Annotated in this window: 416 protein-coding genes, 8 tRNA genes, 9 pseudogenes, 1 riboswitch and 1 other annotated feature (2 of these 435 running past the window's edge); of the genes and pseudogenes, 162 read left to right on the plus strand and 271 right to left on the minus strand. The window is 54.9% G+C overall.

From position 1 onward, the window contains the following. The 3 genes from AB2B48_RS07900 to AB2B48_RS07910 form a co-directional block, all read left to right on the plus strand. Window positions 1-20, plus strand: partial view of an MFS transporter gene (locus AB2B48_RS07900; protein ID WP_368301461.1) — the 3' portion only. It extends 1,432 nt beyond the left edge of the window; 20 of the gene's 1,452 nt are visible here — the last part of the coding sequence; the start codon falls outside the window, past its left edge; it ends in the stop codon at window positions 18-20. Between the two features lie 59 nt (window positions 21-79). Continuing rightward, the gene (locus AB2B48_RS07905) at window positions 80-1,582 is read left to right on the plus strand and encodes a GMC oxidoreductase (RefSeq protein WP_368301462.1); all 1,503 of its coding nucleotides are present in this window, start codon (window positions 80-82) and stop codon (window positions 1,580-1,582) included. Between the two features lie 232 nt (window positions 1,583-1,814). Beyond that, window positions 1,815-3,062 (plus strand): MFS transporter, encoded by a 1,248-nt coding sequence (locus tag AB2B48_RS07910; RefSeq protein ID WP_368301463.1) that lies wholly within the window; start codon window positions 1,815-1,817, stop codon window positions 3,060-3,062. A gap of 28 nt (window positions 3,063-3,090) precedes the next feature. Here the strand turns inward: AB2B48_RS07910 and AB2B48_RS07915 are convergent, their stop codons facing one another. Further along, window positions 3,091-3,738, minus strand: coding sequence for a TetR/AcrR family transcriptional regulator (locus tag AB2B48_RS07915; RefSeq protein ID WP_368301464.1), 648 nt, complete (start codon window positions 3,736-3,738; stop codon window positions 3,091-3,093). Between the two features lie 198 nt (window positions 3,739-3,936). Between AB2B48_RS07915 and AB2B48_RS07920 the strand changes: the two genes are divergently transcribed. Genes AB2B48_RS07920 through AB2B48_RS07930 form a run of 3 tightly spaced genes read left to right on the plus strand, consistent with a single transcriptional unit; the run spans window position 3,937 to window position 8,086 of the window. Then, on the plus strand, window positions 3,937-5,031 hold the full coding sequence (locus tag AB2B48_RS07920) for an LLM class flavin-dependent oxidoreductase (RefSeq protein WP_368301465.1): 1,095 nt from the start codon (window positions 3,937-3,939) through the stop codon (window positions 5,029-5,031). Between the two features lie 21 nt (window positions 5,032-5,052). Beyond that, window positions 5,053-5,676 (plus strand): NADPH-dependent FMN reductase, encoded by a 624-nt coding sequence (locus AB2B48_RS07925; RefSeq protein WP_368301466.1) that lies wholly within the window; start codon window positions 5,053-5,055, stop codon window positions 5,674-5,676. 37 nt (window positions 5,677-5,713) lie between these two features. After that, window positions 5,714-8,086 (plus strand): beta-glucosidase, encoded by a 2,373-nt coding sequence (locus AB2B48_RS07930; RefSeq protein ID WP_368301467.1) that lies wholly within the window; start codon window positions 5,714-5,716, stop codon window positions 8,084-8,086. Between the two features lie 97 nt (window positions 8,087-8,183). Here the strand turns inward: AB2B48_RS07930 and AB2B48_RS07935 are convergent, their stop codons facing one another. From AB2B48_RS07935 to AB2B48_RS07985, 11 genes are all read right to left on the minus strand, one after another. Continuing rightward, window positions 8,184-9,383, minus strand: a complete 1,200-nt coding sequence (locus tag AB2B48_RS07935) for a carbohydrate porin (protein WP_368301468.1) — start codon at window positions 9,381-9,383, stop codon at window positions 8,184-8,186. A 321-nt stretch (window positions 9,384-9,704) separates the two neighbouring features. Further along, window positions 9,705-10,907: an MFS transporter gene (locus AB2B48_RS07940; protein WP_368301469.1), complete on the minus strand. Its 1,203-nt coding sequence runs from the start codon at window positions 10,905-10,907 to the stop codon at window positions 9,705-9,707. A 213-nt stretch (window positions 10,908-11,120) separates the two neighbouring features. Beyond that, window positions 11,121-12,317: an acetyl-CoA C-acetyltransferase gene (locus AB2B48_RS07945; RefSeq protein ID WP_368301470.1), complete on the minus strand. Its 1,197-nt coding sequence runs from the start codon at window positions 12,315-12,317 to the stop codon at window positions 11,121-11,123. Between the two features lie 2 nt (window positions 12,318-12,319). Further along, window positions 12,320-12,973, minus strand: coding sequence for a 3-oxoacid CoA-transferase subunit B (locus AB2B48_RS07950; RefSeq protein WP_368301471.1), 654 nt, complete (start codon window positions 12,971-12,973; stop codon window positions 12,320-12,322). Further along, a complete protein-coding gene (locus tag AB2B48_RS07955; protein ID WP_368301472.1) occupies window positions 12,960-13,679 on the minus strand; it encodes a CoA transferase subunit A in 720 nt (239 codons plus the stop codon). Before AB2B48_RS07955 ends, AB2B48_RS07950 begins: the two co-directional genes overlap by 14 nt. A gap of 1 nt (window position 13,680) precedes the next feature. Then, the gene (locus AB2B48_RS07960) at window positions 13,681-14,469 is read right to left on the minus strand and encodes a cyclase family protein (protein WP_368301473.1); all 789 of its coding nucleotides are present in this window, start codon (window positions 14,467-14,469) and stop codon (window positions 13,681-13,683) included. A 14-nt stretch (window positions 14,470-14,483) separates the two neighbouring features. After that, complete coding sequence (locus tag AB2B48_RS07965; protein WP_368301474.1) at window positions 14,484-15,464, minus strand: fumarylacetoacetate hydrolase family protein; 981 nt, start codon at window positions 15,462-15,464, stop codon at window positions 14,484-14,486. Continuing rightward, window positions 15,442-15,807, minus strand: a complete 366-nt coding sequence (locus AB2B48_RS07970; RefSeq protein ID WP_368301475.1) for a Rieske (2Fe-2S) protein — start codon at window positions 15,805-15,807, stop codon at window positions 15,442-15,444. The genes AB2B48_RS07965 and AB2B48_RS07970 overlap by 23 nt, the downstream gene beginning before the upstream one ends. Window positions 15,808-15,809: 2 nt before the next feature. Next, window positions 15,810-16,730 (minus strand): VOC family protein, encoded by a 921-nt coding sequence (locus AB2B48_RS07975; protein WP_368301476.1) that lies wholly within the window; start codon window positions 16,728-16,730, stop codon window positions 15,810-15,812. Next, window positions 16,711-17,913, minus strand: a complete 1,203-nt coding sequence (locus AB2B48_RS07980) for an alpha/beta hydrolase family protein (RefSeq protein WP_368301477.1) — start codon at window positions 17,911-17,913, stop codon at window positions 16,711-16,713. Before AB2B48_RS07980 ends, AB2B48_RS07975 begins: the two co-directional genes overlap by 20 nt. A 122-nt stretch (window positions 17,914-18,035) precedes the next feature. After that, window positions 18,036-18,953 carry a LysR family transcriptional regulator gene (locus tag AB2B48_RS07985; RefSeq protein WP_368301478.1) on the minus strand — a complete coding sequence of 306 codons (918 nt, stop codon included), beginning with the start codon at window positions 18,951-18,953 and terminating at the stop codon, window positions 18,036-18,038. A 186-nt stretch (window positions 18,954-19,139) separates the two neighbouring features. On the opposite strand from AB2B48_RS07985, the gene AB2B48_RS07990 reads away from it, so the two are divergent. After that, complete coding sequence (locus tag AB2B48_RS07990; RefSeq protein ID WP_368301479.1) at window positions 19,140-20,261, plus strand: FAD-dependent oxidoreductase; 1,122 nt, start codon at window positions 19,140-19,142, stop codon at window positions 20,259-20,261. A gap of 11 nt (window positions 20,262-20,272) precedes the next feature. Here the strand turns inward: AB2B48_RS07990 and AB2B48_RS07995 are convergent, their stop codons facing one another. Then, entirely contained in the window at window positions 20,273-21,160 is an 888-nt protein-coding gene (locus AB2B48_RS07995; protein ID WP_368301480.1) for a LysR family transcriptional regulator, read from the minus strand. 110 nt (window positions 21,161-21,270) lie between these two features. On the opposite strand from AB2B48_RS07995, the gene AB2B48_RS08000 reads away from it, so the two are divergent. From AB2B48_RS08000 to AB2B48_RS08010, 3 genes are all read left to right on the plus strand, one after another. Continuing rightward, window positions 21,271-22,122 carry a Vmh family MBL fold metallo-hydrolase gene (locus AB2B48_RS08000; protein ID WP_368301481.1) on the plus strand — a complete coding sequence of 284 codons (852 nt, stop codon included), beginning with the start codon at window positions 21,271-21,273 and terminating at the stop codon, window positions 22,120-22,122. 145 nt (window positions 22,123-22,267) lie between these two features. Next, entirely contained in the window at window positions 22,268-23,167 is a 900-nt protein-coding gene (locus AB2B48_RS08005) for a L,D-transpeptidase family protein (protein WP_368301482.1), read from the plus strand. 134 nt (window positions 23,168-23,301) lie between these two features. Further along, entirely contained in the window at window positions 23,302-24,555 is a 1,254-nt protein-coding gene (locus AB2B48_RS08010; protein WP_368301483.1) for an MFS transporter, read from the plus strand. A gap of 14 nt (window positions 24,556-24,569) precedes the next feature. Here AB2B48_RS08010 and AB2B48_RS08015 read toward each other — a convergent pair whose 3' ends face one another. Further along, complete coding sequence (locus AB2B48_RS08015; RefSeq protein WP_368301484.1) at window positions 24,570-25,361, minus strand: MBL fold metallo-hydrolase; 792 nt, start codon at window positions 25,359-25,361, stop codon at window positions 24,570-24,572. Between the two features lie 250 nt (window positions 25,362-25,611). On the opposite strand from AB2B48_RS08015, the gene AB2B48_RS08020 reads away from it, so the two are divergent. From AB2B48_RS08020 to AB2B48_RS08030, 3 genes are all read left to right on the plus strand, one after another. After that, window positions 25,612-27,024 (plus strand): hypothetical protein, encoded by a 1,413-nt coding sequence (locus tag AB2B48_RS08020; protein ID WP_368301485.1) that lies wholly within the window; start codon window positions 25,612-25,614, stop codon window positions 27,022-27,024. An 81-nt stretch (window positions 27,025-27,105) separates the two neighbouring features. Further along, complete coding sequence (locus AB2B48_RS08025; protein WP_368301486.1) at window positions 27,106-27,600, plus strand: glutathione peroxidase; 495 nt, start codon at window positions 27,106-27,108, stop codon at window positions 27,598-27,600. Window positions 27,601-27,726: 126 nt separating this feature from the next. Beyond that, window positions 27,727-28,554 (plus strand): aminoglycoside phosphotransferase family protein, encoded by an 828-nt coding sequence (locus AB2B48_RS08030; protein WP_368301487.1) that lies wholly within the window; start codon window positions 27,727-27,729, stop codon window positions 28,552-28,554. Between the two features lie 106 nt (window positions 28,555-28,660). Here the strand turns inward: AB2B48_RS08030 and AB2B48_RS08035 are convergent, their stop codons facing one another. Then, window positions 28,661-29,383 carry a type 1 glutamine amidotransferase gene (locus tag AB2B48_RS08035; protein WP_185666349.1) on the minus strand — a complete coding sequence of 241 codons (723 nt, stop codon included), beginning with the start codon at window positions 29,381-29,383 and terminating at the stop codon, window positions 28,661-28,663. Window positions 29,384-29,498: 115 nt separating this feature from the next. Here AB2B48_RS08035 and AB2B48_RS08040 point away from each other — a divergent pair, with 115 nt between their 5' ends. Beyond that, entirely contained in the window at window positions 29,499-30,281 is a 783-nt protein-coding gene (locus AB2B48_RS08040) for an AraC family transcriptional regulator (RefSeq protein ID WP_185666378.1), read from the plus strand. Window positions 30,282-30,291: 10 nt separating this feature from the next. Continuing rightward, a complete protein-coding gene (locus AB2B48_RS08045) occupies window positions 30,292-30,744 on the plus strand; it encodes an NUDIX hydrolase (protein WP_185666348.1) in 453 nt (150 codons plus the stop codon). Between the two features lie 311 nt (window positions 30,745-31,055). On the opposite strand, the gene AB2B48_RS08050 is transcribed toward AB2B48_RS08045, so the two are convergent. Both AB2B48_RS08050 and AB2B48_RS08055 read right to left on the minus strand, forming a co-directional pair. Continuing rightward, window positions 31,056-32,303 (minus strand): MFS transporter, encoded by a 1,248-nt coding sequence (locus tag AB2B48_RS08050; protein ID WP_368301488.1) that lies wholly within the window; start codon window positions 32,301-32,303, stop codon window positions 31,056-31,058. A gap of 290 nt (window positions 32,304-32,593) precedes the next feature. Next, window positions 32,594-32,707 (minus strand): annotated as a pseudogene (locus tag AB2B48_RS08055) (hypothetical protein); the annotation flags it as partial. A gap of 263 nt (window positions 32,708-32,970) precedes the next feature. On the opposite strand from AB2B48_RS08055, the gene AB2B48_RS08060 reads away from it, so the two are divergent. Together AB2B48_RS08060 and AB2B48_RS08065 are read left to right on the plus strand one after the other, a co-directional pair. After that, window positions 32,971-33,465, plus strand: coding sequence for a molybdopterin-dependent oxidoreductase (locus AB2B48_RS08060; protein ID WP_368301489.1), 495 nt, complete (start codon window positions 32,971-32,973; stop codon window positions 33,463-33,465). 17 nt (window positions 33,466-33,482) lie between these two features. Continuing rightward, window positions 33,483-35,411 carry a putative bifunctional diguanylate cyclase/phosphodiesterase gene (locus AB2B48_RS08065; RefSeq protein ID WP_368301490.1) on the plus strand — a complete coding sequence of 643 codons (1,929 nt, stop codon included), beginning with the start codon at window positions 33,483-33,485 and terminating at the stop codon, window positions 35,409-35,411. A gap of 69 nt (window positions 35,412-35,480) precedes the next feature. Here the strand turns inward: AB2B48_RS08065 and AB2B48_RS08070 are convergent, their stop codons facing one another. Further along, on the minus strand, window positions 35,481-36,230 hold the full coding sequence (locus AB2B48_RS08070) for an SDR family NAD(P)-dependent oxidoreductase (protein ID WP_333010495.1): 750 nt from the start codon (window positions 36,228-36,230) through the stop codon (window positions 35,481-35,483). Between the two features lie 172 nt (window positions 36,231-36,402). Between AB2B48_RS08070 and AB2B48_RS08075 the strand changes: the two genes are divergently transcribed. From AB2B48_RS08075 to AB2B48_RS08085, 3 genes are all read left to right on the plus strand, one after another. Next, entirely contained in the window at window positions 36,403-37,308 is a 906-nt protein-coding gene (locus tag AB2B48_RS08075) for a LysR family transcriptional regulator (RefSeq protein ID WP_185667744.1), read from the plus strand. A gap of 424 nt (window positions 37,309-37,732) precedes the next feature. After that, on the plus strand, window positions 37,733-39,211 hold the full coding sequence (locus tag AB2B48_RS08080; protein WP_368301491.1) for a DUF1254 domain-containing protein: 1,479 nt from the start codon (window positions 37,733-37,735) through the stop codon (window positions 39,209-39,211). Window positions 39,212-39,225: 14 nt separating this feature from the next. Further along, complete coding sequence (locus AB2B48_RS08085; RefSeq protein WP_368301492.1) at window positions 39,226-40,689, plus strand: DUF1254 domain-containing protein; 1,464 nt, start codon at window positions 39,226-39,228, stop codon at window positions 40,687-40,689. Between the two features lie 102 nt (window positions 40,690-40,791). On the opposite strand, the gene AB2B48_RS08090 is transcribed toward AB2B48_RS08085, so the two are convergent. The 6 genes from AB2B48_RS08090 to AB2B48_RS08115 all read right to left on the minus strand — a co-directional run bounded on the left by AB2B48_RS08090 (window position 40,792) and on the right by AB2B48_RS08115 (window position 46,983). Beyond that, window positions 40,792-41,163, minus strand: a complete 372-nt coding sequence (locus AB2B48_RS08090; protein WP_255581173.1) for an ArsR/SmtB family transcription factor — start codon at window positions 41,161-41,163, stop codon at window positions 40,792-40,794. Between the two features lie 30 nt (window positions 41,164-41,193). Next, window positions 41,194-42,321 carry an alkene reductase gene (locus AB2B48_RS08095; protein WP_368301493.1) on the minus strand — a complete coding sequence of 376 codons (1,128 nt, stop codon included), beginning with the start codon at window positions 42,319-42,321 and terminating at the stop codon, window positions 41,194-41,196. Window positions 42,322-42,435: 114 nt separating this feature from the next. Beyond that, a complete protein-coding gene (locus AB2B48_RS08100) occupies window positions 42,436-44,271 on the minus strand; it encodes a diol dehydratase reactivase subunit alpha (protein ID WP_368301494.1) in 1,836 nt (611 codons plus the stop codon). A 12-nt stretch (window positions 44,272-44,283) separates the two neighbouring features. Further along, window positions 44,284-44,697: a diol dehydratase small subunit gene (locus AB2B48_RS08105; RefSeq protein WP_263407165.1), complete on the minus strand. Its 414-nt coding sequence runs from the start codon at window positions 44,695-44,697 to the stop codon at window positions 44,284-44,286. Window positions 44,698-44,711: 14 nt separating this feature from the next. After that, on the minus strand, window positions 44,712-45,302 hold the full coding sequence (locus tag AB2B48_RS08110; protein WP_185667739.1) for a propanediol/glycerol family dehydratase medium subunit: 591 nt from the start codon (window positions 45,300-45,302) through the stop codon (window positions 44,712-44,714). 13 nt (window positions 45,303-45,315) lie between these two features. Next, entirely contained in the window at window positions 45,316-46,983 is a 1,668-nt protein-coding gene (locus AB2B48_RS08115) for a propanediol/glycerol family dehydratase large subunit (RefSeq protein ID WP_368301495.1), read from the minus strand. Between the two features lie 392 nt (window positions 46,984-47,375). Between AB2B48_RS08115 and AB2B48_RS08120 the strand changes: the two genes are divergently transcribed. The 4 genes from AB2B48_RS08120 to AB2B48_RS08135 all read left to right on the plus strand — a co-directional run bounded on the left by AB2B48_RS08120 (window position 47,376) and on the right by AB2B48_RS08135 (window position 49,989). Next, window positions 47,376-47,804 (plus strand): GlcG/HbpS family heme-binding protein, encoded by a 429-nt coding sequence (locus tag AB2B48_RS08120; protein WP_368301496.1) that lies wholly within the window; start codon window positions 47,376-47,378, stop codon window positions 47,802-47,804. 37 nt (window positions 47,805-47,841) lie between these two features. Further along, window positions 47,842-49,005: a 1,3-propanediol dehydrogenase gene (gene dhaT / locus AB2B48_RS08125; RefSeq protein WP_368301940.1), complete on the plus strand. Its 1,164-nt coding sequence runs from the start codon at window positions 47,842-47,844 to the stop codon at window positions 49,003-49,005. Window positions 49,006-49,072: 67 nt separating this feature from the next. Then, window positions 49,073-49,438 carry a glycerol dehydratase reactivase beta/small subunit family protein gene (locus AB2B48_RS08130; RefSeq protein WP_185667735.1) on the plus strand — a complete coding sequence of 122 codons (366 nt, stop codon included), beginning with the start codon at window positions 49,073-49,075 and terminating at the stop codon, window positions 49,436-49,438. A gap of 2 nt (window positions 49,439-49,440) precedes the next feature. Continuing rightward, window positions 49,441-49,989, plus strand: coding sequence for a cob(I)yrinic acid a,c-diamide adenosyltransferase (locus AB2B48_RS08135; RefSeq protein WP_333010506.1), 549 nt, complete (start codon window positions 49,441-49,443; stop codon window positions 49,987-49,989). Here the strand turns inward: AB2B48_RS08135 and dhaR are convergent. After that, window positions 49,967-51,892, minus strand: coding sequence for a dihydroxyacetone kinase operon transcriptional regulator DhaR (dhaR, locus tag AB2B48_RS08140; protein WP_368301497.1), 1,926 nt, complete (start codon window positions 51,890-51,892; stop codon window positions 49,967-49,969). The two genes, AB2B48_RS08135 and dhaR, sit on opposite strands and share 23 nt — an antisense overlap. 139 nt (window positions 51,893-52,031) lie before the next feature. Then, window positions 52,032-53,132, minus strand: coding sequence for a glycerol dehydrogenase (locus tag AB2B48_RS08145; RefSeq protein WP_368301498.1), 1,101 nt, complete (start codon window positions 53,130-53,132; stop codon window positions 52,032-52,034). A 598-nt stretch (window positions 53,133-53,730) separates the two neighbouring features. On the opposite strand from AB2B48_RS08145, the gene dhaK reads away from it, so the two are divergent. From dhaK to AB2B48_RS08185, 8 genes are all read left to right on the plus strand, one after another. Next, entirely contained in the window at window positions 53,731-54,801 is a 1,071-nt protein-coding gene (dhaK, locus tag AB2B48_RS08150; RefSeq protein ID WP_333010509.1) for a dihydroxyacetone kinase subunit DhaK, read from the plus strand. Window positions 54,802-54,812: 11 nt separating this feature from the next. Beyond that, window positions 54,813-55,445, plus strand: a complete 633-nt coding sequence (gene dhaL / locus AB2B48_RS08155; protein ID WP_368301499.1) for a dihydroxyacetone kinase subunit DhaL — start codon at window positions 54,813-54,815, stop codon at window positions 55,443-55,445. A 19-nt stretch (window positions 55,446-55,464) separates the two neighbouring features. Continuing rightward, on the plus strand, window positions 55,465-56,874 hold the full coding sequence (gene dhaM / locus AB2B48_RS08160; RefSeq protein ID WP_368301500.1) for a dihydroxyacetone kinase phosphoryl donor subunit DhaM: 1,410 nt from the start codon (window positions 55,465-55,467) through the stop codon (window positions 56,872-56,874). A 79-nt stretch (window positions 56,875-56,953) separates the two neighbouring features. Continuing rightward, a complete protein-coding gene (locus AB2B48_RS08165) occupies window positions 56,954-58,612 on the plus strand; it encodes a dihydroxyacetone kinase subunit DhaK (protein ID WP_368301501.1) in 1,659 nt (552 codons plus the stop codon). A gap of 168 nt (window positions 58,613-58,780) precedes the next feature. Then, the gene (locus AB2B48_RS08170) at window positions 58,781-59,761 is read left to right on the plus strand and encodes a GlxA family transcriptional regulator (RefSeq protein ID WP_368301502.1); all 981 of its coding nucleotides are present in this window, start codon (window positions 58,781-58,783) and stop codon (window positions 59,759-59,761) included. Window positions 59,762-59,839: 78 nt separating this feature from the next. Beyond that, window positions 59,840-60,850 carry a type I glyceraldehyde-3-phosphate dehydrogenase gene (gene gap / locus AB2B48_RS08175; protein WP_185667725.1) on the plus strand — a complete coding sequence of 337 codons (1,011 nt, stop codon included), beginning with the start codon at window positions 59,840-59,842 and terminating at the stop codon, window positions 60,848-60,850. Between the two features lie 171 nt (window positions 60,851-61,021). Then, window positions 61,022-61,774, plus strand: coding sequence for an AzlC family ABC transporter permease (locus AB2B48_RS08180; protein WP_185667724.1), 753 nt, complete (start codon window positions 61,022-61,024; stop codon window positions 61,772-61,774). Continuing rightward, on the plus strand, window positions 61,764-62,084 hold the full coding sequence (locus AB2B48_RS08185) for an AzlD domain-containing protein (RefSeq protein WP_185667723.1): 321 nt from the start codon (window positions 61,764-61,766) through the stop codon (window positions 62,082-62,084). The genes AB2B48_RS08180 and AB2B48_RS08185 overlap by 11 nt, the downstream gene beginning before the upstream one ends. Window positions 62,085-62,617: 533 nt before the next feature. Here AB2B48_RS08185 and AB2B48_RS08190 read toward each other — a convergent pair. After that, window positions 62,618-63,814, minus strand: a complete 1,197-nt coding sequence (locus AB2B48_RS08190) for an MFS transporter (RefSeq protein ID WP_333010519.1) — start codon at window positions 63,812-63,814, stop codon at window positions 62,618-62,620. A gap of 115 nt (window positions 63,815-63,929) precedes the next feature. Here AB2B48_RS08190 and AB2B48_RS08195 point away from each other — a divergent pair, with 115 nt between their 5' ends. Next, window positions 63,930-64,886, plus strand: a complete 957-nt coding sequence (locus tag AB2B48_RS08195; protein WP_368301503.1) for an AraC family transcriptional regulator — start codon at window positions 63,930-63,932, stop codon at window positions 64,884-64,886. A gap of 11 nt (window positions 64,887-64,897) precedes the next feature. On the opposite strand, the gene AB2B48_RS08200 is transcribed toward AB2B48_RS08195, so the two are convergent. The 3 genes from AB2B48_RS08200 to AB2B48_RS08210 form a co-directional block, all read right to left on the minus strand. Beyond that, window positions 64,898-66,055 (minus strand): NADH-dependent flavin oxidoreductase, encoded by a 1,158-nt coding sequence (locus tag AB2B48_RS08200; RefSeq protein ID WP_368301504.1) that lies wholly within the window; start codon window positions 66,053-66,055, stop codon window positions 64,898-64,900. Between the two features lie 116 nt (window positions 66,056-66,171). Next, complete coding sequence (locus AB2B48_RS08205; protein ID WP_368301505.1) at window positions 66,172-67,098, minus strand: LysR family transcriptional regulator; 927 nt, start codon at window positions 67,096-67,098, stop codon at window positions 66,172-66,174. 83 nt (window positions 67,099-67,181) lie between these two features. Next, window positions 67,182-67,781, minus strand: coding sequence for a hypothetical protein (locus AB2B48_RS08210; protein ID WP_333010526.1), 600 nt, complete (start codon window positions 67,779-67,781; stop codon window positions 67,182-67,184). Between the two features lie 242 nt (window positions 67,782-68,023). Here AB2B48_RS08210 and AB2B48_RS08215 point away from each other — a divergent pair, with 242 nt between their 5' ends. Continuing rightward, the gene (locus AB2B48_RS08215; protein ID WP_368301506.1) at window positions 68,024-68,710 is read left to right on the plus strand and encodes a helix-turn-helix domain-containing protein; all 687 of its coding nucleotides are present in this window, start codon (window positions 68,024-68,026) and stop codon (window positions 68,708-68,710) included. 2 nt (window positions 68,711-68,712) lie between these two features. Here AB2B48_RS08215 and AB2B48_RS08220 read toward each other — a convergent pair whose 3' ends face one another. The 10 genes from AB2B48_RS08220 to AB2B48_RS08265 all read right to left on the minus strand — a co-directional run bounded on the left by AB2B48_RS08220 (window position 68,713) and on the right by AB2B48_RS08265 (window position 78,703). Beyond that, complete coding sequence (locus AB2B48_RS08220) at window positions 68,713-70,401, minus strand: PglL family O-oligosaccharyltransferase (protein ID WP_368301507.1); 1,689 nt, start codon at window positions 70,399-70,401, stop codon at window positions 68,713-68,715. A 4-nt stretch (window positions 70,402-70,405) separates the two neighbouring features. Further along, a complete protein-coding gene (locus AB2B48_RS08225) occupies window positions 70,406-71,077 on the minus strand; it encodes a molecular chaperone (RefSeq protein ID WP_368301508.1) in 672 nt (223 codons plus the stop codon). A 14-nt stretch (window positions 71,078-71,091) separates the two neighbouring features. Continuing rightward, the gene (locus AB2B48_RS08230; protein ID WP_368301509.1) at window positions 71,092-71,601 is read right to left on the minus strand and encodes a fimbrial protein; all 510 of its coding nucleotides are present in this window, start codon (window positions 71,599-71,601) and stop codon (window positions 71,092-71,094) included. Then, entirely contained in the window at window positions 71,601-72,143 is a 543-nt protein-coding gene (locus tag AB2B48_RS08235; RefSeq protein ID WP_368301510.1) for a fimbrial protein, read from the minus strand. The genes AB2B48_RS08230 and AB2B48_RS08235 overlap by 1 nt, the downstream gene beginning before the upstream one ends. 9 nt (window positions 72,144-72,152) lie before the next feature. Beyond that, window positions 72,153-73,166: a fimbrial protein gene (locus AB2B48_RS08240; RefSeq protein ID WP_368301511.1), complete on the minus strand. Its 1,014-nt coding sequence runs from the start codon at window positions 73,164-73,166 to the stop codon at window positions 72,153-72,155. 15 nt (window positions 73,167-73,181) lie between these two features. Continuing rightward, window positions 73,182-75,812, minus strand: a complete 2,631-nt coding sequence (locus AB2B48_RS08245) for a fimbrial biogenesis usher protein (RefSeq protein ID WP_368301512.1) — start codon at window positions 75,810-75,812, stop codon at window positions 73,182-73,184. A gap of 24 nt (window positions 75,813-75,836) precedes the next feature. Continuing rightward, window positions 75,837-76,553, minus strand: a complete 717-nt coding sequence (locus tag AB2B48_RS08250) for a fimbria/pilus periplasmic chaperone (RefSeq protein ID WP_368301513.1) — start codon at window positions 76,551-76,553, stop codon at window positions 75,837-75,839. A 41-nt stretch (window positions 76,554-76,594) separates the two neighbouring features. Continuing rightward, window positions 76,595-77,140 carry a fimbrial protein gene (locus tag AB2B48_RS08255; protein ID WP_368301514.1) on the minus strand — a complete coding sequence of 182 codons (546 nt, stop codon included), beginning with the start codon at window positions 77,138-77,140 and terminating at the stop codon, window positions 76,595-76,597. A 53-nt stretch (window positions 77,141-77,193) separates the two neighbouring features. Next, complete coding sequence (locus AB2B48_RS08260) at window positions 77,194-77,772, minus strand: fimbrial protein (RefSeq protein ID WP_368301515.1); 579 nt, start codon at window positions 77,770-77,772, stop codon at window positions 77,194-77,196. Between the two features lie 622 nt (window positions 77,773-78,394). Further along, window positions 78,395-78,703 carry a hypothetical protein gene (locus AB2B48_RS08265; protein ID WP_185667707.1) on the minus strand — a complete coding sequence of 103 codons (309 nt, stop codon included), beginning with the start codon at window positions 78,701-78,703 and terminating at the stop codon, window positions 78,395-78,397. A 410-nt stretch (window positions 78,704-79,113) separates the two neighbouring features. Between AB2B48_RS08265 and proX the strand changes: the two genes are divergently transcribed. Both proX and AB2B48_RS08275 read left to right on the plus strand, forming a co-directional pair. After that, window positions 79,114-80,109: a glycine betaine/L-proline ABC transporter substrate-binding protein ProX gene (proX, locus tag AB2B48_RS08270; RefSeq protein WP_185667706.1), complete on the plus strand. Its 996-nt coding sequence runs from the start codon at window positions 79,114-79,116 to the stop codon at window positions 80,107-80,109. Window positions 80,110-80,341: 232 nt separating this feature from the next. Next, the gene (locus AB2B48_RS08275; RefSeq protein WP_368301891.1) at window positions 80,342-81,322 is read left to right on the plus strand and encodes an IS110 family transposase; all 981 of its coding nucleotides are present in this window, start codon (window positions 80,342-80,344) and stop codon (window positions 81,320-81,322) included. A gap of 160 nt (window positions 81,323-81,482) precedes the next feature. Here the strand turns inward: AB2B48_RS08275 and catA are convergent, their stop codons facing one another. The 14 genes from catA to AB2B48_RS08345 form a co-directional block, all read right to left on the minus strand. Next, a complete protein-coding gene (gene catA, locus AB2B48_RS08280) occupies window positions 81,483-82,409 on the minus strand; it encodes a catechol 1,2-dioxygenase (RefSeq protein WP_368301516.1) in 927 nt (308 codons plus the stop codon). A gap of 35 nt (window positions 82,410-82,444) precedes the next feature. Beyond that, on the minus strand, window positions 82,445-82,723 hold the full coding sequence (catC, locus tag AB2B48_RS08285) for a muconolactone Delta-isomerase (RefSeq protein WP_220438876.1): 279 nt from the start codon (window positions 82,721-82,723) through the stop codon (window positions 82,445-82,447). Window positions 82,724-82,735: 12 nt separating this feature from the next. Continuing rightward, a complete protein-coding gene (locus AB2B48_RS08290) occupies window positions 82,736-83,848 on the minus strand; it encodes a muconate/chloromuconate family cycloisomerase (protein WP_368301517.1) in 1,113 nt (370 codons plus the stop codon). Further along, window positions 83,835-85,178: an MFS transporter gene (locus AB2B48_RS08295; RefSeq protein WP_368301518.1), complete on the minus strand. Its 1,344-nt coding sequence runs from the start codon at window positions 85,176-85,178 to the stop codon at window positions 83,835-83,837. The genes AB2B48_RS08290 and AB2B48_RS08295 overlap by 14 nt, the downstream gene beginning before the upstream one ends. A gap of 20 nt (window positions 85,179-85,198) precedes the next feature. Then, window positions 85,199-85,693: a flavin reductase gene (locus AB2B48_RS08300; protein WP_368301519.1), complete on the minus strand. Its 495-nt coding sequence runs from the start codon at window positions 85,691-85,693 to the stop codon at window positions 85,199-85,201. 11 nt (window positions 85,694-85,704) lie between these two features. After that, window positions 85,705-86,637, minus strand: coding sequence for a PDR/VanB family oxidoreductase (locus AB2B48_RS08305; protein ID WP_368301520.1), 933 nt, complete (start codon window positions 86,635-86,637; stop codon window positions 85,705-85,707). 10 nt (window positions 86,638-86,647) lie between these two features. Beyond that, window positions 86,648-87,388, minus strand: a complete 741-nt coding sequence (locus AB2B48_RS08310; RefSeq protein ID WP_368301521.1) for an SDR family NAD(P)-dependent oxidoreductase — start codon at window positions 87,386-87,388, stop codon at window positions 86,648-86,650. Between the two features lie 10 nt (window positions 87,389-87,398). After that, entirely contained in the window at window positions 87,399-87,881 is a 483-nt protein-coding gene (locus AB2B48_RS08315) for an aromatic-ring-hydroxylating dioxygenase subunit beta (RefSeq protein ID WP_368301522.1), read from the minus strand. Then, window positions 87,882-89,192: an aromatic ring-hydroxylating oxygenase subunit alpha gene (locus AB2B48_RS08320; RefSeq protein ID WP_368301523.1), complete on the minus strand. Its 1,311-nt coding sequence runs from the start codon at window positions 89,190-89,192 to the stop codon at window positions 87,882-87,884. Continuing rightward, window positions 89,182-89,736, minus strand: a complete 555-nt coding sequence (locus tag AB2B48_RS08325) for a nuclear transport factor 2 family protein (protein WP_368301524.1) — start codon at window positions 89,734-89,736, stop codon at window positions 89,182-89,184. The genes AB2B48_RS08320 and AB2B48_RS08325 overlap by 11 nt, the downstream gene beginning before the upstream one ends. Window positions 89,737-89,744: 8 nt before the next feature. Next, window positions 89,745-90,104 (minus strand): IacB protein, encoded by a 360-nt coding sequence (locus tag AB2B48_RS08330; protein WP_220438866.1) that lies wholly within the window; start codon window positions 90,102-90,104, stop codon window positions 89,745-89,747. 22 nt (window positions 90,105-90,126) lie between these two features. After that, a complete protein-coding gene (locus AB2B48_RS08335; protein ID WP_368301525.1) occupies window positions 90,127-91,254 on the minus strand; it encodes an acyl-CoA dehydrogenase family protein in 1,128 nt (375 codons plus the stop codon). A 100-nt stretch (window positions 91,255-91,354) separates the two neighbouring features. Then, the gene (locus AB2B48_RS08340; protein ID WP_368301526.1) at window positions 91,355-92,479 is read right to left on the minus strand and encodes an amidase; all 1,125 of its coding nucleotides are present in this window, start codon (window positions 92,477-92,479) and stop codon (window positions 91,355-91,357) included. Window positions 92,480-92,813: 334 nt separating this feature from the next. Continuing rightward, window positions 92,814-93,275, minus strand: coding sequence for a MarR family winged helix-turn-helix transcriptional regulator (locus AB2B48_RS08345; protein WP_185667695.1), 462 nt, complete (start codon window positions 93,273-93,275; stop codon window positions 92,814-92,816). A gap of 257 nt (window positions 93,276-93,532) precedes the next feature. On the opposite strand from AB2B48_RS08345, the gene hpaX reads away from it, so the two are divergent. After that, entirely contained in the window at window positions 93,533-94,945 is a 1,413-nt protein-coding gene (gene hpaX, locus AB2B48_RS08350) for a 4-hydroxyphenylacetate permease (RefSeq protein WP_333497458.1), read from the plus strand. 75 nt (window positions 94,946-95,020) lie between these two features. On the opposite strand, the gene AB2B48_RS08355 is transcribed toward hpaX, so the two are convergent. Next, entirely contained in the window at window positions 95,021-97,135 is a 2,115-nt protein-coding gene (locus AB2B48_RS08355) for a TonB-dependent siderophore receptor (RefSeq protein WP_368301527.1), read from the minus strand. Window positions 97,136-97,284: 149 nt separating this feature from the next. Next, on the minus strand, window positions 97,285-97,539 hold the full coding sequence (locus AB2B48_RS08360; RefSeq protein WP_185667692.1) for a GlsB/YeaQ/YmgE family stress response membrane protein: 255 nt from the start codon (window positions 97,537-97,539) through the stop codon (window positions 97,285-97,287). Between the two features lie 270 nt (window positions 97,540-97,809). Here AB2B48_RS08360 and AB2B48_RS08365 point away from each other — a divergent pair, with 270 nt between their 5' ends. Continuing rightward, a complete protein-coding gene (locus tag AB2B48_RS08365; RefSeq protein WP_333010558.1) occupies window positions 97,810-98,541 on the plus strand; it encodes a flagellar brake protein YcgR in 732 nt (243 codons plus the stop codon). On the opposite strand, the gene emtA is transcribed toward AB2B48_RS08365, so the two are convergent. Continuing rightward, a complete protein-coding gene (gene emtA, locus AB2B48_RS08370) occupies window positions 98,542-99,153 on the minus strand; it encodes a membrane-bound lytic murein transglycosylase EmtA (protein ID WP_185667690.1) in 612 nt (203 codons plus the stop codon). It lies immediately after the preceding gene. 93 nt (window positions 99,154-99,246) lie between these two features. Between emtA and ldcA the strand changes: the two genes are divergently transcribed. Next, complete coding sequence (ldcA, locus tag AB2B48_RS08375; protein ID WP_185667689.1) at window positions 99,247-100,161, plus strand: muramoyltetrapeptide carboxypeptidase; 915 nt, start codon at window positions 99,247-99,249, stop codon at window positions 100,159-100,161. 95 nt (window positions 100,162-100,256) lie between these two features. After that, entirely contained in the window at window positions 100,257-101,990 is a 1,734-nt protein-coding gene (locus AB2B48_RS08380; RefSeq protein ID WP_220438853.1) for a potassium/proton antiporter, read from the plus strand. An 81-nt stretch (window positions 101,991-102,071) separates the two neighbouring features. Here the strand turns inward: AB2B48_RS08380 and dadX are convergent, their stop codons facing one another. Further along, window positions 102,072-103,142 (minus strand): catabolic alanine racemase DadX, encoded by a 1,071-nt coding sequence (gene dadX / locus AB2B48_RS08385; RefSeq protein ID WP_333010560.1) that lies wholly within the window; start codon window positions 103,140-103,142, stop codon window positions 102,072-102,074. Between the two features lie 9 nt (window positions 103,143-103,151). Beyond that, on the minus strand, window positions 103,152-104,450 hold the full coding sequence (locus tag AB2B48_RS08390) for a D-amino acid dehydrogenase (RefSeq protein ID WP_333497464.1): 1,299 nt from the start codon (window positions 104,448-104,450) through the stop codon (window positions 103,152-103,154). Window positions 104,451-104,770: 320 nt separating this feature from the next. Here AB2B48_RS08390 and AB2B48_RS08395 point away from each other — a divergent pair, with 320 nt between their 5' ends. After that, window positions 104,771-106,303, plus strand: coding sequence for a SpoVR family protein (locus tag AB2B48_RS08395; protein ID WP_185667685.1), 1,533 nt, complete (start codon window positions 104,771-104,773; stop codon window positions 106,301-106,303). A gap of 120 nt (window positions 106,304-106,423) precedes the next feature. On the opposite strand, the gene fadR is transcribed toward AB2B48_RS08395, so the two are convergent. Continuing rightward, window positions 106,424-107,143 carry a fatty acid metabolism transcriptional regulator FadR gene (gene fadR / locus AB2B48_RS08400; RefSeq protein WP_368301528.1) on the minus strand — a complete coding sequence of 240 codons (720 nt, stop codon included), beginning with the start codon at window positions 107,141-107,143 and terminating at the stop codon, window positions 106,424-106,426. Between the two features lie 211 nt (window positions 107,144-107,354). On the opposite strand from fadR, the gene nhaB reads away from it, so the two are divergent. Then, complete coding sequence (gene nhaB / locus AB2B48_RS08405) at window positions 107,355-108,899, plus strand: Na(+)/H(+) antiporter NhaB (protein WP_185667683.1); 1,545 nt, start codon at window positions 107,355-107,357, stop codon at window positions 108,897-108,899. Between the two features lie 146 nt (window positions 108,900-109,045). Further along, window positions 109,046-109,576, plus strand: coding sequence for a disulfide bond formation protein DsbB (gene dsbB / locus AB2B48_RS08410; protein WP_185667682.1), 531 nt, complete (start codon window positions 109,046-109,048; stop codon window positions 109,574-109,576). Between the two features lie 255 nt (window positions 109,577-109,831). On the opposite strand, the gene AB2B48_RS08415 is transcribed toward dsbB, so the two are convergent. The 3 genes from AB2B48_RS08415 to AB2B48_RS08425 form a co-directional block, all read right to left on the minus strand. Then, window positions 109,832-110,278: a YcgN family cysteine cluster protein gene (locus tag AB2B48_RS08415; protein ID WP_185667681.1), complete on the minus strand. Its 447-nt coding sequence runs from the start codon at window positions 110,276-110,278 to the stop codon at window positions 109,832-109,834. Window positions 110,279-110,371: 93 nt separating this feature from the next. After that, window positions 110,372-111,031, minus strand: coding sequence for a fumarylacetoacetate hydrolase family protein (locus AB2B48_RS08420; protein WP_368301529.1), 660 nt, complete (start codon window positions 111,029-111,031; stop codon window positions 110,372-110,374). A 56-nt stretch (window positions 111,032-111,087) separates the two neighbouring features. Further along, a complete protein-coding gene (locus AB2B48_RS08425; protein WP_185667679.1) occupies window positions 111,088-111,369 on the minus strand; it encodes a YcgL domain-containing protein in 282 nt (93 codons plus the stop codon). A gap of 127 nt (window positions 111,370-111,496) precedes the next feature. On the opposite strand from AB2B48_RS08425, the gene minC reads away from it, so the two are divergent. The 3 genes from minC to minE are packed head-to-tail and all read left to right on the plus strand — an operon-like array spanning window position 111,497 to window position 113,313. Beyond that, window positions 111,497-112,204, plus strand: a complete 708-nt coding sequence (minC, locus tag AB2B48_RS08430; protein ID WP_185667678.1) for a septum site-determining protein MinC — start codon at window positions 111,497-111,499, stop codon at window positions 112,202-112,204. 23 nt (window positions 112,205-112,227) lie between these two features. Further along, entirely contained in the window at window positions 112,228-113,040 is an 813-nt protein-coding gene (gene minD / locus AB2B48_RS08435) for a septum site-determining protein MinD (RefSeq protein ID WP_185667677.1), read from the plus strand. A 3-nt stretch (window positions 113,041-113,043) separates the two neighbouring features. Next, window positions 113,044-113,313, plus strand: a complete 270-nt coding sequence (gene minE, locus AB2B48_RS08440; RefSeq protein ID WP_035894584.1) for a cell division topological specificity factor MinE — start codon at window positions 113,044-113,046, stop codon at window positions 113,311-113,313. Between the two features lie 129 nt (window positions 113,314-113,442). Here minE and rnd read toward each other — a convergent pair whose 3' ends face one another. The 5 genes from rnd to AB2B48_RS08465 form a co-directional block, all read right to left on the minus strand. Beyond that, complete coding sequence (gene rnd / locus AB2B48_RS08445) at window positions 113,443-114,558, minus strand: ribonuclease D (protein WP_368301941.1); 1,116 nt, start codon at window positions 114,556-114,558, stop codon at window positions 113,443-113,445. A gap of 81 nt (window positions 114,559-114,639) precedes the next feature. Next, the gene (gene fadD, locus AB2B48_RS08450) at window positions 114,640-116,325 is read right to left on the minus strand and encodes a long-chain-fatty-acid--CoA ligase FadD (protein ID WP_185667676.1); all 1,686 of its coding nucleotides are present in this window, start codon (window positions 116,323-116,325) and stop codon (window positions 114,640-114,642) included. Between the two features lie 207 nt (window positions 116,326-116,532). Further along, a complete protein-coding gene (locus AB2B48_RS08455; protein ID WP_185667675.1) occupies window positions 116,533-117,114 on the minus strand; it encodes a Slp family lipoprotein in 582 nt (193 codons plus the stop codon). A 40-nt stretch (window positions 117,115-117,154) separates the two neighbouring features. Then, window positions 117,155-117,850 carry a tRNA (adenosine(37)-N6)-threonylcarbamoyltransferase complex dimerization subunit type 1 TsaB gene (tsaB, locus tag AB2B48_RS08460; protein WP_368301530.1) on the minus strand — a complete coding sequence of 232 codons (696 nt, stop codon included), beginning with the start codon at window positions 117,848-117,850 and terminating at the stop codon, window positions 117,155-117,157. A 58-nt stretch (window positions 117,851-117,908) separates the two neighbouring features. After that, entirely contained in the window at window positions 117,909-119,819 is a 1,911-nt protein-coding gene (locus AB2B48_RS08465) for an ATP-dependent DNA helicase (protein WP_185667673.1), read from the minus strand. Window positions 119,820-120,071: 252 nt separating this feature from the next. Between AB2B48_RS08465 and AB2B48_RS08470 the strand changes: the two genes are divergently transcribed. Next, window positions 120,072-120,416, plus strand: coding sequence for a RidA family protein (locus tag AB2B48_RS08470; protein WP_185667672.1), 345 nt, complete (start codon window positions 120,072-120,074; stop codon window positions 120,414-120,416). 98 nt (window positions 120,417-120,514) lie between these two features. Here the strand turns inward: AB2B48_RS08470 and AB2B48_RS08475 are convergent, their stop codons facing one another. Genes AB2B48_RS08475 through AB2B48_RS08495 form a run of 5 tightly spaced genes read right to left on the minus strand, consistent with a single transcriptional unit; the run spans window position 120,515 to window position 125,863 of the window. After that, the gene (locus AB2B48_RS08475; RefSeq protein ID WP_368301531.1) at window positions 120,515-121,657 is read right to left on the minus strand and encodes an alginate lyase family protein; all 1,143 of its coding nucleotides are present in this window, start codon (window positions 121,655-121,657) and stop codon (window positions 120,515-120,517) included. Window positions 121,658-121,664: 7 nt separating this feature from the next. Next, on the minus strand, window positions 121,665-122,759 hold the full coding sequence (locus AB2B48_RS08480; protein ID WP_220438837.1) for an ABC transporter ATP-binding protein: 1,095 nt from the start codon (window positions 122,757-122,759) through the stop codon (window positions 121,665-121,667). A gap of 10 nt (window positions 122,760-122,769) precedes the next feature. Continuing rightward, entirely contained in the window at window positions 122,770-123,609 is an 840-nt protein-coding gene (locus tag AB2B48_RS08485) for a carbohydrate ABC transporter permease (protein WP_185667670.1), read from the minus strand. Window positions 123,610-123,618: 9 nt separating this feature from the next. Next, a complete protein-coding gene (locus AB2B48_RS08490; RefSeq protein ID WP_368301532.1) occupies window positions 123,619-124,560 on the minus strand; it encodes a carbohydrate ABC transporter permease in 942 nt (313 codons plus the stop codon). A gap of 13 nt (window positions 124,561-124,573) precedes the next feature. After that, window positions 124,574-125,863, minus strand: a complete 1,290-nt coding sequence (locus AB2B48_RS08495; RefSeq protein ID WP_368301533.1) for an ABC transporter substrate-binding protein — start codon at window positions 125,861-125,863, stop codon at window positions 124,574-124,576. A gap of 528 nt (window positions 125,864-126,391) precedes the next feature. Here AB2B48_RS08495 and AB2B48_RS08500 point away from each other — a divergent pair. Further along, window positions 126,392-127,633: an alginate lyase family protein gene (locus AB2B48_RS08500; RefSeq protein ID WP_333010572.1), complete on the plus strand. Its 1,242-nt coding sequence runs from the start codon at window positions 126,392-126,394 to the stop codon at window positions 127,631-127,633. After that, window positions 127,630-129,633, plus strand: a complete 2,004-nt coding sequence (locus AB2B48_RS08505; RefSeq protein WP_368301534.1) for a heparinase II/III domain-containing protein — start codon at window positions 127,630-127,632, stop codon at window positions 129,631-129,633. Before AB2B48_RS08500 ends, AB2B48_RS08505 begins: the two co-directional genes overlap by 4 nt. 53 nt (window positions 129,634-129,686) lie before the next feature. On the opposite strand, the gene AB2B48_RS08510 is transcribed toward AB2B48_RS08505, so the two are convergent. Together AB2B48_RS08510 and AB2B48_RS08515 are read right to left on the minus strand one after the other, a co-directional pair. Continuing rightward, the gene (locus AB2B48_RS08510) at window positions 129,687-130,415 is read right to left on the minus strand and encodes a phosphodiester glycosidase family protein (protein ID WP_368301535.1); all 729 of its coding nucleotides are present in this window, start codon (window positions 130,413-130,415) and stop codon (window positions 129,687-129,689) included. Window positions 130,416-130,419: 4 nt separating this feature from the next. Then, on the minus strand, window positions 130,420-130,605 hold the full coding sequence (locus tag AB2B48_RS08515) for a YoaH family protein (RefSeq protein ID WP_035891624.1): 186 nt from the start codon (window positions 130,603-130,605) through the stop codon (window positions 130,420-130,422). Window positions 130,606-130,695: 90 nt separating this feature from the next. Here AB2B48_RS08515 and pabB point away from each other — a divergent pair, with 90 nt between their 5' ends. The 4 genes from pabB (at window position 130,696) to AB2B48_RS08535 (ending at window position 135,843) form a co-directional block, all read left to right on the plus strand. Next, a complete protein-coding gene (gene pabB / locus AB2B48_RS08520) occupies window positions 130,696-132,051 on the plus strand; it encodes an aminodeoxychorismate synthase component 1 (RefSeq protein WP_368301536.1) in 1,356 nt (451 codons plus the stop codon). 2 nt (window positions 132,052-132,053) lie between these two features. After that, entirely contained in the window at window positions 132,054-132,632 is a 579-nt protein-coding gene (locus tag AB2B48_RS08525; protein WP_185667664.1) for a CoA pyrophosphatase, read from the plus strand. Window positions 132,633-132,797: 165 nt separating this feature from the next. Beyond that, on the plus strand, window positions 132,798-134,162 hold the full coding sequence (gene sdaA, locus AB2B48_RS08530) for an L-serine ammonia-lyase (protein ID WP_185667663.1): 1,365 nt from the start codon (window positions 132,798-132,800) through the stop codon (window positions 134,160-134,162). A gap of 124 nt (window positions 134,163-134,286) precedes the next feature. Beyond that, complete coding sequence (locus tag AB2B48_RS08535) at window positions 134,287-135,843, plus strand: EAL domain-containing protein (protein ID WP_368301537.1); 1,557 nt, start codon at window positions 134,287-134,289, stop codon at window positions 135,841-135,843. Window positions 135,844-135,933: 90 nt separating this feature from the next. Here the strand turns inward: AB2B48_RS08535 and yoaE are convergent, their stop codons facing one another. Next, window positions 135,934-137,487 carry a CNNM family cation transport protein YoaE gene (gene yoaE, locus AB2B48_RS08540; RefSeq protein WP_368301538.1) on the minus strand — a complete coding sequence of 518 codons (1,554 nt, stop codon included), beginning with the start codon at window positions 137,485-137,487 and terminating at the stop codon, window positions 135,934-135,936. A 459-nt stretch (window positions 137,488-137,946) separates the two neighbouring features. On the opposite strand from yoaE, the gene manX reads away from it, so the two are divergent. The 5 genes from manX to mntP all read left to right on the plus strand — a co-directional run bounded on the left by manX (window position 137,947) and on the right by mntP (window position 142,105). Further along, the gene (gene manX / locus AB2B48_RS08545; RefSeq protein ID WP_185667660.1) at window positions 137,947-138,915 is read left to right on the plus strand and encodes a PTS mannose transporter subunit IIAB; all 969 of its coding nucleotides are present in this window, start codon (window positions 137,947-137,949) and stop codon (window positions 138,913-138,915) included. A gap of 61 nt (window positions 138,916-138,976) precedes the next feature. Continuing rightward, complete coding sequence (manY, locus tag AB2B48_RS08550) at window positions 138,977-139,777, plus strand: PTS mannose transporter subunit IIC (protein ID WP_185667659.1); 801 nt, start codon at window positions 138,977-138,979, stop codon at window positions 139,775-139,777. Between the two features lie 12 nt (window positions 139,778-139,789). After that, window positions 139,790-140,644, plus strand: a complete 855-nt coding sequence (locus tag AB2B48_RS08555) for a PTS mannose transporter subunit IID (protein WP_185667658.1) — start codon at window positions 139,790-139,792, stop codon at window positions 140,642-140,644. Between the two features lie 55 nt (window positions 140,645-140,699). Then, on the plus strand, window positions 140,700-141,158 hold the full coding sequence (locus AB2B48_RS08560; protein ID WP_368301539.1) for a DUF986 family protein: 459 nt from the start codon (window positions 140,700-140,702) through the stop codon (window positions 141,156-141,158). Between the two features lie 377 nt (window positions 141,159-141,535). Further along, on the plus strand, window positions 141,536-142,105 hold the full coding sequence (gene mntP / locus AB2B48_RS08565; protein WP_368301540.1) for a manganese efflux pump MntP: 570 nt from the start codon (window positions 141,536-141,538) through the stop codon (window positions 142,103-142,105). Here mntP and rlmA read toward each other — a convergent pair. From rlmA to mgrB, 5 genes are all read right to left on the minus strand, one after another. Next, window positions 142,102-142,899: a 23S rRNA (guanine(745)-N(1))-methyltransferase gene (gene rlmA, locus AB2B48_RS08570; RefSeq protein ID WP_368301541.1), complete on the minus strand. Its 798-nt coding sequence runs from the start codon at window positions 142,897-142,899 to the stop codon at window positions 142,102-142,104. The genes mntP and rlmA overlap by 4 nt on opposite strands. A 171-nt stretch (window positions 142,900-143,070) precedes the next feature. Beyond that, on the minus strand, window positions 143,071-143,280 hold the full coding sequence (gene cspE, locus AB2B48_RS08575) for a transcription antiterminator/RNA stability regulator CspE (protein ID WP_001062678.1): 210 nt from the start codon (window positions 143,278-143,280) through the stop codon (window positions 143,071-143,073). After that, window positions 143,267-143,437, minus strand: a complete 171-nt coding sequence (locus AB2B48_RS08580; protein WP_074398761.1) for a DUF2627 domain-containing protein — start codon at window positions 143,435-143,437, stop codon at window positions 143,267-143,269. The genes cspE and AB2B48_RS08580 overlap by 14 nt, the downstream gene beginning before the upstream one ends. 763 nt (window positions 143,438-144,200) lie before the next feature. Next, a complete protein-coding gene (locus AB2B48_RS08585; RefSeq protein WP_185667654.1) occupies window positions 144,201-144,500 on the minus strand; it encodes a YebO family protein in 300 nt (99 codons plus the stop codon). Between the two features lie 73 nt (window positions 144,501-144,573). After that, complete coding sequence (mgrB, locus tag AB2B48_RS08590; RefSeq protein WP_185667653.1) at window positions 144,574-144,717, minus strand: PhoP/PhoQ regulator MgrB; 144 nt, start codon at window positions 144,715-144,717, stop codon at window positions 144,574-144,576. 168 nt (window positions 144,718-144,885) lie between these two features. Between mgrB and AB2B48_RS08595 the strand changes: the two genes are divergently transcribed. Beyond that, entirely contained in the window at window positions 144,886-145,125 is a 240-nt protein-coding gene (locus AB2B48_RS08595) for a YobH family protein (RefSeq protein ID WP_185667652.1), read from the plus strand. A 55-nt stretch (window positions 145,126-145,180) separates the two neighbouring features. On the opposite strand, the gene kdgR is transcribed toward AB2B48_RS08595, so the two are convergent. Beyond that, entirely contained in the window at window positions 145,181-145,972 is a 792-nt protein-coding gene (gene kdgR / locus AB2B48_RS08600; RefSeq protein ID WP_185667651.1) for a DNA-binding transcriptional regulator KdgR, read from the minus strand. A 177-nt stretch (window positions 145,973-146,149) separates the two neighbouring features. Between kdgR and AB2B48_RS08605 the strand changes: the two genes are divergently transcribed. Continuing rightward, entirely contained in the window at window positions 146,150-147,523 is a 1,374-nt protein-coding gene (locus AB2B48_RS08605) for an MFS transporter (RefSeq protein ID WP_368301542.1), read from the plus strand. A 94-nt stretch (window positions 147,524-147,617) separates the two neighbouring features. On the opposite strand, the gene AB2B48_RS08610 is transcribed toward AB2B48_RS08605, so the two are convergent. Beyond that, window positions 147,618-149,087, minus strand: coding sequence for a PLP-dependent aminotransferase family protein (locus AB2B48_RS08610; RefSeq protein ID WP_368301543.1), 1,470 nt, complete (start codon window positions 149,085-149,087; stop codon window positions 147,618-147,620). 128 nt (window positions 149,088-149,215) lie between these two features. On the opposite strand from AB2B48_RS08610, the gene AB2B48_RS08615 reads away from it, so the two are divergent. Then, window positions 149,216-149,692, plus strand: a complete 477-nt coding sequence (locus AB2B48_RS08615; protein WP_185667648.1) for a GNAT family N-acetyltransferase — start codon at window positions 149,216-149,218, stop codon at window positions 149,690-149,692. Between the two features lie 99 nt (window positions 149,693-149,791). Here AB2B48_RS08615 and htpX read toward each other — a convergent pair whose 3' ends face one another. From htpX to AB2B48_RS08635, 4 genes are all read right to left on the minus strand, one after another. Further along, complete coding sequence (htpX, locus tag AB2B48_RS08620; RefSeq protein ID WP_035891656.1) at window positions 149,792-150,676, minus strand: protease HtpX; 885 nt, start codon at window positions 150,674-150,676, stop codon at window positions 149,792-149,794. A gap of 195 nt (window positions 150,677-150,871) precedes the next feature. Then, the gene (gene prc / locus AB2B48_RS08625) at window positions 150,872-152,920 is read right to left on the minus strand and encodes a carboxy terminal-processing peptidase (RefSeq protein ID WP_185667647.1); all 2,049 of its coding nucleotides are present in this window, start codon (window positions 152,918-152,920) and stop codon (window positions 150,872-150,874) included. 19 nt (window positions 152,921-152,939) lie between these two features. Then, on the minus strand, window positions 152,940-153,632 hold the full coding sequence (proQ, locus tag AB2B48_RS08630; protein ID WP_185667646.1) for an RNA chaperone ProQ: 693 nt from the start codon (window positions 153,630-153,632) through the stop codon (window positions 152,940-152,942). A 97-nt stretch (window positions 153,633-153,729) separates the two neighbouring features. Next, the gene (locus tag AB2B48_RS08635; protein ID WP_368301544.1) at window positions 153,730-154,227 is read right to left on the minus strand and encodes a GAF domain-containing protein; all 498 of its coding nucleotides are present in this window, start codon (window positions 154,225-154,227) and stop codon (window positions 153,730-153,732) included. Between the two features lie 143 nt (window positions 154,228-154,370). Here AB2B48_RS08635 and yebS point away from each other — a divergent pair, with 143 nt between their 5' ends. The 4 genes from yebS to AB2B48_RS08655 all read left to right on the plus strand — a co-directional run bounded on the left by yebS (window position 154,371) and on the right by AB2B48_RS08655 (window position 160,128). Continuing rightward, window positions 154,371-155,654 (plus strand): membrane integrity lipid transport subunit YebS, encoded by a 1,284-nt coding sequence (gene yebS / locus AB2B48_RS08640; RefSeq protein ID WP_368301545.1) that lies wholly within the window; start codon window positions 154,371-154,373, stop codon window positions 155,652-155,654. After that, window positions 155,623-158,256, plus strand: coding sequence for a PqiB family protein (locus AB2B48_RS08645; RefSeq protein WP_368301546.1), 2,634 nt, complete (start codon window positions 155,623-155,625; stop codon window positions 158,254-158,256). Before yebS ends, AB2B48_RS08645 begins: the two co-directional genes overlap by 32 nt. An 82-nt stretch (window positions 158,257-158,338) precedes the next feature. After that, on the plus strand, window positions 158,339-159,778 hold the full coding sequence (gene rsmF / locus AB2B48_RS08650; protein ID WP_368301547.1) for a 16S rRNA (cytosine(1407)-C(5))-methyltransferase RsmF: 1,440 nt from the start codon (window positions 158,339-158,341) through the stop codon (window positions 159,776-159,778). 110 nt (window positions 159,779-159,888) lie between these two features. Then, complete coding sequence (locus AB2B48_RS08655; protein WP_035891671.1) at window positions 159,889-160,128, plus strand: YebV family protein; 240 nt, start codon at window positions 159,889-159,891, stop codon at window positions 160,126-160,128. A gap of 35 nt (window positions 160,129-160,163) precedes the next feature. On the opposite strand, the gene lpxP is transcribed toward AB2B48_RS08655, so the two are convergent. From lpxP to yobA, 4 genes are all read right to left on the minus strand, one after another. Next, window positions 160,164-161,099: a kdo(2)-lipid IV(A) palmitoleoyltransferase gene (lpxP, locus tag AB2B48_RS08660; protein ID WP_185667771.1), complete on the minus strand. Its 936-nt coding sequence runs from the start codon at window positions 161,097-161,099 to the stop codon at window positions 160,164-160,166. Window positions 161,100-161,841: 742 nt separating this feature from the next. Beyond that, window positions 161,842-162,180: a YebY family protein gene (locus AB2B48_RS08665; RefSeq protein ID WP_185667764.1), complete on the minus strand. Its 339-nt coding sequence runs from the start codon at window positions 162,178-162,180 to the stop codon at window positions 161,842-161,844. 12 nt (window positions 162,181-162,192) lie between these two features. Next, window positions 162,193-163,062: a copper homeostasis membrane protein CopD gene (gene copD, locus AB2B48_RS08670; RefSeq protein ID WP_368301548.1), complete on the minus strand. Its 870-nt coding sequence runs from the start codon at window positions 163,060-163,062 to the stop codon at window positions 162,193-162,195. Between the two features lie 2 nt (window positions 163,063-163,064). After that, window positions 163,065-163,439 (minus strand): CopC domain-containing protein YobA, encoded by a 375-nt coding sequence (yobA, locus tag AB2B48_RS08675; RefSeq protein WP_185667590.1) that lies wholly within the window; start codon window positions 163,437-163,439, stop codon window positions 163,065-163,067. Window positions 163,440-163,576: 137 nt separating this feature from the next. Between yobA and AB2B48_RS08680 the strand changes: the two genes are divergently transcribed. The 3 genes from AB2B48_RS08680 (at window position 163,577) to exoX (ending at window position 165,247) form a co-directional block, all read left to right on the plus strand. Then, window positions 163,577-163,807 carry a DNA polymerase III subunit theta gene (locus AB2B48_RS08680; RefSeq protein ID WP_185667589.1) on the plus strand — a complete coding sequence of 77 codons (231 nt, stop codon included), beginning with the start codon at window positions 163,577-163,579 and terminating at the stop codon, window positions 163,805-163,807. An 89-nt stretch (window positions 163,808-163,896) separates the two neighbouring features. Continuing rightward, complete coding sequence (locus AB2B48_RS08685) at window positions 163,897-164,565, plus strand: carbon-nitrogen hydrolase family protein (RefSeq protein ID WP_185667588.1); 669 nt, start codon at window positions 163,897-163,899, stop codon at window positions 164,563-164,565. Window positions 164,566-164,587: 22 nt separating this feature from the next. Next, window positions 164,588-165,247, plus strand: a complete 660-nt coding sequence (gene exoX / locus AB2B48_RS08690) for an exodeoxyribonuclease X (RefSeq protein WP_185667587.1) — start codon at window positions 164,588-164,590, stop codon at window positions 165,245-165,247. Here the strand turns inward: exoX and ptrB are convergent, their stop codons facing one another. Beyond that, window positions 165,248-167,299, minus strand: coding sequence for an oligopeptidase B (ptrB, locus tag AB2B48_RS08695; RefSeq protein WP_368301549.1), 2,052 nt, complete (start codon window positions 167,297-167,299; stop codon window positions 165,248-165,250). 177 nt (window positions 167,300-167,476) lie between these two features. Between ptrB and purT the strand changes: the two genes are divergently transcribed. After that, window positions 167,477-168,655 carry a formate-dependent phosphoribosylglycinamide formyltransferase gene (purT, locus tag AB2B48_RS08700; RefSeq protein WP_333013030.1) on the plus strand — a complete coding sequence of 393 codons (1,179 nt, stop codon included), beginning with the start codon at window positions 167,477-167,479 and terminating at the stop codon, window positions 168,653-168,655. A 76-nt stretch (window positions 168,656-168,731) separates the two neighbouring features. Here the strand turns inward: purT and AB2B48_RS08705 are convergent, their stop codons facing one another. The 3 genes from AB2B48_RS08705 to zwf form a co-directional block, all read right to left on the minus strand. Further along, the gene (locus AB2B48_RS08705) at window positions 168,732-169,373 is read right to left on the minus strand and encodes a bifunctional 4-hydroxy-2-oxoglutarate aldolase/2-dehydro-3-deoxy-phosphogluconate aldolase (RefSeq protein ID WP_185667584.1); all 642 of its coding nucleotides are present in this window, start codon (window positions 169,371-169,373) and stop codon (window positions 168,732-168,734) included. Window positions 169,374-169,412: 39 nt separating this feature from the next. Further along, window positions 169,413-171,224: a phosphogluconate dehydratase gene (gene edd, locus AB2B48_RS08710; RefSeq protein ID WP_333013031.1), complete on the minus strand. Its 1,812-nt coding sequence runs from the start codon at window positions 171,222-171,224 to the stop codon at window positions 169,413-169,415. A gap of 233 nt (window positions 171,225-171,457) precedes the next feature. Beyond that, on the minus strand, window positions 171,458-172,933 hold the full coding sequence (zwf, locus tag AB2B48_RS08715) for a glucose-6-phosphate dehydrogenase (protein ID WP_185667582.1): 1,476 nt from the start codon (window positions 172,931-172,933) through the stop codon (window positions 171,458-171,460). Window positions 172,934-173,343: 410 nt separating this feature from the next. On the opposite strand from zwf, the gene AB2B48_RS08720 reads away from it, so the two are divergent. Both AB2B48_RS08720 and pyk read left to right on the plus strand, forming a co-directional pair. After that, window positions 173,344-174,213, plus strand: coding sequence for a MurR/RpiR family transcriptional regulator (locus tag AB2B48_RS08720; protein ID WP_220438926.1), 870 nt, complete (start codon window positions 173,344-173,346; stop codon window positions 174,211-174,213). 100 nt (window positions 174,214-174,313) lie between these two features. Continuing rightward, window positions 174,314-175,756 carry a pyruvate kinase gene (pyk, locus tag AB2B48_RS08725; RefSeq protein ID WP_035891694.1) on the plus strand — a complete coding sequence of 481 codons (1,443 nt, stop codon included), beginning with the start codon at window positions 174,314-174,316 and terminating at the stop codon, window positions 175,754-175,756. 66 nt (window positions 175,757-175,822) lie between these two features. Here pyk and AB2B48_RS08730 read toward each other — a convergent pair. The 4 genes from AB2B48_RS08730 to znuA all read right to left on the minus strand — a co-directional run bounded on the left by AB2B48_RS08730 (window position 175,823) and on the right by znuA (window position 180,737). Beyond that, window positions 175,823-177,180 (minus strand): IS3 family transposase gene (locus tag AB2B48_RS08730; protein WP_130070613.1). Its coding sequence is split into 2 segments (ribosomal slippage): window positions 175,823-176,718 and window positions 176,718-177,180, totalling 1,359 coding nucleotides; the frame shifts between segments, so codons are not numbered across the junction. Window positions 177,181-177,333: 153 nt separating this feature from the next. Beyond that, entirely contained in the window at window positions 177,334-178,311 is a 978-nt protein-coding gene (lpxM, locus tag AB2B48_RS08735) for a lauroyl-Kdo(2)-lipid IV(A) myristoyltransferase (RefSeq protein ID WP_333013032.1), read from the minus strand. Between the two features lie 131 nt (window positions 178,312-178,442). After that, window positions 178,443-179,765 carry a murein DD-endopeptidase MepM gene (gene mepM / locus AB2B48_RS08740; RefSeq protein WP_035891697.1) on the minus strand — a complete coding sequence of 441 codons (1,323 nt, stop codon included), beginning with the start codon at window positions 179,763-179,765 and terminating at the stop codon, window positions 178,443-178,445. Between the two features lie 12 nt (window positions 179,766-179,777). Next, window positions 179,778-180,737: a zinc ABC transporter substrate-binding protein ZnuA gene (znuA, locus tag AB2B48_RS08745; protein ID WP_185667580.1), complete on the minus strand. Its 960-nt coding sequence runs from the start codon at window positions 180,735-180,737 to the stop codon at window positions 179,778-179,780. A gap of 77 nt (window positions 180,738-180,814) precedes the next feature. Between znuA and znuC the strand changes: the two genes are divergently transcribed. Together znuC and znuB are read left to right on the plus strand one after the other, a co-directional pair. Then, on the plus strand, window positions 180,815-181,570 hold the full coding sequence (gene znuC / locus AB2B48_RS08750) for a zinc ABC transporter ATP-binding protein ZnuC (protein WP_185667579.1): 756 nt from the start codon (window positions 180,815-180,817) through the stop codon (window positions 181,568-181,570). After that, the gene (znuB, locus tag AB2B48_RS08755) at window positions 181,567-182,352 is read left to right on the plus strand and encodes a zinc ABC transporter permease subunit ZnuB (RefSeq protein WP_185667578.1); all 786 of its coding nucleotides are present in this window, start codon (window positions 181,567-181,569) and stop codon (window positions 182,350-182,352) included. The genes znuC and znuB overlap by 4 nt, the downstream gene beginning before the upstream one ends. An 82-nt stretch (window positions 182,353-182,434) precedes the next feature. Here the strand turns inward: znuB and ruvB are convergent, their stop codons facing one another. Then, entirely contained in the window at window positions 182,435-183,445 is a 1,011-nt protein-coding gene (ruvB, locus tag AB2B48_RS08760) for a Holliday junction branch migration DNA helicase RuvB (RefSeq protein WP_185667577.1), read from the minus strand. 8 nt (window positions 183,446-183,453) lie between these two features. Continuing rightward, entirely contained in the window at window positions 183,454-184,065 is a 612-nt protein-coding gene (gene ruvA, locus AB2B48_RS08765; protein ID WP_035891707.1) for a Holliday junction branch migration protein RuvA, read from the minus strand. Window positions 184,066-184,385: 320 nt separating this feature from the next. Between ruvA and AB2B48_RS08770 the strand changes: the two genes are divergently transcribed. Then, window positions 184,386-184,964, plus strand: coding sequence for a YebB family permuted papain-like enzyme (locus tag AB2B48_RS08770; RefSeq protein ID WP_368301550.1), 579 nt, complete (start codon window positions 184,386-184,388; stop codon window positions 184,962-184,964). 25 nt (window positions 184,965-184,989) lie between these two features. Here AB2B48_RS08770 and ruvC read toward each other — a convergent pair whose 3' ends face one another. Genes ruvC through aspS form a run of 4 tightly spaced genes read right to left on the minus strand, consistent with a single transcriptional unit; the run spans window position 184,990 to window position 188,550 of the window. Continuing rightward, a complete protein-coding gene (ruvC, locus tag AB2B48_RS08775) occupies window positions 184,990-185,511 on the minus strand; it encodes a crossover junction endodeoxyribonuclease RuvC (protein ID WP_185667575.1) in 522 nt (173 codons plus the stop codon). Window positions 185,512-185,545: 34 nt separating this feature from the next. Further along, window positions 185,546-186,289 carry a YebC/PmpR family DNA-binding transcriptional regulator gene (locus AB2B48_RS08780; protein ID WP_185667574.1) on the minus strand — a complete coding sequence of 248 codons (744 nt, stop codon included), beginning with the start codon at window positions 186,287-186,289 and terminating at the stop codon, window positions 185,546-185,548. Window positions 186,290-186,317: 28 nt separating this feature from the next. Then, the gene (gene nudB / locus AB2B48_RS08785; protein WP_185667573.1) at window positions 186,318-186,761 is read right to left on the minus strand and encodes a dihydroneopterin triphosphate diphosphatase; all 444 of its coding nucleotides are present in this window, start codon (window positions 186,759-186,761) and stop codon (window positions 186,318-186,320) included. 1 nt (window position 186,762) lies between these two features. Beyond that, a complete protein-coding gene (aspS, locus tag AB2B48_RS08790; protein ID WP_368301551.1) occupies window positions 186,763-188,550 on the minus strand; it encodes an aspartate--tRNA ligase in 1,788 nt (595 codons plus the stop codon). 392 nt (window positions 188,551-188,942) lie between these two features. On the opposite strand from aspS, the gene AB2B48_RS08795 reads away from it, so the two are divergent. Genes AB2B48_RS08795 through cmoB form a run of 5 tightly spaced genes read left to right on the plus strand, consistent with a single transcriptional unit; the run spans window position 188,943 to window position 192,519 of the window. Further along, complete coding sequence (locus tag AB2B48_RS08795; protein ID WP_220438788.1) at window positions 188,943-189,509, plus strand: hydrolase; 567 nt, start codon at window positions 188,943-188,945, stop codon at window positions 189,507-189,509. After that, on the plus strand, window positions 189,506-190,324 hold the full coding sequence (locus AB2B48_RS08800) for a DUF72 domain-containing protein (RefSeq protein ID WP_368301552.1): 819 nt from the start codon (window positions 189,506-189,508) through the stop codon (window positions 190,322-190,324). Before AB2B48_RS08795 ends, AB2B48_RS08800 begins: the two co-directional genes overlap by 4 nt. Window positions 190,325-190,375: 51 nt before the next feature. Next, a complete protein-coding gene (locus AB2B48_RS08805; protein WP_185667569.1) occupies window positions 190,376-190,771 on the plus strand; it encodes an MAPEG family protein in 396 nt (131 codons plus the stop codon). A gap of 39 nt (window positions 190,772-190,810) precedes the next feature. Next, the gene (cmoA, locus tag AB2B48_RS08810; protein ID WP_185667568.1) at window positions 190,811-191,554 is read left to right on the plus strand and encodes a carboxy-S-adenosyl-L-methionine synthase CmoA; all 744 of its coding nucleotides are present in this window, start codon (window positions 190,811-190,813) and stop codon (window positions 191,552-191,554) included. After that, window positions 191,551-192,519, plus strand: a complete 969-nt coding sequence (gene cmoB / locus AB2B48_RS08815; RefSeq protein ID WP_185667567.1) for a tRNA 5-methoxyuridine(34)/uridine 5-oxyacetic acid(34) synthase CmoB — start codon at window positions 191,551-191,553, stop codon at window positions 192,517-192,519. The genes cmoA and cmoB overlap by 4 nt, the downstream gene beginning before the upstream one ends. 239 nt (window positions 192,520-192,758) lie before the next feature. On the opposite strand, the gene cutC is transcribed toward cmoB, so the two are convergent. Then, on the minus strand, window positions 192,759-193,499 hold the full coding sequence (gene cutC, locus AB2B48_RS08820; RefSeq protein WP_368301553.1) for a copper homeostasis protein CutC: 741 nt from the start codon (window positions 193,497-193,499) through the stop codon (window positions 192,759-192,761). Between the two features lie 86 nt (window positions 193,500-193,585). Further along, window positions 193,586-194,152: a VOC family protein gene (locus AB2B48_RS08825; protein WP_220439261.1), complete on the minus strand. Its 567-nt coding sequence runs from the start codon at window positions 194,150-194,152 to the stop codon at window positions 193,586-193,588. 231 nt (window positions 194,153-194,383) lie between these two features. On the opposite strand from AB2B48_RS08825, the gene argS reads away from it, so the two are divergent. Together argS and mrdA are read left to right on the plus strand one after the other, a co-directional pair. Then, window positions 194,384-196,117 (plus strand): arginine--tRNA ligase, encoded by a 1,734-nt coding sequence (gene argS / locus AB2B48_RS08830; protein ID WP_368301554.1) that lies wholly within the window; start codon window positions 194,384-194,386, stop codon window positions 196,115-196,117. 217 nt (window positions 196,118-196,334) lie between these two features. Then, window positions 196,335-198,206 (plus strand): penicillin-binding protein 2, encoded by a 1,872-nt coding sequence (gene mrdA / locus AB2B48_RS08835; protein ID WP_368301555.1) that lies wholly within the window; start codon window positions 196,335-196,337, stop codon window positions 198,204-198,206. 22 nt (window positions 198,207-198,228) lie between these two features. Here the strand turns inward: mrdA and AB2B48_RS08840 are convergent, their stop codons facing one another. From AB2B48_RS08840 to tar, 15 genes are all read right to left on the minus strand, one after another. Then, window positions 198,229-199,797: an MFS transporter gene (locus tag AB2B48_RS08840; protein WP_368301556.1), complete on the minus strand. Its 1,569-nt coding sequence runs from the start codon at window positions 199,795-199,797 to the stop codon at window positions 198,229-198,231. Window positions 199,798-200,028: 231 nt separating this feature from the next. Then, a complete protein-coding gene (locus AB2B48_RS08845) occupies window positions 200,029-201,168 on the minus strand; it encodes a glycoside hydrolase family 88/105 protein (protein ID WP_368301557.1) in 1,140 nt (379 codons plus the stop codon). Between the two features lie 4 nt (window positions 201,169-201,172). Next, complete coding sequence (locus AB2B48_RS08850; RefSeq protein ID WP_185667560.1) at window positions 201,173-202,759, minus strand: MFS transporter; 1,587 nt, start codon at window positions 202,757-202,759, stop codon at window positions 201,173-201,175. A 270-nt stretch (window positions 202,760-203,029) separates the two neighbouring features. Continuing rightward, on the minus strand, window positions 203,030-203,422 hold the full coding sequence (locus AB2B48_RS08855) for a flagellar protein FlhE (protein WP_368301558.1): 393 nt from the start codon (window positions 203,420-203,422) through the stop codon (window positions 203,030-203,032). After that, window positions 203,422-205,503 carry a flagellar biosynthesis protein FlhA gene (gene flhA / locus AB2B48_RS08860; protein ID WP_368301559.1) on the minus strand — a complete coding sequence of 694 codons (2,082 nt, stop codon included), beginning with the start codon at window positions 205,501-205,503 and terminating at the stop codon, window positions 203,422-203,424. The genes AB2B48_RS08855 and flhA overlap by 1 nt, the downstream gene beginning before the upstream one ends. Continuing rightward, window positions 205,496-206,647 (minus strand): flagellar biosynthesis protein FlhB, encoded by a 1,152-nt coding sequence (gene flhB / locus AB2B48_RS08865; RefSeq protein WP_185667557.1) that lies wholly within the window; start codon window positions 206,645-206,647, stop codon window positions 205,496-205,498. Before flhB ends, flhA begins: the two co-directional genes overlap by 8 nt. 140 nt (window positions 206,648-206,787) lie before the next feature. Continuing rightward, window positions 206,788-209,451, minus strand: coding sequence for a family 78 glycoside hydrolase catalytic domain (locus tag AB2B48_RS08870; protein ID WP_368301560.1), 2,664 nt, complete (start codon window positions 209,449-209,451; stop codon window positions 206,788-206,790). 25 nt (window positions 209,452-209,476) lie between these two features. After that, entirely contained in the window at window positions 209,477-210,727 is a 1,251-nt protein-coding gene (locus AB2B48_RS08875; RefSeq protein ID WP_368301561.1) for an MFS transporter, read from the minus strand. Between the two features lie 157 nt (window positions 210,728-210,884). After that, on the minus strand, window positions 210,885-211,424 hold the full coding sequence (locus AB2B48_RS08880) for a helix-turn-helix domain-containing protein (protein WP_333009893.1): 540 nt from the start codon (window positions 211,422-211,424) through the stop codon (window positions 210,885-210,887). A 589-nt stretch (window positions 211,425-212,013) separates the two neighbouring features. Beyond that, window positions 212,014-212,658, minus strand: a complete 645-nt coding sequence (gene cheZ / locus AB2B48_RS08885; RefSeq protein ID WP_220439271.1) for a protein phosphatase CheZ — start codon at window positions 212,656-212,658, stop codon at window positions 212,014-212,016. 10 nt (window positions 212,659-212,668) lie between these two features. Next, window positions 212,669-213,058, minus strand: a complete 390-nt coding sequence (cheY, locus tag AB2B48_RS08890) for a chemotaxis response regulator CheY (RefSeq protein WP_185667552.1) — start codon at window positions 213,056-213,058, stop codon at window positions 212,669-212,671. 16 nt (window positions 213,059-213,074) lie between these two features. Then, a complete protein-coding gene (locus AB2B48_RS08895) occupies window positions 213,075-214,124 on the minus strand; it encodes a protein-glutamate methylesterase/protein-glutamine glutaminase (RefSeq protein ID WP_185667551.1) in 1,050 nt (349 codons plus the stop codon). After that, on the minus strand, window positions 214,121-214,987 hold the full coding sequence (gene cheR, locus AB2B48_RS08900) for a protein-glutamate O-methyltransferase CheR (protein WP_185667550.1): 867 nt from the start codon (window positions 214,985-214,987) through the stop codon (window positions 214,121-214,123). Before cheR ends, AB2B48_RS08895 begins: the two co-directional genes overlap by 4 nt. 23 nt (window positions 214,988-215,010) lie before the next feature. Next, complete coding sequence (locus AB2B48_RS08905) at window positions 215,011-216,615, minus strand: methyl-accepting chemotaxis protein (protein WP_368301562.1); 1,605 nt, start codon at window positions 216,613-216,615, stop codon at window positions 215,011-215,013. Window positions 216,616-216,653: 38 nt separating this feature from the next. Then, on the minus strand, window positions 216,654-218,309 hold the full coding sequence (gene tar, locus AB2B48_RS08910) for a methyl-accepting chemotaxis protein II (RefSeq protein WP_368301563.1): 1,656 nt from the start codon (window positions 218,307-218,309) through the stop codon (window positions 216,654-216,656). Window positions 218,310-218,570: 261 nt separating this feature from the next. Between tar and AB2B48_RS08915 the strand changes: the two genes are divergently transcribed. Then, window positions 218,571-219,833 (plus strand): dicarboxylate/amino acid:cation symporter, encoded by a 1,263-nt coding sequence (locus AB2B48_RS08915; protein WP_333009885.1) that lies wholly within the window; start codon window positions 218,571-218,573, stop codon window positions 219,831-219,833. 247 nt (window positions 219,834-220,080) lie between these two features. Here the strand turns inward: AB2B48_RS08915 and AB2B48_RS08920 are convergent, their stop codons facing one another. The 7 genes from AB2B48_RS08920 to flhD form a co-directional block, all read right to left on the minus strand. Beyond that, entirely contained in the window at window positions 220,081-221,355 is a 1,275-nt protein-coding gene (locus AB2B48_RS08920) for a porin (RefSeq protein ID WP_368301564.1), read from the minus strand. Between the two features lie 675 nt (window positions 221,356-222,030). Next, window positions 222,031-222,534, minus strand: a complete 504-nt coding sequence (cheW, locus tag AB2B48_RS08925) for a chemotaxis protein CheW (protein ID WP_035895231.1) — start codon at window positions 222,532-222,534, stop codon at window positions 222,031-222,033. 22 nt (window positions 222,535-222,556) lie between these two features. Beyond that, window positions 222,557-224,590 carry a chemotaxis protein CheA gene (gene cheA, locus AB2B48_RS08930; protein WP_368301565.1) on the minus strand — a complete coding sequence of 678 codons (2,034 nt, stop codon included), beginning with the start codon at window positions 224,588-224,590 and terminating at the stop codon, window positions 222,557-222,559. A gap of 4 nt (window positions 224,591-224,594) precedes the next feature. Next, window positions 224,595-225,521: a flagellar motor protein MotB gene (gene motB / locus AB2B48_RS08935; RefSeq protein WP_333497582.1), complete on the minus strand. Its 927-nt coding sequence runs from the start codon at window positions 225,519-225,521 to the stop codon at window positions 224,595-224,597. Next, on the minus strand, window positions 225,518-226,411 hold the full coding sequence (gene motA / locus AB2B48_RS08940; protein ID WP_185667544.1) for a flagellar motor stator protein MotA: 894 nt from the start codon (window positions 226,409-226,411) through the stop codon (window positions 225,518-225,520). The genes motB and motA overlap by 4 nt, the downstream gene beginning before the upstream one ends. Window positions 226,412-226,534: 123 nt before the next feature. Then, entirely contained in the window at window positions 226,535-227,119 is a 585-nt protein-coding gene (flhC, locus tag AB2B48_RS08945) for a flagellar transcriptional regulator FlhC (RefSeq protein WP_181814576.1), read from the minus strand. Continuing rightward, on the minus strand, window positions 227,116-227,466 hold the full coding sequence (gene flhD / locus AB2B48_RS08950; RefSeq protein WP_368301566.1) for a flagellar transcriptional regulator FlhD: 351 nt from the start codon (window positions 227,464-227,466) through the stop codon (window positions 227,116-227,118). Before flhD ends, flhC begins: the two co-directional genes overlap by 4 nt. 794 nt (window positions 227,467-228,260) lie before the next feature. Here flhD and uspC point away from each other — a divergent pair. Further along, window positions 228,261-228,680, plus strand: a complete 420-nt coding sequence (gene uspC / locus AB2B48_RS08955; RefSeq protein WP_220439278.1) for a universal stress protein UspC — start codon at window positions 228,261-228,263, stop codon at window positions 228,678-228,680. A 99-nt stretch (window positions 228,681-228,779) separates the two neighbouring features. Here the strand turns inward: uspC and araH are convergent, their stop codons facing one another. The 4 genes from araH to AB2B48_RS08975 form a co-directional block, all read right to left on the minus strand. Further along, on the minus strand, window positions 228,780-229,760 hold the full coding sequence (araH, locus tag AB2B48_RS08960) for an arabinose ABC transporter permease AraH (RefSeq protein WP_368301567.1): 981 nt from the start codon (window positions 229,758-229,760) through the stop codon (window positions 228,780-228,782). Window positions 229,761-229,774: 14 nt separating this feature from the next. Further along, window positions 229,775-231,289: an L-arabinose ABC transporter ATP-binding protein AraG gene (gene araG / locus AB2B48_RS08965; RefSeq protein WP_368301568.1), complete on the minus strand. Its 1,515-nt coding sequence runs from the start codon at window positions 231,287-231,289 to the stop codon at window positions 229,775-229,777. A gap of 63 nt (window positions 231,290-231,352) precedes the next feature. Next, window positions 231,353-232,333 (minus strand): arabinose ABC transporter substrate-binding protein, encoded by a 981-nt coding sequence (locus tag AB2B48_RS08970; protein WP_185669426.1) that lies wholly within the window; start codon window positions 232,331-232,333, stop codon window positions 231,353-231,355. A 302-nt stretch (window positions 232,334-232,635) separates the two neighbouring features. Beyond that, entirely contained in the window at window positions 232,636-233,193 is a 558-nt protein-coding gene (locus AB2B48_RS08975; protein WP_368301569.1) for a DJ-1/PfpI family protein, read from the minus strand. Between the two features lie 632 nt (window positions 233,194-233,825). Here AB2B48_RS08975 and AB2B48_RS08980 point away from each other — a divergent pair. Next, on the plus strand, window positions 233,826-234,329 hold the full coding sequence (locus AB2B48_RS08980) for a non-heme ferritin-like protein (RefSeq protein WP_185669424.1): 504 nt from the start codon (window positions 233,826-233,828) through the stop codon (window positions 234,327-234,329). 77 nt (window positions 234,330-234,406) lie between these two features. Here the strand turns inward: AB2B48_RS08980 and AB2B48_RS08985 are convergent, their stop codons facing one another. Further along, window positions 234,407-234,658, minus strand: coding sequence for a DUF2766 family protein (locus tag AB2B48_RS08985; RefSeq protein WP_185669423.1), 252 nt, complete (start codon window positions 234,656-234,658; stop codon window positions 234,407-234,409). Between the two features lie 80 nt (window positions 234,659-234,738). Further along, window positions 234,739-234,828 (minus strand): stress response protein AzuC, encoded by a 90-nt coding sequence (gene azuC, locus AB2B48_RS08990; RefSeq protein WP_015963980.1) that lies wholly within the window; start codon window positions 234,826-234,828, stop codon window positions 234,739-234,741. A 208-nt stretch (window positions 234,829-235,036) separates the two neighbouring features. On the opposite strand from azuC, the gene AB2B48_RS08995 reads away from it, so the two are divergent. Next, complete coding sequence (locus AB2B48_RS08995) at window positions 235,037-236,461, plus strand: MFS transporter (protein ID WP_185669422.1); 1,425 nt, start codon at window positions 235,037-235,039, stop codon at window positions 236,459-236,461. Between the two features lie 62 nt (window positions 236,462-236,523). On the opposite strand, the gene AB2B48_RS09000 is transcribed toward AB2B48_RS08995, so the two are convergent. After that, window positions 236,524-237,162: an RpiB/LacA/LacB family sugar-phosphate isomerase gene (locus tag AB2B48_RS09000; protein ID WP_333497587.1), complete on the minus strand. Its 639-nt coding sequence runs from the start codon at window positions 237,160-237,162 to the stop codon at window positions 236,524-236,526. A gap of 284 nt (window positions 237,163-237,446) precedes the next feature. Here AB2B48_RS09000 and AB2B48_RS09005 point away from each other — a divergent pair, with 284 nt between their 5' ends. The 3 genes from AB2B48_RS09005 to ftnA all read left to right on the plus strand — a co-directional run bounded on the left by AB2B48_RS09005 (window position 237,447) and on the right by ftnA (window position 240,737). After that, a complete protein-coding gene (locus tag AB2B48_RS09005) occupies window positions 237,447-239,633 on the plus strand; it encodes an HD domain-containing phosphohydrolase (RefSeq protein ID WP_368301570.1) in 2,187 nt (728 codons plus the stop codon). A gap of 84 nt (window positions 239,634-239,717) precedes the next feature. After that, complete coding sequence (gene yecR / locus AB2B48_RS09010) at window positions 239,718-240,053, plus strand: YecR family lipoprotein (RefSeq protein ID WP_185669419.1); 336 nt, start codon at window positions 239,718-239,720, stop codon at window positions 240,051-240,053. Between the two features lie 186 nt (window positions 240,054-240,239). Then, window positions 240,240-240,737 (plus strand): non-heme ferritin, encoded by a 498-nt coding sequence (ftnA, locus tag AB2B48_RS09015; RefSeq protein ID WP_368301571.1) that lies wholly within the window; start codon window positions 240,240-240,242, stop codon window positions 240,735-240,737. Between the two features lie 35 nt (window positions 240,738-240,772). On the opposite strand, the gene AB2B48_RS09020 is transcribed toward ftnA, so the two are convergent. After that, window positions 240,773-241,012 carry a YecH family metal-binding protein gene (locus AB2B48_RS09020; RefSeq protein ID WP_220439289.1) on the minus strand — a complete coding sequence of 80 codons (240 nt, stop codon included), beginning with the start codon at window positions 241,010-241,012 and terminating at the stop codon, window positions 240,773-240,775. A gap of 195 nt (window positions 241,013-241,207) precedes the next feature. On the opposite strand from AB2B48_RS09020, the gene tyrP reads away from it, so the two are divergent. Beyond that, complete coding sequence (tyrP, locus tag AB2B48_RS09025; RefSeq protein ID WP_368301572.1) at window positions 241,208-242,419, plus strand: tyrosine transporter TyrP; 1,212 nt, start codon at window positions 241,208-241,210, stop codon at window positions 242,417-242,419. A 73-nt stretch (window positions 242,420-242,492) separates the two neighbouring features. On the opposite strand, the gene AB2B48_RS09030 is transcribed toward tyrP, so the two are convergent. The 8 genes and pseudogenes from AB2B48_RS09030 to AB2B48_RS09065 all read right to left on the minus strand — a co-directional run bounded on the left by AB2B48_RS09030 (window position 242,493) and on the right by AB2B48_RS09065 (window position 250,987). Continuing rightward, a complete protein-coding gene (locus AB2B48_RS09030; RefSeq protein ID WP_368301942.1) occupies window positions 242,493-244,622 on the minus strand; it encodes a TonB-dependent receptor in 2,130 nt (709 codons plus the stop codon). Window positions 244,623-244,966: 344 nt separating this feature from the next. After that, window positions 244,967-245,632 carry a YecA family protein gene (locus tag AB2B48_RS09035; protein WP_185669414.1) on the minus strand — a complete coding sequence of 222 codons (666 nt, stop codon included), beginning with the start codon at window positions 245,630-245,632 and terminating at the stop codon, window positions 244,967-244,969. Between the two features lie 80 nt (window positions 245,633-245,712). Next, window positions 245,713-245,817, minus strand: a pseudogene (locus AB2B48_RS09040) (LysE family translocator); the annotation flags it as partial. A 167-nt stretch (window positions 245,818-245,984) separates the two neighbouring features. Next, complete coding sequence (locus AB2B48_RS09045; protein WP_220439294.1) at window positions 245,985-246,701, minus strand: ABC transporter ATP-binding protein; 717 nt, start codon at window positions 246,699-246,701, stop codon at window positions 245,985-245,987. Then, entirely contained in the window at window positions 246,698-247,576 is an 879-nt protein-coding gene (locus AB2B48_RS09050; RefSeq protein WP_368301573.1) for an ABC transporter ATP-binding protein, read from the minus strand. The genes AB2B48_RS09045 and AB2B48_RS09050 overlap by 4 nt, the downstream gene beginning before the upstream one ends. Then, complete coding sequence (livM, locus tag AB2B48_RS09055) at window positions 247,573-248,862, minus strand: high-affinity branched-chain amino acid ABC transporter permease LivM (protein ID WP_368301574.1); 1,290 nt, start codon at window positions 248,860-248,862, stop codon at window positions 247,573-247,575. Before livM ends, AB2B48_RS09050 begins: the two co-directional genes overlap by 4 nt. A 9-nt stretch (window positions 248,863-248,871) precedes the next feature. Continuing rightward, window positions 248,872-249,786 carry an ABC transporter permease subunit gene (locus AB2B48_RS09060; protein ID WP_220439422.1) on the minus strand — a complete coding sequence of 305 codons (915 nt, stop codon included), beginning with the start codon at window positions 249,784-249,786 and terminating at the stop codon, window positions 248,872-248,874. Between the two features lie 79 nt (window positions 249,787-249,865). Continuing rightward, window positions 249,866-250,987 (minus strand): branched-chain amino acid ABC transporter substrate-binding protein, encoded by a 1,122-nt coding sequence (locus tag AB2B48_RS09065; RefSeq protein ID WP_185669409.1) that lies wholly within the window; start codon window positions 250,985-250,987, stop codon window positions 249,866-249,868. 453 nt (window positions 250,988-251,440) lie between these two features. On the opposite strand from AB2B48_RS09065, the gene AB2B48_RS09070 reads away from it, so the two are divergent. After that, window positions 251,441-252,118: an HAD family hydrolase gene (locus tag AB2B48_RS09070; protein WP_185669430.1), complete on the plus strand. Its 678-nt coding sequence runs from the start codon at window positions 251,441-251,443 to the stop codon at window positions 252,116-252,118. 127 nt (window positions 252,119-252,245) lie between these two features. On the opposite strand, the gene AB2B48_RS09075 is transcribed toward AB2B48_RS09070, so the two are convergent. From AB2B48_RS09075 to uvrY, 6 genes are all read right to left on the minus strand, one after another. Continuing rightward, window positions 252,246-252,332: transfer RNA gene (locus AB2B48_RS09075), tRNA-Leu, on the minus strand. An 11-nt stretch (window positions 252,333-252,343) separates the two neighbouring features. Then, window positions 252,344-252,417, minus strand: a tRNA-Cys gene (locus tag AB2B48_RS09080). Between the two features lie 40 nt (window positions 252,418-252,457). Then, window positions 252,458-252,533 (minus strand) — tRNA-Gly (locus AB2B48_RS09085). A 151-nt stretch (window positions 252,534-252,684) separates the two neighbouring features. After that, complete coding sequence (pgsA, locus tag AB2B48_RS09090) at window positions 252,685-253,233, minus strand: CDP-diacylglycerol--glycerol-3-phosphate 3-phosphatidyltransferase (RefSeq protein WP_185669406.1); 549 nt, start codon at window positions 253,231-253,233, stop codon at window positions 252,685-252,687. 55 nt (window positions 253,234-253,288) lie between these two features. Then, complete coding sequence (gene uvrC, locus AB2B48_RS09095) at window positions 253,289-255,121, minus strand: excinuclease ABC subunit UvrC (protein ID WP_368301575.1); 1,833 nt, start codon at window positions 255,119-255,121, stop codon at window positions 253,289-253,291. Then, window positions 255,118-255,774, minus strand: a complete 657-nt coding sequence (gene uvrY, locus AB2B48_RS09100; RefSeq protein WP_064544562.1) for a UvrY/SirA/GacA family response regulator transcription factor — start codon at window positions 255,772-255,774, stop codon at window positions 255,118-255,120. The genes uvrC and uvrY overlap by 4 nt, the downstream gene beginning before the upstream one ends. A gap of 457 nt (window positions 255,775-256,231) precedes the next feature. Between uvrY and AB2B48_RS09105 the strand changes: the two genes are divergently transcribed. Next, window positions 256,232-256,456 carry a DUF2594 family protein gene (locus AB2B48_RS09105; protein WP_035894108.1) on the plus strand — a complete coding sequence of 75 codons (225 nt, stop codon included), beginning with the start codon at window positions 256,232-256,234 and terminating at the stop codon, window positions 256,454-256,456. A 69-nt stretch (window positions 256,457-256,525) separates the two neighbouring features. On the opposite strand, the gene sdiA is transcribed toward AB2B48_RS09105, so the two are convergent. The 8 genes from sdiA to AB2B48_RS09145 all read right to left on the minus strand — a co-directional run bounded on the left by sdiA (window position 256,526) and on the right by AB2B48_RS09145 (window position 264,465). Next, complete coding sequence (gene sdiA, locus AB2B48_RS09110) at window positions 256,526-257,248, minus strand: transcriptional regulator SdiA (protein ID WP_220439298.1); 723 nt, start codon at window positions 257,246-257,248, stop codon at window positions 256,526-256,528. A 319-nt stretch (window positions 257,249-257,567) separates the two neighbouring features. Continuing rightward, complete coding sequence (tcyN, locus tag AB2B48_RS09115) at window positions 257,568-258,320, minus strand: L-cystine ABC transporter ATP-binding protein TcyN (protein ID WP_185669403.1); 753 nt, start codon at window positions 258,318-258,320, stop codon at window positions 257,568-257,570. Further along, window positions 258,317-258,985: a cystine ABC transporter permease gene (gene tcyL, locus AB2B48_RS09120; RefSeq protein WP_185669402.1), complete on the minus strand. Its 669-nt coding sequence runs from the start codon at window positions 258,983-258,985 to the stop codon at window positions 258,317-258,319. The genes tcyN and tcyL overlap by 4 nt, the downstream gene beginning before the upstream one ends. A 13-nt stretch (window positions 258,986-258,998) precedes the next feature. Then, window positions 258,999-259,985 (minus strand): D-cysteine desulfhydrase, encoded by a 987-nt coding sequence (dcyD, locus tag AB2B48_RS09125; RefSeq protein ID WP_185669401.1) that lies wholly within the window; start codon window positions 259,983-259,985, stop codon window positions 258,999-259,001. Between the two features lie 81 nt (window positions 259,986-260,066). After that, window positions 260,067-260,867, minus strand: coding sequence for a cystine ABC transporter substrate-binding protein (gene tcyJ / locus AB2B48_RS09130; protein WP_185669447.1), 801 nt, complete (start codon window positions 260,865-260,867; stop codon window positions 260,067-260,069). 86 nt (window positions 260,868-260,953) lie between these two features. After that, complete coding sequence (gene fliZ, locus AB2B48_RS09135) at window positions 260,954-261,505, minus strand: flagella biosynthesis regulatory protein FliZ (protein ID WP_185669490.1); 552 nt, start codon at window positions 261,503-261,505, stop codon at window positions 260,954-260,956. A gap of 60 nt (window positions 261,506-261,565) precedes the next feature. Next, on the minus strand, window positions 261,566-262,285 hold the full coding sequence (locus tag AB2B48_RS09140) for an RNA polymerase sigma factor FliA (RefSeq protein WP_185669448.1): 720 nt from the start codon (window positions 262,283-262,285) through the stop codon (window positions 261,566-261,568). Window positions 262,286-262,449: 164 nt separating this feature from the next. Beyond that, a complete protein-coding gene (locus AB2B48_RS09145) occupies window positions 262,450-264,465 on the minus strand; it encodes a flagellin (protein ID WP_368301576.1) in 2,016 nt (671 codons plus the stop codon). A gap of 265 nt (window positions 264,466-264,730) precedes the next feature. On the opposite strand from AB2B48_RS09145, the gene fliD reads away from it, so the two are divergent. The 3 genes from fliD to fliT are packed head-to-tail and all read left to right on the plus strand — an operon-like array spanning window position 264,731 to window position 266,949. After that, window positions 264,731-266,140 (plus strand): flagellar filament capping protein FliD, encoded by a 1,410-nt coding sequence (gene fliD, locus AB2B48_RS09150; protein ID WP_368301577.1) that lies wholly within the window; start codon window positions 264,731-264,733, stop codon window positions 266,138-266,140. 24 nt (window positions 266,141-266,164) lie between these two features. Continuing rightward, on the plus strand, window positions 266,165-266,575 hold the full coding sequence (gene fliS / locus AB2B48_RS09155) for a flagellar export chaperone FliS (protein WP_035894125.1): 411 nt from the start codon (window positions 266,165-266,167) through the stop codon (window positions 266,573-266,575). Then, the gene (gene fliT / locus AB2B48_RS09160; protein ID WP_185669452.1) at window positions 266,575-266,949 is read left to right on the plus strand and encodes a flagella biosynthesis regulatory protein FliT; all 375 of its coding nucleotides are present in this window, start codon (window positions 266,575-266,577) and stop codon (window positions 266,947-266,949) included. The genes fliS and fliT overlap by 1 nt, the downstream gene beginning before the upstream one ends. A 43-nt stretch (window positions 266,950-266,992) precedes the next feature. On the opposite strand, the gene yedD is transcribed toward fliT, so the two are convergent. Both yedD and fliE read right to left on the minus strand, forming a co-directional pair. Beyond that, window positions 266,993-267,406 (minus strand): lipoprotein YedD, encoded by a 414-nt coding sequence (gene yedD / locus AB2B48_RS09165; RefSeq protein ID WP_368301578.1) that lies wholly within the window; start codon window positions 267,404-267,406, stop codon window positions 266,993-266,995. 184 nt (window positions 267,407-267,590) lie between these two features. Further along, the gene (fliE, locus tag AB2B48_RS09170; RefSeq protein WP_185669454.1) at window positions 267,591-267,902 is read right to left on the minus strand and encodes a flagellar hook-basal body complex protein FliE; all 312 of its coding nucleotides are present in this window, start codon (window positions 267,900-267,902) and stop codon (window positions 267,591-267,593) included. Between the two features lie 215 nt (window positions 267,903-268,117). Here fliE and fliF point away from each other — a divergent pair, with 215 nt between their 5' ends. The 14 genes from fliF to rcsA all read left to right on the plus strand — a co-directional run bounded on the left by fliF (window position 268,118) and on the right by rcsA (window position 279,658). Beyond that, window positions 268,118-269,788, plus strand: a complete 1,671-nt coding sequence (gene fliF, locus AB2B48_RS09175; protein WP_185669455.1) for a flagellar basal-body MS-ring/collar protein FliF — start codon at window positions 268,118-268,120, stop codon at window positions 269,786-269,788. Continuing rightward, a complete protein-coding gene (fliG, locus tag AB2B48_RS09180; RefSeq protein ID WP_185669456.1) occupies window positions 269,781-270,776 on the plus strand; it encodes a flagellar motor switch protein FliG in 996 nt (331 codons plus the stop codon). Before fliF ends, fliG begins: the two co-directional genes overlap by 8 nt. Then, window positions 270,769-271,467, plus strand: a complete 699-nt coding sequence (fliH, locus tag AB2B48_RS09185) for a flagellar assembly protein FliH (RefSeq protein WP_220439312.1) — start codon at window positions 270,769-270,771, stop codon at window positions 271,465-271,467. The genes fliG and fliH overlap by 8 nt, the downstream gene beginning before the upstream one ends. Continuing rightward, the gene (gene fliI / locus AB2B48_RS09190; RefSeq protein ID WP_185669491.1) at window positions 271,467-272,837 is read left to right on the plus strand and encodes a flagellar protein export ATPase FliI; all 1,371 of its coding nucleotides are present in this window, start codon (window positions 271,467-271,469) and stop codon (window positions 272,835-272,837) included. Before fliH ends, fliI begins: the two co-directional genes overlap by 1 nt. A 21-nt stretch (window positions 272,838-272,858) precedes the next feature. Then, entirely contained in the window at window positions 272,859-273,302 is a 444-nt protein-coding gene (fliJ, locus tag AB2B48_RS09195) for a flagellar export protein FliJ (RefSeq protein WP_106929946.1), read from the plus strand. Then, entirely contained in the window at window positions 273,299-274,492 is a 1,194-nt protein-coding gene (locus AB2B48_RS09200) for a flagellar hook-length control protein FliK (RefSeq protein WP_368301579.1), read from the plus strand. The genes fliJ and AB2B48_RS09200 overlap by 4 nt, the downstream gene beginning before the upstream one ends. 104 nt (window positions 274,493-274,596) lie before the next feature. Then, window positions 274,597-275,064: a flagellar basal body-associated protein FliL gene (fliL, locus tag AB2B48_RS09205; RefSeq protein ID WP_185669459.1), complete on the plus strand. Its 468-nt coding sequence runs from the start codon at window positions 274,597-274,599 to the stop codon at window positions 275,062-275,064. 4 nt (window positions 275,065-275,068) lie between these two features. Continuing rightward, the gene (gene fliM / locus AB2B48_RS09210) at window positions 275,069-276,073 is read left to right on the plus strand and encodes a flagellar motor switch protein FliM (RefSeq protein WP_185669460.1); all 1,005 of its coding nucleotides are present in this window, start codon (window positions 275,069-275,071) and stop codon (window positions 276,071-276,073) included. Continuing rightward, window positions 276,070-276,483, plus strand: a complete 414-nt coding sequence (fliN, locus tag AB2B48_RS09215) for a flagellar motor switch protein FliN (protein WP_368301580.1) — start codon at window positions 276,070-276,072, stop codon at window positions 276,481-276,483. The genes fliM and fliN overlap by 4 nt, the downstream gene beginning before the upstream one ends. A 121-nt stretch (window positions 276,484-276,604) precedes the next feature. Beyond that, complete coding sequence (gene fliO, locus AB2B48_RS09220) at window positions 276,605-276,940, plus strand: flagellar biosynthetic protein FliO (RefSeq protein ID WP_368301943.1); 336 nt, start codon at window positions 276,605-276,607, stop codon at window positions 276,938-276,940. Then, window positions 276,940-277,677, plus strand: coding sequence for a flagellar type III secretion system pore protein FliP (fliP, locus tag AB2B48_RS09225; protein ID WP_185669462.1), 738 nt, complete (start codon window positions 276,940-276,942; stop codon window positions 277,675-277,677). Before fliO ends, fliP begins: the two co-directional genes overlap by 1 nt. A gap of 9 nt (window positions 277,678-277,686) precedes the next feature. Further along, complete coding sequence (gene fliQ, locus AB2B48_RS09230) at window positions 277,687-277,956, plus strand: flagellar biosynthesis protein FliQ (RefSeq protein WP_062778154.1); 270 nt, start codon at window positions 277,687-277,689, stop codon at window positions 277,954-277,956. Window positions 277,957-277,961: 5 nt separating this feature from the next. Further along, complete coding sequence (fliR, locus tag AB2B48_RS09235; protein ID WP_368301581.1) at window positions 277,962-278,756, plus strand: flagellar biosynthetic protein FliR; 795 nt, start codon at window positions 277,962-277,964, stop codon at window positions 278,754-278,756. Window positions 278,757-279,034: 278 nt separating this feature from the next. Continuing rightward, window positions 279,035-279,658: a transcriptional regulator RcsA gene (rcsA, locus tag AB2B48_RS09240; RefSeq protein ID WP_185669464.1), complete on the plus strand. Its 624-nt coding sequence runs from the start codon at window positions 279,035-279,037 to the stop codon at window positions 279,656-279,658. A 50-nt stretch (window positions 279,659-279,708) separates the two neighbouring features. On the opposite strand, the gene dsrB is transcribed toward rcsA, so the two are convergent. Then, window positions 279,709-279,897 (minus strand): protein DsrB, encoded by a 189-nt coding sequence (gene dsrB / locus AB2B48_RS09245; protein ID WP_185669465.1) that lies wholly within the window; start codon window positions 279,895-279,897, stop codon window positions 279,709-279,711. A gap of 173 nt (window positions 279,898-280,070) precedes the next feature. On the opposite strand from dsrB, the gene AB2B48_RS09250 reads away from it, so the two are divergent. Then, window positions 280,071-280,277 (plus strand): YodD family protein, encoded by a 207-nt coding sequence (locus AB2B48_RS09250; protein ID WP_185669466.1) that lies wholly within the window; start codon window positions 280,071-280,073, stop codon window positions 280,275-280,277. A 319-nt stretch (window positions 280,278-280,596) separates the two neighbouring features. On the opposite strand, the gene dgcQ is transcribed toward AB2B48_RS09250, so the two are convergent. From dgcQ to AB2B48_RS09265, 3 genes are all read right to left on the minus strand, one after another. Further along, window positions 280,597-282,294 carry a cellulose biosynthesis regulator diguanylate cyclase DgcQ gene (dgcQ, locus tag AB2B48_RS09255; RefSeq protein WP_368301582.1) on the minus strand — a complete coding sequence of 566 codons (1,698 nt, stop codon included), beginning with the start codon at window positions 282,292-282,294 and terminating at the stop codon, window positions 280,597-280,599. Window positions 282,295-282,463: 169 nt separating this feature from the next. Continuing rightward, entirely contained in the window at window positions 282,464-282,643 is a 180-nt protein-coding gene (locus AB2B48_RS09260) for a YodC family protein (protein WP_185669468.1), read from the minus strand. 77 nt (window positions 282,644-282,720) lie between these two features. After that, entirely contained in the window at window positions 282,721-283,632 is a 912-nt protein-coding gene (locus AB2B48_RS09265) for a DUF808 family protein (protein ID WP_185669469.1), read from the minus strand. Window positions 283,633-283,807: 175 nt separating this feature from the next. On the opposite strand from AB2B48_RS09265, the gene yedA reads away from it, so the two are divergent. Further along, window positions 283,808-284,719, plus strand: a complete 912-nt coding sequence (gene yedA / locus AB2B48_RS09270; RefSeq protein WP_368301583.1) for a drug/metabolite exporter YedA — start codon at window positions 283,808-283,810, stop codon at window positions 284,717-284,719. Here the strand turns inward: yedA and AB2B48_RS09275 are convergent. From AB2B48_RS09275 to drpB, 4 genes are read right to left on the minus strand one after another with little or no spacing between them, the layout of a single operon-like run. Then, on the minus strand, window positions 284,694-285,188 hold the full coding sequence (locus tag AB2B48_RS09275) for a very short patch repair endonuclease (RefSeq protein ID WP_220439424.1): 495 nt from the start codon (window positions 285,186-285,188) through the stop codon (window positions 284,694-284,696). The genes yedA and AB2B48_RS09275 overlap by 26 nt on opposite strands. Then, the gene (locus AB2B48_RS09280) at window positions 285,169-286,590 is read right to left on the minus strand and encodes a DNA cytosine methyltransferase (protein ID WP_368301584.1); all 1,422 of its coding nucleotides are present in this window, start codon (window positions 286,588-286,590) and stop codon (window positions 285,169-285,171) included. Before AB2B48_RS09280 ends, AB2B48_RS09275 begins: the two co-directional genes overlap by 20 nt. A 40-nt stretch (window positions 286,591-286,630) precedes the next feature. Further along, a complete protein-coding gene (locus AB2B48_RS09285) occupies window positions 286,631-287,341 on the minus strand; it encodes a phosphohydrolase (protein ID WP_368301585.1) in 711 nt (236 codons plus the stop codon). 45 nt (window positions 287,342-287,386) lie between these two features. After that, complete coding sequence (gene drpB / locus AB2B48_RS09290; protein WP_333009843.1) at window positions 287,387-287,668, minus strand: cell division protein DrpB; 282 nt, start codon at window positions 287,666-287,668, stop codon at window positions 287,387-287,389. A 707-nt stretch (window positions 287,669-288,375) separates the two neighbouring features. Between drpB and ompC the strand changes: the two genes are divergently transcribed. Beyond that, a complete protein-coding gene (gene ompC, locus AB2B48_RS09295; RefSeq protein WP_368301586.1) occupies window positions 288,376-289,539 on the plus strand; it encodes a porin OmpC in 1,164 nt (387 codons plus the stop codon). Between the two features lie 49 nt (window positions 289,540-289,588). Here ompC and AB2B48_RS09300 read toward each other — a convergent pair whose 3' ends face one another. Beyond that, window positions 289,589-290,485: an N-acetylmuramic acid 6-phosphate etherase gene (locus AB2B48_RS09300; protein ID WP_333009840.1), complete on the minus strand. Its 897-nt coding sequence runs from the start codon at window positions 290,483-290,485 to the stop codon at window positions 289,589-289,591. A 168-nt stretch (window positions 290,486-290,653) separates the two neighbouring features. On the opposite strand from AB2B48_RS09300, the gene AB2B48_RS09305 reads away from it, so the two are divergent. Both AB2B48_RS09305 and dcuR read left to right on the plus strand, forming a co-directional pair. After that, complete coding sequence (locus tag AB2B48_RS09305; RefSeq protein ID WP_185669476.1) at window positions 290,654-292,273, plus strand: sensor histidine kinase; 1,620 nt, start codon at window positions 290,654-290,656, stop codon at window positions 292,271-292,273. Then, window positions 292,270-292,989, plus strand: a complete 720-nt coding sequence (gene dcuR / locus AB2B48_RS09310) for a two-component system response regulator DcuR (protein ID WP_368301587.1) — start codon at window positions 292,270-292,272, stop codon at window positions 292,987-292,989. Before AB2B48_RS09305 ends, dcuR begins: the two co-directional genes overlap by 4 nt. Here the strand turns inward: dcuR and AB2B48_RS09315 are convergent. Next, a complete protein-coding gene (locus AB2B48_RS09315) occupies window positions 292,970-293,935 on the minus strand; it encodes an FAD:protein FMN transferase (protein ID WP_368301588.1) in 966 nt (321 codons plus the stop codon). The genes dcuR and AB2B48_RS09315 overlap by 20 nt on opposite strands. A 76-nt stretch (window positions 293,936-294,011) precedes the next feature. After that, on the minus strand, window positions 294,012-296,816 hold the full coding sequence (locus AB2B48_RS09320; protein WP_368301589.1) for a flavocytochrome c: 2,805 nt from the start codon (window positions 296,814-296,816) through the stop codon (window positions 294,012-294,014). A 631-nt stretch (window positions 296,817-297,447) separates the two neighbouring features. Here AB2B48_RS09320 and AB2B48_RS09325 point away from each other — a divergent pair. From AB2B48_RS09325 to AB2B48_RS09340, 4 genes are all read left to right on the plus strand, one after another. After that, window positions 297,448-298,962: a DASS family sodium-coupled anion symporter gene (locus tag AB2B48_RS09325; RefSeq protein ID WP_191092161.1), complete on the plus strand. Its 1,515-nt coding sequence runs from the start codon at window positions 297,448-297,450 to the stop codon at window positions 298,960-298,962. Window positions 298,963-299,018: 56 nt separating this feature from the next. After that, window positions 299,019-300,668, plus strand: coding sequence for a class I fumarate hydratase FumA (fumA, locus tag AB2B48_RS09330; RefSeq protein ID WP_368301590.1), 1,650 nt, complete (start codon window positions 299,019-299,021; stop codon window positions 300,666-300,668). Between the two features lie 221 nt (window positions 300,669-300,889). Further along, window positions 300,890-301,450, plus strand: coding sequence for an Ail/Lom family outer membrane beta-barrel protein (locus tag AB2B48_RS09335; protein WP_368301591.1), 561 nt, complete (start codon window positions 300,890-300,892; stop codon window positions 301,448-301,450). Between the two features lie 168 nt (window positions 301,451-301,618). After that, complete coding sequence (locus AB2B48_RS09340; RefSeq protein ID WP_368301592.1) at window positions 301,619-302,524, plus strand: ROK family protein; 906 nt, start codon at window positions 301,619-301,621, stop codon at window positions 302,522-302,524. A 148-nt stretch (window positions 302,525-302,672) separates the two neighbouring features. Here AB2B48_RS09340 and AB2B48_RS09345 read toward each other — a convergent pair whose 3' ends face one another. Continuing rightward, a complete protein-coding gene (locus AB2B48_RS09345; RefSeq protein WP_185669484.1) occupies window positions 302,673-304,655 on the minus strand; it encodes an alkyl/aryl-sulfatase in 1,983 nt (660 codons plus the stop codon). A 252-nt stretch (window positions 304,656-304,907) separates the two neighbouring features. Between AB2B48_RS09345 and AB2B48_RS09350 the strand changes: the two genes are divergently transcribed. Then, window positions 304,908-305,291 (plus strand): hypothetical protein, encoded by a 384-nt coding sequence (locus AB2B48_RS09350; protein WP_185669485.1) that lies wholly within the window; start codon window positions 304,908-304,910, stop codon window positions 305,289-305,291. 44 nt (window positions 305,292-305,335) lie between these two features. Here AB2B48_RS09350 and AB2B48_RS09355 read toward each other — a convergent pair whose 3' ends face one another. Beyond that, complete coding sequence (locus AB2B48_RS09355; RefSeq protein ID WP_220439338.1) at window positions 305,336-305,965, minus strand: winged helix-turn-helix transcriptional regulator; 630 nt, start codon at window positions 305,963-305,965, stop codon at window positions 305,336-305,338. A 144-nt stretch (window positions 305,966-306,109) separates the two neighbouring features. Next, window positions 306,110-308,086: an alkyl/aryl-sulfatase gene (locus tag AB2B48_RS09360; protein WP_185669487.1), complete on the minus strand. Its 1,977-nt coding sequence runs from the start codon at window positions 308,084-308,086 to the stop codon at window positions 306,110-306,112. A 513-nt stretch (window positions 308,087-308,599) separates the two neighbouring features. Between AB2B48_RS09360 and AB2B48_RS09365 the strand changes: the two genes are divergently transcribed. Then, window positions 308,600-309,508, plus strand: coding sequence for an extracellular solute-binding protein (locus AB2B48_RS09365; RefSeq protein WP_368301593.1), 909 nt, complete (start codon window positions 308,600-308,602; stop codon window positions 309,506-309,508). A gap of 14 nt (window positions 309,509-309,522) precedes the next feature. Beyond that, the gene (locus AB2B48_RS09370) at window positions 309,523-310,263 is read left to right on the plus strand and encodes a molybdate ABC transporter permease subunit (RefSeq protein ID WP_368301944.1); all 741 of its coding nucleotides are present in this window, start codon (window positions 309,523-309,525) and stop codon (window positions 310,261-310,263) included. An 87-nt stretch (window positions 310,264-310,350) separates the two neighbouring features. On the opposite strand, the gene AB2B48_RS09375 is transcribed toward AB2B48_RS09370, so the two are convergent. The 3 genes from AB2B48_RS09375 to AB2B48_RS09385 all read right to left on the minus strand — a co-directional run bounded on the left by AB2B48_RS09375 (window position 310,351) and on the right by AB2B48_RS09385 (window position 312,615). Beyond that, complete coding sequence (locus AB2B48_RS09375) at window positions 310,351-311,001, minus strand: hypothetical protein (RefSeq protein WP_368301594.1); 651 nt, start codon at window positions 310,999-311,001, stop codon at window positions 310,351-310,353. A 16-nt stretch (window positions 311,002-311,017) separates the two neighbouring features. Then, the gene (locus AB2B48_RS09380; protein ID WP_185670140.1) at window positions 311,018-311,578 is read right to left on the minus strand and encodes a DNA-directed RNA polymerase subunit beta; all 561 of its coding nucleotides are present in this window, start codon (window positions 311,576-311,578) and stop codon (window positions 311,018-311,020) included. Between the two features lie 947 nt (window positions 311,579-312,525). Continuing rightward, window positions 312,526-312,615: transfer RNA gene (locus AB2B48_RS09385), tRNA-Ser, on the minus strand. A 93-nt stretch (window positions 312,616-312,708) separates the two neighbouring features. Between AB2B48_RS09385 and mtfA the strand changes: the two genes are divergently transcribed. The 3 genes from mtfA to AB2B48_RS09400 all read left to right on the plus strand — a co-directional run bounded on the left by mtfA (window position 312,709) and on the right by AB2B48_RS09400 (window position 314,792). Further along, window positions 312,709-313,503, plus strand: coding sequence for a DgsA anti-repressor MtfA (mtfA, locus tag AB2B48_RS09390; RefSeq protein ID WP_368301595.1), 795 nt, complete (start codon window positions 312,709-312,711; stop codon window positions 313,501-313,503). Window positions 313,504-313,603: 100 nt separating this feature from the next. After that, window positions 313,604-313,679, plus strand: a tRNA-Asn gene (locus tag AB2B48_RS09395). Between the two features lie 180 nt (window positions 313,680-313,859). Beyond that, window positions 313,860-314,792: a nucleoside recognition domain-containing protein gene (locus tag AB2B48_RS09400; RefSeq protein ID WP_368301596.1), complete on the plus strand. Its 933-nt coding sequence runs from the start codon at window positions 313,860-313,862 to the stop codon at window positions 314,790-314,792. Window positions 314,793-314,804: 12 nt separating this feature from the next. Here the strand turns inward: AB2B48_RS09400 and AB2B48_RS09405 are convergent. The 3 genes and pseudogenes from AB2B48_RS09405 to nac all read right to left on the minus strand — a co-directional run. Beyond that, window positions 314,805-316,319 (minus strand): annotated as a pseudogene (locus AB2B48_RS09405) (alpha/beta hydrolase); the annotation flags it as partial. Window positions 316,320-316,501: 182 nt separating this feature from the next. Further along, entirely contained in the window at window positions 316,502-317,452 is a 951-nt protein-coding gene (cbl, locus tag AB2B48_RS09410) for an HTH-type transcriptional regulator Cbl (protein WP_185670137.1), read from the minus strand. Window positions 317,453-317,554: 102 nt separating this feature from the next. Beyond that, window positions 317,555-318,472, minus strand: coding sequence for a nitrogen assimilation transcriptional regulator NAC (gene nac, locus AB2B48_RS09415; protein ID WP_185670136.1), 918 nt, complete (start codon window positions 318,470-318,472; stop codon window positions 317,555-317,557). 306 nt (window positions 318,473-318,778) lie between these two features. Between nac and AB2B48_RS09420 the strand changes: the two genes are divergently transcribed. Beyond that, window positions 318,779-318,854: transfer RNA gene (locus AB2B48_RS09420), tRNA-Asn, on the plus strand. Between the two features lie 97 nt (window positions 318,855-318,951). Here the strand turns inward: AB2B48_RS09420 and AB2B48_RS09425 are convergent. Continuing rightward, the gene (locus AB2B48_RS09425) at window positions 318,952-320,286 is read right to left on the minus strand and encodes a PLP-dependent aminotransferase family protein (protein WP_368301597.1); all 1,335 of its coding nucleotides are present in this window, start codon (window positions 320,284-320,286) and stop codon (window positions 318,952-318,954) included. Between the two features lie 87 nt (window positions 320,287-320,373). On the opposite strand from AB2B48_RS09425, the gene AB2B48_RS09430 reads away from it, so the two are divergent. Next, window positions 320,374-321,255, plus strand: coding sequence for a DMT family transporter (locus AB2B48_RS09430; RefSeq protein WP_368301598.1), 882 nt, complete (start codon window positions 320,374-320,376; stop codon window positions 321,253-321,255). Between the two features lie 38 nt (window positions 321,256-321,293). On the opposite strand, the gene AB2B48_RS09435 is transcribed toward AB2B48_RS09430, so the two are convergent. Then, entirely contained in the window at window positions 321,294-322,235 is a 942-nt protein-coding gene (locus AB2B48_RS09435) for a Gfo/Idh/MocA family protein (RefSeq protein ID WP_368301599.1), read from the minus strand. 80 nt (window positions 322,236-322,315) lie between these two features. Continuing rightward, window positions 322,316-323,248, minus strand: coding sequence for a L,D-transpeptidase (gene ldtA / locus AB2B48_RS09440; RefSeq protein WP_368301600.1), 933 nt, complete (start codon window positions 323,246-323,248; stop codon window positions 322,316-322,318). Window positions 323,249-323,435: 187 nt separating this feature from the next. Here ldtA and AB2B48_RS09445 point away from each other — a divergent pair, with 187 nt between their 5' ends. Then, window positions 323,436-324,884 carry an AMP nucleosidase gene (locus AB2B48_RS09445; protein WP_185670130.1) on the plus strand — a complete coding sequence of 483 codons (1,449 nt, stop codon included), beginning with the start codon at window positions 323,436-323,438 and terminating at the stop codon, window positions 324,882-324,884. 92 nt (window positions 324,885-324,976) lie between these two features. On the opposite strand, the gene AB2B48_RS09450 is transcribed toward AB2B48_RS09445, so the two are convergent. From AB2B48_RS09450 to AB2B48_RS09460, 3 genes are all read right to left on the minus strand, one after another. Further along, window positions 324,977-325,052, minus strand: a tRNA-Asn gene (locus AB2B48_RS09450). 141 nt (window positions 325,053-325,193) lie between these two features. Then, on the minus strand, window positions 325,194-326,660 hold the full coding sequence (locus AB2B48_RS09455; protein ID WP_368301601.1) for an EmmdR/YeeO family multidrug/toxin efflux MATE transporter: 1,467 nt from the start codon (window positions 326,658-326,660) through the stop codon (window positions 325,194-325,196). Further along, a complete protein-coding gene (locus AB2B48_RS09460; protein WP_220439348.1) occupies window positions 326,636-326,815 on the minus strand; it encodes a DUF5951 family protein in 180 nt (59 codons plus the stop codon). The genes AB2B48_RS09455 and AB2B48_RS09460 overlap by 25 nt, the downstream gene beginning before the upstream one ends. Window positions 326,816-326,821: 6 nt before the next feature. Between AB2B48_RS09460 and AB2B48_RS09465 the strand changes: the two genes are divergently transcribed. Next, window positions 326,822-326,897, plus strand: a tRNA-Asn gene (locus AB2B48_RS09465). Window positions 326,898-326,935: 38 nt separating this feature from the next. On the opposite strand, the gene AB2B48_RS09470 is transcribed toward AB2B48_RS09465, so the two are convergent. Then, on the minus strand, window positions 326,936-327,454 hold the full coding sequence (locus tag AB2B48_RS09470) for a hypothetical protein (RefSeq protein WP_368301602.1): 519 nt from the start codon (window positions 327,452-327,454) through the stop codon (window positions 326,936-326,938). Window positions 327,455-327,578: 124 nt separating this feature from the next. On the opposite strand from AB2B48_RS09470, the gene AB2B48_RS09475 reads away from it, so the two are divergent. Continuing rightward, window positions 327,579-328,469, plus strand: a complete 891-nt coding sequence (locus tag AB2B48_RS09475; protein WP_368301603.1) for a LysR substrate-binding domain-containing protein — start codon at window positions 327,579-327,581, stop codon at window positions 328,467-328,469. A gap of 3 nt (window positions 328,470-328,472) precedes the next feature. On the opposite strand, the gene cobT is transcribed toward AB2B48_RS09475, so the two are convergent. From cobT to dacD, 6 genes are all read right to left on the minus strand, one after another. Continuing rightward, a complete protein-coding gene (cobT, locus tag AB2B48_RS09480) occupies window positions 328,473-329,528 on the minus strand; it encodes a nicotinate-nucleotide--dimethylbenzimidazole phosphoribosyltransferase (RefSeq protein WP_368301604.1) in 1,056 nt (351 codons plus the stop codon). Between the two features lie 28 nt (window positions 329,529-329,556). Next, entirely contained in the window at window positions 329,557-330,297 is a 741-nt protein-coding gene (gene cobS, locus AB2B48_RS09485) for an adenosylcobinamide-GDP ribazoletransferase (protein WP_368301605.1), read from the minus strand. Next, entirely contained in the window at window positions 330,294-330,839 is a 546-nt protein-coding gene (gene cobU, locus AB2B48_RS09490) for a bifunctional adenosylcobinamide kinase/adenosylcobinamide-phosphate guanylyltransferase (protein WP_185670141.1), read from the minus strand. Before cobU ends, cobS begins: the two co-directional genes overlap by 4 nt. A gap of 209 nt (window positions 330,840-331,048) precedes the next feature. Beyond that, entirely contained in the window at window positions 331,049-331,369 is a 321-nt protein-coding gene (locus AB2B48_RS09495; RefSeq protein WP_035894853.1) for a DUF496 family protein, read from the minus strand. Between the two features lie 201 nt (window positions 331,370-331,570). Continuing rightward, window positions 331,571-332,629, minus strand: a complete 1,059-nt coding sequence (locus tag AB2B48_RS09500) for an FUSC family protein (protein WP_333494622.1) — start codon at window positions 332,627-332,629, stop codon at window positions 331,571-331,573. Window positions 332,630-332,822: 193 nt separating this feature from the next. Beyond that, the gene (gene dacD, locus AB2B48_RS09505; protein WP_185670123.1) at window positions 332,823-333,989 is read right to left on the minus strand and encodes a serine-type D-Ala-D-Ala carboxypeptidase DacD; all 1,167 of its coding nucleotides are present in this window, start codon (window positions 333,987-333,989) and stop codon (window positions 332,823-332,825) included. Between the two features lie 214 nt (window positions 333,990-334,203). Here dacD and sbcB point away from each other — a divergent pair, with 214 nt between their 5' ends. Continuing rightward, window positions 334,204-335,628 carry an exodeoxyribonuclease I gene (sbcB, locus tag AB2B48_RS09510; RefSeq protein ID WP_368301606.1) on the plus strand — a complete coding sequence of 475 codons (1,425 nt, stop codon included), beginning with the start codon at window positions 334,204-334,206 and terminating at the stop codon, window positions 335,626-335,628. Window positions 335,629-335,711: 83 nt separating this feature from the next. Here sbcB and tsuB read toward each other — a convergent pair whose 3' ends face one another. From tsuB to AB2B48_RS09530, 4 genes are all read right to left on the minus strand, one after another. Further along, entirely contained in the window at window positions 335,712-335,936 is a 225-nt protein-coding gene (gene tsuB / locus AB2B48_RS09515; RefSeq protein WP_035894857.1) for a thiosulfate utilization sulfurtransferase TsuB/YeeD, read from the minus strand. Window positions 335,937-335,946: 10 nt separating this feature from the next. After that, window positions 335,947-337,002, minus strand: coding sequence for a thiosulfate utilization transporter TsuA/YeeE (gene tsuA, locus AB2B48_RS09520; protein ID WP_368301607.1), 1,056 nt, complete (start codon window positions 337,000-337,002; stop codon window positions 335,947-335,949). A gap of 171 nt (window positions 337,003-337,173) precedes the next feature. Further along, entirely contained in the window at window positions 337,174-338,532 is a 1,359-nt protein-coding gene (locus tag AB2B48_RS09525) for an APC family permease (RefSeq protein ID WP_035894859.1), read from the minus strand. A gap of 440 nt (window positions 338,533-338,972) precedes the next feature. Beyond that, entirely contained in the window at window positions 338,973-339,794 is an 822-nt protein-coding gene (locus AB2B48_RS09530) for an SDR family oxidoreductase (protein ID WP_368301608.1), read from the minus strand. Window positions 339,795-339,972: 178 nt separating this feature from the next. Between AB2B48_RS09530 and hisL the strand changes: the two genes are divergently transcribed. The 9 genes from hisL to hisIE all read left to right on the plus strand — a co-directional run bounded on the left by hisL (window position 339,973) and on the right by hisIE (window position 347,163). Continuing rightward, the gene (gene hisL / locus AB2B48_RS09535) at window positions 339,973-340,023 is read left to right on the plus strand and encodes a his operon leader peptide (protein WP_071594744.1); all 51 of its coding nucleotides are present in this window, start codon (window positions 339,973-339,975) and stop codon (window positions 340,021-340,023) included. Next, window positions 339,999-340,119: a sequence feature (His leader region), on the plus strand. It overlaps the preceding gene by 25 nt. Window positions 340,120-340,153: 34 nt before the next feature. Beyond that, entirely contained in the window at window positions 340,154-341,053 is a 900-nt protein-coding gene (gene hisG, locus AB2B48_RS09540; RefSeq protein WP_185667014.1) for an ATP phosphoribosyltransferase, read from the plus strand. Window positions 341,054-341,058: 5 nt separating this feature from the next. After that, on the plus strand, window positions 341,059-342,363 hold the full coding sequence (gene hisD, locus AB2B48_RS09545; protein ID WP_368301609.1) for a histidinol dehydrogenase: 1,305 nt from the start codon (window positions 341,059-341,061) through the stop codon (window positions 342,361-342,363). Further along, window positions 342,360-343,421, plus strand: a complete 1,062-nt coding sequence (gene hisC, locus AB2B48_RS09550) for a histidinol-phosphate transaminase (protein WP_368301610.1) — start codon at window positions 342,360-342,362, stop codon at window positions 343,419-343,421. The genes hisD and hisC overlap by 4 nt, the downstream gene beginning before the upstream one ends. Beyond that, a complete protein-coding gene (hisB, locus tag AB2B48_RS09555; protein ID WP_185667011.1) occupies window positions 343,418-344,485 on the plus strand; it encodes a bifunctional histidinol-phosphatase/imidazoleglycerol-phosphate dehydratase HisB in 1,068 nt (355 codons plus the stop codon). The genes hisC and hisB overlap by 4 nt, the downstream gene beginning before the upstream one ends. After that, complete coding sequence (gene hisH, locus AB2B48_RS09560; protein WP_368301611.1) at window positions 344,485-345,075, plus strand: imidazole glycerol phosphate synthase subunit HisH; 591 nt, start codon at window positions 344,485-344,487, stop codon at window positions 345,073-345,075. The genes hisB and hisH overlap by 1 nt, the downstream gene beginning before the upstream one ends. Beyond that, complete coding sequence (gene hisA / locus AB2B48_RS09565; RefSeq protein WP_315406168.1) at window positions 345,075-345,812, plus strand: 1-(5-phosphoribosyl)-5-[(5-phosphoribosylamino)methylideneamino]imidazole-4-carboxamide isomerase; 738 nt, start codon at window positions 345,075-345,077, stop codon at window positions 345,810-345,812. Before hisH ends, hisA begins: the two co-directional genes overlap by 1 nt. Further along, on the plus strand, window positions 345,794-346,570 hold the full coding sequence (hisF, locus tag AB2B48_RS09570; protein ID WP_368301612.1) for an imidazole glycerol phosphate synthase subunit HisF: 777 nt from the start codon (window positions 345,794-345,796) through the stop codon (window positions 346,568-346,570). The genes hisA and hisF overlap by 19 nt, the downstream gene beginning before the upstream one ends. Then, window positions 346,564-347,163 carry a bifunctional phosphoribosyl-AMP cyclohydrolase/phosphoribosyl-ATP diphosphatase HisIE gene (hisIE, locus tag AB2B48_RS09575; RefSeq protein ID WP_123652587.1) on the plus strand — a complete coding sequence of 200 codons (600 nt, stop codon included), beginning with the start codon at window positions 346,564-346,566 and terminating at the stop codon, window positions 347,161-347,163. Before hisF ends, hisIE begins: the two co-directional genes overlap by 7 nt. A gap of 57 nt (window positions 347,164-347,220) precedes the next feature. Here hisIE and wzzB read toward each other — a convergent pair whose 3' ends face one another. Then, window positions 347,221-348,219 carry an LPS O-antigen chain length determinant protein WzzB gene (wzzB, locus tag AB2B48_RS09580; protein WP_368301613.1) on the minus strand — a complete coding sequence of 333 codons (999 nt, stop codon included), beginning with the start codon at window positions 348,217-348,219 and terminating at the stop codon, window positions 347,221-347,223. Window positions 348,220-348,453: 234 nt separating this feature from the next. On the opposite strand from wzzB, the gene AB2B48_RS09585 reads away from it, so the two are divergent. Next, a complete protein-coding gene (locus tag AB2B48_RS09585; RefSeq protein ID WP_368301614.1) occupies window positions 348,454-349,458 on the plus strand; it encodes an NAD-dependent epimerase in 1,005 nt (334 codons plus the stop codon). 77 nt (window positions 349,459-349,535) lie between these two features. On the opposite strand, the pseudogene AB2B48_RS09590 reads toward AB2B48_RS09585, so the two are convergent. The 7 genes and pseudogenes from AB2B48_RS09590 to AB2B48_RS09620 all read right to left on the minus strand — a co-directional run. Continuing rightward, window positions 349,536-349,628, minus strand: a pseudogene (locus tag AB2B48_RS09590) (nucleotide sugar dehydrogenase); the annotation flags it as partial. A 105-nt stretch (window positions 349,629-349,733) separates the two neighbouring features. Further along, window positions 349,734-351,140, minus strand: coding sequence for an NADP-dependent phosphogluconate dehydrogenase (gene gndA, locus AB2B48_RS09595; RefSeq protein ID WP_368301615.1), 1,407 nt, complete (start codon window positions 351,138-351,140; stop codon window positions 349,734-349,736). Between the two features lie 1,313 nt (window positions 351,141-352,453). Beyond that, on the minus strand, window positions 352,454-353,206 hold the full coding sequence (locus AB2B48_RS09600; RefSeq protein ID WP_368301616.1) for an ABC transporter permease: 753 nt from the start codon (window positions 353,204-353,206) through the stop codon (window positions 352,454-352,456). A 9-nt stretch (window positions 353,207-353,215) separates the two neighbouring features. Continuing rightward, window positions 353,216-354,310 carry a class I SAM-dependent methyltransferase gene (locus tag AB2B48_RS09605; RefSeq protein WP_368301617.1) on the minus strand — a complete coding sequence of 365 codons (1,095 nt, stop codon included), beginning with the start codon at window positions 354,308-354,310 and terminating at the stop codon, window positions 353,216-353,218. A 3-nt stretch (window positions 354,311-354,313) separates the two neighbouring features. Next, window positions 354,314-356,443, minus strand: coding sequence for an HAD family hydrolase (locus AB2B48_RS09610; protein WP_368301618.1), 2,130 nt, complete (start codon window positions 356,441-356,443; stop codon window positions 354,314-354,316). Continuing rightward, window positions 356,422-357,609 carry an ABC transporter ATP-binding protein gene (locus AB2B48_RS09615; RefSeq protein ID WP_368301619.1) on the minus strand — a complete coding sequence of 396 codons (1,188 nt, stop codon included), beginning with the start codon at window positions 357,607-357,609 and terminating at the stop codon, window positions 356,422-356,424. Before AB2B48_RS09615 ends, AB2B48_RS09610 begins: the two co-directional genes overlap by 22 nt. 503 nt (window positions 357,610-358,112) lie before the next feature. After that, window positions 358,113-358,856, minus strand: a pseudogene (locus AB2B48_RS09620) (sugar phosphate nucleotidyltransferase); the annotation flags it as partial. A 93-nt stretch (window positions 358,857-358,949) separates the two neighbouring features. Between AB2B48_RS09620 and AB2B48_RS09625 the strand changes: the two are divergent. After that, a protein-coding gene (locus AB2B48_RS09625; protein ID WP_117086587.1) for an IS3 family transposase occupies window positions 358,950-360,157 on the plus strand; the annotation gives its coding sequence in 2 pieces (ribosomal slippage) (window positions 358,950-359,271 and window positions 359,271-360,157; 1,209 coding nt in all). A gap of 26 nt (window positions 360,158-360,183) precedes the next feature. Here AB2B48_RS09625 and AB2B48_RS09630 read toward each other — a convergent pair. Both AB2B48_RS09630 and wcaM (AB2B48_RS09635) read right to left on the minus strand, forming a co-directional pair. Beyond that, window positions 360,184-360,351: pseudogene (locus AB2B48_RS09630) on the minus strand (sugar phosphate nucleotidyltransferase); the annotation flags it as partial. Window positions 360,352-360,504: 153 nt separating this feature from the next. After that, window positions 360,505-361,202, minus strand: a pseudogene (gene wcaM, locus AB2B48_RS09635) (colanic acid biosynthesis protein WcaM); the annotation flags it as partial. Window positions 361,203-361,267: 65 nt separating this feature from the next. Here wcaM (AB2B48_RS09635) and AB2B48_RS09640 point away from each other — a divergent pair. Continuing rightward, window positions 361,268-361,354, plus strand: a pseudogene (locus AB2B48_RS09640) (nucleotide sugar epimerase); the annotation flags it as partial. 81 nt (window positions 361,355-361,435) lie between these two features. On the opposite strand, the gene ugd reads toward AB2B48_RS09640, so the two are convergent. From ugd to AB2B48_RS09795, 31 genes are all read right to left on the minus strand, one after another. Continuing rightward, window positions 361,436-362,602, minus strand: coding sequence for a UDP-glucose 6-dehydrogenase (gene ugd, locus AB2B48_RS09645; protein WP_368301620.1), 1,167 nt, complete (start codon window positions 362,600-362,602; stop codon window positions 361,436-361,438). A 198-nt stretch (window positions 362,603-362,800) separates the two neighbouring features. Beyond that, entirely contained in the window at window positions 362,801-364,207 is a 1,407-nt protein-coding gene (gene gndA / locus AB2B48_RS09650) for an NADP-dependent phosphogluconate dehydrogenase (RefSeq protein WP_035897610.1), read from the minus strand. A 132-nt stretch (window positions 364,208-364,339) separates the two neighbouring features. Next, window positions 364,340-365,170, minus strand: a complete 831-nt coding sequence (locus tag AB2B48_RS09655; protein ID WP_368301621.1) for a glycosyltransferase — start codon at window positions 365,168-365,170, stop codon at window positions 364,340-364,342. 5 nt (window positions 365,171-365,175) lie between these two features. Further along, window positions 365,176-366,297, minus strand: a complete 1,122-nt coding sequence (locus AB2B48_RS09660) for a hypothetical protein (protein ID WP_368301622.1) — start codon at window positions 366,295-366,297, stop codon at window positions 365,176-365,178. Beyond that, the gene (locus AB2B48_RS09665) at window positions 366,294-367,151 is read right to left on the minus strand and encodes a glycosyltransferase family 2 protein (protein ID WP_368301623.1); all 858 of its coding nucleotides are present in this window, start codon (window positions 367,149-367,151) and stop codon (window positions 366,294-366,296) included. The genes AB2B48_RS09660 and AB2B48_RS09665 overlap by 4 nt, the downstream gene beginning before the upstream one ends. Continuing rightward, window positions 367,148-367,828: a glycosyltransferase family 25 protein gene (locus tag AB2B48_RS09670; protein WP_368301624.1), complete on the minus strand. Its 681-nt coding sequence runs from the start codon at window positions 367,826-367,828 to the stop codon at window positions 367,148-367,150. Before AB2B48_RS09670 ends, AB2B48_RS09665 begins: the two co-directional genes overlap by 4 nt. Beyond that, window positions 367,818-368,978: a CDP-glycerol glycerophosphotransferase family protein gene (locus tag AB2B48_RS09675; protein WP_368301625.1), complete on the minus strand. Its 1,161-nt coding sequence runs from the start codon at window positions 368,976-368,978 to the stop codon at window positions 367,818-367,820. The genes AB2B48_RS09670 and AB2B48_RS09675 overlap by 11 nt, the downstream gene beginning before the upstream one ends. After that, entirely contained in the window at window positions 368,975-370,219 is a 1,245-nt protein-coding gene (locus AB2B48_RS09680) for an oligosaccharide flippase family protein (RefSeq protein ID WP_368301626.1), read from the minus strand. The genes AB2B48_RS09675 and AB2B48_RS09680 overlap by 4 nt, the downstream gene beginning before the upstream one ends. 14 nt (window positions 370,220-370,233) lie before the next feature. Beyond that, complete coding sequence (locus tag AB2B48_RS09685) at window positions 370,234-370,839, minus strand: SDR family NAD(P)-dependent oxidoreductase (protein WP_333497673.1); 606 nt, start codon at window positions 370,837-370,839, stop codon at window positions 370,234-370,236. Beyond that, entirely contained in the window at window positions 370,836-371,288 is a 453-nt protein-coding gene (locus tag AB2B48_RS09690; protein WP_368301627.1) for an adenylyltransferase/cytidyltransferase family protein, read from the minus strand. Before AB2B48_RS09690 ends, AB2B48_RS09685 begins: the two co-directional genes overlap by 4 nt. Before the next feature lie 249 nt (window positions 371,289-371,537). Next, window positions 371,538-372,431 carry a UTP--glucose-1-phosphate uridylyltransferase GalF gene (galF, locus tag AB2B48_RS09695; protein ID WP_368301628.1) on the minus strand — a complete coding sequence of 298 codons (894 nt, stop codon included), beginning with the start codon at window positions 372,429-372,431 and terminating at the stop codon, window positions 371,538-371,540. 134 nt (window positions 372,432-372,565) lie between these two features. Continuing rightward, complete coding sequence (wcaM, locus tag AB2B48_RS09700; protein WP_368301629.1) at window positions 372,566-373,960, minus strand: colanic acid biosynthesis protein WcaM; 1,395 nt, start codon at window positions 373,958-373,960, stop codon at window positions 372,566-372,568. A 9-nt stretch (window positions 373,961-373,969) separates the two neighbouring features. Then, entirely contained in the window at window positions 373,970-375,193 is a 1,224-nt protein-coding gene (gene wcaL, locus AB2B48_RS09705; RefSeq protein ID WP_368301630.1) for a colanic acid biosynthesis glycosyltransferase WcaL, read from the minus strand. Beyond that, a complete protein-coding gene (gene wcaK, locus AB2B48_RS09710) occupies window positions 375,190-376,470 on the minus strand; it encodes a colanic acid biosynthesis pyruvyl transferase WcaK (protein WP_368301945.1) in 1,281 nt (426 codons plus the stop codon). The genes wcaL and wcaK overlap by 4 nt, the downstream gene beginning before the upstream one ends. Window positions 376,471-376,590: 120 nt before the next feature. After that, window positions 376,591-378,069 carry an MOP flippase family protein gene (locus AB2B48_RS09715; RefSeq protein ID WP_368301631.1) on the minus strand — a complete coding sequence of 493 codons (1,479 nt, stop codon included), beginning with the start codon at window positions 378,067-378,069 and terminating at the stop codon, window positions 376,591-376,593. Between the two features lie 9 nt (window positions 378,070-378,078). Further along, window positions 378,079-379,473 (minus strand): undecaprenyl-phosphate glucose phosphotransferase, encoded by a 1,395-nt coding sequence (wcaJ, locus tag AB2B48_RS09720; protein ID WP_185666992.1) that lies wholly within the window; start codon window positions 379,471-379,473, stop codon window positions 378,079-378,081. 117 nt (window positions 379,474-379,590) lie between these two features. Then, window positions 379,591-380,961: a colanic acid biosynthesis phosphomannomutase CpsG gene (gene cpsG / locus AB2B48_RS09725; protein WP_368301632.1), complete on the minus strand. Its 1,371-nt coding sequence runs from the start codon at window positions 380,959-380,961 to the stop codon at window positions 379,591-379,593. 106 nt (window positions 380,962-381,067) lie between these two features. Next, window positions 381,068-382,504 (minus strand): mannose-1-phosphate guanyltransferase, encoded by a 1,437-nt coding sequence (gene cpsB, locus AB2B48_RS09730; protein WP_368301633.1) that lies wholly within the window; start codon window positions 382,502-382,504, stop codon window positions 381,068-381,070. 3 nt (window positions 382,505-382,507) lie between these two features. Next, window positions 382,508-383,731 (minus strand): colanic acid biosynthesis fucosyltransferase WcaI, encoded by a 1,224-nt coding sequence (gene wcaI, locus AB2B48_RS09735; protein WP_368301634.1) that lies wholly within the window; start codon window positions 383,729-383,731, stop codon window positions 382,508-382,510. Next, window positions 383,728-384,207 carry a GDP-mannose mannosyl hydrolase gene (locus tag AB2B48_RS09740; protein WP_368301635.1) on the minus strand — a complete coding sequence of 160 codons (480 nt, stop codon included), beginning with the start codon at window positions 384,205-384,207 and terminating at the stop codon, window positions 383,728-383,730. The genes wcaI and AB2B48_RS09740 overlap by 4 nt, the downstream gene beginning before the upstream one ends. A gap of 3 nt (window positions 384,208-384,210) precedes the next feature. After that, a complete protein-coding gene (locus AB2B48_RS09745; protein WP_185666987.1) occupies window positions 384,211-385,176 on the minus strand; it encodes a GDP-L-fucose synthase in 966 nt (321 codons plus the stop codon). A gap of 2 nt (window positions 385,177-385,178) precedes the next feature. After that, window positions 385,179-386,300: a GDP-mannose 4,6-dehydratase gene (gmd, locus tag AB2B48_RS09750; protein ID WP_185666986.1), complete on the minus strand. Its 1,122-nt coding sequence runs from the start codon at window positions 386,298-386,300 to the stop codon at window positions 385,179-385,181. A 144-nt stretch (window positions 386,301-386,444) separates the two neighbouring features. Next, window positions 386,445-386,987, minus strand: coding sequence for a colanic acid biosynthesis acetyltransferase WcaF (gene wcaF, locus AB2B48_RS09755; RefSeq protein WP_368301636.1), 543 nt, complete (start codon window positions 386,985-386,987; stop codon window positions 386,445-386,447). Window positions 386,988-386,996: 9 nt separating this feature from the next. Next, complete coding sequence (gene wcaE / locus AB2B48_RS09760; RefSeq protein ID WP_368301637.1) at window positions 386,997-387,743, minus strand: colanic acid biosynthesis glycosyltransferase WcaE; 747 nt, start codon at window positions 387,741-387,743, stop codon at window positions 386,997-386,999. 8 nt (window positions 387,744-387,751) lie between these two features. Then, window positions 387,752-388,975 (minus strand): colanic acid polymerase WcaD, encoded by a 1,224-nt coding sequence (gene wcaD, locus AB2B48_RS09765; RefSeq protein WP_220439382.1) that lies wholly within the window; start codon window positions 388,973-388,975, stop codon window positions 387,752-387,754. Then, complete coding sequence (gene wcaC, locus AB2B48_RS09770) at window positions 388,950-390,167, minus strand: colanic acid biosynthesis glycosyltransferase WcaC (RefSeq protein ID WP_368301638.1); 1,218 nt, start codon at window positions 390,165-390,167, stop codon at window positions 388,950-388,952. The genes wcaD and wcaC overlap by 26 nt, the downstream gene beginning before the upstream one ends. Then, a complete protein-coding gene (gene wcaB / locus AB2B48_RS09775; protein ID WP_368301946.1) occupies window positions 390,164-390,652 on the minus strand; it encodes a colanic acid biosynthesis acetyltransferase WcaB in 489 nt (162 codons plus the stop codon). Before wcaB ends, wcaC begins: the two co-directional genes overlap by 4 nt. A 2-nt stretch (window positions 390,653-390,654) precedes the next feature. Next, entirely contained in the window at window positions 390,655-391,497 is an 843-nt protein-coding gene (gene wcaA / locus AB2B48_RS09780) for a colanic acid biosynthesis glycosyltransferase WcaA (RefSeq protein WP_368301639.1), read from the minus strand. Window positions 391,498-391,633: 136 nt separating this feature from the next. After that, window positions 391,634-393,796 carry a tyrosine-protein kinase Wzc gene (wzc, locus tag AB2B48_RS09785; protein ID WP_368301640.1) on the minus strand — a complete coding sequence of 721 codons (2,163 nt, stop codon included), beginning with the start codon at window positions 393,794-393,796 and terminating at the stop codon, window positions 391,634-391,636. A gap of 2 nt (window positions 393,797-393,798) precedes the next feature. After that, complete coding sequence (gene wzb, locus AB2B48_RS09790; protein WP_220439386.1) at window positions 393,799-394,242, minus strand: low molecular weight protein-tyrosine-phosphatase Wzb; 444 nt, start codon at window positions 394,240-394,242, stop codon at window positions 393,799-393,801. Between the two features lie 5 nt (window positions 394,243-394,247). Further along, window positions 394,248-395,381 (minus strand): polysaccharide export protein, encoded by a 1,134-nt coding sequence (locus AB2B48_RS09795; RefSeq protein WP_185666978.1) that lies wholly within the window; start codon window positions 395,379-395,381, stop codon window positions 394,248-394,250. Window positions 395,382-396,038: 657 nt separating this feature from the next. Between AB2B48_RS09795 and AB2B48_RS09800 the strand changes: the two genes are divergently transcribed. Next, the gene (locus AB2B48_RS09800) at window positions 396,039-397,622 is read left to right on the plus strand and encodes a TerC family protein (RefSeq protein WP_220439387.1); all 1,584 of its coding nucleotides are present in this window, start codon (window positions 396,039-396,041) and stop codon (window positions 397,620-397,622) included. A 37-nt stretch (window positions 397,623-397,659) separates the two neighbouring features. Here AB2B48_RS09800 and asmA read toward each other — a convergent pair whose 3' ends face one another. The 3 genes from asmA to udk all read right to left on the minus strand — a co-directional run bounded on the left by asmA (window position 397,660) and on the right by udk (window position 400,836). Then, window positions 397,660-399,507, minus strand: coding sequence for an outer membrane assembly protein AsmA (gene asmA, locus AB2B48_RS09805; RefSeq protein ID WP_368301641.1), 1,848 nt, complete (start codon window positions 399,505-399,507; stop codon window positions 397,660-397,662). A 26-nt stretch (window positions 399,508-399,533) separates the two neighbouring features. Then, a complete protein-coding gene (gene dcd / locus AB2B48_RS09810) occupies window positions 399,534-400,115 on the minus strand; it encodes a dCTP deaminase (RefSeq protein ID WP_185666975.1) in 582 nt (193 codons plus the stop codon). 79 nt (window positions 400,116-400,194) lie between these two features. Further along, a complete protein-coding gene (gene udk / locus AB2B48_RS09815; RefSeq protein ID WP_185666974.1) occupies window positions 400,195-400,836 on the minus strand; it encodes a uridine kinase in 642 nt (213 codons plus the stop codon). Window positions 400,837-401,188: 352 nt separating this feature from the next. On the opposite strand from udk, the gene AB2B48_RS09820 reads away from it, so the two are divergent. Next, window positions 401,189-403,459, plus strand: coding sequence for a PAS domain S-box protein (locus AB2B48_RS09820; RefSeq protein ID WP_368301642.1), 2,271 nt, complete (start codon window positions 401,189-401,191; stop codon window positions 403,457-403,459). Here the strand turns inward: AB2B48_RS09820 and alkA are convergent. Next, window positions 403,411-404,253, minus strand: coding sequence for a DNA-3-methyladenine glycosylase 2 (gene alkA / locus AB2B48_RS09825; protein WP_368301643.1), 843 nt, complete (start codon window positions 404,251-404,253; stop codon window positions 403,411-403,413). The genes AB2B48_RS09820 and alkA overlap by 49 nt on opposite strands. 149 nt (window positions 404,254-404,402) lie before the next feature. On the opposite strand from alkA, the gene yegD reads away from it, so the two are divergent. Beyond that, on the plus strand, window positions 404,403-405,755 hold the full coding sequence (yegD, locus tag AB2B48_RS09830; RefSeq protein WP_368301644.1) for a molecular chaperone: 1,353 nt from the start codon (window positions 404,403-404,405) through the stop codon (window positions 405,753-405,755). Here the strand turns inward: yegD and AB2B48_RS09835 are convergent. Beyond that, window positions 405,646-405,897 carry a type I toxin-antitoxin system Ibs family toxin gene (locus AB2B48_RS09835; RefSeq protein ID WP_368301645.1) on the minus strand — a complete coding sequence of 84 codons (252 nt, stop codon included), beginning with the start codon at window positions 405,895-405,897 and terminating at the stop codon, window positions 405,646-405,648. The two genes, yegD and AB2B48_RS09835, sit on opposite strands and share 110 nt — an antisense overlap. A gap of 253 nt (window positions 405,898-406,150) precedes the next feature. On the opposite strand from AB2B48_RS09835, the gene AB2B48_RS09840 reads away from it, so the two are divergent. The 7 genes from AB2B48_RS09840 to yegQ all read left to right on the plus strand — a co-directional run bounded on the left by AB2B48_RS09840 (window position 406,151) and on the right by yegQ (window position 418,731). After that, entirely contained in the window at window positions 406,151-407,413 is a 1,263-nt protein-coding gene (locus AB2B48_RS09840; protein ID WP_333009743.1) for an MdtA/MuxA family multidrug efflux RND transporter periplasmic adaptor subunit, read from the plus strand. After that, window positions 407,413-410,535, plus strand: a complete 3,123-nt coding sequence (locus tag AB2B48_RS09845; RefSeq protein WP_368301646.1) for an MdtB/MuxB family multidrug efflux RND transporter permease subunit — start codon at window positions 407,413-407,415, stop codon at window positions 410,533-410,535. The genes AB2B48_RS09840 and AB2B48_RS09845 overlap by 1 nt, the downstream gene beginning before the upstream one ends. Continuing rightward, complete coding sequence (mdtC, locus tag AB2B48_RS09850) at window positions 410,536-413,613, plus strand: multidrug efflux RND transporter permease subunit MdtC (protein ID WP_185666968.1); 3,078 nt, start codon at window positions 410,536-410,538, stop codon at window positions 413,611-413,613. 2 nt (window positions 413,614-413,615) lie between these two features. Continuing rightward, a complete protein-coding gene (locus tag AB2B48_RS09855; protein ID WP_368301647.1) occupies window positions 413,616-415,028 on the plus strand; it encodes an MFS transporter in 1,413 nt (470 codons plus the stop codon). 3 nt (window positions 415,029-415,031) lie between these two features. Next, on the plus strand, window positions 415,032-416,483 hold the full coding sequence (gene baeS, locus AB2B48_RS09860; protein WP_220439394.1) for a two-component system sensor histidine kinase BaeS: 1,452 nt from the start codon (window positions 415,032-415,034) through the stop codon (window positions 416,481-416,483). Further along, window positions 416,480-417,202, plus strand: coding sequence for a two-component system response regulator BaeR (gene baeR / locus AB2B48_RS09865; RefSeq protein WP_368301648.1), 723 nt, complete (start codon window positions 416,480-416,482; stop codon window positions 417,200-417,202). The genes baeS and baeR overlap by 4 nt, the downstream gene beginning before the upstream one ends. Before the next feature lie 167 nt (window positions 417,203-417,369). After that, window positions 417,370-418,731, plus strand: a complete 1,362-nt coding sequence (gene yegQ, locus AB2B48_RS09870) for a tRNA 5-hydroxyuridine modification protein YegQ (protein ID WP_220439396.1) — start codon at window positions 417,370-417,372, stop codon at window positions 418,729-418,731. A gap of 184 nt (window positions 418,732-418,915) precedes the next feature. On the opposite strand, the gene AB2B48_RS09875 is transcribed toward yegQ, so the two are convergent. Both AB2B48_RS09875 and AB2B48_RS09880 read right to left on the minus strand, forming a co-directional pair. Then, window positions 418,916-419,257, minus strand: coding sequence for a DNA-binding protein (locus tag AB2B48_RS09875; protein WP_185666963.1), 342 nt, complete (start codon window positions 419,255-419,257; stop codon window positions 418,916-418,918). Then, complete coding sequence (locus tag AB2B48_RS09880) at window positions 419,254-419,583, minus strand: type II toxin-antitoxin system RelE/ParE family toxin (RefSeq protein ID WP_368301649.1); 330 nt, start codon at window positions 419,581-419,583, stop codon at window positions 419,254-419,256. The genes AB2B48_RS09875 and AB2B48_RS09880 overlap by 4 nt, the downstream gene beginning before the upstream one ends. 145 nt (window positions 419,584-419,728) lie before the next feature. Between AB2B48_RS09880 and yegS the strand changes: the two genes are divergently transcribed. Beyond that, on the plus strand, window positions 419,729-420,628 hold the full coding sequence (yegS, locus tag AB2B48_RS09885; protein ID WP_368301650.1) for a lipid kinase YegS: 900 nt from the start codon (window positions 419,729-419,731) through the stop codon (window positions 420,626-420,628). Here yegS and AB2B48_RS09890 read toward each other — a convergent pair. The 11 genes from AB2B48_RS09890 to AB2B48_RS09940 form a co-directional block, all read right to left on the minus strand. Then, window positions 420,625-421,914 (minus strand): ABC transporter substrate-binding protein, encoded by a 1,290-nt coding sequence (locus tag AB2B48_RS09890; protein ID WP_368301651.1) that lies wholly within the window; start codon window positions 421,912-421,914, stop codon window positions 420,625-420,627. The genes yegS and AB2B48_RS09890 overlap by 4 nt on opposite strands. A 94-nt stretch (window positions 421,915-422,008) precedes the next feature. Further along, a complete protein-coding gene (locus tag AB2B48_RS09895; RefSeq protein ID WP_333009739.1) occupies window positions 422,009-422,782 on the minus strand; it encodes an ABC transporter ATP-binding protein in 774 nt (257 codons plus the stop codon). Window positions 422,783-422,792: 10 nt separating this feature from the next. Further along, window positions 422,793-423,659, minus strand: coding sequence for an ABC transporter ATP-binding protein (locus AB2B48_RS09900; RefSeq protein ID WP_333009738.1), 867 nt, complete (start codon window positions 423,657-423,659; stop codon window positions 422,793-422,795). Further along, complete coding sequence (locus tag AB2B48_RS09905; protein ID WP_368301652.1) at window positions 423,631-424,536, minus strand: ABC transporter permease; 906 nt, start codon at window positions 424,534-424,536, stop codon at window positions 423,631-423,633. The genes AB2B48_RS09900 and AB2B48_RS09905 overlap by 29 nt, the downstream gene beginning before the upstream one ends. Next, a complete protein-coding gene (locus AB2B48_RS09910) occupies window positions 424,533-425,570 on the minus strand; it encodes an ABC transporter permease (protein WP_368301653.1) in 1,038 nt (345 codons plus the stop codon). Before AB2B48_RS09910 ends, AB2B48_RS09905 begins: the two co-directional genes overlap by 4 nt. Then, complete coding sequence (locus tag AB2B48_RS09915; RefSeq protein WP_333009733.1) at window positions 425,567-427,189, minus strand: ABC transporter substrate-binding protein; 1,623 nt, start codon at window positions 427,187-427,189, stop codon at window positions 425,567-425,569. Before AB2B48_RS09915 ends, AB2B48_RS09910 begins: the two co-directional genes overlap by 4 nt. Window positions 427,190-427,256: 67 nt before the next feature. Continuing rightward, a complete protein-coding gene (locus AB2B48_RS09920; protein ID WP_035894884.1) occupies window positions 427,257-428,411 on the minus strand; it encodes a mandelate racemase family protein in 1,155 nt (384 codons plus the stop codon). 268 nt (window positions 428,412-428,679) lie between these two features. Further along, window positions 428,680-429,732 (minus strand): class I fructose-bisphosphate aldolase, encoded by a 1,053-nt coding sequence (gene fbaB, locus AB2B48_RS09925; protein ID WP_185666957.1) that lies wholly within the window; start codon window positions 429,730-429,732, stop codon window positions 428,680-428,682. A 145-nt stretch (window positions 429,733-429,877) separates the two neighbouring features. Further along, a complete protein-coding gene (gene thiD / locus AB2B48_RS09930; RefSeq protein ID WP_368301654.1) occupies window positions 429,878-430,678 on the minus strand; it encodes a bifunctional hydroxymethylpyrimidine kinase/phosphomethylpyrimidine kinase in 801 nt (266 codons plus the stop codon). Further along, window positions 430,675-431,460, minus strand: coding sequence for a hydroxyethylthiazole kinase (gene thiM, locus AB2B48_RS09935; RefSeq protein ID WP_368301655.1), 786 nt, complete (start codon window positions 431,458-431,460; stop codon window positions 430,675-430,677). Before thiM ends, thiD begins: the two co-directional genes overlap by 4 nt. A gap of 34 nt (window positions 431,461-431,494) precedes the next feature. After that, window positions 431,495-431,591, minus strand: a riboswitch (TPP riboswitch). Window positions 431,592-431,701: 110 nt separating this feature from the next. Then, window positions 431,702-433,054, minus strand: a complete 1,353-nt coding sequence (locus AB2B48_RS09940; protein ID WP_368301656.1) for a bifunctional diguanylate cyclase/phosphodiesterase — start codon at window positions 433,052-433,054, stop codon at window positions 431,702-431,704. Between the two features lie 1,146 nt (window positions 433,055-434,200). On the opposite strand from AB2B48_RS09940, the gene AB2B48_RS09945 reads away from it, so the two are divergent. Continuing rightward, a complete protein-coding gene (locus tag AB2B48_RS09945) occupies window positions 434,201-434,689 on the plus strand; it encodes a hypothetical protein (RefSeq protein ID WP_185667044.1) in 489 nt (162 codons plus the stop codon). A 74-nt stretch (window positions 434,690-434,763) separates the two neighbouring features. Here AB2B48_RS09945 and AB2B48_RS09950 read toward each other — a convergent pair whose 3' ends face one another. Beyond that, window positions 434,764-435,684: a LysR family transcriptional regulator gene (locus AB2B48_RS09950; RefSeq protein ID WP_185666953.1), complete on the minus strand. Its 921-nt coding sequence runs from the start codon at window positions 435,682-435,684 to the stop codon at window positions 434,764-434,766. A 125-nt stretch (window positions 435,685-435,809) separates the two neighbouring features. Between AB2B48_RS09950 and AB2B48_RS09955 the strand changes: the two are divergent. The 3 genes and pseudogenes from AB2B48_RS09955 to speG form a co-directional block, all read left to right on the plus strand. Next, window positions 435,810-437,616 (plus strand): annotated as a pseudogene (locus AB2B48_RS09955) (adenine deaminase); the annotation flags it as partial. 5 nt (window positions 437,617-437,621) lie between these two features. After that, complete coding sequence (locus tag AB2B48_RS09960) at window positions 437,622-438,965, plus strand: NCS2 family permease (protein ID WP_368301657.1); 1,344 nt, start codon at window positions 437,622-437,624, stop codon at window positions 438,963-438,965. 151 nt (window positions 438,966-439,116) lie between these two features. Beyond that, a complete protein-coding gene (speG, locus tag AB2B48_RS09965) occupies window positions 439,117-439,674 on the plus strand; it encodes a spermidine N1-acetyltransferase (protein ID WP_185666950.1) in 558 nt (185 codons plus the stop codon). A 71-nt stretch (window positions 439,675-439,745) separates the two neighbouring features. Here speG and AB2B48_RS09970 read toward each other — a convergent pair whose 3' ends face one another. Then, on the minus strand, window positions 439,746-440,645 hold the full coding sequence (locus AB2B48_RS09970; protein WP_220439409.1) for a LysR family transcriptional regulator: 900 nt from the start codon (window positions 440,643-440,645) through the stop codon (window positions 439,746-439,748). Window positions 440,646-440,800: 155 nt separating this feature from the next. Between AB2B48_RS09970 and AB2B48_RS09975 the strand changes: the two genes are divergently transcribed. Next, on the plus strand, window positions 440,801-441,118 hold the full coding sequence (locus tag AB2B48_RS09975) for an RcnB family protein (RefSeq protein WP_185666948.1): 318 nt from the start codon (window positions 440,801-440,803) through the stop codon (window positions 441,116-441,118). 51 nt (window positions 441,119-441,169) lie between these two features. Here the strand turns inward: AB2B48_RS09975 and apbC are convergent, their stop codons facing one another. Then, window positions 441,170-442,279 (minus strand): iron-sulfur cluster carrier protein ApbC, encoded by a 1,110-nt coding sequence (apbC, locus tag AB2B48_RS09980; protein WP_368301658.1) that lies wholly within the window; start codon window positions 442,277-442,279, stop codon window positions 441,170-441,172. Between the two features lie 139 nt (window positions 442,280-442,418). Here apbC and metG point away from each other — a divergent pair, with 139 nt between their 5' ends. After that, window positions 442,419-444,452, plus strand: a complete 2,034-nt coding sequence (metG, locus tag AB2B48_RS09985) for a methionine--tRNA ligase (protein WP_368301659.1) — start codon at window positions 442,419-442,421, stop codon at window positions 444,450-444,452. Window positions 444,453-444,607: 155 nt separating this feature from the next. Next, the gene (locus tag AB2B48_RS09990) at window positions 444,608-445,705 is read left to right on the plus strand and encodes a Fic family protein (RefSeq protein WP_368301660.1); all 1,098 of its coding nucleotides are present in this window, start codon (window positions 444,608-444,610) and stop codon (window positions 445,703-445,705) included. A gap of 125 nt (window positions 445,706-445,830) precedes the next feature. Here AB2B48_RS09990 and AB2B48_RS09995 read toward each other — a convergent pair whose 3' ends face one another. Genes AB2B48_RS09995 through AB2B48_RS10005 form a run of 3 tightly spaced genes read right to left on the minus strand, consistent with a single transcriptional unit; the run spans window position 445,831 to window position 448,747 of the window. Then, window positions 445,831-446,298, minus strand: coding sequence for a DUF1456 family protein (locus AB2B48_RS09995; RefSeq protein ID WP_185666945.1), 468 nt, complete (start codon window positions 446,296-446,298; stop codon window positions 445,831-445,833). Between the two features lie 47 nt (window positions 446,299-446,345). Continuing rightward, window positions 446,346-447,065 (minus strand): two-component system response regulator BtsR, encoded by a 720-nt coding sequence (btsR, locus tag AB2B48_RS10000; protein ID WP_185666944.1) that lies wholly within the window; start codon window positions 447,063-447,065, stop codon window positions 446,346-446,348. Further along, window positions 447,062-448,747, minus strand: a complete 1,686-nt coding sequence (locus AB2B48_RS10005; protein WP_368301661.1) for a LytS/YhcK type 5TM receptor domain-containing protein — start codon at window positions 448,745-448,747, stop codon at window positions 447,062-447,064. The genes btsR and AB2B48_RS10005 overlap by 4 nt, the downstream gene beginning before the upstream one ends. Before the next feature lie 209 nt (window positions 448,748-448,956). Here AB2B48_RS10005 and AB2B48_RS10010 point away from each other — a divergent pair, with 209 nt between their 5' ends. Beyond that, window positions 448,957-449,676, plus strand: a complete 720-nt coding sequence (locus AB2B48_RS10010) for a MerR family transcriptional regulator (RefSeq protein WP_368301662.1) — start codon at window positions 448,957-448,959, stop codon at window positions 449,674-449,676. Window positions 449,677-449,735: 59 nt separating this feature from the next. Beyond that, window positions 449,736-449,849 (plus strand): protein YohO, encoded by a 114-nt coding sequence (locus AB2B48_RS10015; RefSeq protein WP_185666941.1) that lies wholly within the window; start codon window positions 449,736-449,738, stop codon window positions 449,847-449,849. Here the strand turns inward: AB2B48_RS10015 and AB2B48_RS10020 are convergent. The 8 genes from AB2B48_RS10020 to bglX form a co-directional block, all read right to left on the minus strand. After that, window positions 449,824-450,561: an ABC transporter permease gene (locus AB2B48_RS10020; RefSeq protein ID WP_368301663.1), complete on the minus strand. Its 738-nt coding sequence runs from the start codon at window positions 450,559-450,561 to the stop codon at window positions 449,824-449,826. The genes AB2B48_RS10015 and AB2B48_RS10020 overlap by 26 nt on opposite strands. Beyond that, window positions 450,545-451,492: an ABC transporter ATP-binding protein gene (locus AB2B48_RS10025; protein ID WP_368301664.1), complete on the minus strand. Its 948-nt coding sequence runs from the start codon at window positions 451,490-451,492 to the stop codon at window positions 450,545-450,547. The genes AB2B48_RS10020 and AB2B48_RS10025 overlap by 17 nt, the downstream gene beginning before the upstream one ends. Further along, entirely contained in the window at window positions 451,485-452,639 is a 1,155-nt protein-coding gene (locus tag AB2B48_RS10030) for an ABC transporter permease (RefSeq protein WP_368301665.1), read from the minus strand. Before AB2B48_RS10030 ends, AB2B48_RS10025 begins: the two co-directional genes overlap by 8 nt. Before the next feature lie 12 nt (window positions 452,640-452,651). Next, window positions 452,652-453,569 carry an ABC transporter substrate-binding protein gene (locus AB2B48_RS10035; protein WP_185666938.1) on the minus strand — a complete coding sequence of 306 codons (918 nt, stop codon included), beginning with the start codon at window positions 453,567-453,569 and terminating at the stop codon, window positions 452,652-452,654. A 71-nt stretch (window positions 453,570-453,640) separates the two neighbouring features. Beyond that, on the minus strand, window positions 453,641-454,876 hold the full coding sequence (locus tag AB2B48_RS10040) for an MFS transporter (RefSeq protein ID WP_185666937.1): 1,236 nt from the start codon (window positions 454,874-454,876) through the stop codon (window positions 453,641-453,643). Between the two features lie 71 nt (window positions 454,877-454,947). Continuing rightward, window positions 454,948-456,510, minus strand: coding sequence for an MFS transporter (locus AB2B48_RS10045; protein ID WP_368301666.1), 1,563 nt, complete (start codon window positions 456,508-456,510; stop codon window positions 454,948-454,950). Between the two features lie 62 nt (window positions 456,511-456,572). Continuing rightward, entirely contained in the window at window positions 456,573-457,913 is a 1,341-nt protein-coding gene (locus AB2B48_RS10050; protein ID WP_368301667.1) for a glycoside hydrolase family 28 protein, read from the minus strand. Between the two features lie 374 nt (window positions 457,914-458,287). Continuing rightward, a complete protein-coding gene (gene bglX, locus AB2B48_RS10055; protein ID WP_368301668.1) occupies window positions 458,288-460,585 on the minus strand; it encodes a beta-glucosidase BglX in 2,298 nt (765 codons plus the stop codon). Window positions 460,586-460,783: 198 nt separating this feature from the next. Between bglX and dld the strand changes: the two genes are divergently transcribed. Continuing rightward, window positions 460,784-461,373: the beginning of a D-lactate dehydrogenase gene (gene dld / locus AB2B48_RS10060; RefSeq protein WP_185666933.1), read on the plus strand. Its footprint extends 1,132 nt past the window's final position; 590 of the gene's 1,722 nt are visible here — the first part of the coding sequence; its start codon is at window positions 460,784-460,786; the stop codon falls past the right edge of the window.

Genomic DNA, 461,373 nt, shown 5'->3' on the forward strand with positions numbered 1-461,373 from the left:
TTCACCGCCAGCCGGAGTAACGATTTCACCTTACCCTACAGGGGACTTTCCCCGATAATAAAAGAAGAGAAGGAGACCTATGAGCACTGATATTGATGTTCTGATTATTGGCAGCGGCCCCGCCGGGGCAACGTTCGCCCGTCATCTTGCCGATCGGACGACCGCCCGCATTTTAATGATTGATGCCGGTAGCGCGCTCACCGCCGCCACCGGTACCAATATTCGCAATCTGCCGCCGGATGAGCGGGAACAAGCCTGGAATCAGGCAAAACGGTTCCCGCTGGCCGCTACGCCAGAAGATGCCCCAGCGGATGCGCTCCAGGCGCGTCCCGGCACGCATCTACTCAACGCGCGGGCAACAGCCGTTCCTCTCCATGAGGCAATGCCCGCCGCAGCCATGTCCAGCAATATCGGCGGCATGGGGGTCCACTGGACCTGTGCCTGCCCTCGCCCCGGCGGCACGGAGCAGATTCCGTTTATCGATGCCGCGTCAATGCAGGCCGCCTTTGAGACCGCCGAGCGTTATCTGCAGGTCACCCAGCGTGGCTTTCCTGCTACCGCACTGAGTCAAAACATTATCAACGCGCTCAACCAGACCTTTGCTGAGGGGCGAGACGCCTCAAGGCTGGCGCAGCCGATGCCGTTAGCCTGCACGCCGCAGCCCGACGGGAAGCCCCGCTGGTCCGGAACGGATGCCATACTGGGCGATGTCAGCGCATTTAGCCGCCTGGAGATTCGCCCGGATACCCTCTGCAAGCAGATCCACACCGAGGACGACACCGCCCAGGGCGCAACGCTTTGTCATCTGCCGACCGGGCGCGAGTACACGATCACCGCCCGGGTAATCATCGTCGCCGCCGATGCGCTGCGCACACCGCAGCTCCTGCATGCCTCGGGTATCCGTCCTCATGCGCTGGGTCGCTGGCTCAACGATCAGCCGCAGGTGATTGCGCTCATCAACGTCGACGCGCCAGCGCGCAAAGAGACCGCCGCAACACGCTCATCCGACGGACGTGATAACGTGTCCGGCGTAACCTGGCTTCCCTTTAACGAGCCGGATTTTCCTTTCCACGGCCAGCTCATGCAGATGGATACCTCCCCGATTGCTTTCCATCATGGGGATGGCGAAGCGGGTAAACCCGTGGTGGGATTGGGCCTGTTCCTGGCAAAAGATCTGCGCGAGGAGGACCGCATCATTTTTGAACAGGAGACCGATGCGCTCGGCATGCCGCGTATGCGTTTAGCCTATGACCTGACGGAGCGCGACCGCGCCGGGCTTAGCCAGGCGCTGGCGGCAGTCGAGAAAGTCGGTGCCGCGCTGAACGGCGTCGCCAACGGCGGTGAGGCTATCATTCTCCCTGCAGGCACGTCCTTACACTACCAGGGTACGCACCGGATAGGCCCGGTGGATGACGGTACCTGCGTCACCTCACCGGTCTCACGGGTCTGGGGGTTCGATAACCTGTATCTTGGCGGCAACGGTGCCATCCCTACGGCTACCGCCTGTAATCCAACGCTCACCAGCGTCGCGCTGGCGGTGATGGCAGCTGACGACATCATTCGCCGCTTTTTCCCTGGCTGACAGCGGCCGCCAATAGCCTCATCCCCATGAGGCTATTCCAATAACCCTATCTCAATCATGGTATTTATATTCGCAATGTCTGTTATGCGAATTCACAATTTTTCTGCCACCGAATAAGCCTCCTACTCTTGAGGCCGGAGTCATCCGGCTTCGATCTGTACTCAACCTACACAATAAGAAAATCACGCCGCCACATCGCCCTCTCAAGGCGTGCGTGATAAAGGAGAACGACGTGAGTAAGCATCTGCATGCGCCCGAAAAAGTGCCGCAAGCGGGCATGGCGCAGGGCATCATTATTGCCCTGACCGCGTTTTTGCCCATTCTGGCTATCGTTTCACTGGCCCCAGCGGTCCCTACCTTGATTCAACACTTCGCCCACGTTCGCTACGTCGAAACGCTGGTGCCGTTAATGCTTACCGCTCCAGGGCTGGTCATCGCCGTGACCGCCCCCTGCACCGGCTGGATGGTCGATAAATTTGGCCGCCGTAAACTGCTGCTCGGGGCTACCCTGCTGTACGGGATTTGCGGCACTATGCCGCTTTATCTGGGCTCGTTGCTGCCGATTTTTATCAGTCGGCTGGGGGTCGGCCTGGCGGAAGCCGTGGTGCTCACCATTGCCAATACCATGCTGATTGACTATTTCGATGATAAACAGCGTCGCTTTTGGCTGACGGTGCAAGGGGTCATTGGGCCCGCGCTGGCGGTGGTGGTGCTTGCCAGCTCCGGCTACCTGACGGCTATTCGCTGGAATGGTGCCTTTATTATCTACGGCGTGGCCCTGTTGCTCTTCGTGGCGATGTATTTCTGGATGTTTGAGCCCCAGAAGGCACAGCAGCAGGCCATGCAGTCCGCCGTTGAGGTACAGCGTTTTCCATGGTCACGGGTGCTCGCACTTAGCGCGGTGACGTTTATCACCGCCATCATTTACTACGTCTATACCATCAATGGAGCCAATGCGTTTCACACGCTGGATAAGGCACGTCCGCAGGAAATTGGGCTGATTATGTCGCTGGTGAGCCTTGCCGTCCCCGTCGGTTCGCTACTTTTTGGCTGGCTCGCGCGTCATTGCACGCCCGAGCGGGTGATTGCGATGACCCTCATCTTGATGGGTTGCGGCATGGTCATTATGGGGTTGTCCAGCACGTTACTGCCGATGGGCGCTGGCTCTGTACTGCAGCAGCTCGGTGCCGGTATGGCGATCAGCGCGATGATCTATTGGGTCGGTTCGCTTATCCCACCAGCGTTTAGCGGCCGGGCGATGGGGGCCTGGTCAGGCGCCTTTTTCGCCGGTATGTTCGTCAGCCCGATTATTGTCGGGCTGATGCGAATGCAGGCGGATAACCAGATCCTTCCCGTATTTATCGCGCTCGGAGCCTTGTCTCTGATGCTGGCGCTGGCGCTGTTTTTATATACGTTCTCACGCCATAGTAAGCTGCTGCGTCAAGCCAGGGACGCCAGCGAATGGCAGCTGGCGAAATAATGCTGCGGCTTAGTGACGGCGAAAGCCGTCACTGAGTTTCTATTGCCGGTGAGATTAAGAAACTCAGGCACATCACCCCGAGATCCTGTTTCAGCTGATCCCAATCCCCTTCTCCGGCAGCTTCGCTGGCCGAGCCTAATCCCAGGAATCGCGCCAGGGCGGCGTAGGCAATCGTAAAGCAAAACTTCACTGCCTGTTCAGGCTGAGGATGATGAATATCCGCCGCCGAATCCATCAGCAGCGCAATAAAGATCTGTTCATTTTTCTGATAGGCCGCTTTACCAATCCCGGCAATCCGTTCATCATCCGCGCGCGCCATAAAAGGCCGTAAAATCCCAGCGTGGCGACGCAAATAGTCCGCCTGTAGATCCAGCAGTTCGGGGACGAGTTGACGAAGCGGCAGCTGGCGCGCACGCAGGTTGGTCGTCAATTGCTGCCACTCAGCGTCGAGCCCCTGCATCACTTCCATCATGACCGCGACAAAAAGCTCCTCTTTGCCGCTAAAACGCGCGTAGATTGAGCCCACAGATACCCCGGAACGTTTACTGATTTCAGCTATCGTCAGCAGTTCAAACGTACCTTCGTGCAAAATTTCACGACTAGCGCTCATCAGGCGCTCAAGCGCGATCCGGCTACGGTCCTGTTTCGGCTTGCGCATATCGGGAAGATCGGTCATTCGCGTTTACACCCCTTATCCATAGAAACCCCAGCAGTGTATTGCACTTAGCGGCCCCCCTGCAAATTACCGCCGACGAAATGGGAAGGTAATTGTTATGAAAATGTGAACTCTGTCATTTCAATCACCCACAAAATAATTAGAATACGAATTCTAATTTTAGTTTTACAACACAACCAACATAAGACAGGAGCTGCTATGCGTTTTTCCGTATTCCTCGTAGGTCGTTCAACCGCACCTGAACAAGATAGTTTCGTGATGAGTTCGCTTGCCGATCACGCCCGCCAGGCAGAAGCGTTTGGTTTTGACGCGGTGTTTATGCCTGACCATCACTTCACCGGCTATGCCCCCATGGCAAGCGATCCTTTTATGTTTGCCGCCTGGCTTGCCGGGCAACTCAAGAAGATCCACTTCGGCATGTCGGTCACTACCGTCCCTCTTCACCACCCGGTGCGCTTCGCTGAGCGCGTCAACCTGCTCGATCATTTAACGGAAGGCCGCCTGCTGGTGGGTATCGGAAGCGGAACGACCCCGGAAGAGATGATCGGTTTTGGTGTGAACTACAAAGACGCCTCGAACCTGCTGCAGGAGAATCTCGACCTGGTACAGCGACTGTGGGAGAAAAAAATCGAAGATGAACCGATCATTTTTGAAACCTCGCACTACAAAGGCGCGGTGGTGCAACGCATCGTCCCCACTGCTCTGCAAAAACCGTTTAATCGCATCATGCCCGTCGCCCTGCGCGAAAGCAGCATGCAGCGCGCGGCCGATAACGGCTGGCCGGCCTTTATTCCCGCCTTTACGCCACCGATCCCGGCCAGCGACGATCCGTTCGGTCAGTTAACGCACTACTTCACTCGTTATCGCGACGCGCTGCTCAACGCCGGGCATTCACAGGCCGTTATCGACCACTGCCTCTCCTGGACCACCCACACGTGGCAATGCGTGCACGTCGCCCCAACCGACGAACAGGCTCGGGAAGAAATGATGCAAATCATGGGCTGGTATAAAGACGCTATCGATCGCGAGTATGAGTACAACAAACGGGCGGAAGAGTTCAGCGGCGTTTCCCTGCACCGTCACCCGGACTGCTTCAGCGAAGAGTGGATCAAGACCTGGTGTCTGTACGGGAGCCCGGAAACCGTGGCCCATGAGCTGGAGCGCCATCAACAGTTGGGTATCGGCAATGTGCTGTTAGGCTTCACCAACGGCCCATTAACGCCAGAGCGCCTGCGTCTTAGCCAGCAATCAATCTCATTGTTTGCCGAAAAGATCCTACCCCGCTTTCGCTAACCGATATAAAGAGGAATGTGTATGACGCTTCATCACTCCCATCGCCAACCCTTTATTGTCGGGATTGGCGGCACCACACGCCCCGGCTCAAGCACCGAACGCGCATTAAACCGGGCGCTGGCACATGCCGAGCATCTCGGGGCCAGAACGCAGCTTTTTGGTGGGCAAGAGCTTGCCGCACTGCCTGCGTTTAACCCGGAAATTAAGACCCGCACGCCGCAGGAAATCGCGTTCATCGACGCGGTACGCAATGCCGACGGTATCCTGCTGGCTTCACCGGGCTATCACGGCGGCGTATCGGGGCTGGTCAAAAATGCCATCGACCTGCTGGAAGACTTACGCGCAGACGACCGCGTTTACCTTGATGGCCGCGCGGTTGGCTGTCTGGTGACCGCGGCAGGATGGCAAGGATGCAATACGACGCTGAGTGCGCTGCGCGACATTGTGCACGCGCTGCGCGGCTGGCCGACGCCGCTAGGCGTCACCCTGAATACTGCTGGCGTGTCGTTGTTTGATATTAACGGCAACTGTACTGAACCTGCGGTACAGCAGTCACTGGAGATGCTGGCAGAACAGACGCTGACGTTTGCCCCCCACCCGGCGGTACGGAGAGAGTCCAATGCACTCATTCAGCATCCCGCCTGATCGGGAAGCAAAGCTGCGGCTCACCGCGGGCATGGGAATGTGGTCCACGCCCCCTATTCCCGGCACGCCGCTCGGCGCGGTCACGCTCTCGGATGGGCCCATGGGCATTACCGGTGGACGCGTTGATGAACGAGACGTCGCCTTACTGAGCCCTTGCGGGTTGGCGCTTGGCGCAAGCTGGGATCGCACGCTGGTCCGTCGCGTCGGCGATGTTATTGGTCAGGAAGCGCTACGCACCGGCGTGCAGGCCCTGCTGGCGCCGAATTTGAATCTGATGCGCAGCCCGATGGCCGGGCGCGCTTTTGAACTGTTCGGCGAAGATCCGCGTCATATTGCCAATATGGGCGCGGCCTGGATTGACGGCGTGCAGTCCAGGGGCGTCGGCTGCGTGGTGAAGCACATGGTGTGCAATGACTCAGAAACGGATCGCCGAAGCATGAACGTCGTCGTGGACGAAGCCACCCTGCGCGAAGTCTATTTCTGGCCGTTTGAACAGGCAGCCAGCCGCGGCGTCTGGGGCATGTTAACCGCCTACAATCGGGTCAACGGCGTGCACTGTGCCGAGCAGCATCAGGCCATCAGCCAGTGGCTAAAACATGACCTTGGCTGGGATGGGCTGGTGATGTCCGATTGGTTCGGTACGCAAAATGGTATCGCCAGCTTCCGTGCCGGGCTGGATCTGGAAATGCCCGGCCCCGCTCGACATATGGGAGAACATCTACGTGAGGCACTCAATGAAGAGGATAATCCTCGCCTCAATGATGCCGTGACGCGCCTGACGCGGTTTGCTGAACGCGTCTCGACGCCGTCACCCTACGATGCAAGCCCACGGGCACAACGCTTACGCACCGACGTGCTGGAAGAGGCCGCTGCGGCAGGTTTTGTGATGCTGAAAAACGAAGCCAGTCTGCTCCCTCTGCAACCAGCATCTCGCCTGGCGGTCATTGGCCCGAATGCGCAGACCCCCTGCTTTCAAGGGGGCACCTTTGCACGCGTGGCGCTGATGCCGGGGCTAATCTCACCCCTCGATGCTATCCGCCAGCGCTTCTCGGAGCAGGAGGTGGAGTATGCTCAAGGGGTAGAAAGCGACTATCGCATTCCACCGCTCACGGCACTGGCGTTAACCAGCGATGACAATAGCCCTGGGCTGGAGGTGGTTTATGCCACGCCGAGTCGGGGCGAATGCCATCGCGAGCAGCGCCATGCTTCATCGTTAATCTGGTTTCGCGATATGCCCGGCGTCGGCGATTTGCTGGCGCTGGATGAAGAGGCGACCGTGACCATTCGCACCCGTTTTATCGCCACCCGCTCGGGCATACACCGCTTCTGGCTCGGCGGCACCGGCACGGTAAATCTGGCAATAAACGGCAATCATGTGGCCCGTTTTAGCGGTGAAACGCTAGACGGCGACATTATGGGCAAGCTGATGCAGGCCGACAGCACCACCGTTGAAGTGCCGCTGGTTGAAGGTAACACCGTGAACCTGACGCTGACGATGTCGCTGTCACGCAGTATTGCTCACGGAGTATGGTTTGGCTGCCAGCTACCGCAAACGGTGGATCTGCTTGCCGAAGCCGTCGCCTGCGCGCAGCGTGCCGACCAGGTGGTGCTGGTCATTGGTGAAACCGCCGACGCCGGTCTGGAAAGCATCGACCGACACACCACGGCCCTGCCCGCACATCAGGTGGCGCTCATTGATGCCGTTTGCGCGGTTAATCCGAGGACGGTGGTGGTACTGAACGTCGCCCATCCGGTTGATACCCGCTGCCTTGCCTGCGCCGCGGCGGTGATTGTCGCCTGGTATCCGGGACAGGAGTTTGGCCCAGCGCTGGCGTCCGTTCTGGCTGGCGATCGTGAACCAGGCGGGCGCTTACCGGTCACCTTTGCTCGCCACGAGTCAGACTACCCGGTGGTGAATCTGACCCCTGACCACGAAGGTAATCTCTACTATCACGAGCGCCAGCAAGTGGGCTATCGCTATTTCGCGGCACGGGGATGCGCGCCAGAATGGGCTTTTGGCTTCGGGCTGGGCTACGCCGATATCACCTTTGCGCAGACGTACCTACGTCACGAGGGGGGCCTATCGGTCGCGGTGACGCTGCAAAATGCCTCTGCGCGTGAGGGAAAAGCGGTGGTGCAGGTTTACCTGTTCTCTCCGTCAACCGGTGAAATAGCATCGTCCCTGATGCTGGCCGATTTCGCCGCCGTCACCGTAGCGGCACAGCGTCGTACGACGGTCGAGATCCCACTGACGGCGCGTCTATTCCAGCGCTGGAGCGTCAGCCAGCATCAATGGGTAACGCAAACTGGCGACTGGGAGGTTCGGGTAGGAAGCGCCAGCAACGATATCGCCGCCGTATTCAAGGTATCGGTTGCGAATAACTGCGTCAGGGTTATCGATATGCCATAACGACATCGCGACAGCCGAGGCTGTCGCGATGATTTATGTTCTTCATTTCAACGTTCTGCCCGCCCTCATTCTCTGATGGGCGGGCTTTTTTTGCGGCTTAGAAGTTCCAGTACATTGACGACTGATACAGTATCGCGTCATCACGCTTCGGCACCAGCGTTGGGTTATCCTGCCACGTGATGCCGTTAATCCAGTAAATCCCTTTCACCAATCGGAACGCATGAGAGAGTGAAATCGCGTTAATGGTCTCAGGGGCTTCCAGCCCCGCTGGCTTGAGCGAATCGCGGAATTTATGGCTGATAAACGATCGGGTATAGCCCAGCGACGTCATGTCGTTCTGGCGTCCGGGGAAGAGACCAATATCGAACAGCGTCACCTGGAAATCACTGGCGTAAGCATTGCGATCGTCCGGGGCATAGTTCACTTTCGTATCCAGATACAGCCCTAACGGCAGCCCGTGCTGCGGCTGGGTGAGCTGGACGGTATTGGCCATATAGAAAGCATAGTTATCGCTGCTGTCCCCGGGCTTATCGAAGTACGCGTAGTGTGAGGTATTATAAATACCGCCGGCACGGAACCAGATAGAGCGGCCATTCTCGCTGGCATCCTGCTTGTAGCCGACTTCATTGACCAGGATCGGGTTGGCACCGTCAACGTGCCATTTCAGGCCATACGGGTTCTGCTCCACATCGTCTAAATGCCCTTTTGGCGACATGCTGCGGCTCACCGCAAAGTTGTTGTACCATTTTTTCTCGCTGTCACGCGCAATCATCGTAAAGGTCGGCGTTGGCGCATTCAGGCTGATCCCAACCTGTACCGGAATCACGCTGGTTGGCCCCAGTGCGGCAGAAGAGGAGTTCCCCCCCAGAATCATGCCGTAGAACTGGCGGATTAACGGATAAAAACCATACTGCAGCTCCAGTTGGCCATTTAACAGCGGCTGGTTGATCGCCAGGGTCGCAATATTATGCAAGCGTGGGTAGCCATCCTGGTAATTAGAGGTGGAGAACTGAGGCGAGAGAGTAAACTGCGCATCTTTGGTAAAGCCGATGCGTTCAAGATCGTAAGTCACGTTCAGCGCCATGGTTTGCGCCCAGGTAAAATTCTGCCCGCTGTATTCCTGCGGATCACGCTGCTGATCGCGCAGATCGTATAAAATAGTGGGGTTCCAGCTTAACTGCGCCCCCCAGCCATAATCTGCCAGTGCGCTTCGCCAACCGTTAGGGTCGCCAATTAACGATTCACAAATCGAAGGCGGCGTAACCACCTGCTGCGACCGCGTATTCAGTTTGTCCAACTGTTCGCACGTATATTTATTTTCCTGTGCAAAAAGCGATGGGGAAAATAATGCCAGAGTGAGAAGAGAAAGCGGGAAAACAGTTTTCTTATTTATTTGGGTACAGCACAGACTCATCATAAATCCTCAATTATTATTTTTTGCAGGTAAAGACGTTCTATACCGCTACGCACCATATTTATTATTGGCATCGGCGGCATTCGTTATATATAGGGATTAATTCATCTGAACAGCATTAATGCGAAAGTCATTATTCAGGCATGGCGCTCCCTACCCGCCGTTTTCACGGCAGGGGTTAACAATTTGCATGATGAAATAAAACTAATTGGCGGTTATTTTCCGCGCCGCCGTGCGCGAAGATGATAGTGCAAGGCAGACGGCAATCAGCAGCGTCATCACCGCGAAGATCAGCAGGGTATCCTGCAATTTGCCGGTAACGCTGGTAACAGACGTAACGCCCACGGGGCTAAGAAACATACCGAGGAAGAAAAAGGTATGCCAGATCCCCATTCCCTTAGCGCGATGTTCGGCTGGAAGAACCTTCATGACCCAGCCCAGCATTAACGGAATCAACATGCCATTACCAATCTGAGCAATAAATGCGGCCATGACCGCGCTAATATGATTACTGGCGAGGGAAATAAACAATAATCCTGCGCCGAATATGGCATAAAATTGCATCAACTGTTTATCAATACGCTGTTTCGCCATTCGGCCATATAACCATGCGCCTAGCGGTACGCCAATACCCGCAATCGCCGTGGCGATACCAATCTGGCTGCTGTCACGCATGCCCAGTTGGCTAAAGACCTGGCTGATTTGCAGCGGTTCAATAAAATAAATCACCGCGCTGACTAGCGTAATAAAGCTGATAAGGCACATTTGTCCCCGAGGAAAAGCTTGCGCCGGAGATGATACTGCAGCATTTTCTTCACCGCGCGCCACGGGTTCACGCGTAAAGAGAATAAGGCCGAAAAAGAGAGGAATCGCGATGGCATATAAATAAATCGGCCCCGTCCAGCCAAACGTCCCTAAAAATCCGGAGGCTAAAATAATGAGGGTAGCAACGATCGACCCTACCCCACTCTGTATCGCCAGCCAGCGATTACGCGCCGAACCGCTAAAATAATCACCAATCAGTGCATTCGCCGTGGTCAGAATAAAAGCGTCGGCAATACCCATGATCATCCGCGCCAGCAAAATTAGCGGCAGGCTATCCAGCATCACTGGTAATAGTCCAAACAGCGCGTATCCCCCCGTAGCGGCAATCAGTAGATGACGACGGCTAAAGCGATCGCCAATAACCCCCGCCAACGGGGCAATTAACGCCATGCTAATAGACGGCACGGTAATGATCATTGGCACCAGCAGCTGCACGTGAGGATGAGAGCCAAAATGGTTAAACAGGACAGGCATCACCGGAATCATGGTTAATGTCCCCATCACGGGTAGCACGGCGGCTAACATCAATAACATCGCCTGTACGGCTCCCGCTGGTTTCGGCGTGGCTATCACCCTTTGCATGACCTTTTTCCTCTCGCTCATCTGCTTTGTCATTTAAATAAGAATATGAATTCTAATTCTAGTTAATGCGGTTAAAAAAAGGTGATAACTCACCGGACACCGCTGCGCTGATTACAACCTGCACAGCATAAACCTACCTGAGCAACCGCCTTCAATCTGCGATAAGGCTCACAATTGAAACAACATTCAAACATAATATTAACATTTAAGAGTTTAGGAATTAACATCGCGTGCCACCGCAAGAGCGATCCCCTGACCGCCCCCAACGCACAGCGTAGCCAGACCACGTGCCGCGTTCTGACGCTGCATCTCATGGAGCAACGTCACCAGAATACGGCAGCCAGAGGCACCAATGGCATGGCCTAACGCGATGGCACCACCGTTAACGTTGACTCGCGACGTCGCCCACCCCAGTTCCCGGTTGACGGCAATGCCCTGCGCCGCGAACGCTTCATTCACCTCGATAAGATCAACGGACTCCTGCGGCCACCCCGCCTGCTGTAAACAGCGCCGCGTTGCCAGCACCGGCCCGATGCCCATATAGGCCGGGTCAACCCCCGCCGTCGCGCTAGCGGCAATCGTAGCCATAATCGGTAGACCCAGCTTCTGTGCCCGTTCACGACGCATCACCAATACCGCTGCCGCACCGTCGTTAAGGGTGGAAGCGTTACCCGCGGTCACCGTCCCTGCATCAATGAATGCCGGTCGCAGCGCCGCTAGCGCACTAAGCGTCGCGTCGGGGCGTGGCTGCTCATCGTCGCGAAGACAACGTTCGACGCCCTTTTTGCGCGCTGGCAGCGCGACCGGCACAATCTCAGCGTCAAAGCGACCGCTTTCCTGCGCGGCCAGCGCTTTACGCTGGGACGTCATGGCGAAAAGATCCTGCTCCTCGCGACTGATCGCGTAACGCTGAGCCAAATTTTCGGCGGTGATCCCCATGGCGTAGTTGTTAAAGGCATCCCACAGCCCGTCGTGTACCAGGCTGTCGATCACCTGCCCGTGACCGAAACGCATCCCCTGACGCGCCTCACCGAGCAAAAACGGCGCCTGGCTCATACACTCCTGGCCGCCGGCAATCACCACTTCAGCCGCACCGCTCTGGATGCTCTGTGCCGCAAGCTGCACGGCTTTCAGGCCCGAACCGCAAACCAGATTCACCGTCAGTGCGCTAACGGTAATCGGTAATCCCGCCTTAAGCGCCGTTTGACGTGCCGGGTTCTGCCCGCATCCGGCAGTCAGTACCTGCCCCATAATGATCTCGTCGACGGCATCTGCCGGGATGCCGCTTTGTGCCAGCAGCGCCTCCACCACCTTCGTCCCTAACTGGACGGCGCTCAGCGCCCCCATTTCCCCTTGAAAACGTCCAACGGGCGTGCGCAACGCCGCCACAATTACCGCATCATTGTTCATCGTTACACCTGCATTTCCGGTACGACATCAGGCACTCGCAGCGGCCCTGCCGTTTTGGCGATAATTTCCGCCACGCTGACGCCGGGCGCTCGCTCGCGGAGGATAAATTCGCCATTGGCGACCTCAAGCCATGCGAGGTCGGTCAGCACCCAGCGAATACAGTTCACGCCGGTGAGCGGCAGCGTACAGTGGCGAAGCAGTTTCGATTCCCCGTTTTTTGCCGCGTGAGTCATGGTGACAATAATATGTCGGGCTCCGGCCACCAGATCCATCGCCCCGCCCATCCCCTTCACCATCTTATTCGGCACCATCCACGAGGCGATATTCCCCTGAGCATCGACCTCAAGCGCGCCAAGCACGGTCATATCAACGTGTCCGCCGCGAATCATGGCAAACGAGCTGGCGGAATCAAAAATGGCTGCCCCCGCCCGCGCCGTGACGGTCTGTTTTCCTGCGTTGATCATCTCGGCATCGACCGACGCCTCGCTCGGGAAATCGCCCATTCCCAGCAGCCCGTTTTCCGATTGCAGCATCACATCAATATCAGCAGGCACATAGTTGGCGACCAGCGTAGGGATCCCAATCCCCAGATTTACGTAATCACCATCGCGCAGTTCCTGAGCCACCCGGCGAGCCATCTGTTCACGCGTGAGCATGGCGTCCTCCCGTTTGCAGCGTCCGTTTTTCAATGCGCTTTTCGCAGGCGCATTGGATGAGCCGGTGAACATAGATACCGGGCGTGTGGATCTGCGACGGATCCAGCGTGCCGGGCGGGACAATTTCATCGACTTCCACCACCGTGACCTTCCCCGCCGTTGCCATCAGCGGGTTAAAGTTCTGCGCCGTATGGCGATAAATCACGTTCCCGTACCAGTCCGCTTTCCAGCCTTTGATAATGGCAAAGTCCCCCTGGATGGCGGGTTCAAGAACATAGTGACGATCGCCAAATTGCCGCGTCTCTTTGCCTTCTGCCACCAGCGTGCCGTAACCCGTGGCAGTAAAGAACGCGGGGATCCCGGCGCCGCCTGCGCGGATTTTTTCCGCCAGCGTGCCCTGCGGCGTCAGTTCCACCTCCAGTTCGCCGCTGAGCAACTGCTGCTCAAAGCGGGCGTTTTCCCCCACGTAGGAGGCGATCATCTTGCGGATCTGGCGGTGTTCCAGCAGCACGCCAAGACCAAAATCATCGATGCCGCAATTGTTAGAGACGACAGTGAGGTCGCGTACGCCGCGGCGTTGGATCCCTGCAATCAAATTCTCCGGGATGCCGCATAATCCAAACCCGCCAGCCAGTACGGTCATCCCGTCGCTGAGCCCATCCAGCGCCGCTTCCAGCGTGGCCACGCGTTTATCCAGCCCCTTCATCTCACGCCTCCACAATCGCAACGGCGCGGGTAAACCCCGCCGATGCCCGCTTGATCTTGTAGGGGAAGCAACTGACCCAGAACCCGCTATCCGGCAGCTGATCCAGATTGGTCAATTTCTCCATCTGCCCATAGGCAATATCTCGTCCCGCCTTGTGGCCTTCCCAGATAAGCGAGGCATCGCCGGTTTGCAGAAAACGTTCACGGGTAAAGCCGAACGGTGCATCCCAGCTCCAGGCGTCGGTGCCCACGACCCTGACGCCCTGTTCCAGCAGCCAGAGCGTCGCCTCACGCCCAATACCGCAGCCACGCTGCAGATAATCCTCTTTCCCATAGCACGCGCCAGCGGCGGTATTGATCAGCACAATATCAAGCGGCGCAAGCGTATGTCCGATGCGCTGCAATGCCTGTTGGAGATCCCGAGGCTGCAAAATCGCGCCGTCCGCCGCCTGGCGAAAATCCAGTTTGACGCCGGGGCGCAAACACCACTCCAGCGGCAGCTCATCAATACCAAAAGCCGGTTCCCCACCGTTGGTGGTGGAGCTGTAATGCCACGGCGCATCCATATGCGTACCGTTGTGCGGCGTAACCGTTAACTTCTCGCTCGCCCATGCCTCGTTACCCGGCATTTGGTGTTTTTCCAGCCCCGGAAACATGGCCGCCATTTCCGGCCAGCCTTGCTGATGATCCATATACTCAATTTTCGGCAGCAGCGGCGGCGGATCGGTCCAGGGGTTATTATCAAGCGTAACGGAAAGGTCGATCAGACGTCGGCCTTGTAATAAATTCATGAGTTATTCTCCTGTTATCGCGGCGCAGTCACGCGCTGTTGTATAGCCCCAAAAACAGCCCGGTCATCGCCGGAGCGACTCTCCATAAAAAGGGATTCTCCCGCCTGCAGGTACGGCGTTCGCGGCGCCCCTACGGTGATGGTTTCAAGCGCCCTCACCTCAGCAATGCAGCTGGCGCCTTTCGCACTGTCCCGACCGGAGACCGTACCGGAACCGACCAGCGTCCCGGCTCGCAGACGGCGGGTTAATGCGGCATGCGCAATCAGTTCGCCAAAGTGAAAGTGCATTTCAGCGCCCGACTGCTGGCCAAACGGTTCACCGTTACGTCGGATCGTCAGCGGCAGGTGAATTCGACCGTCTCGCCAACTCTCTCCCAGCTCATCAGGGGTGACGGCGACGGGAGCAAAAGCGCTGGAAGGCTTTGCGTGGATAAAACCGAAGCCTGTTTTCATCTCTCTTGGGGCCAGCGCGCGCAAACTGATGTCGTTAAGCTGAAGCAACAGCCGGACGTGCGATAACGCCGCGATGGGATTGCAGCCCATCGGCACATCATCCACCAACACCGCATACTCACCTTCAAAATCCAGCTCCCAGGCGTCATTTACGCAAACAATATCCTCGCGGGCCCCGAGAAAATCGTCGCCGCAGCCCTGATACATCAGCGGGGTATCCTCCACGCCCTCAATAGGAGGCAGATTAAACGCCTGCTGCATTCGTTCGCCGTGGCTAAGAAAGGCGGAGCCATCCAGCCATTGCCACGCGCGCGGCAGCGGCGCCAGCAATTGCCCGACATCAAAAGGGAGGGCTCGGGTGATTAATCCCGCATTCAGCGCCGCGTAGCGCGCCTGCAGAGCCGGCTGCGTGTGTTGCCAATTTTCGATAGCCTCCTGTAGCGTGGCGGCAATCCCCTCGGCGTCGACCATCCACAGCAGGTCGCGGGAAACCAACATCAATTGTCCATCGCGCTCGCCGTTATTCCGTGTTGCCAGCTTCATTAAAATTCTCCGTGAGTCGTAACCAACCATCGGCCGTAATGTCATACGCCAGCGGGGTTAACGCCTGGCCCAGACAGGCCCCCTGGATGCACCGACCGCTGTCCGGCTCAAATAACGCCCCGTGAGCAAAGCACACCAGTCGGTCGGCTGTGGCATTAAAAAAGGCATGCTGCTGCCAGTTCATCGGTGTCCCCAGATGCGGACAGCGGTTGCGCCAAAGGTAGATTTCTCCGCGATAGCGCACGGCAAATAGCGTGGCTTGACCACTGCGCTTAAGATCGAACCCCAGCGCATCGCCCTCTCCGAGGCACTCTGCCCGGCACAGCGGTTGTGGTAGCACCATGTTTAATGCGCGTTATCCGGGCCCGGCGCCCATTTTTCCCGCCAGCTCAGCAGGAAATACTGCGAGTTATCGGCTCCCGGTAGCGCTTCGCGCGGCTGCCAGCTATCGTCATGGCGATCCATATCCGCGTCATATTCGATATGGCAGCCGAGCGGGCTGTTGAAGTACCAGAACCAGTTAGAGCCCAGCTGATGGCGGCCCGGCCCCCAGAATGACTGGTAACCTTTTTCCACAAAACGACTGCCGGCCATCATCAGTTCCGTTGGCCCGCCCATGTGGAAGGTGAAGTGTTCGATACCGGTCATAAATGGCGGAGCCTGGATTAAAAACAGCGTATGGTGATCCTGGGTACCGCTCGGTCGCAGGAAAGGACCGACGTGGGTAAAGCGATCGGTGCAGACAAACCCCAGACGCTGATAAAACGCTTCCGCCCGTCCGGCATCGGGGACAAAGTAGACCACATGCGACAGCGAACGCGGGGCCGCTGGCATGGTTGCGCTCGCCCCGGTATGGTTAAGCGGCCGGGTCTGATTATCCCCCGGCGCATTCACTTTTTCGGCGGCAAGGGCGACCGGCTGACGCTGAGTCACGCGAAATCCTAGCGCAAAGCCCATATCATCAAGACTGTGCAGCACGCCGTCGCTATCGACATGGACTTCCCGGTCTTTCAGCAACTCTTTGGCAATAGCGTCGAGCGTGGCCGCATCGGCAACGCCATAGACGGTTTCACGCAGTTGGCTGCCGCTGGAAAGCGCCGCTGGCAGAGAAGGATCGTTGCGCTCGCGTAGCAGGACGCCGGTGCCGTCAAGCGCCTGGAAGAAATCCCCCGGCATCTCGCTCAGGCCATAGTCACGCAGAAACTGCCGGCAGCCCGGCAAATCATCAACGCCAAAAACCAGATAGTCAGGCCCCAGAATATTCACGGTTGGTCTCTCCAGATAAAAGTGGTTCAGCCACACGGCCGCCGAGCGTGCGTGCGACCCAGTCGGCAATATAGTGTCCGGCGTTAATTGAGTTATCGAAGCTTGAGTGCTGAACGCCGCCTTCACGTGACGTGAAGATTTTCAGCTCCCGCGAAGGGCTATTGGCCAGTTGCTCATAGGTACGCTGCGCCCACTTGAGGGGGATTTGCGAATCCTGTTCGCCATGGGTGACCAAAAACGGCACCCGAATCCGGTCGAGAATGCCATCAAGATGGACATCTTCCGCGATACGCAGGAAGCTCTCGATATCCTCCCCGCCCCACACCCAACGCACGTGTTCCCAATAGTGCGGCACCGGGAAGCTCCCCTCTTTCTCCCGACGACGACGCTGCACATCGCGCCAGTCGTGGTTAGCCCCCCACACCACGCCACAGGCAAACCGAGGTTCAAAGGCCACCGCGCGCGGGCAGTAATAGCCCCCCAGCGAGACGCCTTCCAGGCCGATGCGGCTGGCATCAACCTCCGGTTGCTGTTCAAGCCAATCAACGATTCGCGATGCCCAGTGTTCACTGTCATAGCGCGCTTTCAGGTTTTTCAGCCGCAGCGCTTCACCCGTGCCCGGCTGATCCACAATCAGCGATGAAACACCACGCTTTGCCAGCCATTGCGGCAGGCCCACGAAGTATTTCAGCTCTTTGGTGGAATCAAGGCCGTTAACCTGAACCAGCAACGGCGCGCGTTCGGCGTTGCCCTCGGCGCGCACATAAAGCGCCGAAAGCGTGGTTCCCTCATAGGGGATCTCAACCCGCTGACAGTTCGCCTGGCTGAACCGACAGCCGCGTTCGAAAACATCCAGAAAACGACGATAGAGCGCCTCGCGCCCTGGTGCGCCATGTGCCTGAAGACGTTCGCAGGTCAGATAGTAGTTGGCGGCGCGCAGATATTTTTCGCCTGCGGAGAACAACTGCCCGCCCTGCTCATCCTCATGAGCCAACGCGCAGAGTTTGTCAGCCATGGCTGACCAGGTTTCACGAAAGGCACGGGTACCTTCTGCATCCGGGCGCTCAGAGGCCGCCAGCAGAGGGGCGCACATCTCTTCTATCTCGCCAATGCGAGCGCCCATTTCGATGGAGAGATCCACCGATAGGTTCCAGACATAATTGTTAGGGAAATAACGAAACATAACGATATCCTTCAACGGTCAAACGCAAGTGGCAGAAATCTGTCACCCGGGCACTGTCACATAAGCGCCCGTTTGCGACTAATCGCGTGTCAGGATGTGAGGTATCAGTTCAGAAGATACCTTCAGGCTGGCGGGAGAGACGGGGAGGTACTGGCGAAAATCTTCGCTTTTAGCCAGTTAAAGATGGGGTCGTTATCAAGGCTACGGTGCCAGCCCATAAACTCGCGCATCACCGGAAGCTCGACGGGCACCGGGTCAATTCGCAGCGGCAGATGGCTGGCGTACTGCGCCGCCAGCCGTCGGTGCATGGTAGCGACGCGCGTGGTTCCGATCAGTAAATGGGGTAACGAGTGATAGCTGTTTGCTACCACTTCAAGGCGGCGATTAAGGCCGAATTCGCTAAATAACGTCTCTTCAAGACCGGGGATCCGTTCACGACCAAACTCCACGGCAATGTGGCCCAACCGCTGCCAATCCTCCAGCGTCAGGGTCGCGCCAACCTCAGCGTTGCCCGCCCAGGTCACACAAACAAACTGCTCTTCAAACAGCAACCCTGACGGCTGATCCGTGGGCATAAACTGCTCGGGAGCGGCCATCATGTCGATTTCCCCTCGATTAATCATGCCGGTCGACTGCGGGTCAGGCGATAAAAACGCAAAGGTGATGCTGGGCGCTTCCTGATGCACCACCTGCAGCACATCTTTGAGCAGGACATTAATCACATAGTCCGAAGCCATAATGCGAAAATGGCGCTTACTGGTTGCCGGTTCATCAATTGGCCGCCGGGCAATGGAGGTTTGAATTTTGAAGAGGATCTCACGAATCGAGGGATGCAGTTCACGCGCTAACGGCGTAGGCATCATTTTCCGCCCTACCTGGGTCAGAAGATCGTCTTCAAAATAGGTACGTAGCCGATTGAGTACGCCGCTGGTTGCCGACTGCGTCATATGCAAACGCCCGGCGGCGCGGGTAATATTTTGCTCATCCAGCAGCACATCCAGTGCCACCAGTAAATTCAGATCAAGATGCTGATAACGCATTATCGTACGCCTGATAGTTATTTTTACCCTATCCTAGATCGTAAAATTAACAATCACGCAACGTTTAATTCACTAAATAGCGAGCAATATTGTTTTTTGCGATAGCGATCATCTTGCTTTGCGATTCGTCAGCGATTTATTTCGTCGGGTACTCTCCGTTCTTCTCCCTACAAAATGGAACGGATAATGACAATAAATACGGTATTGATCGTCGGCGGCGGTATTGGCGGTCTGTGCACGGCTATCGCCATGCGTCAGGCTGGTATTGCCGTCGATCTGGTAGAGATTCAACCCCAATGGCAGATCTATGGCGTTGGTATTATCCAACAAAACAATGTGGTACGTGAGATGCAGCGCCTGGGCGTGCTTGAGCGCTATCTTGAAGCCGCCTGGTCCTTTGATAAAGTCTCCATGCACACACTCGACGGTACCCCGCTTGCTAGCTTCCCCGGGCAACGGCTCGCCGGCGAGCAGTTTCCCGCTAACGTCGGAATTTCCCGACTAGCGCTGCATCAGGTGCTGTGCTCTACCGCCGAAGAACGGGGCGCGGCTATCACAATGGGAAAAACGGTCACCTCGCTTTGCCAGGATGAACACGGCGTTGACGTCATTTTTAATGACCAGACCACTGGCCGATACGATCTGGTGGTGGGCGCTGATGGTATCTACTCCACCCTTCGTCGCCTGCTGTACGGCAACCGCTTTACGCCGCGATTTACCGGACAAGGCGTATGGCGGTATAACTTCCCGCGACCACCGCAGGTCGATCATCTCATGTGTTTCGTCGGTGAAGAGAGTAACTGCGGCCTGGTTCCGCTGGCGGAAAATTTGATGTATCTCTTCGTCACCTCGCATGAACCTGATAATCCCCGCTTCGATAGCCACGAAAAGGTGGCGCAAATGCGCCAACGCCTTGCCGCCTGCCAAGGCCTACCGGGCGAACTGCGCGAGCAGATTACCGATGCTGACCTTATTGTTTATAAGCCGCTGGAAGAACTCTATGTTGATGCTCCCTGGCATCAGCAGCGCGTCGTTCTGATTGGCGATGCCGTACACGCCACCACACCCCATCTTGGTCAGGGCGCAGGAATGGCCATTGAGGATGCGCTGGTGCTCACCGAGACGCTCCAGACACATCATCAGGTCTCGCAGGCGCTGGCCGCCTTCGAAGATCGACGCCGAGCACGCTGCCACCGTATCTGGCAGGATTCGCTGCGCGTGGGCGAAAGCGAAATGGCTCAGGACCGTCAGTTCGATCGCCAATCCGTTATTCGCGAGATGATGGCCTTTACCGCCAGGCCGATCTAAGCCGGCCGCCATCATTCTCTGTCAGCAGCGCATACCTCGCGGATAGCATCAAGAAACAGCCCCAGCGCCGCATGCTGATGCTCCCGGGACTGGTAAAGCCCGTATATCCCGAGCGGCTGCGGCTCCAGCTCTGGCAGCACACGCACTAACCGCCCGCTTTCCAGCCCGGCTCTCGCCTCAATGTCGGGCACCATCGCCAGGCCAACGTCCGCCGTCGCCATCTCGCACAGCAGCGATGATATTCCGGCGCTGAAGTTACCGTTGACCGCCACCGAGACCTCGCCTTTCGCGCCATCGCGGAAGGTCCAGGACTGGCCGGAAAAGCGGCTGTAGTGCAGGCAGTTATGCTGGGCGAGTTCATCAAGGGTGGTCGGCACGCCCGCGCGGGCAAGATAGCCTGGCGACGCGCACAGCACGGAACGACAGGTTCCCAGATGGCGGGCGATCGTGCCGGGTTCCGGAACATTGGTAATGCGAATAGCCAGATCGATACGCTCCCCCACCAGGCTCACCGGATGGTTGTTGATATCAACCTCAATGCGCAGCGCCGGGTAGCGGTTCAGGAATACCGGGATAATCGGGTTCAACAAATGCGTCGCCGTAAAATGGGCGCAGGCGATACGCAGCGTCCCGGATGGCGTAACGCCGGTCGCCTCCCCTTCAATGCCCTGCGATAGCAACGCCAACTGCCGCGTCTTCTCCAGCGTTTTTTCTCCGGCAGGAGTGAGGGTTAACCGCCGGGTGGAACGGTGGATCAGTCGGGAACCGGCCCACTTCTCCATCTCGTCAAGATAGCGGCTGACCATCGGGCGAGAGATGCCCAGCGAGCGGGCCGCGGCGCTCAGGCTACCGAGTTCGCAGATGCGGTTGTAGGTGATGGCCGCCATAATCCGGTCCATTGCGTCTCCATTTGATCGTTTTATGAAACTCAGCATGTATTGTTTCAGGAATTCTAGCAGAAGCAGAAATCCGTAGAATGCGCTTTACACCCTTTACGGAGTTCATCGCCATGAAATTAACATCCCTTACGCTGGTTCTGTCGCTGGCCGCCACCACCGCGTTTGCCGCCCCGCTGCACCTTGAAGTCTACAACCCACAGGAAAAAGGTATTTTTCCGGTCTCTTCCACGCTGGTTTCAGGCCCGAAAGAGGCGGTGCTGTTTGACGCGCAGTTCAGCGTTAAAGATGGCGAAAAGCTGGTGCAGATGATCCGCGACAGCGGCAAAACGCTGAAAACCATCGTCATCACCTCCGGCGACCCGGATTTCTATTTTGGGCTGGAGCCGCTGGTGAAGGCGTTCCCGCAGGTTAAGGTTGTGGCATCACCTTCCGTGGTTGAGCACATCAAGGCCACCAAAGATGCCAAGCTGGCCTTCTGGGGGCCGCAGATGAAAGACGGCGCGCCAACCACAATCATCGTGCCGCAGGCCACCAGCGCGACGCGTTTTACCGTTGACGGCGAACCGCTGGAGCTGAAGCACGCGGGCGATTATGCCGCCTATGTCTGGATCCCGGCGAACAAGGCGATTCTGGGCGGTACCGGTATTGCCTCTGGCATCCACGTCTGGACCGCCGATACACAGACCCCAGCGATTCGTCAGGGCTGGATGAAGGTACTGAGCGAAATGCAGGCGCTGAAACCGCAGCAGGTCATTCCCGGCCACTACCTGGGAGAGCGCCCGGCAAATGATGCGGCCATCGCCTTTACTAACCGCTATCTGCATACCTTTGAGCAGGCGCTCGGTAGCCAGAAGCGCTCAGCAGGCGTGATTAGCGCGATGAAAGCGGCGTACCCAGGCCTTGCCGATGAGAGTTCACTTGAGCTTAGCGCCAAAGTGAACACCGGCGAAATGAAGTGGTAGCCTGACGCCGTAGGATTTTGCAAAAAAGCTCGCCTTTAGAATGAGATCCCGATAGTCCCCCCGCTATCGCGCCAAAAACGATGGAGTTGGCGATAGCGGGTAGGTATAATCAGCGACACATATATTTGTCGTACAATTCAACTCAATGAAACTTAACACGTTACTGGTATCGCTCGCCGTCGTTTTCTCCGTTCACCCCGCCTTTGCGCTGACCTATACCCTACCGAAAGCCGGTGGAAACCTGGTGGGCAGCAACGAATATGAGCAGGTTCCCCAAGGACAAAAAGCGCCGCTGGAAACCTACGCCGCCCGACATCATATCGGCATGAGCAATCTCCTCGACGCCAACCCCGGCGTGGACGTTTATCTCCCGGCGCCCGGTACCGTTCTCACCTTCCCGTCGCAGACCATTTTACCCGCTACGGTGCATCAAGGGATTATCATTAACACGGCGGAAATGCGCCTCTATTACTACCCGGCGGGCAGCAATACCGTCGAAATCTATCCGGTGGGCATTGGTCAGATTGGGCACGATACCCCAGAGCACTGGGTGACCTCCGTGAAACAGAAAAAGGTCGGGCCAACCTGGACGCCAACGCCCAACGAACGCGCCGAATTTGCCGCAGCCGGTGATATTCTTCCCGCCGTCGTTCCCGCGGGCGTAGATAACCCAATGGGGCTGTACGCCATGTACATTGGCAACGAGTTTGCGATTCACGGCACCAACGCCAACTTCGGCATCGGCCTGCGAGTCAGCCACGGCTGCGTGCGTTTACGCGCCGACGATCTTAAAACGCTGTTTAGCGAAGTCCCGGTGGGGACCCGGGTTGAGTTTGTGAATCAGCCGATTAAAGCTGACGTTGAACCGAACGGCGAGCGCTATATCGAAGTGCATAGCCCACTGTCCGAGTCCGGAGCCAGCACGGCTTCGGCGAGTGCGATCCCGGCGGCGCTGAAATCCACTCTGACGGCCGCGGATATTCAGCAGACGGTGTTAAGCCAGGCGCTGGCCCTGCGCTCCGGGATGCCGGTCAGGCTGAATTAACCCTGAATGCTGCGAAATCCACGCCCAGGCGTGGATTTTTTTCTCTACGCGACTTTACCCCTACCAAACCTACCGATACTCTGTTGCGACCTCACGTCTTATCGTCGAACCGCTGACCAGAAATCATTGTCGCAATGAATACGCATAATAAAAAAATTCGTGCTTACCACTTCCCCGTATTTCGCCATCTTTTCACCGCGCGACTGCTGACCGTACTCGGCAACGGTATCGCCCCGATAGCGTTGGCGTTTGCCGTGCTGGACATCGGCGGCACCGTCTCCGATTTAGGCATTGTCGTCGCCTCGCGCTCCATCTTTAACGTGGCGTTTTTACTGCTTGGCGGCGTGTTAGCCGACCGTTACTCCCGCAGCCGGGTGCTGGTCTACTCCTCCGCCGTTGCCGCCCTTTCGCAGGCGATTGTCGCCTGGTCGGTGCTCGACGGTTCGGCCTCGGTGCTCAGCCTGGCCCTGCTCGGCGCGCTGAACGGTGCGGCGGCGGGTATCGCCCTACCGGCGTCCTCCGCACTGGTGCCGCAGACAGTGCCGCCACAAAATCTGCGTGAAGCCAACGCCTTAATCCAGTTGGGCATCTACAGCGGGACGGTAATTGGCGCATCGCTGGGCGGGATCCTCGCCAGCTCGGTCGGGCCGGGTTGGGGGCTGGCGATTGATGCGCTAGGTTTTGCCGCCTCGGCACCGCTATACGCCATGATTCGGGTTACCGCTATCAGCGGCAGCGAATCGCAAAGCAATATCCTGCAGGACTTAAAAGCGGGATGGAAAGAGTTTGCCAGCCGCGCGTGGGTGTGGTCTGTCGTGGTGCAGTTTACGATAGTCAACGCGGCGTTTAGCGGCGTGGTGATGGTGCTCGGCCCGGCGATTGCCGACGCCTCCTTCGGGCGAGCGCACTGGGGAATGATCGTCGCGGCCCAGAGCGTGGGGCTGATTACCGGCACCTTCCTTGCTCTACGCTGGCGTCCGCGCCGGGATCTCTTTATTGGCGTGATGCTGGTTATCTTCTGCGCGGTGCCTATTTTTATGCTGAGCCAGCTCGCCTCAGCGCCATACCTGACCGCCGCCTTTTTTGTTACCGGCGTCGCGTTTGGCCTGTTCGGTGTTTCCTGGGCGCATTCATTACAAACGCATATTCCGCCGGACAAGCTGGCGCGGGTTTACGCCTATGATGCCGTAGGTTCATTCGTGGCGATTCCGTTTGGCGAACTGGTCGCTGGGCCACTGGCAATGCGTTACGGTAGCAGCAACGTGCTGATGGTGTCAGCGGTAGCGGTGGTGATTGCCACGGTCTGCGCCAGCCTGGTGCCCGCCATCCGACGGCTCGATAACAGCGGGCAGGTTAAGCCTCACCAGCACCTCACTGACAACCCATAGTTAAGCCTTTCCCGCTATTTCAGGCAGGAGACATATTTATCCGCCGAGCGGCGCACGATTTCATCGGCATTTTGCGTAATATCTTTCCCAGCAAACGCGCCGTAGAGTTTCTTAAATTTTACCGTCGCCAGACGTTGGGCAATATCGCTGACCGTGGCGGCGGGCAGCGGCAGTAAGTTAGGGTAGCTCCACATAAATGAGACGGCCCGCGCCCCAGCGGTCACCTGAACGATATCGCCGGAAAGCACGATGCCTTCACCCCGCGCCCAATGCAGCACGCAGCCGCCGGCAAAGTGCCCGCCGAGACGGATAACGGTGATGTCCTGAGTCAGTTCCAGCGTTTCGCCTTCCCAGAAATGAATCCAGGGGCTGTCGCGCATCACCCATTGACGATCGTTGGTATGAAGGTATATCGGCGCGTTAAACTCGGCAGCCCAATCCTGCATGGCGGTGTAGTAATGGGGATGTGATATCGCAATAGCCTTAAGCCCGCCGAGCGAGGCAATCAGCGTTTTCGTGGCATCGTCCAGGGTGGCAATACAGTCCCACAGAATATTGCCTTGCGGGGTGCGCAGCAGAAATGCACGCTGATCAATCGCAAAATCAGGAACGGTGCGAATGCTAAAAAGTTCGCTATCGTGCTGTTTCCACGTGGTGGTGTGCGAAGCGCAATGGGTGTCGAAATCAACCCATTGCTGCCCTTCAGCAGGGATATACTGACGTTCATCTTCGCAAATTAAACAGTGCGCAGGATGGGAACCGGCCGTTTTATAGGATGTGCCGCAGGTTTTGCATAATGTGATCATTGAGTTCTCCCCATTTTTGCGTGGCCATTGAGCGCTGCTCTTATGTGATGTCGTGTCAGATAATCAACACTGTCAGCCTGGCATACGGCGAGTCAGGGATGTTCCCGCGAGTGCTTCGGTTAATTTAAATACCGACTCTTACGATTTACCTGATAGCTGTTTTTCTCTAAGGTAACTACCCAATCGAACTCATCATTTTTCCTTTGATGCCGATATCTTTATTTCTTAATTAATATGTGAAGGAACATGTATGTCTCGCGTACGCCCCTTTATTCACCCTCTTGCCTTTCTGGCGCTTACCCCCTTTTCTTACGTTCAGGCCGCTGATAATCCCGCATTGGTCAGCAGCAGCACCAATCCCCTGTCCATCACCAGAATTAACGATCGGGTGAATTTTATGGTGTCGTTAACCTTCGATAATGGCAACACCGCCCAGCAATGGCGCTCCGTTGACTGCAAACAGGGTAAGTCACAGCTTCTTTATAAGGATCTACTGAATAAAGAAGGGTTAACCAAGGCGCGCTTCTACGGCAATAGCTATCTTCATTATGCGCCAGCGCAGGACGACCCACAGATGAAGGCCGAAGATATTCGCACGGTTTGCCAGCTACCGGTAAAAGCAGCGCGGTGGGAAAAATTATCCGCGACGTCAGATAGCGGTATGACTGCACTTGTTGATGTGAATAGCATTAAGCGCACCGACGATATTTTATCGGTAAACATGGGCTATGACTTTGCCGATATTACCTGGGAGCCCCCTTATGATGCGCCGCTGGTATTAAAAGTTGAGCGCTACCTCTATAACTGCGAAACCCATCAGGGCGCTGCTGCTGCGGCCATGAATTTCGACAGCGAAGGTCGCGTCACCGACTCGCTTATTACTGCGGATATCCTTCGCCGTAAAAGCAGCTTCCCTATTGATGCCAAAATGACGCAGCGCTTCGAGCAGCTCTGCCAACTCCCCGCAGGAAAAACCTTCACCGCCGAAGGGCTCTTTGTTCCCGCCGCCAACAAGAAGCCGTCCACATTGATGGGGCCGACCATGCCGGATCTGAGCAATAATAATCCGCAGTGGCTGAACAAATATCCCCTTTCGGCAAATATTGAGCGCCAGGTACAGGCGTTGATTAAGCCCTGGGCGCTGCCGCGCTTTAAACAGATTCGCTATACCCAGAGCAGCGACCTCGGCAAGATTAAGGTCCAGCTGGATGCGCAGCCGGATGGATATCTCCGCAAGCTTGAGGATTATGGCATCTGGACGGTGCAACGCTTAACGCTGGCCAATCAGCTGCAGCTGAAATTTACTATGTCTATCAGCACCGGCGCTTCAGTGCTGAACTCGCTGCAAACGGATCTGCACTTCCCGTTAGCGGCGGGTCAACATTACCAGGCACAATGGGATGATATTGATGCCGATAAGAAAGTCACAGCCTCAACATTGCGCTGTGACGTCACGACGGGGGGAGAGGCGAACAGCATTGCCCCTGAATTTAGCGGTAAATATCTGCTCGTCGCGTGTCATTCCTCCAGAGACAACCAAAAGAGCAGCGCTGAAAAGCTCGCCTGGCTGCAGGACCTCAACCTGTTCGTTCCCTTGACTCAACAAGTAGGCGACCAGCCGGAAAGCCCGGTAAAACTGGAAAATGTCAGCGTGGTACGTTAAATAATCATCAAGGCTCAACGATTGATGCGTTGGGCCTTTGACGACCCGCTCCCCCACTCGCTCAGCGCTAAGGATCCCGTCATGACGTCCTTTTATCAACTCTCCGCCACCAGCCTACAAGGGCAACCTATCACCATGGACGACTATGCAGGCAACGTGGTTGTGGTAGTGAACACTGCCAGCCATTGTGGCTTCACGCCGCAATACGCTGGCCTTGAAGCGCTCTACAAAAAGTACGCCACGCAGGGCCTGGTGATACTGGGCTTCCCCTGCAACCAGTTTGGCAAGCAGGAACCCGGCAGCGCCGACGATATCGCGCAGACCTGCCACATCAACTACGGCGTGAGCTTCCCAATGTTCGAGAAGATCGACGTCAACGGGGGCACGGCACACCCGGTGTTTCGTTATCTGAAAGGCGAGTTACCCGGCATACTGGGTGGACGAATCAAGTGGAACTTTACTAAGTTTCTGATCGGACGCGACGGTAGGCCGCTTAAGCGTTTTGCGCCATTTACAACGCCGGAGAAAATGGAGGTGGCGATTGTTGCAGCGCTGGGGGTTAATGGGGGGACGTGATGGGAGGATGCCCTTGACCAAGCTGACTAGAAAACAGCATGCAGGAAAGCGCATTACCTATGGGTTAAAATGCCCGAATGCATACCGGTTTCCCACGTTGATTATAAGGATGTTAAAGAAAACTTTATGGATATGTTCAAGTTAAAACCCTGGCTACGTCGCTGGAACCTCATTCCTGACGGCACTCCATTTATAACGCATACCTCACAGTTGTATCCGGTCAAAACGGCAGCACATGGCATTAAAGCCATGTTAAAAGTGACGGATGACCCGGATGAACAAGCCGGTAATGCACTAATGGCATGGTGGGAAGGAAATGGTGCGGCACCGGTGATTGCACATGAAAATGAAGCCATTCTTCTCTCAAGAGCCGCAGGTTCCTCGTCTTTATCAGCAATGTCCCGCGAAGGTAAGGATGACGTTGCTTGTCGTATTTTGTGCATGACGGCGAACCAACTTCATTCATTCACAAAAGCACCGTATCCCCAGCTTACGCCTTTACATGAATGGTTTAATCCTCTAAAACCAGCTGCCTTGAAGTATGGCGGCATCCTGGCACGTTGCGCAGAAATTTCAGAAGAATTACTTTCTTCCCCACAAGATATGGTTGCGTTGCATGGTGACTTACATCACGGAAATGTGCTTGATTTTGAAGCGTCTGGCTGGCTTGCCATTGACCCCAAAGGGCTAATAGGTGAACGGGGATTCGACTTTGCCAATATCTTTACTAATCCGGATCTTGGTAACCCAGTACCTCCTGTTGCGACGGTACCGGAGATATTTAAACAGCGTCTTAGTATCGTCACCCGGATGGCAGACCTGGACCGAGAACGCCTGCTCAAATGGATAATTGCATGGTGTGGTCTTTCAACCGCCTGGTCCCTCTCAAGTAACGATGCTGTTTCAACAACCCTAAAAGTTGCCGAGTTGGCGATAGCTGAATTGGAACAGTGAGTGGGATATCGACAATGGGTGTAGTGATTTTCTGTACGTCCGCTTAGTGCCAGAAGCGGACATTGAAACTAATATTCGGTAACAAGTATCGCCGGGCGTTAGTTTTTTATTGAGCTGCTTTGTAACGTGCCTCCAGCTTATCCATGAATCCAAACAAGACCTGATTCATTTCACTGTAATCATGAGCACGAAGTTCAGCAGGGGTGTTAACGAAGCGATATTCTGCGGCGAGGCTCAGGTCTTTTTCTGAATGAGCGATCAGCTGTTCAACAACTTCCAGGGTTAGCTCCATATGACACTGGAAACCAAAGATGCGGTCTGAATAAGAAACGATCTGGCGCGGACAGCCTTCGCTAAAAGCGATAATTTTTGCTTCCGGGGTCAGACCTGGCATGTCGTTATGCCAGTGACCAACTTCAAGCGTTTTAGCAAAGTGAGAGAACATTTCATCCTTGCAGCCGTCTTCAGTTAAAGTGATCGGGAATTTACCAATCTCTTTTTCAGGGCTGTGAGCAAACGGTGCGCCCAGCGCTTCACCGATTAGCTGTGAGCCAAGGCAGATACCAATCACGGCTTTACCCGAGAGAACCGCAGAAGCAATCAACGCCTGTTCACCTTTGGAATCAAAGTGCGGGCATTCTTCCAGAGTAATGGTTGGGTCTTGCGGACCGCCCATAACGATCAGAAAATCGATGCCTTCGGCGTTTGCTGGTAACACTTCACCAGCGTACACACGTGAGTACGTCACATCATGACCCTGATTTCTTGCCCATGTTTCATAAGCCCCTGGGGCTTCGAAACTTTCATGTACGATAAAGTGGACTCGCATTAGGATATGCTCCTGTAATATCGATGATAATTTGAATAATAAATCACTCACCCATTACCGCTGTACAGCGGGTGGTTCCAACTTTGATATCATAATTGCAGGAGCTAAATCTGAAATGCCAGGTAGTATAGATAAGGCGCCAAGACATGATGAAGCAACTGGCTGGTCAGGCACAGCGATAAGCTATCAACGTGGAGAGGAAGATCCTCCACATCATCATGTTGAGGGACAGCTACTGTTTGCCTCCAGGGGGGTGATGCTGGTTGAAACAGAGAGTAACCGCTGGGTAATACCTCCCCAGCGTGCATTATGGTTACCGCCTCTTCAGATCCATAGTTACAACCTGCTTTCACAAACAGACCTACGGGCTATCTATTTCAGCAGCAGCCTCATAGCAGAATGCACGAACTTTACGAAGAGTAGCCAGGTGCATGTGATTACTGCTACGGCACTTGTGAAAGAGTTGATAGCTGGGCTATTCAGTGAGGACTACAACGAACCGAGCCAACGGAAAATGGCTCTGTTGCTTCTGGAAATTCTCAGCGAGGCTCCCCCATTAGCTGCGGAGCTTCCAATGCCACATGACGAGCGATTATTCAATGCAGTCAGAGAGTTGCTGATTAATCAGCGCTGGGATATATCGCTGAGTGAGCTTGCTTTTATTGCAGCCGTGTCTGAACGTACATTTTCGAGATTGTTTGTTAAGGATACTGGATTTAGTTACAGAACCTGGAGGCAGAGAGCCAGAATTTGTGCGTCGTTAGATCTTCTCGCGAATGGCATCCCAATCAAACAGGTTGCTTTTCAGCTAGGTTTCTCATGTCCAGCCGCATTTACTGCTGCTTTTCGCTCCATTTTGGATTCAACGCCACGCGATTTTACTAACCCGTTATCGTAAAGAGGAAACAATGAATACCAATCAAGATATCTGCATTGCCTCAGCCATCATTACTGACGAATCCGGGCGCTGTCTGCTGGTCAGAAAACGTGGCACGACTCACTTTATTCAGCCAGGCGGTAAAATGGAACCAGATGAATCCCCTGTCGCGGCCCTATCGCGAGAACTGCAAGAGGAGCTGAATCTTAACCTGACAGGCCAGGACTTTAGCTACGTTGGGCGATTCACTGATAAAGCGATAAACGAGCCAGGCCGCGTCGTTATTGCTGATATTTATCACTGTGTCCTTACTGCAAGCGATATTCAGCCAGCAGCGGAGATCGAAGAAGTTATCTGGTATTCCACTGACGGTTCGAAATCTCTACTATTGGCCCCACTTACAGAAAATCAACTAATGCCCTTAGTGGAAACGCTGCACCAAAGTTTTTCAGAATCTCTTCTGGAGCGTGGCAGAGGCAACTAATCAACAACGAATGTTAATTCAAACTGAATTTTAATGTCCGCTTTTCGCTCACAGCGGACCTTTGGCTCAGCTATCTTATCCGCTCGCTGAGTGCCAGGAGCAGACCTTTGGTGATAACAAATCTGCCAACCAATGGTCGGCAGACAGGTTTATGATATTAGCTACGCTCCGCAGTATCGGTAGCCGCCCCCCATAGCAACGTTGCCAACCCAGTTACCTAACCTCATAGCTTCTAGGCGTGCGTAATCTGATTTGGCATACCTCATGAATGCTCAGGGAGATAAAAGCTAACCAGGGGAGCAGGCTTTCCTCTACTCTCGAAGGCGTTGGTTCACTTTATTTATTGCTCTCGTTCTGTTCAACCAGAGTAAAACGCCGACAACTCCCAGACTGAACAGCGACATACAATAAAGTGCGTAAAATGCGCCAAAGTATTGCGCCATTGCACTGGTTATACCGGTGAAAACAGTGGCGGTCAGTACCTGCACACGCCATGATATCGCACTGGCTTTTGCCACCTGGGTTTGTGGGAAGTTCCTCAAAAGACCAAACGTACCCAAAGCAAATACAATATTCGATGCCATATGTGCACCGAAGATAAGAACCAGTCCGATGTATCGATACCCGGCAGAGAGTGGTAATAAAAAATAGCTTCCAATAAATAAACTCAGACAGGTCAGTAACAACCTATTATTAGCGGCATACTGCTGCAATTTACTGGCATCAAGCATCAGCGGCCCGCAGAGCTGACCAAGACTTCGTGCAAAAAGTAGCGGCAAGGCCAGCCCGGCAGAATCTTCAGGCCTTATTTCTTGCGCCAGTGCAGGTAAAAGTGCCATTGCGGGTGACCCCACCGCGGCAAGCGCGGGTAACAGCATAATACTTCTTTTTTGCAAGGGTGATATGACGCGCCAGAGGGATTCCCGTCTGACCGGCGTAGCCTCTGTTGGCCGGTGTGCTTCGCCGCAAAAAAAAGCGGCAGATATCATAAGCAGAATCGCAGAAGCCGTAAAACTTAGCGCATCAATGGCAAGCAGATGCAGCGGAGGAATCAGGCCAAAAAGCAAAACACCGAGGCCAGTCCCCAACAACACCTGTGAAGCAAAAATGATGGTTTCCATGGCCGTTGCAGCCGGGAGTTCATCATGGCGCAATCCGCGTTTGAATAGTAACGTCAGCGCCGGGTAGCTTATGCCGCTGAGCAGAGCCTCTATGCACTGCACGACCAGCAGCGCCGGTACATGATGATGCAGCAAGCCATATATGGGAAAAACAAGCGCAAACAGACCCGATATTTCGGTAAAAATCAGGATCCGCAGTGGTGACGTTTTCTTACATAGTATCTCGCCCCAGATGCTGCCAATAAAGCTAGGTAGCATCGACAGCATATACACAATGGTAAGTGTCGCAGGAGAAGCATGCCAGTGTAAAAGCTGACCGAAGATAATGACCTGAGTAAGCCCATTGCCCAACGATGACAGGATATAGGCAAACCCAAGGAAACGAAGCCAGCGGTGGCTACGAAGCGCACCAATAAGCGCAAACAGCAACGTGTTCATAAAGAAAGGTTCTCATCTTAAATAACAGAAGCCCACGCAGCCCACGGCAACGCGGAAAATAAGCACTGTTAAAAGAGAAAACCTTTACATCGGAAACGGTACCCTGCCTGTAATCGATACAATACCTTAACATATAAAGTACCCTTGAAGTTGAATGTCCGCGAATCGCTCACTGCGAACCTTCAACCCAGTTGGTTTGCCCGCTTCATGCTAAAAGCGAATGTTGATAATTTAACGAGTACGAGTGTGATGGCAATTCCGGGTTACCGACTGGTTACCCGGAAAGAGAATTAAAGTGGTGAGAAAGCCTCAACGACATGCTGGAAAACGTAAGGATCAGAAAGGCGTTCATACTCTTCGTCATCCGGGTAGGTGACAGCCACATGATAGTTTTCCTCGGAAAATAAACCTTTCTATTAGTATGTGTTTATTTACCCTGAAGCGTCAGTCGTTCTTTTTTCACCCAACAACAATAAGATTTATCTTGCTTCAAATAGCAGCATCAACTTTTTTCAATCAATTTTAAAAAATAAAAACTCCCCAACGCATTGATTCCAATCACTTAATACATGACTGAAATTATTACTTTAATAATTACGCAACATATATAAATGACAGGATAACTAAATTATACTTCTGCAACATCCGGTAGAGAGGTGAGAGTAAAATGCGGTTAATTGTCATGTTGTTAAGCTTTGTCGTCGCCACGCAGGCCTGGGCGGGTGAACTTGCCAAACCCACCGGCAAGGTGCTTTTAACGATGTCCGGGAATATCGAGAATAAAAATGCAGGCGAGAAAGCCGTTTTTGATCTCGCCAGCCTTGAGAAATTGGGTACCGTCACCTTCCAGACCACCACGCCCTGGTATAATGGCCGCACAACATTTACGGGTATACCGCTGCAAAAGCTGATGGACTACGTCGGAGCAAAAGGGTCTGTAGTAAAAGTCACGGCGCTCAACGACTACACGACCATTATCCCACTCAGTGATTTCAAAAAATACAATGTTATCCTTGCGGTTAAAGTCAACGGAGAATATATGCGTATCCGCGACAAAGGCCCATTATTCATTGTGTATCCTTATGACAGCATCCCTGAACTGAATAACCAGGTCTATTATTCAAGGTCAGCATGGCAGGTCAGCAGAATGAGTATTGAGTAAGGGTTCAGAAAAGCATTATGAACAGAATACTGGCTGGCATTATCTTCACCCTTTTTATCGCTACCGGGTATGTCTCTTACCTGGTGCATGAGAGGCAACAGGAGCTACAGAGTCTGACGCACTACGCCAACTCGTGGTCTGCCGCGCAGGTGGTATCTGAATACTATCGATTTGAGTCATCGGTCGGTCTTTACGCTATCGATGAATCGATGACGCTCGATGAGGTGCGCCTTCGCCTCGATATCATGCTCAGCCAGAGCGACTTACTAAAAGAAGGTGATTTAGCGCATTATATTGAAAGCAATAAAGCGCATAGTGACCTGGCCCTGAAGCTTGAAAACACCCTTAAATATCTGGACGTTCATCTTGAGACTATGAATCGTCCAGAACTTCAGGCTTATCTGAAAACCATGCATACGCTTGATGTACCGCTCAGTCGTTTTTCATCCGGAGCATTAGACAAAGACGTTAACTCGGTGAATATCGCCAACCTCAAAATTCAGACGCTGTACTATGTGTATTCCACGACGTCCGTACTGCTGATAATACTGAGCGCCATCCTCGGCATGCTGAGCTTTGTGCAGAATAGAAATATCCTCAAGGCGCACCGTCAGGTTAAGAGCCTGGCAGAAGAGCTGCAGAAGTCGAAAGAAAAGCTACAAACCCAGAATGCCAAACTAGAGTATGACGTTTACCATGACTCTCTTACCGAGATGAACAACCGTCAGCTATTCTGGTGGAATTTAAATAACACTATCGAGATCGCGGAAAAGTACCATGACTCGGTCACGGTGATGCTGTTTGATTTAGACCGATTTAAAGAGATCAATGACACCTACGGTCATGATGCCGGGGATATGTTATTACGGCAGATTTCCGAAAGGCTGATGTCGTTGAAATTTAGTTCGGATACGCTTTATCGCCTGGGAGGCGATGAATTTGCCTTTCTCGCGCGAGGTCTGACGGAGAGCAGCGCGGTTTCGCGCGCCCAGAAAATATGCGATGTCATTAACCAGACCTACACGATTTATAACGCGATTATTAATATCACCACCTGTGTGGGCATTGTTATCTCAGACACTGAACGCCGCTCCGACTATCTTTACAAGTTCGCCGATCTGGCACTCTATGAAGCGAAAAATGCCGGTACCGGGAAGATAAAAGTCTTCCGCCAACGCATGCTGGACCAGCTGCAGGAAACCAGAACGCTTGAGCACGATATGGCGCTGGCCTTAGCGAATAAAGAATTCGTGGTCTATTACCAACCGATTGTCGACTCGTTCAGCCGGGAAATTTACAGCTATGAAGCCCTTATTCGCTGGATTCATCCGCGTAAAGGCCTTATGTCGCCGGATAGCTTTATTCCGGTTGCTGAAAAAACAGGCATGATTAACGAAATGGGCAAGCTGGTGCTCGAAATGGCCTGTCGGGAAGCGGCCTTCTGGGCGGTTCCGGCTAAAATTTCAGTTAACGTCTCGCCGGTGCAGTTGAGCTGCAAAGGCTTTGTGGGAATCGTACTGTCCATTTTGAAAGAGACCGGGCTTTCGGCCGATCGTCTTGAACTGGAAGTGACCGAATCTGCCCTCTTTACCGAGAGCAGTACGCCGATGAATACCCTTAACAAACTCAGAGCCCTGGGCGTGAAAATCTCCATCGATGATTTTGGCACCGGCTACTCTTCCCTGGCGCGGTTGAGCCGCCTTTCCTTCGATAAAATCAAAATTGACAAGTCCTTTGTCCATTCGATATCGACGCAAGAAGATGCGCTAAATATCATTAAACTCATCACCGGGATGGCGAAATCCCTCAACATGAAGGCGGTGGCGGAAGGCGTTGAAACGCAGGAACAGCTGGAAAACCTTCAGGCTTTGGGATGCGACTTCGCGCAGGGCTATTTGTTTAGCAAGCCTCAACCTTATGTTGATGGCAGAATCCGCTACGGATAGTGCGCGTAACGTAGCCCGGCCGAACAACGCGACGCCGGGGCCCGTTCGGAACCCGGCGCACGCTCCCCATTAAATCTGCGCCAGCCCGCCATCAACATAGATTTCTGCGGCATTAATAAAGCTCGCGTCGTCGGAAGCCAGGAAAGCGACGGTTTTCGCCACCTCTTCCGGTTCCCCCAGACGGCCCAGCGGCACCCCAGCAGCCAGCGCATCAAACAGCCCCTGTCGATGTTCTTCCGCCACCAGTCCGCCGAGACCCGGCGTGCGGACCGGGCCTGGGCTGACCACATTCACCCGAATACCACGCCCCTGCAGGTCAAGCGCCCATGAGCGCGCCAGATTGCGCACCGCGGCCTTGCTGGCGCTGTACACGCTGAAGTTAGCGGTCCCTTTCACCGCGGCGGTTGAACCGGTCAGGATAACCGACGCCCCCTGAGTCAGCAGCGGCAGCGCCTTCTGCACGGTGAACAGCACGCCGCGCACGTTGGTGCCAAAAATACGGTCGAAATGTTCTTCAGTAATCGCCCCCAGCGGCATCATGTCGCCGCCACCGGCGTTGGCGAACAAGATATCCAGTCTGCCCGATTCACTGGCGATGGTAGCAAACACGGTATCAAGGTCGCTCAGGGCGGAAGCGTCAGCGCGAATGCCTTTCGCCGACGGCCCGATTAAGGCCACTGCGGCATCAAGCTCTTCCTGGCGACGACCGGTGATGTACACTTTCGCGCCCTGCGCAGCCAGTTCCTGTGCCGAAGCCAGGCCAATCCCCGTGCTACCGCCGGTAACCAATGCAATTTTCTCCGCTAATTTTTTGCTCATGATGCACATCCTTAAAATAGGTTAATAGAATCATTTACTTGCAGCGATTAACTGACTGCTAAGCTCGGAAATCACTCTAGCGTGCATCACATAGGCAGAAAAATAGGGCAAAATGAAAAACACTATTCACCTGCATGAATAATGGCAACCAATTACCGGGGAAAAACGAATAATGGACCAATTTCTAGCCCTCAAAGTTTTTACTCGCGTGGTCGAGGCCAACAGCTTTACCCGCGCGGCGGACTCGCTGAACATGCCAAATGCCACCCTCAGCAAAACGATTCAACTGCTGGAAGCTCATCTCGGCACTCGCCTGCTGCAGCGCACCACACGGCGGATTACCGTCACGCCGGAAGGGCTGGAATACTATGAAAAGGCGCGTCAGCTTTTAGCGGATCTGGAAGCGATCGATAGCGCGTTTAACACCTCCAGCACCAAGCCCAAAGGCCATCTGCGCATCGCCGTTGGCGGTTCCACCGCGCGGGATGTGCTGATTCCACTGCTGGCCGAGTTTATGGTCAGCTACCCGGATATCCGCATCGACCTGCTGGTCGCCGATAAACCCTCGGATCTGATCGGCGGCAATATCGACTGCGCAATTCGCGGCGGGCCGATGGAAGACTCCACGCTTATCGCCCGAAAACTTGGCGAAGCGGCGCTCATCACCTGCGCCACCCCCGGCTATCTTAAACGCTGTGGTACGCCCGCCTACCCGGACGAACTGAAGAACGGGCATCGGCTGATCAGCTATTTATCGCCTGCCAGCGGGCGAGCGTTCCCGTTCCGCTTTAGGCAGGATGGTCAACCGATTGAGATAAAGGCCGAGCACCACCTCGGCATCAATGAGAGCAACGCCCACATCGCCGCCGCCCAGGCGGGTCTCGGTATTGTGCAGACGTTTTCTTATTCGCTGCGCCAGGCGTTAGCCAGCGGGGAGTTAGTGGAGATTTTAAGCGAGTGGCGTCCGGCCCCCTATCCTTTCCACGTGGTCTACGCGCAGAACCGCTATGTTCCATCGCGACTGCGGGTTTTTACCACCTGGCTGCAGGAGGCCTTCCCGGCGGCGCTCAACGTGTAGCACAGAAGGCGGTTTGTCGTCGGTTAGCGAAATAAGAAGCGAAGTTCTATGAGTGGCATCAAAAGTAAAAAACAACAGGCATGATAATTAAATATAGTGTATTCCTGAGGGGAAATAACTTCATCTGACAAGTCAGTAGAATAATATGATGCATCATATATTAGCGATAAATATTATCTCTACGTAATGCATAGATAGTGACTTCGGAAAAAACGTTCATTCATTGTCATCCTATCGTTATAACTTCATCTAACAACATCATCACCCCTTAAATTTATATATAAACAATTATAATAATTAATTTTTTTGGATGCGAACTATACTTCCAGAAGCTTTCGGTATCGTTAGTACCACAGAGTCGGACACACTGCTAAATACCGGGATGCACTATACCTCGAATTTTATTCCAGCACAGGAATGTATAATGAAACTCCGCGTCGCTACATCCGCTATTCTACTGGCATTGTTCTTCTCTCATACAGCAACCGCTGCTGATGCGCCGCTGTCGCCGTTAATGAAACAACTCAATAATGGTAATTGGCTCCCTCAACAGGAAGCCCAGTCGCTCAGCGACGATCTCTATTACCAGGATGCCATTCAGGCCTATATTCAAACGCTACCGTTGCTGAACACTATTGGATTACGTGACGGTTCCGAAGCTGCCTTCGGTAAAGGCTATAATATTCTACCTATCTGGAAAGAACGCATGGATAGCCGCGCGGTGGTTCCAACGCCTAACGGTGATGTTATCTATTCCATGAGCTATCTGAATTTAAAAGAAACTGGCCCGCTGGTCGTCAAAGCTCCGCCAAACGTTATTGGCATGTTCACCGACTTTTTCCAGAAAACGATTACCGACGTTGGCGCAATTGGCCCAGATCGTGCGCGTGGCGGGCTCTATTTGTTGCTTCCTCCGGATTACGATGGCCCGGTGCCACAGGGTTATTACGCCTTTAAATCATCAACCAATAACGTATTCCTCTTCTTCAGAACCATTATGGGTAAAGGTGACGCGAAACCCGACCCAACACCTGCCGTCGAAAATGCTGAAACAACGCGTATTTATCCGCTGTGGGATGTAGAAAAAGAGGTTAAGCCAATGCAGTTCCCGGACGCTAGCGGTAAGCGTGTGAATATGATGTATCCAACCGACGCCAGCTATTGGCAGAAGCTCAAAGCGTTTGTCGATGATGAACCGTTAACCGCAATACCTGATGCTACCCGCAGCGCATTGCTCAGCATTGGTATCGTAAAAGGTAAACCTTTCAACCCAACGGCAAAGCAGCAAGAAATGCTCACTAAAGCTGTAGAAACGGCGCCTCGGATGATCCTTGCACGTCGCCAGGTGGGACGAGACGATCAGCGCCAGCTTTACTACAAAGACAGACAGTGGGAAAACTCCTGGGCGGGCGCCACTGCCGAATGGATGCAGTACGGAACACTCGATGCTAACCAGCGCGCCGCCTTCTTCCAGATTGCCTACTCCAGCGCTGCGGCAATGGTTATGCATACGACTGGAGCAGGTTCTAAATATCCTTACGCCACTAAAGATAATGCTGGTAAATTCCTGGACGGCAGTAATACCTACAAGCTGCATCTCCCGCCGAACCCACCTGCGGCGCTGTTCTGGGCGGTTACGGCGTACAACATTACCGATGGCACTATGCCGGAAACCGATCAGCTCCTTCCCTCAACTAACGGCTATTACAACATTCCAAAAAACAAAGACGGCTCTATTGATCTCTGGTTTGGCCCCAACAAACCGGACGGCGTCGCGGATAGCGCATTTATTAAAACGGTGCCCGATCGCAATTTCCTCGTGGCCTTACGCCTCTACGGGACCGAAGACGGCTTCTACGATCAGACCTGGGTTCCTGACGACCTCGTTCAGACCAACAAATAAGAGTGAGAAACAGGATGAAAATGAGATACCTGGCACTGTTTACCGCCTTCACGATAAGTGCTAGCGCGGCTGCGCAAACGGCGCCGCTTACCATTCCGCACCCGACTAAATTTGCCCAGCTAACCCAACCATCCGCCGATGTTACGATGCCGGAAGCTTACGTTAAGGCCATCGCGCAGCAGGCCTACCTCTGGGGCTGGCCAATGGTCAATCAGTTCAATCGCCGAGAAACGATCACCAAAGCGCCTTACCCTGCTCTCAACGGCGGGATGGTGCCGGTGGCCCCAATGGATCAGCTGAGCATGCTGACTGACTACATCAAACCTGAGGAAACCTTTGTCACCTGCCCAAACCAGGACGTCGCCTACGGGCTTGGTTTCTTTGAACTGGATAAAGGACCGATCGTTATTCAGGTTCCTGATTTTAAAGATCGTTTCTGGGTTTACGCCATCTATGACGCCCGAACGAACCAGGTGGGTAATATCGGCAAGCCTTATGCCACCAGACCGGGCTTCTATCTGCTGGTCGGCCCAAACTGGAAGGGCGAAATGCCGAAAGGATTTAACGGGGTTATCCGTTCATCAACAGAAATGGCTAACATTATTCCACGCATCCAGATGGACGACACCGTGGAAGACCGAAAGGCCATCCAGGCACCAATCAAAGAAGTGATGACCTACCCGCTAAGCCAGTTTAACGGCAAAATGAAATCCTTCGACTATGCCAATATTCCGGCCATCGGCGATAAACCCGATGCCAGCGCAGGTGAAACTAAATGGGTCGTACCTGAAAAATTCTTCGATCAGCTAGCGAACGTCCTGGATAAAGTGCCACCATTACCCGGCGAAAATGCCATGTACGCCCAGTATCGCCATCTGATTAAAGCGGGGCAGAAAAACCCGGAAGTCCGCAAATGGATGGATGAAGCCGCGGTCGAAACGGATAAAACAGTGATCGCCGAGTTCTTTAAGTGGAAAAATAACGGCGTTCCGGCGGGGAACGGTTGGAACCGCTCGAAGAACAACGCAGAGTTCGGCATCGATTACTACAACCGTACCGGCACTGCTAAATCGAACATGTTCGATAATAAACCGAATGAAACCCAGTATTTCTATACTGACGACGATGGCGCTGGAGCACAATTATCAGGCGACCACAGCTATACGGTGACCTTCCCGAAAGGCGAACTTCCGCCGGTCAAAGGCTTCTGGTCATTAACGCTGTATAACAGTAAACATCTATTCAGCTCCAATGCATTGAACCGCTATTCGCTTGGCACTAAAAACAAGGATCTCAAGTTCAACGAGGACGGCTCGCTGACGCTCTACATCAGCAAAACCCGACCAGCTGAGGAGAAGATCAACAACTGGCTTCCCGCGCCTGATGGAACGTTCTCGCTCTATATTCGCGCCTACTGGGGTGAAAAACCGATTCTGGATGGCAGCTGGCAGCCACCGAAAATTGAGACAGCGAAATAACAAAAGCGATGTGTGCCCTGTCTTTGACAGGGCACACGGTTTGACTACTCGCTGAAAAGCGGATACCAACGATATGACGAAAACGAACGGCGATGTTAGCTGCTACAGCGACTGCTCAAGCTCGCTCAAAAACTGGGCGATAACCTGTTCGTTGCGCTTGAAATAGGTCCAGGTAGCGACTCTTTTGCTGGTCAACAGCCCGGCTTTTTGCAGCTTGCTGAGGTGTGAAGAGATGGTCGGCTGCGACAGCGCCGTTTTTTCCTGGATAAAGCTGGCGCAGACGCCGTCCTGCTGCGGGTCCAGCAGATGCGGATACCCGGCAAAATGCGCAGCGGGGTCACGCAGCCAATGCAGGATCTCCCGGCGGGTCGGGTTGGAAATCGCTTTCAGAATATCGTCAGTATTTAGCGGCATCAGGCTGGCTACGGTAATGGAGTTGGACGGTACATTAGGCAGCGCGCCGTTAAATGTCAATGCGGGCGACGGATGCCGCCCGCAGACCACTTAGCTCGCGCTGTACGTTGGGTAGTCGGTGTAGCCAACAGCACTACCGCCAAACAGCGTGTTACGGTCCGCCGGGTTCAGCGGCCAGCCGTTGGCAAGACGCGCGGGCAGATCCGGGTTGGCGATAAACGTACGGCCAAAACCGAACAAATCCGCCAGCCCGGCTTGCTGCATCCGCGTCGCCTTCTCGGCGGTATATTTCCCGGCATACATCAGCACCCCGTCGAAGGTCTCACGCAGCGCACGGCAGAATTCTGCCGGCAGGTCAGGCGCATTATCCCAGTCCGCTTCGGCGATGGAGAGATAGGCAATCTCCAGTTGGTTGAGCTGTTTTGCTGCTTCGATATAGGTGGTAAACGGGTCCGGCTCCACCAGCCCGAGGTAAACACGGTCTTCCGATGTGCTTTCGAACAGCGGTGCAAAGCGCACCCCAACGCGTTCTTTGCCGACAACCCCAATCACCGCCTGAGTCACTTCGCGCAGAAAACGCAGTCGGTTATCCAGCGAGCCACCGTAGACGTCGTCGCGCTGGTTGGTATGCACCGACATAAACTGGTTAATCAGATAGCCGTTAGCGGCATGCAGCTCAATGCCATCAAAGCCCGCCGCCATCGCATTGCGCGCGGCGGTCGCGTACAGCGCCACCAGCTCACGGACTTCATCGGTGCTCAGCGCACGCGGTGCAGACGGCTCTGCCAGCGCCCCTGTACCCGGCCCGGTTTCAATAAACACTTTCACATTGGTCGCCGGAATCGCCGACGGCGCCACGGGCGCGCCTTCTCCCGGCTGCAGAGAGGTATGAGAAACCCGCCCCACGTGCCAGAGCTGGGCAAAAATCACGCCGCCCTGCTGGTGCACCCGCTCGGTGACTTTTTTCCAACCCGCTATCTGCTCTGGTGTGTAGATACCCGGCGTCCAGGCATAGCCCTGACCACGCGGTTCAATCTGCGTCCCTTCGCTGACCATAAATCCGGCGCTGCTGCGCTGTGCGTAATATTCCGCCATCAGATCGTTGGCAACGTTACCCGGCTGGCTGCTGCGTGAGCGCGTCAGCGGCGGCAGCGCAATGCGATTTTTCAGCGTGAAGGCACCCAGAGTTAACGGGGTAAAAAGTGCAGTATTTTCCATGACATATTCCATCTTGATAGGCGCTCTGGCAGGCAACGCTGCCTGCCGGTGATGGAACAAAGCCTATTCTCAATATAGATACATTGCAATATTTATATATTTCGATATTTGAATTTACTGCAGCGACGCTTCAGGTGCGCAACGGTAAACCAGCCCGGTCGCCACCGCATTACGCGGCCCCTCCGTACCGCGAATATTCCCCTGCCCGGCCACCACGCCGTAGTGCGATAAGGCATCGGTGATAAGCTGCGGCAGCTCAAAATCAAGCGACGACCCACCCACCAGCACGACAAACGCAATCTCACGAATATTGCCGCCGGGGGAGACCAGCCGCAGCGCCCGCAGGCAGTTGGTGACAAACACTTTCTCTTTCGCCTGACGCCGTACCCGGCGAATTTTCTCCAGCGAGGTCTGGCTCTCAATCGGCACCAGCGTGCCCTCTTTGATATACACCACCCTAGCAAATACCGCCGGGCTGAGCGGCTCGCGGAAAAACTCCACGCTGCCGTTCTCATGGCGCAGGCTAAACAGACTTTCTACTTTAGCCAGCGGGTACTTTTTGATCTCCTCCGCCAGGTGCAGGTCGCTGAGCCCAAGCTCGGTTTTGATAAGCAGGCTGACCATATTGCCTGCCCCTGCCAGATGCACGGCGTTGATCTGCCCGGCGGCGTTGATCGTTGCCGCATCCGTGGAGCCTGCCCCGAGGTCGAGGATGGCCAACGGCGTGTCGCTACCGGGCGTGGTTAGCGCACCGGTAATCGCCATATTGGCCTCCACGCCCCCCACCTCTACTTGCGTCGCTAAGCGCTGGCTCAGTTCACGGGCAATCACCTCCATTTGCAGGCGATCGGATTTCACCATCGCGGCAATGCCCACCGCATTCTCCATCGAGAACTCGTCGGCCAGACCACCCTGGACCTTGCAGGGAATAAAGGTGTCCACCGCCAGTAAATCCTGGATAAACACCTCGTCGGCGCCGTGGCCGCTAAGCGATGCCATCACCTGACGCACCCGCTCCAGCATCCCCCCGGCGTGAGTGCCCGGTTCACCGCGAATATCGCGGACCGGCGCGCACCCGGCGACCGCCTGCATAATCGCCTCGGCACCGCTGGCTACATCAGCCTGAACGCTGCGCTTCTCACCGCACACCGTAATATGCCCCGCCGGGATCACCCGCGACTTCACGTCCCCCTGTGGCGTTTTGAGCACTACCGCCGAACGGTTGCCGATAAGCGCTCGGGCCACCGGCACAATCATCCGCGTTTCATCCGGGGTGAGATGAAACCAGGTGGCGATGCCGTAGGGGTTCGACAACAGCGAGATAACCTGCCCGGTGGGCGCTACCTCCACCGCCGCCAGCACCCCTTCCGGCACCTGGTCAATCAGCGTGACTTCATCGACAATCGGCAGGGTTCGCTGCAGACGATTATGGATAAGCACCCCGTCATCCTGCTGGAGGATCACCGCCACCACGTTAATGCCGCGCGCCAGCGCCTCGTTCAACTGCCAGGCCGCGTCCATAAAATCCACCTCGCGGTCCACCAGCGGGATCCAGCCGCTGGCGTACTGGTCAGGCGTCAGCGCATCGAGGTTTGCCAGACGAACCGTGGTGCCAACCCCCAGCCCCTGCCCACCGGGCGTTTGCGGGTTATGACCAATCATCGTTGATTCGGTGATAATGGTTTCGGTAATGGTTTCCATCGCCACATCGCCAATCACCGGCGCGGCCTCGTTAAGGCAGACCCGCGTCACCTCCCGCTGATGCCTGCCCGCCTTCTCCAGCGCCTGCTGAAGTGAGGCCATTACGCCGCTGATGTTATCCCGCGTCCCTTTGGTGCCGGTGGTGGACACAATGCCGCTCGAGAGAAAGCGTTTCCCCTGGTCGGTTAGCTCCGCCAGCGCGACCTCCGTGGTGGCATTGCCAATATCAATGCCCGCAATCAATGCCATCGTCTGCTACCCCTATACGTCCTGTTTGCGCAGCTTATCGCGCTGGCGATAAACCTCGGCTGACTCGCGGATAAACGCGGCGTTGATCGTCGCCTGGTACTGGGTTTCCAGCTCATCGGCAATCGCCAGCAGCTCTTCCACAGTGGAACGATACGGGCGTAGCGCATTATAAATTTCGAGGATCCGGCTATCGGGAATGGCGATAAGCTCTCCCGCCCGGCGTAGGTTGCGGGCGATAGCGTGGCGATGCATCTGCTCGGCAATCTGCGCCTGGTACTCCAGGGTCTCACGCGAAATACGCACATCCTTCGGCCCAATTTTCCCAGCGAGCACGTTTTCCAGCGTAATATCGGTCAGCGGTTTGCCGGTTGGAGTTTGAATACGCTCTGGGCTGCGGGTGGCCAGCGGGTAATCCGCGGCGGTCATCGTGGTATAAGCGGTCATTTTTCCTCCCGGATAATCTCGATATTCAGGGTGACGGGTTTGGCATCCGGCACCACATGTTTGGTCTCTTTGATATGAAACAGCGCCGCCTTGGCCATAAATTTCGGCCTGACCATCTGGTCATTGACCACCGGCACCGGCGATGGCGACTCTTTGCGGGCATAGCGGGCTGCGTTTTTGCCAATCTGGCGGTAGGTCTCGAGGGTCAGCAGCGGTGCCTGGGAGAACAGCTCAAGGTTACTGAGCGGCAGTAAATCGCGCTGATGAATCACCGTCGTCCCTTTGGACTGAATGCCGATACCGATGCCGGAACCACTGAGGTTGGCGGCATCCCAGGACATAAACGAGACATCAGAGGTGCGCAGGATCCGCACCACTCTGGCATGAAGCCCCTCTTCTTCGACCCCGGCCACCAGCTCTTTGATGATCGCCTTGTGCGGCATGTCGATCAGCGTTTTATGCTGAAACTTATCGAACGCTGGCCCCACGCCAATCACCACTTCATCGGCCCGTTCACCGACGCGTGCCGTCCCGCTCTCCACCAGCTTCAGGGTGAATACCGGCGCTTTTTTCTGTGTTGTTTCCATGCTGTTGCCCCGCTTACTCAATGCTGTCCGGCTGGATCACCGTGGCGATGTTCTTAATCTCTTCCCAACGTTCCGGGGAGAGTCGATAGCCCGTGCCTGGGCCCTGGTAATCATTGACGTCGTTCACCGCGCTCACCACTTCAAAGTCGCGGTCAAGAATGGCGGAGGTTTGCAGATAATCCCCGGTAACGCGCTGGCGCAGCATGTTGAGAATATTGTCTGCCACATCATCAAAACCGTTTACGCTCAGCGCCTTGACGATATCCAGCCCGGTAATCTCGCGCTTCATCATCTCTTCCACCGCACTGAGGTCTTCCACCACATTGCGCGGCGGCATGTCTTTACTGCCGTGGGCGTAGGTCGCCGCCGTGACCTCTTCATCGCTGACCGGCGGCAGCCCCAGTTCGCGGAATACCGCTTGCACGGCGCGGGCCGCTTTGTTGCGAATGGCAATGGTCTCTGCTTCCGACACCGGGCGCAGGCCGCCGTCGACCATCAGGTCACGCTGCAAAATGTTGTAATCATCGAAGTCTTCGGCGTCGAAGTTCGACCCGGCAAACATGTTGTCGTAGTTCGGCACCGCGCTATAGCCGGAGAAGATAAAGTCGGTTCCCGGCAGCATCTGCATCAGGGTGCGCGCCGTGCGGCGAATATCGGAATGGGAGAAAGTCTGGTCATTAGCGGAGGCCACCTCCAGATCGAGCATTGAGGCAATCAGGTTTTCGGCCAGCACCGCACGAATGCCCGACGGCACCGCACCGGTCATGCCGATACAGCTCACGGCACCGTTTTGCAGCCCCTGTACGCCCGCGCCTTTGGTGATAAAGATGCAGCGCGACTCCAGATACAGCATGGATTTGCTTTCGGAATAGCCCATCAGCGCCTCGGAACCGGTGCCTGAGGTGTAGCGCATTTTCAGGCCGCGAGAAGCGTAGGCCGAGGCAAGGAAGGCTTTCGACCACGGGGTGTCGTCGCCGTCGGTAAACACCGCTTCGGTGCCGTACACCGACACGGTTTCCGCATAGCTGGTTAAGCCGCGCATCCCCAACTCGAGTTCCGTTGCCTCTTCTACCGAACACTGGGTTAATACCCCCGGGCGGCCGGACTGCGAGCCGACCAGCAGCGCTAGGGCGTTAAACGGCGCGTAGCGGGCAATCCCGACGGTGGTTTCCTGTTCGGAGAAGCCACGGATCCCCGCCTCTGCCGCATCGGCGGCGATTTGTACCGGGTTGTCCTTCAGGTTGGTGACGTGACACTGGTTCGACGGCGTGCGGCGGGCGCGCATTTTTTGCAGCGCCATCATCATCTCCACGACGTTCATATGGGCCATCACTTCGACCGCTTTCGCCGGGGTGATCGCCGTGGTGATTTTCACAATCTCGGCGCGGCTGATGTTGATATCCACCAGCATGCGCGAAATGGTTAAGGCGTCGAGCGCCATCGCGCGTTCCGTTTCCGCCACGTTAATGCCGTAGTCGGCGATAAACCGGTCAATCATGTCAAACTCGGCTCGGGTTTTACCGTCCAACTCCACAATGCGGCCGTTTTCAACCTTTACCGAGGAGGGCGGGTCCCACGGGCTTTCCATCGCTATCAGCCCCTCTTCGGGCCATTCTCCAATCAGGCCATCATGGTTAACCGGCCGCTTTTCGAGGACTTCGAATCGTTTTGATCGTCTCATATTGCTCAGGCTCGTAAGTGTAAAAATGGCACCCGCGCGTTGGCTACGGGTGAGAGTTACCGGCAACTTAAAGGGCTCGCGGTCAGAAAAAAATTAAATAAATAACGTTCCATTCTGAGACGTTATTTATTTAATGCGTTTCAGTGTGAAACCCAATAATGCCGATAAATAAGCAAATGTGATACGCGACCGCACCCAAATCAAAATAGCCATAACAACGCCACAAATATCCATACCTGGTTATTTCTCACCCCATTGACTTAATATTTTTTAAGGCAAAAATAACACCAAAGGATTAACGTCACTTCAGGCTATTAATCCATCATGAATTAAAGTTTTATTAAATTAACACCACATCCATTAACAATCTGCTGATGCGTTCAGGAGTTCTGATGAAAAAGAGTCTGCCCCGTGCCACCGTAAGCCTCGCGATGGCGCAAGCCATGGCGGCAAAGGCCGAGAAGAAAGCGATTGAAATCAATGTCCCGGTCGTTATTTCCGTTGTCGATAGCGGCGCAAACCCGCTGCTGATGCAGCGGATGGATGAGGCTTTTATTACCAGCTGCGAGATCTCACTGAATAAAGCCTGGACTGCATGCTGTTTACAACAGGCCACGCATGAAATTACCGAATGTGTACAACCCGGTCAGTCGCTTTATGGTTTGCAGCTCACCAATCAGCAGCGCATTGTTATTTTTGGCGGCGGCTTCCCGATTATTGAAAACGATAACGTGATCGGCGCTATCGGCGTCAGCGGCGGCACCGTAGAGCAGGACATAGAAATAGCCATGGCGGCATTAACTTATTTCCAACAGCTTTAATTCACACTATTTCGCAACCCTATTTTAAGGATTTATGATGAGCAATCGTATGTATGATTTCCTTGTTCCAAATGTGAACTTTTTTGGCCCCGGCGCCGTCTCCGTTGTCGGTGAGCGCTGCAAATTACTGAACGGCAAAAAAGCCCTGCTGGTGACCGACAAAGGCCTGCGGGCGATTAAAGACGGCGCGGTCGATCAGACGGTCAAACATCTGCGTGAAGCGGGCATTGAGGTGGTCATTTTTGACGGCGTGGAGCCGAATCCGAAAGACACGAACGTGCGCGATGGTCTGGCGGTCTTCCAGAAAGAAGGCTGCGATATGATCATCACCGTCGGCGGCGGTAGCCCGCACGACTGCGGTAAAGGTATCGGGATTGCCGCCACCCACCCAGGCGACCTTTACAGCTATGCAGGTATCGAAACCCTGACCCATGCCCTGCCGCCGATCATTGCGGTCAACACCACCGCCGGTACCGCCAGCGAAGTCACCCGCCACTGCGTGCTGACCAACACCAAAACCAAAGTGAAGTTTGTGATTGTCAGCTGGCGTAACCTGCCGTCGGTGTCGATCAACGACCCGCTGCTGATGGTCGGCAAACCTGCCGGTCTGACCGCCGCTACCGGGATGGATGCCCTGACCCACGCCGTGGAAGCGTATATCTCCAAAGACGCTAACCCGGTCACCGACGCCTCAGCCATTCAGGCCATCAAGCTGATTGCCACCAACCTGCGTCAGGCCGTTGCGCTCGGCACCAACCTGAAAGCCCGTGAAAATATGGCCTGCGCCTCCCTGCTCGCCGGCATGGCGTTTAACAACGCCAACCTCGGCTACGTGCACGCGATGGCCCACCAACTGGGCGGGCTTTACGATATGGCACACGGCGTGGCTAACGCGGTTTTACTGCCGCACGTCTGCCGTTACAACCTGATTGCCAACCCGGAAAAATTCGCCGATATCGCCACCTTTATGGGTGAAAACGTCTCAGGACTCTCCACCATGGACGCTGCCGAGCGGGCAATTCACGCCATCGCGCGCCTGTCCAACGATGTCGGGATTCCTCAGCACCTGCGCGACCTGGGCGTCAAAGAGGCCGACTTCCCGTACATGGCTGAAATGGCGCTGAAAGATGGCAACGCCTTCTCCAACCCACGTAAAGGCAACGAAAAAGAGATCGTTGAGATTTTCCGTCAGGCCTTCTGATTGACCTTATCCCCACCAGCGGGCCTCGTGCCCGCTTTTTTTAGCGTTCATCCGCGTGGAGTTCCCAATGCAAAATCCCGGCGTCCCGGCATCACCCGCAGTGCATCTGTTTTATCACCCCTCGCAGGAACGGAGTGAAGCCCTGCGCCAGATAAGTCTCGGGCTGGAGGAACAGGGCGTACCGTGCCGCCCGCTGCCCTGCGATGAACAGGACGATGCGATGGCGCTGGCACGTAACGCCGCGCAGCACTCAGCGCTGCGTATCGGCATTGGCATGACCGCCAGCGGCGACGTAGCGCTGACCCATGCCCAATATCCGGCGGGCCGTGCGCTGCGCCATCTTCCTGCCGCCAGTACCCAATCACAGTGGCGTAATCTTGGCGCTAACGCGGGCCAACTGGTGAAAACGCTACCGCTAACCGAGGTTGAATAATCATGTACCGCATCTATACCCGTACCGGCGACAAAGGCACCACCGCGCTGTTTGGCGGCAGCCGGATTGATAAAGACGATATTCGCGTAGAAGCCTACGGCAGCGTCGATACGCTGGTTTCACTGTTAGGCGTGTGCTATGCCGCCAGCGACAATCCGGCGCTGCGGCCGGTGCTGCACCGCATTCAGGAGGAGCTGTTCGTGGTGGGGGCTGAACTGGCCTGCGACGCGCGCGGCTTAACCCGGCTCAATCGGCTGATCGAGGACGCGGATATTGCCCGCCTTGAAGGGGAGATTGACCGCCATATGGCGCTCACCGGCCCGCTGAAAGCCTTTGTGATCCCCGGGAAGAATCTGCCGTCTGCGCATTTGCACGTCGCGCGTACCCAAGCCCGGCACATTGAGCGCACGCTGGTCGCCATGGATCGTCAAACGCCGTTACGCCCGGCGTTAAAAAGCTATATCAACCGCCTGTCGGACGCCCTTTTCGCCATGGCGCGAGTCGCCGAAAGCGAGGCCGAAACGGCGGTTAATCCTGAGGCCGATGCTTAAACTGGCTCACGTCGATATCAAACTGCTTGAGCTTGCGCCAGAGCGTGGTGCGGCCAATATTCAGTAGATTGGACATCTCCTGCACTCGCCCGCTGGTCACGCGGGCGGCATGAATAATAGCCTCTTTTTCCATCGCCGACATGCTCATGCTGGCCGGAATTAACGCGCTGTTGCCGCTCACGCCGGGATGCTCGCGGAACAGCCAACCCGGTAGATTGCTCAGGCGGATATGCCCGTGTTCGCTGCTGATGGCGATATTCTCAACGATGCTGTTAAGCTCAAAATCATTGCCCGGCCAGGAGTAGGCCACCAGATGGGCCAGCGCGTCATCATCCACCTTCAGCCGCGATGAAAAGCGGCGTTCCAGCGTGCGCAGGCGGCTGTGCACCAGCGACGGAATGCTGTTGCGGCGCTCGCGCAGCGGAGGAATGCTGATTTCAAACGAGTGCAGCGCATAGTACAGCTGGCGGCTAAAGCGGTTTTGTTCCACCAGATTGCCCAGATCCATCGTGGTGGTGGCGATCACCTTCACATCCACCGGGATCAGCCGACGGGCATCAAGTCGCGTCACCACGCCTTGTTTGATCACCTGTAGCAGAATCGACTGTAGCTCCGGGGCCAGATACTCAATCTTTTCCAGAAACAGCGTCCCGCCAGAGGCCAGCTCCAGACGGCTCATCCGCCCGTTCTCTTCCTCGGTGGCCGTGCTGCCCATAAAATCCAGCCCCAGCGCGTTATCGGCATACAGCTGGCAGTTGACGGCGATAAACGGCCCTGCGGCGCGCTCGCTTTCGTTATGAATCGCCTGGGCGATAAGCTCCTTGCCCACCCCTTCTTCACCGCACATCAGCACCGGGAAGCTGCCGCGCGACGCCTGGCGACCAAAGTGAATCAGGCGGCGGGTCTCTGGGTCATCTGCCGACATCTGGGCAAAGGTGTGGCCCACCTTGCCAAGCTGGCTGGTCATCAATTGACGCATCTGTTCAACGGGATGGAGCAGCAGGATAAAGCTGGTTCCCTGCGCTTCGACGATGGGCTTTAAAGTGATCACCGCATCCACAAACTGGTGCTGACTTTCAAAGGCCACCTCGGCGTGGCTGAGCGGCTTAGCGTGCTTGATGGCGCGGCGCAGCAGCGCGGGGAGAATCACCAGATCGGCAATGTTTTTACCCTGGCAGGCCTGCGCGTCCAGATGCAGGAGCTTCGCCGCCTGAGGGTTAAGAAACTGTAATACTCCCGCTTCATTCCACGCCATCACCCCGTCGTCCATACTTTCGAGCAGGCCGTACATCTGATTGAGGTGGCGATTGGACTCCGCCAGCAGGCTGTCGGTGAGCAGCGAGTTGCCCACTTCGCGGGCCATCGCCAGCGTCAGCGACAGGTCGGCGGCGCTGGTGTGTTCAGCTTTACAGCACAGAGCAATGGAGCCGGAAAGGCGGCCATGATTATCAAAAATTGGCGTTGAGCAGAACGTCCACGGGAAGAGCGCCTGCTTGAAGTGCTGCTCGCCGCTGGTTCTCACCGGCTGCCCCACCATTGAAGCCAGCGACAGCGCACAGGTTCCCATAATGCTTTCCGCGCAGTAGCTCCCGGCAAAGAATCCCAGCGTATCCAGCTGCGCCAGCGTCTCCGGGTGGCCGCAGCGGGTCAGAATACAAGCCGACTCATCAAGGATAAACAGCGCGCACGGGCGACCATCCATATACTCCCACGCATCCTCCAGCGCCGCCTGGCCGATGGTCAGCAGCGCGGTCTTGCGACGGCTGATAGAGGCAAACGTCAGCCCCTGCGCCTGATGCGGTGTGGTCCAGGTCTCGCGCTGCATCATCTTGCCGCAGCGGTGCCAGGACTGGGCGATAAATGAGGTCAGCGCCTGCTCAGGTTGCGCGTTCTGCGTGGACATAGCGGCTATCACTCCCTTAAGTGCGTGCCGTTAGCGGCACATCCATAAAACAACAACCCCCGGTGCCAGAAACTGCCAGCCCGGGGGATAACCACAACGCTTGTGGTGCGCTGACCGGGGGGCCGGTCAGCGATAACGCTTAGTGAGCGGAGCGCCACTGAGCGCCCAAACGATCGGCCGCCAGAATCGCGGCGTAGACGCTCTGCGGGTCAACCGGGAACGGCATATTGTGGATGGTTTCCCCTTCTGCGCAGGTGGCTTTCGCCACGGCGAGAATTTTCTCCTCAATGCCGTCCTTCACGCCCATCTGCGCCAGCGTCACCGGCAGCCCAACCTTGTGGCAGAAACCGAGCACGGTTTCAATTTCATCCATCGGGCTGTTTTGTAAAACCAGCTGCGCCAGCGTACCAAAGGCCACTTTTTCCCCGTGATACAGGTGGTGGCACTCTTCCAGAATGGTGAACCCATTATGGATAGCGTGCGCCGCCGCCAGGCCGCTGCTTTCAAAGCCGATGCCGCTGAGATAGGTATTGGCTTCTACAATGCGTTCCAGCGCCACGGTTGCCACGCCCGCTTCGGCGGACAGACGCGCTTTTTCACCTTCCGCCAGCAGCGTTTCATAGCACAGACGCGCCAGGCTTAACGCCGCCGCCGTGGACTGACCGCCGGCCATGCTGACGGCGTGAGCGTCATAGCAGGCTTTCGCTTCAAACCAGGTCGACAGCGCATCGCCCATCCCGGCGACCAGTAAACGCACCGGCGCTTTGGCAATAATCGCCGTATCCATCACCACCATGTCCGGGTTCTTCGGATAGATCAGATACTCTTCAAACTCGCCGGATTCGGTATAAATCACCGACAGCGCGCTGGTTGGCGCATCGGTAGAGGCGATAGTCGGGATAATCACCACCGGCAGATGCTGGTAATAACCGATGGCTTTCGCCGTATCGAGGGTTTTCCCGCCGCCAATCCCCACCACGCCTTTGCAGCCTTTCTGTTTAGCGATGGCGCCCAGCCGGTTGATCTCCGCGTGGCTGCATTCACCGTTAAAACGCTCTGCATGGCAGCTGATGCCGTTGTCATGCAAACCGTTCAGCACTTTGTCTCCGGCCAGCTTCATGACGAAGTCGTCGGCAATCACAAAAAAACTGTCCGCCAGATTTTTGGCATACTGGCCGAATAACGCTGATGCATCAGGACCCTGAAGATATTTTGCCGGAGACTGAATAACTTGTAGCATTCTCTACACCCTCACATTGAACTCGTTTCCATGATGGCGTCAGGTGTGGCTCGCTCCTGCTGACAACGCAATCCAACGAGAGGTTGAGCACGACCGACGCGGTGACATCACTGTAAAGCGGGTGCCCGGTAAAAGAATGTTGGGTTATTTGGTTTCACTACGAAACGCCTTCTAAAACATTTCGTTCCATAACGAAACGCGACTTCGGCAATGCCGCCCGGATTGCGATCCAGATCCGCGCCGCCTTCACACTATTCACCAGTTCAATATGTCTATTCCACGCCTATTCTGCCCCTGATGAACAAAAAAAAATAGCACCGCCGTTCAGCCCGAGCCAACGCCGGGCCGATGCGGTGGCTAAGAAGCCTGCATCAGCTCTCATTTTTCCCATTCACCGGCAAAATACGTTTCATTATGGAACGTTTCCGACAAATTTCGTTCCGGGATGAAACCAACGGCGACGGGGATTTTCTTTTTTTCCCACCAGGCGAGAATTCACTCATCGGCCACGGTATCGGCATTCACGCTACCGCAGTCGGAACCCTACAGGGGAGTCGCTCAACGAGTGGCCCACAAAATATCCAGCGGAGTACACATAATGAAAAAACTGATTAACCGTGTGGAAGATGTCCTGGCAGAACAGCTGGCGGGATTGGTAAAAGCGCATCCGGAGCTGAAGCTGTATCAGGATCCGGTTTATCTCACCCGTGCTGATGCGCCGGTCGCGGGCAAGGTTGCCCTGCTTTCCGGCGGCGGTAGCGGTCACGAACCTATGCACTGCGGCTTTATCGGCAGCGGGATGCTGAGCGGTGCCTGTCCGGGCGAGATTTTCACCTCACCAACGCCGGATAAAATCTTCGAATGCGCGATGCACGTCGACGGCGGCGAAGGGGTGGTGCTGATTATTAAAAATTACACCGGCGATGTGCTGAACTTTGAAACCGCCACCGAGCTGCTGCACGAAAGCGGCATTAAGGTCACCACCGTGGTGATCGACGACGACGTGGCGGTAAAAGATAGCCTCTACACCGCCGGCCGACGCGGCGTGGCCAATACCGTGCTGATTGAAAAGCTGATGGGTGCGGCCGCCGAACGCGGCGATAGTCTGGAAGACTGCGCCCGTCTGGGTCGTCAGCTCAACAACCAGGGCCACTCCATTGGCATCGCGCTGGGCGCCTGCACCGTTCCAGCCGCGGGCAAACCGTCGTTTGAACTCAACGATAACGAAATGGAATTTGGCGTGGGCATCCACGGGGAACCCGGCATTGACCGCCGCCCGTTCACCTCGCTAGACGACACTGTCGACGCCATGTTCGCTACCCTGCTGGAAAACGGTCAGTACAGCCGAACTCTGCGCCAGTGGGATCCGATCAAAGGCTGCTGGCAGGAAGTGACGCAGTCCAAACGGGCGTTGCAGAAAGGCGACCGCGTGATTGCGCTGGTCAACAACCTCGGCGCGACGCCGCTTTCCGAGCTGTATGGCGTCTATAACCGCCTGGAAACACTGTGCACCGACGCGGGTATTGCCATTGAACGTTCACTGGTTGGTTCCTGGTGTACCTCCCTCGATATGACCGGTTTTTCCATCACCCTGCTCAACGTGGATGCGGATACCCTCGCCCTGTGGGATGCCCCGGTTCACACCCCTGCCCTCAACTGGGGTCACTAAGGAGATCTGCAATGTCACTGAACAGAGATACGATTGTCGACTGGCTGTACCGCTGCGGCGAAACCTTTACCACCCAGTGTGATTTTCTCACCGGGCTCGACCGAGAAATCGGCGACGCCGACCACGGCCTCAATATGCACCGTGGCTTCAGCAAAGTGGTGGAAAAGCTGCCGTCGATTGCCGACAAAGACATTGGCTTTATTTTGAAAAATACCGGCATGGTGCTGCTCTCTAACGTCGGCGGCGCCAGCGGCCCGCTGTTTGGCACCTTCTTTATCCGCGCCGCCCAGGTGACCCAGGCACGCCAGAACCTCTCGCTGGAAGAGCTTTACCTGATGATCCGCGAAGGCACCGACGGCGTCGTCAGCCGCGGCAAGGCCGAACGCGGTGATAAAACCATGTGCGACGTCTGGCTGCCGGTAGCCGACTCCCTGCACCGCTCCTGCGAACAGAATCTGTCAATCACCGCCGCGCTGGACGCCGCCTGCGAGGTCGCTCAGCAGGCGGTCCAGGCGACCATCACCATGCAGGCACGCAAAGGCCGCGCCAGCTATCTCGGTGAACGCAGCATCGGCCATCAGGATCCGGGGGCTACTTCCGCCCTGTTTATGGTGCAAATGCTGGCCGCTGCGGCTAACGCATAAGTAGAGAAAGGATAAGGCGATGGTAAATCTGGTCATTGTGTCTCACAGCGCCCAACTGGGCCAGGGGGTCGGGGAGCTCGCCCGACAGATGTTAAGGGGAGATGGCTGCCAGCTCGCCATCGCCGCCGGTATTGACGACCCCGATAGCCCGATTGGCACCGACCCTATCAAGGTGATGGAGGCCATCATCTCGGTCGCCGACACCGACGATATTCTGGTGCTGATGGATATTGGCAGCGCGCTGCTGAGCGCGGAAACCGCGCTCGACTTGCTGGACCCGGATATTGCCGCGAAGGTGCATTTATGCCCGGCGCCGTTAGTGGAAGGGGCGCTGGCCGCCACGGTGAGCGCCGCCAGCGGTGCTGGCATCGAAAAGGTGATTGCCGACGCCCAGTGCGCCCTGCAGGCCAAACGCGTCCAGCTCGGTTTTCCGGCGCAGGAGGAATATCACGACCCGTCAGCGCTGCAAACCGACGAGTCTGACGACGCGCAGTCGGTGACCGTCGAAATAGCCAATCCTCACGGCCTGCACGTGCGCCCCGCCGCCCGTCTGGTTGAAGGGCTCGCCGGATTTAATGCCGAGTTGCTGCTGGAAAAAGATGGCAAGTGCGTCAAGCCCGATAGCCTCAATCAGATAGCCCTACTGAAGGTGCGCTGTAATGACCGCATCCGCCTGATTGCCAAAGGCCCGGAAGCCGCAGAAGCGCTGGCGGCATTTCAGGCGCTGGCAGACGATCACTTCGGCGAACGTCAGACGGTTGATGCCCCGACGGTGAACGCGCAGCCGCTTCATGGCACCGTCAGCGGCGTGGTGCTGCACTATCAGCCCACCGAGTTTCCGCTCGAACGTGAACCCGCCGAAAGCCCGGATGCCGAGTTTCGGCGTCTGAAAATGGCGGTCAGCCATACGCTGGACGATCTACTGGCGCTCGCCGCGCTGGCAGCCGACAAATACTCGGAGGAGATTGCCGCCATTTTCTTCGGTCAGCATACCCTGCTTGATGACCCGGAACTGCTGAACAGCGTCCATGAAGAACTGCAGCAGCAGAACTGCAGCGCCGAATGGGCCTGGTCGCAGGTGATGAGCGCCCTCAGCCAGCAGTACCAGTCGCTGGACGATGCCTACCTTCAGGCACGCTATATCGATATTGAGGATATTCTGCACCGTACGCTGGGACACCTGGCGGGAGCCGTTGACAGCGCGCCTCAGCTGTCGCAGCGCACGATACTCATCGCCGATAACCTGTATCCGTCGGTCGTTCTGCAGCTGGATGCGTCGAAAACCGCCGCCATTTGCCTGCGCGACGGCAGCCCGCTGGCCCACGGCGCCATCATTGCCCAGGCGGCGGGGATTCCCTGGCGCTGCCAGCTCGGTGATGCCTTTGCCGGGCGGCAAAACGGCGACAAGCTCACGCTAACCCAACCGTAATATCCATTTGTTCACTCCCGGACACGCCCTGCACGGCTCGCCATGCAGGGGTGTCACACCCTAAGCTCAGGAATCTGTTATGTCGCAATTTTTCTACAATCAACGCGAAAACCTCGTGAATGACGCTATTGAAGGGGCGATCATCGCGAGCCCGTGGAACAACCTTGCCCGTCTGGAAACCGATCCGGCGATTCGTATTGTGGTCCGTCGCGATCTGGTTAAATCCCGGGTGGCGGTGATTTCCGGCGGCGGTGCGGGTCACGAACCGGCGCACGCAGGCTTTGTCGGCAAAGGGATGCTCACGGCGGCGGTCTGCGGCGACCTTTTCGCCTCGCCGAGCGTGGAGGCCGTGCTGACCGCCATCCAGGCGGTGACCGGCGACGCGGGCTGCCTGCTGATTGTCAAAAACTACACCGGTGACCGCTTAAACTTCGGCCTTGCGGCGGAAAAAGCTCGTCGTCTGGGCTACAAAGTCGAGATGGTCATCGTCGGCGACGATATCTCCCTGCCGGACAACAAGCACCCACGCGGCATTGCGGGCACGATCCTTGTCCATAAGGTTGCGGGTTACTTCGCGGAAATCGGCAGTAACCTGGATACGGTCACCCGGGAAGCGCGTCTGGCGATGTCCCGCGTGTTCAGCCTCGGCGTCGCGCTGGCAAGCTGTCACCTGCCCGGTGACCCGCAGGACGGCGTTCGCCACTTCCCTGGCAAAGCCGAGCTGGGAATGGGGATCCACGGCGAGCCTGGCGCTAGCGTGGTGGACACACAAAACAGCGCCGAACTCGTGCACCTGATGGTCGAAAAACTCAGCGCGGCATTACCGGCCACCGGTCGCCTGCTGCTGATGCTCAACAACCTCGGCGGCGGCTCGGTGACCGAGATGGCGATCCTCACCCGTGAACTGGCCTCCAGCGAGCTGGCTTCACGCTGCGACTGGCTGATTGGCCCTGCCCCGCTGGTCAGCGCCCTCGATATGAAAGGCTTTTCGATTACTGCGATGGTGATGGAGGAGGGCGTGGAAAAAGCGCTGCTGTCAGAGGTGAGAACCGCAGGCTGGCTGCCGCCGGTGCGCCTGCGCCCGCAGACCACCCTGCCGTGTGATATAAAGAGCGCCCGCGTGGCTTTTACGCCGTCGGAAGATGCCCAGGTGGCGAGCTATATTGAGACGGTCACCGCCACGCTGTCCGACCAGGAAGGCTGCCTGAACGCGCTGGATGCCAAAGTGGGCGATGGTGATACCGGTTCTACCTTCGCCGCTGGGGCGCGTGAAATTGCCCGTCTGCTGCACGACCACCAGTTGCCGCTGGCGCAGCTTGAGACGCTATGTGGGCTGATTGGCGAACGGTTAACCGTGGTGATGGGCGGCTCCAGCGGCGTGCTGATGTCAATCTTCTTCACCGCCGCCGGGCAGGCTATCCACGAAGGCAAGCCGGTGGTTGCCGCGCTACAGGCCGGGCTGGCGCAGATGAAATTTTACGGCGGTGCTGACCTCGGCGACCGCACGCTGATTGATGCCCTGCAACCGGCGCTGGACGCGCTGGCGCAGCAGCCTGGCGACCTCGATGCCGCCTACCGCGCCGCACAGGCGGGAGCCGACGCCACCAGCCATGCCACCAAAGCCAACGCGGGCCGCGCTTCCTACCTCAACAGCGATAGCCTCGCGGGTAATATGGACCCCGGCGCCCATGCCATTGCGATGGTGTTTAAAGCCCTGGCGCAACGCCCACGCGGCTAACCCCGCTGGCGGTTAAACGCTTGACCAGATGCCCGCGATAACTCGCGGGCATTTTTATTCGCTAAGGGTTGCGTAACCCGCCTTTAGCCTCTCGTCGGCGTGACAAGGTTCACTTCGGCAAGCGAACGCCCTGTTGACTTATTCTGTAAAAAGATTACTTTTCAGGACATGAAGAAAATACTGATTATCGTCCCCGACGGCGGCATGCTGTTTGAGTCCGCTGGCATTGCCGACATCCTGATGCAGGCCAATCGCCTGCATCCTGAAGGTGCCGTCTCTCCTTGCTACCAGGTTCAGTTGGCAACCACTCAGCCGCATCAGGTGATCCACGGCCAGTCCGGCCTCAACCTGCTGGCGGACCATCGTCTGCACGAGATAGACCCTCGAGAGCCCCTCGACACCATCATCATCACCGGCAGAGGCCAGAACGCACAGGAAGGCATTGCAGTGGTGGACTGGCTGCGCCTTGCCGCCCCGCACGCCCGCCGTATTGCCTCAATCTGCGGCGGTGCGATGCTGCTGGCGCAAAGCGGGCTGCTCGACGGAAGACGCGCCACCACCCACTGGAAGCTGCTGGAAACGCTTCAGATGGAATACCCGCAGGTGCGCGTCGAAGGCGGGCCGCTCTATATTCAGGACGATCATATCTGGACTTCCGGCGGCGTCAGCTCCGGCTTCGACCTGACGCTGGCCCTGGTGGAAGAGGATTACGGTTTTAGCCTGGCGCGCGACATCGCCCAGGATTTTGTGATGTATCTCCACCGCCCCGGCAGCCAGCTGCAGTTCAGCCGCTACAATCTCCAGCGCACCAGCAGCGTGGGGCCCATCAACGACCTGCTCGCCTGGCTGCTCGACAACCTGACCGCCGACCTCAGCGTCGAAACGCTGGCGGAAAAGGTTGCCATGAGCCCACGTAATTTTACCCGCGTCTTTACCCGCGAGACCGGCGCCTCCCCGGCACGCTACGTCGCTGAAGCGCGTCTGGCCGCCGCCCGACAGCGTCTGGAGCAGACCAACGACACGCTGGAGAGAGTGGCGCAGCTGACCGGCTTTGGCAGCAGCATTAACCTACGCCGTCTGTTTGAAAAACAGCTGCACCTCACGCCCGGCGAGTACCGCCAGCGCTTCCACTGCCGCAAAATGGCGTAAAGTGATCCTTTTTTGTCGTTTACGCCAAATGGCGACCGGCCTACAGTAGCGCCAGAGACAACAGATAAGGAGTGGATCATGGTAAAGGTCGGTATTAACGGTTTTGGCCGTATAGGACGTAACGTTCTGCGCGCGGCGCTGGGCAACCCGGATATCCAGATTGTGGCAATTAACGATCTGACGGACAGCAAAACGCTGGCGCATCTGCTGAAATATGACTCCCTGCTCGGCACCCTTGCCGCCGAGGTCAGTGCCAGCGAAGGTCAGCTGGTGGTGGCAGGTAAACCTATCACCGTCTACAGCGAACGCGACCCGGCGAACATTCCGTGGCGACAGGCTGAAGTCGATATCGTGATTGAAGCCACCGGCTTCTTCACCGAGCGTGACAAAGCGGCGGTGCATATCCACAGCGGTGGCGCAAAACGGGTGATTATCTCCGCGCCCGGTAAGAACGACGATTTAACCATCGTGATGGGGGTGAACGACGGCCTCTACTCCCCGGATAAGCACTACGTGGTCAGCAACGGTAGCTGCACCACCAACGGGCTGGCACCCGCCGCGCAGGTGCTGCATCAGCACTTCGGCATTAAGCATGGTCTGATGAACACCACCCATGCCTACACCAATAGCCAGGCGCTGCACGACCAGCCGGAGAAAGATCTACGCGGGGCCCGCGCCGCCGCGCTGTCGATTGTGCCTTACTCCAGCGGCGCGGCAAAAGCGCTGGGTAAGGTGATCCCCGAACTGGACGGACGCCTGACGGGCTATTCCCTGCGTGTGCCGGTTCCGGTGGTCTCCATCGTCGACCTGACCGTAACGCTTGAACGAGATGTTACCGTCGAAGAGGTGAACAACGCGTTTCGTGAAGCGGCCGCGAGCGGGCCGCTGAAAGGCATTCTGGGCTACAGCGATGAACCGCTGGTGTCGAGTGACTACCAGGGCGACCCGCGCTCCTCGATTATCGACGGTCTCTCCACGCTGGTGATTGGCGGTAACATGGTCAAAATCCTGGCGTGGTACGACAACGAATGGGGCTTCTCTAACCGCCTGGTCGACCTGGCGCTGCTGATGGCCAAACGCGAAGCGTAATCCTCGACGTTCGCTTCCCACTAAAATCCACGCCCGGCGTGGATTTTTTTATCCCCCGCCGTCGAACCTGTAATATGCTGTTCGTTCTGATACAGACCATTTTCTTATACCTATAAAAGATGGCGCTACCGCGCACATCGCAGACCGTAACGCAAACCACAGGACAGATGGATGTTAATTCACACCGCCGCCTCGTCACGCCATGAGGCCAGGGCACAATTTCGCGCGGGGGTCGCCGCCTGCTTCCCCACCATTCCCGGCTACTGGAGCATCGGCTTTGCGGCCGGGGCCATCGGCACGCTCTCCGGCTTTACGACCCTACAAACCGCGCTGCTGGCGAGCCTGCTGTACGCCGGGTCGGCACAGTTTCTTTTCTATTCGCTGTGGGCAGCGGGCGCGGAAGTCGCGTCGGTGGTGTTGAGCGTGCTGCTGGTAAACCTGCGTTATCTGCTGATGAGTTCGGCGATGAGCGTCTATTTCCGTGAGCACACCACGCTGCAAAAAATCGTCAGCGGCCTGCTGCTGACCGATGAAACCTTTGGCGTCGCGGTACAGCGCGGCGGTGCGCAAAACAAGGTGTCGTTTGCCTGGATGTTTGGCCTGAACGTGGCCGCCTGGCTGAACTGGATCCTCGCCTGCATCATTGGCGCGGGGCTGGCCTCCGCCCTGCCGCAGGCGCTGATGGAAGGGCTGAGCTTTAGCCTGGTATCGATGTTTATCGGCCTGGTGCTAATGCTGTGGTTTGCCAGTCGTCGTAAATGGCTGGAGTCGTTCAGCATCGCCGTCGCAGCGGTCATTACCCTTGCGATGTCCGGGCATGCCGATACCAGTATTGTGGTGATTGTCGCCGCCTCCGTCGCCGCCACGCTGGCAACGATTGGCCTGCGTCTGTCTGGCAAGAAGGAGCGTCAGGATGGAGCGTAATATTCTGCTCGCGATTATCGCCTCGGCGCTGGTCACCGCGTTGATGCGCGTGGTGCCGGTGCTGCTGCTATCACGTTTCCGTATGCCGCCTGCGCTGCAACAGTGGCTGAGTTTTATCCCGGCGGCGATTATGTCGGCGATTATTGCCGCGGAGCTGGTGGGTAAACCGGCGTTAACCAGCGGCGGTCTGAGCATTTCGCTGCTGGCCGCCGTTGTGGCAACGTTGGTTGGGGCGCTCAGCCGCAGTCTGTTTGCCACGGTGATTGCGGGGATGGCGGCGTTTATGGGGTTGAGCTATTTGTTGGCTTGATTTCACCCCCTCACCCTAGCCCTCTCCCCATAGGGGCGAGGGAACCGTTTTGAGTCGTTGGTATGTTCAGCTCTTTTCCTTAACCCCGTTGCCGATCGGCCCCAATCTGCTCAGTCTTTTCGCTAACAGCAAAAACCAAAGTCACTGAAACCGATGAGTCCCCGCTGGAAATCGGCGAGCCGGAGAATGGAAGACAAGGTCAGGACGCCATGGATGGCGGACTGAGGCGAACCGAGACAGGACAAAATTGCCGGGAGCAATTTTGAACAACGCTTGCGTTGGCCCCGAAGGGGCGAGGCCCATGAATGGGCCGAGTAATATCGAGTTTCGCCGTGCCGCAGGCTGGAGTTCGTAAGCGAGCGCAGTGCGAAGCACCGATTTCCCTGCGGGGCCGCGGGGATTGTTAAGGGGGATGCGGTTATCCCCCTTAACACGTTCACCGGTACAAAATCCTCATATTCTACCCAACGTAAAGTGAACGGAACCCTTCACCAAACCGACATGTCATTCAGATTAAGGTTACCGCACCGATACTACTCCGTCGTCACCGGCTTAACCCGCACCCCAGCAAACACCATCACCATCGCCGCCACCAGCAGCACACCGCTAACGGTAAACACACCGCTGGCACCATTGAGATCGAACACCAGACCACCGCCCGCCGCACCTGCGCTAATGGCCAACTGGATGGACGCCACCATCAGCCCGCCCGCACTTTCGGCTTCGTCCGGCACGGTCGTGGCAAGCCAGGTCGACCAGCCCACCGGCACCAGCCCAAAGGCAAAGCCCCACAGCGTCACCAGCAAACCGTCAAGCAACGCCAGATGCCCAAAGGCCACCATCAGCAACGCCAGTACGCCCATGCCGAACGGCACCAGCGCCAGCGTCAGGCGCAGGTTGCGTGCCAGCAGATGTCCGGCAATCGACGTGCCGATAAAGTTAGCGAGGCCAAAGCCCAACAGAATCAGCGAGATGGTCTCCACGCTGGCACGGCCTACCGTTTCAAGGAACGGGCGCAGGTAAGTAAAGAAAGCGAAGTGACCGCTAAAGATAAAGATGGTCGCCAACAGCCCGCCAATCATGCCGGGGCGGCGCAGTACGTGCAGCAGCGTGCGCAGGCTACCGCCGTTTTCAGGGCGCATTGACGGTAGCACCCACAGCTGCCAAAGCAGCGCCAGCACGCCCGGCACCACGCAGAGAATAAACACATTACGCCAGCCAATCAGGCTACCCAGATAGCTGCCCAGCGGGGCCGCAACGACGGTGGCAATTGACACCCCGGCAAAGATAATCGACAGCGCTTTTGGCACATCGCTGGCGGGCACGAGCCGCATGGTGGTGGCGGTCGACATGGCCCAGAATCCGCCAATGGCCACGCCGAGCAGCAGGCGCCCCAGCAGCAGCACCTGTAACGACGGCGCAAAGGCCACCAGCAGGCTGGAGACAATCTGCATCAGGGTAAAGAACATCAGCACCCAGCGGCGGTCGAGGCTTTTGGTGGCGGAAGTAATCAGCAGCCCGGTCACCAGCGCGACAAGCGCGGTGGCGGTCACGGTCTGCCCAGCCACGCCTTCGGTCACGCCCAGGCTTGCCGCCATCGGGGTCAGCAGACTGGCGGGCAGAAACTCGGCGGTAATCAACCCAAACACCCCCAGACCTAGCGCCCACACGGCGCGCCAGGCGGGTTTTGCGGGGGCGATGGCCCCGCGCTCTGCGACGGATGCATTCATCGGTGAATCTCCTGTTATAAAAATGTGATGGCTGTCGCAAAGGATAGAAAGTTCCGTCGGGACGATCTATGATGGATAATCTTCATTTATTGATAATTCGTCCGGAGTTGCGAAAATGACCCTGAATGCCCCTGATATGATTAGCGAACTGCTGCGCGGCATGCGTCTCTCCGGCGTGAACTATCGCCGTTTCGAAGCCAGCGCGCCGTTTGGCGTCTCCTTCGGCGATGTGCCCGGCAAGGCGCAGTTCCATTTTGTCAGCCGCGGGCCGGCCCTATTGCGAATGCAAAGCGGCGCGCGCTTTACCCTGAAGAGCGGCGATGCGGTGTTTATCCCTAACGGCGAGGGGCATGCCCTGCTCTCTGATGAGTCGGCCAACGTGACGCCGATTACCGATTTCCCCAGCGAACCTATCTGCAGCCAGGTGCATGACATCCACTGTCCGTCCTGTCCGGACGCCGAAAACGTGGTCATCTTTACCGGGTGTATGAATTTCGAATTGGGCGGCATGCAGCCGCTGGTGAAAGCGATGCCAGAGGTGATGATGGTCAGCAGCCTGATGTCCGATCGTCCGGAAATCCAGGCGCTGCTGGCGGCGATGGAACGTGAATCACTGGGCCGACAGGCTGGCTTTGCCGGTATTCTCGCCCGCCTCGCTGATGTGGTGGCGGCGCTGATCGTGCGCGGCTGGGTGGAGAGCGGCTGTGGTAAAGCCACCGGCTGGATCCAGGTACTGCGCGACCCGCGCCTGAGCCGGGCCATTTACGCGATGCACCAGCAGCCGGGCGTGAACTGGAGCGTGGCGGACCTCGCCAAAGAGGCGGGCACGTCACGCTCGGTGTTTGCCGAACGCTTTCTCTCGGCGACCGGCACGACGCCGGCAAAATACCTCGGCGAGCTGCGGATGCGGCTGGCTATCCAGTATATCGGCCAGGAGCAGCAGGCCATTGAAACCGTCGCCCTGCGTCTGGGCTACGGTTCCGTTGCCGCCTTTAGCCGAGCGTTTAAGCGCGTGGTGGGCCACTCGCCGGGGGCGTTGCGCGATGCCGTGCCCGCCGCCGAAGTGATGTGACCCGCGCAGGTTTACAGGTAGGTCACGTTATCAATCTGACGCTGCGCCTCATCGTTTAGCCCCTGAATATCGAAGCCCGGCATATCGCGAATAAACTCAAGGAACGGCGGTGCGATACCGAGCAGCGCCAGATCGGCGGCATGCAGCTGATAGCGGATCGCCTCTTCATCGCCCGCCTTCACCTTTTCCACCCAATTCGGTTCAATGATCAGCTGATGGCCCAGTGCTACCAGGTCAATGCCGCTTTGCATCACCTCTTCCGCCTGCGCCGGGGTGCGGATATTACCCACAGCAATAATCGGTTTACGCGGGCTGACCGCGTTAAGCTGAGTGATAATCGGCGCGGTATTGTGCTTATCGCGCAGTGAAGGACGCCAGACGGAGCCCATCGAGACGTGGATATAGTCGAGCGCCGTATCCTGTAATTTGCCGACAAAATATTTGGTGTCGTCGAGGGTAATGCCCGGCTCCTCAATCTCTTCCGGCGACAGACGGTAGCCCACGATGAAATCGGCGCTCGCGTGCTGCTGTTTCACCTTCATCACCGCCTCAATCACCGCCAGCGGCAGCGCGAGGCGTTTATCCAGCGTGCCGCCCCATTGGTCGGTACGACGGTTGGAGTGCGGCGAGACAAACTGTTGCAGCAGGTAGGTATTGGCGCCGTGCAGCTCAATGCCGTCAAACCCGGCTTCGATGGCGCGGCGGGTGGCCTCGGCAAAGTCGTTAATCAGGCTCACTACCTCGTCGGCGGTCAGTTCACGTGGGACTTCTGCCCCGGCGCGCGGCGCGGCAACGGCGCTGGCGCTCACCGGTTGGCGTCCACGGGTGATCCACTGGTTGGTCATCCGCCCGGCGCTAAACATTTGCAGAATCGCTTTCGCCCCACGCGCTTTAATCGCCTGCGCCAGTTTTGCCAGCCCGGGGATTTTTCCATCGTCCTCAACGCCTAATTGGCCTTCGAACCCTTTCCCCTCTTTGTTGATATAGGCCACTGGGGTAATAAACAGCCCCACGCCACCGGCACGCTGCTGCATATAGTGAATCTCTTCCGCCGTCACCGAGCCGTCTTCAAAAGACATCTGCTCGGTCATTGGCGGCAGCACCACGCGGTTTTTCAGCACGACGCCATTAGGCAAGGTCAGGGGTGTTAGAAAACGGTAATCCTTCATGTCTGCTCCAGAATGAAAATAACAGGACCGGGATGGTCATCGATGATTCGCATACTAAAACAAACATTGGGGAATGTGCGTCCCATACCAGGGGCGCACCGGGCACAGTCAAAGGGCTACAGGCGGTCAGCGCGCTCCCAGGGTACGCCGAGCGTTTGCCACTCTTCAGCAATCAAATCGACAAAACCACGAATACGCGGCGAGAGGTAGCGTTTGCTGGGATAGATAATCCGCACCGGATCCGGCGGGATCTTAAATTCAGTGAGGATAGCCACCAGCGTTCCTTTGGCGATCGCGTCGGCGGCCAGATAATCCGGCAGTTGGATCACGCCAAAGCCCGAAATCGCCGACGACAGCATCGCCTCCGAACTATCAATATCAATACGCCCCGGCCCTTCATAGACAAATTCGCCCTCCGGGGTGGCGTAGCGCCAGCTCCTACGCCGCTCGGCGCTGCGAAAGAAAATGGTATCGTGCTGGCGCAGCGCCTGCGGCGTCGTCGGCGTGCCGCGCGCGGCCAGGTACGCCGGTGACGCGCAGGTGACCATATGCTGGGTGCCAATGGTGCGGGTCAGAATGCGCGAATCGCCTCGGGGTTCGCCAATGCGAATAGCAATATCAAACCCTTCGTCAATCAGATCGACAAAGCGGTCGGTGAACACCACGTCGGCGCGTAGCGCGGGCGAGGCGCGTAAAAAGCGGTCAATAACCGGCAGAATATGGCGTTGCCCCAGCGAGAGCGGCGCGGTCAAACGCAGGGTGCCGGTCGGTTTTTCCCGGCGCAGCGCCATGGCATCATCCACCGCTTCAAGGTCTTCCAGAATGCGTTTGCAGCGCTCATACATAATGCAGCCTTCTTCGGTCAGGCTGAGCTGGCGCGTAGTGCGGTTCAGCAGGCGCACGCCTAGCTGGGCCTCAAGACGGGTGATACTTTTACCAATCGCCGAGCGCGATAAACCAACGCTTGCCGTTGCACGAGTGTAGCTTCCGGCGTCAACCGCCGCGATAAAGGCAGCAATATCGCCAATGCGATTCAGTTCCACGTTATCCCCCAATACGGGAAAATTATTCCCCAAATGCGCTGAGTATAGCGGGCGGAAAACGGGCTGAATAGCGCTGGAGTACTTCAGGCTTTGGCGGGCGACGATTTGTGCCGGGGAGGTATTGTGCTTTGCCTGACGGGCACAAACAGCGCCCTGATAACATCATAGAAAATAGTACTGTTCTTAATATTTAACTTACTCATCACCTCGCGCTTAATAGCGCTAACGCGTTTTTCCGAGCGCCCGGTGATCTTCGTTAATAATTCTGGCTTCATACCCATACTGAGCGACAGCAAAATAAACAGTTCGTTATCCGACAGCGAAAAGTAGTGCGCCTGTTCAATGTCATCGCGCGACTCATCGCTTTGCGCATCAATCAGTAGCTCACAGTGATTATTTTTAATACTATACGCCACCAGACCGCGGCATTTGCGCAATAAATAACCGACAATCAACGGCGAAATGGACTCGGTGAGTACCATGACGTTTTTTCGTCGAAACCTTGCTGCTTCTGCGCCAAGCGCGTCGATCGTCTGACGAATATCCAGATCGTTAAGGATAATGATGTAGTCGAGAACCGCATTATTTAATTTGTACTGGCGAGGACTCGCCGCGCTGAAGTTCAATATCGACTTCATACCCAAATTAAGAAAAATATTGTCGCTGTAACTGACAACCTCCATTTAGCCGACTCCATGGTAATAGTAACCAGCGTAAAATGCTAATGAGTATAAAATGTTATTGCAACACAGCACGATGTCCATAATTGGACCCGCTCACCTGTCGCCAAGAATACTATTTCGGACAACAGAAAAGGATTAGTCTCATTCGCAAAAATAAATCAAGAACAATCATTAACATCAGCTATATCATCCGATTTCGGCATGCTATACTTCTTTTCATAATATCCATTGAGAAATAAAAGATGTCGCAATCAGACGATTCGTCCCGACCGCTACACGCCTTTGAGTTTAGTCAGCAAACTAAACCGCTGAAGGCAATAACGGATTTACACAACGTGCTGGCCCCTTTTGGCACCGCATTTACGCTAAACGCGTCGACAAAAATGTTACTCAGTAACGATCGTGAATCGGCGTTTATTTTACTGGTGACCACCGGGTGCTTTTCCGTAAGCCATGCCCAGGTCGATCTGCATATGGCTACCGTTTTTGCCCCTACCGTCGTGGGCCTTATTGACGGCTATAGCCTTTATTATGATGTTAAGGCGCGCCCACAGCACTATATTCGCGCAGAGACCGACTGCACCGGTTGGATTGTGCCGCTGGACCTGTTCGTTGAGAAGTGCGATGAGTTTAATTTATGGCACGATATCTCCCGTATTCTGGCCCAGCGCGTCATGGTGATGAGCGCGCGCGACAGCGAACTGGTCGGCAACGATGCCTATAGCAAAATTCGCTCACTGCTGATGGAACTCTGGCTCTACCCGGAAGATATTCGGCTGCAAATTAAAGTTTCCTCTTTTATTCAACGCCGAACCAGAATATCGCGCAGCCGAATCATGGACGTACTTGCAGAATTGAAAAAAGGAAATTATATCGAAATGAAATCCGGTGTGCTAATTGCTATGGATAAATTACCGGTCGCTTTCTGAAATTATTGAAAACGATTATCATCAGTAAATATTCTTTCCGCTTCCGATTTAAATGCTTTGCCGGCAATTGCGTTACCCATAAAAAAATCGACATTGATCACATTATTATACATATCGGCATCAACCCATAAATTAAGCCAGCGGGTTGCCTGTGATATATACATCGATAGCGCCTGTCGATTCCCGGTTTGCTGATATTCCACAATCAGCGCCAGCGCGCGGTCTTTTCTGAAACGTGCCGTCTCCAGCCCGCTTTCACGTAGCGCCAATACCTGGCGATAATATTTTTCGGGCGTCTGCTCAAAATCCGTTAATACCGACTGCTGGCGTAGGGTCGCTAATAGCGTAAATGCGCCAGCACAAACGGCAATCATCACCAGCGCCGAAAAATAGGGCAACCAGCGGCCGCTGAACGCACGTACGAGCGGGCCTTCTCCGGCCGCAAGGCTGAGCAGCATAATAAACGTCAGCCAGTGCGTTGCTGACTGATAAAACGGATACTCCACCTGGGTATGCAGCAGCAGCGGCAGCAGGCAGAACAGCAGCGACAGCGTCTGACGGTTTGCCGTGCGGAAAAAAAGAGTCATGCCGGCCCACGCCAGCAGCATTAGCCCCATCAGCGCCACCAGTCCGCCTTCCACCCACCAGTAGAGCAGTTCATTGTGCGGATGGGGAATAATGCTGCAACCATTGGCAATCGGCGTCGCACGATCGGCTATAAAGTGGCTAAAGTGCCAGACGTAGCTGCCGTAGCCCCAGCCCGCGAACGGGTGCAGCGCAATCATGCGTAGGGTTTCACGTAGAATCATCAGCCGCTGAAGGGTCGAACCGTTGTGCTGCGCCAGCGCCTCGCTAAACGAGAGCGACATCAGGCTCGCGCCAATAGCAACGCCCACCGCCGGAGCACCCAGTAGAAACCCGCGCCGCCAGGTCGGGGAGGTTTGCCAGTGCAGACATACCATCCCAACGTAAACGCAAATCGCGCTTAGCCAGCCGATGCGCGAGGGAATCTCGGTTAACGCCCAGAACAACACCATCACCGCCACGCTGATGGCAGCGATTCGCGCGGCCTCCCTTCGCGGATATCGAGTGCAGAAAATCGGTGAACCGAGACTATACAACCCCACCGCGCCGCCGCAGGCCAGAAACGACCCGGCAACGTTGCGCTGCTGAAACACGCTGATATTTCCCGGCGAGGCGGCAAGCACCTGTTGTTCAAACCCAGGAAGGACGGTAGGCAGATGCAGCCCCAGCAGGCTGTATACCGCCTGAATCAGCCCGGCTATCACCAACAAATACAGCAGCGTTTGCCGCTGGCGTGCGCTGAATCTCACATGCGTCAACAACAGTAGCAGCAGTACGCCCGCCCACAGCCCGGCAAAACGCGGCAGCGCATCAAGACGCCAGCCCGGCTCGGGGCTCCACGCCAGCGGCAAACTCATCAGCAGCGCCCCCACAACAATGCGCCGGGTACCGGGAGCCACGGCGATAGCGGTGCGGACAAAACAGGGCCAGCCCCAGCCCAATAAAAGCAGCATGCAAAACCAGACCCACAGCGAGGTAGGGAGTTCGCTGCCGCTGCCGCCCATATTGGCGATCACCAGATGCATCACCAGCAGATAAATCAGCGCCAGCATGGCGACCAATGGCCAGGCCTTTCGCCTATTCACGTCCCTGTTTTGGACCGCCATTGGCTTACCTTAGCGCTTGCGTCTGTATGGGCATCACGCGCCCGTAGTCATTAATGGTTTGCCATTGCAGCACGCAGCGACCGCTGGTCGGGCAGGCGCTTCTCGACTCGGTAGCAAATGGTGCCACCATGCCAGCGTTTTCCACCGCCTTGCCGTTAACACGCAGGTTAAACAGCGTGACGTAATAAGGCGTTGGGTTGCTGACCTGGGTCTTACTGCCTTGCACTTTCCACACCAGTTGGCGATAGGCCTCTTCTTCGCGCCCCTTCAGGCCCATAGGGCGATAAAACAGTTTCATCCGGCTACGAATCGCTATCTGTAAGGCGTTTGCGGCCGGCTTGCTCTGGGTTTCAGGAATGCTGGCCACGCTCAGCCAGAACAGGCTTTCGCGGTCATCCGGCAGGTCACCGCCCGTACGCATAATGCGTACGATGTTGCTATGCTCCGGCAGCAGCGGAAACAACGGCGGCGTGGTGATAAACGGCACCTGATTGCCGCTCTGCCCCCTGGCATCCAGCACCTTTGACAGCACCAGATAGCGCTGCTGAGCAGTGTTGTTCACCGTGAAGGTGATGCTCGGCTTGTCGGCACTAAAGATAAAACGGGTACCGTCTACGGTAACACCCGCGTGGGCGGAAACGCCGAAGACCAGCAGGGCAAACAGGCCATATTTCATGGTGCACTCCCCCACTATTGCCAGGTCAGCGTAAAGGTCGCGGTGGCGTTTGCCGTGCCGCTGCTCACGCTGCTCGCCGTTGCCATATAGCGGGCGTAGAAGATAAAGACGTTATCGGCACGGGTCGGGTCAATCACGTAGCGAGATGAAGCCTGATTCAGCGGCAGTCGGGCGTGATCGGCGTCTTGCAGTTCAATCGCAACCCCCTGCGCCGCATCGCTACCGCTGTCGAGCGCCAACAGCGTTTTATCCGCCGAGTCAGCCGCCCCGCTAAAGGTGAAATCAACGCCGGTTGCCGCGGCACCGCACTGTTGCAGATCGATAATAAAAGCCACCGGCGACGAGCCACTGCCTTTAGTGGCGAACTGCTTTGCGGCGATGTCGCCCAGCGGCACGGTCTGCGCCTGAGAAGACGGTGACACGATGCAGGTGTTGTCCTGAATGGAGCCGCTGACGTAGACGGTGCCGTCGTGCGCCTGCGCGCTGGCGGCAGCCAGCAGCAGCAGCGTGAAGATTATTTTCATTACTGGTAGCTCAGATCGAAATACATGACCGACGAGGCGTTTCCGGCGGTGACCGGAATTTTCGTCGCCTGATAGCGCAGGAAAAACGTCAGCGCGTTGTTATCCCCTTCCTGCAGTGACTGGCTGTCGCTGGCGGTGTTAATCGCCACCGTTTTCTTATTGGCATCGAGGATCTCCACGCCAACGCCGGAGGCCATATTGCCTTTCCCGGCGGTATCCGAAAGCGCCAGCAGCTTGCCGTTGTCGCCGTCCGGCGTGCCGCTGAACATCACCGTCGCCCCGGAAATACCGCTGCTACAGTTTTTCAGGCGGATAACCAGATCGGCGGTTGACGATACGTCGCCCGCCGTGTGAAAGGTATTGCTGCTGAAATTGCCAATAAAGATGGTCTGCAGGGTATCGGCGGTTTCCACATCGCAGGTGGAGGCCACCACCGTGCCGCTCATGTCGATTTCGACGCCGTTATTCGCCGCCTGAACCGTTGCCGCGCTCAGCGCCCATCCGATGACCACCAGCCAGTATCGCCGTTTGCCGTTATTCATTGCCGCTCCTTAGTTAAAATCGACCACGATATAGGCCTGCGCATGGAACACTCCCTGCTGTGGCTTCTTGCCGGTGGCGCTAATGGGCGAGACGGTAAACGGCACCGTCGCAACGTAGTCCCGCAGCTGGAACGGGATGGTGCCGGTGTTGGGCACGATCACGTTGCCAAGAATATCGGTGAACTGCACCGCAATATCGCTGTTGTCTGTGGCGATCGCCGTCGGCTCATTCACGTCCGTCTGCCCCTGAAATCGGAAGCTCAGGCTCGCCATTTCGCTCACCCCGCCCGAGCACTTCACCGGCACCTGTCGGCTCACCGGGGTGAAGCCCGCAGGCTTTTGTCCTTTGGTTTTGAAGTTCCCCGAGGAGAGCGTGCCGAAGTCGATGGTAATCACCTGGTTGCCGTTCACTTCGCAGCTCTGCGGCACGGTGATCGAGCCGCTAAACGAGATGGTATAAACCGGCGTGCCGAACGACCCGCCGCTGCTGCGGTTGATATAGACGTTGAACAGCCGCGTCTGCGGGATGGTGACGTTACCGACAAAGGGTTTGGCAATTTTTATCTGCAGCGTGATGTTGGAGTCCGACACCGGGAAGTTGCAGCCGTTAGATACACAGCCGTCCGTCCCCATTTTGGCATAGTTGGCCGGCGCGTAAACGTCACCGGCAACCGCATCGGTCACCCGCAGCGCGCCTTCAAGGTAATCGTTGAGCTGAAGGTATTTCCAGCTTCCGGACGTTTCCACTACCGGGTAGTTCGAGACGTAGGAACGATAGGTGTAGTTGTTTCTGTTAGAGACCACCTTCGGGCACTTCGCATTCATATGAATATCGCCAGAGCGCACGACCTGCGTGGTTTTTCCGGCCACGTTGGTATCCGCCGTCAGCGCGGTTGTCACATCAAAGTTTTCGTTCTGCGTCGACCCGGTGGCATTGGAACAGCTGTCCGACGAACCGGCAAACGCCGTGCTGGCCGCGCTCAACAACAGTAAACTAAATAGCATTTTTATTAATATTTTCATGAATTTTCCGCAGCGTTAATGACAGATTTCCGCCACCCGATTAAAGGTGGTCATTTGGTCGGCCGAGAGCTGGTAGGCCACTGAGCAGCGTTTGTCGTCCCCTTCCCCCCACTGCACCACCAGCGTGCCGGACGGCGGCAGGCCGGAGAGATAAACCTGTCCATCATCGCCGACCAGGCTGCTCTGCTGGCTGTCGTTGACCGTCACCGTAGAACCAAACGGCACCGGTTTATTCAGATGGTTGAGGGTCATCAGCACGCGGGCGCCGATATGGGCGTTAAACTCCGCACGCACCATCGCCCCTTGCGTGGGCACCACATTGACCACCGCATCGTCGATATCGACGTTTTGCCCCATTGAGTTGGTGTCCAGCGCCACGCGGTTCTGACGATAGGTGGTGGCATACGGCACTACCGCGTAACCACGCCAGTCGGTTTTAACCCCGGTGGTGTTCTCCAGCGCCACGCCCGCCGCCCCTGGCGCTTTCACCAGAATATTGGTGTCGCCCAGCGGTTGGCTCAGGGTGACGCCGTTGCGGTGGACCACAACGCCGCCGCTCATGCCGTAGTTACGCTGGTGATAGCCGTCGCTGTAGTTGTAACCGGCCTTCAGGTTGCCGTAAGTGCCTTGATAGCTGAGGCTGGCGTTGCCACTGTCGCCGGTGCCATGGTTGCCGTAGCTCTCCTGCACGTTGTAGTTCAGGTTGTTATCTGCCAGCAGCGTGCCGTTGACCCCGGCGGTCTGTGAGGTTTTGCCGTGGCGGTCGGTACTCATGTTGTACGAGGCGTTAAGCGTGTTCGCCGCATGGTAGACGTCGGCGTTACCGCGCCCGGCGAGCCATTCGCCAATCGGCAGCGAGACGTTAAAGGCATAAACCTGGTCAGCCTCGCGCTCTCCCGGCGAGCGGTCGTAGTTCCACGTCAGGCCGAAAGAGATAGTGTTCCAGTTGCCGTTATAGCCAATCTGGATAAGCTTGTCGGTTTCATCGGTATGCCAATAACTCTGCTCGGAGCCGGTGATAAACAGCGAACCGTTGTCGCCCACCGACTGCGAAACGTTGATCTGCACTTTGCCTTTTTTGGTGTAGTAGAGGTTGTAGAAATCGGTCCACTGCGGCTTATCCTGCTTACCGTCGTGGTCATCATCCTGAAAACCGTCTTCACCGGTATAGCCGTCCATATGCTGGTAGGTGGTTTCATCAAGGGTGTAAAAACCCTGCGTCGAATAGCGATAGCCCAGCAGCTGGAAGTTGGTACCGAGCGAGTTCAGCGCTTTAGCATACAGAAAACGCACGGACTGCCCTTCATGCTGGCTACCGTCCACCAGCGTACTGTTAGCCTGGGTAATATCGGTGGATACCGCCCCAAGGTCGCCCATATTGAGCCCAATACCCAGCGCAAACGCCCGATAATCCGCCGATGCCTGACTGCCGCCGTAGGCGGTAAATCCCCTCGGCAACCCCCAGATAAGCGTCCCCTGTGCAAAGTCCACTTCGTCCTGCTGATCGTTGCCGCTGCGGTATTTCCCGGCGGTCAGCGCGTACTTGAGTCGCCCTTCACGCTGGAGCAGCGGCACCGCTGAATAGGGTACCGTGTAGCTATTTTCGCTGCCGTCCGTCTCCTGCACCGTCACCTGCAAATCGCCGCTTGATGAAGTGGGATAGAGATCCTTAATAGCAAACGCCCCCGGCGACACGTAGGTCTGGTAGATGACGTAGCCGTTCTGTTTGATGGTGACTTTGGCGTTGCTGCGGGCAATACCACGCACGGTCGGCGCAAAGCCTTTGAGGCTGTCGGGCAGCATATTGTCATCGGAGGCGATTTGCGCGCCGCGAAAGCCCAGCGAATCAAATACATCCGACGGCGTGTAGCTTTCACCTAACGTTAACTCCGACTTTAACGGGACGATCGTCCGTTCGACGTAGGTGCTGATGTGCTGCCATTCGTTCTGCGTGCTGCCTTCGCCGTGGCTGTAGTTCCAGGTGGAGTAGTCGCGCAGACGCCAGGCCCCGAGGTTCAAACCGCTTTGTAAGTTCAGGTAATAGCTGTCCTGGCTGCGGGTGCCGCCGCTGTTACTGCCGGAAAAGTCATAGTTCAGGGTCATGGCGTTAATCCCCTGATCCCACTGCTCCGGCGGAATATAGCCGCGCGCGCTCTGCTTCATCCCGGCCTGTGGAATGCTGATATCGAGCTTCTGGTGTTCAAAATCAAAACGGGTGCTGCCGTCAGGAATGGCGTCAAACGGGACGCACTGGTCGGCAGGCAGCGCTTTGAGCGCCGGGAAGGCGTTCGGGTTAAGCCCCATTGCTTCAAGACGCGTCAGGGTAAAGCACGGCGACAGTCCGGTATCATCCTGACTTTTCTTATCCGCTTTAAAATCGACATCTTCGCTGGAAATAAACTGTTGGTTGAGATAAATATCAACCCGATATTTCCCCGGAGCCTGTCCATTGCTATTTTCAAAACGCGACAGGTCCGCTACCGCTGAATTATCACCGGCAAGAAATGCGGGGTTAAAATAGTTATCCGCGCAGGCCGTGTAGGGAATAGCGCTCAGCGCCGCCGGCAAAATAACGGTAAAGCCGTACTTTGGGTAACGCAAAGCCCGTGCGATTGCCTGAGCGGCATAGCAGTTACGAAGTGTCATTATTTCGCCGACCTGTCCCGCGGGTTATTCCATAATCGCATGTTGTTTCGGCGTATTCGCGCCGTAATCATTCACCGTCTGGAAAGTGATCTCACCGTGTGCGGTTGACGGCACGGCGAGGCTGTTCTGCCCTAATGGTGGAACCATCGTGGCCGGAAGCGCGGCGGTGCCTTCAGTCAGCTCCACCAGGGTCACGTAGTACGGCGTGGGGTTTTTAATCGTCAACTGCGAGCCTGCCTGATGAAAACGCAGTTGTGCTGGCGCATCGGCGGACGGCATCGTCAGCCCTTTCGGGCGTACAAACAGTTTGATGCGGTTGAGAACGGCAATTTGCAGCGTATTTTTATTTTGTGCCTCTTTACTGGCGGCCGGAATGGCTTTCACGTTCATCCAGTAAAGACTTTCACGGTCTTTTGGCAACGACGCCTCCTGGCCGATATACATCACCCGCAGGGTATTTTCTTTTTTCGGCTTAATCACAAACAGCGGCGGCGTCACCACAAAATCGCTGCTCTTTTTACTGTCGGCGTTTTCCACCCATGACTGAATTAAAAACACCCCCTGGCTATCGGTATTATTAACCGATAACGAAATCTGCTCGCTTCCCTGAGGATAGATAACCCGCGTTGCGCCAAGCGCAATACCGCCATAGTCGGCCGCCTGGGCAAGCGGCGAGAATAACGGCAGGCTGGCTAACGTCAGCGCCGTCGCCCATAGGCCGGTTCGGGAAAAAATAGACATGAGTTACCTTTTAATTAAATACGCCCGCCGCGGCGGAATCGTTACATGTAGGTCAACGTGAACCAGGTTTGTGCATCCGCTTCGCCAGGCGAAACGTTCTCGGCAGTTGCCCGATATTTGGCGACAAAGTTCAGTACATTGGTGTCATCTTTCAGCGTGGTAAAAAGCTGCGGTGCCGTATTGGGGATAATCACATTGCCGCTGCTATCAAAGATGCCGATGCCCACATGGGCCGCACTGCCCGCTCCGCTGGTCACCGCCAGCACCGTAGGATCCTTCGCGTCGGTGACGCCGTTAAACGCCACGCCAACCTGTTGGCTGATGGCGGTGTCACACTCCTTAAGCACGATGGTAAACGGCTGCGGGCTGCCCCAGCTGCCGGTGCCGCCAAACAGGCTGGAGCGTACCTGCCCCATGTCCACCGTCTGCGCATCGCTATTGGTATCCACCGCGCAGGCCGCTTCCACCACTGCGCCGGTGAAGTGCACGTCGCCACCTGGAACGGTGACCACGTGGTGATTGCCGGCCCAGGCCAGCGGCATCAGGCCGTTCAGCAGCAGCGCCAGGCCCGGTTGCGATAGCTTCATCCCGACTCCTCTTCACAAATTTGCCGTCCGTGGCGTTAGCCATCCCTGAAACGTTACTGGTAGGTAACGTTGAAGGTCGCCGTTGCGTCGACGTTACCGGCGGTCAACGTGCTTGCAGTGGTGATGTAGTCTGCAGAGAAGCTCATGACGTTATCGCCGTCGATAAGGGTGGCGGCTTTCGATTCTTTGCCCAGATCCAGCGCGGTGCCGTCGGTGTCATAAATTTGCACGCCAACGCCCTGTGCGCCGCCCGCACCGGCCATGTTGTCCAGGACGCCTGCGTTGTCTTTCGCCGCCGCGCCGTTAAAGGTCACGGTTGCCTCGGTAGACACCTGGGTGTCGCAGTCGGTCAGCGTGATGCTGAACGGGGTTTTCTGGTTTGCCGCCGTGCCGACCGTCGGTTGCTCACCGAAGGCCGCCAGGCGAACCTGCCCCATATCCACGGTTTTGTTGACCGAGTCTTGTGCGACGGCACAGGCCGCGTTCACCACCGAACCGGTAAAATGAACGGAACCACCGGATACGGTATTTGGGCCGGTCGCATCGCTGGAGCCCCCCATTGCCATTGCCGAACCACCCACCATCATTAATGCCAGCGTCAGTCCTTTAACCGTTAAATTTTTCATTTTCATTGCCTTTGGGTTGTCAAAATTAATATTTCCCTGATGTTTAAGACAAAATAGGGGAACGTTCCCATTTAATAAATTAAATAGTCTGCAAAGTTATTATTGAACTGGGCAATTTTTCTCGCAGCAATCGCTATAAATAATATTTTGTCGTCAGATCGTCCGAACCTGATGGCGCAGATTATCCACAATGCCAATATTGTTTTACAACGTCGTTTTTATCCGATAGTGGACAGTTATTTTTCGAAGAATGAGTGCTTCACTTGAAAGCACTGATATAACCGATTGTTTAAAATGGATATTAACACCACTGCACTATGTTAATTTTGTGTATTAATACCACATAGGGAGTATTTCACCAGGAGGGTTAAATAGCATTTCAGCGGTAGATAATATTTATTAATTTATAGCAGAATACACACCAAATCGTGACTAAATAAGCGTAAATAAACATGCACTTTTCATTTATAAAAATGTCAGCAGGTTCTTCATCGCAAAAGATATTTTTACTTGAAGGTGGCTTACTAATTTAGTCAGGTACTATCTCTGATGGACAAAAAGATGACCATCAGAGATGCGTAGCGCGCCTCTGCTTCGGATGGGAGAAAAGGCGATGATGAGATATCACTTAAAAATAGCTAATGGTTACTTCCCGCAGTTCTGGGTGGGCTGATAACGTTCTCTGACTCACCGTGCCATAGGTCTGCATAATCGGTGCATTTCCCGCGGCAGGAAGGGTGATCTGATGGAGCTGGTTTTTTCCATCGCGATAGCAGTTCACCTGCATGATTTGTGCCTGGGGAACCACATTACAGCCGCCTTCAACAATCTTGCCGACAAAGTGAATTTTACCTGAGGAAGTACCCGTTTGCGCCAAAAGCGGGGATGATAAGGTTAAGGCGGCAAGCGCCAGGCAGACTACATGAATGGTTTTCATCTTCAGACCTCACATCCTGTGAGCAACGATCGGTATCGCGAGTGCCTCGCCATACCTCCTTCTACGGCCTGATTCGCCAGCGTACCAGCGGAAAAGGTTAGTCTACTGACTCTAGCGTCAGTGACGTTTTTCAGGCATCCCTCATTCTTCGTATTCACCGCTTATTTCAGCCGAATCCGCGATCGTCATCAGATTATTTTTAAGATTAACCTTAGCCCAAAAAGGCAATAAAACGGCCGTTCTGCGGATATTACGCATTGCCAGCCCGGACCAATATGTTAGGGTAAAGTTATTAATGTTAACTTTATGGAGAATATAACCGTCTCACCTGCCTTTATTTCCACCTTTTATCCAAGCGGGAATAACCTGTCATTTCTGGCTTAACACGCGAAAATAATAAGGTCATGATTATGCAAACCACCACAAAAAGCGTCCTTACGCTGGCAGCACTCTTTACCTCATCTACCCTATTTGCCGCCGACCTGCCCGGTAAGGGCGTGACCGTGCACCCGGTGCAAAGCCCCCTACCGGAAGAGACGTTTCAAACCGAGATAATCAACCGCGCGCTGACGCAGCTCGGCTATACCGTCGCGCCTATCGAAGAGGTGGAGTACAACGTCGCTTACACCTCCATTGCCGCCGGGGATGCCACCTACATGGCGGTGAACTGGATGCCGCTGCAGCAGGATATGTACCACGCCAGCGGCGGTGATAAAAAGTTCTACCGTCAGGGCACCTATATTAGCGGCGCAGCGCAGGGCTATTTGATCGATAAAAAAACCGCCGATAAATACCATATTACCGATATTTCACAGCTGAAAGATCCTAAGCTCGCGCAGCTATTTGATGCCAACGGTGACGGCAAAGCGGATTTAGCGGGCTGTAACCCCGGCTGGGTGTGCGGCTCGGTGATTGATACCCAGATTAAAGCCTACGGCCTTGATAAGACGGTGACGCAAAATCAGGGCAACTATTCGGCGATTATTGCCGACACCCTCTCCCGCTATAAGGCGGGCAAACCGGTGCTCTACTGGACCTGGACGCCTTACTGGGTCAGCGACGAGCTCAAACCCGGCAAAGATGTGGTGTGGCTGACCGTGCCGTTCTCGGCGAATCCGGGCACGCTTAAGGATTTGAATACCGAATTGCCGAACGGCAAGAATTACGGCTTTGCGGTAAACAACGAGTACATCGTCGCCAATAAAGAATGGGCGGCGAAGAACCCGGCGGCGGCGAAGCTGTTTGCGGTGGCGAAACTGCCGCTGGCGGACGTGAACGCCCAGAACCAGCTGATGCATACCGGGAAATCAACGCCGGAGGATATTCAGAGCCACGTCGACGGGTGGATTAAGGCTCACCAGCAGACGTTTGATGGCTGGATAAAAGAGGCGCTGGCGGCGAAGTAAGACGCAGTCCCGGGGTCGTACATTCGCTCGCCCGGGCTTGTATGATTACCTCGTCAGAAAGAACCGGCCAGTTCTCTCTGATGGCGGTCCGGATGCCGTGCCCGGGCTTAGGCTTTCACGCCTGTACCGTAGATATTCTGCACCGGTCCGCCGTTCTTTCTCATGTGACAAACCGGACAGTATCATGGACCGGTTTTTACCGGTAATCCGCATTCGCAAGGTGGGTTTCACTATGGAATATGAACTGTACTTCATCGGCATTGATGTCGCTAAAACTAAACTTGATGTTGATATCCTTCGCCCTGATGGCCGCCATCTCTGTAAAAAGTTTGCCAATACTCCCCCGGGCTATGAGGACCTGGTCCGCTGGCTTCGTAGCCATGAGGTGAGCCATGCTCATGTCTGCATGGAGTCTACCAGCACCTACATGGAAGACGCTGCCGCCCATCTGAGCGATGCCGGGTATACCGTCTCCATCATCAACCCTTCCCTGAGCGCTGCCTTTGCCCGCAGTGAAGGGCTGCGCAACAAAACCGACAAAGTGGACGCTCGTATGCTGGCTCACTTCTGCCGGGAGAAAAAGCCGCCAGCATGGGAAGCGCCGCACCCGACAGAGCGGGCCCTGAAAGCGCTGGTGCTACGACATCAGTCGCTGACAGAGATGCAGACTCAGGAGAAAAACCGCCAGGAAACTGCACCGGAAGTACAGCTGGAGAGCATTGATGTTCTCCTGCAGTGTCTGGGAGCAGAGCTGAGGCGCATTGAAAAACAGATAAAAGACCTGACGGACAACGACCCCGATATGAAACAACGGCGGAAGCTGCTGAGCAGTATCCCGGGGATAGGAGAGAAAACCGCCGCGGTGCTGCTGGCGTACACGGGACTGAAGCTGAGGTTCGCCACTGCGCGGCAGTTCGCAGCGTATGCAGGACTGACGCCGAAGCAGCATGAGTCGGGGAGCAGCGTGATGCGAACAAGCAGGATGAGCAAAGCAGGACCGGTTCATCTGCGCGGAGCATTATATATGCCGGCGATGTCAGCGTTGTATCACACGGCATGGGGAAAAGCGTTCAGGGAAAGGCTGGAAGGTAACGGGAAGCGACCGAAAGTGATAATAGGTGCAATGATGCGTAAGCTGGCGCAGGTGGCCTATGGGGTATTAAAGTCAGGAAAAACGTTCGATGCGTTGCAGCATGGGATGCCTGTAGTATAAAGGCGGACGGGGAAGTGATAACAGCGCCAGAAGGCGCTGTTAAAGTTATGCCTGCAATCCGGGAAGCAACGGTGAAAAGGAGTTGCTGCCGCTCACAGTATCTACGAACGATTGTAGCCCGGTCAAGCGCAGCGCCGCCGGGGTGGCACCGCGCCTCAAATCACTCCATCACCCGCGCACGCTTAATGCGGCTCTCTTCGCTGGTCTCAGCGGACGCCACCAGCGCAAAGTTAAAGCTCACTTCGGTATGCGGTTGGTTGATATTACGTTCCTGAGAAAGCGCTTCATCGGTGATTTTCACCGGGTCTGCAATCAGCTCTTCACGGGTGGCGAAGGCAAAATCGTCCCACAGGTAAGCATCGCCGTTGAGGTTGATTTGCGTGGTCAGATGCTTGTAACCCGGCGCGGAAACAAAGAAGTGCACGTGGGCAGGACGATTACCGTGACGGCCTAACTGATCCAGCAGCTTCTGGGTTGGGCCATCCGGCGGGCAGCCGTAGCCGCAAGGTACGATACTCTGCACCGCGTAGCGCCCGTCAGCGCCAGTTTCCACACGGCGGCGCAGGTGGTATTCGCTTTGCGACTGGTCGAAGAACGAATAGCCGCCCAGGGTGTTGGCATGCCAGATATCGACAATCGCACCCGGTACCGGATTACCTTCAAGGTCGGTCACCTGTCCGTGCAGCCACATCGGCTCGCCCTGCTCGCTGCCGTCGTCCATGCGGGCAAACTGCTTGCTCAGCGGTGCGCCCGCGACGTACAGCGGCCCTTCGATGGTGCGCGGTGTGCCCACGTCGTTACCGGCGGCGACCTCTTTTTCATCGGCGCGGATATCCAGATAGTGCTCCAGCCCTAACCCAGCCGCCAGCAGCGCCGCTTCTTTGCGCTCGCCCAGTTCGTTCAGGTAGTTCACCGCCAGCCAGAACTCTTCGTCGGTGATATCAAATTTGCGGATAGTCTGGCACAGGTCGCTCAGCACCTGATGCATGATCGCCTTAAAGCGCTCATTGCCCTGCTCGGCGTTCAGGCCGCTGCTGATGGCCAGTAAGGATTCCAGTTCGGTCTGTTTTGCGGGATTAACGGACATTGCGTATTCCTCTTCGTAGGGTAAGGTTTGTTGTTTTAATCAATGGCCGACGGGTGTCGGCATAACGGCTGCACGCTGATCTCCATATACGGATAGAGCGGCAGCGCGGTTAAGAGGTCGTGAAGCTGCTGGTTATCGGCCACGTCAAAAATGCTGACGTTGGCGTACAGCCCGGCGACGCGCCAGATATGCAGCCATTTCCCCTCGCGCTGAAGCTGCTGGGAGTAGGCTTTCTCTTTGGCCTTGATCTCGTCGGCCTCGGCTTTTGGCAGCGTCGACGGGATATTGACGGTCATTTCAACTTTGAACAGCATCGGGATGTCCTTTTAGTGGCGCGCGTAATAACGCAGTTTGTCGAGGTCAATCTCCACGCCCAGCCCCGGCCCCTGCGGCAGCGCAGCCTGCCCCTGGCGGAAGTCGAGTGGGGTAACCACGATGTCATCTTTCAGCAGCAGCGGGCCGAACATCTCGGTGCCCCACTGCATCCGTACGGTGGACCAGGCGTGAAGCGAGGCTACCGTGCCGAGCGAGCCTTCCAGCATGGTGCCGCCGTACAGCGCCACGCCCGCCGCCTGTGCGACGTGCGCCAGCTTCAGCGCCTGCGCCGGGCCGCCTGCTTTGGCAATCTTCAGCGCATAGGCGCCGCTAAAGCCGCCGTGCGCCAGCGCGTAGCCGTCATGGCTGGTTGCCACCGCCTCATCGGCGAGAATGGGAATCTCAAAGCGCTGGCTGAGGGCAATCAGCCCCTGCCGATCCCACAGCGGGGTTGGCTGCTCAACAAGGTCAATGCCGCCGTCCTGTAGTTGTCGCATCCCGTTGACGGCGGTGGTGAAATCCCACGCCTGGTTAACGTCAACGCGAACGCTGACCTCCGGCCCCAGCGCCGTTTTAATCGCCAGCGCGTGGCGAATATCGGTTTTTAGCTCCCGGGCACCAATTTTCAGCTTGAAGGTGTCGTGCCGCCCTTCCGCCAGCAGCCGTTTGCCTTCGTCGATGTCTTTGTCGGTGTCGCCGCTCGCCAGCGTCCACAGCACCGGCAGACGGTCGGTTATCGCCCCGCCAAGCAGCGCGCTCACCGGCAGCCCCAGCAGCTTGCCCTGGGCATCCAGGAACGCAGTTTCCAGCGCTGATTTGGCAAAGGTATTGCCCTTCACGCTGGCGTTCATTTTGTCCGCCAGTGCCGCCACGCCGCTGAAGGTCTGGCCGCATAGCAGCGGCGACAGGTAGGTTTCAATGGCCGATCTGATGGCCTCCGGGCTTTCCGCACCGTAGCTCAGCCCGCCGATAGTGGTGGCCTCCCCCCAGCCGACCACACCCTGGGCGCACTGCATGCGCACGATGGTCAGGGTCTGACAGCCCATGGTGGCCATCGACAGCTTGTGTGGGCGAATGGTGGGAATATCCACCAGCCAGCAGGTCAGTGATTCAATCGTTAACATCCGTTGCTCCAGCCTTTGTAGAGTGTGTTGGGGTTGACGGCAGGCTTCGCAGGGCAATCCACGCCAGCAGCGCATAGCCGATCAACAGTAAGGAAACCGGCCAGGAGGCGTCGAACGCCATCAGCAGCGCCACCGCCAGCATCGGGCCGAGGCCGCCGGAGAAGATCGATCCCACTTCGTGGCCCAGCGCCAGCCCGGAGTAGCGCACGCGCACCGGGAAGAGGTCGCTCATGATGCACGGCTGGGTGCCGATCATCGCGCCATGGCACACCGGCAGGCCGAGGAACATCGCCAGCATTACCGCGCCGTAGTTGCCGGTGGAGAGCAGCCAGAAGAACGGGAACGCCATCACCAGCAGGCCAATCACACCGATGTAGTAAACGGGTTTCAGGCCAATCTTGTCCGACAGCGCGCCCCAAAACAGGATCGAGAAGAATTCAATCAGCATCGCCAGCGTCACCGCGCTGATGATCTCCCCGGTGCCGATGCCAATGTGCTTGGCGTAGACCACCGAGAAGGTGAAGAAAATATAGGACGCCCCGTTTTCCGGCAGCCGCAGCGCAATCGCCTGCAGCAGCGCTTTCGGGTGCTCACGCACCAGCACCAACAGCGGGATCTTTTCGTGCTTGTCTTCCGGCTTCGCCTGGATGAAGGCTTTGCTCTCGCGAATGTTTTTGCGGATATAGACGCCCACCAGGAAGATGACGATGCTCAGCAAGAACGGCACGCGCCAGCCCCAGCTCAGAAAATCGCGCTCTGGCAGCTGTTGGACGAGGTAAAAAGCGAAGGCCGAGAGTACAAATCCACCGGAGACGCCCATCTGGCTCCACGCGGTATAGAAACCGCGACGGGCCGCCGGGGCATTTTCGCTCAGCATCAGCACGCCACCGCCCCACTCGCCGCCGGAAGCCACGCCCTGTAAGAGACGCAGGATGATCAGCGACAGCGGTGCCCAAATGCCTATCTGCGCGTAGGTTGGCAGCAGTCCGATAATAAAGGTCGTCGCCCCCATCAGCGTCAGGGTCATAATAAGCGTCATCTTGCGGCTATAGCGGTCGCCGATATGGCCGAACAGAATGCCGCCGAGCGGGCGCGCCAGAAAGCCGACCGCAAAGCCGGAAAACGCCAGCAGCGTTCCCTGCAGCGGGTCACCGCCTACCGGGAAGAACAGCGGGCCAAACACCAGCGCCGCAGCGGTGCCGTAGAGAAAGAAGTCATACCATTCCAGCGCATTACCCAGTACCGACGCGATCACCAGCTTGCGCATCTGCTGCGCGTCCTGGCGGACGGTTGTTGATGTGACGGCAGTTTCAGAAACGACATTGCTCATCCGGCATTCCCCTTTTGTCTTTAGGCTTCCACGTCGCAGCCAACCGTGTGGTAGCGGCGGTTGAAATAGACCAGCCCGCGCGACTGCTCGCTGATGCGAATCGCCTGCACCCGGCAGTAAAAGACCGAGTGGCTGCCCACTTCGTGACAGTCATCGATCAAGCAGTCAAAGCTCGCTACCGCCGAACTGAGTACCGGTGCGCCGCTGGCCATCACCTGCCAGCTGTCGTGGCAGAAACGCTCTTCAGAGCGCAGGCTGGCGTTGGCAAAAATGCCGGACAGCGTCTGGTGGTCGCTCGACAGCACGTTGACGCACAGCGCGCCGTTTTGCTTGAAGTGCGCGTGGGCAAAAGAGTTGCGGTTCATGCACACCAGCAGCGTTGGCGGCTGGTCGGTCACGCTACAGACGGCAGAGGCGGTAAAGCCAAATTTGCCCGCCGGGCCGTCGGTGGTGATCACCGATACCGCGCTACCCAACTGCGCCATGGCGTTACGAAACTCGGTTTGCAGAGTCATAGAGAAGATCCTCAAAGATCGATTATCAGACGGGCGCTTTTCGCCCGGGAGCAACACAGCAGGATCTGATCGCCATCGGCCTTCTCTTCGTCGGTCAGATAGTGGTCACGATGATCCGGCTCACCTTCCAGCACGTCGGTCAGGCAACTGCCGCAGATCCCCTGTTTGCAGGAGACGCAGACCTTCAGCCCCGCCAGCGCCAGCGCTTCAACGATGGTCTGGTTTGCCGCCACCTGAACGGTGATGCCGCTGGCGACTGCCACCACTTCAAACGGCTGGCCACCGGTGTCCACCTCGGCGCTAAAGCACTCCTGGTGGATCTGCTCCGGCGCATAGCCCTGCGCGGTGGCCTGCTCGCTCACCGCATCCATCAGCCGCGTTGGGCCGCAGACGTAGACATGGGTGCCAGCAGGCACGTCGCACAGCACCGCATCAAGGTTGATTCGCTGTTCATCGCTGAAGTGCAGATGCACCTGCGGGGCGTAAGACGACGCCGTCAACTGGGCGACAAACGCGGCCTGGGCGCGGCTTCGCGCACAGTAATGCAGGCTGAAAGAACGCCCGGCCGCCAGCAGCTCTGCCGCCATCGCCAGCATCGGCGTAATACCGATACCGCCGCCAATAAGCAGGCTGTGGCTGGCCTTTTCATCCAGCGCAAACAGGTTGCGCGGCTCGCTGACCTGAATCTCATCGCCTTCCTGTAGCCGGTGAACGGCAAGTGAGCCGCCTTTGGACTGGCTGTCTTTCAGCACGCCAAGCTGGTAGTGGTGGCGCTCGCACGGGTCGCCGCACAGCGAGTACGGGCGCACCAGATCGTCGCCCAGATGCAAGTCGATATGCGCCCCGGCGGTGAACGCGGGCAGCGCCGCACCGTCGGCCTGAGCCAGCGTCAGCAGCACTACCTCGCCCTGTAGCTCGCGGCGGATAACCTGTAATGTCAGCATTGATGCCTCCTTAACGCATAAACAGCCCGCCGTTAATGTCCCAGGTGGCCCCGGTGACAAACGACGAGGTTTGGGAAGCCAGCAACGCGACGGCCTGTGCGACAAACGCCGCGTCGCCAAGTTCACCCACCGGGATCATCTGTAACAGGCCAGGCATCTTCTCTTCCGGCACCAGCGCGTGCACCGTCGGCAGGTCCATCGGCCCCGGCGCGATGGCGTTGACCGTCACGCCGGATTTCGCCAGCTCACGGGCAAAGACTTTAGTCAGCGTCAGGATGCCGCCTTTTGACGCCGCATAGTGCGCCCCGGAAGCGGTGCCGCCGTTCTGCCCGGCGAGCGATGCGAGGTTGATGATGCGACCATAGCCGCGGCGGGCGAAGTAGCGCCCCATCGTCTGGCAGCCGACAAAGGTGCCGCGCAGGTTGGTGGAAATCACCTGGTCAAACTCTTCGGCGCTAATCTCCATCACCGGGGTGGCGAGCGTCAGCGCGGCGTTATTGACCAGCACCTGCAGGCTGCCAAAGCGTTCGATGGTCGCCGTCAGCGCCTGGTCGAAGGCTTCCGGCTGGCGAATATCCAGCCCCAGCGCTAGCACTTTGCCTTCGCCGTTATCCAGTTTTGCTGCGGCATCGGCGGCACGGGCAGCGTCAACGTCGGTCAGCACCACCTGAAAACCTTCGGCCAGCAGGTGGGTGGCAATGACGTTGCCGAGGCCGGAGGCGGCCCCGGTGACTAATACGGTTTGCGTCATAAACGGTTCCTTACAGGATGTAGCCGATGCTGTGCAGCACATCGTCGCTGTTGACCAGGCGAATCACTTTCTGCGTGATCCGCCAGCCGCCTTCCTGCGGCTGCAGGCGCCAGGTAATGTCGGCGGCGTAGTGGCGGCTGTGGCCCTTGCGGTGCTCCCACAGCGACTGCGCGCCGCGCACCACCACTTCGTTTTCGTTCGCTTCCAGCAGGCGGAAGCGCGACAGCGTGCGCAGCGTTCTGGCGCGCGGGGTGGTGGAAATAGACTCGCCGCTATAAAGACGCTTCACGCGCTTGGCGCGCATCTCGTGATCGTCGCAGGCGTAGTTGAGCGTGTTTTTAAAGTCGGTTTCGGTCGGGTCGATCGGCACCACGTACAGGCCGTCGTGCTGCCAGAGCTCCAGCCAGGCATCGAATTCACCCTGATCCAGCAGGTCGCCTTCGAGGTTGATAATTGCGATGGCGTTAAACAGTACAGATTCAGCGGTCGTCATTTATTCCATCTCCGTCATCAATTTTTTCCACTGCTGGTAGGCCGCACGCATGCCGGTTTCAGCGCTGACGTCGCTGCGCAGGCCGTCATCGGTGCGGTATTCTCCGGCCAGGCCGCGGTTGAGCATGATCCACAGATCGTCTCCGGCGGTGGCCCCGCGCTGGACGCGCTCCCACGCTTCCGAGTCATCCGGCGTGCCGAAGCCCATCGGCCCCTGGAAGTGTTCGTGCAGACGCAGACGCGCCTGGTTAGCGATTTCCGGGCCGCCGTCCATGGTGATCACCGCGTGGTGAATTTCGGTTTCGTTCACCGACACCGGCTGCAAGACGCGGAAGAAGGCCATCGAGCAGGCAATATTCGGGAAGATATTGAGGTTGAAGCCGGAGCCACCGACCGCGCGGACGATACGCCGCACCTGATCTTCGTCGTGATCCGCTCGCAGTGCGTCGGCAAGATCTGTAAAGCGCTCGGGGATCGGCGCATCAAGATTGGCTTCCAGATCTACCAGTTCCGGGATCATCACCATCACGCTATGGCCGTTGCCGAGATCTTCGACATAGCCGCTGCCGTCAACAAAGTTGAGCATCTCTTCGGTCTGCTTATCGACCGAGCTTAAGAACGAGCGGTGCACCACCGGGAAGTGGTAGCCGTCGGTGGTGTTTTCGAGCTGAATTTTCCAGTTGCCGGGGAAGCGGAAACGGTGCGCCGGGCCGGTTTTGATCGGGTAGCCCGCGCCCTGCTTCATAAACAGATCCATCCACTTTTTCGCCGCACCGAGGAAATCTTCCAGCGGTTCAATATGATCGTTGAAGGTGGCGAAGATCATGCCCGCATACTGTTCGGTGCGCAGGGAGACCAGCCCCAGTTCGCCCTTTTCTAACTGGTCGGCATAGCTTTCCGGGTGCGGCACGCCGCGCAGGCTGCCGTCGAGCGCGTAGCCCCAGCCGTGGTATGGGCAGACAAAGCTGTTGGTTTTGCCGCTGCGGTGTTCGCAAACGGTAGCCGCGCGGTGGCGGCAGCGGTTCAGCAGCGTGTGGACGGTACCTTTACGGCCCCGCACCACAATCACCGGCTGGGTGCCGATTTCAGTGGTTTTAAAGCTGCCGGTCTCCGGGATTTCACTGGCGTGCGCTACCCAAACCCAGGTTTTGCCGAACACGCGGTCCAGTTCCAGATTGAACAGCGCTTCGGAGGTGTACAGCGAGGTGTGTACACGGTCGTGCTGTACCAACGAGGCAATCTCTTCGCGGCTCGGCGCGTTCGGCATCGTGGTATCGATATTCTTCACATTAATCAGGTGATCACACTGCATGTCCATTCTCCTGCACGTCTTCGACGGTCTGATTTTGGTCCGGCACCGGGAGGGTATCCTCGGCGTGCCAGTGGCTTACGGGTCGGCTAAACAGGTTGCGGGTGGAGAAATGGTGCATCACCATCTCCCCCGCTTCGCGCCGGAAAGTGACGTTTAATTCGGCGGCATTGAGGTGCGCGCCGCCCGCGCTGAACGCCGAGGTTTGCAGCATCAGCCAGCGGCCCTGTACGTCGCCACCGGGTGCTGTCGTCAACGCCTCTGAGCAGAGAAAGTGCGCGTTCATGGCGAAGTGCGCGGGCTGGCGGACGTAGCCCGCCATCATCGCGATAATCGCCGCGCGTCCCTGATGACGCCCCAGGCGCGTAGCGTAGGGTTCACCCACGCCTTCCCAACAAGCATCGACGGAGAACAGCGCGCCAATGGCCTGCACCGTATCGAGTGAATCCAGCCTGTCGCATAGGTGCATATAGTTGCTGATGCACACCCGCGCGGCCTGCTGGTCTTCAAGCTGCTGGAGGCGCAGCGCATCCTGAGAGGTCATCATCTGCTCCCTTAGCCCTGGATAATCAGCTCGCGACCGACGCGGGCTTCGATTTTGCAGTACTTCCACAGCTTGCTGCCGCTGTCGCCGACCGGGGTGGTGCGGAACAGGTTGCAGACTGCCGCGACGTTTTCCAGCGCCTGCGCGTCTGCCAGCACGTAGGTGGTCCACGGTGCGGTGGTAGACGGGCCGACCATCAGTTGGTCATCGTCCATGTTGCCGATAACCGTGATCCCCGGGGTCTCTTCCATCCCTTTCATCATCACGCCAAAGGCGGCCCATACCTGTTTGGCTTCAGCCGCGCTGGCATCGAAAAAATTCTGGTTCACGCCGATGCAAAACAGCACGCGCAGTTTGGTTGATTGGCTCATTGGTTGCTCCTTAGGTTAAAAATCACAGGTAACCGGGCATCGGTTTACCGCCGAAAAAGACCGTACCGGCATTGAGGTACGAGAGGTCGCCCATAAAGGCATGTTGGGTAATCACCATCGTGTCGCGGACGTAGCGCTGCAGCGGGCTGGTCATAGTGACGCCGCCCATGCCGTTCAGCGCCAGCGCCTGGCGTGCCACCTCAGCGGCGACGCGGGTCACGTGGGTCGAAGAAAGTCGTAAGGCGTTGATCTGCGCACACTCCGCGTCATCGCCTCTGAGCAGTTGCTGCCAGACGTCGTCGATGGCGTCATAGAACCAGGCGCGGGCGGAACGCAGATCGGCCTCGCAGCGGGCAATTTGCATCTGTGCCTGCGGGCGGTCGGCCAGGCGCGGTGCACCGGTGACCGACTGCTGACGATGGGCAATGGCGTAAATTTCGTTGAGCGCCGCGCGGGCCACGCCGAGCGCCACCACCGAGAGCACCTGGGTTGCCAGAGAGAGCACCGGGTAGCGGTACAGCGGCCCTTCGAGGTTCAGCGCGCCGCCGCGAATAAAGGTCCACTCCTGCGGCACAAAAACGTCATCCACCAGCAGGTCGTGGCTGCCGGTTCCGGCAAGGCCTACCGTGTCCCATACCGGATCAATCTGCACGCTGGCGCGAGGCAGTACCGCCATGCGCGGCAGCGCCTGGTCGCCATCGGGCTGAATGCCTACCCCCAGCACCGATGCCCCCATGCTGCCGCTGGCAAAGCTCCAGCGCCCGCTGACCCGGTAGCCGCCGTCAGCCTGACGCGCTTTTTGCGTCGGGAAAATCCCGCCCGCAAAGACCACGTCCGGGCCATCGCGATATAGCTCTTTTAAGGTTTCTACCGGCAGCGCGCCGAGGTAAAACGGGCTCATACCGAAGCTGGCCACCCAGCCTGCGGAACCGTCCGCGGTGGCAATCTGCTCAACCAGTTCGCAAAACTGTGCCGGGGTGCACTCGTCGCCACCGTAGATTTTCGGCACCAGCGCGCGATAGACGCCCGCCTGTTTAAAACCGGTAATGATGTCGTCAGAAATATGGCGTTGATGCTCAAAATCAGTGCTGCGTGCGCTCACTTCACTCAGCAGCGGAACCAGCGATTCACGGACCTGGACGGTAGACATAGCTTTCTCCAGAAATTGATAGGCAGCCGTTCGCCGGGCGAACGAGGCCGCAATGAGTCGAACTCACTGAGTCATCAGGGAAAAGGTAAAGCGAGTAAGGTTAGCGGCGCGTTCGGGCCGTGAGCCACTCGGCGGCCTGCACCAGCAGCCCTTCAGCCCCTTTACGGGCCACCAATTGCAGCGCAATCGGTCGACCATCAAGCGTGCCTGCAGGCAGCGTGAGCGCCGGGTGTCCGCTGAGGTTAAACGGCCTCACCAGCCGGGTCAGGTTGACCACGCTGAGCGGATCTTTCGCTTCGGTAAGCGTTGGTGGCAGTTCCGGCAAGGTGGCCAGCGCCAGCAGCGGCGTGTCGGCAAGCAGCGCGTCGACGTCGTCGCTAAAGCGGCGGCGCATCTGCTCGGCCTGGGACAGCGCTTCGGCGGTGACCGAGCCTCCGGCGCGAATGCGGGTGGCAACGTCCTGGGAGACGGACTCCTCCATCAGCAGCGGGCTAAAGGCCTGCCAGTTTTCATGGCTGATAATGGCGACGCCCGCGAGATGGGCATCGGTAAGCGTTGGCAGTTCGCCCTGCGCTGGCTTTACGCCCGCCTCGGCAAGGAAGCGCAGCAGCGCGGCATCGATTTCCGGCAACGCTGCCGGGATAAAGGTGATGGCTGGCAGCGCGTCCAGCGGGGATTCGACGGTAATGTGCAGGCGGTTCAGCGCCTGACGAAGGGTATGTGCATCGCGGGTAAACAGACCCACGCTGTCCAGCGAGCTGGCGGCAGGTATCACGCCCTGACGGCTCAGCACGCCGTAGCCCGGTTTCAGGCCAAGGATCCCGCAGCAGGCCGCTGGCATGCGTACCGAACCGCCGGTGTCGGTGCCGAGGGCAAAATCGACCTCGCCCGCCGCCACCACGGCAGCCGAGCCGCTGGAGGAACCGCCGGGGATCAGCGCCGGAAAGCGCGGATTGACCGGCGTGCCGCTCCAGGGATTAATGCCGGTGACGCCAAACGCCAGTTCGTGCAGCGTGGTTTTCCCCGCCAGGACGCAGGCGTTGGCCAGCAGAGTGGCGACGACGCTCGCATGCTGGGCGGCAACCGGCGTATCAGCCAGCGCCGGACAACCCGCCTGGGTGCGGAATCCCGCCACGTCCAGCGTGTCTTTGACGGCAAAACTCAGGTCGCCCTCACCGAGGGTGAACCGTTCGATAAACCCATTGCTCTCACAAACTGGCTGCATGATTAACACCTTAACCAGAAAAAATGAATCACATTCAGGCACGCAGTCGATGCTGCTTTTTTGCCCTGTCCGATAGTTAATCACTATGGAATATTTAGATGAAAATTCAAGTAAATTTTCACGTTAAATTTACCATGATATAACAATTCATTAACCTTTTAATGAGCGGGGTTATTCATGCAGCCTGATGAATTACATAGCAAATTTCGGCATAAGGGAGGGCGTTACCGCTGAAGTGCTCTCCAGCGGCGGTCGTAATAAAAGGGTTTATTTACAGCGAGTTATGATATTTTTCTACACCAGTCACAATTTTGTCATTGTGCCGTGCGGCGGGCTACAGCTCGTTAAGATTATCCAGCACTTTTGACAGCGTCAGGTTCATTTTCTCCACCTGACTGGCGCTGATTCCCTTAAAGCCTTTATCGAAAATCTTGCCCACCAGCGGCATGGCTTCCGCCACTTTCTGCTGGCCGGTTTCTGTCAGCATCACCACCGTCACGCGGGCGTCGTGGACGCTGTTGGCAGTCGTGACCAGCCCATCGTCGCGCAGGCGGCCAACGATTTTAGTTACCGTCGGCATTTTCGCCAGCGCGTATTCGGATATTTGCGAAATGCTCGCTTCGCCGTACTGGTGGGTGATCATCAGTACGCGAAAACGGGAGACGTCCAGGCCAATCTTTTTCAGGGCGACCTCTACGGTTTGGGTGTAACGCGCATAGACGTTAACAATCCAGTAGAACGGAAACTCTTCACGATGAAAGACGGCGTCTTCCGATACTTTTTTTATATGACCCATGCGTTTCCTTACCCCAAAAAACTTCAGATTTTATGATTATACGCTTTGTCTTTCCGCCCGTCCTGACCCCTTTTGGCCGCAAACCACAATGACGCGTCAATGAAAGCGACGCAGATCTCATTATGATTCACAAATGCCACACACATAACAATTACGTATCATTTTACACACGGAAAATTGACATCTTCAGCGGCTATTTTCTATACGTTAGCAGCCTGCACGGCACCCATACTAATAATCACAATGTGGAGCTTTTCATGAACGATAGCCCTTCTCTGGGACACAAACGCGACGGGGAGCTTGCCACTCCGCCCCCGGCGCAGCAGCCGCTGAACCCGCGTCAGCAGGCGGTTATCAATAAGCTTTTCCGTCGTTTAATTGTGTTTTTATTCGTGCTGTTTGTCTTTTCTTACCTCGACCGCATTAACATCGGCTTTGCCGGCCTGACCATGGGCAAAGACCTGGGACTCACCAGCACCATGTTTGGTCTGGCGACGACCCTGTTTTACGTGATGTACGTGGTGTGCGGTATTCCCAGCAACGTGATGCTGACCATCGTTGGCGCCCGCCGCTGGATTGCCGTCCTGATGATTGTCTGGGGCATCGCCTCCACCGCAACGCTTTTCGCCACCGGGCCAAATAGCCTGTATGCGCTGCGTATGCTGGTTGGGATCGCCGAAGCGGGCTTCCTGCCCGGCCTGCTCTACTACTTAACCTACTGGTTCCCGGCGCATTATCGCGCCCGTGCTAACGCCCTGTTTATGATTGCCATGCCGGTGACGATGGCGCTGGGGTCGCTGGCCTCCGGCTATATTCTCAACATGGACGGCATGTTGAATCTCAAGGGTTGGCAGTGGTTGTTCTTGCTGGAAGGCTTCCCGTCGGTGCTGCTCGGTCTGGTGGTCTGGTTCTGGCTTGATGACAGCCCGTCGAAGGCGAAATGGCTGACCGACGACGATAAAGCCTGCCTCGAAGAGATGATGGAGGCCGACCGCCAAAGCGCGCTGCAAACGCAAAGCGCGATTCAGGCCGCGTCGGTGGGGCAAAAGAGCGTCATGCGCGAGCTGATGACGCCCACCATCATGCTCTACACGTTGGCCTACTTCTGCCTGACCAATACGCTCAGCGCCCTGAGCGTCTGGACGCCGCTGATTCTGCGCAGCTTTAACGCCGAAAGCAGTAACGTCACCATCGGCCTGCTTAGCGCCATTCCTCAGGTTTGTACCATTGTCGGGATGGTCTGGTGGAGCAAGCGCTCTGACCGCCATAACGAACGTAAACTGCATACCCTGCTGCCGTATCTGTTCGCCGCCGCAGGCTGGGTGCTGACCGCCACCAGCCCTTATCCGCCGCTGCAGTTTACCGGTATTGTGATGGCATCGATGGGGGCATTTGCCGCGATGGTGATTTTCTGGACCACGCCGGACAGAGCGCTGTCGCTGCGCGCCCGTGCGCTGGGTATTGCGGTGATTAACGGCACCGGGATGACCGGCGCGGCGCTGGGGCCACTGCTGATGGGGCTGATGAAGGATGTGACCGGCAGCTTTAACGCGGGGATCTATATGGTCGCCGGGTTCCTGGTGCTGGGCGCGGTGATTATCGCGTTTATTCCGATGAAGGCGACGCAGCGACAGTCCGATACGGTCGGTGCCGCCCCGGAGTCGGCGTAAACGCCTCGTCCGGGCTACCAGAGAACATCACGTAGCCCGGCCGAGCGAAGCGACACCGGGACAGGCTCGTCCAGATCAGAAGGTGTAGCTCGCCCCTACCTGCACCGTCCGGTCACGACCAATCCAGCAGTTGGTGCTGTCATAGCAGGTCAACGTCTCTTTGTTGGTCAGGTTTTGCGCGCTGGCCTTGAGCATCAGCCCTGCCAGGCTGCTGTCCACCGCCGACATATCGTAAGACACCGACATATCATACTGCGTGGTGCCACCCAGCTTGCCCTCGGTGTTATCCGGTGCAATCTCCATCGGCCCGGTGTAGCGCAACCCGGCCCCTATCGTCAGCCCGCGTACCGCGCGCTGATCGAAGGTGTAGTCACCCCACAGGTTAAAGGTGTTTTCCGGTACCTGCGTCGGACGTTTACCCTGATAGGTTTCATCTTCGGTGTTAATGGCGTGCGTGTAGGCGTAGTTGGCGATCAGGTTGACGTTATCCGTTGGCCGGCTAACCGCCGACAGCTCTGCCCCTTTCGACTCAATCTCCCCGGTCTGATGGTAGTTCCAGCTCGGATCGAGGCTCAGCACGTTTTTCTGCTTGATGTTAAACACCGAGGCGGTGAAGGTGGTCGCATATTCGGCCAGCAGATACTTCACGCCCCCCTCGACCTGCTTACTGGTGGTGGGTTTCACCTGATCGGCCGTCAGGTTACGTGCCGGTGATACCGGCTTAAACCCTTCTGAATAGCTGATGAACGGCGAAATTCCGTTATCAAAGGCGTACAGCGCCCCCAGACGTTTCGTTACCCTATCCTGAGAAATCCACGTTTTCTGGTTGTCGTTCAGGTAATCGGTGGTGGCCGACTGGTATTGGTCATAGCGCAGGCTGGCGAGCAGGTTCAGGCCGCCAAACTCAACCTGATCCTGAAGGTAGTACCCTTTCTGGCTGTAGGAGAGACGGTTTTTCTGTTCCGTATACAGCCCCAGCGCATCTTCATTGACCAGACCGAAATCTGGATTCCGCATATCAATACCCGGCGTCGTAGCCGCAGGCGCATAGCGATAGTGGTAGTGCGAGTTCAGCTTCTGGTAGTCAAACCCAGCCAATAGATGGTGCTGCCAGTCACCAAAGGCGAAGGTGCGCGTCACCTGGTTATCGATGTTGAAGCTATGCAGGTCTTCATCGGTGGTATAGGCGAAACGCTCTAATTCGTAAACAGGATGGCCCGCGTTCCCCGTCGAGTAGATGCTATTCTGGTGGCTGTCGATATCAAAATAGCGCGCTTTTTGCGCAATGCCCCAACCACTATCAAACTCATGCTCAAAGCTGTAGCCCACCATCCACTGGCGCTGCGTAAATTTGTTCCATTTATCGCCAGCATAATCGCGCTTGTCGGCATAGGTTGAGCGCAAATAAGAGAGTGGCAGCGGGTTGGACGGCGTTAAGCTCGGGGTGTTTTGCGCCAACGCGTCAATGGTCAGCCGGGTTCTATCGCTCGGTTGCCAGGTGACGCTCGGTGCGACCAGATAATCTTCCGTGCGGGTGGTGTGCGGCTGATCGTCGCCCTCCATCGCTTTACCCAGCAGGCGGTAGCTCCAGTCACTATCGGCAATACGCCCGGTAGAGTCGAGATACCCCTCTTTCAGATTACGGGTGCCCGTATTAAAGCCGACCTCAGTGCGAGGCGTAGTCTGCGGTTTTTTGCCCTGAATATTCACCAGCCCGCCCGGTGAGCCGTTGCCATACAGTACGGAGGATGGCCCTTTGAGAATATCCACGCTCTCAATCAGCAGCGGGTCAATACGCGCTTTGGTATTGCCGGTGACGTTATAAGGCAGCTGCAGGCCGTTATAGAATTCGTTATCCACGGTAAAGCCGCGAATTTTGTATTCGCTCATGTAGGTGGTGCTACCGCGAGATTCCGTCGATACGCCCGGCGCATAGCGCAGAATTTCATTAATCGACGTCGCGTGCCGCTCGCTGATTTCATGCTGGCTGATGGTGTTGATCACCTGCGGCGTTTTGCTCTCTGCCACCGCAGATTTAGTGGCGCTGTTGGTCCAGGCCGGGAGTTCACTACTCTCGCCTGAGCCCGTAACGACCATCGTGGTTTCATTTTTATCAGCCCAGGCTGACGTGGAAAGGGCAACGGCAATCATCCCTGACAGCGTACAACGACGAAAAACGGTTCTTTTCATTTTATAGGTGAACTCAATCATAACAAAGAACGATAATTATTATCATTTGTGTTTATAGTTCAATATAAAAATGAAGACAACGACGAAATGGGGGGAACGCGAGGGATTAAACGAAGAACGGCCCCTTGCGGGGCCGTTGAGAAACATGATTATTCGCGGCGAATCAGGCGGAAAACCCCCAGCACAACGATGGCGCCGACGACGGCAACCAGGAAGCTGTGCAGGTTAAAACCGGTGACACTGCCGCCGAGGCCAAACGTGGTCGCTAACCAACCGCCCACCACCGCACCAACTATCCCCAGGATGCAGGTGAGGATAAATCCGCCCCCATCACGCCCCGGCATAATCAGTTTGGCAATAACACCGGCAATCAGACCAAAAATAATCCAGGTAATAATACCCATTTTTCCCACCTCTTCAGTTCCATTAAACAGCCATAAAAGCGCCGACATTCTGCGCCGCTAATACTTCAAGTATAGGTAATTGTTCTTAAAAAACCTGGCAAGGCGATCATATTTTATACGGATAAATACGAATATTGACGTAAGCACTGTCTTAAGTGCTTTGAGCAGCCAAAAGCTGCGAAGATGTTAATTTTTTTCATTTGGGTGCTGAAGTTATGTTTTTGTAAGCCGATAAAAGATAAAGCCTCTGCCATTCAGGAGCCATTCCAGGTGAGTGAGCACAACACACAGTTTTTAAAGCAAAACCCATTAGCCGTTTTAAACGTGCTGCGCGATCTTCAGCAGGCTAACGCCGCGCTGCGCGTCAGCTGGTCGTCCCGCCAGTTTATTAGTCGTATTCTTGATGTCAGCCAGCAGCGTCTGGTTATCGATTTCGGCAGCCGTGATGAGGACAACGTGGCGGCCCGCTCGGCCAAAAACATTACTATGGTCGCGGAGACCAACGGCGCAAAAATAGAGTTTACGGTGCCGCAAATGCAGGTGGAGGATTATCAAAGTCTGCCCGCCTTCGTCATGCCTACCCCGCCGACGGTCTGGTTTATTCAGCGTCGCGAGTTTTTCCGCATTCCTGCGCCGCTGCACCCACCCTATTTCGGCAAGGCCACGCTGCCGGATAAAAGCACGCTGCGCTTTCGGCTGTTCGATCTGTCGCTTGGCGGCATGGGCGCACTGCTGGATGCACCGCCGCCTGGCGGCCTGATTCCGGGAATGGAGCTCAAAGAGATCGAGCTGGATATGGCGCAGTGGGGGCGTTTTCGTTTTGATGCGCAGCTGCTGGCAATCAGCGAACGCAAGGTGGTGGACAGCAAGAATGAAACTATCGTCACGCCGCGCTTAAGCTTCCGTTTCCTGCATATGAATCCGGGGCTTGAGCGCTCGCTCCAGCGCATTATCTTTTCGCTGGAGCGTGAAGCGCGTGAACGGGCGAATAACGTCCGCTGATTACATCGCATCCATCGCTTTCTGCACCTTCCAGATATAGCGCGGAGCCTGCGGTGCTGGGTGGTTCTTCACCACGTGGTCGAAGAATTCGTCCTTATCCAGGTCGTTAATTTTCGCAATGGCCTTTTTACGGTCCGATGAGAAGGTGCGCAGCAGCGCACCTGCACCGTTGGCATACGATACCACCAGCGCGTACTGCATCACTTCCGGGTCGGTGATCCCGGCAAGCGAACCGTGTTCCAGAATGCTCAGATAAGCGGCACCCATCGAGATATTACGTTCCGGGTTTTTCAGCTCGCTGGTTGACGGCTGCCCACTCCAGCCCATGTAGCGGTAGACGTCCAGACCTGAGGTGGAGGCTTTCAGCTGCATCAGACCCACCGCGTTCGATTTACTGACAAGCGACGGGTTACCGCCGGACTCTACGGCGATAATCGCGGTTATCAGGCGTGGGCTTACGCCCCAGGCCGCACCGGCTTTTTCGCTGATAGGCATCCACTGCATTGCTCGTTTCACCGGCACTTCGGGATTCCAGGGCGGGTTACGGTAATCCGATTTAGAACTGCACCCTGCAAGTAATACAATTAAAAAAGCAAACCATCTCAATTTCACGCATCTATCCTTTTAGCTGAACTGTGCCGCCGTTAATGACAACCATGGGCTCAGGCGGCATGATACTCGTTTCACTATCAGCAAGGAAATGCCATGTCTCAGTTTCATCTCGTCGCCCCTTCCGGTTATTGCATCAATCAGTCTGCCGCACAGTGCGGGGTTAAGCGATTAGAAGAGGCCGGGCATCAGGTGGAAAATCAGCAGGTTATCACCCGCCGTGACCGCCGTTTTGCCGGGGTGGAGGCTGAGCGCCTGCACGATATCAACGCGCTGGCGACCCTTAAGGGCAAGAACCGTATCGTCATGCCGGTGCGCGGCGGCTATGGCGCGAGCCGCCTGCTGGACAGCATTGACTGGCAGGCGCTGGTTGCCCGTCAACAGCAGGATCCGCTGCTGATCTGTGGCCACAGCGATTTCACCGCCATTCAGTTTGGTCTGCTGGCCGCTGGCAACGTCATCACCTTTAGCGGCCCGATGCTGGCGGGAAACTTCGGTGCACAGACGCTGAACGACTTTACCGAGCAGCACTTCTGGAAGGCGCTGCGCCAGCCGAGCTATAGCGTGGAATGGCAGGGAGATGGCCCCGACTGCGAAACCGCGGGCACGCTGTGGGGCGGCAACCTGGCGATGATCGCCTCGCTTATCGGCACGCCGTGGATGCCAGAAATTCGCGACGGTATTCTGGTGCTTGAGGATATTAATGAACACCCGTTCCGCGTTGAACGTATGCTGTTACAGCTGCTGTACGCTGGGATCCTGCCACGCCAGCGCGCGATTGTGCTGGGCAGCTTTACCGGTGCGAACCCGAATGATTACGACGCCGGGTACTCGCTTGAGTCGATGTACGACTATCTACGTTCACGACTGTCGATTCCGGTCATCAGCGGTCTCGACTTTGGTCACGAACAGCGGACGGTGACGCTGGCGCTCGGCGCGCAGGCGCAACTTTGTCACTCGGCGGGGCAATCCCGCCTCATCATCACCGGACATCCGGTAATAGCTGAATAAAAAACAATAATCACCCTTTATTAATCCACTGTTCACGCCGCAATTATGGTAACGTTTTGTAACTAGCTTGTACGTTATCGGGGAGTGCGTGAACATTGGACGCCACGGCAGTCATTAGTCTCTTTATTTTGGGTTCAGTCTTAGTAACCTGCAGTATTCTCTTAAGCTCATTTTCTTCCCGTCTCGGTATCCCTATTCTGGTTATCTTCTTAGCCATCGGCATGCTGGCGGGCGTTGACGGCATCGGCGGTATTCCCTTCGATAACTACCCTTTCGCCTATATGGTCAGTAACCTGGCGCTGGCGGTGATCCTGCTTGACGGCGGGATGCGCACCCAGGCCAGCTCCTTTCGCGTCGCCTTAGGCCCGGCGCTGTCGCTGGCGACCGTCGGGGTGCTGATCACCTCCGGGCTGACCGGGATGATGGCGGCGTGGCTGTTCAAGCTCGATATCATGGAAGGGATGCTGATTGGCGCGATTGTCGGCTCAACCGACGCGGCGGCGGTGTTTTCACTGCTCGGCGGCAAAGGGCTGAACGAACGTGTAGGTTCAACCCTTGAAATCGAGTCCGGCAGTAACGATCCGATGGCGGTGTTTCTCACCATTACGCTTATCGAGATGATCCAGCAGCACGAAAGCGGGCTGAGCTGGATGTTCCTCGTGCACATTATTCAACAGTTCGGTCTGGGGATTCTGATTGGCGGCGCTGGCGGCTATCTGCTGCTGCAGATGATCAACCGCATCGCCCTGCCCGCCGGGCTCTATCCGCTGCTGGCGCTTAGCGGCGGGATCATGATTTTCGCCGTCACCACCTCGCTCGACGGCAGCGGTATTCTGGCGGTCTACCTGTGCGGCTTCCTGCTCGGTAACCGGCCAATTCGCAACCGCTTTGGCATTCTGCAGAACTTCGATGGTCTGGCGTGGCTGGCGCAAATTGCGATGTTCCTGGTATTGGGGCTGCTGGTAACGCCGTCTGACCTGCTGCCGATCGCCATTCCGGCGCTGCTGCTCTCCATCTGGATGATTTTTATCGCCCGTCCGCTGTCGGTGTTCGCCGGGTTGCTGCCGTTCCGCGGTTTTAATCTGCGCGAGCGCACGTTTATCAGCTGGGTTGGCCTGCGCGGCGCGGTGCCGATCATTCTGGCGGTCTTCCCAATGATGGCTGGGCTTGAGAACGCGCGCCTGTTCTTTAACGTCGCCTTCTTTGTGGTACTGGTGTCGTTGCTGTTACAGGGCACCTCGCTCTCCTGGGCGGCGAAAAAAGCCAAAGTGGTGGTGCCACCGGTTGGCTGGCCTATCTCGCGCGTCGGGCTGGATATTCACCCGGAAAATCCGTGGGAGCAGTTTGTCTATCAACTGAGCGCCGAGAAATGGTGCGTCGGCGCTGCGCTGCGTGACCTGCATATGCCGCCGGAAACGCGGATCGCCGCGCTGTTCCGCGATAACGTGCTGCTGCACCCAACCGGCAGCACCCGCCTGCGGGAAAACGATATTCTGTGCGTCATTGGCCGCGAACGAGACCTGCCGTCGCTCGGGAAAATGTTCAGCCAGTCACCGCCGGTCGCGCTGGATCAAAGCTTCTTCGGCGACTTTATCCTTGAAGCCGGGGCGAAGTTTGCCGATGTAGCCATGATTTATGGCCTCGACGGCGGTGAAGAGTTCCGCGATAACCAGCAGTCGCTGGGAGACATCGTCGAACATCTGCTGGGGGCAGCACCGGTCGTGGGTGACCAGGTGGAGTTTGCCGGTATGGTGTGGACGGTAGCGGAGAAAGAGGAAAATCAGGTGCTGAAGGTCGGCGTGCGGGTGGCCGAGGAAGAGACCGAGTAGTCTGGTCGTTGCCGGGTGGCGCTGCGCTTATCCGGCCTACGGGCCCGGTAGGCGACGCGCCACCGGGCAATCTTACAAAAGTTACACCGTCACAACAGGCACGCGCGGCGCCAGAGCGCACATCAGCTCGTACCCGACGGTGCCCGCGCTGGCGGCCACTTCATCAATTTTAATCTCCTGCCCCCACAGCTCAACCGACGTACCAATTCCCGCCTGCGGACACGGCGTTAAATCCACCGCCAGCATATCCATCGAGATAGCCCCGACGGTGCCGGTTCGGATACCGTCCACCAGCACCGGCGTGCCGTTGGCAGCAATACGCGGATAGCCGTCGGCATAACCACAGGCCACAATCCCGATACGCTGCTCCTCTTTGGCGCGGTAACGGCCGCCGTAACCCACGGCATCCCCCGGCTTCAGAGTCTGAATACCAATAATCTGGCTGCTGAGGCTCATCACCGGCTTCAGCCCGGTGTTGGCAATGTCCTGCCACTGCCCGGACGGCGAAGCACCGTAGAGCACAATGCCCGGCCGCACCCAATCAAAGTGGGTCTCGGGGTGCCAGAGCGTTGCCGCCGAGTTGGCGAGCGAGCGCGGGCACTCCAGCCCTTCAGCGGCCTGTTCGATACGCTGCATCGGTTCCGCCACGCCGTCGGTCAGCTCCGACTGGGCAAAGTGCGACATCAGCGTCATGGTGCTAACGTTGCTGATACCCCGTAGCTGCTGCCACACGGTGTGGATGCGCTCCGGCGCAAAACCGAGGCGGTTCATGCCGCTGTTGACCTTCAAATAGACATCAATCGGCGCATGCAGACGCGCGTTCTGCAGCGCCTTAATCTGCCAGTTGCTGTGTACGCTGGTGGTCAGGCGGTACTTATCAAACAGCTCCAGCTCATCGGCATGGAAGAAACCTTCCAGCAGCAGAATCGGCCCTTTCCAGCCGCGTTCGCGCAGCAAAATCGCCTCTTCAAGGTTGAGCATCGCAAAGCCGTCGGTTTCCCGCAGCGCATTCCAGATGCGATCCAATCCGTGGCCGTAGGCGTTAGCTTTCACCACCGACCAGACGCGAGCACCGCCCGCCGCCCGGCGGACAATGCTCAGATTCTGCTTCAGCGCCTGCAAATCAATCGTGGCGAGCACGGGACGTGACATGCGTTCTCCTTATTGGTGTGCGCCATGCAAATGCTGAGGATGTGCCGGGGTAAAGCCCGGCGAATAGCGTGCAACGCTAAGATCATCATAGGGGATAGCCGGCATTCGGCCAGACATTAAATCACTCAACAACTGGCCGGATCCGCAGGACATGGTCCAGCCCAGCGTGCCGTGACCGGTATTGAGCCACAGATTTTTAAACGCGGTTTTACCCACCACCGGCGTGCCGTCTGGGGTCATTGGACGCAGGCCGGTCCAGAAGGTGGCCTCTTCGATTTTGCCGCCGCGCGGGAAGAGATCCCCCACCACCATCTCCAGCGTCTCGCGGCGCGGCTGCAGCAGTTCGGTGTTAAAGCCGACGATTTCTGCCATGCCGCCCACGCGGATACGGTTATCAAAGCGGGTAATGGCGATTTTGTAGGTTTCGTCGAGGATGGTCGACACCGGCGCACCGCTCTCCTCGACGATAGGGATGGTCAGCGAGTAGCCCTTTAACGGGTAAACCGGAATATCCACCAGCCCTTTCAGCATCGCGGTTGAATAAGAGCCGAAGGCCATCACGTAGGCATCGGCTTTCACCAGTTCGTCACCGCACTTCACGCCAACGATGCGATCGCCTTCCTGAATCAGGCTGTCAACCGGGGTATTAAAGCGGAACGTCACGCCTGCCTGTTCGGCCATTTTCGCCAGTCGCTGGGTGAAGAGCTGACAGTCGCCGGTTTCATCATTCGGCAGACGCAGGCCGCCGGTCAGCTTGTGGGCCACTTCCGCCAGCGCCGGCTCAACCTCTGCCAGGCGTGAGGCTTCGAGCAGTTGATACGGGACGCCCGCATCTTCCAGCACCGCGATATCGCGGGTGGCGTTTTCATACTGTTGTTCGGTACGGAAAAGCTGCAGCGTGCCGCCCTGTCGTCCTTCATAGGCAATACCGGTGGTTTCACGCAGCGTTTTCAGGCAGTCGCGGCTGTACTCAGCCAGGCGCACCATCCGCCCTTTGTTTTCCATGTAGTGACGGGTGTCGCAGTTACGCAGCATCTGCCACATCCACTTCAGCTGGAAGCCGGTGCCGTCCAGACGGATCGCCAGCGGCGCGTGGCGCTGGAACATCCATTTAATCGCCTTCAGCGGCACGCCAGGTGCGGCCCACGGCGCAGCGTAGCCCGGTGAAATTTGCCCCGCGTTAGCCGCGCTGGTTTCCAGCGCCGGACCGGCTTCCCTGTCGATCACCGTAACCTGATGCCCCGCCTGACTTAAATACCAGGCGCTGGTTACGCCAACCACGCCACTTCCCAGTATGACAATGTGCATAGCCACTCCAGAATGAGTAAAAGAACAATCATCTAATTACAAATTGATAACCCAGATGAAAATATTATTCAACATATGCTTTTTTTATGGTGACTTACCTCACAGAGCGCCCACCACGCGGGGTAGCAGAGAATTTGACATCTCCTGCTACCCTCTATTTTTTGTCAGCATAAAACTCTGCAAATATGAAAAATAATCGCTATCAAAATGAATAAATCATGAAGAAAAGAAATGGCGCTTGTTACAGAATTTCTGCGGTGTTCTATTCTTGAAGAGAGGCTCTCCAGACAGAGAGAGTCGCCAACAATGAGGGCGCGCTAATGGCTACGATTGACTCGATGAATAAGGACACCACTCGTCTGAGCGATGGACCCGATTGGACGTTTCCGCTGCTCGAAACCTACCTGGCGGAGATCGACCGGGTGGCGAAGCTATACCGGTTAGACACCTACCCGCACCAGATTGAAGTGATCACCTCCGAGCAGATGATGGACGCATACTCCAGCGTCGGGATGCCGATTAACTATACGCACTGGTCGTTTGGCAAAAAATTTATTGAGACCGAGCGCGGCTATAAGCACGGGCAGCAGGGGTTGGCCTACGAGATTGTCATCAACTCCAACCCGTGTATCGCCTACCTGATGGAAGAGAACACCGTCACCATGCAAGCGCTGGTGATGGCGCACGCCTGCTATGGCCACAACTCCTTCTTTAAAAACAACTATCTGTTCCGTAGCTGGACCGATGCCAGCTCCATCGTCGACTACCTGCTGTTCGCCCGCAAATACATTGCCGACTGCGAAGAGCGCTATGGCGTGGACGAGGTGGAGCGCCTGCTCGACTCCTGTCACGCGCTGATGAACTACGGGGTGGACCGCTACAAACGGCCATCGAAGATCTCCATGCAGGAAGAGAAAGCGCGGCAGAAGAGCCGTGAGGAGTACCTGCAAAGCCAGGTGAATATGCTGTGGCGTACCCTGCCGAAGCGCGATGAAGAGAAAGCCGTCGAGTCGGCGCACCGCTATCCGTCTGAGCCGCAGGAAAACCTGCTCTACTTTATGGAGAAGAACGCGCCGCTGCTGGAGTCGTGGCAGCGTGAAATCCTGCGCATTGTGCGCAAGGTCAGCCAGTATTTTTATCCGCAAAAACAGACCCAGGTGATGAACGAAGGCTGGGCGACCTTCTGGCACTACACCATCCTCAACCATCTGTACGATGAGGGGAAAGTGACCGAGCGCTTTATGCTTGAGTTCCTGCACAGCCACACCAACGTGGTGTATCAACCGCCATACAACAGCCCGTGGTATAGCGGCATTAACCCGTATGCCTTGGGCTTCGCCATGTTCCAGGATATTAAGCGTATCTGTCAGAACCCAACGGACGAAGATAAGTATTGGTTCCCGGACATCGCGGGCTCGGACTGGCTCACGACCCTGCACTTCGCAATGCGTGATTTTAAAGACGAGAGCTTTATCAGCCAGTTCCTGTCACCGAAGATCATGCGTGATTTCCGCCTGTTTACGGTGCTGGATGACGATCGTAATAACTATCTGGAGATTTCAGCGATCCACAATGAGGAAGGGTATCGGGAGATTCGTTCGCAGCTTTCGTCCCAGTACAACCTCAGCAATCTGGAGCCGAATATTCAGGTGTGGAACGTGGATCTGCGCGGCGACCGTTCGCTGACGCTGCGCTATGTGCCGCATAACCGCGCGCCGCTGGATAAAGGGCGTCGTGAGGTGCTCAAGCATGTGCATCGTTTGTGGGGGTTTGATGTGCATCTGGAGCAGCAGAATGCGGACGGCAGCGTGGAGTTGCTGGAGCGCTGCCCACCGCGACCAAATGCGCTGTAACCTAATATTGTAGCCCGGACGAGGTGCGGAGCGCCGACTCCGGGATTGCTTTTCCTTTCAGATATAGGCCGGATAAGCGAAGCGCCATCCGGCCTACAGGGAATGAAACTAGCGCACTGACTAGCGGCTATGGATCGCCAAATCACCCGGCAATGTCTTCTGCATCCGATGCCAGATCTCACCACTATCATGACCGTAGCGACGCACCGTCTCGTACACCTTATCGTGCGCGCCCTCTTCACACAGTTTCGCCAGCTCATGATAGAAGCCAAGCGCCAGGCTGCGTGCTTCCGGGCTGGAGAAATAATGACGCCCCAGACGGGTATACAGACCTTTCATGCCGTTGAGGATCAGCCCATAGATAGGGTTACCGGAAGCAAATGCCAGGCCACGGAACACGCCGTAGTCCAGTTCGGCAAAGGCATCGGCATAATCTTCCACTTCGCGCGTTTTGGCGAGCACTTCCAGCGATTTTTCAGGGTGCTGACGGAAAGCGGTACGGATGTAGATGGTCGAGATATTGGTACGCACGGACAGCAGATTATCAATCAGCTGCGGTACGCTATCGTGATCGAGACGCGCCAGCGTTTCCAGAATATTGAGGCCGGACGTTTCCCAGAAGTTATTCACTTTCGTCGGCTTACCGTGCTGGATAGTTAACCATCCATCGCGCGCCAGACGCTGCAACACTTCACGTAAGGTCGTGCGGGTCACACCAATTAATTCCGAGAGTTCACGTTCAGCGGGAAGAATAGACCCAGGAGGGAAGCGATTATTCCAGATACTTTCAACAATATACTCTTCAGCGAAACCCGCCGGGCTTTGCGCCTTAATGACCATAGTAATAATTCCATTACACAGCGTTGCAATTAGACTCATCATACCAGAGGCAACATAGAGCAGATAGCATGGCCAACGAATTAAAAAGGGATCGGCGTTTCATTTTTCACATTTCTTTTTGCCCATAAAACCCCGCCAGACAGCCTATGTCTGGCAGTGTCGTTGATTTAATGGTAAAAAATGACATCTTTTCAGGAGGAAGACGGTTGTCATGGAAATCTCTTACGGTCGTGCGCTGTGGCGTAACTTTCTTGGCCAGTCACCGGACTGGTACAAGCTGCTGCTGATTATTTTCTTAATCATCAATCCGCTGGTGTTTTTAATTCATCCCTTTGTCGCCGGGTGGCTATTGGTCGTGGAGTTTATCTTCACCCTGGCGATGGCGCTGAAGTGCTATCCGCTGATTCCCGGCGGGCTGCTGGCGATTGAGTCAGTACTGATCGGCATGACCTCACCCGCGCACGTGCGCGATGAGATAGCTGCCAACCTCGAAGTGCTGCTGCTGCTGATCTTTATGGTCGCGGGCATCTACTTTATGAAGCAGCTATTGCTGTTTATCTTCACTCGTCTTTTGCTCACCATCCGCAGCAAACGGCTTTTATCAATAGCATTCTGCGTGGCCGCCGCCTTCCTGTCGGCGTTCCTTGATGCGCTGACGGTAGTGGCCGTGATTATCAGCGTCGCGGTGGGCTTTTACAGCATCTATCATCGGGTGGTGTCGTCGCGCCCTGACGATGACGATCTGCTCGACGATAGCCATATCGACAAACACAACCGCGTGGTGCTGGAGCAGTTCCGCGCCTTCCTGCGCAGCCTGATGATGCACGCCGGCGTCGGAACCGCGCTCGGCGGCGTGATGACGATGGTCGGCGAACCGCAGAACCTGATTATTGCTAAAGTCGCCGGCTGGCATTTCGGCGAGTTCTTCCTGCGCATGTCGCCGGTCACCGTACCGGTGTTTATCTGCGGCCTGCTGACCTGTTGGCTACTCGAGAAGTACAAAGTCTTCGGCTACGGCGCTGAACTGCCCGACCCGGTGCGTAAAATTCTGCACGATTTCGACGAGCGCAGTCGCCAGCAGCGTACGCCACAGGAGAAAATGCGACTGATTGTCCAGGGCATCATCGGCGTCTGGCTGGTGCTGGCGCTGGCGCTGCACCTGGCAGAGGTGGGGCTGATCGGCCTGTCGGTGATTATCTTCGCTACCGCATTTACCGGCATCACCGACGAACATGCCATTGGCAAAGCGTTTACCGAAGCGCTGCCATTTACCGCTCTGCTTACGGTCTTCTTTGCCGTGGTGGCGGTGATTATCGATCAGCATCTCTTTGCGCCCATTATCGACTTCGTTCTGCAAGCGTCACCGCACGCTCAACGTTCGCTGTTCTACATCTTTAACGGCGTGCTGTCGTCCATCTCCGATAACGTGTTTGTCGGCACCGTTTATATCAACGAAGCGAAAGCCGCGCTGGATAACGGGGCTATCAGCCTGCCGCAGTTTGAACTGCTGGCGGTAGCCATCAACACCGGTACCAACCTGCCGTCGGTGGCGACGCCAAACGGCCAGGCGGCCTTCCTGTTCCTGCTCACCTCGGCGCTGGCGCCGCTGATTCGCCTCTCCTACGGGAGAATGGTATGGATGGCGCTGCCCTATACGCTAGTTCTGACGCTTATCGGCCTGCTGTGCGTCGAGTTTACGCTACAGCCGGCGATAGACTGGATGATGAATAATGGGCTATTAGTTTTACCTCAATAGCGATGAATAACGACTCAGCGATTCAATGCCGACAACTTTTGTTCGAGCGTTGAATCGCTATTTACGAATAATTGCGTATCACCCGATGGCACGGCTATCGTTTTCGTTTACACTGCGCTTTCAAAGCACGTTCCAGGGAAATGTTTATGTTGCGATATTTAAACCAGAGCTCACGTGGCCGCAGTGCCTGGTTATTAATGGCGTTAACCGCTTTTGCGCTTGAGTTAGTGGCATTATGGTTCCAGCACGTGATGCTATTAAAGCCGTGCGTTCTCTGTATTTACGAGCGCTGTGCGCTATTCGGGATTATGGGTGCAGGCTTAGTCGGCGCTATCGCGCCGAAGAGTCCACTGCGCTATGTGGCCCTGCTTATCTGGCTGTACAGCGCCTTCCGCGGTCTGCAGTTAGCCTGGGAACACACCATGATTCAGCTGCACCCATCGCCGTTTATGACCTGTGATTTTATGGCGCGCTTCCCAAGCTGGCTGCCGCTTGATAAGTGGCTGCCGCAGGTGTTTGTCGCATCAGGTGATTGCTCTGTTCGTCAGTGGGAATTCTTATCTCTGGAGATGCCGCAGTGGCTGGTCGGCATTTTTGCCGCCTATCTGATTGTGGCGCTGCTGGTGCTGATTGCCCAACCGTTCAAACCGAAAAGACGCGACCTGTTCGGCCGCTAATGACGACCTTGCCAGCGGCCTTGCGCAGGCGGCTGGCAAGCTATCCTACCCACGACCATATCCCATACCCCACCGCAAACAGCAGGCTCCAGCCGCTCAGATTAATAATCAACGCCAGCATTAACAGCTTTATTGGATTACGCATACGCGTCCTTATACCGAATCGCTTTTAGTCTCTATCGGCCCGGTATAAGAATTTCGTAGGGATTTAAGGCAGGAAATATAAAAATAGTGAATGGTTCCGCAAATTGCGGTTTATTTAGCCCAATCAGGCTTATTTAAGATATGGTCCTGCCAGTCATGTACTTCTGATTCTTTTACCGCAATATGGCGTACGGAAATGCGCTCACCGTGCATCGCCGCTTTAGAACCGGTGATAAGCGGGTGCCACTGCGGCAGCGGTTGCCCTTCCGCCAGCAGGCGATAGGCGCAGGTATGCGGCAACCATTCGAAGGTTGGCAGATTGTCGCGGGTCAGCTTGATGCAGTCCGGTTCGTACTCGAAGCGGCGTTCGTAGTTACGGCACTGGCAGGTTTTGATGTTGAGCTGACGACAGGCCACGTTGGTGAAGTAGATTTCGTCGGTGTCGTCATCCATCAGCTTGTGCAGGCAGCACTGCCCACAACCATCGCACAGCGACTCCCATTGCGCATCGGTCATTTCATCAAGGGTTTTGCTCTGCCAGAAAGGTAATTCGCTCATCAGGATGTCCACATCAAAAATCAGGGTGCTTCTTATAACCAGTCTGGCACAGGGATGCAAGTTTTGCCGCCCGAATGGGGCGGCAAGGAGGGCTTACAGTACGCGGGTGGTCAGAGACAGGCCGTTAAACTGCACCTCAAGCTCATCACCCGCGTGCAGCGGGCCAACGCCTTCCGGCGTGCCGGTCAGCACAACGTCACCCGGTTTCAGGGTAAAGAAGCGGCTCATATAGGCAATCAGCGGCACAATCTTGTGGATCATGTCAGACGTACTGCCCTGCTGGCGCACTTCGCCGTTGATGGTCAGCCCCAGCGAAATATTCTGCGGGTCGCCCTCAAAGGCGGAAACGGGAATAAAGCCGGAGATCGGGCAGGAGTTATCAAAGCCTTTGGCTTTTTCCCACGGCTGACCGGCCTTCTTCATCTTCCCCTGAATGTCGCGCAGAGTGAGGTCCAGCGCCACGCCGTAGCCAGCAATGGCCTGCAGCACGTGGTCTTCGGTTGCCTGACGCAGTGTGCTGCCAATCAGTACCGCCAGTTCGACTTCATGATGCACAGAGCCAAGGCCCTGCGGCAGGATCAGCGGCTGGCGCAGGTCGCACAGCGCCGTTTCCGGCTTGATAAAGAGGACGGGTTCTTCCGGCGTTGCGCTGCCCATTTCCTGGATATGTTTTGCATAATTACTGCCAACACAGACAACTTTGCTTACCGGGTAATCCAGCAGAGCACCCTGCCAGTTATGATGCTGATACATGCTTTTCCCTTACTCGTTGTTCAACCATGGACGCATTTTGGCCGGAAGCGAAGCGGTTACTCGCTCTTATTTTGCGACTCAGCCAAATGCTGTTTTAACAAATTTTCAGGCGGTGGCGGGATCTGTAAATAATAGCCCTGCTCTTTTAGCGCCTGTTTTACTTTTTCCAGATCGGCATTGACGGTTTTCTTACGTCCATCAAGCGGCAGCAGCATGGCTAACTGCGGCTGACCGAAGCCCTGCATCAGTTCCTGAGGCACACGGGAGAAATCGTCTTTTTTTTCGACATACAAATAGGTTTGATCACGTTTAGAACTACGATAAATCACACAAAACATACTTTATACTCGGAATTAGGACAGTGGTTACTTGCTTGAATATATATGTGACTATAACATGACTGATAGTCTTCGGAATATCACTGCGCTTAGCGCGGCGATAAATAGCAAATTGAGTAAGGCCAGGATGTCAAACACGCCAATCGAACTAAAAGGCAGCAGCTTCACCCTATCTGTGGTTCATTTGCATGATGCAAAGCCCGAGGTTATTCGTCAGGCGTTGGAAGACAAAGTCGCCCAGGCTCCGGCCTTTTTCCGTCATGCCCCGGTGGTCGTCAACGTCGGTAACCTTGAAGAATTCACCCAGTGGCGTGCGATTCAGCAGGCCATTATGTCAGTGGGTTTACGCATTGTCGGCGTCAGCGGTTGTAAAAACCCGCAGTTTAAGGCGGCCATCGACCAATCCGGCCTTCCTTTACTGACTGAAGGTAAAGAAAAAGTTACCCGCCCGGCCCCCGTAGAACAGCCAAAACCCGTAGAACCCGAACCAATTGTTAGTCCGATCACAAAAACGCGAATGATTGATACGCCAGTACGTTCCGGTCAGCGCATTTATGCACCAAACTGTGATCTGATTGTGACAAGCCACGTTAGCGCGGGCGCGGAGCTGATTGCCGATGGGAATATTCACGTTTACGGCATGATGCGTGGACGCGTTCTCGCCGGTGCCGGCGGAGACCGGGAAGCACAAGTATTTTGTACCCACCTGGCGGCGGAGCTGGTCTCCATTGCCGGGGAATATTGGCTGAGCGATCAGATCCCAGCCGAATTTTATGGCAAAGCGGCGCGTCTGCGTTTGGACAACAGCGCTTTGACTATTCAACCGTTAAATTAATCCCTTTTTAACAAGGAATTTCTATGGCACGCATTATTGTTGTGACTTCAGGTAAAGGGGGCGTGGGCAAGACCACCTCCAGCGCGGCCATCGCAACTGGTTTGGCGCAGAAGGGAAAGAAAACGGTCGTTATCGATTTTGATATCGGTCTGCGTAACCTTGACCTGATCATGGGCTGCGAACGTCGTGTAGTCTATGATTTTGTTAACGTTATTCAGGGCGACGCCACGCTGAACCAGGCGTTAATCAAAGATAAGCGTACCGAGAATCTCTTTATCCTGCCTGCGTCTCAGACCCGTGATAAAGATGCGCTGACCCGCGAAGGCGTCGAGAAAGTGCTCGACGAACTGAAGAAGATGGAATTCGACTTCGTGGTCTGCGACTCCCCTGCCGGTATTGAAACCGGTGCGCTGATGGCGCTCTATTTCGCTGATGAAGCGATCATCACCACTAACCCGGAAGTGTCGTCCGTTCGTGACTCCGACCGTATTCTGGGCATTCTGGCGTCGAAATCTCGCCGCGCCGAAAATGGTGAAGAACCGATTAAAGAACACCTGCTGCTGACGCGCTATAACCCAGGCCGCGTGAGCAAAGGCGATATGCTGAGCATGGAAGATGTGCTGGAGATCCTGCGCATCAAACTGGTCGGTGTAATTCCAGAAGATCAGTCAGTGCTGCGCGCCTCTAACCAGGGCGAGCCGGTGATTCTGGATACCGTGTCTGACGCAGGCAAAGCCTACGCCGACACCGTCGATCGTCTGTTGGGAGAAGAACGTCCTTTCCGCTTCATTGAAGAAGAGAAGAAAGGTTTCCTCAAACGCCTGTTCGGAGGATAAATCATGGCATTACTCGACTTTTTTCTCTCACGGAAAAAGAATACCGCCAACATTGCTAAAGAACGCCTGCAGATCATTGTCGCGGAACGCCGCCGCAGTGACGCAGAACCGCACTATCTGCCGCAGTTAAGGAAGGATATTCTGGAAGTGATTTGCAGGTATGTGCAGATTGACCCAGAAATGGTCACGGTGCAGTTAGAGCAAAAAGACGGGGATATTTCGATTCTGGAACTCAACGTCACGCTGCCGGAAGCAGAAGAGTCAAAATCCTGACTGTCGGTGGTGTAAAAAAAGGCGCTAGTGATAGCGCTTTTTTTGTGTCTGGAGTCTGGTGCCTTCCCGGGGTCGCTGCGCTCGCCCGGGCTACACGCCCTGCCGCGCGGGCGAGCATTCGCGCCAGACTTAACGCGGGTACGCCGTTAACAGCTTGTCTAGCGAACCGGAAAGCAGGTCACCGCGCCAGCCGGAGATCATCTCAGGTGCCGTGGTGCGCGGTTTCAGCTGCCAGTGCCAGTTCAGCAGCTGGTTAATCTGACGACGGGATGCCAGCATTTCAGGGCTAACGTCATTCGCCTGCCCCACTTCCTGCACCAGCGCCTTAATCTCTTTAAATGCTTTGCGGTAGCCCGGCATATCCATCAGGTTCAACAGCGGTTCCGGCAACGCGTCATCCGGCAGCGCCTGGGCTTTTTCCACCAGGCTAATCAGCGTTTTGCCGTGGAAACGAATTTCGCTGCCGGAAAGCCCCAGGCTGTCCAGCTCGCCGAGGCTGCCCGGCATATAGCGCGCCACGCTCCACAGATGCTCTTCACGCACCACAAAGTTCACCGCCAGGTCACGCTCGCGCGCTTTGCGCAGACGCCAGTCGGCGAGCAGTTGCAGGCATGCCAGCTGGCGCGTACGCAGCTGCCAGGCATTGGTGATATCGCGCCAGGCGTCCGCCGGGTCGGTGACTTCCTGACGACGCTGCTGCATCAACTGACACTCATTGAGCGCCCACTCCAGTCGCCCGGCCTGTTCGGTTTCCGCCATCAGCTTGTGGGCGATAGGCAGCAAGTACCAGACATCCGCTGCCGCATAATCGCACTGGCGTGCCGTCAATGGACGAGCCAGCCAGTCGGTACGGGATTCGCTCTTATCCAGCTCAACGCCGGAATACTCAGCGACCATTGGCGCGAAGCCCCAGGACATCGGGCGACCGCAGAACGCTGCTAGCACCTGGGTATCAATAAGCGGCTGCGGCATTGAACCGAAGGTGTTCATAAACACTTCCAGATCTTCGCTACCTGCGTGCAGGAACTTGGTAATGTTGCGATCTTGCAGAATCGCCTGCAGCGGCGACCAGTCGGTAATATTCAGAGGATCAATCAGCGCCGTACGCTCGCCGTCGAAAAGCTGAATCAGCCCCAGCTGCGGGTAATAGGTGCGGGTGCGAACAAACTCGGTGTCCAGCGCCACGGCGGTGGTCTGACGAACCGCATCGCACAGGGTGCTGAGTTCATCGTTGGTAGTGATCATCTGATAGTTCAAATCGTACTCTCTTAGATAGCGCCAAAAAAAACGCCAGCAGAGCTGGCGTTTGGCATCATGACTCGTGACTTATCCCTTATTGTCCACTTTGGCACGGGCTTCGTCACGTAATTCTCGTCTTAAAATTTTACCGACGTTCGACTTCGGTAATTCCTGACGAAATTCAACCAGTTTCGGCACTTTATAGCCGGTAAGCTGGCGGCGGCAGAAGGTAATCAACGCCTCTTCAGTGAGGCTTTCATCCTTCTTGACCACAAAAATTTTCACCGCTTCACCGCTGTTGCCGGACGGCACGCCCACGGCGGCCACTTCCAGCACGCCGGTGTGCTGCATCACCACGTCTTCAATTTCGTTCGGATACACGTTGAAGCCGGAGACCAGAATCATATCTTTTTTACGATCAACGATGCGCAGGAAGCCCTCTTCGTCCATCACCGCGATATCTCCGGTGTGCAGCCAGCCGTCTTTGATGATTTCGTCGGTGGCATCAGGACGCTGCCAGTAGCCTTCCATCACCTGCGGCCCTTTAACGCACAGCTCACCGGGCTGGCCCGCTGGCACTTCGTTATCGTCGTCATCCACCAGCTTCACGTCGGTCGACGGCACCGGCAGGCCAATGCTGCCGCTGTGGTAGTCGATATCGTGCGGATTCACGCTCACCAGCGGCGCGCATTCGGTCAGGCCATAGCCTTCCAGCAGATACTGCCCGGTCAGCTTCACCCAGCGTTCCGCCACCGCGTGGTTCACCGGCATCCCACCGCCTGCGGAGAGATGCAGGGTTGAGAAGTCCAGCTGCTGGAACTCTTTATTGTTCAGCAGCGCGTTAAACAGGGTATTCACCCCGGTCATGGCGGTGAACGGGTATTTTGCGAGCTCCTTCACTAACCCCGGAATATCACGCGGGTTGGTGATCAGAATATTTTTACCGCCCAGCTCGATAAACAGCAGGCAGTTCATGGTCAGCGCGAAAATGTGGTACAGCGGCAACGCGGTAATAACCACTTCTTTGCCTTCGTGCAGCAGCGGCCCGTAGGTCGCTTTCACCTGCTCGAGGTTCGCCAGCATGTTGCGGTGAGTCAGCATCGCCCCTTTCGCCACGCCGGTAGTCCCCCCGGTGTACTGCAGGAAGGCGATATCGTCTGCCTTCACTTCCGGCTTCACGTACTGCAGGCGATAGCCGTTATGTAGCGCGCTGCGGAACGAAATGGCGTCCGGCAGATGATATTTCGGCACCAGTCGTTTGATGTATTTGACCACGAAGTTAACCAGCGTACCTTTCGCCGTGGAGAGCTGGTCGCCCATGCGGGTCAGGATCACGTGTTTAACCGAGGTTTTGTCGACCACTTTTTCCAGGGTATGGGCAAAGTTGGAGACGATAACAATCGCCTGCGCGCCGCTGTCGTTCAGCTGATGTTCCAGCTCGCGCGGGGTGTACAGCGGGTTAACGTTCACCACGATCATCCCGGCACGCAGAATACCAAACAGGGCGACCGGGTATTGCAACAGGTTCGGCATCATCAGCGCGACGCGGTCGCCCTGCTTAAGCCCCAGCCCGTGCTGGAGATAAGCGGCAAAGGCGCGGCTGCGCTCTTCAAGCTTACGGAAGGTCATGACTTCGCCCATGTTGACGAAGCCAGGCTGGTCGGCAAAGCGCGTTGCCGAGTGTTCGAACAGTTCCACCAGGGATTGATAACGGTCAGGATTGATCTCTGCCGGGACGTCAGCAGGATAACGGTTGAGCCAAACCTTTTTCAAAGCATCACCTCTAAAATACGTATTCGTCGTCATCGCAACCCCAAATGATAAACTTTCATTAACATTATATTAACTCAGCGTACCAGTTTAAGAATTAATCAGAATTAAGGTTGCGAAGCGCGTCACTCTTTATTTTTTTTATATCCATTACAACGAAGAAACAGCGGGCTAGCCGCTGTTTCTTTTTTGTCTGCTATACATCAGATCTTATTCAGTTACGACGTTCCGGACTTCAGCGGGGCCGCTGTTATACCATCCCCAGCCGCCGTAACCGTAATTCCAGGGGCGCGGACCAAACATCCACGGGTCGATTGGCTGCGGCGGCATAACCACCTGCTGAGCCACATGCCAGCGTTTGTAACCCGTCACTTTCATCTGCAGGAAGTTATATTTGGTGGTGCCGACTTTGCCTTCAACCGCGCCAACAATTGGCCCCACCACGGTGACGAGTTGACCACGGAAGTCAACCGGGTCAAGGAAACCGTTCACCTCGGCATAGATACGCCCGCGCGAGGCTTCACCCAGAATCGGGCGCGCGCCGCTGTCCAGAGGGACGGTGGCGATTTCCAGACGGGTGTTACCCTGCTGGTTTTCAATGCCGACGACGGTGCCGCCAAAGCGAGCCTCCTGCCCTACGTACAGTTGCGGTGCCGCCATGACCCGCACCAGATCCTGCTGCGGCGTTGGGCTACTCCCCTGAATGGCATCCGGCACGCTGACGCAGCCGCTTAACGCGAAGGCGATAAGCCCAACGGCGGCTCCACGAATGAGAAAACTTTTACCTGCCATGATGCTGCTCCTGATTTTTACGCTCTCTACCTACTGAGATTCATTCGCGGCCAGGAAGTTTCTTCCACGCAACATTGTTACGCAAATAAACCGGTTCCGCTTTATCCACGGCGACGGTTTCGCCCTGCTCCAGCATGGCGCAAGCGATCGGCAGCATGTCTTCGGCTTCCGGTAACGTCACGTTGCCATCGACCAGTGTGGCGTTCGCGCCCTGCGCCATATCAGGCCATGCGGCCCAACCGGTGCCCACGGTCGCCCATTCACCGCTGAGCTCAGCCAGACGCTGTTGCACCGCTTCCGGTTTCAGCACCGCTTCGCTCTCTTCGCCGTGCCAGATACCGTTTTCATCACGCTGGTATTCTGCCCAGTAAACTTCACCCATACGGGCGTCGATAGCCGCCAGCACGCGGGTAGCGCCCTGCTTACGCCAGGCGCCCTGCGCCATGGTGACGAGGGTCGATACGCCGATCATCGGCAGTTCCGCGCCCAGCGCCAGCCCTTGCGCAATACCAATGCCGATACGCACGCCGGTGAAGCTGCCCGGCCCACGGCCGAACGCCAGCGCGTCGAGGTCGGTCAGGCTTACGCCGCCTTGAGTGAGGATATCCTGCACGATAGGCAGGATACGTTGGGTGTGTTCCCGAGGACAAAGCTCGAAGTGGGCACTGGTGTTGCCATCATTCCACAGAGCCGCCGAGCAGGCTTCCGTGGCGGTATCGATAGCCAGAATTCGCATGGTTAGTCGCGCTCTCGATCAACAAAATGGCGCGCATCTTATCACACTTTGCTCTGTATTACCGCGTCGATGACAGCGCCAGGAAACGCGTCGCCCGTCGAATATCACGGGTGCGCGGCGCAGGTGGCAGGCTGGCGAGGAAGGTCGCACCGTACGGACGCATCACCAGACGGTTGTCGCAAATCACCAGCACCCCGCGATCGTCGACGTCACGAATCAGTCGGCCAACGCCCTGCTTGAGGGTAATCACCGCATCCGGCAGCTGTACCTCTTCAAACGGATCGCCGCCGCGCAGTCGGCAGTCTTCCATGCGCGCTTTCAGCAGCGGGTCGTCCGGTGAGGTGAAAGGCAGTTTGTCGATGATCACCAATGACAGCGCATCGCCGCGCACGTCAACCCCTTCCCAGAAGCTGCTGGTCGCCACCAACAGAGCGTTACCGGCGCTAACAAATTGCTGAAGCAGCTGGCCTTTGCTGGTCTCCCCCTGTAGCAGTACCGGCAGCGTCATGGTGGCGCGGAACTGTTCGGCGAGGTCGCGCATCATGGCGTGTGAGGTGCAGAGCATAAAGCAGCGCCCGTCGTTAGCCTCAATAAGCGGTTTCAGCATCGCCGCCAGGTGGCGTGCGGCCCCCGGCTGATTCGGCAACGGCAGGTTGCGCGGCACGCACAACAGCGCCTGGGTGGCGTAGTCAAACGGGCTTGGCAGCAGCAGCGATTCCGCCGCTTCAATGCCGAGGCGTTCGGTAAAGTGGTGCAGGTCGTCATTGACCGACAGCGTCGCGGAGGTAAAGATCCAGCTGCCCGGTTTGGCCGCCATCACCTCTTTGAATTTATCCGCCACGGTGAGCGGCGTCAGTGCCAGGGTAAAGTGGCGCGAGTTGCATTCATACCAGTAGCTGTAACCAGGCTTGTTGATCTCTTTAAGGCGCTTTAAGCGCGCGCGATACAGTGTTGCGCGTTCGAAAGCGGCATCGAGCAAAGCAGAGCGGCCAAGCGACAGCTTCGCCACGTCGTAGCAGAGTTCCAGAGCATCATCGAGCAGCAGCAGCGAGCGCTGCACGGCAGTTTCCGCCAGCAGTTCACGCAGGTTGCCACGGTAGCCGGGGTCGCCCACCTGCAGTCGGAAATCCTGGGTGGCCTGCGCCAGACGGTCGGCGCACTTTTGCAGCTGCTGGGTATCTTTCAGTTCGGTGCGATAGGCAATGACCACGTCTTTGGCCAGATCCAGCAACTGGCGGCTGGAGAGCGACTGACCAAAGTACTGGCTGGCGATATCCGGCAGCTGATGGGCTTCATCGAAGATCATCACGTCGGCCTCAGGGATAAGTTCGCCAAAGCCGCTCTCTTTCACCACCATGTCGGCAAGGAACAGGTGATGGTTGACCACCACCACGTCGGCATCCATCGCCTTTTTACGCGCCTTCACCACGAAGCAGTCCTGATACTGCGGGCAGTCGCTGCCCAGACAGTTATCGTTGGTGCTGGTGACCAGCGGCCAGGCCTGGGAATCTTCCGCCACGCTGACGCAGGTGCTGATGTCACCGTCTACGGTCTGGTTAGCCCAGCTGCGCAGCAAAATGACGTCGCTGAGAGTTTGCACCGGCAGGTCGCCGCCCGCCATCGCCTGCTGCTCTAAACGTTCGAGGCAAAGGTAGTTTGAGCGCCCTTTCAGCAGCGCCAGCTTGCCGGTAAAGGTCAGCGCGGTGGCGACGGTCGGCAGGTCGCGGCTGTAGAGCTGATCCTGCAATGCCTTCGAGCCGGTAGAGATAATGGTTTTTTTCCCGGAGCGCAGCGCGGGCGCCAGATAGGCGTAGGTTTTCCCGGTCCCGGTCCCCGCTTCCACCACCAGCGGCTGGCCGTTATCAATCGCCTTCGCGACGGCGTGCGCCATCTGACGCTGCGGTTCACGCGGTTTAAAGCCGGTTATCGCCTGCGCAAGCTGGCCATCTTCTGCAAAATCGTCCGTCACGTTACCCCCTGGAAAAATTCCCAGTGATTATACACTAAATAATTCGAGTTGCAGGAAGGCGGCAAGAGAGTGAATCCCCAGGAGCGTACATAAGTACGTGACTGGGGTGAATGAACGCAGCCAACGCACATGCAGCTTGAAGTATGACGTGTATATGTCAGGCGAACCCCGCTTATGCCAGCCGAAGTCGTGACGCAGCGTCGACAATGTGGCAGTCTTAGCGCGTTTACGTGATGTTAAAAGGAAAATGAAATGACAATTGTACGTATTGATGCCGAAGCCCGTTGGTCTGATGTCGTTATTCATAACAATACGCTGTACTACACTGGCGTACCGGCAAACCTGGACGCCGATGCGTTTGAGCAAACGGCAAATACGCTGGCGCAGATTGATGCGGTGCTGGAAAAACAGGGCAGCAATAAGTCGCGCATTCTCGACGCCACCATTTTCCTGCCGGACGGCGACGATTTCGCCGCCATGAACAAAGCGTGGGATGCGTGGGTAGTCGCCGGTCACGCGCCGGTGCGTTGCACCGTGCAGGCGAAGCTGATGAACCCGAAATATAAGGTTGAGATTAAGATTATCGCTGCGGTGTAAATCGGTATACCGTGCCTCCCCGGGGTCGGCGCGAGCGCCTCGCCCGGGCTACCTTATATGTAGCCCGGCCAAGCGCAGCGCCGCCGGGGGACGCTCTTCTACAATCCCGGGCACCACATCAGCTGTTCTTTCAACTGCAGCGTCTCCTGCGGCAAGCACTTCAGCACGTCCCGATAGCTCAGCGACTGCTTCGGATACCCGCGCTGCGTCTGCAGCAGCACCCGCAGCGCACTATCCCAGACAATGCCCTGCAAATCGCTATACGGCCACAGATCCGGTTCGCGGATAAACGGTACCAGGTAATCAATCCCCTGCTTCACTCCGCGTCCGTCGCGAATGTGGTTCCAGCGATCGAACTCGACGTGCTCGGCGTAACGGTTGAGCAGCAAATGCGCCTCAAGGTTGAACAGCGAGTAGTGGAACGGAATGGTACGCTCCAGCTCCATCGTCTGTTTGCCGTCCTGATCAATCTGCGCCGCCATGCGCTGGGTGATCCCCTGCTCAATAATCCGCGCCACCAGCCCCTTATCGCCGTAGAACAGCGCATTGACTGCACGCTGGGCGTCGTACCAGGTGCCGTGGTTATTGTGCCAGACGTATTCGGAGTGGCCGATATCGCTGTAGTACATCCAGTGGTTAAAATCGCGGAACCACTGGTGCAGGCCGATGATATCGTCGGTATCCAGCACGCTGGCGGTGTTAATCAGCCCGATAGTATCGACCACCATCCACAGCAGGCGGGTGTCGATAAGCCCGGTTCCGCGCCCGGAAACCACACCGGGAATCGCCTGGCCGTAGTTCAGATGCGGATTCATGCGCGTGTCGCCGTCGAGGAACCAACAGCGGATCTGCACCGCTGCCGCCTGCGCGTACTGGCGCTGACCGGTGAAGTACCATGCCAGCCCCAGCGTCAGGCAGCGCTCGCACATGCGGATAATGCGCGAGGTGTCGGTATCGTTATTTTCGCACTGCGGGTTGATATGCCCGTCGCGGCGAATGTAGGGCAGCCCGTTGGGCCGCCGCGGGTTTGGCCACCAGTAGGTGCCCAGGCTGTAGTAATCATGCGCGTCGCCGCTCGCCGGGCGTAGTTTCTTGTGCACCACACTTTCCGGCGGCTCGCGCTTAAGCATATCCGCCTCAGCCACCAGCTTGCTCAGGGCCAGCTGCAGCGGTGAGAACGGCTGCTTCAGGCCCGCGCGGGCGTTTTCCAGACAGGTTTCATCAAGGGTGTACAGCTTCATCGCCACCTTATTGACCCTCCAGGCACGCTATGCGCAGACCGCTTTGCGCATCGAACAGATGCACGCCGGAGAGCTTCGGCTGCAGCCAGATAGTGTCACCCTCTTTCACTGCCAGACGCTGCTTAAACACCGAGGTAAACGCCCCGCCGCCGGTATCGCAGAACAGTTGCATATCCGAACCGGTGTTCTCCACCGCCGTGACCTTCGCCGCCAGCGCATCGTCGCGGGCTTCGTGTACCACATTAACCTGTTCCGGGCGAATGGCGTAGACCACCTGCTGGCCGTCGGTCACCTGTAGCCCTACCGGCAGCGCCAGCAGCGATCCATCTTTCAGGCGCAGGCTGGTGCTATTTCCGCTGAGCACCACCTCCCCCTTCAACTGGTTAATTTCCGGCGAGCCGATAAACCCGGCAACGAACAGGTTGGCCGGCTGGTCGTACAGCTCCAGCGGCGTGCCCGCCTGCTCAATGCGCCCGTCGCGCAGGACCACGATCATCTGCCCCATGGTCATCGCTTCAATCTGGTCGTGGGTGACGTACACCGAGGTGGTTTTCAGGCGACGGTGCAGCTCGCGAATTTCACCGCGCACCTGGGTACGCAGCTTGGCGTCGAGGTTCGACAGCGGTTCATCGAACAGGAATACCTGCGGCTTACGTACAATGGCGCGCCCCATCGCCACGCGCTGACGCTGGCCGCCCGAGAGATCTTTTGGCAGACGCTCCAGCAGCGGCTCTAGCCCGAGCAGCGCCGCCGCTTCATCAACTTTCTGTTTTATTTCCGTTTTCGGCAGACGCGCCATCTTCAGCGCAAAGCCCATGTTTTCGCGCACCGTCATCTGCGGATAGAGCGCATAGCTCTGGAACACCATGGCGATATCGCGCAGCTTCGGTTCAACCTCGGTGACATCACGTTCGTTGATGTGCACTTCCCCGGCGGAAATCTCTTCCAGACCGGCAATCATCCGCAGCAGCGTCGATTTCCCGCAGCCGCTCGGCCCCACCAGCACGCAGAACTCGCCGTCAGGGATAGTCAGCGACACATCTTTAATGACGTGAGCATCACCGTATGATTTGCGCACGCTATTTAATACAACAGATCCCATCGGTAACCCCTTATCCTTTGACCGCGCCGGACATGATCCCGCGGTTGAAATGTTTTTGCAGACCCAGATAGACGATGATGCTTGGCAGCATCGCCAGTAGCGTAATGGCGATAAAGATGTTCGGCGTGATGCTCTCATCGGTACGCAACGTGCCGAGGATCACCGGAATAGTGTTCAGGCTGTCCTGGTTCACCACAATCAGCGGCAGCAGGTACTGGTCCCAAATCATAATGAAGCCGAAGGTCACTACCGTCCCCAGCGCCGGTTTCACCAGCGGCAGAATGACGTGGAAGAAGATCTGCCACTCATTCGCCCCGTCGATACGCGCCGCTTCTTCCAGCTCTTTCGGAATGGCCGACATAAACTCGGTCAGCACAAAGATGGAGAAGGCCCAGCCCACCACCGGCAAAATCATCCCGAGGTAGCTGTTGTACAGCGACGCATCGATAAACGGCAGCCGCCAGTTGATTATCATGTACAGCGGAATGGCGATAACCTCTTCCGGCAGCATCATGGTGGATAAAATCACCAGGCTGACCAGCGCGACGCCGCGAAACTTCTTACGGGCCAGGGCATAGGCCGCCAGCGCGCTGACCGACACCTGCAGGATGGTGCCGAAGAACACCACCAGAATGGAGTTCAGCAGATACTGCCAGACGCCGATATCCATCCACGCAAAGATGAAGTTTTCAAACGAGAACTGATTCGGCCAGGCCAGCAGTTCGCCCGGCTTGACCGGCGCGCCGCTAAAGGCGGTAGCCACGATGCCCCAGAACGGCCCGACGAAGACAATCAGCAGCAGCGCGTAGATGCACCAGCGCCCAACGGTATCCCAACGTTTACTCAACATCACGGCTCCTTAGTAACGTGCGATACGTTTTTTCAGCGTCAAATGACAAATGGTTAAGATAACGGTGAAGGTGAACAGCAGGAACGACACCGCCGAGGCGTAGCCATAGTCAAACTGTTCAAAGCCCAGCTTATAGATATGGGTCATGACCATTTCCGTGGCGTTAGATGGCCCGCCGCCGGTAGTGGCATACACCTCGGCAAACACGCGGAAGCCACGAATAAAGGAGAGCATCAGCACCACCGACAGCGCCGGGATCATCCCTGGCAGCGTCACGTAGCGCAGACGGTTCCACCAGTTCGCACCGTCAACGTTCGAGGCGTCGTACAGGTCACGGCTGATGCCCGCCAGACCGGCGATAAAAATCACCATGTTGTAGGGCACCGCTTTCCAGATATGCAGCAGCATGATGACCCCCAGCGCCTGATCGGAGCTGGCAAGGAACCCCTGCTCCGCCACGCCAAACCAGCTGAGAATGTGGTTCACCACGCCGTTCGGCGTTGGGTTGAACAGAATGCGCCACATCTCGGCGACGATCGCCGCACTGGTTACCGCCGGTAAGAAAATAGCGGTACGAATAAAGCGCAGATGGCGCGCCGGGCCTTCCAGCAGCATGGCGAGGAAGAACGCGAGTATTGCGGCGGCAAACATCGTCACCACCACGTACAGCAGCGTATTCACTACCGCCGCGTGCAGCTCTACGTCGGCAAAGGCGCGGGTAAAGTTATCGAACCCGACCCACTCGTCCGGCTGATTAAAGTTGACCTTGTAAAAGCTCATCACCAGACCCTGAATCATCGGGATGAACTTAAACCAGCTAAAAATAATCAGCGCGGGTGCCAGGAACAGCCACGGAATCAGCGCCCGCTTGCGTTTTGCCGTCAGCCAGCCGGTCGCGTCAGGCGAAGCGGCTTGCTTTAGCGGCGCGGACTTCGTCTCATGCAGCGTCATCACTTACTCCCTCTCACTTAGCCAGCACGTTTTGTTTTTCCAGCTCGGCGTTGACCTTCACGTCGATGGACTTCAGCTCAGCGCTGATATTGCTATTACAGTCGGCGAAAATACGGTTGAAGCCGTCGGCTGCCACCTGACGCACCGGCGTCCAGTTTGGAATTTGCGGCACATAACGGCCCTGCTCGTTATACAGTCTGGCGAAGGTTTCCCAGCGCGCGTCCTGGTAAACCGCTTTGACATCGACGTTTTTGTTCACCGGCAGACGCACCACGGGAATATGCTGGCTGCCTTTACCCATGCCGATCTCCTGGCCTTCCGCCGAGATCATAAATTCGATAAATTTCTGCGCCGCCTCTTTCTGCTTGCTGCTCTTCATCATAAAGACGGTGGTCCCTTCAGCGAGGGTGGCTTCCCCTTTCGGCCCAACCACCGGCACGACTTCAAAGTTGTCTTTGCCTGGGTCTTTATCAAACAGCGCAATGTGGTAAGGGCCGCTGAAGAACATGCCGCTCTGACCGGAACGGAACGATGGGATAACGTCGGCGGTGGTGGCGTTAATCGCCCCCGGCTGGGTCACTTTTTCGCACATCATGGTGCGCATAAAGGTCATCGCCTGAGCCACTTCTGGGGTATCGAGCGAGGCGCTGAATTTGCCGCCGTTCTCTTTGACGAAATCACCGCCCGCCTGCCAGATAAAGCTGCTCATAAACCAGCTGGCGTAGCCGCGGGTGGTAGAGGCCGGCACGATAAAGCCGTAGGTGTCGTTTTTACCGTTGCCGTCCGGGTCCTGGGTGGTGAAGGCTTTGGCCAGCGTCTGGATATCATCCCAGCTTTTCGGCAGCGGCAGGCCCAGCTTCTCGCGCCAGTCTTTGCGCACAAACAGCGCGAAGGTTTGTGCAGAGGTTGGCACGCCGTAGTATTTACCGTCGATATAGCGGGTACTGTTCCACGCGGTCTGGTACAGCTGGTCGCCGCCGCTGATGGCTTTCGGGTCAATTTCGTCGGCAATGCCAAGCTGAATAAACTGGCCGAGTGAAGCGGCATCGTTGAAGATCAGATCCGGTAAGGCATTACCCGCCGTGGCGCGCGCCAGCCGCTGTTCGAAGTCGGTGGTGGCATTGAAGTACTCAATCTTAATGCCGGTCTTCTCTTCGAACTTCTCGGCTTCTTGCTTGTAGATATTTTTTGAGTCGTTGCTCGCACGGATCCAGACGTTCAGGGTGGTGGCGGCGTAGCTTTGCCCGATACCCAGTCCTAGAGCAGAAAGCAGTAATAATGAGCGTAATTTATTCGCAGACATGATTGCATATCCTTTATTGTGTAGGGCACAAAGATAATTAAATTCTCACAAAATGCATTTCCGTGATCTGGATTAACATTTTGCGGTGAATACAACATGCGTAAAAAATTATTTCCGAACATTAAATAGAAATATATTTTCCAATACAACCACACAAAAAAGAAATCGTATTTCAGAAACAGAAAAGTTGAACGAGATCACACAGAAAAGTGACGATAAAAGTGATATAAATATTTTATCATTAAAATTCAATGCATTAACATTTTGTTTATTTTTTTGATAAACTCAAAAAAATAAGAAAAACGGCTAAAAACGTGAACTACACTACAATAAATGCGTCATTTTTTATTCAACTTGATAACCATGATGAGCATCACAAAAAAAATCACTTTGTCTTTTACACTGCACGCCAACCTATTTATGAATGCGTTATCCTTTAATTAAATCGCCTGCTTTTAGTGTTGTTAAAATACGCTAAAGGCAAAATTCTCTTGTTATCTTTTCTCTATTTGCAGAAGGGTTATCACTATGAGTTCAATACATCGCCGTGGAATATTAGGCATTGCGCTACTCTGCTCTGGGTTCAGCGCTTCGCTGTATGCGGCAGAGCCTTATACGCTTGATGGCAACGATCTGGCGTTCAGTCGCGAACAGATTGCGGCCAAAGACCCGCTGTTCTTACAGGCGGAAAGCGCGCTGTTGAAAAAAGCGGATGCTGCGCTGAAACACCCGCTCTATTCGGTGATGGATAAAACGCTAGTAGCCGCCAGCGGTAATAAGCACGACTACTACAGCTTCCCGCCTTACTGGTGGCCAAACCCGGAGACCAAAGATGGCCTGCCGTACATCCGCAAAGATGGTCAAACCAACCCGGACGCCAACAGCGATGCCACCGATAAAAATCGGCTGGTGAAGATGAGCAACGACGTCTCCACGCTGGCGCTGGCATGGTACTTCTCGCATGACGACCGTTACGCCCAGAAAGCGGCCGAACAACTCAAAAGCTGGTTCCTGGCCCCGGAAACTCGCATGACGCCAAATCTGCAGCACGCTCAGGCTATCCCGGGGATCAACACCGGCCGCGGCATCGGCATTATCGACAGCCGCGCGCTGGTTGACGTGGTGGATGCCATTGCCCTGCTGCAAGCATCCGGTAAGTTAAGTGATGCGGACGTGACCGAGCTGAAAAAGTGGTTTGGCGATTTCTATCACTGGATGACCACCAGCCAGAACGGCTTTGAAGAAGAGAACTGGCACAACAACCACGGCACCTACTTCGATATGCAGGCGGCGACCTTTGCGCTGTTCAGCGGCAAGCCGGAAGAGGCCAAAAAGCGCCTGTATGTCACCCAACTGCGCCGTATTGCCGGGCAGTTTGACGTTGAAGGCCGCCAGATGGCCGAACTGGAGCGCACTCGCCCGTGGCACTACAGCAACTTTAACCTCGACGCCTACAGCCGTCTGGGTCGTCTGGGTGAAAAAGCCGGGGTCGATATCTGGAACTTTACCCTCGACGATCACAGCCTGCGCAAGGGCTACCAGTACATCGCCGGTTTTATCAACAGTGACACGCCGTGGCCGTGGAAAGACCTCGACAAAATGGATGACAAGAAGGCGTTGCGCAACATCGCCACCGCCGCCCACGCATGGCCTGACGACGCGCTGTTCCGCGAAAAAGCGCGCTGGCTGCGGGCGAAATATCCCGACGATATCACCACGCTCACTGCACCGCTTACCGCGTCTTCAGAGGTCAGGGAAAACCAAAAATGAGACAATTTTCTGGGCTATGGCCGGAGATCGCCGCGCGTGCTGTCGGCGAACAGGGCCTGATTCAACAGCTCGTGAAGGATGCACAACCGATGCTTGACGCCGCTGTGTGCATCCCGCAAACCGGGATCGCCAGCTGGAATCTCTACTATTTCTGCCCGCACCATGGGGTGCGGCTGACCTGGCAGCCAGACTCACCTCACCACCACGCTTGCCCGGTGGACGGAGAGGTGTTCAGCGGTGAACCGTGGGACGGCGCCTGGTGGCGGGAAATGAACGGTCGTAACGCCAGCGCCTGCCAGCAGTTGGGCCTGCTCTGGCGGTTGACCGGCAACGCCGCGTACCGCGATAAAGTGCGTACGCTGCTGATGGGCTATGCGGATGTCTACCCTGACTACGCGGTGCACGGCGATATTCCGCACAATGGTCCCGGCAAGATGAACGCCCAGACCCTGTGCGAAGCCAACTGCATTCTGGATATGGCGCTGGGCTATGACTTTATTGCCGAGAGCCTGACGGCGGGCGAGCGTCAGCATATCAGCGACAACCTGCTCCGCTGCGCGGCGACCTTTTTATGCGAACACCGCAGCCCGCAGATCCATAACCACGAGGTCAAAATCGGCGCCGCGCTGGGGGTGCTCGGTTTTGTGCTGGAGGACGACAGCCTACTGGAGTTTGCGGTAAACGCGCCTTACGGCCTGCGCTGGCAGCTCGAACATGGTCTGCTGACGGAAGGGATGTGGTTTGAGGGTTCCATCCACTATCACTACTACGCGCTACAGGGGTTCTTTGCCTTCGAGAAGCTGGCGCACGGCACCCGCTGGAGTCTGATTGACGGCCCGTGGTACCCGCAGATGCTGCGCTTCCCGCTTGAGCTGCTGCTGCCGGACGGTACCTTCCCTCGCCTCAACGATTGCCTCGCCGGTCAGGAGAAGCTGCATCATCGGGATCTGTACGAATTTGCCTGGTTTATCTGGCGCGACCCGCGCTACGCAGCGGTGCTGCAGTTTACCGCCGGTGAGCCTGACGAGCGCGAAACGCTGCTCTGGCGCCATCAGCCTCTGCCGGAAACACACCTGGATTTGATCCCGCAGCAGTCGCTGTACGCACCCGGTGCCGGGATCACGCTGTGGCGACGCCCGCAACAGCAGCAGGCGGTATTGATTAAACACAGTCCGTGGGGCGGCGAGCACGACCATTATGACCGCCAGAGCCTGATGCTATGGCAGGGCGACGGCTGGCTGCTGCCGGACCTCGGTACCACCGGTTACGGTGCCAGGATGCACTACGACTATTACAAAAACAGCGCCACTCACAATACGCTGACGGTTAACCAGAGCAATCAGCCTCCCGCCAACTCTGAGGTGCTCGGTTGGCATATGGGCGAGGAGTATCTGTGGCTGGATACCGAAACCGATTGGGGGAAACCGCCGCCGCAGTTGAACAGCCACACTCGCGTGGAGTGGGACGTCGAGGCCTGGCGCGACGTGCGTTTTCGCCGTCGTCTGCTGTGGCTGGATGACGTGCTGATCGACCTGTCGACGGTGGAAAACCCGCACCGCCAGCAGCTTGACTGGACGCTACATCTGGCGGCCGATGCGCTGGACCAGAGCGGCAAGCCGCAGCCCTTCTCACTCAGCGGCCCGCTGCGCGACATGCGCAACGCGACCGTCACGCCGCTTCACGGCTGTCAGCCGCGCCATTTCGCCCATCAGGGCGACACCTGTGCTCTGTGGCTGTCGGGTGACGGTGAACTCTGGCAAGGGCTGGCGGCCGACAACCCGGCCATCAGCGATTTAAGCTATCTGGTGTTGCGCAACCATCTGCCGCAGGCGCGTTTTGTCTGTCTGTGGGATTTGGCGAAGCAGTCGCCGCTGACGGAAGTGAGCGTGCATCACACCGCTATAGGCACGCAGCTGACCTTCTGGCGTGGGGAGCGAGTGGCGCATGTCACGTTGTATGACGATCCTGCGCTGCGGCCTGAGTTCGTGGGGCGAGCCTGATATTTGTCATGTAGGCCGGATGTGGGAAGCGCCATTCGGCCTCTCCCCAGAACTCAGCGTTTTTCCACGGTAATCATGGTAACGAAAGGATGGTACTGCCAGGGGACACTGCTCCCCTGCTGGTACATCTTCGAAATGGTGCCGTCGAGATAGAGCATCTGCCGCACATCAAGGCGCGATTTCGCATAGCAGGCAAAATCATAAAAGTTGGTTTCCCGCTCGCTCAGCATAAACACCACCTTGCCTTGCGCGGTGATCCCTACGCCGTTGCGCAGCTTGCGCGAACTTGCTGACGGCTTCAGCCGCCAGTTAATGACCCCGTTTTCAATCAGCATCGGGCCGGACTGCACCGCGTAGTCCATGCCTTTGGTGGATCTCAGCTTATCGAGGCTAACTATCCCCGCGCGATCGCCGCGAAGGTAAAAAACGCCGCCGGGTTTGATAAAGAAGTTCCCACCGCCGGACGCGCGGTTTACTGCCACCCTTTGCTGGCCGTTTTCGATATACAGCCCAAGGGGAGCGTAGGCTTTGTCGTAGATGCCACCGTTCATCGCCATGCGCACACGCCCGTCGCCGTTGATCTCAGACAGCAGCGCGCGCAGCGAACCGTACGCTTTACCGTTGGCTTTTTGCCAGTACATGGCGATGCGTTGATGTTGGGGATCGGCGGTATAGCTTTGCAGCGTCAGGCTGGGGTCGGTGAGCCGACATGCACTTTCCGCTGCTGCCGTTAAGGGCGCTGCCATCAGCGTCAGCAGCAGCGGTATTGAACGGATGAACATGACGTTACTCGTCTTCGTCTTCGTCCTCAAAGCGAGCGACAATACGTTCGCCGGTGTGGGTAGCACGCAGCTCTTCGGCCACCAGCGCGATCGCCTGACCGCTTGCCATCCCCTGCGACATCAGTTCCTGAATACGCTCGACGGCTTTCTGCTGCTGTTCATGGCTTAGTGAAGGTAATCCTGCAAACATCATTGACTCCTGCTACATTGTGGGCGCTTATTATTTCATGCTGCCCGAACATTCGCCAGAGGCAGTGCAACAAGGCTGGACAGAGAAACAATGTTACCCCCTTCAACGATGACGCTTCCCTGGCGACAGGATGCCGCAGAACACTACTTTGCCCCGTTAAACGCCTCGCCCTGGGCGATGATGCTGCACTCCGGCTACGCGGACCATCCGCACAGCCGCTACGATATCGTGGTTGCCGACCCTCACCAGACGCTGGTGACGCGCGGCGACGTCACTACCGTGAGTCATAACGGTAGCGCCGTAGTCTCCCATGACGATCCCTTAACGCTGTTACAGCAGGCAATGGTTCGGCTGAACATCAGCGACAAGCCGCTGGCCGATTTGCCCTTTATCGGCGGTGCCGTTGGGCTCTTTGGCTATGATTTAGGCCGCCGCTTTGAGACGCTGCCCGAGCAGGCGCTACAAGATATCGGCGTCCCGGACATGGCGGTGGGCATTTATGACTGGGCGTTGATCGTTGACCATCAGCGTCAGGTCGTTACCCTGCTGTGCCACGGTGATATTCACGCCCGTCTGCGCTGGCTGCAGGAACAAACCAGTCCGGCAACAGTGCCATTCGCCCTGACCTCTGGCTGGCAGTCCAATATGAGCCGCGCACAGTACGGTGAGAAATTCCGCCAGGTGCAGGCCTACCTGCAGAGCGGCGACTGCTACCAGGTCAACCTCGCCCAGCGCTTTCAGGCGCGCTACGAGGGCGATGAATGGGCGGCATTTGTGCGACTGAACCACGCCAACCGCGCGCCGTTCAGCGCGTTTCTACGATTTGAAGAGAGCGCCATTCTGAGCCTCTCGCCGGAGCGTTTTATCCAGCTTGAGCAGGGGCAGATTCAGACCCGCCCGATTAAAGGCACCCTGCCGCGCCTCGATTCTCCGCATGCGGATGCCGAACAGGCTCAGCGGCTGGCGAACTCACCGAAGGATCGTGCAGAAAATCTTATGATTGTCGACCTGATGCGCAACGACATTGGCCGTGTAGCAGTGCCAGGCAGCGTACGGGTGCCGGAGCTGTTTGTCGTTGAGCCGTTCCCGGCGGTGCATCATTTGGTCAGCACCATCACCGCACAGTTGCCGCCAACGCTGCACGCGACCGATTTGCTGCGCGCGGCGTTTCCCGGCGGTTCCATTACCGGCGCACCGAAGGTGCGGGCGATGGAGATTATCGACGAACTGGAGCCCCATCGCCGCAACGCGTGGTGCGGCAGCATTGGCTATCTCAGCGCCTGCGGCAATATGGACACCAGCATTACCATTCGCACGGTCACGGCGACAGACGGCACGCTTTACTGCTCGGCGGGCGGTGGACTGGTGGCCGACAGCGACGAAGATGCGGAATATCAGGAAACATTTGATAAAGTGAATAGAATCCTACAACAACTGGAGTCCTGACCATGCAAGAGCGCGCGCTGAACCTGGATGACTTTCTCTCCCGCTTTCAGCTGCTTCGTCCGCAGACGACGCGTACGGCGTTAAACGCCCGACAGGCCGCGGTATTGATACCCATTGTGCGCCGTCCTGAGCCAGGGCTGCTGCTGACGCAGCGTTCCGCGCGCTTGCGCAAACATCCCGGTCAGGTCGCCTTTCCCGGCGGCGCGGTAGACAGCAGCGACGCATCGCTGATTGCCGCGGCGCTGCGTGAGGCGCAGGAAGAGGTCGCCATTCCTCCGGAGTGTGTGGATATTATCGGCGTACTGCCGCCGGTCGACAGCGTGACCGGGTTTCAGGTCACGCCGGTGCTCGGCGTTATCCCACCGGATCTGCACTATCACGCCAGTGAAGATGAGGTGGCATCGGTGTTTGAAATGCCGCTTGCCGAAGCGCTGCGTCTGGGGCGCTATCATCCGCTTGATATTCATCGCCGCGGCAACGCACATCGCGTCTGGCTCTCCTGGTATCAGCACTATTTTGTCTGGGGCATGACCGCCGGTATTATTCGTGAGCTAGCGCTACAGGTGGGCCTTAAACCCTGACTATACTTACCTTGATGACCAGGGGTTCAGCATTAGTAAAATCAACGCTACGCATTAATTAAATTCATGTGAATAGTTAAGCTGGATTTCAGGTTCCCTCATACACTATGCGCAGTTATTACATCGTTGCCGCAACAACGTGGCAACCCTGTCAGGAGTGTTAAAGTGATTAGTATATTCGACATGTTTAAGGTGGGGATTGGTCCCTCATCTTCCCATACTGTAGGGCCGATGAAGGCTGGCAAACAGTTCGTCGATGACCTGGTCGAAAAGGGACTGATTGATGACGTGACGCGCGTTGCCGTGGACGTCTACGGTTCACTGTCCCTCACCGGTAAGGGCCACCATACCGATATCGCGATTATTATGGGTCTGGCGGGCAACCAGCCGGATACCGTCGATATTGATGCCATCCCGGCATTTATTCGTGACGTAGAAGCGCGTGGCCGTCTGCTGCTGGCGCTTGGCCGCGTCGAAGTCGATTTCCCAGCCGAAAGCGGCATGCGTTTCCACAACGGTAATCTGCCGCTGCACGAAAATGGCATGCAGATAACCGCCTGGGCAGGCGAAACGCAACTCTACAGTAAAACCTACTACTCTATCGGCGGCGGCTTTATCGTCGATGAAGAGCATTTTGGCAAAGCGGACAGCAGCGAAGTCCAGGTTCCTTACCCGTTCGCTTCAGCCACCGAAATGCTCAACTACTGCAAAGAGACCGGCCTGTCGCTTTCAGGCATGGTGATGCAGAACGAACTGGCGCTACACAGCAAGAAAGAGATTGAAGAGTACTTCGAGAACGTCTGGCAAACCATGCGCGCCTGTATTGACCGCGGCATGAATACCGAAGGCGTGCTGCCGGGGCCGCTGCGCGTACCGCGTCGTGCTTCCGCGCTGCGTCGTATGCTGGTTTCCAGCGACAAGCTCTCCAGCGATCCGATGAACGTCATTGACTGGGTGAACATGTTTGCGCTGGCGGTGAACGAAGAGAACGCTGCCGGTGGCCGCGTGGTTACCGCACCAACGAACGGCGCCTGCGGTATCGTTCCAGCGGTACTCGCCTATTACGACCACTTTATCGAGTCCGTCAGCCCGGATATCTACATTCGCTACTTCCTGGCCTCCGGCGCCATTGGCGCGCTGTACAAGATGAACGCCTCTATCTCCGGTGCCGAAGTGGGTTGTCAGGGTGAAGTGGGCGTGGCCTGCTCAATGGCGGCGGCTGGTCTGGCTGAACTGCTGGGTGCCAGCCCGGAACAGGTATGCGTCGCGGCGGAAATCGGTATGGAGCATAACCTCGGTCTGACCTGTGACCCGGTTGCCGGTCAGGTTCAGGTGCCGTGCATTGAGCGTAACGCCATTGCGTCGGTTAAGGCGATTAACGCCGCGCGTATGGCGATGCGTCGTACCAGCGAGCCGCGCGTTTCCCTCGATAAGGTCATTGAGACCATGTACGAAACCGGTAAAGACATGAACGCCAAATATCGCGAAACTTCGCGCGGCGGTCTGGCCATTAAGGTTCAGTGCGACTAATACGCCTAATCACCCACCCCTAATTCAGGTGGGTGATTTATTCCCACTATTTTCGCGACCTGCTTCACTTGCTCTGTCGTCACTGCTATTTTCATTACCACTCAATGCGCGCCGAGCAGCGGAAATGCAATCAGCACAATGGATTATCAGAAAATATCTACGCAAGCGAATCGCCGTCTGTGCGATCGTCGCGGTGTGTGCCTTTGCGCTGACATTAGGGGTACGATTTATTTCGCAGCGCAGCATAAATCAGAAACAGATAAATACCCTCACCGCCCACTCGGTCGATCGCCTCGATAGAATTCTTCAGCCGCTAAAAACCCAGCGTGAGGCCATGCTTACCCTGGTCGGTCAGCCCTGCGAGGCCATTCATCTGCCGTTGCGCAAGCTGGCGGTGATGCTGCAAACCGTGCGCTCTATTGCGCTGGTGAAAGAGGGCCAGCTTTACTGCTCCAGCGCGCTCGGCTCACGCGGTATTGCGGTCAATGCCCTGCAACCACAGTTGCCCAATACCGCGCCGCTGCTGCTGCTGGGCACCGATCATTCGCTGCTGGTCGGTACGCCGATTCTGGTTCAGTGGTTTCCCGCATCGAAGGACGGTAAAGACGGCGTGATGGTCTCCATCAACATCGATTTACTCAGCAATATTATTCTCGAGCCCTCACCACCGCTCATCACCCATATCAGTCTTAACGTCGGCGAACGCCACTATCAGCACAATATCGGCATCACCGGGGAGATGGATGATGACGGCAACCGCGTATTCACCCGCTCGTCAACGGACTTTCCGTTTAGCATTGCCGCGCTCAGCCCCGGCCCCGATCGCCTCGCCCTGAATAATCTGGTCACCGACCTGCCGCTTGCCGCCATCATGAGCATTCTGTTTACGTGGATTGCCTGGCTTGCCACCGCCGGGCGGCTCAGCTTCTCGCGCGAAATTAATATGGGCATCGCCGGCAAGGAGTTTGCTCTTTACTGCCAACCTCAGATGGACGCGCGGACACAGCGCTGCGTCGGCGCAGAGATCCTGCTGCGCTGGAACAACCCACGCGTAGGCTGGGTGGCGCCAGATGTGTTTATTCCCATTGCTGAAACGCAGAACCTGATTATTCCGCTGACCCGCTACGTCATCGGTGAAACGGCGCAGCGGCTGCATCTGTTCCCTCAGGAACGTGATTTCCAGATTGGCATCAACGTCGCCGCCCCGCACTTTAAGAACGGCCAGTTGCTGAAAGATTTAAAGCAGCTCTGGTTCAGCCGCAAGCCGCTACAGCAGCTTACGGTCGAACTCACCGAACGCGACGCGCTGAACGATGTGAACTATCAGCTACGCAGCGAGCTTGGCAACCATCAAATTAAGCTGGCGATAGATGATTTTGGCACTGGCAACAGCTCGCTCTCCTGGCTTGAGATGCTGCACCCGGACGTGCTGAAAATCGACAAGGCTTTTACCGGTGCAATTGGTACCGACGCCGTGAACTCCACGGTGACGGATATTATTATTGCGCTGGGGCAGCGACTGAACGTTGAGCTGGTCGCGGAGGGCGTTGAGACGCAGGAAGAGGCGCGCTATTTGCAGCAGCACGGGGTGCATTTTTTGCAGGGATATCTCTATGCGCAGCCGATGCCGCTGGAGGAGTTTCCGCTGTGGCTTAAGAAGAACGAGCCGTTGAATCCGTAGTTTTCGTCATTTCAGTAGCGGGGCCAACGGAGTGGCCCCGGGAATATCCCGGAGTCGGCGCTCGCGCGCCTCGTCCGGGCTACCGCGTGATTATTCGTCTTCGTCGTGAGCTGAAGCCAGCTTCACCACGCGAATCTGATCGACGCGATAGTTATTGGCCGCGGTAATCGTGATGTGCAGCGACGGCAGTTCAATCACGTCACCGACGTGCGGGATCTGCCCATTAACGGCAATCACCAGACCGGCCACGGTGGCGATGTCATCATCCACCAGGTTATCCAGCCCCAGCGTATGCTGGAACGCATGCAGGTCCGTCGTCCCCTTCACTAACCAACCATCGCCATCGGCAACGATTTCCGGGGTTTCATCGGCATCCGGGAACTCACCGGCAATCGCTTCCAGCACGTCCAGCGGCGTCACCAGCCCCTGCACCACACCAAACTCGTTGGTGACGATAACGAAGCTACCGCGCGCCCTACGCAGCACGCCCAACAGGTTGATCGGGTCGAGCGTATCCGGCACGATAATCGCTGGGTTGGCGGAGGCTATCGCCAGCACGTCTTCACCGGCTTCCAGCGCCACCAGCAGCTCTTTGGCACGCACGATACCGACGATTTCATCCAGCTCGCCCCGGCACACCGGGAACAGGCTGTGCGGTGACGACAGCAGCTGCTGGCGAATCTCTTCCGTACTCAGGTCCGCATCCACCCAGCTGATTTCCCCACGCGGAGTCATAATGCTGCGCAGCGAACGTGAGGCCAGCGTCAGAACACCGTTAATCATATAGCGTTCTTCTTCCACGAACGCCCCTTCCGGCACCGGCATCGTCGACTGATGACCTTCGTCATGCGCGGCGTTCGCCTGCTTGCGGTTGCCCATCAGGCGCAGAATGGCATCTGCCGTACGCGCACGCAGCGGCAGCGTCGACTGGTGGCGAATAAAGTTACGACGAGCAATCTGGTTGAACAGTTCGATAATTATCGAGAAGCCAATCGCCGCGTACAGATAGCCTTTCGGAATGTGGAAACCGAAACCTTCTGCGACCAGGCTCAGACCGATCATCAGCAGGAAGCTCAGACACAGCACCACCACCGTTGGGTGCTGGTTGACGAAGTTCGTCAACGGTTTTGAAGCCAGCAGCATCACGCCCATGGCAATCACTACCGCCGCCATCATGACCGGCAGGTGATTCACCATCCCGACCGCCGTGATCACCGCATCCAGCGAGAAGACGGCATCCAGCACGACGATCTGTGCCACCACCACCCAGAAGCTGGAATAACCTTTACCGTGTCCGGAATCGTGCTGGCGGTTTTCCAGCCGTTCGTGCAGCTCGGTCGTCGCTTTAAACAACAGGAATAGACCACCGACCAGCATAATCAGGTCTCGCCCGGAGAAGGTTTGCCCCCACACGCTGAACAGCGGCGCGGTCAGCGTTACCATCCACGAGATTACGGAAAGCAGTCCCAGACGCATCACCAGCGCCAGCGACAGGCCGATCAGGCGTGCTTTATCTCGTTGTTTTGGTGGAAGTTTATCGGCAAGAATGGCGATAAATACCAGGTTATCAATACCGAGAACGATTTCCAGAACGACAAGCGTCAATAATCCGGCCCAGATTGACGGGTCCATTAGCAATTCCATAAACCACTCCAACGAGAGACGTGACGAGTCATCGCTATGTCATGTTTAAGCGAGACGATACCAGACGATAGAAAAGCGTGGCGCAAAAGGCCGGGAGATGCGTCGCAAAAGCGAACGAGTGCGAAAAGGCGTCGGTGACGATCCATACTACGGGCTGATGCCCTATACTCCTGTGTGATTAAACGAAGCATTAACATAGCAAAAACAAATGACATTTTGGCAGAGATTTACGAGTCTTTGCAAAATGTAAGGTAATTTTTTGCACCACAAAATAATTGCGACTCTTTAACTAAATTACGGATCTTCATCACATTAATTATTCTTTCACTGTCTAAAATAATTCTCGGTAGTTATTAAATTTTTGGTCTCTAACCCTTGTCTGAATCGATTCGGTTACCGTTTCGACTCAAGAGAATGTATCAGCCCTACTGATACACACGATAATAAAGGAGGTAGCAAGTGACGATTGCTATTGTAATAGGCACACATGGTTGGGCAGCAGAACAACTGCTGAAAACGGCAGAAATGCTGTTGGGCGAGCAGGACAATGTTGGCTGGATCGACTTCGTGCCTGGCGAGAATGCAGACACGTTAATCGAAAAATACAACGCGCAGCTGGCGAAGCTTGATACCAGCAAAGGCGTGTTGTTCCTTGTTGACACCTGGGGCGGCAGCCCATTCAACGCGGCAAGCCGCATTGTTGTCGATAAAGAAAACTATGAAGTGATCGCGGGCGTCAACGTACCGATGCTGGTCGAAACCTTCATGGCGCGTGACGATAACCCAAGCTTTGACGAGCTGGTGGCGCTGGCGGTGGAAACCGGTAGCGAAGGCGTAAAAGCGCTGAAAGCCAAACCCGTCGAAAAAGCGGCGCCGAAAGCTGCACCTGCAGCACCGAAAGCTGCCGCTCCGGCGAAACCAATGGGCCCGAACGACTACATGACTATCGGTCTGGTGCGTATCGATGACCGTCTGATTCACGGTCAGGTTGCGACCCGTTGGACCAAAGAGACTAACGTCACCCGCATCATTGTGGTCAGCGATGAAGTTGCCGCCGATACCGTGCGCAAAACCCTGCTGACTCAGGTTGCTCCTCCTGGCGTAACGGCACACGTTGTCGATGTTGCCAAAATGATCCGCGTCTACAACAACCCGAAATATGCGGGCGATCGTGTGATGCTGCTGTTCACCAACCCAACCGACGTTGAACGTATCGTGGAAGGTGGTGTGAAAGTGACCTCTGTTAACGTTGGCGGTATGGCGTTCCGTCAGGGTAAAACACAGGTTAACAACGCAGTTTCCGTCGATGAAAAAGATATCGAGGCCTTCAAAAAACTGGATGCCCGCGGTATCGAACTGGAAGTCCGTAAGGTTTCCACCGACCAGAAACTGAAAATGATGGATCTGATTGCCAAAGTGGGTAAATAACCGCTTAGGCAACGTTTTTAGCCTTCACACTTAAGTCTGTATAAGCAATAGGAGAAGTACAATGGAGATTACCACTCTTCAGATTGTGCTGGTGTTCATCGTCGCATGTATTGCGGGTATGGAATCAATACTCGATGAATTTCAGTTCCACCGTCCGCTGGTCGCTTGTACCCTGGTCGGTATCGTACTCGGGGACATGAAAACCGGTATCATCATCGGTGGTACCCTGGAAATGATCGCGCTGGGTTGGATGAACATCGGTGCTGCGGTTGCACCTGATGCCGCACTGGCTTCCATTATTTCCACCATTCTGGTTATTGCCGGCCATCAGGGCATCGGCGCAGGTATCGCCCTGGCCATCCCGCTGGCAGCAGCAGGCCAGGTTCTGACTATTATCGTTCGTACCATTACCGTTGCCTTCCAGCACGCAGCAGATAAAGCAGCGGAAAGCGGTAACCTGACGGCGCTGTCCTGGATTCACGTCTCCTCCCTGTTCCTGCAGGCGATGCGTATTGCTATCCCAGCGGTCATCGTTGCGGTATCCGTCGGTACCAGCGAAGTTCAGGGCATGCTGAACGCGATTCCTGAAGTGGTCACCAGCGGTCTGAACATTGCCGGTGGTATGATCGTGGTAGTAGGTTATGCAATGGTCATCAACATGATGCGTGCAGGCTACCTGATGCCGTTCTTCTACCTCGGCTTCGTGACTGCAGCATTTACAAACTTCAACCTGGTTGCTCTGGGTGTGATTGGCGCGGTTATGGCCATCCTCTACATTCAGCTGAGCCCGAAATATAATCGCGTGGCAGGTGCCCCTGCTCAAGCGGCTGGCTCTAACGATCTTGATAACGAACTGGACTAACAGGTGAGCGAAATGGTTGATATGACTAAAACTACCACCACCGAGAAAAAACTCACTCCGGGTGATATTCGTGGCGTGTTCCTTCGTTCTAACCTGTTCCAGGGTTCATGGAACTTCGAACGTATGCAGGCGCTGGGCTTCTGCTTCTCTATGGTTCCAGCGATTCGTCGCCTGTACCCAGAGAACAACGATGAGCGTAAGCAAGCCATCAAGCGTCACCTGGAATTCTTTAACACCCATCCATACGTAGCGGCGCCGGTACTGGGTGTAACGCTGGCAATGGAAGAACAGCGTGCTAACGGCGCAGAGATCGACGATGGTGCTATCAACGGTATCAAAGTAGGTCTGATGGGGCCGCTGGCAGGCGTGGGTGACCCAATCTTCTGGGGTACCGTACGTCCGGTATTCGCCGCACTGGGTGCCGGTATCGCGATGAGCGGCAGCCTGCTTGGGCCACTGCTGTTCTTTATCCTGTTCAACCTGGTCCGTCTGGCAACCCGTTACTACGGCGTCGCTTACGGTTACCGTAAAGGTATCGATATCGTTTCCGATATGGGCGGCGGCTTCCTGCAGAAACTGACTGAGGGGGCGTCAATCCTCGGCCTGTTCGTCATGGGGGCCTTGGTTAACAAGTGGACGCACGTGAACATCCCGTTGGTGGTTTCAACCATCACTGGTCAGGATGGTCAGACTCGTGTCACCACCGTGCAGACCATCCTGGACCAGCTGATGCCGGGCCTGGTACCACTGCTGCTGACCTTCGCCTGTATGTGGCTGCTGCGTAAGAAAGTTAACGCCCTGTGGATCATCGTTGGCTTCTTCGTCATCGGTATCGTAGGCTACGCAATCGGCCTGCTGGGTCTGTAATATCTGTAGTATGCCGGGGGCTCTTGCCCCCGGTTTTTTTTTATCTGGAGGCTGAATGACATTAACGGATCTGGTACTGGTTCTCTTTATTGTGGCAATGCTGGCATTTGCCATCTACGACCAGTTCATCATGCCCCGCCGTCATGGCACCACCCTGCTATCCGTCCCGCTCTTGCGCCCCGGCCGCGTCGATAGCGTTATCTTCGTCGCGTTGATCGTTATCCTGGTGTACAACAATGTGACCAGCCACGGCGCATTAATTACCACATGGTTATTATGTGCACTGGCGCTGACCGGTTTTTATCTATTCTGGATCCGCAGTCCGAAAATTATCTTTAAATCGGAAGGTTTCTTCTTCGCAAATGCCTGGATTAAATACAGCCGAATTCAAAAAATGAATTTATCGGAAGATGGTGTACTGGTGATGCAATTAGAACAGCGTCGTCTTCTTGTCCGCGTTAAGAATATTGATGACCTGGAGAGGATCTACAAGCTTCTCGTTAATTCTCAATGAGTTAAAATATAGCCATCGCTATATCTGTGCTATTTTCAGGCAGTTAAGTTATAGCGTTGGCTATGTTTATTCCGCACATTCCCTTCATATTTGTTAACCTTCTGATTACGCAATAAATCTAAATGAAAATCGTTATCATTAAACGATTAAATAAGCAAGCCTTAGAGTTGTTTTATATTCTAAAAATATGTTAAGGTTGCGCCCGTCGTTGGGGAGTAGCTAATTTCCATCAAATGGAAATGTACGTGTCAACATACTCGTTGAAAAACGTGGTGCGTACGGATTACATCGTAATCAAGCGAGACCATAGACGCATTACTGCTGATTACTGGGGGCAGGAATGTGTCGTATGGAAACTGCCCGGTCTGGACCTTCGCATGAACTTAACCGCCACTATTCTTCTTGCCCTTGGTATGTCAATGGATGCCTTCGCTGCATCAATTGGTAAGGGTGCTACGCTGCACAAACCGAAATTCTCTGAAGCCCTGCGTACTGGCCTGATTTTTGGCGTCATTGAGATGCTTACCCCACTTATCGGCTGGGGCCTCGGTATGCTGGCAAGCCAGTTCGTCATGGAGTGGAGCCACTGGGTAGCCTTCGTCCTGCTGGTGTTCCTCGGTGGGCGTATGGTACTGGAAGGGATCCGCGGTACGGATGATGATGAAGCAGCAGAATCACCGCGTCGTCACGGCTTCTGGCTGCTGGTCACCACCGCAATTGCCACCAGCCTGGACGCAATGGCCGTGGGCGTTGGCCTGGCCTTCCTGCAAGTCAATATTCTCGCCACCGCATTTGCCATCGGCTGCGCCACCTTTGTGATGTCAACTCTTGGCATGATGGTCGGTCGCTTTATCGGCCCGCTGCTCGGCAAACGGGCTGAAATTCTGGGTGGGATCGTGCTTATCGCTATTGGCGCGCAAATCCTCTACGCCCACTATATGGGTTAATCGGCATCTCTTTGCCAGGCGTGAATCGCGAAATCCGTCTGGCAAGCAAACTGCGCCTGCTGTGCTAACGTCTCCCATACTTCCGGCTTCGCCCGCCACGCAAACGGCGTCATCTGTAATAACGTCACCGCTTCCTGACCGGTCAACTGCATCGGATAGGCTAACGCATCGTGACTTTGCAGGCTAAACCCTTCCAGCACTTCAGAATGTGGCGCATGCAGCTGCACTTCGCTATAGATAAGCCCTTTCAGCTCAACCAGATGACGCGGCCCCGGCGTAACGGTTATTACCCAACCGCCCGGTTTCACCACGCGTTTCAACTCTTGCGGATTACACGGCGCGTAGATCCGCACGACGGCGTCCATGCTGGCATCAGCAAACGGCAAACGCTGGCTGGAGGCAACGCAGAAATCCACCTGCGGATAGCGCTTTGCGCCGTAGCGAATGGCGGTTTTCGACACGTCCAGTCCCCATGTTGCCTGCGCCTTGGCGGCAAAAGCGTGGGTGTAGTACCCTTCCCCACAGCCGATATCTAACAGATGTTCAGGCGTAATGGCATGTAGCTTCACACTCACGGCGTCGCGCAGCGGCTGATAGTGTCCGGCATCGAGAAACGCGCGCCGCGCCTGCATCATCTCTGCGCTATCGCCCGGATCACGAGATCGTTTGTGCTGTACCGGCAGGAGGTTGACGTAGCCCTCTTTCGCCCGATCAAACTGGTGACGCTGTGGGCAAAGATAACTATTGCCGCTGCGCGTTAACGGCGCGTGGCAAAGCGGACAACTGTAGGACATAGCAACTCCGGCTCTATTTCAAAGGGCGAAAGTGTACCGCTATTCGAGCGAGGGAGAAAGGCGAAGCGGCGGTTAAAAGCGGCAGGCATAGAAATGATAAAGCCCCGCATAAGCGAGGCTTTATGTCTGATAATGTTACGCTGACGCGCTGCAAGATCAGTGATTGTCGAATCAGATAGCGGTTACGTTAACAGCCGCTGGGCCTTTCTGGCCGTCCTGAATTTCGAACTCAACGTTCTGGCCTTCAGCCAGAGTTTTGAAGCCGTTACCCTGGATTGCAGAGAAATGTACGAATACATCTTTGCTGCCGTCAGCAGGAGTAATGAAGCCAAAACCTTTAGACTCGTTGAACCACTTAACTTGACCTTTAATCTTTGCCATTTGCAAAATTCCTTAGAGTGTTTTCTGCGCCCGCAGGCGTTTTCATAGATAAAACTGAGACATGACTGCATGAGGCACTAATATAAGGTTCGGCAGAGAAGCGGTATTCAACGTCAACGTGTTTACTCAGAACTTCTTTACTGATAATGCCATACATAAACAGAACTGTACCTCGTTTAACCCAAAACGTGTTATCACATACAACGATAATAATGGCAAGCCATTTTTAAAGGTGTCTCGATCGGCCGCACAAATCCCAACAAATCCTTCCGCACGGGGTGAATTTTTCCCCAACAAAACGTTTCGTTGAATGAATGTTAGCAGATCTAAAATGTGACCTAGCTTACGGTAACGTAAGACATTTTTAACATAGACCAACATTTTTTCGGCGTCCAGAATATCCTTATCGCCGCAAAAATTTTGTATATCGTTAGATTATTTTCGCTATAACATTTTCGCATGCCGTTCGGCTAACCGGTTATAAGTACTTCACATGAGTGCGGTTATCCAGCACGGTCCTGGCGATTAACATCGTGGACTATATTGCACCAAAATAATGAAACTTTCGTGACATTGCTTCATCACAATGCAATAAAAACGTTTCGCTATTGCTCTCTGGATTATGCTTCGCCAAATGGGCGATTAATTGTCCAGTTCGTACAATGTTAATACGAACAATAATATTAAGGTGCGATAAATAGAACCTGGGAATGATTTATCAATAACAATAACATAACGTTATAGATTATACCGATACGTGAGCGCGAATATCGCCACGCAACGCGTCAGTTGCGCAAAGTGAATATCTCGTCGCGTAACGCATATCAATTAGGCTTTCAGGGAATATGAGCACCAGAAAAGTGCATCGTGCGGTGTCCGGCAGCCCAGAACAGGCTGCCCGGCGTTAGCATACAAAGAGGTTATCGTTCCGCCACCAGACGGATAAAATCTTCTTTGTCTTCTTCTTTAACGTCTTCTGCTTTTGCTTTTGGTGCCTCTTCTTCCTTCGCGTCCGGCTCATTGGCTTCGCATAAACGACGCAGCAGCGCATTCTGGCGCTTTTGCAGGTCGAGCAGCGATTCAAGGAGTTCGATTTGCTCGTTAGCACGGGAACTGGCGCGATTCACAAAGAACCACAACACCAGACCGACTAACAGCAGCAAGAAGGAAAATGCCAGAGATACCAGATTTAATGCCCCAGAACTTACAAGATCACTCATTTTACCACCTCAAAAAGAACGATCCATTCTACCACTCACATTACGGAAGGAAATCGCTGCCGGCAAAAATGTTTTACCAGGGTATATACCTGTTAATGCTGCATATGCCGCTGAAAAACTGAACATCCTGATCGCACATTACGTTGATCATCTGGGTCCAGAGCAGCAGGCAGGCGGCAATCACGAGTATCAGTAATACCCACCGAAACTTTTTCACTCAACTCTCCGCATGAATTCTTATTCAGATGTAGCGAGGTTAGCATGCTAACCTTAAACCGCGGCTAACTGTAACGGCATCTCACGCTTTTAGGAATCATAGACTTGTGTCAATCCGTTATTGCAGTAACGTAGTATTCATGAAAGATATAATAGAAGAGGAATTTTTATGCGCCTGTTTATCAGAACTATCGTTTTTCTGGTTATCGTCGCCATCGGGGTGCTTCTGAGCGGGTACGGCGTATTGGCAGGGAGTCAGAAGACGGCTGGCGGTCTGGGCTTGCAATGTAAGTATCTGACCGCACAGGGCTATAGCACCGCATTTTATCTTCACAGCGACAACGGCGTGGTGGGGCGTTCCAGCTGCCCACTGCTGCGTAAGAGCACGAGCGTGGTGGATAACGGTTAAAAATGGATAAAAAAAAGCCCGGTGCAGTCCAGCACCGGGCTTTTTTATCGCTGACTCAGAACGGGTAGTCGTTATAACCCATCTGTTCTGAAATCTTACGCGCTGCGGTATGCAGCATCTCAACATACTCATGCAGGCGTTCTTCAGAGAAGCGCAGCGTTGGGAAGGAGATACTCAAACCGGCGATAACCACGCCAAAGCGGTCAAATACCGGTACGCCGATACAGCGCAAACCTTCTTCCTGTTCTTCGTTATCTTCGCCCCAGCCCTGTTTACGGACCTGCTCGAGAACGGTAATCAGCTCATCAGTGTTGGCAATCGTACGCTCGGTGCTGCACTTATACTCAACGCCTTCGAGGATCTGACGAACCTCTGCCGGGTCGCGCCAGGCCAGCAGTACTTTACCGATCGCGGTGCTGTACAGCGGGTTACGACGACCCACACGGGAGTACATGCGCAGGTTATACATCGAGTCGATTTTGTGGATGTAAACAATGCTGTCTTCATCCAGCGCACCCAGGTGAATGGTCTCTTTCGTCAGGCGAGAGAGCTCACGCATCTGGATATCCGCACTGCGGATCAAATCAACGTTTTGCAGGGCACGAGCACCCAGCTCAAACAGCTTCAGCGTGAGTGAATACTTTTCGGATTCCCCTTCCTGGGCAACGTATCCCAATGACTTCATGGTTTGCAAAAAGCGATAAACGGTGCTTTTCGACATCATGACGCGTTGCGACAGTTCAGTAATACCAATTTCGCGTTCTTCGCCAAGTGCCTGCAGGATACCAAATACCTTGAGTACCGAAGAGACAGAATCTGGTTGTTTGTCCAAATCCGTTGCTGACATTTATCACCTCATCGCAACTGTTTTATAAAAATTAGAACCGGTTTTTATTATAATTTCGCAAAGCGTCTGTAGCAATGAAACTTCTGTGACCTGGTTACAAATCTGCGACATTAGGTCGAATAATCAATGCTAGAATCATTCTCTGGTTAATAATTCACACAAAAACAAGTTTCTAACATGACTCGAAACCTGATCGATGGTCTGCCGACCCCCCTACGCTATGGCGCCATTCTGACTATTGTTATCGGCATTACGATGGCCGTTCTCGACGGTGCCATTGCCAACGTTGCGCTGCCCACCATCGCTACCGACCTGAACGCCTCCCCGGCGTCTTCCATCTGGATAGTCAATGCCTACCAGATTGCCATTGTTATCTCCCTGCTCTCCCTCTCCTTCCTTGGCGACATGATTGGCTACCACCGCATTTATAAAGCGGGCCTGGTGGTCTTCACCCTCGCCTCATTGTTCTGCGCCTTCTCTAACTCGCTCGAGATGCTGACGCTGGCGCGTATTCTGCAAGGGTTTGGGGGCGCAGCGCTGATGAGCGTCAACACGGCGCTGATCCGTCTGATTTACCCACAGCGTCAACTGGGACGCGGGATGGGTATCAACTCCTTTGTGGTGGCAGTGTCGTCAGCTGCCGGGCCAACGATCGCCGCGGCCATTTTGTCGCTGGCTTCCTGGCAGTGGCTGTTCTTTATTAACGTGCCGCTGGGGATTATTGCCTGGCTGCTGGCCGTGCGCTTCCTGCCGTCGAACGGCACCCGCAGCCAGTCACAGCGTTTCGATCTGCCAAGCGCGGTGATGAACGCCCTGACCTTCGGTCTGCTTATCACCGCACTGAGCAGTTTCGCTCAGGGGCAGTCTACCGAAGTGGTGCTGCTGGAAATCGTTGGGCTGCTGGTGATTGGTTTCTTCTTCGTGCGTCGCCAACTGCAGTTACCGGTGCCGCTGCTGCCGGTCGATCTGCTGCGTATTCCGCTGTTCTCACTCTCTATCTGCACATCTATTTGCTCTTTCTGCGCGCAGATGCTGGCAATGGTATCGCTGCCGTTCTTCCTGCAGTCAGTGGTCGGCCGTACCGAAGTAGAGACCGGCTTACTGCTGACGCCGTGGCCGCTGGCGACCATGGTGATGGCTCCATTGGCAGGGTATCTTATCGAACGCGTTCACGCGGGCCTGCTGGGCGCGCTGGGCATGGCGATTATGGCCTGCGGCCTGTTTGGGCTGGCGCTGCTGCCATCGTCACCGAGCGATATCGATATTATCTGGCGTATGCTGCTGTGCGGTGCAGGCTTCGGGCTGTTCCAGTCTCCAAACAACCACACCATTATTGCCTCTGCGCCGCGTAACCGCAGCGGCGGTGCCAGCGGGATGCTCGGTACGGCACGCCTGCTGGGGCAAAGTACCGGTGCTGCTCTGGTCGCGCTGATGTTTAACGCCTTCGGCAATGGCGGTACCCACGTGTCGCTGTTGCTGGCCGGTACGCTGGCGGTTGTCGCTACGCTGTTCAGCGGGCTGCGCGTCACCCAGCCACGCGCGCAAAGCTAAAAGCCGGTATTGTCATATCGCCATCGCCCGGTGTTAAGAATCGAATCTTGCCCGGGCGATTTTGACGTAAGAGTCCCCTAACTTTTAAGCGCGTTCAAATCACGCTGGCCAATCGGCGAATGCCCTCTTGCAAGACCTCCGGGGAATGATTGGCAAAGCCAAGCAAAATACCTTCTCGGGCCATTGGACGCTGGCAATAGCGTTCAAAGGATTGAATCCCCATACCCAGCTGGCTGGCTTTCATTTCCACCTCCTTCCCCGTGAGTCCGTCGGCCAACCAACACACCATATGGATCCCTGAGTCGGACGGATGTACCACCATTTTGCCCGGCAAATAAGCGGCTATCGCCGCTGCTAATGCGCTCTTACGCTCATAGCACGCTTTACGCACCCGGCGAACATGGCTGGCGTAATGGCCTTCGGCAATAAAACGCGCCAGCACGGCCTGCTCCAGATAGCCGGTACAGAGATCGGAGAAATACTTGGTCATCATAAACTGCTCACGTAGATCCGGCGGTACGACCAAAAAGCCCAGCCGAAATTCCGGATACATCATTTTGGAAAACGTTCCGGAATAAATAACCCGATGATATTTATCCAGCCCCTGCAACGCCTGCAATGAGCGAGCGGCATAGCGAAACTCACTGTTATAGTCATCTTCAAAGATCCACGCCTGCCGGGATTCCGCCCACTCCAGCAGCGCTAACCGTCGGGAAAGGCTGAGCGTCCCGCTCAATGGAAACTGGTGTGACGGCGCGGTGTAGACCAGTTTTGCATTGGGGAAGTGCTGTATCCCATCATGAATATCCATCCCCCGGTCGTCGACCCTGACCGGCCTGACAATCGCTCCTGTAGAGGTGAAGGCGCCTCGGGCGCCATCATAACCGGGATCGTCTACCCACACTTCGCTACCTTTAGGCAGCAACGCCCGGGCGGTGACATTCAGCGCCTGCTGGATGCCATTGACGATGATTATCTGACTCTCATCGCAGTTAACGCCGCGAGTGGTCTGGATATAATGATTAATCGCGCGGCGCAGAGGCTGATAACCACAGGCGTTCGTATGCAAACCAAGCTCGTGCCGGGACTGTCGCCAGACCCGTCCCAACAGCCTCCCCCATAAATCATGAGGGAAAAGGTCGGTACAGCCTACGCCCACGGCAAATAAGCGATTCATCCCATCACTTTTCTGCCCTTCAGACCAGAGGGGGCGCAGCGCCGCAATATCAGGATTGAGCGATCCGACTGCCGATACGGGTGGCGTTGATTCCTGCACCGGATAATGCCCATCAATGGTTTTGTCCGGAATGCTTTCAGTTACAAACGTTCCCGCACCTTTGCGCGCAATCAGATAGCCCTCATCCAGCAAACGTTCAAAGCCTGCAATAACTGAGTTGCGCGAAATCGCCATCATTTCAGCTAGCGCTCGGCTTGACGGTATTTTCGAGCCCGCCGCCAAACGCCCTTCCAGAATGGCATGGCGGAGCACCTCGTAGACCTGATCTTTAATAATGCCGCCAGGTAACAGTAGGTCCTGGAACAAAGGGGCGACGGGCTTTGTCATCTCAATACACCGCAAAAAAGTGGATCCTATAAAGATACATAAAGTGGAACTTCATAGGAACCATAACCTCTTCTAACATAGCGTTACCGCATCAAGGTGCGGCTTTTATTTGAAAATAAGGAAGATTAATGAACGATAAAAAGGCAGGTAGTCATTTGGCAAAGGTTATCATCAGGCCAGCAACGGAGCGCGACTATGCGCAGTGGCTGCCGTTGTGGAAACAGTATCAAACGTTTTATCGCGTCGATATCCCTGACGCGGTGACTCAACAGACATGGCGTCGTTTTTTAGATTCTGGCGAACCGATGCTTTGTGCCATCGCCGAATGTGACGGCAAAGCAGTGGGCCTTGTACATTACTTGTTCCACCGCTCAACCTGGGCCACAGAAGATTACTGCTATCTTGAGGATTTGTTCGTGAACCCGGATGTCCGTGGTCAGCAGATTGGCAGACAGCTGATTGAATACGTGCAGCAACAGGCACGCGAGCAACGAGCCTCCCGTCTGTACTGGCACACACATGAGACTAACCTACGCGGGCAACGTCTTTATGACTGGGTAGCGAAAAAAAGCGGCATGATTGAATATCAAATGTCGGTGAATTAACACGGCTTGCGGTGCATCAACACGATGAGAAGAAGGGACTAAATCACGGCATCCCTGATGCATTCAAGGATGCCGTTTAGCGTTATTGACGTAAACCTGTTACTTCATATATTCGCCGCTGCGCAGCGCTTCAATGCGCTTATCCAGCGGTGGGTGCGTCATGAACATTTCGCTCAGCGACTTCGATTTACCGTTGATGCAGAATGCCATCATGCTGCTGGCTTCCTGTGGCTCATAGCTGGTTTTCAGACGCTGCAGCGCGGCAATCATCTTCTCACGACCAACCAGCTTTGCGGAGCCCGCATCAGCGTGGAATTCACGGTAGCGCGAGAACCACATGGTGATAATGCTCGCCAGAATACCAAACACCAACTCCAGCACCGTGGCTACCGCGAAGTAAATCAGCGGGTTGCCGTTGCTGCTCTCTTCGCCATCATCACGGTTGCCGCCGAGGAAACCGGCCGCAATCTGCGCGATAACGCGAGAGATAAAGATAACGAAGGTGTTCACGATGCCCTGGATCAGAGTCATGGTGACCATATCGCCGTTTGCGATGTGGCTGATTTCATGGGCGATAACGGCTTCCGCTTCGTCACGGCTCATGTTCTGCAGCAGACCGGTGCTCACGGCTACCAGCGACGCATCACGACGCGCACCGGTAGCAAAGGCGTTCATATCCGGCGCGTGGTACAGCGCAACCTGCGGCATAGCAATACCCACCTGCTGCGCCTGACGCGCAACGGTGTCTACCAGCCAGCGTTCCTGTTCGGTACGCGGCTGCTCAATCACTTCACCACCAACTGATTTCAGTGCCATCCATTTCGACATCATCAATGACACAATGGAACCGCCGAAACCAAATAGCAGCGCCATAATCAGCAGACCGGTCATGCTGCTCGACTGAATTCCTGTCAGGCTTAGCACCAGCCCAAACACAACCATTACCGCCAGGTTGGTCATCAGGAAGAGCGCGATTCGCATCATAATTTACTTTTAACCTCTTTTTAACAAAACGCACTATGCGATTACCCATATCGTAGGGGCAATACGCGAATTTTCAACGATTACGTTAGGCTAAGTCACGAGAAAGACACAACTTTACATTTTGTAGCATCGTGATTTACGAGAAGATACGAGAGATAAAAAAAACAGGCACAATTGCTTGTGCCTGTTGGGGGATTACTTGGTTGCTGCCGGCTGTTCTGCAGGCGCGGCCTTCTCAAGCCTTGCCAGATCGATGGCGATGTCCACCGTCTCGTCAAGGTATGGATCCGGCTCTTTGTAGTCCTTCGGCAGATCTTCCAGTTTCTTCAGCGGCGGCTTGCCTTCACGCTTGTAGCGATCGTTAATACGCGCCAGACGCGTTGCATCGTCCTCTTCGTTCTCTTTCTCACGCTGAGCGTAGTTCAGAGAGACAATACTGCGCTTCTCCTTCAATTCATTGAAGTGGGCAATATCTTTGGCGATGTACTGGAACTCAGGATCTTTCGCAATGCGATCGCTGTGCAGCTTCAGCAGCTCCGGCTCGAACGTTTTCATGTCGCCAGACTTCACATAGGTGGCAGCATTAATGCTGTCCCACGGCAGTGCGTTGTCTTCAAACTTCTCACCGGTTTCGGTCTCTTCCGTGCCGGTTGGCATCATGATGTCCGGGGTTACCCCTTTACGCTGGGTACTGCCGCCGTTGATACGGTAGAACTTCTGAATGGTGTACTGGACAGAGCCCAGCGCAGGCCATTCAGGGCGCAGCATCTGATCGTAGATGCGGTTCAGCGAACGGTACTGCTGGACGGTGCCTTTACCGAAGGTCGGTTCACCGACGATCAGCGCACGGCCGTAGTCCTGCATCGCGGCGGCAAAGATTTCCGACGCCGAGGCGCTGAAACGGTCTACCAGCACCACCAGCGGGCCTTTGTAATAGACAACGCCATCGGTATCACTATCTTCGCGCACCTTGCCGTTGTTATCACGCACCTGCACGACCGGGCCGGACGGAATGAACAGACCGGAGAGCGAAACCGCCTCGGTCAGCGCGCCGCCGCCGTTGCTACGCAGATCGATAATCACGCTGCTGACGTTCTGTTTTTCCAGCTTTTGCAGCTGGACCTTCACATCTTCGGTGAGACCAACGTAGAAACCCGGGATATCCAGCACACCGACTTTATCTTTACCGGTGCCTTTAATCGACATTTTCACGGCGCGGTCTTCAAGACGAATACGCTCGCGAGTCAGGGTGACGATACGGGTTTTAGAGCCTTTGCCTGCCGGAAGCACTTCCAGACGAACTTTGCTGCCCTTCGGCCCTTTGATCAGCGCCACAACGTCATCAAGACGCCAGCCAATCACATCCACCATGCCTTTACCGGCCTGGCCCACGCCGACGATACGATCGCCCACGCTAATCGCCTTGCTTTTCGCTGCTGGGCCACCTGCCACCATGGAGTTAATCACGGTGTAGTCGTCGTCCATCTGCAGCACCGCGCCAATACCTTCCAGAGACAGACTCATTTCGGTATTAAATTGCTCGGTGTTACGCGGAGAGAGGTAGTTAGTGTGCGGGTCGATTTCACGGGCGAATGAGGTCATCGCCAGCGAGAACACATCTTCACTGTTGGTCTGCGCCAGGCGACGAATCGCAAACTTGTAGCGACGCGACAGCGTATCGTGAATCTCTTTGTCGTCTTTGCCCGCCAGCTTCAGGCTCAGTTGGTCAAATTTGACCTTACCGTCCCAAAGCGCATTGAGCTCGGCTTCATCCTTCGGCCACGGCGCTTTACTGCGATCGAGGTTAAAGGTGTCGGTACCGGTGAAGTTCATCGGACGCTCAAGCACCTTCAGCGCATACTGATAGCGCTCAAAGCGACGCTTTTGCGCCAGATTGTAGAGGTCATAGAAGACATCAAGCTTGCCAGAACGCAGCTCATCGCCAATCTGCCCTTTCTTCGCGGAGAATTGCTCCACGTCGCTGGCCAGCAGTACGTTGTGACTATAGTCCAGCAGGTTCAGATAGCGGGTAAAGATTTTGGCCGAAAAGGCCTCGTCAAGATCGAACTGGCGGTAGTGGGAACGGGTAAAGCGCGATGTCACGCGCTCGCTCACCGTTGCGTGCTGCGTCTCTTCCTTCAGAACCGGAAGCTGATCAACACGGGTAATATCTTCCACCGCTAAGACCTGGCCTGTTATCACTAACAGACCAGCAAGCGCGGAGAGCCTAAAGAATTTGTTCATGCCTGGCCAGGCCTCCGTTTCAGAACACCAGGTGTTCTGCGCGTACAATCATTGACATACCAGAAGTAAGCTGCACACGAACGCCATCTTTGGTGATTTCCAGGATTGTGGCATCCATGGCGTTATTGCCCGCTTTAACTTTCAGGGATTGACCGACCGTCAGCGCGGACAGATCGGATACGGGGGTAAACTTCTCTTCGCGCACTTCGCGAACAGGTTTAGCCGCCGGTTTTGCTGCCGCAGGACGTGGTTTACGCTCTGCGCCTTCTTTACGACGTACTGGAGGACGCGGTTTACGCTCACGACGTGGCGCATCACCTTGTTCGCCCGCAGCAGCAGCCGCTTCGCGTTTCTTCGCCTGCTGTTCAGCGCGCTGTGCCTGAACGCGAGCTTTCGCTTCTTCAAGTTGCTGACGGGCATGCGCCACGTGCTGCTCATCCAGTTCGCCGCAAGGGTTGCCGTCGAGATCGACGCGCACTGCACCCGCTTTGATACCGTAGAGGTAGCGCCAGCTGGAAGTATAAAGACGTAATGCGGAGCGCAGTTGCGTTTTGCTGAGGTTCATTTCCCCTTCAACGCGCGCTACGAGATCCTGAAAAATACCGACTTTCAGGGGGCGGGCCTCGCCTTCCGCACTAAAGCACTGCGGGAAACGTTCGGCCAAAAATGCGATAACTTCTTTACTGCTGTTCAACTTAGGTTGATTTTCCATGAAATTTCCTGATTACAACGGACGTAGCCAACAAGCCGCAGGCATGAACAGGCGACATTATAATGACGCATTTCGTAAATGCTACGTTATCCGTTGATTATCCTTCGACGGGGGCAAAGAATTTTTGATAATCGGTCGCTTCGAGCACTTTTTGCAGGTGGACGACCAGTTCACGTAAGCCCGCCTCATCTTCTTCGCTAAAACGAGAGAAGACGGTGCTATCGATATCCAGCACGCCAATAACCTGACCGTTCACCTCAAGAGGCAGTACGATTTCGGCGTTGCTGGCAGCATCACAGGCGATATGACCATCAAAGGCATGGACATCTTCAATGCGCTGAACGCGATTTTCCGCTACGGCAGTACCGCAAACACCGCGACCTACCGGAATACGTACGCAGGCAATTTTGCCCTGGAACGGCCCGAGAACCAGCGTATTGCCTTCCAGCAGATAAAATCCTGCCCAGTTCACATCAGAAAGACGCTCGTACAGCAGCGCGCTGGTATTGGAGATTACGGCTAAGAAACTCGTTTCACCTGCCATCAATGCCTGAAAATCGCGGTTAAGATTCGCGTAAAATTCTGTTTTGCTCATTATCTAATCACTATTGTTTACGGTGTTACTGATGCGTTATCCAGCTTACAGCCTTATAAAATACGCATTAAGTGCGTTCGGGCTCAAGATGAATCGATACTTAGGTTAAGATAGAGTTATACATTCATTTCTCAATGTAATAAATGGCACTGACAACATCACGTATAACGCCGTCGAAAAAAATACATATTCACAAGATTAATGCATCGTTGCCGTGGGCACATTACCAACGTTGCCCCCAGTGCGATATGCTTTTTCGGTTACCGGTCGTAAAATCATCACAAAGTGCCTACTGTCCACGCTGTAACGCCAAGGTGCGCGACGGGCGCGACTGGTCGTTGACCCGCCTCGGCGCGATGGCCATCACCATGCTGCTACTCATGCCCTTCGCATGGAGCGAACCGCTGCTACGCCTGCATCTGTTGGGTGTCCGTATCGATGCCAACCTGCTGTCCGGGATCTGGCAGATGACCGATCAGGGCCACCCCATCACGGCGGCGATGGTCTTTTTCTGCACCGTCGGCGCGCCTTCGGTGCTGGTCGTCTCCATTGCCTATCTGTGGCTCGGTAATATTCTGGGTATGAATCTGCGCCCTGTCCTGCTGATGCTCGATAAGCTTAAAGAGTGGGTGATGCTGGATATCTACCTGGTTGGGATCGCCGTTGCCTCGATCAAGGTGCAGGACTACGCCTTCCTGCAACCGGGAATCGGCCTGCTGGCATTTATCTCTCTGGTGGTACTCAGCATCCTGACCCTGATTCACCTGAACATCGAGCAACTGTGGGAGCGCTTTTACCCCCAGCGCCCCGCCACGCGCCCTGACGCCAGTCTGCGCGTCTGCCTAGAGTGCCACTACACCGGTTTTGCCGATACGCGTGGTCGCTGCCGCCGCTGCCATACGCCCCTGCGCTACCGTCGGCGGCAGAGCCTGCAAAAAAGCTGGGCGGCACTGGTCAGTTCGATCGTCTTTCTCATTCCCGCTAACCTGCTGCCAATCTCCGTTATTTATGTTAACGGCGGGCGGCAGACGGACACCATTCTTTCTGGGATCATCTCGCTTGCCAACAGCAACGTGGCGGTGGCGGCGGTGGTGTTTATCGCCAGTATTCTGGTGCCGTTTACCAAAATTATCGTGATGCTGACGCTACTGACCAGCATTCACTTTAAATGCGAACAGGGGCTGCGTACGCGCATACTGCTGCTGCGCTTTGTCACCTGGATTGGCCGCTGGTCAATGCTCGATCTGTTTGTGATTTCGTTAACCATGTCGCTCATCAATCGTGATCAGCTTCTCGCCTTCACGATGGGCCCCGCTGCGTTTTATTTCGGCGCTGCGGTAATATTAACTATTCTTGCTGTTGAATGGCTGGACAGCCGCATACTTTGGGACGCACATGAGTCAGGAAACGCCCGCTTCACAGACTGAGGCGCGAATTAAAACCAAACGCCGTATCTCCCCGTTCTGGCTGCTGCCGATCATCGCGCTGATGATTGCTTGCTGGCTTATCTGGAACAGCTATGAGGATCGCGGTACCACCATCACCATCGACTTCATGTCGGCGGACGGTATTGTGCCGGGCCGAACCCCTGTGCGCTTCCAGGGCGTCGAGGTCGGTACGGTGCAGGATATCCGCCTTGCCCAGGACCGCAGCAAGATCGAAGTACGCGCCAGCATTAAAGCCGATATGGAAGATGCGCTGCGCGACGAAACCCAGTTCTGGCTGGTGACTCCGAAGGCGTCCCTTGCCGGGGTCTCCGGCCTTGATGCGCTGGTTGGCGGTAACTATATCGGCATGATGCCGGGTAAAGGCGAAGCGCGCGATCACTTCACCGCGCTGGATACGCAGCCCAAATATCGGCTGAACAACGGTGAGCTGATGATCCATCTGCACGCCCCGGATTTAGGCTCGCTCAACAGCGGTTCGCTGGTCTACTTTCGCAAAATTCCGGTCGGCCGCGTCTATGACTACGCCATCAACCCTAACAATCAGGGCGTCACCATTGATGTGCTGATCGAGCGTCGCTTCACCAACCTGGTGAAAAAAGGCAGCCGCTTCTGGAACGTCTCGGGCATTAAGGCGGATGTAGGGCTCAGCGGCGCGAAGGTACAGCTTGAAAGCCTCGCAGCGCTGGTCAACGGCGCGATCGCCTTTGACTCCCCGCCAGATTCGCAGGCCGCTGTACAGAACGATGAATACGGCCTCTATGAAGATCTTGCTCACAGCCAGCGTGGCGTGTTAGTGCAGCTTCAACTGCCAAGCGGCGATGGTCTGAAGGCCGGTTCGACGCCGATGCTTTATCAGGGGCTGGAAGTGGGCCAGTTGACCAAACTGACGCTCAACCCGGACAACTCCGTTACCGGTGAAATGACCGTTGACCCAAGCGTGGTCTCACTGCTGCGGGAAAAAACGCGCATTGAACTGCATCAGCCGAAGCTGTCGCTGGATAACACCAACCTGAGCTCGCTGCTCACCGGCAGCACCTTTGAGCTGGTACCGGGCGACGGCGAGCCGAAAGACCGCTTTACCGTGCTGGCGGCAGACAAAACGCTGCTGCAACAGCCGGGCGTGATGACGCTAACGTTGACCGCGCCGGAAAGCTACGGCATTGATGCCGGGCAGCCCATCATGCTGCATGGGGTGAAAATCGGCCAGGTCATGGAACGCGCGTTGACGGCAAAAGGCATTAGCTTTGCTATCGCCATTGACCCGCAGTATCGCGACCTGATCCACGGCGACAGCAAGTTTGTGGTCAACAGCAAGATGGATGTCAAAGTGGGCATCGACGGCGTGGAGTTCTTAGGTGCCAGCGCCAACGAATGGCTCAGCGGCGGGATTCGTATCCTGCCGGGTGAAAAAGGGCCGATGAAGTCGAGCTATCCACTGTTCTCTAACCTCGAGAAAGCGCAGGAGAACAACCTCAGCGACTACCCAACCACCACCCTGATGCTGACGGCGGAGACGCTGCCGGATATTCAGACCGGCTCAATCGTACTGTATCGTAAATTTGAAGTCGGTGAGGTCACCTCGGTGCAGCCCCGCGCCAACGCGTTCGATATTGCAGTGCACATTAAACCGGAATACCGTTCGCTGCTGACCCCAAACAGCGTCTTCTGGGCTGAAGGCGGCGCGAAGGTGCAACTCAACGGCAGCGGCCTGACGGTGCAGGCCTCCCCGCTCTCCCGTGCGTTAAAAGGGGCGATTAGCTTTGACAATCTCGATGCCGCCGGAGCGGGCAGCCGTAAAGGCGATAAACGCCTGCTTTACGCGTCGGAGACCGCCGCACGCGCCATTGGCGGGCAAATCACGCTGCACGCCTTTGATGCCGACAAGCTCTCGACCGGTATGCCAATTCGCTACCTCGGCATTGATATCGGTCAGGTGCAGAACCTTGAGCTGAACGCTTCACGTAACGAAGTGCAGGCCAGCGCCGTGCTTTACCCTGAATATGTTTCAACCTTTGCGCGACGCGGCACCCGTTTCTCGGTGATCACCCCGCAAATCTCGGCGGCGGGCGTGGAACATCTGGATACCCTGCTGCAGCCGTACGTTAACGTCGAACCGGGCCACGGCGAAATGCGCCGTGATTTTGAGTTACAGGAAGCGACGATTTCCGACTCCCGCTACCTCAACGGTCTGAACATCGTGGTGGAGGCACCGGAAGCCGGTTCGTTAAGCATCGGGACACCAATATTGTTCCGTGGGCTTGAGGTGGGCACCGTCACCGGGCTACGTCTGGGCAGCCTTTCCGACCGCGTGATGATTGAGATGCGTATCGGCCAGCGCTACCAGCACCTGGTGCGTAACAACTCGGTGTTCTGGCTGGCCTCTGGCTATAGCCTCGATTTTGGCCTGGTGGGCGGCGTGGTGAAAACCGGCACCTTCAACCAGTTCATTCGCGGCGGTATCGCCTTTGCGACCCCGCCGGGCATCCCGCTGGCGCCGAAAGCGCAGGAAGGGAAACACTTCCTGCTGCTGGAGTCTGAACCGAAAGAGTGGCGCGAATGGGGCACCGCCCTGCCGCGTTAAAACCCTCTGCGCCGGTGCCCGTCACCGGCGCATTTTTATGGTAAACTGCGCGCTCTTTATCATCTCCTTGTGGTATTCCCCAGTGGCTCAAAACTCAGTCTATTTCCCCGATGAATTCCTTGCGCAGATGCGCGAGGCCATGCCGAAAAATCTCTCTTTTGATGCATTTATTGATGCCTGCCAGCGCCCACTGCGTCGCAGCATTCGCGTCAACACGCTCAAAATAACCGTGGATGATTTTCTGGCGCTGGTTGCGCCGTACGGCTGGCAGCTAACCCCGGTTCCCTGGTGCGCCGAAGGTTTCTGGATTGAACGCGAAAATGCCGATGAGATCCCACTGGGCAGCGCCGCCGAGCATTTAAGCGGCCTGTTCTATATTCAGGAAGCCAGCTCCATGCTGCCTGTCGCCGCGCTGTTTGCCGATGGCGTAGTACCCACGCGCGTAATGGATGTCGCCGCCGCGCCTGGCTCGAAAACCACGCAGATCGCCGCCCGAATGAAAAACCATGGCATGTTGCTGGCGAACGAATTTTCCGCCAGCCGCGTGAAGGTGCTGCACGCTAACATCAGCCGCTGCGGAATCGCAAATACCGCCCTGACCCACTTTGACGGCCGCGTATTTGGCGCGGCGCTGCCGGAATGCTTCGACGCCATCCTGCTCGATGCCCCGTGCTCCGGCGAAGGCGTGGTGCGTAAGGACCCAGACGCGCTAAAAAACTGGTCGCTCGCCAGCAACCTGGAGATCGCCAGCACCCAGCGTGAGCTTATTGACAGCGCGTTTCATGCCCTGCGCCCTGGCGGTATGCTGGTCTACTCCACCTGCACGCTTAACCGCGATGAAAATGAGTCGGTGGTCAACTGGCTGCTTGAGCGTTACCCGGAAGCGGTGGAAGTGCTGCCGTTGGGCGACCTTTTCCCAACCGCCGAGCAGGCGCTGACCCCGGAAGGCTATCTGCACGTCTTCCCACAAATTTACGACTGCGAGGGTTTCTTCGTCGCTCGACTGCATAAAACGGCAGCGATCGACCCGCTGCCCGCGCCGGGCTACAAGGTCGGCAAATTCCCTTTTGCGCCAATGAAAACCCGCGAATCAGCGGCGGTAGCCGAGGCGGCTAAGCGCGTGGGTATCGAGTGGGATGCGTCGCTAACGCTTTGGCAGCGCGACAAAGAAATCTGGCTGTTCCCGGCGGAAATCGAGCCGTTGCTGGGTAAAGTGCGTTTCTCTCGCATCGGCATTAAGCTTGCTGAAACCCACAATAAAGGCTTCCGTTGGCAGCATGAAGCGGTTATCTCGCTGGCAAACACGGAGAAACTGGGACATGAATTAACGGCAGAGGAAGCGCAGGAGTGGTATCGCGGGCGCGACGTCTACCCGGAAAATGCCCCGACGCAGGACGACGTGATTGTCACGTTCCAGGGCTTTCCACTCGGGCTGGCAAAGCGTATTGGCTCTCGTCTGAAAAACAGCTATCCGCGAGAACTGGTGCGCGATGGGAAACTTTTTATCAACAGGTCGGAGTAGCGCACAAAAAAAGCGCATTTTTTAATTGGCGAAATGCTCGACGTTGGCTAGGATGAAAAGGTACGGCCACTGGTCGTACCACACCGGTCAGCAGATTAACGGAGAGCATTATGAGCAAAACCAGCGTACGCATCGGCGCATTTGAGATTGATGATGCCGTGCTGCACGCCGAACAACACGGCGAGCGAACGTTAAGCATCCCTTGTAAGTCCGATCCCGATTTGTGCATGCAGTTAGATGCCTGGGATGCCGATATCAGCATCCCAGCCCTTCTTGATGGCGAACATTCGGTTCTCTATCGCAAACATTACGATCAACCGTCCGATGCCTGGGTTATGCGGCTTGTTTAACCCAAAAAGAACCCGCCATCAGGCGGGTTATTTATTTATTTGGTGTGTGGCACCGCTTTGTAGAGCGACGCTTCTCCCCGCGGTCGGGTTTTGAACCGACGATGCACCCACAGATACTGCTCCGGCGCACGTAAAATCTCGCGTTCGATAATTTTGTTCATATAGCTCGCCGCCGACACTTCATCCCCACAAGGATAATCGGTCATCGCTTCACTAATGTGCAGCGTGTAGCCCTTCATATTCGGTTTACGCACCATGGTCACGGTCAGCATCGCGGCCCCAGAGAGTCGCGACAGCACGTTGGTACCGTTGGTGGTGGCCGCTTCGCTTACCGAGAAGAACGGGGCAAATACGCTCCCTTTCGGGCCATAATCCTGGTCCGGCGCAAACCATACCGCTTCACCCGCTTTCAGCGCCTGAACCAGGCCACGCAGGTTACGACGATCGATCATCGCTTTGTTCGAGCGCAGACGACCGGTGGTTTGTACCCACTCCATCAGCGGGTCGTTGTGCGGACGATAGGTTGCCATCATTGGACGGCACAGACCCATCGCACGGCCGCCTAATTCCAGCGACATAAAGTGCACACCAACCACCATCACCCCGCGCTGCTCTTTCAGCGCGTGCATCAGGTTGGCATAGCCTTCAACATCAAACCATTTGCGCACGCGCGCATCGCTCCAGAACCAGGCCATACCGGTTTCGATAAGCCCCATGCCCAGAGACATAAAGTTTTGTTCAATCAGCTTTTCGCGCTCGGCGGCATCCATATGTGGAAAGCAAAGCTCAATATTGCGCGTAGCAATTTGTTCACGGCGTTTTAAAAAACGACGCGACGCTTTACCAACGGAGGTGCCGAGCAGATGGAGAAGCGGATAAGGGAGTTGGACCACCAGCCATAACAGAGCAAGCGCAAACCACTTCAGCCCATTGCGAGGGTGAAGTAAACGAACATCAAAATTCTGGAACATCATTTCTTCCGGGTAACATGGAGCACAGCACAAGGTAACGCATAAGGAAAAAACGAGTCCGTTCATCTGTCTTTAAGCGGTACGTATGAGTGTTTGACAGTACTGCATTCGACAAATTCACTGCCCGGACGTTTATTTACAAAACGGCAGAAAACAGAGGTGTGATGCGGCGTGGCAGGCTGTGGCTTAACTCGCCGCAAGCATGCGCTTTTTCTTCATAAAAAAATAGCGATTTTTATTCACGAGTTGAAATAAATATTCGAATAATGAGTGAAAATATAATTAGCTGGATAGTTATTATGACAAACGAAATGATTATCCAGCGATTTTCCGATGTTCTATTAGCTGCTTCACATTTTCACGGAAATTTTTTTTCGCGAAATGACACAAAAATGCTTGGATGCCGTCGAGAATCTGTTTACATTGGGTTAACAAGCACGCAAGCAGCAAAGTGTGTTTATCCTGTGGAAGGGAAACTGCAGATAAAAAGAGACCGAAAACGATTCCTGTTTTCGGTCCAGGGAAATGGCTCTTGGGAGAGAGCCGTGCGCTAAAAGTTGGCATTAATGCAGGCTAAGTCGCCTTGCTTTATAAGAATAGATGACCGTGACAGGTTTTCCAGTCCACAACTGCTGTGAGCTGAAAAATTTCGTTCAATAAACGGCATAACATAAAAAAACCGCAGCCCTTTCTGCAAAAGGCTTGCGGTTTTTTATTGATTTATAAACAGATATTCTGCGAATTAGCAGAGTTTCTGTGCCCGTTCAATAAACGGCGCCAGGCTCATTTTCACACCGGGCTGTTTCGGATCGTCAACCTGGATGATACTCAGCGGCTGCGCCTGCGTTTTGCCCGCCTTCACCTGCTGCTCTGCAACATCATTCAGCGGATACTGCACCAGCGTACTAGGGTTAATCACGTACAGCGCGTTATCAGGACGGCAGGTCAGCATCACCTCTTCGCGGTTAAATGCCCACTTGTCTTTGCCCACCTCAAAGCGGCTCACGGTAATGATCTGCGCCGACAGCGCGGATCCCGACGCCGTTAATAACAACAAAGAGAGAATAATCTTTTTCATAATTCGCCAGTTCAATTAAAAAGGTTCCCAGGTCGCAAACAGGCTTACGCAGGCCAGCACCAGCGCTCCGAGGATAATTTCTACCTGCGTGGTCCGCAGGAAAATACGCGACACCCGCTCAGGAGCCGTCGACATGCGCGGCACCAGCAGGTAACGATTCGCAAGCGCCACCAGCACCATCAGCGCGACAACACTACACTTCACCCACAGCGCTATTCCATAAGACGTAGCGGTGGTGAATCCGCCCTGAATCAGCCATGCGTTAACTACCCCGCTGGCGATGGCCCCCGCGACCGCCAGATGCCCATAGCGCGAAAAACGCATCATGGTGACAATTGCCGGTTGACGCCAGCGTCCTTTTGCCAGCCGCAGGCAGTAGAGGAACGGAATTAACCCGCCCACCCATGCCCCCGCACACAGCAGATGTATCGCATGGTTGGCGCGCTGTAATACGCCCAGCGCTCCGTCGTTCATGGCGGCATGACCAACGCCCGCCAGCAGGATAAACTGAGCCACGCAGAGAAGCAAAAGCCGCCGCATCATCTGTCGCGGCTGAATCCAGGCTACGCCCAGCGCTACCCACGCCAGCACAATCTGCCATAGCCAGACGCTGCCAAAATGCGTCTGCACCACCGCTTGCCAGACCTCTGGCCGCCAGGTATCTGACCAGCCATCGCCCATCAACCCGCCCTGCGCCACCAGCATCAGCATTGCCGAGAGCACACTCAGCGTCAGCGAACCGCGCAGCAGTCTGGAAAAACGTTGCACCAGCAGACGTCGAAGTTCTGTTGGTGCCCACCATCCGGCATAAAGCGTGCAGCCGAAAGCGACCATCAGCGCGGCAAAGTGGACAAAGCGCAGCCCAACGTAGAGAGCCGTCAGCATGGTTACTTGACGCTAAACTGGTACTGACCTTTGGTCTTGTGGCCGTCAACGGAAACCACGTGCCATTCGACGGTATAGAGCCCGTCACCCAGCGTTTCGTTCAGTGGAATAACCAGCTGCGTGTTGTCCTTCTCGTTGCGCACCGCTTTACCGACCGGGATAATCCGCTTTTCGGGACCGGTTAGCGTCACGCCGCTGAATCCCGGCTCAATGCCTTCGGAGAAGTTAAGCGTTAAGGTTTGCGGCGCTGGGCTGACTTCCGAATTTGCCGCGGGGGTTTGCTGTTGCAGATGAGCGTGCGCAAAGACCGGTGAAGCAGTCAGCGATCCGAGTAAAAACAGCGTGGCACCCAGCGCGCGAGGAGCGGTGAATTTCATTTCCATCATTCCCTTTTGTTATCGATATATGACAAAGAATAACGCTGTATAATGTTCACGTCGAGATGAGCACCCTCTGGACTTGCCATTTTGCGATACTCTTAGTAACTTTTGCGCGTTATCCCAAGGAGAAAATCATGCATACCAATCTGGCAACCCTCCCCCAGGACGAGATGGACAAAGTGAACGTCGATCTGGCCGCCGCAGGCGTGGCGTTTAAAGAACGCTACAATATGCCGGTCGTCGCCGAAGTGGTGGAACGCGAACAGCCAGCGCACCTGCGTGACTGGTTCCGCGAACGGTTAATTACGCACCGTTTAGCCTCGGTTAATCTTTCTCGCCTGCCGTACGAGCCAAAAGCCAAATAAAGCTTACGCTAAGTGACAGTTCCTTACGTCCATCCTGATACTATCGTCTGGAATAAAAGCCCAATGACAACGTGTTGAAGGATGCAACTATGCTGACATGGACTATTGCTGCAGCGCAATATGCTCCCCGCAGAGGGGATGTCGCTGAGAACATTACCCACCATCTGCGGTTTATCGATGCCGCCGCCGAGCAGGCCTGTAAGGTATTAATCTTCCCGGAGCTTTCTCTGACCGGTCCCGATGACGAGCAAACTTTGCCCGCACCGCCGAACGATACCCAGCTACAGCCCTTAAGCGAGGCTGCCCAGCGGCATCAGATGACTATTATCGCCGGGCTGCCGATGGAAAATGACGGTAAGCGCATCAAAGGCATCGTTATCTTCGCCCCGCACGCCACCGGCCCTATCAAGCAGCATCAGGGCCAGGGAACCTGCCTGGCCCCTGAGTCCGATCAAATCAGCGTCTTTGAACTGCACCATGAAGGCTGCGAACTCTCGCCGCAGGCCTCGCTGCTGGCCACGGTCAGTTCAATGGCGGAACCGCAGCAGCAGCGAACCAGCCAGCGGCTACAGCGCTTCGCTCACAAGTACGCTATTGCCGTGCTGAAATCCAACTACGCCAGTGGCACCTTTTCCGGCGGTAGCGCGTTATGGGATGAAAACGGCCAGCTTATTGTGCGTGCCGATAGCGGCGAACTGCTGCTAACGGGCAGAAAGAGCGACCAGGGTTGGCAAGGCGAGATCATTCCATTACGCTAAGCGTTTTAGGCCGGAGTTTGCCATGCTGCGCGTAATCGATACAGAAACCTGTGACCTGCAAGGGGGCATCGTGGAGATCGCCTCCGTTGATGTTATTGACGGTAAAATCGTCAACCCCATGAGTCACCTGGTGCGTCCGGACCGCCCTATCAGCCCGCAAGCGATGGCCATTCACCGGATCACCGAAGAGATGGTGGCAGACAAACCGTGGATTGAGGAAGTGGTGCCGTTTTATCAGGGTAGCCCGTGGTATGTCGCCCACAATGCCAGCTTCGACCGCCGCGTGCTGCCAGAAATGGACGGCGAGTGGATCTGCACCATGAAGATGGCCCGCCGCCTATGGCCGGGCATCAAGTACAGCAATATGGCGCTGTACAAGTCGCGCAAGCTAAGCGTGGCGACGCCCCCGGGTCTGCATCATCACCGCGCGCTTTACGACTGTTATATCACCGCCTCGCTGCTGATTGACATTATGCAGGTCTCAGGCTGGACGCCGGACCAAATGGTAGACGTCACCGGCCGCCCGGCGCTGCTGCGTACTTTTACTTTCGGCAAATACCGCGGGCAGGAAGTGGCAGAAGTGGCGAAGAACGATCCGGGCTACCTGCGCTGGCTGTTTAACAACCTCGACCGCATGAGCCCGGAACTGCGCGTAACCCTCAAACACTACCTCGAGCAGTAGCTAGCGCTCGGACTGCCCCGGCAAGGTCCCCTGCGCCAGGGCAATCAGGAAGGCAAACTCCAGCGCCACCCCTTCATAGCTTTTATAGCGACCGGACTTCCCACCGTGGCCGGAGTCCATCTCGGTGCACAGTAGCAGCAGGTTATCGTCTACCTTCAGCTCACGCAGCTTCGCCACCCATTTTGCTGGCTCCCAGTATTGCACCTGTGAATCATGCAGCCCGGAGGTCACCAGCAGGTGCGGATAAACCTGTGCCTTGACGTTGTCATAAGGGCTATAGGACTTCATATAGCGATAGTAGGTTTCATCCTGTGGATTACCCCACTCTTCAAATTCGCCGGTGGTCAGCGGAATCGACTCATCGAGCATCGTGGTCACCACATCGACGAACGGCACCTGCGCAACAACACCGTGGAACAGTTCAGGACGCTCGTTAATCACGGTTCCCATCAACAAGCCTCCCGCGCTACCGCCCATGCCATAACAGAGCGCCGGGTCGCCATAGCCTTTCGCCAGCAGCGCATCGCAGGCATCGAGGTAGTCATTGAAGGTGTTTTTCTTTTTAAGGAATTTCCCCTCTTCATACCAGAGTTGCCCCAGTTCGCCGCCGCCACGAATATGGGCGATGGCAAAGACAAAGCCCCGGTCGAGCAGGCTTAAGCGGCTGCTGCTAAAATCGGCGTCCATACTGGCCCCGTAGGAGCCGTAGCCGTAGACCAGTAGCGGATTTTTACCGCGACGAAAATGCTCATGACGATAGACCAACGACACGGGCACCTCTACGCCATCGCGTGCGGTAATCCAGATACGTTCACTGCGGTAACGACTGGCGTCGAACCCTTTCACTTCCTGCTGCTTCAGCACACGGCGCTCGCCGCTGTCCATATCCAGCTCAAACAACGTATCCGGTGTGGTCATCGACGAATAGCCGTAGCGCAGGCAGGCGGTTTCCGGTTCCGGGTTATAGGCAATCCACGTCACATAGGCCGGATCGTCAAAGGCAATGGCCGTTTCCTGTTGGCGATGGCGATGGATCTGGCGCAGGCGGGTTAAGCCTTGCTGGCGCTCTTCCACCACCAGCCAGTCGCGAAACAGGGTGAAATCTTCCAGCATCACCGCATCGCGCGGTGCAATCAGGGTTTGCCACTCGGCCTCTTCCCAGGATTCACTGCGGTACAGGCCGAAGTTTTTACCCTCGCGGTTAGAACGCAGGTAGAACTGGTTTTGGTAGTGATCGAGGCTGTACTCGTGATCTTTACGGCGCGGGACATAGACGCGCGGCTCGGCGTTAGGCTGGTCGGCATCCAGCAGCAGCATTTCGCTAGTGGTGGTGCTGGACAACGCAATCACCACATACTGGCGTGAAGATGTCTTATGCAGGCTGACATAAAACGTTTCGTCCTGCTCTTCGTAAATCAGCACATCCTGCTCAGCAGGCGCACCAACCTGATGTCGCCACACCTGCCACGGCAGCAGCGTCGTTGGGTGCTGACGCACGTAGTAAAGCACCCGGGAATCGTTGGCCCACACCACGCCCGGTGAAACATCGTCAATCACCTCCGGCAGCCAGGTTTCATTCTCCAGATGGCGGATACGCAGACTGTACTGACGGCGGGAGAGGAAATCCTCGGTGACCGCCAGCAGGTTATTGTCTGGTGCGACGTTCAGCCCGCCCAGGGTATAGAATTCGCTGTGCGCCGCCCTTTTATTTTCATCAATCAGCAAGGACCACTCATCGCTGTTTAATGCCTGGCGCTGGTAAATCGCATATTCACGGCCCGGCTCAAACACCTGGCGATAGCGATAGCCGTTTTTGATATAGGGCGCTGAAACCTCACGTGGAGGGATCCTGTCGACAATCTCTTTTAGCACGCGATCCTGCAGGCTGCGCTGGGAGGACATCACTTGACGCCCGTAGGCGTTCTCCTGCTGCAGGTAATCAAGCACCGCTGGTTTAGAGCGCGTGTCATCGCGAAGCCAGTAGTAGTTATCGACGCGCGTATCACCATGCAAAGTCATGGTGTGGGGTATCCGTTTCGCTTTAGGTGGCATCTCGTTATTCTTCTTGTCGTGTTAATTCATTATTAAGCCTGGCAAAAGTCGCGCTCATTGCCAACTTAACCTATCCCCTCATCCTACGTTTCATCCGTCTTTTGTGCCACTTGCAAGACAGACGCAAACGTTTTCGTTTATAATGCGCCAAACTTTGGATAGACGGTGGAATGGGTAATGACGTTATTAGGAACAGCTCTGCGTCCCGCTGCGACGCGCGTAATGCTTCTGGGTTCAGGTGAGTTAGGTAAAGAGGTGGCGATCGAATGTCAGCGCTTGGGCATTGAAGTGATCGCCGTAGATCGTTACGCCGATGCGCCAGCCATGCACGTTGCGCACCGCGCTTACGTTATCAACATGCTCGATGGCAACGTCCTGAAAGCGCTGGTTGCGCAGGAAAAACCTGACTTTATCGTGCCAGAAATTGAAGCTATCGCCACGGACACGCTGATTGAGCTTGAGCAGGCCGGGCAGAAGGTCGTGCCGTGCGCCCGGGCAACCAAACTGACGATGAACCGTGAAGGTATTCGCCGTCTGGCGGCGGAAACCCTCAAGCTTCCCACTTCGGCCTACCATTTTGCCGACAGCGAAGCACAGTTCCGTGAGGCGGTCACCGATATCGGCCTGCCGTGCATCGTCAAGCCGGTGATGAGTTCATCCGGCAAGGGCCAGACCTTTATTCGCCGTGAAGATCAGCTGGCGCAGGCCTGGCAGTATGCGCAGGAAGGCGGTCGCGCCGGGGCGGGCCGGGTGATTGTTGAAGGGGTGGTTAACTTCGATTTCGAAATCACTCTGCTGACCGTCAATGCCGTCGACGGCGTGCACTTCTGCGCCCCGGTGGGCCATCGTCAGGAAGATGGCGACTACCGCGAATCCTGGCAGCCGCAGCAGATGAGCGAACTGGCGCTGGCGCGTGCACAGGAGATCGCCCGCGAGGTGGTGCTGGCGCTGGGCGGCTATGGTCTTTTCGGCGTAGAGCTGTTTGTGTGTGGTGATGACGTGGTGTTCAGCGAAGTCTCCCCTCGCCCGCACGATACCGGGATGGTGACGCTGATTTCGCAGGACGTCTCCGAGTTTGCTCTGCACGTTCGCGCTTTCCTCGGGCTGCCGATTGGCGCTATCCGTCAGTACGGCCCGTCCGCTTCTGCGGTACTGCTGCCCACGCTGACCAGCCGCAACGTCACCTTTGATAACGTGCAGAATGCGCTAAGCGCCGGGGTACAGCTGCGTCTGTTCGGTAAACCGGATATTGCGGGTTCTCGCCGTATGGGCGTGGCGCTGGCAACGGCGGACAGCGTTGAAGAGGCCGTCGAGCGTGCCAAAATCGCCGCTGCGGCCGTGGTAGTTCAGGGATAAGAAAAAAGGCGGGCTGCTTGCGCATACCCGCCCTTCTTTTGCTCACCCGGCCATCAGGCTGGGTGCAGCAAACACCTTACAGCTTCGCGCCTTCAACCGCTTCGCGAGCCAGCTTGGTGATGCGATCGTAGTCGCCTGATTCCAGCGCGTCAGCTGGCACCAGCCAGGAACCGCCGATGCACAGTACGCTTTTCAGCGCCAGGTAGTCACGGTAGTTAGCTGGAGAGATACCGCCGGTTGGGCAGAAACGAATCTGAGAGAATGGACCCGCGATCGCCTGCAGCGCTTTCACGCCGCCGTTCGCTTCAGCCGGGAAGAATTTGAACTCTTTCAGGCCGTGTTCCATACCCAGCATCAGTTCAGACACGGAGCAGATACCAGGGATCAGCGGAATAGTACCCGCGGTCGCCGCTTTCAGCAGGCTGTCGGTCAGGCCTGGGCTGATAGCAAACTGCGCGCCAGCTTCGGTCACTTCTTTCAGCTGCTGAGCGTTGGTCACGGTACCCGCGCCCACGATAGCGTCCGGCACTTCTTTAGCAATGGCGCGGATAGCGTCCATCGCACAAGCGGTACGCAGCGTCACTTCAAGAACGCGTACGCCACCAGCAACCAGCGCTTTCGCCATCGGTACTGCGTGCTCAAGCTTGTTAACCACGATTACCGGTACTACCGGGCCAGTGGTCAGGATTGCTTCAGCCGTTGTTTTCCAGTTTTTCATCAGAAATTTTCTCTCGCCAGATCTACAAAACGTGTCATCTTAAAAGGTAATACAGGTTGCGCCCTGCTCTGCGCCGGACAGTTTTTCCCGTAGTGCGCTAAACAGTTCACGGCCTGTCCCCACGCGCGAAGCGCTCAGATCGGGAATATGCGGTTGGCGTGCGGCCAGTTCAGCGTCATCAACCAGCAGCGTCAGTTCGCCAGTCTGGCCATTGACGCGAATCATGTCGCCATCGCGCACTTTCGCCAGCAGGCCACCGTCATAAGCTTCAGGGGTTACGTGGATCGCTGACGGCACTTTACCGGATGCACCGGACAGTCGTCCATCAGTAACTAACGCAATTTTGAAACAGCGGTCCAATAATACACCAAGTGGCGGCATAAGTTTATGTAATTCTGGCATGCCGTTCGCTTTTGGCCCTTGATGGCGCACAACAACCACGCAATCTTTATCCAGTAAGCCCGCTTCGAACGCTGGCAGCACATCGTGCTGGCTCTCGAAGACCACGGCTGGCGCTTCAATAATCTGGTTTTCAACCGGTACCGCCGACGTTTTCATCACCGCACGGCCCAGGTTGCCGCTCAGTACTTTGGTACCGCCGTGTTTTGAGAACGGTTTGTCGAAGGTGGCGATGATGTTGTCATCCAGCGACGCGGTTGCGCCTTCACGCCAGTCAAGCTTGCCGTCATTCAGCCACGGTTCCATGGTGTAGTGCGAGAGACCAAAACCGGCCACCGTGTTGACGTCTTCGTGCAGCAGGCCGCCTTTCAGCAGTTCGCGGACCAGTACCGGCACACCGCCCGCCGCCTGGAAGTGGTTGATATCGGCCGGGCCGTTCGGGTAGAGACGCGCCATCAGCGGCACGACTTCAGAAAGATCGGAGAAATCATCCCAGTTGATGATGATGCCCGCCGCGCGCGCCATCGCCACCAGGTGCATGGTGTGGTTGGTTGAACCGCCGGTTGCCAGCAGCGCCACGATGCCGTTGACCACCACTTTTTCATCGATCATTTTACCGAGCGGCATCCACTCGTTACCGTTACCGGTCATGCGCGTTACCTGACGCGCGGCGGCAGCGGTCAGTTCAGCACGCAGCGGTGCATCCGGGTGTACGAATGAGGAACCCGGCAACTGCATGCCCATAAATTCGATCACCATTTGGTTGGTGTTGGCGGTGCCATAGAAGGTGCAGGTGCCCGGTGCATGATACGACGCGGCTTCAGATTCCAGCAGCGCGTTACGATCCACCTTACCTTCAGCATACAGCTGACGGATACGTACTTTTTCTTTGTTCGGCAGGCCGCTCGCCATCGGGCCTGATGGAATAAACACGGACGGCAGATGACCAAAGGAGAGCGCCGCCATGGCAAGCCCTGGGACGATTTTGTCGCACACGCCGAGGTACAGCGCACCGTCAAACATATTATGGGACAGGCCCACGGCGGCAGACATCGCGATCACTTCGCGGCTCAGCAGGGAAAGCTCCATACCGTCCTGCCCTTGCGTCACACCGTCGCACATGGCCGGTACGCCGCCCGCGACCTGACCGACCGCGTTCACGCTGTGCAGCGCTTTGCGGATCAGCTCAGGGTAGTGTTCATAGGGCTGATGGGCAGAAAGCATGTCGTTATAGGAGGTAATGATCGCGATATTGTTACGCAGCATGCTCTTCAGCGATGCTTTATCGTCCGGCTGACAGGCGGCGAAACCGTGTGCCAGGTTACCGCAGGCCAGTTCAGAACGGTGAACCGTTTCAGTTTTGGCCTGATTGATACGCGCCAGGTAGGCTTCGCGGGTTTCACGCGAGCGTTCAATAATACGATTTGTTACGCGTAACATTACAGAGTTCATAAAGGCTCCTTAAAATTTTTCTGTCCAGGCCGCTATCTTACACGGTTAAATCATAGGTCTGATTTATCGGAAAAGCCCGTATAGCGCAGCTCAGAGGCAAAGGTCTGCCCGTAGTGTAATAAAAAAAACCCCGGTGGTGAATCCACCCGGGGCTTAAATGCGTAAAAATAGCACTACATGCTGTGTTAGATCATGTTACCGGTAAAATAACCCTTCCGGATTATCGCAGCCGGTTATTCGAACTCGTTCCAGGAGCGACCATCACGGGTGATCATCGCAACCGACGCTACCGGCCCCCAGGTGCCAGCCTGGTACGGTTTTGGCGCGTCTTTATCGCTCGCCCATGCTTCCGTGATGGAGTCAACCCACTTCCACGCTTCTTCCACTTCGTCACGCCGCACGAACAGCGCCTGAATACCACGCATGGTCTCCAGCAGCAGACGTTCGTAGGCGTCCGCCAGGTGAGTCTGATTGAAGGTTTCGGAGTAGCTCAGATCAAGCTTGGTCACCTGCAGGTTATGCTTGTGCTCCAGACCTGGAACTTTGTTAAGGATCTGAATATCCACGCCTTCATCTGGCTGCAGACGGATAGTCAGTTTGTTCTGCGGCAGCTCAGGCCAGGTTTCCTTGAACAGGTTCAGCTCAGGGTTTTTGAAGTAGACGACAACTTCAGAGCATTTGGTCGGCAGACGTTTGCCGGTACGCAGATAGAACGGAACCCCCGCCCAGCGCCAGTTATCAATATCTACGCGAATAGAAACGAAGGTTTCGGTGCTGCTGGATTTGTTCGCACCCTCTTCTTCCAGATAGCCCGGGACTTTCTGCCCCTGCGCAAACCCAGCGGTATACTGGCCGCGTACGGTTTTATCGCGAACGTTGCTGCGGTCAATGCGGCGCAGCGACTTCAGCACTTTCACTTTCTCATCACGAATGCTGTCAGCGGTCAGATCGGACGGCGGCGCCATCGCAATCATGCACAGAATCTGCAGCAGGTGGTTTTGGATCATGTCGCGCATTTGACCGGCCTGATCGAAATAGCCCCAACGGCCTTCAATCCCGACTTCCTCAGCCACGGTAATTTCCACATGGTCGATAGTGCGGTTGTCCCAGTTGTTCACGAACAGGGAGTTGGCAAAGCGCAGCGCCAGTAAGTTCAGTACCGTTTCTTTACCCAGATAGTGGTCGATACGGTAAACCTGGCACTCTTCAAAGTATTCGCCCACCTGGTCGTTAATCTCACGTGAGGTTTCCAGTGAGGTACCCAGTGGTTTTTCCATCACGACGCGCGCAGGCTTGGCATTCAGCTTCGCTTCACCCAGGCCGCGGCAAATGGCGCCAAAGGTGCTAGGCGGCATGGCGAAGTAGTTAATGGTGATGCGATTTTTTTGATCGAGCATCTCACCCAGACGCGAAAATGCTGGCGCATCGTTAACGTCAAGGTTGCAAAAATCAAGACGCGCGCTGAGGGTATCCCACAAACTTTCGTCAATCTTCTCTTTCATGAAGGTTTCGAGCGCTTCGCGGACAACTTTGGTGTATGCCGCTTTATCCCAGTCGGCACGGCCTACGCCGATAATCCGGGTGTCCGGGTTAATCTGGCCGGCTTTTTCCAGCTGATACAGGGAAGGCAGCAATTTTCGGCGGGCCAAGTCGCCCTTCGCGCCGAAAATGACCAGATCGCATGCCTGGGCCGTTTGCGTTACCGCCATGTCATTCTCCTCAGTTAAAGATCCCGGTTGACCACCCAAAGGCGCTGCCAGGTTATATACCCGCTAGCTATCAGGTTTTCCTGAAAAATAGCGAATATCGTTGTAATTTTCTTACGGTGCACTGTACTGTGTTTACGAAATTGCCGAAACCCTTTAACGCGCGTCACCGCGTCCGATCGCACAAATCGGAACCATCAAGGCCTGAGTTTTAGGCAATCCGCCAGTATTGTTCGTTCTTTCGCCCGAGCGGCGTCTGTTAAAATACGACGCTGATCATGTAATGAAAAAAAACAACATTTTTTGCCGTTTCTCTCCACTTTTCGCCAGGCTTCAGGCGTATATTCTTGCTAAAACGCCTGCAGATTTCACCCATTAATGGAATCGTTTCAATCTATGAGCAACTTGTCACGATGAACATGCTGGAAAGAATCCAGACCCAACTGGAAAACCTTAGCAAATCCGAGCGAAAAGTGGCGGAAGTTATTCTTGCCGCTCCTGAACAGGCAATCCACTCAAGCATTGCCGCGCTCGCCCTCGAGGCCGAGGTCAGCGAACCTACCGTTAACCGCTTCTGTCGCAGTATGGAGACCCGCGGGTTCCCCGACTTCAAGCTCCATCTTGCCCAAAGTCTGGCCAACGGTACACCGTATGTTAATCGTAATGTTGATGAAGATGACAGCGTTGAGGCGTATACAGCTAAAATTTTCGAATCCGCCATGGCTAGCCTGGCGCACGTCCGCCAGTCACTGGATATGTCGGCGGTTAACCGTGCGGTGGATCTGCTGACCCAGGCCAAGAAAATTGCCTTCTTCGGTTTAGGTTCTTCCGCCGCCGTGGCGCACGACGCGATGAACAAGTTTTTTCGCTTTAACGTCCCGGTCATCTATTCTGATGACATCGTACTGCAACGTATGAGCTGTATGAATTGCAGCGACGATGACGTTGTGGTGCTGATTTCCCATACCGGTAGAACTAAAAGCCTGGTTGAGGTCGCCCAGGTGGCGAGGGAAAATGATGCTATGGTTATCGCCATCACCTCCGCCGGCACGCCGCTGGCCCGAGAAGCGACCCTTGCCATCACGCTGGACGTTCCCGAAGATACCGACATTTATATGCCAATGGTCTCCCGACTCGCGCAGCTTACCGTGATCGATGTCCTGGCAACCGGTTTTACCCTGCGTCGAGGGGCGAAATTCCGGGATAACTTGAAGCGAGTCAAAGAAGCGTTAAAGGAATCGCGGTTTGATAAAGCGCTATCCGCACACAGCGATAATCACTAAAAGCGATAATAACGGTGTAACCTATTAAAACATTCGGTAACGCTTGCTACCGAATCCTGTTCACGCAACACCTGAGTTGTATTAGTCAACGGAGTATTACATGTCCAGAAGGCTTCGCAGAACCAAGATCGTCACCACGTTAGGCCCAGCAACCGACCGCGATAACAACCTCGAGAAGGTGATTTCCGCCGGTGCTAACGTCGTACGCATGAACTTCTCTCACGGAACACCAGAAGATCATCAGCTACGCGCTGACAAAGTACGCGAAATCGCAGCAAAACTGGGCCGCCATGTAGCTATTCTTGGCGATCTGCAAGGACCAAAAATTCGCGTCTCTACCTTCAAAGAAGGTAAAGTTTTCCTCAATATCGGCGACAAATTCCTGCTCGATGCCAACCTCGGTAAAGGCGAAGGCGACAAAGAGAAAGTGGGCATCGACTATAAAGGTCTGCCTGCCGACGTCGTGCCGGGCGACATCCTGCTGCTGGATGATGGCCGCGTACAGCTGAAAGTACTGGAAATCCAGGGCATGAAGGTGTTCACCGAAGTGACCGTCGGTGGCCCGCTGTCCAACAATAAAGGCATCAACAAGTTAGGTGGTGGCCTCTCGGCTGAAGCCCTGACCGATAAAGACAAAGCGGATATTCATACCGCCGCTAAAATTGGCGTTGATTACCTGGCCGTCTCCTTCCCGCGCTGCGGTGAAGACCTGAACTACGCTCGTCGCCTGGCGCGTGAAGCGGGCTGCGATGCGAAAATCGTCGCCAAAGTAGAACGTGCGGAAGCGGTGTGCAGCCAGGATGCGATGGACGACATTATTCTGGCCTCCGACGTGGTGATGGTTGCCCGTGGCGACCTGGGCGTTGAAATCGGTGACCCTGAGCTGGTCGGTATCCAGAAAGCGCTGATTCGTCGCGCGCGTCAGCTGAACCGTTCCGTGATTACCGCGACCCAGATGATGGAGTCGATGATCACCAACCCAATGCCTACCCGTGCGGAAGTGATGGACGTGGCGAACGCCGTGCTGGACGGTACCGATGCGGTAATGCTGTCTGCGGAAACTGCGGCGGGCCAGTACCCTTCTGAAACCGTGGCGGCCATGGCGCGCGTTTGCCTGGGCGCTGAGAAGATCCCAAGCATCAACGTCTCTAAACACCGTCTGGACGTGCAGTTCGACAACGTGGAAGAAGCGATTGCCATGTCGGCAATGTATGCAGCAAACCACCTGAAAGGCGTTACCGCCATCATCACCATGACCGAGTCTGGCCGTACCGCGCTGATGACCTCCCGTATCACTTCCGGGCTGCCTATCTTCGCCATGTCTCGTCACGAGCGTACGCTGAACCTGACGGCGCTGTACCGTGGCGTCACCCCGGTATTCTTCGATAGCGAATGCGACGGCGTCGCTGCCGCACACGATGCGGTGAACCTGCTGCGCGACAAAGGCTATCTGATGTCCGGCGACCTGGTTATCGTGACTCAGGGCGACGTGATGAGCACCGTGGGCTCAACCAACACCACGCGTATCCTGACCGTCGAGTAAGTTATTCTCGATATAAAAAAACCGCTGGTTTTTCTGAACTGACCCCATAATGTTGGACGGTTTATATTAAGCGGCTATCAGGGCCTGGGTTCGGTACTCTACCGGACTCAGGCCTTTTAGTTTCTGTTTGATTCTTTCATGGTTGTAATAGTGGATATAGTCATCGATAGCCATGCGCAACTCGCTGATATCTCTATGGTCTGACAGGTAAAAACATTCAGATTTCAGCGTACCAAAGAAGCTTTCCATGACCGCATTGTCGTGACAGTTCCCCTTTCTTGACATGCTCTGTTTCAGACCACCTTCCTCAAGTCGCTTCTGATAATGCGCCATCTGGTACTGCCAGCCCTGATCTGAATGCAGTAGTGGGTATTCGTCTTTTCCCAGTATCGACATCGCTTTCGACAGCATCTCATCCACCATCGGCAACAGAGGCCGGGACGCCATCTCATACGCAACTATTTCTCCGTTATACAGATCCAGAACCGGAGACAGATACAGCTTTTCTCCATTGATTTTAAATTCTGTGACATCTGTTACCCACTTCTGATTGGGCTTATCCGCACTGAACTGCCGGTTCAGCACATTACCCGCAACTTTCCCGTACCGGCCTCTGTAGGAGTTGTATTTCTTCCTTCTGATACAACTGGTTAAATCTAACTCCTTCATTAGCCTCTGAACCGTTTTATGGTTCAGTAAGCTACCTTCCCGACGGCTCGCCAGCGTGATCCGCCGGTATCCATAACGTCCTTTATGTTTATGAAACAGCGTTAAAATACGCTGCTTATCACCGGCATATTTGTCTGGTTTTTTACCGCTGGCCTGTTGCCAGTAGAACGTGCTTCTCGCCAGCCCTGCCGCTTTTAACAGACGTATAAGGGAGAACTCCGGCCTTAACTCATTCACGATCTGCGCTTTATCCCGCGTTTTGACGTGTCTCTTTCCCTGAGTAAGGCTTGCAGCTTTTTTAGATATGCCACTTCAGCACGCAGTTGTTCAAGCTCCTCTCGCTCATCCGGGGCAAGAGGGACCTGCAAAGGAGGGACAGGGTGATTCTCAGGGCGTTCTGGCATCGTTTTTTTCCTGCGTCGGCTGTCAGTAAGGGCTTCTAATCCGCCTTCATCATACAGTCGTTCCCACTGTCGAACAGTGGAAAAGGCAGGGATAGTGAATTTTGCACAGATTTCGCGAACAGAAAGCCGGTGTTCACGCATATGAAGGATAACGGACTCTTTAAAGGCAGGAGAATAGGTGAAATGCCGGGTTGTCAGCCCGGCTTCGCCATGAATCTTCCAGGCTGCAGTCCACTTACGAACGGCACTGTGATCGATACCAAAACGCTTTGCAGTCGCTTGCTGCCCTTCCTGACCAGAAAGATAGTGCTGCACAACTTCAATCTTAAAGCTGAGAGAATACTTGCTCATAAAAAACTGCACCTTACTTCGTTGGGTGTCCAACTTTTGGGGTGCAGTTCAAATGTCCGGTTTTTTTTTGCCTGTGTAGCCCGGCCGAGCGAAACGACGCCGGGTTGTGCACCGAGCCGTCCCGGCGTCGTTTCACTCGGCCGGGCTACGAGACTATTTCTTTTTCTTTGGGTAGAGCTCTTTGCGCTGATACGGCTCGGTTTCGCCCGGCTTACGTGTTTTCAGCAGCTTGAGGATCCACGTGTACTGTTCGGTATGCGGCCCAACGAAAATCTCCACCTCTTCGTTCATGCGACGTGCGATGGTGTTGTCGTCCGCTTCCAGCAGATCGTCCATCGGCGGGCGCACCAGAATGGTCAGGCGATGCGTCTTGCCATCGTAGACCGGGAACAGCGGCACCACGCGCGCACGGCACACCTTCATCAGGCGGCCAATCGCTGGCAGCGTTGCTTTATAGGTGGCAAAGAAGTCCACGAATTCGCTGTGCTCCGGGCCGTGATCCTGATCCGGCAGATAGTAGCCCCAGTAACCCTGACGGACCGACTGAATAAACGGCTTGATGCCGTCGTTACGGGCATGCAGACGACCGCCAAAACGACGACGGACGGTGTTCCAGACGTAGTCAAAGACCTTGTTGCCCTGGTTATGGAACATCGCCGCCATCTTCTGGCCCTGTGACGCCATCACCATCGCCGGGATATCAACGCCCCAACCGTGCGGCACCAGGAAAATAACGTTTTCGCCGTTGGCACGCATCTCATCGATAATCTCCTGTCCCTGCCAGTCGAGACGCGGCAGAATTTTTTCCGGCCCTTTCAGCGCCAGTTCAGCCATCATGACCATCGCCTGCGGCGCGGTGGCAAACATTTCATCGATGATGGCTTCGCGCTCGGCTTCGCTTTTTTCCGGGAAGCAGTACAGCAGATTGATCTGCGCGCGACGGCGCGCACTGCGGCCAAATTTCCCCGCCAGGCGACCGAGCTTACCCAGAATAGGGTCGCGGATTTTTGCCGGTACGTAAGCGACTCCCGCAAACGCCAGCACGCCTAACCAGGCACCCCAGTACTGGGGGTGGCGGAAAGATTTCTCAAACTCGGGAATGTATTCACTGTTATTTTTTTTCGTTTCCATGCCTATTCCAGGGTTGATTCATCGGGTCAGTGTGGATAATCAGATAGTGTAGCGAGGCCGGATGCTTCGCACAAAAGAAAAAGCCGGTGCTGTATAGGCACCGGCTCTGAACGGATACTTCTTAGGCGAAATTAATCGAAACGCAGCTGCGGCAGAACCTCTTTCACCTGCGCCAGGTAATCGGTACGATCCGAACCGGTCAGCCCTTCGGTGCGCGGCAGCTTCGCCGTCAGCGGGTTCACCGCCTGCTGGTTGATCCATACTTCATAGTGCAGGTGTGGGCCAGTTGAACGACCGGTGTTGCCGGAGAGCGCGATACGGTCACCGCGTTTCACCTTCTGACCTGGTTTCACCAGCAGCTTACGCAGGTGCATATAGCGGGTGGTGTAGGTGCGACCATGACGTACGGCGACATAATAACCCGCCGCGCCGCTGCGCTTCGCCACCACCACTTCACCGTCACCGACGGCCAGCACTGGTGTACCCTGCGGCATCGCGAAATCCACACCACGGTGCGGCGCGACGCGACCGGTTACCGGGTTCAGACGACGCGGGTTAAAGTTCGACGATACGCGGAACTGACGCGCAGTCGGGAAGCGCAGGAAGCCCTTCGCCAGCCCGGTACCGTTGCGGTCGTAGAACTTACCGTCTTCCGCGCGGATCGCGTAGTAGTCTTTGCCATCGGAGCGCAAACGCACGCCCAGCAGTTGGCTCTGTTCGCGCTTGCCGTTGAGCATTTCGCGCGACATCAGCACCGAGAATTCGTCGCCTTTTTTCAGCTTACGGAAGTCCATCTGCCACTGCATCGATTTAATCACCGCGCTCACTTCCGCGCTGGTTAAACCGGCGTTGACGGCGCTGGTCACGAAGCTTCCGCCGACGGTGCCTTTGACAAGGCTATTAACCCAATCGCCCTTCTGCAGCTCGCTGCTCATTTTGAAACCGTTAGCAACGCGATCGTAGGTACGGGTTTCGCGGCGCGACATCTCCCAGGTTAAACGCTGTAAATCACCGTCGTCATTCAGCGTCCAGGAGAGCTGCTGCCCCACTTTCATGTTTTTCAGGTCTTTATCAACCGAAGCAAGCTGGCTGATGTTACCCATATCGATGCCGTACTGATTGAGGATGCTGCTCAGGGTATCGCCCGTGGATACCACATATTCATGCACGCCCGTTTCGTTGTCGGCTTTATCGTCCAGCTCATCCTGAGGGATGGCTTCGTCTTCCTGTGCGGATTGGTCAATCGGTTCGCTGGCCTCTGGCAGAAGCGAACGAATCTCTTTTTTCTCCAGCTCAATCGTACGGACGACGGGGGATGAAGAGGTTGGATGGTAAACGTAAGGCCGCCAGACAGCGACGGCCAACGTGAGAACGGTGAGTGACCCCAGCATAACGCGGTGGGGCCGCGGCAAATTGTTAAATGCCAGAGCGACAGAGCGGGCTATCTGCTGCACGTATTCACTTCCTTACTTATCTCCTTTCAGGCAGCTCGCATACTGGGTCGCCAGTTGAGTAAGAAACGCTGGATAGCTCTCTTTACTCAGCTTAATGTTCGTGCCAAGAGGATCGAGCGTTCCCATGCGAACGCTGGTTCCCCGCGCAACAGATTCAACGACAGCGGGCCTGAATTGTGGCTCAGCAAAAACGCAGGTCGCTTTTTGCTCAACCAACTGTGTTCTTATTTGATGTAAACGCTGCGCACCGGGTTGAATTTCGGGGTTGACGGTGAAGTGCCCAAGCGGCGTCAAACCGTAGTGTTTTTCGTAATAGCCATAGGCATCATGAAAAACGAAATACCCCTTTCCTTTCACCGGTGCCAGCTCGCTCGCCACCTGCTTATCGGTTGCGGCCAGATTGGCCTCAAAATCCTTCAGGTTGGCATCGAGCCGGGCTCGACTCTGGGGCATAAGTTCCACTAATTTGTCATGGATTGCAACCGCCGACAGCCGCGCTATCTCTGGGGAGAGCCACAGGTGCATGTTGTACTCGCCATGATGGTGATGCGCGTCACCTTTTTCACCGTGAGCGTGGTCATGATCGTCTCCATCAGCACCATCATGGTCGTCGTCATCGGCACCTTTCATGAGTAACGGTTTCACCCCGTCAAGCTGGGCGATAGTGACTTTTTTGTTGTCGGGAATGCTTTGCGATGACTTGTCCATAAATGCTTCCATCTCAGGACCAATCCATACGACTAAGTCCGCGTTCTGTAAGCGTTTTGCATCAGATGGGCGCAGTGAGTAATCATGTTCAGACGCACCGTCAGGCAGTAAAACCTGCGTCTCTGTTACACCGTCTGCAATGGCTGAAGCAATAAAGCCTAACGGCTTGAGTGATGCCACAACGGCCGCATCAGCATGCTGTGCTGTCGTTCCCCAAAGTGCAGCGGATAAAGCTGCGAAAAGAAGCGTATTTTTCTGTAACATAATGCGTCTATTAATCGAAATGGATAAGTGATGTGTGATATTATAACATTCACTATCTTGTGCAACCCCTAATTGCTATGACGAATCTTGTATCACTGGAAAATGTCTCCGTCACTTTCGGCCAACGCCGGGTGCTTTCTGACATCTCATTGAATCTCAAGCCAGGCCGCATTCTGACGCTGCTTGGTCCGAACGGTGCGGGCAAATCAACGCTGGTACGCGTGGTGCTCGGCCTCGTAGCACCTAGCGATGGCGTTGTCATTCGCGATAAACATTTGCGCATCGGCTATGTGCCGCAAAAGTTACACCTCGACGCCACCTTGCCGCTGACCGTCAAGCGTTTTTTACGCCTGCATCCGGCAACGCGAAAAGAAGATATTCTTCCGGCGCTCAAACGCGTGCAGGCAGGACATCTACAGGATGCCCCCATGCAGAAGCTTTCGGGTGGCGAAACCCAGCGCGTGCTGCTGGCGCGTGCGCTGCTGAATAAGCCGCAGTTGCTGGTGCTGGATGAACCCACTCAGGGCGTGGATGTTAACGGTCAGGTTGCCCTTTACGATCTGATTAACCAACTGCGTCAGGAACTCGACTGCGCGGTGCTGATGGTGTCGCACGACCTGCATCTGGTGATGGCGAAGACCGACGACGTGCTGTGTCTGAATCATCATATTTGCTGCTCGGGTACGCCGGACGTGGTGTCGATGCATCCTGAGTTTATCTCGATGTTCGGCCCGCGCGGCGCAGAACAGCTGGGGATTTACCGCCATCAGCATAATCATCGCCATGATTTACAGGGCCGTATTGTTTTACGTCGGGGAAATGGGCAGTCATGATTGAAATTTTACTTCCCGGCTGGCTTGCCGGAATGATGCTGGCGTGTGCTGCCGGCCCGCTGGGCTCGTTTGTGGTCTGGCGACGGATGTCCTACTTTGGCGACACGCTGGCTCACGCCTCATTGCTTGGGGTTGCCTTTGGCCTGCTGCTGAATGTGAACCCGTTCTATGCGGTTATTGCCGTGACGCTGGTGCTGGCGGGCGGTCTGGTGTGGCTGGAGAAACGCCCTCACCTCGCCGTTGATACCCTGCTTGGCATCATGGCACACAGCGCGCTGTCGCTGGGTCTGGTGGTGGTCAGCCTGATGTCGAATATTCGCGTCGATCTGATGGCCTATCTGTTCGGTGACCTGCTGGCCGTTACGCCACAGGATCTTATCTCTATCGCGCTGGGCGTGGTGGTGGTGCTGGCGATTCTGTTCTGGCAGTGGCGTAATTTACTGTCGATGACGATTAGCCCGGATCTGGCGTTTGTCGATGGAGTGAAACTGCAGCGGGTGAAGCTGCTGCTGATGCTGGTTACCGCGCTAACCATTGGTGTGGCGATGAAGTTCGTTGGTGCGCTGATTATCACGTCACTGCTGATTATCCCAGCAGCCACGGCGCGTCGTTTTGCCCGTACTCCGGAGCAGATGGCGGGCGTCGCGGTTGGCGTTGGAATGATCGCCGTCACCGGCGGATTAACCTTCTCGGCGTTCTATGACACGCCGGCGGGGCCATCCGTGGTGCTGTGTGCGGCGCTGCTGTTTATTCTGAGTATGTCGAAGAAAGCGGCCGTCTGATTTCCCCGGCGTCGCTTTGCTCGGCCGGCCTACAATGTACCGTAGCCCGGCCGAGCAAAGCGACGCCGGGAAGGCTCAAAGGTTAAGGCATTTCCGGTGGCGTAATCCCAAAGTGATTCCACGCACGGCTCGTCGCCATACGGCCACGTGGCGTACGCTGCAAGAACCCCTGCTGAATCAGGTAAGGTTCCAGTACGTCTTCAATGGTTTCCCGCTCTTCCCCGATTGCCGCCGCCAGGTTATCCAACCCAACCGGCCCACCGAAGAATTTATCAATGACCGCTAGCAGTAACTTGCGGTCCATATAGTCAAAGCCTTCCGCATCGACGTTGAGCATATCCAGCGCCTGCGCGGCGATATCCGCAGAGATGGTACCGTCGTGTTTCACTTCCGCAAAGTCACGTACACGACGCAGCAGTCGGTTAGCAATACGCGGCGTGCCGCGCGCGCGACGAGCCACTTCCAGCGCCCCATCATCGCTCATCTCCAGCCCCATAAAGCGCGCACTGCGCCCCACGATATGCTGCAAATCAGGCACCTGATAAAACTCGAGGCGCTGCACGATGCCGAAACGGTCACGCAATGGCGAGGTCAGTGAGCCTGCGCGCGTAGTGGCGCCAATCAAGGTAAACGGCGGCAGGTCAATTTTGATCGAACGCGCGGCCGGGCCTTCGCCAATCATAATATCGAGCTGGTAATCTTCCATTGCCGGATAAAGCACCTCTTCCACCACCGGTGAAAGACGATGAATTTCATCGATAAACAGCACGTCATGGGGTTCGAGGTTGGTCAGCATCGCCGCGAGATCGCCCGCTTTTTCCAGCACCGGGCCCGATGTGGTACGCAGATTTACGCCCATTTCGTTGGCAACAATATTCGCCAGCGTGGTTTTCCCAAGTCCCGGAGGGCCGAAGATTAGCAGGTGGTCAAGCGCGTCACCGCGCAGCTTCGCCGCCTGGATAAAGATCTCCATCTGCGAGCGAACATGCGGCTGACCGATATACTCGGCCAGTAACTTAGGGCGGATGGCGCGATCCGCCACCTCTTCCGCCATGCTACTGCCTGACGAAATCAGGCGGTCTGCTTCAATCATCCTCTACCTCATAGCGCCGCGCGGAGCGCTTCGCGGATCAATGTTTCACTGCTGGCATCCGAACGGGCAACTTTACTCACCATTCGGCTGGCTTCCTGAGGTTTATAGCCCAGCGCCACCAGCGCAGCAACTGCTTCCTGCTCGGCGTCGTCGGCACTTGGGCCAGCTGGAGACGTAAGCACCAGATCGGCGGCTGGCGTGAAGAGATCGCCATGCAGGCCTTTAAAGCGGTCCTTCATTTCGACAATCAGACGTTCCGCCGTTTTCTTGCCGATACCCGGCAGCTTAACCAGCGCGCCAAGCTCTTCGCGCTCTACCGCGTTGACAAACTGCTGCGCCGACATACCCGAGAGGATCGCCAACGCCAGCTTCGGCCCAACGCCGTTGGTCTTAATTAGCTCTTTAAACAGCGTACGTTCCTGCTTGTTATTGAAGCCGTAAAGCAGCTGCGCGTCTTCGCGTACCACGAAGTGGGTGAAGACAATCGCTTCCTGCCCGGCTTCCGGCAGCTCGTAAAAACAGGTCATCGGCATATGCACTTCATAGCCTACGCCGCCCGTCTCCAGAAGAACCAGCGGGGGTTGTTTTTCGAGAATGATGCCTCTGAGTCTGCCTATCACGTGACGCTCCTGCGTTAAGGGCTAAAAGAGTAATGCGTTATCATAAAAAAAAGCTGGATAAATATCCAGATGAAACGGATCAATTCCCGTTGCCGATCCCAGTATGTTCTTGCTTATACGGCGCGTTTCCGCACCGTTCCTCGGGGAGGATGTTAGCGGGCCTACGTCATGATAGTGGTTTACGCAATAATAAAAATGCCCATTTATTTAATTTTAATCGGCATTTCCCCATATACATAAGAATGACGAGAATCAGCGAGTGTGATATTAATTTATTCACTACACCACACGGATGACTCATATTAAAAAGGATTTATCACTTGATAATTAATTACCCTGAAAAATACGAAACCGGTGACATTGTTTTCACTTGTATCGGAACGCACCTGTTTGGCCAGATATCCACGGCCTCTCAATGCTGGAGTAATCATGTCGGTATCATCATCGGCCACACCGGCGAAGACTATCTGGTGGCAGAAAGCCGGGTGCCGCTTTCTACCGTCACCACGTTGTCACGCTTTATTCAGCGTTCTGCGGGAAACCGCTATGCGGTTCGCCGACTCCGCGGCGGTTTAAGCGTTGAACAAAAATTGGCTATCGTTGAGCAGGTGCCTCAGCGATTAAATAAATTTTATCATACCGGATTTAAATATGATTCAACGCGCCAATTCTGCTCTAAATTTGTTTTTGATATTTATAATAAGGCGCTAAATATTTCCGTAGGTGATATTGAAACATTTCAGCAACTGCTGTGCGCGAACCCAGGTGCGAAACTGACCTTCTGGAAGCTTTGGTTTTTAGGCGCGATTCCATGGGAAAGAAAAACGGTAACGCCAGCGAGTCTATGGGTGAGCCCCCATTTAGCACTTATTACTGAACAAGGAAGCGACGCACCTTAATCCGAAGAGATCAAGGCGCGTGAGATTAGCGTAATCGCCCACGCGCTAAGTTTAGCCGCGAGTCGCTCATTTGCATGGCGTTCTGGCTGACGTGGCAGTGGGTAATGGCAATAGCCAGCGCATCGGCGGCATCTGCCTGGGGGTTGGCGGGGAGCTTTAACAGCGTGCGCACCATATGCTGAACCTGGCTTTTTTCCGCACTACCAATGCCCACAACGGTCTGTTTGACCTGACGAGCGGCGTACTCAAAGACCGGAAGTTCCTGATTGGTGGCAGCAACGATGGCCACTCCGCGCGCCTGCCCGAGCTTTAGCGCCGAGTCGGCGTTCTTCGCCATAAAGACCTGCTCGATAGCGAAATAGTCCGGCTGGAACTGGGTGATAATTTCCGTCACGCCGGCATAAATCAGCTTCAGGCGCGACGGAAGATCGTCAACCTTGGTGCGGATGCATCCGCTGCCAAGGTAGGTCAGCTGTCGGCCAACCTGGCGAATGACACCATAACCGGTGATGCGCGACCCCGGGTCAATGCCGAGAATAATAGACATCACGCACCTCCTGTTAGGTTACGGCACAGCCACCTCATTCTAAGGTCGCTGCCACCTCGTCAGAGATTTCGCCGTTGTGGTAGACTTCCTGAACATCGTCACAGTCTTCCAGCATGTCGATGAGACGCATCAGCTTCGGTGCGGTTTCTGCATCCATGTCCGCTTTGGTGGACGGGATCATCGACACTTCTGCTGCGTCAGCTTTCAGGCCAGCAGCTTCCAGCGCATCACGCACTTTACCCATCTCTTCCCACGCGGTGTACACGTCAATCGCGCCGTCGTCGAAGGTCACAACGTCTTCAGCACCGGCTTCCAGCGCCGCTTCCATAATGGTGTCCTCATCGCCCTGCTCAAAGGAAATAATCCCTTTTTTGCTGAACAGATAAGAAACGGAGCCGTCGGTACCCAGGTTACCGCCGGTTTTGCTGAAGGCGTGACGCACTTCAGCAACGGTACGGTTACGGTTGTCAGACAGGCATTCAATCATCACCGCGGTGCCGCCAGGACCGTAGCCTTCATAGATGATGGTTTCCATGTTGGAATCTTCATCACCGCCGACGCCACGCGCGATAGCGCGGTTCAGGGTGTCACGCGTCATGTTGTTGGCTAGGGCTTTATCTACCGCAGCACGCAGACGCGGGTTTGCATCCGGATCGCCGCCGCCCAGTTTGGCCGCCGTCACCAGTTCACGAATAATCTTGGTGAAGATTTTGCCGCGCTTAGCATCCTGCGCCGCTTTACGATGTCTGGTGTTGGCCCATTTACTATGACCTGCCATAAAAATATCTCCAAAAAACTATGCCCTTTCAGGCAGCGTTAATGACAAATTCTTCAATCGCCTGCCGGTTACTCCACGATTTAGTGAGTGCCGCCGCGGCGGGTGCATCGAGCCACTGGTAGGTCAGGTGCTCGGTGAATACAACGTCCCGCTCGTGGGGCAGCGCAAGACAGAACCAGGATTCTGTATTGCGCACAACGCCCGGCGCATAGCGATGGCGTAAATGTTGAAAAATTTCAAACTCCACCGTGCGTTGACAGTCTTTCAAGGTCAGTTGCTCAGACACAACATCAATAGTGACCTCTTCCTTTACTTCACGCATGGCGGCCTGCGACGCGGTTTCCCCCTCTTCCACGCTGCCGGTTACCGACTGCCAGAAATCAGGGTCATCGCGTCGCTGCAGCATCAGCACCCGTTTGCTGTCCTGGGCATAAATCACCACCAGAATAGAGACGGGTCGCTTGAATGGCATGTTACTTGTTCTCCGCAGACTCTTTTGGCTCTTTCGCCACAACCTGAATACCCAGTTCGCCCAGAGAGGCTGGATTCGCGAAGCTTGGTGCTTCGGTCATCAGACACGCTGCTGCGGTGGTTTTCGGGAAGGCGATAACGTCGCGGATGTTATCGGTGCCGGTCAGCAGCATGGTCAGACGGTCAAGACCGAACGCCAGGCCTGCGTGTGGCGGCGTACCGTACTTCAGCGCGTCCAGCAGGAAGCCAAACTTCTCGCGCTGCTCTTGTTCATTGATGCCGAGAATACCGAACACGGTCTGCTGCATGTCACCACGGTGAATACGCACGGAACCGCCGCCCACTTCGTAGCCGTTGATAACCATGTCGTAGGCGTTCGCCACTGCATCTTCCGGCGCCGCTTTCAGCTCTTCGGCAGTCATGTCTTTCGGCGAGGTGAACGGGTGGTGCATTGCGGTCAGGCCGCCTTCACCATCTTCTTCAAACATTGGGAAGTCGATAACCCACAGCGGCGCCCACATGTTTTCGTCGGTCAGGCTCAGGTCTTTACCCAGCTTCAGGCGCAGTGCGCCCATCGCGTCAGCAACCACTTTCTTGTTGTCGGCGCCGAAGAAGATCATGTCGCCGTCCTGCGCGCCGGTGCGCTCAAGGATCGCTTCAATGATTTCTGGGGTCAGGAACTTGGCAACCGGGCTGGTGATACCTTCCACGCCTTTCGCACGTTCGGTCACTTTGATGTAAGCCAGGCCTTTCGCGCCATAGATCTTCACAAAGTTGCCGTATTCGTCAATCAGCTTACGGGTCAGTGCAGCACCGCCCGGTACGCGCAGCGCAGCCACGCGGCCTTTCGGATCGTTAGCCGGGCCGGAGAATACCGCGAACTCAACGGCTTTCAGCAGGTCAGCAACGTCAACCAGTTCCATTGGGTTACGCAGGTCCGGTTTGTCGGAACCGTAACGGCGCTCTGCTTCGGCGAAGGTCATGATCGGGAAGTCGCCCAGATCCACACCTTTAATTTCCAGCCACAGCTGACGCACCAGCGCTTCCATCACTTCACGCACCTGCGGTGCGGTCATGAAGGAGGTTTCGACGTCGATCTGGGTGAATTCTGGCTGACGGTCAGCGCGCAGGTCTTCGTCGCGGAAGCATTTAACGATCTGATAGTAGCGGTCGAAGCCGGACATCATCAGCAGCTGTTTGAACAGCTGAGGAGACTGTGGCAGCGCATAGAACTTACCTTTATGTACGCGAGACGGTACCAGGTAATCGCGCGCACCTTCCGGAGTCGCTTTGGTCAGCATCGGGGTTTCGATATCGAGGAAACCGTGATCGTCCATAAAGCGACGCACGAAGCTGGTGATTTTAGCGCGGGTTTTCAGGCGCTGAGCCATTTCCGGACGACGCAGGTCGAGGTAGCGGTACTTCAGACGCGCTTCTTCGGTGTTGACGTGGTTGGAGTCCAGCGGCAGTGATTCTGAACGGTTGATGATGGTCAGATCGGAGGCCAGAACTTCGATAGCACCGGTTGCCATATCCGCGTTGATGTTCTTTTCGTCACGCGCACGAACGGTGCCGGTTACCTGAATGCAGAACTCATTACGCAGTTCAGAGGCTAACTTCAAGGCATCCGCACGGTCCGGATCGAAGAACACCTGTACGATGCCTTCACGGTCGCGCATGTCGATAAAAATGAGGCTACCGAGATCACGACGGCGGTTGACCCAACCACACAGAGTCACCTGCTGCCCAACGTGGGACTGTCGAAGCTGTCCGCAATATTCTGTACGCATGAGATATCCCTTAACTTAGCCGTCGGCGGATTGTCGCCTGTCATGCAGGCGTTACTGTCGCAGCTTTAGCTGAATGTCACTACTAGATGAAAAAAGGGGGCTATTATACTGGAAATTCTCGCTCGCGATAAGCCCGGAGCAGCTTATACCCTAAATACTTCGAGTTGCAGGAAGGCGGCAAGGGAGCAAATCCCCAGGAGCGTACATAAGTACGTGACTGGGGTGAGCGAGCGCAGCCAACGCACCTGCAGCTTGAAGTATGACGGGTATATACGACTGTTTGCTGAACGCTTATTGCCTACACTCACAAAAATTAACAATAATTATCCGTTCATTCACCAGGCGTCGATTGTAAGGTATGCCCCCGACAGCCCGTTTACAGAGGAACCACCATGCTGAATTTAGACGCCAAAAAAACCGCCCTTGTGGTGATTGACCTGCAGGAAGGCATTCTGCCGTTTGCCGGCGGCCCGCACACCGCTACCGACGTGGTCGCCCGTGCCGCCCGTCTCGCCGACAAGTGCCGTGCGGCATCCGCACCCGTCGTGTTGGTTCGCGTAGGTTGGTCAGCAGATTTTGCCGACGCGCTGAAGCAGCCGGTGGATGCACCTGCACCGGCCAAAGCGCTGCCGGAAAACTGGTGGACCTACCCGGCTGAGCTCGGCAAACAGGACAGCGATATTGAAGTGACCAAGCGTCAGTGGGGCGCGTTTTACGGCACCGATCTTGAAGTGCAACTGCGTCGTCGCGGCATCGACACCATTATCCTGTGCGGTATTTCTACCAACATCGGCGTGGAGTCTACCGCGCGGAACGCGTGGGAACTGGGCTTTAACCTGGTTATCGCCGAAGATGCCTGCAGCGCGTTCAACAACGATCAGCATCAGAGCAGCCTTTCGTATATCTTCCCGCGTATTGCGCGCGTACGCAGCACCGACGAGATCCTCGCGGCGCTATGATTTATCTTGGGCTTCCCCAATGGTCGCACCCGAAATGGGTGCGCCTTGGTATTACCAGCCTTGAAGAGTATGCCCGCCACTTTAACTGTGTGGAGGGCAACACCACGCTCTACGCCCTGCCGAAGGCCGACATTGTCGACCGCTGGCTGGCGCAGACCGATGATAATTTCCGTTTCTGCTTTAAATTCCCGGCCACCATTTCGCACCAGGCCGCCCTGCGTCATTGCGACGATCTGACCCTTGAGTTTTTCCAGCGGATGGCGCCGCTTGCTGGGCGAATTGGGCAGTACTGGCTTCAGCTTCCGGCCACCTTTGGCCCTCGAGATCTTCCCGCGCTGTGGGCTTTCCTCGATGGGTTACCGAACGTTTTTCACTACGGCGTTGAAGTGCGTCACCCGCAGTTTTTCGATAAGAGCGACAGCGAGCGGCTGCTTAACCGTGGCCTGCACGAGCGCGGCGTAAATCGCGTGATCCTCGATAGCCGGCCGGTACATGCAGCTAAACCTCACAACGAAGCGGTACGAGAAGCCCAGCGCAAAAAGCCGAAAGTACCGGTGCATGCGGTGGTGACCGCTGAACAGCCCATGGTGAGATTTATCGGCAGCGATGATATGGCGCAGAATCAGGCCATGTTTGCGCCGTGGCTGAAGAAACTGGCGCAGTGGCAGCACACCACCACGCCTTATCTGTTTTTGCACACCCCGGATATCGCCCAGGCGCCTGAGCTGGTGCATTCTCTGTGGGATGCACTGCATTCCGTCCTTCCCGAACTGGGTTCCGCACCGTCGATTCCACAACAATCTTCTCTTTTTTGACATTCATACCTATGATAATGAGTAGCCTCTGCCAACATAAAGGGAGTTTGTATGGTTAGCGCGCTGTACGCCGTACTCGCGGCGTTGTTGCTGATAAAATTTTCCTTCGACGTCGTACGCCTGCGCCGACTTTATCGCGTCGCCTACGGTGACGGCGGCTTTAGCGAGCTGCAAAGCGCCATTCGCATTCATGGCAATGCGGTGGAATATATTCCGATTGGCGTCGCCCTGCTGCTGTTTATGGAAATGAACGGCGCAGAGACCTGGATGGTGCACCTCTGCGGCCTGATGCTGCTCGCTGGGCGGTTGATGCACTACTACGGTTTTCACCATCGGCTGTTCCGCTGGCGACGTTCAGGCATGATCGCCACCTATCTTTCGCTGTTGCTAATGGTGCTGGTGAACCTGTGGTATATGCCGTGGGAGTTGGTTTTCTCGCTGCGTTAGCGCACAATACGCCGTTTTTATTTTTCCGGATTTAACCTAATGTCTGACCGCGATACGCTTTTTTCTGCACCGATTGCCCGCCTCGGCGATTGGACCTTCGATGAACGGGTAGCCGAAGTTTTCCCGGATATGATCCAGCGCTCCGTGCCTGGCTACTCGAATATCATTTCCATGATCGGCATGCTGGCCGAGCGCTTTGTGCAGCCGGGTACCCAGGTTTACGACCTTGGCTGTTCACTGGGTGCCGCCACCCTTTCCATTCGCCGTAACATTGCCCACGACAACTGTCGCATTATCGCCGTTGATAATTCTCCGGCGATGATTGAACGCTGCCGTCGCCATATCGACGCCTACAAAGCGCCGACCCCGGTGGATGTCATTGAGGGCGATATTCGCGATATCGAGATTCATAACGCCTCGATGGTGGTGCTGAACTTTACGGTCCAGTTCCTTGAGCCCGCAGAACGCCAGGCATTACTCAACAAAATTTATCAGGGGCTGAACCCTGGCGGCGCGCTGGTGCTGTCAGAGAAGTTCAGCTTCGAAGATGCGACCGTCGGCGAGTTGCTGTTCAACATGCACCACGACTTTAAGCGCGCCAACGGCTACAGCGAACTGGAAATCAGCCAGAAGCGCAGCATGCTGGAAAACGTGATGTTGACCGACTCGGTTGAAGTCCACAAAGCCCGCCTGAGTCAGGCCGGTTTTGAGCATAGCGAGCTGTGGTTCCAGTGCTTTAACTTTGGCTCTCTGGTGGCACTGAAGGCGGGAACCCCGGCATGATCGAGTTTGGCAATTTTTATCAGCAAATCGCAAAAAGCCCGCTGTCCCACTGGCTGGAAACGCTGCCCGCGCAGATTGGCGCCTGGCAGCGCGATCAGCACGGCCTGTTTAAGCAGTGGTCCAACGCCGTTGAATTTCTGCCGGAAATTCAGCCGTGGAAGCTCGACCTGCTACACAGCGTTACCGCTGAAAGTGAAACGCCGCTGAGCGAAGGCCAGGTTAAACGCATCGATACCCTGTTGCGTAACCTGATGCCGTGGCGTAAAGGGCCGTTTTCGCTGTACGGCGTGAACATCGATACCGAATGGCGCTCTGACTGGAAATGGGAGCGCGTGTTGCCGCACCTTTCGGACCTGAGCGGGCGTACCATTCTCGACGTGGGCTGCGGTAGCGGCTATCACCTGTGGCGCATGATTGGTGCAGGTGCGCACATGGCGGTCGGTATCGACCCAACCCATCTGTTCCTGTGCCAGTTTGAAGCAGTGCGTAAACTGCTGGGCAACGATCAGCGCGCACATCTGCTGCCGCTGGGCATTGAGCAGCTTCCGGCGCTGAAGGCGTTTGATACCGTTTTCTCTATGGGCGTACTGTACCACCGCCGTTCACCGCTTGAGCATATCTGGCAGCTGAAAGATCAGTTGGTCAGCGATGGTGAACTGGTACTGGAAACGCTGGTGGTTGAAGGCGATGAGAACACGGTGCTGGTGCCGGGCGACCGCTATGCGCAGATGCGTAACGTCTACTTTATTCCGTCGGCGCTGGCGCTGAAAAACTGGATGGAGAAGTGCGGTTTCGTTGACGTGCGCATTGCCGATATGAGCGTGACTTCCACCGAGGAACAGCGTCGCACCGAGTGGATGATCACCGAGTCGCTGGCCGACTTCCTCGATCCAAACGATCCGAGCAAAACGGTTGAAGGTTATCCGGCACCGCTGCGCGCGGTGTTGATTGCGCGTAAACCGTAGCGGTTGTGCCCTTCCCGGCGGCGCTGCGCTTGGCCGGGCTACAGGTTCGTACCCAACGCGGTGAAATATGACGGCGATTCGCCTAAATATTTCGCTCTGCAACAAGGCGAGCGAGGAAAGCCAACGCAGTGGCAGGGCGAAATATAACGGCGAAAAAAAGGCCCCTGTTTAATGGGCAGGGGCCTGGTACAAGCAAGCATCATATTGGGCGAATATGACACGCGGTAAAAAACTTTTAGCTACACGTGGCGCTCAATGATTTCTCTCATTGCCGCTACCGCCGCGCCATCGACGGTATAGCGAGAATACTCATCAGCTTCAGGATCCGTTGACATTGATAATCCGGGGTTGCGGTAACGCATTTCGGAGGGCACCCATTGCCCGGCTGAACTGTGCACTTCTTTGACACCGGCTTCGAGGAAGAGAGAAAGGTTGCTCGCTCTTACACCTGCACCTGCCATAATGGTTGGAGTATCACTCCTACCAATAAGTTCCCGAATTAATAAAATACCTTTTTCCGCCGACGACTGCTGGCCGGAGGTGAGAACCCTGGCAACCCCTAATTCCGCAAGCTGTTCAATAGCCTGCTGAGGATTCGCGCACATATCAAAGGCGCGATGGAAGGTCACCGCCAGCGGGCCTGCCGCCACCATAATCTGACGCATGCGGGGAATATCCACCTGCCCTTCGGGATTCAGCACGCCAATCACAAAGCCGGGATAGCCCAGCGAACGAATCTGACGCACATCTTCCAGCATGGTGGCAAACTCGCCGTCGGTATAACAGAAATCACCGCCTCGAGGCCGGATAATCGGGTGGACGGGAATCGTCACCCGATGACGCGTGGCTTTCAGCACACCGTATGACGGTGTCAGCCCGCCCTCGAGCGGCGCCGCACACAGTTCAATACGATCCGCCCCATTCTGCTGCGCGATAACCGCGCATTCCGTGCTGTAACAGCAGATTTCCAGCAATGCCATATTTCTCTCCGTTTGATTCAGCGAAAGATCATGCCACCGTTCCCGCCTGCAGACCCGGCGTTAGTTCACATAGTTACACTGGCTGGTTACATTGCCTGCTCACTGGCAACAATTTCCTCAATCGTCCATGGATGAAACTTCACCGTCACCTTACCATCGGTAACCGCCATCGTCGGGTTCGGTAGACGCTCGCGTTCGCCTTTTGGTGAACTGGTTTTGACCGAAATACCCGGCTGGCTCAGCCCGTCATCAGACAGCAGCGCCAGCGCGCGGGCGTTCAGCCCTTCCGGCTCGCCCGGCAGAACGATTTCGATATGTTCCCAGCCTTCATGCGGATAGCGTTTCTCTCCCGGCCACGGCAGCTCAACCACCGTAAACTGCCAGTGGGCCACGCAAACCGGCTCCTCAAGCTTAAACAGACAAATCGGTCGACCGTTGATGATATTTTCCGACAGCAGCGTACCGCACTGCTCGAAGCCGCGACGCCACCGTTCGGCGGTGGTGTTCTGGTGGCAGCGCAACGAGATATGGTCGGCGTTGAGCGGCGCGATATCGAGCCCCAGCCGTTGGGAAAGCGCCGCCAGTGCGTCGGTGAAGCGCGGAAGATCCGCAGCGATATCCTGCAGTTCCGCGATAGTCTGCCAGTTTGCCATTTCAGCCCTACTCTTATTCCATGAAAAGGCTAATCTACCCTGTTGTGGGCCCCGAACCAACCGTTCGGCGAGATGAGCGATTAATCCCTGCTCAGGCAGCGTTTTTTCACTATGGCAGAGGGCGGCCCGATGCTGACGGCATCAGGCAAATGCAGTATACTCCCGCCTTAATTTATCCACACCCGGCGCTGGGCCGTGCAGGTTGCAGCGTCTAAAACGTAAGGTATTCCGGTGAATATTCAGGCTCTTCTCTCAGAAAAAGTCAGTCAGGCCATGATTGCGGCAGGCGCGCCTGTCGATTGCGAACCGCAGGTTCGTCAGTCAGCAAAAGTACAGTTCGGCGACTATCAGGCTAACGGCATGATGGCAGTGGCCAAAAAACTGGGCATGGCACCGCGACAACTGGCAGAGCAGGTACTGTCTCATCTCGATCTGAACGGCATTGCCAATAAAGTCGAGATCGCCGGGCCAGGCTTTATCAACATCTTCCTCGACCCATCCTTCCTGGCCGAGCACGTAAGCCAGGCGCTGAAAAGCGATCGTCTGGGCATCACCCAGCCAGAAAAACAGACTATCGTGGTGGACTACTCCGCGCCAAACGTGGCAAAAGAGATGCACGTCGGCCACCTGCGCTCCACCATCATTGGTGACGCTGCCGTCCGAACGCTGGAGCTGATGGGCCATAAAGTGATCCGCGCGAACCACGTCGGCGACTGGGGCACCCAGTTCGGTATGCTGATTGCGTATCTGGAAAAGCAGCAGCAGGAAAACGCCGGTGAGATGGCGCTGGCCGACCTCGAAGGTTTCTACCGCGAAGCGAAAAAACATTACGACGAAGATGAAGCCTTCGCCGAGCGCGCACGTAGTTACGTCGTGAAGCTGCAGGGCGGCGACGAATACTTCCGTAAAATGTGGCGTCAGCTGGTCGACATCACCATGACTCAGAACCAGCTGACCTACGATCGCCTGAACGTCACCCTGACCCGTGATGACGTGATGGGTGAAAGCCTGTACAACCCAATGCTGCCGGGTATCGTCGCGGACCTGAAAGCAAAAGGTCTGGCGGTGGAGAGCGAAGGCGCAACCGTGGTGTTCCTGGACGAGTTCAAGAACAAAGAAGGTGAACCTATGGGCGTCATCATCCAGAAAAAGGATGGCGGCTACCTGTACACCACCACCGATATCGCCTGTGCGAAATATCGTTACGAAACCCTGCATGCCGACCGCGTGCTGTACTACATCGACTCCCGCCAGCACCAGCACCTGATGCAGGCGTGGACCATCGTACGTAAAGCCGGTTACGTGCCGGATTCCGTACCGCTGGAGCACCACATGTTCGGCATGATGCTGGGTAAAGACGGCAAGCCGTTCAAAACCCGTGCTGGCGGTACCGTCAAGCTGGCGGATCTGCTGGACGAAGCGCTGGAGCGCGCACGTCGCCTGGTGGCAGAGAAGAACCCGGATATGCCAGCAGATGAGCTGGAAAAACTGGCCAACGTCGTCGGTATCGGCGCGGTGAAATATGCGGATCTGTCCAAAAACCGTACCACCGACTACGTATTCGACTGGGACAACATGCTGGCCTTCGAAGGCAACACCGCGCCGTATATGCAATACGCTTATACCCGCGTGCTGTCCGTGTTCCGTAAAGCGGAGCTGGAAGAGAGCGCGATCATCAATGCCGCAGTGACCATCACTGAAGACCGTGAAGCACAGCTGGCGGCGCGTCTGCTGCAGTTCGAAGAGACGCTAAACGTCGTCGCTCGCGACGGTACCCCGCACGTGATGTGTGCTTACCTGTACGATCTGGCAGGTCTGTTCTCCGGCTTCTACGAGCACTGCCCTATCCTCTCCGCCGAGAACGAAAGCGTGCGTAATAGCCGTCTGAAACTGGCGCTGCTGACGGCGAAAACCCTGAAGCTGGGTCTGGATACCCTGGGTATCGAAACCGTAGAACGTATGTAATCATCTCGAGTGATGTGAAAAGCCCGCGCATGTCGCGGGTTTTTTATATCGCGCATTTCCCGGCGGCGCTCTGCCTGGCCGGGCTACAGGCTAAATCCCCGCAATTTGTTACAAAACACAAGGAATGACACATTTCCCTATAGGGATGGTACATTTTTTGTCTGTCATGCCAGTGACCGCTCCGTATGATTAGGCGGCTTAAACACTGGGTACCGTAATGACTTTTAGAGACTATGAAGCGGAGCGAAAGCTCTTCATGCGCCGCGCGATCGTGGCCTTTGGCCTGGTGGTGGTCTGCTTTGGCATACTGATTTTCAATCTCTACCATCTGCAGATTGACGAACACAGCTACTACGCCACACGTTCTGATGCCAACGACATCAAGATGCTGCCGGTCGCGCCGACCCGCGGCATTATCTATGACCGCAATGGCATTCCGCTGGTGAAGAACGTCACCTGGTACGATATCTCCGTTACGCCTTACAAAATCGACGACATGAACGCGCTACTGCGCGAACTGACGCCGCTCGTTGACCTGACGCCTGACGATATTGACCAGTTCCATAAAGCGCTTAAGTCCAGCAGCCGCTACCGCCCTGTGGTCTTAAAGAGCGCCCTCTCCGACGTCGAAATCGCCCGTTTTTCCGTGAACCAGTTCCGCTTTAGCGGCGTGACGATCGACAGCTATGAAGACCGCCAGTATCCCTACGGTGCCGAGCTGGCGCACGTGCTGGGCTACGTGTCGAAAATCAACGATAGCGATCTGAAAACGCTGGATAAAGAAGGCATTGCGGAAAACTATGCCGCCGACCATAACATCGGCAAACAGGGTATCGAGCGCTACTACGAAAATGAACTGCACGGCAAAACCGGCTACCAGGAAGTGGAAGTCGATAACCACGGGCGCATCGTCCGTCTGCTAAAAGACGTGCCGCCGGTGGCGGGTAAAGACATTCACCTGACGCTGGATCTGCATCTACAGGAATACATTGAAAGTCTGCTGGTTGGTCAGCGCGCGGCGGTGCTGGTAGAAGACCCGCACGATGGTTCCGTGCTGGCGATGGTCTCAAACCCCAGCTATGACCCGAACCCGTTTGTGAAAGGGATAAGCTACAAAGATTACAATTCGCTGCTGCAGGATAAGAACCTACCACTGATTAACCGCGTCACCCAGGGGCTCTATCCGCCCGCCTCCACGGTGAAGCCCTATATGGCGATGTCGGCGCTGCTCGACGGCGTGATCACTCCGCAAACCAGCTTCTTTGGCGCGCCAACCTGGACGCTGCCGGGGACCCAGCGCCACTATCGCGACTGGAAAAAAACCGGCCACGGTATGCTGGACGTCACCAAAGCGATTGAAGAGTCCGCCGACACCTTCTTCTATCAGGTGGCCTATATGATGGGCATCGACCGCATCAATAATATGCTCAGCCAGTTTGGCTACGGCAAGCCAACCGGGATCGATCTGGACGAAGAGTACACCGGCCTGCTGCCGAGCCGCGGTTGGAAAGAGAAAGTGCACAAAAAAGCCTGGTATCAGGGCGACACGATTTCCGTCGGCATCGGCCAGGGTTACTGGATTGCTACCCCAATTCAGATGGTGAAAGCGATGGTGGCCCTGCTCAACAATGGCCGTGTGATCCCGCCACACCTGCTGAAAGATGAAGAGTCCGGCAAGACGGTTATTCCGTACCGGCAACCGGCTAATGAACCGCAGATTGCCAGTGCCGCCTCACCATACTGGAACCTGGTGCGCCAGGCGATGTTCGGTATGGCCAACGCGCCAAACGGCACCGGCTATAAGTTTTTCCATACTGCGCCTTACGGTATCGCGGCGAAAAGCGGCACCTCGCAGGTGTTCAGCCTGAAAGAGAACCAAACCTATAACGCGAAAATGATCCCAACGCGCCTGCGTGACCATATCTTCTATACCGCTTTTGCGCCGTATAAAAATCCGAAGGTTGCGGTTGCGCTGGTGCTGGAAAACGGGGGGAGTGATGGTGTGGTCGCGGCACCAGTGATGCGCCAGATCCTCGACCATCTGTTTGTCCCCCAGGACGACGCGCAGCTGCCGTCGCCCCAGGGGTAAGTTGACGTGAACGTCGGGTGCATTAGCGCCCGGCGGATACGGCCTCAACCACAACCGGAGATTCATCTTTTTTGAACAGCGGGCTATTGCCCCAGCACTCTTCGTAGCGATGACCGACCAGGTCTTCCACCACCGCGCGCACTTCAGGGGTAATATCTTCCAGCTTGCCGCCCGCTTTAATACGCGCCACTTCTTGCAGCACCACTTTGTGGGTTTCGCGGTCCAGTTTCATCTGCTTACTGAAGACGATAGCCATCAGCGCCAACAGCGCCACACCGCCGCAGAACACCACCGCAATCGCGTTCACCGCGCTTTCCGGCTGTACGTGCGCTTTAGACTGGAAGCCGTAGTAGCTCAGAATAGCCCCCATCACGAAGACGATAATCGAGCGCAGGATTTTGCCGGAGAAGGTCATCGCACCGGCGTAAATCCCCTCGCGGCGGCGACCGGTATAGACTTCATCCACGTCGGCCAGGAAGGTATAGACCGTCCAGGGAATGTAGTACACGCCGCCGGTGCCCAGACCGAAAATAATCGTGATCCCGAACATCAGAATGGTCGCCAGATGCACTGGCAGATGGAAGAACCACAGTGAGGTGTAGAGGAATACGGCGAAAATCACGATGCAAAGCGCAATAATATACGGCTTACTGAAGCCTTTTTTCACGCACAGGCCGATAAACAGCGCGGTGGAAATCAGCTGCAGGATGGAGTTCAGGCTGTTCAGCCCCGCCACCATCGCCGGGTCATGCTGCAGTACGAAAATAACAAAGTAGGTAAAGATTGACGCGAACAGCCACTCGGCGCCAAAGCCGCACAGGTACATGCCGAGGTGCTTACGGAATACCCGCAGGTAGAAGGTGGAGCGCATATCTTTCGCCAGCGACAGCAGCGTTTGCAGCAGGGTCGATTTGACCTGAGCTTCCGGCTCCTCTTCGCGCGGACGCTCCCAGCTGTTGTACCACAGGCAGGCTACCGCCGCGATGAGGATCGCGCCGTAGGTCAGGCCGGTCAGGAAGAACGGCGTCGCTGAATCTTTACCGTAAATCAGGATAAACTGCCCAGGAATGAACGCGGCGAGGAAGTTAGCTAGTTTACCGAAAATCGCCTTATAGCCGGTCAGCTTCGAGCGCAGCGCAAAATCGTCGGTCATCTCGGTGGCCAGCGTTTCGTATGGCACCATCACCGAGGTGTAGATAATCTCGAACATGACGTAGGTGGCGAGGTAGTACCAGAAGCTCAACCCTTCTACCCACAGCAGCGGGTAGAACATCATCAGTGGAATGCCGATAAGCAGGAAGAAACGGCGGCGGCCAAAGCGTTTGCCCAGCGCGGTTTTACCAAAATTATCGGTGAGATAACCCATCAGCGGGTTACTGATTGCGTCAATGACGCTTGCAACGGAGAAAATGAACGCCGCCTCAATCAGCGTCAGACCACAGAATGTGGTATAGAAGTACAGAAGCCACGCGCCGCTGATCGCCAGCGCGCCGCTCCCCAAAAGGTTTCCGCCTCCGTATGCCAGTTGATGGCGCAGATTGACAGGTCTTCCCTGCAGCCCGTGGGGGGCTGAAGCCGCATTTCTTGCCATAAAATTAAACCTCGTGTTTTATTATTTTGAAACACTGTTTTTATATTCTTATGGTGAATGATGAAATGTGAGCTATATCACCATTGTCATTGCGGCTATTAGCCATGCGCCAGGAATGCGATCTGGTTAAAATTTTTTTATAACCAAAAGTAAAAATAACAACTTTTTTTGATGGAAAGGGCAATAAAAAACCCGACCATCTGCATAGCCGGGTTTTTGAAGCGCTAAGGCTTAGAAGAACTTACGCAGATATTCCGTCAGGCACAGAATCGCCATGGCCTGGCCGTACGGCATGGAGGTTAGCGGGATTTCACGATAGAAATCGAGATTGGAACCCATCCCGGTACCGAAGGAGGTTTGCAGTAACTCCCCTTCTGGAGAAACGTGCTTCACAATGCCCTTAATGGCTTTCTCCGCAACGTCGGCATACTCCTGACCAACATAGCGTTTACGCACCGCTTTCAGAATGCCGTAGGCAAAACCAGCGGTCGCCGACGCTTCCAGATAAGAGTTCGGGTCGTCCAGCAGCGTATGCCACAGGCCGCTGTCGTCCTGGCATTTCGCCAGCGCGGCGATCTGCGCATTCAGCACCTGTACCAGATAACGACGCACCGCGTTGTTCTCCGGCAAATCCACCAGCTCAAGGAAGTCAGGAATCACGATAGTCAGCCAGCTATTGCCGCGCGCCCAGCGCGCATTGGCAAAGTTGTGGTTTCCTTCGTAGTTCCAGCCGTGGAACCACAGCCCGGTTTCCCGGTCCATCAGGTTCTGCACGTGCAGCAGGAACTGATACACCGCCTCTTCCACGTAGTCCGGGCGATTCAGCAGCTTGCCGATTTTCGCCAGCGGCAGCACGGTCATCATCAGGGTGTCATCCCACATCTGCTGATGGTTCTCTTCCGCCAGCGTGATGTGCTGCATACCGCCGTGATCGGTGCGCGGCATCTCGTTCATCGCCCACTCGGCCCAGGTTTCCAGCCACGGCAGATACGCCGGGTTGTGCGTCTCTTCATAGCGATAGGCCAGCGTCAGGAACGGGGCCATAGTGTTGACGTTTTTGGTGGTCGCGCCTTCAGCGAAGCGGTCGGCGAACCAGCTATCAATAATGTCGCGCATCGCCACGTCGCCGGTCTGCTGGTAGTACTGATAGATACCGTACAGACCCACACCGTGCGTCCACTCCCAACCTGCCCAGCCTTTGGTGTCAATCACGCGACCATCGTCCAGGCGCAGCAGAAATTGACCAGTCTCATCCTTGATATTCACCAGATTGTTCGTCACCGTCTGAATCAAGGCTTTCAGCTCTTCCCGGGAGATAAAACGCTCCGGTTGACGTAATAATGGGCTATGTTTGACGGGCCAAACTTTCATATCTTTAACCTCTGTTGTAAGTCGAATTCAATGTTGCAGCCTGCTTCAGCGAAGGTGCAGCAGGTTTATTACGATTCAGGTAACCAATATTGTTGTTGCCCCACAGGGATTCGTACGGCATACCCGCCAGCATTTCGACGGTTTCACGCGCCTGGGCAGTGACGGTTTCCGGTACCACGTGGCCGGAATCACGCATTTTTGCGGTTTCTTCACGCAGTACACCGTGGGTTTTCAGGTTCAGCTTGAAGCGCAGTGAGACCAGGAAGCCCAGCGCCAGCACGATGATGGTCCCCATGCTGAGGATCAGCAGAATGGTGTGGCTCACTTCAGGCGGCTGGGTTTTCTGCCCGGAGACAAAGCCGGAGAGCTGCATGATGATCCCCACCAGCATCACGGCACCCGCCTGAGAGGCTTTACGCGTCAGGGTCATAATGCCCGCGAAGATGCCTTCACGGCGCTGGCCGGTGATCACTTCATCCACGTCAGCAATATAGGTGTAGGTGTTCCACGGTACGTAGTTGATACCGCCACGGCCCAGACCGGCCACCGCGGAAATCAGCAGCAGCAGCGAGTAGATATCGCTCAGTCCTGCGTAGTACAGCGCTGCGTAGGAGAACGAACCGATGCCGAACAGCACGACCACCATGCGGTAAGACGGCGCCGGTCCAAAGCGAATGCACAGCGGGATCATGGCGATAACAGCAATGAACTGGAAGATAGCCATGGTGCCCAGCAGGTTAGAGGCCACCGAGGCTTCCTGCATCAGCACAAACACAACATAGTAGGTGAAGACGGCGTTAAACACGTCCTGAGCAATATAGCCACCGAGGTACATCCCCAGATGCTGACGGAAGATCTTAATGCGCAGCGTTGAGGAGAGTTCGATGAACAGACGGCTCATGCTCTGGCCGAAGGTCAGATGTTTCTTCTCGGCTTCAGCCTGCAGCGCCGCCGCCGTCCACTCTTCACGTGGACGTTCCCAGGTGAAGAACCAGACAAAGGTCAGCATCAGCGCGCACAGCACGGAGAACACGAGGCTGGCGTAGAAGAAGGAGACCGCGTTGTCTTTACCAAAGTGAGTCAGCAGGATGCCCGGCAGGAAGGAAGCCAGAATTGCCGACATCTGCGCCATACCGATACGCGCACCGGAGAATTTGGTCTTCTGCTTGAAATCGTCGGTCATTTCCGGCACCAGCGTTTCGTACGGCACCAGAATCATGGTGTAAACCACATCAAAGATCAGGTAGGTCACCAGGTAGTACCAGAAGCCCATGTCCCCTATCCACATAAAGGAGTAGCTGAACACGCAAGGAATACCGAGCAGAATAAAGAATTTACGACGACCGAAGCGTTTACCGAACCAGGTTGAGCCAAAGTTATCGGTTAAGAAGCCCATCAGCGGACTGACAACCGCATCCAGAACCCTGGCGGTTGCAAAAATAAAGGTCGCTTCGATGGGAGAGAGCCCACAGAAGGTGGTGTAGAAGTAGAGGAGCCATGCGGCGGTCAGCGCGGTGGTGCCTGCGCCGAGAAAATCGCCCGAACCGTAGGCGAAGTAATTCACCAATCCTATTTTTCGCGTTCTATTCATTGCCGTCAATCCTGTGCCTTTTATTATTGGAACTCCTTCGGCGCGCTATCGCTTCACCAAAAGGAGTACTGACACGGCTACAGTAAAAGTATGCGTAGAGGGATACCTTCCTATTTCTGCCAGCACGACGGCTGGATTGGCAAAAATGCAAAGAGTCGTGGCATATGTGTCACTGATTTATAAAACAACGTTTCTTTACGATCAAAAGGAAGGACCAGAAATGCGACATCGCCACCAGATTAGGGTGGCGATTGGTGAATTGTGCGGCGGTTAGCGGTAGTTAACAATGATTTGTACGCTTTGCACCTTCAATGCTGGAATTAATCGCCCACCTCCGGGGATTTCCCAGATGAAACGAAAAGGCTCTGATGCCGACACCTGGCTAAACGCCATGGTGGTGCCACTTTGGGCATCCAGCTCGGTACAGCGGGTCAGCGAACACAAGCGAGTGCGCAGCCCGGCAGGCGTGGGGCCGTTAAGCTCGTAGCGCCAGGCCACCAGCGTGGTGGCCCCCTGAACGGGTGACGTCGCGGCGAGCGGTGCCGACGAGGCAGCAACGCCGCGATAGTTCAGCGTAATGCCCATATGGCTCGCCTGCCAGGCCCCCTCGCCTGCCGCCTGCGCCAGCATCGGCAGAAAGAGTAATAGCAGCAACCGGCGCATTACTTACCTCCAATGGTCGCGGTCATGCGGATATTGCGGTTATCCGACAGCTCCATATTCGACAGTACCACCAGCTGCGGCAGGCTGCGGCGCAGGAAGCGCGACAGCAGCGGACGCAGCGCATGGTTCACCAGCAGCACCGGCGGTGCACCGAGCATCTCCTGACGCGCCAGCGCCTCCTGAGTTTGCGCCAGCAGACGGTCCGCCAGTCCCGGCTCCAGCCCGCCGCCGCCCTGCAGCGCCTGCAGCAACAGACGCTCAAGCGGCGTATCCAGGCCAATCACCTGCACTTCATCATTACCCGGGAACCAGCGCTGGGTAATCGCCCGGCCCAGCGCCACGCGCACCACCGAGGTCAGCTCGCCCGGATCGGTCTGAATCGGCGCGTGTTCCGCCAGTGTCTCCAGAATGGTGCGCATATCGCGAATCGGCACCTTTTCGTCGAGCAGATTTTGCAGCACTTTGTGCAGCGTAGTCAGCGTCACCACGCCCGGCACCAGATCTTCGGTCAGCTTCGGCATATCTTGCGAGACGCGATCCAGCAATTGCTGCGCCTCCTGACGACCAAACAGCTCAGACGAATGGAGACTAATCAGATGGTTAAGATGGGTCGCTACCACGGTACTGGCTTCCACCACCGTGAAGCCCTGAATTTGCGCCTGCTCTTTCAGCGCGCTTTCGATCCAGATAGCCGCCAGACCAAAGGCCGGGTCGGTGGTGACTTCACCCGGCAGCGTCCCCGCCGCCGTGCCCGGGTTAATCGCCAGCCAGCGCCCTGGATAGGCTTCGCCGCTGCCAATCTCAACGCCTTTAAGCAGGATACGGTAGCGCGCAGGCGGGAGATCCATATTGTCGCGGATGTGCACCACCGGGGGCAAAAAGCCCATCTCCTGCGCGAATTTCTTACGGATACTGCGAATGCGCCCCAGCAGTTCGCCGTCCTGCTGGAAATCCACCATCGGAATCAGCCGGTAGCCCACCTCCATGCCGAGGGTATCTTCTAGCTGTACGTCGCTCCAGGTGGCCTCAACGGCTTGAGTGCTGGTTTCCTGAGGTTTAGCCACCTGAGGCTGTTCCGGCGCTTTCATTTCGCGACCGCGGATCCACCAGGCCAGCCCTAACAGCGCAGCGGTAAACAGTAAGAACACCAGGTTTGGCATGCCCGGCACCAGGCCCAGCAGACCCAACACCCCGGCGCTCAACAGCATCACGCGCGGGTTGCTGAACAGCTGGCCGACCATCTGCTCGCCCACGTCCTGCTCGGTACTGACGCGCGTGACGATAACGCCCGCCGCGGTCGAGATAACCAGCGCAGGGATCTGTGCGACCAGACCGTCACCGATGGTCAGCAGGGTATAAGATTCCGCCGCTTTGCCGAGATCCAGCCCATGCTGCAATACACCGACCAACAGGCCACCGATGACGTTGATGACCATGATCAGAATACCGGCGATGGCGTCACCGCGAACGAACTTGCTCGCACCGTCCATCGAACCGTAGAAGTCCGCCTCCTGGGTCACTTCAGAGCGACGCTTTTTCGCCTCATCTTCCCCGATGATCCCGGCGTTCAGGTCGGCATCAATCGCCATCTGTTTGCCCGGCATCCCGTCCAGTACGAAGCGCGCGCCCACTTCCGCGATACGCCCGGCCCCCTTGGTGATAACCATAAAGTTGATGATAACGAGGATGATAAACACCACGATACCGATGGCGAAGTTACCGCCCACCAGGAAGTGGCCGAAGGCTTCTACCACCTTACCCGCCGCCGCCGCACCGGTATGCCCGTCCATCAGAATAATACGGGTGGAGGCCACGTTCAGCGCCAGGCGCAGTAAGGTAGTAAACAGCAGGATGGTCGGGAACGCGGCAAACTCCAGGGTTCGCTGGGTGAACATCGCCACCAGCAACACCATAATCGACAGCGCAATGTTAAAGGTAAAAAGCAGATCGAGGACGAAGGCCGGCAGCGGCAGCACCATCATCGACAGGATCAGCAGGATCAGCACCGGCCCGGCAAGCACCTGCCACTGGGTGGATTTCAGGTTGCTGGGGAGGCGCAGCATTGCGACAAGATTAGCCATCAGAGTCCTTCTCGTTCAAAAAATCCAGTGCCTCTGGCACCGGTAAGTTATCCGGTTTTTTCGGCGGTTGACCGCCCGCGAGCCGCCAGCGTTTAAGCTGCCAGACCCAGGCCAGCACTTCCGCCACCGCCGCGTAAAGCTGGCCGGGGATCTGCTGGCCGATATCCGCATGGCGATAGAGCGCACGCGCCAGCGGCGGGGCCTCCAGCATCGGGATACGATTCTCTTCGCCGATTTCACGAATACGCAGCGCCACCAGCCCCGCGCCTTTCGCCACCACTTTCGGCGCGCTCATTTTGTTTTCGTCGTACTGTAGCGCCACCGAGTAGTGGGTCGGGTTATTGACGATAACGTCCGCTTTTGGCACGTCCGCCATCATGCGTCGTCTCGCCGCCGCGCGCTGCATCTGGCGAATACGCCCTTTCACGTGCGGGTCGCCTTCGCTTTGTTTAAATTCGTCACGGATATCCTGACGCGACATGCGCAGCTTTTTCAGATGGCTGTGGATCTGCCAGAAGACGTCGAACCCCACCATCGGGATAATCCCCAGCGCCACCAGCAGCGCACAGAGCCCGACCATATTGAGGGCGTTGCCCATCGCCGACAGCGGCGATTCACTCACCAGTCGCATCATTTGCGGCCAGTGCATCCACATAAAGAAACCTGCCACGGTCCCCATCAGCACTGCTTTCATGATGGCTTTCGCCAGTTCCGCCGCCGTCTGGGCGGAGAACATGCGTTTAATCCCCGGCAGCGGATTGAGCTTGTCGAGTTTGAGGGCGAGGGATTTGGTGCTGAAGACCAGGCCGCCGAGCATCATCGGGGCCACTAACGCCACCGTCACCACGCCGACAATCAGCGGCAGCAGCGCCAGCATGGCCTCTTTGAGCAGCATGATTATCTGCCCGAGAATTAAATTGGGATCGTTAACGATACTGTGGTCAAAACGCAGGCCGCCGGAGAGCAGGTTTGCCAGTCGACGCGCAAGGGACTCCCCGCCCAGCCAGAGCACACAAACACCCACCAGCAGCATCAGCACCGATGTCAGCTCGCGGGATCGCGGGATTTGCCCCTCTTCACGCGCTTTTTCAAGTCGTTGGGGTGTGGGGTCTTCTGTTTTGTCGTCGTCGCTTTCTTCTGCCACGGCTTCACTCTCGCAATTACGGTCGCGAGTATTATCTCGATGTGAGACGTTGCCAATACGGGGAATAACGGAATGAAAAGGGAGGAGTTCGGCCGTTTATTTAAAACGGCGGCGCAAAGGCCGCCGTGGTAATGAATCCGTCAGCGCTGGAAAATAACCCGATAACGCCCTGAGCCCACTTCGGCGCAATAGCCTGCCGATGAGGGGGCAAAGTCGATACCGTCAGTTTCCAGCAGCGTATGCGCCCCGTCGAGCACCAGCGTCGAGCGCGTGTTAGCCGGGATCTCCACCTCCAGCGTCACCGTCTGGCCCTCCTGCGCGGAGGCCAGCGCCCAGCTAACGCCAATATCACCATAAACCGAAGCATAATGGGCTTTCAGCCACTGGAGATTGCCGCCAGGAATCGGATGTATCACCGAACGTTTAAAGCCCGGCGCCTCTTCTTCGGTGTTGATCCCCGCCGCAGCCCGGTACAGCCATTCGCCGATGGCGCCGTAGGCATAGTGATTAAACGAGTTCATGTCCGGGCTCCACATGGTGCCGTCCGGCTTCACGCCGTCCCAGTGCTCCCAGATAGTGGTCGCCCCGGCCTTCACCTGATACAGCCAGGAAGGGAAATCGTCCTTCATCAGCAGCTGCCACGCCGCATCGGCCTGACCGTTTTCACTGAGGGCATGGCAGAAGTACGGCGTGCCAACGAACCCGGTCACCAGATGCCCACCCTGCTCCTCCAGCAGCGTCAGCAGGGTTTGCACCGTGCGTTCGCGATAGGCCTCCGGCACCAGCTGGAAGTAGAGCGCCAGAATATGCGCCGTTTGCGTTCTCGCCGCCAGCCTGCCGTTCGGCGTAAAGAATTCGCGATGGAAGCTGTCGACGATCGACGCATGCAGCGCCGTGTAACGTTCAGCATCTTCCAGATGGCCAAGCACCTTCGCCGACTTCGCCAGCAGCTGCGTCGACAGCGCGTAATAGGCCATGCAGGTCAGTTCGTTCGGCGTCGCACCAAAATAGCTACCCTCGCGAGCATCCAGCGCCACCCAGTCGCCAAACTGCAGCTTCCATGACCACATATTGTCGACCGCATTGGCCCGCATAAACTCCACCCAGGCCTTCATACTCTGGTACTGTCGCGCCAGCGTCTGGGTGTCGCCATACATCAGATACAGCGTCCACGGGTTGATCACCGCCGCATCGGCCCAGGCAGCGGACGAGTGGGTGCGACCGTGCGACAGGAAACGGTCGTTATCACATTTGCCGGTCAGAATGTCGGGGATCACGTGCGGCACGCCGCCTTCCGGCGTCTGGTCATGCGCAAGATCCTCCAGCCACTTGGCAAAGAAGGTGTGCGTCTGCATCAGATAGCTGGCGGTACGGCAGAAAATCTGCGCGTCACCGGTCCAGCCAAGGCGTTCATCGCGCTGCGGGCAGTCGGTGGGAATATCAACAAAGTTCCCTTTGAGTCCCCAGAGAATATTGTGATGAAGCTGATTCAGTTCGGCGTTAGAGGTTTCAATATGGCCGGTTGGGGTCATCGCCGAATGCAGTACCACGGCGGTAAAATCATCCAGCGTCGGCGTCCCAGGCCAGCGTTCAATCATCACGTAGCGGAAGCCCTGGAAGGTAAAGTGCGGGTGATAACGTTCCTCACCGTCGCCGCGCAGCGTGTAGTCAATGCGCTGTTTGGCGGTGCGCAGGTTGTCCAGATAGACGTTGCCCTCCGCGTCCAGCACCTCAAAATGGCGCAGCGAAACGTTGTCGCCCGCTTCGCCACGCACGCAAAACTCGACCCAGCCGCTAAGGTTCTGCCCAAAATCGAGCACCGTCTCGCCTTTCGGCGTCGTGAACAGCGCACGCGGCGTCAGGCGTTCAATCTCTTGCACCGGGCAGGCTGTTTGCGGCTGCAGCACCGCACGGTCGGCGGTCAGCACGTTCACCGCGCGCCAACCCTGCGCTGCAAAGCCGGGTTCGCACCAGCCGCGCTGTTCGAGCCGGGCATCGTAGATTTCACCATCATAGATTTCCGAGAACAGAATTGCCGAGTCGCTGCCTAGCCAGCGTCCGTCGCTGGCTATAACCTGCTGACTACCGTCGCGCAGCGTCACCACCAGATGGCAGATAAATCCGGTCTGTTCACCGTAGTAGTTGCGGTAACGGTTAAAGCTCATATCCCCTTTGTACCAGCCCGCCCCCACCATTGCCCCGATGGCATTCGCGCCTTCTCGTAGCCGTTCGGTCACGTCCCAGGTCTGGTACAGCAGGTGGTGGTGGTAGCTGGTCCAGCCCGGTGCCAGCTCATCGCAGCCGACCTTTTCCCCGTTAAGCCACAGCTGATAAAGCCCCAGCGCGCTGGCATGGACCACCGCCGAAACAATATCAGCCCCCTGCGGCAGGGTGAACGCCTGACGCAGCAACGTCCCTTTCGACTCGGCTTTATCCTGCGGCGTCTCCGCTGAGATAAATTCGCCCTGCCACGCTCTGGCAGGCAGGCCGGTGATAAACGAGGATGCCGGGCTCCAGTCGCTGCTTTGGCCGTGATTGTCGGTGATGCGAACCCGCACGTAGTAGCGGGTGGAGTGCGTGCAGGTAAACGCAGTCAGCTCCACGTTATTCGAGCGGTCATCGTGGATGTCGCCGCTGTCATAGCAAGGGTCATCAAAACTGGCCGATGTCGCCAACTGCAGCCGCCAACTCCGCTGCACGACATTGCGTAAGCTGCTGCTGATGCTCCAACCGAATACCGGGAGCGTCTCACAACCCGCCAGCGCGCGTTCATAGTTAAGCGTAACGTTCTCTACTGCCAACATAATTATTCCCTCAATAACGTCGTGTTCAGGCTTTCACCCGCATCGTGTCGTGTGCCGCAGGCCGCGCATCCGCCGCCGCAACCATTTCCGTTTCTGCATTAAATTCATTGCGCTGCTTGCCGTGGAAGCACAGCCAGCCTATGACCATGCCGACGACCACAATCGCCGTCAGCAGGCAATAGAGCACCGTCGGCCCGGCGCTCAGCAGCACCGGCGTGACGAAGGCCAGCAGGCCGCAGGTCAAGCGGGCCACGCCGACGATCACCCCCTGGGCGGTGGCGCGCAGCATGGTCGGGAACGACTCCTGAGCCCACACTTTCATGATCCCTTCAAAGGCAAAGCCGGTGCCGATATTGGTAAACAGCAGGCAGCAGAACCATGAGAGCGGCGAGAAATTCAGCAGTACCGGCACAAAGTAGCCGCCGGACATCATCACCGCGCCAAAGATGAAAAAAGGAATGCGCTTTGAGGTATCGACAATGCGCATAAACAGCAGTCCTGAGGCGACGCTCACCGGCAGGATCAACAACCCCCAGAGCGAGTTAGTGCTGACAGAAATGCCCACCACGTTGACGGCGACAAAGGTGCCAAACTGCCCGCCGGTATTGGCCGCCAGATTGGTGAAGGTGTAAAAGGCGCACAGGGAGAGAAACGGCCACAGATATTTGCTGTCCAGCAGGTCACGCCAGCCGTTTTTCTGCGCGCGGACGGTCGCCACGCCCCGGCGCTGCTCATCGCGAGCGGCAAGCCACAGCGGCGATTCAGGTATCGACCAGCGTAGGATGAGCAGCACTGCCGCCACCAGTCCGACGTGCATATACATGATTTGCGCGCCAATTCGTCCCCAGTCGCCAACAACCGCTGAGATGCCCATCGTCGCGCCAATCCCCACCAGCCACAGCAGGTTCGACAGGCCGATAATTTTGCCGCGGTTGTCATCGTTTGCCGCTTCAGAAATGGTCGCCAGCGACACCGGTAAATCGGCCCCGGTAGCCAACCCCACCAGCAACGTCCCAACCAACAGGAAGTGGAAGCTCGCACCAAACGCCAGTGCCAGCGTGCCGATAACGATCATCGCCATCGTGATAATAAAGACATTACGCCGCCCAATACGATCACCAAGGCGACCACCGCAGAATGCTCCGGCGGCGATACAGAGGGTTAACAGGCCGGATAAAATACCAATTTCCAGCGCGGTAATGCCGATGGTTTTTTGATAAATAACCAGTGCGGTGCCATTAGAAACAATGGCGGCAGAATCAATATACGATGCCATTCCTGACACCACCCCGATATACCAGGGGCCGGGTGTACTATTTTTTGCCATAACCTATCCCTTAATGCTGTGAGATGAAAGGAGACGGGTGCAGAATCCCCTCTCACCGCGATTGTTGAGATAAAATTGCTGTCGTTTTATTGTTATTAGCCGAAAATCAGATCTGCGTTAACACCCGTGAATGCAGTTCCCGTTCATGGGTGGGTGAATAATTAAAATAGCGTTTGTATGATTCAGTTAATCTAATGGCGTTCATAAAGCCGCAGCGGGCAGCTATTTCGCTGACGGTTTTATCGGTCGTGCGTAGCAGTTCCTGGGCTTTGAGCACCCGAAACAGCATCTGAAATTTCACCGGGGTATAGCCGGTAATGCGTTTGATAAAGCGGAACATCGTACGCCGTGCGACGCCGTTATCATCGCTAAGCGCGCTCCAGTCTAGCTGTCGCAGGCTGTTGGATTTCAGCGTTTTGATAAGGCTTGCGCGTCCTTTTTCCTCGATGCTAAGCGTCTCCCCCTGACGGCCACATAGGCACAGCGTGTTGATCACGTTGAGAAACGCCGCTTCGCACTGCGAAAAATAGAGCGCGTCGTAGTCGTGCTCGTTACGCGCGATGATCTGTTCGCTCCAGCCTTCGATATTTGCCAGTTCACTCGGCGTTAGCGTGCGGTCCTTGCGCGACTGCAACTGTGTTTTCACGCACTGCAGCAAAGCGTCGATATTCTGTAAAAAATGAAAATTATGATTTCTGCGAATTAATATATTAATCACCGAAAGGTGATTAGTGGAAACGTAGCTGTGAGTATCATTCTTTGTAACGAGAAAGAAATCACCCTTACAAATAAAGTGGACAATATCATTAACAATATGAAACCCGCTGCCATCCCGGACAATAACCAGCTCATCAAACTCATGCCCATGTACGCCTTCCATTAACTGGTTATTCATAGTGAACAGGCAAAATGCATGTTGTTCCGAGTGAAAAAAGTCACTGTCGCGTAATATTCGCATGCGCACTCCCGAGTTTATTTGGGCAATAACATTCCGACCTTAATTAATAGCAAGGATTGAAAAATAAATATTGTTGCAGGTCTCATTGATAACTATTTAAGCGCAATAATTATGACAAGTCTATATAACGGGGTGGCACTCAGGCGTAAGCCAACGTGATGTTGGTTTCATTTTCGGGAAATGCAGAGGGGTTTACCCCGGCGTCGGCGTAACCGCCTCGGCCGGGCTACGTTTTGAAGGTAGCCCGGCCGAGCATCGCGACGCCGGGGGCGTGACTTTAGAAGCCGAGGCTGTCCAGCAGGTCGTCGACCTGATCCTGGCTGGCCACCACGCCCGCTTTGGAGGTATCAACCTGAGGGCCGTTGAGCAGGCTGTCGTTTTCGCGTTTCTGGCGAGCGCCTTGTTCGGGAATGTTTTCCAGCAGCACCATCAGCAGCTGGCGTTCAATCTCCTGAATCACGTCCATCATACGCTTGATAACCTGACCGGTCAGGTCCTGGAAATCCTGCGCCATCATGATTTCCAGCAGCTGCGCGTTGGTAAAGCTGGTGTGCCCCGGCACGTCGCCAAGGTACTTGCGGGTATCGGTCACCAGTTCGCGAGCGTCGGCAAGCTCAATCGGATTCTCAAACCAGGCGTCCCAGCGCTGGGTCAGCGCTTTTGCACCCTTCTCCATTTCATCCTGATGCGGCTGCGAAGCCTCCACGCTGTTGAGCGCGCGTTCCGCCGCCTGCGCGGTCATCTGCACCACGTAGTCGAGGCGATCTCGGGCATCGGGTATCGCCTCCGCCGCTTCCGCGATGGCCTGATCCAGCCCCAGCTCGCGCAGGCTATCGCGCAGCATACGGGTCAGATTGCCAATGCGGCTAATAATATCCGCGGCGGAGTGTTCATCGCCGGGCTTGATGGAAGATTGCATCATGTTCGTCACCTTACATGCCCAGTTTCTCGAAGATTTTGTTCAATTTTTCTTCCAGAGTCGCCGCGGTGAATGGCTTCACCACGTATCCGCTGGCCCCAGCCTGTGCGGCGGCAATAATGTTCTCTTTCTTCGCTTCCGCCGTCACCATCAGCACCGGCATCGCTGCCATAGCGCCGTTAGCGCGAATCGTTTTCAGCAGCTCCAGGCCGTCCATGTTTGGCATGTTCCAGTCGGAGATCACAAAGCCAAAACCGCCGGTCTGCAATTTGTTCATCGCATCTACGCCGTCTTCTGCTTCTTCAACGTTGTTAAATCCCAGCTCTTTTAACAGGTTGCGCACGATGCGACGCATGGTGGAAAAGTCATCCACAACCAAAAACTTAAGCTCTTTATCCGCCATAAAATAATTCTCCTGATCAAATACGTATTGCCTGTCCGGCACTGATTTTTGCCAGCATCTGCTGGCTTACCTGGCTAAGATCGACCACTTCGCTGACGCCACCGGTATTGATGGCCTCACGCGGCATGCCGAACACCACACAACTGGCTTCATTCTGCGCGATGGTCCAGGCTCCCGCCTGATACATCGCGTGCATCCCGGCCGCACCATCGTTGCCCATACCGGTGAGGATCACCCCCACGGCATTGCGCCCCGCGTGCTTCGCAACCGAATGAAACAGCACATCAACCGACGGGCGATGGCGATTAACCGGCGGCCCGTCGTGAATTTTGATTTGATAGTTAGCCCCGCTGCGCGCGAGCTCCATATGTTTATCGCCCGGCGCAATATAGGCGTGGCCCGGCAGCACGCGCTCGCCGTCTTCCGCCTCTTTCACCGTTATCTGGCAGAGCTTGTTGAGACGCTCGGCAAACGAACGGGTAAAGCCCGGCGGCATATGCTGGGTTATCAGCAGCGCGGGGCTGGAGAGCGGCAGCGGCTGAAGCACGTGACGAATCGCCTCGGTGCCGCCGGTCGACGCGCCAATGGCAATCAGTTTCTCGGAGCTGAGCAGCGGGCCTGCTTTCAGCGCCACCGGTGCGGGCATAGGCTTGTGGGCGCTAACGCGCGCACGCGATGCGGCACGCACTTTCTCAGCGATGGTTTCGCTGTAGGCCAGCATCCCTTCGCGAATCCCGAGCTGCGGTTTAGTGACAAAGTCCACCGCCCCCAACTCCAGCGCGCGCAGCGTGACTTCCGAGCCTTTTCCGGTCAGTGATGACACCATCACCACCGGCATCGGGCGCAGGCGCATCAGCTTTTCAAGAAAGTCGAGGCCGTCCATGCGCGGCATTTCGACGTCCAGCGTCAGTACGTCAGGATTAAATTTTTTTATCAGGTCGCGAGCGACCAACGGATCCGGGGCGGTAGCCACCATTTCCATGTCGTCATGCTCGTTGATGATTTCCGTCATGATCTGCCGCATCAGCGCCGAATCATCCACGGAGAGGACCCTTATTTTTTTCATGTTCTTCCCTTACTTAACGCATAGACCGTTTGTCCGCGCAGGCTGAACTCACGGGCCAGATGGCTGAAGTTTTCCGAATGCCCGGCAAACAGCAGGCCGTCCGGTTTCAGCAGCGGCACAAAGCGTTTGAGGATCTCCTGCTGCGTGGTCTTATCGAAATAGATCATCACGTTGCGACAGAAGATCGCATCAAATGGCCCCGGCACCTGGTAGTGGGCATTCAGCAAATTCAGCGTGGAGAAATCCACGTAGTTCGCCAGTTCGGCACGTACACGCACCAGGCCTGAATGCGGCCCGGTTCCGCGCATGAAATAGCGCTGAAGCTGCTGCTGGGAGAGCGTTTTCAGCTCGTCCATGCGGTAAATGCCGCTCTGCGCCTTTTCCAGCACTTCGGTATCGATGTCGCTGGCATAGACCTTCCAGCGCCCCGGCGCGGTTCCCAGCGTGTCGGCGAGGGTAATCGCGATGGAGTAAGGCTCTTCCCCCGTTGAAGCCGCCGCGCTCCACACCCGGTATTCACCCTGCCGACGCGCGGCGTGCTCCGCCAGCGTCGGAAAGTGGTGCGCCTCACGGAAAAACGCCGTCAGGTTGGTGGTCAACGAGTTAATAAACGCCTGCCACTCCGGGCTGTCGCCGTTGGCCTCCAGCAAACTGAGGTAGTGACCAAAGTCGTCGAGGTTCAGCGTACGTAAACGTCGCACCAGGCGGTTGTAAACCATGTCACGCTTGTGATCGGCCAGCACGATACCGGCGCGCTGGTAGATCAGTTGACAGATCCGACGGAATTGACCGTCGGTAAGCGTCAGGCGCTGTGTCAGTTGACTCAATAATTGCGATTGCCCATTTGGCAGAGATACAGTCATAGCGCCTTCTTACATCACATCATTCAGGAAACTGCGGGTACCGCGGTCAGCTCTACGTTTTCACGTGGGGCCGCCGCTTTCACTTCTTCCAGGGCAAATACCGATACCACGTTGGTTAAGCGGTCGGCCTGGTCGGCAAGCTGCTGCGTTGCCGCTGCGCCCTCTTCAACCAGCGAGGCGTTCTGCTGGGTGACCTGGTCCATCTGCGTCACCGCCTGCGCAACCTGCTCAATACCGCGACGCTGTTCGTCCGAGGCGGAGGCAATTTCACCCATAATGTCGTTCACGCGGGTGACCGACTGCACAATCTCGGTCATGGTATTGGCGGAGGTTTCCACCAGCGCCGACCCTTCCTGCACGCGGGCCACCGACTCTTCAATCAGCCCTTTGATCTCTTTCGCCGCCTGCGCGCTGCGGCTGGCCAGGTTACGGACTTCCCCTGCTACCACCGCGAACCCACGCCCCTGCTCGCCCGCACGTGCGGCTTCCACCGCGGCGTTCAGCGCCAGAATGTTGGTCTGGAAAGCAATACCGTCAATTACGCTGATAATGTCGCTTATCTTGCGTGAACTGGTGGCGATGTTGTGCATAGTGCGAGCCACATGAGAAGCCTGCTCGCCGCCGCGTTTTGCCGTATCCGCCGCGCCGTGCGCCAGGTTAGAAGCCTGACGGGCGTTATCGGCGTTCTGGCTAACGGTGGCAGTCAACTGCTCCATGCTGGCTGCCGTTTGCGCCAGCGAAGCGGCCTGCTGTTCAGTACGTGAAGAGAGATCGTTGTTGCCTGCGGCAATTTCCGAAATCCCGGTATGCATCGCATAGCTGCCTTCCCGCACCTGTCCGACGGTGTCGCGCAGCGATTGCTGCATGGTTTTCAGACCGGCGAAGATGGCGCTAATTTCGTTTTTGCCGTAGACGGAAATCGGCCGCGCCAGATTACCGTGGGCAATGTTGTCAAAGTGACGGCTGATGATCTCCATTGGCTTAACCACCATATGGCGTACCCACCACAGCGCGCCGACGGTGATCAGTACCGAAATAATCACCATGCCAATAAAGGTAATGGTCGAACGCTGAGTGTCGCTTTGGCTTTCGCGTTCGGCGGCGGAGACATAGTTCTCGATATTTTTGCGCCAGCTTTCGTAGTCGTTATCAAACTGATCCTGCGATTTTTGTACCGGTGCCGCCACAAACTCAGCCAGTTGGTTGTTCTCAAGCCAGGCCGTCTGATGGGCTAACATTTCATGCCAGACGGTGAAGGTTTTCGCCGTCTGCGCCTGCAGTTCTTTGTCGTGTTCCCCCATCAACGGCAGCGCCATAAAGCCCTGAAACAGCGCATCGGCCTGCGACAAATTCTGCTTCACGTCATCGACAATGCTGCGCACTTCATCCGGCGGGTAGCTCAGCGCGGTCAGCGTACCGGCCTTGTTGAGCATGGTGCTGGCCTGCAGCATCGCGGCGCGAGACTCGGTCAAGGTGTTCAACTGCTGGCTGCTCTGGTCTATCTGATTAATATTGCTTTGCCCATCGCGAAAAGCCCAAAAAGAGAGTCCGTTACTGCCAATCTGCAAAATGCCGCAGAGAATCAAAATCAGAAACAACGTGGTAGAGATTCGAATACGATAAAGCATCACCACACTCCTAAAGGCGGCAAAGACCGCGGATAAAATTAAAAGGTTTCCCAGTTACTGTCGGCAGCCCGTTCACCACTCGACGCGAGGCGTTTCGCCGCTATCGGGGCCGGGGCAGTTTTTGTCGCATGCTGTGCGGACGCGACGTTAAGGCGGAAAGCCGCAACGGCTTGATTCAGACGCTCGGCCTGGTCTTCCAGCGCGGCGGCGGCCGTTGCCGACTCTTCCACCAGCGCGGCGTTTTGTTGGGTGACGCTGTCCATTTCTGCGACGGCAATCGCCACCTGGTCGATCCCGCGGCTCTGTTCATCGGAAGCCGAGGCGATTTCGCCCATAATGTCGGTCACGCGGGTAACCGCATTGACGATATCGGTCATGGTTTCGCCCGCGCTTTCTACCAGCACAGAACCGGTATCGACCCGTGAGACGGAATCTTCAATTAATGCTTTGATCTCTTTTGCCGCCTGCGCGCTGCGGCTTGCCAGATTGCGCACCTCGCCAGCCACCACCGCAAAGCCACGCCCCTGCTCACCGGCGCGCGCCGCTTCAACGGCAGCGTTCAGCGCCAGAATGTTGGTCTGGAAGGCAATACCGTCGATAACGCCGGTAATATCGGAGATTTTCTGCGAACTGGCGGCAATTTCATGCATGGTGTTCACCACGCCGTTCACCACGTTGCCGCCGCGCTGAGCGGTTTCAGAGGCGCTTTGTGCCAGATGCGATGCCTGACGGGCGTTTTCGGCATTCTGCTTCACGGTTGCCGTCAGCTGTTCCATGCTGGCCGCCGTCTCTTCGAGCGAAGCCGACTGTTGTTCGGTGCGCGCCGAGAGATCGTTATTTCCCGCCGCAATCTCGCTGGTGCCGTGGTAAATCGCTTCAGCTCCCGAACGAACGTGCGTCACGGTATCAATCAGCGAGGCCTGCATGTGATTCACGGTGTCGGCCAGTTCGGTGATTTCGTTACGCCCGCGAAGCGAAAGCGTTGGGGTCAGGTCGCCCGCCGCGATATGGCGGATATGGCCCATCACCGATGCCAGCGGTTTCAGCAGAATGGCGCGAATGCCAAACCAGGCGCCGACCATCACCACGACCAGCACCACCGCCAGCACCAGCAGTTGCCAGCGGGCTATCTGATAGTCGCTGCTACTGGTGGTAAAGGCGTTCTGATAGAGCGCTTCGCTTTGGCTGGCATATTGGGTCATCGCTTCACCCAGCGCGTTCTGCATGCCCTGCGTCGGCTGAGCGAAATAGGCATCCATATTGCCCGCTTCCAGGAAGCCAACCAGCTCCTGTAGCGCGGCATAATAATGTTGATAGGTTTTGGCCACCTGCTGGCTGGCATCGCTCATTGCCGGCAGCGCAGGGGTTTCGCTAAATCGCGCAAAGTGGCCGGCAGCCTGCTCCAGCGTGGTTCGCGCGTTTTTCAGCAGTTCAGTTTTGGCGCTGCTCTGCTGATTGTCCGCATCCATCATCATCCGCGCCGAAGAGCGGCTGAGGTTGATACGCGTTTGCAGTAAAAGATCCCACGATTTCGTGAGCTCGGTTTGTTGGGTTCGAAGCGTATTAGATAGCGCAAAGCTTTGTTGGTTTTGATGCAACGAGGAGAACAGAAAGCCCCCGGAGACTAACTGCAAAAGTGCGAAGACGACCAGCACCAACATCAGCAGCGTGACAACGCGGATACGGTTTAACATACAGCACCTTCTCTATGACTTGTTACGGCTGTTATCGGCATCCCAAAAAGAAACTTTATGCGGTGGGTGGGTAAAAATCGCGGGGGCAAAACGGGGCTGATGCGAGTCACTGAATAACAACGCTTTTTATAAGATATAAAAAAAAGTTGTAAATCACCCCATTTTCATACAATTTATGTGGTGAATGATTAATGACATTACATAACTAAAAAAGCATTTTTCATCGCACGACATTTTTGTAATCTGACGGGGTAATTTTTCGTGGCAAACGCAAATAAACTCACGGTTTTTATCGTGATTTTCATGCTGGCAGGCATTCTGACCGGCGCAATGATCCATTCCTATGCATCCGCAACAACGATTCAAGTCTGGTCCAGCAACATCACTCTGCTTACCGATATATTCCTGCGACTCATCAAAATGGTTATCGCACCGCTGGTCTTTAGTACTCTGACGGTCGGGATCATGAAGCTCGGCGAAACCTCCACTATCGGCCGCGTAGGCGGTAAAGCGATGGTCTGGTTTATCAGCTCTTCGGTGCTGTCTATTCTGGTGGGTCTGTTTATCGTGACCCTGCAGCATCCGGGCAGCGGCCTGAACCTGGCGGTGCCGAAAGACGCGGTGGAAACCGGTCTGGCGGTGGGCGGTATGAGCCTGAAGGGCTTCCTTTCCCATACCATTCCGACCAGCATCGTCGGTGCCATGGCGGATAACGAAATTCTGCAGATTGTGGTCTTCTCGATGTTCTTCGGTATCGGCGGCGCGTCGCTGGGTCAGAAGTTCAACGCCCCGTTGGTTGCCGCACTGGACGTGGTTTCCCATATCATGCTGAAGGTGACCGGCTACGTGATGTACGTAGCACCTCTGGCCATCTTCGCCGCTATCTCTTCGGTAATCGCCACTGAAGGTCTGGGCATTCTGCTTAACTATGCATCGTTCATCGGCGGCTACTATGTGGCGATTCTGCTGACCTGCTGCGTGCTGGTGGCGCTCGGCTATATGGTGCTGAAGAAAGACGTTTTCCGTCTGCTGAGCATGCTGAAAGATCCGGTGCTGGTAGCGTTCACCACCAGCAGCTCCGAAGCGGCCTACCCGAAAACCCTGGAACAGCTGACCAAATTCGGCTGCTCCCGCAATATCGTGTCGTTCGTTCTGCCAATTGGTTATTCGTTTAACCTGGTGGGTTCGATGGTGTACTGCTCATTCGCCTCAATGTTTATCGCCCAGGCGTACAACATCCACCTGAGCTTCTCTGAGATTGCCGTGCTGATGCTGACGCTGATGCTGGCTTCTAAAGGTATCGCCGGCGTACCGCGCTCTGCGCTGGTAGTACTGGCGGCGACCATTCCTAGCTTCAACATTCCGGTGGCGGGCATCCTGCTGCTGATGGGTATTGACCACTTCCTCGATATGGGACGTTCGGCTATCAACGTGCTGGGTAACGGCGTGGCAACGGCGATGCTGTCGCAGAACGAAGGTCAGCTCGAAGAAATTGAGCCAGAGGTTGTGCAGCAAAATATGTAAGGGTTGAGCCTTTCCCGGCGGCGCTTCGCCTGGACGGGCTACCCTCGAATGTTGCCCGGGCGAACGCAGTGACCCCGGGTTCTGCAGCGAAACAAAAGCCAGACCTCCCGGTCTGGCTAAATCCATCAAAAAACCTTTCACCGTCGCCGCGAAGCCAACTCCCCTCCCCTGACGACCGAAAAGCAATACTCAAGCGCAATGAAAAAAACAGCCCGCCTCACTGGCCGGAGACGGGGTAAAACGCGGTTTAGATAAAGATACGCAGACCCACGGCAGCAAGGTGATCGGAGACGTTGTACGACTCGTCGGTATTGCCGCTGGCTTTCTCATAGCCGTACTCGATATAGGTCACGGCGTTTTTGCCTAACCAGTAATCCGTACCCAGGGTGGTGGACTGGAAGTGCTGACCGTCCATTGCATCACCGCCTTCGGTCCAGTCAAAGTTGGCGTACACGCTCCACTCAGGGGTAATTTTGAACTGAGAGGCGTATTCCAGGCCGAGAATGGTTTCCTGATCGTTGGTGGCGTTGCTGGTACCGCTGGTCGCCGCGTTAACGTCATCCACCTTATTGATGTAGTAGGTCGCCTGGGCAGCGTTATACCAGGTGAAGCCATCGAAGTTGGCGGTGTATTTGGCATTCATCCCCATAGAATAGGTATTACCGTCATAGGATGGGCCGGTGACATAGGTGACCGGTACGGTACCGCCCGTGGAGCCGTAATCTTCGTTGACCGTTTCCGTCCCCTGATTAACCGTATAGTTGTTGTACGCCGCCGCGCCGGAAATAGAGAAGCCGTTATCGAAGCGATACTGCGCCGCCAGCGCGCCGCCGCCGTGAACGGTTGCCGAGCCGTCATGATAGGCGTCGTGCATATCCGGGCCGTCGCCGTAGCCGCTGCCGAAGCTAATGCTATCCACGTCATCATTGCCCTGGCCCATTACGCCAACGGTAAATTCTTTGGTGTTGTAATAGTAAATGGCCGCCGAGTTAATAATATCGGTCGACATCCCGGCAGTGTCGTGTTTTGCCTTACCGCCATAGGCGTAAGTGGTATCAATCCCCAAACCCCAGTCGGTTGGCGCATATTGTTTACCGAAGGTCACCACGCCGTATTCTTCATTGCCGAGGCCCGCATAGGCCTGTCGGGTGTAAACATCGTTGCCCTGATCGTCAGTGGCGGAATCCAGGCCGTGCATCCCGGTTTCGTAATACCCAACGGCGTAATAGCCTTTGTCGTTAATTTTCTGCCGCAGCGCCACGCCAAGACGTGAGTCGTTGTTCTGGATATTATGTTCTACGCTATGCGCGGAATCGTCTTTGGCATACAGACGAACGGAACCCATAATAGAAATTGCCGTGTCATCGCCCTGATAAACCATCTCACCTTTAGTCTGCGTTGCCGTATAGGCCGGCGAGGCGAAGTCGCCGCTGGCAGCCAGCGCATACGCTGGAGCACCTACCGCTGCGGTAATGGCCAGAGCGATAATAGAGGGTTTAATCATTACAGTTTTTACGCGCATAGAAATCCCTTAATCAATATTTAAGATTATGTTTTTGCCACTTTTGAATTTAATAATGGGAAAGAAAGTTTTCTCTCCACGACCAAAATATTAATTGCAGCGGGATTCTATTTTCTATGCGAAATAATAAAAAATAAGATGACGATCACTAAGAATCATTTTCTTTCGACCCATCACATTATGTCGATGATTTTACAAATTAATGAATTAGTAATTCAATTTATTAAGATCTTACTGCAAATATTGATGTAAACATTTCAGAATATAAACAAGAAACCATTCATTTATATTTAACAAACATTTAAAAATAATAATAGATACAACAAACACCGCCATTTTTAACATAAAAATATCATAGCAGACTAATCTATCGTCATTTTAGATTGTTACTTATCGACCACCGAGGAATTCGCGATAAAGTTACCACAAAGAAAAATACATTAAATATATACAGGGGTTATTGATTTAAATATGTCATTCACAACTTAAATAATTATATTTAATGGCTAACCAATATGGTAATAAAAATAAAGCGTGGCTTATCGAGAATTGAGGGGCAGGAATGTATTAAGTGCACAGTTTTTAAATATTGGTGTCGGCCATTTAAAATATTGCGGTGCTTCACATTTAAAACAGGGTTCATCATGTTATAGCGATGAACCCTGTTAATCGCTATCAAGCCGCGTGGCTTGCAGCGCTGTCCAGCAGCGCCATCTCTTCGCTGTTGAGCAGCTTCTCAATGTTCACCAGAATCAGCATACGGTCACCCAGCGCGCCAAGCCCGGTCAGGTACTCCGTTGAGAGGGTGACGGCAAACTCCGGCGCCGGACGAATCTGTTCCGCCGCCAGCGACAGCACATCGGAAACGCCGTCAACCACAATCCCCACCACGCGCTGACCGAGGTTCAGGACAATCACCACCGTGTTGTCGTTGTACTCCACGTCTTCCTGGCTAAACTTCACGCGCAGGTCAACAATCGGCACAATCACGCCGCGCAGGTTGGTCACGCCTTTAATAAAGGCCGGGGTGTTGGCGATGCGCGTCACCTGATCGTAACCGCGGATCTCTTGCACCTTCAGAATATCGATGCCGTACTCTTCATTGCCCAGCGTAAATACCAGGAATTCTTGCCCAGTCGGTTCACCCGCCAGCTTTGTTACATTCGTCATACCGGTCATGTTGTTCCCTTTTTTCTGCGTATCAGGCGGCGGTGCTCGCCAGACGTTTTTCACGGTTGAGCCCCTGCAGTGCAGAGACATCGACAATCAGCGCGACGCTACCGTCGCCAAGAATGGTGGCCGCCGAGATCCCCGGCACTTTGCGGTAGTTGCTTTCAAGGTTTTTCACCACCACCTGATGCTGGCCAATCAACTGATCCACCAGCAGCGCGTAGCGACGCCCGGCGCTTTGCAGGATAACGACAATCCCCTGCGTGGCTTCGGTTTTAGCCCCCTGCACGTCAAAGGCTTTCCACAGCTCGACCAGCGGCAGATATTCGCCGCGTACTTCCAGCACGCGCTCGCCCCCCGCCAGCGGATGCAGATCTTCTTCACGCGGCTGCAGCGACTCCATCACCGCGTTAAGCGGCAGAATAAAGACCTCTTCGCTGACCTTAACCGACATGCCGTCGAGTATCGCCAGCGTCAGCGGCAGCAGAATGCGGATAGTCGTGCCGGTGCCCTGTTTCGACTGGATCTCAACGTGGCCGCCCATCTCCTGGATGTTCCGTTTCACCACGTCCATGCCCACGCCGCGCCCGGAGACATCGGTCACCTGCTCGGCGGTGGAGAAGCCCGGCGCGAAGATCAGCATGCCAACCTCTTCGTCGGTCATGCTTTCATTTACCGCCATTCCCTGCGACATCGCCTTCGCCAGAATGCGCTCGCGGTTCAGCCCTGCACCGTCGTCGGTGACTTCGATACAGATATTGCCGCCCTGATGTTCAGCAGACAAAATCAGGTTACCTACCGCTGATTTTCCCGCCGCCAGACGCGTTTCCGGCAGTTCGATGCCGTGGTCAAGGCTGTTGCGCACGAGGTGCGTTAACGGGTCGATAATGCGTTCAATCAGGCTTTTATCCAGTTCGGTCGAGCTGCCCATCAGCGTCAGTTCGACCTGCTTGCCAAGCTTGCCCGCGAGGTCGCGAACCAGACGCGGGAAGCGGCTGAAAACGTACTCCATCGGCATCATACGAATCGACATCACCGATTCCTGGAGGTCGCGCGCGTTGCGCTGCAGCTGGCCCATGCTGGTAATCAGGTCACCGTGCGATACCGGGTCGAGCGCATTGGAGCGCTGTGCCAGCATCGATTGGGTGATAACCAGTTCACCCACCAGGTTAATCAACTGATCGACCTTCTCTACCGCCACGCGAATACTGGTGGACTCGCTGCTGCGGGCCGCCGGTTTTTCTCGCTCAGCGCGTGGTGCGGCAGGGCTTGCAACGGCAACGGGTGCAGCAACCGCCACTTCAACTGGGGCTTGCGGTTCTTCAACCACCTCTTCAGCGACCTCTTCAACCGCAGCTGGCGCGGCCGAGAAATCGATCTGATCGGCTTCAATGACAAAGCACAGCACGGCGACGAGATCGTCCTCATCCACACTATCGTCAATCACCGCGCTCAGGCTGTCGGCGGTTTTAGTGACCTGGCTTAACGTCGCCAGATTGCTCAGCTCTTCTTCGAGCATATCCGGCTCGCCCGCCTTCAGGCGTGAGAGCGTAATCTGCTTTTTACCGGCCGTTGCGCTGGCATCGGCAGGCGTCTCTGATTCTGCCTGCTGCACAGCGTTATCCACCACGCTTAAGCGTGCGCTACCCGCCACCGGAGGGACGCTTTCACCTTTTGCTTCCAGCGCCAACTGACGCAGCGCATTGCAGATATATTCGAAGCTGGCAGCGTCCGGTTCGGTGGAGCTTTTATAGGCGTCGAGCTGTTCCTGCATAATATCTTTGGTTTCCAAAAACAGGTTGATAATATCGGTGCTGAGCTGCATTTCCCCGCGACGTGCGTCGTCCAGCAGGTTCTCCATCAGGTGCGTCGTTTCCTGCAGCACCGAGAAGCCGAAGGTTCCCGCCCCGCCCTTGATCGAGTGCGCGGCGCGGAAAATAGCATTCAGCTGTTCAGCATCAGGGTCGTCCACCACCAGGTTCAGCAGATGCTGTTCCATATCGGCCAGTAGTTCGTCGGCCTCATCAAAAAATGTCTGATAAAAATCGCTGATATCCATGCTCACGCTATCACCTCGAGTCGGGTTGGGGCGGCGTAGTACCTGCCGCGTCTGAAGCGGTATTCGGCGACTGTAATACGCTTAAAGGTTCATTCTGGCTCTCGGCATTCTCATGGAGAATGGCCTGCTCAGCCTGGTTATTCAGCACCAGCAGGCTGATGCGACGGTTGATCGCATCGTTGCCGCCGTGCTCTGACAAGCGCATCGAGTTTGACATCCCGATAACGCGCAATACTTTGCCGTCGTCCAGCCCGCCAGCGACTAACTCGCGACGCGAGGCGTTGGCGCGGTCCGCCGACAGCTCCCAGTTGCTGTAGCCCCGTTCACCGGAGGCATACGGATAATCATCCGTATGGCCGGAGAGGCTGACTTTGTTAGGAATTTCATTCAGCACCGGAGCGATAGCGCGCAGAATATCGCGCATGTATGGCTCCACTTCAGCACTGCCGGTTTTAAACATCGGGCGGTTCTGGCTGTCGATAATCTGAATACGCAGCCCTTCCTGCACCAGATCGATTTTCAGATGCGGACGCAGCGCGCGCAGTTTCGGATCGGCCTCAATCAACTGGTCCAGCTCGCCGCGAATCCGCTTGAGGCGGTTGGTCTCCATCCGTTTTTTCAGATCGTCAATCGTGGGCTGTTTGTGTACTTCACCCTGCTGCTGGGTGACATCATCACCGCCGCCGGGGATCGGGCTATCGCTGTTCGCCATACGCTGCCCGCCGCTAATTGCCGTCGCCAGCGGGGTACGAAAATACTCGGCAATCTGGATAAGCTCTTTCGGGCTGGAAATGGAGATAAGCCACATCACCAGAAAGAAGGCCATCATGGCGGTCATAAAATCCGCATAGGCAATTTTCCATGAACCGTGGGCGCTGCCGTGCGACTTATGCTTGCGCCGCTTTACGACGACAATAGGATGCGATTGGTTTTTCATGCGTCCTCGGTGGTGGTCTGCTGCTGGCCTGCCGGGTTACGCACCGCACGGACGTGTTCTTCCAGTTCGATGAACGATGGACGTTCGCTGGTGTAAAGGGTTTTGCGGCCAAATTCGACGGCAATCGGCGGCGCATAGCCATTGAGGTTCGACAGTAGCGTGATTTTGACGCACTGCATCATTTTAGTCGTTTCTGCGCTCTTTTGGCGCAGCACGCTGGCCAGCGGCGAAACAAAGCCGTAAGCCAGCAGAATCCCGAGGAAAGTACCGACCATCGCATGGGCAATCAGCGCACCCAACTCCGCCGCCGGGCGGTCCGCTGAGCCTAATGCGTGAACCACCCCCATAACCGCCGCCACGATACCGAACGCGGGCAGCGAGTCGCCCACCAGCGCCAGGCTATTCGCCGGGACTTCACATTCGCTTTCATGGGTTTCAATCTCTTCGTCCATGAGCGCTTCAATTTCGAAGGTGTTCATATTGCCGCTGATGATCAGACGCAGATAATCGACGATAAATTCCAGCATCACCTTATCGGCCAGAATGCGCGGATAGCTGGCAAAAATTTCGCTCTCTTTTGGGTTTTCAATATCGCGTTCCAGGGAGAACATCCCCTGCTGACGCGACTTCGCCATCAGCCGGTAGAGCAGCGCCAGAAGGTCCATATACATCGTTTTGGTGTATTTCGAGCGACGAAACAGCAGCGGCAACGCCTTAAGCGTGCCTTTGATGGCCTTACCGTTGTTGCCGACAATAAACGCGCCGACCCCCGCCCCGCCGATAATTATCAGCTCAGCCGGTTGATACAGTGCCCCAAGGTGTCCGCCGGTCATCATGTAGCCGCCGAAAACTGTCCCCAAAACAACCAGGTAACCTATTAAGATAAGCACGTTATCATCCTTCCACCGTTGACCATGAGTGGAGACAGACGAGCAATTTCACTCACCGATGGGTAAAAAAAAGCAGCGGCCCTTAGGACCGCTGCTGGAGTATGTTTTCTACACCGTGTGAGGTTAAACAGCTTGCTCTATCTGTTCATCCAGCAGTTGTGGATTACTATCGGCAAGATTGTCAGAAAGTTTACGTCTTTTTACTGCGCGAGATGGTGGCTGGCAAAGGCTGCAAACAAAGCTGCCCGCTGGCTGGTGCGCATGGGTAATAAAATTGCCGCCGCAGGAGTGACAGCTGGAGAGTTCAAGCATTCCGCTTTCAACAAAACGCACTAACGTCCACGCGCGGGTCAGCGCCAGAAGCGGGCCATTATCCTGCTGTGGGCATTGTTCGAGGTACAAGCGGTAGGCTTTGATCACGGCATCCACGCCGGAGCACTGTCCGCTTTTGAGTAAAAACTGCCAGGCATTGCAGAACATGGAAGAGTGAATATTCTGTTCCCATGTCATAAACCAGTCTGTGGAAAACGGCAGCATTCCTTTTGGAGGCGGGCTGCCGCGCAGTTCTTTGTACAGTTTAATCAGACGACCACGGCTGAGCTGGGTTTCACTTTCCAGCATCTGCAAACGCGCGCCCAGCGTTATCAACTCCATGGCGAGTTGGATATCGCGGGCTTCCTGAACAATGCTTTTTTCGCTCATCTTCAGGCCCTTTTCTTACGTGCAGGTTCGCCTGAGTGGCTGGCTTCATTCAGCAGTCTGGTGGAGAGCAGAATGCCGGTATGGATCTGCTGCAGGTCGTCAACGCGCGATTCTTGCGTCAGGCGGGTGATGGTTTGAGCATCATCAAAACGGAACTGGCAAACTAACTGATTGGTCTCCGCAATTTTCACCATCTGCGGCAGAGTCAGTTCACCCAGAACTTTCGCCATGGCCTCGTTGATACCAAGACGGAACATAGCAGAAGCCTTATCCTGACCAATCAAACGCTGTGCAAGAAGCAAGTAAGACAAATTGATGTCATAGATGTGCTTTAGCAACTCGGATGTATGCATTTTCCCCATCCCGAATAACCAATTAGTACTTTTATGCGGTCAAACCGCATACCCCGTGATGTCGTCGGGCAAGGCCCGATAAAAATGAATCGGTCGAAATGCATAGCCGATTAGGCGAATCTTTCTGCAGGATTGTCGGTCTGGGCAGTAACCTCTATGACCGCCAATTCTAAACATTTCTTACAATTTACTAAGATTTTTCCTAATTCGACGCAACTTTACTCGCCAGATGTGACACATACAATGTTACTTCACTGTTAATTTGAAATTTATGTGATCGAGCTCACAAAATCAAACCCCATTTTTAGGAGTAATCCATCAGTCACAATTGTGCTTTGCATATTATTTAAGCAAAAAATTCGCTATTTTATTCCAGCCTAACGGATATTCATTCACCAAAACAATTTAACATCCAGCCAGGGGGAAGGACTTTACGTGAGCCAGATGCGAAAAAATTATCACAGATCATACTTTCATTTAATAAATAAAATTCATTTTAAATTCAACAAATTGAAACAATGATTCATTCGCAGCAAATTCATTCGCTTGTTATTTACTTTTCATTAACATTATTTCAGCAAAAATTAAATATTTAGGATCGCTATCGGTTACATAATATATTCAGCGTGGCTTATGCAATCTGCGCATAATTCCACCAATAATTCGCATAAAACTTGCTTATGTATTAGGTTGAGTTATAAACAGCAATATTCCGTCTTCCGCTTGCAGCGGTGCGGTAAAAAGAGTAAGAGATGGAAGGTTAAGCGTGCGTATTCTTCGAGCAAGGAGGTCTGATGTCGTACTCACATCTTTTGGTGGCCGTTGCGCCTACCCCAGAGAGTCATGAGCTGCTAAGGAAAGCCGTCGCCATCGCCAGGCCCGCTAACGCGCGGATTAGCCTGATGACGCTGTCTACCGACCCGGAAATGTATAACCAGTTGGCTGCGCCGATGATGGAGAATTTACGCGAGCTAATGCAGGAGGAGACGCGAACGTTTCTGCAAAGTCTCACTGATGCAGCGGACTACCCCATCTGGAAAACACATATCGCTTCCGGTGAACTGTGCGACCATGTCAAAGCGTTCTGCAAGAACCATCAGGTAGACCTGGTTATTTGCGGTAATCATAACCAAAGCTTCTTTTCGCGTGCGACCTGCTCGGCGAAAGCCATTGCGGGAAATAGCGGCGTGGATGTGCTGTTAGTGACACTGTAACAATATGCAAAACCCGGCGTCGCTGCGCTCGGCCGGGCTACAAAAACACTTACCTGTAGCCCGGTCGAGCGCAGCGACGCCGGGACAAACACCAAACGATCAGACGGTACGCTTCGCCTTCTGTTTGTAGCGGTCAAAAATTACCGCCGCCAGTAGAATCAACCCGCGCACCACATACTGCGAGAACGGCGAAATGTTCAGCAGGTTCATGGCGTTCTCCACCGTCCCCAGAATCAGGATCCCGGCGACCACGTACGAGATCTTACCAATCCCCCCTTTCAGCGACACCCCGCCAAGTACGCACGCCGAGATAACGATCAGCTCATAGCCGATTGAGGTCATCGGCTGGCCGCTGGTCATGCGCGATGCCAGAATAATCCCCGCCGCCGCCGACACCAGGCCGGAGAGCACAAAGATAATGATTTTGGTGCGCACCACCGGAACCCCGGCCAGACGCGCCGCCTCTTCGTTGCCGCCAATCGCCAGCGTGTTACGACCAAAGGTGGTTTTGTTGAGCAGCAGGCCAAAGATAATCAGGCAGCCGACGGTTAACCAGATGGGTGCAGGCAGACCTAGCCAATTGGCATAGCCAAGGGCAAAGAAACGTTCGTCTTCAATTCCGACCGCTTTACCGTCTGAGATAATGTAGGCCAGGCCACGCACTATCTGCATAGTGGCAAGAGTGGTAATCAGCGCGTTGATTTTCAGCTTTGCAATCACAAAACCGTTGACCAGACCGCTAAGCGCCCCCAGCAACAGACCGGCAAAAACGCCAATCCACAGGCTTTCGCTGAGATTAATCACCACCGCCGTGGTTACCCCCGCGCAGGCAATAACCGAGGCAACCGACAGGTCAAAATCGCCAGAGGCCAGGCAGAACAGCATCCCGCAGGCCACCATACCCGACATCGAAATCGCCAGCCCCAGCCCCTTCATGTTGATGAAGGAGGCAAAGTTAGGCACAAAAATAGCGCAGCAGATAAACAGCACGGCAAAGACCACCAGCATGCCGTACTGATCCCAGATACGGCCAAAGCTCAGCGACGTGCGGCGCGCGCCCGGTGTAGTAACAGATGACATCGTAACCTCCTTCCTCAGGCAAGCGCCTGACCGACTTTAGGCATCGCCAGGCTTAACGCCTGTTGTTCATTAGCGCTGTCGTGCAGCAGCTCCCCGGATATTTCCCCTTCCCGCATCACCAGGATGCGGTCGGCCACGCCCAATACTTCCGGCAGGTCGCTGGAGGCAAAGAGCACCGCCACGCCGGAGGCTGCCAGCGCGTAAATCACGTTATAAATTTCATGCTTGGCCCCTACGTCGATACCGCGCGTCGGCTCATCGAGCAGAATGACCTTCATATCCTCGGATAACCAACGACCCAGGATCGCCTTCTGCTGATTGCCTCCGGAGAGGTTCATAATCAGCTGCTGGGCACCGGGCGTTTTGATATTGAGCGATTGAATATGGTGATCGGCGTTGGTCGCTTCCCAGCCATTGTTGATAACGCAGCCAGCGTGGATGTGTTTACGCCGGGCGCTGATGTTGATGTTATCGCGCACCGAATGAACGGGAATAATCCCTTCGGCTTTACGGTCTTCCGGGCACAGCATCATCCCGGCGCGAATCGCCTGCGCGGGCTTATCAATCGTCACCGGTTGACCATCAATGTAAATCTGCCCGCCGCTCAAGCGGGTGCCGCCGAAGATCCCCTTCATCAGTTCACTTCGCCCAGCCCCCACCAGACCGAACAGACCGACGATTTCACCGCTGCGTACCGCCAGCGATATTGGCGTACGCACGCCCGGCGCTTTAACCTGCTCGAGACGCAGACGCACTTCGCCATATTCACGCGGCTGCCAGCCGTAGATATCGCCGATTTCGCGCCCGACCATCGCCTGCACCAATCGGTCGTGGCTTACCGTCTGCATATCATCAAAGGTGCAAACATAACGGCCATCTTTAAACACGGTTATCGCATCGCTAAGCGCAAAGATCTCCTCCATACGGTGGGAGACATAGACGATCACCCGCCCCTCTTTGCGCAGCTCGCGGATCACCCGAAACAGGTTGTCGATCTCACGCGCCGAGAGCGAACTGGTGGGTTCATCAAAGGCGATAACCTTGGCGTTACGCGCCAGCGCCTTGGCAATCTCCACCATCTGCCACTGGCCGATGGAGAGATATTTCAACGGGGTATCAGGGTCAATATCCAGCCCCAGATGCTCCAGCTGCAGACGCGCTTCATAGTTTAAGAGTGAGCGATTAACGAAGCCGCCTCGGCTCGGCAATTGCCCAAGGTAGATATTTTCCGCCACGGTCATTTCCGGGACGAGATGCAGTTCCTGGTAAATAATGGCGATACCTGCGTTCAGCGCCGCAGTGGTATCGGCAAAAGAAATCTCTTCTCCGCGCAGCAGCAAAGACCCGGAGGTCGGCGCGTAGTTGCCGCTGAGAATTTTCAGCAGCGTCGATTTTCCGGCACCGTTCTCCCCCATCAACGCATGCACCTGGCCGCTATAGCAATCGAAGCTAATGTCGGACAGCGCCTTAACGCCGGGGAAGGTTTTACTGATACCGCGGAAAGAGAGATAAGGGGTCGACTGTTGCATCGCAACCTCCACAATGACACAACTCGTCTCCCTCCGCCGTTGCGAAGGGAGCGCTATCAGGACTCAGAGGCCTTTTTTCGCCAACTCTTCTTTGAAGTTATCGCGAGTAATCAGCACCACGTCGGTCACCGCGGTAAATTTCGGTGGTTCCGCGCCTTTCTGTACCCAGTTGTAGAGCAGTTCACTGGTCTTATAGCCGTGGATATCCGGGCTTGGCAGCAGTGAGCCAAAGAAGCCGGTCGCCTGCGCTTTTGACAGTTCGTTCACCGCATCGACGCCGTTAATACCGATACCAATGACGTTCGCCGCTTTAAAGCCCTGGCCTTCCGTCGCGCGGACGCCGCCCAGCACGGTGTTGTCGTTCATCCCGATAATCAGCCACTGTTTCACTTCCGGATGCTGTACCAGCAGGGAGTTACCAGCATCGAAAGCGCCAGGGATATCGTTAGATTTGGTTGGGACCTGATAGATCTGTTTTTCCGGGAAGCCCGCGGCTTTCAGGGCATCCATTGAGCCGGTGGTACGACGACGCGCCGTATCCAGTTCGTTGGCGGTAATCGCCATCACGCCGGTGGTTTTGACATCCCAGCCGCGCTTTTGCATCTCTTTATAGAGTTCCTGCCCCTGACGCGCGCCGATTTCACTGGCGGCCATCATCACCAGCGGCACATCTTCCATCGGTTTGCCTTTGGCATTGACGAACTGGTCATCGACGGTAATCACCTTCATGTCATAACCGCGCGCCTTCGCTACGATGGCTGGCCCCAATTTTGGGTCCGGCGTACAGATAACGAAGCCTTTCGCCCCGCTGGCCGCCAGGCTGTCGATCGCATTCAGCGTTTTCTCTCCGTCCGGCACGGCAATTTTAATCACGTCAAAGCCGAGGTCTTTACCGGCCTTATCGGCAAACTTCCATTCCGTCTGGAACCAGGGTTCCTCCGGTTGCTTCACTAAAAAACCGAGCTTGAGATTTTCGGCCATAGCCGATTGTGACATAACCGCTGCCAGACCAATGGCCGCCAGCGCTTTGGTAAATTTGTGCATGGTTAACTCCAGCCTTAATGTTCTTTTATGTAGGGAAAATCAAATAGGTGATTTAAATTAGACATAAAACAATGTATTAGCTGTTTTATTAACAGCGTTAACGTTGTTGAAACATTAATAGCCAGGAATTGGCTTTGCAGAAGAGAGCGGCATCACACGGCAGAATTACAGTAAAGTGATGCATATATTCAGCAAATAAGTACATATAAGACGCGTGAATTGTCAGACAATTCACGCGGGGGAATAGCAGATATCTCTATATCAGCAGCGGGAATATCCCTTTAGGCGGAATTCGCGCAGTATTACCAACGGTAATAGATATGCTCGGCGTGATCGCGCACCGGCGCTTCATCACCCAGCAGGCGGGCCGAAACGGTAAAGGCGAAATCAAAGACGTGACCGAAGCCTTTGCCGCTGATCAGGTTGCCATCTTCCACAACCGGCGCATCAACGTATTCGCCGTTTTTGACGTCCTGCCATAAATCACCGGAGCAGACGTAACGACGCCCCTTCAGCAGATCGTTACCTGCTAATACACGTGCTGCCGCTGAGCAGATTGGGCAGATCAGTTTGCCGGTCGCATCGTGAGCGGCGACAAATTTAACCACGTCTTTATTCGCCGCCAGATTCACGCTTCCCTGTGGGCCGCCCGGCAGAACCACCGCGTCATACAGCGTATCGAGACGTTCTGCCAGCGTCGCATCAGCGACCATCGGAATATCGTGATAGCTCACTACCGCGCGAGATTCGGCGCACGATACCAGTTCAACGCCGATGTGCAAACGGCGCAGAATATCGATAGTGACAATCGCTTCCCCTTCTTCAAAGCCTGGGGCCAGCAGTACAGCAACCTGTTTCATTTTAACTCCTGTCATTTGAAATCAACGAGTCTTCCCTGAAGCGACGAAACGGGAAGGACTTTACGTAGTTTTTATTACCGAGAACATAATCCTCTAGCCTGCTAATACCAAAAATGATCTAAAACAAATTGAACATCATTCTGATATTTAATACAGCCATCTGAAAATACGCGATTTAGTTAGCATTTATTATTCGTAAAATGCCATTCATAGTAAATAATACGTATTTCATTCGTTATTACCGAATGCAGCAATAAAAACAAGATCACGATCACACTTTTAAGTGCATACGTTGCAATAGCAATCTCTTATGTTAACAAAGCCTTACAGAGAATATACATATTCGTTATATCCACTATTAATCATAGCGTTACGAGAATGTCTTCTTTCCTTGTTAGTTATTCACAATATAGGTTGTAACGAAACGTAAAAAGCAGTTCGTGAGACTTTTCTTATATCCATACTAAGAGTATTCTTTTATTCGACCGGGCGATATTATATCCCCCGGTCGGACGCAAGGACTACAGGTAATATGTAGTCACACTCAAACGCGGAAATAGCGCATGGTTGGCAGCTATTACGCACTATGCGATGTCACGCGTGTCGTTCCTACCAGTAATAAGGATATTTGTATGGCAGTTCCAGGAATGGTTCAAAAGCTTAATGCACAGATGAATCTTGAATTTTCTGCATCTAATCATTATTTGCGTTTGAGCGAGTGGTGCTCAGAACATCGGCTGAATGGAACCGCGACGTTTCTACGTTCACGGGCACAGTCCAGCGTAACGCAGATGATGCGGGTGTTCGATTATATGAAGAAATCTGGCGCTTATCCGGTGGTTAAGGCTTTTGAAACTTGCGAAGATAAATGTGCCACCCTCGAAGATCTTTTCCTTAAAACTCTCGAAGACCACCACCAGCGTGCGTCTACGTTGTCAGAATTAACTGAACAAGCGAAAGTGCTTCATGACGATAGCACCCTGAGTTTCCTGAACGCACTGGAAGAAGAACAGGAACAGGATGGTATCTTGCTGAAGACAATTCTGGATGAAGTTCGCAGCGCGCGTAAAGCGGGCCTGTGTATTCAGCAAACCGATCAGCATCTGCTGAATATTGTTTCTCAACAGCACCATTAATTGAATTCATAAGGGCGGGATCGCCGCCCTTATTTCAGGCGTATTCAGGGCGCTCTGCCCTGATACCTCACCGCGTATTAGTGCGTTGCGTCCTGCGGCGTAAACTTCAGCTCAATCAGCGCAATCGCTTTCTGAATCGCACGCATCGTCACCGGGTCGGCCCCTGCCGGATGGGTGGTAAAATCGATGGTTTTCAGCTGGCTCGCCATTTTTTCACGGACTTCAACCGGGGCGATAACGTCAATAACGTCGAGGATCTGTTTGATAACGAGCTGGCAGGCCACGACATCGGATACCAGTTCATCGTTCGGGGTCAGGTTCTGAGACATTTTTTGCTCCTATTTTGCGGAGCGTAATAGTAACCTACTTTCGCAGAAGATAAAAAAACCTGCCGTGGCAGGTTTTTTTATCAGAACATAGCGCCTGGCGGTACGTCTTTGAAAGTTTTGCAGTAGTTCTCAAACATGCTTTTGAGGATTTTACGCATGCGCTGTTTCATGTTGATGCTCCGGTTTGTTATGCAGGTGTTATTGTCTTTACGCACATAATATGACCGCCATCACAAAAATCAACCATTTTGAGAGTTGAATCACGCTATTTTTATCGATTGCGTTAAATTTATAAAAAATTTGTTATAGAAATCTACCACTTACCAAATCTACAAAAGCTATAAATTTTAAAAATTATTTTGATAGGGTAAAACAACAATGAGTGAGCCTCTCCAGGCCCAGGCGAGCCGCGGGGTATCCCCTGCTGCGCTGCTTGTGGCCGGTGCATTCTTTATGGAGTTCCTGGATGGCACGGTGATTGCCACCGCCCTTCCTGATATGGCGAAAACTTTTGGCGTAGAAGCCGTTGACCTGAACATCGGCATCAGCGCCTACCTGATCACCCTCGCCGTGCTTATCCCCGCCAGCGGCTGGATTGCCGATCGCTTCGGTGCCAGGACGATCTTCAGTCTGGCGCTGGCGATCTTCACCGTCTCCTCCGTCTTCTGCGGCCTGGCGACCAGCGCCCACAGTTTCGTGGCGATGCGCATTTTACAAGGCGTCGGCGGCGCGCTAATGGTGCCGGTTGGGCGACTTGCCGTCCTGCGCACCACGCCTAAGCATCTGCTGATTACCGCCATCGCCACCCTGACCTGGCCCGCGCTCATTGCGCCGATCATCGGGCCACCGCTGGGCGGGTTTATCACCAAGGTCGCCGACTGGCGCTGGATCTTCTTTATTAACGTGCCGCTCGGCATCATCGCGATTCTGCTGGCGCTGCGTATTATCCCGAACATTCGCGACGATGAGCGTCGGCCTTTCGACCTACCGGGCTTTGTGGCGACCTCAGTCTCGATGGTGAGCCTGGTGTATGCCATGGAGCTGCTGGGAGCGGAAAAAATGCAGGGCGGATTAATCGTCGCGCTGCTGGTTATTGGCGCCGCGACCTTCTATTACGCCCTGCGCCATTTCCGCCGCAGCCCGTCACCGATGATCCGCATGGATGCGCTGCAGGTGCCCACGTTCCGGGTGACCATGTACGGCGGCTCGCTGTTCCGCGCCTCCATCAGCGCCGTGCCGTTCCTGCTGCCGCTGCTGTTCCAGGTCGGTTTCGGTATGGACCCGTTCCACTCTGGTCTGTTGGTGCTGGCGGTGTTCGTCGGTAACCTGACAATTAAGCCAGCCACCACGCCGCTTATCCGCAAGCTAGGCTTCCGTCGCCTGCTGCTGCTGAACGGCGCGCTGAACGTGATTGCGCTGGTCGCCTGCGCCTTCTTAACCCCGCAAACGCCGGTATGGGTCATTATGCTGGTGCTGTATCTCGGCGGCGTCTTCCGTTCGATTCAGTTCACTGGCGTCAGCACCCTGGCCTTTGCCGATGTGCCGTCCGCCCAGATGAGCTACGCCAATACGCTGTTCAGTACGGCTAGCCAGTTGGCTATCGGCCTTGGCATCACGCTTGGGGCCATCGGCATTCGCTTAGGAGAGAAGATTAGCGCCGTGCTCAGCCTTAGCGACGTGCCGGGCATCAGCTTCCGCCTGGCGTTCATCTTTATCGCGCTTATCTGCCTGGTGGGGATGATTGATACGCTGCACTTAACGCGGGATGCGGGCAGCGCGGTGTCGAAGAAAGTGAAGCAATAAGCGACACAAACAAAAAACCCACGCCATGGCGTGGGTTTTTATTTAACCGCTGAGCGTCAGGCTTATGCCAGCAGCTCGCGAACAAAGGCTTCAATCTCTTTGTTCTGGCAGTTTTCAAAGAAGCATTCCTGGAAACGCTGACCGGAAACGGCGGTTTTCACCAGTGCAGGGTCGATAGCGCGCAGGGTATCCAGATAGTTTTCTTTCACTACCGCAGCTTTAACCTGGTTCAGGATGCCGGCGTTACGCACCTGTGGTTCTTTACGCTCTGGTGGGTAGCCTTCGCCGTTACGGCCAGTGAACGCTTTTTCGAACATGTAGCGAACGTTCAGCTCTGCGCCCCAGCCGTAGCCTTTAGCGAAAGCCAGAGACAGCGCGTTACCGTTGTTGATCTGAGCAAACAGGAAGGCGTCTGCTGGATCCAGGCAGTAGCCGCAGACCACGCCTGGGTGAATGTTCAGAGACATCATCGCGCCCTGGCCGGTACCGCAGCCAGTCACCACGAAATCTACCGCTTTGGAGTTCAGCAGGATGCTGGCCATAATACCCAGGTGGATATAGGTCAGGTGATGATCGTTCTCATCGCTCATACCCACGTTATAGACCGGGAAGCCTTTTTCATCGGCAACGGCTTTTAACTCATGATGAATAGTCGCGTTTTTGCTGGCCTGGCTATTTTCCATCATCAGTGCAATTTTCATTCTTTCCTCTCCTGAAAGCTAAGCGGCTTACCCGCAGTCGTTCGATTAGTCTATTCACCTTACTACCAGGCAAACACACTTTCAAATTTTATGAAAAGTTGTTTTGATTTTTACCGATGAGGTCACATTTTTGTCCAGGTGCCGCAGATAAAACCTTACATAAACCATTACTTATTTACTATCACCTGGCTGAATGGTCGACTACACTGGGTCAATGGGCAGAAAGCCCCTGCTGTTTGTCAGCGTTTCAATGGATGAAATCGTCACTACAAAGGAACTGATTTGTGACACAGGACTGCCGAGGACTTCGACACGCGCTGGGTCTCCTTGTTCTACTGACCCTGCTGCTAATTTGCCTGCCCCGCGCCCATGCGGCTCCGCCGCAAAAGACCCGGGCGGCGGCCCCTATCCCCGTATGGATACTCGATGCCGATAGTTTCGAGTTCTGGCGCGACGCGCGGGGGCAATATCAGGGCTTCTACCCGGAACTGTTGCACGCCATTAATGCGCGCTACGGCTATAACCTGACGCTGCGCCCTATCGATGGCACCACCTTTGAGCAACGCTTTAACCACCATGACTATGGCCTCTACGCCAGCGTGTTGCAAACCAAAGACCATCTGAAAAACACCATTCTATCGACCCGTCTGCTTGAAAATTCGATCGTTGCCGCCAGCATCACTCGCCAGGCCAAATCCATCACTGACATCAATAATACACGGGCCATTTTTCGCCGTAGCGACCCTACGCAGGCGCTGGTGAGAGAAACCTATCCGGCATTGCAGTTCCAGCAGATTATTGAAGTCGACAGCAGTAAAGAGGCGCTGCAGATCCTGCGCAGCGGCGGTGCGGATTTCTATATTAATGAAGACAGGGAAATCGGTAGCCCGCAATTTTACTACACCCTCTCCCGCCCGTTTGACTCGCTGCGTATTACCGCCTCATTTGGCATCAGCCCGGAGCTGATTTCGCTGCGCGACAACATCAACCAGTTGATCAACGAATGGCTGCAAAGCGGAAAACTGCAGGCGCTGGAGGAACAAAGCCAGCTCGAGTACTTCCGTCATTTCCTCACCATCACGCCTGAAGAGCACACCTGGCTACAGGAAAACCGGCTCACCCTGTGGCTGCCAAAGAATGAAAACTTCGCGCCCATCATCTGGAAAGACAACCAGGGCTATCACGGCAGTGCGATCAGTATGGTGAACGATTTACGCGACCTGCTGAACATCAACGTCGACGTACAATTTGTTGATAACTACATGATAAGGATGAAAAATGAAGACTGGCCTATCCACCTTGCCGATATTATTGATGTGCGCGACGGCGCGCAAATGGAGGGGTTAGTCGGCCCGCTGGTGAACTGGTACAACGCCTATTACAACAAGGCTGGTGCTCCCTTTATTCTCGATGAAGAGCAGGTTCGCCATCAGCGCGTGGGGGTGATTCGCGGCTCGTTTGCCGCCTACTATCTGCGTCAACGGTTCGGCACCGATGTCACTCTGATTGCCCGAGCGTCGATCGATGAACTGCTCGATGCGATTGATAGCAACCATATCGACTTTATCCTTGGCGACCTCAGTTCGCTGGAGCAGGCGCTGCGCGGTAGCGATCTGTTTCGTGGCGCGCTGAAGGTTGCCGGGCTTACCCACTCCAGCTACCAGATTGGTACCTGGGTCAATCTTGCTCACCCGTTGTACGCGCTGCTCACTCAGGTGCATCTTATCTCCAGCTATCGCCACCAACTCACGCCGCCGACCAACGTCGCAGCATCCACCTCCCTGAGCAAAAACGCATTGCAGATTATCAGCGCTGGGCTGCTGGCCCTGCTGTTCTTTATTCTTAGCCTGATGCTGATGATGTGGCGGCATATGAATAAGAACCGGGCCATTAACCGCAGCATTGTTGAGGCGATGGAGAAAATTAACCATGTCCATGATGATGAGACCGGGTGCCATATCCGCCGGGTAGCAGCCTATTGCAGCCTGCTGGCAGGCGCGCTAAAGCTACCGCCGAAGCATATCCGCGAGATAGAGACCTTCGCTTCCCTGCACGATATTGGCAAAATTGCCGTGCCTGAACATATTCTGCGAAAAAAAGGCAAATTGACCGACGATGAGTTTAAACAGATCCAACAGCATGCAATTAAAGGCTGGCGTATCGTCCAGGGACTAGTGCTGGGATCGGTGGCAGAAAACCTGATTCACTATCACCACGAAAAATGGGACGGCACCGGCTATCCCGAAGGTTTAGCCGGAGAGGAGATCCCGCTGGAAGCTCGTATTCTGGCACTGGCCGATGTCTACGATGCCCTGCGGCAAAAGCGTGTTTATAAGCCGAGTTTTTCTCATGAAAGCGCCTACGAAATTATCGTCAGCAGCGCCGGCAGCCATTTTGACCCAACGCTGGTGTCTCTGTTCTGCGAGCTGCACCCGCAGTTTAAGGCGATTTATGAGTCACAAGAGGATTAGCCCCAGGTTATAGCGGCTATTCAAAGGATTGCGCTAAGGGGCGACGGTTACAATGAGATCACGATTATTGCGCAGAGCGAATTGATGAAAAGCCTCATTCTTATTCCCGCCCTCCTGGCTCTGACGGCCTGTACCGTACCCCGTGCGGCGAGCGTAAGCCAGGTTGATGCCAACAGTGGCATCGTCCGTCTGACCTATGGGCAGGCGATGTTGCAGAATGCAAAAACCGATAACTATCTCGCCCAGTCCGAGGCCAATAAGGCCTGCCAGCAGATAGGATACGCCACCGCCTTTTCCTACGGCCAGCCTATCACCACCTGTACAACCACCAGCGGTTCGCTGTGTCTGAACGAGCACATCACCTTGCAGTATCAGTGCCGCGGTATTGCCAACGTTCCCACCTCCGCCGCCTATTATTAAACGCGCGCCGGTGTATTCCGGCGTTAATATCACAATAAAATAAACCGTTATATTTATGCCAATGCGTTTTATTCCCATTCGCATTATTAAATAAATGTTTTTATATTTACCTTTTGCAAATAAATTAATAACAATTTATAGTGCCGCTGTAATTAACTCGTAACGTATTTTTCCAGGAGCGAAAACATGCTTAAAGCGGCAATGATCGAGAAATTAAATGAACAGATGAATCTCGAACTCTATTCTTCTCTGCTGTATCAGCAGATGAGCGCCTGGTGTAGCTTCAATAGTTTTGAAGGGGCTGCAGCCTTTTTACGCCGCCATGCACAGGAAGAGATGACCCATATGCAGCGCCTGTTTGATTACCTGACCGATACCGGCAGCCTGCCGCGTATTAACACCATTCAGACACCGTTTGCCGAATATGCGTCTCTGGATGAACTGTTCCGTGTGACCTACGAGCATGAACAGCTTATCACCAGTAAAATCAATGAACTGGCTCACGCCGCGATGGCCAATCAGGACTATCCGACCTTTAATTTCCTGCAGTGGTATGTGGCTGAGCAGCACGAAGAAGAGAAGCTGTTTAAATCCGTTATCGATAAGCTGACGCTGGCGGGTAAAAGCGGTGAAGGCCTGTACTTTATTGATAAAGAGCTGGCCACGCTCGATACGCAAAATTAAGGTTCGTGCAGCGGCGTATTTCACGCCGCTGCCGATTAATGGCGACAGATTTTACTTTCCGTCGTCGTAAAGCCAGATTCCTGCGGAATAAACTTCCCTTTCTTATGCAGAAACGCGACCAGTTCGCCAGCACTCATATTTTCCGCGGAACAGGTATGAAAACGCGCCTGCTCGCCAAAGCGTGCGTGAATGGCCGCTTCCAGGCTTTCAATACTGTACTGCTCACCTGAATCAATCATCATATTCAGAACTTCATGACCGTGAATGGATTCCATTATTCCTCCTGTAAAAAACGCCACCATAAACTGCATTTACTTTGCATGTTTTGCGCTAGCACAGCTTTTATCACGCCGCCTTAAATCGTAAACAATACTGTACACCCACTGTAATTCAGATTTGACGAACCTTCGGGTTTCACATACTCTGCGCGGCATCTTTGGTCGTTAATCTGTTCTGCAGTAGAGGAAAGCGTGAAGAACCGTACCCTGGGGAGTATTTTAATCGTAGCCGGCACCACGATCGGCGCAGGAATGTTGGCGATGCCTTTGGCATCGGCGGGCGTGGGCTTTGGCGTCACCGTCTTGCTGCTAGCGGGCCTATGGGCGCTGATGTGCTATACCGCCCTGCTGCTGCTCGAAGTCTACCAGCACGTACCTGCCGACACCGGTCTCGGGACGCTGGCGCTACGCTACCTCGGCCGCTACGGCCAGTGGGCGACCGGTTTTAGCATGATGTTCTTGATGTATGCGTTAACCGCCGCCTACATCAGCGGCGCGGGCGAACTGCTGGCTTCCAGCCTGAGCCAGTGGTTCAGCATGGATATGCCGCCGTCACTTGGCGTGCTGCTGTTTACCGCCGTCGGCGGGCTGGTGATTTGTATTGGCACTTCGCTGGTCGATCTGTTTAACCGCTTCCTGTTCAGCGCCAAAATCATCTTTCTGATTGTCATGCTGATCTTGCTGCTGCCGCACATCCACAAGATCAACCTGATGACGCTGCCGCTCGAGCAGGGTCTGGCACTCTCGGCAATCCCGGTGATTTTCACCTCCTTCGGTTTTCACGGCAGCGTGCCGAGCATCGTCAGCTATATGAACGGCGATATTCGTAAACTGCGCGGCGTGTTTGTTATCGGCAGCGCTATCCCGCTGGTTGCGTATCTGTTCTGGCAGCTCGCCACGCTCGGCAGCATCGACTCGCCGGTGTTCAGCGCGCTGATGGAACAACACTCCGGGCTGAACGGCCTGCTGCTGGCAATCCGTGAAGTGGTGGCCTCGCCGCACGTCGAACTGGCGGTTCACCTGTTTGCCGACCTGGCGCTGGCAACCTCATTCCTCGGCGTGGCGTTAGGGCTGTTTGACTACCTGGCCGATCTGTTCCAGCGTAAAAACAGCGTACGCGGTCGCCTGCAAACCGGGGCCATCACCTTCCTGCCGCCGCTGGCCTTCGCGCTGTTTTACCCACGCGGATTCGTGATGGCGCTTGGCTATGCTGGCGTCGCGCTGGCGGTACTGGCGCTGATTATTCCGTCACTGCTGACGATGCAAAGCCGTAAACACCACCCGGAAGGCGGCTATCGCGTAGCGGGTGGCAAACCGGTGCTGTGGCTGGTCTTTGCCTGCGGGATTGCGGTGATTTTGATTCAGGCGGGGATTGCGACGGGAGTGCTGCCGTCGGTGGGGTAAGCCATATAAATTGTACTGGCGCAGAGCGCGCGTAAGGGGCGGCCAATCATGGCCGCCCCTTCCTGTTCAACAATTAGAAATCAAACGTAACAGATGCCCGCACTTCGCGCCCCGGGCCGAGGAAGGCGCTTTCTGAGCCGCCGGAGCTGTTAATATCGCCTGGGAAAATCGATGCCCAGTAGTGCTCGTCGGTGACGTTGGTGACGTCAACGCGCCAGGTCGAGCCGACGTTCTCAATCTTCCTGTTGTAACGCAGGCCGAGATCCAGCGTGGTGTAACTGGCCGCCCAGGTGGTGTTGGTGTCGTTTGCCGCGCGCTTGCCGGTGTAATGGACGTTAGCGTCATACACCACGGACGGAATCGACGGCAGGCTGTACTCCATCAGAATATTACCCTGCACCTTCGGTACGCCAACGACGCGTTTATCGGTGGTGGTTTCATCACCGGTATCTTTCAGCTGCGGATCCAACAAGGTGACGCCGCTATAGATATTCAGCGTCGACCAGACGTTGCCGTTTGCCGTCAGCTCCAGCCCTTTGTTGAGCTGCTCGCCTTCTTCGCGGAAATAGTCGTCATCATCAACGTAGGCGAACGGACGCTTCAGGCGGAACAGCGCCGCGCCGTAGTTCATCCCGTCTTCCGTTGCTTTGATGCCAAACTCAAGCTGCTGGCTGCGGTAAGGATCCAGCGTCTGACCGGCGTTTTTCACACCGTCATCGGTCGGCGCGGTATCGCCCATCTCCAGTGAATCGGCGTAGCTGATATAGGTCATCACCGACGGCACGATTTTATACATCAGCGCGGCTTCCGGGCTCATGCCCTGCTGATCGTCCTGATCGGTCTTCTCACCGGTTTTGGCGTAGCTTTGCGTCTCCATCCAGCTCTGGCTGAGATAGAACATAGCCGACCACTGCGGGTTAAAGGCAATGGTGTCACCGGCGGTGATGCTCTGCTGGCTGCTGGTTCCCGATTTGTAGCGGTCGCCGTCGGTATGAATTTTACCGTCCGACGGTTCTACCATCGCGTCCGGATCATACATATTGGTGGTGCCCAGATCGTAGCTCTGGCTTTTACCCGTCGCCGAATAGCTAATTTGCTGATAGCCGGTGGTCGACAGCGCCACATCATGGCCCCAACTGCCGGTGTCGAAGTGGCCGTTCAGGGTCATTAAATCACTTAATACCCGAAAACGCCCTGCCGCACTAGAGTCGCTAATTGAACGATCAATATCGCCTTTATTATCGACAATTTTATTCGTCACGTTGCGCGTGGCGCGGTCAGCCTGTTGATATCCCGCCGCCGTGGTTAAATACCAGTCCGGGGAGAAATAATTAATCAGTTTGGTGCTGATAGTATCGGTGGTTAAATCTTCCCCCGCCGTATTGAGCGCCAGATTTTTATTTTGTGGGTCTGGGGCTTTCGGTAACTGAATATCATCGCTGTAGCTGAAACCGCCCGGATACCCTTTCTGGATAAATTCATAATGGCTGGCGCTCAATTGCAGTTGCGTGCCCGGACGGATATCCCAGTCCAACGCCAGAGAGGCCAATTTCCGGCGCAGCGTACTGCCGACCACATCGCCTTCGCCGTCTTCATCCAGTAAATTGAGTCGATAGCCAAACTGCTTATTGCTGCCCACCGTATCGCCTAAATCAAGATGGCCGGAATAGGCGCTGCGCCCTTGATAAGAGGCGGTGACGCTATGGTAAGCCTGCGGCGTAGGCCGTTTCTGCACAAAGTTAAACTGACCTGCCGGGCTCGCCGGGCCGTACAGCGCGCCGGTCAGGCTATTGACCACATCGAGGCGATCCAGCATTTCTACCGGGAACGCCGTGGTGGAGACAATATTCAGCCCGTCAAGACGGCTGTTCGCCACCACGCTGCCTTCCATGCCGCGGCTTTGCGGGCGGCCGACATCCAGCCCACCGCGCGCTTCCATCTGCGTACTTGGCGCATATTTGAGTAAATCGTTAACGCTTTTCGCCTGCTGATTTTTTATCATCGCCTGGCTGATAGTATTGCTGGAATAGGGCGTATCAATCCACTGCTTATTCCCCAGCGGCCCTAACTCAATATCGTCTGCGACAAAGCCGGACCCCGCCTGGGAATCGGAGGTGTCCTCCGGTGCCGCAGCCGTCACGACCATATTGTCTTCTTTTTTCGTTTGCTGCTGAGAAGAGAGACTACCGTTTGCAAGCACCACCTGCGGACACAACGCTGCGGCAGATGAAAAGAGAACTATCCGCCAACCGTACTTATTTTTCACTTAAAAACCTATTATTTAAATCGATATATAAAAATTTATATTACGATCGTTAATAGCCCTGCCGTTTGCGTTTGATCAACATTCACAATACGTCCACATTGTGTGTTTTTTACGTGAGAATATCTCTTTATATAAATAGAGAGTAAATAATAAATATTTGTATAATGATTAAGTTCAGCGTATCGCGAATTGTAAGGTGATGTGATTAAATCGAGGATTATTCGAGCAACAGCCCCTTATTGGCAGCGAAATAAAAAGGGACCATCAGGCCCCTTAAAAAATTATTTTCCGCAGCACTGCTTATATTTCTTACCGCTGCCGCACGGGCAAGGGTCATTACGCCCAACCTTCTGCTCGTTTTTAATCGGTTGTTTGACCGGCGCTTCTTTCGGATTGTCCATCCAATAGTCAAACAGCGCCAGCGCCGCCGGGCTGATGCTATCGATGCTGTCGAGATACTGCTCGGCGGTGAAAGCACCCAGCGCCGTTGTTTTTTCTTCATCACCGTGCAACGCAATGCAGTCAAACGCCGCCTGCAGCTCTTCCGGCAGGCCGGACCAATCGGTCAGCGCCGCACCGCGCAGGTAGCCATAGCACCACTCTTCAACGATGGTCAGCTCCTGGCCTTCTTCTTCGCGGGTACCAAACAGCGGATCAAACTGATCCGGATAGTCGTTCAGACGGTCGGCGATGTCGCTCATATGCTGCAGCGTCAGGTTGACGAAACGGTCACGCTCGCGGTCGGTCGCCCAGTGTGGCACGTGGTCGGCTCCGCCCCAAACGGCAAACATCCACTCGGCAGGTTCAATCTCCAGTGGAGACGACAGAATCGCCGTCAGCATGCCGTCCAGTTCAGACACATCAATAATTGACGCATCGGTGGCATACTTTGCAATTGTTTCGTCCAGCCATTCCAGTTCGCTTTCGGTTAACGGTCCCGTTTTCATACTCTTTCTCTATCGTTGTTGATGAGGCATATCATTTAAGGCGCAATGATGCAGGAGTTTGCCGTTGAACTCCAGCGTCATTGCCCTTTCCCCGACGACATGGTCAGCATCATGTCAGGGCCGGGGGAGATTTCGAGCAGCGCCAGCGCGGCCAGGAAGGTTAAAAACGTTTCGAGCGTAGGCATGATTATCGTATATACACAAAATCATTCAAGTTGCATCAAGGCGGCAAGGGAGTGAATCCCCAGGAGCTGACTAAGGTCAGTGACTGGGGTGAGCGAGCGCAGCCAACGCCGAGGCGGCTTGAAGGATGAAGTGTATACAGCAGCCAAAGATGCTCTGTTATAGCACGCTACGCCCCGCCCAGATACGCTTTACGCACCTCCTGATTTCCGAGCAGCTCTTCACCGCTGCCGCTGAGGCGAATCTGACCGTTAACCATCACGTAGCCGCGATCCGAAAGCTTTAGCGCATGGTGCGCGTTCTGCTCCACGAGAAAAATGGTCATGCCGTTGCGCGCCAGCTCGCGCAGCGTCTGGAAGATTTGTTTGACCACGATCGGCGCGAGCCCCAAGCTCGGTTCATCCAGCAGCAGCAGTTTCGGGCGGCTCATCAGCGCGCGGGCTATCGCCAGCATCTGCTGCTCACCGCCGGACATGGTCATCGCCCGCTGTTTACGCCGTTCTTTTAAGCGCGGAAAGAGATCGAACATGGTTTGCAGATCGTCTGCCGCATACTGCGTACCCACCGGGATAGTGCCCATCAGCAGGTTCTCTTCAACGGTCATATCGGGGAAGATTCTTCGCCCTTCCGGCGCCTGGGCAATCCCGCCTGAGGCCACGTAGTGGGTCGATTTATGGCTGATATCGTCACCACAGAAGAGAATTTGTCCGCCGCGAATGCGCGGCTGGCCGAAAATCGACATCAACAGAGTGGATTTCCCCGCCCCGTTGGCGCCAATCAGCGAGACCGTTTCGCCCTTATTGACCTGCAGAGAGACCTGCTTAAGCGCCTGGATCACGCCGTAAAAAACATCGACCTCACGAAACTCCAGCATCGGCTCGCTCATAGGCTCACCTCGTCTTCGCTGGTGCCCAGATAGGCGGCAATCACCTTTTCATCGTTCTGAATTTGTTCCGCCCCTCCCTGCGCAATCACATCGCCGTGGTCGAGCACGATAATGTTGTCCGATATCTCCATCACCATCCCCATATCGTGTTCAATCAGCAGCACCGTTATCGCATGGTGCTCGCGCAGGAAGCGGATAATCTTGCTTAGCGCCCGGGTTTCCACCGGGTTCAGACCCGCCGCCGGTTCATCAAGGCAGATCATCTCCGGCCCGGTGCACATGGCGCGAGCAATTTCCAGACGTCGCTGCTGGCCGTAGGACATCTCGCCCGCCAGCCGGTTCGCGCAGTCCACCAGATCCACCACCTCCAGCCAGTAGAAGGCGCGATCCAGCGCGTCGCTTTCGGCCCGGCGATAGGCTGGCGTATTCAGCACCCCGGCAATCAGGTTGCGGTTGACCTGCATATGCTGCGCCACCAGCAGGTTTTCAATCACCGACATTTCGCGGAACAGGCGGATATTCTGGAACGTTCGCGCCAGCCCGGCCCGGTTTACCAGGTGGGTGCCGCCAAACATTTTATAGAACAGCCGCTGGCCGAACTGCGCAGGGTTTATCCAGTCGCCGGGTTGGAATTTCTGCCCGAGGATTTGAATCACGTTGGTGGTTTTATTACGGGTATTGAACAGAATGTTGCCGCCGGAGGCTTTATAGAAGCCGGTAAGGCAGTTAAACACCGTGGTTTTCCCCGCGCCGTTCGGGCCAATCAGCGCGGTAATTGACCCGCGCTTAACCTCAAGGTTAACGTCGTTCAGCGCCTTAATGCCGCCAAAATGCATCATCAGATGCTCAACGCTCAGAATCACATCCTGGCTCATGGCGCGACTCCTTTACGCACGGCAAAACCGCTGCGGTTGATACGAATCAGGCCACGCGGCCGCCAGATCATCATCACCACCATCAGCACGCCAAACAGCAGCACGCGATATTCAGCAAAGCTGCGCAGCAGCTCCGGAGTGACGGTGAGCACAAATGCCGCCAGCACCACGCCAATGGTCGAGCCCATACCGCCCAGCACCACGATGGCGAGGATCAGCGCCGACTCAAAGAAGGTGAACGAAGTCGGGTTGACGAACCCCTGATAGGTGGCGAAGAACACCCCGGCGATACCCGCCGTGGAAGCGCCGAGCGTAAACGCCGACAGCTTCACCAGCACGTGGTTAAGCCCCATCGAGCGGCAGGCGATTTCATCTTCCCGCAGCGCTTCCCACGCGCGGCCAATCGGCATGCGGGTTAAACGATGCTTGATGTAAAGCACCAGCAGCACCACCAGAACCAGCACCGCATAGATAAAGATAAACTTCATATTGGGGTTGTAGGTGAGATGGAAAAACTCATGGAACGGCACGCCCCCCTCTTTCGCCCGCCGACCAAACTCGAGGCCAAAGAAGGTTGGCGGCGGTGCCGATACGCCGTTCGGGCCGCCGGTAAAGCTCAGCCAGTTGTTCAGCACCAGGCGGATGATTTCGCCAAACCCCAGCGTCACGATCGCCAGATAGTCGCCGTGCATCCTCAGCACCGGGAAGCCGAGCAGTGCGCCTGCGGCGGCAGCCATCAGCGCCGCAATCGGCAGCATCGACCAGAAGCCCAACCCCAGATACTGATACCCAAGCGCCAGCCCGTAAGCGCCAATGGCGTAGAAGGCGACGTAGCCAAGATCCAGCAGCCCCGCCAGCCCGACCACGATGTTCAGCCCCAGGCCAAGCAGCACGTAGATAAGCCCAAGGATTGCCACCGTCAGCACATATTTGGTCGCCACAAACGGGAAGCAGACCGCCAGCGCCAGGATCAGCGGGATAACCCAACGCATGTTGCTTTTATAGTCCGGCGAGCGGACATAAACCCCGGCACTGTCACCTTCAAACCGCGCGCTGAAGCGCCTGCCGACGGCGGTCATCGACAGCGCGCTTAAGGCAAACCGCCCTATCATCACCGCCGCGACAATCCACACCAGCCGCTGGCCGTTAAAGTTGAAGCTGTAGCCGTCCAGCACCACGCCCACGATGGGACCAAAGACAATCAGCGCTACCAGGCCTGCGAAAATCGTATCCAGCACGCAGCGTTTAAGAGAGAAACCATCATGTACGGCCGTTGAATGCGTCATGTTCGGCTCCTACACTTTGGCGACAATCGGGCGGCCAAGCAGCCCCTGCGGACGGAAAATCAGAATGACCACCAGCAGACCAAAGGAGAAGACGTCCTTATAGTCGGTGTTCACCATTCCGGAGAACTGCGCTTCGGCAACGCCGAGCAGCAGCCCGCCGAGCATCGCCCCCGGCAGCGAGCCGATGCCCCCTAACACCGCGGCGGTAAAAGCTTTAATACCGATGATAAACCCGGCATAGAAATCAAAGGTGCCGTAGTTCATGGTGATAAGCACCCCCGCCAGTCCGGCCATCGCCGCGCCGATAACGAACACCAGCGAGATAATCCGGTCGGTATTAATGCCGAGGATGGATGCCATTTTTCGATCCTGCTGCACAGCACGGCACATGCGCCCAAGGCGAGTATGGCCGATTATCCAGGTCAGCAGCAGCATGCCCGCAAACGAGGCCAGCAGAATAAAGATTTTGGTGTAGGTTATCTGCACAAAGCCTTCGCCAATATGCAGACGCAGCACACCGTCGAGCATCGTCGGCACGCCCTGTTGACGCGGCCCCTGGCTGATTTGCGCGTAGTTTTGCAGAATCAACGACATGCCAATGGCGGAAATCAGCGGCGCCAGGCGCGTGGAGTTACGCAGCGGTTTATAGGCGATGCGTTCAATCGTCCAGCCGTAAACCCCCGTCACCACGATGGTAAACACCAGCGTGCCGAGGATCAGCAGCGGAAAAGAGTGCAGACCAAAAAAGGAGAGCAGCGCCAGACCGATGGCGCAGAGATAGGCCGATATCATATACACTTCGCCGTGCGCGAAGTTAATCATACCGATAATGCCGTAGACCATGGTGTAACCAATGGCTATCAATCCGTAGACGGAACCTAGCGTCAATCCATTAACTAACTGTTGCAGGAAGAATGTCTCCATCATCGCTCGCTCGTGTTGTGTCATCTATTATTGAGCGCCGGTATGAACTCATACCGGCGCTGAGCGTGATTCCGTCTCGTTACTCGACTTCCTTGTACTTGCCCTGGTCGTCCCACTGGTAGACCACGTAATCCGAGACTTTCAGGTCGCCTTTGCTGTCCCAGGCTTTCTTGCCCATCACCGTCTCAACCGGGTTGGCTTTCAGCCAGGCGCTGGCTTTCGCAGAGTCGGCACCGCCGGTGGCTTTGAACGCCGCGGCAATCGCCTGAATTGAGGCGTAGGAGTAGAGGGTGTAGCCTTCTGGCTCAAACTTGTTGGCGCGGAATTTTTCGATGACCGCTTTGCCGTCCGGGATCAGGCGTGGGTCTTTACCGAAGGTCATATAGATGCCCTTGGTGTACTGCGGCCCACCCGCGGCGGTGACCATCTCTTCGTTGACGATACAGTCGCCGGAGAAGAATTTCGCCTGTACGCCCTGCTCACGCATCTGGCGTACCAGCGGGCCCGCTTCCGGGTGGCAGCCGCCGAAGAAGACCACGTCCGGTTTCTGCGCGCCAATCTTGGTCACCAGGGCGTTGAAGTCCTTTTCACCACGCGATAGGCCTTCATACATCACATCTTTGACGCCACGTTTTGCCAGCGCGGCGCGGGTGGCATCCGCCAACCCCTGACCGTAGGTGTCTTTATCGTGGATAATCACCACGCGCTTGGCCTTCAGTTTATCGATGATGAAATCGCTGGCGACGCCGCCCTGCTGGTCATCGCGACCACACATGCGGAACATATCGTTCATCCCACGTTCGGTAATCAGCGGGTTGGTGGAGCCTGGGGTAATAGCGAGCACCCCAGCGTCGTTATAAACCTCTGAGGCAGGCATGGTGGAAGAAGAGCAGAAATGGCCGACCACGGCCTGCACTTTATCCTGATCGACCAGGCGGTTAGCGACCGACACGGCCTGTTTCGGTTCGCAGGCGTCATCCCCCTGCACCAGCTTAATTTTCTCGCCGTTAATCCCACCGGCAGCGTTGATATCCGCTGCCGCCTGGGTGGCGCCATGCCAGTATTGATCGCCATAGGTGGCATTTGGCCCGGTAAATGGCCCTGCCACGCCAATCACGATATCGGCCTGGGCGGAAAACGCCGTCACCAGACACCCTGCCAACACAAGAGAAAGCGGACTTTTTATAAATTTCAGCGACATTATTATCTACCTTAGCAAAGAGGTTTATGCATAACGGTGTGAAGCCGAACGGCTGGCGCGAGCACCAAACAACGACATCCTGACAATATCCTGCTGATAACGGCGAGGTTTCCTTACGCTTTTCAGGCCAAATCATTAAGCAAAATGGTTGCCAACTTTACGCACCCTTGCCTGGAATTTGACAATTTTGAGTATAGAGTGCGCGGGTCAAGCCTCTGCCTCCGCGCGGTGAAATTACGGCGGGGATCACATCTCGTTAACAATAAAGTACATAAATAATGCAATAGTCACGCTTTGTGCATTTTTGTAGCAAATTGTTCGGCTTATGTTACCTGATGGTGCAAAGGGAGTGAGGCGATGCGCAGACGGCGTGCAGAGACAAACAGGGCATATTTTGCTTCCACTATGGCTAGTGGTAACATTTTATCTATACCTACCAGTGCGAGAAAAATGATGACGATAATCGAGGCCGATAAACAGATCCTGTCCGTTTTTGACTTTGACGGTACCCTGACCCGGCACGACAGCTTTATTCCCTTCCTGAAGTTCGCCTTCGGTCGTCGCCGGTTTGCCCGCAAAATGCTGCGTCTCGTTATCCCTTCGGTGCAGTGCTTTCGCCGCCGACTGACCCGCGATGAGCTTAAGGAAGTGCTGATCACCACCTTCCTCGCCGGATGTGACGAAAAATGGGTACAGGACAAAGCGGAAGCCTACTGCCAGCGCACCTGGAAAAAACTGATGCGCCCGGCCGGGCTGATGGCGGTAGCGGCAGAACGCGCATCCGGCGCCGAAGTGACGCTGTGCTCCGCCTCGCCGATGATCGTCCTGCGGCCTTTTGCTGAAAAGCTGGGGATTAAGCTCATAGGTACCGAGCTTGAGAGTAAGGATGGCGTGCTGACGGGGCGGATCGTCGGCCATAACTGCCGATGCATCCACAAAATCAATCGCCTTGAGGCAGTTTATGGCCCGCTCAGCCGCTATCATCTCCGCGCCTGGGGAGATACCCGCGGCGATTATGAGCTGCTGGCCACCGCCAGCGATGCGCACTGGCAGCATTTCCAGCCCGGCTGGTCGCGCAAGAAAAACCCGATTGCGCGCTTTCGCAGTGAGTTTATGAAGGATTTGACCTGATGTTGATTGCCGTGAAGGCCGATCATAGTAGGAATGATGTCAGGAAAGGGGATTTCAAAAACAAAAAAACCACCCGTAGGTGGTTTCACGACACTGCTTATTGCTTTGATTATTCTTTTGTTTCCCATGGTAGCCGGAGTGGGACTTGAACCCACACAGCGCGAACGCCGAGGGATTTTAAATCCCTTGTGTCTACCGATTCCACCATCCGGCCAGGGAAAAAAGTGGAGGCGCGTTCCGGAGTCGAACCGGACTAGACGGATTTGCAATCCGCTACATAACCGCTTTGCTAACGCGCCTTTGATGCTTAAACACCCGCTAATGCCGATGCTTTTAATTTGGAGCGGGAAACGAGACTCGAACTCGCGACCCCGACCTTGGCAAGGTCGTGCTCTACCAACTGAGCTATTCCCGCATTATCAAGTTGATTTGCTAACCACTTGATTTTGCTATCGTCTGGCAATCAGTGCTGCCGTTCGATGCGTTGCATTCTACTTATCTGACGCGGTGAGTCAACGGTAATTTTCTCAACTTTGAATCGTTTGCTGAAAATTACGCCGAAACGATCACTCTTGAAGCAAATCACCGCGCGCCGCGTTCAAATATTGCAGCATTGACCACAGCGTCAGCACTGCAGCAACCATGAATAACGCGATACCGGCCCACTCAACCCAGATATTTGGACGCCACAGCATCCAGACCAGCGCAGCCATCTGTGCGGTGGTTTTAACTTTACCAATCCAGGAGACCGCTACGCTGCTGCGTTTACCCAGCTCCGCCATCCACTCGCGCAGCGCGGAGATGATAATTTCACGGGCAATCATGGTCGCTGCCGGCAGCGTCACCCACCAGGTGTGGTAGTGTTCGGCCACCAGCACCATCGCAATCGCGACCATCACTTTATCCGCCACCGGATCGAGGAAGGCACCGAAACGGGTACTTTGGTTCCAGCGGCGCGCCAGGTAGCCATCAAACCAGTCGGTTACCGCTGCGATAAAGAAGATGAGCGCACAAACAAAGGGAGCCCAGGTGAACGGCAGGTAGAACGCCAGCACGAAAAACGGGATCAGGACGACGCGGAACAACGTGAGCAATGTAGGAATATTATATTGCATGGCGAGGTAACTATCTGTTGTCAGTAAATATTAGCCCTATGTTGCTACAGAGCCCCTAATGTTTCAACGAGTAGAAGATCTTTTCTGCGAGTCCGACCGAGATTCCCGGCACTTTCGCAATATCTTCAATGCTTGCCTGCTGCAAACCTTGCAACCCGCCCATGTACTTCAGCAGCATCTGGCGGCGTTTTGGCCCCACGCCTTCGATGGTCTCCAGCGAACTGGTGCTTTTAACCTTAGCGCGTTTCTTACGGTGCCCGGAAATCGCATGATCGTGTGATTCGTCGCGAATATGCTGAATGACGTGCAGCGCCGGGGAATCCGGCGGCAGGCTGAAGCCCTCACCTTCCGGCTCAAAGAACAGCGTCTCAAGGCCCGCCTTACGGTCGCTGCCTTTTGCCACGCCCAGCAGCAGCGGGTGGTTTTTATCCCACGGCACGTTAAGCTCGGCAAATACCGCTTTTGCCTGGCCCAGCTGCCCTTTCCCGCCGTCAATCAGGATAACGTCCGGTATTTTGCTGTCATCGATGGCTTTACCATAACGGCGACGCAGCACCTGGTTCATCGCCGCATAGTCATCGCCCGGCGTAATACCGGTAATGTTGTAGCGGCGATATTCGGCGCGCAGCGGGCCATTGGCATCAAATACCACGCACGAGGCAACGGTTTGTTCCCCCATGGTGTGGCTGATATCAAAACACTCCATGCGCTTGATAGCCGGTAACTTTAGCTCAGCGGAGAGCGCCTGCAGGCGTTGATGGACGGTCGACTGTTGAGAAAGTTTAGTCGACAGCGCCGTCACCGCATTGGTGCGCGCCAGTTTCAGATAGCGTGCACGGTCGCCGCGCGGCTTGGTTTGCACCTGAATGCGACGCCCCGCCAGCTCGGATAACGAATCGGCCAGCAGCGTTTTGTCTTTCAGCGTAAAGTCGAGCAGGATCTCGCCCGGCAGCGTTCGCATCTGGCTGCCCTGGAAATAGAACTGGCCGACGAAGGTTTCCACCACTTCGCCCAGTTCGGTATCGCTTGGAACTTTGGGGAAATAACTGCGGCTGCCCAGCACTTTCCCCTGGCGGATAAACAGGACGTGCACGCAGGCCATGCCCGCTTCAAACGCCACGCCAATCACATCGAGGTCGTCGCCGTTATTGGAGACAAACTGCTTCTCGGTGACACGACGGACTGCCTGAATCTGATCGCGGATGCGCGCGGCTTCTTCAAACGCCAGCGCCTGGCTCGCTTTCTCCATCCGTGCAATCAGCTGGGTCAGCACCTGGTCGTCCTTGCCAGCGAGAAACAGCCGCACGTAGTCAACCTGTTGGGCGTACTCTTCCTCGCTTACCAACCCTTTCACACACGGCCCCAGGCAGCGACCAATCTGGTACTGCAGGCACGGACGCGAACGGTTACGGTAGACGCTGTTTTCACACTGACGAATCGGGAAGATCTTTTGCAGCAGCGCCAGCGTTTCCCGCACCGCATAGCCGTTAGGGAACGGCCCGAAGTACTCCCCTTTCGCGTGTTTTGCGCCGCGGTGGATCGCCAGACGCGGATGCGCGTCGCCGCTCAGGAAGATAAAGGGATAGGATTTGTCATCGCGCAGCAGAACGTTATAGCGAGGCTGATAAAGCTTGATGTAGTTATGCTCAAGCAGCAGCGCTTCCGTTTCGGTATGGGTAACGGTGACATCAATCTGCGCTATCTGCGCCACCAGGGCTTCCGTTTTGCGGGAAGCAACCTGAGTGCGGAAATAGCTGGAAAGGCGTTTTTTGAGATCTTTGGCTTTGCCAACGTAAATGACCGTACCGCCGGCATCATACATACGATAAACGCCGGGCTGGCTGGTTACGGTTTTCAGAAAGGCTTTTGAATCAAAAACATCACTCACTGACTTGCTAACGACTCCGCATTACACAGGCCATGGCGAATTGCCAAGTGCGTCAGTTCAACATCACCGTGTATGTTCAATTTGCTAAACATACGGTAGCGGTAGCTGTTGACCGTCTTAGGACTCAGATTCAACTGTTCTGAGATCTCATTCACCTTCTGGCCTTTAGTGATCATCAGCATAATCTGCAATTCACGTTCAGACAAACTGGAGAACGGGGATTCGGTCTTTTCCGGCTCAATCTGGCTCAACGCCATTTGCTGGGCGATGTCTGAGGCAATATAACGCTGCCCGGAGAAGACCGAACGAATGGCGTTGACCACCTCTTGCGGGGCGGCACCTTTACTCAGATACCCCGCAGCGCCGGCCTGCATCACCTTCGCGGGAAGTGGGTTTTCCGTGTGTACGGTTAACATGATGACTTTGGTGTCGACGGCAGAGCGCGCAATCTTACGCGTGGCTTCCAGGCCACCGATGCCCGGCATATTCATGTCCATCAGCACAACATCGACCGGGTTGGCGCGGCACCATTTCACCGCATCTTCCCCGCAGTTGGCTTCGCCGGTCACTCTAATACCTTTTATATCTTCGAGAATGCGTCGTATCCCTGCGCGCACCAGTTCGTGGTCATCAACAAGAAGGACGTTGATCAAAGGAATAATCTCCAGAATAGGGATAACGCTACTACTTCTTAATTCACCCATACTACCGGGTTTTATATCAACTGTGAAAGTCTAAAAATGCCAGAGCACCGATTTCGATCTCGTTTTTGGAAATATTCGTGTACAGGTGCTGGAAAGACCTAAAAAACAATAAGATGCCCAACACAAAAGTCAGTATGCGGACAACAATAACCCGAGTAAACAGGCACTTTGTCGTATATTTGATAAATAGCCCCTATAATATGTAACAACAATTAACGATGAAGGAACCATATTTAAACAATTCGGCGCTAACTGCCTGTCTTCTCACCGCTAAATAATAATGAATAACAGATCTGAGCTGCGCGCAAAAAACAGGCGCTCCTTTTTTTCCTCCGGCTTGTGGTATACTGCGCCGCTTTCATAATCCGGAACGCGCATAATGCGCAGAAATTGTACGAGGCAATAAATGAGCACACCTGATTTTTCTACCGCTGAAAATAATCAAAATCTGGCCCAGGAACTTTCCTGCCTGAAGGCAATGCTGACGCTGATGCTGCAGGCAATGGGGCAGGCAGATGCGGGGCGTGTGATTATTAAAATGGAAAAACAAATTGCGCAGTTAGAAGATGAAGCTCAGGCTGCCGTATTTTCCAGCACCGTTAAGCAAATTAAACAAGCTTATCGCCAGTAATCTTAAACCGGCTGAAGCATCGCTGCTTACAGCCGGTTTGCCGTCTGGCACGCAGAACGTACGAACGAGTCAGATCAATCCAATCGCCGCCGCATAGCAGGCAATCTGCGTTTTGTTAGGCGCACTAAATTTCTTCTGCATGTTCTTCTGATGGAAGTTTACGGTATTCTCGGAAATAGACAGAATCATCGAAATCTCCGCCGATGTTTTCCCCTCCGCCGTCCATTTCAGAATTTCTAATTCCCGCTTACTGAATTTCATTTCCCGCGGCATCACCATTTCGTCTTCGACGCGTAATAACGCCAGCAGGCTCATCTCCAGTAATATCTGCAACCGCATCGCCATTTCGTCTTCCGCAAGCGGTTGACGCGCCACGCGCGTGCGCGATACCGACAGGAAACCGTGAGCGTGGTTTGGCAGCATCAGACACTGGGTCGCCCCGGTATGCAAACCGTGCTTGCGCGCGGCGAGCCACAACTCCTGTGCATCGCTAAACAGTTCATCGTTCCAGCGCAGGTGACCCAACGAGAAGTTATCCGGTTTCAGCACCGGATCGATAGCCATATAATTCGCAGACTTATAGTGACTCATCCAGGCGTCGGGATAAGTGGTATATACCGAGATGCGAGGCCGTGTGAAAGGCACCGGATGGCGCACGCACAGTGCGAAGAAGTCATATTCCAGATATTCGGTCTGCTGCTGTAAGAGCGCATATATCTGATCGCTTGCTGAAGCCGCCTGGAAAATTTGCAGCATTTCCCGCCGCCAACTGAAAAAATCATCGTCTCTCATAACTACGAGAAACCCCCTGATCAATAATCATTTTTATGAATACAGAAACCTAACACATAAATCTTATTTATATGTATAAAATATCACGCTTCGGCAAAATAATCCTAATTTCCCCTATTTTTGCAACGAATGCCGCGTAAACACCGCCACCAGGCCATTTGGCTCTATTCAGGGCAATATAAAGCCTACCTATTGATTAGGCATACTTAAGTAAAATTTTTCATTAAAAGCGCGTAAATAACCTTAGGGCATCATTTGCGATAAAAAATAAGTCGTACGCGGACGCGCGCCGTTAATCCCGGGCGCGTCCGCGCCGCTATTACTGCATGAGGAATTTTTCCAGGAACTGGCGGGTGCGCGCCTGCTGTGGGTTCGCAAACAGCGCCTTCGCTTCCCCCTGTTCAACCACGCGCCCTTGATCCATAAAGATGGCCCGGTCGGCGACGTCGCGGGCAAAGCTCATTTCGTGGGTGACAATAACCATTGTACGCTTCTCTTCGGCCAGCGCGCGGATGGTGTTGAGCACCTCCCCTACCAGCTCTGGATCTAACGCCGAGGTTGGCTCATCGAAAAGGATCACGTCCGGGCGCATCGCCAGCGCACGCGCAATGGCTACGCGCTGCTGCTGCCCACCGGAGAGACGACGCGGATAGCTCTCCTCTTTCCCTGAAAGCCCCACCTTGCCAAGCAGCTCCCGTGCTCTGGCGGTGGCTTCTGCTTTATCTTCGCCTTTGACAATCACCGGCCCTTCAATGATGTTCTCCAGCACCGTGCGGTGCGGAAACAGGTTGAAGTTCTGGAACACAAAGCCGACGTGCTGGCGCAGGCGGCGGATCAGCCCTTTCTGCTGGCTGAGCGGACGCGCGGTGTCGATGGTCATATCACCCACCCGAATAGTGCCGCTTTCCGGCACTTCCAGCAGGTTAATGCTGCGCAAAAGCGTGGTTTTCCCCGAGCCACTCGGCCCGATGATCGCTACCACTTCACCCTCTTTTACTTCCAGGTCAATCCCGTGCAGCACCGTCTGCCCGTGGAATTTCTTCACCAGGTTTTTGACTTCGATTGCACTCATTTCGGATCTCGCTCCTGGCGGTTAAGCTGATTTTCAAAATAGTTTTGCAGCGCCGACAGCACCGTCGCCATCACCCAGTAAATCAGCGACGCGGCCAGATACATGGTGAACACTTCCAGCGTACGTGAGGTGATAAGCTGCGCCTGACGAAACAGTTCCGGCACCTGGATGGTCGCCGCCAGCGAGGTGTCCTTCACCAGGCTGATAAAGCTGTTCGACAGCGGCGGCAGCGCCACGCGGGCCGCCTGCGGCAGAATCGCGCGGCGCATGGCTTGCCACGGCGTCATCCCGATACTGGCGGCCGCTTCCCACTGCCCTTTATCGATTGACGAAATCGCCGCACGTAGCGTTTCCGCCGCGTAGGCTGCGGTATTGAGCGACAGGCCAATCATCGCCGACGGAATCGGGTCAAGTTCGATACCAAACTGCGGCAGGCCGTAGTAGATCATAAACAGCTGCGCAATCAGCGGTGTGCCGCGGAAAATAGAGATATAGCAGCGTGCCAGCCAGCGGATGGGGCCAATGGGCGAGAGCCGCATCAGCGCGAGAATAAAGCCCAGAATCAGGCCGAAGAACATCCCGCCGATACTGAGCTGGAGCGTAAAGACCGCGCCTTTAAGCAGATACGGCGCGGAGTCGATAACCAGTTGAATACTTTCTTGCATGAGCGCGTTCTATTTAAATGTGAGGATGATAGGCAAAGAGCGCAGGCGCTCCGCCGGTATGGATAAACAGAATCGGCCCTTCGTCTTTAAAGCGTTTCTGATTGATACCGTCGATAAGCCCGGCCATCGCTTTGCCGGTATAAACCGGGTCAAGCAAAATGCCTTCCAGACGTGCCAGTAGCTTCACTGCTTCCATGCCGTCATCATTAGGAATGCCGTAGGCTGGGGCAAAATAGTCGTCCCACAGCGTAATACCGGCGCTTGCCGTCAGCTCAAGGCTACGGGCCACCTCCTGCTGCAGTGTAACCACTTTCGGCAACTGGTCGGCCACTTTGCGCGAAACGGTCACGCCAATCAATTCAGCGTCAGGCATTACCTGCTCGAGGCCAACGGCCAGGCCCGCGTGGGTTCCCGCACTGCCGGAAGCCACCACCACGGATGAAATCGACACCGCCCCTTCGCACTGCTGGGCAATTTCCAGCGCGCTTTCAACGTAGCCCAACGCGCCCAGCGCATTCGAACCGCCCACCGGGATGACGTACGGGCGAAAACCCTGTGCTTCCAGGCGCGTGGCAAGCTCGGCGAGCTGTGCGTTCGGGTCGGTCAGCGCGTCGCACATCTCGACCTGGGTGTTAAACAGATCCAACAGCAGACGGTTGCCGTTGCTGAGGTAGTTTTCCGCCGTCGTGCCCATCGGATTTTCCAGCAGCGCCACACAGTGCAGGCCAAGCTTGGCTGCCACTGCCGCCGTCTGGCGTACGTGGTTGGACTGAATCGCCCCAGCGGTCACCAGCGTGTCAGCGCCTTCACGTAATGCATCGGCGGCGAGGAACTCGAGCTTACGCAATTTGTTGCCGCCCATCGCCAGCGGGGTGACGTCGTCGCGTTTGATAAAGATATCGCGGCCGATGTAGTCAGAAAAACGCGGCAGATATTCCAGCGGCGTAGGTGCGCCGATCAATTCGAGGCGCGGAAAGCGGGTTAAATTTTGCAGTGACATAGCATCTCCTTGGTCTTGTTTTTATTATGCGCCTTAAATAAAAAAAGGCGCTCAATCAGCGCCTTTTTTAAAGCATGACGATTATTCTGTCACGTCTGCCCCGAACCATTTCTCAGACAGCGCTTTCAGGCTACCGTCTTTATGCATGGCATCGATGGCGCCATCAACCGCTTTCAGCAGGTCTTCATTGCCTTTACGCAGCGCTACGCCAGATTCCTGACGGGAGAACGCGTCGCCCGCAACGGCCAGCGTATTGTTGGTTTTCTTCACCAGATCCAGCGCCGCCAGACGGTCAACCAGAATCGCGTTGATACGGCCTACGCGCAGGTCCTGGTATTTGGTTGGGTCATCGTCATAGGTGCGAATATCCACGCCCTGGACGTTTTTACGCAGCCACTCTTCGTAGTTGGTCCCCAGACCGACACCGACTTTTTTGCCTTTCAGGTCAGCGGCGGTTTTGATGGTGTCTTCGCTCCCCTTTTTCACCAGCGCCTGGATACCGGAGATGGTGTACGGGGTGGAGAAGTCATATTTCTTCTGACGCTCCGGCGAAATGGTGACCTGGTTAATCACCACGTCGATACGTTTAGAGTCCAGCGATGCCAGCATCCCGTCCCACTTGGTCGGTTTGAGGTCTGCCTTCACGCCCAGGTGTTTCGCCAGCTCGTTGGCAAACTCGACTTCAAAACCGGTCAGCTTACCGTCATCGCCCTGGAAACTGAACGGAGGATAAGTGCCCTCCAGGCCAACGCGCAGCGTACCGCGCTCTTTAACCTGGTTTAATAAATTCTCTGCAGCAAACGCCTGCACGCTTGCCCCAGCGACCAGCGCAACGGCCATAGCGCCCATCAGCGCCTGACGACCCAGAAACTTCAGCTTCATTATACCCCCGAAAAGCATCATTTTTTTCGTAGTGTAAGCCGTTCATCATCAATGACAAACAACCATGAGCTACATCTTATTCCAATTTAATATATATCAGAGGTTTCACAGTCTGCGAAATTTTGCTCGCTGTTTAGCGGTAAGTGGCGCTGAAAACGCAGGTACTTACGCAGGGCAATACGATAATTGTTGGTGCTGGTATCCGGCAGCCAGGCTTCGAGCTTCTCATCCGCATGACGCTCATGCAGCAGCGCGCGCGGGACGTCATTGTCGACGAAGTGATTGCCCAGCCGACGCAGGCGTACGACGTACTCACGTACGGTGCCCGCGCTCATGTCGGTTTGTTCGAGGAGGTATTGTTTGAAGCCGATGATATTGAAGAACGCACTCTGCTCCTTGCAGTGCAGATCGCCGCAGAAGCGGCACAACGCGGACCAGGCGCTACGCTCCTGCTGCCAGGCGCTGTCGTCCATTAGCGTATCCAGACGGGAGATGGCGATTTTATTCACGATCACCCCCTGACGCACTAAGGTGATGCGATCGAGCAGCTTATGACAGTGGGCGCAATGCGTTTCGCTGTGTTTAAAGTCTTTGAGATAGCGGCTTAATGGCCGTCTTTTTACCTGCATCATTATGATAACTCCGGGTTCTCATTACATAATGCGGCATTTTTGGCGCTAACGTGGCGTTACTCCAAGCTACGATTTACCCAGTTTAATGCGCAGACGCTTAATGGCCTGGCTGTGCAGTTGGCTGACGCGCGACTCCCCGACTTCCAGAACCGCGCCGATCTCTTTGAGGTTCAGCTCTTCCTGGTAATAGAGTGTTAACACCAACTTCTCACGCTCCGGCAGGGCCTCGATGGCCTCCATCACGCGATGGCGAAGATCGCCTTCCAGTAGTTGATGCAGTGGGTTTTCGTGTTGATTCTCTTCCGTCACCAGTTCGATGCTGTCGCCATACTCTTCTCGCCATTCATCATAGGAGAAAAGCTGGCTGTTATTGGTATCCAGCAGCACCTGACGGTATTCTTCAATCGCGATCCCCAGCCGCTGCGCGACTTCGGTTTCGGTCGCGTTTCGTCCCAGTTCCTGCTCCAGCTGTCCTAACGTTTGCGCAACTTCACGCGCGTTCCGCCGGACGCTACGCGGCACCCAATCACGGCTGCGTAATTCGTCCAGCATCGCCCCACGGATGCGTTGCACTGCGTAAGTCGTAAATGCCGTACCTTGCAGAGCGTCATAGCGTTCAACTGCGTTCAATAAGCCGATACCGCCCGCCTGGAGCAGATCGTCCAGTTCCACGCTCGCCGGCAAACGCACCTGAAGGCGCAATGCTTCGTGACGCACCAGCGGCACATAGCGTTGCCATAGCGAGTGTTTATCCATTACACCTTCAGCGGTATACATTGAATTCACGATAAACAGCCCTGCATTAATATGAGTTATCGGCACGATTATCCGTTTCTATAGCCGTTTTAATCGATGGAACAGTGGGAGAAATGTGGGGTTATTTGCGGAGTAAGTGAAATTTCAGCAACAAAAAAACCCCGCCGAGGCGGGGTTGGTCAGGTTGAGAGCGATTAGCCCTGCAGCAGAGACAGAACCTGCTGTGGAACCTGGTTCGCTTTAGCCAGCACGGAGTTACCGGCCTGCTGAATGATCTGCGCTTTAGACATGTTGGACACTTCGGTCGCATAGTCGGCGTCCTGAATACGGGACTGCGCTTCAGACAGGTTGGTGGTGGTGTTGTTCAGGTTGGTTACCGCGGAATCCAGACGGTTCTGAACGGCACCCAGGGAAGAACGGAATTTGTCGATCTGGCTGATAGCTGCGTCCAGTGCTTTCAGCGGATCAGCAGTCGAAGTCGACGCCGTGGTGGCTTCCGTCGTCAACTTACCGTCTGCGGTTTCATAGATAGTACCGCCAGTGCTGTTGGTGATAGCGCCGTTTTTCTGCTCAAAGTAGGTAACTTCTTTTTCCTTAGCAGCGGAAAGAGCACCATCATCAACATAGACATCAGCATTGGCAGCAGTTTTAACAACACCACCGGTAACAGTATGAGTAGTTGCACCGGTCCCCCCCAGATCAAGGGTAAAGTCTTCATTCTTCGTAAGATTAGCCATACCCTCAGCGCTAACATGGGCGTCAGTAATGCTCACGGTGTCTACTTTAGCCAGGCTAGTATAATCGGCACCGCCACCTGCAGTGCTATAAACCGTATTCTGCCCTGTACCTGAAGTAACAGTCAGAGTAGAAGCCTTGCTATTAGCCACTAAGGCGTCTAACGTCGCAGCAGTGTTACCCGCTGCAGTCGCAGTGAAGGCTCCGGAAGCTGCATCAAGATACAGTGCGCTACCATCAGCGGCAGTGATGTTGCCATTGCTTGCCACCAGAATATCGGTAGATGCACCACCGTCGATGCTTGCTTTAGCCGCAAATGCCCCACCGGCCTTAATATCGGCAACTGTAGAGGTTGTGCTACCTGCTCCATTAGATTTAACCGTCATACCAGATGCGGCACCAGAGGTAATTTCAATTTCAGTCTTAACACCAACCGGCACTGTACCTGTAGAATTACTGTTTGAAATCAGACCATCCCACGTTGCAGCAGCATCAGACCCTGCATTGGTTTTAGTCAGGTTGCCTTGCTTATCTAAATACAGCGTCGCGTTATCATCTGCCGCAGTAATTTTACCGTCCTGGGAGATATTAACTTTCTGCTCTTTGCCACCGATCGTAACCGTCGCTTGAGACGAGTCACCGGTATTCGGGTTGATGATACTTAACGTTTTCGCGGAATCAGCACCGGCCGCATCAAAGCTATAAGATTTAGTTGCCGCATCATATTTATAGCCCGCAGTTGCCGCTACACCAAACGCATTTGCGCCGCCACCGGTGATCACGGAGCCAGTAGTGATGTTGGCCAACAGGTCGGAGGCTTTAGCCTTATCGTTAGCAATGGTGTTAGTGTACGCCGTCACGCCGTTTGCGTCTGGAGTACCTTTGGTGAAGCCAGCCAGTTTCAGATCATCACTGGTTGCTGCCGTGTTTGCTACAGAACCCTTACCATTGACGTTAAAACCGGTCAGATTCAGCGTAGAAGAGTCAATTTTTTTCAGGTCGATCGTGATGGTTTCGCCATCGTTAGCACCCACCTGAATTTTCATGGAACCGTCTTTGGACAGTACGTTCACGCCGTTGAACTGGGTCTGACCGGATACGCGGTCAATTTCGTCCAGACGGGATTTGATTTCGTCCTGAATGGAGTCCAGGTCCGAAGTGGAGTTGGTGCCGGTGGTCGCCTGAACGGTCAGCTCACGAATACGCTGTAAGTTGTTGTTGATTTCAGACAGGGAGCCTTCGGTGGTCTGCGCTACGGAGATACCGTCGTTGGCGTTACGTGCCGCCTGAGTCAGGCCTTTAATGTTAGAGGTGAAACGGTTAGCAATCGCCTGACCCGCTGCGTCATCCTTCGCGCTGTTGATACGCAAGCCAGAAGACAGACGCTCGATCGAACTGGACAGAGCAGACTGGTTCTTGTTGATGTTGTTCTGAGTGATCAGCGAGAGGCTGTTGGTATTAATGACTTGTGCCATGATTCGTTATCCTATATTTCAAGTCGTTGATTACGTATTGGGTTTTCACCCGTCGGCTCAATCGCCGTCAAAGGTGTTATCGTCTGCCGTAAAACAACCTTTAGAATTTTTTTTACCAACCCCCTCTTTTTTTTAGCCGCCGAAATACTCTTTTCTCTTGCCCTTATTCTCGCCATTAAAAAAAAACAATTAAGCGTAAACTTTGACGCATTCAGGCCGATAACCCAGACATTCATTCTACGTGTCGACACATTAAGGAATAAAAATGGCAAGCATTTCTTCATTGGGGATCGGGTCCGGCCTGAAGCTGGGCGACATTCTGGATAGCCTGACCGCAGCTGAAAAAGCCACGTTAACGCCTATTACCAAACAGCAAAGCTCTTACTCCGCTAAACTCAGCGGCTACGGCACGTTGAAAAGCTCGCTGGAGGCGTTCCAGACCGCCAACACCGCGCTGTCTAAAGCGGACCTGTTTACCGCCACCACCACCGCCAGCTCTACTACCGCCTTTAGCGCCACCACCACCGGCAGCGCGATTGCGGGTAAATACACCATTAGCGTGACCCAGCTGGCGCAGGCACAAACCCTGACCACCAGCGCAACGCAAAAAGACAGCAAAACGGCCATCGCCACCAGCGACAGCGTCCTGACCATTCAACAGGGCGGCGACAAAAAGCCGGTGACCATTGATATCAGCGCGGCAAACTCCTCGTTAACCGGGATCCGCGATGCTATCAACAACGCCAAAGCGGGCGTCAGCGCCAGTATTATTAACGTCGGTGGTGCCTACCGTCTGTCAATCACCTCGAACGACACTGGTAAAGATAATGGCATGACGCTGAGCGTTAGCGGCGACAGCGCGCTGAAAAGCTTTATGGGTTATAACGGCACCAATGGCGCTGCCGGTAATGGTATGACCGAGAGCGTGACGGCGCAAAATGCCAAGCTTACGGTGAACAACGTTGCGATTGAAAACAGCAGCAACACCATCAGTGATGCGCTGGAAGACATTACGCTGAACCTCAATGACACGACTACCGGCAACCAGACGCTGACCATCACCCAGGACACAACGAAAGCGCAAAGCGCCATCAAAGACTGGGTGACGGCCTATAACGCCCTGCAGGATACCTTCAGCAGCCTGACCAAATACACCGCGGTTGACCCTGGCTCCGACAGCCAAAGCACTAACAACGGCGCGTTGATTGGCGACACCACGCTGCGCACCATTCAGACCCAACTCAAGAGCGCGCTGAGCAATACGCTGAGTTCTTCTACTTACAAAACGCTGGCCCAGATTGGTGTCACTTCTGACCCAAGCACCGGCCAACTGGAAGTCGATGACGACAAACTCAGCGCCGCGCTGAAAAAAGATTCCTCCGCCGTTGGCACGCTGATCGTCGGCGACGGTAAAAAAACCGGTATCACCACCACCATCGGCAGCAACCTGACCAGCTGGCTCTCCAGCACTGGGATCATCCAGGCCGCTAAAGATGGCGTCAGCAAAACGCTGAACAAACTGACCAAAGACTATAACGCCGCCAGCGATCTGATCGATCAGAAGGTCGCCCGTTATAAAGACCAATTTACTCAACTGGACGTGCTGATGACCTCGTTAAATAACACCAGTAACTATTTAACGCAGCAGTTCGAATCCACCAGCAGTTCCAAGTAATCATTCTTAACCAGGAGAGACATCATGTACGGGGCAAAAGGTACGCAGGCCTACGCACAGATTGGAGTAGAAAGCGCCGTGATGAGCGCCAGCCAGCAGCAGCTTGTCAGCATGCTGTTCGACGGCGCGCTCAGCGCGCTGATTCGCGCCCGCCTGTTTATGCAGGACGGCAATCTGCAGGGGAAAGGGCTTTCCCTGTCGAAGGCGATCAACATCATCGAAAATGGTCTGAAAATCGGCCTTGATGAAGAGAGCCGCGATGAGCTGACGCAGAATCTGTTAGCGCTCTACGCCTATATGGTGAGACGACTTCTGCAGGCCAACCTGCACAATGACACCGGTGCCGTTGAAGAGGTGGAAAACCTCATGCGCAATATCGCCGATGCCTGGAAGGAATCTCTGCTTACGCCTAACTTGATTCAGGACGCCGTCTAATGAGCTATGCACCGCACCTTTATCTCGCGTACCAACATCTGGTCGAAAAAAGCAACAGGATGCTGCGACTTGCTACGGAAGGACTATGGGATGAACTGATTGCCAGTGAAATGGAATACGTTAATGCGGTGCAAAAGATTGCTCAATTAACCCAGATAAGTGAACCTACCGACCCGGTTCAGGAGCAGCTTCGTCCGCTGCTGCGCACGGTACTGGATAATGAAAACACCGTAAAACGTCTGCTACAGGCGCGCATGGATGAACTGGCCAAACTGGTGGGGCAATCGTCGATCCAAAAGTCGGTGATGTCGACCTATGGCAAACAGGGGGGCCAGGTGCTGGTACCTCAGGATAATGTCGATCTGAACCATTAATAGGGTTCGCTCCGGCAACGGTTCGTGCCGGAGCGACAGTGCCTTACGGTAGTACGGACGGCAGCGGCGCTTTGGTCAGCGCAGCGGCACATTCTACCGTTGGGCGGTCGACGCGCTGTAGCGTCATCCCATCATACTTCAACGTATTACCGTCACGCTTCACCGTGTAAACGTCCAGCTTATCGGTGACGTTATAGACGTCCGCATCACGTAGCATCAGCTTCCCCGGAACGGCAATCACACGCTGCCACTGGCGACAGTCCAGGGTATCACCATCACGGGTCACGATCAGGCTGCCCATCGCCTCGGGACTCACCAACGCGCTTTGCGGGCCAACCGACTGCCAGTACCCTGCCAGCCCCGCTGGTGCCGGGGCTTTTACCACGGCGGAGTAATCGGTGATCTGCGCACAACCTGCCAGCGTTAACAGCGCCGCCACAATGGCTAATTTTTTCATTATTCGTCCTGTTCCGGGAGAAAAAAACAGAAACATTATAGCGTTAAACCGACTACCGTTTCACGGTAATTGACCATTGCGTGGAGAGTTGAGAAATGAAAGGAATAAATCAAAAAGGAGGATTACCGTTGAAGGCCGGATAAGCGAAACGCCATCCGGCACCGTTGTCGGGACGGACTAACGATTAAACCTGCATCGCCATCACGTCCTGATACGCACTCACCAGCTTATTGCGCACCTGAATCCCCATCTGCAGCGAGACGGATGCTTTTTGCAAGTCGGTCATCACATCGTTCAGCGCGATGCCCGGCTCACCCAGCGAAAACTTCTCCGCCTGCGCCTTCGCGCTGTTTTGCGTTTCACTCACCCGATCCAACGCGGCGTGAAGCTGCCCGGCAAAGCTGATGCTTGGTTGCGTATCCACGCTCTGATTGCGCGCCATCGCCGCCGTGGCTTGCAGCTGTGACAGAACACCTTCAATACCCTGAATCGCCATATGAACTCCCGGATTGTGTTTAACCTGGAAACGAGCTTACCAGTTTGTCAATAAGATAAAGGCGCTAAATAGCACCATAAAAACGGGTTATTTGGCCCATCAAATTTCCTAAAGAAACAAATAATGGCATGGCTATCTTTATGTGTTCTGACCTGGGAGTCTGCTTTGTTTTCGTTAACGTTTAACGCCATTGATCAGGATCGACGAGGTGCGCAATGAGCGCGAGTGCTACGGCTACGCCACAAAATAAAACCTTAGAGTGGGTTAACCGCCTGCGCGCGAATCCTAAAATTCCACTGATGGTCGCCAGCGCAGCTGCGGTGGCCGTACTGGTGGCGATGGTGCTGTGGGCAAAAACCCCGGACTATCGCACGCTGTTCAGCAACCTGTCCGATCAGGACGGCGGCGCTATCGTCACGCAGTTAACCCAGATGAACGTCCCCTACCGCTTTGCCGATAACGGCGGCGCACTGGAAGTGCCTGCGGATAAAGTTCACGAACTGCGTCTGCGTCTGGCGCAGATCGGCCTGCCGAAGGGCGGCGCGGTCGGCTTTGAACTGCTCGATCAGGAAAAATTCGGCATCAGCCAGTTCAGCGAGCAGGTGAACTACCAGCGCGCGCTGGAAGGCGAGCTGGCCCGTACCATTGAAACCCTCGGCCCGGTAAAAAGCGCCCGCGTGCATTTAGCCATGCCGAAGCCGTCGCTGTTCGTCCGTGAACAAAAATCCCCTTCCGCCTCCATCACCGTCAACCTGGAACCGGGTCGCGCGCTTGATGAAGGCCAGATTTCTGCCGTGGTGCATCTGGTGTCCAGCGCCGTAGCGGGTTTACCGCCGGGTAACGTGACGCTGGTCGATCAGGGGGGTCACCTGCTGACCCAGTCCAACACCAACGCCCGCGACCTCAACGATGCGCAGTTAAAATACACGGCCGACGTGGAAGGCCGCGTTCAGCGCCGTATCGAAGCGATTCTGGGGCCGATTGTCGGCAACGGCAACGTCCACGCGCAGGTTACCGCCCAGCTTAACTTCGACAATAAAGAGCAAACCGACGAGCAGTATCGCCCGAACGGCGATGCCAGCCAGGCAGCGGTGCGTTCCCGTCAGGTCAGCGAAAGCGATCAGGTAGGCAGCCCTTATCCGGGCGGCGTACCGGGTGCCTTAGCCAACACGCCCGCCCCGGCACCTTCTGCGCCGATCGCCACGCCGCCAGCCAATCAAGCTAACGGCCAGACCGCCGCGAACCGGAATACCACCACCACCGGCCCGCGCAATACGCAGCGCAATGAAACCAGCAACTACGAGCTTGACCGCACCATCATGCACACCAAGAAAAACGTCGGCGATGTCCAGCGTCTGTCGGTGGCCGTGGTGGTCAACTATCGCAATCTGCCGGACGGGAAACCGCTGCCGCTGACCAGCGATCAGATGAAGCAGATTGAAGATTTGACCCGCGAGGCGATGGGCTTCTCCACCACCCGTGGCGACACCCTGAACGTGGTTAACTCACCGTTTAATGAAACCGATGAAAGCGGCGGCGAACTGCCGTTCTGGAAGCAGCAGTCGTTTATCGATCAGCTGTTGTCCGCCGGTCGTTGGTTACTGGTGCTGATTGTCGCCTGGCTGCTGTGGCGTAAAGCCATTAAACCGCAGCTCCAGCGCCGCGAAGCCATCGCGCTGGCTGCCGCCGAACAGACGAAAGTCCGGCAGGAAACGCAGCAAGCCGTTGAGGTTCGCCTCAGCAAAGATGAGCAGACGCAGCAGCGCCGCGCTAACCAGCGCCTGGGTGCTGAGGTCATGAGCCAACGTATCCGCGAAATGTCTGATAACGATCCGCGCGTCGTGGCGCTGGTCATTCGCCAATGGATGAATAACGACCATGAGTAACCTTTCTGGAATCGATAAAAGCGTCATTCTGCTGATGACGATTGGCGAAGACCGCGCGGCGGAGGTGTTCAAGCACCTCAGCACCCGCGAAGTACAGCAGTTGAGTACCGCAATGGCGGGCGTAAAGCAGATCTCCAATCAGCAACTGACCGACGTACTGTCGGAGTTTGAACAAGAAGCCGAGCAATTCGCCGCGCTCAGCGTCAACGCCAACGAATATCTGCGAACGGTGCTGGTGAAAGCGCTGGGCGAAGAGCGTGCTGCCAGCCTGCTGGAGGATATTCTCGAAACCCGCGAAACCACCAGCGGCATCGAAACCCTCAACTTTATGGAGCCGCAGAGCGCCGCCGATATTATTCGCGACGAGCACCCGCAGATTATCGCCACCATCCTCGTGCACCTCAAACGTGCTCAGGCGGCAGATATTCTGGCGCTGTTCGACGAGCGTCTGCGTCACGATGTGATGCTGCGTATCGCCACCTTCGGCGGCGTGCAGCCGGCGGCGCTGGCGGAGCTGACCGAAGTGCTGAACAACCTGCTCGACGGCCAGAACCTCAAGCGCAGCAAAATGGGCGGCGTGAGAACGGCGGCCGAAATTATCAACCTGATGAAAACGCAGCAGGAAGAAGCGGTCATCACCGCGGTACGCGAATTCGACGGCGATCTGGCGCAGAAAATCATCGACGAGATGTTCCTGTTCGAAAACCTGGTCGAGGTCGACGATCGCAGCATCCAGCGCCTGCTGCAGGAAGTGGACTCCGAATCGCTGCTCATTGCTCTCAAAGGCTCCGAGCCGCCGTTGCGCGAGAAGTTCCTGCGCAATATGTCCCAGCGTGCAGCCGACATTCTGCGCGACGATCTGGCCAACCGTGGCCCGGTCCGTCTGTCTCAGGTCGAGAACGAACAGAAAGCCATCCTGCTTATTGTGCGTCGTCTGGCCGAAACCGGCGAGATGGTGATTGGCAGCGGAGACGACACCTATGTCTGATACCACGCCGTGGAAAGTCTGGCAGCCTGACGATCTCTCGCCGCCGATGGAGATGGAGTTTACCCCGCTCTCCCTCGACGAGCCGAGTGACGAGCAGGAGGAGATCTCCGCTGAACAGCTGCAACAGCAGCAGTTGGCGCAGCTGCAAATTCAGGCCCACGAACAGGGCTACCAGGCCGGGCTGCGTGAAGGTCACGCCGCCGGTCAGCAGCAGGGTTATCAGGAAGGTCTGGCGCAGGGGCTCGAACAGGGTCTGGTGCAGGCCAAACAGGAGCAGGCCCCTATTCACGCCCGGATGCAGCAGTTGGCAAGCGAGTTTCAGCATACGCTGGATACCCTCGACAGCGTGATTGCTTCGCGCCTGATGCAGATGGCGCTGGAAGCGGCGCGACAGATTGTCGGCCAGGTACCGGTAGTGGATAACACCGCGCTGATTAAGCAGATCCAGGCGCTGTTGCAGCAGGAGCCGCTGTTCAGCGGCAAGCCGCAGCTGCGCGTCAGCCCGGAAGATTTACCGCGCGTTGAGGAGATGCTCGGCGCCACGCTCAACCTGCACGGCTGGCGGCTGCGCGGCGACCCAACGCTGCACCCCGGCGGCTGCAAAGTCTCCGCTGATGAAGGCGATCTCGATGCCAGCGTAGCCACGCGATGGCAGGAACTGTGCCGCCTGGCGGCACCGGGAGCCTGCTGATGACCGTGCGTCTGACCCGCTGGCTGAATACGCTCGACAATTTCGAAGCGCGCATCGCGCAGCTGCCTGCCGTGCGCCGCTACGGTCGCCTGACTCGCGCTACCGGGCTAGTGCTGGAAGCCACCGGGCTACAGCTACCGCTTGGCGCGACCTGCATTATTGAGCGCCAGCAAGGGGCAGAGATGCAGGAAGTGGAGGCCGAAGTGGTCGGCTTCAACGGTCATCGCCTGTTCTTGATGCCCCTCGAAGAGGTGGAAGGCATTCTGCCCGGCGCACGCGTCTATGCCCGCAATATTGCTGGCGACGGCCTGCAAAGCGGCAAACAGCTACCGCTTGGCCCGGCGCTGCTGGGCCGCGTACTCGACGGCAGCGGCAAACCGCTCGACGGCCTGCCATCACCCGACACCACCGAAACCGGGGCGCTGATCACCGCGCCGTTTAACCCCTTACAGCGCACGCCGATTGAGCACGTGCTGGATACCGGCGTGCGCCCCATCAACGCCCTACTCACCGTCGGACGCGGCCAGCGTATGGGGCTGTTTGCCGGTTCCGGCGTCGGTAAGAGCGTGCTGCTTGGCATGATGGCCCGCTATACCCGCGCCGACGTGATTGTCGTCGGGCTTATCGGCGAACGCGGCCGTGAAGTAAAAGACTTTATCGAGAACATTCTCGGCACCGAAGGCCGCGCGCGTTCGGTAGTCATTGCCGCCCCGGCGGACGTCTCTCCTCTGCTGCGTATGCAGGGTGCCGCCTACGCTACCCGCGTGGCGGAAGATTTCCGTGACCGCGGTCAGCACGTCCTGCTGATCATGGATTCCCTGACCCGCTACGCCATGGCGCAACGTGAGATCGCGCTGGCGATCGGCGAACCGCCGGCCACCAAAGGTTATCCGCCTTCCGTGTTCGCCAAACTGCCCGCGCTGGTCGAACGTGCGGGCAACGGCATCACCGGCGGCGGTTCAATCACCGCGTTTTATACCGTACTGACCGAAGGCGACGATCAGCAGGATCCGATTGCCGACTCCGCGCGCGCCATCCTTGATGGTCATATCGTGCTGTCGCGTCGGCTGGCCGAAGCCGGGCACTATCCGGCGATTGATATTGAAGCGTCAATCAGCCGTGCAATGACCGCGCTCATCAGCGAAGAGCATTACGCTCGGGTGCGCAACTTTAAGCAGCTGCTCTCGAGCTTCCAGCGTAACCGCGACCTGATAAGCGTCGGCGCGTACGCCAAGGGCAGCGATCCGATGCTCGACAGGGCCATTACGCTCTGGCCGCATCTGGAAGCATTTTTACAGCAAGGCATTCTTGAAAAAGCAGACTGGGAATCGTCAATCCAGGCCCTGGAATTGATCTTCCCATCGTCATAGCGAAGCAAGAGGATCACAAATATGGCGCAGCACGGTGCATTAGCAACGCTGAAAGAATTGGCAGAAACCGACGTGGACAACGCCGCCCTGGTACTGGGCGAAATGCGCCGCGGCTGCCAGCAGGCGGAAGAACAGCTCAAGATGTTGATGGACTATCAACTGGAATACCAGAACAGCCTGAACAACGACATGACGCAGGGCATTGCTAGCCTGCGATGGCAGAACTACCAGCAGTTTATCCAGACGCTGGAAAAAGCCATCGATCAACACCGTCAGCAGTTGGTTCAGTGGAATAACAAAGTAGAACAGGCGCTGAACTTCTGGCGCGAGAAAAAACAGCGCTTGCAGGCATGGCAGACGCTCCAGGATCGACAAGCCTCTGCCGCACTGCTGGCAGAAAACCGTCTTGATCAGAAAAAAATGGATGAGTTTGCCCAACGCGCAACCTTGAGGAAACCCGAATGATTACTCTGCCTAACCTTGCTGTCAGCGATGCGAACCTTGCAGGCGCGGACGCGACGGCGAAAACCCCGGGGTCTCCCGAGGATTTTCTGGCGCTGCTGGCAGGCGCATTAACCCAGAGTGCCGATCCAAGTGGTGCGAAAACCGCACTGTTAAGCGGCGACGATGCTAAAGGCCTGCACGATATTAAAGTCCAGGGACAGTCGCTGACCAAATGGCTGGTTCAGCAGGAAGCCACCCAGGCTAACGCCAGCGCGGAAAGAGACGGTGACTTCGCGGCTTCGAGTGATACTCAGGCCTTATTAAGCTCGCTGGCGGCACATCTAAAAAGTGAACTCACGACCGGTAAAGCGGACGCCAAAAGTGACGACGATTCCGCTGAGAGCAAACTCAGCGACGACGACCTTAAAAGCCTCAGCGCGTTGATGGCAATGCTACCTGTCACTCCGCCGATTCAGCAGGCAGCAACCGTCACGGCACCGGTGCAAAATGGTGACGCGCTCAGTTCGCTGACCACCGCACTCAGCCGTGGTGGTGCAAAATCTCAGGGCTTTGTGGATGTCAAAGGCACGCCGACCACACAAACGGGCGTTGATGCTCGCACGCTGCCCGCCGATTCCGCTTTTGTGATCCCAACGCAGAAAGCCGAATCTGAAAGCGTCTCAAGCCCAACGGCCGCAACCGCTGCTCTGGCGCCGGTCGCCAACCAGAACCATGCGGCACCGGTTCTTCCGGCAGCGGCAACGGCAAACATTCGCGCCCAGCTTGGCACCCCGGACTGGCAGCAGAACGTGAGCCAGCACATCACGCTGTTTACCCGTTCGGGCCAGCAGACCGCCGAACTACGCCTGCACCCGGAATCGCTTGGCCAGGTTCACATTACGCTGAAGGTGGAAGACAACCTGGCGCAAATCCAGATGGCCTCACCGCACAGCCACGTTCGCGCCGCGCTGGAAGCTGCGCTGCCGGTACTGCGTACGCAGCTTGAGGAGAGCGGTATTCAGCTGGGGCAGAGCAATATCAGCAGCGATGGTTTTGCCGGGCAGCAGCAACAGCCTTCGTCCCAACAGTCGTTTGCCGCGCGCAGCGACGCTGACGGCCGCGAAAATCAGGATGACAATGAGCTTCTTGCCGTCCCTGCCGCCCTGCAATCCGCCGCTCGCGGGGACAATGCGGTAGATATCTTTGCTTAAACGCCCGAGGTAACACGATTATTCCCGTCTTTTCCACGCTTTGACCCGCGCGGGAGGCGGGATAATCATCGGATAAGCAGTAGTAAAAAGGAAGACCGCATCAGATGACTGACACCGCTATCAATAAAAAGAGCAAACGCTCCCTCTGGATCCCCCTGCTGGTGCTGGTAACGCTCGCCGCCTGCGCCACCGCGGGCTACAGCTACTGGCATTTAACCAACAAAGCGGAAACCGCCGCGCCGAAAGAAGCGCCACCACCCGCCGCGCCGGTCTTCTTCCCGCTGGATACCTTTACCGTCAATCTCGGCGATGCCGACCGCGTGCTGTACGTTGGCGTGACGCTGCGCATGAAGACCGAAGCCGATCGCGCCCGTCTGAATGACTATCTGCCGGAAGTTCGCAGCCGTATGCTCCTGCTGCTCTCACGCCAGGATGCAACTAAGCTTGCTACTGATGATGGCAAAAAACAGCTCGCCGCCGAGATTAAAGAGACGCTGAGCGCGCCGTTGATTGCTGGTCAGCCGAAACAGAACATCACTGACGTGCTGTATACAGCCTTTATTTTGCGATAGCACCATGGGCGATAGCATTCTTTCTCAGGCCGAAATTGACGCGCTGTTGAACGGCGACAGCGACAATCCTAACGAACCGCAGGCACGCGCTGTGGGCGAAGATGACATTCGCCCCTACGATCCCAATACCCAACGACGCGTCGTCCGCGAGCGTCTGCAGGCGCTGGAGATCATCAATGAGCGTTTTGCCCGCCACTTCCGTATGGGGTTGTTCAACCTGCTGCGCCGCAGTCCGGACATCACCGTGGGGGCGATTCGCATTCAGCCCTACCACGAGTTTGCCCGCAACCTGCCGGTGCCGACCAATCTTAACCTGATCCATCTGAAGCCGCTGCGCGGTACCGGTCTGGTGGTGTTCTCGCCAAGCCTGGTGTTTATCGCCGTGGATAACCTGTTCGGTGGCGATGGGCGTTTCCCGACCAAGGTAGAAGGTCGTGAGTTCACCCACACCGAGCAGAGGGTCATCAACCGCATGTTGAAGCTGGCGCTGGAAGGCTATAGCGACGCGTGGAAAGCGATTAACCCACTGGAAGTGGAGTATGTGCGCTCGGAGATGCAGGTGAAGTTCACCAACATCACCACCTCGCCGAACGACATTGTGGTGAATACCCCGTTCCACGTAGAGATAGGCAACCTGACCGGCGAGTTTAATATCTGCCTGCCGTTCAGCATGATTGAGCCGCTGCGCGAACTGTTGGTTAACCCGCCGCTGGAGAACTCACGTCATGAAGATCAGAACTGGCGTGAAAATCTGGTGCGTCAGGTGCAGCATTCCGAGCTGGAACTGGTCGCGAACTTCGCCGATATCTCGCTTCGCCTGTCACAAATACTCAAACTACAACCCGGTGATGTGCTGCCGATAGAGAAGCCCGATCGCATAATTGCGCACGTCGATGGCGTGCCGGTGTTAACCAGCCAGTACGGCACGGTTAACGGGCAATATGCGCTGCGCGTAGAACATTTGATCAACCCGATTTTGAATTCGCTGAACGAGGAACAGCCCAAATGAGTGATATGAATACTCCACCCGATGACAACAGCGGATCCGTGGACGATCTGTGGGCTGACGCGCTGAACGAACAGAAAACGACCAGCAGCAAAAGCGCTGCCGATACGGTATTCCAGCAACTGGGCGGCGGCGACGTCAGCGGAACCCTGCAGGATATTGACCTGATCATGGATATCCCGGTCAAGCTGACCGTTGAACTGGGGCGCACCCGGATGACCATCAAAGAGCTGCTGCGCCTGACGCAGGGTTCCGTGGTGGCGCTGGACGGTCTGGCCGGCGAGCCGCTGGACATTCTGATCAACGGCTATCTGATTGCCCAGGGCGAAGTCGTGGTCGTGGCCGATAAGTACGGCGTACGCATCACCGATATCATTACGCCGTCAGAACGTATGCGCCGCCTGAGCCGTTAAAATGAGTACCAACCACGCTGCGCCATCCGCCCCTACTGCCCACGCCGCCGCGCCGTCAAGCCACGGTGCGGCGGCAGCACCGGCCACCACGCCGGTGACCGTTGCCCATGTCAATGAACCGATGACCTCGCCGTTGATTCAGGTGAGCGGTGCATTGCTGGGCATTATTGTCTTAATTCTGGCCGCCGCGTGGGTAGTCAAACGCGTGATGCCCGGAGCGATGAGAAATCCGGCCGCTAGCGGGCTGAAAGTGAGCGCCAGCGCTTCACTTGGCGCTCGCGAACGCGTGGTCATTGTGAACGTCGACGACGCGCGCCTGGTGCTAGGGGTCACTGCCCAACAGGTCACGCTGCTGCATAAGTTGCCGCCCGCACCGGCCGATAGCCAGCCGCAGGCCGCTGCGCCTGAGTTTGCTTCACTGATGAAAAATATGCTTAAGCGTCCCGGGAGATCCTGATGCGTCGTGTTTATTCCCTTGCGCTGAGTGGGCTATTACTGCTTTCGCCTTCGGCATTTGCTGAACTTCCAGGCCTTATCAGCCAACCGCTGGCCAACGGCGGTCAGAGCTGGTCGCTGCCGATTCAGACGCTGGTATTTATTACCTCTCTGACCTTCCTTCCGGCTATTTTGCTGATGATGACCAGCTTCACCCGCATCATCATCGTCTTCGGCCTGCTGCGCAGCGCCCTGGGCACCCCGTCCGCGCCGCCTAACCAGGTGCTGCTGGGGCTGGCGCTGTTCCTCACCTTTTTCATTATGTCGCCGGTCATCGACAAGGTTTATACCGACGCCTATCAGCCGTTCAGCGAAGATAAAATCACCATGCAGGATGCGCTGGAAAAAGGCGCACAGCCGCTGCGTGAATTTATGCTGCGTCAAACGCGCGAAGCCGATCTGGCGCTGTTTGCCCGGCTTGCCAACAGCCAGCCGATGCAGGGGCCAGAAGCCGTACCCATGCGCATTCTGCTCCCGGCTTACGTCACCAGCGAGCTGAAAACGGCCTTCCAGATTGGCTTCACCATTTTTATCCCGTTTCTGATTATCGACCTGGTGATCGCCAGCGTGCTGATGGCGCTGGGGATGATGATGGTGCCGCCCGCCACTATCGCGCTGCCGTTTAAGCTAATGCTGTTTGTGCTGGTTGACGGCTGGCAGTTGCTGGTCGGTTCGCTGGCGCAGAGTTTTTACAGTTAAGGAGTACCCATGACCCCTGAATCCGTCATGATGATGGGCACCGAAGCGATGAAGGTAGCGTTGGCGCTGGCCGCCCCGCTGCTGCTGGTGTCGCTGGTCACCGGCCTGATTATCAGTATTCTGCAGGCCGCGACGCAGATTAACGAAATGACGCTGTCGTTCATTCCCAAAATCATCGCCGTGTTTATCGCTATCATCGTCGCCGGGCCGTGGATGCTTAATCTGCTGCTGGACTACGTGCGCACGCTGTTCAGCAACCTGCCCTATATCATCGGCTAAGCGCGATGCTCAATGTTACCAGCGACCAGTGGCTCTCCTGGCTCAGCCTCTATTTCTGGCCGCTGCTGCGCGTGCTGGCGCTGGTCACCACCGCGCCGATTTTGAGTGAACGTACGGTACCCAAACGCGTCAAGCTGGGGCTCGGGATCATCATTACCTTCGTTATCGCCCCTTCTTTGCCGGTAGTGGAAGTGCCTATTTTCTCGGCAGCCGCGCTCTGGCTGGCGCTACAGCAGATTCTTATCGGCATTGCGCTCGGGTTTACCATGCAGTTCGCTTTTGCCGCGATACGCTACTGCGGCGAGATTATCGGCCTGCAGATGGGGCTGTCGTTTGCGACGTTTGTTGACCCTGGTAGCAACCTCAACATGCCTATCCTGGCACGTATTATGGATATGCTCGCCCTGCTGCTGTTTTTGGTGTTTAACGGTCATTTGTGGCTGATTTCGCTGCTGGTCGACACCTTCCATACCCTGCCCATCGGCGGGGAGCCCATCAACAGCAACGCATTTCTGGCGCTAACCCGCGCGGGGGGGATGATCTTCCTCAACGGCCTGATGCTGGCGCTGCCGATCATCACCCTGCTATTGACGGTTAACCTGGCGCTGGGGATGCTCAACCGTATGACGCCGCAGCTGTCGGTCTTCGTTATCGGTTTTCCGATTACCCTCACCGTCGGTATTTTGTTGATGGCTGCATTAATGCCGCTTATCGCCCCGTTTTGCGAACATTTATTTAGCGAGATCTTTGATCTATTAGCAGATATTATCAGTGAATTACCACGCATAAATTCTCCATAATTCCTTCCTGGATATTATGAGGAAATTCCTAAAATAAAACCGAAAAAACATCTACCAGCATATCGTTGGCGCGGGTTATTTGTTTTTAGGTCTTTCACATAACATAACATTTACTTTACTTTGAGATGATTCCTGGCAAATTATACGTAACTTTACGGGATAGTTGATGCCGCCTGTTCGTCTTCATCCTCTTGTTTTAATTTTTTCCAGGTTCGTTGCGGCGATGAAGTTCGAAGGCAATGGGTTAATTATCGTTACGCATTGAGTGAGGGTATGCCATGTCAACGATTATTATGGATCTATGCAGTTATACGCGGCTAGGGTTAACCGGATACCTGGCCAGTCGTGGGGTAAAAAAACGTGATATTGACAATGTAGATAACGTCGACGGACTCGCTGAGATCTGTGCTGCTCGCGGTCCAGCTGTCGTGTTTATTAATGAGGACTGCTTCATTCATGATGTGCAGAGTAGTCTGCATATTAAGCAGATCATTAATCAACACCCCAGGACGTTGTTCATTGTTTTTATGGCGATTGCCAATATACATTTTGACGAATATCTGATGGTGCGCAGTAATCTGCTAATTAGTTCTAAATCAATAAAACCCGAAACGCTTGATAGCATTCTGGGGAATTATCTGAAAAAAGAAACGGCAGAAGTAAAGCAAACTAATATCTCTACCCTGTCATTAAGTCGGACGGAATCCAGCATGCTGAAAATGTGGATGTCAGGCCAGGGAACGATACAAATATCCGATCAGATGAATATTAAAGCCAAAACCGTATCGTCACATAAGGGTAATATTAAAAAGAAAATAAAAACGCATAACAAGCAGGTTATCTATCATGTTGTCCGACTGGCGGAGAATGTCACTTCCGGCATTTACGTCAATATGCGCTAGGACAACAACAGCAGGGAAACTGGCGGTATCGCTACCGCCAGATGATTCAATTACGCTTCGCTCTCCACGAAAATACCATCAGGGTGCCCCGACTCGTTGAAGAACCAGATCCCCAGCGGATAATCCTCCAGCGACACCAGATACATCGTGCCTTCATTGAACTGCTCAATTGCCAGCACGACACCGGAGCGACGCGGCCCCCCATCTGTTTTGACCGTCACACGATCGTTAACTTGCATAAACGTCATCTCCTGAGTGGTTTAGCCCAGTTTAGAACAAAATGACCGCGCTGACAGCGCCCCGCTGCATAAGTGCTTAATTCTCATTCACATTGACTAAATTGGTCAATTTTTGAGCAATAACATTCATTAGATGTATACTTATACAGGGACGGAAATAAAGGGTATCTGTGATGAAGATGGCGATTGACCCCCGAGGGGTAAACGTTGATGCGCTGCTGGCAGCTATCAATGAAATCAGCGAAAGCGAAATCCACCGCGCGACTGAGGACCCACATCACGTGAGCGTTGACGGCCGCGAATACCATACCTGGCGCGATCTGGCGGAAGCCTTTGAGCTGGATATCCACGACTTCAGCGTCACGGAAGTCACGCGCTAAATGTGGAAAAAAAATCCCGACACGCGAGCGTCGGGATCAACCTTGCCTAAGCAAGAAGCATTGAAATATTCGTTACATCAGGAAACCTGACGTGGGTGAAACATTATCGTCGTTTATGTTGAATGACAAGAATTATTCACCTAATAAATTAATATGACAGCGTAGTCGTGCTTACGTAGACGCTTCGCTAACATGATGATAAATCAGGAAGAGTACATTTTTATTTTCAGACTTGCGCCAGCCAGGCTTTAAGATTAATCCCATTTAACCCGTTTTCCATAAGTTAAATTTATATTTCATACCGTGATTAATCACCCTGCTAGCCATCTTTCGCGCAGACCTGATTTCGCCCACCGGTTTTAGCCTGATACAGCCGCTTGTCGGCAACGGATTGCAGGTGCTGGAAGTCGTACTGTTCCAGCTCTTCGCTGCTGCAAACGCCCAACGAGGCGCTCACCCGAATGGTCTGTTTTCTGGCAATCAGAATTTCCCGACTGTTGATGCAGTCCCGGATACGTTCGGCAATCACCTCGGCCTGCGCAAGCGACGTGCCTGGCAGCACGATACAAAACTCTTCACCGCCAACGCGGCCCGCAATATCGTCTTTGCGGATCTTATTCAGGATCACCCGCCCGATATGAATCAGCACCCGGTCACCGGCCTGATGGCCAAAGCGGTCGTTAATGCTTTTGAAATGGTCCAGATCGAGTTGGATTACCGCCAGCGGTTCACCGGCCTGCTGACAGGTCGCCAGCGCAATACCCGCGCGCTCAAATAGTGACCCACGGTTGTAGAGGCGAGTGAGCATGTCGTGCCACGCGCGCCACTCAAGCGAATCCTGCAGCGAAGACATATTGCGCACCATACGGCGGATAACCATCCAGGAGATCAGCAGCATGGCGGTAAACAGCAGCCACAACAGCGTGATAGCAATACTGATAGAGCCGAAATCACCGCGAATCCCTTCTTCCAGAGAGTGGATGCGCAGCAGTACGCCGTCAAAATTCCGCAGCTTCTCCCAGCTGATATAGCGCGAAAACTCGCGCACATTGCCTTCATTTTCCAATTCGTAGGCCCGCGCCAGCTGCGCCTGGACTTCCTGCGACAGCTGGCTGTGCTTTGATTTATCAGGTTCGGAAGAGGCAATCAGGTTCATGCGTCGGTCATAAAGCTGATATTCGCCTTCATCCTCCCCCTCTACCGCATGCGTGAGGAACTGGGTCATTTCGCTGACCGAGAGCTGAATAGCCAGCACGCCAAACCAGTACTGCTGATAATCAAGCGGCACCGCGGCCGTGACGGTCTGTGCCACCGGCGTTTTATCGCGGCTAAAGGTGGTTTGCCACTTAACGCCCCGCTCCGGGTTATCCCGCTGCGACTGCTGGATAAACCACGGGCTGGTTGCCAGACGATAGTAATATTCAGTGATGCTGCCTTCCTGCGTCGGCTCGGTGCTGAGATAAAAACCGGCACGTGAGACGTACAGCATATGGGTTTCAAAACGCGCCAGATGCTGACGCGTCATCGCCGACAGGCGCAGCAGATAGCCAAGCTCGATGGTGGCCATAAACTCGTTGCCCAGCAGCGGGTTATCGCGCGAGAGCAGATTAGTGTGTTCAACAAAGGCATCGGAGACGCCGTTCAGCGGCAGCGTACGGTTGTTATTGAGGGAGATACGCCAGTCGGCCTGCGCGCGCTGACGCTCAAACTCTTGCTCGGCGGTGCGCAGTACTTCGAACGCCAGCGGGATTTGCAGCGCCGATTGCATGCCGTTGCGGAAAAACATCAGCCGGTCGGTATTGAACTGCAGCTGCGCGTCCATATCGTTAGTGACGTTCTTCAGATTATTACGCTGGCTGGAGATATAGGCGTCTTCTAGCACGATAGTTTCGCGCCAGGTCAGCAGCGTTGAAAAGAACAACACCACCAGAAAGCAGATATTCACCACCCGGTCTGGCCGAATGCGGCGCGTTAATTTTGCCCACCAGCCTGTGGGGGTTGCTGTCGTCACGTTCACGGGAGGCACAATTGCGCTCCCACACTCTCGTTAGGGCCGAGCACCCGATAACGTTTTATACTGGCCTGCTGCTGATAATTCATGGTGCTCCACGACGACATACTACGACAAAGCGCTGGAATAATGCGGCGCTAAACCGCCCGGCTAACGCCGGGCGCAAAGGTAGAGACTAAGCCTGCTCCTGCGGAGGAATTTTGCCTGGGATCAGTTCTTCCTCGCGGAATGCCTCCCGCTTAACGCCAAAGCCGTCATACCAGCGACACTCCACCATCCCGCTGGCATACCCCGTTACAACCATCCGCGGCCCACCGTTCTTGGGCTGGACTTCATCACTGACCAAAAAGACCATTGTTGCCTCCGGTATCAGGGTGAAACTGTTTCACCTTAGCCGATCCACAGACAGTTTGCGTACCGGAACCGCACTTTTTATGCGTCAGTTTTCCGCCAGCGTGAAACCAAATTCACCGCCGCCAGCACCACCGCGCCAATGATAAAACCAAGGACCAGATTAGCGAGCACCGGTACCAACGCAGCAAGCCACGCCCCCTGCTGGGCAGCAAACGCTTCGATAGCATGATGCACCGGCGCTACACCGTGAACCACGATGCCGCCGCCGACCAGGAACATCGCCAGCGTGCCCACCACCGACAGCGTTTTCATTAGCCAGGGAGCAACCACCAGCAACCCTTTACCCACGCCTTGCGCCAGCGCGTTACGCTTCTCCACCAGCCAGTAGCCCATATCATCGAGCTTCACAATCACGCCGACCAGGCCATACACGCCGATGGTCACCAGAATGGCGATGCCGGATAAAATCAGCACCTGATTGAGCAGCGGCGCTTCCGCCACGATACCGAGAGTAATAGCAACGATTTCGGCGGAGAGAATAAAATCGGTGCGGATAGCACCTTTGACTTTATCCCGCTCGTAAAGGGCAGGATCCTGCTGCGCTATCGCTTCCAGTCGCTGCTGACGCGCGGCATCGTCACCTTTATGCTTGCGTTCATGAAGAGTGTGCAGCACCTTCTCCACGCCTTCAAAACAGAGATACGCGCCGCCAATCATTAGCAGTGGCGTCACCGCCCAGGGAATAAACGCGCTAATCAGCAGCGCCAGCGGCACCAGAATGACCTTATTGAGCAGCGACCCTTTCGCCACGCTCCACACCACCGGCAGTTCCCGATTAGCCCGCACGCCAGACACCTGCTGAGCGTTCAGCGACAAATCATCCCCCAGCACGCCAGCGGTTTTCTTCGCCGCCAGTTTCCCCATCATCGAGATATCATCCAGCAAGGTGGCGATATCATCTAACAAGGTTAATAAGCTACTTCCTGCCACAAACGACTTCCTTCATTTTTTTAGTGATAACAAAGTATGAAGCAAAATCGCCCGGGGCGTAAGTGATACATATTTATAACATAAAGACAACATCAACCCCTGAATTAAAGCACTCGCCAGCACGGTAGTTTTGGCGTTTACTATCTGCCTGCTTGCTATTTTGCCGTGAGGAAGTATGCGTTTTAAACAACTGTTACCGCTGATAGGCGCGCTGTTCGCGCTGTACATTATCTGGGGCTCAACTTACTTTGCCATCAGCATTGGCGTTGCCAGCTGGCCCCCCTTAATGATGGCGGGTATTCGCTTCCTGTCGGCGGGCGTGGTGTTAATGGGTTTCCTGCTCGCTACCGGGCATCGCTTACCGGCGCGCAAGCCGCTGATCAATGCCGCCATCATTGGCGTCCTGCTGCTGGCGGTGGGTAACGGGATGGTGACCGTCGCGGAACATCAGAACGTTCCTTCAGGTATCGCCGCCGTGATGGTCGCCACCGTACCGTTATTTACCCTCTGCTTTAGCCGCTTTTTTGGCATTGCCACCCGCAAGCTGGAGTGGCTGGGGATTGCCATTGGCCTGGCGGGCATTGTGCTGCTCAACAGCGGCGGTAACCTCAGCGGCAACCCATGGGGCGCATTGATGATCCTGATTGGTTCATTAAGCTGGGCGTTTGGTTCGGTATATGGCTCGCGTATTGAACTGCCGACCGGCATGATGGCAGGTGCCATCGAGATGCTGGCCGCTGGTATTGTCCTGATGATCGCCTCGCTGCTCAGCGGTGAGCGTTTAACCACCCTGCCAAGCCTGCACGGTTTTCTGGCGGTGGGGTATCTGGCGGTCTTTGGTTCGATCATTGCCATCAATGCCTATATGTACTTGATTCGCAATGTCACACCTGCAGTAGCAACCAGCTATGCCTACGTCAACCCGGTGGTCGCCGTGCTACTCGGCACCGGCTTTAACGGTGAACACCTCTCCGGTACCGAGTGGCTGGCACTGGCCATCATCATTGCCGCCGTGGTGCTGGTGACGCTGGGGAAATATCTCTTCCCGGCGAAAGCCACCGCTATTCCTTGCCAGACAGAGAAGTAAAGCTCAGACGGGAAATTCCCTGAATGCCGATCTGCGCGCTGCCCTCGCCGCCGCAGATCCACTCCTCTAGCCGCTCGCATAACTCAAGGTCCGTTAGCTTCTCACGCCCGCGCAACGCACATTCCCACACCACCAGCACACGCCAGCCTTGAGCAACCAACTGGCACATATCCCGCTCATCGCGCGCAACGTTAGCGCCAATCTTATTTAGCCAGAAGTCGGTGCGCGTCGCGGGGACTTTGAACAGATAGCAGTCGTGGTGATGCCAGAAGCAGCCGTGAGTGAATATCACGCAGCGGTAGTCGTCGAGAGTAAAATCGGGGCGGCCCGGCAGGCGCGTGTCCTGCGCAAGCCACTGCAGGCCAAGGCTGTCCAGCAGCGCGGCCATCCGTTTTTCAATGGCGGTATTCTGCGCGCCGATGGCGCGCATATTCTTACTGCGAGTGGCCTTATCGTGAACGTCCGCCATCGCCGTTTTCCGAATCACGCAGCGCCACCGCCTGCAAAATGCGCGACTGCAAAAGGCGCGCAACGGCGGCAAACACCGGCACAATCACCGAGTTGCCAAACTGCCGGTACGCCTGAGTATCCGACACCGGAATACGAAAACCGTAGCCCTGCGGTGATTCAAAACCCATCAGGCGAGCACACTCGCGCGGCGTCAGGCGACGTGGGCGATGCAGCTGGTTTTGCGGATCGTCAAAGTGCTTTTCACCCAGCGCGCGATCCCAGCCACGGTCGATAAGGATCTCGGCACCGTCTTTGTAATAGCGCGCCGATAGCGTCCTCGCGACGCTGCTGGCGCGCGTGGGATCCACCAGACCGTAACCGAACCCGTTGCCCTTCTCCTGGTGCTTGCGCGCATAGCGGTAGAGATATTTCCACAGCACCGGGGTGAGGATAAATTTCGGGTTAACGTTCGGCTCCAGCAGTTCGCCAAAGGTCGGCCGCTGCGCCGGATAGAGCGACGGGATATCACGCAGGGTAAAGCCCTCGTGCAACCCTAAATCACGGCGAAAACCGACCAGCACAATACGCTCGCGGTGTTGGGGTAAGAAATTCTGGCCATCGATGATCTTCGGGTCATCGGCCCCCATATCGGCGGCGTCAGAGACTTCATAACCCAGTTCATCCAGCGTCTGCATGATGATGCGGAAAGTCTTGCCGTTATCGTGGCTCTTTAGGTTTTTAACGTTTTCCAGCACAAAGATAGGCGGCCTGCGGGCATCAATAATCCGCACCACGTCGAAAAACAGCGTGCCCTGAGTGTCGCAGGCAAAGCCGTGCGCCCGGCCCAATGCATTCTTTTTTGACACCCCGGCCAGCGAGAACGGCTGACACGGGAAGCCCGCCAGCAGCACATCGTGCTGAGGAATTGATGCCCGGATATGTTCCTGAGCTTCACGGTCGCTGATGTCAGGCTGATGGCTTAGCGTCACATCGCGAATATCGGCATTAAACCGATGCTCATCTGGGTCGCAGTACCAGTTGGCTTTGTAGGTGCGCACCGCGTGTTTGTTCCACTCGCTGGTAAACACGCATTGCCCGCCAATGGCTTCAAAGCCGTGACGAATGCCGCCTATCCCCGCAAATAGATCGACAAAGCGAAATGCATACTTCGGGTGATGCTTCGACGGCTTCGGCAGCAAAGAGGCCAGATGGGTGCACTCATTTTCACTCAGACGCGTGTTGGCGCGCGACAGAGTCACCACGCGTTTGACGATAGCCGGGCTCCAGTGCTGTTCCCCCACAGCGCTAAGCTCAGCGACAACGGTCTTTAGATCGTAAATCTCCAGAATATGCTCAAGCAGCGTCTGAGCATCCGGTGCGTCTAACGGCGCGCCCTCGTGTGATAAGACTCGTTGTTGCATAAATTTGACCAGATACAGAAAAAGAAAAATAAACCTGAGGTTACCATAAGTTGCCTGGGTCTGGCGTCGCGAATCTCTGCAGCACCTGCGCGTCCACTGCGAGCGGGTCGCCCGCCAGTTCGGCGCTCAGTTTAGCCATAAAGTGCGCCAGAAAATCGGCATTATGCTGCGCCATCTCGCGCCCTTTTTCGGTTTGCATCGTCTCAGGTAGCCGCAACAGTTTGGTCTGGAAATGGTCAAGCGCGTAGGTTTTGTCGTCCAGCTCACGGTTATCAGCGAAGGGATCGTCGGCATCAAACAGCGCCGCGTTCATCGCCCCGGAGACGGCAAACACTCGCGCCAGGCCGATTGCGCCCAGCGCTTCCAGCCGGTCGGCATCCTGAACGATTTTAGCCTCTGGGGTATTCGGCGTGATGCGCGCGCTAAAGCTGTGCGCTTCAATGGCGTGGGCAACGGCGCCATAGCGTTCAACGGGAAACTGCGGGAAATCGCGCTGTAGAATCAGCAGCGTTTGCTGCGCGGATAATAAAGAGGAACGGGCGCGATCGGGATGATTCTTCGGCAGGCTGACGAGATCGTGAAAATAGCTCGCCAGCAGAATCACCGTGAGGTCGACGGGATCGTCGGCAGCAATGCGCCTGGCGGTGCGCCAGACCCGGCGAAAATGGGCAATATCATGCGCCGCATCGCTGCCGACATAATGGGTTTCAAACCAACGTTCAACGTCCTGCTGCCATGCTGCTATATCCATTCCTTCACCGCGGATAAGAGTACATTGACCCCCAGCATAGCAATTTTAGCGCTGTTCTTCCTGTTCCAGACGGCGAGGACGAGTATACCAGGCTATCCCGCCAAGCAGCGCGCCGACGATACTCAGCACCAGAAAGCCCAGCAGAGCGCCAATCCATTTCCCCATGGACGAACCGATTTCACCATCGATCGTCGCGCCGGGAATACTCTGTACATCGCTGATGACCCACAGGTAGCGCGCCATCGCCCAGACAAAGTAACCGCAAAACGCGTAAAACACCCACAGCGCCAGTTTGCCGCCTGGGCCACGCTCCATTTGCTCTTGCATAAAAACACTCTCATTACGCTATTCATGTTCACTGCCACGACATCACGCTGGCAATTGATGTGATATCGCTCACATTATAACGATTAAAATGGTGCAAGGTAGTCCACCGCTACGTTACCGGTAACAATTTGCCGTTAGCTTGATCTCCAGCAATTTTGTCAGATGACATCTACGCCAACGGAGGTACTCATGATTCGTGGTAGCGATCTTTCGCCCCTTCCCTGTGCAATCGCCGCAACCATGCGATTTTAATAATAAAAATATTATAATAATTACCAATTTAAATTCATATAATAAATAATAACAAAGTCTTTTTCTGTATCTTTATTTTTCATGACAACCATGCCATTATCTGTTCCGTTATTAGCCTTTTGTTATGCATCAATATATTTATGTTTTTGACCTTCCCGATCGTATGCCAGTACGGTCGGGATTTTTTTTGCCTTTATCAGATGCATTCGCTTTATCAATAACAGGAAGGGAAAAATAACAAAACATAATAATTACATTAAAAAACAATGACAAAACAAAATAAATCGATGAAATACATATCAAATTAAATATAAAAGAAATACTTTGAAATATTTTATATAATTTTATTACATTTATATTTTTAAAAAAAATGAACTCTACCTATACCATCCAACATAGTAACACCGGATGGCATTACTTATATTCATATGCGCAATAATGCAAAGGAAAATATAATGAAAATAAAAGCTCTGGCACTGTTAGTTCCAGCTTTACTGATGGCTGGTGCAGCGAATGCAGCTGAAGTTTATAACAAAGACGGCAATAAGCTGGATCTGTACGGCAAAGTGGTTGGCCTGCACTATTTCTCAGACCATAGCGGTGACAACGGCGATCAGTCTTACGCACGTCTGGGCTTCAAGGGCGAAACCCAAATCAACGATCAGCTGATCGGTTACGGTCAGTGGGAATACAACATTCAGGCCGACACCCCGGAAAGCGATAGCGGTAACAACTCCTGGACCCGTCTTGGCTTCGCCGGTCTGAAATTTGGCGACTTCGGTTCATTCGATTACGGCCGTAACTACGGCGCCATCTACGACATCGAAGCCTGGACCGATATGCTGCCGGAGTTCGGCGGTGACAGCTACACCCAGACCGACGTCTATTTCACCGGCCGTGCAAACGGTATTGCCAGCTATCGTAACAACGATTTCTTCGGCCTTGTGGATGGCCTGAACTTTGCGCTGCAGTATCAGGGCAAAAATGAAGACGGTGGTTCCGGCGAAGGCACCTCAAATGGCGCGGGCGGCAATTTATCGAAAGGCAACGGTGACGGCTTCGCGATGTCCACCACCTACAACTTTACCGATTTCCTGCCAGGCTTAAGCGTAGGTGCAGCCTATTCCAGCTCTGATCGTACCAACGATCAGGTGGTTGCTGGCGGCATCCATAACCGCTACAGCAAATCTGCCGGTGGTGATACCGCTGAAGCCTGGACCATTGGTACCAAATACGACGCTAATGACGTCTATCTGGCGATGATGTATGCCGAAACCAACAACATGACCCGCTATGGCAACGGCGACATTGCCAACAAAACGCAGAACTTCGAAGCTGTAGCACAATATCAGTTTGAATTCGGCCTGCGTCCATCCCTGGCCTGGGTTTATTCCAAGGGCAAAGATATGGGCGGTTACGATGGCCGTCACGGCATTGAGTACACCGACAAAGCGCTGGTGAACTATATTGATGTCGGTGCCACCTACTACTTCAACAAAAACATGTCCACCTACATTGATTACAAAATCAACATGCTGGACGATGACGTACAGTTCTACAAAGATAACGGTATCGCCACTGACGATATCCTGGCTATCGGCCTGGTTTATCAGTTCTAATCGACCGGTGTAAAAAAGCCCGCGTAGCGGGCTTTTTTTATGCTGCCAACTACGGCGCCTCTTGTAGCGCCATCCGCACAAAACCATTGTTCTGCGCCAGAAGGTCGTGCGCTTTCCAGGCATCCAACCCGGTGAGCACCATCAACACCGCCGTCTTACATTGGTGATCGCAGCTTTCTAGCGCTGCTTTTGCTACCGCCCGGCTGCACCCGCCCGCTTCCATCACTATCGCAATTTGTCGCTCAACCATATGCGTACCGGTATCGCGGATATCTACACGCATATTGCTATAGACTCGCCCGGTGCGAATGGCGAGCCCGGTCGTTAACATGGAGAGCACCATTTTTTGCGCGGCAATCGCCTTTGGATTGCCGTAACCTGCCACCGCTTCAGCGCCGGTTTGCGGCGCAATAACGATACTGGCAAGATCGGTTGCTTCGCTTTGTGGATTACGGGTTATCAGCGCGCGTGTTGCCCCCAGAGACCACGCATGGCGCAGCGCGCCCCACAGCCACGGCGTTTTGCCGCTGACGCTTAATGCCACCAGCATATCTTTTTGCGTGAACCCAATAGCCTGAAGATCCAGCACCCCACGATCGTAGTCCTGTGCAGCCCCCGTCATATCGTGCAGCATCGCCAACGCCCCACCGGCAATCAATCCCATGACCGGGTGTTTTTCATCCGGGGAGAATTCGTTGGCGGTCATCACCGCATTACGCCCGGAAGCACCGGCACCAACCATCACCACGCGCCCGCCGTGGCTAAGGGTGGCCACCGCATTATCAATCAGCAGGGTAATGTCGTCGAGACAAGGAGTTATCGCATCAGCAATGCGTTTATCTTCTTGATTAATCACGTTCAACATATCGCGGGTGGACAGTCTATCAATCTCAGCCGTCGTTGAATTGCGTCGTTCCATGACTGAACCGGCAAGCTTAATGCTCATAAACGGACTCCTTATTATGGGTTCTGAAGCAATACTAAAGTGTTTTGTATGGATTGCTCTGCGAGAACGGTCACAAAGAGAGGTTTGGTTTTGTAAGGGAGGATAGCTTTATGAAATCAGGCACATCGGCGATAATGAGTTTTTGACCTCCGATAATAAAAGGTGTTAATGCGCGGTATGCAGCAAACTCAGCCCCAACCGAAGCGCCCGATGAAGCTCAGTACGCTGGTGACGCTGATGGTCTGCAGCGTCATCATTTCCGTATTACTGGTGGTTTACGCCTTCTATTTTGTGCAGATAACCAAAGCCACCCGCTCCGGTGTGGAAGATACCGCCTTTGCTATTGCTCGTACGCTGGCCAACTCCCCGGATATCAAACGCGGTCTTAGCGAACCGCCGGACCACAATAGCATTCAGCCTATCGCCAGCGCCGTGCAGCAGCACAACGGCCTACTTTACGCCGTAGTCACCAATATGGACGGCGTTCGCTATTCGCACCCGAACGCGCATCTGATAGGCCAGCATTTTATCGGTACCGATCTCCAGCCTGCGCTGAAAGGCAAAGAGAACCTCTCGATTAACCACGGTGTATTGGCCGAAGCCGTACGCGTGTTCACGCCTATTTATAACGACCGCCAGCAGCAGATTGGCGTGGTGATTGTCGGCATTTCGTTGCAAAAAGTGGATGAGCAGATTAACGCCGCCCGCTGGAATGCGATTGGATTCGTGCTGTTTAGCGCCATCGTCGGCGTTCTGGGCATCTGGGGGCTGGTGCGGGTGCTTAAAAACATCCTGTTTGGTCTCGAACCCCACGAAATCTCCAGCCTGTTCGAGCAACGCCAGGCAATGCTGCAATCGATTCGCGAAGGGGTCATTGCCGTCGATGCCAAAGGCCGGGTCACGTTGATTAACCAGGCCGCACGGCAGATCCTGTTTTCACCTCAGGCACCGGCTTTGGGCGCAGTCCAGCATGCGCCGCTGCTGTCGAGTCTGAAAGAGGTGCTGGACAGTGGTACGCCCGTCGAAAACCGCGAAATCGGCTGTAACGGTCGTCTGCTGCTGTGCAACACCGTACCGGTGCTCAACAACCGTCGCGTTATTGGCGCGATCACCACCTTCCGCGATAAAACTGAAATCAGCCAGTTGATGCAGCGAATGGACGGGCTGGTCAACTACGTCGATGCCCTGCGCAGCCACTCCCATGAGTTTATGAACAAGCTGCATGTGATTCTGGGACTGCTGCACATGAAGCGCTACGATAAGCTGGAAGGTTACATCCTGCAGACCGCGCAAAACTACCAGACCGACATTGGCACCTTGCAGCATAAGATCAAATCACCGATCATTGCCGGCTTCCTGCTCGGTAAAATCAACCGGGCCAGCGATGCCGGGATCGCGCTAACCCTGGCCGATGAGAGCCTGATCCCGGACAACCCAAATGAAGAGCAGGTTGCGGTGCTGGTCACGGTGCTAGGTAACCTGATTGAGAACGCGCTGGATGCAATGGCAGATCAGGGTGAAGGCGAAATTGGCCTGTTGCTGCACTACCAGAACGGCTGGCTCAGCGGTGAGGTTAGCGACGATGGCCCGGGTATTGCGGCAAACCGCATCGATGCCATCTTTAATAAAGGATTTTCCACCAAAGGCGAAAACCGCGGTGTCGGGCTATTTTTAGCCCGTCAGCAGACGGAGAATCTCGGCGGGACACTTTCCGTCGAGTCCGAGCCGGGCGTGTTCACCCAATTTTTTGTTCAAATTCCCTGGGATAGCGAGAGGACAAGCGCGTGATAAATGTTTTAATTGTCGATGATGATGCCATGGTGGCCGACCTGAACCGCTGCTACATTGAGCGCGTTGATGGGTTTGTCTGCTGTGGTATCGCCTCCACGCTCCAGCAGGCGACAGATAAAGTGCAGGATGCTTCCCAGGCCATCGACCTGATTTTACTGGATGTCTACATGCAGCAGGACAACGGTCTGGATCTGCTGCCTATCGTGCGCGACTCGGGCCGCGCCATCGACGTGATTATGATTTCATCCGCCTCGGACGCCGCCACCGTGCAGACGTCGCTGCGCTATGGCGTGGTGGACTATCTCATCAAGCCGTTCCAGTTTCCGCGCTTTGAAGAGGCGCTGCTGAGCTGGCGTGAGAAAAAGCAGTTGATGGGCAGCCACGCCTACTACGAGCAGGCTGACGTCGATCGCCTGCTGCATGGCGGTTCGCCAGAATTAGCGGACACGAAGCGACTGCCAAAGGGGCTCACGCCGCAGACGCTGCGCACGCTGTGTCAGTGGATAGATGCGCATCCTGAGACCGAATTCTCCACCGACGATCTGGCGCAGGCGGTCAATATCTCTCGCGTATCCTGCCGTAAATATCTTATCTGGCTGGCGCAGATTAATATTCTGTTCACCAGCATTCACTACGGTGCGACCGGCCGCCCGGTTTATCGCTACCGCTTGCTGCAGGAGCAGTATGGTCTGCTTAAGCAGTACTGCCAGTAAGACGGTATTCGCGGTCCAGCAGCGTAAAACGATAGAGGTGGGATGAAGAGAGCACCACCTCTTTGTTTTTAGTCACAAAAATAGCTTCAATATCCGGGCGTGAACGCAGCGCCGCGCACCCTTTCTCCACGCCCATGCCGTACATCAGCGTGGTCCAGATATCGCCGTCAATCGAGTCGGCGCTGATAATCGTCACGCTGTCCAGTTCATTATCCAGCGGATAGCCGGTACGCGGGTCGAGAATATGGTGATATAGCTGACCATTTTGCTCAAAGAAGCGCTCGTACACGCCGGAGGTCACCACCGATTTATTCTCAATTTCCAGCGTGCCAATCATCGCCCCTGAGGTGGAGAACGGTTTTTTCAGGCCAATTGACCAACCGCCTTCCGGCGTGCCCAGCGTCTGCACGTTACCGCCAAGATTAATCAGCCCCTGCTCCACCCCTTCCTGGCGCAGATAGTCGCGCACGCGGTCAGCAATATAGCCCTTGGCAATCGCGCCAAGATCAATTTCCATGCCCATTTGCGCCAGGTACACGCTGTTATCGTCGTCGTTCAGCACCACCTGCTCAGGATTGGTGAGCGTCAGCAGGTGTGAAATTTCGGCCGCCGGCGGGACGCTGTCGCCTTTAAAGCCAATACGCCAGCGCTTCACCAACGGGCCAATGGCGAGGTTAAAGGCGCTTTGCGGTAGCAGGCTCGCCGATTTGGCACATTTGATTAGGGCATAAACGGGGGCGCTCACGACGACCGGATGCTGGCCCGCAGCGTGGTTGATATCCATCACCTGCGACTGGGCGCGGTTGACGGTAAGCAGGTCTTCATACTGTTTGATAAGGCGGAAAACGCGTGAGGCGAGCGCCTCGTTATGCGCGAAAAGCTTGAGCAGGATGGGTGACCCCATCAGTACGGCAGAATAGCTGTATACCCTTGTACTGTCTGACATCGATATCCCCTCTGCTGATGATGACAACCCGGCGTCGCTACGCTCGGCCGGGCTACGGGATGGTGCCATGGGTTAATTACGCGGACTCAAGCATCGCCCAGGGTACCTGCTGCGCACGCTGTGCGGCCTGACGACCGGCAAGCGTACCAAAAATAATAATATCAGCCACCGCGTTCCCGCCAATACGGTTACCGCCGTGGATACCGCCAACCACTTCACCGGCGGCATACGCACCAGGGATCACCTGTTTGTTGACGTTCAGCACGCAGGTATCGGTATTGATAGTTACCCCGCCCATGGTGTGGTGAACGCCCGGCGCAATCTGGATGGCGTGATACGGCCCTTCGTTCAGCGGCGCACGCAGCGCGGTTTTGCGGCCAAACTCTTCATCATCCTGTTTTTCGACAAAGCCGTTGTAGCGGGTAAGCGTTGCCTGGAAGGCCTGCTCATCCAGACCCAGTTTAGCCGCCAGCTCAGCCGGCGTGCTGGCGCTGGTCACCAACCCTTTGGCGATGTACTCATCCGCCGCTTTGTTTTTCGTACGAACATGTTCGTCAAACACGATGTAAGCATAGTGCTCCGGCAGCGCAATAATCGCCGCAGACACTTTGTCACGGGTCTCCATCTCATTGAAGAAGCGGTTACCCTGCTGGTTAACCAGAATTGCCCCGCCGCCACGAATCGACTCAGAAACCAGATAAGAAGTTTTCTGCTCAACGGTTGGGTGAATCTGGATCTCGCCCATATCTACCGTACCGGCACCAATGCGTTCCAGCAGTGCGATACCGCCGCCGGTCGCCCCTTTATGGTTGGTGGTGACGAAGCCCGCCAGGTCCGGACGATATTTCACCACCATTTCGCTGTTGGCGCTAAAACCGCCGGTGGCCATGATGATACTGCGAGTCTGAATGGTGATCGTTTCCTGCTCGTCGGTTAGCAGGCGTACGGCAGAAACTTCGCCCCCATCCATGACAATATCGACCACGGAGGTATCGAGCATGACATCAATCTGACGTTTTGTGACGTTACGCACAAGGCCGCTGATCAGATAGCCGCCTACCGCAGAGCCATCTTTCGGACGGTGCGTACGGTCAATGCTCATGCCGCCGGTGGTAGTGATATCGTTCAGCATGATGCCGCGATCCGCCAGCCATTCGATCGCCTGCGGGGCCGTTTCCACGAAGCGGCGCAGCAGCGCTGGGTTATTCTTGTTTTTGCCGCCTTTCAGGGTCTCTTCATAGAACAGCTCTTTGCTGTCCTGAATCCCTTTCACCCGCTGGAAGCGCGTTTCCGCCGCGTTCATCCCAGCGGACGCTTTAATGGTGTTCCCGCCAATGGTCGGCATTTTTTCGACGATCAGCACGCGAGCACCGTCATCGTGCGCCTGGATAGCCGCAGCCAGACCGGCACCGCCGCTCCCGACCACCACTACATCATAAGATTTCGGTGCAGCGGTATCACCACCCTCTTCTGCCACCAACGCTTTGCTGGATTTCACCATCGCTTTGGAGACCGCTTTTTTCACCGCTTCGCTCTGGCTGGTTGCCCCGGAAATGGCATCAACGTGTGGAGTATTAGCATCCAGGATGCGTGAACGAATCTCTTCAAAGCTGGTGACGAACTCTACGTCCTGATCCACGCCGCCGGTCAGTTCAATGTCAGCGATGCGGTCGGTTTCAAGGCTGACGTTAATAACCAGTTCACCGGCTTCATCCTGTACGGTTTCAACGAACACGCCCGGTTTGAATTTAGACACTGACATGCTCATATCGCGAATCATCGCTTCCACCAGCGAGAAACGCCACAGCGGCTCAGGGATGTTCAGCGCTTCACGCTGGGTGCTGTCGATAAACAGATCCAGCGTCTGGCCGTCAGCAATACGTTCGGCCCAGTCCGGATACGCGATGCAAGCGCGACCAACTGCAATCAGGTCGTAGCCGTGTGCCATTGCGCTATCAATATCGCTATCGTTTACCACGCCGCCCACACCCATCACCGGCACCTGCGCCAGCGTTTCGGAACGCTGGGCAACGTATTTTTCAATCAGCGGCGTTGGGTCGGTGGTGTCCACGATAGACGAACGCAGCGAAGCGCCTACGGAGAAGTGCAGATAGTCCAGCCCGCGCGCGGCCAGTTTTTCCAGCAGATACAGGGTGTCGTCAAAGCGGATCCCCGGCACTTCCATCTCTTCCGGCGAGAAGCGATAGCCGATGATGAAGGCGTCGTCCGCATACTGGCGAACCATTTTGTGGGTGATATCCAGCACCGCCAGCGGGAATTTCGCGCGGTTATCGCGGCTGCCGCCCCACTCGTCATCACGCTGGTTGGAGTTTGGTGAGTAGAACTGTTGGATAAGATAAGTATTTGCGCCGTGAATCTCGACGCCATCAAAACCTGCCTGAATCGCGCGGCGTACGGCATCGCCGAATTTACCGACCATCCCTTCTACTTCTTCAGCGGTCAGGGCCACCGGCGTTGCCGCGCCATCACGCGGTGCCGCGACGGCGCTTGGGCCAACCGGCGTCCGGCCACCGATCAGTTTCGGGTCGACCATACGGCCACCGTGGTAAATCTGCAGCAGCGCTTTGGAGCCTTTTGATTTAATTGCCTCAGCGATTTTCGCCAGCCCGGCGATTTTGTCATCACTGTCGATGCCGAGTGCGCCGGGGAACGCCAGGCCTAAATCATCAACAAAACAACATTCGACGATGATGGTGCCAATCAGACCGGCACGCGCACGGTAGTATTCCACCAGCTCGCTACTGACCGAGCCATCATAATAGCCAGAGCAGGTTGTCATTGGCGCCATAAACAGACGGTTTTTAAGCTCGGTACCATTTGGTAAGGTACAAGAGCTCAGTACGCGATGATGATTGTTCATAAGGGTTAACTCCAAACTTTTAAAAATTAAAATTTAAGAATTCGGGATCGGGCTGCATTTGAGTTATTTGTTATGCCGATATCATGATATTAATATAGCGATAATTTTAGTTACTAAAGTTATTACGTTAGTTATAAAACTATTTAATCCCTTAAATAACACACATACTCCTATGGTGTTACTAATTTAATTCCGTTTCATTCACAATTATTTAATATATATGAGTACAATTATAACTTTCTTAACAGTGGTCGAACCAGTGTTTCATTATTTAAAACAACAACAAAATCAACGCATTATCAAAACATCTCGTACGATTAATAACATTTTATTTAGAAATTAATTTAACCTAACACCATTAATACCCCATAACCTAATAGGGTTATTACTTAAAGTATAAAAATAATGTTGTGGTTGTGCTTTTTTGATCGCGATCAATTGTAATAGCATCCAAAAGCGCATTATATGAATATAAGATTTTTTAAACCTGGCGCTAAATAATATAGCGACATCGACCTTATATACGAAATTGCCAGCCGTACTTTTGAAATCTAAATAAAGTAAAAAAACTAAAAAAAGCAAAGCGGCAGTTTTAGCGAACCGAATTATTAACTACTTATAGAAGCGTAATATGAACGAGAAATCTGCGACATCGCACTCGCCGACTCCGGTGAGTAAACCAAAGGACGGTAAGAAAAACCGTCTTCTGATGATGGCACTGCCTATTATCGTGGCCGTGCTGCTCCTCTTTGTCCCGGTTCCTGACGGGCTTCCACCGTATGCATGGCACTATTTCGCTATCTTCGTCGGCGTGATTGTCGGCCTTATCTTTGAACCGCTGCCGGGCGCCGTTATTGGCCTGACCGGGGTGGTTGCCATTGCCCTGTGCAGCCAGTGGGTGCTGTTCAGCCCTGAACAGATGGCAGCACCAAAGTTCCAGCTGGCGGGTGCCTCCTTTAAATGGGCGGTCAGCGGCTTCGGCAACTCTACCGTCTGGCTTATCTTCGGTGCGTTTATGTTCGCCGCCGGTTACGATAAAACCCGCTTCGGCCGCCGTCTGGCGCTGATTCTGGTGAAATATCTGGGCCGTCGCAGCCTGACGCTCGGCTACGCTATCACGCTGGCCGACCTGCTGCTGGCACCGTTTACCCCGTCCAACACCGCGCGTAGCGGCGGGACTATCTACCCGATTATCGCCAACCTGCCGCCGCTGTACGGCTCAAAACCAAACGACCCAAGCGCGCGTAAAATTGGCTCTTATCTGATGTGGGTGGCGATTACCGCCGCCTGTATCACCAGTTCTATGTTCCTTTCCGCCCTAGCCCCTAACCTGCTGGCGCTGGCATTGGTGAAAAGCATCGTCGGTATCAACATCTCCTGGGGCACCTGGTTTATCGCCTTCCTGCCGCTGGGCCTGCTGTTAATTCTGACCATGCCGCTGCTGGCCTACTGGTTCTATCCACCAGAAGTGAAGGTGAACGATGAAGTGCCGCTGTGGGCTGCCCGTGAGCTGGAAAAACTGGGCAAGCTGTCCCGTAACGAAATCCTGCTGCTGGTCTTCGTGTGCTGTGCATTGATGATGTGGATCTTCGCCGCTCAGTGGATTGAACCGGCAATGGCTGCGCTGCTGATTATCGGCCTGATGCTGTGGACCGGCGTGCTGGAGTGGAGCGACATCACCGGTAACAAGGCCGCGTGGAACACCTTCGTGTGGTTCGCCACCCTGGTCGCTCTCGCCGACGGCCTCTCCTCTACCGGCTTTATCGGCTGGTTGGGCAAAGAAGGCGGCATGCTGATGAGCGGTATCTCTCCAGGCGTGGCGACCATCGTGCTGCTGCTGGCGTTCTACCTGCTGCACTACCTGTTTGCCAGCACCACCGCGCACACCACCGCGCTGCTGCCAGCGATGCTGACCATCGCCTCAACCATCCCAGGTATGAACATGAACGTCTTCGTGCTGCTGATGGTGACCTCGCTGGGTATCATGGGGATCATCACCCCGTACGGCACCGGCCCAAGCCCTATCTACTACGGCAGCGGATATCTGCCGACCAAAGACTACTGGCGCCTTGGCACCATCTTTGGGGGCATCTTCCTGGTAGCGCTGCTGGTCATCGGCTACCCATGGATGTCTATGATGTTCTGATTCATAACCGTCGGGGGGCAACCTCCGGCGGTTTTATTTTTATGGAGTGAAGCGCTATGTCGAACAAATCATTTTACTATCAGAATCCCTTCCCGCTGTCTCACGACGATACCGAATACTACCTGCTCAGCCGTGAGCACGTCTCTGTAGCTCAGTTTGACGGCCAGGACGTGTTAAAAGTGGAGCCTGAAGCCCTGACGTTGCTTGCCCAGCAGGCTTTCCACGACGCCGCCTTTATGTTGCGCCCTTCCCACCAGAAGCAGGTTGCTGCCATTCTGAGTGACCCACAAGCCAGCGAAAACGATAAATACGTTGCCCTGCAGTTCCTGCGTAACTCCGACATTGCCGCCAAAGGCGTGCTGCCAACCTGTCAGGATACCGGCACGGCGATCATCATGGGGAAAAAAGGTCAGCGCGTCTGGACCGGCGGCGGCGATGAAGCGGCGCTGTCTCAGGGCGTATACAACACCTATATCTCCGACAACCTGCGCTACTCGCAGAACGCGGCGCTGGATATGTATAAAGAGGTGAACACCGGTACTAACCTGCCGGCGCAGATTGACCTCTACAGCGTCGACGGTGACGAATACAAGTTCCTGTGCATCGCCAAAGGCGGCGGTTCAGCCAACAAAACCTATCTCTACCAGGAAACCAAAGCGCTGATCACCCCAGCGAAGTTGAAAAACTATCTGGTGGAAAAAATGCGCACCCTTGGTACCGCAGCCTGCCCGCCGTACCACATCGCTTTCGTGATTGGTGGTACCTCAGCGGAAGTGACGCTGAAAACGGTGAAACTGGCCTCTACCCATTATTACGACGGCCTGCCAACCGAAGGTAACGAGCATGGCCAGGCGTTCCGCGACGTGAATCTGGAAAAAGAGCTGATGATCGAGGCGCAGAATCTGGGCCTCGGTGCGCAGTTCGGTGGCAAATACTTCGCCCACGATATCCGCGTTGTCCGTCTGCCGCGCCACGGCGCTTCCTGCCCGATCGGCATGGGCGTCTCCTGCTCCGCCGACCGTAACATTAAAGCCAAAATCAACCGTGACGGTATCTGGATTGAGAAGCTGGAACATAACCCGGCGCAGTACATTCCGGAAGCGCTGCGTGAGCAGGGTGAAGGCGCGGCGGTCAGCATCAACCTCAATCAACCGATGAGTGACATCCTGGCCCAGCTTTCCGCTCACCCGGTGTCCACCCGCCTGTCGCTGAACGGTACCATTATCGTTGCCCGCGACATCGCCCACGCCAAACTGAAAGAGCTGCTGGATAACGGCGAAGAGTTGCCGCAGTACGTAAAAGATCACCCGATCTACTACGCAGGCCCAGCCAAAACGCCGGAAGGTTATGCCTCAGGTTCTTTAGGCCCAACTACCGCTGGACGTATGGACTCCTACGTTGACCTGCTGCAGTCCCACGGCGCAAGTATGGTGATGCTGGCGAAAGGCAACCGCAGCCAGCAGGTGACCGATGCCTGCCATCAACATGGCGGTTTCTATCTTGGCAGCATTGGCGGCCCGGCGGCCGTTCTGGCACAGAGCAGCATCAAGAGCCTGGAATGCGTGGCCTACCCTGAACTGGGGATGGAGGCTATCTGGAAAATCGAAGTGGAAAACTTCCCGGCCTTTATTCTGGTGGACGATAAAGGGAATGACTTCTTCCAGCAGATCCAGAACAAGCAGTGCGCAGGGTGTCCTCAGCGTTAAATTCACCTCCCCCCGCAATGGCGGGGGGATTTATTTTAGGACTTTTCTTAATACAGAAATAAATTAGCTAATCCCTGCACAACACCGTCTCCGAAACAATATTCCACTCTTGCTCCCATAAATTCAGGTAGTTCATCAGAAATATCATTGCCGATATACTCCCCTCGATTTTTAAACTCATTGATAAACACAACACCATAATTTTTATAGGATTTTTAAAAGTGAAGAAACTATCTCTGGCAGTTTTGGTCATGGGAAGCCTGGCAAGTGGAATGGCTATTGCGGATAGTCAAAGCGTTTCGATTGGTTATGCCCAGGCCGACGTTAAAGACTTCAAAAATATCCGCGGCGTTAACCTGCAATATCGCTACGAATTTGATTCCCCGTTCAGCGTAGTGGGTTCATTTACCTATATGAGCGGCAGCGAAGACCGTAATTATTATGTTGATTCTGATTCGGTTAATACCAATATTGACGTTAAATATTATTCACTGATGGTCGGCCCGGCCTACCGCATCAACGAGTACGTCTCCCTTTATGCGTTGGGCGGTGCGGCGCGAACCAAAGCCGATATCGATGTGAAATGGCTGGAGTCGAGCAATAACGATATTTATCGTGAGAGCGAGTCTCGCCATTCCACCTCCTTCGCCTACGGCGCAGGGGTCATCATCAACCCAATCGAAAACCTGACGGTAAACGTTGGCTACGAAGGCACCACCGCCGATATCGAAGACAAATACCAGATCAACGGTTTCAACATCGGCGTCGGCTATCGTTTCTAAGCCACTGTGCCGTGCGGCTTCTTGCTATTGCGGGTGAGAAGCCGCCTGCCTCCTTCACGGCGAATTTTGCCTGACGCCATCACAAAATTACCGTTCGCCCCTTTTGTATAGTAAACAAAATACCTACACTGCATTGCCATTAACCTACTGACTATCGGGAAGGCGGCAATGAGATTAGGACTGGATATTGGCGGAACCAAAATTGAAGCCGTGGTGCTGGATGACCAGGGCGAAACGCTTTACCGCCAGCGCTACAGTACACAAAAGCAGAGCTACGAGGCTTTTTTCCATTCGGTTATCACGGCAATTGACGCCGCCAGGGCGGCAACCACGCACTCACTTTCCATCGGGCTTGGCATCCCTGGCGCCTCTGCGACTGACGGACTCATCAAGAACTCCAACATTCTGGTATTGAACCAGCAACCCTTTGTGCAACAGCTTGAACAGCATTTCAATATGCCCGTTGCGGTGACCAACGACGCCAATTGTTTCACCTTGTCAGAAGCCATCGACGGTGCGGGGAAAGGCTATGGCGTGGTGTTTGGCGTGATCCTCGGCACCGGTTGCGGCGGCGGGTTGTGCGTAGATAATCGTCTGATCACGGGGCCGAACGCCTGCGCCGGTGAGTGGGGTCACAACGTACTGCCACACTATCATCCTACGAAAGACGGCGAGTCGGCGCAGTGCTACTGCGGCCAAACCAACTGCATCGAGAGCTTTATCTCCGGCAGCGGCCTTGAACGTCAACATGCCCAATCGTTTAGTAAACATGATAAAGTCCCGCAGATCGTTGCCCGACTGAACGCAGGTGAAGAACCGGTTGCTGCACTATGGGAACGCTATCAGGATCAGGTCGCGCGGGCGCTGGCCGGCGTTGTCAACACCCTCGACCCGGATGCGATTGTCATCGGCGGCGGCGTATCGAATATCCCGCAACTCTATGACGGGCTGCAGGCGCGCATTGCGCAGTATGTCTTCGGCAAACAGTGCTGCACCCCAATTCTACCGGCGCGCCACGGCGACAGCAGCGGCGTTCGCGGCGCGGCCTGGCTCGGCGCCCAACGTAAAGCATAAAGACAGGATGTGGAACAGCTGAAGCTACCGGTGGAATGAGTGATGCGACGTAGTTCCGGTGCCTGAACCCGGGGTCGGCGTACACGCCTCGCCCGGGCTACTTTTCCTGTCGCCCGGCCAAGCGTAGCGCCGCCGGGAAGACAGACGACTATGGCGTCACGATATTGAACCAGAACTCGAACTTATCCATATAGCTCAACAGCTCATCCACTTTGGCATGATTACCGGAGATGCGCACATCGCCCTGGTTTTCCGCCTGCTTCAGCGTCTCTTCCTTAAGGATAATCTTGTTCAAAGTCGCGCGGTTAAGCGTAATAGAGGCATCGGCATTGCTGGCCTGCGCGTTCGCGCTGTGGTTCAGCACGCCGTTTTCCAGCTCCAGCTTATACTTGCCGCCATCGCTGCCTAAATCAACGTTGAAGACCGCTTTGGCATTCGCCGCCTTTTCACCATTAATGTGAACCGCCAGATAGTCAAAGAACATCTCCGGCGACATCGCCTTCACCGTATCCGGGCTGGCTGTGTTCGGCGTTGGTCCTTTCACCACGCCGTTACGCAACTCCTGCGCACCGGTCAGGTAGAAGTTACGCCACGGGCCCGACTCGGCCTGATAGCCCATTTGCTCAAGCGCATCGGCTTCCAGACTACGCGCAGCTTTATTGTTCGGATCGGCGAACACCACCTGATTGGTCACCTGTGCTACCCAGCGGTAGTTACCCTTCACAAAGTCAGCTTCTGCTTTTTGCATAATGGCATCGGCACCGCCCATATACTCCACGTATTTCTTCGCAGCCGCTACCGGCGGCAGTTCGTCCAGAGTTGCCGGGTTACCGTTAAACCAGCCGAGATAGAAGACATAGGTCGCCTTCACATCGTGACTGACCGAGCCATAATAGCCGCGGCTGGCCCAGGTTTGCGCCAGACTGTCCGGCAGCTTAAAGTTAGCGGCGATTTCATCACGGGTCAGCCCCTGGTTTGCCATACGCAGGGTCTGGTCATTGATATAGCGGTACATATCGCGCTGGCCTTTCATCAGCTTGACGACGTTCTCGTTGCCCCAGGTCGGCCAGTGGTGCTGAGCGATAATGATCTTCGCTTTCCCGCCCCAGCGGTCGATAACATCGTTGACGTACTTCGACCAGGCCAGCGGATCGCGGATTTTCGCGCCGCGCAGCGAGTAGGTATTGTGCAGCGTATGGGTCACATCTTCCGCCGCCTCAATCATTCCCTTCTCTTCGACATACCACAGCATTTCAGACGGCGCTTCCGAACCCGGTGCCATCATAAAATCGTAGGTCAGGCCATCGATCACCTCTTTCTGACCGGTATGGGTGATGTAGTTGGTCGGCTCAATCAGCGTCACCGTACCGGCTGATGTAGTGGTACCCAGCCCCGCGCCAACCTGACCTTTCGCGTCCGGTTTCAGCAGGTTACCGTACATATAGCTGGCACGACGGCTCATGGCATTCCCGGCCATGATATTTTCAGACACCGCTTCCTGCATAAAGCCTGCAGGCGCATAGACTTTCACCTTGCCGGATTTCACATCGGCTTCGTCCACCACGCCGCGCACGCCGCCGTAATGGTCAACGTGGCTATGGGTATAAATCACCGCGACGACCGGCTTTTTACCGCGATTCTTATAGTAGAGATCCATCCCTACCTTCGCCGTTTCCGCCGAGACCAGCGGGTCGATAACCGTGATCCCCTCTTTCCCTTCCATAATGGTCATATTGGAAAGGTCGAGGTTACGAATCTGGTAGACGCCGTCGGTCACTTCAAACAGGCCGCCGATATTGATGAGCTGCGACTGACGCCACAGACTTGGGTTGACCGTATCCGGCGCTTTCTCGCCCTCTTTAATAAACGCGTACTGCTGAGGATTCCAGACCACGTTCCCCTGCTTACCTTTAATCAACTCTGGCGGCAGCGGCGCAATAAATCCTTTGTGCGCATTAGCGAAATCGGTTTTATCCGCGAAAGGCAGTTGCGCATACAACGCATCATTCGCCTCTTTGGTTTGTGCCGTTGCCGCTTTACCTGGCTCCTGCGCCATTGCCGGAAGGGAAATGACGGCGCTCGAGCACACGCCAGCGATGGCCATATAGCCCGCTAATTTTTTCAGTTTCATAAAGCCTCTATTCATAACATTGCGCCGCACAAAGGAGGTTGCTTATTGATATAAGCCACGGCGTGAGAGTTTTCGATTGAATAACGATGAGGTAAGAGTAACACCGGTATTTAGCGAGAAAAAAACAATAACCATTTAAATTTAAATTTATACTGCAAGCCCACAATACATTTAAAAATAAACAAATCGTTGGTCGTCAGGCCTCGGTATAAAAAGATAATAGGCAGCTTATTCGTTAAGCCTGGAAACACCATGTATAAAGTGACTGTTTTGCTTCTGGCCGCCACGTTAACGGCGTGCAGTGCCGATAAACCGCAAACGTTGAGCAAAATTGATGCCCTGCAAATTCCGGTGGTCGCACAGAGCCCATACCCTGCGGAGCCCAACGCGCTCGCTGCACAATATCAGAACAATGAGCGCATCATAGAAAACGTCACCGATGCGCTAAAAACACAGTATCTACAGAATGTTAGCAGCCGTGACATTTTCGACGTTCATAGCGAGGCGCACCAGGTCTACGCGGCGCTATCCAAGCTCGACCAGCTGCAACTTATCAACCGCTATTATCTGAAAGCGCAGAATCTCGACGGCCTTAACCACGTGGGCAGTTCACTGCAGCCATTGGAAAAAGGATAAAAAAAAGCTCACTCATCATCGATGAGTGAGCTTTTTTCATTGAACTAAAATCCCTCAGGCAAGCTGCTGACGGACATTAAATAACCCCCGCGCTTAAACTCGATATAATGACCGTTTTTAAGCGCCGATAATACATTTAATACGCTACTGCGCGAGAGATGCGTGCGCTCCTGAATATAATCCAGGATCGATATTTTCATGCGCGTCTCTTCAGGCAGTAATATCATCTCTTGCAGGTGATTACGAATCACCGAATAGGTGCGCTGTTGCACCACCAGCGCGTCACGATAAAAAAGATAGGCGGTGTGATACGACAACACCGAAGCCACATCTTCCCAGACGCCCTCGTCACGGAACATCTGCATCGCCGTTTGTGCATCCACGCGTAGAATGGTCGATTCCGACTCTGCCCGCAGCAAATGGCCGCGTACCGGCTGGATCATCTCGGCAATACCGAACAGATGGGGGTCATACACGGTGACAATCAGCAGGCCGTCTGACGCCCGTAAGATGGAGAGTTCACCTTCCAGAAAGAGAAAAAGCTGCGGCTGATTTTTGTGCGTCCAGGTCATCCGTTTACGGGGAACCACCTTCATTTTTTCGGCTATCGGCTGCAGCAGCGCCGTCAATCGTTGAATGCTCTGCTCCGGGCGAATCGGCGGTAAATTTTGCATAGTCCTACCTGTAAAAATGACACAACGTTGCATTTACGCACATCGGCAGATGTGCCATAAAGCGCAACGTTGTTTAAATTCAAACCAATAAAAGCTTGTCCTAACGGTAGGCCGGATAAGCTAAGCGCCATCCGGCCTACAGGGTTATGGCGTGACGATATTGAACCAGAAATCAAACTTGTCCATATAGCCCAGCATCTCGTCGAGTTTTGCTCCGTTGCCGCTGATCTTCACTTCGCCCTTATCTTCAGCCTGTTTAAGCGTTTCCTCTTTCAGGATGATTTTATTCAGGGTTGCCCTATCCAGGGTCAGGGTTGCATCGGCATCTTTCGCTTCCGCATTGGCGGTATGGTTCAGCACGCCGTTTTCCAGCTCCAGCTTATATTTGCCGCCGTCATTGCCCAAATCGATGTTAAACACCGACTTCGCTTTCCCTGCTTTCTCGCCGTTGATATGTACGGCCAGATAGTCAAAGAACATTTCCGGCGTCATCGCGCGCACCGTGTCCGGGCTGGCGGTGTTCGGCGTTGGCCCTTTTACCACGCCGTTACGCAGCTCCTGCGCGCCGGTCAGGTAGAAGTTACGCCACGGGCCCGATTCGGCCTGATAACCCAGCTGCTCCAGCGCATCGGCTTCCAGGTTGCGCGCATCCTGGTTTTGCGGGTCGGCAAAGACCACTTTGCTGACCACCTGCGCCACCCAACGGTAGTTGCCCTGGTCGTAATCCTCTTTGGCTTTTTTAAGAATCGCCTCAGCGCCGCCCATATAGTCGACAAATTTCTTCGCCGCTTCTTCAGGCGGCAGCTCGTCGAGCGTCGCCGGGTTGCCGTCGAACCAGCCGAGGTACAGCACGTAGGTGGCCTTCACGTCGTGGCTCACCGAGCCATAGTAACCACGGTTAGCCCAGGTGTTTGCCAGGCTGTCCGGCAGCTTGAAGTTGGCGGCGATTTCATCGCGGGTCAGCCCTTCGTTTGCCATGCGCAGCGTCTGATCGTTAATGTAACGATAGAGGTCACGCTGGCTCTTCAGCAGATTCACCACGTTTTCATTGCCCCAGGTTGGCCAGTGGTGCTGCGCCATAATCACTTCCGCTTTATCACCCCAGCGGACGATCGCTTCGTTGATGTATTTCGACCACGGCAGCGGTTCACGAATCTTCGCGCCGCGCAGCGAGTAGGTGTTGTGCAGCGTATGCGTCACGTCCTCTGCCGATTCAATAAGCTTTTTCTCTTCGATAAACCACAGCATTTCAGACGGCGCTTCTGAGCCAGGAGCCAGCATAAAGTCATAGGTCAGCCCATCAATCGTCTCTTTCTGCCCATCTTTATCGATAATATTGGTCGGTGCGATTAAGGTGACAGTCCCGGCCGAGGTGGTGGTACCCAGCCCTGCGCCAACCTGCCCTTTCGCATCCGGTTTTAACAGGTTGCCGTACATGTAGCTGGCGCGGCGACTCATCACGTTACCGGCCATAATGTTTTCCGCCACCGCCGCTTCCATAAAGCCGGACGGTGCGTACACTTTAACTTTGCCGGATTTCACATCGGCTTCGTCCACTACCCCACGCACGCCACCGTAGTGGTCAACGTGGCTGTGGGTGTAAATGATCGCCACCACCGGCTTTTTGCCGCGGTTTTTGTAGTACAGATCCATGCCCACTTTGGCGGTTTCCGCCGAGACCAGTGGGTCAACGACAGTGATCCCCTCTTTCCCTTCGATAATGGTCATGTTGGAAAGATCGAGGTTGCGAATCTGGTAGACGCCATCGGTCACTTCAAACAGCCCGCTGATGTTGATCAGCTGCGACTGACGCCACAGGCTAGGGTTGACGGTAGCCGGGGCTTTTTCGCCCTCTTTGATAAAGGCGTACTGTTGCGGGTTCCAGATAACGTTGCCCTGCTCGCCTTTAATCACATCGGTTGGCAGCGCGGCGATAAAGCCTTTGTGGGCATTGGTGAAATCGGTATTGTCGGAGAAAGGCAGCTGAGTTAAGAGTGCGTCATTAGCTTTTTGCGTGGTATCCGTCGCCTCTTTCGGCGTCACGTCGGCATAGGCCGGGAGGATAATTGTCGACATAAAACCTGCCAGCGCCAGGCTTCTGACAATAAGCTTTATTTTCATTATGACCCTCGATTTTACAGTATTTTATATAACCCCAGAAGGTAATCGGTTGAGATACATTATTTTTCCTCACCCTATAAAAACATAACCAGGAATCGCCATTACGCAAGGAAGAATAGTTGATAAAAACAGGGTTTTTATGTTGAGATATAATCCTTTTAAATCAATATGTTAAATGACCTCCTTTAATTTGACGAATTGTATTTCATGTACTAGAAAAAATAACAATTTTAATATTCGTCATTCCCGAATAATTCAGCAAAGTAAGTATCGCAGTCATATTTACCGCCATTTTTAGACATTAAGACTTAAATATCCTGCCGTTCTATCATTTAACATCACCATAAAATGTTAATATTTAGAAACAGTTAGACACAGGATTTACTCCATAGTGAGTATTTTTTCAATTTAAGCTCAACGACCGTTTCATCGTCGTTGCCAGCACCGCCTTTTTCATGAAAAATCGCTATGTAAAAAACTACATAACGAGACAAGTCGATGGTTTCAGGAAAAATGAAGTACGGGATTCTGGCGCTGATGGTATGTACCCCAGCGGTGTTCGCAAAAGACATCCGCGTCACCTACGCCGGTTCAATGGGCAAAGTCATGGATCAAGGGTTAGGGCCTGCATTCAGCAAAGCCGATAGCGGCGACTATCAAGGGCAAGGTCAGGGGGCATACGGTATGGCTCGTCTGTTAGCCAGCCATAAAATTGAGGCCGATGTGTTTGTTTCCATTAACCCTGGTCCAATGCAGATCCTCAAAGATGCCGGGCTGATTGATGAAGCCGTGCCCGTTGCCAGCACCAGCATGGTGGTAGCGTACAATCCGAAAGGAAAATATGGCGCTCAGTTTGCCGCCGCCAATCAGAAACACGATGGCTCATGGCTTAATCTGCTGGCACAAAAAGATATCAGCTTCGGGCGCACCGACCCATACGTCGACCCGAAAGGTCAAAACATCGTCTTTACGCTGATGCTGGCGGAGAAATATTACCAGCAACCGGGCATCGCGATGAAAATACTCGGCAGCCTGCAAAACCCGCAGCAGACCCACCAGGAAGGCGGCCTGATCTCCCGTCTTGAGAGTGGTCAGGTGGACGCCGCCGCCGGCTATGAGAGCGAAATTCGCTCCGCGCACCTGCCGTACGTGGCGCTGCCGGATGAGATTAACCTGAGCAATCCGGCGATGGCAAAGCAGTGGTATGACACCGTCAGCTTCACCATTAAAGACGCCCAGGGCAAAGACCAGGTTCTGCATACCCAGCCGATGGTGTTCTACGCTGCGGTGCTGAAAAATGCGCCTAACGGTGTTGAACAAGGCGAGAAATTCGTTAAATTTATGCAAAGCGCACAGGGTCAGGCGCTGTTTAAACAGTACGGTTACGCGGAACCAAAAGGGGACGCGCTATACGCCCGCTAAACCGCCCAGCCAGAATAGCGGGCTGGCTCTCGCTGCCCGCTATTCTCTTGCTGAGCATTCCTTTTATTACCCTGGTTAGCGTTACGCCGTGGCACCATTTGCAGCTGGCATGGCGAGACGGGGATGCCATCGCCGTCTCGATGGGGCTTGGAGGCGTGGCGCTGTGCATCACGGTCGCCATTGGGCTGCCCGTTGCCTGGTGGCTTTCGCAGGCACGCGGACGCCGCCGTTTACTGGGTGAATTGCTGGTGATGATCCCCTTGCTCACCCCGCCGCTGGCAATGGGTATCCTGTTGGTCTCGGCGCTGGGACCCTATGGGTTAGTCGGTACGTGGATCTCAAAACTTGGCGTAACGCTGGTCAACAATCCGGCAGCCTTTGTGCTGGCGCAGATATACGGATCGCTGCCCTACTTTATTGTGGTCGCCCGCTCGGCGTTCGCTACCGTGCCCAAAGATATTCTCGAAGCCGGTCAGACTCTCGGCGCTTCGGGCTGGAATCGCTTTCGCTACCTCACGCTTCCCATCGCTTTTCCCGGCCTCGCCTCTGCCGTTACCCTTGCCTGGGTGCGGGCCGTCGGTGAATTTGGCATCGTGATGATTTTCGCCTATTTTCCTCAAGGCATCCCGGTCAAACTCTATACCAACCTGCAAAACGACGGCGTAGATGCGGTGTATACGCTGCTGTGGATGCTGCTGATTGTGACCCTGCCGCTGCCGATGATGTGCTTTGCGCTAGGTAGAAGGGCTAAGTAGCGGATAGCGACGGTGCAAACCTCTATTAAATGCAATATGCCCTGTATTAAACAGGGCATATGAATGACGGATTACAGATTAAAAAACTTACAGGCTGTCATTATTTCGCTTTTCAAGCGCTTCCCGATAGCGCCGTTGTTCCACAATATCCAGATTTGGATCGAATAACACACTTGATCCTTTCACCGCAATATCGGTATCAATTTCTGTTTGGGAAGCATAGGCTTTATGGCCTTGAGGCTGCGTAGTCGTTGGGGGGATATAGGTCCCTTGGTATTGTCTATTCCCGGAACAACCGATATAGGCTAACAGGCAGGCAAACAGGAAGAAGAATGTCCATATGGTGTTATAGCCGTTAAGCGTATATCCACTGCCATACACATCCGAAAACACAGCATGAAATCTGATGGCATAAACAATCAGGAATGATGAGAGGATAACAACTCGACTTTTACCTACGGTTAAATGCTTAACTAAAAATTTTACCGTTGCCACTAGCGTGACCAAAAACAACACCACGGCAGCTAAGAGCAGCCATATCGGGAACCGCCCATATTCTTGCGTAATGTTCTGCGATAGCGTCACCAATGAAAGCACCAGGAAAGCGTTTAGCAGAAAAAGTCTGGACGCCATCGATATTTTCACGTTTTTTGCGATCGTACGGATAAACAGCACTGGGACAAGTGACGGTACGTTTATCAGCAGCGCCATGAAAATCACCCAATAGATAGAATTCATAACATTCTTCCTTTACTTACATTGCGGTCCAGCCGTTATTGGTTTTAACCAGAACAATTCTAGCTTCTTCTGGTTCTGACATTCCTTTCACGCTGGAAAAAGCATCTTTGTCAACCCAGCCAGGAACATCTGACAGTTTCCATGTATAGGATACCTGCGTTACTTTTTGACTGTCAGAGTTACCAGGTTCGGTCCACTCTTTTATTTCAGCAACAACTCTCTTCCCTACGCAAGCCCCATGCTCCTGATCCCAGAATTTAGCTTTAACACCTTTGTCTGTAGCCGATAAGACGGCAACAGGCCCGGACAGTTGCTGTTCGTATTCAATATCGATTAAACCTGATTTTTTAAGCCCCGCTAAGATAGGGCCGACATCGTTTCCTCGAACATTGACTCTGACTAAAACGCCAGCCTCGCTGAAACGATAATACGCAGCGCTGTTATTTTGTTTTGAATTAAAAGAATAACAAACAGGCTCTTTGCTAATGGTCTTATTAATCGCAGTTTCAATATCCCCTTTATCTCCACAACCCGCCAGCAAAGTTGCAACTCCCGCAACTATTACAATCTTACGCATAGATGAGTCCTCTTTAATGGCCGATAGCGCCATTTCACAATAAAACCAGACGTACCGATATATCGGCGTTGTTTACCGTAGCGAATCCACGAACGTTAACCTGGTGAACGGTTCCTGTAACGCTGACTTTCTGCCCTTTCTTATCGATAAAAACAGTATCATCAAGACCAAAGTCGTCATCCAGGTAGGCAATACCGTCCCGTTGTTGGTATCAGATGTGTGCAAAAGTATACACAATAGAAATACATTACTTTAATTATTTTTTATTTTTCAATAATGTTTTCACAAAACCATCACACCTATTAAAACCTAACCAATGATAGTTAATATCTATTGCTTTTGAATTTATATAAAATGCATTAATCCTGGCTTTTGATATTTATGTGCCCAGTAGCGCAAAGCAGGTATCGAACGTTACCAGGCTTATAATCACATATCAGAATAGACCGTCTGTTTTTTATCGAGCTCTATAGTTTCTTTTTTTCGTTTATTTTCTCTCTGCCGACCCGATGCGTCGTAATCGCACAACGTTCCTTAAGTGAAATATCTGAACCTGAACGGTTGTCAGCCCGAAAAATATCAATATAAAAATGCCCATCAGACTCATTGATACCTGACGAATTTGCCCAAGCATTAAATCGCTGATGTTTTTGGTGGTTGTTATAAATACTTTTGCCCGCAGAGAGTTGGTTAGCAAATGTCGGTGGTGCATTAATAAACGCCCCTCAACATGGTGCCATCAGGGGTTCAGAATTGACTAAGTTGTTGTTAATAGTGTGAGCTTGTGAGCTAAAGAGGATAAAAGTGGATGCCCAACATGAGGCAACATGATAAAAATGGCAGCGTTAGAGGTAGGGAAACAGAGCGAAAGCCAGAAATTTTCATGCCGGCATTGATGCATGACAAAATCAACATAGTTTTGTTACTTATTGATTTTGGCGAATGATTGGCGGAGAGAGGGGGATTTGAACCCCCGGTAGAGTTACCCCTACTCCGGTTTTCGAGACCGGTCCATTCAGCCGCTCTGGCATCTCTCCGTTTTGATGGTTGCCATCATGCCAGGTTATTTGGCATTTTAACAGACCCAGTCTCTTCAATTGCGTTCAAGTGACGAGTTTGCGAGCAAAACGATGATTAAATGGCCCTGGAAAGCAAGTGACACTGCCGAGATAACCGACTTACCGTGGGCGGAAGCTCTGGCAATCCCCCTATTAGCGAATTTGTCTGACGACGAACAGGTCAAACTGGTGCAGTTGGCCGACCGTTTTTTACAGCAAAAGCGGCTGGTGTTTCTGCAAGGATTGACGGCGGAGCCTATCATCGAGGCGCGTATTGCCCTGCTCTTCTGTCTGCCGATTCTGGAACTCGGGATCGAATGGCTCGATGGATTCCATGAAGTGTTGATCTACCCGGCGCCTTTTATCGTTGACGACGAATGGGAAGATGATATCGGACTGGTGCACAATCAGCGCGTTGTTCAGTCTGGTCAAAGCTGGCAGCAGGGGCCGATTGTGCTCAACTGGCTGGATATTCAGGACTCGTTCGATGCCTCCGGTTTTAACCTCATCATTCACGAAGTGGCGCATAAACTGGATACCCGCAACGGCGACCGCGCCAGCGGCGTGCCCTTTATCCCGCTGCGCGAAGTCGCAGGCTGGGAGCATGACCTTCATGCGGCGATGAATAACATTCAGGATGAGATTGATTTAGTTGGCGAAAACGCGGCCAGCATCGATGCCTATGCCGCCACCGACCCCGCCGAGTGCTTTGCCGTGCTCTCTGAATACTTTTTCAGCGCGCCTGAACTTTTCGCCCCGCGTTTCCCGGCACTGTGGCAGCGTTTCTGCGGCTTCTATTGCCAGGATCCACTGCAGCGGTTACGCGATAACAGCGAACAGGATGAAGATCCTCCAGTAGTTCACTAAAACAACATCTTGCGCTAAATTCATCCATTCGAATCAGCGAGTTAAATTTAGTGTTGACACAATTATCGGGGGCCAGTACTATGCGCCTCGTTCACACGATTCCTCTGTAGTTCAGTCGGTAGAACGGCGGACTGTTAATCCGTATGTCACTGGTTCGAGTCCAGTCAGAGGAGCCATATTTAAGAAGCCTGCTTAGGAAACTAAGCAGGCTTTTTGCTTTTCTACCTTTACCGCCCCCCAGTACAGTTCAACGCCCCCTTCAGGACAGATTAGCCCGCAACGACAATTTCATTTCCTCCCCACGAGGATTATGATGACGCTTATTATCCTTTCTGTTCGTTGTCACCGAGAAATTGATGGACTTCATCAGCATCATTATGTCGGCGGGGAAAACCTCCGTCGATGTAGCGCTCTATACGCTGCTGCCGATCATGGTAGTTATGCTCATCGTCATGAAATATCTGGAAGTACGCGGCGTACTGGACGTTATTGTCCGCTGGCTCGCCCCGCTACTTAAGCCGTTTGGCCTCACCGGAATGAGCGCCTTTGCCCTTATCCAGATGAATTTCGTCAGCTTTGCCGCTCCGCTGGCAACCCTTGCCATTATGGACAAACGCGGCGTTTCGGACCGGCAGATGGCCGCTACGCTGGCGATGCTCTTCGCCATGGGCCAGGGCAACGTTTTCTATCCGCTCACCCCGTTTGGCCTGCACTGGCTGGCCTCCATCGTTATCTCAATCGCAGGGGGACTATTCGCCGCAGCAGTCACCTGGCACGTCACGGGACGTCGGCTATCGACGGTGGAGAGCACCCGAGCAGAGGCGCTACCTGATGCCGAGAAGACTAATCAAGGGATCATTTCAGTGATTAACAGCGCAGGCTCCGATGCCATTCGTCTGGCGCTTGGCGCAGTACCCATGCTTATTCTGTCGCTGGCTATCGTTGGCGTAATGAAATCAGCTGGCCTGATTGAGATGCTCCAGCAACTGTTGATGCCGTTACTGGTGTGGTTGCATATTCCGGTTAACTTTGTACTCCCCGCGCTGGTCAAATGCGTAGCCGGCGGCACGGCCTACTTTGGCGTCGTCTCTGAACTGGTGCAGCAGGGAAAAATCACCGTGAGCCAGATTAACGCCTCTGCCGGGCTGTTAGTTCAGACCTTCGATCTTCCCGGCATCGGAATTTTTCTGGGTGTGAGTTCCCGCTTCGTTCGCCTGTTCCGCTACGCCGCCACCGGCGCGCTCGCCGGGATCGCTGTCCGCACCCTTTTGCACCTTGCCCTGTTCTGACACCGCTTCCCGGAGGCAGGCGATAACATCAGGCCGCTCGCTACAGGCAATATGCTGTTGAACGCGCGCCATCATCCACGGGAAAAAGGGGTTGGAGGTGACGCGCATCAGCGTATCCAGCCCCACGCTCAGCGTAGCCGTCTCTCCGCGCAGCGAAATTGTGCCCAGACTAATACCGTAGCGATTTCTCTCCTGCGGGTCCCGGCCATAAAGTGAGTCGGTCAGCGGGAACGGCACCGCCACGTGCGACAACGAATACATATCCTGTGGCCAGGCGATCTGCAGAGGCGCCACGGTCTCCGTCAGAGCGCCTGCCTCCGTTGAACGCGCCACCGTTTGATTGGTGTCCGGCGCGGCGTTGGTGATAACCGTGGTCGTGTATAGCCTTGGCGCTGGCGGCAGCAACGTATTCACCGCCGAGTAGGACGACGGCCTGAACAGCGCGCGTAAATTCGCCGCCTGGTTAATATCGAAAATCACCAGCTCACTGCCGTTATCCGGCAAATAGCGATAGAGCGAATCCACTACCGCCCGGGTGCTCACCGTGGAGTCCATTACCGATTGAAACGTGAGTACCGGCGCCAGTTCAGCCAGCCGCTTACTTTGCGACTCCTGCACGATTTGCTGCTGCAGCGCCTGAGATAACAGCCACGACTGGCGCGCGGCCTTAACCGGGAACGAGTTATATTTATAAGGATTAAACTCCGGCACGACGTTAAGCCAGGCCGCGCGAGCAAAGGCAGGGAATATCGCGGGCAGTCCGGCAAGCCCAGCAAAACGCGCAAAGGCGGTCACACCGATCATCGGCGATAGCAGGATTATCTGCTGCGGCCGACGCAGCGATTTATCCTCCAGGCTATCGAGGGCGTATTTCATCGCCAGCGCCCCGCCGTTGGAGTAACCGACAATATGCAGCGGTACATCATTTCCTGCCAGCCGCGTCGCTTCGCGTACGGCCATGCGCGTTGCTGCTATCCACTGTTCGCGGTCAACGCCGGTTAACGCCCCCGGCGCGGTACCGTGACCCGGTAGTCTGGGGACAACGGCAATAAACCCCTGCTGCTGATAACGTTGTGCCAGATAGCGCACACTGTAAGGAGAGTCCGTCAGGCCGTGGAGTAGCACCGCCGCACCGCGAGGTTTACCGTCAGGCTGCAGAATAAAAGAACGGTTCCAGTCAGGCTGAAACTTATCGGGATAGACCAGGCTCTGGGCATAAAAACGGTTAATCGCCGTTTTCTCGTCGGCGGTCAGCGTGTCGGTAATCTTATTTTTCATATCGCGGAAAATCGTCGCTTCCCGCGTCAGATAGTCCGCAAACGTCGCGTTATCGATCTCCCCGGCGGTCATTTCATCCGCCGTCCAGGTATGCCAGCGGTGCAGCGCCGGGCCACGCTGGGATTCATAAATGCGGCCGATAAAAAAGACAATGATGACCACAACCAGGCCAATAAGCGCCTTTTTTGCCCATGAGAGCATTCTCTTGCCAGACGTATTCAGCAGTTGGGTTAAACGCATCATTGCCATAGTGCTATCCAGTTTATCTCTCTGTTCGTAAGGGTTTATCGTAAAACCAACTGCGATCCTGCGATGTGCCTTTTAAACATAGACTAAACCAGCGGCCACTTTTCGTGGCCCAGAATAGGATGAGGTAATGAGCTGAAACGGTATGGTGGGGTAAGCAGCAGCGCCCCCCAGGGGGCGCGGCGTTAAATCTGGTAATCCAGCACCGACTCTTCCAGCTCCATCGCCTGGCGTTTAATCTCCTCCAGCGACAGCCCGGCATTACAGAGCTCAATAAAGCGCCATACATAGTTGCGCTGTAGCTGCCCGCGCTTAAGCCCCAGCCAGACGGTATTGGCGTCGAACAGGTGATGGGTATCCAGGCGCACCAGGCTGCCGGACTCCTGCGGGTCGCCGGACTGCTCCGCCACGAGGCCAATGCCGAGGCCCAGCTCAACGTAGGTTTTAATGACATCAGAGTCCTGGGCGCTCAGCACGATATCTGGCGTCAGCCCCTTGCGATTAAAGGCTTCATCAATACGGGAACGCCCGGTGATCCCCTGGCGATAGGTAATAAGCGGCCAGCGAGCAATGTCTTCCAGCGTCAGCGGTGAGGTGTGAGTCAGTGGATGGTCCTGCGGAACTAACAGGCTGTGATGCCAGCGGAACCACGGGAAGGCCACCAGCGTTGCGTCGTTACTGAGGCGCTCACTGGCAATGCCGATATCCGCTCCGCCGTTATGCAGCAACGCATCAATTTCCTGCGGCGTGCCCTGAATCAACTCCAGGCGCACGTCTTTGAAAATTTCCCGGAACGCTTTAATCACCGGCGGCAGGCTATAGCGAGCCTGGGTGTGCGTGGTGGCAATCGTCAGCACGCCGGACGCATCGTTGGTAAAGAGATCGGCCAGACGTCGGACGTTGCTGGCCTCGTTCAGTATGCGTTCGGCAATCACCAGCAGGGCTTTGCCCGGCTCCGTCATCCCTAACAGGCGCTTACCGCGACGAATGAAAATCTCAATCCCCAGCTCTTCTTCGAGCTCACGAATATGTCGGCTTACGCCGGACTGCGATGTATAAAGCATATTGGCAACTTCGGTCAGGTTGTAATCCTGCCGTGCCGCTTCACGAATTATTTTGAGCTGCTGGAAGTTCACGCTTCTCTCCGGGTCAATCAGACGTTGAACTATTGTTAAAGTCTGATGCCCTTGTGAACAAATAATAAAAACCAGCAAGTTATATCTGAATGGAATATAAGCTTAGCTCACCAGCAGCAGTTCACGGTTATCCAGCATTGGTCGGCTGACCAGCGACATCAGGATCTCTTTCACAGCCTGCGCCTGCGGGCTCAGTTGACCGCGCGCCGACACGTTTAACGACAGCGGCAGGCTCATCGACGGGGTCGTGATCCGCGCCATCCAGCCGTTTGCCGCGCTGCACAGCGAACGCGCCGCCGATTCTGGCAGCACCGTCACGCCCATTCCGCTAGCAATCGCAGCAGTCAGCGTAGAGATAGACTCAATTTCACCAATGATTTTTGCCGTTAATCGACGCAGCGAGAAAGCCTCATCGACACGAGCGCGAACGGCGCTGTAATCCCGCGGCAGGAAAAGGTTCATCTCCGCCACCGCGGTGAGATCGACGCTTTGGCCAGGACAATCGCGGGTACCAACCAGATAGAGATCTTCTTTCAGCAGCGGTTGGCTGACGATCCCCGCCAGCGGCGCACGATCGTAAAGCACCGCCATATCCAGCTGACCGTTCAACAGTTTGTCGTTCAGCACGGTACCGCTATTTTCATGCAGATAAACCAGCACTTCAGGCAGTTCGTTACGCACCGCCTGCAGCAGCGGCATAGTAATAGATGACGCTGCCGTGCCTGGTGCAAGGCCGATAGAGACCGTGCCGCTGAGGGTCTGACCGACGTTATTCACCGCCAACTGCGCCTGTTCGCACTGGCGTAAAATTGTCCGGGCATGGGTATATAACACTTTGCCCGCTTCCGTTGGCGTGACGCCGCGCTTGGTGCGAATCAACAGCTGCTGATCGAGTTCTCCCTCCAGCGTCGCCACCTGCTGGCTTAAAGCGGGCTGCGCGATATGCAACACTTCTGCGGCCTGAGTCAGGCTACCGATATCGACGATTTTCACAAAGTACTTCAGCCGTCTTAAGTTCATTTTTGCCTCCGGTTCGGAATCACTGCCACGCTGGCGTTAAGTAATCGGAGGAGTTGCAAGATGCTTGCCAGTTTTAAAATTGCCCGTAAAACCGTGTAAACCTATCGCTCAGGCCCTTTTTTGCGGCTATCAGAAGTTTGTGATCTGCCCCATAAGGGGTAATTCTGCACTTTCACGGTGCAGAACAGTCAAAAAAACAGCAAATGACGTGGAATTGCTGAAATTGTCAGCAAACGAACTTATTAGCGCTTTTCACCCTTTGACAAGCCGGGGTGACATCGATAATATGCGCCCCGTTCACACGATTCCTCTGTAGTTCAGTCGGTAGAACGGCGGACTGTTAATCCGTATGTCACTGGTTCGAGTCCAGTCAGAGGAGCCAAATTTAAAAAGCCTGCTTTCGAGCGGGCTTTTTGCTTTTCTGCGTTTGCCTTGCGTAAATCAGCCCGCAGCGCTTAAGCGTTAAGCGTTTCGCCTTCCTACCGACTCATCTCATACTCCACCGCTTCCCTCACCGCCACCAGCGCTTCACGCAGGCTCTCCATCGACACCGATCCCAGTGCGACGCGTAATGCCTGCGGGACGTTGATTGAAGTTGAGAACGGTTCAGCGGTGGAGACCAGGATATGGTTATCCATCAGCGCCTTCACGATGCGGTCGGCACGGCACTCATCGGCCAGCGGCAGCCAGACAAACCAGGAGTTCGGGTGGCCGATACAGGGCAGCGGGTACAAACATTCACGGGCTAGAGCCTGTCGTTGACGGGCGTCGTCTCTTTTTAAGACCGTCGTCCGGGCCACCGTCCCGTCCTGAATCCAGTGGCTCATTAAGGCGGTGAGCAGCGAAGGCGTATTCCAGGTGGTGGCCCGGATAGCCCGCTCCAGCGCTGGTTTTAGCGAGCCGGGGCAAATCGCTACGCCAACGCGCAGTCCGGTCGCCACATTCTTTGAAAATCCGCTGACATAAACTGTTCTTTCCGGTGCATAGTGGGCAACGGCCGGTGGCGATTGTTCGACTAAAAAGGCGTAGGCAGCATCTTCAATAATCAGCAGATCATACTGACGGGCAATAGTGGTCAGCCGCTGCCGCTGTCGGTGGCTGAGCACCCAGCCTAGCGGGTTATGCAGCGTCGGCATGGTGTAAACCGCTCGCACGTGACGCTGCTGACAGAGAGTATCGAGAGCATCAAGATCCGGGCCATCGTCAAGCGAGGGGATAGCGAGGAGTTCCAGGTGATACAGCGCCGCCAGCGCTTTAAATCCGGGGTAGGTTAACGCATCTACCGCCACGACATCACCGGGCTGTAGCAGCCCCATTACCGTGACCGCCAGACCATGTTGGGCGCCGTTAACCAACAAAATATTGTCGGAGTCAGGGGTAAAACCCAGGCTCACAAAATATCGGGCGACCATCTCGCGATCCGCTTTGCGCCCGGCGTGAGGCTGGTAGCGCAGATGCGATTCAATATCGCCGACGTTGGCGAGCTGTCGCAGGGCGTCACGCAACTCCTCGCCCTGCCCCGGCTGCGATGGGTAGTTAAAGTTCAGGTCACGCACGCCCGGCATCATCACCTGCTGGTCAACGCCATGACCCGCCGCAAGGGTAATTTCGCGCACAAAGGTACCACGCCCGGTTTCACCACTCACCAGCCCCATCGCCTCCAGTTCGGCATAAACACGCGTGGCGGTGGCAAGAGAAATACGTTCCTCCGCCGCCAGCCGCCGGTGCGTGGGCAGCCGGGTTCCGGCTGTGAGTTGTCCATCACGTATCCGCGCGGCGTATCTGTCGACGATCGTTTTGTATCGCGCCTTCATACAATGTATCCATGACAATAATTTGATTGTATTAGATTAAGAAAACTACCATCGCGCTGTTAATGACTCAACGGTGAGGTGGACAAAATGAAGGCAGCGGTATTTCAAACACACACAGCATCCGGCTGGTTTAACGGGCTGCTGGGCGTAGTGATTTTTAGCGGTTCATTGCCGGCAACGCGTATCGCGGTCGGCGCTATGGACCCGTTTTTTCTGACCTTTCTGCGGGCGTCGATTGCCGGGCTTCTCGCCCTGGCGCTGATTGTCATCTTTCGTGAGCGGCGCCCCACGTCCGGACAAATTTTTCCGCTGCTGGTCGTTTCACTCGGCGTGGTGGTAGGCTTTCCTCTGCTCACCGCCATGGCGCTACGCTACGTTACGGCGGCGCACTCGATTGTCTTTCTTGGGCTTCTGCCGCTCTCTACGGCGATTTTTGGCGTGCTGCGCGGGCGGGAGCGGCCACATCCGGCGTTCTGGATCTTCTCGCTGCTGGGGAGCCTGCTGGTTGCCGGGTTTGCTCTTTCACAAAACGCCAGCGCGTCGTTAACCGGCGATCTGCTGATGCTTGCCGCCGTGGTGGTCTGCGGGCTGGGCTATGCGGAGGGGGCCACGCTGACGCGGCAGTTGGGCGGCTGGCAGGTGATTAGCTGGGCGCTCATTTTGTCACTGCCGATAATGCTGCTGGCGACGTTACTGACGTTACCTGCTAACCCCGGCGCCATTACGGGTCAGGCGTGGCTGGCGCTTGGCTACGTCTCGCTGTTCAGCATGCTGATTGGCTTTATCTTCTGGTACAAAGGCCTGGCGGAGGGCGGAATTGCCGCGGTAGGCCAGCTCCAGCTTTTGCAGCCGTTTTTAGGGCTGGCGCTGAGCGCCCTGCTGCTGCACGAGGCGGTGAATCCGCTGATGATGCTGGTTACGCTTGGGGTGATCCTCTGCGTTATCGGCTCGAAAAAGTTTGCCCGATAGCAAAGCCCGGCGGCGCGATACCGGCCGGGCGTTACCCACTACAGCGCGGCGCGAATCATATCCAGTACCTGCATATTACGCACGGTTTCATCCAGCGGGATCAGCCGCGACGGCTCGTTGAGGATCGCGCTGGAGAAGTGGCGGATTTCAGCCTGGTAACGGTCCGACTCGCTCACCGGCAGCTCGCGTACGCCTTCGCTGGTGTGCAGCTCCAACGCGCCGGCATCATCGAGGAAGGGCTTATCGATAATCAGCATCCCTTTGCTGCCAATAATCTCCGCGTAGTTGCGACCAAAGGCGTTAAAGCCGCAGTGAATATTGGCAATCAGGCCATCGTCATATTGCAGCAGCGCGGAGAGGTTAGTATCCACCCCTTGATCTGTTTCGCTCACCGCTTTGCAGCTCACCGGCAGACGTCCGGTCACCATGCCGATAAAGTTCACCGGGTAGCAGCCAACGTCATACAGCGCCCCGCCGCCGAGCGCGGGCTGCATTTTGATGGTGCCAGGCCGGTCGAGGAAGAAGCGGAACGAAACGTTGATATGGCGCAACTCACCCAGTTCACCGCTCTCCAGCACCTGTTTAATCACCCGTACCCGGTCGGTGTACTGGTACATAAAGGCTTCCATCAGCAGGCGGTTATGCTGCTGCGCCACACGTTGCATGTCGCGCGCTTCATCGGCGGTAAGGCCAATTGGCTTCTCGCACAGCACGTGTTTCCCTGCCTCCAGCGCCCGGATCACCCACTCTTTGTGCAGCGAGTTAGGCAAAGGGATATAGACCGCCTGGATCGCCTCATCGGCCAACAGCGCCGCGTAATCGCCGTAGCTTTTCTGCCACTCCCCCACCGGCAGTTCGTCCTGATGACGCGACGCTACGCCGTAGACGCGCGCGTTATCGGCACGTTGAATCGCCGGAATAATGGAATTTTTTGCGATTCGGGCATAGCCCAGCACGCCCCAGTTCACGACATCGCTCATTCAATGCTCCTTTTGCCAACCCTGGTTAAAAAGTCAAAAACCCGCAAATCGCGGGCTTTTGGCGTTGAATATAGACAGGCTTACAACGCGTTATGCGAGGTGCTGATATTGACCGGCATGCCGGAGCGCCTTTCGAGCGCGCCTCTTGCCCGACTACCATCCACGCCCTCACCCTGAGTAAAACTACGCAGCGCGGGCGTAATAGGCAACGGAACTTTGTTATCAGACTCATATTCTGTGCGGTTGCGCGATAATGGCTCATGCACTTCCACCCAACGACTGCCGTCTGGCTCAACGGTGTATTTCACCGGCTGGTCGATAATCTGCACGCGCGTGCCGACCGGCACGTTATCGAACAGATACTTGATGTCATCATTGCGCAGGCGAATGCAGCCCTGACTCACGCGCAGCCCGATGCCAAAATTCGCATTGGTGCCGTGAATGGCGTACAGGCGGCCAATATAGATGGCGTACAGGCCCATCGGGTTATCCGGCCCGGCGGGGACAAACGCAGGCAGGCTTTCGCCGCGCTTCGCGTATTCACGACGGGTATTTGGCGTTGGCGTCCAGCTCGGTGCTTCCTGTTTGCGCTCGACGGTCGTCACCCAGTTACGCGGTGTTTCTCGCCCCGCCTGGCCGATACCAATGGGCAGAACTTCAACGGTGTTACCCTCCGGCGGGTAATAATAAAGGCGCATTTCCGCGACGTTCACCACAATGCCTCGACGCACCGTGTCGGGCAAAATCAGTTGCTGCGGCACCACCAGCGTGGAACCCGATTTTGGCAAGAAGACATCCACGTTCGGATTCGCCTCCAGCATATTGCTGAGCCCTTGCCCGTACTGCGCCGCAAAGGCCTCCAGCGGCAGGTGGTTATCCTGCGGCACCGTGATATTCAACGTGCTTCCCACGAGACGGCTCCCCTCCGGAGGAAGCGGATAGGTCACAGCCAGCACGCCCTGGCTACAGAGTGCCAGCGCGAATGCACACAAGAGTTTTACACGAGGTTTCATTTCCCTTTCCTCAAATCACAGCAGATGTCGGTTGATTATAGCTTTTTTACTCCGACGCGCAGCCTTTAACCGGATGAGAAATCACCCGGTTAAAGGTTAATCAGTTGTTACATTGAAACCGGCTTGCGCTTTTGTTTCATCATCGGCTGGCATACTATCGATAAAAGCCGCACACAAGGAGCGAACGATGAGTAATACGGGCGTGAGTCTGACCCCAGAACAAGCGCTGGAGAAACTCCAGGCGCTGTACGATCAATCGGTAAGTGCATTACGTGACGCTATCCGTCTGTTTATCGACGACCGTTCATTGCCAAGCGCCGAAGCGCGGGCAAACGGGCTATTTGTCTACCCCCAGCTTTCGGTCTCCTGGAGCGGCAACGCGCACAAGGCGCAGAAAACCCGCGCGTTTGGCCGCTTTACCCACTCCGGCTGCTACACCACCACCATCACGCACCCGGTGTTGTTCCGCAGCTACCTGCTGGAGCAGCTAAGCCTGCTGCACGAAGATTACGACGCCCATATTGAAGTCAGCCTGTCGCAGCATGAAATTCCCTATCCGTACGTGATTGATGGCCTGAACCTCGATCGCTCGATGAGTGCCGACCTGACGCGCTTTTTCCCTACCACCGAGCTGTCGCAGATTGGCGATGAAACCGCGGATGGCCTGACCCACTCCACCGATTTTTATCCGCTTTCGCACTTTGACGCCCGCCGCGTGGATTTCTCGCTGGCGCGTCTGCGTCACTACACCGGCACCCCGGTCGAACACTTCCAGCCGTTTGTGCTGTTCACTAACTACACCCGCTACGTCGATGAGTTCGTGCGCTGGGGCTGCAGTCAGATCCTCGATCCTGACAGCCCATACGTATCGCTCTCCTGCGCAGGGGGGATCTGGATCACTGCCGATACTGAAGCGCCGGAACAGGCCATTTCCGATCTGGCGTGGAAAAAGCACCAAATGCCAGCCTGGCATCTGATCACCAAAGATGGGCAAGGGATCACCTTAATTAACATCGGCGTAGGTCCGTCGAACGCCAAAAATATCTGCGACCACCTGGCGGTGCTGCGTCCGGACGTCTGGCTGATGATCGGCCACTGCGGCGGCCTGCGTGAAAGTCAGTCGATTGGCGATTATGTACTGGCACATGCCTATCTGCGTGACGACCACGTGCTGAACGCCGTACTGCCGCCGGATATTCCAATCCCGAGCATTGCCGAGGTGCAGCGTGCACTGTACGACGCCACCAAGCAGGTGAGCGGGATGCCGGGCGAAGAGGTTAAACAGCGACTGCGTACCGGGACGGTAGTGACCACCGACGATCGCAACTGGGAGCTGCGCTATTCCGCGTCGGCGCTGCGCTTCAACCTGAGCCGCGCCGTGGCGATTGATATGGAGAGTGCGACCATTGCCGCGCAAGGATATCGCTTCCGCGTGCCGTACGGCACGTTGCTGTGCGTATCAGACAAACCGCTGCACGGTGAGATTAAGCTGCCCGGTCAGGCGAACCGTTTCTATGAAGGGGCGATTTCCGAGCACCTGCAAATTGGCATTCGGGCCATCGACCTGCTGCGCGCGGAAGGCGATCGTCTGCATTCCCGTAAGCTGCGGACCTTTAACGAACCGCCGTTCCGTTAAGACAATATCAGCCGGACGCTCGTCCGGCTTTATTTTGCCAAACGCAGAAAAGCAAAAAGCCTGCTTAGTTTCCTAAGCAGGCTTCTTAAATATGGCTCCTCTGACTGGACTCGAACCAGTGACATACGGATTAACAGTCCGCCGTTCTACCGACTGAACTACAGAGGAATCGTGTGAACGAGGCGCATATTATCGATGTGCCCCATTGTTGTCAAAGCCTGATTTGCACAAAATAATTCGTTTGCCGATTTATTCTTCGATTCGGCTGAAAACTGACTTTTATTGCCGATTTTCACCGCAATCAGGCTGTTACGCGGCGTCCGTTTTCTTTGCCGGCGCGTATTTCCACGCCCAGCGGCCGGTTATCAGACGACGGTAGAACAGCACCGCACGTGCGCCCCAGTCGAGGAACATCCCCATCCAGACGCCGACCACGCCCCAACCCAGCAGAATACCCAGCACGTAGCCCACCACCACGCGACAGCCCCACATGCTGAGCATGGAGACCCACATGGCGAAGCGTACGTCTCGCGCCCCTTTAAAGCCCGCTGGCAGCACCCAGGAGGCGGCCCAGATTGGCATAAAGGCAGCGTTCATCCACAAGAGAATTTTCACCACGTCTTTGACGTCCTGCTCGTGGGTATAGAACGACGCGAACAATCCGGCAAACGGCGCCGTCCCCCAGGCTATCAGGGTCAGTACGATGGTCGACATCCAGAACACGTGACGGAGCTGACGTTCCGCCTGGGCTAGCTGCCCGGTCCCCAGCCGCTTACCGGTGATAATGGTGGATGCCGAACCCAGGGCGTTCCCCGGCAGGTTAATCAGCGCCGCCACGGAGAAGGCGATAAAGTTACCGGCGATAACGTCGGTCCCCATCCCGGCGACAAACATCTGTGTCAGCAATTTACCGCTGTTAAACAGCACCGACTCGACGCTTGCTGGAATACCAATCCCCATCACTTCCCAGATAATGGCGAAATTGAGCGGCTTGAAATAGCTTTTGAGCGGAATACGCAGCGCCGGGTTAAAGCCAACCATCAGCACAATAATGGTCACTACTGCGCCAATGTAGCGGGAAATGGTCAGCCCGAGCCCTGCCCCGGCAAACCCCATGCCGTGCCAGGAGAACACCCCGTAAATCAGGAAGCTACTGATAATAATATTGAGGATGTTCATCCCGCCGTTAATCATCAACGGGATTTTAGTATTCCCTGCCCCACGCAGCGCGCCGCTGCCGATAAGCGCAATCGCCGCCGCCGGATAGCTCAGCACGGTCAGCTCAAGGTAGGTCAACGCCAGCCCTTTCACTTCCTCGGTGGCATCACCGGCAACGATATTAATAATTCCGGCACCAAAATAGTGGATTACCGCCGCCAGGATGGTAGCGAACAGAGTCATGATCACCAGCGATTGCCGTGCCGCCGCTCGCGCCTTACGGCGGTCACGTTTACCAAGGCTGAAGGCAACCACCACGGTCGTCCCGAGGTCTATCGCGGCAAAGAACGCCATGATCACCATATTAAAGCTATCGGCCAGACCCACGCCCGCCATCGCCTCTTTACCCAACCAACTGACGAGGAAGGTACTCAACACCCCCATCAATAAAACGCAGGTGTTTTCCAGAAAGATAGGTACGGCAAGGGGGGTGATTTCACGCCAGAAGAGAACTCGATAACTTTTGCGTTTTTTGTACCAGGGCGTGCGGGCGACGGCCTGGCGAAGTGCGGCGGTGACGTTCAAAATGGGCCTTAGATCAGAAAGTTGAAACTCCATTTCAAATGATGATGGAGAATTCCCGATCCTGCAAAGCATTTTTCCTTAATTTTTGTCGGGAATGGCGACAAATTGTTGATGGAATAGGCAGTCGCGTCACAAGACCAGAATTGATGTTTGACAAAAATTTTTTCGCCGCTAAGATACGACTCCACACCGATTCCTCTGTAGTTCAGTCGGTAGAACGGCGGACTGTTAATCCGTATGTCACTGGTTCGAGTCCAGTCAGAGGAGCCAAATTTAAAAAGCCTGCTTTCGAGCAGGCTTTTTGCTTTTTAACCCCTATCCGTTTCAGCAATTCGCACCAGCACCACCCCCAGCAGCGCTAAATCGATGACAACCGCAAAGGCAAACCCATAGCCATTTATACCCGGCGCCGAATTGGCCTGGATAAGCAATACTGCGACTAGCGCTGCCACGCTGCTCAGCGCATTGACAATTCTGTTGCCAGCCATCAATCGCCCATGGGCTAACCCCAGCCCCGTGCCACCAGCGACGATGCCCGGCAATAGCACCAGCCCCGTTTGCCCACCAAGCAGACTAAGCAGCACCAGCAGCCAGCCCACCGCCGAAAGCGGAAAACCGTGGCGCACCATACTGCCTGTGCTTGCCAGCATCATCCCTACCGCAAAGCTCAGGCCCAGTGCACAAAGCTGAACCAGACTTTGGATTACGCTGACCGCTATCGATAGCTTCACCAACAGCCCCGCTCCGGCAATCGCCGCACTCATCGCTATTGCCCGCTCTGCGATATTTTTATTCATTGGCGCAGTGTTGTTTACCCGTACGCTCATCGTTTTCCCCTTCGGTATTATCATGAGATTAACTCACCCTCTTGTTTCTGCTGGGTAGACTACGCCGCCTATGAGGCGTAAAACAAACGCATAGTTTTCAGCCATAGATGAGAAAAACTCAGCCATGAGAAAAGTCAGATTGCCACCGCTCGGCGCGCTAAGGGCGTTCCATGCGCTGGCGGAACAGCTCAGCTTCAAGCGCGCGGCAGATGTCCTCGGCGTGAGCGCAACGGCGGTCAGCCACCAGATAAAACTTCTGGAGTCGGTACTGGAATGCCGGGTCTGTGAACGCAGCGCTCAGGGCGTTAGCCTGACCGAGAGTGGCAAAGTGCTTTATGCCGGCACCCAACGCGCCTTTAGTGCACTGGAAGAAGCGACGGTGCAGGTGCTGCAAGCCCATCAGCCACCCGCGCTGACGGTCACTACCACCTCTAATTTTCTCACCCACTGGCTGGTGCCGAGACTCGCGGATTTCAAAGCGGAATGCCCAACCATCGACCTGCGGCTGCATACCAGCGTCGAGCGTGTCGATCTCAGCCAGCGTACCGTTGATGTGGCTATCCGCTATCGTGAGATGCCGGAATCCTCGCTGCACTGCACTCTGCTGCATGCAGACCGCTTTATCGTTGTGGCGAGCCCCGCGCTAGCGCTGCAAAAGCCCGAAGATTTAGCCAACGTCCCCTTATTTCACGTGGAAAACCGCCAGGTTCCGGCCGATGAACCTAGTTGGGCAAACTGGAAAAAGCGCTATGGGCCTCAGGCATTAAACCTTCAGGCGGGGTTGACCTTCAGCGATGAAACGCATGCGCTGCAGGCGGCGGTAGCCGGGCAAGGCGTAGTGATTGCCAGCGAGTTACTGGCGAGAGATTTACTGCAACGTGGGGTGCTGACAATGCCGTTCGACATGTCGCTGCCGGGCGCGAACTACTATCTGGTGGCAACTGAAGAGAACGCGCAGCGCCGGGATATTACGGCGCTACGCGAATGGCTTTTGCAACAAATGGCGGGAGAATAGCCGTTACGCTGGCAGCACGATATTGCTGCCCGCCAGCGTTCCCATGCGGTTGTACATGGTGCAGGCCGACTCAACGATATGCATCGCCATCGCTGCGCCACTGCCTTCACCCAAACGCATCTCCATATGCAGATACGGTTCCAGTTCCAGATGCGCCAGTGCGATACGCGCGCCCTTCTCGGCGGAGAAATGGGAAGGGATCAGGTAGGGTTTCACGGCAGGCGCAATACGGCAGGCCGCGAGTGCAGACGCGTACGACAGGAAGCCGTCCAGCACCACCGGCAGGCCGCAGGAGGCAGCGCCGAGCATCACGCCTGTCATCCCCAGCAGATCGTAACCACCGACCTTCGCCAGAACCTCAAGGCCGTCAGCGGCGTTGGGCTGGTTCACTGCAATAGCGCGACGAACCACATCCACTTTATGCGTTAGCTGCGCCTGCGGCAGGTTGGCGCCAATGCCCACCACTGCCTCCGGCTCGCTGCCGGTCAGCACGCTGACTACCGCAGCGGCTGGCGTGGTGTTTGCCATACCCAGCTCGCCCACGCCAAACAGCGTCACACCCTGCTCTGCCAGGCTACGGGTATAGTTAATTGCCGACAGCAGCACGGTTTGCGCCTGCTCGGCCGTCATAGCCGCCGTTTGAGCGATGTTACCGCTGCTGCGAGCTACTTTCATGTCGATAAGGCCTGGGATGGGGTCGGCATCGATGCCCACGTCAATCACGTGTACGTCCGCGCCTGCCTGTGCAGCGAGAACGCAAACGCCGGTATTGTGACGCGTCATATTCATGGCCTGAATCGCGGTCACCACCTGCGGCGAAATGGCGACCCCTTCGTGCCAGACACCGTGATCGGCGCACATCACCAGAATCGCTTTCTTGTCGACGCTCGGCGTGCCCTGTAGGCCGCGCATGCCCGCAAGCTGTACCGCCAGCGCTTCCAGACGCCCGAGGCTGCCCGTTGGTTTTAATAGCCCATCAATATGTTGCTGCGCCTGCGCCATCGCGGCGCTGTCCATTTCTGGAATAGTCGACAGCAGTGAAGCCAATGTTGTTTGCATTATAATTCCCACGTAGTCATACGCTGGCTTACAAAAGCGCCAGCAAGAAAATCACTTCGCCCAACTCGATACTTGCGCCCAGCGTGTCGCCGGTTTGCCCACCCAGCGTACGCTTCAGCAACTGGCCCAGAATAAAGACGCCGACAAAGGCCACCAGCAGCGCTTTCAGGCCATGTACGCCCAGCATGGCGGTGACCAATGCCCCTGCAATGACTAACGTCACCCAGGTCTGGCGGAAGCTGATTTTACCGATAAACAGATTACCCAGCCCCTCTTCGCGGGCATAGCGGTGGCGATACATCATCAGCACCGAGGCACCGCGACCGGCAATACAGGCGCTGGCGATCGCTGCCAGCATAGAAGTGTCGCGCAGCGCCAGTTCACTGACCGCCAGCACTTTCGCCAGCAGCACAAAGATCAGCGCCAGGCCGCCGTGGGTGCCCAACCGGCTATCGCGCATAATTTCCAGCATCTTCTCGCGGCGACGCGCGGAGAACACGCCGTCACAGGTGTCCGCAAGGCCATCCAGGTGGAAGCCGCCGGTCAGCAGCGCCAGCGCCAGAACGGTAAAGAATGCCGCCAGCGGAATACCACACCAGCTCTGCACAATCATGAAGACCAGGCCGCTTATCGCCCCCAGTAACAGGCCAATAAACGGGAAGGTAATGACGCCGCTCACGTAACGGTCAAGATCCAGCCCCTGCGACCAGCGCTGTGGCACCGGTAGACGGCTCATAAAGGAGAGTGTGGCGAAAAACAGTCGACTCATTTTATTTTGACTCCAATCCCTGATACCACCAGCCAGACGTCATCTGCCGCCTGCGCCAGCTTTTGATTTACGCGCCCGGCAATGTCGCGAAAATGCCGGGCCAGACGATTCTCGGGCACGATGCCCATTCCCACTTCATTGGTCACCAGCACAATCGGCGACGGGCAGCGCTGACAGGCCGCGATCAGCGCATCGATTTCGCCATTGACCTGCGCCTCAAGCGCCGCGAAGTCCCAGCGCTCAATCTCTTCCTCGTTTCCCGAGGCAAAGAGAATATTGGTGACCAGCGTGGTGATACACTCCAGCAGAATCGCTTCTGAAGGATCGTTATCAGGCGTAATGATGTCGGCAAGATGCTGCCAGCGCTCTTCGGTGCGCCAGTGTGCAGGACGGTCGTCCCGATGATGCTGGATGCGTGCGGCCATTTCGGCGTCGAAGATTTGTGAGGTCGCGATATAGCAAACCCGGGGGTATTTGCTGAGTAACGATTCCGCGTGACGGCTTTTTCCGCTGCGCGCGCCGCCGGTCACCAGTATCATGATTGCGCTTCCAGATGTTGCTGCATTGTTGGCGAGATCCTTTGATATCAACACGTTCCCACATAACCGTGGCTAATATATCAAACAGAAAGCTTTATACTCCGCATTGCTCGCGATGTCACTGGATTGTCGAAGGGGCGAAGAAGAGAGAGTGCTGGAAGGAATAAAATAAGGACCAGGTGGCCGCTGGCGCAGCCACCCGTTAATGACGGTTACTCGCCTTTCTGCTCGCCCATCACTTTCAGTTTCTTGGAGATGTCGCGGCGTTCTTTGGACAGCTCAGCATTTTTGATGATGTAATCATCAACGCGATCTTCATAGTCGCCTTTCATGCTGGCGATGATGCCCTGAATAGCTTCAACGCTCATGCCTGGTTTGATGTAGTCGCTGAGGTTGTCCAGCAGCAGCACGCGTTTCTGGTTGTCACGGATCTTTTTCTCAACGTCCTGAATTTCACGCTGCAGTTTGTTCTTACGACGGAACAAACGTACGAATTCCAGTACGTCCTGAAACGAAGGTTTCGTGGTTTCCATTTTTATACCCCTGATATGTTGAGACTCGGATTCGTTAAACAACGGCTACACGATAAGGTACACATTAGTCATATACCCTTCAACCTGTATGATTTTTCGTACTGCCGTTGTAGCAAACAATCATTTTTACTTTGGGTTCATCATAACCCTAAATCTAGCTGAATCGAAACAACCTGGCGCAAAAGCCTGTGCATCTGCCTTTTATTTACGCAATGCGCGACACATCAGGCTGGATAATAATTCCAGCTGACGCGCCAGCTCCATGCTCAGCCAGACGTAGCCGTGAATGGACGTCTCAGCCAGATGGTCATCTTTGTACTCATGCACCAGCTGGCGCAGCTCCGAGACAATTTCATTGAGCTTTTCGCTGTTCGCTTTGATAGGACGCGGGTTGCCTTCGTACAGCGCATGGGCAATCGCCAGCAGCGTTTGCTGGGTCATCAGTTGGGTTTCGCGCAGCGTATGGGCGTTCAGCATCAGCAGGTGGCCAGGACGTGACGCCCAGTGGGCGTTAATTTGTAGCTCGAGCATGCAGACCAGATTGCGGCTGACGGTCTGAATGGCTTCAAAGATGCCCTTATGAATGTGCGTCTCTTTACTCGCAGGCGTAATCAGGCCGCGCATTTTCACGACGTCGTTGAGGACTTTTTGCAGATGCTTTTCCAGGCGAGGTCGCTCAATCAGGTTCGGCGACAGTCCTGCCTGATAGATACGGTTAAACTGCGTCACGAACGAGGCCATCTGGATACGCCAGTGAATGAACGCCCGCTGCGGCCAGATACCGGTAAAGAGCATGGCCAGCAGGCAGCCGAAGATAACGTCGCCGCTTCGCCACAGCGCGGTGGTCATATCCCCGGCCGGTGCGCCAACTACCACCCCGAGGGTAATGCCGATAAGTAACGCCTGATACGGTTTTTTCCCCAGCGCCAGCCAGCCGCACAGGAACATCGCCGCAGCGCACCAGATAAGCATCAACGGCAAAGAGAAAAGCTCAAGTTTGAGGGCTATCAGGCCCAGGGCGGAGCCGAGCACCGTACCGCCGATACGCTGAAACGCGCGCGGCACCACGTTGCCCCAGAAGGAGATGGGCCCCATCACCACCACCAGCGTGATCAGTGGCCAGGAGCCATCGGGCACGCCCAGCAGGCGGACTATCAAAAAGGTCAGGACGAAGGCCAGCGCAATACGCGCCCCGTGCACGGTACGATAGTGACGATATAAACGAATTTCAAAAGGACTGAGTGACTTATCCGGACGCACACCCACTCTCCGACAAGACTAAAGCGCGAATTGTACCTGCTCCTGCAGCAAGAAAGTAGCCCGGCCGATCAAGGTGATGCTGGGGTTGGCGCCGAGCCGCCCCGGCGTCGGTGCTAAAGCACCTCGGCCGGGCTACATATGATCAAGTAGCCCGGCCGAGCATCGCGACGCCGGGATTTGCACCAACGCCTGGTTAGGCTTTATGGTGCAGATAATCGCTCATGCGCGAGAACAGCCCACCTTTGCCAACGCTTTCCAGCGTCACCAGCGGCCACTGCGCGACAACCTTATCGCGGTCGAGCAGTTGGATCTCACCGACGCGCTGGTGCGCGGCAATCGGGGCATCCAGCTCTTTAGTATCAAGCACATATTTCGCTTTGATATTCGGCACTTCCGCCTTTGGCAGCGCCAGCCAGAAATCCTGGTCAGTACCCAGCGCGATATTCTCTTTATCACCGTACCAGATTCGCTCGGTGCCGACTTTCTTACCGTTTTGCAGAATCTGTACGGTATCGAAGTTCTGCTGGCCCCAGTGCAGCAGCGTGCGCGCCTGATCTTCACGTCCTTTCGGGCTATCGGCCCCCATCACCACGGCAATCAGACGACGCTGGCCGTCTACCGATGAGGCGATCAGGTTAAAGCCCGCGCCGGAGGTGTGGCCGGTTTTCAAACCATCGATGTGCATCGATTTTTCCCACAGCAGGCCGTTACGGTTCTGCTGGGTAATCCCGTTCCACGTCAGGCTCTTTTCGCTGTACATGTGATAGAAGTCTGGCTCGCCGTGAATAATCGCACGGGAGAGCACCGCCAGATCGTAGGCCGAGCTGTGCTGACCCGGCGCATCCAGGCCGTGAACGGTTTCGAAATGGGTATCGCGCAGATTCAGTTTCTGCACGTAGTCGTTCATCATCTTCACGAACTGCGGTTGGCCGCCCGCCACGTAATCCGCCAGCGCCACGCAGGCATCGTTGCCGGAATCGACAATCAGGCCGCGGCTCAGATCGCGTACGCTCAGGCGATCGCCCGCCTTGAGAAACATCAGTGAAGAACCATCAAACACCGGGTTACCCGCCGCCCAGGCATCGCGCCCCACGGTCACCATATCGTCTGCCGTAATGCGGTGGCTATCGATAGCACGGTCAACCACATAGCCGGTCATCAGCTTGGTCAGGCTCGCCGGATTACGCTGTTGGTGCTCATTACCAGCGGTCAGGATCTGCCCGGTGGTGTAGTCCATTAATACCCAGGCACCGGCTTTAATCGGTGGCGGTGTGACGGAAGGAATCGCGGATTCGCCAGCAAAGGCACAAGAAACGCTCGAAGCGAGCAAAGAAACGGCAATAAAAAAACGGGCTTTCAACGGTAAATCCTCAACATTCACAAATTCGTTGTCCTTTTTACGGAAGTTCGTGCTTTGTGACAGGCTTAAATTGCAAGAAAATATGACATGTATCTATCTGGACTCGAAAAAATACCCTGCGCGCCCTCTTCCAGATTCGGTTAACGCCCTTCTGATGCACTGCCAAATCGTTTACCATGAACCTTAAATGCCATAGACGGACACTGTTAACGCCATGCAAGAGACTTCAAGCGCGCCGGGATTCCTGTTTCACGACTACGAAACTTTCGGAACCAGCCCTTCCCTCGATCGCCCCGCGCAATTCGCCGCCATTCGTACCGATAAGGATTTCACGATAATCGGTGAGCCAGAGGTTTTTTACTGCAAGCCCGCGGAGGATTATCTGCCGCAGCCTGAAGCGGTGTTAATTACCGGCATTACGCCACAGGAAGCGCGGGCCAAGGGCGATAACGAAGCGGCGTTTGCTAAGCGGATCCACGATATCTTCACCGTGCCGGACACCTGCGTGGTGGGCTATAACAACGTGCGCTTCGACGATGAGGTGACGCGTAATATCTTCTATCGCAACTTCTACGACCCATACGCCTGGAGTTGGCAAAACCGCAACTCGCGTTGGGATCTGCTGGACGTGATGCGCGCCTGCTACGCCCTGCGTCCGGAAGGCATCAACTGGCCGGAGAACGATGACGGCCTGCCAAGCTTCCGTCTTGAGCATTTAACCAAAGCTAACGGCATTGAGCACAGCAACGCCCACGATGCGATGGCCGACGTTTACGCGACTATCGCGATGGCGAAACTGGTAAAAACGCAGCAGCCGAAGCTGTTTGATTATCTCTATGCCTATCGCGGCAAAAACAAGCTGATGACGCTGATTGACGTGCCGCAGATGAAGCCGCTGGTGCACGTCTCCGGCATGTTCGGTGCCTGGCGCGGCAACACCAGTTGGGTAGCACCGTTGGCATGGCATCCGGATAACCGCAACGCGGTGATCATGGTGGATCTTGCCGGTGATATCAGTCCGCTGCTGGATCTGGACGCCGATACGCTGCGCGATCGCCTCTATACCGCCAAAGCCGATCTTGGCGACAATTCTCCGATCCCTATCAAGCTGGTGCACCTGAACAAGTGCCCGGTGTTGGCTCAGGCCAACACCCTGCGCCCGGAAGATGCCGACCGTCTGGGAATCAACCGCCAGCACTGCCTGGATAATCTGAAAAAGCTGCGTGAGAACCCACAGGTTCGCGAGAAAGCGGTAGCCATTTTTGCCGAAGCCGAGCCGTTTGTGCCGTCGGAAAACGTCGATGCTCAGCTCTATAACGGCTTCTTCAGCGATGCCGACAGAACGGCGATGAAAATCGTACTCGAGACCGAGCCACGTAATCTTCCGGCGCTGGATATCACCTTCGCCGATAAGCGTATTGAGAAACTGCTGTTTAACTACCGGGCGCGCAATTTCCCCGGCACGCTGGATGAAAGCGAGCAACAGCGCTGGTTAGAGCACCGTCGGCAGATCTTTACGCCAGAGTTTTTACAGGCCTACGCGCAGGAGCTCGAAATGCTCTACGGGCAGTATGAAGGGAATGCGGAAAAGCTGTCGCTGCTGAAAGCGCTGTATCAGTACGCGCAGGAGATTGTATAACCATTGTCGCCCGGCCGAGCAAAGCGACGCCGGGGTTTTCGTATTCAGAACCCCGCGTCGTTTCGCCTAACCGGACGTCATACTTACTTCTGTACCGTGATGGTCCAGGCCGCATCGCCGGACTGCTGGTAATCCGTGACCGTATAGCCCTCTTCTGCCGCCCACTGTGGAATCGCTTCCGTCGCCTGGGTACAGTCAAACTCAATCACCAGTTGGTCGCCGTTGGCCAGTTCAGCCATCGCCGCTTTGGCTTCAATTAATGGGAACGGGCACACCTGGGTAACCACATCCAGTTTCTTCACAACCATCTTTAACTCCTTATGCCGTCGCGGTTTTCAGTTTGGCTTTCCGCTGCGGGCGAACATACAACACCCAGGACGCGCACCACACGCCAAGGATCATAAATACCAGGCCAATCCAGCCCTGCCAGGTCATCATCGCGGTCATGACCAGACCATTACCAATCGAGCAACCACCGGCAATGCTGGCGCCGAAGCCCATCAGCACGCCGCCACCGGCGCTGCGCAGCGTGGTACTCGCATCAGCGGCACGCACACGGAACTCGCGGCTGGCTTTCGCAGCGATAAAGGAACCGATGAAAATACCCAGTACCAGGAACACGCCCCAGTTCAGGTACTTGCTGTCGCCGCCGACCAGGAACTGCAGAATATTGGCGGTAGGCGATGTGATACCCAGACCGAACATACGGCCGGTCGCTTCACTCATCGGCCACGCCAGCAGCGCAATCAGACCAATCAGCACCGCGGTGAAAAAGGGATGCCAGCGCTTTTCAAACAGCAAATGCGCCAGACCGCTTCGACGCGGCGGCAATGAAGCCACCTTCAGCTTTGGTTTACGCAGCTCTTTACGCACAAACCACAGCGTCACCAGCACCAGCAGCGCGATAATCGGCCAGACGGAGATATTGAGGGTTTCTGCAATACCGTTGTGCGCCGTGGTATGTTCGCCGAGGAATTTATTCAGGCCAGCGGCATGTGGAGAACGCATCACCGCGCTCATCACCATATAGGTCACCAGCGCAATCCAGCTGCCGATAAGCCCTTCCCCAGCGCGGTACCACGTCCCGGTAGCGCAGCCACCGGCATAGACAATACCGATACCAAAGACAAAGCCGCCGACAACGGTGCCCAGCCACGGAAACGCGCCTGCATCGTACTGCACCAGACCGAGCTGGATCAGCACAAAAACGCCTACGCTTTGAATGCAGATAGCAATCAGCAGCGCGTAGAACATGCGGTTATTTTTAGTGATATACATATCGCGGAAGCCGCCCGTCAGGCAGAAGCGACCGCGCTGCATGACGAACCCCAGCAGTGCGCCGCAGACTATCCCGCTTATTATCATGTGCAACATAAGAATTAATTAACCCAATATTATCAGTCGTAAAATTATTCCCGAGCCCGCCTTTCGGCTCCAATAACCAAAAGCTCTATATTATTCCTGAAGGTTATTAATTCGCTGTTGTTCAGACCAAAAAAAACCGGAGGCACATGGCCTCCGGTTTCATTATTTCACGTTCTTGAATTATGCGACGTCTTCGTACTGCGGAACCGGGTTGCGGAAACGCTTGGTCACGCACGCCAGGTACAGCAGGCCAATGGAACCCCAAATCAGGCCCAGAATCATTGAGCTCTGCTCCAGGTTAATCCACAGTGCGCCAACGGTCAGCGCGCCGCACACTGGCAGTACCAGGTACTGGAAGTGGTCTTTCAGCGTCTTGTTACGCTTCTCGCGGATCCAGAACTGCGAAATCACGGAGAGGTTAACGAAGGTGAATGCCACCAGCGCACCGAAGTTGATCAGCGCCGTTGCGGTCACCAGGTCGAACTTAATCGCCAGCAGGGCAATCGCGCCAACCAGCAGTACGTTGAACGCTGGGGTACGCCATTTCGGATGCACATAGCCGAAGAAGCTGTTCGGGAACACGCCATCACGACCCATCACATACATCAGACGCGATACGCCTGCATGCGCCGCCATCCCCGATGCCAGAACGGTCACGCTGGAGAAGATCAGCACGCCCCACTGGAAGGTTTTACCCGCAACGTACAGCATGATTTCAGGCTGAGACGCATCCGGGTCCTTAAAGCGGGAGATGTCCGGGAAGTACAGTTGCAGGAAGTAAGATGCACCGATAAAGATCATCCCGCCAATCAGCGCGGTCAGGAAGATAGCTTTCGGGATCACACGTTCTGCATCTTTGGTCTCTTCAGACAGAGAAGAGATACCGTCGAAGCCCAGGAACGAGAAGCACAGGATGGTTGCGCCGGTAATCATCGGCACCACGTGCGCGCCTTCAGACCAGAACGGACGGGTGCTGGTCAGGGTACCTGCGCCTTCACCGTGCATGACGCCGTAAATGATCAGGCCAACGATGACCGCCACGATACCCATCTGCAGAACCACAATCAGCGTGTTGAAGTTCGCCACGGCTTTAATGCTGCGCAGGTTAGAGATGGTCATAAAGGCCACCAGCGCAACAACAAAGATCCACGATGGTACAGAAGGCATCAGCGCTTCAAAGTAAATTTTAGCCAGCAGAATGTTGATCATCGGCATGAACAGGTAGTCCAGCAGCGATGACCAGCCAACCATAAAGCCAACGACCGGGCTAATGGATTTCTGAGCATAGGTGTATGCAGAGCCGGCGGACGGGAACCGGCGAACCAGTTTACCGTAGCTTAGCGCTGTAAAAAGAATCGCGATCAGCGCAAAGGCATACGCCGTTGCAACGTGACCGTCGGTAAGGCCAGATACGATACCGAACGTATCGAACAGCGTCATTGGCTGCATATAGGCCAGGCCCATCATGACAACCGGAATCAGCGTAAGCGTTTTACGCAATTCCACGCGAGAGGTGTTTGGAGTAACGTTATTTGACACGGTGAGTCTCCTGTGCGGCGACTGCCGGTGCAAAAAAGAAAAATTGCCCCATTTTTTTTCTGTTTCCTCAGCGACAACAACTGTCGTTTTTTAAGTAAATATCTATCCGGTACGAAGCCCGGCCTCTTTTATTGGATGGTTGTTTTGATGTAAAAAAATAACCGACGTGGCAATCACGTCGGTTAGTCTCATTTTTTACATTCGACATATTTTGCACCAAACGAATGTAAAAATACAAGCCGGTGAGAGAAGTAATAATGCGACTTCTCATCCAACCGGCTGATTAACAAGCAATCTCTAAAGCAGCGCCAACTTTTATAGCACTTTTTGCTAAAGCGTTATTGGCTACCATAACCAATAACCATGCAAAATGTGTATCTATTTATATGTTAAATGATTTGCCGACAGCGGTTACGCCATCGCCGGATGTCAACGAAACGCTACTCCAGAGGCATTCTCAATGGGTCAGGGAATTGATATTCAAAGCCTAATTCGCGACAGATACGACTACCGTCGATAATTTTCCCCTGCCCTTTACCGCTGTCGCTAAATACGGGTACCGCCAGTCCAAGCTCACGTGCCATCTGCGGATAAAAAACGCCGCGGGCGGGATGCTGTGGAGCACAGATATTGTAGATATGGCCGCCTTTCGGTGCCTGCAACAGCAGTGTAATAGCCGCAATCACATCTTCCAGATGCACCAGGTTTACCCCCTGCTGCCCGTCCGGTGCCGATTTTCCGGCAAAGAAACGGCCGGGATGACGTTCCGGCCCAACCAACCCAGCCAGACGCAGAATATCAACCGAGGTTCCCGGCAATTGATGAAGCCAGTCCTCTAACTCTTTCAGCACTCTGCCACTCGCGGTCACCGGGTCACGAGGTGTACTCTCTTTAACCGTTCCCTCTTCATTACCGTATACCGAGGTCGAACTGGTAAAGATAATGCGCGGGATATGGTGCGCCAGCGCCGAGTCTACGATCTCCTGCACCGCCTGATGGTAAAAATCTTCCCCCGGGCCACTACGACGCGCCGGTAAGGTAATCACCAGCGCATCAGCATTCATTAACGCATCGAGGTCATCGGCCTCGCATACCAGCTGTGGGTCGAGCCGCAACGGATAGCTATCAATCCCGCACATCCGTGCTGCTTCCACACCGTCCTCAGTCGTTTTACTGCCGGTCACCTGCCAGCCACGCGCCATCAACGACAGCGCTAGCGGCATACCCAGCCACCCTAAACCGACGATCGCCACTTTCTTCATTGCGCTATCTCCTGGTTCTTGCCGCACTACCTTTATAAGGCTACGCCACCACGATAAAACTGACAATTTATAGTCGCTACATGAATTGATTTAATGAATGTAAAAAGCGCTTGCGTTCAATGACAAAAGTGGTTTAGGTTAAAAGACATCAAGTGAATAGTCATTCAACGAGAAATTTATGAGCCGCGTTCAATTTAAACACCACCATCATCACCATCACCCTGACTAGTCTTTCAGGCGATGTGTGCTGGGAGACATTCAGATCTTCCAGTGGTGCATGAACGCAAGAGAGCCCCCGGAAGAGATCTTCCGGGGGCTTTTTTTTGAACCAAATTCAGCAGGGTAATGAGGAATAGAGAATGTTAGATAACAGCCGTTTACGCATAGCTATGCAGAAATCAGGTCGCCTGAGCGATGATTCACGCGAATTACTGGCCCGTTGTGGCATCAAAATCAATCTCCACACCCAGCGCCTGATTGCGATGGCGGAGAACATGCCAATCGACATCCTGCGCGTGCGTGATGACGATATCCCTGGCCTGATTATGGACGGCGTCGTTGACCTCGGCATCATCGGTGAAAACGTGCTGGAAGAAGAGCTGCTGAGCCGCCGCGCACAGGGCGAAGACCCGCGCTACTTTACCCTGCGTCGCCTGGACTTCGGCGGCTGCCGACTGTCTCTCGCCACCCCGGCGGATGAAGCGTGGAACGGCCCGGCCGCGCTTGACGGCAAACGTATCGCCACCTCTTACCCGCACCTGCTGAAGCGTTACCTCGACCAGAAAGGCATCAGTTTTAAATCCTGCCTGCTGAACGGTTCCGTTGAAGTTGCCCCACGCGCTGGCCTTGCCGACGCCATTTGCGACCTGGTCTCTACCGGCGCAACCCTGGAAGCCAACGGCCTGCGTGAAGTAGAAGTGATGTTCCGCTCTAAAGCCTGCCTGATTCAGCGCGACGGCGAGATGAGCGAAGCCAAACAGCAGCTGATCGACCGCCTGTTAACTCGTATTCAGGGCGTGATTCAGGCTCGTGAATCGAAATACATCATGATGCACGCGCCAACCGAGCGTCTGGATGAAGTCATCGCCCTGCTGCCGGGCGCTGAACGCCCAACCATTCTGCCGCTGGCAGGCGATCAGCAGCGCGTCGCGATGCACATGGTGAGCAGCGAAACCCTGTTCTGGGAAACCATGGAAAAACTGAAGTCCCTGGGTGCCAGCTCTATTCTGGTGCTGCCGATTGAGAAGATGATGGAGTAATCACCATGAGCTTCAATACCCTGATTGACTGGAATAGCTGTAGCCCCGAACAACAGCAAGCGCTGCTGATGCGCCCGGCCATCTCTGCCTCCGACAGCATCACCCGTACGGTGGCCGAGATTCTGGACAACGTCAAAACCAACGGTGATAGCGCGCTGCGTGAATACAGCGCGAAGTTTGATAAAACCGAAGTCGGTGCGCTGAAAGTCACCGCAGAAGAAATTCAACAGGCCAGCGGCCGCCTGAGCGATGAGCTCAAGCAGGCAATGCAGGCGGCGGTTCGCAATATCGATACCTTCCACACGGCGCAGATCCTGCCGCCGGTGGATATCGAAACCCAGCCGGGCGTGCGCTGCCAGCAGGTTACCCGCCCTATCGCCTCGGTTGGCCTTTATATTCCCGGCGGCTCCGCGCCGCTGTTCTCTACCGTATTAATGCTGGCCACCCCGGCACGCATCGCGGGCTGCAAAAAAGTGGTGCTCTGTTCACCACCGCCGATTGCCGATGAGATCCTCTATGCCGCACAGCTTTGTGGCGTAGAGAACGTCTATAAAGTCGGTGGCGCACAGGCGATTGCCGCACTGGCGCTGGGCACCGAATCCATTCCGAAGGTCGATAAAATCTTCGGGCCAGGCAATGCCTACGTTACCGAGGCGAAACGTCAGGTTAGCCAGCGCCTCGACGGCGCGGCAATTGATATGCCAGCAGGCCCGTCTGAAGTGCTGGTGATTGCCGACAGCGGCGCCACACCAGATTTTATCGCCTCTGATCTGCTTTCGCAGGCGGAGCACGGCCCGGATTCTCAGGTGATTCTGCTCACCCCGGACGCGAAGATTGCCGAAGGTGTCGCCGAGGCTGTAGAACGCCAGCTTGCCGAACTGTCCCGTGCCGACACCGCACGTAAGGCGCTTTCCGCCAGTCGCCTTATCGTGGCAAAAGATCTGGCACAGTGCGTGGCTATCTCCAACGCCTACGGCCCGGAACACCTGATTATTCAGACCCGCAATGCCCGTGAACTGGTTGATGACATCACCAGCGCCGGTTCCGTTTTCCTCGGCGACTGGTCGCCAGAGTCTGCTGGCGACTACGCCTCCGGGACCAACCACGTGCTGCCGACCTACGGTTACACCGCAACCTGCTCCAGCCTTGGACTGGCCGATTTCCAGAAACGGATGACCGTACAGGAACTGTCCCGCGAAGGCTTTAGCGCTCTCGCCGCGACGATTGAAACGCTGGCCGCCGCCGAGCTGCTGACCGCCCACAAAAATGCCGTCACCCTGCGCGTAAACGCCCTGAAGGAGCAAGCATGAGCATTGAACAGTTAGCCCGCGACAACGTTCGCGCCCTGACCCCGTATCAGTCGGCCCGCCGCCTTGGCGGCAAAGGTGACGTCTGGCTGAATGCCAATGAATACCCAACGGCGGTACCTTTCGAACTGAGCCAGCAGACGCTGAACCGCTACCCGGAGTGCCAGCCTAAAGCGGTGATTGAAAACTACGCAGCCTACGCGGGCGTGAAGCCAACGCAGGTGCTGGTCAGCCGCGGCGCGGACGAAGGGATCGAACTGCTGGTGCGCGCCTTTTGTGAACCGGGCCGCGATGCGGTGCTGTTCTGCCCGCCGACCTACGGCATGTACAGCGTCAGTGCTGAAACCATCGGCGTCGAATGCCGCACCGTACCAGCCAAAGCCGACTGGCAACTCGACCTGCCGGCCATTGCCGATAGCCTGACCAATGTGAAAGTGGTCTACGTCTGTAGCCCGAACAACCCGACCGGGCAGATTATTAACCCGCAGGACTTCCGCACCCTGCTGGAGATGACCCGCGATAAAGCGCTGGTCGTTGCCGATGAAGCCTATATTGAGTTCTGTCCTGAGGCGACGCAGGCAGGATGGCTGGCAGAATACCCACACCTGGTGATTCTGCGCACCCTCTCGAAAGCGTTTGCTCTGGCTGGCCTGCGCTGCGGCTTCACGCTCGCCAATGAGGAAGTGATTGCCTTATTAATGAAGGTGATTGCTCCGTATCCACTATCGACCCCGGTTGCCGATATCGCCGCCCAGGCGCTTAGTGCGCAGGGGATTGCCGCAATGCGCGAGCGCGTGGCGCAGATCTTAAGCGAGCGCGAATACCTGGTGGAGGCGCTGCGCACCATCGACTGCGTTGAGCAGGTTTTTGATTCCGAGACCAACTACGTACTGGCTCGTATCAAAGCCTCAAGTAGCGTATTTAAATCTTTGTGGGATCAGGGCATTATCTTACGAGACCAGAATAAACAACCTTCTTTAAGCGGCTGTTTGCGCATCACTATCGGCACTCGTGCCGAGAGCCAGCGCGTGATTGACGCTTTGAAAGCGGAGACCGTATGACCCAGAAGTTTCTCTTTATCGATCGCGATGGCACCCTGATTTCTGAGCCACCAAGCGACTATCAGGTAGACCGTTTTGATAAGCTGGCCTTCGAGCCGAACGCTATACCGGTCCTGCTGCAGCTGCAAAAAGCGGGCTACAAGCTGGTGATGATCACCAACCAGGACGGGCTGGGTACCGCCAGTTTCCCTCAGGCAGACTTCGACGGCCCGCACAACCTGATGATGCAGATCTTCACCTCTCAGGGCGTGGTTTTTGACGATGTGCTGATTTGCCCGCACCTGCCGGCCGACAACTGCGAGTGCCGCAAGCCGAAAACGCAGCTGGTCACCGCCTGGCTGGCGAACGAAGTGATGGACACCGCCAACAGCTACGTGATTGGCGATCGCGCCACTGACCTTGAGCTGGCGACCAACATGGGCATTACCGGCCTGCGCTATAACCGCGATACGCTGAACTGGGCGATGATCGGCGAACAGCTGACCCGCCGCGACCGCTACGCGCACATCGAGCGTAATACCCGCGAAACGCAGATTGACGTGGAGGTGTGGCTCGACCGTGAAGGCGGCAGCAAAATCAACACCGGCGTCGGTTTCTTCGACCACATGCTGGATCAGATTGCCACCCACGGCGGTTTCCGCATGAACATCACCGTGAAGGGCGACCTGTATATCGACGATCACCACACCGTAGAAGATACCGGCCTGGCGCTTGGCGAAGCGCTGAAAGCAGCGCTCGGTGATAAGCGCGGCATTAACCGCTTCGGTTTTGTGCTGCCGATGGATGAATGCCTGGCGCGCTGCGCGCTGGATATCTCCGGCCGCCCACACCTGGAATATAAAGCTGAATTCACCTACCAGCGCGTAGGCGACCTCAGCACCGAGATGATCGAGCACTTCTTCCGCTCGCTCTCTTACGCGATGGGCATCACGCTGCACCTGAAAACCAAGGGCAAAAACGATCACCACCGCGTAGAAAGCCTGTTCAAAGTCTTCGGCCGTACTCTGCGCCAGGCGATTCGCGTAGACGGCAACACCCTTCCCTCCTCAAAAGGAGTGCTGTGATGAACGTGGTTGTCCTTGATACCGGCTGCGCGAACCTCAATTCCGTGAAGTCAGCGATTGCCCGCCACGGCTACGAGCCGGTGGTCAGCCGCGACCCGGAAGTGGTACTGCGCGCAGATAAGCTTTTTCTGCCGGGCGTCGGCACGGCGCAGGCCGCCATGGATCAAATTCGCGAGCGCGAGCTGGTTGAGTTGATTAAGGCCTGTACCCAGCCGGTACTGGGGATCTGCCTTGGCATGCAGCTATTGGGCCGTCGTAGTGAAGAGACGAATGGCGTTGACCTGCTCGGTATCATCGACCAGGACGTGCCGAAGATGACCGATTTTGGTCTGCCGCTGCCGCACATGGGCTGGAACCGTGTCTACCCGAAAGCGGGTGACCGCCTGTTCCGCGGCATTGAGGACGGCGCGTACTTTTACTTCGTCCACAGCTACGCCATGCCGGTCAACGAGTACACCATCGCCCAATGCCATTACGGCGAACCGTTCACCGCCGCCGTGCAGAAAGATAACTTTTACGGCGTGCAGTTCCACCCGGAGCGCTCGGGTAGCGCAGGCGCACAGCTGCTGAAAAACTTCCTGGAGATGTAATGATCATTCCTGCTTTAGATTTGATTAACGGCACCGTAGTGCGTCTCCATCAGGGAGATTACGGCCAGCAGCGTGACTACGGCAACGACCCGCTGCCGCGTCTGCAGGACTATGCGGCGCAGGGCGCGGAAGTGCTGCATCTGGTCGATTTAACCGGCGCGAAAGACCCGGCCCAGCGGCAGATTCCACTGCTGAAAACGCTGGTTGCCGGGGTGAAGGTGCCGGTACAGGTTGGCGGTGGCGTACGTACTGAAGAAGATGTCGCCGCCCTGCTTGACGCGGGTGTCGCCCGTGTCGTTGTGGGCTCAACGGCGGTGAAGTCCCCGGAAGTGGTCAAAGGCTGGTTTAAACGTTTTGGCGCCGAACATTTGGTGCTGGCACTGGACGTGCGCATTGATGAAAACGGCACTAAACAGGTAGCGGTCAGCGGCTGGCAGGAAAACTCCGGCGTGACGCTGGAAGAACTGGTTGAAACCTATCTGCCGGTTGGCCTACAGCACGTGCTGTGCACCGATATCTCCCGCGACGGCACGCTGGCAGGCTCTAACGTTTCGCTGTATGAAGAAGTCTGCGCCCGCTATCCGCAGGTGGCATTCCAGTCTTCCGGCGGCATTGGCGACCTCAATGATATTGCCGCCCTGCGCGGCACCGGCGTGCGCGGCGTGATTGTCGGACGTGCGCTGCTGGAAGGTAAATTCAACGTAACGGAGGCCATCCAATGCTGGCAAAACGGATAATTCCTTGTCTTGATGTGCGTGATGGTCAGGTCGTTAAAGGCGTGCAGTTCCGCAACCACGAGATCATCGGCGATATCGTTCCGCTGGCAAAACGCTACGCTGACGAAGGCGCTGATGAGCTGGTGTTCTACGATATCACCGCTTCCAGCGATGGCCGCGTGGTCGATAAAAGCTGGGTTTCCCGCGTTGCCGAAGTGATTGATATTCCGTTCTGTGTCGCCGGTGGCATCAAGTCCATCGACGATGCCGCGCGCATTCTCTCGTTCGGTGCGGACAAAATTTCCATCAACTCCCCGGCGCTGGCCGACCCGGAGCTGATTACTCGCCTGGCAGACCGCTTCGGTGTGCAGTGTATTGTGGTGGGGATTGATACCTGGTTTGATGCCGACACCGGCAAATATCATGTTAATCAATATACCGGCGACGAAAGCCGTACCCGTGTGACCCAGTGGGAAACTCTGGACTGGGTACAGGAAGTGCAAAAACGCGGCGCGGGCGAAATCGTGTTAAACATGATGAACCAGGACGGCGTGCGTAACGGCTACGACCTGGCACAACTGAAAAAAGTGCGCGACGTCTGCCACGTCCCGCTGATCGCCTCCGGCGGCGCAGGCACCATGGAACACTTCCTGGAAGCGTTCCGCGACGCCAACGTCGACGGCGCGCTGGCCGCATCGGTGTTCCATAAGCAAATCATTAATATTGGTGAACTAAAAGCGTACCTGGCAGCACAGGGCGTGGAGATACGGGTATGTTAACTGAACAACTGGACTGGGAAAAAACCGACGGACTGATGCCCGCCGTTATCCAACACGCGGTATCCGGCGAAGTATTAATGCTGGGCTATATGAACCAGGAAGCGCTGGCTAAAACGCAGGAAACGGGCAAAGTCACCTTTTTCTCGCGCACCAAACAGCGTCTGTGGACCAAAGGCGAAACCTCCGGTCACTTCCTGAACGTGGTCAGCATCGCGCCCGATTGCGATAATGACACGCTGCTGATTCTGGTGAACCCAATTGGCCCAACCTGCCATAAAGGCACTTCAAGCTGCTTTGGCGACACCAGCCATAAATGGCTATTCCTGTATCAGCTTGAGCAGCTACTGGCCGAACGTAAAACCGCCGACCCGGCAAGTTCCTACACCGCCAAGCTGTACGCCAGCGGCACCAAGCGCATCGCACAGAAAGTGGGTGAAGAAGGCGTGGAGACCGCGCTGGCCGCTACGGTGCACGATAAGTTTGAGCTGAAGAACGAAGCGTCTGACTTGATGTATCACCTGCTGGTACTGCTGCAGGATCAGGAACTGGATTTGACCACCGTTATCGATAATTTGCGCGAACGGCATCAGTAACCCAAAAGGCCCGCTGCACCTTGTGCAATGGGCCTTTTTAATTGCATCTACAAATGATTAGCTGCGGCAGCGGTAATCCGCTATCACTTTACGCCCGAGTACAATCCCTGCGCCTATCATCCCACCAAGCAGCACCGCCAGTGCCAGCACGATCGCGCGCCTGGGACTATTGCGGCGAGTGGGAAGGTCTGGTTTCATGACATAGCGCATTGTGTGGAGCATTTTCGGTTCGATATTCATGTGTTGAAGGTCTAATAGATTATTTTTAGTCAAATAATATTTATCAGAATAGCCCAGCGGGCGGGTAGATTCATTTTGAATCATTGCCTTTAGGCCATCACTACCCAACAGAAACATAGTGTCCTGGGTCACATATTGAGCTTGCTGTACCTTAGGCTTGGTAATGTTTGCCGCTTCTGCATACTTTAAAGCTTCTTTTATCTGATTTAGTCGTTCTGTACGCTGCTCTTCCGCTACTGACGTCTGATTCTTCAAAGACGCCTCCAGCAATACAGTCTGCTGGTCAATGCTGCCTTTTAAGGCGGTATACAGTTCTGCAGCAACATTGCTATCAATTTGCTCCAAATATTGTGTTAACTTTTTCTGAGCCTCTTTTGCGTTGTCTGATACGTACCTCACCTGCACGGGAAAGTTATTATCTTTGCTCACAGGTCCAATGGTTAATTTTTCAGATTCGTTCTGATTATCTAACATATTAGACAGCGCTGATAACGCAGCATTGTAAAGCCCAGTTACATCAACAACACTTGCCGCTGAAGTGTCGGTTTTATCGGTGTTTTTATTATCAGTACCACTCAACTTTAACGCATTGTAATACAGAGTAACTTGCCCAATATCAGGCTCGGCCAGTATAGCAGTAGAGACCCACTTTTCCTTAGCCACAAACAGATAGCCCACTGCCAGGATGAGAACAACCACCACGCAGGCAATGATTACCACTTTCCCTCGCCAGAGCTCCATCACTAAATCAATCAGATCGATCTGCTCGGGGTCATGACGCTGCTCACTCGACCCACCATTGCTTACCTGAGTCATAAAAACCTTATAGTTAAAATTGGAATTATAATATTTAGCGCACTTTATTTTACCAACCCCACTCACTGCGGCTACCAAAAAAGCCCTGAATTTTGGCGGAATTATCTGAATAATTGGCAACGATGATGACTGATTACGATTATCTTTTTTCCCCTTTGGAGGGTATGATCCCCTCTTTCCGCTATGGCAAAACCGTTTGGTTGCCTTTCTCCGCGGGTGTTACTGAGGAATATTATGATCTATCTTGTTACGGGTGCAGCGGGTTTTATTGGCTTTCACGTCTGTGGACGCTTACTGAAAGCGGGCCATCAGGTTGTGGGTATTGATAATCTAAACGACTACTATGATGTCAGCCTGAAGCAGGCACGCCTCGATCGTTTACAGTCACCGCAATTCCGATTCCATAAAATGGATCTGGCTGACCGAACCGCCATGGCGAACCTGTTTGCGAACGAAAATATTGAACGCGTCATCCATCTCGCCGCCCAGGCCGGCGTGCGCTATTCGATTGACAATCCACATGCCTATGCAGAATCCAATCTGATGGGTCACCTGAACATCCTGGAAGGTTGCCGCCATCACAAGATTCAGCATCTGCTGTACGCCTCTTCCAGTTCAGTATATGGCCTAAACCGTAAAATGCCATTTTCGACCGATGACTCGGTCGATCACCCGGTTTCACTTTACGCCGCGACCAAAAAAGCGAATGAACTGATGTCGCATACATACTCCCACCTGTACGGCCTGCCGACCACCGGACTGCGCTTCTTTACCGTCTATGGCCCGTGGGGCCGCCCGGATATGGCGCTGTTCAAATTCACTAGGGCAATGCTGGAAGGGAAAAGCATTGATGTCTATAACTACGGCAAAATGAAGCGCGACTTCACCTACATTGATGACATTGTCGAAGCCATTATCCGTCTGCAGGACGTTATTCCAGCAGCCAATAGCGAATGGACCGTTGAGACCGGATCTCCGGCAACCAGCTCGGCACCCTATCGGGTTTACAACATCGGCAACAGCGCGCCGGTTGAATTAATGGACTACGTCACGGCGCTGGAAGACGCGCTGGGGATTGAAGCGAAGAAGAACATGATGCCGATGCAGGCCGGCGACGTGCTGGAAACCAGCGCAGAGACGCAGCCGCTGTACAACCTGGTGGGCTTCCGCCCGCAGACCTCGGTAAAGGAAGGGGTAAAAAACTTCGTCGACTGGTATCGCGATTTTTATAAAGCCTAAAAAAAACCCTCTGACGAGGGTTTTTTCTTTCGTAGCCCGGCCAGGCGCAGCGCCGCCGGGAACGGCGCTATGGCCTACATGATAGCCAGCGCCACCACTTCATGATGCTGGGCAATCAGAGTGCCGTTAGACAATCCTACGTAACCCGTTCCTGAAATAGTTATTTTCATTCGTTGTGTAACTTCTTCTGGTTAAACATGTAAGGCCAGTATTTAGACAATAAAAAAGCCCGGAGGAGCGCTCCGGGCCTGCATCTGGCGGTGAACTAATTCAGATTAATCCAGCCATTCGGTGTGGAACACACCTTCTTTATCGGTGCGTTTATAGGTATGCGCACCGAAGTAGTCACGCTGGGCCTGAATCAGGTTCGCTGGCAGCACCGCTGAACGGTAGCTGTCGTAGTACGCGACGGCGGCAGAGAAGGTTGGAACCGGAATACCGTTCTGAACCGCGTAGGCCACAACGTCACGCAGCGCCTGCTGGTATTCATCAGCGATATTTTTGAAGTACGGCGCCAGCAGCAGGTTAGCAATGCCTTTGTTTTCAGCGTAGGCGTCAGTGATTTTCTGCAGGAACTGTGCACGAATGATGCAACCCGCGCGGAAGATCTTCGCGATTTCACCGTAGTTCAGATCCCAGTTGTACTCGTCGGACGCCGCACGCAGCTGAGAGAAGCCCTGCGCGTAGGAGACGATTTTACCCAGGTACAGCGCACGACGCACTTTCTCAACGAACTCTGCGTTATCACCGGCCAGTTTAGCCTGCGGGCCAGACAGCACTTTAGATGCCGCCACGCGCTGGTCTTTCAGGGAGGAGATGTAGCGCGCAAACACGGACTCGGTGATCAGCGACAGCGGCTCGCCCAGATCCAGAGAGCTCTGGCTGGTCCATTTACCGGTACCTTTGTTCGCCGCTTCGTCGAGGATCACATCGACCAGGTATTTACCTTCTTCGTCTTTCTTAGTGAAGATATCTTTGGTGATGTCGATAAGGTAGCTGCTCAGCTCGCCTTCGTTCCACTCGGTGAAGGTAGTTGCCAGCTCTTCGTTAGACAGATTCAGGCCGCCTTTCAGCAGGGAGTAAGCTTCAGCAATCAGCTGCATATCGCCGTACTCGATGCCGTTGTGAACCATCTTCACGTAGTGACCAGCACCGTCCGCGCCGATATAGGTCACGCACGGTTCGCCATCTTCCGCAACCGCAGCAATCTTAGTCAGGATTGGCGCAACCAGTTCGTATGCTTCTTTCTGACCACCTGGCATGATGGATGGGCCCTTCAGCGCGCCCTCTTCACCGCCGGACACGCCGGTACCGATAAAGTTGAAGCCTTCAGCAGACAGTTCGCGGTTACGGCGAATGGTGTCCTGGAAGAAGGTGTTGCCACCATCAATGATGATGTCGCCTTTATCAAGGTACGGCTTCAGGGAATCGATAGCCGCATCGGTGCCAGCGCCCGCTTTCACCATTAACAGGATACGACGTGGGGTTTCCAGAGACTCGACGAACTCCTTGACCGTGTAGTGAGGAACCAGCTTCTTGCCTGGGTTCTCAGCGACAACTTCTTCGGTTTTTTCACGGGAGCGATTGAAGATGGAGACGGTATAACCACGGCTTTCGATGTTGAGCGCGAGGTTGCGGCCCATGACGGCCATACCGACTACGCCGATTTGTTGCTTGGACATTACATACTCCTGTCAGGGGGTGTTCACCGCGAATGGTACGCGGTTTAAGTGTGGCCTAGATGTTAACTCATATTCTGGTTTAATGGATGTCGGAAGATGCGAAATGTTGCTATTTCCGCCCCCAAAAAGAACGTTTTTACGGCTATTGAGGCACACAACTGTCTCTTTGCTATTATCAAAGACTTTAGTATTAGCCATATTCATAATAACATTTTCGTTTTTTTAAATTTTGTTATACCTTAATCAGAAACTACCCCAACTCTATGCTTGGGGAACCATTTGCTACAACATTCTGACTGTCACACCGATGGCATCAGTATAAGTTTTCCTCCACATAGTAACCTATTCTTCTCTGGGGTAACTATCCGTAACCAGTCCTTGCATCTATGATGAGTTAAAGACAAACCCGTATTACCGATACGAAGCGTCTGCGTTAATACCACAGGCTAAAAAACGGTCCAGCCTAACTTTTCAGCATGAGTAATTGTTAACGTATATTATTTAATAGTGTTTTTCAATGTACGCAGATTAAAGAAGTAAATCACCGCACGGTAAAATAAATAATAAAAAGAGAAAAAATCATATACAAATTAAATTCTGTTGCGGGAAGCGAATTATAAATAAGCACACTGAGCGTCAGTAGCAAATAATAGTAAAATCTAAACTTATCTATATCTTGTAAGATAAAATTAAAAATCTGTATTCCAAATTTCTTCTCTTTCGTTCGTTCTAAAGTATTTATTAAAGGGAACAATAAAAACAAGAACAATAAATTATTATTAAGCACACTAAACATTAAAGCAATTGAACAATATCGTAAAGACACTAAGATTAAATGAAGAAGTATACCCCAAGAAGAAAATGTTAAGTTATAAATATAAAAAACAAAAATAATCATCCAAGTCGATAATATAAACCCAACATTACCAAAATTATAATAGATAAATAAAGATAAGGCTAAAGAAAAAATCAATCTACATATTATTATATTAATCTTGTGTTTTTCATAAAAAGCTAGATTGTTTTTACTTAATCTAATTGTTGGATTGGTTTCTTTTTTAGTTCTTTCCGTATCATTATAAATATACCCCAATTCATAATTATTATAGATTAATATAATAGATAGAGCAGAGTTAATAACATCCAATATGTTTATTGTACTACGGTACAATAAACATATTGATAACATGGGAATCACATATATAATAACCCATGAGATAAATTGCTTTATGCTGCCTATCCTTGTATTTAGCGTATAGGTTAGCGGCATATAAAAACTAGAGTTACGTTTCATATTATATGAGTAATCCCTACTAAAGTACGTCATTAAACTGTCTTTCTAGTCGATGAAAAACGAATGATGCGCCAATATATAACACAATTATTTCACACCAAAAAATCACTCCATTCCCAAAAGTATTTAATGGTGCATTCTGGTTAACCAATACATCTCGGTAACCTTGAACAATGTAACTTAGCGGGTTTAAATTTAAAATATATACATATTCTTTCGGTATTAAGTTTATATTCCATATTACAGGAGTTGCCCAAAATGTTACCTGGAGAACGGCATTTAACATATCAGAGATATCTTTTACAAATACTCTTAGACTTGAAAGTAAAAGCCCCAGGGAGTAAGTAAGTGCGACGAGCGAAATAAAATAATAAAAAATCACAAACAATGATAACTTCGCGGCACCACCAGACAGCGCATAAATAATAAAAAGTAAAGAAAAAAGCGACATATGCAAAAAACTATTTGATAATAACTTAATACTTAGAATGTTTTTAGATTTGAAATTTGTTTGTCTTAATAAATAATTATATTCTATGAGAGAGTTCGTCATGTCATTTACTGTTTCAGAAAAAAAGGTCCAAACAACAAGGCCACTAGCTACCCATACAATGAATGCACTACCATCAACTGCTGGTTTTTTAAACCCATAAGAAAAAACAGCCCACATTACGAGGATAGTAAGCAATGGTTTCATAACTAGCCAAAACCATCCTAAATAACTACCGGCAACTTTTTTCTTTAAATCATACATAGAAAACTGAAGTATCATTGATATTACCTATCGAACTCTCTGAAGTAAAGACATTAATAAATCCTCTGTAACGTCAATATATTCAAATGAAATATTGATGTTATCATAACCCCCATCTATATTAATCAGTATTCTTGAATTGGAAAATGAATAATATGATTTGTCGATGAATATAGCATTTTCTACCACAAAGCGTTTATTTACTTCAATGTTATCAGAGCCAATCGCCGTTATTGAAATGTTTTTAAATCCTCGCATCCTCATCGTTGGATTGATAATCAAAGAATAATTAGCACCTTTTTTAGGCGCGATGAATTTAATATTAGCTAGTACACTTCTATCAAAAACATCAATATTTTGCTCGATGTTGTTAGGATGGGTTACTTTTATTTTATCAAACCAGTACGCATCGATGTTATTTATAGGGGCCTCAACACTATTAATATCTCTAGATAAATGGAAAATATTTTGGAAGAAATGGCCATTGAGATGTTTGAGTAAAACTTCTTTCTCAAATAAGCTAAATTCATCATAATTATTATGCGGTATATTCTCATACTCTGGCGTCATATACGTCCAGTCATGTTTTACCAGTTTCAATCCAGTTTCATCAATTTTTTTCTTAAAGCTATTCGATGTAAACCAGCGGATATGAGTATTATCCATCATACCAACATCTTGATAATTAAATTCATTTTTCAAGATTTGCATTAAAACAATATTATGTGCAACATTGGGAACCGACAACAAAAATAATCCACTCGCTTTTAATTTTTTACCTAATATTTTTAATATGTTAGTGGTGTCCCTCACGTGCTCGATGACATCACACATTATGATATAATCATAATGATTATCTTTAATTTTTTCATCCAGTGATTCAATATTATCAATATCTATAACAAAGAATTCAGATGTGTACTGTGACGCATCCCGCGCAGCTTCCGGATCTATTTCAATCCCCGTAACGTTACAATTTAATTCTTCTTTTAAATATTTTGTCATGTGTCCATGACTTGTCCCCACTTCTAGTACTACACTATTTTCCTGAATAGAATCAATTATTTTCTTATGTGCACTTTCGGTATCTAAGATCAAATGCAAATTATATTTTTTGTTCATGTACTATGCCTTATTTTTTTCTTTGAATAAGTTATAAAGATATTTAAAAGAATGAATTGCTCTAAATAAACTTAATTTAATCCCTTGTCTTTTATAGAAATGATAGATTTTTTTTGCGAATTGAACTTCTATATTTTCATGCGTATTATTGTATATATAAGTTGGCAACAATGCATTTCCATTTAACATTACTGCATTAAATTCTTTCTGCGTGAATAATCGACAGCCTTTTTTTATTAACAAAACCCCCGGCCACAAATTAAATTTAGACTGCTGTATGATATTCTCTGGCGATTGTAAATATTCATCACTATCAACTATGCCAACATAATTTTTAAGGTCATCTGTAATACCAAAACCTACTGAATTATGGAGGAATGAAAACTCATACAGGTCTTCAAACTCTTCATCGACTATCATATTTTTAATATTTTCAATTGCATCCGTAGGGTTACAACTTTGGAAAAAACGATCATACTTCATCACGGTTTGAATGAATTTCATGCATCCATCTTGCATTGCTTTAATGCTATCAATATAACATTGGTTTGCATCTACAGGATCTAATACAGGAATAACTTCACCAAGTTCATTCTTTTTAAAATGTTGCAAACTACCGTGTGGCGCAGTAAACAAAAACTCAAAGATCATCAAATACCGTAATATAAATGCATTTCTATCGCTAGGCATTCCTTTATCAAAGACGAATCCCATTGAGTTGTCTTTTATTTCGGAGTGTATAAATTGATTTGTACCAAAGTAATACCCAAATATTTTATGTTTGGTAAACAATTGAATAGATTTATGAATGGATCCGCGCCACCCTATATCGAATATAGAAAGAATCTTATTTCTATCGTTAAGACCTGCTGAATCTAAATAAAGTGTAACCATCTCCTTTTCTTTATTAAGAGACAGCTTAATTTCATCTATTATTTCTTTTAAGAATTTTCTAGCATTTACTAATATATCATTTTCAACACATAAAACTGTATCTAATGAAATACCATATTTAGCAATAATTTCTAACTTGTCAGTTGTATCAATATTCAAATTGTTAAGAATCTCTCTGCATGTTAATTTCTGAGAGAATTGTGGATTAAACGCAGTAATAATGTATAAGAATTCATCAATATTACTATCTAAAATCTCGACCCATTGGAATGCTCTTCTCGACGTATATAGATAATGGGGTTGAGGTAGACTTGTGTTATGATTGTAGTAAAGATCATAAATTTTTTTTACAAAGCACCCATCTCTGGCCAAGAAATAGATATCTGTCTGTTTCCCTTTTATATTATTTATTAACCATTTAGTTAAGAGGTAAAACATTCTTGCAGCTTTGCTGTAACCAAATCTATCCCAATAACCAGTGTCAGGTCGAGTACATAGTTGATTAATTTCTAATGCAGTTAAAATAGAGTCCTCAATAGAGTTTATTTTCTTTTTTTTGACCCGCTCATTTACTTTTTTATAATGATACCCAGCAATACCTTTTAATTTTGCCTGAGTGATATCAGAATGGAAATTATCACCAATATGAAGCCATTTCTCTACGGCTAATGAGTTATGCTCTTTAACTAATTGATATAATGTTCCATAATGCTTGGTTTTTAAGTGCTCACCAGAGACATAGAGTTTATTATATTTATTAAAACCTAACTCATTTAATATGTTTGATAAAAAATCTGATGGCAGATACATATCAGAAATAAAATAAATTTCTTTATTTAAATTTACAACATGTTGATATACTTCAAACATCAATTCATTTTTTATGATAAATTCTTTTTCTACTTCTAATTCTATAGTCTTTAATCTATCACATATTTGCTCGGGATAATATTTGAGAAACTCTTCATAGATATTGTCAAAAACAATATCCTCTTGATTACTCCGGTTCTTCCTTGCATCTATTTCATAGCATTTTCTTAGTTCATGGAAATCAAAGTCTAGTTTCCCGAACTTAAGTTCATATTCCCTTTGAACAATATAAAAAATATCTGTGGGCTCAAAGACATTACGTAAAACCAATGTATCAAATATATCAAACGTAATGATATCATATCGTTCTATTTTTGATTTTATTATTTCAAGTTCTTCATTATAATTCATAATTTTTTTATTTCCCACTCTCTATCCAAAACAACCACACCTTCACTAAGTTCCGAAGTGTCATAGATTTCAAAAGCATCCTTTATTAAATACTTACTTTCTAATATCGTTCCTGAATCATTGTAAATAACGCTCCAGCAATTAAAAACAGCTTTATATAAATTGATATTTTTGAAATGAATATTGACCTGATAATCACCTGGTTTCTCTGGCAAAATGATACCATCAAGTTTAGTGTTAATACCCATAACATATACACTATCTTGATTTCTGATACCAAACCCCAGGAATCTATCTTTTTCTGTGCGAACGATAGTGAAATTAATTACAACTGTAATGTCTTCGTTAACTCTAAATCTATTTTTCTTTACTCCATTTTTATCTATAAAAAATGTATCCGTGATCTTAATGAAGTCATTATCAATTTTTGTTATATCATAAGTAGAATTATCCGCTACGGTGCCTTTTTCATAACGATCTAATATCTCGATGGTGTTATAGCCATCATCGATGATTTTACCATCTTGAAGAAATATAATACGATCACAAAAAAATTTTACTGCATGCATGTCATGAGATACAAATATAACGGTACTGCCATTTTTTATTAGATCTTTCATTTTACGCATACATTTCTGCTGGAAGAACACATCACCAACAGACAATATTTCATCAACGATAAGCAAATCAGGATTTAGATTTATTGATGCAGAAAATGCTAACCTGGCAAACATTCCACTAGAATACGTTTTAACCGGTTGAGATATATAATCACCGATATCTGCGAAACTGATTATATCATTATATATTTTATCAACTTCATTTTTTGTTAACCCTTGGGTCATACAATAGAAATAAATATTTTCTCTTCCAGTATATTCGGGATTAAACGATGCACCGAGTTCAATTAAAGCAGATACTTTGCCATTAACCTTTACGTCACCAGAGTTAGGGAAGATAATCCCAGCAATGATCTTTAGTAACGTTGACTTTCCGGCACCATTTTTACCGATAATCCCAATAACTTCGTTACGATTTATTTCCACGTTAATATCGTGAAGTATTGGGACATTAGTCGAATATTTTTTTCTTGCTGGGTGTAGTAATTCTTTTACACGTTCTAAATTTGAATCATACCTAGCATATGATTTATTTACATTTTTTAAAGATATTAGTTGATTCATAACGTATTAATTCATTTTTCATTTCAAATGATTAGATTCATTGTGTCGTTTTTTTAGACACATCAGTTATAAGTCTTACTTTCTGCATTGCAGTTGTAGAAAAAATACGGACTGTATTTCTATCAAATCATGCTTTCCTGAAGTCTAAAATCAGGCGTTACGAAGCGATATTTAACCATTATAAACATTATTGCTCTAATTAGTTCGTTCATTCAAATAACCCACGCTACCGCCCCTGGCTTAACAGTTACCAGAACACTGACTTCATTAAACATTCTATAAGGGCATTGCCACATCCCCCTAAACTAAAACGAAAATTATCTATCCAATGCAGTAACAACGATGGTTTAGATACCAATACCAAACGCTTCTGGTAGCTAAATCTCTATCAACGTTTATTTCTCATGAAGAAGAAGTTATAAGATTTCATTTAAAATAACATAGTCATTGGAAATGTTTACGTCTACTGTTCTTTATACGATACCCGCTGACAGGTGCTGGTTTCAGCACAACTTTTCAATAGCTTTACGAAATGCCTGGCCATCCTTCATATTCCGCAACCCGTACTGCACAAACGCTTGCATATACCCCATCTTCTTCCCGCAGTCGTAGCTCTCGCCCGTCATCAGCATTGCATCAACAGACTGTTTCTTCGCCAGTTCAGCAATGGCATCCGTTAACTGAATGCGCCCCCATGCTCCCGGCACGGTCTTCGTCAGTTCCGCCCAGATATCAGCGGAAAGCACATAGCGGCCAACGGCCATCAGGTCAGATTCCAGCGTCTGCGGCTGATCCGGTTTTTCGATAAAGTCGACGATGCGGCTTACCTTACCTTCGACATCCAACGGCTCTTTGGTTTTGATCACCGAGTATTCAGACAGATCGCCCGGCATGCGTTTTGCCAGCACCTGGCTACGCCCCGTTTCATTGAAACGGGCCACCATTGCGGCAAGGTTATAGCGGAGCGGGTCTGCGCTGGCGTTATCTAGCACGATGTCCGGCAGCACAACCACAAATGGGTTATCGCCAACGATTGGATGCGCACAGAGGATAGAGTGTCCCAGGCCCAGCGGTTGAGCCTGGCGAACGTTCATAATGGTAACGCCAGGAGGACAGATAGACTGAACTTCAGCCAGCAGTTGACGTTTTACACGTTGTTCCAGCAGCGCTTCCAGTTCATACGAGGTATCAAAGTGGTTCTCCACCGAGTTCTTCGATGCATGCGTTACCAGAACGATTTCTTTGATACTGATGTAGCCCCCTGAAACACCGGACAGTAGCTGTATCTCCAGATAAGAGATAGGCTTGAATATATGTCTAACACTAACGCCAATTTTGAGATGACCGGGATCCTGTTAGGGCAAGAAGTCCGTAAACGTAAAACTCCTCAGGAGAAGATCGCCATTATCCAGCAGACGATGGAGCCGGGTATGAATGTCTCCCATGTCGCCCGCCTGCATGGTATCCAGCCCAGCCTGCTGTTTAAGTGGAAGAAGCAATATCAGGAAGGCAGCCTCACCGCCGTTGCGGCTGGAGAGGAAGTCGTTCCTGCTTCTGAGCTTACTGCTGCTCTGAAGCAGGTCCGGGAGCTTCAGCGCCTTCTGGGCAAGAAGACGATGGAAGTTGAGATCCTGAAAGAAGCCGTGGAGTACGGTCAGTCGCGAAAATGGATAGCGCACGCGCCCTTGTTGCCAAAGGACGGGGAATAGCCATGGTCTGCCGGACCATGGGCGTGTCGCGTGCGCAACTGTCACTGCGGATTAACCGTTCTGCCGACTGGCAGGACAGGCGCTGTAACCGGCGTAATGAAGAAGCAGACGCAGAAATACTGTCGGCTATCCTCAACATTATCAGCGATATGCCGAGTTATGGTTATCGACGCGTGTGGGGCATCCTGCGCAAGCAACGTCGCACAGAGGGACAGCTACCTGTGAATGCCAAACGGCTTTACAGGATAATGCGTGAGCATAACCTGTTGTTGTTGCATCACAAACCAGAGCGACCGAAGCGTGAACATAAGGGCAAGATAGCGGTGGCAGAAAGCGATATGCGCTGGTGTTCAGATGGCTTCGAGTTCGGCTGCGACAACGGCGAAAAACTGCGGGTAACGTTCGCGCTGGACTGCTGCGACCGTGAGGCCATAGACTGGGCAGCAAGCACGGGAGGCTATGACAGTTCGACCGTGCAGGATGTGATGCTGAGGTCGGTGGAAAAGCGCTTCGGCGACAGGTTGCCCGACACAGCGGTGCAGTGGCTGACGGATAACGGTTCAGCGTATACCGCGTATGAAACGCGGAGGTTCGCGAGAGAGCTGAATCTGGAGCCCTGCACAACAGCGGTGAGCAGCCCGCAGAGTAATGGCATGGCCGAACGGTTCGTGAAAACGATGAAAGAAGACTATATCGCGTTCATGCCAAAACCGGATGTGAGAACAGCACTGCGAAACCTTGCAGTAGCGTTCACGCATTACAATGAAAACCACCCGCACAGCGCGCTGGGATATCACTCCCCGAGGGAATACCGGCGGCAGCGGACATCGTTAACTTAAGATACAAAAGCTGTTCGGAGATGGAGGGTCAAGATCACGATTTCTTTGATACCTGCAGCAACCACTTCGTCAACGATATACTGAACCATTGGCTTGTCGACGATCGGCAGCATCTCTTTAGGGATCGCCTTCGTGGCAGGAAGCATATTCATGCCCAAGCCCGCGACTGGAATGACTGCTTTCAAATTAACCATTATCTTGCCCACCTATATTTGGTTGCTGAATTATAGCGATTAAACATGTTTAATCCACCCTGTTTTCTCATAGTATCTCTTTGGGTTAGGCGAAATCTCGGGATATAGTCTGAGAATGGGAAGGAAAGTGGCAGCAAGCGGCACTAACTGCGGAAAATTAAACCGTTCAGAATTAACAACATATTGATCAATAAGGTCGATATCCACCGACGACTGCCTCTTCTCGTTAACGGTGTTAACGTGCGTCAACAACAACTGGCGTATCCTGTTTGGCCATAAATTTACCGCGCACATCCTTCCGCAAGTCAAAGTTTAGCAACAGCGCGGGTTCGCGCGATGCTACTTACATAACATTGATATTACTCATAAAAAAATGCTTTGGTTTGTTATGAAGCGCCAATGAAGCGTACCGCAAATCCAGGTTAGTGAGGGAGACAAACGACTGGGCATTGCCGGATGATATCTGTGTTCCCCTTAGTTTATAATTCGTCCTCTCATTATTTATCCGCGCATTATTCAGTCAAGGATTTTGCGATATTGACAAATAGTTACCTTTGATAATTTGATAACATCATAGCCAATCAGCATTCCCGGCTATTAACCATATCGATACCATCGATAACGAAATTATCACATCCGTAGATCGCCACGGTGGCGTTATTTATTCCCGCCTGCTGACTGAATTCCAGAGTGCCGCTATTACTGGCCTTGACATTGCAAATAATAAAATGCTTTCGGTTCTCAACGTATACCAACTAACGGCAGTTGCTGCCGGTGATGTTGGCCACGACAAACGACTTCACCACATGGTCTTCCGGATAACCGTTATCGTAAGTGCTTCCCACCAGGCCGGTCAGCCCTTCTATCGTGCAGTCGCCGCCGCGGACGTCGAGGGTGATGTTATAGAGGCTCACTCGACCTGGTAGGCTTCCGCCCGCAGACCTCGGTAAAGGAAGGGGTAAAAAACTTCGTCGACTGGTATCGCGAATTTTATAAAGCATAAGAAAAAACCCTCTGACGAGGGTTTTTTCTTTCGTATCCCGGCCAGGCGCAGCGCCGCCGGGAACGGCGCTAATACTAACGCTTAATCATTACCAAACAGATCGCGTGTATAAACCTTTTCTTCCACATCCGCTAGCTCTTGCGCCATACGGTTAGAGATGATCACATCAGCTTCCTGTTTAAACGCATCCAGATCGCGCACCACACGGGAGTTAAAGAACTCATCTTCCTGCATCACTGGCTCATAAATAATGACCGGAATGCCCTTCGCCTTGATGCGTTTCATAATCCCCTGAATGGAGGACGCGCGGAAGTTATCAGAACCGGACTTCATGATAAGCCGGTAGACGCCCACCACCTTCGGCTTACGAGCCAGAATCGAGTCGGCAATAAAGTCTTTACGCGTACGGTTGGCATCAACGATAGCCCCGATAATGTTATTCGGTACCGACTCATAGTTCGCCAGCAACTGCTTGGTGTCTTTCGGCAGGCAGTAGCCGCCATAGCCGAACGACGGGTTGTTATAGTGATTGCCGATACGTGGATCAAGACATACGCCTTCGATAATCTGACGGGAGTTCAGCCCCAGGCTCTCGGCATAGCTGTCCAGTTCGTTAAAGTAAGCCACGCGCAGCGCCAGATAGGTATTCGCAAACAGCTTAATGGCTTCGGCTTCGGTCGAGTCGGTAAACAACGTTGGGATATCTTGCTTGATGGCCCCTTCCTGCAGCAGCGCCGCAAAACGTTCGGCGCGTTCAGAACGCTCACCAATCACGATACGGGACGGATGCAGGTTATCGTACAGCGCGCGCCCTTCGCGCAGGAACTCCGGCGAGAAGAAGATATTATCGATACCCAGCCGCTCTTTGATAGCGTTGGTAAAACCAACCGGAATGGTCGATTTGATAATCATCACCGCTTTCGGGTTGATCTCCGTTACATCGCGAATAACCGATTCAACGCTTGAAGTGTTGAAGTAGTTGGTTTTCGGGTCGTAGTCGGTCGGCGTGGCGATAATCACGAAGTCGGCATCGCGGTATGCGTCGTGCTTATCGGTCGTCGCACGAAAATTCAGCGATTTCGTCGCCAGGAACTCTTCAATCTCTTTATCGACAATTGGCGATTTCTTCTGATTCAGCATATCGACTTTGGTCTGCACGATATCCAGCGCCACCACTTCGTGATGCTGAGCAATCAGAATGCCGTTAGACAAACCTACGTAACCTGTTCCTGAGATAGTTATCTTCATTCGTTGTGTAACTTCTTCTGGTTAAACATGTAAGAGTGAACACGTCGCCTGTTAGCTGGCGTATCGGGTCAACATGTCGTCAGTATATCGTGATTTAGTGCAACGCCGCCTATCAGACCTGACTGAATCCCATTTTTAGACAATAAAAAAGCCCGGAGGAGCGCTCCGGGCCTGCATTTGGCAATGAACTAATTCAGATTAATCCAGCCATTCGGTGTGGAACACACCTTCTTTATCGGTGCGTTTATAGGTATGCGCACCGAAGTAGTCACGCTGAGCCTGAATCAGGTTCGCTGGCAGCACCGCTGAACGGTAACTGTCGTAGTACGCGACGGCGGCAGAGAAGGTTGGAACCGGGATACCGTTCTGAACCGCGTAGGCCACAACGTCACGCAGCGCCTGCTGGTATTCATCAGCGATATTTTTGAAGTACGGTGCCAGCAGCAGGTTAGCAATGCCTTTGTTTTCAGCGTAGGCGTCGGTGATTTTCTGCAGGAACTGTGCACGAATGATGCAACCCGCACGGAAGATCTTCGCGATTTCGCCGTAGTTCAGATCCCAGTTGTACTCGTCGGACGCCGCACGCAGCTGAGAGAAGCCCTGCGCGTAGGAGACGATTTTACCCAGGTACAGCGCACGACGCACTTTCTCAACGAACTCTGCTTTATCGCCGGCCAGTTTAGCCTGCGGGCCGGACAGCACTTTCGATGCCGCCACGCGCTGGTCTTTCAGGGAGGAGATGTAGCGTGCAAACACGGACTCGGTGATCAGCGACAGCGGCTCGCCCAGATCCAGAGAGCTCTGGCTGGTCCATTTACCGGTACCTTTGTTCGCTGCTTCGTCGAGGATCACATCGACCAGGTATTTACCTTCTTCGTCTTTCTTAGTGAAGATATCTTTGGTGATGTCGATAAGGTAGCTGCTCAGCTCGCCTTCGTTCCACTCGGTAAAGGTGGTTGCCAGCTCTTCGTTAGACAGATTCAGGCCGCCTTTCAGCAGAGAGTACGCTTCAGCAATCAGCTGCATATCGCCGTATTCGATGCCGTTGTGAACCATCTTCACATAGTGACCTGCACCGTCTGCACCGATGTAGGTCACGCACGGTTCGCCATCTTCCGCAACCGCAGCAATCTTAGTCAGGATTGGCGCAACCAACTCGTACGCTTCTTTCTGGCCGCCAGGCATGATGGATGGGCCCTTCAGCGCGCCCTCTTCGCCACCGGACACACCGGTACCGATAAAGTTGAAGCCTTCAGCGGACAGTTCGCGGTTACGGCGAATGGTGTCCTGGAAGAAGGTGTTGCCACCATCAATGATGATGTCGCCTTTATCAAGGTACGGCTTCAGGGAATCGATAGCCGCATCGGTACCAGCGCCCGCTTTCACCATTAACAGGATACGACGTGGGGTTTCCAGAGACTCGACGAACTCCTTAACCGTATAGTGAGGAACCAGCTTCTTGCCCGGGTTCTCGGCAACAACTTCTTCGGTTTTTTCACGGGAACGGTTGAAAATGGAGACGGTATAACCACGGCTTTCGATGTTGAGCGCGAGGTTGCGGCCCATGACGGCCATACCGACTACGCCGATCTGTTGCTTGGACATTATTTGCTCCTGTTTGGGGTACGATGGGAAAACGTACCATTTATCTTAATCTTACAATAGATGATTTTTAACTTCCGTAAAAGAGAAATCATTATATTGAAAAAAATAAAATAAAAATGTGTAGATAAAAATTCATCTCATGATTTTATATGCAAGCTTCATCAGACGGATAGGTGTTAGATGGAAAAAAAATCTTGAAATAATCAAAAAAAAATTTTTGATTGTAACTTCTTTCAAAGTGAACATATAATAAAGTCTTAGTGTAAATTCACTATATGCCTTTTTGATTCCCCTTCTCCTTTGAAGAGTATCTTCCGTCATCCTATACGAAAGTAAAACCTTATTAACATTCCCTAATTTAAATCCTTTCTTCAACAAATCAAACCATAGAGCTAGATCCTCACAATAATAAGTATTAGTCGGATATCTGACACCTGATTTTAAAACACACATTCTGAACATTACTGAAGGATGAATAAATGGGCAACGTGAGATTGAAAATTTTTTTAACGTCTTATGATCCAGCGGAAGCCTTTTCTCTTTCAGAGAATATGATGCACCAAACTCCTCACAAAATCCGCCACAAACATCTACATCAGGATGTGAACTAAAATAGTTTACTTGTAAGGACAAACGATTCAAAAAAGAAATATCATCGCTATCCATTCTAGCAACAAACGAATAATCCTTTTTAACACACATTTCAATAAGTTGATTCAGACCATAAGCCAAACCTCTATTTACATCATTTTCAACAAGCGTAACATTGCTAAGACATGCATATTCATCTAATATAGATTGTAACTCAGATTTAACAAGACCATCTCTATATATATATAAGTCACAGGAGACTGTTTGAGAAAGCATGCTATCGCAAGCCAGTTTCAAATACTCAACATCGTCATTTTTGTAGACACTCATAATAACTGCAATACTATTATTAAGAATTTCAACTTTATGCATTATTATCAAACTCTAACAGATGAATTAGTATTTTTGGTAGTGTAGAAAAGTAGAACCAAAAGAGTGAAATAAGGAGTTGCAGTTATTATTTCCGCTTTTACATTAGCAATAAAGAAGGAGATGATTACAACGGCGCCAAGGAAATGAAATTGTTTCAACGTGCTTAAAAACCGATAAATAAAAACAAGGTATCCGATTTGAAATATAATGCCACCATAAAGAATTGGTCTAATTATGCCTGAATCACTGTGGCCATAAAAACTTCCATCTGGATTTGAATACATACCATCCCCAAATAAAATTGAGTTAACTGCAGGTATATATAAATGTTTTTGCAAAAGTTCATCGGATGACTTTGATTGTAGCGTGCCCGAATGTATTAATTGCTCCAATGGCTCTAAAGCATATTTAACTGAAACATACTCATTAGCTAGAATAGTCATTGCATAATAGAATACAGGAATAGCAATAATGACCATAAACAAATATTTTCTATCTTTTATTAGAACAAAAATCACACATATACATATTGACATTAGCATTGCTGAACGAGCAGATATTGATGCACAAGCCAAACTCATCAGTATATATATAAAGCTTTCTTTTTCAACTAGTAATAAAGACGTTGTTAGGAAGAAAAACAGGCCTAAGTGGAATGTATGTGCTGATGTAGGGAACCATAATCTATATACTTCGAGTTTATCTTCTATACCATAGGTTTCACCTTTAAAAGAAAGCGCAATATTTCTTAATAACTCTACCTGAGTACTTGCAAGATAAAAAATCAGAGAAAAACACACACAAAGCTTAATCGCACTCATTAAGTCTTGTTTGGATATTTTTAATGCAACTACAATATAGTATGAGCCTATAATCACAACCAATAAGGAAATGAACTTTTTAACTAAATCTAGTTCTCCAGTATCGTGTATTAAAGGTGGTATTAACAATATTATAAAGGAAAAAAGAATAATAAGTAATTCATTTAATGGAATCGCAATTTTTTTCAAACATACAGAATAAAGAACAAAAAATAAACACAGTAATAATTCGGGCCTGATTAAGCCTTTCAAAAACCATGGTTGAAGAATAAAGATTGATAAAATGAGAATTTTACCTACTTTCACGATAAAAACCTTATTTTCTGGATGAATGAATATAGTATTTTACTCTGAAAAAAACCAATTAATTTAATTTTGAGAGATAAATTCATTTTGTTATATTTCACTCGTGAATCAAATAACTTATTACTGAGATAATTCCTTTCGTTTATGCTTTTAACCACCTGATTTTTTAGTTCTGCATCCTGTACTGATGACAAAATGAACTCAAGCCCATTAACACCCTTGAAATGGAATTTCCCATCATATCTATAAGTGGCCACTGCTCCTTTACAAAAATAAACATCGCGGTTAATAATATTTTCGTAAATATAAAGAAGATCCTCACCAACGCTCACTTTTTCATTGAAAGGTAACAGTTCACCTTTGAAGAAAACTATATTAGATAGATGTAAACATCTAGACACTATTAATTTAAAAAATATTTTTTCGTCTAGGAAAACCCTCCCTATCAGATTATGACTAATTTTTTTACGAAGTATTTTAAGATCAAAGAAAAGAGAGCAATTCATGCCATTAACTTTATCAATACAATCCTCAAAGAATGTCTCTAAGAGAGTATCATCCGCATCCAAAAAATAAATATAATTGAATGCCGACTCAGCAACACCTCTGTTTCTTGCTGACGAAACACCTTTATTTTCCTGATCAACAATTCGACAACACTTCAACTTAACAAGATCTATTGAGTCTTCTAATATTTTTCGTTGCTCTGCTACAGAACCATCATTCACTATTATAATTTCAGCAAGTTGGCAAGGATGCAATGGCTTACATTTTGATATTGCACGTTTAATACTTTGCAAAGTTTTGGCTATTGTTGCTGATTTATTATAATAAGGGATAATTATAGATATCATATTCTTTCATTTTCTATTGTCGAATTGGAAAGATCTAAAGGATGTTCAATGCAGTCATAAAACCCTAAATTTGTTATTTTTGTTTTTTTCAAAATATACACCCAATCATCTGCTAAGAATGAATCAGTCAAATGTAAGTTATATAGAAGTTCAGCAGCTGGTCTATTCAAAATATAACCACATGTTCTATATAACCACCGAGCAGTTGGCAAAAATATCTTTCGATATTTTTGTTTGTTGATTTTAAATGAACTGAATGATAATACTCTATTTCGACAATGAATACCTTCCTGCCCACCTAAGTGAATTACTAGCGGTTCGCTAATATTAGTAGAAGAATCAAGATTATTTATTACCGTTTTAAAGCTATCTTTAAAACTAACATCATCTTCCAAGACAACAAGCCAAAATGAATCAGTACAGTCTAAGAAACTCTTGATTGCTTTCTTATGAGATAAACGACACCCTAACTCAGCGGGGCTTATGATGTGCCTCCGATTGAACCAATAGTGAGGATTTTTCGCCTTACTATAATATTCTTTAGTTGATAATTGACGCCCATCTATTGCATCTATAAATTCGTAAGGGCATGATATTTTATTAAGTCTTTCAATAATATTTTTTCGTCTTTCGAGATCAGTTTGCAATGAAATTATATATATCTGACTAGTAGTCATACTTATCCTTAAGTTTGTCAATTATATTTTTATAAAGAAATTTATAGCTTTGATGTTCTTTATTCCCAAAGATATCGAAAACTGCATTACGATTATCTTTATGTTTATCACAACTAATTGTGTCCTTCATTTCATTTAATAAATCAGAAAATGTATTAACTATCTGACCAGGCATATGTTCACCGAAATTAAAATACATTTCTCTCTCCTGTAGATAATCATCAGCATCGAAAGTATAAAAAATTATTGGCCGATCTAAATACAAATAATCAAAATAAACGGAAGAATAATCGGTTATAAGGCAATCAGCTAAAGCTAAGGTTTCATTAATATCAATTGATTTAGATATTAATGATAGGTTAGAGTAATCATCGATATTAATATTGATATTAGTTGCAGGATGTAATTTTATTTTTAGCTCAGCATTATTTAATGCTAAAAAATCATTTAATTTCGAAAAATCAATATTAGATTTAGCTAGAAAATCCCCTCCAGAATCACGCCATGTTGGAACGTAAAAAAAAACGTATTTCCGATTTCCTTCATTCTTCTCGCGAGATCGTTCAAGCAAGTTAATAACCCTAGGATAACATCCTTCTAATATGTTAGATTCATTTTTTAATCGGAATGCACGTATAAAAGAATACTGACTGACAAACCTTGATGGTGATAACAAAAGATCGGGACTTTTATGATGCTGTGGATTTATAAATTTTGTTAACAGAGTAGCATCTTTTATCTTATCAACTAGCGGTTTTGTATTTATATCGAATTCGATTTTTTTTAGCGGTATTCCATGCCAAAGATTTATCAAAATAGCACCGCCAGATGTAAAGAAATTTATATCAGATGAATATCCTGTGTATATATATACGCGAGCTCTCAATGTAAAATAAATACCTTTTAGCGTCCATCTGTAATATGCAGGAATACCATTTCTTCTCAGATCATATGCTAGAGATGGCGTTATTGCAATCCAAATAGCTTTAATTTCTTTTTTATTCTTTGATATATACTCATAAAAGTACCGACTATTATCTGTATAGCCAGAAAAACTACCAAATACCCATAGTTTTTTATTTCTCGGAATAAAAAAAGATACGCCATATAGACAAAAATGTAATATCCGTTTCAATCCTTTAATAATCATCTAGATACATTCCTTTTAAAATATAAGAACATACATAAGCGCAGCATTAATACGATGAATTCAATGCACATTACACTGATTGCTATATTAAGGCTGTTAATCTCATTTTTAGAATATAAGATAGCTAAACATAATAGCTGCAAGCAACCTGCTATATATACTGTAAGATTAACAATTTTTATCTTATTCAATGTACTGAACAATGGATAGCCAAAATTAACGCTTATAAAGTTGAATACTATTGAAATCAAAAAAATATTAAGAATAGAATCCGCACTAGAAAATCCTCTCCCATAAAAAACTGTTATAATATTAGTTGAAAAATATATACAAATACTTACGCCTGTTATCAATGGAATTGTTAAATAAATAACAAATTTAAATAACTGTCTATAATCTTTATTTCTAGCCAGGAATGGATAAAGCGCCTGGCTGACGGGCTGGCAAACCCCTTGTCCAGCTTGATATAGTTTCTCAGCACATGAGTATAATGCAGCTTGTTGCAGACCTCCAAAATTCCCTATAATAAAAACATTCGCATTAGTGTAAACACCGACTGCTACTCTAGATATAAAAAATGCAGTACTCTCTTTGAATCTCCTAAGACAATATTTAAAACTAGGTGTGCTTATCTTATATCCTTCTTTATAGATTAAAGTGATGTTCAATATTGATGAGAAAATGCAACTAATAAGCAAACATATAAGAACTATAATTACATCCCCTCTTTCCCTAACTAATAAAAATACCGATATAATATATACTATTTTAGATGTTAAAGTAATAATACTGATATTTTTCATTTTTTCTATACCCTGATAAAACCACGTCATTTGATATGCTTGAAAAAAAATGACACCAGAAATAATAGAAAAATATTTTATTTTTTCCGCAAAATGATTATCAAAAAACATTATATATATATATAATGCTAAAATGACTAATATCACCAATACTGTTTTTATGCAAACTATGGAACCTATATAGTAATTGACTCGCTTAATTTTCCCCCGATTAATTGAAAGCCAGTATGTTGCAGACAAACCAAATCCATAATCTGTAACGATCATAGATATAGATATTATTGATAAACTAACCGCAACAAGTCCAAAGCTATCGATAGATAACACCCGAGTTAAGTAAGGAAGAACCAGTACAGGAGCAAGATAATTAGAGAATTGAACAAACAATAAAAAAAACATATTTGAAGTCAGTTTTTTTCTTTCTTCAAATTTTGACATATCTGGTTCTCAATCTATGAAAAAACAGGGTTAATAATAAACTCATTCTTTCTAAAAAATAAAATATCACCAGCTTTATATTTCCCATTGACAACATCCAAAAGAACATTACCAACTGTTTCAGCATCCATTATATTTGGATTAGTGATATTGAATTGTTTTCTAAATTTAGTATCAATTGCACCTGGGCATAAACAATAGGCATTATAGCCATCAGAGGCTAAGCATTTGGTGAACGTCACAACTCCAGCTTTTGAACAACAATATGAGGACCAATCTTTATAAGCATTAAATGCAGCAGTTGATGATATATTTATGATTTTAACTGATATATTATTCTCCGCTACTTTTCTTGTTGCTAGGTACGTACCAATAAGATTTACATTAATATCATTAATCCACTTTAGGGGCTCTGAATCTTTCAACACTGCAGAATGTAGCACCCCTGCATTATTTATTACAACATCATATTTTGTTTCACCAATATAATTTCCTACTGAATCAATGTCTGTAACATCCATTTCAGTCCTGGAGGGACAATCTATATCACCTAAAGGCGATAGTAATTTGCAAAATATTTTAGATAAATCACCACCACCTCCAGTTATTAATATTCTCATTTTTTCACCACTGGTATTTCATGATCATCACTAGCTCTAATTAACTTTTCATATTCTTTGTGAATTTGCTTTTTCAAATTACTAGAGCTAACACCTTTTCCATACGGGAAATAAAAAACTTTCACCCCTAACTCTTTTAAGTAATCATACTTTCCTAGCCAATCATCACCTATAACGAAGATGTCCATATTGATTTTATTCACCAAATCGTGATGATCTAATGAATGCTGAGGGATTACTACATCAGGATATTTCAATGCCTCAACAATAGAAATTCGCTCTTCGAATGGGATTGCAGGTGGATTTTTGTATGAACAAACTAATTCATCCGTACTCACCCCAACAATTAATGTTCCTCCGAGCCCACGCCCATAGCGAATCATTTTCAGATGGTTACTGTGAAAAAGATCGAATGTTCCTGAAACATATACAATATTATCTTTCATCATGATATCCTTGCAGCAATGCTACCGCCTTGGCTCAACAGCTACCAACGCACTGTACATAAACGATAAGGCAGAACAATATTCATTGTCCTGCCAAAACTTGCTTAATCCTTATACTAAATTTTAACCCATTACTTACGTTAATCGTCTCATTTGACAACACTAATAAAGGCTAACGCCGTACAACCTTATAAAGAGATGTATTCAGTGCTGCTTCTATACCAATGATATGGACACAATTAAAACAGATATTCACACACCAAGTAATTGTTCAATCTTTTTTCGAAACGGCGCCCCATCCTTCAAATTCCGCAGCCCATACTGCACAAACGCCTGCATATACCCCATTTTCTTCCCGCAGTCGTAGCTCTCACCCGTCATCAGCATCGCATCAACAGACTGTTTCTTCGCCAGTTCAGCAATAGCATCCGTTAACTGAATACGCCCCCATGCACCTGGCACGGTCTTAGCCAGTTCCGCCCAGATATCAGCAGAAAGCACATAGCGGCCAACGGCCATCAGGTCAGATTCCAGCGTCTGCGGCTGATCCGGTTTTTCGATAAAGTCGACGATGCGGCTTACCTTACCTTCTACATCCAGCGGCTCTTTGGTTTTGATCACGGAGTATTCAGACAGATCGCCCGGCATGCGTTTTGCCAGCACCTGGCTACGCCCCGTTTCATTGAAACGCGCCACCATTGCGGCAAGGTTATAGCGAAGCGGGTCAGCGCTGGCGTTGTCCAACACGATGTCCGGCAGCACAACCACAAATGGGTTATCGCCAACGATCGGGTGTGCGCAGAGGATAGAGTGTCCCAGGCCCAGCGGTTGAGCCTGACGAACGTTCATGATGGTAACACCAGGAGGACAGATAGACTGAACTTCAGCCAGCAGTTGACGTTTTACACGTTGTTCCAGCAGCGCTTCCAGTTCGTACGAGGTGTCAAAGTGGTTTTCTACCGAGTTTTTTGATGCATGGGTCACCAGTACGATTTCTTTGATCCCCGCAGCCACAATCTCATCAACAATATATTGAATCATTGGCTTATCGACGATCGGCAGCATCTCTTTGGGAATTGCCTTAGTAGCAGGAAGCATATTCATGCCCAAGCCCGCGACTGGAATGACTGCTTTCAAATTAACCATTGTCTTGTCCACCTGTATTCGGATGATGAATTATAGCGATTAAACATGTTTAATCCACCCTGATTTGTAATAGTATTCCTTTGGGTTTAGAGAAATCTCTGGATATAGTCCGGGAATGGCGCAGAAATAGATAACTAGCGGCGTGGGAGAGCGAAATTGAGCCGTTCAGAATTGACAACATGCTGATCAACCCGGTCAATATCCACCGAAGCCCGCCCCTTCTCATCGACCGCATGGACGTTCGCCAGCGACAGCAGCGTATCCTGCTTCGCCATGAACTTCCCACGAACATCCTTACGCAAGTCAAAGTTTAGCGATAGCGCGGGCTCACGCGAAGTAACCTGCATCACATTGATATTACGCATAAAAACATGCTGTGGTTTGTTATGAAGCGCCAGCGAAGCGTACCGCAAATTCAGGTTAGTGAGGGAGACAAACGACTGGGCGTTGCCGGATGATATCTGTATTCCCCTTAGTTTATAATTCGACCTCTCATTATTTATCCGCACATTATTCAGTCGAAAATTTTGCGGTATTGACAAATAGTTACCTTTGATAACACCATAGCCAATCAGCATTCCCGCGCTATTAACCATATCGACACCATCGATAACGAAATTATCACATCCGTAGATCGCTACGGTGGCGTTATCTATTCCCGCCTGCTTGCTGAATTCCGGGGTGATATTACTGGCCTTGACGTTGCGAATAATAAAATGCTTTCCGTTCTCAACGTGCACCAGTTGGCGACAGTTGCTGCCGGTGATGTTGGCCACCACAAAGTGTTTCACCGCCTGGTCTTCCGGGTAGCCGTTATCGTAGGTACTGCCCGCCAGGCCAATGCCTATCCCCCAGTTCACCTTGCCGTTGGTGCAGTCGATATGGTCGATGACATGGTCAGAAATGAGGATATTGCTGTCGTTTATCGCTACGTTCCACTCGATGGCGTCGCCCTGCAGGTAGCTGAAGTGACAGTGGGTGATGTTGACGTCCTGCCACTGATTATGGAATCCCTGGCGGAGAATGCCGTAGTTCGCTTTGGTAACGGTAAGGCGGGTAATATTGAGGTTTTTCATCTGCCGCTTATCTTTGCCGCCGATGAATATCTGCGCCACCGGGCCGTAGCCGCTCATGGTCAGCCCCTCGATGGTGCAGTCGCCGCCGCGCACGTCAAGGGTGATGTTATAAAGGCTCGCCTCTCCGCTACCGCTAATCTTACAGCCCTGTTGCAGGATAAATCGGCCACGGCCGTTACCTTTTAGCGCGCCAGCAACCGCCAGCGTTTTGCCCGGCGGCACGGTGATGGCGGTGTTGATATTGTCGCAGGTCACATCAGCGGGAACGGCGACCGTATCCGCCTTGCTGAACGCCTCGTTAAACGCGCGGATCCAGTCACCGTCACGATAGAAGTCACGAATATCAGCCGCTGCAGATTGCCCTGCCGCGCGGGCGCGGTCGACGGGCAGCAGCGGCAAGGCGGCCAGCGTCGCGCCGGCCGTCAGAAAGTGTCGTCGGGTTAAAGTACGCATGGCACCTCCTTAGCAAAGCGTGTACAGCAGGTGGGCGAGCTGTTGGTTGATCACCTGCTGGTTAAAATCGGTTTCCACTTTTTCACGAGCCCGCTCAAGTACGGGCTGGAGGCTCTGCGCATCCATCCGCCCTAATGCTTTCAGCTTGTCAGCCAGCGCCCGTGCGTCGTTTTCGGCCACCAGCCAGCCGGAATCTCCAGACTCAATCAGCTCCGGGATCCCACTGTGAACGGTAGAGAGCACCGGGATCCCCACCGCCATCGCCTCCATCAGCGCCACCGGAATGCCTTCCATATCGCCGTCTGCGCCGGTCACCGACGGCAGCAGGAATACGTCGGCCTCATCAAGCATCGCTTTCACTTCGTGACTCGGTTTAAACCCCGGCATCTCCACACGGTCTTCCAGCTGATACTGTTCAATCAGGGTACGCAAACGCCGTTCCCACGGGCCGATGCCGAGAATGCGGTAACGAAAGTTCACTCCCTGCGCTTTCAGCTGGCGGCAGGCTTCAATCGCCACGTGCAGCCCCTTTTTCTCGGTCAACCGGGCAACGGAGATAATCTGTAGACAGTCGTCTGGCGTTTTCAATGGTCGTAATGAGAAACGGTCCATATTCACCCCCATCCGCGAGACGGTGATTTTATCCGCCGGGCAGCCCATCGCCTGTAGCCGTTCAGCCCACAGCTGGCTAATCGGCAGCATCATGTCGCCGCGCCGAAAAAGCTGTTGGTACTCCCCGCCATAGTGGCTGAGCACGTCACGGCTGGAGATATCAATGCCGTGAAACACGGTGGCAATTTTGCCGTCGATCACCCCCAGCTCGCGCAGCTTGGCCGCCGTCACCCCCGCCGGGCCAAAGTGGGCGATAAAGATATCGGCGGTGATTGGCGTCGGCGTGCGGCTACAAATGGAGGAGAGAATGAGGTTGCGCGCCTCTTGCCCATAGCGGCGCGTATTCAACGCCCGCCAGACGGCGGGACGGTGCAGGCCGCGCAGGGTGCTGAACGCGCGGTAGCGCAGTTTTTCCAGCGCGCTGGCGGGTTCGTCCTGTAACCAGCAGACCTTCTCCGCCAGCCGGTGCTGGGTATAGGCGGCATGGGTGTTGGTGAGGTCGCCCTTTTGCAGCGCGACAATCTCTACCTCATGGCCCATCTCGATAAACGCCACAATCTGGTTCAGGACGAAGGTCTCTGACGATAACGGGAATTTCAGCAGAAAGAAGCTGACTTTCATCGGCCCTCCCGGATACGGCTCAGCACCGATTCAATCATGCTAAAGCCTTTCTGACGCTCGCCTTCTACCGCCGTTGCCACCTTCTCACCTAGCGCCGGAAGCTGATTCAGAATATCGGCCACCACGCCCTGCATGGAACCATCCAGCAGGTGGCGAATGTCGATAGCCATCTCCGGCATCCCCAATTGCTGCATGATGCCCGCAGATTTGTGCTCATAGTTAATGGCAATTGCCGGGGTGCCAAAGTTCATGGAGATAATCGCCGAGTGCAGGCGCGTGCCGATGGTCAGTTCGCAGGAGGCAAGGATCTTGCCAATCTCCACATCGTTCAGTTCGTCCATGGCGATATGGAAGTGTTCACGGTTTTCGACGTACTGCGCCATACGCAGCGCCACCATGCGGTCATCACGGTTGTAGCGGTCGATGCTGGTACAGGTCGAGAGCGCTAATACCTGATAGCCGTCGGCAATCATCCGGTTCACCACCTCGGCAAAGGCTTTTTCGTAGGCCTGCTGCGTGGTGCCAAGGCGTTTATCGAACGGCTCCAGCTCGCGCAGCGTAATCGCGACGGTTTTGCGCTGTGCGGTCAGGTTCAGCCAGTGCTGCACCGCGTAGCTCGGTTCAAAGCTGTCGTTGCGATGCTCAACCAGCCAGGCGGTATCCACGCCCTGCTCCACTTTCGAGGTATCGATCTCCGCTTTCGCCATCAACTCACGGCTGACCGTTTCACGCAGGATAAGCGCATGAGTGCGGCCAAAGGCGTAGTTCGCCAGTTGGTTAAAGTCCGGGTTCTGGAAAGGCCCGACGCTGTGGCCAATCATGTAAATCGGCTTATTGGCCATAAAGGCGCACAGCGGGTATTCAAAGTGGGTCAAGCCATAGAGATCGACGTAGTTCGAGCCGCCCACCTGGATAATTGCATCATAATTGCCGAGAAAGCGTACAAATTCATGGAACTCCGGCGCAATGTCAAAGTTCCGCAATTTGCCTTCGCCGGTCACCTTCGCCAGCAGGATCTTGTGCTGGAAGCGACGGCGCAGCACCTTCTTCACGCGCCCGCTCATCCCCCCTGCCGCCTGCTGCTTTTGGCTCAGTTGATACAGCGGATCGGCGATAATCTCACGCCCCTGCAACCAGGAGGAACTGATCGGGAAACGGCTCATCACGTCCATTTCTACGTCCGGCTGTTGGCGGACGATGGCATCGAGCAGGCCGCGCATAATGGCGCTATCGCCGCGGTTGCCGCAGGTGTGGTTTCCCAAAATTAATAATTTCATCATGGCCTCATCAAAGGGGTTAAGCTCATTCATTTAAAACGCGTAGCAACGATTTGGTAGCCCGGCCGAACGCAGTGACGCCGGGGACTCCCCGGCGTCGGCGTAAACGCCTCGTCCGGGCTACGAAACGCGTAATAACATCTTCAGTTTTTTGTTCCGACAGAGCGGTTTTTTAAGTTCAATCAGCAGGCTATTGCGCGACAGCACAATCACCAGCGCAAAGCTGAGCACGCCCGTCAGCACCTGTAACGCCAGCAGCATCGGTAACGACACGCTGCCCGCCAGCAGTCGTCCGACGGCATAGCTGGTGATAAGCGTGGGCAGCGAAAGCCGGAACGGCAGCCACAGGCTCAGCAGGTAGTCACGGTAGCCCGGCCCCAGCACCGGTTTGATCATCACGAAGTAGCTGAGGATGGTGTTGATGATTTGCACCAGCAGGAAGCCGAGCGTCACGCCAATCGCGCCGCCCATCTCCCCGCCGACAATCACCGCGGGAATAAACAGAAAGGTTTTAAACACATTGAATTTAAAGCTGATGTCCACGCGTGCTTTGGCCATCAGCAGCGAGCCAATCGGGTTGCCTACGGAGCGCAGCAGTCCCACCACGCACAGCAGTTGCAGGATCGGTACGATGTGCATCCACTTCTCGCCAAACACCAGCGGCACGAAGTTATTGCTCACCACCATCAGCCCCAGCAGCGCCGGGAAGTTGATAATCCCCACCACCGACAGCAGCTTGTAGAAGTTCACCCGCAGCTTGTCGTTGTCGTCCTGAATCTTGGCAAACGCCGGGAACAGCACGCGAGTGATAATCGGGTTGAGCTTCATTGGCGGCACCACTGCCACGTTGTAGGCCAGGTTGTAGCCACCCGCGACGCTCGCCCCGAGAATGCGCGCCAGCGTCAGGGTAGAAAGGTTGGTATTGATGTAGTTAACGATGCTGTCCGCCGTTAGCCACGCGCCGAATCGCAGGTTGGGCATCACAGTAGCGAGCGAAAAGTGCAGGCCTGGGCGGTAAATTTTGCGGCCAAAGTAGCCAAACAGCAGCGTGCGCACGGCGCTGTTAACCAAATAGCCAAGGATCGCGGTCATCGCCAGCGGCCAGAAGCAGGCGCTGACCACCGTGAAGGTAAAGCCCGACAGTACGGCGGCGGTCTCAATCGAACCAATCTTGTTGAACTCCAGCTCCTTTTGCATTAGCGCGCGGAACTGCTGGCCGTGCGGGATCACCACGAACGCCAGCGACAAGGTTTTAATCAGCGGTGCCAGGTCCGGGTTATGCAGCAGGTTGGCGATGGTATCGCTCAGCAGATAAACCGCCGCAAACACCGCCACCCCAAGCCCGACGTTCAGCCAGTAGAGCGTGGTCAGTTCCAGTTGGCTAATCTCTTTGCGCTGAATAATCGAGTTGGCAATGCCGAAATCCGACAGCGTATCCGCCAGCGCAATAATCACCAGCGACACGGTGAGCAGGCCAAACTGATGGCCGTCAAACAGCCGCGCCAGCACGGTCATCTGCGCCAGTCCAAGGCCAATAATCACCACCGTTGCCATCGCCGACCATTTGGCGCCGTTGATGGTTTTTTCTCGTAAGCCCATGTTGCGTCCTCAATAGGCTGCTTTGTTGACGAAGCCTTTAAACACCGTCAGGAAAACAATTTTGATATCGAGCCACAGGCTCCACTCGCGGATGTATTCGAGGTCGAACTCCACCCGTTTTTCCATTTTCTCCAGGGTGTCGGTCTCGCCGCGCCAGCCGTTAATCTGCGCCCAACCGGTAATGCCAGGCTTCACTTTGTGACGCAGCATGTAGCCTTCAATCAGCTGACGGTACTGCTCGTTATGCGCCACGGCGTGCGGGCGTGGGCCAACAATCGACATCCCGCCGGTGAGCACGTTGATAAACTGCGGCAGTTCATCGAGCGAGGTCCGACGCAGGAAGTTGCCCACACGGGTCACGCGCGGGTCGTTTTGCGTCGCCTGAGTCACCACCTTGTCGTTCTCCATCACCTTCATGGAGCGGAATTTCCACACCTTGATAGGCTTACCGTCCATGCCATAGCGGGTCTGGCGGAAAATAATCGGCCCAGGCGAGCTGAGCTTCACCGCCAGCGCAATACAGCACAGCGCCGGAGAGATAAGCAGCAGAATGCCGCTGGCCAGCACGATATCTTCCAGCCGTTTCAGGATGCGGTTTACGCCGGAGAGCGGGGTGTCGTACAGCGGGACGACGGGAATGCCGTTCACCACTTCGACGCGGGAGTGCAGTATGTTAAAGGTGAAGACGTCCGGGATCAGCAGCACGGTACAGGTGGTGTCGGCGAGATCGCGCACCAGATTTTTGATCTGCAGTTCGTCCTGCATCGCCATGGAGATATAGACGTTATGAATCTTGCCGCAGCGGGCGTCGTCAAGCAGTTGCTCGAAGTTGCCCATCCAGTCGGTATTCACGCCGCCCGGTTTTGCATCGTGATAGCAGCCCACTACCGCATAGCCAAGCCACGGTTGATTGCGGAAGCTCTCCAGCAGCGCCTGCCCTTCCGGCATATCGCCCGCCACCGCCACATAGCGGGTGTTGTAGCCGCGATGGCGCAGCACGCCCGCGCCGTAGCGGATAAACGCCCGGCTGGCTAGCATGCCGATAGTGCTCAGCAGATACCACGCCAGCCACATGGCGAAGTTGGTGTTGAAGTCATCGTTAAACGCCAGCAGCCCAGCGGTAAAGACCAGGCTCAACGTCCAGTTTTGCAGCAGCAGTAATAGCTCGGTGGTGATACGGACGCCGCGCCATGAGCGATAAAAGTCGGTGATCCCGCCGATCATCTGGAATACCACCAGCGTGACCAGCGCCATCAGCAGATGCAGATACAAAAACGGCAACGCGACGGCCTGACACACCAGCCACAGCCCACCTATCATGATGGTGATATCTGAAAAACGTTGCACCATGGAGATTAACGATGCATTCGTTTTGGCTCGTTCGCGCTTTTTTAGAGTCGTCATCGTTGGTCCTATTTCGTCGTTTTCCCCTCACCCTAACCCTCTCCCCAGAGGGGAGAGGGGACTGTCCGGTTTTCTCCCTCGCCCCTTTGGGGAGAGGGCCGGGGTGAGGGGCAAAAATTACTGATTAAGCAGCGCCAGAATGTCCTGCGTTCGCGCCTGCATCAGCGGCGTATTGCCGCGAGACTCCACGTTCAGGCGCACCACCGGCTCGGTATTCGACGAACGCAGGTTAAAGCGCCAGTCGGCGAACGCCAGGCTGATGCCGTCGGTGCGGTCAATCTCCAGCGCGCTGCCGGCAAAATGCGCCTCTACCCGGGCTATCGCCTCCGACGGCGCTTTCAGCTGGCTATTGATCTCCCCGCTTGCCGGGAATGCCGCCATGCGGTTATGCACCAGTTGACCCAGGGTTTTGCCCTTCAGGCACAGCAGTTCGCTCACCAGCAGCCACGGGATCATCCCGCTGTCGCAGTAGGCAAAATCGCGGAAATAGTGGTGGGCGCTCATCTCGCCGCCGTACACCGCGTCGTCTTTGCGCATACGTTCTTTGATAAACGCGTGACCAGTTTTCGACATCACCGGCGTGCCGCCTGCGGCGGTCACCACGTCGACGGTGTTCCACGACAGGCGCGGGTCGTGGATAATGCGCGCGCCGGGGTTTTTCTCGAGGAAAGCTTCCGCTAGCAGGCCAACGATGTAGTAGCCCTCGATAAACTGCCCCTGCTCGTCGAACAGGAAGCAGCGGTCGAAATCGCCGTCAAAGGCGATGCCCATATCGGCACCGTACTTCAGCACCGCATCGCGGGTATCGTCGCGGCACTCCGGCAGCAGCGGGTTAGGAATACCGTGCGGGAAATTGCCGTCCGGGTTGTTATGCACCTTAATCAGGCTGACCGGCACGTTCAGTGCCTTAAAGCGGGCTTCCAGCGCATCAATAACCGGGCCCGCCGCGCCGTTGCCGGAGTTAACCACCAGCTTGAGCGGGGTGAGATTTTTAACGTCGATGTAGCCCAGCAGATGCTCAACGTAGGCATCACGCAGGTTAATTTGCTGATAGCCGCCGCGTTTTGCGTCGTCCACCGGCGGGAAGAAGTTCTCTTCGGCCAGACGCTGAATATCACGCAGCCCGGTGTCACCGCTGATAGGACGCGCGCCTTCGCGCACCAACTTCATGCCGTTGTAGTCCATCGGGTTATGGCTGGCGGTGACTTCAATGCCGCCATCCACGCCAAGATGGAAGGTGGCGAAGTAGATCTCTTCGGTACCGGCAAGGCCGATATCCAGCACGTCTACGCCCGCATCGCGCAGGCCGCGGGCCAGCGCCAGCTTCAACGCTTCGCTGGTCAGGCGTACGTCACCGCCCAGCACCACGGTTTTCGGTTTCAGGTACTCGCCATAGGCGCGACCAATGCGGCAGGCAATCTCTTCATTCAGCTCTTCGCCCAGCTTGCCGCGAATGTCATAGGCTTTAAAACAGGTCAGCTTTTTCATGTTTTTACCTTTCTTCAGGCAACGGTTGGCCCTGACCGGTGAGGGTCATGATTTTTCATATCGTGAGTTGCCGGATGACGCAGCGCCATCGGGCAGAATAGGCGCGCTACACGCGCCCGTAGCGGTCGGCGAATCGCACCACGTCGTCCTCTTCGAGATAGGCGCCTGAGCGCACTTCAATCAGGTCGAGCGGAATTTTCCCCGGGTTTTCCAGGCAGTGCGTCACGCCCAGCGGGATGTAGATGGATTCGTTTTCACCCAGCAGGGTTATCTCATCATTGAGGGTCACTTTGGCGGTGCCAGCCACCACAATCCAGTGTTCAGCCCGGTGGTGATGCATCTGCAGAGAGAGTCCCTCGCCCGGCTTCACGGTGATGCGCTTCACCTGGTAGCGATCGCCGGAGTCGATAGAGTCATATTTGCCCCACGGGCGATAGACTTCGCGATGGATATGGTGTTCGTGACGGCCATCGGCCTTAATTTTCTCGACCACCTTTTTCACGTCCTGCACCGCGTTGCGATCGGCGATAAGCACCGCGTCTTTGGTCTGCACCACCACCAAATCCTTTACCCCAACGGTCGTCACCAGGCCCGATTCTGCGTAGACGTAACTGTTTTCGGTTTTATGACTGATTACATCGCCGTGGTGCACGTTGCCTTCCGGCGTATGGTTGCTGATTTCCCACAGCGATGACCAGGAGCCGACGTCACTCCAGCCGGCGTCCATCGGCACCACAACCGCGTCGTGGGTGCGTTCCATCACCGCATAGTCAATAGACTCGTCCGGGCAGCTCAGGAAAGCCTCTTCCTCGACGCGGATAAAATCGAGATCCGGGTCGGTGACATTCATCGCTTTTTCGCAGGCGCTAAGAATGTCCGGGCGATATTTGCCCAGCTCTTCCAGGTAACGCCCGGCGCGGAACAGGAACATGCCGCTGTTCCAGTAGTACTCACCGCAGGCAACGTAGGCCTGAGCGGTATCAAGGTTCGGTTTCTCGACGAACTGCGCCACTTCAAACGCCAACGCCTCACCGGCCGCCGGGCTCACGTTGCCGCGACGAATATAGCCATAGCCGGTTTCCGGCAGGCTCGGCACGATACCGAACGTCACCAGTTTGCCGCTTTCGGCGTACGGTGTGGCATCGCGTACCGCGGCGCGAAAAGCGTCTTCGTCCTGGATAACGTGATCTGCCGCCAGCACCAGCATCAGCGGGTCGTTATCCGGCTCACGGCGCATAGCGGCCAGTGCGGCCAGCGCAATCGCCGGGGCGGTGTTGCGCCCAGCGGGTTCCAGAATGATGTTTTCAGTCAGCTTGTTCAGTTGGCGCAGCTGCTCGGCGACGATAAAACGGTGCTGCTCGTTGCAGATAACCACCGGGCTCGCGCATCTCACCCCTTCCAGGCGGTTAACCGTGGCCTGCAGCATGGTCATGTCCCCTTTCAGGCACAGGAACTGCTTGGGGTACAGCACTCGGGACAACGGCCACAGGCGGCTGCCCGAGCCACCGGCCATCACGACCGGGAAAAGCGTAGATTGACTCATCGTTTAACCCCGAATATCAGCAATAAATTGGTTAAGAACGTGCTCTTTTTCGAGCGAGCGTTCTGCCCAGGCGCGGGCCACCGCGTTGCGTTTTGGCATGCTCAGCGCCTGTTCAATCCCTTCCACCAGCGACGGAACCGATTCAGGCGTGACGCATACCGCAATGCCTGGGTTGTCGAGACAAAGCTGTCCAAGCTCGGTGTCCGCCTCTGCGGTGATCACCGCGTTGCCGCCCACCGCCAGAATATTGGTCAGTTTGGACGGCAGTACCGCATCCGCCGCGCCGCGCTTCTGGATAACCAGATGGCAGTCACCCATCGCCAGCAGGGCGGGTAAATCGTCATAAGACTGCAGCGGCAGGAATTTCACGTTATCCAGTCCACGTTCGGCGGCCATCTTTTCCAGCCGCGCTTTGCCGCCGCCCTGGCCGACAATCACAAACAGCAGCGGTTGCTCGCGGAGCTGTTCAGCGGCGGTAATGACGCTTTCCAGCCCCTGTTTTTCGCCGATGTTGCCGGAATAAAGCACTATCCTGCGGTCATCAGGTAGACCCAGTCGCTGACGCAGCGCGATAACCAGCGTTTCAGGCACCTCGCGGAAGCGGGAAACTTCAGACCAGTTAGGGAAGAAGATCACCTTCTCCGTCGGGACGCCCTTTTCGCAGGCTTTGTTCATCATCGAACGCGAGATCGTCGAGACGTTGTCGACGTTGTGCAGGCCGCTGCGCTCAAAAGCGCTGGCGAGCTTCGCCACCTTGCCGGACTTGCCTTTACCGGCCATGCCGAGACCTAGCATGGCGTCGACTTCATAATCCTGAATATGCAGCAGCGTGCGCGCCCCGGAGAGTTTGCCTAACAGACGCATGCCCGGCGTGCAAAACAGGGTCGGCACGACGCCGATAATACGGTCCGGCTTCCAGCGACGCTGGGCCATCAGCGGGAAGAAGCTGCTGAGCGCAAAACTGCCAAGATGCAGCAGGCGTTTGAGCGTTGAGGGCTGCTTCGGCACGTACAGCGGGCAGCGCCACACGGTGGCCTCACCCTCTTCCCGACGATAGCGCCAGCTGGAGTAGTTCACGCCAACCTGCCACTCCGGGTAGTACGGCGGTGCGGTAATCACCCGCACCTCGTGGCCCTGACGCGCCATCCACTCCACCATCTCGCCGGTGTACTTGCCGATGCCGGTCAGTTCAGGTGAGTAGTTAATGCCATACACCAGAATCTTCATAAGCCCGGTACCTCGGCCATTTTGTCGACCCGGAAGTAGGCGCGGCTGTTTTCGTGGACATTGTCCGCCGCCAGCAGCGCCTTAGGGCTCATCCAGCGATAGTCGTTATGCTGAGCCTCCGGAAGCGTGAGCGCGTCGGCGTCCACCTGCAGGCGGAACCCCAGTACGATGTAGTGGGTCGAGAAGTCCGCGCCCGAAAAGTTGTCGTCATAAAAATGCTGCCAGACGCCGTAGAAGCGGCCTGCCGTCATCGGCAGGCTCAGCCCCAGCTCCGCCTGGGTGAGGCGAGCAAACGCCTCACCCAGCGGTTCATCTTTCTGTACCCGTCCGCCGGGGACAAACCAGAACCCCTGCGCCGGACGGTTGGTGCGTTTACCCAGCAGAAACTCGCCCTGCGCGTTCTCCACGATCAGGTCGATAGAAATCAGCGGCGTAGACTGCACCACGGTGGCAAACGCCTCCTCGCTCAGAAACATGCGTTACCCCCGGAAGCGGTGCTGGTTTTCAAGGAACCACTGGTAGGTGCTGGCAAGCCCAGCCTCCAGCGAAATCTCGTGATACCAGCCCAGTTGATGCAGACGCGATACGTCGAGCAGCTTGCGCGGCGTCCCGTCAGGCTTGGTGGCGTCAAACACCACGCGGCCTTTAAAGCCCACCACTTTTGCCAGCGTCTGCGCCAGCTCGCGGATGGTGCAGTCAACGCCGGTGCCGACGTTAATGTGCGACAGCATTGGCTGGGTGTTGTCGAGCCACACGCTGCGGTCCAGCTCCATCACGTGGATGCTGGCGGCCGCCATATCATCGACGTGAAGGAACTCGCGCATTGGCGTACCGCTGCCCCACACCACCACGTCGGCATCGTTCTTCTGCACCGCCTCGTGGAAGCGACGCAGCAGCGCCGGGATCACGTGGGAGTTGCTCGGGTGGAAGTTATCGTTCGGCCCGTACAGGTTGGTCGGCATCACCGAGCGATAGTCGCGGTTGTGCTGACGGTTGTAGGATTCGCACAGCTTAATCCCGGCGATTTTGGCAATCGCGTACGGCTCGTTGGTGGCTTCGAGCGTGCCCTGCAGCAGCTCGCTCTCGTGCATCGGCTGGTTGGCCATCTTCGGGTAAATACAGGATGAACCGAGGAACAACAGCTTGTTCACGTTGTGCGTATGCGCTGCGTGAATGATGTTGCTTTCAATCATCATATTTTCGTAGATGAAGTCCGCCGGGAAGGTGTTGTTGGCGACAATACCCCCCACCTTCGCCGCTGCCAGATACACCTGAGTGATATTTTCGCGGGCGAAGAAGTCATGCACCTCGCGGCTGTCCAGCAGGTTAAGCTCGTCGCGGCTGCGCAGAACCAGATCCACGTCACCGCGCAGCTCAAGCTGTCGGACGATGGCAGAGCCCACCATTCCCCGGTGGCCCGCCACAAAAATGCGTTCTCTGGTCATGCTTAAGACTCCAGCGCGATCGCCACTTCGTAACCGTGGGATTTCAGCAGAGAGTGTTTTTTCGCCGCTTCAAGGTCTTTGGCGACCATTTCAGAGACCATCTCCTGCAGGGTGATTTCCGGTTTCCAGCCCAGTTTTTCGTGCGCTTTGGTTGGGTCACCGAGCAGGGTTTCCACTTCCGCCGGACGGAAGTAGCGTGGGTCAACGGCCACCATCACATCACCCGGCTTCACGCCCGGCGCATCATGACCGGTGACGGAAACCACGATCCCCTTCTCTTCCACGCCGGTGCCTTCAAAGCGCAGTTTGATGCCGAGCTGTGCTGCCGCCATTTCAACGAACTGGCGCACGGAATACTGCACGCCAGTGGCGATAACAAAATCTTCCGGCTGTTCCTGCTGCAGCATCATCCACTGCATTTTGACGTAGTCTTTGGCATGGCCCCAGTCACGCAGGGAGTCCATGTTGCCGAGGTACAGGCACTTCTCCAGACCCTGGGCGATGTTGGCAATCGCGCGGGTGATTTTGCGGGTCACGAAGGTTTCGCCACGGCGCGGGGATTCGTGGTTGAACAGGATGCCGTTACAGGCGTACATACCGTAGGACTCACGGTAGTTGACGGTGATCCAGTAGGCATACAGTTTGGCAACGGCATACGGCGAGCGGGGGTAGAACGGCGTGGTCTCTTTCTGCGGGATCTCTTGCACCAGGCCGTACAGTTCAGAGGTGGACGCCTGATAGAAACGGGTTTTCTTCTCCAGGCCCAGGAAGCGGATAGCTTCCAGCAGGCGCAGCGTGCCCATCGCATCCACGTCGGCGGTATATTCCGGGGATTCAAACGACACCGCCACGTGGCTCATCGCACCGAGGTTGTACACTTCGTCCGGCTGCACTTCTTGCAGAATACGCGTCAGGTTGGAGCTGTCGGTCAAATCGCCATAGTGCAGGTGAAATTTCGGGTTACTGCTGTGCGGATCCTGGTAGATGTGATCGACACGTTCGGTGTTAAAGGAGGAAGCACGACGTTTGATCCCGTGAACTTCATACCCTTTTTCCAGCAGCAGTTCCGCCAGATATGAACCATCCTGCCCGGTTACGCCGGTAATGAGAGCGACTTTCGACATAATTTATTTCCTTCGTTAATTAGGATGTTGTGGTAATGCTGCGGGGTTTCCCCTCACCCCGGCCCTCTCCCCAATGGGGCGAGGGAGAAAACCGAACTGTCCCCTCTCCCCTCGGGGGAGAGGGTTAGGGTGAGGGGCCAAGCCTCAACTTTCCCGCGCCCGCACCACTGCTGCGGGATTGCCACGGCAAATCACCTTTGCCGGTAGCGATTTAAAAACGCTGCTTCGTGCACCGACGATGGTGCCGTCGCCAATCGTGACGCCGGGAGCAACGAAGACATCCGTTGCCAGCCAGCATTTCTCGCCGACCACAATCGGCGTGGCATTAATATCAAAATGCGCGCTCTGATAATCGTGGCTGCCGGTACATAAATAACATTTCTGTGAAACGACGGAATTTGCCCCAAGGGTAATATCACCGAGGGTATATAACACTGCATCGTCCCCAACCCAGGCATAATCACCGATGGTTAATTTCCACGGATAGGTGATTTTTACCGATGGGCGAATCACTACGTTTTTTCCTATTTTTGCGCCGAACAAACGCAATAAAAATACGCGCCAGCGGTAGAGTATCTGCGGGGACCAGGCAAATAATGTCGCCTGCACCGCCCACCAGAGTTGAACTTTAATGCCCCCGGCACCGCGAAAACCTTTGGGCACCGTAAAGCCAGATAATTCCTGCATCCTGATTCCTTATGCTTTGTGATATAAGGCTTTGGTTTTCCCGGTCGTCCGCAGGCGTAATAAATAAGATAATTCCGTCAGTACGGCTGGCATGCGCAATATGTCTCTCTGCACCTTTTTGGCATCCTGACACAATTGCAGATTATTAGTGGTTGAAACACCGCCCATTGAAAATTCCGACACCAAACCTTTAATTCGCTTAAAGGCATAGCCTGATTTATACATTCTGGCGGCCAACGCATAATCTGATGACACCCGGTACTGCACATCATAAGGATAATTTCTCAAGCCATGCAGCGGGAAGAAAATAGCCTGATGGCTCGCCGGCAGGCTGTGATAAATATACCAGCCCTGCTTCGCACTGCGGCGAATCTGGGTGCCGTCGCCGAAGTCGAGCATCGCGTCACCGAGGTACATGGCATCATCGCTCTTGCCGCGAAGCTGGCGGACAAACTGCGAGACATCCGGGTGAAAGCTGTCGCCGGAGTTAAGGAACAACACGAACTTGCCCTGCGCCATGCGAATGCCTTTATTCATCGCGTCATACAGCCCTTTATCCGGCTCGCTGACGTAGCGTAACTGGTACTGCCCATTACGTTTTTCGAGAAACTCTGCGGTGCCATCTTCTGAACCGCCGTCGACCACAATCCACTCAAATGCAAGGCTCGGATCGTTCGCCAGATGGGCCAGCGAACGCCAGGTTTTCATCACGCCTTCCACGTTGCGAAACGCCACGGTCACCACACTTAACAACATGTTCCACCTCATCTGCTGTCGGCAATATTCAGCGCTTTACGCAGAATAAAAGGACACACAATTAAAAATGCATATTCCGGACTAAATATCGAACCGGTAAAAAATAGTGATACCGGCGTGAATAAATACAACTGCACGGCGAAATTACGATTATTCCCAAAAGCGTTAATGAACATTTTAAACACGTAATACAGGTAGCCGATTGTTAATATCACGGCAAACCAGGAAAAATAGATCATTAACAGATACAAGCCATTGTCTATGGTTTTACCGACATCCGCACCGTTAAATATTCCGAATGATGCAACATATTCGTAAAGAGAACCGAAACGCACCACCCCATCAACACTGGTTAATGAATAACCGACCATCACCAGTGGGCCAATAATACGGTAATACGATGACGAACCTTCCGTTCCCAGGTCACCAACACGTTCCGCAATATAGGGGCCAGCAAATATCAAACCAACAAAAAATGCGCCTAAAGAAATAATTGCTAACGGTAATTTCTTTTTAATCGCCTCTTTGTTCAGATACTGGAACGCCCACTCCAGCAGGTAAAACAGGATAAATGTCATTACCCCGGAGAACGATCCTGAAAGAATTATCCCTGCGAGAATCATAGCATCAGATTTTGGGGTTTTGATACCAAACTGTTTGATGCAAAGCCAAATTGAGATTAATGCCAGAGCGAAGAATGCCGGTTCAAAATAGAGCGCCGTGGTACGCTTCCCGCCGAATTTGATAAAGTTCAGTACATAGCTATTACTGTAAATAAGATATTTCGAAATCATCTCAATCAGGCTACTGCTGCCGGAGAGAATAATTTGCACCATTTCAAGCGCCGCCAGCATCACTACGATACCGATAACCACGTAAAAGAAGCGCAGGATCTTACGGTGGTTATGCGGCGAAATGGTTTTAAAGCGAATGCTCCAGACCATGCCAATGATGATAACGATGTAGACAAACAGCATCGTCGAGGTGACGTATTTGCTCGGATCCAGCGACTGACCGAACACGTAGTTGAACAGCGTTAACCCGACGCCCAGCCCGAGGGCAATCATCAGCTTTTTCAGGTTAATGCGTTCAACAAACAGCAGCAGCAGCAACGGGAGGAAGGTCACGATGGTGATGGGAAAGCTCTCGCCGAGCTGCGCCAGCTTCACGTTAACCAGCAGATAGATTAACGGCAGCAGCAAATAGCTACAGACTCTGATAGAACGAGACATATTCCTCCAGCATCTGTTGTCCGCTATAGGCTTTACGGCTGCGGGCGCTGAACGCGCTGAGCGTGGTGCCAAATACCGCTTCGGCGATCTCCGCTTTTGGCAGCTGCACCAGCGAAAGCACCGCGCTTTCGTCAACCGTATGGCCGCCGGATTTTTCCAGCACCTCTTTTGCCGCCTCGCTGTGGGTGGCAATCACCGGCACGCCAATAGAGAGCGCTTCGCAGAGGATCAGCGGGTAGTTATCGACGCGAGAGCTAAACAGCAGCGCATCGAGCGGGTTGAGTTCGCTCATCAGCTGTCGCTTGTCGGTGAGAAAACCGTGGTTCACCACGTTCGCGCCTTCAAACGGTGAAAACTTACCGAAGGTATGAATTTCCACCTTATCGCCGAGCGCCATAATTTCGCGCACCAGGCGTTGGTTGGTTTTACCGTCGTAGCGCAGGTCGTGGGCGACAACGGCAATTTTCGGCCGCGGCGCGGTCGCCGTCATTGGCTTCAGCTCCGCCAGAATCGCTTCGGTGGCAACATCAATGCCGTTGTTGATAATCAGGCAGCGCCCGGGGCCGTAGAGGCTATTAAACGCTTCGGCCACATGCTGACTGGGGGAGATAAACTGGCAGCCAAGCGCGAGCATACGGCGGAAGAGATGGCGCTTTTCCTCCACCTGCTGATGCGCACGATCGACCTTAACCGGCGGATAGTTGTCGAGCGTCGGGCACTTCAGACAGCCGCTTTTCCAGCCGTCGCAGCCGTCGAGAAACGCGCAGCGCCCGGTCACGCTCCAGTGGTCGTGCAGCGTCCAGACCAGCGTGACGTCCGCTTTGTGCGCCTTGACGCGCTCGCAGAAATCAATAATCTCCGCCAGGTTCAGCCAGTAGCTGTGCATGACGTGAAAATGCAGCACCACCGGCCCCTCGGTGCGGGTCACCTGGCGATAAAGGTTATTCAGGTTGCCAAACAGGTCGCGGTTAAACAGGCGAAACAGCGCCAGGTTCGCTATCGAGGTCAGACGCGCGGTCTGTTTTACCACCTGTGGATAACGCTCGTGGCTGACGCTCTTTTTGCCGCCCTTGCCATAGCCGTAGACAAACTGCGAGGACAGCCCCTGACGCAGCGCGCGCTGATGCAGATCCAGCGCCACGCCCGCCGCGCCACCTTCAGCAAGACGCACGTTAAATTGCAGAATATTCATTTGATTACCTTCACTCGTGCTTTTTCGCCCACTACCAGCGCATGGTCGGGAATATCGTCCAGCACCACGCTTCCCGCGCCGATGGTCACCTGATTACCGATGGTGATGCCGCCGATGATGACCACGTTGGCGCCCAGTTCCACGCCGTTACCCAGCGTCGGGCAGGCCAGGCTATCTGGGCCACGGTTACCGAGCGTCACGCCGTGGCGAATGGTGAAGTCATCCCCCGCCACCACGTTTTTATTAATCACCACCGCATAGCCGTGGTGAATGGTGAAGCGTCGGCCAATGGTCGCCGCCGCCTGAATTTCATAGCCAAAGACGCATTCGGTGATGAGGCGATAAAGCACCAGCACCGGCGCGGCCCATAGATTGTTGACGATGCTTTTCTTACGCCACACCGAGCAGAAATGGGCAATGCGGTAAGCGACAACCATGCAGCACGGGCGCAGGCTCCAGCTATTGGCACGTAAATCTTCCAGCAGCATTATTTACTCCGTAATCCATCAACCCAGCGCTTACCGTTACGCACCGACAGCAGCGTCAGAAACGTCTTCCAGGTCATCCGCTTATTGCGGATCTGGTACAAGGTAAACAGCTGATACTTCTTGCTGGCACGGTCAAACTTCTCTTTATGCTTGCGATAGAAGCTGAAGTAGCCGGAGAATTTTTTCGGCGAAGAGGTTATCTGCATCTCCCCGTGGTTGATGTGCAGGATTTGCGTCGCCGCCTCAATTTTCCACGGTTCGCCGTAGGCCATCACCATGCGCAGAAAGATGTCGTAGTCCTGTGCCGCCTTCAGTTCGGTATCGAACAGGCACTCTTTAAAACGCCAGGCCCAGCTAAACACCTGATTGCCAATGATGTTGCGCTTGTAGAACAGCTCGCGAGAGAACGGTGATTTCGGGTACAGCGGCAGGCTGGCCGGTTGCGAATAGACCTCCCCTTCGCAGACGTAGTCGTTGGCGTAGAGAAACGCATGATTGGTGAGCTGCTGCTTGTCCGCCAGAAAGGTTGAGAGCCGGGTTGGCGTCCACTCATCGTCGTCGTCGATGCCGGTAATAAACTGGCCTTTAGCCTGTAAAATTGCCTGGTTGCGCACCGCGCAGGCACCGGAATTAAAGGCGTTATGGGTGTACTTCACGCGGCTATCGTTCAGTTCGGTGATGTACTGCTGGAGCTGCTCGAAGCTGCTGGAACAGTCATCGACGATAATCATTTCCCAATGGGGATAGTCCTGACGCAGAACCGATTTGATGGCGCGAATCGCCAGCTGCTGTCGGTTCCAGGTCGGCATATAGATGGAGATCAACGGATAGTCTGTTGGCATGGGATATCCCTGAATAGGCAATTGGGCGGTTATTCCCCTCACCCCGGCCCTCTCCCCATAGGGGCGAGGGAGAAAACCGGACGGTCCCCTCTCCCCTCTCCCCTATGGGGAGAGGGTTAGGGTGAGGGGGAAAATACTATTTAGAATCCGACTGATACTCGTACTCGTAATAGCCGTAATCCTGATAACCGGTAGCACGGCGGAAAATAGAGTTGAGGATCACCCCTTTCACCGCGATGCCGTTCTGCTCAAAGCGGCTCAGACTGGTCTCCACTTCTTTGAGCGTATTGACCGCGTAACGCGTCACCATCAGCGTGGTGCCCGCATGGCGGCCCACAATCGCCGCGTCGGTGACGGCGAGAATTGGTGGGGTATCTATCAGCACCAGGTCGTAGTTCGCGCTCCCCCACTTCAGCAGTTCACTGAAACGCTCCCCCATCAGCAGTTCAGACGGGTTCGGCGGGATCTGCCCGCGAGGGACGAGGTCGAAGTTGGCTACCGACGTTTTCTTCGCGCAGTGCTCAATCGCCGTTTTGCCCACCAGCACCTCCGACAGGCCGTTGTCGTTGGTGGTACCGAGCAGCTCGTGGGAGTAGCCCTTACGCATATCGCAGTCGATCATCAGCACTCGCTTGTTGGTCTGGCTAATCACCGCCGCGAGGTTGGCGCAGACGAAGGTCTTACCGATTGAAGGGCTGACCCCGGTCATCATCAGCACGTTGTTTTGCGCCTGCATCATGGCGAAGTGCAGGCTGGTACGCAGGCTGCGGATGGCTTCAATGGCGAGATCGGTTGGGTTACCTACCGCCAGCAGCTGACTCTGCTTGTAGCGTTTCACGCCGTTGACGCTCTTCACGCTATCGCGGGATTTCTGCCATTCAGAAAGCGGGATGCTGGCATACACGTTAATACCATGCTCTTCCAGCACCTGCGGGCTTTCGATGCCGCGGTTAAACAGCGAGCGCAGCAGCACGCCAACAATCGACAGCATCAGGCCAAGAATAATGCTCCCCAGCACAATCAGCGCTTTCTTCGGCTTCACCACGCCTGGCTGGGTAATCGCCGGGTCGACGATACGCACATCGCCCACGGTGCTGGCTTTGGTAATTTTCAGCTCCTGCTGTTTGTTCAGCAGCTGCATATAGACCTGCTGACCGGACTCCACGTCACGGGTCAGACGCACAATCTCCTGCTGGGTTTTCGGCATTGCCGTCACGCGCTGGCTGAGCTTCGCTTTCTCTTCTTCCAGCGCCCGACGTTTTTCCAGCAGCGTGCGGTACGCCGGGTGGATTTTGGTGTAGAGCTTGGAAATTTCCGCCTCACGGAAAGTCAGTTCGTTAAGCTGAGCATCGATGTTGACCATCGAGTCGAGCACCGACTTGGCCTCCAACGGCAGGTCGACGGAGTCTTTCTGCTGACGGTAGGCGTTGAGTTTGTTTTCGGCGATATCAAGCTGGCTGCGCACCTGCGGCAGCTGCACTTCGAGGAACTCCAGGCTCTTCGCCGCCTCTTCCGATTTGCGCGCGACGTTCTGCGCCACATAGTTGCGGGCAATGCTGTTGAGGACTTCGCGGATCTGATCTTTATCTTCCCCGACCATGGTCAACGTCAGGACACCGGAGTCTTTGCCGTCTTCGGTGACGCTCAGGCTGTTTTGCAGGGTATTGATCATGCCCAGCGTCGAGTATTTGGTGACCGTAAAGCTGGCCCCTTCATCGGCGGCAATCCCCGCAACCATGAGCGACACGCCGCCTTTGTTGACAGGTTCACCCACTTTGCCCTCAGCGCTGAAACCACTATCGTTGCTGAAACGGAAAGTAGTTGGGCTCAGCACATCCAGCGTGAAGGTGCTGTCCGCCATGGCGGCCGGACGTTCGAAGGTGGTGACTTTGACGGTCTGGTTCTGACGCCCCATCAGGCGATCCCACCCTGCACCCAGGACAGGGAAGGTGTTTTTGCTGACCGCAATATCGAGGTCCAGATCGTCGACGGTTTTGCCCAGCACCAGACGCGAGGTGATCATCTGGATCTCCGCCTCGGAGGCCGGTGGCTTGCTGGTTAAGGCGTTGCTGATGTCCTGCACCAGCGCGCTTCCCTGATTCTGCTCAATACGCACCAGCGCATCGGCGCTGTAGATAGGCGTGGCGAAGATGGCGTAGACAATCGCGGCGGCGGCGAACAGGGCCGTAATGCCAGCCACCCACCACTTGGCTTCTATAACGGTTCCCACCAGGCGGCCAATATCAATCTCATCGCCGCCCGAGGCCGCCGGGCTTATCTGTTTTACTTTATCAGTCATGGTTATCCCTGCTGCGCTTTCAATGCCTGCGCCCACTGGCTGGCAGACCTGTCGAGTAACTGGTACACCGCTTCAAACGCCTCGCGGCTTTTGCGATACGGATCGGGGATCTCGCGCTCGTTATCCCAATGGCCAAACAGCATCACCTTGCCGCGCATCTCCGGCGCCATTTCATGCAGGGTGGCAACGTGCCGTCTCTCCATCGCCAGAATCAGGTCGTACTCCCGGCACATGCGCCCGGAGATTTGCCGCGCGCAGTGCCCCTCAAGCGAAATGTCATGCACTGCTGCGACGCTGACGGCGCGTTCATCCGCCGTTTTTCCCACCAGCGCTCCCAGCCCCGCCGAGTCAACGGTCACCGCCGGAAGATGACGGCGTAATAAACGTTCTGCCGTAGGGGAACGGCAGATGTTCCCCACGCATACCACAAGAATTTTGTTAAACATGGCGGTTACCAGGTGTGAATGTCTTTTGCCGTATCGGTCATGTAGCGAACGCCACTGATGGTCGGCAACAGTTGGTTGATCAGACGGTTCCAGCGGGCAACCGGTGCGGTAGTGACGTAAACCACGTCGTAAGGCTGCAGGACAAAGTTGGTCGCCATCACCAGCGAGGTGGCATCGGACATATCCAGCTGATAGACGTTGGCCATCTTGCCGTTGTTGCCCTCTTTGGTTGGACGAATCACGAAGATGCCGCTGGCGTCGGAGGTGGTCAGGTCGATACCTTCCGCCTGGCCGAGCGCTTCGGTCAGCGTCATGCCGCTGAAGTCCATTTTGAGCGTGCTCTGTTTCTTCACTTCGCCCATCACGAACACTTTCAGATCGTCGTTGCGCGGTACGAACAGAATATCGCCCGGATAAAGCAGCCGGTTCTGGCTCAGATCGCCGTTCTGCATCAGCGCCTGTACGGAGATACGCTGCTCACGCCCGTCATGAGTGAGCACCACGTTGCGCCAGTCGGCCAGTTCACCCAGTCCGCCAGCGGCGTTAATGGCGTCCAGCACGGTCAGCGGCACGTTGGTAATCGCCTGCTGGCCGGATTTATTCACCTGACCGGAGACGTAGACTTTTTGCGAACGGAAGGCGGCAACGTTGACATCAACCTGCGGGTCGGTGATATAGGCTGCCAGGCGTTGGGTGATGGTCTGACGGATTTCCGCCAGCGTGCGCCCTTTAACCTGCACTTTGCCGATGTAGGGATAGAAGATGGTGCCATCAGGCTGAACCCAGTTGCCGGTATCGCTGGAGCTACGATATTGCCCCGCCGGGGTCGTCAGTTCCGGGTGATCCCAGACGGTGACGTTCAGCACATCGCCCGACCCCACGCGGTACTGGTAATTGCTTAACTCCTGATCCAGCGACATGTTGGGCTGCGCGACGTTAGGACGCGGGCGTAATTGCTCAATCAGTCGCGGGGTCAGCGGATAAACATTCACCATTCGGCCAATGTCATAATCAGCATCCTGCTGCTTAATCACATCTTTTCCGTAGGTAGACATATTGCTGCCGGGAAGTATGGTGCAACCACTCATCAAGGTTACCGACACCAATAATGGCATCAATTTTAGTTTGGATTTCATCATTGATTATTTATCACTTTGGCAGAAAATTATCCTGTGCGAATTAAATTAATCCGTACCATTTGATTACCCGTACATCCACCATGCATTTAATTACCGGCGAATATAACTGGCATATATCCGAAAAAAGTTTGGATTCATCCGCAGGCTATTGACAGAATAATCGAGGCTTCGCTTCACGCCTTCAGGCACGCTACCGCCCTTGGCTCATAGCTACCAATTCACCTAAAAATCATGTTGTTATATGGAATCTAACCACACCAAAAATAAGAATGGAGAATATTCCTGGATATATAATGCAGAGACTTTCATTCCCGCATGACTATTTCATGACGTACATCAATGGCTATTCCATTCAGTACCGGGAGAATTGTTGCAGCTAAGCGAATAGCAGGCAAGGTTAGCTCCGCCTAAAAAATAATTTTAAGAATAAGATTAAGATCAATACCGTATGACTTTTTAGGATTTTCTTTATGTTGACAAATTAAATTACGCCATACCGAAAAATATATTATCAATAATAAATTCAGGGCCATTTTTCACTATTATTTCCTGTTGTACATTGATTTTTTGCCGCGAGAAATCGCAGCCAGACGTTGCAATTTGCCGTCGCTTTATCCATGATCAATTCGTCATATAACATAAGGTTTTAACCAACGTATGGAATGGATTGCCGATCCGTCTATTTGGGCGGGACTCGTGACGCTGGTCGTCATCGAGCTGGTTCTCGGAATTGATAATCTGGTGTTTATCGCCATCCTCGCCGAAAAACTGCCGCCAGCCCAACGCGACCGCGCGCGCGTCACCGGGCTGATTCTGGCGATGCTGATGCGCCTGCTGCTGCTGGCCTCTATCTCGTGGCTGGTCACCCTGACTAAACCGCTGTTTAGCGTCCGCGACTTCACCTTTAGCGCCCGCGACCTGATTATGCTGGTCGGCGGCTTTTTCCTGCTGTTTAAAGCCACGGTAGAGCTTAATGAGCGGCTGGAGGGGAAAGATAGCGACAACCCAACGCAGCGCCGCGGCGCGCGTTTCTGGGGCGTTGTCGCGCAAATCGTGGTGCTGGATGCGGTCTTCTCGCTTGACTCGGTGATCACCGCCGTCGGCATGGTCGACCATCTGGCGGTCATGATGGCTGCGGTCATTATTGCTATCAGCCTGATGCTGATGGCCAGCCGGGCGCTGACCCGCTTTGTGAACAGCCACCCGACGATTGTGATTCTCTGTCTGAGCTTCCTGCTGATGATCGGCTTTAGCCTGGTAGCGGAAGGTTTCGGCCTCGTCATACCAAAAGGCTATCTATACGCCGCCATCGGTTTCTCGGTAATGATCGAGTTCTTAAACCAACTGGCTATCTTTAACCGTCGCCGCTTCCTTACCGCCAATCAGTCGCTGCGAAGTCGCACCACCGAGGCGGTGATGCGTCTGTTGAGCGGCCAAAAAGAGGATGCAGAGCTTGATGCGGGTACCGCTTCACTGCTGGTAGACCAGAGCGATCAGCAGATCTTCGATCCGCAGGAGCGGCGGATGATTGAGCGCGTGCTAAACCTCAACCAGCGTACCGTGAGCAGCATCATGACCTCACGTCATGATATTGAGCACATCGACCTGAGCGCGCCGGAAAGCGAAGTGCGCGCGCTGCTGGAGAAAAACCAGCACACCCGCCTGGTGGTTACCGGCGGCGATGATGAAGAGGATTTGCTCGGCGTTGTACACGTCATCGACCTGTTACAACAATCGCTGCGCGGTGAGCCGCTGGATCTGCGGGTGTTAATCCGCCAGCCGCTGGTGTTCCCGGAAGCGCTGCCGTTGCTGTCAGCGCTGGAGCAGTTCCGTAACGCCCGTACCCACTTCGCCTTTGTGGTGGATGAGTTTGGTTCGGTTGAGGGGATTGTGACGCTCAGCGACGTGACGGAAACCATCGCCGGTAACCTGCCAAACGAAGCGGAAGAGATTGATGCCCGCCACGACATTCAGAAAAATGCCGACGGCACCTGGACCGCTAACGGGCATATGCCGCTGGAAGATTTAGTGCAGTACATTCCGCTGCCGCTGGACGAGAAGCGTGAGTACCACACCATCGCCGGGTTACTGATGGAGCACCTGCAGCGTATTCCGAAAGCCGGTGAGGAAGTGCAGATTGGCCCGTGGACGCTCAAGACCCTGCAGGTTGAGAGCCACCGGGTACAGAAAGTGCAGATTATCCCGCCGCCGCGGGATGATGAGTGGGATTACGAAGTGTAGTGAGGAGCCCGTCCCGGCGTCGCGTTGCTCGGCCGGGCTACTTGTTCAGCAGTTTCTGCACGTCTTTGCCGGACTGAGTGTTTTTATTGCGCTCAGCCCACTCATTCAGCCGACGCTTCGCTTCATTTTGCAGCTGACGACGTAGGATCTGATCAACCTGCAAACTGTAATTCAGCTCTGACCATTTGCCGTAAACCCGCAGTGGAATCGCAGTGCGCTTAAGCATATCCACCAGCTTGCCCTCGCCCTGCCATCCATCAGTCACCTGAATAGCGAACTGCATATCGCCCTCTTCTTTCACCAGGTCCAGCGCGCCTTTGCCGGTTAATGACATTAGCGATGACGAGCCGTTCATGTTGTCGAGGGTCAGAATGCCGCTGTCGAGATCGATATCAGCGGTGAGCTTATCGAGGCGCGTCGCGCTATCGTCGTTTTCCCGAGCACGCACGTCGGTGCTGCGTTCCACCGCCTGCTGCACCAGCTGCTGGAAGTTGAGCCCTTCGGTACGGGTATCGTGCATTTCAATGGATGCTTGACCCTGCCAGTCGCGACGGAAATGGTTGGCATCCACCACCGAGCCGGAGAAATCCCCCGCCAGCGACATTTTACCGGCCATGTCTATCGGGTAGTTAAAGGCTTTCAGCAGACTGCCTATCTCGATGTTATCGACCTTCGGCTGGAACTCAGCTTGCGGTGCGCCGTTACGAGCGTCTACCGTACCCGGCAACGAGAGCGTCCCGCCGTCGAGTTTTCCTTCCAGTTGGGCGATGTGCAGCAACCCGCGCTGGTTATCAGCCTGAATCCGCACGTCGGTAAACGGCATCTCACGCCAGATCAACTGCTTCGCCGTCATCGCCAGCGTGCCGTCAAAGCTGTTCAGCCCGCTGTACGGCACCACCTTCACGCCATTGGCGATAATCGGACGCGGTTGTTTTGGCGTCGCCTGCGCCTTTTGGACTTCACCACCGCCGCTCGGCAGAATATCCGAATGCAGCAGCAGGTTATCAAGATTGAGCTTATCGGACTGCAGATCCAGCGCCCAGATAGGGTGATCGTCGAGTATTACGCTACCCGCACCGGTCAATGAACTGTCGTTCGCCGTCAGGTTCAGGGCGCTAAAGCTGAGCTTTTTCGCCTCCTCCTGCCAGTTGGCGTTCAGGCTGCCGTTTCCGCTGATGCCCTGCGCCGGAAGGTCTGCGCCCTGGAGCTGCCAGCTAAGCTGCGACAGCTGCGCGTCCAGGCTATGCGGGTAGTCTGCAGCCTGAACCTGGGCGGAAAAACTGAGGGTTAAATCACGCTGGTCGCGGTTGAGGCGACCGGAGAAATCGACTTCTGCCCGATGGTTGGCATCCTGTTCCATCTGCAGACGAATATCGCGCACCGTCACCTGCTCGTCGTCTTCATGCTGGAAGACCAGCACACTATCCACGACCTGCAGTGCAGCAATATCAAAGGACCAGCCGCTACTGCCGGGCTCCTGCGGCAGCGACGTGCCTTTTGGCGCCACCGGGGCGTTTTGCGCACGTTCGGCTTCGGTTTGCGGCGTCAGTTGAATCACCGCGCCTTTAAGCATCACCTGCTTTACCTGAAGCTGATGCGAAAGCAGCGGCATCAGCGCCACGTCAAGACGCATATTGTCCGCCCGTACCAGCGGCGCGCTGGCCCCCGGCGCGGTTAAGGTCATACGACCCGAGAGGATGCTCAGACGCGGCCAGACGTGCCAGCGCAACGAGCCATCAAGCTGGAGCTGATAACCACTACGTGCTTCAACCTGTTTCACCATATAGCTGCGGAAATCGTTGGGATTCACCAGCAGCACCAGCGATGATAGTCCAGCGACCAGCACCACCAGCAGGATCATCAGCGTCGTCAATATTCGTCTCATGGCACCCTCATCAGGTTCGCGGCGGATCAGTCTTTATCAATACGACTGGCGACCGCACCCTGCTGATCGCGATATTTCGCATCTTCACGACGGTTGTACGGGCGATCGGCCGGGCCAGACAGCGGCTCGAAGCTCAGCGCGCCGATTAACATCCCCGGACGCAGCGCCAGCGGCAGTTTGCCTGAATTGTAAAACTCCAGCACGATACAGCCGGACCAGCCTGGATCGATACGGTGGGCGGTCACGTGTACCATCAGCCCCAGACGCGCCAGCGAGGAGCGCCCGTCGAGCCAGCCGACCAGATCCGCCGGCAGCGTCACCGACTCCAGCGTTACCGCCAGCGCCAGTTCCCCCGGATGCAGATAGAAAGCATCGCCCTCAGGCAGCACAATCTCTTCGCTCATGACGCGATCCAGCGCCGCGCTGACTTCCGCCTTCGGCCCGCTTAAATCAATATAGGCCGCCGTATGACCGCTGAAGGTACGAAATTTGTTACCTAAACGCACGTCAACCGTCGCGCCGTTGATACGCTCAATCGGCGGACGCGGGTTAATCGACAGTCGGCCGTCATCCAGCCAGGCTTCTATGTCTCGGTCGCACAGACGCATATCACTCTCCTTTATGTACTACCTGCCCTCTTCCGGCATGGTTGAGGGCTATTAATGCACGTTACACAATTCGCGTGAGTTATTCAAAAAACTGACTAATTTTCGCTTTCAGAATGTCGATAGCGATGCGGTTTTTCCCCCCACGCGGCACGATGATGTCGGCGTACTGCTTGGACGGTTCGATAAACTGCAGGAACATTGGACGCACGGTTTTCTGATACTGAGCCATCACCGAGTCCATCGAACGCCCGCGTTCGTTAACGTCACGCTTGATACGACGCATCAGGCAAATATCCAGCGGGGTATCAACGAAAATAGAGAAGTTCATCTCTTCACGCAGGCGCGCATCCGTCAGCAGCAGGATCCCTTCAAGGATGATCACTTTTTTCGGTTCGATGTGGATCGTTTCCTGGGTACGGGTGTGCTCGACGTAACTATAGACCGGCAGTTCGATAGCGGTGCCGCGTTTTAAGGTCTGCAAATGCTGGAACAGCAGACTGTGGTCCATCGCATTAGGATGGTCATAATTGGTTTTTACCCGATCTTCCATGGACAGGTGACTTTGGTCTTTGTAATAGCTATCTTCAGGGATAACACCGATATGCTCATCACCTACCTGCTCGCGTAATTCGCGATACAGCGTACTAGCAATAAGACTTTTACCTGAAGCCGATGCGCCGGCGATGCCTACAATGACGCACTGATGAGACTTATCAGTCATAAATTTTGCGACCCGATTAACCTGGATGATAGGAAGGACGGCACGGACAGACAATATTATTCAAGAGGTGAAGCTCTGAATAATCAGGTGTACCCGCGCCAAACGCGGCAATTATAGGGATTTCATAGCGACGATACCAGTCGAATGCATCGTTCTGCGGTGACAATCGGTGAAACGCTGTCGAGGCGCGTTTCGGCGCAAGTCGTTATTCACGAAGTAAATATTACACTTGTGATCAATTGCCGATTATTGTCAATAAGTGTCACCGATCCGATAAAAGGCGCGTAAGTTGGTGCATAATCAGCGGTAATGTCAGCAAGGCCGGAGTGTGTCGTTCCGGATAATCGTGGTAATGAAGAAAGAAAAACTGTACATCCCCATCGCCCTGACCTCACCGTTTCGTACGGCGCAACTCCTGTTTGGCCTCGGGTTCCTGACGTTCCTGTTCACGCTCTATTCGTTCGCGCTGATGCATCAGCCAAGTGACCTGTCGCCGGTGTGGTTCCCGACGGCGGTCATGATGGCAGGATTCTATCGTTTTAAGCGTTCCCTGTGGCCCGGTATTGGGCTGGCGGGCGCACTGGGTATTATTACCGCAACGAGCCTCTACTCCCCGTCGGCGGTGACGCTGACTTATCCGGCGATTAACATTCTGGAGGCGCTGGTCGGCGCATTGCTGCTACGTCGCTGGCTGGTGCTCGATAACCCGTTGCAAAACCTGGTGGACTGGACCCGCATGGCAATCGCCTGCGCGCTGGTGCCAGCGTTGCTGGGGGGGATGCTAGTCTCCAGCCTCTCTCCCGGCGCCAACGCGCTGCAAACGCTGGTAGTCTGGGTGCTTGCCGAAGCCACCGGTGCGCTGGCAGTGTTACCGATTGGCCTGCTGCTGAAAGCGCGATTCGCCACGCGCTATCAGAATACCGCGCTGCTGCTCTCTACGCTGCTGACCGCCGTGCTTACCCTGGCGCTAAGCATGACGTCGATGCTCTATCTGCCGTGGCCGTTCACCTTCATCATGGTACTGCTGATGTGGAGCGCCGTGCGCCTGCCGCGTTTAGAAGCATTTATGATTTCCCTGCTGACCATTATGGTGGTGCTGATGCTGACCTCTTTGCACCCGCTGGTTCAGCACATGATTGAGAACACCCTCAACAGCTATCGCCTGCACAATATGCCGGGACTGCCGTTCCTGATGGTGCTGCTGCCGACCGGCGTAATGAGCATCGCCATGTACGCCGTGCACAACGAACGCCGACATATTGCCGAGAGCGAAACTCGCTTCCGTAACGCGATGGAGTATTCCGCCATCGGCATGGCGCTGGTCGATACCTACGGGCAGTGGCTGCAGGTCAACAAATCGCTGAGCGCCTTCCTTGGCTACAGCCAGGACGAGTTGCACCGGATGACCTTCCAGCAGGTGACCTGGCCGGAAGATTTAGCTACCGATTTGGCCCAACTCGATCGGCTGAATCGCGGGGAAGTTGACAGCTATTCGCTGGAGAAACGCTACTGCACCAAGCACGGAGAGGTGGTCTGGGCGCTGCTTGCCGTCTCGGTCGTGCGCAATAACGACGGCACGCCGCTCTATTTTATTAAGCAGGTTGAAGATATCAACTCGCTGAAAAAAAGCCGCGAAGCGAATAAAGCGCTGATGGCGGAGCTCACCCAGGCCAACGAAGCGCTGTTCCAGGAAAAAGAGCGCCTGCATATCACCCTCGACTCCATTCATGATGCGGTGATCAGCACCGACAATAAGCAAAACATTATTTTCATGAATCCGGTCGCTGAAAAAATGTGCGGCTGGAAGCAGTCAGAAGCGCAGGGCAAGCCATTGCTTACCGTGTTACGTATTACCGAGGGGCCAGGTGGAGAGATACTGGAAGCCCTCAGCGCGCAGGCGGGTCCAGAAAGCGACGCCGAGTACGACAACAGCCTGAAAAACCGCTATGGCGACAGCTTTGACATCCACTACAGCATGACGCCGCTAAAAACCCTTGAGGGGGAGCATATCGGCTTCGTGCTGGTCATTCAGGACGTTACCGAATCGCGCAAACTGCTGCGCCAGCTCAGCTACAGCGCGACCCACGACGCGTTAACCGGGCTGCCTAATCGCTCAAGCTTTGAAAGCCAGCTCAAAGGGCTGTTGAAAGTGCTGCCGGGCAGCCACCAGTCGCACGCGCTGATTATGCTCGACCTTGATTTCTTTAAGGCAGTCAACGACAGCGCGGGACATGCGGCAGGCGATGCGCTGCTGCACGAAATTGCCTCGTTGATGCGCTCAATGCTGCGCCCCAGCGATATTCTGGCGCGCCTCGGCGGCGATGAGTTCGGTTTTATTCTGCGCCACTGCTCCACCGAGCAGGCGGTGAACGCCACCGAGCGCGTCGTCGAGGCGATTAATCACTACGAATTTATCTGGGCAGGCCGCCTGCACCGGGTGGGTGCCAGCGCCGGGTTAACCCTGGTGCATGAGCACAACGCTAAACTGGCGGAACTGCTGGTACAGGCCGACGCCGCCTGCTACGAATCCAAAAACAACGGACGCGGTAGAGTCACGGTCTACACGCCGGTGATTCATACCGGCGACCAGTCGTCCGTATGCCAGATATGCAATAACGCGTAAGAGCGCCAGGGTTGCCAGCGCTCGGCGTAAACGCGAATTTGCGCGGGCGTCATTCCCGGGAAACGCTGTTTGATCAGGTAATCATCCGGCAGGAAAATATCCTTCGCCTGCCAGGCACGCAGTGCGAAGTAGTTTGCCGTCCAGCGACCAATGCCGGGAAACTGCTGTAGCGTTTTTAGCGCCTGGGGAACATCCTCAGGTAGCGCTTGCGGCAGCTCGCCGTTGACCGTCGCCTGCGCGAAATAGATAAGCGCCTCCGCGCGTTTTAGCGGCATCCCCAGCGCTTTCAGCGCCAGCGGGTCGCCCGCCGCCAGACGCTCGGCGGTAGGAAACAGGAAAAAGCCCTCCTCTTCAGCCAACGGTTCGCCATAGAGCGCCACCACGCTGCCTGTCAGCTTCGCCGCCATCTTCACACTCACAAGCTGGCCAAGAATCGCCCTTATCCCCTGTTCAAATGGCTCAAGTGCTCCCGGCAGACGCAGCCCCGGTCTGGCGGCGGCGAGACTGCCCAGCGCATGCTGAATTTGCTGCGGACAGCAGCGCAGGTCCAACAGTTTTTCCACGCCTGCCAGCGCCCGGTCGGCCACGGGTAAAAGCCCGGCGGAGAGCGTGACGCAAAGTCGGTTGTGCGCCGTGTCCGGCGTCATGGTGATAAGCCCGTGATGTTCGCCACAGCGCCAGCTGCGGGAGTAGCTACCGTCGTCAAAACGTTCAATGCCGCTGACGGCACGCGCCTGCAGAAAGCCAAACATCCATTGCCAGTCGTACGGCGGTAACCACGGCAGTTCAAACATCGTTGCTCCTTAAGCACATAGCGATAAGCCGAGCGTAATAGCATAGCGGGTTATCACGTCAGTGACCTTGCTTTCATATTCCAGTTGCCGCCTTCGCGACATTCCGCTAAAGTCGCCCCCCTTTCTTCACTGGCATGGGGATAATTGTCGTGTTTATTGGTTTTGACTACGGGACGGCGAACTGTTCTATCGCCGTGATGCAAGATGGCGCACCGCGCATGCTGACGATGGAAAACGGCAGTACGCTGCTGCCTTCAATGCTCGCGGCGCCAACGCGCGAAGCGGTGAGCGAGTGGCTTTATCGCCACCATCAGGTGCCTGCCACCGGCGATGAAGCGCAGGCGCTGCTGCGTCGGGCGATGAACTTCAACCGCGAAGAAGATATCGACGTACTGAGCAATAGCGTGCAGTTCGGCCTCGCGTCGCTCAAGCAGTACATCGCCGACCCAGAAGAGGTCTATTTTGTTAAATCACCGAAATCATTCCTTGGCGCCAGCGGCCTGAAGCCGCAGCAGGTGGCGGTATTCGAAGACCTGGTCTGCTCGATGATGCTGCATATTCGCCAGCAGGCGCAGTCGCAGCTCGCGGACAAGCTCGACCAGGCGGTGATTGGCCGCCCGATTAACTTCCAGGGACTCGGTGGCGACGACGCTAACGCCCAGGCGGTCGGCATCCTTGAACGTGCGGCAAAGCGCGCGGGCTTCCGTGAGGTGGTGTTCCAGTATGAACCGGTTGCCGCGGGGCTCGATTTCGAAGCCACGCTGAGTGAAGAAAAACGCGTGCTGGTCGTCGATATCGGCGGCGGTACCACCGACTGCTCGGTGCTGTTGATGGGGCCGCAGTGGCGCACCCGCCACGACCGTGAACAGAGCCTGCTTGGTCACAGCGGCTGCCGCGTCGGCGGGAACGATCTGGACATCGCGCTGGCCTTTAAGAGCCTGATGCCGCTGCTCGGCATGGGCGGCGACACCGAAAAAGGCATCGCCCTGCCGATTCTGCCGTGGTGGAACGCGGTGGCTATCAACGACGTTCCGGCACAAACCGATTTCTACAGCGCGGCCAACGGTCGAATGCTGCGTGACCTCGCCCGTGATGCTCGCGACGCCGAGAAAGTCGCCCTGCTGTATAAGGTCTGGCAGCAGCGTCTGAGCTACCGTCTGGTGCGCAGCGCCGAAGAGAGCAAAATCGCCCTGTCCGAAGCCGCACAGATTGACACCTCGCTGCCGTTTATCAGCGACGAACTGGCCACCGCTATCAGCCAGGATGGGCTGGAAGCGGCGCTGAATCAGCCGCTGACGCGCATCCTTGAACAGGTGCAGTTGGCGCTGGAAAACAGCAACGAAAAGCCGGATGTCATCTACTTAACCGGCGGCAGCGCACGCTCGCCGCTGATTAAGAAAGCGTTGGCCCAGCAGCTTCCCGGCATTCCGATTGCCGGTGGCGACGATTTTGGCTCGGTGACCGCCGGTCTGGCGCGCTGGGCGCAGGTGGTTTTCGCCTGAAATATCGTCGTTGACTTCGCTGTTTTTTCGACCTATCGTAAAGGAATGAGGGTAAGGGAGGATTTCTCCTCCCCCTGGTGTCTGAGTAAGCCGGTAAGCTAAACACTAAGAGTATCACCAGTATGATGACTAACTTCATCATAACCCTTTCCTTATATAAGGCCCCTTCGTCAGGAGGGGCTTTCCTGTTTTAGCGCCCTGCTAAACGCCGCTGACGGTAGCACGCGTTAGCCTGGTCCGCAGTTTCGTCCCCATAGTTTGCGAGCCTACTCGTAAAGCCGCGCAGGATTCGGACGATTCCTTCCGTCTTTCATATTTCCTCCATTTTTTCTGAGCGTTCCGTAACTAAACTAGTATCATTTCGTGAAATGATTCAGGGCGAGAAACGGATAACAATGAAAGGCATTCATAACCATCGCTGGCGTATTGCGCTGGCCGTGCTGGTAGCGATCGCAGTCGCGTTCGGTATCTGGCACTTCAGCAGCAATTCTGATACCTCGGGTTCCACCACCGCGAAACCGGCGGGCGCGCCTGCCGCTGGCGGTCGTCACGGCGGTCGCTTTGGCGGCACGCTGGCGCCGGTTCAGGCCGCCACCGCCACCAGCGAAGCGGTACCTCGCTATCTGAGCGGGCTGGGCACCATTACCGCCGCCAACACCGTCACCGTCCGCAGCCGCGTTGACGGCCAACTGATGGCGATTCACTTCCAGGAAGGGCAGCAGGTGAAAGCCGGTGACCTGCTGGCAGAAATTGACCCAAGCCAGTTCAAAGTCGCCCTCGCCCAGGCGCAGGGGCAGCTGGCAAAAGACAGAGCCACGCTCGCCAACGCGCGTCGTGATTTATCCCGCTACCAGCAGTTGGTGAAAACCAACCTAATCTCCCGTCAGGAACTGGATACCCAGCAATCGCTGGTCAGTGAATCCGAAGGGACCATCAAAGCCGATGAAGCCGCCGTCGCCAGCGCCCAGCTGCAGCTCGACTGGAGCCGCATCACCGCGCCAATCGATGGCCGCGTGGGCCTAAAACAGGTCGATATCGGCAACCAGATCTCCAGCGGCGATACTACCGGTATCGTCGTTCTGACTCAGACTCACCCAATCGACCTGGTCTTCACCCTGCCGGAAAATGATATTGCTACCGTGGTTGCCGCGCAGAAAGCGGGCAAGAGTCTGGTGGTTGAAGCCTGGGACCGCACCAACAAGCAGAAGCTGAGCGCCGGTACGCTGCTGAGCCTTGATAACCAGATTGATGCCACCACCGGCACCATCAAACTCAAAGCGCGCTTTAACAACCAGGACGACGCGCTGTTCCCGAACCAGTTCGTTAACGCCCGCATGCTGGTCGATACCCAGCAGAACGCCGTCGTTATCCCTACCGCCGCCCTGCAGATGGGCAACGACGGTCACTTTGTCTGGGTGCTGAACAGCGACAATAAAGTCAGCAAACACACCGTGGTGCCGGGCATTCAGGACAGCCAGAAAGTGGTCATTGATGCCGGACTTTCCGCAGGCGATCGCGTGGTGACCGACGGTATCGACCGCTTAACCGAAGGGGCCAAAGTGGAAGTCGTCACCGCCCACGATGCCACCACCTCCGGAACGGAAAAACCGGCGGCGGCTGAAGGCCATGCCGCCGGCCATAAAGGAGCACGCGGCTGATGCAAGTTTTACCGCCGAGCAATACGGGCGGCCCGTCCCGCCTGTTTATTATGCGCCCTGTTGCCACCACGCTGCTGATGGTGGCGATTCTGCTGGCCGGGATTATCGGCTACCGTTTTCTGCCCGTCTCCGCGCTGCCGGAGGTGGACTACCCCACCATTCAGGTAGTCACGCTCTATCCGGGTGCCAGCCCGGACGTGGTGACCTCGGCGATTACCGCACCGCTTGAACGCCAGTTCGGGCAGATGTCCGGGCTGAAGCAGATGTCATCGCAAAGCTCCGGCGGCGCATCGGTCGTCACCCTCCAGTTCCAGCTCACGCTGCCGCTGGACGTCGCCGAGCAGGAAGTGCAGGCCGCGATTAACGCCGCCACCAACCTGCTGCCAAGCGACCTGCCTAACCCGCCGGTCTACAGTAAGGTCAACCCGGCGGATCCGCCGATCATGACCCTCGCCGTCACCTCAACCGCCACGCCGATGACCGAAGTGGAAGATATGGTTGAGACCCGCGTGGCGCAGAAAATTTCGCAAGTTTCCGGCGTCGGCCTGGTAACGCTGGCGGGCGGTCAGCGTCCTGCCGTGCGCGTGAAGCTGAACGCTCAGGCGATTGCCGCGCTCGGGCTGACCAGCGAAGATATTCGCACCGCCATTACCAACGCCAACGTTAACTCGGCGAAAGGTAGCCTCGACGGCCCAGCGCGCGCGGTGACGCTCTCGGCAAACGACCAGATGCAGTCGGCGCAGGAGTACCGGGCGCTGATTATCGCCTACAAAAACGGCGCACCGATTCGTTTAGGCGACGTGGCAACCGTGGAACAAGGCGCGGAAAACACCTGGCTTGGCGCATGGGCCAATAAAAAACAGGCCATCGTGATGAACGTGCAGCGCCAGCCCGGCGCCAACATCATCTCCACGGCCGACAGCATCCGCCAGATGCTGCCGCAGCTTACCGAAAGCCTGCCGAAATCGGTCAAGGTTGAGGTGCTTTCTGACCGTACCACCAACATCCGCGCCTCGGTCTCCGACACCCAGTTCGAGCTGATGCTGGCGATTGCGCTGGTGGTGATGATCATCTATCTGTTCTTGCGTAACGTCCCGGCGACCATCATCCCCGGCGTTGCCGTGCCGCTCTCGCTGGTCGGCACGTTCGCGGTGATGGTGTTTCTTGATTTCTCGATTAACAACCTGACGCTGATGGCGCTCACCATCGCCACCGGCTTCGTGGTTGATGACGCCATCGTGGTGATTGAGAACATCTCGCGCTATATCGAAAAAGGCGAGAAGCCGATGACCGCATCGCTGAAAGGCGCGGGCGAGATTGGCTTTACCATTATTTCCCTCACCTTCTCGTTGATTGCGGTACTGATCCCACTGCTGTTTATGGGTGATATCGTTGGCCGCCTGTTCCGCGAGTTCGCCGTCACCCTGGCGGTGGCGATATTGATATCGGCCGTGGTGTCGTTGACGCTGACGCCAATGATGTGCGCGCGCATGCTCAGCCACGAATCGCTGCGCAAACAGAACCGTTTCTCCCGCGCCAGCGAACGCTTCTTTGACCGGGTGATTGCCGGTTATGGGCACCTGCTGACCCGCGTGCTGAACCATCCATGGTTAACCCTGAGCGTGGCGCTCGGTACGCTGGCGCTGTCGGTGATTCTGTGGGTAACCATTCCGAAAGGCTTCTTCCCGACGCAGGATAACGGCATTATTCAGGGCACCTTACAGGCGCCGCAGTCGGTCTCGTTTGCCAGCATGGCGCAGCGCCAGCAGGCAGTTGCCGATGCGATTCTGAAAGACCCAGCGGTCGAAAGTCTGACCTCATTCGTCGGCGTAGACGGCACCAACCCGGCGCTCAACAGCGCCCGTTTGCAGATTAACCTCAAGCCACTGAGCGAGCGTGACGACCGCGTGCAGGCGGTTATCAGCCGTCTGCAGCAGTCGGCTGACCGCATTCCGGGCATCCAACTCTATCTGCAGCCAACGCAGGATCTGACCATCGATACTACCGTGAGCCGCACGCAGTATCAGTTCACCCTGCAGGCCAACTCGCTCGATGCGTTAAGCCAGTGGGTACCACAACTGATGGAACAGCTTCAGGCACTGCCGCAGCTCTCGGATGTCAGCAGCGACTGGCAGGATCAAGGGCTGGTGGCCTACGTTAACGTTGACCGCGACAGCGCCAGCCGCCTGGGCATTTCGATGGCGGACGTCGATAACGCGCTGTACAACGCCTTTGGCCAGCGTCTTATCTCCACCATTTACACCCAGGCTAACCAGTATCGCGTGGTACTCGAACACGATACCCGCCAAACGCCGGGGCTGGCAGCGCTTGATAACATTCGCTTGACCAGCAGCGACGGCGGCATCGTGCCGTTAACCGCGATTGCCAAAGTTGAGCAGCGGTTTGCGCCGCTGTCGATAAACCACCTCGACCAGTTCCCGGTGACCACCATTTCGTTCAACGTGCCGGATAAGTACTCGCTGGGCGATGCGGTGCAATCGATTCTGGACACCGAAAAAACGCTGAACCTGCCGTCAGATATTCGTACCGAATTCCAGGGCAGCACCCTCGCCTTCCAGTCGGCGCTGAGCAGTACTATCTGGTTGGTGGTTGCGGCGGTGGTGGCGATGTATATCGTACTCGGCGTGCTCTATGAGAGCTTTATTCACCCGATCACCATTCTATCAACGCTGCCAACCGCGGGCGTCGGCGCGCTGCTGGCGCTGATGATTGCCGGTAACGAGCTGGACGTGATTGCCATCATCGGCATCATCCTGCTGATTGGTATCGTGAAGAAGAACGCGATCATGATGATCGACTTTGCGCTCGCCGCCGAGCGTGAACAGGGCATGGCACCGCGCGAGGCGATTTACCAGGCCTGCCTGCTGCGTTTCCGCCCAATTCTGATGACCACGCTGGCGGCCCTGTTGGGGGCGCTGCCGCTGATGCTGAGTACCGGCGTCGGCGCGGAGCTACGCCGCCCGCTGGGGATTGGCATGGTCGGCGGTCTGTTAGTAAGCCAGGTGCTAACGCTGTTCACCACCCCGGTTATCTATCTGCTGTTCGACCGACTGTCGCTGTACCCGAAAAGTCGGTTCCCGCATCGTGAAGAGGAAGCGTAAGTGAAATTTTTCGCGCTCTTCATCTACCGTCCGGTGGCGACGATTCTTATTTCGCTCGCCATTACGCTGTGCGGGATCCTCGGATTCCGTCTGCTGCCGGTCGCCCCGCTGCCGCAGGTCGATTTCCCGGTGATTATGATCAGCGCCTCGCTGCCGGGGGCGTCTCCGGAGACCATGGCCTCATCCGTGGCAACGCCGCTGGAACGCTCGCTTGGGCGTATTGCGGGGGTCAACGAGATGACCTCAAGCAGCTCGCTTGGCAGTACGCGCATCATTCTTGAATTTAACTTCGACCGCGATATCAACGGCGCGGCGCGTGACGTACAGGCGGCCATTAACGCCGCACAGAACCTGCTGCCAAGCGGCATGCCGAGCCGCCCGACCTACCGCAAAGCTAACCCGTCAGATGCGCCAATCATGATCCTGACGCTGACCTCTGACACCTATTCCCAGGGCGAACTGTACGACTTCGCCTCTACCCAGCTGGCGCAGAGCATTTCGCAAATTGACGGCGTGGGCGACGTCGACGTCGGCGGCAGCTCCCTGCCCGCCGTGCGCGTTGACCTCAACCCACAGGCGCTGTTTAACCAGGGCGTGTCGCTGGATGCCGTGCGCACCGCCATCAGTAACGCCAACGTGCGCAAACCGCAGGGGGCGATTGACGACACCACCCACCGCTGGCAGCTACAAACCAACGACGAACTGAAAAAAGCCGCTGAATACCAGCCGCTGATCGTTCACTACAACAACGGCGGCGCGGTGCGCCTTGGCGATGTCGCCAATGTGACCGACTCGGTACAGGATGTCCGCAACGCCGGGATGACCAACGCCAAACCGGCGATTTTGCTGATGATCCGCAAGCTGCCGGAAGCCAATATTATCGACACCGTGGACCGCATCCGTGCGGAACTGCCGGAGCTGCAACAGACCATTCCTGCGGCAATTGACCTGCAAATCGCCCAGGACCGCTCGCCCACCATCCGCGCCTCGCTGGAGGAAGTTGAGCAGACGCTGGTGATTTCCGTCGCGCTGGTCATTCTGGTGGTCTTCCTGTTCCTGCGCTCCGGACGCGCAACGCTTATCCCCGCCGTGGCGGTGCCGGTGTCGCTGATTGGCACCTTTGCCGCCATGTACCTGTGCGGCTTTAGCCTCAATAACCTGTCGCTGATGGCGTTGACCATCGCCACCGGCTTTGTGGTCGATGATGCCATCGTGGTGCTGGAGAATATCTCACGCCATATTGAGGCCGGGATGAAACCGATGCAGGCGGCGCTTCAGGGTAGCCGCGAGGTGGGCTTCACCGTTCTGTCGATGAGCGTTTCACTGGTCGCGGTATTCCTGCCGCTGCTGCTGATGGGCGGCCTGCCGGGGAGGCTGCTGCGGGAGTTTGCCGTCACGCTGTCGGTGGCTATCGCTATTTCGCTCGCCGTCTCGCTCACCCTCACGCCGATGATGTGCGGCTGGATGCTGAAATCTAACCGTCGGCATTCGCCAACCCGCAACAAAGGATTTGGGCGCGTGCTGGTCGCCATGCAGCAGGGCTACGGTAAATCGCTGAAGTGGGTATTGGGGCATGCGAAACTGGTCGGCGTGGTGTTCCTCGCCACCATTGCGCTCAATATCTGGTTGTATATTACGGTGCCGAAAACCTTCTTCCCGGAACAGGATACCGGGGTGCTGATGGGCGGTATTCAGGCTGACCAGAGCATCTCGTTCCAGGCGATGCGCGGCAAGCTGCAGGACTTTATGAAAATCATCCGTGAAGACCCGGCGGTGGATAACGTCACTGGCTTTACCGGCGGCTCGCGGGTGAACAGCGGCATGATGTTTATCACCCTGAAAGCGCGCAACGTGCGCCATGAATCGGCGCAGCAGGTTATCGACCGGCTGCGTAAAAAACTCGCCAAAGAGCCGGGGGCTAACCTGTTCCTGATGGCGGTACAGGATATTCGCGTCGGCGGCCGTCAGGCCAACGCCAGCTATCAGTACACGCTGCTCTCCGACGACCTCAGCGCGCTGCGGGAATGGGAACCGAAAATTCGTAAAGCGCTGGCGGCGCTGCCGGAGTTAGCCGACGTCAACTCAGACCAGCAGGACAACGGCGCGGAAATGGACCTTATCTATGACCGTGAAACCATGTCACGGCTGGGGATCAGCGTCGAAGCGGCCAACAGCCTGCTGAACAACGCCTTTGGTCAACGCCAGATCTCCACCATCTACCAACCGTTGAACCAGTATAAGGTAGTGATGGAGGTGGATCCGGTTTATACCCAGGACGTCAGCGCGCTGGACAAAATGTTCGTGATTAACAGCGAAGGCAAGGCGATTCCGCTGTCGTACTTCGCCAAATGGCAGCCCGCCAATGCGCCACTGTCGGTTAATCACCAGGGGCTGTCGGCGGCATCGACGGTCTCTTTCAACCTGCCGACCGGTAAATCACTGTCGGAAGCGAGCGATGCCATCACGCGGACCATGACCCAGCTTGGCGTGCCGTCCACGGTGCGCGGCTCATTCGCCGGTACCGCGCAGGTCTTCCAGCAGACAATGAACTCGCAGGTGATCCTGATCATTGCCGCGATTGCTACGGTCTATATTGTGCTGGGGATCCTGTATGAGAGCTACGTTCACCCGCTGACCATCCTCTCAACGCTGCCTTCTGCGGGCGTCGGGGCGCTGCTGGCGCTGGAGCTATTCGATGCCCCATTCAGCCTAATCGCCCTTATCGGGATCATGCTATTAATTGGCATTGTGAAGAAAAACGCCATCATGATGGTCGACTTCGCCCTTGAAGCGCAGCGTAACGGCAACCTCGCCCCGGAAGAGGCGATTTTCCAGGCCTGTCTGCTGCGTTTTCGTCCGATTATGATGACCACGCTGGCGGCGCTTTTTGGTGCCTTACCGCTGGTTCTCTCCGGGGGCGACGGCTCGGAACTGCGTCAACCGCTGGGGATTACCATTGTAGGGGGTCTGGTGATGAGCCAGCTGTTAACCCTCTACACCACCCCGGTGGTCTATCTGTTCTTCGATCGTCTGCGTCTGCGTTTTTCACGTCAACCCCGACAATCGGTAACTGAATAACTATGACTGACCTACCCGCCAACGTTCGCTGGCAACTCTGGATCGTGGCGTTCGGCTTTTTTATGCAATCGCTGGACACCACGATCGTCAATACCGCCCTCCCCTCAATGGCGCTAAGCCTCGGGGAGAGCCCGCTGCATATGCACATGGTGGTGGTCTCCTACGTGCTGACCGTCGCGGTGATGCTGCCCGCCAGCGGCTGGCTGGCTGACCGGGTTGGGGTGCGAAATATCTTTTTCACCGCCATCGTACTGTTCACCGCCGGTTCGCTGTTCTGCTCGCTTGCCGGAACGCTCAACGAGCTGGTGATGGCGCGCGTACTACAAGGGATTGGCGGTGCCATGATGGTGCCGGTCGGCAGGCTGACGGTGATGAAAATCGTCCCGCGCGACCAGTATATGGCGGCAATGACCTTCGTCACCATTCCCGGCCAGGTTGGTCCACTCCTCGGCCCGGCGCTCGGCGGGATTCTGGTGGAGTACGCCTCCTGGCACTGGATCTTCCTGATTAATATTCCGGTCGGCATTATCGGCTGTATTGCTACGCTGGTGCTGATGCCGAACTACACCGTCCAGACCCGGCGATTCGATATCGCCGGTTTTGTCGTGCTGGCGCTGGGCATGGCAACCTTAACGCTGGCGCTGGACGGGCAAAAAGGTCTCGGCATCTCACCGTTGACGATGGGCGCGCTGGTGGCTATCGGCATCGTCTCTATCGTGATGTATCTGTGGCACGCTCGCGGCAACGACAGCGCGTTGTTCAACCTCAAGCTGTTCCGTACGCCAACCTTCTCTCTCGGCCTTGCCGGCAGCTTTAGCGGGCGTATCGGCAGCGGCATGCTGCCGTTTATGACCCCGGTATTCCTGCAAATTGGCATGGGTTTCTCGCCGTTCCACGCCGGGCTGATGATGATTCCGATGGTGCTGGGCAGCATGGGGATGAAGCGCATTGTGGTGCAGGTGGTGAACCGCTTTGGCTATCGCCGCGTGCTGGTGGTCAGCACCGTCAGCCTGGCCGTTATCAGCCTGCTGTTTATGTTCACCGCGCTGGCGGGCTGGTACTACGCGCTGCCGGTGATCTTGTTCATTCAGGGAATGGTGAACTCCAGCCGCTTCTCGTCGATGAACACCCTGACGCTGAAAGACCTGCCCGATGAGTTTGCCAGCAGCGGCAACAGCCTGCTGTCGATGATTATGCAGCTGTCGATGAGTATCGGCGTCACCATCGCCGGGATCCTGCTCGGCACCTTCGGTCAACAGCATATCGCCGTCGGCAGCGACGCGACACACCACGTCTTTATGTACACCTATCTTTGCATGGCGGCGATTATTGCCCTCCCGGCGTTGGTCTTTGCCCGCGTACCGGACGACACCACCAAAAACGTGGTGATCGCCCGACACAAACTCAAGGAGTAAAGCGTGAAACTATGGCGCCCGGGCATCTCCGGCAAACTGTTTCTGGTCATTTTAGCCACCTGTATCGTGCTGCTTATCAGCATGCACTGGGCCGTGCGCATCAGCTTTGAGCGCGGCTTTATTGACTATATCAAGCGCGGCAACGAACAGCGGCTCCAGCTGCTGAGTGATGCGCTGGCGGAGCAGTATGCCCAACACGGGAACTGGCGCTTTTTACGTAATAACGACCGTTTTATTTTCCAGATCCTGCGCTCTTTTGAGCATGACAATAACGAAGAGCGCCAACCGCCTGGCCCTCCGGGGCCGGACGGGGAGCCGCCTCGCGGCCCGGATCGCGGCGGCATGCCGCCGCACGGCTGGCGCACCCAGTTCTGGGTGGTCGATCAAAACGCCCGGGTGCTGGTTGGCCCGCGCGAAGCGGTGCCCCATGACGGCTCCCGGCGCGGCATTATCGTCAACGGTATGGAGGTGGGCGCGGTGATCGCTTCGCCGGTCGAGCGCCTGACGCGCAACACCGACATCAACTTTGATCAGCAGCAGCGTCGTACCAGCTGGCTTATCGTCGGGCTGGCAACGCTGCTCGCCGCGCTGGCCACCTTCCCGCTGGCCCGCGGCCTGATTGCCCCGGTCAGACGGCTGGTAGAAGGCACCCATAAGCTGGCGGCGGGCGATTTTTCTACCCGCGTTCCGGTAACCAGCGGCGATGAACTGGGGAGACTGGCGAAGGACTTTAACCAGCTCGCCAGTACGCTGGAAAAAAACCAGCAGATGCGCCGGGATTTAATGGCCGATATCTCCCACGAGCTGCGCACCCCGCTGGCGGTGCTGCGCGGCGAGCTGGAAGCGATACAGGATGGGGTACGCAAATTTACCCCTGAGTCGGTGACTTCGCTCCAGGCCGAAGTCGCCACGCTGACCAAGCTGGTCAATGACCTGCATCAGCTATCCATGTCTGACGAAGGGGCGCTGGCCTACCAGAAATCCACCGTCGATATCATCGCGCTGCTGGAAATTGCTGCCGATGCCTTCCGCGAACGCCTTGCCAGCCGCGGCCTGACGCTCAATCTGGCGCTGGTGGAAAGCGCCAGCGTATTTGGCGACCCCGACCGCTTAATGCAGCTGTTCAACAATCTGCTGGAAAACAGCCTGCGTTACACCGACAGCGGCGGCCAGGTGCTGATTCGCACCGCGCTCGACGCGCAGCATATCGTGCTGGAGTTCGCCGACAGCGGCCCCGGCGTTACCGACGAACAGCTGGCAAGACTGTGCGAACGCTTCTATCGTACCGAAGGTTCTCGCAACCGTGCCAGCGGCGGCTCCGGCCTGGGGCTGGCGATTTGCGCCAACATCGTCACTGCCCACGGCGGGCAGCTAAACGTCGGACATTCGCCTTTTGGCGGGGTTAGCATTAAAGTAGAGTTACCGCTGGAACGTGCAATACCGAGAGAGATATGACCGATTTACCGATTGATGAAAACGCCCCACGCATTCTGATTGTTGAAGATGAACCGAAGCTGGGACAACTGCTCATCGACTATTTGCTGGCGGCCCACTATGCCCCAACGCTGATTAGCCACGGGGATAAAGTGCTGCCGTACGTTCATCAAACGCCGCCGGATCTTATCCTGCTGGATCTGATGCTGCCGGGCACCGACGGTCTGACGCTGTGCCGCGAAATTCGCCGCTTCTCCGATGTGCCGATCGTGATGGTGACCGCCAAAATCGAAGAGATAGACCGCCTGCTGGGCTTAGAGATTGGTGCCGACGATTATATCTGTAAGCCGTACAGCCCACGTGAAGTGGTGGCGCGCGTGAAAACCATTTTACGCCGCTGCAAGCCACGTACCGAACTTCAGGCGCTGGATGCCCAGAGCCCGCTTATCGTGGATGAAAACCGCTTTCAGGCCTCCTGGCGCGACCGCCTGCTCGACCTCACCCCCGCCGAGTTCCGCCTGCTGAAAACCCTGTCGCAGGAGCCGGGGAAGGTCTTTTCCCGCGAGCAGTTACTCAATCATCTCTATGATGATTACCGCGTGGTGACCGACCGCACCATCGACAGCCACATTAAAAACCTGCGCCGCAAGCTGGAGTCACTGGACACCGAGCAGTCGTTTATCCGCGCCGTCTACGGCGTGGGCTACCGTTGGGAAGCGGACGCCTGCCGCATGGCGTAATCTGACAGATTGCCGGATGGCGCTCGCCACGCTTATCCGGCTTAAAGCGTACAAAGGTTTACTCCCCTCCCTCGCAGCGCTACAATGCCCGCCCTTAATGTGGGGGCACTCCCCAACTCGCCGCATCAGGTGCGACGAATCTGACCTGTCATCAGAACGAGATAATCATGTTTAAACCGGAACTCCTCTCCCCGGCGGGAACGCTGAAAAATATGCGTTACGCTTTCGCTTACGGTGCCGATGCAGTTTACGCTGGCCAGCCACGCTACTCCCTGCGCGTCCGTAACAACGAATTCAATCACGAAAATCTGCAGCTCGGCATCAACGAAGCCCATGCGTTGGGTAAAAAGTTCTATGTGGTGGTGAACATCGCCCCGCATAACGCCAAGCTGAAAACCTTTATTCGGGATCTGAAGCCGGTAGTGGATATGGGGCCGGATGCGCTGATTATGTCTGACCCAGGCCTGATTATGCTGGTGCGTGAAAACTTCCCGGAGATGGACATCCACCTGTCCGTGCAGGCCAACGCCGTGAACTGGGCAACGGTGAAATTCTGGAAACAGATGGGGCTGACCCGCGTGATCCTCTCCCGCGAACTGTCGCTGGAAGAGATTGAAGAAGTCCGCACCCAGGTGCCGGATATGGAGATTGAGATCTTCGTTCACGGCGCGCTGTGCATGGCCTACTCCGGCCGCTGCCTGCTCTCCGGCTACATCAACAAGCGTGACCCGAACCAGGGCACCTGCACCAACGCTTGCCGCTGGGAATACAACGTTCAGGAAGGTAAAGAAGACGACGTGGGCAACATCGTCCATAAATTCGAGCCAATTCCGGTGCAAAACGTTGAGCCAACCCTCGGCATCGGCGCGCCAACTGATAAAGTCTTTATGATTGAGGAAGCCAAACGTCCGGGCGAGTACATGACCGCCTTTGAAGACGAGCACGGCACCTACATCATGAACTCCAAAGATCTGCGCGCCATCGCTCACGTTGAGCGTCTTACCCAGATGGGCGTGCACTCGCTGAAAATCGAAGGCCGTACCAAATCGCATTACTACTGCGCCCGTACCGCCCAGGTTTATCGCAAAGCCATTGACGACGCCGCCGCGGGCAAACCGTTCGATGCTTCCCTGCTGGAAACCCTGGAAAACCTCGCGCACCGCGGCTACACCGAAGGCTTCCTGCGTCGTCACACTCACGATGACTACCAGAACTACGAGCACGGCTACTCCGTCTCCGAGCGTCAGCAGTTTGTCGGCGAATTCACCGGTGAGCGTAAAGGCAATCTGGCCGCCGTCGCGGTCAAAAACAAATTCACCGTCGGCGACAGCCTGGAGATGATGACCCCGCAGGGTAACGTCAACTTCACTCTCGAGCACATGGAAAACAGCAAAGGTGAAGCCACGTCCGTCGCACCTGGCGATGGGCACACCGTATGGTTACCCGTGCCGGAAGACGTGGCGCTGGAGTATGGCCTGCTGATGCGTAACTTCGCAGGAGAATCCACTCGGAATCCGCATAACGGCTAGTGCATTTATATTGTTTTTCAATAGCAAAGATTCTTAGAAATGGATCACAGACGGAATAATCGATTGTAGATATCATTCGCTTCGCTGAAAAACATAATCCATAAATGCTAGCTGTACCCAGGAACCACCTCCTTAGCCCGCGTAATCTCCCTTACACGGGCTTATTTTTTTTCTAACAGGCCGTTCAGTGTGGCGCTTTACTTAACGTGAGCTGTAAGCCTGCTACCGCAGCAAGCTGGGCAAGCGTGGTGACCGTTGGGTTTCCCTTCTCAGATAACGCACGATAAATGCTCTGACGCGCAAGACCGGTCTTTTTCGCTGCTTCAGCGATACCACCGCGCGCCTCTAATACGCGGCGTAATGCGATGAGGAATCCCCCTAAACCACCTTCTTCGTTAATCTCTTCTAGCGCTGTTTTTAGATAGAGGTCAGCATAATCAGGATCAGCGCGAAATGCTTCGATCATGAGCTTGTCACGGTCTACCGCTGGGGCGATGGCCCCTACTTTTTTAGTCGCTGATGTCATTTAGCCCTCACTTTAAAATCTCTAAGATATTCAACTGCCTTATCGATATCTGCGGCCTGAGTTTTCTTCGTACCGCCGATATGTAATAGGATAATCTCGCCGTCTTCTAAGGAGTAGTACACTCGATAACCAGGGCCATTATCAATACGTAACGCCCAGACACCATCCCTTTCAAACTTGTGGTCTCCGAAATTTCCAGACTCAGCCCGGTCTAACCGGGTATCGATCTTCACGGCGGCTATTCGATCTTTCTTTTTTAACCGAGCCAGCCAATCGCTAAAAGGCTTATTGCCATTTTCATCCTGATAGAATTGAGATGTGTACATCCCTTTACCCTCATTCCTTTTGCTCGTTTTAATTGTCACTTATAAGAGACAGGCGGGCAAGATATTTGTCACCTATAAGAGACAACAGGCACATCTGCGTATCCTTTGTTACACTCTTTGCATACCCCACAAAGAGGTACCACGGATGTCCGACTTTCCTGCAAGCTTATTGATTTTAAACGGCAAGGGTGCCAGTACCCCTCAACTGCGCGAGGCGGTTGAACTGCTGCGCGATGAGGGCGTGACCATTCATGTCCGCGTCACCTGGGAGAAAGGTGATGCGGTGCGCTATGTGGAAGAGGCCATTCGCCTGAACGTCGAGACGGTGATTGCGGGCGGCGGCGACGGGACGATTAACGAAGTGGCGACGGCGCTGATCCACAGCGAAAGCCGCGAGGTACCGGCCCTCGGTATTTTGCCGCTCGGTACCGCCAACGACTTTGCCACCAGCGTCAATATTCCAACCGATCTGGCTAATGCGCTGAAGCTCGCCATTGCCGGTCGCGACGTGCCGGTTGATATCGCCCAGGTGAACCATAAAACCTGTTTTATCAATATGGCCACCGGCGGCTTCGGCACGCGCATTACCACCGAAACGCCCGAGAAGCTAAAAGCCGCGCTGGGCGGCGTGTCTTACCTGATTCATGGGCTGATGCGGATGGACACCCTGAAGCCTGACCGCTGCGAAATTCACGGCGAGAACTTTCACTGGCAGGGCGATGCGTTGGTTATCGGTATCGGCAACGGACGTCAGGCGGGCGGTGGGCAGCAGCTATGCCCGGATGCACTGATTAACGACGGCCTGCTGCACCTGCGTATTTTCACCGGAGAAGAGCTTATTCCGGCGCTGTTTAATACCCTTGCCAGCAACGATGGCGCGGAAAACCTGGTGGATAGCGTTTCACCGTGGTTTGAGGTCACCGCACCGCATGAGATGACCTTTAACCTTGACGGCGAACCGCTGAGCGGCAAAACCTTCCGCATGGAGATTTTACCGGCGGCATTACGCTGTCGCCTGCCGCCGGACTGTCCGCTGCTACGTTAACGCATTGCGCGTTTTAAGATGCGCTCCGACTGGCGTTTGAAATCCGTTGCCGCTTCGGCGACGGTTTTCTTGCCGTAATCGATCGACTGCAGCGCGCTATCAAACTCCTGTACCAACTGCGGGTCTTCCAGATACGGCGACACGGAAAGCGTGGTTGGCAGCGCCAGCGCCTGTTTAATCCCGGCAACCGACGGGTCTTTGTCGTTAATCACCCCCGCCGCCGTCAGCGTTGCCACCGCGCTTTTGCTCAGCGGCACACCGCGCTCCAGCCCCAGTAACGTGACGCCCTCTTTGCTGTTCAGCAAGAAGTTAATCAGCTTCGCTGCTGCTTCTGGGTGTTGAGTGGTTTTGCCAATCGACAGCATCATCGACGGTTTCATAAACAGCCCTGCGTCAGTGGCACCCGGCAGCATCGGATAGTCACCCAGTTCGAGCTTCGCCGGTGGCTTGAGGTTGTCAGAGTATTTGGTGACGGCGGTGTTCCACATATAAACGCCGCCCCACTCTCCTTCAATCCACGGCTTCATTTCGTACATATTGCCCTTGCCGAACGAGGCGTAGTACTTCATATCCGGGATGACGTGGTTGTCGATAAGCGTTTTATACAACTGGAAAAACTCGACCCACTGCGCGTCGCTGTAGGTGAATTTTTTACTCTGCTGGTCAATAGCCGGAATGTTGTACTTCTGCACCATATAGGAGTTGAGCAACGCCAGCACGCCCAGGCTTTCCGGGGCCACCGGGTAGTACGGTTTGCCGAGCTTGCTCTCAAAGGTTTTCCCGGCGCTTATCAGCTCATCCCAGTTTTTCGGGTAACCGATCCCCGCCTTTTTCCAGGTTTGATCGTTGTAGTAGAAGATACGCGCGGTCATGGCGACCGGGATGCCGTTCAGCTTACCTTTGACCGTGACCGGCTGGAGGTCTTTGGCGGTGAACTGATCGAGGCCAATCTCATCTTTCACTTTGTTGAGATCGTAGAAGCCGTTGCCGTCTTTAGAGAACAGCGCCAGCCAGTTCCAGTTAGTTTGCATCACGTCCGGCTCGGTACCGCCCGCCAGTTGCGTGGTCAGGCGCGAAGTATGCCCATCCCAGCCGGTGTATTCGGCTTTGACGTTGATATCCGGATACTGCTGATGGAAGGCTTCCAGCGCCTTCAGCGTGACCTGATGACGGCCATTGCCACCCCACCAGGACATTCTCAGGTCGACAGTTTCCGCCGCCAGCGCGGAGGCAGAACAGGCACAGAGGGCAAGAGGAAGAGCAAGGCAGAAGGATTTTTTATCCATTTTTATGATTTCCCAGAGTTCGAGTAGCCCGGCCACGCCGGGGCCATGCACTGAGCTAAACCCGGCGTCGCTTTGCTCGGCCGGGCTACGGGTTTTAATACGCCGCCACCTCGCGCGCCATTTCTCGCGTATATTGACGGCTGGCGTTAACCAGCATCTGCGTATACGGCGTTTGCGCTTCACCGTTAACCAGCGCATCAACCGTCAGCGTTTCAAGGATCTTGCCGTACTGCATCACCGCCACCTTCTGGCAGAGGTGGGCAATCACGCCCAGATCGTGCGTCACCATCAGGTAGGTCAGGTTCGACTCTTTTTGCAGCTCCGCCAGCAGATTGAGGATTTCCGCCTGCACCGACACGTCCAGCGCCGAGGTCGGTTCATCGAGCAACAGTACCTGCGGTTCGAGGATCAGCGCGCGAGCAATCGCCACGCGCTGGCGCTGGCCGCCGGAAAGCTGGTGCGGATAGCGGTCGCGGAAGGCGCGGTTCAGCCCCACGCGGTCGAGCAGCGTGTTGATGCGTCGGTCCCGCTCGCCGATGCCGTTAATTTGCAGCGGCTCTTCCAGAATGTCGCCAATGGTATGGCGCGGATGCAAGGACCCGTACGGGTCCTGAAACACCATCTGCACCTGACGACAGCGCTCGCGGCTGATCTTATGCGAGAGCCCCTGGCCGCTAATCGCCAGCTCGCCCTGCCAGTGGTTAAACAGCCCGGCAAGACACTTCAGCACCGTGGTTTTCCCGGAGCCTGACTCCCCCACCAGGCCATAAATCTCGCCCGGCTTAACGTGGAAATTGACGTCAAACAGCACCTGGTTGCGCTTTTCGCCCTCGCCAAACACCAGGCTTAAGTTTTTCACTTCAATCATCGTGCACTCCTTAATCGGTCAGCCAGCTGGTCTGACGCTGCAGCACCGGGAGAACCGGTCGGCGATGGTGCATATCCGGCAGGGCGCTAATCAGCCCTTGCGTATAGGGATGGGTGGCGTTATCGAGGTCGCAGGCGGCAATCGACTCCACCACTCGCCCGGCGTACATCACCAGCACGCGGTCGCAGAAACTGCGCACCAGGTTAATGTCGTGGCTGATAAATATCAGCCCCAGCCCGCGCGACTTCACCAGATCATCCAGCAGCCCCAACACCTGTAAACGGACCGACACGTCGAGCGCCGAGGTCGGCTCATCGGCAATCACCAGCTCAGGGTCCGTTATCAGCATCATCGCAATCATGATGCGCTGCCCCTGCCCGCCGGAAATCTCGTGCGGATAGAGGTTGTAGACGCGCTCCGGCTGGCGAATGCGCACCACGTCGAGCATCTCCATCGCCTTGGCTTTCGCCTCGGCTTTGTAGCCCGGATGGTGAGTCAGCCAGGCTTCGGCAATCTGGTCGCCGACGCGCACCACCGGGTTCAGCGAATATTTTGGGTCCTGCATAATCATCGAAATACGCTTGCCGCGAATGGCGCGCATCTGCGCCTCGCTGGCGTTCAGCAGGTCGATATCGCCGAACTGCATCCGGCTGGCGTCAATGCGCGCTTTTTTCGGGTGCAGGTGCAGCAGCGCGCGGCCCACGGTGGATTTCCCGGAACCGGATTCACCGACTATCGCCAGCTTCTCCTGCCCAAGCTGGAAGGAGACACCGCGCACCGCGTGGGTTACCGCGCTGCCGTTGACAAAATCCACGCTTAAATCGCGTACGTCGAGCAGCGGTGCAGCGTTATTCGCTGCGAGGATCGAGGATGTCACGTAGGCCATCTCCTAAGAAGTTGAACGCTAAGCTGTTAATAAGAATCGCCAGCCCCGGGATCGTTACTACCCACCAGCACTCCATCATGTAAGTACGGCCGCTGGAGATCATCGCCCCCCACTCTGGATCGGGCGGCTGCGCGCCGAGGCCAAGGAAACCCAGACCGGCGGCGGTCAGGATGATCCCCGCCATGTTCATAGTGATACGGATGATCACCGACGGCAGACACAGCGGCACAATATGGCGCCACAGTACGCGGGCCGGAGAGGCTCCCTGCAAACGGACGGCAGAGATAAAGTCGGCCTGACGCAGCGACAGGGTTTCCGCACGCGCCAGACGCGCAATTGGCGGCCAGGCGGTCAGCGTAATTGCAATGACCACGTGCTCAAGCCCCGGACCTAAGGCGGCGACAAACGCCAGCGCCAGCACCAGGCTTGGGAAGGAGATGAAGATATCGGTCACCCGCATCAGCACCATATCGACCTTGCCACCGAAGTAGCCAGCGCAAACGCCGAGCAGCAGCCCCAGCGGGCCCACGGTGACCGACACCAGTAGCACGATGTAGAGCGTAATGCGCGCGCCGTACACCAGGCGGCTAAAAATATCGCGGCCAAATTCATCGGTACCGAACCAATGCTGCGCGCTGGGTGCCATCAACGCGTTGTTTAAGTCCTGCACCAGCGGGTTATAGGGGGCAATCAGCGGAGCGAATATCGCCACCACCAGCAGCAGGAAGATAATCCCGCCGCCGATAGCGGTCAGCGGGTTACGCGCCATCTTGCCGATAAATCCCCCCGCCCTTGCCAGCCCGCGCAGCAGACGCTGGCGACCTTCGCCGGAGGCGCTGGAGAGTCGACTATCGAGAGAAACCGTCATGATTTTGTCCTCGGGTCGAAGAATTGATAGAGCATGTCGGAGAGCAGGTTGAGCATTACGAAGATCACCCCAACCAGCAGCACACAGCCCATCACCGCGTTCATGTCGCCCAGCAGCAGGCTGCCGGTGAGATAGGAGCCAAAGCCCGGCCAGGAGAAGACGGTTTCAATTAACACCGCCCCTTCCAGCAGTGAACCGTAGGCCAGCGCCACCACCGTCAGCAGTTGGACGAGGATGTTACGGAACGCGTGGTTCCAGATAACCTGACGCTCGGTCAACCCTTTGACGCGCGCGGTGATAATGAATTCCTGCGACAGCTGCGCCAGCATAAAGCTGCGGGTCATACGGCTGATGTAGGCGAGCGAGTGGAAGCCCAGCAGCGCCGCCGGCAGGATCAGGTGGTTAATGGCGTTCCAGAACACTTCGCTGTTTCCGGCCAGCAGCGCATCGACGGTCATCAGCCCGGTGCGACGCGGCACGATGCCGTCCAGCCCCAGGTCAACGCGCCCCGCGCCGCCTACCCAGCCGAGCCAGGCGTAGAACACCAGCAGCCCCATCATCCCCACCCAGAAAATCGGCGTGGAGTAACCGGCAAGGCTGATAATACGCACCACATAATCGGAAATACTGTTGCGACGCGCCGCCGCCAGTACGCCCAGCGGAATGCCAAGGCCCGCACCGACGATAATTGCCATCGTCGCCAGCTCCATGGTGGCCGGGAAGACGCGGATAATGTCATCGGTCACCGGTTTGCCGGTCAGCAGCGCGTTGCCGAGGTCGCCATGCAGCAGATTGACAAAGTAGATGCCAAACTGGGTCATCAGCGACTGGTCAAAGCCCAACTGATGATAGACCTGCTGGTAAGTACTCTGGTCGGCATCCGGGCCGACAATCGCCAGCACCGGGTCGATAGGCATCACGCGGCCAATAAAGAAGGTCAACAGCAGCAGGCCAAACAGCGTAATCACCACCTGCATCAACCGTTTCGAGAAGCGCCGGGTTCGGGAGCCGGGCGCAAGAATTGCCGTACTCATCCTTTATCTCCTTCGCTGACTTTGTAGACTTCACGCAGGAACGTGGTGGCCGACGGATGCGGCTTGTACTCCTTCACCTCGTTACGTACCACCACCGAGTCGACCATCTGCGACACCGGGATCATCGCCGGGATCAGCGCGTCGAAGCGGGTCTGAATGGCCTGATAATCGGCAATCTGTTTTTGCGGGTTACGCTCAAGCAGCGCGCCGTCGATCATCTCGTTAAGCTGTTTGTCATAGAACCCGGTGCGCCAGCCCTGGAAGTTGGTCAGGCGCGCTTCATCGCTGTTGTCCGGGTTATAGACCAGCGCACGCAGGCTGGAGTGCGGATGTGGTTCCATACCGCTGCCGCCGCGTCCTACCAGCATGTCGAACTTACGTTCGCGCATCGCGCCGTAAATCTGGTTGCCGGTGCCGGTGATAATTTTGGCGTTAATGCCCGCCTGCATCAGCGTGGACTGCACGGCAATGGCGATATTGAGGAACGGCTGGTCGGCGAGTACGCGCAGCGTGGTGTCAAAGCCGTCAGGATATCCGGCCTCCGCCAGCAGCTTTTTCGCCCGTGCGAGATCAAAGGTGTAGCCAGGGTCCGGCAGCGTCGACGGCATTCCGGCTTTGATCGGACGCTGGTGCAGCACGCCATAGCCCGGCATCAGGGCTTTATTAATGCCCTGATAATCAATCAGGTAACGCACCGCTTCACGGACTTTCGGATTGGCAAAGTGCGGCTCTTTCATGCTCATCGACACGTAGTACATGGTGCCGCGCTGTACCGCGTCAACGGTGAGCTGCGGGTCTTTACGCAGGGCGTTGATATCCGACACCGCCATGTTGTTCGCAATATCGAGGTCGCCTTTTTCAATCATCAGACGCAGGGTCTGCGATTCCTGGAAGTGACGCAGCACTACGCGGTTCATCTTCGCTTCGCCGCGCCAGTAGTCCGGGTTGCGCTTCATGCGCAGCACGTCTTTTGCCTGCCAGGTTTCCAGCGTAAACGGCCCGGAACCGGCTTCGTGAGTCGTCAGCCACTTATTGCCCCAGTCGTTATTCTGTTCATGGCTTTGCACGGTTTTACTGTCGAGCACGCCAAGGTTGCCGAGCGCCCCCAGCGAGTAAATGACCAGCTGCGGGTCGTTATCCTTAGGCAGGACAATTTGCACCGTATAGTCGTCCAGCGCCGTGACCTGCTTGTCGACGTTCTTCTTACTAAAACCGTAGGATTTCCATACCGATGCCTGCGCCAGGTTAAGGTGCAGAATGCGGCGCATCGACCACACCACGTCGGCGGCGGTCAGCGGGTTGCCGGAGTGAAACTTGACGTTGTTGTGCAGATGGAAGGTCAGCGTTTTGCCGTCCGGGCTGATATCCCAGGATTTGGCGAGCGCCGGTTTAACGTTGGTGAGCTGTTCAGGGTCAAGCTCCACCAGCGAGTCATAGAGATTCACCACAATCCCCACCACTTCGTTGCCGGTCATTGCCGCCGGGTCGAGGGTGAGCAGGTTATTCATGTTCATGCCGATAATGAGCTGATCCGGCGGCGTTTTTGCCAGCGCCGCCCCGCTCCCCATCGTCATGGTCAGCGCGAGCAAACACGCTCCCAGTAAGGAGGATTTTTTCATCTATCTATCGCCTGTAGGGTACGACAGGCGACGAATCCGTCCGTGCCTGTCTTGTCTTTGTTATGTGTCAGTCGTGGCTGACGGTGTTGGCTTCGATAAAGGCAAAATTGATGTCTTCGCCCAGTCCAGGGCGTTGAGACAGGTGAACATAGCCATCGGCGTCCATTGGGTCGACGATGCTGTTCAGGTAGGCCGCTGGCTGGTCGTAGTCGAGGAACGGATGCAACAGACCACGCTCATACCAGCGACAGTTGCGAATGGCGCCAATCACCGCCAGGCTCGCCGCGCCGTTACCGTGTACTTCGCAGTCCATACCAAACGACTCCGCCAGCGCTGCCACCTTCATGGTTGGCGTAATGCCGCCCACGCCGTTGGCCCCTGCGCGCAGAATGTCGCAGGCTCCGGCTTTCACCCAGTCGGCTCGGCTGTGGTGCTTACCGCCAAAGCTTTCCGGCCCGATAATCGGAATCGAGAGGTTCTCAGCCAGCCACGCGTAGGAGGACATGCTGTCTTCTTCCATCGGCTCTTCGAACCAGGCAAAGTTGAGTTTTTCCAGCTCTTTACCAATCCACAGCGCTTCGGTGCGGCTGTACCAGTGGTAACCGTCGATCATCAGGTCGATATCCGGGCCTACCGCTTCACGTACCGCAGCGCAGGCTTTGATATCCATTTTTGGGTTCGGTGCGAACGAGACCGGCGGCATCCAGGTATGCAGCTTGATGGCTTTATAGCCGCGCGCGACCAGCGTTTCGGCAAACGCCGCATACTCTTCCGGCGTGGACAGGCCGCCTTCAAGGTCATCGCCGCACATGGTGCTGCCGTACGCTGGCACTTTATCGCGATAGCCGCCCAGCAGCTTGTAAACCGGCATATTGAGCTTACGCCCAATCAGGTCCCATAACGCCTGCTCAACGAAGGAGAGCGCACGTTCGGTCAGTTGATGCGCGCTGCCACGCTGCCAATGCACCAGATCCTGCCAGATACGTTCACGGTCGAACGGGTCCTGCCCTACCAGCACCTTGCGGAAGAAGGTGTTAACCACGAACGGACGCACGATTTCCGGCGGCGCAAAGGAGTAGCCCTTACTACCGTCGTCAGCGGTAATGGTCAGCATCGCCATTTTGGCCATGCTTTCTGGCCCCGGATGTGAGTGTCCGGCGCTGTCGGAAACGCGGCGCGTAGGGTGCTGGAAAACGGTGACATTTACAGATTCAATTTTCATTAAGTGTCCTTTATACAACATGCTACCTGGCGATTAATTCGCCACGGGTCTGTGTAAAACACGGTCCGGTAAAACGGTTTTGTGGAATTGAAAAGGCGTTTCATCACTAATCTAAGCACAAAATAGCACCACTTCCACGGACAAATTCCGCTAACGCCGGGCTGTTTTTTGGGCATGCGCACGAGGGTGCGTGACGTTTTTCACAAAAGGACGGGGAAGTGTGAGAGCGATCATTATCCTCTCCCGGACGGGAGAGGATGGGCAAAAATCAGGCGAAGGTGATTTTACCGTCGAGGTAGACGTCCTGAACGGCGTTGATAAGCTGCACGCCATCGGCCATCGATTTTTTAAAGGCTTTACGGCCAAGAATCAGACCCATACCGCCCGCACGTTTGTTGATGACCGCCGTACGGACCGCGTCCGCAAGGTCGGTTTCACCGCCCGCTGCGCCGCCGGAGTTAATCAACCCGGCACGGCCCATATAGCAGTTCGCCAACTGGTAGCGCACCAGGTCGATAGGATTCTCGCTGGTCAGTTTGCTGTAGACGCGTTCGTCGGTATAGCCGAAGTTCACCGCTTTATAGCCGCCGTTATTCTCAGCCATTTTCTGCTTCACGATATCGGCGCCGATGGTGGCGGCCAGATGGTTGGCCTGCCCGGTAAGGTCGGCAGATACATGATAATCCACGCCATCTTTTTTAAACGCCGGGTTGCGCAGATAGGCCCACAGCACGGTGACCAGCCCCAACTCATGCGCACGCTCAAAAGCGGCAGAGATCTCCTCAATCTGACGGCGAGACTCTTCCGAACCAAAATAGATGGTTGCCCCCACCGCTACCGCGCCCATATTGAACGCCTGTTCGACGCTGGCGTACAGCGTCTGGTCGAAGGTGTTCGGGTAGCTCAGGGTTTCGTTGTGGTTCAGTTTGACGAGGAACGGAATGCGGTGCGCGTAGCGGCGAGAGACCGAGGCCAGCACGCCGTAGGTGGAAGCCACGCAGTTACAGCCCGCTTCAATCGCCAGTTCAACAATGTTTTTCGGGTCAAAATAGAGCGGGTTGGCGGCAAACGAGGCCCCGGCCGAGTGCTCAACGCCCTGGTCTACCGGCAGAATCGACAGATAGCCCGTACCCGCCAGACGCCCGGTATTGTAGAGGGTCTGCATATTTCGCAGTACGGCAGGCGGACGGTTGTTATCCACCATCACCCGGTCAACGTAGTCGTGGCCGGGCAGATAGAGTTGGTCGGCTGGAATGGTCATACAACGATGCTGTAAAAGGCTGTCGGCGTCTTTGCCAAGCAACTGCGCAATATCAGTCATAGCTATGCTCCCGTAAGCGCCGACATCATGTCGGCTGGATATCCTGCTCAACACTTTTGAGCAGGATAAGCCTGGTACCGGGAGCGTGGAATGTCCAACTTTTGGCAGATTTTAAGCACAACCGACTGGCACGTCAGCCGGACAGCTACCACCATTCGTGGAAATGGTGCACCGGCCCAATACCTTCGCCTACCTGTAAGGTGTCGGCCTGCGCCAGCGCCTGCGACAGCCAGGCTTTGGCGACCGGCACCGTCTCCTGCCAGCTGGCATGGCGCGGTCGCAATGCCGCCAGCGCGGCCGACAGCGTACAGCCGGTGCCGTGCGTGTTTTTGGTCATCACGCGCGGCGCGGTGAAGCGCATTTCACCTTCGGCGGTAAACAGCCAGTCGGGGCTTTCCGCATCATCAAGATGGCCGCCCTTCATCAGCACCGCTTCGCAGCCGAGCGCCCGCAGCGCCCTGCCTTGTTCCAGCATCTCATGCTCGTTACGAGCATGCGGCGTATCGAGCAGCGCCGCGGCCTCCGGCAGGTTTGGCGTGATCAGCGACACCTGCGGCAGCAGGCGCTGGCGCAGCGTTTCAACGGCAGATGGGGAAAGCAGCGGGTCACCGCTTTTGGCCAACATCACCGTATCCAGCACCACGTTTTGAATATGATAGCGTTGCAGTCGCTCGGCCACCGCCTCGACGATGTCCGTCTCCGCCAGCATGCCGATTTTGGTGGTATCGATGCGCACGTCGCTGAACACGGAATCTAACTGCGCAGCAACAAAGTCGGGTTCAATCCGGTAGACCGACTGCACTCCACGGGTGTTCTGCGCCACCAGCGCGGTGATAACAGAACAGCCGTAAGCACCAAGCGCCGAGAAGGCTTTCAGGTCGGCCTGAATGCCCGCACCGCCGCTAGGATCGGTACCGGCAATGGTCAGTGCATTGATACGCTTCATGCCGCTACCTCCCCGTGCATCACGTACAAGGCATCAAGAAACGCAGGAACAAAACTGCCCGGCCCTCGCCCCTGCGCAGCAATCTGCCCCGCCCGCTTCATCACCGCGCAGGCCCCCGCGACGTTCAGCATGCGGTCGCCCGGTAAGGCGCAGCTCGCCGCCACGACGGCCGAAAGCGCGCAGCCGGTGCCGACCACGCGGGTCATCAATGGAGAGCCGCCGTTCACCGCCAGCGTTCGTTCACCGTCGGTGATGTAATCAACTTCGCCGGTCACTGCAACCATCGCCCCGCTTGCGCGCGCCAGTTTCTGCGCCGCCGGCAACGCCGCCGCCGCGGTATCGGTGGTATCCACGCCGCGCCCGCCCTGGCTTTCACCGGCCAGCGCCATTATTTCTGAGGCATTGCCACGAATCGCCGCCGGGGTCATCTGCACCAGTTCGCGGCAGAAATCACTGCGCAGCGTCAACGCGCCCACCGCCACCGGATCGAGCGCCCACGGCGTTCCCGCCCGGTTCGCGCTTTCAACCGCCGCCCGCATCGCCTGCGCGCGCGGCTGAGTTAAGGTGCCGACGTTAATCAATAATGCGCTGGCGATAGCCGAGAACTGCGCGGCTTCTCCGGCATCAATGACCATTGCTGGCGATGCGCCGAGCGCCAGCAGCACGTTGGCGGTAAAGGCCTGCACGACATCGTTAGTCATACAGTGAACAAGGGGAGAATGTTGCTGCAGAAAGTGTGCGGTATGCGCGAATTGCGCGGGACTTAGCAGGTCGGCTTGCATGGTTTGCTCCTGCCAAAACGCGAAGAAGCAATGACCATATGGTCTCTGACTTCCCTACGCTGGCATTATCCAGATCAGGTGGTACGGGTTTTTCTCAGCCTTCGTAAAGAAGGGCACCCCGAGTCATTTAAATCAATTAGTGGCGATTAACATTTCATTAATGGCTGCCCGCAATAATGCCAGCAGGATGCACGACAAACAAGCCCATACGTTGAGCGGGCAGCATTACGCAACTGATGACTTATCCGTAATTTCGCCGCTGAGCTTTACCCTGTTTCGCTAAATACATCGCCTTGTCGGCATAGTCGAGAAGCTGACGCTCATCACTGCCGTGTTCAGGATAACAGGCGATCCCAATACTGGGTTCGATGGTCAATATATGGCCCTGAAGCCTGAAGGGCGTGTGGAACGCGTCATCAATTTTTTGAGCGACCCGCGCCGCATGTTCAGGCGACAACGTTCCCTGAATCAATATCACAAACTCATCGCCGCCAATGCGCGCGACGGTATCCGATTCACGTACACACCGTGTTAGACGCACGGCGGTCTCTTGCAGCAGGAGATCGCCCATGCTGTGGCCCAGCGTGTCGTTCACCTGCTTAAATTTGTCGAGATCGATAAACAGCAGCGCCAGTTGTCCATCTTCGCGGCGTACCCTCGCCAGCGTTGTTTTCAGGCGATCGTACAACAGGCCGCGATTTGGCAGGTCGGTGAGTTGATCATACTGCGCCATATGCTGCAATCGGGCCTGCATCTGCTGGCGTTCAATCACCGTCGCAATTTGCGTCGACACAAACTGCAGCAGCTCCTGATCCTGTTGGTTGTAGCACACGCCGTCCGGATAGCTTTTAAGCACCAACGCGCCGATAGTGCCTTTATGCGATTTTAGCGGCACACCCAACCAGCAGAATGGATTAGGGCCAAAGGAGCTGCGTAGTTCCTCGAGGCGCCCTGCCATCGTTTCAGGCGTGAGCAGCAGCGGTTGGCCGGTATGGATAACCTCCGCATAAAACGTCTCTGGGATCAGAGTGAACGGCTCCGGGGTTTGCTGAAATTCATCGACATGATACGGAAAGCTCAGCTGGGACGTTTTTTCATCATAGAGCGTCACCGAGAAATTATCGGCCGGTAGCAGCGTGCCGACGATCTCATGAATACGCTGGAATAGTTTGAGCAGATCTTCGGCGGTATGTGCGGCTTCAGAAATGGCATAAAGCACCGACTGGAGCAATTCGGAACGTTTACGCTCGGTGATATCGCGGGCCACGCCGATACGTAATTGATCGGCCGGCGACCAGCGCGCCGACCACATGATATTCAGGACCTGCCCATTTTTGTGGACATAACGGTTTTCGAAATGAAATTGAGGATTACCCGACATCACGTCAACTATCGAATTCCGGGTTAATTCCCGGTCTTCCGGCAGCATCATCTCGAACATGTTTCGGCCAATCAGTTCTTTCGGCGTATAGCCAAAAATACGCTCGCAGGACGCACTGGCAAAAATGATATTGGCGTGGGCGTCAACGGCAAAAACCGCGTCCATCATGAGATCGATAAAACTGCTCAACGGTGCGTGAGAATTCGATTCCATAGAGAAAGTCAGACCTGAATATAGGAATGAGTGCGACTATGCTTAAGAACCGTCGCCTATAAACACTATAGCAAAGGTTAAATATAGTACAGCCGCAGTTTACTATACAATCAGAAAACGCCACGCTACGCTACGCTGCTAAAAGGGCGCGAATGTATCGCAATCGCCTCAGGAGATATAATGGGCAAAGACACCATAGACGGAATAGCTGACTGTCACCACAAAGCCTTATAATAACTGTGAGAAATTATTTGCTTTGTTGTACCTGATAAATCGGTTTACCCTCAAACGGGTCCACTACGGTTTGGCGCGTGGGGTTTATATTGATATGGTGATTCACCGCTTCAGAAATAGGCTTACGGTGTTGCTGTTGCATCATTCAGTCTTGTTTTAGCTGGGTAACAGCTCTATTGGTATTTTTAACAGTTCAGCATTTAATATTTATTATTTTTGCATCACACTAGCGAACCAATATTTAAAAATTGGTTAACAATGATGATTTAAGAATAATCCGCACATCAGGATAGCCTCTTCATATGAAACTGATGGACATTAAAACATAGTGCCTGAATAACCCCAATGATAATAAAAAAATGAATGAAATCATTACACTCCAGTATCCGTTCACCAAAACAATCTTTTATGTTCGAATAGTAACCATTCACAACAAAGGAAGTTAATTACCGTAACTGATTGTTTGTTATGCTTAATAACAATAAACTTCATGGCCAACAGATGTATCTATCTCTTCCGATTCTATGCATGATCTAAATCAATATTCACTTAGCCATCTTAGTTGATAGTTGCTTTGCGTTACGAAAGAAGAGAATCGAGTGTCCGTGGCACTGCTGCCGGTTTTCTTTTTTGGTACAACGTAAACAATAATGACGATAGCCGTTCTATAAAAATAAAGACCGATGATAAAACTCATTCTTGCTTACGCCATTGCCTCTATGGCACTGGTGGCAACAGGCGTGCTTCTTGGTACGGTATTTAACAATACCCTATCAACGGTAAGCATTGACTGTAACCACGAATAATTCAGACTGCACTTATACTTTTAACGTTTGTTGGTAATAACGGAAGTGATTAAATAATCATTCCGGTTAAATATTGTGTATTGGTTAATAAGAAAAAAGGTTAATGATGAAAGCAAAAATGATGGTGTTAGCCGTTCTGGTCGGTTCCGCAGCGCTGGCAGGTTGCAGCTCCCCGGCACAGCGCATGGCATCCTGCGAAGCACAGGGCGTCTCTAAAGACACCTGCTATTTATCCGAGCAGAACCGCCAGCAGAGCATTAACAATGCGGCGATGACGGCGGCGTACGCTAACGCGGCAAACGCTACCCGTAGCAAAGACGTCGAGCAGCACGCTCAGGCCGCGCACGTCGCGGATCCAATGCGTGAAGCCACTCTCTCTTCCAACGTCCTGAAAGCAACCCTGTCAAACGGCTTCTTCTCCGCGACCATCAACGGTAAGAAAGCGGTGGTTAAGCGTGTTAACGCTAATTTCTATGAAATTCATGGTGCAGGATATGTTATTTCCGTCAGCATGAATGCCGACGGTATTGAAAGTGCGTCATGGAATAAAACCCATGGCCGCGATAACGGGATGCTGACCGTTACCCAGAAGTAATTCGCTAAGGAGGCTTCGGCCTCCTTCTTTCTTTATTGGGCGGCGTCTTCCCGGCGTCGCTTTGCTCGGCCGGGCTATGGGGTATCGCGAAGCGCTTTTAACAGCAATGTGAAGCAGGCTTCGATAAGCGGCGGCAGCGTCTGCGGGCCACGCATTAACGCGACGGTACGCGTTAACTCCGGCTGCTGAAGCTGCGCGACTCGCAGCGCCGTATCCTGCAGATGGGTAGTGTACAGCTGTGGGAGGATCCCCACCGCTAAGCGTGAACGCACCAACCCGTACAGCGTTTCAATATAATCGACCTGATAACGGGTATTGAGCGTCAACCGCTGGCTCTCCACCAGCGCGCCAACCAGACGCTGAATGTTTCCTTTTGAGAACACGGCAATATCGCGCCCTGCCAGCTGTTTCCACGGCAAATGCGGCTGTCCGGCCAGCGGGTCGTCCACGTGGAGTATCGCCACCAGCGGGTCTTCACGCAGCGGAAAAACCTGCAATTCTGCGGGCAGAGAACTGTCGATAGCCCCCACGCCAAAATCAATGTGCCCGCTTTGCAGATCGCGCGCCAGGGCATCGTTGGTGCGATCGAGAAACTCCACGCGCAGGCGCGGAAATGCCTGCGCTAGCGCCTCGGGTAACAGCGGAAACAGCAGCGAACTGACCGACGGCACCAGCCCAATGCGCACCGTACCATCACCGCCCGCTTCCACAATCTGCTGCATATCGTGAAACGCCAGCTGCGCCACGCTCAGCACCCGCTGGGCATGCGGCAAAATAGCCGCGCCCAGCTCGGTCAGCGTCACCGCCGAGGCGGTACGGTTGACCAGCTTACCGCCCAGCACCGTTTCAATCTGACGCAGAGCGCTGCTCAGCGCCGGTTGGCTAATCGCCAGCCGGTTGGCGGTATCGGTAAAGTGACGCAGCTGCGCCAGCGTGACAAAATACTGCAACTGTTTAAGCGAGAGCGCAGGCAATCGCTGCCAGGGGTCGGTCATGGTGTGCTTCACTCGTGGCTATCACGCACAATAAGCTGAAGTTATCGGGTGATAAATTTAATCATCTGGGCAACCGTTTGCTCTGCCCCTAAAGTAGCACGCATTATCCCTGTGCCGGAGTTGTTATGTCCAGCAATGCTGAAAACCGCCGCCGCGCCGTCCAGGCCGCACGTGGCGAGTCCCCGTTTGATCTTTTAATCACCGATGCCAACGTTGTCGATATGGCGACCGGTGAAATTCGCGAAGCCGATGTCGGTATCGTTGGCGATATGATTGCCAGCGTCCACCCACGCGGCAGCCGCAGCGACACGCAGGAACATCACTCCCTGCCCGGCGTTTACCTCTCTCCAGGCCTGATGGACACCCACGTTCACCTCGAAAGTTCACATCTGCCGCCGGAGCGCTACGCGGAGATCGTACTGGCACAGGGCACCACCGCCGTATTCTGGGATCCGCATGAGCTGGCAAACGTGCTGGGCGTGGCGGGCGTTCGCTATGCCGTAGAAGCCAGTCGTCATCTGCCTCTGCAGGTGATGGTCGCCGCACCGTCCAGCGTGCCGTCTACGCCGGGGCTGGAGATGTCCGGGGCCGATTTTGCCGGTGCCGAAATGGAAACCATGCTGGGCTGGCCGGAAGTGCGCGGCGTAGCGGAAGTGATGGACATGCACGGCGTGCTACACGGCAGCTGCCGGATGCAGGAGATCGTGCAGGCGGGGCTCAACAGCGGCAAGCTGATTGAAGGCCACGCCCGCGGCCTGAGCGGTGCCGACCTGCAAGCCTACCTTGCCGCAGGCGTCACCTCCGATCACGAACTGACCTCCGCCGACGACGCGCTTGAGAAGCTGCGCGCCGGTCTGACCCTTGAGATTCGCGGCTCGCACCCTTACCTGCTGCCGGATATCGTCAAGGCGCTGAAATCGCTGCCGCATCTCTCTTCACAAATTACCGTCTGCACCGACGATGTGCCGCCGGACATGCTGCTGGAAAAAGGCGGCATTATCGCCCTGCTGAACCTGCTGATTGAACATGGTCTGCCAGCGACCGATGCCCTGCGCTTCGCCACGCTGAACGCCGCCATTCGCCTGCAGCGCTATGACCTTGGGCTGATTGCCGCCGGACGCCGCGCCGACCTGGTGGTGTTCGATTCGCTGGAAAAACTCAACGCCCGTGCGGTGTACATCGCCGGGAAGCAGATTGCCCGCGACGGCAAGCTGCTAAGCACCTTGACCGCAGCCGTTGGGGTCACGCCGCCGCGTAATACCCTGCGCCTCTCCCCGCTTGAGGCTGATGATTTCGCGCTGCGCGTGGGCAATATCCAGCACGGCACCGCCCGTCTGCGCCACATCCGCGGCGCGCGCTTTACCCAATGGGGCGAAATCGACGTACAGATCCGCAACGGCGAGGTCGAGATCCCAACGGGCTTCAGCCTGATCTGGGTGAAGCACCGTCACGGCCGCCATGAAGCCAAACCACAGATTGCCCTGCTGGAAGGCTGGGGTGAGCTGCGTGGCGCGATTGCCACCAGCTACTCGCACGACTCCCACAACCTGGTGGTGCTGGGGCGCAGCGCCGAAGATATGGCGCTGGCGGCCAATCAGTTGATCGCCTCCGGCGGCGGCATGGCGCTGGCGCAAAACGGTGGCATTCTGGCCCACGTGGCGATGCCGATTGCCGGCATGCTCTCCGACAAACCAGCGCATACGCTGGCCGCCGAGTTCCGCCAGTTGCGCGACCTGAGCGCCGAGATAGCCGACTGGGAGCCGCCGTACCGCGTCTTTAAGGCGATTGAGGGCACCTGTCTTGCCTGCAACGCCGGGCCGCATTTAACCGATTTAGGGCTGACCGACGGCACGACGCGCCAGATAGTCGACCCCGTACTGGATTGCCGGGAAACGCCGGAACACACATCACAACAATAATCACGGGAGCGCCACACCATGGCCGATAACACCCTTCAAACGCCAACCGCTGGGAGTTGGCTTGAGCGACGTTTTGCATTGTCTTCCCGCGGCAGTTCGCTGCGTACCGAGTGCCTGGCAGGGGTCACCGGGTTTCTCGCCGCCGCCTATCTTCTGGTGGTGATCCCAGGCCTGCTGGCCGTAGGGGGAATGGATAAAGGTGCGGCCACCACCGGCACCATTTTAGTGTTCGTTGGCGGTACGTTGCTGATGGCGTTCTACGCCAACCTGCCGTTTATCGTCGGCCCGGGTATTGGCGGTTCGGTGCTGGTCGGCGTGACGCTGGCGGGCAGCGAAGGCATTGGCTGGCAGATTGGCCTCGGCATCGCCTGCTGGTCGGGTATCCTCTTCTTTCTGCTGACCAAATTCGGCCTGCGCGAAGTAGTCACCCGTTCGGTTCCGCAGTCGATTAAGCTCGGGCTCACCGCCTCAATCGGCCTGTTTGTCGCCGTGTTAGGCTTTCGTAACGCCGGTCTGGTACTGGCAAACGCCAAAACCAACTCGCTGATGCTGGGTGACTTTATGGCCCCCGGCGCGCTGGTTGCGCTATGCGGCCTGTTCCTGGCAATTGCATTGCAGGCTCGCCGCATTCCTGGCGCCATTCTGTGGGCTATTCTGTTCGCGACATTGGTTGGCATCCCGGCGGGCGTGACGCATCTGCCCACCAGCTTTATCGATATGCCGCATTCGCTGACGCCGGTGCTCGGTCACGTTGACATGCTGGGCGCGTTGAATATCGCCTTCCTGCCGTTCCTGTTCGTCTTTTTTGCCTCCGAGTTTTTCTCCACCATGGGCACCACGCTGGCGGTCGGCGGCGAAGCGGGTCTGCTGGATAAAGAAGGCAACATGCCGCACATCAACCGCCCGTTTATGGTGGACTCCATTGCCGCCGCTATCGGTCCGTGGCTTGGCATTCCGGCGGCCACCGCGCTGATTGAATCCTCGGCGGCAGCGGAAGCTGGTGGTAAAACTGGCCTGACGGCGCTGGCGGCAGCGGTGATGTTCCTGCTGATGCTGCTGTTCACGCCGGTGGCGCTGATGATCCCGAAAGAAGCGACCGCCCCTGCGCTGATGCTGATCGGGCTGAATATGTTCAGTGGCCTGCGTAAGGTTGACCTCGGTAATTTCACCGACGGCTTGCCGGTGCTGATGATGGTGATGATCACCCTGATTGCCAACAGCTTCGGTACCGGAATTGCCGGCGGCCTGCTGTTCTTTATCGTGATTAAAACCATCGCTGGAAAATGGCGTGAAATTCCTATCGGGCTGTGGGTGCTGGCAGTACCGCTGGTGTACTACTTCGCGACGCTGGTGAAGCACTAACTCTTCTGCCTCATCAGGCGAACATCTTCGCCTGATGAGGCAAAGCATGCAGGCTTACTACACTGAATTAATTGTAATTTTTTTCAAATCTTGATGACGCCCACCGCAAGCAGATAATATATTTCCAGTTTACCAAGAGGCTGAAAATATTATGCCAGAACCATCAGACATTAAACTAAGACCCCTTGAACGCGAAGATTTGCGCTTTGTCCATCAACTCGATAATAACGCGAGCGTGATGCGCTATTGGTTCGAAGAACCCTATGAAGCGTTTGTTGAGCTGAGCGATCTTTACGATAAACACATCCACGATCAGAGCGAACGCCGTTTTGTCATTTCGTTTAATGGCAATAACGCGGGCCTGGTGGAGCTTGTCGAAATAAACCATATTCACCGCCGGGCTGAATTTCAGATTATCATCTCGCCGGAATATCAGGGTAAAGGCCTGGCAACCCGTGCTGCTAAGCTGGCAATGGATTACGGCTTTACCGTCCTGAATCTCTATAAGCTCTATCTCATCGTCGATAAAGAGAACGCCAAAGCGATTCATATTTACCGCAAGCTTGGTTTTATCCAGGAGGGTGAATTAATCCATGAGTTCTTCGTGAACGGTGAATACCGCAACACGATCCGCATGTGTATCTTCCAGCATCAATATTTAGAAAATAACAAATCGACGGGCGGGATACTGAAACCGACGGCGCAATAACGGCGATTTAGCGGTTATTGCCTACCCGAGCCGGTGGGCACCACCCGCTCAGGTATCCAGCGCAACGGCAGTTAAGACTGTTTCGCCGCACACTCCGCTTTCACCGCCTCATACAATAACCGCACCGCCGCAGAGAGCTGCTTGCGGTGTGGGCAGATCATATTCAGCGGCACCCGGTCGCCGAGATAGTGCGGCAGCAGCACCTTGAGTCGCCCTTCCCGCAGGTCGTCGCTAACGTCGAGCCCTGATTTAAACGCAATCCCTTCTCCGGCAACCGCCAGACGGCGGATCACTTCCGCATCATCGCTGGTGATGCTACCGGAAACCTGCACGCTGTGCTCCACGCCGTCAAGACTGAGTGGCCAGCGGTCGAACGGCCTGCCGCGCAGCACGTAGGTCAGCGCGTTACATTTTTCGAGGTCGGCCAGCGTCTGGGGTTCGCCGTGACGGGCAATCCAGTCGGGCGAGGCCACCACCACGCGTCGGTTTTCTGCTGCGACCGGCAGGGAGACAAACGAAGCATCGTCGTTCTCACCGTAGCGAAACGCCACGTCGACCGGGTCTTTAAACACATCGGTGCGATGATCGGAAAACAGAATACGCAGGCGCAGCGCCGGGTGGCGCTCGCGGAACTGGCGGAATACCCGCAGCAGCAGGTTACGACCGAGATCGGACGGCACGGCGATTTGCAACGTGCCGCGTACCTCATCGTCCGGGGTATGTATCTTTTGCAGCCCATTTTGCAGCGCATCGAGCATCTGTACGGCAAACGGCAGCCAGGTCTCCCCTTCCGCCGTCAGGCGCAGGCTACGCGTTGAGCGAGCGAACAGGCGAACGTTAAGCGCGGTTTCCAGCCGTTTAATGGCCGAACTGACCTGCGCCGGGGGGATGCCCGCTTCGCGTGCCGCATCGCTAAAGCTGTTCAGCGCGGCGGCGCGCACGAACAGAGATAAATCTTCCAGCCTGAACATGAAGGGGTCCTTAGTCGCGAGTGCCAGAAAAGTCCTCAAAACCGAATAGTCGCGGTTTGCTTACACTTTTTAAGAAAGCAGCGCTTGCCATTCAGGCCGCGCATCAGGAATCATACGGAGCTGCAATTTTATATCCAGGATAATGTGGGGATAGTATGCGTAAAACAAAAATGATGCTTCTGGGCGTACTGTTGGCGACGGCGAGCGCAGCATGGGCTGCACCGGCAACGGGAATTAAGCAGTTTGAACTGCAAGAGTTCACTGCCGACTTCACGCAGTTCAAGATTGGCGACAAAGCGCCTGCGATGTACCTGACACCGGAGTACAACATCACGCAGTGGCAGCAGCGTAACCTGCCAGCGCCGGATGCAGGCACCCGCTGGACGTACATGGGCGGTAACTATGTACAGATTAGCGATACCGACGGCACCATCAGCAAAATCTACGACGGCGAGATTTTCTACCACCGTTAATGAATAAAGGCCGGGCGCATCACTGATGCGCCCGGCCTCTTTCTTCCCTCGTTACACCGCGCGGAACGCGATGTCGCCCGGAATCACTTCGCCCTGCCAGTAGAGTTGCGCCGCAACGCGCCCCGCCAGTCGGCGATAAATCTCAGTGAATTCACTGTCCGGACGCGCGATAACCGTTGGCGTACCGTTATCCAGATCTTCTCGCAGATTGATGTGCAGCGGCATCTGCCCCAGCAGTTGGGTGTGATACTGCTCCGCCAGCTTCTCTGCGCCACCGGTGCCGAAAATTGGCTCGTGGTGACCGCAGTTGCTGCAGATGTGCATGCTCATGTTTTCCACGATACCCAGCACCGGCACTTCCACCTTCTCGAACATCACGATGCCTTTTTTGGCGTCGATCAGCGCAATATCCTGCGGTGTGGTGACCACCACGGCCCCGGTCACCGGAATGTTCTGCGCCAGCGTCAGCTGGATATCACCGGTACCCGGCGGCATGTCGAGCACGAGGTAGTCGAGGTCTGGCCACAGCGTCTCTTGCAGCATCTGCATCAGCGCCTTGCTGGCCATCGGGCCGCGCCACACCATGGCGTTGTCGTCCGTCACCAGATAACCAATTGAGTTGGTGGCGAGGCCATGGGCCATAATTGGTGCCATATGGGTGCCGTCCGGCGAGGTTGGGCGTTGGTTTTCTGCGCCCAGCATGTTCGGAATAGACGGGCCATAGATGTCGGCATCGAGGATGCCCACTTTCGCCCCTTCCGCGGCCAGCGCCAGCGCCAGGTTCACGGAGGTGGACGATTTCCCCACCCCGCCTTTGCCGGAGCTGACGGCAATAATATTTTTCACGCCGTTAACGCCCGGCTGATTTTTCACGCGCTTCAGCGTGGCGATGCTGTGCGACAGCTTCCAGTCGATGGCTTTCGCCCCGGTCACCCGCAGCAGTTCAGCGCTGGTTTGATCTTTTAATTCTTCAAAGGCGCTGTGCCAGACAAACGGCATCTGCAGTTCGATGTGCACGGTGTCGTCAAGCCAGGCGACGTGGTGCAGCGCTTTCAGCGCCGTTAAGTTGTGCTTAAGGGTGGGGTGCTGGAAGTTTGCCAGCGTACCGGCCACCATCGCACGTAGACGTTCAGGTGATTTGGCCTGGGATTCTGAGTTCATCCCGACTCCTTTGTTGTTTTAACATGCTTTCAGTACGCCTAAGTCTACCACAGGTAAGCGGCATCCATATATGGCACACCCTCTACCCTTTTGGTAATATCAAAACCCCTTTTTTAAAACAGAAGAAGTAATACCCACTATGACTCAAGTCGCGAAGAAGATTCTGGTAACGTGCGCGCTGCCGTACGCCAACGGCTCCATCCACCTCGGCCATATGCTGGAGCACATCCAGGCTGATGTCTGGGTCCGTTACCAGCGAATGCGCGGCCACGAGGTTAACTTCATCTGCGCGGACGATGCCCACGGCACGCCAATCATGCTGAAAGCACATCAGCTGGGCATTACCCCAGAGCAGATGATTGCCGAAATGAGTCAGGAGCATCAGACTGATTTTGCGGGCTTTAACATCAGCTATGACAACTACCACTCGACGCACAGCGACGAGAACCGCGAGCTGTCCGAGCTGATTTATGGTCGCCTGAAAGAGAACGGTTTTATTAAAAACCGCACCATCTCTCAGCTGTACGATCCGGAAAAAGGCATGTTCCTGCCGGACCGTTTCGTTAAAGGCACCTGCCCTAAATGTAAATCACCGGATCAGTACGGCGATAACTGCGAAGTGTGCGGCGCGACCTACAGCCCAACCGAGCTTATCGAGCCGAAATCCGTGGTGTCTGGCGCGACCCCGGTGATGCGCGAGTCTGAGCACTTCTTCTTTGACCTGCCGTCCTTCAGCGAAATGCTGCAGGCGTGGACCCGCAGCGGCGCGCTGCAGGAGCAGGTAGCAAACAAAATGCAGGAATGGTTTGAATCCGGCCTGCAGCAGTGGGATATCTCCCGCGATGCGCCGTACTTCGGCTTTGAAATCCCGAACGCGCCGGGCAAATATTTCTACGTCTGGCTGGATGCGCCAATCGGCTACATGGGCTCCTTCAAGAACCTGTGCGACAAGCGCGGCGATACCGTAAGCTTCGACGAATACTGGAAGAAAGACTCTACCGCCGAGCTGTATCACTTTATCGGTAAAGATATCGTCTACTTCCACAGCCTGTTCTGGCCAGCGATGCTGGAAGGCAGCAACTTCCGCAAGCCGACCAACCTGTTCGTACACGGTTATGTCACAGTGAACGGCGCGAAGATGTCCAAGTCTCGCGGCACCTTCATTAAAGCCAGCACCTGGCTCAAGCATTTCGATGCCGATAGCCTGCGCTACTACTACACCGCGAAGCTCTCTTCCCGTATCGACGATATCGACCTGAACCTGGAAGACTTCATCCAGCGCGTTAACGCCGACATCGTCAACAAGGTGGTGAACCTGGCCTCCCGTAACGCGGGCTTTATCGCTAAGCGTTTCGACGGCGTGCTGTCCGCTGAACTGGCTGACCCTGAGCTGTACAAAACCTTCACCGACGCGGCAGCAAGCATTGGCGAAGCGTGGGAAAGCCGTGAGTTCGGTAAAGCCATTCGTGAAATCATGGCACTGGCCGACGTGGCTAACCGCTACGTTGACGAGCAAGCACCGTGGGTTGTCGCTAAACAGGAAGGCCGCGACGCTGACCTGCAGGCTATCTGTACCATGGGCCTGAACATGTTCCGCGTGCTGATGACCTGGCTGAAGCCGGTTCTGCCTGAACTGGCAGCGCGTACCGAAGCATTCCTCAACACCGAGCTGAGCTGGGATGCTATCAACGCACCGCTGGTAGGTCACAAGATCAACACCTTCAAGGCGCTGTATAACCGTATTGAAATGAAACAGGTGGAAGCGCTGGTGGAAGCGTCGAAAGAAGAAGTGAAAGCAACCGCAGCCCCGGTCACCGGCCCGCTGGCGGATGACCCGATTCAGGAAACCATCACCTTTGACGATTTCGCCAAAGTTGACCTGCGCGTGGCGCTGATTGAAAACGCCGAGTTCGTGGAAGGTTCCGACAAGCTGCTGCGCCTGACGCTGGATCTCGGTGGAGAGAAGCGCAACGTCTTCTCCGGCATCCGTTCCGCCTACCCGGACCCGCAGCCGCTGATTGGTCGCCTGACCATCATGGTCGCCAACCTGGCACCGCGTAAAATGCGCTTCGGCATCTCGGAAGGGATGGTGATGGCCGCAGGCCCTGGCGGCAAAGATATCTTCCTGTTAAGCCCGGATGACGGTGCACAACCAGGCCAGCAGGTGAAATAATCTGCACAAAAAAACGCTGCTTCGGCAGCGTTTTTTATTAGTCCGTAAAAACACTCTCCCTTTCCGCTGCATTGACCTATGCGTCATTTACCCATAGTATTCTACTCATTATTTGAGTCGAATAATGCCGATATTTAACTCAGGGGAGAAAACAGATGTGGATCTGGCAGCAAAAATCATGGCCCGCATTCCATTGGGATCGGCAACAACTCTCCCCTCTATTGCGCGAAACGCAGTTCCTACAGGGCACTCTCTACAGTAGCAGTCAAATAGCTGACGCGGCACAAACCACGCTTGACGCGATGTTAGCCAACATCATTTACTCCAGCGATATTGAGGGTGAAAAACTCAATGCGCACTCGGTACGTTCATCGCTTGCCGTTCACCTCGGCGTTCAAACCGACCTCCCCTACCCGGTCGATAAAAAAACAGAAGGTCTGGTCGAATCAGCCCTGGATGCCATCAACAATCTGGATGCCCCATTAAACGAGACGCGACTGCTGCACTGGCACCGCCTGCTCTTTCCTGAAAACTACGCCATCCTACACACGATTGTCGGTGGCAAGTTCCGTGATGGCCCGGTGCAGGTAGTCTCAGGTCGAATCGACAAACCGGTTATTCACTTTGAAGGCCCGGAAGCATCACGTATCAACGTGGAAATCAGCGCGTTTACAGCCTGGTTTAACGAGAGCCGACGGGATACCACCCTTGACCCACTGTTACGTGCCGGCATCGCCCATCTCTGGTTCTTAACCATTCACCCTTTTGAGGATGGCAACGGCAGGATTGGGCGGCTGATTATGGATTTGGCACTCGCGCAGGCGGAACAGCGCACCGTTCGCCTCTATGCCATGTCGCGCACCATCAATGAGCGACGTAAAGCGTACTATGAGGTGATAGAAAAGACGCAAAAAGGTGAGCTGGATATCACCGTGTGGCTAACCTGGTTCCTCAACACGCTGAAGGCCTCTATTGAGCAGACACAGGAACTTATCGCCCAGACAGTATTCAAGGCAAAGTACTGGCGCTTTTTTGATGGCTCCTCGCTCAACGCAGAGCAGGTCAAAGTACTCAATCGGATGCTGGACGGTGATTTTGAATTGGGAATCAACAACACGCAGTATAAAGCCGTTGCCGGAGTGAGTCGGGCGACAGCAACGCGCCATCTGGCACAATTGTGTGAACTCGGTTTTCTGCAAACCGGCGAGGCTGGAGGACGTAGCGTTCGCTACAAACTGCCGCAGATAAGCTAGGTAATCTGCACAGGAATGCCTGATAGCGCTTTGTGTATTCCCGGCGGCGCTACGCTTGGCCGGGCTACCAATATGTGCGAAACGTAGCCCGGCCAAGCGCAGCGCCGCCGGGGAACTGCGAATGATTACTTCGCCGCGTGCTCGCGAATCGCCAGGCCGCGCAGGAAGTAGCGCAGGAACTGGTCGCCGCACTCACGGAAGTTTTTGTGGTCAGGGGCTCGCATCATAGCGGTGATTTCCGGCATCGAGACGCGGAACTGCTGCTGGGTCAGGATCGCCAGAATATCGTCGGTTTTCAGCGCAAACGCGATACGCAGTTTTTTCAGCATGATGTTGTTGTTAATACGGCGTTCCACCGCCAGCGCGGGCGCAGATTCGTCGCGACCGCGTTTTTCGTAGATCAGGCCGTTCAGGAAGCACGACAGCATAATGTCCGGGCAACGTACGAAGCCTTCCTCATCCTCTTTGCGCAGCCACGGCGCCAACTGTTCGACGGTGACTTCGGCTTCGCCCAGCGCGAAAATACGCACCAGATCGTTGTTGTTCATTTTCAGGATGTAGCGGACGCTGCGTAAAATATCGTTACTGACCATAGTGCCTTCGGTGGTGATGAAAAATACGGTGGCTAATTCTACACGAATTATAAGCCTAGCGCTTCTTTCAAGGTCTTCAAATAGCGGCGACTTACCGGCACGGTCTGCCCGTTACGCAATAGCAGCTCGGCCTGGCCGTTATCCTCCAGACGAATCTCCTTCAGATGGGCCATGTTCACCAGATGCTGGCGATGGCAGCGGATCAGCGGCGTACGGCTTTCCAGAGTACGCAACGTCAGCTCGGTAAAGCCCTCTTTGCCCTCACCGCTGGTGACATAAACGCCGCTCATCCGGCTGCTGACAAACGCCACATCATCCATCTGCAGCAAGTAAATCCGGCTGTGTCCGGTGCAGGGAATAAACTTTAGCGCCTGCTGGTTTTCGCCCAGCACCGACATATCCTGCACCGCCCGCTCCTGACGCAGACGCATCAGCGTCTTTTCCAGCCGTTTTTCTTCAATCGGCTTGAGCAGATAATCAAACGCGTGCTCCTCAAAGGCCTTCACCGCGTATTCGTCGAAGGCTGTCAGGAACACGATATAGGGGCGATGTTCCGGGTCGAGCATGCCGACCATCTCCAGCCCGCTAATACGCGGCATCTGGATATCAAGAAACAGCACGTCCGGGCGCAGCTTATGCACCGCGCCGATGGCCTCCACCGCGTTGGCGCACTCGCCCACAATCTCAAGGTCGTCCTGCGTTTGCAGCAGGACGCGCAGGTTCTCCCGCGCCAGCGGCTCGTCATCAACAATCAGCACTTTAATCATGCATTCTCCTCCAGAGGTAACCGCAGAGTGACCCGGGTAAAACGGTCCGGTTCGCAGGCGACGGCAATCCCGCATTCGTCGCCAAAACGCATCCGTAGACGCTTGTCCACCAGGCTCATCCCCAACCCGCTGGACGTGGTATTGGGTTGATACAGCCCGGCGTTATCTTCGATGTCCAGCACCAGATGCCTGCCCTGCTGGCGGGCGCGCAGCGTAATCTCGCCGACATCCATCAATTGCGAAGTGCCGTGCTTAATGGCGTTTTCGACAATCGGCTGCAGGGTGAACGCCGGAAGCTGCTGATGCTCCAGCGCGTCGGGAATATCCAGATGCACCTGCAGCCGCGACTGGAAGCGCGCCTTCTCAATTTGCAGGTAGGCGTTCACGTGCTCAATTTCATCCGCCAGGGTGACAATCTCCGACGGGCGCTTGAGGTTTTTACGGAAAAAGGTCGACAGATACTGCACCAGCTGGCTCGCCTGTTCGCTGTCGCGGCGAATCACCGCTTTGAGCGTATTCAGGGCGTTAAACAGGAAGTGCGGGTTGACCTGCGCGTGCAGCAGCTTGATCTCCGACTGGGTCAGCAGCGCTTTCTGGCGCTCATACTGCCCGGCCAGAATCTGCGCCGACAGCAGCTGCGCAATCCCCTCACCTAACGTACGGTTGATGGAGCTGAACAGGCGGTTTTTGGCCTCGTAGAGCTTGATGGTGCCAATCACCCGCTGGTTCTCACCGCGCAGCGGGATCACCAGCGTCGAGCCTAGCTTGCAGTTGGGGTGAATCGAGCAGCGGTACGGCACTTCGTTGCCGTCGGCGTAGACCACTTCGCCGGTCTCAATAGTTTTTTGCGTGTAGCGTGAGGAGATAGGCTTGCCGGGCAGATGGTGATCTTCACCGATACCGGTAAAAGCGAGCAGCTTCTCGCGATCGGTGATAGCCACCGCGCCGATATCCAGCTCCTGAATCAGCACCTGCGCCACCTTCATGCTGTTCTCTTCGTTAAAGCCCTTACGCAGGATCCCCTCCGTCGAGGCGGCTACCTTCAGCGCGGTGGCGGAAAAGGCTGAGGTGTACTTCTCAAACATCGCCCGCTTATCGAGCAGAATACGCATAAACAGCGCCGCGCCCACGGTATTGGTGACCATCATCGGCGCGGCAATACTCTGCACCAGATGCAGCGCGTCTTCGAACGGGCGGGCAATCAGCAGAATAATCAGCATCTGCACCAACTCCGCCACCAGGGTGATCGCCCCTGCCGTCCACGGGCTGAATACTTTGTCCGGGCGACCACGACGGATCAGCAGGCTGTGCACCAGCCCGCCAAGCAGCCCCTCAACCATGGTCGAGATCATGCAGCTTAGCGCGGTCATCCCGCCCATTGAGTAGCGATGTAAGCCGCCGGTTAGCCCCACCAGCCCACCGACCACCGGGCCGCCGAGCAGGCCGCCCATCACTGCGCCAATCGCGCGGGTGTTGGCAATGGAATCTTCAATGTGCAGGCCGAAATAGGTACCGAGAATACAGAAAATGGAGAACGTGACGTAGCAGAGCAGCTTGTGTGGCAGGCGCACGGTCACCTGCATCAGCGGGATAAAGAGACGCGTCTTGCTCATTAACCAGGCGATGACCAGGAAAACACACATCTGCTGAAGCAGCAGCAACACCAGATTAAACTCGTACATACCCGTTCACCACAGCAGAAATAAAACTGCGTAACATACACACAGTTGGCATAACTTTCTTTGAAACCTGGCAAAAAAAGTGCAAAAAATGCTACCGATCACATTTTATCCATCACCATGGTCGCGAAGTGGATAAAAAACAATCAAAGGAGGCTGCGCCGGTAATCCCCGTCTAAAGTTAAGTGGGATATCGCATGCCGGAGGAAAAGATGGCGCTTTATACGATTGGTGAAGTCGCACAGCTCTGTGATATTAACCCGGTGACGCTTCGTGCCTGGCAGCGGCGATACGCGCTGCTGAAGCCGCAGCGTACCGACGGCGGCCATCGCCTGTTTAATGATGACGATATCGACCGCATCCGCGAGATCCAACGCTGGATAGAAAACGGCGTTCAGGTCGGTAAAGTCAAAGGGCTACTCAGCGAGCAGCAGGACGGCTGGCGGGAACAGCAGGAAAAAGTACTGAGCTATCTGCGTAGCGGTCACCTGCACCCGCTGCGCCTGTGGGTCAAAGATTTGCGCCGCAACCACAGCGCCCGCACGCTGGTCGATTGCCTGTTTAACCCCCTGCGCCAGCGGCTACAAAGCGCGCAGTTTGCCCAGCAAACGCTGCTGGGGTTGCTCGACGGCGTGCTGATTAACGACATCGCGCTGAATCTCGCCTCCGGTCGTCGCAAATCGGGGCCGCACGCGCTGGTCATCGGCTGGAACGTCACCGATATGACGCGCCTGTGGCTGGAAAGCTGGGTCGCCTGCGAGCAGGGCTGGCGCGTAGATGTGCTGGCTCATACGCTGACCCACGTGCAGCCGGAGGTGTTCCCCGGCCAGACGCTGCTTATCTGGTGCGGCGTGTCGCCAAGCGCCTTGCAGCGACAGCAGCTCGCCTGCTGGCAAGAAGAAGGCGTGGCCTTCGCGCTCCCCACGAATTAATCGTTCGTTAACAGACCAGCTTCGCGGTATAATCTTTTAGTTAACAAAAGGAGTACACCATGAAGTCAACTAAACTCGCCGCGATCGTGATTTTTGCCCTGATGGCCATCAGCGGTATTGGCGGCGTGATGCTCGCAGGCTATTCATTTATTGTGCGCGGCGGTGTCGGCTGAGCCGTCGATTCAACCGTTCAAAGGCGCGGTCGACGATAATCGCCGCCAGCGCCACCAGTATCGCCCCCTGCACCACGTAGGCCGTGTTGAACCCACTCAGGCCGATGATAATTGGCGTGCCCAGCGTATTCGCCCCCACCGTGGAAGCGATGGTTGCCGTGCCGATATTGACGATAACCGAGGTCCGCACGCCCGCCACGATAACCGGTGCCGCTAACGGTAGCTCAACCTGACGCAGCCGCTGCCAGCCCGACATCCCCATCCCTTCTGCCACACTCAACGCACTCTGCGGTACTGCCGCCAGCCCGGCTAACGTGCCTTGCAATACGGGCAGAATGCCATACAGGATCAGGGCAATAATCGCTGGTTTTTCACCAAAACCCATCACCGGAACCGCCAGCGCCAGCACCGCTACCGGCGGAAAAGTTTGCCCCATTGCCGCCAGCGTCTCAACCAGCGGGCGAAATTCACTGCCCGCCGGGCGCGTTACCGCCACGCCAGCACTCACCCCAATGACGATCGCCGTCAGGCTGGAAACGCCTACCAGCCAGGCATGAGCCAGCGTCAGCGACAAAAAGCCCGCCTGCTGATAGAGCGGGCGCGGCTGTTCAGGAAACAACAGATGAAACAGCGGCTCGCTGTAAGGCAGGCCCACCAGCAGCCCGATAAACAGCGCCAGCAGCCACAGCAGCGGGTCACGAACCAGGCGCATCACTCGGCTCCTCGCGTAGCAGGTCGGCAAAATGCAGCGTGCCGTAAGCCCTTCCCGCCTCATCCGCCACTGGCAAAACGGTGCGCCGTTGGTCCATAAAACCGGAGAGCGCATCGCGCAGCGACGCAGTGGCAATAATCGCCTCCCCCTCGGCTTGCTCGCCGTGGCGCACGTAGTCCGCCACCCGCCGCAGCGACAACAATCGCACGCCCAGCTCGCTACGGCCAAAAAAGGTGCGTACAAATTCGCTGCCCGGTTGGCTAAGCAACTGCAGCGGCGTACCCTGCTGCACCACCTCGCCGCCGTCCAGCAGGATAATGTTGTCTGCCAGACGTAGCGCTTCATCAATATCATGGGTCACCAGCACAATGGTGCGCCCCAACAGTTGGTGAATACGGCGCATCTCCTGCTGAAGCGCACCGCGCGTCACCGGATCCAGCGCACCGAAGGGTTCATCCATCAGCAGCACCTCCGGGTCGCCCGCTAATGCCCGCGCCACGCCAACGCGCTGCTGCTGGCCGCCGGAGAGCTGATGCGGGAATCGTGTGCGCAGCGTCGGTTCCAGCCCCAGCAGTGCCATCAGTTCATCGATACGCGCATCGACCTTTGCCTTCGGCCATTTCAGCAGCTGCGGCACGGTGGCAATGTTTTGCGCCACCGTCCAGTGCGGGAACAGGCCAATCGACTGAATGGCATAGCCCATGCGTCGGCGCAGGGCGAGCAGCGGCTGCTCGCGGATATCCTGCCCGGCAAAACGAATCGTCCCGCTATCGGGCTCCACCAGCCGGTTAATCATCTTGAGGGTGGTGGATTTCCCCGAACCGGAGGTGCCAATCAGCACCGAAAACGCCCCTTCAGCCAGTCGCAATGTGAGGTTTTTTACCGCCGGATGGTGACCGAACGATTTGTTGACCTGGAAGAATTCAATCATCGTTCTCTCCTTGTAATACGCTGCCCGCCAGGCTGAACAGCGCGTCGGCGATAACCGCCATCGCGATGGTCGGGATCACGCCAAGCAGCACCAGATCCAGCGCGCTGCTGAGCAGCCCCTGGAACACCAGCGCCCCAAAGCCGCCCGCGCCAATCAACGCCGCCACCACCGCCATGCCCACCGTCTGTACGGTCACCACCCGCAGGCTGCGCAGCAGCACCGGCAGCGCCAGCGGTAACTGCACGCGAAGAAAGGTCTGGGCGCGGCTCATGCCCATCGCCGCCGCGCTTTCCAGCACCTGCATTGAGACCTGCTGCATCCCGGCGACCACGCCGCGTACGATGGGCAGCAGCGCGTAGAGCACCAGCGCAATCAGCGCCGGGGCCAGCCCGGTTCCCGCCACGCCGAAATTTGCCAGCCACGGGAAGCGCTGCGCCAGCCCGGCAAGCGGTGCAATCAGCAGGCCGAACAACGCCACCGAAGGGATGGTCTGAATAATGTTGAGGATAGTAAACACGCTCGACTGCCGCCCCGGATGCCGCCAGCACCACATGCCGAGCGGCACGCCGAGCAGCAGCCCTGGCAGCAGCGTGCCCCAGAGCAGCGTCAGATGCTGACTTAAGGCATCGTTAAAGGTCTCCTGCCGGTTGGCGTACTCTTTCATCAGCGACAGGCCGTCAAGCGCCCCGCTCCACAACAGCCAGCAGGGCAGCAGCCACAGCTGCACGTTCAGCAGCCAGCGCCACCGCGCATGCGATGTCAGGCGGCGAATCGCCTCGCTGCAAATCAGCAGCATCAGCAGTAAGCCCAGCCATAGCCCGCTCCCCGGCGAGGTTCGCGCCAGCGGGCTGCTGCTCTGCGCCAGTTGCTGCGCGGCCTCGCCGCTCGCCCACAGCAGGAGCGCAAAGCCGCCTTCGGCCAGCAGCAGAATCAACAGGCTGGGCAGCCGCCCAGGCAGCCAGCTAAGCCACAAAAACAGCGCTGGAATAATCAGCAGGAGAAACGGGGGGAAATTCCAGATTTGCCATAGCCAACGGCCTTCGCCCGATACCAGACGGTTTGGGGCGAAATTAACAAATGGCAGCGCGGCGGCCGCCAGCAGCAAAACCGCCAGCAGCGCCACCACGCGATGAGTACAACGAGGCACGCGATTAACCGATTACTTCGCCCACCCTTTTTGCTTCAGGTATTCCGCCGCCACGGTTTTGGCGTCCAGTCCTTCGACCGCAATCTTCGCGTTCAGCGTTTGCAGGGTCTTTTCATCGAGGCTCGCGAACACTGGCTTCAGCCATTCATCCAGTTGCGGATAGGCTTTCAGCACCGCTTCACGCACTACCGGCGTCGGCGCATAAATCGGCTGTACGCCTTTCGGGTCGCTCAGGGTCTGTAGCCCCAGCGCCGCCACCGGGCCGTCGGTGCCGTAGGCCATCGCCGCGTTGACGCCAGAGGTTTGCTGCGCCGCCGCCTTAATGGTGACAGCGGTGTCTCCGCCCGCTAGCGACAGCAACTGATCCTGACTCAGTTTGAAATCGTAGGCTTTTTCAAACGCCGGAAGCGCATCCGGGCGTTCGATAAATTCAGCAGAGGCTGCCAGCTTAAAGGTGCCACCTTTTTTCAGATAGCCGCTCAGGTCGGCAAGCGATGTGAGTTTATTTTGTTCCGCCAGGTCTTTGCGAACGGCGATGGTCCAGGTGTTATTCGCCGGTGCGGGGGTCAGCCAGATCAGATGATTTTTCTCGGCATCGAGCTTTTTCACTTTCTCGTAGCCCGCCGCCGCATTTTTCCAGGCTGCGTCGGTTTCATCTTTGAAGAAGAACGCGCCGTTGCCGGTGTACTCCGGGTAAATATCCAGCGCGTTGGAGGTGATAGCACCGCGCACCACCGGCGTGGTGCCAAGCTGAACCTTGTTCACCGTTTTGACGCCGTGGCTTTCCAGCACCTGCAGGATAATGTTCCCCAGCAGCGCCCCTTCGGTATCAATTTTTGAACCTACTTTTACCGGCTCCGCGGCCTGTAACGGCAGCGCAACCGCCGCCAGGAGTACCAGTGACGCCGTCCATCCCCTTGCCATCGTCATACGCTTTCCTCTTATTATTTGCGCTCAATTAACAGGCGCTTAAGTAAAAAGCGTAGACGAAATCTCAGCAATCAGCCCTTTTTCGGGATCGTTAACGGGATCGTCAGCAAGCTCGCGGCGAAGTACAGCAGCGCGATAACCCACAGCGTGCCCTCCACGCCGAGCGGGTTAACGCACAGGGTGACGATAAATGGCCCGACAAAATTGCTCAGACCAGATCCAAGGTTCAGGCAGGAGATCGCCGCACCTTTATTTTCCGGCAGCAGCGAGGGAATCAGCGCGCTCAGCGGGCCGAACGCGCCAAGGCCGATGGCATAAATCGCCAGCGCAATAACCATCGCCACGCTGCTATGGCCAAACAGCACCGGCGCGTAGCACACCGCCAGCGCCGACGCGCCGCAGAGCGTCCCGGCAAACCAGACCACGGTGTTACGCCAGCCGATGGTATCGCCCAGCCAGCCGAAGAAGTAGTTGGCGAAGATATTCACCACGTTCACCAGTCCCCAGATGGTCAGCCACTCTTCAATGCTGAAGCCAAAGCGCGGCAGGTAAACCGGCATCAGAATCACCAGCGAGAACTTGCCGATATCGTTGATGGTTTTAACCACCACCGCCAGGCGCATTTTCGGTTCGCGCACCAGCACGATAATCCCTTCCGCCAGCGCCTTGCCGACCGCGCCATCCTGCTGCCACTGCGGTTTATCGCGGTTGAGGAGCAGCGCACAGCCGCAGCCCGCCAGCACAAAGATAAAGCCGGAGAGTAAGGTGGTGGTCTCCCCCAGACGTGGGATCATAAAGCCGGAGAACCACGGCCCGACGATGGTCATGCCGACGCCGAAGGCAATCCAGAACCAGGAGACGGCGCGGCCGAGGATCCGGCTTTCGCAGCGCTGGTTAATCCACACCAGAAACGAGTAGGCGAACAGCGGATAGGCCATGCCGCGCACCGCATAGCTCACCATCATCAACGGGTAGTTGCCGTCCGGCAGCGCGACGAAAATAAACGGTACTGAGCCGACAAAGTAGAGCAGCGTCGCCAGCCACATCAGGCGACGCACGCCGAGCACGCCCGCCCCAATGCCGGAAAACCACGAAATAGCCGCCACGCACAGGCCAAAGACGGATGACAGCAGGCTGATGTGTACCGCATCAAGCCCGCGCTGTTGCAGCAGCGAGGCCAGCCAGCTCTGTTCGATGGTTGCCCCGGTAATAAACAGGAATACGCCCACGAATCCCCATACCAGCTCGCGTGGGAGGCCGAGGCGTGCCCAGATGCCTTGTTGAATATATAAACTTTGATCGGTCATTTCTGTTATCCAAAAAAATCCCGGGGTCGCTCTGCGCTCGCCCGGGCTACAAGGTGTTTATTTGTTTGGTTTTACGCGTTTTTCAACTGCGCTAACTGATGCTGTTTGGCTTTGAGCAGGCTGCGGTTGACGTGGCCGACGGTGTTATCACCCCAGCAGTGGTCGTACGGCATCCCGGTCAGGCTTTCGATAACCTCTTTGGTTTCTGCCGTCACGGTTGCCTTGCTGCCGCCCTGTTTCAGGCGCGCCACTTCTTCGTTCAGCACCGCATGGGTACGGCTGTTGACTTTGAACTGGAAGGCCGACCAGATGCCCCACAGGGTCAGGATAACCGGAAGAATAATCATGATGGCGAGGATCATATTAATCGCCGACTGCGGCTGGCTGGAGTGGCCGGTGATAAAGCCGGACATCTGCAACGCCACGCCAACGAGGAAGATGGAGAACGCCTGGGACGCTTTACGCAGCAGACTCATAAAGCCAGCGAAGATCCCTTCACGACGGTTACAGGTCAGGATTTCATCCACATCCGCCACGAAGGTGTAGTTGTTCCATGGAATGGAGTAGATACCGCCACGCGCCAGACCGGCTACGCCCGCTGCCAGATACAGCATCGACATGCTGGTTGAGCCGTAGAGATAGGTCACCGCGAACAGGGCAAACGCCACCAGCGCCATCAGCGCCTGAGTCGCAAACGCGCGAGACGGCGAGTAACGCAGAGTCAGCCAGGTGGCGACGCCGACGCCGAAGAACTGCAGGCCGTTGATGACGCTCAGCAGGTTACTGGCAACAACGGAAGAGGTCGCCAGGGCAAAGACCACGAAATAGGTAAAGACGGAGTTAAAGATATCCTGCGCCACCGAACCGCCCAGATACATCCCCAGGTGTGAACGGAAGGTTTTAATTTTCAGGGTAGAGACAAAATCGTAGTAGATATCGAACAGGCGCTTACTCAGCGGCTGCTTCTCTTCGGTCTCAACGCTGCGTTCGCTCTGCTCAATCTCTTCCAGCGAACGTTCCCAGGTGCCGAAGTAGACGAAGAACAGCACCACCATAAAGGCCACGGTGAAAATCGCCCCGGCGTAGAAGAAGGAAATAGCAGAATCAGATCCAAAGTAGGCCAGCAGGCGGCCCGGCAGGAACGCGGCGGTGAAGCCAGCGAACTGCGCAATGTACATGCGGGCGCTGGTCAGCTTAGAGCGTTTGGTGAAGTCGTTAGTCATCTCGGCCGACAGGGTGTCGTACGGGATCAAAATCATCGAGTAAACGATTTCAAACAGGATATAGACCAGCAGGTACATCCAGTAGTTAAAGCCCTGCACCCACAGCAGGCTGTAAACCGCCACCAGCGGAATGCTCAGCAGCAGGAAGAAACGGCGACGGCCAAAGCGACGACCGAGGCGGGTTTTGTGGAAGTTATCGGAGATGTAGCCCATGCACGGACACATGATCACATCGACGATACGCGCCACGGCAAACAGCGAACCTGCTTCAATCGGCGTCAGGCCGCAGAAGGTGGTCAGGAAGAACAGCAGCCAGGCACTCACCAGAGTAAAAGCCCCTGAACCGATAACATCGGCCAGGCCGTAACAGATATAGTTGTGGAGTTTTATCTCCCGCACTTTTTTTATCATTTTCCATCCCCTTGAACATAACAGGACGGCGAAGCCGCAAGCCGCGCCGTCGTCAAATAGCATCAGGCGTCGGCGTTTTCCTGCACGATGGTGCGCTCACTCCAGCTCTGCGGCAGCGGCTGTGGTCGGCGAATACGCAAATCGTTAAGCGTGAGCCCCCTCACCCCGTTGGCGTACAGCGCGGGCAGGCCGCCCGGATAGGCATCCACGCCCCAGGCGCGGCCGGTTTGCGGGTTCACGCGGTAGGCGTTATCCAGCCCCATCCCGGTTGGGCTTGCCGGGTTGCACGGCGGGCGAATGTCATAGCAGCCCTGCTCATCGGACGGGCCGGTAAGCTGCTGCAATGAAAGCCCGTTGAAGGTGACGTGGCGGATATCGCCCGGCGTTTCCGCATGCAGGTTGATGGCCCCTTCGCTCACCCCGGAAAGCTGGCTGAAGGTAATGTCCTCGACCCTTCCCGGCGGTATCTGCGGGTCGCGGTGGCGCACGGAGATAAATACCGGGTCGGCTTTGCCCCAGTGGCACGGGTGGCCGTGACGGCAGTCGAACAGAATGTTGCTGAAGATCATCTGGCTGAACTGACCGCCGTCGCGGGAGACCAGGCCAATGCCGCGGTTGGACTCAAAGATTGAGCAGTTGTGCACCGCGATATGGCTGATGTCGGCGAAGGTTTCGGTGCCAATTTTGATGGCGCAGCTTTTTGAGCGGATCAGGCAGTTGCTCACCACCACGTGGCGCGTTGGCTGCTGGAGCCCTTCCGGTTTGCGGGTGGTTTTCACGCAGATGCCGTCATCGGCGGCGCTGAAGTAGCTGTCGCTGATATGCACGTGCTGACAGCTGTCGATATCCAGCGCGTCGGTGTTGGAGAGCGCCAGATCGTTATCAATGGTCAGATTCTGGATAAACACCTGGTTGCAGCTCACCAGATGCGCCGTCCACATCGGCGAGTCGCTGATGGTGATATCACGGATGCGCACCTGCTGGCAGCCTTCCAGCACCAGCATGCGCGGGCGCATGGTTTTCGGCTGGCGGTAGCCCTGAGCATCGGCGCTGGCAGAAAACCAGGCGCTGGCCCCACCCGCCAGGCAGCCTTCGCCGCTCAGCGTAATGTGATGGGCGTTGCGCGCATAAATCAGCGCCATGCGGGACAGTTCGGCGACGGTTTGCGTCAGCTCAGCCGGATAATCCTCGGCGCGAGGGCTCGCCAGCAGGCGCGCACCCGCTTCCAGATGCAGAGTAAAGTTCGACGGCAGGACCAGCGTGCCGGTCATCCAGTCGCCCGGAGAGACCACCAGCGTGCCGCCTCCGGCGCGGTCGATTTCATCAATCAGCTGCTGAAGCTGCGCGGTAAGCGGGGTGTTGCCGCTGCGGTCGAGGGCGGTGTTATGCAATGAAATCTTCATGTGGCTACCTGCGTAGATTGAGATAGCTGCATTTAACGCGGTTACGCCGATTCTCTCGCCGGGCAGATACGGGCTTTTTTACGTATTAGTGAATGGCATCACGCCGGTTATGGCCCCCGGTCATCGCTTTTGAGCAAGCGCACAAAACGGCGAGGCGGCGGGATTTGATGAGTGATAGAGGTCACATATTGGTTGGGTTTGGCAGGGGAAAAGCGGTGGGTTGACGCAGATAGGGGGGAGATAGTGGATAAATTGGGAGGGGGATCACAAAGCGGTGCGGGAGTCAGGGTTGGGGGATTGCCCCCTCACCCTAACCCTCTCCCCGGGGGGAGAGGGAACCGTTCGGTGCGGCCTGGAGGTTGTGAGGGTAATCCTTACAGCAGTTCGAACTCGCCCTGCTTCACGCGCGCCGAATCCACGCCGATAAAGACGTTAAACTTGCCAGGCTCCGCCGCGTACTGCATCTGCTGGTTCCAGAACTTCAGCGCGTTGACGTCAATCGGGAAGCTGACGGTCTGGGTTTCACCCGGCTTCAGGGTCACTTTCTCAAACCCTTTCAGCTGTTTAACCGGACGGCTCATCGAGGCGGTGACATCCTGCAGGTACATCTGGATAACCGTTGCCCCTTCACGCTTGCCGGTGTTAGTCACCTGCACGCTGGCGGTCACGCTGCCGCCCGCTTTCATGGTTGGCGCAGACAGCCTCACGTCGGAGACCGAGAAGGTGGTGTAGCTCAGGCCATAACCAAACGGATAGAGCGGGCCGTTCGCTTCATCGAAGTAGCGTGAGGTGTACTTGTTCGGCTTGTCAGCATTGTACGGGCGACCGGTGTTCAGGTGGCTGTAGTACTGCGGAATCTGCCCCACGGAGCGCGGGAAGGACATCGGCAGCTTACCGGACGGGTTGTAGTCGCCAAACAGCACGTCGGCGATAGCGTTACCGCCTTCGGTACCGGCAAACCAGGTTTCCAGAATGGCGTCAGCCTGCTGGTCTTCTTTCACCAGGGTCAGCGGACGCCCGTTCATCAGCACTAAGACCAGCGGCTTGCCGGTGGCTTTCAGCGCGGCAATCAGATCCTGCTGGCTTTTCGGAATCGAAAGTTCGGTACGGCTGGAGGCTTCATGCGCCATGCCCTGCGCTTCACCGACCACGGCAACGACGACATCGGACTGTTTCGCCGCCGCAACCGCTTCATCAATCATCGCCTGCGGCGAGCGCGGGTCAATTTTTACCGCCTCTTCGTACAGGTTCAGGAAGTCGACGATGCCTTTGTCGTTGGTGACATTAGCGCCTTTGGCATAAACCACTTTGCCTTCGTTGCCCATCACGTTCTTGATACCGGTCAGCACGGTCACCGACTGCGCGGCAACGCCTGCGGCAGACCAACTGCCCATCACGTCGCGCTGGCTATCGGCCAGCGGGCCCACCACGGCAACGGTGGCATTTTTCTTCAGCGGCAGGGTTTCCAGACGGTTTTTCAGCAGCACCAGGCTCTGGCGCGCAACTTCACGCGCTTCGGTGCGGTGCAGGCGGCTTTCGGCGTTGGTATCCTGCGGGTCAGAATCTTTCGGCCCTAAGTGGCTGTACGGGTCGTTAAACAGCCCCATGTCATATTTGACGTTCAGCACGTGGCGGGTGGCATCGTCGAGTTCCGCCATCGTGACCTTGCCCGACTTAATCAACCCCGGCAGGTATTTGCTGTAGAACTCGTCGCTCATACTCATGTCGATACCGGCTTTCAGCGCGACGCGCACCGCATCTTCCGGGTCGGCGGCCACGCCGTGTTTAATCAGCTCTTTGATGGCCCCGTGGTCAGAAACGGTAATGCCTTTAAAGCCCCACTGCTTACGCAGCACGTCTTTCATCAGCCAGGCGTCGGCGGTGGCCGGGGTGCCATTTAGCGAGTTCAGGCCGATCATTACCGCGCCGCTGCCGGCATCCAACCCCGCTTTGTACGGCGGCATATAGTCGTTGAACAGGCGCTGCGGGCTCATGTCGACGGTGTTGTACTCTTTGCCGCCTTCAACCGCGCCGTAGGCGGCAAAGTGCTTCACGCTGGTCATCACCGAGTAGCGGTCTGCCGGGCTTTTGCCCTGCATCGCTTCGACCATGGTTTCACCCATGATGGAGGTTAGATAGGTATCTTCGCCAAAACCTTCGGAGGCACGGCCCCAGCGCGGGTCGCGGGACACGTCGACCATCGGCGCCCAGGTCATGTTCAGGCCGTCGTCCGCCGCTTCATAGGCCGAAATGCGGCCCACGGTTTTCACCGCATCGAGGTTAAAGGTGGAGGCAAGCCCTAAGCTAATCGGGAAGACGGTACGCTGACCGTGTACCACGTCATAGGCGAAAAACAGCGGGATCTTCAGGCGGCTGAGGGACATCACCTGATCCTGCATGGCGCGGATATCCTGACGGGTGACGGTGTTAAAGATCGCCCCCACCTGCCCTTCTTTGATCATATCGCGAATGGCTTCTTTCGGATTGTCCGGCCCGACGCTAATCAGGCGCAGCTGGCCGATTTTTTCATCGACCGTCATCTTCTTAAGCAGACCGGTCACAAAGGCGTCACGCGCCTGCGGCGTGAGTGGGTGATTGCCGAACAGTTCCTCCGCCAGAGCGGGTTGCAGCGCCAGGCTCACGGCGACGCCAACAGAAAGTAGCCATTTCATATTCTTGTAATCTCTTTATTCCATGCCGGGTAGCGCGGCGAGAGTCGATGAAAAAACGCAGTTTGCCATAAACTTAAATGACGGCGGTACAGAAAGCTAAGGTTATTCTCTGATTTTTAGAAACATTCGCTCACCAAATGATCATACAAAGCGCTATTCTTAGAAACGACAAATTTGTCTCGCCACAAGGAGTGGAGAATGTCTTCTCAAACCACAACTGATAATAATGCGCTGATTAACGAACTCTCCCGCCTGGTTGGTCACGCCCACCTGCTGACCGACCCTGCTAAAACCGCTCGCTATCGCAAAGGCTTCCGTTCCGGCCACGGCGACGCGCTGGCCGTGGTCTTCCCCGGCTCCCTGCTTGAGCTGTGGCGCGTGCTGAACGCCTGCGTCAACGCCGACAAAATTATTCTGATGCAGGCCGCCAACACCGGCCTGACCGAAGGTTCAACCCCGAGCGGTAACGACTACGACCGCGATATCGTCATTATCAGCACCCTGCGCCTCGATAAACTGCACCTGCTGGATAACGGCGAACAGGTGCTGGCATGGCCGGGCACCACGCTCTATTCGCTGGAAAAAGCGCTGAAGCCCTTTGGCCGCGAGCCGCATTCGGTGATCGGTTCTTCCTGCATCGGCGCCTCGGTAATTGGCGGTATCTGCAACAACTCCGGCGGCTCGCTGGTGCAGCGCGGCCCGGCCTACACCGAAATGTCGCTGTTTGCCCGCATTGACGAACAGGGCAAGCTGACGCTGGTCAACCATCTGGGCATTGACCTTGGCGA

The organism is Kluyvera sichuanensis, assembly GCF_040930405.1.
Lineage (GTDB): Bacteria > Pseudomonadota > Gammaproteobacteria > Enterobacterales > Enterobacteriaceae > Kluyvera > Kluyvera sichuanensis.

Coding starts and splice junctions, on each gene's coding strand:
- araG (WP_368301568.1), bottom strand. CDS start 231,289: ATGCAACAGTCGACCCCTTATCTCTCTTTCCGCGGTATCAGTAAAACC.
- AB2B48_RS09680 (WP_368301626.1), bottom strand. CDS start 370,219: ATGTCAAAATTTGAAGAAAGAAAAAAACTGACTTCAAATATGTTTTTT.
- AB2B48_RS07965 (WP_368301474.1), bottom strand. CDS start 15,464: ATGAAGCTGGCAACACGGAATAACGGCGAGCGCGATGGACAATTGATG.
- AB2B48_RS09855 (WP_368301647.1), top strand. CDS start 413,616: ATGACTGACCTACCCGCCAACGTTCGCTGGCAACTCTGGATCGTGGCG.
- fadR (WP_368301528.1), bottom strand. CDS start 107,143: ATGGTCATTAAGGCGCAAAGCCCGGCGGGTTTCGCTGAAGAGTATATT.
- fliS (WP_035894125.1), top strand. CDS start 266,165: ATGTACGGGGCAAAAGGTACGCAGGCCTACGCACAGATTGGAGTAGAA.
- AB2B48_RS08240 (WP_368301511.1), bottom strand. CDS start 73,166: ATGAAAATATTAATAAAAATGCTATTTAGTTTACTGTTGTTGAGCGCG.
- AB2B48_RS08025 (WP_368301486.1), top strand. CDS start 27,106: ATGACGTCCTTTTATCAACTCTCCGCCACCAGCCTACAAGGGCAACCT.
- AB2B48_RS08985 (WP_185669423.1), bottom strand. CDS start 234,658: ATGTCTCAGAACCTGACCCCGAACGATGAACTGGTATCCGATGTCGTG.
- sbcB (WP_368301606.1), top strand. CDS start 334,204: ATGCAAGAGACTTCAAGCGCGCCGGGATTCCTGTTTCACGACTACGAA.
- AB2B48_RS08045 (WP_185666348.1), top strand. CDS start 30,292: ATGAATACCAATCAAGATATCTGCATTGCCTCAGCCATCATTACTGAC.
- AB2B48_RS08390 (WP_333497464.1), bottom strand. CDS start 104,450: ATGCACATTGTCATACTGGGAAGTGGCGTGGTTGGCGTAACCAGCGCC.
- AB2B48_RS08360 (WP_185667692.1), bottom strand. CDS start 97,539: ATGGGTATTATTACCTGGATTATTTTTGGTCTGATTGCCGGTGTTATT.
- AB2B48_RS10035 (WP_185666938.1), bottom strand. CDS start 453,569: ATGACGATGGCAAGGGGATGGACGGCGTCACTGGTACTCCTGGCGGCG.
- thiM (WP_368301655.1), bottom strand. CDS start 431,460: ATGCAAGCCGACCTGCTAAGTCCCGCGCAATTCGCGCATACCGCACAC.
- AB2B48_RS09430 (WP_368301598.1), top strand. CDS start 320,374: ATGAAGGCAGCGGTATTTCAAACACACACAGCATCCGGCTGGTTTAAC.
- AB2B48_RS08040 (WP_185666378.1), top strand. CDS start 29,499: ATGCCAGGTAGTATAGATAAGGCGCCAAGACATGATGAAGCAACTGGC.
- AB2B48_RS08485 (WP_185667670.1), bottom strand. CDS start 123,609: ATGTTGAGTAAACGTTGGGATACCGTTGGGCGCTGGTGCATCTACGCG.
- znuA (WP_185667580.1), bottom strand. CDS start 180,737: ATGTTACAGAAAAATACGCTTCTTTTCGCAGCTTTATCCGCTGCACTT.
- AB2B48_RS09000 (WP_333497587.1), bottom strand. CDS start 237,162: ATGAAAATTGCACTGATGATGGAAAATAGCCAGGCCAGCAAAAACGCG.
- AB2B48_RS08200 (WP_368301504.1), bottom strand. CDS start 66,055: ATGAAGGATTACCGTTTTCTAACACCCCTGACCTTGCCTAATGGCGTC.
- AB2B48_RS09375 (WP_368301594.1), bottom strand. CDS start 311,001: ATGAATTCTATCTATTGGGTGATTTTCATGGCGCTGCTGATAAACGTA.
- fliG (WP_185669456.1), top strand. CDS start 269,781: ATGAGTAACCTTTCTGGAATCGATAAAAGCGTCATTCTGCTGATGACG.
- AB2B48_RS08180 (WP_185667724.1), top strand. CDS start 61,022: ATGTTAATTCACACCGCCGCCTCGTCACGCCATGAGGCCAGGGCACAA.
- AB2B48_RS08325 (WP_368301524.1), bottom strand. CDS start 89,736: ATGATGACCTCTCAGGATGCGCTGCGCCTCCAGCAGCTTGAAGACCAG.
- wcaK (WP_368301945.1), bottom strand. CDS start 376,470: ATGAAATTATTAATTTTGGGAAACCACACCTGCGGCAACCGCGGCGAT.
- znuC (WP_185667579.1), top strand. CDS start 180,815: ATGACGAATCTTGTATCACTGGAAAATGTCTCCGTCACTTTCGGCCAA.
- AB2B48_RS08000 (WP_368301481.1), top strand. CDS start 21,271: ATGAAATTAACATCCCTTACGCTGGTTCTGTCGCTGGCCGCCACCACC.
- metG (WP_368301659.1), top strand. CDS start 442,419: ATGACTCAAGTCGCGAAGAAGATTCTGGTAACGTGCGCGCTGCCGTAC.
- mntP (WP_368301540.1), top strand. CDS start 141,536: ATGAACTTAACCGCCACTATTCTTCTTGCCCTTGGTATGTCAATGGAT.
- hisG (WP_185667014.1), top strand. CDS start 340,154: ATGTTAGATAACAGCCGTTTACGCATAGCTATGCAGAAATCAGGTCGC.
- dhaM (WP_368301500.1), top strand. CDS start 55,465: ATGGTAAATCTGGTCATTGTGTCTCACAGCGCCCAACTGGGCCAGGGG.
- AB2B48_RS08250 (WP_368301513.1), bottom strand. CDS start 76,553: ATGTCTATTTTTTCCCGAACCGGCCTATGGGCGACGGCGCTGACGTTA.
- baeR (WP_368301648.1), top strand. CDS start 416,480: ATGACCGATTTACCGATTGATGAAAACGCCCCACGCATTCTGATTGTT.
- wcaC (WP_368301638.1), bottom strand. CDS start 390,167: ATGAATATTCTGCAATTTAACGTGCGTCTTGCTGAAGGTGGCGCGGCG.
- minE (WP_035894584.1), top strand. CDS start 113,044: ATGGCATTACTCGACTTTTTTCTCTCACGGAAAAAGAATACCGCCAAC.
- AB2B48_RS08230 (WP_368301509.1), bottom strand. CDS start 71,601: ATGAAAATAATCTTCACGCTGCTGCTGCTGGCTGCCGCCAGCGCGCAG.
- livM (WP_368301574.1), bottom strand. CDS start 248,862: ATGACGCATTCAACGGCCGTACATGATGGTTTCTCTCTTAAACGCTGC.
- aspS (WP_368301551.1), bottom strand. CDS start 188,550: ATGCGTACAGAATATTGCGGACAGCTTCGACAGTCCCACGTTGGGCAG.
- AB2B48_RS08605 (WP_368301542.1), top strand. CDS start 146,150: ATGACTCGAAACCTGATCGATGGTCTGCCGACCCCCCTACGCTATGGC.
- AB2B48_RS08500 (WP_333010572.1), top strand. CDS start 126,392: ATGAGTTCAATACATCGCCGTGGAATATTAGGCATTGCGCTACTCTGC.
- AB2B48_RS09820 (WP_368301642.1), top strand. CDS start 401,189: ATGAAGAAAGAAAAACTGTACATCCCCATCGCCCTGACCTCACCGTTT.
- AB2B48_RS08290 (WP_368301517.1), bottom strand. CDS start 83,848: ATGTTAACGATTGAATCACTGACCTGCTGGCTGGTGGATATTCCCACC.
- AB2B48_RS08255 (WP_368301514.1), bottom strand. CDS start 77,140: ATGAAGCTATCGCAACCGGGCCTGGCGCTGCTGCTGAACGGCCTGATG.
- rnd (WP_368301941.1), bottom strand. CDS start 114,558: ATGATCACTACCAACGATGAACTCAGCACCCTGTGCGATGCGGTTCGT.
- AB2B48_RS08585 (WP_185667654.1), bottom strand. CDS start 144,500: ATGAGTGATCTTGTAAGTTCTGGGGCATTAAATCTGGTATCTCTGGCA.
- AB2B48_RS08100 (WP_368301494.1), bottom strand. CDS start 44,271: ATGGCATTGATTGCGGGCATTGATATTGGCAATGCCACCACGGAGGTC.
- AB2B48_RS08220 (WP_368301507.1), bottom strand. CDS start 70,401: ATGGCGGTCCAAAACAGGGACGTGAATAGGCGAAAGGCCTGGCCATTG.
- dcyD (WP_185669401.1), bottom strand. CDS start 259,985: ATGTCACTGCAAAATTTAACCCGCTTTCCGCGCCTCGAATTGATCGGC.
- AB2B48_RS08225 (WP_368301508.1), bottom strand. CDS start 71,077: ATGAAATATGGCCTGTTTGCCCTGCTGGTCTTCGGCGTTTCCGCCCAC.
- AB2B48_RS08610 (WP_368301543.1), bottom strand. CDS start 149,087: ATGACAAAGCCCGTCGCCCCTTTGTTCCAGGACCTACTGTTACCTGGC.
- minC (WP_185667678.1), top strand. CDS start 111,497: ATGTCAAACACGCCAATCGAACTAAAAGGCAGCAGCTTCACCCTATCT.
- AB2B48_RS07990 (WP_368301479.1), top strand. CDS start 19,140: ATGACAATAAATACGGTATTGATCGTCGGCGGCGGTATTGGCGGTCTG.
- yegQ (WP_220439396.1), top strand. CDS start 417,370: ATGTTTAAACCGGAACTCCTCTCCCCGGCGGGAACGCTGAAAAATATG.
- AB2B48_RS07920 (WP_368301465.1), top strand. CDS start 3,937: ATGCGTTTTTCCGTATTCCTCGTAGGTCGTTCAACCGCACCTGAACAA.
- AB2B48_RS08130 (WP_185667735.1), top strand. CDS start 49,073: ATGCAAAATCCCGGCGTCCCGGCATCACCCGCAGTGCATCTGTTTTAT.
- gmd (WP_185666986.1), bottom strand. CDS start 386,300: ATGTCGAAAGTCGCTCTCATTACCGGCGTAACCGGGCAGGATGGTTCA.
- fliQ (WP_062778154.1), top strand. CDS start 277,687: ATGACCCCTGAATCCGTCATGATGATGGGCACCGAAGCGATGAAGGTA.
- dadX (WP_333010560.1), bottom strand. CDS start 103,142: ATGTCACGTCCCGTGCTCGCCACGATTGATTTGCAGGCGCTGAAGCAG.
- AB2B48_RS08295 (WP_368301518.1), bottom strand. CDS start 85,178: ATGAGCAATGTCGTTTCTGAAACTGCCGTCACATCAACAACCGTCCGC.
- yedD (WP_368301578.1), bottom strand. CDS start 267,406: ATGAAAAAATTAGCCATTGTGGCGGCGCTGTTAACGCTGGCAGGTTGT.
- cheW (WP_035895231.1), bottom strand. CDS start 222,534: ATGACCGGTATGACGAATGTAACAAAGCTGGCGGGTGAACCGACTGGG.
- AB2B48_RS08490 (WP_368301532.1), bottom strand. CDS start 124,560: ATGACGCTGCATGAGACGAAGTCCGCGCCGCTAAAGCAAGCCGCTTCG.
- alkA (WP_368301643.1), bottom strand. CDS start 404,253: ATGTTTGAACTGCCGTGGTTACCGCCGTACGACTGGCAATGGATGTTT.
- hisH (WP_368301611.1), top strand. CDS start 344,485: ATGAACGTGGTTGTCCTTGATACCGGCTGCGCGAACCTCAATTCCGTG.
- fliP (WP_185669462.1), top strand. CDS start 276,940: ATGCGTCGTGTTTATTCCCTTGCGCTGAGTGGGCTATTACTGCTTTCG.
- AB2B48_RS08145 (WP_368301498.1), bottom strand. CDS start 53,132: ATGCTACAAGTTATTCAGTCTCCGGCAAAATATCTTCAGGGTCCTGAT.
- AB2B48_RS08495 (WP_368301533.1), bottom strand. CDS start 125,863: ATGTCTGCGAATAAATTACGCTCATTATTACTGCTTTCTGCTCTAGGA.
- fliJ (WP_106929946.1), top strand. CDS start 272,859: ATGGCGCAGCACGGTGCATTAGCAACGCTGAAAGAATTGGCAGAAACC.
- AB2B48_RS07960 (WP_368301473.1), bottom strand. CDS start 14,469: ATGAATTTATTACAAGGCCGACGTCTGATCGACCTTTCCGTTACGCTT.
- AB2B48_RS09280 (WP_368301584.1), bottom strand. CDS start 286,590: ATGCAACAACGAGTCTTATCACACGAGGGCGCGCCGTTAGACGCACCG.
- AB2B48_RS08655 (WP_035891671.1), top strand. CDS start 159,889: ATGAGCAAAACCAGCGTACGCATCGGCGCATTTGAGATTGATGATGCC.
- AB2B48_RS09050 (WP_368301573.1), bottom strand. CDS start 247,576: ATGAGCCAGGATGTGATTCTGAGCGTTGAGCATCTGATGATGCATTTT.
- AB2B48_RS07995 (WP_368301480.1), bottom strand. CDS start 21,160: ATGGACCGGATTATGGCGGCCATCACCTACAACCGCATCTGCGAACTC.
- AB2B48_RS09605 (WP_368301617.1), bottom strand. CDS start 354,310: ATGAACAAAAAATATAATTTGCATTTGATCTTAGATACCGAAAGTGCA.
- AB2B48_RS08645 (WP_368301546.1), top strand. CDS start 155,623: ATGAGTCAGGAAACGCCCGCTTCACAGACTGAGGCGCGAATTAAAACC.
- AB2B48_RS09715 (WP_368301631.1), bottom strand. CDS start 378,069: ATGGGCTTACGAGAAAAAACCATCAACGGCGCCAAATGGTCGGCGATG.
- AB2B48_RS08245 (WP_368301512.1), bottom strand. CDS start 75,812: ATGACACTTCGTAACTGCTATGCCGCTCAGGCAATCGCACGGGCTTTG.
- AB2B48_RS08065 (WP_368301490.1), top strand. CDS start 33,483: ATGAACAGAATACTGGCTGGCATTATCTTCACCCTTTTTATCGCTACC.
- AB2B48_RS09350 (WP_185669485.1), top strand. CDS start 304,908: ATGTATAAAGTGACTGTTTTGCTTCTGGCCGCCACGTTAACGGCGTGC.
- AB2B48_RS09675 (WP_368301625.1), bottom strand. CDS start 368,978: ATGATTATTAAAGGATTGAAACGGATATTACATTTTTGTCTATATGGC.
- AB2B48_RS07950 (WP_368301471.1), bottom strand. CDS start 12,973: ATGCTCACGCGTGAACAGATGGCTCGCCGGGTGGCTCAGGAACTGCGC.
- AB2B48_RS09425 (WP_368301597.1), bottom strand. CDS start 320,286: ATGAAGGCGCGATACAAAACGATCGTCGACAGATACGCCGCGCGGATA.
- AB2B48_RS08845 (WP_368301557.1), bottom strand. CDS start 201,168: ATGAAAGTTTGGCCCGTCAAACATAGCCCATTATTACGTCAACCGGAG.
- AB2B48_RS09740 (WP_368301635.1), bottom strand. CDS start 384,207: ATGTTTCTGAGCGAGGAGGCGTTTGCCACCGTGGTGCAGTCTACGCCG.
- AB2B48_RS08595 (WP_185667652.1), top strand. CDS start 144,886: ATGCGCCTGTTTATCAGAACTATCGTTTTTCTGGTTATCGTCGCCATC.
- yecR (WP_185669419.1), top strand. CDS start 239,718: ATGAAAAGCCTCATTCTTATTCCCGCCCTCCTGGCTCTGACGGCCTGT.
- AB2B48_RS08275 (WP_368301891.1), top strand. CDS start 80,342: ATGGAATATGAACTGTACTTCATCGGCATTGATGTCGCTAAAACTAAA.
- wcaD (WP_220439382.1), bottom strand. CDS start 388,975: ATGTCTCGTTCTATCAGAGTCTGTAGCTATTTGCTGCTGCCGTTAATC.
- AB2B48_RS09950 (WP_185666953.1), bottom strand. CDS start 435,684: ATGACCGACCCCTGGCAGCGATTGCCTGCGCTCTCGCTTAAACAGTTG.
- AB2B48_RS08975 (WP_368301569.1), bottom strand. CDS start 233,193: ATGAAACAGGTTGCTGTACTGCTGGCCCCAGGCTTTGAAGAAGGGGAA.
- AB2B48_RS08015 (WP_368301484.1), bottom strand. CDS start 25,361: ATGATCACATTATGCAAAACCTGCGGCACATCCTATAAAACGGCCGGT.
- AB2B48_RS08170 (WP_368301502.1), top strand. CDS start 58,781: ATGAAGAAAATACTGATTATCGTCCCCGACGGCGGCATGCTGTTTGAG.
- hisC (WP_368301610.1), top strand. CDS start 342,360: ATGAGCATTGAACAGTTAGCCCGCGACAACGTTCGCGCCCTGACCCCG.
- AB2B48_RS08020 (WP_368301485.1), top strand. CDS start 25,612: ATGTCTCGCGTACGCCCCTTTATTCACCCTCTTGCCTTTCTGGCGCTT.
- AB2B48_RS08355 (WP_368301527.1), bottom strand. CDS start 97,135: ATGAAAAGAACCGTTTTTCGTCGTTGTACGCTGTCAGGGATGATTGCC.
- dhaL (WP_368301499.1), top strand. CDS start 54,813: ATGTCACTGAACAGAGATACGATTGTCGACTGGCTGTACCGCTGCGGC.
- AB2B48_RS08795 (WP_220438788.1), top strand. CDS start 188,943: ATGCTGAATTTAGACGCCAAAAAAACCGCCCTTGTGGTGATTGACCTG.
- AB2B48_RS07955 (WP_368301472.1), bottom strand. CDS start 13,679: ATGAAGGGGCTGGATAAACGCGTGGCCACGCTGGAAGCGGCGCTGGAT.
- fliH (WP_220439312.1), top strand. CDS start 270,769: ATGTCTGATACCACGCCGTGGAAAGTCTGGCAGCCTGACGATCTCTCG.
- gndA (WP_368301615.1), bottom strand. CDS start 351,140: ATGTCCAAGCAACAAATCGGCGTAGTCGGTATGGCCGTCATGGGCCGC.
- AB2B48_RS09275 (WP_220439424.1), bottom strand. CDS start 285,188: ATGGCGGACGTTCACGATAAGGCCACTCGCAGTAAGAATATGCGCGCC.
- fliL (WP_185669459.1), top strand. CDS start 274,597: ATGACTGACACCGCTATCAATAAAAAGAGCAAACGCTCCCTCTGGATC.
- AB2B48_RS08080 (WP_368301491.1), top strand. CDS start 37,733: ATGAAACTCCGCGTCGCTACATCCGCTATTCTACTGGCATTGTTCTTC.
- AB2B48_RS09530 (WP_368301608.1), bottom strand. CDS start 339,794: ATGAAGAAAGTGGCGATCGTCGGTTTAGGGTGGCTGGGTATGCCGCTA.
- AB2B48_RS09880 (WP_368301649.1), bottom strand. CDS start 419,583: ATGTACACATCTCAATTCTATCAGGATGAAAATGGCAATAAGCCTTTT.
- AB2B48_RS08515 (WP_035891624.1), bottom strand. CDS start 130,605: ATGTTTGCAGGATTACCTTCACTAAGCCATGAACAGCAGCAGAAAGCC.
- fliF (WP_185669455.1), top strand. CDS start 268,118: ATGAGCGCGAGTGCTACGGCTACGCCACAAAATAAAACCTTAGAGTGG.
- AB2B48_RS09260 (WP_185669468.1), bottom strand. CDS start 282,643: ATGGTCTTTTTGGTCAGTGATGAAGTCCAGCCCAAGAACGGTGGGCCG.
- AB2B48_RS08300 (WP_368301519.1), bottom strand. CDS start 85,693: ATGACTCTGCAAACCGAGTTTCGTAACGCCATGGCGCAGTTGGGTAGC.
- AB2B48_RS09990 (WP_368301660.1), top strand. CDS start 444,608: ATGTGGATCTGGCAGCAAAAATCATGGCCCGCATTCCATTGGGATCGG.
- AB2B48_RS09340 (WP_368301592.1), top strand. CDS start 301,619: ATGAGATTAGGACTGGATATTGGCGGAACCAAAATTGAAGCCGTGGTG.
- AB2B48_RS09200 (WP_368301579.1), top strand. CDS start 273,299: ATGATTACTCTGCCTAACCTTGCTGTCAGCGATGCGAACCTTGCAGGC.
- tsaB (WP_368301530.1), bottom strand. CDS start 117,850: ATGCGAATTCTGGCTATCGATACCGCCACGGAAGCCTGCTCGGCGGCT.
- AB2B48_RS09305 (WP_185669476.1), top strand. CDS start 290,654: ATGCGCGGTATGCAGCAAACTCAGCCCCAACCGAAGCGCCCGATGAAG.
- wcaL (WP_368301630.1), bottom strand. CDS start 375,193: ATGAAAGTCAGCTTCTTTCTGCTGAAATTCCCGTTATCGTCAGAGACC.
- AB2B48_RS09445 (WP_185670130.1), top strand. CDS start 323,436: ATGAGTAATACGGGCGTGAGTCTGACCCCAGAACAAGCGCTGGAGAAA.
- AB2B48_RS08680 (WP_185667589.1), top strand. CDS start 163,577: ATGCATACCAATCTGGCAACCCTCCCCCAGGACGAGATGGACAAAGTG.
- proX (WP_185667706.1), top strand. CDS start 79,114: ATGCAAACCACCACAAAAAGCGTCCTTACGCTGGCAGCACTCTTTACC.
- AB2B48_RS08995 (WP_185669422.1), top strand. CDS start 235,037: ATGAGTGAGCCTCTCCAGGCCCAGGCGAGCCGCGGGGTATCCCCTGCT.
- AB2B48_RS09020 (WP_220439289.1), bottom strand. CDS start 241,012: ATGGAATCCATTCACGGTCATGAAGTTCTGAATATGATGATTGATTCA.
- AB2B48_RS08165 (WP_368301501.1), top strand. CDS start 56,954: ATGTCGCAATTTTTCTACAATCAACGCGAAAACCTCGTGAATGACGCT.
- AB2B48_RS07940 (WP_368301469.1), bottom strand. CDS start 10,907: ATGCAAAGGGTGATAGCCACGCCGAAACCAGCGGGAGCCGTACAGGCG.
- fumA (WP_368301590.1), top strand. CDS start 299,019: ATGTCGAACAAATCATTTTACTATCAGAATCCCTTCCCGCTGTCTCAC.
- wzb (WP_220439386.1), bottom strand. CDS start 394,242: ATGTTTAACAAAATTCTTGTGGTATGCGTGGGGAACATCTGCCGTTCC.
- wcaJ (WP_185666992.1), bottom strand. CDS start 379,473: ATGACGACTCTAAAAAAGCGCGAACGAGCCAAAACGAATGCATCGTTA.
- AB2B48_RS08615 (WP_185667648.1), top strand. CDS start 149,216: ATGAACGATAAAAAGGCAGGTAGTCATTTGGCAAAGGTTATCATCAGG.
- AB2B48_RS08260 (WP_368301515.1), bottom strand. CDS start 77,772: ATGAAAATGAAAAATTTAACGGTTAAAGGACTGACGCTGGCATTAATG.
- AB2B48_RS08035 (WP_185666349.1), bottom strand. CDS start 29,383: ATGCGAGTCCACTTTATCGTACATGAAAGTTTCGAAGCCCCAGGGGCT.
- AB2B48_RS09070 (WP_185669430.1), top strand. CDS start 251,441: ATGACGATAATCGAGGCCGATAAACAGATCCTGTCCGTTTTTGACTTT.
- AB2B48_RS08780 (WP_185667574.1), bottom strand. CDS start 186,289: ATGGCAGGTCATAGTAAATGGGCCAACACCAGACATCGTAAAGCGGCG.
- dhaR (WP_368301497.1), bottom strand. CDS start 51,892: ATGTCCACGCAGAACGCGCAACCTGAGCAGGCGCTGACCTCATTTATC.
- AB2B48_RS09840 (WP_333009743.1), top strand. CDS start 406,151: ATGAAAGGCATTCATAACCATCGCTGGCGTATTGCGCTGGCCGTGCTG.
- AB2B48_RS09360 (WP_185669487.1), bottom strand. CDS start 308,086: ATGAAAATAAAGCTTATTGTCAGAAGCCTGGCGCTGGCAGGTTTTATG.
- AB2B48_RS08075 (WP_185667744.1), top strand. CDS start 36,403: ATGGACCAATTTCTAGCCCTCAAAGTTTTTACTCGCGTGGTCGAGGCC.
- lpxP (WP_185667771.1), bottom strand. CDS start 161,099: ATGTTCCAGAATTTTGATGTTCGTTTACTTCACCCTCGCAATGGGCTG.
- dhaK (WP_333010509.1), top strand. CDS start 53,731: ATGAAAAAACTGATTAACCGTGTGGAAGATGTCCTGGCAGAACAGCTG.
- wzc (WP_368301640.1), bottom strand. CDS start 393,796: ATGACTGATAAAGTAAAACAGATAAGCCCGGCGGCCTCGGGCGGCGAT.
- AB2B48_RS08305 (WP_368301520.1), bottom strand. CDS start 86,637: ATGCTGACATTACAGGTTATCCGCCGCGAGCTACAGGGCGAGGTAGTG.
- copD (WP_368301548.1), bottom strand. CDS start 163,062: ATGCTGACGGCTCTCTACGTTGGGCTGCGCTTTGTCCACTTTGCCGCG.
- AB2B48_RS08115 (WP_368301495.1), bottom strand. CDS start 46,983: ATGAGACGATCAAAACGATTCGAAGTCCTCGAAAAGCGGCCGGTTAAC.
- yobA (WP_185667590.1), bottom strand. CDS start 163,439: ATGAAATTCACCGCTCCTCGCGCGCTGGGTGCCACGCTGTTTTTACTC.
- cheR (WP_185667550.1), bottom strand. CDS start 214,987: ATGACTGTATCTCTGCCAAATGGGCAATCGCAATTATTGAGTCAACTG.
- prc (WP_185667647.1), bottom strand. CDS start 152,920: ATGAACAAATTCTTTAGGCTCTCCGCGCTTGCTGGTCTGTTAGTGATA.
- AB2B48_RS09795 (WP_185666978.1), bottom strand. CDS start 395,381: ATGATGAAATCCAAACTAAAATTGATGCCATTATTGGTGTCGGTAACC.
- yegS (WP_368301650.1), top strand. CDS start 419,729: ATGTCCGACTTTCCTGCAAGCTTATTGATTTTAAACGGCAAGGGTGCC.
- lpxM (WP_333013032.1), bottom strand. CDS start 178,311: ATGGAAACGAAAAAAAATAACAGTGAATACATTCCCGAGTTTGAGAAA.
- AB2B48_RS09345 (WP_185669484.1), bottom strand. CDS start 304,655: ATGAAACTGAAAAAATTAGCGGGCTATATGGCCATCGCTGGCGTGTGC.
- flhD (WP_368301566.1), bottom strand. CDS start 227,466: ATGCATACATCCGAGTTGCTAAAGCACATCTATGACATCAATTTGTCT.
- AB2B48_RS08060 (WP_368301489.1), top strand. CDS start 32,971: ATGCGGTTAATTGTCATGTTGTTAAGCTTTGTCGTCGCCACGCAGGCC.
- hisD (WP_368301609.1), top strand. CDS start 341,059: ATGAGCTTCAATACCCTGATTGACTGGAATAGCTGTAGCCCCGAACAA.
- AB2B48_RS09600 (WP_368301616.1), bottom strand. CDS start 353,206: ATGATACTTCAGTTTTCTATGTATGATTTAAAGAAAAAAGTTGCCGGT.
- AB2B48_RS09890 (WP_368301651.1), bottom strand. CDS start 421,914: ATGGATAAAAAATCCTTCTGCCTTGCTCTTCCTCTTGCCCTCTGTGCC.
- AB2B48_RS08850 (WP_185667560.1), bottom strand. CDS start 202,759: ATGAATAGAACGCGAAAAATAGGATTGGTGAATTACTTCGCCTACGGT.
- yoaE (WP_368301538.1), bottom strand. CDS start 137,487: ATGGAATTGCTAATGGACCCGTCAATCTGGGCCGGATTATTGACGCTT.
- AB2B48_RS09940 (WP_368301656.1), bottom strand. CDS start 433,054: ATGGAATCGAATTCTCACGCACCGTTGAGCAGTTTTATCGATCTCATG.
- uspC (WP_220439278.1), top strand. CDS start 228,261: ATGTCGTACTCACATCTTTTGGTGGCCGTTGCGCCTACCCCAGAGAGT.
- ugd (WP_368301620.1), bottom strand. CDS start 362,602: ATGAAGATAACTATCTCAGGAACAGGTTACGTAGGTTTGTCTAACGGC.
- AB2B48_RS09495 (WP_035894853.1), bottom strand. CDS start 331,369: ATGGAAACCACGAAACCTTCGTTTCAGGACGTACTGGAATTCGTACGT.
- galF (WP_368301628.1), bottom strand. CDS start 372,431: ATGGTTAATTTGAAAGCAGTCATTCCAGTCGCGGGCTTGGGCATGAAT.
- dcd (WP_185666975.1), bottom strand. CDS start 400,115: ATGCGTCTGTGCGACCGAGACATAGAAGCCTGGCTGGATGACGGCCGA.
- AB2B48_RS08335 (WP_368301525.1), bottom strand. CDS start 91,254: ATGTCTACCGTCCAGGTCCGTGAATCGCTGGTTCCGCTGCTGAGTGAA.
- hisA (WP_315406168.1), top strand. CDS start 345,075: ATGATCATTCCTGCTTTAGATTTGATTAACGGCACCGTAGTGCGTCTC.
- mtfA (WP_368301595.1), top strand. CDS start 312,709: ATGATTAAATGGCCCTGGAAAGCAAGTGACACTGCCGAGATAACCGAC.
- cobS (WP_368301605.1), bottom strand. CDS start 330,297: ATGAGTCGACTGTTTTTCGCCACACTCTCCTTTATGAGCCGTCTACCG.
- AB2B48_RS09470 (WP_368301602.1), bottom strand. CDS start 327,454: ATGAGCGTACGGGTAAACAACACTGCGCCAATGAATAAAAATATCGCA.
- dsrB (WP_185669465.1), bottom strand. CDS start 279,897: ATGCAAGTTAACGATCGTGTGACGGTCAAAACAGATGGGGGGCCGCGT.
- AB2B48_RS08920 (WP_368301564.1), bottom strand. CDS start 221,355: ATGCGCGTAAAAACTGTAATGATTAAACCCTCTATTATCGCTCTGGCC.
- dsbB (WP_185667682.1), top strand. CDS start 109,046: ATGTTGCGATATTTAAACCAGAGCTCACGTGGCCGCAGTGCCTGGTTA.
- apbC (WP_368301658.1), bottom strand. CDS start 442,279: ATGAACTCAGAATCCCAGGCCAAATCACCTGAACGTCTACGTGCGATG.
- wcaF (WP_368301636.1), bottom strand. CDS start 386,987: ATGCAGGAATTATCTGGCTTTACGGTGCCCAAAGGTTTTCGCGGTGCC.
- AB2B48_RS08415 (WP_185667681.1), bottom strand. CDS start 110,278: ATGAGCGAATTACCTTTCTGGCAGAGCAAAACCCTTGATGAAATGACC.
- proQ (WP_185667646.1), bottom strand. CDS start 153,632: ATGGAAAATCAACCTAAGTTGAACAGCAGTAAAGAAGTTATCGCATTT.
- AB2B48_RS09315 (WP_368301588.1), bottom strand. CDS start 293,935: ATGTCAGACAGTACAAGGGTATACAGCTATTCTGCCGTACTGATGGGG.
- AB2B48_RS10010 (WP_368301662.1), top strand. CDS start 448,957: ATGGCGCTTTATACGATTGGTGAAGTCGCACAGCTCTGTGATATTAAC.
- AB2B48_RS08105 (WP_263407165.1), bottom strand. CDS start 44,697: ATGACCGCCGCGGATTACCCGCTGGCCACCCGCAGCCCAGAGCGTATT.
- AB2B48_RS08505 (WP_368301534.1), top strand. CDS start 127,630: ATGAGACAATTTTCTGGGCTATGGCCGGAGATCGCCGCGCGTGCTGTC.
- AB2B48_RS08215 (WP_368301506.1), top strand. CDS start 68,024: ATGTCGCAATCAGACGATTCGTCCCGACCGCTACACGCCTTTGAGTTT.
- AB2B48_RS08980 (WP_185669424.1), top strand. CDS start 233,826: ATGGCAGTTCCAGGAATGGTTCAAAAGCTTAATGCACAGATGAATCTT.
- AB2B48_RS08010 (WP_368301483.1), top strand. CDS start 23,302: ATGAATACGCATAATAAAAAAATTCGTGCTTACCACTTCCCCGTATTT.
- cmoA (WP_185667568.1), top strand. CDS start 190,811: ATGTCTGACCGCGATACGCTTTTTTCTGCACCGATTGCCCGCCTCGGC.
- fliO (WP_368301943.1), top strand. CDS start 276,605: ATGACCTCGCCGTTGATTCAGGTGAGCGGTGCATTGCTGGGCATTATT.
- tcyL (WP_185669402.1), bottom strand. CDS start 258,985: ATGCAAGAAAGTATTCAACTGGTTATCGACTCCGCGCCGTATCTGCTT.
- AB2B48_RS07985 (WP_368301478.1), bottom strand. CDS start 18,953: ATGCGTTATCAGCATCTTGATCTGAATTTACTGGTGGCACTGGATGTG.
- fliR (WP_368301581.1), top strand. CDS start 277,962: ATGCTCAATGTTACCAGCGACCAGTGGCTCTCCTGGCTCAGCCTCTAT.
- AB2B48_RS09690 (WP_368301627.1), bottom strand. CDS start 371,288: ATGATGAAAGATAATATTGTATATGTTTCAGGAACATTCGATCTTTTT.
- AB2B48_RS08235 (WP_368301510.1), bottom strand. CDS start 72,143: ATGAATAACGGCAAACGGCGATACTGGCTGGTGGTCATCGGATGGGCG.
- rcsA (WP_185669464.1), top strand. CDS start 279,035: ATGTCAACGATTATTATGGATCTATGCAGTTATACGCGGCTAGGGTTA.
- ldtA (WP_368301600.1), bottom strand. CDS start 323,248: ATGAAACCTCGTGTAAAACTCTTGTGTGCATTCGCGCTGGCACTCTGT.
- wcaA (WP_368301639.1), bottom strand. CDS start 391,497: ATGCCAACAGACTATCCGTTGATCTCCATCTATATGCCGACCTGGAAC.
- udk (WP_185666974.1), bottom strand. CDS start 400,836: ATGACTGATAAGTCTCATCAGTGCGTCATTGTAGGCATCGCCGGCGCA.
- pgsA (WP_185669406.1), bottom strand. CDS start 253,233: ATGCAATATAATATTCCTACATTGCTCACGTTGTTCCGCGTCGTCCTG.
- gndA (WP_035897610.1), bottom strand. CDS start 364,207: ATGTCCAAGCAACAGATCGGCGTAGTCGGTATGGCCGTCATGGGCCGC.
- yedA (WP_368301583.1), top strand. CDS start 283,808: ATGCGTTTTAAACAACTGTTACCGCTGATAGGCGCGCTGTTCGCGCTG.
- AB2B48_RS07970 (WP_368301475.1), bottom strand. CDS start 15,807: ATGGTGCTACCACAACCGCTGTGCCGGGCAGAGTGCCTCGGAGAGGGC.
- hisF (WP_368301612.1), top strand. CDS start 345,794: ATGCTGGCAAAACGGATAATTCCTTGTCTTGATGTGCGTGATGGTCAG.
- cutC (WP_368301553.1), bottom strand. CDS start 193,499: ATGGCATTGCTGGAAATCTGCTGTTACAGCACGGAATGCGCGGTTATC.
- AB2B48_RS08555 (WP_185667658.1), top strand. CDS start 139,790: ATGGTTGATATGACTAAAACTACCACCACCGAGAAAAAACTCACTCCG.
- fliI (WP_185669491.1), top strand. CDS start 271,467: ATGACCGTGCGTCTGACCCGCTGGCTGAATACGCTCGACAATTTCGAA.
- AB2B48_RS09975 (WP_185666948.1), top strand. CDS start 440,801: ATGCGTAAAACAAAAATGATGCTTCTGGGCGTACTGTTGGCGACGGCG.
- manY (WP_185667659.1), top strand. CDS start 138,977: ATGGAGATTACCACTCTTCAGATTGTGCTGGTGTTCATCGTCGCATGT.
- AB2B48_RS08560 (WP_368301539.1), top strand. CDS start 140,700: ATGACATTAACGGATCTGGTACTGGTTCTCTTTATTGTGGCAATGCTG.
- ftnA (WP_368301571.1), top strand. CDS start 240,240: ATGCTTAAAGCGGCAATGATCGAGAAATTAAATGAACAGATGAATCTC.
- AB2B48_RS09670 (WP_368301624.1), bottom strand. CDS start 367,828: ATGACTACTAGTCAGATATATATAATTTCATTGCAAACTGATCTCGAA.
- AB2B48_RS08310 (WP_368301521.1), bottom strand. CDS start 87,388: ATGACGCAAACCGTATTAGTCACCGGGGCCGCCTCCGGCCTCGGCAAC.
- ldcA (WP_185667689.1), top strand. CDS start 99,247: ATGTCTCAGTTTCATCTCGTCGCCCCTTCCGGTTATTGCATCAATCAG.
- fliN (WP_368301580.1), top strand. CDS start 276,070: ATGAGTGATATGAATACTCCACCCGATGACAACAGCGGATCCGTGGAC.
- asmA (WP_368301641.1), bottom strand. CDS start 399,507: ATGAGACGAATATTGACGACGCTGATGATCCTGCTGGTGGTGCTGGTC.
- AB2B48_RS09035 (WP_185669414.1), bottom strand. CDS start 245,632: ATGAAAACGGGACCGTTAACCGAAAGCGAACTGGAATGGCTGGACGAA.
- AB2B48_RS08905 (WP_368301562.1), bottom strand. CDS start 216,615: ATGCTTTATCGTATTCGAATCTCTACCACGTTGTTTCTGATTTTGATT.
- nhaB (WP_185667683.1), top strand. CDS start 107,355: ATGGAAATCTCTTACGGTCGTGCGCTGTGGCGTAACTTTCTTGGCCAG.
- AB2B48_RS09800 (WP_220439387.1), top strand. CDS start 396,039: ATGGAATGGATTGCCGATCCGTCTATTTGGGCGGGACTCGTGACGCTG.
- AB2B48_RS08825 (WP_220439261.1), bottom strand. CDS start 194,152: ATGGCAAACTGGCAGACTATCGCGGAACTGCAGGATATCGCTGCGGAT.
- AB2B48_RS08685 (WP_185667588.1), top strand. CDS start 163,897: ATGCTGACATGGACTATTGCTGCAGCGCAATATGCTCCCCGCAGAGGG.
- AB2B48_RS09895 (WP_333009739.1), bottom strand. CDS start 422,782: ATGATTGAAGTGAAAAACTTAAGCCTGGTGTTTGGCGAGGGCGAAAAG.
- AB2B48_RS08345 (WP_185667695.1), bottom strand. CDS start 93,275: ATGGGTCATATAAAAAAAGTATCGGAAGACGCCGTCTTTCATCGTGAA.
- hisIE (WP_123652587.1), top strand. CDS start 346,564: ATGTTAACTGAACAACTGGACTGGGAAAAAACCGACGGACTGATGCCC.
- wcaE (WP_368301637.1), bottom strand. CDS start 387,743: ATGTTGTTAAGTGTGGTGACCGTGGCGTTTCGCAACGTGGAAGGCGTG.
- AB2B48_RS08805 (WP_185667569.1), top strand. CDS start 190,376: ATGGTTAGCGCGCTGTACGCCGTACTCGCGGCGTTGTTGCTGATAAAA.
- AB2B48_RS09365 (WP_368301593.1), top strand. CDS start 308,600: ATGAAGTACGGGATTCTGGCGCTGATGGTATGTACCCCAGCGGTGTTC.
- kdgR (WP_185667651.1), bottom strand. CDS start 145,972: ATGTCAGCAACGGATTTGGACAAACAACCAGATTCTGTCTCTTCGGTA.
- nac (WP_185670136.1), bottom strand. CDS start 318,472: ATGAACTTAAGACGGCTGAAGTACTTTGTGAAAATCGTCGATATCGGT.
- tsuA (WP_368301607.1), bottom strand. CDS start 337,002: ATGTTGCACATGATAATAAGCGGGATAGTCTGCGGCGCACTGCTGGGG.
- AB2B48_RS09945 (WP_185667044.1), top strand. CDS start 434,201: ATGAAAGCAAAAATGATGGTGTTAGCCGTTCTGGTCGGTTCCGCAGCG.
- speG (WP_185666950.1), top strand. CDS start 439,117: ATGCCAGAACCATCAGACATTAAACTAAGACCCCTTGAACGCGAAGAT.
- AB2B48_RS08580 (WP_074398761.1), bottom strand. CDS start 143,437: ATGTATGGCATTATCAGTAAAGAAGTTCTGAGTAAACACGTTGACGTT.
- AB2B48_RS09615 (WP_368301619.1), bottom strand. CDS start 357,609: ATGAATCAACTAATATCTTTAAAAAATGTAAATAAATCATATGCTAGG.
- AB2B48_RS08635 (WP_368301544.1), bottom strand. CDS start 154,227: ATGAGCAAAACAGAATTTTACGCGAATCTTAACCGCGATTTTCAGGCA.
- cspE (WP_001062678.1), bottom strand. CDS start 143,280: ATGGCAAAGATTAAAGGTCAAGTTAAGTGGTTCAACGAGTCTAAAGGT.
- AB2B48_RS09325 (WP_191092161.1), top strand. CDS start 297,448: ATGAACGAGAAATCTGCGACATCGCACTCGCCGACTCCGGTGAGTAAA.
- AB2B48_RS07905 (WP_368301462.1), top strand. CDS start 80: ATGAGCACTGATATTGATGTTCTGATTATTGGCAGCGGCCCCGCCGGG.
- minD (WP_185667677.1), top strand. CDS start 112,228: ATGGCACGCATTATTGTTGTGACTTCAGGTAAAGGGGGCGTGGGCAAG.
- zwf (WP_185667582.1), bottom strand. CDS start 172,933: ATGGCGGTAACGCAAACGGCCCAGGCATGCGATCTGGTCATTTTCGGC.
- AB2B48_RS08455 (WP_185667675.1), bottom strand. CDS start 117,114: ATGGCAGGTAAAAGTTTTCTCATTCGTGGAGCCGCCGTTGGGCTTATC.
- AB2B48_RS07915 (WP_368301464.1), bottom strand. CDS start 3,738: ATGACCGATCTTCCCGATATGCGCAAGCCGAAACAGGACCGTAGCCGG.
- AB2B48_RS08720 (WP_220438926.1), top strand. CDS start 173,344: ATGAACATGCTGGAAAGAATCCAGACCCAACTGGAAAACCTTAGCAAA.
- wcaI (WP_368301634.1), bottom strand. CDS start 383,731: ATGAAGATTCTGGTGTATGGCATTAACTACTCACCTGAACTGACCGGC.
- AB2B48_RS08535 (WP_368301537.1), top strand. CDS start 134,287: ATGCAATCAGCACAATGGATTATCAGAAAATATCTACGCAAGCGAATC.
- AB2B48_RS07945 (WP_368301470.1), bottom strand. CDS start 12,317: ATGAACAATGATGCGGTAATTGTGGCGGCGTTGCGCACGCCCGTTGGA.
- AB2B48_RS09060 (WP_220439422.1), bottom strand. CDS start 249,786: ATGGAGACATTCTTCCTGCAACAGTTAGTTAATGGATTGACGCTAGGT.
- AB2B48_RS08875 (WP_368301561.1), bottom strand. CDS start 210,727: ATGGCATCGTATATTGATTCTGCCGCCATTGTTTCTAATGGCACCGCA.
- AB2B48_RS08005 (WP_368301482.1), top strand. CDS start 22,268: ATGAAACTTAACACGTTACTGGTATCGCTCGCCGTCGTTTTCTCCGTT.
- AB2B48_RS09835 (WP_368301645.1), bottom strand. CDS start 405,897: ATGATGAAGTTAGTCATCATACTGGTGATACTCTTAGTGTTTAGCTTA.
- tcyJ (WP_185669447.1), bottom strand. CDS start 260,867: ATGAAGCTGAAGTTTCTGGGTCGTCAGGCGCTGATGGGCGCTATGGCC.
- AB2B48_RS08705 (WP_185667584.1), bottom strand. CDS start 169,373: ATGAAAAACTGGAAAACAACGGCTGAAGCAATCCTGACCACTGGCCCG.
- AB2B48_RS09665 (WP_368301623.1), bottom strand. CDS start 367,151: ATGATATCTATAATTATCCCTTATTATAATAAATCAGCAACAATAGCC.
- AB2B48_RS09435 (WP_368301599.1), bottom strand. CDS start 322,235: ATGAGCGATGTCGTGAACTGGGGCGTGCTGGGCTATGCCCGAATCGCA.
- AB2B48_RS09045 (WP_220439294.1), bottom strand. CDS start 246,701: ATGAGCGAGCCGATGCTGGAGTTTCGTGAGGTCGATGTTTTTTACGGC.
- AB2B48_RS08475 (WP_368301531.1), bottom strand. CDS start 121,657: ATGAAGCTGTACACCCTTGATGAAACCTGTCTGGAAAACGCCCGCGCG.
- pyk (WP_035891694.1), top strand. CDS start 174,314: ATGTCCAGAAGGCTTCGCAGAACCAAGATCGTCACCACGTTAGGCCCA.
- AB2B48_RS07925 (WP_368301466.1), top strand. CDS start 5,053: ATGACGCTTCATCACTCCCATCGCCAACCCTTTATTGTCGGGATTGGC.
- bglX (WP_368301668.1), bottom strand. CDS start 460,585: ATGAAATGGCTACTTTCTGTTGGCGTCGCCGTGAGCCTGGCGCTGCAA.
- AB2B48_RS08525 (WP_185667664.1), top strand. CDS start 132,054: ATGCAAGAGCGCGCGCTGAACCTGGATGACTTTCTCTCCCGCTTTCAG.
- exoX (WP_185667587.1), top strand. CDS start 164,588: ATGCTGCGCGTAATCGATACAGAAACCTGTGACCTGCAAGGGGGCATC.
- ptrB (WP_368301549.1), bottom strand. CDS start 167,299: ATGCCACCTAAAGCGAAACGGATACCCCACACCATGACTTTGCATGGT.
- AB2B48_RS08265 (WP_185667707.1), bottom strand. CDS start 78,703: ATGAAAACCATTCATGTAGTCTGCCTGGCGCTTGCCGCCTTAACCTTA.
- pabB (WP_368301536.1), top strand. CDS start 130,696: ATGTTACCCCCTTCAACGATGACGCTTCCCTGGCGACAGGATGCCGCA.
- mrdA (WP_368301555.1), top strand. CDS start 196,335: ATGACTTTTAGAGACTATGAAGCGGAGCGAAAGCTCTTCATGCGCCGC.
- fliM (WP_185669460.1), top strand. CDS start 275,069: ATGGGCGATAGCATTCTTTCTCAGGCCGAAATTGACGCGCTGTTGAAC.
- AB2B48_RS09875 (WP_185666963.1), bottom strand. CDS start 419,257: ATGACATCAGCGACTAAAAAAGTAGGGGCCATCGCCCCAGCGGTAGAC.
- flhA (WP_368301559.1), bottom strand. CDS start 205,503: ATGGCTAATCTTGTCGCAATGCTGCGCCTCCCCAGCAACCTGAAATCC.
- AB2B48_RS09475 (WP_368301603.1), top strand. CDS start 327,579: ATGAGAAAAGTCAGATTGCCACCGCTCGGCGCGCTAAGGGCGTTCCAT.
- AB2B48_RS09355 (WP_220439338.1), bottom strand. CDS start 305,965: ATGCAAAATTTACCGCCGATTCGCCCGGAGCAGAGCATTCAACGATTG.
- purT (WP_333013030.1), top strand. CDS start 167,477: ATGACGTTATTAGGAACAGCTCTGCGTCCCGCTGCGACGCGCGTAATG.
- AB2B48_RS08470 (WP_185667672.1), top strand. CDS start 120,072: ATGACAATTGTACGTATTGATGCCGAAGCCCGTTGGTCTGATGTCGTT.
- AB2B48_RS08315 (WP_368301522.1), bottom strand. CDS start 87,881: ATGACGACCGCTGAATCTGTACTGTTTAACGCCATCGCAATTATCAAC.
- htpX (WP_035891656.1), bottom strand. CDS start 150,676: ATGATGCGAATCGCGCTCTTCCTGATGACCAACCTGGCGGTAATGGTT.
- btsR (WP_185666944.1), bottom strand. CDS start 447,065: ATGATTAAAGTGCTGATTGTTGATGACGAGCCGCTGGCGCGGGAGAAC.
- AB2B48_RS09915 (WP_333009733.1), bottom strand. CDS start 427,189: ATGAAAAAATCCTCCTTACTGGGAGCGTGTTTGCTCGCGCTGACCATG.
- cpsG (WP_368301632.1), bottom strand. CDS start 380,961: ATGAAAAAGCTGACCTGTTTTAAAGCCTATGACATTCGCGGCAAGCTG.
- AB2B48_RS07930 (WP_368301467.1), top strand. CDS start 5,714: ATGTGGTCCACGCCCCCTATTCCCGGCACGCCGCTCGGCGCGGTCACG.
- AB2B48_RS08190 (WP_333010519.1), bottom strand. CDS start 63,814: ATGAATGCATCCGTCGCAGAGCGCGGGGCCATCGCCCCCGCAAAACCC.
- drpB (WP_333009843.1), bottom strand. CDS start 287,668: ATGCAAGAGCAAATGGAGCGTGGCCCAGGCGGCAAACTGGCGCTGTGG.
- AB2B48_RS08110 (WP_185667739.1), bottom strand. CDS start 45,302: ATGGAAACAACACAGAAAAAAGCGCCGGTATTCACCCTGAAGCTGGTG.
- AB2B48_RS09250 (WP_185669466.1), top strand. CDS start 280,071: ATGAAGATGGCGATTGACCCCCGAGGGGTAAACGTTGATGCGCTGCTG.
- AB2B48_RS09300 (WP_333009840.1), bottom strand. CDS start 290,485: ATGAGCATTAAGCTTGCCGGTTCAGTCATGGAACGACGCAATTCAACG.
- AB2B48_RS10020 (WP_368301663.1), bottom strand. CDS start 450,561: ATGCGCCTGGTTCGTGACCCGCTGCTGTGGCTGCTGGCGCTGTTTATC.
- AB2B48_RS09995 (WP_185666945.1), bottom strand. CDS start 446,298: ATGGTCAGTAACGATATTTTACGCAGCGTCCGCTACATCCTGAAAATG.
- fliD (WP_368301577.1), top strand. CDS start 264,731: ATGGCAAGCATTTCTTCATTGGGGATCGGGTCCGGCCTGAAGCTGGGC.
- AB2B48_RS09320 (WP_368301589.1), bottom strand. CDS start 296,816: ATGAACAATCATCATCGCGTACTGAGCTCTTGTACCTTACCAAATGGT.
- hisB (WP_185667011.1), top strand. CDS start 343,418: ATGACCCAGAAGTTTCTCTTTATCGATCGCGATGGCACCCTGATTTCT.
- AB2B48_RS10040 (WP_185666937.1), bottom strand. CDS start 454,876: ATGACCGATCAAAGTTTATATATTCAACAAGGCATCTGGGCACGCCTC.
- AB2B48_RS08800 (WP_368301552.1), top strand. CDS start 189,506: ATGATTTATCTTGGGCTTCCCCAATGGTCGCACCCGAAATGGGTGCGC.
- AB2B48_RS09400 (WP_368301596.1), top strand. CDS start 313,860: ATGGACTTCATCAGCATCATTATGTCGGCGGGGAAAACCTCCGTCGAT.
- AB2B48_RS08895 (WP_185667551.1), bottom strand. CDS start 214,124: ATGAAAAAAATAAGGGTCCTCTCCGTGGATGATTCGGCGCTGATGCGG.
- AB2B48_RS08320 (WP_368301523.1), bottom strand. CDS start 89,192: ATGCAGTGTGATCACCTGATTAATGTGAAGAATATCGATACCACGATG.
- AB2B48_RS08030 (WP_368301487.1), top strand. CDS start 27,727: ATGGATATGTTCAAGTTAAAACCCTGGCTACGTCGCTGGAACCTCATT.
- AB2B48_RS08095 (WP_368301493.1), bottom strand. CDS start 42,321: ATGGAAAATACTGCACTTTTTACCCCGTTAACTCTGGGTGCCTTCACG.
- AB2B48_RS08135 (WP_333010506.1), top strand. CDS start 49,441: ATGTACCGCATCTATACCCGTACCGGCGACAAAGGCACCACCGCGCTG.
- AB2B48_RS09655 (WP_368301621.1), bottom strand. CDS start 365,170: ATGCATAAAGTTGAAATTCTTAATAATAGTATTGCAGTTATTATGAGT.
- araH (WP_368301567.1), bottom strand. CDS start 229,760: ATGTCATCTGTTACTACACCGGGCGCGCGCCGCACGTCGCTGAGCTTT.
- AB2B48_RS08070 (WP_333010495.1), bottom strand. CDS start 36,230: ATGAGCAAAAAATTAGCGGAGAAAATTGCATTGGTTACCGGCGGTAGC.
- AB2B48_RS09920 (WP_035894884.1), bottom strand. CDS start 428,411: ATGAAAATTGAATCTGTAAATGTCACCGTTTTCCAGCACCCTACGCGC.
- AB2B48_RS10005 (WP_368301661.1), bottom strand. CDS start 448,747: ATGTACGAGTTTAATCTGGTGTTGCTGCTGCTTCAGCAGATGTGTGTT.
- AB2B48_RS09970 (WP_220439409.1), bottom strand. CDS start 440,645: ATGTTCAGGCTGGAAGATTTATCTCTGTTCGTGCGCGCCGCCGCGCTG.
- AB2B48_RS08420 (WP_368301529.1), bottom strand. CDS start 111,031: ATGTATCAGCATCATAACTGGCAGGGTGCTCTGCTGGATTACCCGGTA.
- AB2B48_RS08425 (WP_185667679.1), bottom strand. CDS start 111,369: ATGTTTTGTGTGATTTATCGTAGTTCTAAACGTGATCAAACCTATTTG.
- AB2B48_RS08870 (WP_368301560.1), bottom strand. CDS start 209,451: ATGTTGGCAGTAGAGAACGTTACGCTTAACTATGAACGCGCGCTGGCG.
- nudB (WP_185667573.1), bottom strand. CDS start 186,761: ATGCCATTCAAGCGACCCGTCTCTATTCTGGTGGTGATTTATGCCCAG.
- wzzB (WP_368301613.1), bottom strand. CDS start 348,219: ATGACTCAGGTAAGCAATGGTGGGTCGAGTGAGCAGCGTCATGACCCC.
- AB2B48_RS08050 (WP_368301488.1), bottom strand. CDS start 32,303: ATGAACACGTTGCTGTTTGCGCTTATTGGTGCGCTTCGTAGCCACCGC.
- AB2B48_RS08210 (WP_333010526.1), bottom strand. CDS start 67,781: ATGGAGGTTGTCAGTTACAGCGACAATATTTTTCTTAATTTGGGTATG.
- AB2B48_RS09455 (WP_368301601.1), bottom strand. CDS start 326,660: ATGGAGTTTCAACTTTCTGATCTAAGGCCCATTTTGAACGTCACCGCC.
- cheY (WP_185667552.1), bottom strand. CDS start 213,058: ATGGCGGATAAAGAGCTTAAGTTTTTGGTTGTGGATGACTTTTCCACC.
- cmoB (WP_185667567.1), top strand. CDS start 191,551: ATGATCGAGTTTGGCAATTTTTATCAGCAAATCGCAAAAAGCCCGCTG.
- fbaB (WP_185666957.1), bottom strand. CDS start 429,732: ATGACTGATATTGCGCAGTTGCTTGGCAAAGACGCCGACAGCCTTTTA.
- cheZ (WP_220439271.1), bottom strand. CDS start 212,658: ATGATGCAATCTTCCATCAAGCCCGGCGATGAACACTCCGCCGCGGAT.
- cpsB (WP_368301633.1), bottom strand. CDS start 382,504: ATGAGTCAATCTACGCTTTTCCCGGTCGTGATGGCCGGTGGCTCGGGC.
- edd (WP_333013031.1), bottom strand. CDS start 171,224: ATGAACTCTGTAATGTTACGCGTAACAAATCGTATTATTGAACGCTCG.
- AB2B48_RS09845 (WP_368301646.1), top strand. CDS start 407,413: ATGCAAGTTTTACCGCCGAGCAATACGGGCGGCCCGTCCCGCCTGTTT.
- AB2B48_RS09585 (WP_368301614.1), top strand. CDS start 348,454: ATGATCTATCTTGTTACGGGTGCAGCGGGTTTTATTGGCTTTCACGTC.
- ompC (WP_368301586.1), top strand. CDS start 288,376: ATGAAAATAAAAGCTCTGGCACTGTTAGTTCCAGCTTTACTGATGGCT.
- AB2B48_RS08970 (WP_185669426.1), bottom strand. CDS start 232,333: ATGCACAAATTTACCAAAGCGCTGGCGGCCATTGGTCTGGCAGCGGTT.
- AB2B48_RS08480 (WP_220438837.1), bottom strand. CDS start 122,759: ATGGGATCTGTTGTATTAAATAGCGTGCGCAAATCATACGGTGATGCT.
- AB2B48_RS08195 (WP_368301503.1), top strand. CDS start 63,930: ATGACCCTGAATGCCCCTGATATGATTAGCGAACTGCTGCGCGGCATG.
- hpaX (WP_333497458.1), top strand. CDS start 93,533: ATGAACGATAGCCCTTCTCTGGGACACAAACGCGACGGGGAGCTTGCC.
- AB2B48_RS08330 (WP_220438866.1), bottom strand. CDS start 90,104: ATGAGCCAATCAACCAAACTGCGCGTGCTGTTTTGCATCGGCGTGAAC.
- yebS (WP_368301545.1), top strand. CDS start 154,371: ATGGCACTGACAACATCACGTATAACGCCGTCGAAAAAAATACATATT.
- AB2B48_RS08395 (WP_185667685.1), top strand. CDS start 104,771: ATGGCTACGATTGACTCGATGAATAAGGACACCACTCGTCTGAGCGAT.
- motB (WP_333497582.1), bottom strand. CDS start 225,521: ATGAAAAACCAATCGCATCCTATTGTCGTCGTAAAGCGGCGCAAGCAT.
- AB2B48_RS09745 (WP_185666987.1), bottom strand. CDS start 385,176: ATGACCAGAGAACGCATTTTTGTGGCGGGCCACCGGGGAATGGTGGGC.
- AB2B48_RS09105 (WP_035894108.1), top strand. CDS start 256,232: ATGAGCACACCTGATTTTTCTACCGCTGAAAATAATCAAAATCTGGCC.
- AB2B48_RS09145 (WP_368301576.1), bottom strand. CDS start 264,465: ATGGCACAAGTCATTAATACCAACAGCCTCTCGCTGATCACTCAGAAC.
- ruvC (WP_185667575.1), bottom strand. CDS start 185,511: ATGTCTATTATTCTCGGCATTGACCCGGGGTCGCGCATCACCGGTTAT.
- AB2B48_RS10050 (WP_368301667.1), bottom strand. CDS start 457,913: ATGAAGATTTCATTGCATAACACCGCCCTCGACCGCAGCGGCAACACC.
- AB2B48_RS08510 (WP_368301535.1), bottom strand. CDS start 130,415: ATGTTCATCCGTTCAATACCGCTGCTGCTGACGCTGATGGCAGCGCCC.
- AB2B48_RS08085 (WP_368301492.1), top strand. CDS start 39,226: ATGAAAATGAGATACCTGGCACTGTTTACCGCCTTCACGATAAGTGCT.
- fliT (WP_185669452.1), top strand. CDS start 266,575: ATGAGCTATGCACCGCACCTTTATCTCGCGTACCAACATCTGGTCGAA.
- AB2B48_RS09685 (WP_333497673.1), bottom strand. CDS start 370,839: ATGAGAATATTAATAACTGGAGGTGGTGGTGATTTATCTAAAATATTT.
- gap (WP_185667725.1), top strand. CDS start 59,840: ATGGTAAAGGTCGGTATTAACGGTTTTGGCCGTATAGGACGTAACGTT.
- AB2B48_RS10015 (WP_185666941.1), top strand. CDS start 449,736: ATGAAGTCAACTAAACTCGCCGCGATCGTGATTTTTGCCCTGATGGCC.
- AB2B48_RS09910 (WP_368301653.1), bottom strand. CDS start 425,570: ATGAGTACGGCAATTCTTGCGCCCGGCTCCCGAACCCGGCGCTTCTCG.
- cobT (WP_368301604.1), bottom strand. CDS start 329,528: ATGCAAACAACATTGGCTTCACTGCTGTCGACTATTCCAGAAATGGAC.
- dhaT (WP_368301940.1), top strand. CDS start 47,842: ATGAGCAATCGTATGTATGATTTCCTTGTTCCAAATGTGAACTTTTTT.
- fliE (WP_185669454.1), bottom strand. CDS start 267,902: ATGGCGATTCAGGGTATTGAAGGTGTTCTGTCACAGCTGCAAGCCACG.
- catA (WP_368301516.1), bottom strand. CDS start 82,409: ATGTCCGTTAATCCCGCAAAACAGACCGAACTGGAATCCTTACTGGCC.
- AB2B48_RS08120 (WP_368301496.1), top strand. CDS start 47,376: ATGAAAAAGAGTCTGCCCCGTGCCACCGTAAGCCTCGCGATGGCGCAA.
- ruvB (WP_185667577.1), bottom strand. CDS start 183,445: ATGATTGAAGCAGACCGCCTGATTTCGTCAGGCAGTAGCATGGCGGAA.
- AB2B48_RS07980 (WP_368301477.1), bottom strand. CDS start 17,913: ATGTTTCGTTATTTCCCTAACAATTATGTCTGGAACCTATCGGTGGAT.
- AB2B48_RS09285 (WP_368301585.1), bottom strand. CDS start 287,341: ATGGATATAGCAGCATGGCAGCAGGACGTTGAACGTTGGTTTGAAACC.
- znuB (WP_185667578.1), top strand. CDS start 181,567: ATGATTGAAATTTTACTTCCCGGCTGGCTTGCCGGAATGATGCTGGCG.
- sdiA (WP_220439298.1), bottom strand. CDS start 257,248: ATGAGAGACGATGATTTTTTCAGTTGGCGGCGGGAAATGCTGCAAATT.
- tsuB (WP_035894857.1), bottom strand. CDS start 335,936: ATGGTTGTGAAGAAACTGGATGTGGTTACCCAGGTGTGCCCGTTCCCA.
- AB2B48_RS10045 (WP_368301666.1), bottom strand. CDS start 456,510: ATGATAAAAAAAGTGCGGGAGATAAAACTCCACAACTATATCTGTTAC.
- tar (WP_368301563.1), bottom strand. CDS start 218,309: ATGTTAAACCGTATCCGCGTTGTCACGCTGCTGATGTTGGTGCTGGTC.
- AB2B48_RS09065 (WP_185669409.1), bottom strand. CDS start 250,987: ATGTCGCTGAAATTTATAAAAAGTCCGCTTTCTCTTGTGTTGGCAGGG.
- thiD (WP_368301654.1), bottom strand. CDS start 430,678: ATGAAGCGTATCAATGCACTGACCATTGCCGGTACCGATCCTAGCGGC.
- catC (WP_220438876.1), bottom strand. CDS start 82,723: ATGCTGTTCAAAGTTGAAATGACCGTCAATATCCCGTCGACGCTGCCA.
- azuC (WP_015963980.1), bottom strand. CDS start 234,828: ATGAAACAGCGCATGCGTAAAATCCTCAAAAGCATGTTTGAGAACTAC.
- AB2B48_RS08855 (WP_368301558.1), bottom strand. CDS start 203,422: ATGCGCCGGTTGCTGCTATTACTCTTTCTGCCGATGCTGGCGCAGGCG.
- wcaM (WP_368301629.1), bottom strand. CDS start 373,960: ATGCGTACTTTAACCCGACGACACTTTCTGACGGCCGGCGCGACGCTG.
- AB2B48_RS09905 (WP_368301652.1), bottom strand. CDS start 424,536: ATGACGGTTTCTCTCGATAGTCGACTCTCCAGCGCCTCCGGCGAAGGT.
- AB2B48_RS08340 (WP_368301526.1), bottom strand. CDS start 92,479: ATGCAGCCAGTTTGTGAGAGCAATGGGTTTATCGAACGGTTCACCCTC.
- AB2B48_RS08840 (WP_368301556.1), bottom strand. CDS start 199,797: ATGGCAAGAAATGCGGCTTCAGCCCCCCACGGGCTGCAGGGAAGACCT.
- tcyN (WP_185669403.1), bottom strand. CDS start 258,320: ATGAGTGCAATCGAAGTCAAAAACCTGGTGAAGAAATTCCACGGGCAG.
- AB2B48_RS10025 (WP_368301664.1), bottom strand. CDS start 451,492: ATGATTGAATTCTTCCAGGTCAACAAATCGTTCGGTCACCATCCGGCG.
- AB2B48_RS09960 (WP_368301657.1), top strand. CDS start 437,622: ATGGCCGATAACACCCTTCAAACGCCAACCGCTGGGAGTTGGCTTGAG.
- AB2B48_RS08185 (WP_185667723.1), top strand. CDS start 61,764: ATGGAGCGTAATATTCTGCTCGCGATTATCGCCTCGGCGCTGGTCACC.
- rlmA (WP_368301541.1), bottom strand. CDS start 142,899: ATGTCCTACAGTTGTCCGCTTTGCCACGCGCCGTTAACGCGCAGCGGC.
- AB2B48_RS09380 (WP_185670140.1), bottom strand. CDS start 311,578: ATGCGTAAGATTGTAATAGTTGCGGGAGTTGCAACTTTGCTGGCGGGT.